This is a genomic window from Nostoc sp. (assembly GCF_036917615.1).
GTDB lineage: Bacteria > Cyanobacteriota > Cyanobacteriia > Cyanobacteriales > Nostocaceae > Nostoc.
Genome location: NZ_JBALCZ010000027.1, coordinates 1 through 358,623 on the forward strand (window position 1 = coordinate 1; position 358,623 = coordinate 358,623).

328 protein-coding genes, 1 tRNA gene, 1 other RNA gene and 18 pseudogenes are annotated in these 358,623 nt (G+C 42.3%); 182 read left to right on the forward strand and 166 right to left on the reverse strand.

Annotated features, from left to right (window positions below):
• From V7K85_RS09430 to V7K85_RS09440, 3 genes are all read right to left on the reverse strand, one after another.
• On the reverse strand, positions 1–503 hold a 503-nt coding region (locus V7K85_RS09430), incomplete at its 3' end, for an FG-GAP repeat domain-containing protein (protein ID WP_334812989.1).
• Positions 504–793: 290 nt separating this feature from the next.
• Positions 794–1,228, reverse strand: coding sequence for a hypothetical protein (locus tag V7K85_RS09435; RefSeq protein ID WP_334812991.1), 435 nt, complete (start codon positions 1,226–1,228; stop codon positions 794–796).
• 171 nt (positions 1,229–1,399) lie between these two features.
• On the reverse strand, positions 1,400–4,384 hold the full coding sequence (locus V7K85_RS09440) for a valine--tRNA ligase (protein WP_334812993.1): 2,985 nt from the start codon (positions 4,382–4,384) through the stop codon (positions 1,400–1,402).
• Positions 4,385–4,446: 62 nt separating this feature from the next.
• On the opposite strand from V7K85_RS09440, the gene V7K85_RS09445 reads away from it, so the two are divergent.
• Genes V7K85_RS09445 through V7K85_RS09455 form a run of 3 tightly spaced genes read left to right on the forward strand, consistent with a single transcriptional unit; the run spans position 4,447 to position 7,156 of the window.
• A complete protein-coding gene (locus V7K85_RS09445) occupies positions 4,447–4,869 on the forward strand; it encodes a GxxExxY protein (RefSeq protein ID WP_334812995.1) in 423 nt (140 codons plus the stop codon).
• Between the two features lie 47 nt (positions 4,870–4,916).
• Positions 4,917–6,182 (forward strand): MFS transporter, encoded by a 1,266-nt coding sequence (locus tag V7K85_RS09450; RefSeq protein ID WP_334812997.1) that lies wholly within the window; start codon positions 4,917–4,919, stop codon positions 6,180–6,182.
• A gap of 14 nt (positions 6,183–6,196) precedes the next feature.
• Positions 6,197–7,156 carry an N-acetylglucosamine kinase gene (locus tag V7K85_RS09455; RefSeq protein ID WP_334812999.1) on the forward strand — a complete coding sequence of 320 codons (960 nt, stop codon included), beginning with the start codon at positions 6,197–6,199 and terminating at the stop codon, positions 7,154–7,156.
• A gap of 43 nt (positions 7,157–7,199) precedes the next feature.
• On the opposite strand, the gene V7K85_RS09460 is transcribed toward V7K85_RS09455, so the two are convergent.
• Entirely contained in the window at positions 7,200–7,940 is a 741-nt protein-coding gene (locus tag V7K85_RS09460) for a dienelactone hydrolase family protein (RefSeq protein WP_334813001.1), read from the reverse strand.
• 180 nt (positions 7,941–8,120) lie between these two features.
• Here V7K85_RS09460 and V7K85_RS09465 point away from each other — a divergent pair, with 180 nt between their 5' ends.
• Together V7K85_RS09465 and V7K85_RS09470 are read left to right on the forward strand one after the other, a co-directional pair.
• Positions 8,121–9,725, forward strand: a complete 1,605-nt coding sequence (locus tag V7K85_RS09465) for an McrB family protein (protein WP_334813003.1) — start codon at positions 8,121–8,123, stop codon at positions 9,723–9,725.
• Entirely contained in the window at positions 9,716–10,909 is a 1,194-nt protein-coding gene (locus V7K85_RS09470) for an McrC family protein (RefSeq protein WP_334813005.1), read from the forward strand. The genes V7K85_RS09465 and V7K85_RS09470 overlap by 10 nt, the downstream gene beginning before the upstream one ends.
• Before the next feature lie 206 nt (positions 10,910–11,115).
• Here V7K85_RS09470 and V7K85_RS09475 read toward each other — a convergent pair whose 3' ends face one another.
• On the reverse strand, positions 11,116–12,387 hold the full coding sequence (locus V7K85_RS09475; protein WP_334813007.1) for an FGGY-family carbohydrate kinase: 1,272 nt from the start codon (positions 12,385–12,387) through the stop codon (positions 11,116–11,118).
• A 325-nt stretch (positions 12,388–12,712) separates the two neighbouring features.
• Between V7K85_RS09475 and psaM the strand changes: the two genes are divergently transcribed.
• Both psaM and V7K85_RS09485 read left to right on the forward strand, forming a co-directional pair.
• Positions 12,713–12,802 carry a photosystem I reaction center subunit XII gene (psaM, locus tag V7K85_RS09480; protein WP_040630342.1) on the forward strand — a complete coding sequence of 30 codons (90 nt, stop codon included), beginning with the start codon at positions 12,713–12,715 and terminating at the stop codon, positions 12,800–12,802.
• A 252-nt stretch (positions 12,803–13,054) separates the two neighbouring features.
• On the forward strand, positions 13,055–13,462 hold the full coding sequence (locus tag V7K85_RS09485) for a hypothetical protein (protein ID WP_334813009.1): 408 nt from the start codon (positions 13,055–13,057) through the stop codon (positions 13,460–13,462).
• A 223-nt stretch (positions 13,463–13,685) separates the two neighbouring features.
• Here V7K85_RS09485 and V7K85_RS09490 read toward each other — a convergent pair whose 3' ends face one another.
• Positions 13,686–14,405, reverse strand: a complete 720-nt coding sequence (locus tag V7K85_RS09490; protein ID WP_334813011.1) for a tetratricopeptide repeat protein — start codon at positions 14,403–14,405, stop codon at positions 13,686–13,688.
• A gap of 443 nt (positions 14,406–14,848) precedes the next feature.
• Between V7K85_RS09490 and V7K85_RS09495 the strand changes: the two genes are divergently transcribed.
• Positions 14,849–15,313 carry a hypothetical protein gene (locus V7K85_RS09495; RefSeq protein ID WP_334813013.1) on the forward strand — a complete coding sequence of 155 codons (465 nt, stop codon included), beginning with the start codon at positions 14,849–14,851 and terminating at the stop codon, positions 15,311–15,313.
• A 6-nt stretch (positions 15,314–15,319) separates the two neighbouring features.
• Positions 15,320–15,868 carry a glutathione S-transferase family protein gene (locus V7K85_RS09500; protein WP_334813014.1) on the forward strand — a complete coding sequence of 183 codons (549 nt, stop codon included), beginning with the start codon at positions 15,320–15,322 and terminating at the stop codon, positions 15,866–15,868.
• Positions 15,869–16,260: 392 nt separating this feature from the next.
• On the opposite strand, the gene V7K85_RS09505 is transcribed toward V7K85_RS09500, so the two are convergent.
• The 4 genes and pseudogenes from V7K85_RS09505 to V7K85_RS09520 form a co-directional block, all read right to left on the reverse strand.
• Positions 16,261–16,752, reverse strand: a complete 492-nt coding sequence (locus V7K85_RS09505) for a YajQ family cyclic di-GMP-binding protein (protein WP_334813016.1) — start codon at positions 16,750–16,752, stop codon at positions 16,261–16,263.
• Between the two features lie 135 nt (positions 16,753–16,887).
• Positions 16,888–17,337 (reverse strand): annotated as a pseudogene (locus V7K85_RS09510) (MAPEG family protein).
• Between the two features lie 192 nt (positions 17,338–17,529).
• The gene (locus V7K85_RS09515) at positions 17,530–18,033 is read right to left on the reverse strand and encodes a DNA recombination-mediator protein A (protein ID WP_334813018.1); all 504 of its coding nucleotides are present in this window, start codon (positions 18,031–18,033) and stop codon (positions 17,530–17,532) included.
• 81 nt (positions 18,034–18,114) lie between these two features.
• Entirely contained in the window at positions 18,115–18,651 is a 537-nt protein-coding gene (locus V7K85_RS09520) for a PadR family transcriptional regulator (protein ID WP_334813020.1), read from the reverse strand.
• 71 nt (positions 18,652–18,722) lie between these two features.
• Between V7K85_RS09520 and V7K85_RS09525 the strand changes: the two genes are divergently transcribed.
• On the forward strand, positions 18,723–19,247 hold the full coding sequence (locus tag V7K85_RS09525) for a DUF4188 domain-containing protein (protein ID WP_334813022.1): 525 nt from the start codon (positions 18,723–18,725) through the stop codon (positions 19,245–19,247).
• Between the two features lie 35 nt (positions 19,248–19,282).
• Here V7K85_RS09525 and V7K85_RS09530 read toward each other — a convergent pair whose 3' ends face one another.
• Positions 19,283–20,377, reverse strand: coding sequence for a phosphotransacetylase family protein (locus tag V7K85_RS09530; protein WP_334813024.1), 1,095 nt, complete (start codon positions 20,375–20,377; stop codon positions 19,283–19,285).
• Between the two features lie 205 nt (positions 20,378–20,582).
• Here V7K85_RS09530 and V7K85_RS09535 point away from each other — a divergent pair, with 205 nt between their 5' ends.
• Together V7K85_RS09535 and V7K85_RS09540 are read left to right on the forward strand one after the other, a co-directional pair.
• Positions 20,583–20,933, forward strand: coding sequence for a hypothetical protein (locus V7K85_RS09535; RefSeq protein ID WP_334813026.1), 351 nt, complete (start codon positions 20,583–20,585; stop codon positions 20,931–20,933).
• A 762-nt stretch (positions 20,934–21,695) separates the two neighbouring features.
• Positions 21,696–21,938, forward strand: coding sequence for a hypothetical protein (locus V7K85_RS09540; protein WP_334813027.1), 243 nt, complete (start codon positions 21,696–21,698; stop codon positions 21,936–21,938).
• 139 nt (positions 21,939–22,077) lie between these two features.
• Here V7K85_RS09540 and V7K85_RS09545 read toward each other — a convergent pair whose 3' ends face one another.
• Positions 22,078–22,782, reverse strand: coding sequence for an LLM class flavin-dependent oxidoreductase (locus tag V7K85_RS09545; protein ID WP_334813029.1), 705 nt, complete (start codon positions 22,780–22,782; stop codon positions 22,078–22,080).
• On the reverse strand, positions 22,748–23,134 hold the full coding sequence (locus V7K85_RS09550) for an LLM class flavin-dependent oxidoreductase (RefSeq protein ID WP_334813031.1): 387 nt from the start codon (positions 23,132–23,134) through the stop codon (positions 22,748–22,750). The genes V7K85_RS09545 and V7K85_RS09550 overlap by 35 nt, the downstream gene beginning before the upstream one ends.
• 363 nt (positions 23,135–23,497) lie before the next feature.
• Here V7K85_RS09550 and V7K85_RS09555 point away from each other — a divergent pair, with 363 nt between their 5' ends.
• Together V7K85_RS09555 and V7K85_RS09560 are read left to right on the forward strand one after the other, a co-directional pair.
• Complete coding sequence (locus tag V7K85_RS09555) at positions 23,498–24,103, forward strand: flavin reductase family protein (protein WP_334813033.1); 606 nt, start codon at positions 23,498–23,500, stop codon at positions 24,101–24,103.
• Positions 24,104–24,518: 415 nt separating this feature from the next.
• Complete coding sequence (locus V7K85_RS09560; RefSeq protein ID WP_334813035.1) at positions 24,519–24,650, forward strand: hypothetical protein; 132 nt, start codon at positions 24,519–24,521, stop codon at positions 24,648–24,650.
• Between the two features lie 565 nt (positions 24,651–25,215).
• On the opposite strand, the gene V7K85_RS09565 is transcribed toward V7K85_RS09560, so the two are convergent.
• Positions 25,216–25,716, reverse strand: a complete 501-nt coding sequence (locus tag V7K85_RS09565) for a fatty acid hydroxylase (protein ID WP_334813037.1) — start codon at positions 25,714–25,716, stop codon at positions 25,216–25,218.
• Positions 25,717–26,597: 881 nt separating this feature from the next.
• Between V7K85_RS09565 and V7K85_RS09570 the strand changes: the two genes are divergently transcribed.
• Positions 26,598–26,744 (forward strand): ribbon-helix-helix protein, CopG family, encoded by a 147-nt coding sequence (locus V7K85_RS09570; RefSeq protein WP_334813039.1) that lies wholly within the window; start codon positions 26,598–26,600, stop codon positions 26,742–26,744.
• A 488-nt stretch (positions 26,745–27,232) separates the two neighbouring features.
• Here the strand turns inward: V7K85_RS09570 and V7K85_RS09575 are convergent, their stop codons facing one another.
• Both V7K85_RS09575 and V7K85_RS09580 read right to left on the reverse strand, forming a co-directional pair.
• On the reverse strand, positions 27,233–27,412 hold the full coding sequence (locus V7K85_RS09575) for a CopG family transcriptional regulator (RefSeq protein WP_334813040.1): 180 nt from the start codon (positions 27,410–27,412) through the stop codon (positions 27,233–27,235).
• 132 nt (positions 27,413–27,544) lie between these two features.
• Complete coding sequence (locus tag V7K85_RS09580) at positions 27,545–27,712, reverse strand: hypothetical protein (protein WP_334813042.1); 168 nt, start codon at positions 27,710–27,712, stop codon at positions 27,545–27,547.
• 145 nt (positions 27,713–27,857) lie between these two features.
• On the opposite strand from V7K85_RS09580, the gene V7K85_RS09585 reads away from it, so the two are divergent.
• Positions 27,858–31,406: an NB-ARC domain-containing protein gene (locus tag V7K85_RS09585; protein WP_334813044.1), complete on the forward strand. Its 3,549-nt coding sequence runs from the start codon at positions 27,858–27,860 to the stop codon at positions 31,404–31,406.
• Between the two features lie 67 nt (positions 31,407–31,473).
• Here the strand turns inward: V7K85_RS09585 and V7K85_RS09590 are convergent, their stop codons facing one another.
• The 4 genes from V7K85_RS09590 to V7K85_RS09605 are packed head-to-tail and all read right to left on the reverse strand — an operon-like array spanning position 31,474 to position 36,218.
• Positions 31,474–32,157, reverse strand: coding sequence for a class I SAM-dependent methyltransferase (locus V7K85_RS09590; RefSeq protein WP_334813045.1), 684 nt, complete (start codon positions 32,155–32,157; stop codon positions 31,474–31,476).
• Between the two features lie 30 nt (positions 32,158–32,187).
• Positions 32,188–33,240, reverse strand: a complete 1,053-nt coding sequence (locus V7K85_RS09595; RefSeq protein ID WP_334813047.1) for an SGNH/GDSL hydrolase family protein — start codon at positions 33,238–33,240, stop codon at positions 32,188–32,190.
• Positions 33,241–33,281: 41 nt separating this feature from the next.
• Positions 33,282–34,427 (reverse strand): 3-oxoacyl-ACP synthase III family protein, encoded by a 1,146-nt coding sequence (locus V7K85_RS09600; protein WP_334813049.1) that lies wholly within the window; start codon positions 34,425–34,427, stop codon positions 33,282–33,284.
• 27 nt (positions 34,428–34,454) lie between these two features.
• Positions 34,455–36,218 (reverse strand): ScyA-related TPP-binding enzyme, encoded by a 1,764-nt coding sequence (locus V7K85_RS09605; RefSeq protein ID WP_334813051.1) that lies wholly within the window; start codon positions 36,216–36,218, stop codon positions 34,455–34,457.
• A gap of 376 nt (positions 36,219–36,594) precedes the next feature.
• Between V7K85_RS09605 and V7K85_RS09610 the strand changes: the two genes are divergently transcribed.
• Both V7K85_RS09610 and V7K85_RS09615 read left to right on the forward strand, forming a co-directional pair.
• On the forward strand, positions 36,595–37,284 hold the full coding sequence (locus tag V7K85_RS09610; RefSeq protein WP_334813053.1) for a haloacid dehalogenase type II: 690 nt from the start codon (positions 36,595–36,597) through the stop codon (positions 37,282–37,284).
• Positions 37,285–37,551: 267 nt separating this feature from the next.
• Positions 37,552–38,421, forward strand: a complete 870-nt coding sequence (locus V7K85_RS09615) for a DUF5895 domain-containing protein (protein ID WP_334813055.1) — start codon at positions 37,552–37,554, stop codon at positions 38,419–38,421.
• 131 nt (positions 38,422–38,552) lie between these two features.
• On the opposite strand, the gene mltA is transcribed toward V7K85_RS09615, so the two are convergent.
• Both mltA and V7K85_RS09625 read right to left on the reverse strand, forming a co-directional pair.
• The gene (gene mltA, locus V7K85_RS09620; RefSeq protein WP_334813514.1) at positions 38,553–39,812 is read right to left on the reverse strand and encodes a murein transglycosylase A; all 1,260 of its coding nucleotides are present in this window, start codon (positions 39,810–39,812) and stop codon (positions 38,553–38,555) included.
• A 3-nt stretch (positions 39,813–39,815) separates the two neighbouring features.
• Positions 39,816–40,070, reverse strand: coding sequence for a hypothetical protein (locus V7K85_RS09625; RefSeq protein ID WP_334813056.1), 255 nt, complete (start codon positions 40,068–40,070; stop codon positions 39,816–39,818).
• Between the two features lie 723 nt (positions 40,071–40,793).
• Here V7K85_RS09625 and V7K85_RS09630 point away from each other — a divergent pair.
• The 4 genes from V7K85_RS09630 (at position 40,794) to V7K85_RS09645 (ending at position 43,679) form a co-directional block, all read left to right on the forward strand.
• A complete protein-coding gene (locus V7K85_RS09630) occupies positions 40,794–41,117 on the forward strand; it encodes a hypothetical protein (RefSeq protein ID WP_334813058.1) in 324 nt (107 codons plus the stop codon).
• A 349-nt stretch (positions 41,118–41,466) separates the two neighbouring features.
• Positions 41,467–41,601: a hypothetical protein gene (locus V7K85_RS09635; RefSeq protein ID WP_334813060.1), complete on the forward strand. Its 135-nt coding sequence runs from the start codon at positions 41,467–41,469 to the stop codon at positions 41,599–41,601.
• A gap of 139 nt (positions 41,602–41,740) precedes the next feature.
• Positions 41,741–42,892: a glutathionylspermidine synthase family protein gene (locus tag V7K85_RS09640; RefSeq protein ID WP_334813062.1), complete on the forward strand. Its 1,152-nt coding sequence runs from the start codon at positions 41,741–41,743 to the stop codon at positions 42,890–42,892.
• On the forward strand, positions 42,885–43,679 hold the full coding sequence (locus V7K85_RS09645) for a hypothetical protein (RefSeq protein WP_334813063.1): 795 nt from the start codon (positions 42,885–42,887) through the stop codon (positions 43,677–43,679). Before V7K85_RS09640 ends, V7K85_RS09645 begins: the two co-directional genes overlap by 8 nt.
• Positions 43,680–44,006: 327 nt before the next feature.
• On the opposite strand, the gene V7K85_RS09650 is transcribed toward V7K85_RS09645, so the two are convergent.
• Complete coding sequence (locus V7K85_RS09650) at positions 44,007–44,216, reverse strand: hypothetical protein (RefSeq protein ID WP_334813065.1); 210 nt, start codon at positions 44,214–44,216, stop codon at positions 44,007–44,009.
• 466 nt (positions 44,217–44,682) lie between these two features.
• Between V7K85_RS09650 and V7K85_RS09655 the strand changes: the two genes are divergently transcribed.
• Positions 44,683–45,006: a hypothetical protein gene (locus V7K85_RS09655; RefSeq protein ID WP_334813067.1), complete on the forward strand. Its 324-nt coding sequence runs from the start codon at positions 44,683–44,685 to the stop codon at positions 45,004–45,006.
• A gap of 218 nt (positions 45,007–45,224) precedes the next feature.
• Entirely contained in the window at positions 45,225–45,578 is a 354-nt protein-coding gene (gene trxA / locus V7K85_RS09660; RefSeq protein WP_334813069.1) for a thioredoxin, read from the forward strand.
• A gap of 144 nt (positions 45,579–45,722) precedes the next feature.
• Here the strand turns inward: trxA and V7K85_RS09665 are convergent, their stop codons facing one another.
• On the reverse strand, positions 45,723–46,256 hold the full coding sequence (locus tag V7K85_RS09665; RefSeq protein ID WP_334813071.1) for a dihydrofolate reductase family protein: 534 nt from the start codon (positions 46,254–46,256) through the stop codon (positions 45,723–45,725).
• Between the two features lie 51 nt (positions 46,257–46,307).
• The gene (locus V7K85_RS09670; protein WP_334813073.1) at positions 46,308–46,448 is read right to left on the reverse strand and encodes a hypothetical protein; all 141 of its coding nucleotides are present in this window, start codon (positions 46,446–46,448) and stop codon (positions 46,308–46,310) included.
• A 405-nt stretch (positions 46,449–46,853) separates the two neighbouring features.
• Between V7K85_RS09670 and V7K85_RS09675 the strand changes: the two genes are divergently transcribed.
• Together V7K85_RS09675 and V7K85_RS09680 are read left to right on the forward strand one after the other, a co-directional pair.
• Positions 46,854–48,035, forward strand: a complete 1,182-nt coding sequence (locus V7K85_RS09675; protein ID WP_334813075.1) for a low temperature requirement protein A — start codon at positions 46,854–46,856, stop codon at positions 48,033–48,035.
• Positions 48,036–48,431: 396 nt separating this feature from the next.
• Positions 48,432–48,650 (forward strand): hypothetical protein, encoded by a 219-nt coding sequence (locus V7K85_RS09680; RefSeq protein WP_334813076.1) that lies wholly within the window; start codon positions 48,432–48,434, stop codon positions 48,648–48,650.
• 184 nt (positions 48,651–48,834) lie between these two features.
• Here V7K85_RS09680 and V7K85_RS09685 read toward each other — a convergent pair.
• The 5 genes and pseudogenes from V7K85_RS09685 to V7K85_RS09705 all read right to left on the reverse strand — a co-directional run.
• Positions 48,835–49,102 (reverse strand): annotated as a pseudogene (locus V7K85_RS09685) (hypothetical protein); the annotation flags it as partial.
• 320 nt (positions 49,103–49,422) lie between these two features.
• Positions 49,423–51,264 carry an ATP-dependent zinc metalloprotease FtsH3 gene (gene ftsH3 / locus V7K85_RS09690; protein ID WP_334813078.1) on the reverse strand — a complete coding sequence of 614 codons (1,842 nt, stop codon included), beginning with the start codon at positions 51,262–51,264 and terminating at the stop codon, positions 49,423–49,425.
• Between the two features lie 137 nt (positions 51,265–51,401).
• Entirely contained in the window at positions 51,402–52,196 is a 795-nt protein-coding gene (locus tag V7K85_RS09695) for an aminotransferase class IV (RefSeq protein WP_334813080.1), read from the reverse strand.
• A 17-nt stretch (positions 52,197–52,213) separates the two neighbouring features.
• A complete protein-coding gene (locus V7K85_RS09700; protein ID WP_334813082.1) occupies positions 52,214–52,633 on the reverse strand; it encodes a GNAT family N-acetyltransferase in 420 nt (139 codons plus the stop codon).
• 114 nt (positions 52,634–52,747) lie between these two features.
• Complete coding sequence (locus V7K85_RS09705; RefSeq protein ID WP_334813084.1) at positions 52,748–53,533, reverse strand: hypothetical protein; 786 nt, start codon at positions 53,531–53,533, stop codon at positions 52,748–52,750.
• 535 nt (positions 53,534–54,068) lie between these two features.
• Here V7K85_RS09705 and V7K85_RS09710 point away from each other — a divergent pair.
• From V7K85_RS09710 to V7K85_RS09730, 5 genes are all read left to right on the forward strand, one after another.
• Positions 54,069–54,578, forward strand: coding sequence for a hypothetical protein (locus tag V7K85_RS09710; protein WP_334813086.1), 510 nt, complete (start codon positions 54,069–54,071; stop codon positions 54,576–54,578).
• Positions 54,579–54,679: 101 nt separating this feature from the next.
• Entirely contained in the window at positions 54,680–55,510 is an 831-nt protein-coding gene (locus tag V7K85_RS09715) for a hypothetical protein (RefSeq protein WP_334813088.1), read from the forward strand.
• Positions 55,507–56,478: a hypothetical protein gene (locus V7K85_RS09720; protein WP_334813090.1), complete on the forward strand. Its 972-nt coding sequence runs from the start codon at positions 55,507–55,509 to the stop codon at positions 56,476–56,478. The genes V7K85_RS09715 and V7K85_RS09720 overlap by 4 nt, the downstream gene beginning before the upstream one ends.
• A 413-nt stretch (positions 56,479–56,891) precedes the next feature.
• The gene (locus V7K85_RS09725; RefSeq protein ID WP_334813092.1) at positions 56,892–57,848 is read left to right on the forward strand and encodes a putative 2-dehydropantoate 2-reductase; all 957 of its coding nucleotides are present in this window, start codon (positions 56,892–56,894) and stop codon (positions 57,846–57,848) included.
• A gap of 209 nt (positions 57,849–58,057) precedes the next feature.
• Entirely contained in the window at positions 58,058–58,435 is a 378-nt protein-coding gene (locus V7K85_RS09730) for a VOC family protein (protein WP_334813094.1), read from the forward strand.
• A gap of 136 nt (positions 58,436–58,571) precedes the next feature.
• On the opposite strand, the gene V7K85_RS09735 is transcribed toward V7K85_RS09730, so the two are convergent.
• Entirely contained in the window at positions 58,572–61,202 is a 2,631-nt protein-coding gene (locus V7K85_RS09735) for a DNA polymerase III subunit alpha (protein ID WP_334813096.1), read from the reverse strand.
• Between the two features lie 193 nt (positions 61,203–61,395).
• On the opposite strand from V7K85_RS09735, the gene V7K85_RS09740 reads away from it, so the two are divergent.
• Positions 61,396–62,688: a dicarboxylate/amino acid:cation symporter gene (locus V7K85_RS09740; RefSeq protein WP_334813098.1), complete on the forward strand. Its 1,293-nt coding sequence runs from the start codon at positions 61,396–61,398 to the stop codon at positions 62,686–62,688.
• Between the two features lie 41 nt (positions 62,689–62,729).
• Here the strand turns inward: V7K85_RS09740 and V7K85_RS09745 are convergent, their stop codons facing one another.
• From V7K85_RS09745 to rpsF, 4 genes are all read right to left on the reverse strand, one after another.
• Positions 62,730–62,909 carry a hypothetical protein gene (locus V7K85_RS09745; RefSeq protein WP_334813099.1) on the reverse strand — a complete coding sequence of 60 codons (180 nt, stop codon included), beginning with the start codon at positions 62,907–62,909 and terminating at the stop codon, positions 62,730–62,732.
• Between the two features lie 642 nt (positions 62,910–63,551).
• Positions 63,552–63,731, reverse strand: coding sequence for a hypothetical protein (locus V7K85_RS09750; RefSeq protein WP_334813101.1), 180 nt, complete (start codon positions 63,729–63,731; stop codon positions 63,552–63,554).
• A gap of 247 nt (positions 63,732–63,978) precedes the next feature.
• Complete coding sequence (locus V7K85_RS09755) at positions 63,979–64,539, reverse strand: Npun_F5560 family protein (RefSeq protein WP_334813103.1); 561 nt, start codon at positions 64,537–64,539, stop codon at positions 63,979–63,981.
• A 278-nt stretch (positions 64,540–64,817) separates the two neighbouring features.
• A complete protein-coding gene (gene rpsF, locus V7K85_RS09760) occupies positions 64,818–65,168 on the reverse strand; it encodes a 30S ribosomal protein S6 (RefSeq protein ID WP_334813105.1) in 351 nt (116 codons plus the stop codon).
• 175 nt (positions 65,169–65,343) lie between these two features.
• Here rpsF and V7K85_RS09765 point away from each other — a divergent pair, with 175 nt between their 5' ends.
• On the forward strand, positions 65,344–65,511 hold the full coding sequence (locus tag V7K85_RS09765) for a hypothetical protein (protein ID WP_334813107.1): 168 nt from the start codon (positions 65,344–65,346) through the stop codon (positions 65,509–65,511).
• Between the two features lie 69 nt (positions 65,512–65,580).
• Positions 65,581–66,354: a fumarylacetoacetate hydrolase family protein gene (locus V7K85_RS09770; RefSeq protein ID WP_334813109.1), complete on the forward strand. Its 774-nt coding sequence runs from the start codon at positions 65,581–65,583 to the stop codon at positions 66,352–66,354.
• A gap of 3 nt (positions 66,355–66,357) precedes the next feature.
• Here V7K85_RS09770 and V7K85_RS09775 read toward each other — a convergent pair whose 3' ends face one another.
• The 3 genes from V7K85_RS09775 to V7K85_RS09785 all read right to left on the reverse strand — a co-directional run bounded on the left by V7K85_RS09775 (position 66,358) and on the right by V7K85_RS09785 (position 67,737).
• Positions 66,358–66,837, reverse strand: coding sequence for a Tic20 family protein (locus V7K85_RS09775; protein WP_334813110.1), 480 nt, complete (start codon positions 66,835–66,837; stop codon positions 66,358–66,360).
• A gap of 81 nt (positions 66,838–66,918) precedes the next feature.
• Complete coding sequence (locus V7K85_RS09780) at positions 66,919–67,116, reverse strand: hypothetical protein (RefSeq protein ID WP_094348028.1); 198 nt, start codon at positions 67,114–67,116, stop codon at positions 66,919–66,921.
• A gap of 360 nt (positions 67,117–67,476) precedes the next feature.
• Positions 67,477–67,737 (reverse strand): hypothetical protein, encoded by a 261-nt coding sequence (locus V7K85_RS09785; RefSeq protein WP_334813112.1) that lies wholly within the window; start codon positions 67,735–67,737, stop codon positions 67,477–67,479.
• Between the two features lie 222 nt (positions 67,738–67,959).
• Between V7K85_RS09785 and V7K85_RS09790 the strand changes: the two genes are divergently transcribed.
• From V7K85_RS09790 to V7K85_RS09860, 15 genes are all read left to right on the forward strand, one after another.
• Positions 67,960–70,980, forward strand: coding sequence for a hypothetical protein (locus V7K85_RS09790; protein ID WP_334813113.1), 3,021 nt, complete (start codon positions 67,960–67,962; stop codon positions 70,978–70,980).
• 33 nt (positions 70,981–71,013) lie between these two features.
• Positions 71,014–71,232 (forward strand): hypothetical protein, encoded by a 219-nt coding sequence (locus V7K85_RS09795; RefSeq protein ID WP_334813115.1) that lies wholly within the window; start codon positions 71,014–71,016, stop codon positions 71,230–71,232.
• Positions 71,233–71,700: 468 nt separating this feature from the next.
• Positions 71,701–72,228, forward strand: coding sequence for a glycosyltransferase (locus V7K85_RS09800; RefSeq protein WP_334813117.1), 528 nt, complete (start codon positions 71,701–71,703; stop codon positions 72,226–72,228).
• Positions 72,200–73,165, forward strand: a complete 966-nt coding sequence (locus tag V7K85_RS09805) for a glycosyltransferase family 2 protein (protein WP_334813119.1) — start codon at positions 72,200–72,202, stop codon at positions 73,163–73,165. Before V7K85_RS09800 ends, V7K85_RS09805 begins: the two co-directional genes overlap by 29 nt.
• Before the next feature lie 60 nt (positions 73,166–73,225).
• Positions 73,226–74,050 (forward strand): hypothetical protein, encoded by an 825-nt coding sequence (locus V7K85_RS09810; RefSeq protein ID WP_334813121.1) that lies wholly within the window; start codon positions 73,226–73,228, stop codon positions 74,048–74,050.
• 355 nt (positions 74,051–74,405) lie between these two features.
• A complete protein-coding gene (locus V7K85_RS09815) occupies positions 74,406–74,540 on the forward strand; it encodes a hypothetical protein (RefSeq protein ID WP_334813123.1) in 135 nt (44 codons plus the stop codon).
• Positions 74,541–74,674: 134 nt separating this feature from the next.
• Positions 74,675–76,045, forward strand: coding sequence for a hypothetical protein (locus tag V7K85_RS09820; RefSeq protein ID WP_334813125.1), 1,371 nt, complete (start codon positions 74,675–74,677; stop codon positions 76,043–76,045).
• Positions 75,996–78,242 (forward strand): hypothetical protein, encoded by a 2,247-nt coding sequence (locus V7K85_RS09825; RefSeq protein ID WP_334813127.1) that lies wholly within the window; start codon positions 75,996–75,998, stop codon positions 78,240–78,242. The genes V7K85_RS09820 and V7K85_RS09825 overlap by 50 nt, the downstream gene beginning before the upstream one ends.
• Positions 78,243–78,490: 248 nt before the next feature.
• Positions 78,491–79,096: a hypothetical protein gene (locus tag V7K85_RS09830; RefSeq protein WP_334813129.1), complete on the forward strand. Its 606-nt coding sequence runs from the start codon at positions 78,491–78,493 to the stop codon at positions 79,094–79,096.
• Positions 79,097–79,213: 117 nt separating this feature from the next.
• Positions 79,214–79,963 (forward strand): hypothetical protein, encoded by a 750-nt coding sequence (locus V7K85_RS09835; protein WP_334813131.1) that lies wholly within the window; start codon positions 79,214–79,216, stop codon positions 79,961–79,963.
• Between the two features lie 384 nt (positions 79,964–80,347).
• Positions 80,348–81,031 (forward strand): hypothetical protein, encoded by a 684-nt coding sequence (locus tag V7K85_RS09840; RefSeq protein ID WP_334813133.1) that lies wholly within the window; start codon positions 80,348–80,350, stop codon positions 81,029–81,031.
• Complete coding sequence (locus V7K85_RS09845; RefSeq protein WP_334813135.1) at positions 80,979–81,695, forward strand: hypothetical protein; 717 nt, start codon at positions 80,979–80,981, stop codon at positions 81,693–81,695. The genes V7K85_RS09840 and V7K85_RS09845 overlap by 53 nt, the downstream gene beginning before the upstream one ends.
• On the forward strand, positions 81,676–82,362 hold the full coding sequence (locus V7K85_RS09850; protein ID WP_334813137.1) for a hypothetical protein: 687 nt from the start codon (positions 81,676–81,678) through the stop codon (positions 82,360–82,362). The genes V7K85_RS09845 and V7K85_RS09850 overlap by 20 nt, the downstream gene beginning before the upstream one ends.
• Positions 82,363–82,391: 29 nt before the next feature.
• Positions 82,392–82,613 carry a hypothetical protein gene (locus tag V7K85_RS09855; protein ID WP_334813139.1) on the forward strand — a complete coding sequence of 74 codons (222 nt, stop codon included), beginning with the start codon at positions 82,392–82,394 and terminating at the stop codon, positions 82,611–82,613.
• Positions 82,614–83,006: 393 nt separating this feature from the next.
• Positions 83,007–83,117 (forward strand): photosystem I reaction center subunit VIII, encoded by a 111-nt coding sequence (locus V7K85_RS09860; RefSeq protein ID WP_334813141.1) that lies wholly within the window; start codon positions 83,007–83,009, stop codon positions 83,115–83,117.
• On the opposite strand, the gene V7K85_RS09865 is transcribed toward V7K85_RS09860, so the two are convergent.
• From V7K85_RS09865 to V7K85_RS09895, 7 genes are all read right to left on the reverse strand, one after another.
• A complete protein-coding gene (locus V7K85_RS09865; protein ID WP_334813142.1) occupies positions 83,088–83,285 on the reverse strand; it encodes a hypothetical protein in 198 nt (65 codons plus the stop codon). The two genes, V7K85_RS09860 and V7K85_RS09865, sit on opposite strands and share 30 nt — an antisense overlap.
• Positions 83,286–83,451: 166 nt before the next feature.
• On the reverse strand, positions 83,452–83,571 hold the full coding sequence (locus V7K85_RS09870) for a photosystem II reaction center protein J (protein ID WP_012411803.1): 120 nt from the start codon (positions 83,569–83,571) through the stop codon (positions 83,452–83,454).
• 70 nt (positions 83,572–83,641) lie between these two features.
• Positions 83,642–83,764 (reverse strand): photosystem II reaction center protein L, encoded by a 123-nt coding sequence (locus tag V7K85_RS09875; RefSeq protein ID WP_012411802.1) that lies wholly within the window; start codon positions 83,762–83,764, stop codon positions 83,642–83,644.
• Positions 83,765–83,772: 8 nt separating this feature from the next.
• Positions 83,773–83,910: a cytochrome b559 subunit beta gene (psbF, locus tag V7K85_RS09880; protein ID WP_174708531.1), complete on the reverse strand. Its 138-nt coding sequence runs from the start codon at positions 83,908–83,910 to the stop codon at positions 83,773–83,775.
• A 9-nt stretch (positions 83,911–83,919) separates the two neighbouring features.
• Positions 83,920–84,168 (reverse strand): cytochrome b559 subunit alpha, encoded by a 249-nt coding sequence (gene psbE, locus V7K85_RS09885; protein WP_292759493.1) that lies wholly within the window; start codon positions 84,166–84,168, stop codon positions 83,920–83,922.
• Positions 84,169–84,375: 207 nt separating this feature from the next.
• A complete protein-coding gene (locus V7K85_RS09890) occupies positions 84,376–85,398 on the reverse strand; it encodes a photosynthesis system II assembly factor Ycf48 (RefSeq protein WP_334813144.1) in 1,023 nt (340 codons plus the stop codon).
• A 564-nt stretch (positions 85,399–85,962) separates the two neighbouring features.
• The gene (locus tag V7K85_RS09895; RefSeq protein ID WP_334813146.1) at positions 85,963–86,298 is read right to left on the reverse strand and encodes a rubredoxin; all 336 of its coding nucleotides are present in this window, start codon (positions 86,296–86,298) and stop codon (positions 85,963–85,965) included.
• 277 nt (positions 86,299–86,575) lie between these two features.
• Here V7K85_RS09895 and ndhC point away from each other — a divergent pair, with 277 nt between their 5' ends.
• The 10 genes and pseudogenes from ndhC to V7K85_RS09945 all read left to right on the forward strand — a co-directional run bounded on the left by ndhC (position 86,576) and on the right by V7K85_RS09945 (position 97,337).
• Complete coding sequence (ndhC, locus tag V7K85_RS09900; RefSeq protein ID WP_094333328.1) at positions 86,576–86,938, forward strand: photosynthetic/respiratory NAD(P)H-quinone oxidoreductase subunit C; 363 nt, start codon at positions 86,576–86,578, stop codon at positions 86,936–86,938.
• The gene (gene ndhK, locus V7K85_RS09905) at positions 86,929–87,666 is read left to right on the forward strand and encodes a photosynthetic/respiratory NAD(P)H-quinone oxidoreductase subunit K (protein ID WP_334813148.1); all 738 of its coding nucleotides are present in this window, start codon (positions 86,929–86,931) and stop codon (positions 87,664–87,666) included. Before ndhC ends, ndhK begins: the two co-directional genes overlap by 10 nt.
• Entirely contained in the window at positions 87,659–88,219 is a 561-nt protein-coding gene (locus tag V7K85_RS09910) for an NAD(P)H-quinone oxidoreductase subunit J (RefSeq protein ID WP_334813150.1), read from the forward strand. The genes ndhK and V7K85_RS09910 overlap by 8 nt, the downstream gene beginning before the upstream one ends.
• 249 nt (positions 88,220–88,468) lie before the next feature.
• Positions 88,469–88,864 (forward strand): Pepco domain-containing protein, encoded by a 396-nt coding sequence (locus tag V7K85_RS09915; protein ID WP_334813152.1) that lies wholly within the window; start codon positions 88,469–88,471, stop codon positions 88,862–88,864.
• 1 nt (position 88,865) lies between these two features.
• Entirely contained in the window at positions 88,866–90,812 is a 1,947-nt protein-coding gene (locus V7K85_RS09920) for an SUMF1/EgtB/PvdO family nonheme iron enzyme (RefSeq protein WP_334813154.1), read from the forward strand.
• 199 nt (positions 90,813–91,011) lie between these two features.
• Complete coding sequence (locus tag V7K85_RS09925) at positions 91,012–91,134, forward strand: SUMF1/EgtB/PvdO family nonheme iron enzyme (RefSeq protein ID WP_269454149.1); 123 nt, start codon at positions 91,012–91,014, stop codon at positions 91,132–91,134.
• Between the two features lie 731 nt (positions 91,135–91,865).
• Positions 91,866–92,248, forward strand: a pseudogene (locus V7K85_RS36445) (type II toxin-antitoxin system RelE family toxin).
• Positions 92,249–92,470: 222 nt separating this feature from the next.
• Complete coding sequence (locus tag V7K85_RS09935; protein WP_334813158.1) at positions 92,471–93,085, forward strand: cytochrome C; 615 nt, start codon at positions 92,471–92,473, stop codon at positions 93,083–93,085.
• Positions 93,086–93,548: 463 nt separating this feature from the next.
• Entirely contained in the window at positions 93,549–96,341 is a 2,793-nt protein-coding gene (secA, locus tag V7K85_RS09940; RefSeq protein ID WP_334813160.1) for a preprotein translocase subunit SecA, read from the forward strand.
• A gap of 435 nt (positions 96,342–96,776) precedes the next feature.
• Positions 96,777–97,337: a nitrate transporter gene (locus V7K85_RS09945; RefSeq protein WP_442940567.1), complete on the forward strand. Its 561-nt coding sequence runs from the start codon at positions 96,777–96,779 to the stop codon at positions 97,335–97,337.
• A 3-nt stretch (positions 97,338–97,340) separates the two neighbouring features.
• Here the strand turns inward: V7K85_RS09945 and V7K85_RS09950 are convergent.
• Positions 97,341–97,712 (reverse strand): annotated as a pseudogene (locus V7K85_RS09950) (collagen-like protein); the annotation flags it as partial.
• A gap of 300 nt (positions 97,713–98,012) precedes the next feature.
• On the opposite strand from V7K85_RS09950, the gene V7K85_RS09955 reads away from it, so the two are divergent.
• The 3 genes from V7K85_RS09955 (at position 98,013) to V7K85_RS09965 (ending at position 100,622) form a co-directional block, all read left to right on the forward strand.
• The gene (locus V7K85_RS09955; protein WP_334813162.1) at positions 98,013–98,291 is read left to right on the forward strand and encodes a hypothetical protein; all 279 of its coding nucleotides are present in this window, start codon (positions 98,013–98,015) and stop codon (positions 98,289–98,291) included.
• A 383-nt stretch (positions 98,292–98,674) separates the two neighbouring features.
• The gene (locus V7K85_RS09960) at positions 98,675–99,481 is read left to right on the forward strand and encodes a class I SAM-dependent methyltransferase (RefSeq protein ID WP_334813164.1); all 807 of its coding nucleotides are present in this window, start codon (positions 98,675–98,677) and stop codon (positions 99,479–99,481) included.
• Between the two features lie 247 nt (positions 99,482–99,728).
• Positions 99,729–100,622 (forward strand): 4-hydroxybenzoate solanesyltransferase, encoded by an 894-nt coding sequence (locus V7K85_RS09965; protein ID WP_334813166.1) that lies wholly within the window; start codon positions 99,729–99,731, stop codon positions 100,620–100,622.
• A gap of 395 nt (positions 100,623–101,017) precedes the next feature.
• Here the strand turns inward: V7K85_RS09965 and V7K85_RS09970 are convergent.
• The 4 genes and pseudogenes from V7K85_RS09970 to V7K85_RS09985 form a co-directional block, all read right to left on the reverse strand.
• Positions 101,018–101,122, reverse strand: a pseudogene (locus V7K85_RS09970) (IS630 family transposase); the annotation flags it as partial.
• Between the two features lie 10 nt (positions 101,123–101,132).
• A complete protein-coding gene (locus tag V7K85_RS09975; protein ID WP_334813168.1) occupies positions 101,133–102,155 on the reverse strand; it encodes an NADP-dependent oxidoreductase in 1,023 nt (340 codons plus the stop codon).
• A 22-nt stretch (positions 102,156–102,177) separates the two neighbouring features.
• Positions 102,178–102,801: a TenA family protein gene (locus V7K85_RS09980; protein ID WP_334813170.1), complete on the reverse strand. Its 624-nt coding sequence runs from the start codon at positions 102,799–102,801 to the stop codon at positions 102,178–102,180.
• A gap of 64 nt (positions 102,802–102,865) precedes the next feature.
• Positions 102,866–103,636: a pentapeptide repeat-containing protein gene (locus V7K85_RS09985; RefSeq protein WP_334813172.1), complete on the reverse strand. Its 771-nt coding sequence runs from the start codon at positions 103,634–103,636 to the stop codon at positions 102,866–102,868.
• A 618-nt stretch (positions 103,637–104,254) separates the two neighbouring features.
• On the opposite strand from V7K85_RS09985, the gene V7K85_RS09990 reads away from it, so the two are divergent.
• Together V7K85_RS09990 and V7K85_RS09995 are read left to right on the forward strand one after the other, a co-directional pair.
• On the forward strand, positions 104,255–104,521 hold the full coding sequence (locus tag V7K85_RS09990; protein WP_334813173.1) for a type II toxin-antitoxin system HicA family toxin: 267 nt from the start codon (positions 104,255–104,257) through the stop codon (positions 104,519–104,521).
• Positions 104,505–104,717, forward strand: a complete 213-nt coding sequence (locus tag V7K85_RS09995) for a type II toxin-antitoxin system HicB family antitoxin (RefSeq protein ID WP_334813175.1) — start codon at positions 104,505–104,507, stop codon at positions 104,715–104,717. Before V7K85_RS09990 ends, V7K85_RS09995 begins: the two co-directional genes overlap by 17 nt.
• Positions 104,718–104,865: 148 nt before the next feature.
• Here V7K85_RS09995 and V7K85_RS10000 read toward each other — a convergent pair whose 3' ends face one another.
• The 3 genes from V7K85_RS10000 to V7K85_RS10010 form a co-directional block, all read right to left on the reverse strand.
• A complete protein-coding gene (locus V7K85_RS10000; RefSeq protein ID WP_334813177.1) occupies positions 104,866–105,051 on the reverse strand; it encodes a hypothetical protein in 186 nt (61 codons plus the stop codon).
• A gap of 412 nt (positions 105,052–105,463) precedes the next feature.
• Positions 105,464–106,522, reverse strand: a complete 1,059-nt coding sequence (locus tag V7K85_RS10005; RefSeq protein WP_334813179.1) for an L-histidine N(alpha)-methyltransferase — start codon at positions 106,520–106,522, stop codon at positions 105,464–105,466.
• 59 nt (positions 106,523–106,581) lie between these two features.
• Positions 106,582–107,133 carry a pentapeptide repeat-containing protein gene (locus V7K85_RS10010; RefSeq protein ID WP_334813181.1) on the reverse strand — a complete coding sequence of 184 codons (552 nt, stop codon included), beginning with the start codon at positions 107,131–107,133 and terminating at the stop codon, positions 106,582–106,584.
• A 149-nt stretch (positions 107,134–107,282) separates the two neighbouring features.
• Between V7K85_RS10010 and V7K85_RS10015 the strand changes: the two genes are divergently transcribed.
• The 3 genes from V7K85_RS10015 (at position 107,283) to V7K85_RS10025 (ending at position 111,304) form a co-directional block, all read left to right on the forward strand.
• The gene (locus V7K85_RS10015) at positions 107,283–109,076 is read left to right on the forward strand and encodes an ABC transporter ATP-binding protein (protein ID WP_334813183.1); all 1,794 of its coding nucleotides are present in this window, start codon (positions 107,283–107,285) and stop codon (positions 109,074–109,076) included.
• A 128-nt stretch (positions 109,077–109,204) separates the two neighbouring features.
• Positions 109,205–111,007 carry an ABC transporter ATP-binding protein gene (locus V7K85_RS10020; RefSeq protein WP_334813185.1) on the forward strand — a complete coding sequence of 601 codons (1,803 nt, stop codon included), beginning with the start codon at positions 109,205–109,207 and terminating at the stop codon, positions 111,005–111,007.
• Positions 111,008–111,049: 42 nt separating this feature from the next.
• The gene (locus tag V7K85_RS10025) at positions 111,050–111,304 is read left to right on the forward strand and encodes a TIGR03643 family protein (protein WP_334813187.1); all 255 of its coding nucleotides are present in this window, start codon (positions 111,050–111,052) and stop codon (positions 111,302–111,304) included.
• Positions 111,305–111,817: 513 nt separating this feature from the next.
• On the opposite strand, the gene V7K85_RS10030 is transcribed toward V7K85_RS10025, so the two are convergent.
• From V7K85_RS10030 to rsmA, 6 genes and pseudogenes are all read right to left on the reverse strand, one after another.
• Positions 111,818–111,889: transfer RNA gene (locus tag V7K85_RS10030), tRNA-Gly, on the reverse strand.
• A gap of 229 nt (positions 111,890–112,118) precedes the next feature.
• Positions 112,119–112,724 (reverse strand): sporulation/spore germination protein, encoded by a 606-nt coding sequence (locus V7K85_RS10035; protein WP_334813188.1) that lies wholly within the window; start codon positions 112,722–112,724, stop codon positions 112,119–112,121.
• 155 nt (positions 112,725–112,879) lie between these two features.
• Positions 112,880–113,084: pseudogene (locus V7K85_RS10040) on the reverse strand (indole-3-glycerol phosphate synthase TrpC); the annotation flags it as partial.
• Between the two features lie 57 nt (positions 113,085–113,141).
• Entirely contained in the window at positions 113,142–113,471 is a 330-nt protein-coding gene (locus V7K85_RS10045; RefSeq protein WP_334813190.1) for a DUF3082 domain-containing protein, read from the reverse strand.
• A gap of 84 nt (positions 113,472–113,555) precedes the next feature.
• Positions 113,556–114,509 (reverse strand): 4-(cytidine 5'-diphospho)-2-C-methyl-D-erythritol kinase, encoded by a 954-nt coding sequence (gene ispE, locus V7K85_RS10050; RefSeq protein ID WP_334813192.1) that lies wholly within the window; start codon positions 114,507–114,509, stop codon positions 113,556–113,558.
• 256 nt (positions 114,510–114,765) lie between these two features.
• Positions 114,766–115,590, reverse strand: coding sequence for a 16S rRNA (adenine(1518)-N(6)/adenine(1519)-N(6))-dimethyltransferase RsmA (gene rsmA, locus V7K85_RS10055; RefSeq protein ID WP_334813194.1), 825 nt, complete (start codon positions 115,588–115,590; stop codon positions 114,766–114,768).
• A gap of 394 nt (positions 115,591–115,984) precedes the next feature.
• Between rsmA and V7K85_RS10060 the strand changes: the two genes are divergently transcribed.
• Entirely contained in the window at positions 115,985–116,368 is a 384-nt protein-coding gene (locus V7K85_RS10060) for a hypothetical protein (RefSeq protein ID WP_334813195.1), read from the forward strand.
• 356 nt (positions 116,369–116,724) lie between these two features.
• Here the strand turns inward: V7K85_RS10060 and V7K85_RS10065 are convergent, their stop codons facing one another.
• Positions 116,725–117,528: a peptidylprolyl isomerase gene (locus V7K85_RS10065; RefSeq protein WP_334813197.1), complete on the reverse strand. Its 804-nt coding sequence runs from the start codon at positions 117,526–117,528 to the stop codon at positions 116,725–116,727.
• A gap of 518 nt (positions 117,529–118,046) precedes the next feature.
• A complete protein-coding gene (locus tag V7K85_RS10070) occupies positions 118,047–118,421 on the reverse strand; it encodes a cytochrome c (protein WP_334813199.1) in 375 nt (124 codons plus the stop codon).
• A 210-nt stretch (positions 118,422–118,631) separates the two neighbouring features.
• Between V7K85_RS10070 and petG the strand changes: the two genes are divergently transcribed.
• Positions 118,632–118,745 carry a cytochrome b6-f complex subunit V gene (petG, locus tag V7K85_RS10075; RefSeq protein ID WP_300414119.1) on the forward strand — a complete coding sequence of 38 codons (114 nt, stop codon included), beginning with the start codon at positions 118,632–118,634 and terminating at the stop codon, positions 118,743–118,745.
• An 84-nt stretch (positions 118,746–118,829) separates the two neighbouring features.
• On the opposite strand, the gene rsmD is transcribed toward petG, so the two are convergent.
• Positions 118,830–119,375: a 16S rRNA (guanine(966)-N(2))-methyltransferase RsmD gene (gene rsmD, locus V7K85_RS10080; RefSeq protein ID WP_334813201.1), complete on the reverse strand. Its 546-nt coding sequence runs from the start codon at positions 119,373–119,375 to the stop codon at positions 118,830–118,832.
• Between the two features lie 85 nt (positions 119,376–119,460).
• Positions 119,461–120,096: an imidazole glycerol phosphate synthase subunit HisH gene (gene hisH / locus V7K85_RS10085; protein WP_334813202.1), complete on the reverse strand. Its 636-nt coding sequence runs from the start codon at positions 120,094–120,096 to the stop codon at positions 119,461–119,463.
• A gap of 58 nt (positions 120,097–120,154) precedes the next feature.
• Between hisH and V7K85_RS10090 the strand changes: the two are divergent.
• From V7K85_RS10090 to V7K85_RS10115, 5 genes and pseudogenes are all read left to right on the forward strand, one after another.
• Positions 120,155–120,624, forward strand: a pseudogene (locus V7K85_RS10090) (peptidase C15); the annotation flags it as partial.
• Positions 120,625–121,043: 419 nt separating this feature from the next.
• The gene (locus V7K85_RS10100) at positions 121,044–122,411 is read left to right on the forward strand and encodes a DUF3370 domain-containing protein (RefSeq protein WP_334813519.1); all 1,368 of its coding nucleotides are present in this window, start codon (positions 121,044–121,046) and stop codon (positions 122,409–122,411) included.
• A 439-nt stretch (positions 122,412–122,850) separates the two neighbouring features.
• Positions 122,851–123,327, forward strand: a complete 477-nt coding sequence (locus tag V7K85_RS10105; protein WP_334813204.1) for a response regulator — start codon at positions 122,851–122,853, stop codon at positions 123,325–123,327.
• A complete protein-coding gene (locus tag V7K85_RS10110; protein ID WP_334813206.1) occupies positions 123,328–123,648 on the forward strand; it encodes a response regulator in 321 nt (106 codons plus the stop codon).
• A gap of 102 nt (positions 123,649–123,750) precedes the next feature.
• Positions 123,751–124,188 carry a response regulator gene (locus V7K85_RS10115; protein ID WP_334813208.1) on the forward strand — a complete coding sequence of 146 codons (438 nt, stop codon included), beginning with the start codon at positions 123,751–123,753 and terminating at the stop codon, positions 124,186–124,188.
• A 155-nt stretch (positions 124,189–124,343) separates the two neighbouring features.
• On the opposite strand, the gene V7K85_RS10120 is transcribed toward V7K85_RS10115, so the two are convergent.
• Complete coding sequence (locus tag V7K85_RS10120; RefSeq protein ID WP_334813210.1) at positions 124,344–125,669, reverse strand: hypothetical protein; 1,326 nt, start codon at positions 125,667–125,669, stop codon at positions 124,344–124,346.
• A gap of 154 nt (positions 125,670–125,823) precedes the next feature.
• Here V7K85_RS10120 and V7K85_RS10125 point away from each other — a divergent pair, with 154 nt between their 5' ends.
• Entirely contained in the window at positions 125,824–126,396 is a 573-nt protein-coding gene (locus V7K85_RS10125; protein WP_334813212.1) for a Uma2 family endonuclease, read from the forward strand.
• 790 nt (positions 126,397–127,186) lie between these two features.
• Here the strand turns inward: V7K85_RS10125 and V7K85_RS10130 are convergent.
• The 5 genes from V7K85_RS10130 to rpsT form a co-directional block, all read right to left on the reverse strand.
• Positions 127,187–131,257 (reverse strand): DNA-directed RNA polymerase subunit beta'', encoded by a 4,071-nt coding sequence (locus V7K85_RS10130; protein ID WP_334813214.1) that lies wholly within the window; start codon positions 131,255–131,257, stop codon positions 127,187–127,189.
• A gap of 127 nt (positions 131,258–131,384) precedes the next feature.
• A complete protein-coding gene (locus V7K85_RS10135) occupies positions 131,385–133,262 on the reverse strand; it encodes a DNA-directed RNA polymerase subunit gamma (RefSeq protein WP_334813216.1) in 1,878 nt (625 codons plus the stop codon).
• 104 nt (positions 133,263–133,366) lie between these two features.
• On the reverse strand, positions 133,367–136,666 hold the full coding sequence (rpoB, locus tag V7K85_RS10140) for a DNA-directed RNA polymerase subunit beta (protein ID WP_334692254.1): 3,300 nt from the start codon (positions 136,664–136,666) through the stop codon (positions 133,367–133,369).
• A 748-nt stretch (positions 136,667–137,414) separates the two neighbouring features.
• A complete protein-coding gene (locus tag V7K85_RS10145) occupies positions 137,415–138,200 on the reverse strand; it encodes a TatD family hydrolase (protein ID WP_334813520.1) in 786 nt (261 codons plus the stop codon).
• 458 nt (positions 138,201–138,658) lie between these two features.
• Entirely contained in the window at positions 138,659–138,958 is a 300-nt protein-coding gene (gene rpsT / locus V7K85_RS10150; RefSeq protein ID WP_334813218.1) for a 30S ribosomal protein S20, read from the reverse strand.
• A gap of 759 nt (positions 138,959–139,717) precedes the next feature.
• On the opposite strand from rpsT, the gene hisD reads away from it, so the two are divergent.
• From hisD to V7K85_RS10165, 3 genes are all read left to right on the forward strand, one after another.
• Positions 139,718–141,019: a histidinol dehydrogenase gene (gene hisD / locus V7K85_RS10155; RefSeq protein ID WP_334813220.1), complete on the forward strand. Its 1,302-nt coding sequence runs from the start codon at positions 139,718–139,720 to the stop codon at positions 141,017–141,019.
• Between the two features lie 1,219 nt (positions 141,020–142,238).
• Positions 142,239–142,664, forward strand: coding sequence for a universal stress protein (locus V7K85_RS10160; protein WP_334813222.1), 426 nt, complete (start codon positions 142,239–142,241; stop codon positions 142,662–142,664).
• Positions 142,665–142,683: 19 nt separating this feature from the next.
• Complete coding sequence (locus tag V7K85_RS10165; protein WP_442940568.1) at positions 142,684–142,815, forward strand: Uma2 family endonuclease; 132 nt, start codon at positions 142,684–142,686, stop codon at positions 142,813–142,815.
• Positions 142,816–143,774: 959 nt separating this feature from the next.
• Here V7K85_RS10165 and V7K85_RS10170 read toward each other — a convergent pair.
• From V7K85_RS10170 to V7K85_RS10185, 4 genes are all read right to left on the reverse strand, one after another.
• On the reverse strand, positions 143,775–144,026 hold the full coding sequence (locus tag V7K85_RS10170) for a hypothetical protein (RefSeq protein WP_334813224.1): 252 nt from the start codon (positions 144,024–144,026) through the stop codon (positions 143,775–143,777).
• Positions 144,027–144,361: 335 nt separating this feature from the next.
• Complete coding sequence (locus tag V7K85_RS10175) at positions 144,362–144,613, reverse strand: hypothetical protein (RefSeq protein ID WP_334813226.1); 252 nt, start codon at positions 144,611–144,613, stop codon at positions 144,362–144,364.
• Positions 144,614–144,947: 334 nt separating this feature from the next.
• Positions 144,948–145,196 (reverse strand): hypothetical protein, encoded by a 249-nt coding sequence (locus V7K85_RS10180; protein WP_334813227.1) that lies wholly within the window; start codon positions 145,194–145,196, stop codon positions 144,948–144,950.
• A 1,670-nt stretch (positions 145,197–146,866) separates the two neighbouring features.
• The gene (locus tag V7K85_RS10185) at positions 146,867–147,139 is read right to left on the reverse strand and encodes a hypothetical protein (protein ID WP_334813228.1); all 273 of its coding nucleotides are present in this window, start codon (positions 147,137–147,139) and stop codon (positions 146,867–146,869) included.
• Between the two features lie 971 nt (positions 147,140–148,110).
• Between V7K85_RS10185 and V7K85_RS10190 the strand changes: the two genes are divergently transcribed.
• Positions 148,111–148,272 (forward strand): hypothetical protein, encoded by a 162-nt coding sequence (locus V7K85_RS10190; RefSeq protein WP_334813229.1) that lies wholly within the window; start codon positions 148,111–148,113, stop codon positions 148,270–148,272.
• A 131-nt stretch (positions 148,273–148,403) separates the two neighbouring features.
• Here V7K85_RS10190 and V7K85_RS10195 read toward each other — a convergent pair whose 3' ends face one another.
• Complete coding sequence (locus tag V7K85_RS10195) at positions 148,404–148,790, reverse strand: hypothetical protein (protein ID WP_334813231.1); 387 nt, start codon at positions 148,788–148,790, stop codon at positions 148,404–148,406.
• A 140-nt stretch (positions 148,791–148,930) separates the two neighbouring features.
• Here V7K85_RS10195 and hslO point away from each other — a divergent pair, with 140 nt between their 5' ends.
• On the forward strand, positions 148,931–149,836 hold the full coding sequence (gene hslO / locus V7K85_RS10200) for an Hsp33 family molecular chaperone HslO (protein ID WP_334813233.1): 906 nt from the start codon (positions 148,931–148,933) through the stop codon (positions 149,834–149,836).
• A gap of 154 nt (positions 149,837–149,990) precedes the next feature.
• Entirely contained in the window at positions 149,991–152,111 is a 2,121-nt protein-coding gene (locus V7K85_RS10205; protein ID WP_334813234.1) for a chromosome segregation ATPase, read from the forward strand.
• Between the two features lie 170 nt (positions 152,112–152,281).
• On the opposite strand, the gene V7K85_RS10210 is transcribed toward V7K85_RS10205, so the two are convergent.
• The 11 genes from V7K85_RS10210 to V7K85_RS10260 form a co-directional block, all read right to left on the reverse strand.
• Entirely contained in the window at positions 152,282–153,160 is an 879-nt protein-coding gene (locus V7K85_RS10210; RefSeq protein WP_334813236.1) for an NAD(P)-dependent oxidoreductase, read from the reverse strand.
• Between the two features lie 352 nt (positions 153,161–153,512).
• Positions 153,513–154,700 (reverse strand): class I SAM-dependent methyltransferase, encoded by a 1,188-nt coding sequence (locus V7K85_RS10215; RefSeq protein WP_334813238.1) that lies wholly within the window; start codon positions 154,698–154,700, stop codon positions 153,513–153,515.
• 235 nt (positions 154,701–154,935) lie between these two features.
• Entirely contained in the window at positions 154,936–156,681 is a 1,746-nt protein-coding gene (locus tag V7K85_RS10220; RefSeq protein WP_334813240.1) for a Dyp-type peroxidase, read from the reverse strand.
• 175 nt (positions 156,682–156,856) lie between these two features.
• Positions 156,857–157,135 (reverse strand): hypothetical protein, encoded by a 279-nt coding sequence (locus V7K85_RS10225; RefSeq protein ID WP_334813242.1) that lies wholly within the window; start codon positions 157,133–157,135, stop codon positions 156,857–156,859.
• Positions 157,128–157,517, reverse strand: a complete 390-nt coding sequence (locus tag V7K85_RS10230; protein WP_334813244.1) for a VOC family protein — start codon at positions 157,515–157,517, stop codon at positions 157,128–157,130. The genes V7K85_RS10225 and V7K85_RS10230 overlap by 8 nt, the downstream gene beginning before the upstream one ends.
• 166 nt (positions 157,518–157,683) lie before the next feature.
• Positions 157,684–157,836 carry a GAF domain-containing protein gene (locus V7K85_RS10235; RefSeq protein ID WP_334813246.1) on the reverse strand — a complete coding sequence of 51 codons (153 nt, stop codon included), beginning with the start codon at positions 157,834–157,836 and terminating at the stop codon, positions 157,684–157,686.
• Between the two features lie 159 nt (positions 157,837–157,995).
• A complete protein-coding gene (locus tag V7K85_RS10240; RefSeq protein ID WP_334813248.1) occupies positions 157,996–159,846 on the reverse strand; it encodes an Eco57I restriction-modification methylase domain-containing protein in 1,851 nt (616 codons plus the stop codon).
• 24 nt (positions 159,847–159,870) lie between these two features.
• Positions 159,871–160,386 (reverse strand): hypothetical protein, encoded by a 516-nt coding sequence (locus V7K85_RS10245; RefSeq protein WP_334813250.1) that lies wholly within the window; start codon positions 160,384–160,386, stop codon positions 159,871–159,873.
• A gap of 406 nt (positions 160,387–160,792) precedes the next feature.
• A complete protein-coding gene (locus tag V7K85_RS10250; RefSeq protein ID WP_334813252.1) occupies positions 160,793–160,966 on the reverse strand; it encodes a hypothetical protein in 174 nt (57 codons plus the stop codon).
• A 214-nt stretch (positions 160,967–161,180) separates the two neighbouring features.
• Positions 161,181–164,645, reverse strand: coding sequence for a helicase-related protein (locus V7K85_RS10255; RefSeq protein WP_334813254.1), 3,465 nt, complete (start codon positions 164,643–164,645; stop codon positions 161,181–161,183).
• A 377-nt stretch (positions 164,646–165,022) separates the two neighbouring features.
• Positions 165,023–166,207, reverse strand: a complete 1,185-nt coding sequence (locus V7K85_RS10260) for an NAD(P)H-quinone oxidoreductase subunit H (protein WP_334813256.1) — start codon at positions 166,205–166,207, stop codon at positions 165,023–165,025.
• Positions 166,208–166,460: 253 nt separating this feature from the next.
• On the opposite strand from V7K85_RS10260, the gene rsmH reads away from it, so the two are divergent.
• Positions 166,461–167,420, forward strand: coding sequence for a 16S rRNA (cytosine(1402)-N(4))-methyltransferase RsmH (rsmH, locus tag V7K85_RS10265; protein ID WP_334813258.1), 960 nt, complete (start codon positions 166,461–166,463; stop codon positions 167,418–167,420).
• Positions 167,421–167,584: 164 nt separating this feature from the next.
• Here rsmH and V7K85_RS36450 read toward each other — a convergent pair whose 3' ends face one another.
• Positions 167,585–167,680, reverse strand: a complete 96-nt coding sequence (locus V7K85_RS36450) for a DUF6887 family protein (RefSeq protein WP_442940569.1) — start codon at positions 167,678–167,680, stop codon at positions 167,585–167,587.
• Between the two features lie 345 nt (positions 167,681–168,025).
• On the opposite strand from V7K85_RS36450, the gene V7K85_RS10270 reads away from it, so the two are divergent.
• Positions 168,026–169,822, forward strand: coding sequence for an alpha/beta hydrolase (locus V7K85_RS10270; protein ID WP_334813260.1), 1,797 nt, complete (start codon positions 168,026–168,028; stop codon positions 169,820–169,822).
• A 747-nt stretch (positions 169,823–170,569) separates the two neighbouring features.
• The gene (locus V7K85_RS10275) at positions 170,570–170,776 is read left to right on the forward strand and encodes a glycogen debranching protein (protein WP_229498956.1); all 207 of its coding nucleotides are present in this window, start codon (positions 170,570–170,572) and stop codon (positions 170,774–170,776) included.
• Here the strand turns inward: V7K85_RS10275 and V7K85_RS10280 are convergent.
• On the reverse strand, positions 170,773–170,964 hold the full coding sequence (locus V7K85_RS10280) for a hypothetical protein (RefSeq protein ID WP_334813262.1): 192 nt from the start codon (positions 170,962–170,964) through the stop codon (positions 170,773–170,775). The genes V7K85_RS10275 and V7K85_RS10280 overlap by 4 nt on opposite strands.
• Before the next feature lie 286 nt (positions 170,965–171,250).
• Here V7K85_RS10280 and V7K85_RS10285 point away from each other — a divergent pair, with 286 nt between their 5' ends.
• Positions 171,251–171,808, forward strand: coding sequence for a methylmalonic aciduria and homocystinuria type D protein (locus V7K85_RS10285; protein ID WP_334813264.1), 558 nt, complete (start codon positions 171,251–171,253; stop codon positions 171,806–171,808).
• Here the strand turns inward: V7K85_RS10285 and V7K85_RS10290 are convergent, their stop codons facing one another.
• The 3 genes from V7K85_RS10290 to V7K85_RS10300 form a co-directional block, all read right to left on the reverse strand.
• Positions 171,809–177,805, reverse strand: coding sequence for an nSTAND1 domain-containing NTPase (locus tag V7K85_RS10290; protein WP_334813266.1), 5,997 nt, complete (start codon positions 177,803–177,805; stop codon positions 171,809–171,811).
• Between the two features lie 4 nt (positions 177,806–177,809).
• Entirely contained in the window at positions 177,810–179,189 is a 1,380-nt protein-coding gene (locus tag V7K85_RS10295; protein WP_442940570.1) for a P-loop NTPase fold protein, read from the reverse strand.
• A 425-nt stretch (positions 179,190–179,614) separates the two neighbouring features.
• On the reverse strand, positions 179,615–180,634 hold the full coding sequence (locus tag V7K85_RS10300) for a potassium channel family protein (RefSeq protein WP_334798010.1): 1,020 nt from the start codon (positions 180,632–180,634) through the stop codon (positions 179,615–179,617).
• Between the two features lie 249 nt (positions 180,635–180,883).
• Here V7K85_RS10300 and V7K85_RS10305 point away from each other — a divergent pair, with 249 nt between their 5' ends.
• Together V7K85_RS10305 and V7K85_RS10310 are read left to right on the forward strand one after the other, a co-directional pair.
• Complete coding sequence (locus tag V7K85_RS10305) at positions 180,884–182,668, forward strand: ABC transporter substrate-binding protein (RefSeq protein WP_442940571.1); 1,785 nt, start codon at positions 180,884–180,886, stop codon at positions 182,666–182,668.
• A 519-nt stretch (positions 182,669–183,187) separates the two neighbouring features.
• Complete coding sequence (locus tag V7K85_RS10310; RefSeq protein ID WP_334813270.1) at positions 183,188–184,468, forward strand: aspartate aminotransferase family protein; 1,281 nt, start codon at positions 183,188–183,190, stop codon at positions 184,466–184,468.
• A 152-nt stretch (positions 184,469–184,620) separates the two neighbouring features.
• Here V7K85_RS10310 and V7K85_RS10315 read toward each other — a convergent pair whose 3' ends face one another.
• From V7K85_RS10315 to V7K85_RS10350, 8 genes are all read right to left on the reverse strand, one after another.
• A complete protein-coding gene (locus V7K85_RS10315) occupies positions 184,621–185,256 on the reverse strand; it encodes a DUF4129 domain-containing protein (RefSeq protein ID WP_334813272.1) in 636 nt (211 codons plus the stop codon).
• 268 nt (positions 185,257–185,524) lie between these two features.
• Positions 185,525–186,013 (reverse strand): DUF2243 domain-containing protein, encoded by a 489-nt coding sequence (locus tag V7K85_RS10320; RefSeq protein ID WP_334813524.1) that lies wholly within the window; start codon positions 186,011–186,013, stop codon positions 185,525–185,527.
• A 94-nt stretch (positions 186,014–186,107) separates the two neighbouring features.
• Complete coding sequence (locus V7K85_RS10325; protein ID WP_334813274.1) at positions 186,108–186,503, reverse strand: pentapeptide repeat-containing protein; 396 nt, start codon at positions 186,501–186,503, stop codon at positions 186,108–186,110.
• 172 nt (positions 186,504–186,675) lie between these two features.
• A complete protein-coding gene (locus tag V7K85_RS10330; RefSeq protein ID WP_334813275.1) occupies positions 186,676–187,113 on the reverse strand; it encodes an RrF2 family transcriptional regulator in 438 nt (145 codons plus the stop codon).
• A gap of 368 nt (positions 187,114–187,481) precedes the next feature.
• Entirely contained in the window at positions 187,482–188,831 is a 1,350-nt protein-coding gene (locus V7K85_RS10335; protein ID WP_334813277.1) for a PAS domain-containing sensor histidine kinase, read from the reverse strand.
• Positions 188,832–189,736: 905 nt separating this feature from the next.
• Positions 189,737–192,805 carry a beta-phosphoglucomutase gene (pgmB, locus tag V7K85_RS10340; RefSeq protein WP_334813279.1) on the reverse strand — a complete coding sequence of 1,023 codons (3,069 nt, stop codon included), beginning with the start codon at positions 192,803–192,805 and terminating at the stop codon, positions 189,737–189,739.
• A 234-nt stretch (positions 192,806–193,039) separates the two neighbouring features.
• Complete coding sequence (locus tag V7K85_RS10345; protein ID WP_334813281.1) at positions 193,040–195,448, reverse strand: sucrose synthase; 2,409 nt, start codon at positions 195,446–195,448, stop codon at positions 193,040–193,042.
• Positions 195,449–195,965: 517 nt separating this feature from the next.
• The gene (locus V7K85_RS10350; protein WP_334813283.1) at positions 195,966–200,228 is read right to left on the reverse strand and encodes a PAS domain S-box protein; all 4,263 of its coding nucleotides are present in this window, start codon (positions 200,226–200,228) and stop codon (positions 195,966–195,968) included.
• Between the two features lie 734 nt (positions 200,229–200,962).
• Between V7K85_RS10350 and V7K85_RS10355 the strand changes: the two genes are divergently transcribed.
• Positions 200,963–201,109 (forward strand): hypothetical protein, encoded by a 147-nt coding sequence (locus V7K85_RS10355; protein ID WP_334813285.1) that lies wholly within the window; start codon positions 200,963–200,965, stop codon positions 201,107–201,109.
• Between the two features lie 510 nt (positions 201,110–201,619).
• On the opposite strand, the gene V7K85_RS10360 is transcribed toward V7K85_RS10355, so the two are convergent.
• Positions 201,620–201,841 (reverse strand): DUF4327 family protein, encoded by a 222-nt coding sequence (locus V7K85_RS10360; RefSeq protein WP_334813287.1) that lies wholly within the window; start codon positions 201,839–201,841, stop codon positions 201,620–201,622.
• A gap of 305 nt (positions 201,842–202,146) precedes the next feature.
• On the opposite strand from V7K85_RS10360, the gene V7K85_RS10365 reads away from it, so the two are divergent.
• A complete protein-coding gene (locus V7K85_RS10365) occupies positions 202,147–203,379 on the forward strand; it encodes a cysteine desulfurase-like protein (RefSeq protein WP_334813289.1) in 1,233 nt (410 codons plus the stop codon).
• Positions 203,380–203,778: 399 nt separating this feature from the next.
• Here the strand turns inward: V7K85_RS10365 and V7K85_RS10370 are convergent, their stop codons facing one another.
• The 3 genes from V7K85_RS10370 to V7K85_RS10380 form a co-directional block, all read right to left on the reverse strand.
• The gene (locus tag V7K85_RS10370) at positions 203,779–204,504 is read right to left on the reverse strand and encodes a CHAP domain-containing protein (protein WP_334813291.1); all 726 of its coding nucleotides are present in this window, start codon (positions 204,502–204,504) and stop codon (positions 203,779–203,781) included.
• Positions 204,505–205,033: 529 nt separating this feature from the next.
• A complete protein-coding gene (locus tag V7K85_RS10375; RefSeq protein ID WP_334813525.1) occupies positions 205,034–206,296 on the reverse strand; it encodes a molybdopterin molybdotransferase MoeA in 1,263 nt (420 codons plus the stop codon).
• 170 nt (positions 206,297–206,466) lie between these two features.
• Positions 206,467–207,117 carry a hypothetical protein gene (locus V7K85_RS10380; protein ID WP_334813293.1) on the reverse strand — a complete coding sequence of 217 codons (651 nt, stop codon included), beginning with the start codon at positions 207,115–207,117 and terminating at the stop codon, positions 206,467–206,469.
• A gap of 354 nt (positions 207,118–207,471) precedes the next feature.
• Between V7K85_RS10380 and V7K85_RS10385 the strand changes: the two genes are divergently transcribed.
• From V7K85_RS10385 to V7K85_RS10410, 6 genes are all read left to right on the forward strand, one after another.
• Positions 207,472–208,029, forward strand: coding sequence for an RDD family protein (locus V7K85_RS10385; protein WP_334813295.1), 558 nt, complete (start codon positions 207,472–207,474; stop codon positions 208,027–208,029).
• A gap of 43 nt (positions 208,030–208,072) precedes the next feature.
• On the forward strand, positions 208,073–208,267 hold the full coding sequence (rpmG, locus tag V7K85_RS10390) for a 50S ribosomal protein L33 (protein ID WP_334813297.1): 195 nt from the start codon (positions 208,073–208,075) through the stop codon (positions 208,265–208,267).
• A gap of 2 nt (positions 208,268–208,269) precedes the next feature.
• Positions 208,270–208,485 (forward strand): 30S ribosomal protein S18, encoded by a 216-nt coding sequence (gene rpsR / locus V7K85_RS10395; protein ID WP_012411240.1) that lies wholly within the window; start codon positions 208,270–208,272, stop codon positions 208,483–208,485.
• Between the two features lie 292 nt (positions 208,486–208,777).
• Entirely contained in the window at positions 208,778–210,838 is a 2,061-nt protein-coding gene (locus V7K85_RS10400) for a ribonuclease catalytic domain-containing protein (RefSeq protein ID WP_334813299.1), read from the forward strand.
• Positions 210,839–210,894: 56 nt separating this feature from the next.
• Complete coding sequence (locus V7K85_RS10405; RefSeq protein WP_334813301.1) at positions 210,895–211,023, forward strand: type II toxin-antitoxin system ParD family antitoxin; 129 nt, start codon at positions 210,895–210,897, stop codon at positions 211,021–211,023.
• 30 nt (positions 211,024–211,053) lie between these two features.
• Positions 211,054–211,524, forward strand: a complete 471-nt coding sequence (locus V7K85_RS10410) for an SET domain-containing protein (protein WP_334813303.1) — start codon at positions 211,054–211,056, stop codon at positions 211,522–211,524.
• A gap of 374 nt (positions 211,525–211,898) precedes the next feature.
• Here the strand turns inward: V7K85_RS10410 and V7K85_RS10415 are convergent.
• Positions 211,899–212,432, reverse strand: a pseudogene (locus V7K85_RS10415) (GrpB family protein).
• A gap of 115 nt (positions 212,433–212,547) precedes the next feature.
• Between V7K85_RS10415 and rpmI the strand changes: the two are divergent.
• The 14 genes from rpmI (at position 212,548) to V7K85_RS10485 (ending at position 226,080) form a co-directional block, all read left to right on the forward strand.
• Positions 212,548–212,745 carry a 50S ribosomal protein L35 gene (gene rpmI / locus V7K85_RS10420; RefSeq protein WP_069069782.1) on the forward strand — a complete coding sequence of 66 codons (198 nt, stop codon included), beginning with the start codon at positions 212,548–212,550 and terminating at the stop codon, positions 212,743–212,745.
• A gap of 19 nt (positions 212,746–212,764) precedes the next feature.
• Positions 212,765–213,121 carry a 50S ribosomal protein L20 gene (gene rplT / locus V7K85_RS10425; protein ID WP_069069781.1) on the forward strand — a complete coding sequence of 119 codons (357 nt, stop codon included), beginning with the start codon at positions 212,765–212,767 and terminating at the stop codon, positions 213,119–213,121.
• A gap of 12 nt (positions 213,122–213,133) precedes the next feature.
• The gene (locus V7K85_RS10430) at positions 213,134–213,952 is read left to right on the forward strand and encodes a transporter substrate-binding domain-containing protein (protein ID WP_334813305.1); all 819 of its coding nucleotides are present in this window, start codon (positions 213,134–213,136) and stop codon (positions 213,950–213,952) included.
• Positions 213,953–214,045: 93 nt separating this feature from the next.
• Positions 214,046–214,570, forward strand: coding sequence for a tetratricopeptide repeat protein (locus tag V7K85_RS10435; RefSeq protein ID WP_334813306.1), 525 nt, complete (start codon positions 214,046–214,048; stop codon positions 214,568–214,570).
• Positions 214,571–214,678: 108 nt separating this feature from the next.
• The gene (locus V7K85_RS10440; protein ID WP_334813308.1) at positions 214,679–216,661 is read left to right on the forward strand and encodes a primary-amine oxidase; all 1,983 of its coding nucleotides are present in this window, start codon (positions 214,679–214,681) and stop codon (positions 216,659–216,661) included.
• 121 nt (positions 216,662–216,782) lie between these two features.
• On the forward strand, positions 216,783–217,352 hold the full coding sequence (locus V7K85_RS10445) for a peptidylprolyl isomerase (protein WP_334813310.1): 570 nt from the start codon (positions 216,783–216,785) through the stop codon (positions 217,350–217,352).
• Positions 217,353–218,026: 674 nt separating this feature from the next.
• A complete protein-coding gene (bchB, locus tag V7K85_RS10450) occupies positions 218,027–219,553 on the forward strand; it encodes a ferredoxin:protochlorophyllide reductase (ATP-dependent) subunit B (protein WP_334813312.1) in 1,527 nt (508 codons plus the stop codon).
• Positions 219,554–219,718: 165 nt separating this feature from the next.
• Positions 219,719–220,054: a DUF6883 domain-containing protein gene (locus V7K85_RS10455; RefSeq protein ID WP_334813314.1), complete on the forward strand. Its 336-nt coding sequence runs from the start codon at positions 219,719–219,721 to the stop codon at positions 220,052–220,054.
• A 3-nt stretch (positions 220,055–220,057) separates the two neighbouring features.
• The gene (locus V7K85_RS10460) at positions 220,058–220,309 is read left to right on the forward strand and encodes a DUF4926 domain-containing protein (RefSeq protein ID WP_099101239.1); all 252 of its coding nucleotides are present in this window, start codon (positions 220,058–220,060) and stop codon (positions 220,307–220,309) included.
• Positions 220,287–220,661 carry a hypothetical protein gene (locus V7K85_RS10465; RefSeq protein ID WP_334813316.1) on the forward strand — a complete coding sequence of 125 codons (375 nt, stop codon included), beginning with the start codon at positions 220,287–220,289 and terminating at the stop codon, positions 220,659–220,661. The genes V7K85_RS10460 and V7K85_RS10465 overlap by 23 nt, the downstream gene beginning before the upstream one ends.
• Before the next feature lie 254 nt (positions 220,662–220,915).
• Entirely contained in the window at positions 220,916–221,848 is a 933-nt protein-coding gene (locus tag V7K85_RS10470; protein ID WP_334813318.1) for a DUF5677 domain-containing protein, read from the forward strand.
• A 174-nt stretch (positions 221,849–222,022) separates the two neighbouring features.
• The gene (locus V7K85_RS10475) at positions 222,023–222,316 is read left to right on the forward strand and encodes a type II toxin-antitoxin system Phd/YefM family antitoxin (protein WP_334813320.1); all 294 of its coding nucleotides are present in this window, start codon (positions 222,023–222,025) and stop codon (positions 222,314–222,316) included.
• Positions 222,294–222,596, forward strand: coding sequence for a Txe/YoeB family addiction module toxin (locus V7K85_RS10480; protein ID WP_334813322.1), 303 nt, complete (start codon positions 222,294–222,296; stop codon positions 222,594–222,596). The genes V7K85_RS10475 and V7K85_RS10480 overlap by 23 nt, the downstream gene beginning before the upstream one ends.
• Positions 222,597–222,939: 343 nt before the next feature.
• Positions 222,940–226,080, forward strand: coding sequence for a plasmid replication protein, CyRepA1 family (locus V7K85_RS10485; RefSeq protein ID WP_334813324.1), 3,141 nt, complete (start codon positions 222,940–222,942; stop codon positions 226,078–226,080).
• Between the two features lie 317 nt (positions 226,081–226,397).
• Here V7K85_RS10485 and V7K85_RS10490 read toward each other — a convergent pair whose 3' ends face one another.
• On the reverse strand, positions 226,398–226,682 hold the full coding sequence (locus tag V7K85_RS10490) for a DUF2470 domain-containing protein (protein ID WP_334813326.1): 285 nt from the start codon (positions 226,680–226,682) through the stop codon (positions 226,398–226,400).
• Between the two features lie 253 nt (positions 226,683–226,935).
• On the opposite strand from V7K85_RS10490, the gene V7K85_RS10495 reads away from it, so the two are divergent.
• Positions 226,936–227,691, forward strand: a complete 756-nt coding sequence (locus tag V7K85_RS10495; RefSeq protein WP_334813328.1) for a metallophosphoesterase family protein — start codon at positions 226,936–226,938, stop codon at positions 227,689–227,691.
• A 253-nt stretch (positions 227,692–227,944) separates the two neighbouring features.
• Here V7K85_RS10495 and V7K85_RS10500 read toward each other — a convergent pair whose 3' ends face one another.
• Positions 227,945–228,808 carry a M48 family metallopeptidase gene (locus V7K85_RS10500; RefSeq protein ID WP_334813330.1) on the reverse strand — a complete coding sequence of 288 codons (864 nt, stop codon included), beginning with the start codon at positions 228,806–228,808 and terminating at the stop codon, positions 227,945–227,947.
• Between the two features lie 393 nt (positions 228,809–229,201).
• On the opposite strand from V7K85_RS10500, the gene V7K85_RS10505 reads away from it, so the two are divergent.
• Entirely contained in the window at positions 229,202–229,735 is a 534-nt protein-coding gene (locus tag V7K85_RS10505) for a DUF4330 domain-containing protein (protein WP_334813331.1), read from the forward strand.
• A gap of 94 nt (positions 229,736–229,829) precedes the next feature.
• Here V7K85_RS10505 and V7K85_RS10510 read toward each other — a convergent pair whose 3' ends face one another.
• A complete protein-coding gene (locus V7K85_RS10510) occupies positions 229,830–230,822 on the reverse strand; it encodes a metal ABC transporter solute-binding protein, Zn/Mn family (RefSeq protein ID WP_334813333.1) in 993 nt (330 codons plus the stop codon).
• Positions 230,823–231,567: 745 nt separating this feature from the next.
• Between V7K85_RS10510 and V7K85_RS10515 the strand changes: the two genes are divergently transcribed.
• The 6 genes from V7K85_RS10515 (at position 231,568) to V7K85_RS10540 (ending at position 237,011) form a co-directional block, all read left to right on the forward strand.
• Positions 231,568–231,903, forward strand: coding sequence for a hypothetical protein (locus V7K85_RS10515; RefSeq protein ID WP_334813335.1), 336 nt, complete (start codon positions 231,568–231,570; stop codon positions 231,901–231,903).
• 238 nt (positions 231,904–232,141) lie between these two features.
• The gene (locus V7K85_RS10520) at positions 232,142–232,492 is read left to right on the forward strand and encodes a YtxH domain-containing protein (RefSeq protein WP_334813337.1); all 351 of its coding nucleotides are present in this window, start codon (positions 232,142–232,144) and stop codon (positions 232,490–232,492) included.
• An 11-nt stretch (positions 232,493–232,503) separates the two neighbouring features.
• Positions 232,504–233,043: a DUF948 domain-containing protein gene (locus tag V7K85_RS10525; protein ID WP_334813339.1), complete on the forward strand. Its 540-nt coding sequence runs from the start codon at positions 232,504–232,506 to the stop codon at positions 233,041–233,043.
• A gap of 860 nt (positions 233,044–233,903) precedes the next feature.
• On the forward strand, positions 233,904–234,713 hold the full coding sequence (locus V7K85_RS10530; protein ID WP_334813341.1) for a TPM domain-containing protein: 810 nt from the start codon (positions 233,904–233,906) through the stop codon (positions 234,711–234,713).
• A gap of 146 nt (positions 234,714–234,859) precedes the next feature.
• Entirely contained in the window at positions 234,860–235,489 is a 630-nt protein-coding gene (locus V7K85_RS10535; RefSeq protein ID WP_334813343.1) for a precorrin-8X methylmutase, read from the forward strand.
• Positions 235,490–235,595: 106 nt separating this feature from the next.
• Positions 235,596–237,011, forward strand: coding sequence for a right-handed parallel beta-helix repeat-containing protein (locus V7K85_RS10540; RefSeq protein ID WP_334813345.1), 1,416 nt, complete (start codon positions 235,596–235,598; stop codon positions 237,009–237,011).
• Positions 237,012–237,207: 196 nt separating this feature from the next.
• Here V7K85_RS10540 and V7K85_RS10545 read toward each other — a convergent pair whose 3' ends face one another.
• Both V7K85_RS10545 and dapB read right to left on the reverse strand, forming a co-directional pair.
• Positions 237,208–237,891: a phosphate ABC transporter permease gene (locus V7K85_RS10545; RefSeq protein WP_334813347.1), complete on the reverse strand. Its 684-nt coding sequence runs from the start codon at positions 237,889–237,891 to the stop codon at positions 237,208–237,210.
• 39 nt (positions 237,892–237,930) lie between these two features.
• Positions 237,931–238,767, reverse strand: a complete 837-nt coding sequence (gene dapB, locus V7K85_RS10550) for a 4-hydroxy-tetrahydrodipicolinate reductase (RefSeq protein WP_334813348.1) — start codon at positions 238,765–238,767, stop codon at positions 237,931–237,933.
• 871 nt (positions 238,768–239,638) lie between these two features.
• On the opposite strand from dapB, the pseudogene V7K85_RS10555 reads away from it, so the two are divergent.
• Positions 239,639–239,762, forward strand: a pseudogene (locus V7K85_RS10555) (transposase); the annotation flags it as partial.
• A 77-nt stretch (positions 239,763–239,839) separates the two neighbouring features.
• The gene (locus V7K85_RS10560) at positions 239,840–240,082 is read left to right on the forward strand and encodes a transposase (protein ID WP_334813526.1); all 243 of its coding nucleotides are present in this window, start codon (positions 239,840–239,842) and stop codon (positions 240,080–240,082) included.
• A 73-nt stretch (positions 240,083–240,155) separates the two neighbouring features.
• Here V7K85_RS10560 and V7K85_RS10565 read toward each other — a convergent pair whose 3' ends face one another.
• Together V7K85_RS10565 and V7K85_RS10570 are read right to left on the reverse strand one after the other, a co-directional pair.
• Positions 240,156–240,428 carry a hypothetical protein gene (locus tag V7K85_RS10565; protein ID WP_334813350.1) on the reverse strand — a complete coding sequence of 91 codons (273 nt, stop codon included), beginning with the start codon at positions 240,426–240,428 and terminating at the stop codon, positions 240,156–240,158.
• 849 nt (positions 240,429–241,277) lie between these two features.
• Positions 241,278–241,445, reverse strand: coding sequence for a hypothetical protein (locus tag V7K85_RS10570; RefSeq protein WP_334813352.1), 168 nt, complete (start codon positions 241,443–241,445; stop codon positions 241,278–241,280).
• Between the two features lie 14 nt (positions 241,446–241,459).
• Between V7K85_RS10570 and psbP the strand changes: the two genes are divergently transcribed.
• The 6 genes from psbP (at position 241,460) to V7K85_RS10600 (ending at position 248,144) form a co-directional block, all read left to right on the forward strand.
• Positions 241,460–242,005 carry a photosystem II reaction center PsbP gene (gene psbP / locus V7K85_RS10575; RefSeq protein WP_334813354.1) on the forward strand — a complete coding sequence of 182 codons (546 nt, stop codon included), beginning with the start codon at positions 241,460–241,462 and terminating at the stop codon, positions 242,003–242,005.
• Between the two features lie 73 nt (positions 242,006–242,078).
• Positions 242,079–242,672, forward strand: coding sequence for a Maf family protein (locus V7K85_RS10580; protein WP_334813356.1), 594 nt, complete (start codon positions 242,079–242,081; stop codon positions 242,670–242,672).
• 157 nt (positions 242,673–242,829) lie between these two features.
• Positions 242,830–243,567, forward strand: a complete 738-nt coding sequence (locus V7K85_RS10585; RefSeq protein WP_334813357.1) for a phycocyanobilin:ferredoxin oxidoreductase — start codon at positions 242,830–242,832, stop codon at positions 243,565–243,567.
• A gap of 983 nt (positions 243,568–244,550) precedes the next feature.
• Entirely contained in the window at positions 244,551–245,975 is a 1,425-nt protein-coding gene (locus tag V7K85_RS10590) for an HlyD family efflux transporter periplasmic adaptor subunit (protein WP_334813527.1), read from the forward strand.
• Between the two features lie 180 nt (positions 245,976–246,155).
• Positions 246,156–247,310 (forward strand): ABC transporter permease DevC, encoded by a 1,155-nt coding sequence (gene devC / locus V7K85_RS10595; RefSeq protein ID WP_334813359.1) that lies wholly within the window; start codon positions 246,156–246,158, stop codon positions 247,308–247,310.
• A gap of 126 nt (positions 247,311–247,436) precedes the next feature.
• Positions 247,437–248,144, forward strand: a complete 708-nt coding sequence (locus tag V7K85_RS10600) for a DevA family ABC transporter ATP-binding protein (protein WP_334813361.1) — start codon at positions 247,437–247,439, stop codon at positions 248,142–248,144.
• A gap of 156 nt (positions 248,145–248,300) precedes the next feature.
• Here V7K85_RS10600 and V7K85_RS10605 read toward each other — a convergent pair whose 3' ends face one another.
• Positions 248,301–249,122: a hypothetical protein gene (locus V7K85_RS10605; protein ID WP_334813363.1), complete on the reverse strand. Its 822-nt coding sequence runs from the start codon at positions 249,120–249,122 to the stop codon at positions 248,301–248,303.
• A gap of 104 nt (positions 249,123–249,226) precedes the next feature.
• Here V7K85_RS10605 and V7K85_RS10610 point away from each other — a divergent pair, with 104 nt between their 5' ends.
• Positions 249,227–250,024 (forward strand): HAD family hydrolase, encoded by a 798-nt coding sequence (locus tag V7K85_RS10610; RefSeq protein WP_334813364.1) that lies wholly within the window; start codon positions 249,227–249,229, stop codon positions 250,022–250,024.
• An 80-nt stretch (positions 250,025–250,104) separates the two neighbouring features.
• On the opposite strand, the gene V7K85_RS10615 is transcribed toward V7K85_RS10610, so the two are convergent.
• A complete protein-coding gene (locus V7K85_RS10615; protein ID WP_334813366.1) occupies positions 250,105–250,359 on the reverse strand; it encodes a hypothetical protein in 255 nt (84 codons plus the stop codon).
• 439 nt (positions 250,360–250,798) lie between these two features.
• On the opposite strand from V7K85_RS10615, the gene rpsB reads away from it, so the two are divergent.
• The 4 genes from rpsB (at position 250,799) to recG (ending at position 256,489) form a co-directional block, all read left to right on the forward strand.
• Positions 250,799–251,593, forward strand: coding sequence for a 30S ribosomal protein S2 (rpsB, locus tag V7K85_RS10620; protein ID WP_334813368.1), 795 nt, complete (start codon positions 250,799–250,801; stop codon positions 251,591–251,593).
• A 224-nt stretch (positions 251,594–251,817) separates the two neighbouring features.
• On the forward strand, positions 251,818–252,762 hold the full coding sequence (gene tsf, locus V7K85_RS10625; RefSeq protein ID WP_334813370.1) for a translation elongation factor Ts: 945 nt from the start codon (positions 251,818–251,820) through the stop codon (positions 252,760–252,762).
• A 246-nt stretch (positions 252,763–253,008) separates the two neighbouring features.
• A complete protein-coding gene (locus tag V7K85_RS10630) occupies positions 253,009–253,890 on the forward strand; it encodes a hypothetical protein (protein ID WP_334813372.1) in 882 nt (293 codons plus the stop codon).
• Positions 253,891–254,002: 112 nt separating this feature from the next.
• Entirely contained in the window at positions 254,003–256,489 is a 2,487-nt protein-coding gene (recG, locus tag V7K85_RS10635) for an ATP-dependent DNA helicase RecG (protein ID WP_334813374.1), read from the forward strand.
• Between the two features lie 48 nt (positions 256,490–256,537).
• Here recG and V7K85_RS10640 read toward each other — a convergent pair whose 3' ends face one another.
• The 3 genes from V7K85_RS10640 to V7K85_RS10650 form a co-directional block, all read right to left on the reverse strand.
• Positions 256,538–256,876, reverse strand: coding sequence for a tetratricopeptide repeat protein (locus tag V7K85_RS10640; RefSeq protein ID WP_334813375.1), 339 nt, complete (start codon positions 256,874–256,876; stop codon positions 256,538–256,540).
• 33 nt (positions 256,877–256,909) lie between these two features.
• On the reverse strand, positions 256,910–257,494 hold the full coding sequence (locus V7K85_RS10645) for a tetratricopeptide repeat protein (RefSeq protein WP_334813377.1): 585 nt from the start codon (positions 257,492–257,494) through the stop codon (positions 256,910–256,912).
• 213 nt (positions 257,495–257,707) lie between these two features.
• Positions 257,708–258,649, reverse strand: coding sequence for a glycosyltransferase family 2 protein (locus V7K85_RS10650; RefSeq protein ID WP_334813529.1), 942 nt, complete (start codon positions 258,647–258,649; stop codon positions 257,708–257,710).
• Between the two features lie 458 nt (positions 258,650–259,107).
• On the opposite strand from V7K85_RS10650, the pseudogene V7K85_RS10655 reads away from it, so the two are divergent.
• From V7K85_RS10655 to V7K85_RS10670, 5 genes and pseudogenes are all read left to right on the forward strand, one after another.
• A pseudogene (locus V7K85_RS10655) lies at positions 259,108–259,938 on the forward strand (cation diffusion facilitator family transporter); the annotation flags it as partial.
• Positions 259,939–260,087: 149 nt separating this feature from the next.
• Positions 260,088–260,324 carry a hypothetical protein gene (locus V7K85_RS10660; RefSeq protein ID WP_334813379.1) on the forward strand — a complete coding sequence of 79 codons (237 nt, stop codon included), beginning with the start codon at positions 260,088–260,090 and terminating at the stop codon, positions 260,322–260,324.
• Positions 260,325–260,533: 209 nt separating this feature from the next.
• Entirely contained in the window at positions 260,534–260,716 is a 183-nt protein-coding gene (locus tag V7K85_RS36455) for a hypothetical protein (protein ID WP_442940572.1), read from the forward strand.
• Positions 260,706–261,544: pseudogene (locus V7K85_RS10665) on the forward strand (alkaline phosphatase); the annotation flags it as partial. The gene V7K85_RS36455 and the pseudogene V7K85_RS10665, both read left to right, overlap by 11 nt.
• A 668-nt stretch (positions 261,545–262,212) precedes the next feature.
• The gene (locus tag V7K85_RS10670; protein ID WP_334813381.1) at positions 262,213–263,415 is read left to right on the forward strand and encodes an argininosuccinate synthase; all 1,203 of its coding nucleotides are present in this window, start codon (positions 262,213–262,215) and stop codon (positions 263,413–263,415) included.
• Positions 263,416–263,545: 130 nt separating this feature from the next.
• Here the strand turns inward: V7K85_RS10670 and V7K85_RS10675 are convergent, their stop codons facing one another.
• Positions 263,546–264,178 (reverse strand): DedA family protein, encoded by a 633-nt coding sequence (locus tag V7K85_RS10675; RefSeq protein WP_334813383.1) that lies wholly within the window; start codon positions 264,176–264,178, stop codon positions 263,546–263,548.
• Positions 264,179–264,664: 486 nt separating this feature from the next.
• Between V7K85_RS10675 and V7K85_RS10680 the strand changes: the two genes are divergently transcribed.
• Positions 264,665–265,018: an STAS domain-containing protein gene (locus V7K85_RS10680; protein WP_334813384.1), complete on the forward strand. Its 354-nt coding sequence runs from the start codon at positions 264,665–264,667 to the stop codon at positions 265,016–265,018.
• Between the two features lie 432 nt (positions 265,019–265,450).
• On the opposite strand, the gene V7K85_RS36460 is transcribed toward V7K85_RS10680, so the two are convergent.
• The 3 genes from V7K85_RS36460 to V7K85_RS10690 form a co-directional block, all read right to left on the reverse strand.
• Entirely contained in the window at positions 265,451–265,702 is a 252-nt protein-coding gene (locus tag V7K85_RS36460; protein ID WP_442940573.1) for an integrin alpha, read from the reverse strand.
• Positions 265,703–265,784: 82 nt separating this feature from the next.
• A complete protein-coding gene (locus V7K85_RS10685) occupies positions 265,785–267,497 on the reverse strand; it encodes a diflavin flavoprotein (RefSeq protein ID WP_334813531.1) in 1,713 nt (570 codons plus the stop codon).
• 266 nt (positions 267,498–267,763) lie between these two features.
• Positions 267,764–269,503 (reverse strand): diflavin flavoprotein, encoded by a 1,740-nt coding sequence (locus V7K85_RS10690; RefSeq protein ID WP_334813386.1) that lies wholly within the window; start codon positions 269,501–269,503, stop codon positions 267,764–267,766.
• 1,171 nt (positions 269,504–270,674) lie between these two features.
• On the opposite strand from V7K85_RS10690, the gene V7K85_RS10695 reads away from it, so the two are divergent.
• A complete protein-coding gene (locus V7K85_RS10695; protein ID WP_334813388.1) occupies positions 270,675–271,130 on the forward strand; it encodes a helix-turn-helix domain-containing protein in 456 nt (151 codons plus the stop codon).
• 69 nt (positions 271,131–271,199) lie between these two features.
• On the opposite strand, the gene ssrA is transcribed toward V7K85_RS10695, so the two are convergent.
• The 15 genes and pseudogenes from ssrA to V7K85_RS10770 form a co-directional block, all read right to left on the reverse strand.
• Positions 271,200–271,590: a transfer-messenger RNA gene (gene ssrA, locus V7K85_RS10700) on the reverse strand.
• Positions 271,591–271,657: 67 nt separating this feature from the next.
• On the reverse strand, positions 271,658–272,242 hold the full coding sequence (locus V7K85_RS10705; RefSeq protein ID WP_334813390.1) for a class I SAM-dependent methyltransferase: 585 nt from the start codon (positions 272,240–272,242) through the stop codon (positions 271,658–271,660).
• Positions 272,226–272,423 carry a hypothetical protein gene (locus V7K85_RS10710; protein WP_334813392.1) on the reverse strand — a complete coding sequence of 66 codons (198 nt, stop codon included), beginning with the start codon at positions 272,421–272,423 and terminating at the stop codon, positions 272,226–272,228. Before V7K85_RS10710 ends, V7K85_RS10705 begins: the two co-directional genes overlap by 17 nt.
• A 105-nt stretch (positions 272,424–272,528) precedes the next feature.
• Complete coding sequence (locus V7K85_RS10715; protein WP_334813393.1) at positions 272,529–273,476, reverse strand: F0F1 ATP synthase subunit gamma; 948 nt, start codon at positions 273,474–273,476, stop codon at positions 272,529–272,531.
• 96 nt (positions 273,477–273,572) lie between these two features.
• A complete protein-coding gene (atpA, locus tag V7K85_RS10720) occupies positions 273,573–275,093 on the reverse strand; it encodes a F0F1 ATP synthase subunit alpha (protein ID WP_334813395.1) in 1,521 nt (506 codons plus the stop codon).
• Positions 275,094–275,274: 181 nt separating this feature from the next.
• Positions 275,275–275,829, reverse strand: a complete 555-nt coding sequence (gene atpH / locus V7K85_RS10725) for an ATP synthase F1 subunit delta (protein ID WP_334813396.1) — start codon at positions 275,827–275,829, stop codon at positions 275,275–275,277.
• A complete protein-coding gene (locus V7K85_RS10730; RefSeq protein ID WP_334813398.1) occupies positions 275,826–276,398 on the reverse strand; it encodes a F0F1 ATP synthase subunit B in 573 nt (190 codons plus the stop codon). Before V7K85_RS10730 ends, atpH begins: the two co-directional genes overlap by 4 nt.
• 163 nt (positions 276,399–276,561) lie before the next feature.
• The gene (locus V7K85_RS10735) at positions 276,562–276,993 is read right to left on the reverse strand and encodes a F0F1 ATP synthase subunit B' (protein WP_334813400.1); all 432 of its coding nucleotides are present in this window, start codon (positions 276,991–276,993) and stop codon (positions 276,562–276,564) included.
• A gap of 357 nt (positions 276,994–277,350) precedes the next feature.
• Entirely contained in the window at positions 277,351–277,596 is a 246-nt protein-coding gene (atpE, locus tag V7K85_RS10740) for an ATP synthase F0 subunit C (protein ID WP_012411162.1), read from the reverse strand.
• 149 nt (positions 277,597–277,745) lie between these two features.
• Positions 277,746–278,507 (reverse strand): F0F1 ATP synthase subunit A, encoded by a 762-nt coding sequence (gene atpB, locus V7K85_RS10745; RefSeq protein ID WP_273762315.1) that lies wholly within the window; start codon positions 278,505–278,507, stop codon positions 277,746–277,748.
• Positions 278,508–278,567: 60 nt separating this feature from the next.
• Positions 278,568–279,008, reverse strand: coding sequence for an ATP synthase subunit I (locus V7K85_RS10750; RefSeq protein ID WP_334813402.1), 441 nt, complete (start codon positions 279,006–279,008; stop codon positions 278,568–278,570).
• Between the two features lie 287 nt (positions 279,009–279,295).
• The gene (locus V7K85_RS10755; RefSeq protein WP_334813404.1) at positions 279,296–279,454 is read right to left on the reverse strand and encodes a hypothetical protein; all 159 of its coding nucleotides are present in this window, start codon (positions 279,452–279,454) and stop codon (positions 279,296–279,298) included.
• A gap of 103 nt (positions 279,455–279,557) precedes the next feature.
• Positions 279,558–280,739, reverse strand: a complete 1,182-nt coding sequence (locus V7K85_RS10760; protein ID WP_334813406.1) for a class I SAM-dependent methyltransferase — start codon at positions 280,737–280,739, stop codon at positions 279,558–279,560.
• 83 nt (positions 280,740–280,822) lie between these two features.
• A pseudogene (locus tag V7K85_RS10765) lies at positions 280,823–281,150 on the reverse strand (XisI protein).
• Positions 281,138–281,320 (reverse strand): element excision factor XisH family protein, encoded by a 183-nt coding sequence (locus tag V7K85_RS10770; RefSeq protein WP_334813533.1) that lies wholly within the window; start codon positions 281,318–281,320, stop codon positions 281,138–281,140. Before V7K85_RS10770 ends, V7K85_RS10765 begins: the two are co-directional and overlap by 13 nt.
• A 144-nt stretch (positions 281,321–281,464) precedes the next feature.
• Here V7K85_RS10770 and V7K85_RS10775 point away from each other — a divergent pair, with 144 nt between their 5' ends.
• The 3 genes from V7K85_RS10775 (at position 281,465) to V7K85_RS10785 (ending at position 283,370) form a co-directional block, all read left to right on the forward strand.
• Positions 281,465–282,532, forward strand: coding sequence for an IS630 family transposase (locus V7K85_RS10775; protein WP_334813408.1), 1,068 nt, complete (start codon positions 281,465–281,467; stop codon positions 282,530–282,532).
• Positions 282,533–282,662: 130 nt separating this feature from the next.
• The gene (locus V7K85_RS10780) at positions 282,663–283,031 is read left to right on the forward strand and encodes a hypothetical protein (RefSeq protein WP_334813410.1); all 369 of its coding nucleotides are present in this window, start codon (positions 282,663–282,665) and stop codon (positions 283,029–283,031) included.
• A gap of 30 nt (positions 283,032–283,061) precedes the next feature.
• A complete protein-coding gene (locus V7K85_RS10785; RefSeq protein ID WP_334813412.1) occupies positions 283,062–283,370 on the forward strand; it encodes a 2-phosphosulfolactate phosphatase in 309 nt (102 codons plus the stop codon).
• On the opposite strand, the gene V7K85_RS10790 is transcribed toward V7K85_RS10785, so the two are convergent.
• Positions 283,371–283,901 (reverse strand): hypothetical protein, encoded by a 531-nt coding sequence (locus V7K85_RS10790; RefSeq protein WP_334813414.1) that lies wholly within the window; start codon positions 283,899–283,901, stop codon positions 283,371–283,373.
• Between the two features lie 535 nt (positions 283,902–284,436).
• Here V7K85_RS10790 and V7K85_RS10795 point away from each other — a divergent pair.
• The 9 genes and pseudogenes from V7K85_RS10795 to V7K85_RS10835 all read left to right on the forward strand — a co-directional run.
• Positions 284,437–287,748 (forward strand): annotated as a pseudogene (locus V7K85_RS10795) (phycobilisome rod-core linker polypeptide); the annotation flags it as partial.
• A 387-nt stretch (positions 287,749–288,135) separates the two neighbouring features.
• Positions 288,136–288,621, forward strand: a complete 486-nt coding sequence (apcA, locus tag V7K85_RS10800) for an allophycocyanin subunit alpha (protein ID WP_334813416.1) — start codon at positions 288,136–288,138, stop codon at positions 288,619–288,621.
• 65 nt (positions 288,622–288,686) lie between these two features.
• A complete protein-coding gene (apcB, locus tag V7K85_RS10805) occupies positions 288,687–289,175 on the forward strand; it encodes an allophycocyanin subunit beta (protein ID WP_334691195.1) in 489 nt (162 codons plus the stop codon).
• Between the two features lie 223 nt (positions 289,176–289,398).
• Entirely contained in the window at positions 289,399–289,605 is a 207-nt protein-coding gene (locus V7K85_RS10810; RefSeq protein ID WP_334813418.1) for a phycobilisome linker polypeptide, read from the forward strand.
• A gap of 90 nt (positions 289,606–289,695) precedes the next feature.
• A complete protein-coding gene (locus V7K85_RS10815; RefSeq protein WP_334813419.1) occupies positions 289,696–289,935 on the forward strand; it encodes a hypothetical protein in 240 nt (79 codons plus the stop codon).
• A 456-nt stretch (positions 289,936–290,391) separates the two neighbouring features.
• On the forward strand, positions 290,392–291,594 hold the full coding sequence (locus tag V7K85_RS10820; RefSeq protein ID WP_334813421.1) for an FtsW/RodA/SpoVE family cell cycle protein: 1,203 nt from the start codon (positions 290,392–290,394) through the stop codon (positions 291,592–291,594).
• 59 nt (positions 291,595–291,653) lie between these two features.
• A pseudogene (locus V7K85_RS10825) lies at positions 291,654–292,042 on the forward strand (class I SAM-dependent methyltransferase); the annotation flags it as partial.
• 540 nt (positions 292,043–292,582) lie between these two features.
• A complete protein-coding gene (locus V7K85_RS10830; RefSeq protein ID WP_334813423.1) occupies positions 292,583–296,845 on the forward strand; it encodes a DUF4347 domain-containing protein in 4,263 nt (1,420 codons plus the stop codon).
• Positions 296,846–296,927: 82 nt separating this feature from the next.
• Entirely contained in the window at positions 296,928–297,206 is a 279-nt protein-coding gene (locus tag V7K85_RS10835) for a hypothetical protein (RefSeq protein ID WP_334813425.1), read from the forward strand.
• A gap of 26 nt (positions 297,207–297,232) precedes the next feature.
• Here the strand turns inward: V7K85_RS10835 and rpiA are convergent, their stop codons facing one another.
• On the reverse strand, positions 297,233–297,943 hold the full coding sequence (rpiA, locus tag V7K85_RS10840; RefSeq protein WP_334813535.1) for a ribose-5-phosphate isomerase RpiA: 711 nt from the start codon (positions 297,941–297,943) through the stop codon (positions 297,233–297,235).
• 112 nt (positions 297,944–298,055) lie between these two features.
• Between rpiA and V7K85_RS10845 the strand changes: the two genes are divergently transcribed.
• Both V7K85_RS10845 and V7K85_RS10850 read left to right on the forward strand, forming a co-directional pair.
• A complete protein-coding gene (locus V7K85_RS10845; protein ID WP_334813426.1) occupies positions 298,056–298,427 on the forward strand; it encodes an N-6 DNA methylase in 372 nt (123 codons plus the stop codon).
• A gap of 320 nt (positions 298,428–298,747) precedes the next feature.
• Positions 298,748–299,428, forward strand: a complete 681-nt coding sequence (locus V7K85_RS10850) for an S-layer homology domain-containing protein (RefSeq protein WP_334813537.1) — start codon at positions 298,748–298,750, stop codon at positions 299,426–299,428.
• Between the two features lie 34 nt (positions 299,429–299,462).
• Here V7K85_RS10850 and V7K85_RS10855 read toward each other — a convergent pair whose 3' ends face one another.
• Positions 299,463–300,755 carry a hypothetical protein gene (locus V7K85_RS10855; RefSeq protein ID WP_334813428.1) on the reverse strand — a complete coding sequence of 431 codons (1,293 nt, stop codon included), beginning with the start codon at positions 300,753–300,755 and terminating at the stop codon, positions 299,463–299,465.
• A gap of 426 nt (positions 300,756–301,181) precedes the next feature.
• Here V7K85_RS10855 and V7K85_RS10860 point away from each other — a divergent pair, with 426 nt between their 5' ends.
• Positions 301,182–301,802, forward strand: a complete 621-nt coding sequence (locus V7K85_RS10860) for a CP12 domain-containing protein (RefSeq protein WP_334813430.1) — start codon at positions 301,182–301,184, stop codon at positions 301,800–301,802.
• Positions 301,803–302,298: 496 nt separating this feature from the next.
• Here the strand turns inward: V7K85_RS10860 and V7K85_RS10865 are convergent, their stop codons facing one another.
• The 6 genes from V7K85_RS10865 to V7K85_RS10890 form a co-directional block, all read right to left on the reverse strand.
• Positions 302,299–303,414, reverse strand: coding sequence for an LptF/LptG family permease (locus V7K85_RS10865; RefSeq protein WP_334813539.1), 1,116 nt, complete (start codon positions 303,412–303,414; stop codon positions 302,299–302,301).
• A 425-nt stretch (positions 303,415–303,839) separates the two neighbouring features.
• Positions 303,840–304,568 carry an LPS export ABC transporter ATP-binding protein gene (lptB, locus tag V7K85_RS10870; RefSeq protein ID WP_334813432.1) on the reverse strand — a complete coding sequence of 243 codons (729 nt, stop codon included), beginning with the start codon at positions 304,566–304,568 and terminating at the stop codon, positions 303,840–303,842.
• Positions 304,569–304,596: 28 nt separating this feature from the next.
• Positions 304,597–305,094 carry an LptA/OstA family protein gene (locus V7K85_RS10875; protein WP_334813434.1) on the reverse strand — a complete coding sequence of 166 codons (498 nt, stop codon included), beginning with the start codon at positions 305,092–305,094 and terminating at the stop codon, positions 304,597–304,599.
• Positions 305,095–305,611: 517 nt separating this feature from the next.
• The gene (locus V7K85_RS10880; RefSeq protein ID WP_334813436.1) at positions 305,612–306,004 is read right to left on the reverse strand and encodes a DUF309 domain-containing protein; all 393 of its coding nucleotides are present in this window, start codon (positions 306,002–306,004) and stop codon (positions 305,612–305,614) included.
• A complete protein-coding gene (locus tag V7K85_RS10885) occupies positions 306,001–306,366 on the reverse strand; it encodes a ferredoxin thioredoxin reductase catalytic beta subunit (protein WP_334691180.1) in 366 nt (121 codons plus the stop codon). Before V7K85_RS10885 ends, V7K85_RS10880 begins: the two co-directional genes overlap by 4 nt.
• Positions 306,367–306,581: 215 nt before the next feature.
• Positions 306,582–307,742 carry a DUF58 domain-containing protein gene (locus V7K85_RS10890; RefSeq protein ID WP_334813438.1) on the reverse strand — a complete coding sequence of 387 codons (1,161 nt, stop codon included), beginning with the start codon at positions 307,740–307,742 and terminating at the stop codon, positions 306,582–306,584.
• 49 nt (positions 307,743–307,791) lie between these two features.
• Between V7K85_RS10890 and V7K85_RS10895 the strand changes: the two genes are divergently transcribed.
• Positions 307,792–307,914: a hypothetical protein gene (locus V7K85_RS10895; protein WP_334813440.1), complete on the forward strand. Its 123-nt coding sequence runs from the start codon at positions 307,792–307,794 to the stop codon at positions 307,912–307,914.
• A 156-nt stretch (positions 307,915–308,070) separates the two neighbouring features.
• Here the strand turns inward: V7K85_RS10895 and V7K85_RS10900 are convergent, their stop codons facing one another.
• The 3 genes from V7K85_RS10900 to typA all read right to left on the reverse strand — a co-directional run bounded on the left by V7K85_RS10900 (position 308,071) and on the right by typA (position 311,574).
• Positions 308,071–308,331 carry a hypothetical protein gene (locus V7K85_RS10900; RefSeq protein ID WP_334813442.1) on the reverse strand — a complete coding sequence of 87 codons (261 nt, stop codon included), beginning with the start codon at positions 308,329–308,331 and terminating at the stop codon, positions 308,071–308,073.
• Positions 308,332–308,523: 192 nt separating this feature from the next.
• Complete coding sequence (locus V7K85_RS10905; protein ID WP_334813444.1) at positions 308,524–309,648, reverse strand: AAA family ATPase; 1,125 nt, start codon at positions 309,646–309,648, stop codon at positions 308,524–308,526.
• A gap of 135 nt (positions 309,649–309,783) precedes the next feature.
• Positions 309,784–311,574: a translational GTPase TypA gene (gene typA, locus V7K85_RS10910; RefSeq protein WP_334813446.1), complete on the reverse strand. Its 1,791-nt coding sequence runs from the start codon at positions 311,572–311,574 to the stop codon at positions 309,784–309,786.
• Between the two features lie 444 nt (positions 311,575–312,018).
• Between typA and V7K85_RS10915 the strand changes: the two genes are divergently transcribed.
• Positions 312,019–313,311 carry a serine/threonine protein kinase gene (locus V7K85_RS10915; protein WP_334813448.1) on the forward strand — a complete coding sequence of 431 codons (1,293 nt, stop codon included), beginning with the start codon at positions 312,019–312,021 and terminating at the stop codon, positions 313,309–313,311.
• Positions 313,312–313,472: 161 nt separating this feature from the next.
• Positions 313,473–313,909, forward strand: a pseudogene (locus tag V7K85_RS10920) (hemerythrin domain-containing protein); the annotation flags it as partial.
• A gap of 81 nt (positions 313,910–313,990) precedes the next feature.
• On the opposite strand, the gene V7K85_RS10925 reads toward V7K85_RS10920, so the two are convergent.
• The 8 genes from V7K85_RS10925 to V7K85_RS10960 all read right to left on the reverse strand — a co-directional run bounded on the left by V7K85_RS10925 (position 313,991) and on the right by V7K85_RS10960 (position 321,613).
• Positions 313,991–315,175 (reverse strand): M20 family metallopeptidase, encoded by a 1,185-nt coding sequence (locus V7K85_RS10925; RefSeq protein ID WP_334813449.1) that lies wholly within the window; start codon positions 315,173–315,175, stop codon positions 313,991–313,993.
• Between the two features lie 250 nt (positions 315,176–315,425).
• Positions 315,426–315,989, reverse strand: a complete 564-nt coding sequence (locus V7K85_RS10930; RefSeq protein ID WP_334813451.1) for a pentapeptide repeat-containing protein — start codon at positions 315,987–315,989, stop codon at positions 315,426–315,428.
• A 291-nt stretch (positions 315,990–316,280) separates the two neighbouring features.
• The gene (locus V7K85_RS10935) at positions 316,281–318,029 is read right to left on the reverse strand and encodes a serine/threonine protein kinase (protein WP_334813453.1); all 1,749 of its coding nucleotides are present in this window, start codon (positions 318,027–318,029) and stop codon (positions 316,281–316,283) included.
• A gap of 142 nt (positions 318,030–318,171) precedes the next feature.
• Positions 318,172–318,360, reverse strand: a complete 189-nt coding sequence (rpsU, locus tag V7K85_RS10940; RefSeq protein ID WP_012407716.1) for a 30S ribosomal protein S21 — start codon at positions 318,358–318,360, stop codon at positions 318,172–318,174.
• A gap of 116 nt (positions 318,361–318,476) precedes the next feature.
• On the reverse strand, positions 318,477–318,797 hold the full coding sequence (locus V7K85_RS10945; protein WP_273762368.1) for an RNA recognition motif domain-containing protein: 321 nt from the start codon (positions 318,795–318,797) through the stop codon (positions 318,477–318,479).
• A gap of 539 nt (positions 318,798–319,336) precedes the next feature.
• A complete protein-coding gene (locus tag V7K85_RS10950; protein ID WP_334813455.1) occupies positions 319,337–320,989 on the reverse strand; it encodes a tetratricopeptide repeat protein in 1,653 nt (550 codons plus the stop codon).
• Complete coding sequence (locus tag V7K85_RS10955; RefSeq protein ID WP_334813457.1) at positions 320,986–321,144, reverse strand: hypothetical protein; 159 nt, start codon at positions 321,142–321,144, stop codon at positions 320,986–320,988. Before V7K85_RS10955 ends, V7K85_RS10950 begins: the two co-directional genes overlap by 4 nt.
• A gap of 49 nt (positions 321,145–321,193) precedes the next feature.
• Entirely contained in the window at positions 321,194–321,613 is a 420-nt protein-coding gene (locus V7K85_RS10960) for an SMI1/KNR4 family protein (RefSeq protein WP_334813541.1), read from the reverse strand.
• 495 nt (positions 321,614–322,108) lie between these two features.
• Between V7K85_RS10960 and V7K85_RS10965 the strand changes: the two genes are divergently transcribed.
• On the forward strand, positions 322,109–322,897 hold the full coding sequence (locus V7K85_RS10965) for a DUF4198 domain-containing protein (protein WP_334813459.1): 789 nt from the start codon (positions 322,109–322,111) through the stop codon (positions 322,895–322,897).
• A gap of 332 nt (positions 322,898–323,229) precedes the next feature.
• Here the strand turns inward: V7K85_RS10965 and V7K85_RS10970 are convergent, their stop codons facing one another.
• A complete protein-coding gene (locus V7K85_RS10970) occupies positions 323,230–324,324 on the reverse strand; it encodes a hybrid sensor histidine kinase/response regulator (protein ID WP_334813460.1) in 1,095 nt (364 codons plus the stop codon).
• 706 nt (positions 324,325–325,030) lie between these two features.
• On the opposite strand from V7K85_RS10970, the gene V7K85_RS10975 reads away from it, so the two are divergent.
• Both V7K85_RS10975 and V7K85_RS10980 read left to right on the forward strand, forming a co-directional pair.
• Positions 325,031–325,750, forward strand: coding sequence for a response regulator transcription factor (locus V7K85_RS10975; protein ID WP_334813461.1), 720 nt, complete (start codon positions 325,031–325,033; stop codon positions 325,748–325,750).
• A 239-nt stretch (positions 325,751–325,989) separates the two neighbouring features.
• Entirely contained in the window at positions 325,990–327,678 is a 1,689-nt protein-coding gene (locus V7K85_RS10980; RefSeq protein WP_334813463.1) for an NAD(P)H-quinone oxidoreductase subunit 4, read from the forward strand.
• Positions 327,679–327,848: 170 nt separating this feature from the next.
• On the opposite strand, the gene V7K85_RS10985 is transcribed toward V7K85_RS10980, so the two are convergent.
• The 3 genes from V7K85_RS10985 to V7K85_RS10995 are packed head-to-tail and all read right to left on the reverse strand — an operon-like array spanning position 327,849 to position 328,518.
• The gene (locus tag V7K85_RS10985; RefSeq protein ID WP_334813465.1) at positions 327,849–328,088 is read right to left on the reverse strand and encodes a hypothetical protein; all 240 of its coding nucleotides are present in this window, start codon (positions 328,086–328,088) and stop codon (positions 327,849–327,851) included.
• Between the two features lie 60 nt (positions 328,089–328,148).
• Positions 328,149–328,358 carry a hypothetical protein gene (locus V7K85_RS10990; protein WP_334813467.1) on the reverse strand — a complete coding sequence of 70 codons (210 nt, stop codon included), beginning with the start codon at positions 328,356–328,358 and terminating at the stop codon, positions 328,149–328,151.
• Positions 328,342–328,518, reverse strand: coding sequence for a hypothetical protein (locus tag V7K85_RS10995; protein WP_334813469.1), 177 nt, complete (start codon positions 328,516–328,518; stop codon positions 328,342–328,344). The genes V7K85_RS10990 and V7K85_RS10995 overlap by 17 nt, the downstream gene beginning before the upstream one ends.
• A 257-nt stretch (positions 328,519–328,775) precedes the next feature.
• Here V7K85_RS10995 and thrB point away from each other — a divergent pair, with 257 nt between their 5' ends.
• The 11 genes and pseudogenes from thrB (at position 328,776) to V7K85_RS11050 (ending at position 336,100) form a co-directional block, all read left to right on the forward strand.
• The gene (thrB, locus tag V7K85_RS11000) at positions 328,776–329,690 is read left to right on the forward strand and encodes a homoserine kinase (protein ID WP_334813471.1); all 915 of its coding nucleotides are present in this window, start codon (positions 328,776–328,778) and stop codon (positions 329,688–329,690) included.
• A gap of 42 nt (positions 329,691–329,732) precedes the next feature.
• A complete protein-coding gene (locus V7K85_RS11005) occupies positions 329,733–330,242 on the forward strand; it encodes a hypothetical protein (protein ID WP_334813473.1) in 510 nt (169 codons plus the stop codon).
• A gap of 108 nt (positions 330,243–330,350) precedes the next feature.
• Entirely contained in the window at positions 330,351–330,689 is a 339-nt protein-coding gene (locus V7K85_RS11010) for a hypothetical protein (protein ID WP_334813474.1), read from the forward strand.
• Between the two features lie 36 nt (positions 330,690–330,725).
• The gene (locus V7K85_RS11015; RefSeq protein WP_334813476.1) at positions 330,726–331,676 is read left to right on the forward strand and encodes a hypothetical protein; all 951 of its coding nucleotides are present in this window, start codon (positions 330,726–330,728) and stop codon (positions 331,674–331,676) included.
• A gap of 4 nt (positions 331,677–331,680) precedes the next feature.
• The gene (locus V7K85_RS11020) at positions 331,681–331,983 is read left to right on the forward strand and encodes a hypothetical protein (RefSeq protein WP_334813478.1); all 303 of its coding nucleotides are present in this window, start codon (positions 331,681–331,683) and stop codon (positions 331,981–331,983) included.
• Positions 331,984–332,125: 142 nt separating this feature from the next.
• Positions 332,126–332,659, forward strand: a complete 534-nt coding sequence (locus V7K85_RS11025) for a tetratricopeptide repeat protein (protein WP_334813480.1) — start codon at positions 332,126–332,128, stop codon at positions 332,657–332,659.
• Positions 332,660–332,698: 39 nt separating this feature from the next.
• On the forward strand, positions 332,699–333,475 hold the full coding sequence (locus V7K85_RS11030; RefSeq protein WP_334813543.1) for a tetratricopeptide repeat protein: 777 nt from the start codon (positions 332,699–332,701) through the stop codon (positions 333,473–333,475).
• A 42-nt stretch (positions 333,476–333,517) separates the two neighbouring features.
• On the forward strand, positions 333,518–334,081 hold the full coding sequence (locus V7K85_RS11035) for a tetratricopeptide repeat protein (RefSeq protein WP_442940574.1): 564 nt from the start codon (positions 333,518–333,520) through the stop codon (positions 334,079–334,081).
• A gap of 99 nt (positions 334,082–334,180) precedes the next feature.
• Positions 334,181–334,579, forward strand: coding sequence for a tetratricopeptide repeat protein (locus V7K85_RS11040; protein WP_334813481.1), 399 nt, complete (start codon positions 334,181–334,183; stop codon positions 334,577–334,579).
• A 285-nt stretch (positions 334,580–334,864) separates the two neighbouring features.
• Positions 334,865–335,460 (forward strand): annotated as a pseudogene (locus tag V7K85_RS11045) (proton-conducting transporter transmembrane domain-containing protein); the annotation flags it as partial.
• Between the two features lie 130 nt (positions 335,461–335,590).
• Complete coding sequence (locus tag V7K85_RS11050; protein WP_334813483.1) at positions 335,591–336,100, forward strand: Uma2 family endonuclease; 510 nt, start codon at positions 335,591–335,593, stop codon at positions 336,098–336,100.
• Positions 336,101–336,226: 126 nt separating this feature from the next.
• On the opposite strand, the gene V7K85_RS11055 is transcribed toward V7K85_RS11050, so the two are convergent.
• The 5 genes from V7K85_RS11055 to V7K85_RS11075 form a co-directional block, all read right to left on the reverse strand.
• Positions 336,227–336,577: a DUF1257 domain-containing protein gene (locus V7K85_RS11055; protein WP_017655886.1), complete on the reverse strand. Its 351-nt coding sequence runs from the start codon at positions 336,575–336,577 to the stop codon at positions 336,227–336,229.
• Positions 336,578–336,719: 142 nt separating this feature from the next.
• Positions 336,720–338,231, reverse strand: a complete 1,512-nt coding sequence (ycf46, locus tag V7K85_RS11060) for a stress-responsive protein Ycf46 (RefSeq protein ID WP_273762402.1) — start codon at positions 338,229–338,231, stop codon at positions 336,720–336,722.
• Positions 338,232–338,327: 96 nt separating this feature from the next.
• Entirely contained in the window at positions 338,328–338,681 is a 354-nt protein-coding gene (locus V7K85_RS11065; RefSeq protein WP_334813487.1) for a hypothetical protein, read from the reverse strand.
• A 199-nt stretch (positions 338,682–338,880) separates the two neighbouring features.
• Positions 338,881–339,153: a hypothetical protein gene (locus V7K85_RS11070; protein WP_334813488.1), complete on the reverse strand. Its 273-nt coding sequence runs from the start codon at positions 339,151–339,153 to the stop codon at positions 338,881–338,883.
• Between the two features lie 71 nt (positions 339,154–339,224).
• Entirely contained in the window at positions 339,225–339,377 is a 153-nt protein-coding gene (locus V7K85_RS11075; protein ID WP_334813490.1) for a hypothetical protein, read from the reverse strand.
• A 219-nt stretch (positions 339,378–339,596) separates the two neighbouring features.
• Between V7K85_RS11075 and V7K85_RS11080 the strand changes: the two genes are divergently transcribed.
• From V7K85_RS11080 to V7K85_RS11100, 5 genes are all read left to right on the forward strand, one after another.
• Positions 339,597–340,127 carry a hypothetical protein gene (locus tag V7K85_RS11080; protein ID WP_334813492.1) on the forward strand — a complete coding sequence of 177 codons (531 nt, stop codon included), beginning with the start codon at positions 339,597–339,599 and terminating at the stop codon, positions 340,125–340,127.
• Between the two features lie 156 nt (positions 340,128–340,283).
• On the forward strand, positions 340,284–341,438 hold the full coding sequence (locus V7K85_RS11085; protein WP_334813545.1) for an NAD-dependent epimerase/dehydratase family protein: 1,155 nt from the start codon (positions 340,284–340,286) through the stop codon (positions 341,436–341,438).
• Between the two features lie 12 nt (positions 341,439–341,450).
• Entirely contained in the window at positions 341,451–342,095 is a 645-nt protein-coding gene (locus V7K85_RS11090; RefSeq protein WP_334813494.1) for a DUF4291 domain-containing protein, read from the forward strand.
• 6 nt (positions 342,096–342,101) lie between these two features.
• Positions 342,102–343,232, forward strand: a complete 1,131-nt coding sequence (locus V7K85_RS11095) for a glycosyltransferase family 4 protein (protein WP_334813496.1) — start codon at positions 342,102–342,104, stop codon at positions 343,230–343,232.
• A gap of 283 nt (positions 343,233–343,515) precedes the next feature.
• Complete coding sequence (locus tag V7K85_RS11100) at positions 343,516–346,137, forward strand: GAF domain-containing protein (protein WP_334813498.1); 2,622 nt, start codon at positions 343,516–343,518, stop codon at positions 346,135–346,137.
• 82 nt (positions 346,138–346,219) lie between these two features.
• Here the strand turns inward: V7K85_RS11100 and V7K85_RS11105 are convergent, their stop codons facing one another.
• Positions 346,220–346,495 (reverse strand): DUF7219 family protein, encoded by a 276-nt coding sequence (locus tag V7K85_RS11105; RefSeq protein WP_334813500.1) that lies wholly within the window; start codon positions 346,493–346,495, stop codon positions 346,220–346,222.
• A gap of 686 nt (positions 346,496–347,181) precedes the next feature.
• On the opposite strand from V7K85_RS11105, the gene purC reads away from it, so the two are divergent.
• The 8 genes and pseudogenes from purC to V7K85_RS36465 all read left to right on the forward strand — a co-directional run.
• On the forward strand, positions 347,182–347,919 hold the full coding sequence (gene purC, locus V7K85_RS11110; RefSeq protein ID WP_334813502.1) for a phosphoribosylaminoimidazolesuccinocarboxamide synthase: 738 nt from the start codon (positions 347,182–347,184) through the stop codon (positions 347,917–347,919).
• A 174-nt stretch (positions 347,920–348,093) separates the two neighbouring features.
• Positions 348,094–350,706, forward strand: coding sequence for a BamA/TamA family outer membrane protein (locus V7K85_RS11115; RefSeq protein WP_334813504.1), 2,613 nt, complete (start codon positions 348,094–348,096; stop codon positions 350,704–350,706).
• Between the two features lie 210 nt (positions 350,707–350,916).
• Positions 350,917–351,792 carry a UDP-3-O-acyl-N-acetylglucosamine deacetylase gene (gene lpxC, locus V7K85_RS11120; RefSeq protein ID WP_334813506.1) on the forward strand — a complete coding sequence of 292 codons (876 nt, stop codon included), beginning with the start codon at positions 350,917–350,919 and terminating at the stop codon, positions 351,790–351,792.
• Between the two features lie 58 nt (positions 351,793–351,850).
• Positions 351,851–352,381 (forward strand): 3-hydroxyacyl-ACP dehydratase FabZ, encoded by a 531-nt coding sequence (fabZ, locus tag V7K85_RS11125; RefSeq protein WP_334813508.1) that lies wholly within the window; start codon positions 351,851–351,853, stop codon positions 352,379–352,381.
• 311 nt (positions 352,382–352,692) lie between these two features.
• Positions 352,693–353,511, forward strand: a complete 819-nt coding sequence (gene lpxA, locus V7K85_RS11130; RefSeq protein WP_334813546.1) for an acyl-ACP--UDP-N-acetylglucosamine O-acyltransferase — start codon at positions 352,693–352,695, stop codon at positions 353,509–353,511.
• A gap of 109 nt (positions 353,512–353,620) precedes the next feature.
• Positions 353,621–354,787, forward strand: coding sequence for a lipid-A-disaccharide synthase (gene lpxB, locus V7K85_RS11135; RefSeq protein ID WP_334813510.1), 1,167 nt, complete (start codon positions 353,621–353,623; stop codon positions 354,785–354,787).
• A gap of 331 nt (positions 354,788–355,118) precedes the next feature.
• Positions 355,119–356,438: a DNA cytosine methyltransferase gene (locus V7K85_RS11140; RefSeq protein WP_334813512.1), complete on the forward strand. Its 1,320-nt coding sequence runs from the start codon at positions 355,119–355,121 to the stop codon at positions 356,436–356,438.
• A gap of 182 nt (positions 356,439–356,620) precedes the next feature.
• Positions 356,621–356,995 (forward strand): annotated as a pseudogene (locus tag V7K85_RS36465) (MrcB family domain-containing protein); the annotation flags it as partial.
• 95 nt (positions 356,996–357,090) lie between these two features.
• Here V7K85_RS36465 and V7K85_RS11145 read toward each other — a convergent pair.
• Positions 357,091–357,636 (reverse strand): annotated as a pseudogene (locus V7K85_RS11145) (aldo/keto reductase); the annotation flags it as partial.
• Positions 357,637–357,679: 43 nt separating this feature from the next.
• Positions 357,680–357,841, reverse strand: a complete 162-nt coding sequence (locus V7K85_RS36470) for a PIN domain-containing protein (RefSeq protein WP_442940575.1) — start codon at positions 357,839–357,841, stop codon at positions 357,680–357,682.
• Positions 357,842–358,623: the final 782 nt, after the last annotated feature.

Consider the following 358,623-nt stretch of genomic DNA (forward strand, 5'->3'; position numbering starts at 1 on the left):
CTATCGATTGTGGAATCAGTCAAAGGTTGGCTGCTAAAAGTACCGTCTCCATTAGAGAGATAGACTTGAGCAGTCAGGAGATCGTCAACAGCATATGCACCTTTTTCTTGGCGAATAAAGTCATCTTTGCCATCGCCGTTATAATCTCCCACAATCAGATTAGTTAAATCACCGCTATCGATTGTGGAATCAGTCAAAGGTTGGCTGCTAAAAGTACCGTCTCCATTAGAGAGATAGACTTGAGCAGTCAGGAGATCGTCAACAGCATACGCACCTTTTTCTTGGCGAATAAAGTCATCTTTACCATCGCCGTTATAATCTCCCACAATCAGATTAGTTAAATCACCGCTATCGATTGTGAAATATGTCAAAAGTTGGCTACTAAAAGTACCGTCTCCATTAGAGAGATAGACTTGAGCAGTCAGGAGATCGTCAACAGCATATGCACCTTTTTCTTGGCGAATGAAGTCATCTTTACCATCGCCATTGAAATCAAAAGGCATTAACTTTTCTCCTTTTATAAGAGGGTTATATGCTAGCCATCAAAATGTTAATTAGATTATAAAGCCCATTTGACATCTTTATACTGGGTTAAAGTAAAGTTACCGCAAAAGTTGTATCCAACAGCTATGCCATACTCTAGCAACCTCACAGACGAAAATTGGATAATCCTCGAACCCCTACTGCCTCAAATATTGCAGACTTTGAAGCAGACGTTCAGCTGATGCTTAAAAGGCTTGCAGCCTCTTGTTAGATGTCAAATGAGTTCTATAGGCAATACAATTGCAAACTTTTAACTTTCCTCTTGGGAATCACTATTTTTATCCCGTTTGAGGCTTTCTTCTAAGGCTTGAATTTGTTCACGACGAGCTTCCAATTCTAAGGAACGTCGCGCTAAGTCTTGGTTTTGCAACGTCAGGGATTGTCGCCAATGTTCTGCTCGTTCAGCTTCCTGCTGCAAAAATTCCGGGGTAATGCCGATGGTGAGGTAGCTTTGTACCAGATGGAGTACCCAGTTGGTGGCGTCTTCTAGTATTTCAATGTCGCCTGTAGGGGAAAGTTCCACTAAAACAAGCAAGTTTTCACTCATGATCTTTCCCTTTCCCAGCAGAATAAAAGCTTCTTCAGGAATTATCGCCCACAAGTTATCAGCTTCTTGACGCGCCAACAACCGTAACTGGTGCTGGTCTAAAAAATCGTTTTTACGCACCTGGGCTAGATATAGCATGAGGGTCGCTTTGCTCCAATTTAAAATTAAAAACTAAAAATTAATAAAAAATTAATAAAAAAATAAGTGCCAAAATTAATATTTGGATCTTGTTAATTTGGTAATGGGTAATTGGGAATTATTGACACTCCCATTACCCATTACAGTTACCCTAAGCCACGCAGGCGATGCCTACGGCAACGCCTTAAGGCGTACGTGCAAAATTTCTGCTTGTTTCTGTGCTTCTGCTAAGGCATCTCGCGCCCCTTGTACCACGTCGGCTCTAGCTCTGTCTACAAAACTAGGATTGTTTAATCTGGCACTCAGGGACTGAACTTCTGCTTCAGCTTTACTCAAGCTTTTTTCTAGCTTGCCACGCACAGCTTCAATATCTACTACACCGCCCAGAGGAATTAGCACTTGTATTGTACCAATTACACCAGCAATGGAATTTTCTGATTCTTGTGGTTGTTCTAATTCTCTGTGCGAGAAAAAGCCTCTCCATAGCCTAAGTCTCGCTTGAGCAGTTAGTAAATTTTGGCTAACAAACCAAGCTGTGTAACCAAAACCAATTATTTCAAAAAAAGTTCCGACGATGGGAGTCTCATCAATTGAAGTCCCCACAGCTAAACCCAATCTACCAAGGACAATGGCCACAATAATTAAGCCAATTGTCTTCAAACCCCTTTGAGGTTTTTTAGCAGCAACAGTTTGGTTTTCTTGCTTGTCAGTAATGGTTAAAGTCTCAACCTTAGCCAAATCTTTTATATAAGACTGTCCAGCAGTGAGAATTTCCCGCTCCTTCTCACTTTCAGTTTGCAAATTCGCTGTCACTTTTACGCCTGGCTTAATATCCGCCTCAGCACGCAAATTCCGAATTGTGCGGATAGTGCCAAGCAGCAATTCAAACTGTTCTTCCAAAGCTGGATCAATCAAGTTTGCATCCACCTGGGGATAGAGTTGTAAGGCTAAAGTTTGCGGGGAATCTGCTGGTTGTTGGGTGATAGTTTGCCAAATTTCCTCGGTAATATGCGGCATGAAGGGATGAAGCAGTTTCAAAATTCCTTCCAATACGTAGGCGAGGGTTTGTTGAGCTACGCGCCGCGATCCTGGATCTGCATCTGCTTGCAATCTGGATTTCACCAGTTCAATATACTGATCGCAGAAATCACCCCAAATAAATTCGTACAATCCTTTAGCTGCTTCCCCTAAACCGTAATTATCGATGTAATTGATGGTTTGTTTAACAACTTGATGATACCGCGAGAGAATCCAGCGATCGCTCAATTCTATAGCTACTGGGTTCCCCAACTGTTGTGGCATCTGTCCATCCAAATTCATCATCACAAACCGGGCAGCATTCCACAACTTGTTAGTAAAGTTGCGGGATGCCTCCACCGATGCTGATTCATCCTTTTTGCGATCGTACTCCAATCGGATATCTTGACCCGCGCCAGCCACTTCCCTAATTAGGGTATAGCGCAGGGCATCAGTACCATATTTGTCAATTAATAACAACGGGTTAATGCCATTACCTTTGGTCTTTGACATCTTCTGACCTTTTTCATCCAGCACCAAGCCGTGGATGTAAACTGTTTGGAAAGGCATTTGCTGCGTAAAATGCCCAGCCATCATGGTCATTCTGGCAACCCAGAAAAAGATGATGTCAAAGCCTGTCACCAAAGTGGTAGTCGGGTAGTAAGTTGCTAAATCTTGAGTTTGTTCCGGCCAGCCCAAAGTCGAAAACGGCCAGAGTCCAGAAGAAAACCAGGTATCTAACACATCTGGGTCTTGTTCTAGCTGGACATTTTCGCCAAATTGCGCTTTAGCTTTCTCCCAAGCTTCAGTTTCCGATTTTGCCACCACAAACGGCGTGTTATCAGTAATTTGCCCATCCGTTTCACTGACAGCGTACCAAGCAGGAATTTGGTGTCCCCACCACAATTGGCGAGAGATACACCAATCAGTGAGTTTTACTAGCCAATCACGATAGACCTTTGTCCAGCGTTGGGGGACAAACTCTGGAGAATTTTGCTGGTCGAGAAATTCGAGAGTTTTGTCAGCTAGGGGGCGAATTTTGACAAACCACTGAGTTGAAAGCAGGGGTTCAATGGGTACTTTACCGCGATCGCTGTAGGGAATAGTATGCTTATAATCTTCAATCTTCACCAGAAAGCCATCTGCTTCTAGGCGAGAAACCACATTTTTTCTAGCAACAAAGCGGTCTTGTCCTTGAAATTCCCCAGCGTTGGCGTTGAGAGTGCCGTCTTTATTCATAATATTGATCAACGGCAGATTGTGACGCTTACCCATGTCAAAATCGTTCGGGTCATGGGCGGGAGTTATTTTCACGCAACCCGTGCCGAAAGTAGGGTCAACAAATTCATCGCCAATGATCGGAATTTCTCGGTGTAGAATGGGCAGAGTTACAGTTTTGCCAATGAGATGTTTGTAGCGATCGTCATTGGGATTAACTGCTACAGCCGTATCGCCCAGCATCGTTTCTGGTCTAGTTGTCGCCACTTCCACATAACCAGAACCATCCGTAAGCGGATAGCGGAAGTGCCAGAGATTTCCATTCACCTCTTGATTTTCCACTTCCACATCAGACACAGCCGACTGAGAAGCTGGACACCAGTTAACTAAATATTCACCACGATAAATTAAGCCTTCCTCATAAAGACGAGTAAACGCCTCGACAACAGCTTTAGATAAACCCTCATCCAAGGTAAATCTTTCCCGTGACCAGTCCACCGAGACACCCAAGCGTCGTAGCTGATTCAGAATCGTTCCCTCTGACTCCGCCTTCCATTCCCAAGCGCGTTCTAAGAACTTCTCGCGCCCCAACTCGTAGCGAGTTTTTCCCTCTGTCTTGAGTTGCTTTTCCAGCATACTATGCACAGCAATGCTGGCGTGGTCAGTTCCGGGTAGCCATAAGGTATTGCGCCCTTGCATCCGGTGGTAGCGCACGAGGGTATCAATCAACGAACTTTCAAAAGCGTGACCCATGTGCAAACTGCCGGTGACATTAGGCGGCGGGATGACGATGCAGTAGGGTTCGCCGCCTTTGTTGGGGTTAGCTTTGTAAACTTGGTTGTCTTCCCAGAATTTTTGCCACTTGGCTTCGGTGGAAAAGGGGTCGTAGAGACTGGGGAGATTGGGAATGGTTGCGGTCATGCGGGGAAAACTAGGTATGGAAGGACTCTAATAAATTTTGCCACAGGGTTGGGGAGGGATTGATGGAAACGAACCGCAGAGGCGCAGAGAACACAGAGGGAAGAGAGGTGGGAGAGGAAATGAATCGGTTGACGGGTGAGGTGATTGGGGCGGCGATTGAGGTGCATCGGGTGTTGGGGCCAGGATTTTTGGAGGAGGTGTATAAGGAGGCGCTAATTATAGAATTTTTCAGGTGCGGGATACCTCATCTGGTTGAGAAGTCAGTAACAGTAAATTACAAAGGACATGAAGTAGGCAAGGGTAGATTAGATTTTTTGGTTGCTAATTGTCTAATTGTGGAATTAAAAGCTGTCCAAAATTTAGCCCCAATCCATGAAGCTCAAGTCCTCTCCTACCTTAAAATGACTCATTACCCCCTTGCTCTCCTGATTAACTTTAACGTCCCCCTCCTCAAAGACGGCATCAAACGTATTATCCTCTCTTAATCTCTCTCTGCGTCCTCTGCGCCTCTGCGGTTCGTTAACCCAAACCCATGAAAAATCAAACAACCTCCCCTTGGACTTTCATCCCCACCCTCTACTTTGCCTCCGGCATCCCTTACATCATCATTAATACAGTTTCCGTAATCTTTTACAAAAAACTCGGAATAAATAATACTCAAATCACCTTGTGGACAAGTTTTCTCTATCTACCTTGGGTCATCAAAATGTTTTGGGGCCCAACTGTCGATATTTACTCTACCAAACGTAAATGGATACTTTATACCCAATTTGCCATGTTCTGCTGTTTGGGTTTGATAGCCTTCTCCTTACAACTGCCAAATTTCTTTTTCATCTCCCTCGCAACATTAACAATAGGAGCATTTATTTCTGCAACTTATGACATTGCCACAGATGGCTTCTATCTGCTAGCTTTATCTCCTGAACAACAAGCCTTCTTTGTCGGCATTCGCTCACTGTTTTATAGACTTGCTTTAATCTTTGGCTCTGGGATATTAGTAGTTTTAGCAGGTCAGCTTGAAGTATCTCTCAACAACATTCCTTTAAGCTGGACTATAGCTATTGGCTTCTCAGCTTTGATTTTAGCAATCGTGTTTATTTTCCACCACCTAATTTTACCCTTACCTGAATCAGATAACCAACAACAAATACAAGCTAGGGAAAATATACCTTTTTGGTCAATCATTAGCTCATATTTTGCTCAAGAGAAGATTATAGCTATTTTAGCATTTATCTTACTCTACAGATTTGGTGAAGCAATGCTTGTCAAGATAGCTTCTTTATTTTTATTGGACAAACCAGAAGTAGGGGGCTTAGGGCTATCAACATCAGATGTCGGATTAGTCTACGGGACATTTGGAGTAATATCCCTAATTTTTGGAGGAATTTTAGGAGGCTTGCTAATTTCTAAATATGGATTAAAAAAATGTCTGTTTCCTATGGCTTTGGCGTTAAACTTGCCTGATATATTTTATGTGTATATGGCTTACAGTAAACCTTCGCTAACATTAGTGTATCCTTTGGTTTCTTTGGAGCAATTTGGGTATGGCTTTGGATTTACCGCTTTTAGTGTTTATTTAATGTATATTTGCCAAGGCGAATATAAAACTTCTCATTTTGCTATTTCCACTGGCATCATGGCTTTAGGAATGATGCTACCAGGCTTAATTAGCGGTTATCTGCAAAAAGCATTTGGCTATCCATTATTTTTTATCTTGGTCTGCTTGCTGACGATTCCTGGAATGATTGCTCTCTTTTTTATACCTTTAAAATCAGAATTGAAGCCTCAGTATAATTAACATTATTGCAGTTTATGAGTTATGTTTTGGGAATAGATGGCGGCGGTAGCAAGACTGTTTGTATCTTGATGGATGATTTACGTCAAGTGCTAGGTCGTGGTGAAGCAGGGCCATCTAATTATCAGAGTATAGGTATTGAAGCCACTTTACAATCTATTCAATTTGCAATTTACAATGCGGTTAAAACAGCAATAATTACAAATACCCTGAAGATTGATGCGATATGCCTGGGTTTGGCAGGTGTAAGTCGTGCAGCAGATATCGAAGTAGTAAAAGGTTTAGTACAAGAGTTGCAGAATAACAAATATCTGTCTATTAATTGGGCATTACAGCCAGCGAATATTGTAATTTTTAATGATGCTTTAATTGCTTTAGTTGGTGGAATTGGTCAGCCTGTAGGAATTGTGGTTGTAGCAGGTACTGGTTCGATAGTTTTCGGGCGAAATCATCAAGGACATACTAAGCGAGTCGGTGGCTGGGGGTATATTTTAGGAGATGAAGGTAGCGCTTATAAAATTGCGATCGCTGGTATGAACGCAGCATTAAAATCTGCTGATGGACGTGAGATGTCAACGAGTTTGATAGAAGGTTTCAAACAGTATCTTGATTTAGAAAGTATAGAAGATTTAATAGAAGTAATATATCGCCGAGAATGGGGAGTCAAACAAATAGCTGCTTTAGCACCAGTTGTAGATTTGGCAGCAGCATCAGGTGATATAGCAGCGAATAGCATAATTGACGATGCTGTAAAAGAGTTAGTAAAAGCTACATCTACAGTAATTGATGCAATTTTTAGTTCTGACTCAGTTTTGGAAGTAGTCACCACAGGAAGTGTGTGGCGAGGTAAATGCAAAATGCATGAAATATTTACAGCGTCTCTTGTTAAGAAGTTTCCTGAAGTAAACGTGATTTTTCCAAGGTATGAGCCTGCTTACGGTGCTGGTTTGTTGGCATTGCAGACAACTCAAAATTAACGGGCTACTAACTGTTAAGCGAAGAAAGCAATAATAGGAGTTTTCAGTCTGCAAATATGCGTCCCAAGAAAGTTACTATTTCAGACCAAGCAGCGGTGGTAGTACTAGAATCATAACGATAACCGTCGTCGCGCATGAATGTATGTTCTGCTTCATACAAAAAAACTTGGTGAGGTATGTTAGCATTCTCAATTGCTCTGATTATAGTTTGACGATCGCTCTCTGGTATATGAGGGTCAAAAGTACCGAATACCATTAGCATCTCGCCTTTAATTTCACTTACCCTCTGGATTGTATCGGCTACCTCCTTACCCAGTTTGCCACTGGGAATACCAGTAGGGTAACAGCAAACACAAGCCCGAATTTCGCTTTGAAATGCGGCGCGGAAAGCTAAATGTCCACCTATACAAAAGCCGAGAGTACCTATTTGATTTGGAGAAACCGCACTCTCTGTTTTCAGAAATTCAATCACAGCAAGGCAATCGGCATCATAATCAGCTACGGAGGTTCGACGCGCATCGTCATTACCCCGCATCCGTCCCAGATCGTCTGGCTCAATTACTAAACCAACTGGCTCAATTCGGTGAAAAATTTCTGGGGCTGCTACTACATAGCCGTATCCTGCTAAGTAGTTAGCTAAACGAATCATTGGATCACCTAACTGATAAATATCACTGTAGAAGACAATACCAGGGTATTTTCCTGCTGCTTTGGGAGCCGCTACATAAACACGCATTAAGCTGCCATCTACTCTTAACTCAACATTGCGTTTACTGATTTGCACTTTTTTGTCTCCGTGTTACGCTTGCTATCATTAGCTTCTACACTGTAGCGCCGCAGCATCCGGTTACTTTCAACCCACAATTTGGCGTTCTTTTACCATCACTGCAATCGCCTTAATAGTTAATAAATAAGTATTAAATGTTATAAAGTAATGAATTTGGCTATTTAGATCATCTGTGATATGAATCAAAAAAATATTCTTACTTGGGATGATGTAGCTTACGCTTCACGAATTGCGACTGGAGGATCAAAGCAGGAATGGGAAGCTTTAGAACTGATTTGGCAAGCATGGGAAATAATAATCCACGCTGGACTTGCGACTTATTCTAACAAACGTGAGCTTTTGCAAGTAGTTATAAGGTTTTTTGCTATTATAAGTTTTTATCTAGAATTATTTAATGATTATTGTTGGAAATATTATGTTTATAATTACAGCGTAGAGTGGCTTAAAGCTATTAAAATAACTAATGAGTATAATGAATACATAATCGATTGTGTAGATGCTTTGGACTGCCCTCTAGTACTGAAATCTGAACCAGATAATCTACTTGTGTACTTTGTCGATAATGCTTTAAAACAAGTAATGCAAGTACTCATGGATAGGCTAGACAGTGACTCAATGCGATTTAAATCTGTATGGAAAATTAACCACCAGCAGTTTAAAGTAGATGAAGATATATATGAGTTGCAGAGAATAGAAGCTGAACTAATTAGTGAGAATATATTTTTGGATAAGATCGTCAACTTAGCCGAAATATATGAAAGTTATAATCAAAATAATGGATTTATTAGAGATGAAACTGCAATCATAGAAATATTTTTTTACGAAGATAATGCAGACGCAGAATGGATGAAATGCACAAATAATAAAGATTTTCACCAATCTCAAGAAGTTATAGATGCTACTAATAAATTTGTGGCTTTTTTTTCCTGTTATGAAATAAACCCTAACTTTTCTATCAAGCAATGTTCTGAAATAATTGGATTTGATGAAACAGATTTAAAACGGTGGATATGTACAATTAATCGCAAAAAACAGGTAATTTTAAGCGGTTCGCCTGGAACAGGCAAAACCTTCATAGCTGAAAAACTTGCAAAACACTTAATCGGCGGTAGTGATGGTTTTTCAGAACTAGTGCAATTTCATCCAGCATACTCTTATGAAGATTTCATTCAAGGTATCCGTCCTCAAAGCCAAGATGGACAATTAACATACCCTTTGCTTCCAGGCAGTTTTATAAAATTCTGCAAAGAAGCAGAGTATCATCAAGGAAGTTGCGTTTTAATTATTGATGAAATAAACCGCGCTAATCTTGCACAAGTTTTTGGCGAATTAATGTACTTACTTGAGTACCGAGATAGAGAAATTCCACTAGCTGGCGGTAACAGGTTTCGCATCCCGAAAAATGTCCGCATTATTGGCACCATGAATACAGCAGATAGGTCTATTGCCAATATAGATCATGCGCTAAGTCGCCGCTTTGCATTTATTGAACTTCGCCCAAACTATCAGGTGCTACGACGTTATCCCCGAAAAACAGATTTTCCAGTAGAGGGATTAATTAACATTTTACAGCAATTAAATCAGGCGATCGCAGATAAAAACTACGAAATTGGTATTTCATTCTTTTTAACAGACAACCTACGTGAAGATATAGAAGATATAGAAGATATATGGCGTATGGAAATTGAGCCATATTTGGAAGAGTACTTTTTTAACCAGCTAGAAAAAGTAGATAAGTTTCGCTGGGATAAAATCAAGGATCAGGTTCAGTTATGGATATAAACCCAGCACAACCAAAAATTATTGAAATTACAGAACACGAAAATAAATTATTTCCACTTGATAAAATACCGGATTCAGCCGGTGTCAAGTTATATGAGAAATACAAAACACAAGTAGATATAGAATTTCCTACCTATACAACGAAAGGACATTGGAAACTGAAAGCTAAAGGATGGGTAGGTTACATTCCTGTCACTCCTGAATTGCATCTAAAAATAAATCCGAAAGTGCCTATCCAAAACCTCTTCGGAATGATGGAATATGCCTACAATTTAAAAGGGTTTCGCTTTCTCGAAGGGCTGATGGATTGTGAATCTCTAGAGGATTTTTACAATAATCTGGCTCATATTTTAGCCGATAAAGTTTTAGAGCAATCCCGCAAAGGATTATATCGTACTTACTTGCTTAAAACACAGCAGCTTTCTTATGTGCGGGGAAGGCTAGATGTGCGACAGGTAATTCAAAAGCCGTGGAATGTTAAACTTAAATGCGATTACGAAGAACATACGGCTGATATTAAAGAAAATCAAATTTTGGCATGGACACTTTATATAATTGGTCGTAGCATTTTATCTTCAGAAAGAGTATCACCAACAGTACGAAAAGCTTATCACGCTTTACAAGGATTAGTAACGCTGCAACCTTGTAACGCAGAAGATTGTATCGCCAGACAGTATAATCGCCTCAATCCAGACTATGAACTATTACATAATATATGTCGATTCTTTTTAGAAAATAGTAGTCCCAGTCATGAAAGGGGAAATTATAAAACCCTACCCTTTCTCGTCGATATGGCACATTTATATGAACTTTTTGTTGCAGAATGGCTTAAGAAAAACACGCCACAAGGCTATTTTTTCAAACAGCAATATCCAATAGAAATTAGTGAGAATAGGCACTTTAGTATAGATATATTGCTGTGTGATGCTGATACTGACAAAACAATAGCAGTTTTGGATACAAAGTATAAAGCCCCTGAACAGCGAGGAAATACAGATATTTATCAAATGATCAGCTACGCCAACACAACAAAATGCAAGCAAGCCTTTTTGATATACCCCAAAGACTTGACACAGCCACTAGATATTAAAAGTGATCAAATCCGAGTCCGTAGTCTCACCTTTTCCCTAGATGATAATCTCGATCGCGCAGGTCAAACCTTCTTAAAAAACCTTTTCTCCTAATCCCCTCAGAACTCACACCAATCATTAGTAAAGGGGACAGATGACATTCGCTTGCTGCGAAGCACCCATCCCCGAATAGCTGCCCAGATAATTAACCTGGAATCATAAAGTCCGGTATCTAATCATCCCAGTATGGCCCTAGATATGTCGATTGTCACTGGGATAGATACTGATTTACAAGATATCTACAAAAGATAGTTACACAATTACTCTTGTTCACTCCTTCTTGCGTCCCCCATCGCCAACAGCGCTGTCCCATAAGCCGCTTCTGTATACACTGACGCTACTACAGGAACCTGCAAATAACGCGCCCTAATCGCTGTCCAAGTGTCATTCGCCGCACCACCACCAGCAGTATAAACACGGGTTAACTTGTCTGCACCCATTTGTTGTAATAATTCATACCCTCGCGCTTCTATCCGGGCAATGCTTTCTAATAACCCATGCAAAAATTCCACTGGGTTATTTGGGCGTGGTTCCAAACGTGGGAGTAGATTGGGATCATTAATCGGAAAGCGATCGCCTACCTTCAACAACGGATAATAATCTAACTCGCTGGCAATTGAAGCATCAATCTCCCGGCTAAGGCTTTCTAACTCAGCATTTGTGAAAAATTGCTTAAGTACTGCACCCCCAGTATTAGAAGCACCCCCAGTCAGCCACAAATCCCCCAGGCGATGGCTATAAATCCCATATCGCGCATCTTCTACACGGGTACGACTTAATAACTTTAGTACCAACGTTGAACCAAGGGAAGTCACGGCTTCACCAGGTAATTTTGCCCCACTGGCGAGAAAAGCAGCAATACTATCAGTGGTACCAGCACACACCAGACAATCACGGTGGAAATGAAACTTATCTGCAATTTCAGGACGCAATTGGGCAATGGGAGTCCCAGGAGTTAAAACTTTGGGTAGCTGAATCGGTATTTGCAACTTTTCTAGCCATTCTGGGTATTTAAACTCTTCCACGTCATAACCCAGCTTTAAAGCATTATGGTAATCGCTAATACCCAACTGACCATGTAGGAGAAACGCCAGCCAATCTGCTTGATGCAGGAAATATCTAGCTTCACTAAAAGAGGGTAATTGCCTCATCCACATCAGTTTGGCCAGGCTGGAGGTGGCACTCAACACAGTATGATTGGGAGGTGCTATACTCCTCAAATGCTCTAGTACCAATGATCCCCGCGCATCGTTGTACAGCAGTGGTGCATCTGTGGGATTGCCAGCAGCATCGACCAACAAGACGGTGGAAGAAGTACCATTAATGGCGATCGCTTTAATTTCTCGCCGCAATTGCTCAGGTATTAGTTCCACCAGCACAAACAAAGCCTCCTGCCAAATTTTTAGCATCACAGGGGCTGGTGAATCCTGGAAGGGATATCGCACCTCAGCCTGGATACAAGAAGCTTCCTCGTCAATCACCACACCGCGGGCGCCAGATGTGCCGAAGTCGATACCCAAATACAAATTCATAATTTTTATCAATCCCGGATTTATCCGTGGAGTCAATCCAAAATCCGTCTTGGAAAGTTCTGATGCCTACGGCGGGCTGCGCCAACGGATAGCGCAGCGTTAGCGAGTCCGCGAGCGTCGGAAACCTCCGCTCAGACTTTCCGCAAAATCTAAAATCCAAAATTGTCTGACCAATAACTGCTTTTGTTGCATCTTGTAACAAGATATTCCACAATCTTGGCAAAACAAGGAAAAGTAGTAAACGAACTGTTCAAAATCTATTCAGGTTAGGAGGTTTTCAGCCATGCCTATCTTAGATACTCTGTACATTGCTCAGATATCTTCCATCTCAGATACTCAAGTCTACATCGCTCTAGTTGTGGCGCTGATTCCAGGAGTTCTAGCTTGGCGATTAGCCACAGAACTTTACAAATAACGCTACGATGTGACACAGTTAAAAAGCTAATAATCCTGGCAGTACGGGGTGCAATTTCCAGACGCTTATGGCTTTATGCCATCGGTAGCTAGAAATCTTGCACTTACGTAAGCCAGGTTATTTTTTAATTAGTGCAACACTTGTAGCTATTTCCAAAAAATGAAGTAATATGACAGCTAAATCAAGCAGTAATTAGCGTCAGAGCGCTTTTACAGTGCTTCCCTTCACTAAGAGAGTTTATTTTTTAGGATCATGAACGCGATTCAACCCTCCAGACCACCGTTACAACCTATACAAAAACGCCGGGTCATTCCTAGACCAAAGCGGCATCTTCGTCAACGTTCTTACCAGGTGATGGCACTGGAAAGCACAGCTAAAATAGCGGTTAATCTAGCCATTACAGCCGTTGCAGCATCTGCTTTAGGACAACTTTTGCCTTATCATTGGTTACAGCAAGAAAAGTTGCGAGAGATTGGTACTGAAGTCAAGCTGATGGAAGGACATGTAAATGCTTTGCAGGCGGAATTTAGCCATAACTTCGATCCTCAGCAAGCTAAAAGTATTAGACAACAGCAAGGATACCGATTTGATCCCAGCCAGCGTCGGGTGGTGTTGATGAATCAGGAGCGCCAAGAAGATGAACAAACATCATCACCCTAAGACAAATAGCGCATTTGGGATTATTTAGGTTTCTTGTGATTCAGGCTACGTATAAACCGGGTGTTAATTTATATTATTGCTAATAAATAATGGTTAATAGCTAATTTTTGAATAGCTATGTAGTTATCATCTATTAGTCATTAGCGATACCGCGTCACTAAACAATTCAAAATTTAATCAATTATTTTGAATTTTTAATCCCCCAGTAGGACTAATCTACCAACTAGGACGCTGAATCAGATAGCAGCTCGTTTAGCCAATTTTCGAGTTGTAAACGCAAGCGACAACCAGTAATATCCTTACTGTTGTCGATAGAGGGCAGTTGAGTGAGGGCGCGACGATAATCAGCGATCGCACAATTCCAGTCGCCCCAAAGATGGTAAGTCCTGCCGCGTTCAGCCCAGATATGACCTTCTAGTTGACCGAAAAGCAGTGCTACCTCAAAATTCTCAATTGCCTCTTCATATTGCCCCAAGTCACGCCAGGTAATGCCTCGGTTAATCCACGCCCGGACATGGCGAGGATTCAAATCAATCGCTTGATCGTAGTCGGCAAGTGCTGCTGCTAATTCTTCACAAGCAGCGTAGTAATTTGCCCGATTATTATAAGCACTAGCTAAATAGGGATTAAGTTTGAGGGCCGTGTTATAGTCGTCAAGCGCTTTTTGCCTTTCACCACTTTGGAAATAAATCAGCCCCCGGTTGTTGTAATCAACGGCATTGTGGGGATGGCGAGAAATTAGTTGGGTTAAAGTTGCGATCGCCTCAGTATATTGTCCTTGTTGAGCCAACCTCAAAGCACAAGAGCGTAAGTAGCTGTCCCCAAAAGCAGATCCGCCACTGTCATTTTTCCGATGTTCTTGGGCTTTATGTGTAATATTTAGAACAAATTTATATTTGTTACTTTGCTGGTCACCGTCAGCTAAAAATGAGTGAATATTCATCTTTCCCTAGATTATAACCGTGCTTTGTGGAATCAAATTCTAGTTTTTGCCTGGTGGTGATTTTACCACTATGTCTATTTCTAAAGTATTTAGGGTTACATTAAAGCCATCTCAAGAAAGAACTTAACCTAGTCGCACAAGAGAAATCTACGCCCTAAATAAACAATTGATCCTCAAACCTAATCATGAATACCTCATCCCCAAGGTGAATTCCAGAAATAGTAGATGTCAATCTCAAAGACTAGTCAAGTAGTAAGAGCGACAAATTGGTAGAATGCCAACAAGCTGTTCATTAGAGATTGGAAAGAAGACACGGGGACTCTTAAGAAGCAAGGGACCAGGGAGCAGGGAGCGGGGGGAGAATAACAATGCCCCATGCCCCATGCCCCATGCCCGAATGCTCAGTCTCTGGATTTAATTTTTAAGTTTTGAGAAATTTTCCGATGACAACCGCAATTTCCTATCCCAATGCCCCTGATTTAGCAACCGATGATTACATTGTTATCGGCTTGGCAACCTGCTTCGTCAAAGAAGATGGAGAAGTTTTTCAAATCGAAGTTATAGAACCGATTCCCTCTGCGGCTTTGGAAGCGCTTTTAAAGGGCATCCCCACCTCCTATAAGCTGGCTCATGCAACAACTTTAGGATCTTTGCTGGATGGCGATTCACAACTGGTGCCACATGGCTTCCCAGAGTCGGCTCAGTTTGGAGAAGAATTTGTGCCACGGGCATTTGCAGCAGCTCGTACCTACAAGCGTCGTGAATCTGCAAAATCCCTGATTCCCTTAGGTACAAATTACACTGAGTTTAAGTATTCCATTGAGCGCAAGCGGGTATTAAATGCTGCTAGAGTTGTCACCAAAGAAGACAATGTTAAACAGCATTCTCACACTCACAAAATTCTTTAAGTAATTATGCTAAAACTTTACGGCGGCGCTCGTAGTCGAGCGTCAATTGTTCACTGGTATTTAGAGGAACTAGGAATTCCTTACGAATTCGTCAAGCTCGATATGCAGGCGGGTGAACACCTCCAGCCTGCATATTTGGCAATTAACCCAGTTGGTAAAGTTCCAGCAATTGTTGACGGGGATTTTAAACTTTGGGAATCTGGGGCAATCTTGCTGTATCTTGCGGATAAGTATGGTAAAACTGCACTTTCTCCAGAGGAACGTGCTGTATTTTCCCAATGGGTGTTGTTTGGCAATGCTACCCTTGGGCCAGGAATTTTCGTAGAAGCAAGTCGGGAGCGGGAAATGCCCCGCTTGTTGACTGCATTAAATGAAATTTTCAGTAAGCAACCTTTTTTACTTGGCAATGAGTTTACTGTTGCTGATGTGGCAGTAGGGTCTATTCTGAATTACATTCCCATCATGCTGAAGCTAGACCTCAGCTCCTACCCAGCGGTGTTGAACTATATGAAGGAGTTATCTGAGCGTCCAGCATTTCAAAAAAGTATTGGCTGAGGGGCTTGATTGTAGTCAACTTAAACCTCGGCGAATGGAATTCGCACGCCAGTTGCTCAAGTGAAGCAACTGGCGTGGAAACCCCCTTCTCTACGAGACGCTTTGCGTTGGCGTAGCCCAAGGTAGAGAAGGTGCTAGCCTCTCACGAATGGGAGAAGACAGCACTGGCTTGACTACACAAACATAGACGCAGAGCGGCTTCCCGCAGGGTAGCCCACCTGCGTGGGCTAAGAGAAAATTAAGGTTTTTTAAGCCGCGCAGGCGGGTAAAGCCTCGTGTAGACGCGGTTTCTAACCGCCCTTTTAGCGTTAAGTTAACTACCGTGGATTATATCCAAACAAAAAATCTTTACAAAACTTAGTTTGGATAGGCACTGCCACGATGTAAATCTTTTAACGATAATTTGTAAATTGCAAAGCCACCGGGTAGTCTTCTTGTTTCAGCCGCTGCATGACGACTTGTAAATCATCTTTAGATTTGGCAGAAACTCGCACAGCATCCCCTTGAATTGAAGCTTGTACCTTTTTGAATTCGTCGCGAATCAATTTGGAAATTTGTTTGGCAATTTCTTGACTGATGCCTTTTTTGAGTTTGATTTCTTGACGCACGCGATTACCACTGGCTGATTCAACCTTGCCAAAATCAAAGATTTTCTGGGAGAGGTTACGCTTTGCGGCTTTTTCTCGCAGGATGGTGTGTACAGAATCTAAGGTAAACTCGCTATCAGTACTAACGTTAATGCTTTCTTCGACTAACTCGACAGTAGTTTGAGTGTCTTTGAGGTCGTAACGACCTTTAATGTCTCGTATAACTTGATCTACAGCGTTAACCAACTCTTGTTGGTCAAAATCGCTCACAACGTCAAAGGAAAAAGTAGAAGCCATAAAACATTTTGGATTTTAGATTTTGCGGAAAGTCTGAGCGGAGGAAACCTCCGCTCAGACTTTCCAAGACGGATTTTGGATTTTGGATTGGGAAAACTTTTGCCCAGTCCCCAGTCCACACTCCCTATGCCTCAATTAACTAGTAGCTTGGATGATGCTCAATAAAATCAGAGTGGCAGAGCCAAGGATGCCAATGCCAAACATCAGTGAGCCTCTTTCAGAGGAGCTACGCTAACGCAAAAGGGGTATATTCAAAATATAAAAAATTGAGTATAGCAAACGGGCCACCACAAAGGCGATGTCTGGCGACAAGCCGCTTTGCGTCTACGCAACCACTTGTGCTCTAGAAGAATTTACACCAGTTACGTATGCTATCAATGCAGCTGCCGCAAACAACATAAACGCTTCAAAGGTGTTCTGATGTGCCCAAGTCGCTCGTTGGGCGTATGGTGGCAATTGATCAAACATAGCATGAGGAGTAGAAAACATTTTATACCCAATACGCACACGGGCATAAGCTACCACCAAAAATGGCACGTAAATCAGAACGGCAGCAGCAGCGATCGAGTACAAAAAAATTATCATTACTTATTAGTTATTGGTTATTAGTCATCAGTCATCAGTCATCAGTCATCAGTCATCAGTCATCAGTCATCAGTCATCAGTCATCAGTCATCAGTCAAATACAAAAGACAAATGACATAATGACAAAGCGCAAAGTCTGAGCGTCGGTTTCCGGCGATCAGAACTTTGTAAGAGAAGACAAATGACAAATGACTAATCAAAGTAGAAGAGGGTCACCACTTTTCTTTGTTCTTCTGCATCTTGACAAGTTTGCAACAGGGTGCAACTGTCGTGAAATGCAAAGCAGATCAGTTGCTGGCAACGAGAGACAATTTCCTTGTTGCACAGGTAACTAGCTTCAGCAAGGGACAGATTATCATTACTGGAATTTTCCACTAGATGCATTACCTGTTCTAATTGCTGGCGCGATTCCAAAGGCTGGCGTTCCAGGCTTTGGGGTAGAATCACGGTCAATAAATTCGCATCAGCCCGCGTTGCTCCCTTGATGGCAGCTGAATTTGTACCTGTAGCACCAGAAGTAATGATTCGATTACCCGATAAAACTAGGGCATATGTCATCATTTCAATAAGATTCTGATGCGTAATCGGGACGTGACGAGAACCCAGCAAGGCAATTCTTTTAGAACCCGTTTGCTGGATTGTCGCCAGTTCTTGCGCTAATGTATCGAGGTTAATAAGGTCTGTTGATTGGCTCAAAGATGGAGATAATCAGATTAAACGACCCAGATATTTTACCAAACAGCGTGTAGGTGCGAGGCGAACCTGAGTTAGACATTGCTACAATTTTTCGATTGTTTGGATTACTTGGTCACACCAAGTCAGCCAATATGTTTCATAAGTGATGCCATTCAGGAGAGTCAAATACTGAAATTTTGCTAATTTTGGGAGTTCTTGCGGATTCTGAAAGCATTTTTGTTCTAAATCCTTGTACGTAGATAATTTTTTTAAGTGGGCTTTTTGATGACGCTCTAGCTCTGCCAAGATCATCTGGTTAGAAGCAATATGACCAGCAAAAATTTTAACAAGTAAATCATCTTTAATCGGTGTAGGTTCACAAGGTTGAGCAATCCACTCTTTAAGCTGCTGTTCTCCCAAGTCTGTAACTCTGTAGAGCTTTTTATCTGGGCGTCCTGCTTGGACAATCGACTCGGAACTGATCCATCCTTGATCTTCTAGCTTTGACAATTCCCGATAAATTTGCTGGTGACTTGCTGACCAGAAAAAGCCTACAGAGCCATCGAATCGTTTTGCTAAATCATACCCACTACAAGGGGCGTCAACGAGAGCAGCTAATATTGCCTGCGCTAATGCCATAAATTTCAATTCACTACTTGACATATGCAACTAATTGCATATTAAACTGAAACAACATTGAGTAGTAATAAATGCCTCAAGTAATACCAGGAAGATTTACAGCCGAAATTAATGAACCCTTTGTTGTGTTTTTGATTGGGATGCGAATTAATAAATTATTCGCTTTCTCCAAATGGATTCCGACTGCAACGGCGATGTCACCCATGCTACGAAGCCTTTACCAGAATCCCGAAAAAGGGTTTTTAGGGGGAGAAACTTTTGTTTACTGGCGAGGAGTGGGACTGATTCAGTATTGGCGATCGTTTGAAGATTTGGAGCGTTTTGCCAGAAATCCAGCTGATGCACATCTAAAAGCTTGGCAAAGGTTTAATCAAGCCATTGGTGCTGATGGCAGTGTCGGCATTTGGCACGAAACTTATTTAATCGAACCGGGAAGATATGAGGCGGTTTACGGGAATATGCCTGTGTTTGGATTAGCTGCTGCAACTAAGCACGTCCCAGTTATGGGGCGGAGGGAGACAGCACGCCGTCGCCTGGGAGGTGACAGCGAGCCAGCTGTGCCTTCGCCAATAACCAGCCCTCTAACTGATGACTGAGCATTGATCCTCTTGAATTGTTTGAGTTGATCAGCCTAAGACAATGCGGCTGCGGGAGTTAAACCCAGTTTAGATAACAGGCGGTCAATGTCAAAATGCTCTGACATTAACTGGCGAATGCACTGAACCTTAATCGGCTCGTGAAGGCGGACTTGCCCGAAAGTGCGGTCAACAATTTCTACAGTGGTGAGGGTGTCTAAGTCAACAGATAAAATCGGGATTTCTAGTTCTTCAGCACGACTGAGAATGAATGGCGGGGGTGGTAGTTGCCCGGTGAGAATTAAACATTGGGTAGAAGTTTCCAAAGCAGCTTGCTGAATTTCCACACGATCGCCTCCTGTTACCACTGCCATATTCCGGCGTTTGCGGAAATACTTGACAGCGGAGTTGACATTCATCGCTCCAATTGCTAGACTTTCCACCAACAAATCTAGGCGATCGTTGCGACAGAGAACATCAGCCTTTAACTGCTTGACTAGTTCGCCAACACTCACGCTACGGAGCAAATCGCTGTTTGGCAACATTGCTAGCACCGGAATCCCCTGGTGTTCCAAAAATGGGCGCAAGAGACTGTCAACCGCTTCTAGTTGGGTGAGTGGGATATCATTGATCACAACTCCAATCAAGCGATCGCCCACACGCCCTTTAGCAGCCAATAGCGCCTCAACCGAAAGCAATGATTTATAGCGGGTTACTAACAGCACAGCAGCATCCAATACTTCAGCCATTTGCAGCAAAGACAAGTCAAACAAATTGCCTTCGGACAAATCACCAGGCCCTTCCAGTAACACCAAATCTGCTTGGGACATTTGCAAATATTGCTGTATTAAGGACTGCTGATAATCGGTTTTGTCTTCCCCCCGCAAGCGCTTTTGCACATTCAGTTCATCCAAAGCCAGCATTGTAGGTGCAACGCGGTTTTCCGGCAAATTGAGGCTAAGAGCGATGAACTGGACATCTTCCTCAATTACGGTTCCACTAGCCAAATTTAAACACGTACCGAGCGGTTTACCGTAGGTAATATCCAGTCCTTTTTGCTGTAGCTGATGAGACAAACCCAGAACAGTTGCAGATTTACCGCTGTAAGTCTCGGTTGATCCAATCAGCAAATATTTAGGGGATTTTGGCACACATGCACTCCTAATTTCAAAAGTCAGAAGAACCCAGCTAGGTGTTTCCTAATTCTAGTTCCTTCTGGCAAAAGCTCTCGCTCTCACAAATTAAGGTTTCCCAGAATTACCTTCTGATTGGACAAGCAAAGAGTTATCTGAGCGGAGGCTTCCAACTTTTCGCTGCGACTGTGCGTAGCGTCTGACTCCTTCGCGCTTCTCTATCATGACGCGCAAGGGACGCTATTCCTTGGCGCAGCCCGCCGCAGCGAAAAGTCGAGCTAGGCGCGAAGGGCGGGTTTTCCCACTTGTTCGCTCTTTGCGTTCCCGCTCTTTAGCAACTGGCGTCTCTTGCGGCGGTTCTTACCGTTGGCGCAGAGAATACCGCAGGCATCTGTTAGCGCAGCCTCTTCTCTACCTTGGGCTGCGCCAACGACTGTATGTAGCGTCACTTTTCAAGACAGGTATCAGAATTTCTCCTGTGGTCGCCGCTGCGCGAACGGAGGGGACAGGGGAGAGGTTTTCTTTGCTTGTGCCGGCTCTGCTAACCTGTACGCCTACTCTTCAAGCCTTGTGATTCTCAACAAATACCAAACTAAAAGCTTCGTTGCTAATAGCCTAAGTCCGTTCCAACGGACTCAATTAAGTGAGTTTGAGTCAGTTTTAACTGATTTCTGTTACACAGCTATCTGTGTTGTCCATATTTTGAGGGCAAAATTACTTTTATGGATATGGATTTTAAGTAAATATAAACTTGTCAATAGTAATATTGAGTAATTTTTGAATTTATGACTAATCTTGTTGACTTTTATTCTTCTTTTATGGCAGTATAAACACATAAGTATTTCAGTTATTAAGTTTACAAATTTTACAGGTTTTAAAGAAAATTTAGTGAGTTTTGAGGATTGGATTATCCGCAAAGTTTAAATCTGTTTATGGTACTTCATTACTATCAGGTGCTGGAGTAGAGAGATTAAAAAAATCCTATATTTTAGTTTGGCTTAACGCTCTCAAATCTTTTTGTTTGAGATTGAAAGAGCGTTTTAATTTGTTTACTTTCAAAGCCTTGAATTTAAGCGAATTTTTGTCAATAAACCACCATTAATAATAGGTAAAAATTGAAATAAATACTGCTGAAATTAATTCTGTAGAAAGTCAATTTATAAGTAATCTTTTTCAAGAGCTTCAAGATAGTTTAGTTCAAGGTTGGCAAGATTTTAATACAAGTTAAAACCTCAAGATATTTAGCGGATTTTTTGAATTTATTTTCCAGGCTGTATTTGACGAAAGCCAGTATAGGAGAGTAATACCTAACCCTGCCTATGACAATAGTGCTAGATTGATTGGCAAACCTTTTTTGGAAACTGCAAGGAAATTTGAAATTCATTTTGATGAAATTTTTCCTGGAAGCTTTTCTGAATCACAAGAAGCACAAAAGGAAGGTTTTGAAGTTCGCATGTTTAAGCTACAAGCTTTTTATAGAAATAAACCTTTATGCCTATTCTTACTTAAGTTTCCTCATTATCATGAAAAATTTGGCTTTCCACTCTCACCAGAATTAGAAATTTTAGAGTTGTATTGATTGCGTGAAAGACCCAGCGTCAGGCAAAAATCCTGAATCTAGATCAACTAAATAACTGATAAAAAAAGCTGCGATCGCAGTAGATGATCGCCCCAACCCTTCTTTGGAAATGTGCCAGGGGAAAATCTAATACTTAGCTTCAAGCCACAAGTTCTAAAGAGCGCACTCGCGGCATAATTTCTTGGGCAAAGCGCGTCATTTCTTGTGCAAAGGGATTGAATTGCAGCATGAAAGTCTCGATTCCGGCATCAACAAAATCTGCAACTCCTGTAGCTACTGTGTCGTAGCTACCAACCAATCCTGCTGCTGTCCCACCATTGCCGCCAACAGCTGGATTTTTGGCGAAGAGTTGGAACATCATGGCTTCTGGATCAACTCCTTTGGCAACACTTAATTTTAAGTGTTCTTCTTGCTTCTGGAGTGCCATAAGTCGCTCAAGTTCTGCTTGGGCTTCGGCATCGGTGGAACGAGCAATCACAAAGGCTGATAGACCAAAGCGCACTGGTTTGGTTAGGGTTCGCGGTCTACTTAAAACTTGTTTAATCACCTTGCGGACATCCTGAATCGGTTGACCGTTAATAAAGTAGATATCTGCCTGTTCAGCAACTAGTATTTGCGCCGGATCAGATGCCCCTCCAAGGTAGATGGGAGGATGTGGTTGGGCGATGGAAGTGGGCCGGAAACTCAAATCCTCTATTTTGAAGTATTCCCCTTGGAAGTTAACCCTCTGGCCACTCCAGAGGGACTTGACAACCCGCAACCACTCACCCGAATAGCGGTAGCGCTCATCGTGGGGCGGGAAGGGAATATTAAGTGCGCTCCATTTCTGGTTTAAACCAAGCACTGATTAGATTAATGGCAAAACGCCCACCACTAATGGCATCAATGCCCAGCGCCATCTTCGCCAAAACTGCTGGATGGAACAGCAGGGGTTTAATCGCGGCGATAATCTCAATTCGTTCTGTGGCTTCAGCTAAGGCTGCACATGCCGTCCAGGTTTCTAGCTGTTCCAATTCCAGGCTACGGGGGTTGGCGATGTGCTGTGCTACCAAAGTGGTGGCGTATCCCAGACGGTCTGCTTCTAAAATAAGCGATCGCGTGCGCTCATAACTTGCATCCACAGGTTCTTCTGGGGTGTTGAGAGGCCCAAAATTACCACCGACAGGTGCCCAAATCCCATAACGTGGTTTTGTCATAGTTATCTCCTAGTAAAAAGTTAGTTACAAGTTCCCGATTCCAGCATTAACTAAACCTGCTAGATGTATTTGTCTATTTGTCTGATTTTGAAAGCTCCTGTCTTTTTTCCAAGGTTTTTCTGAAAAATAGACTGATTGCAAAAATACGAATTTAATATTTGGAACCACAAATAAACACTCAGACTTCTTTTAAATACGGTATTTTGGTCAAAAAACAGTAGTATCGTAATTGAGTACGAAAATCTCACATATAGCTAGAAAAAGCAAGAGCAGTAATGAAAATTACGTATAACTAAGGTGGAAAGCTTTTCTTCGGTAAGATCAAGTTTTGAAAAACTGTAGTATTTAGTCAGGAAAATCTCAATGATTATCGATCCCTCCCAGAACGACCCACGGAATACCTATCAATTACTTGTCGGTTCAGTGGTTCCCCGACCGATCGCTTGGGTGTCAACGATCGCCAGCGATGGTACGCCTAATGTCGCACCTTTCAGTTTTTTTATGGGCGTCACAGCTAACCCACCGACTCTAGCCATCTCCACAGGTCTGCGGCATGGTGTTAAAAAAGATACTTTATTGAATGTAGAGCAGTCGGGTGAACTAGTGGTCAACATAGTTGTTGAAGAATTAGGGGAACAGATGAACACCACCAGTGGCGACTTTCCGCCAGATGTGGACGAATTCCAAGTAGCGGGATTAACTCCTACTCCCTCAAAACGAGTGCGTCCGCCACGAGTTGCAGAATCACCCATTAATATTGAGTGTGTGCTCAAGCAAATAGTTTATCTAGGGAATGAAGGTAGCCAATCGGGATTAATTATTGCTGAGGCGGTGCTGTGGCATATTCGAGACGATTTACTCACACCACAAAATACAATTGATGTCGCAAAGTTGCACGCGATCGGTCGGCTGTCGGGTAACTGGTATACCCGCACCCAGGATTTGTATGAAATTATTCGCCCCACTTAAACAATATTGGGAAGATGAGTTCTTTGGAGATAAATTTTTTACCACTAAATTTATTTATGGGGATTATTAATCTGTGAATTTTAAATTTTGAATTCGGAGCGTCCCTTGTGCGTCTCGTAGAGAAGCGATGTGACTTCATCTGTATGCATTTGTATTTATCTGTGGTTTCATTTATATCAAGCGAAAAGTCAGAAGTTTTTAGTTTTCTTATAAAAATGCAATATGTTGATTATCAGATTAAAATTTAACTACTTAATCACATAAATAGCGTATTAAAAGCAGCTGCTTTTAGTAATTTTAAAAAGTATTTAATTTCATCTAAAAGAACTTGGTGATTAGAAGTCTAAATAAATAGTGTAGTGGCGAAAGCAAGCTACACCTAGCATCAAATATAGAAAAAGCATTCACTTGCAGGGTGAACACAGTTAATAATGCCATTGCAGATGGATTAGCACTACCAAGTATTGCAATCGCTTCCAGTCTGCCGGAAGCGATCGCAAATGAAAAGTATTTAGGACTTTCCTCAAAAACCCAACACCAGGATTGATTTTTCAATAACTTCTTTGGGGCGAAATGGCACTAATATAAGCCCAAAGTATTGTGTAGCCTAGTTCCCAGCTTTTGGGCTGGGAATGTATTCTCAGAGGCTCTGTCTCTGGTCAAGAAAGAGGAGGCGGAGCCTCCAAGGATGGGTTCCCATGCTTGAGTGCTCTGCTGATAAAGCTGTGCTTTATCAGCAGAGCACTTTGAGAGGTAAAGATACTCACAAGCTTCAGGTGTTCAGCCTTGTATGAGTCAGTTTTGGGCGTTCCAATGGCGATCGCTTCCAGTACCCGCTCCTTGGCTCGCAACGGTACACAAATCAGAGCGCTAAAGTTTTTCTGCCCCTCTAATCGAGGATCGGCATTAGAGAAAGGCAGAGATTTAAATCTATGGAAGATTCATGTTTATTGTTGCTGCTACTCGTAAATTGGGAATCAGCTTTTTTGAGCATGTAAATGGGTGCATTTCTGAGACTGGAATAATTTCCTCTCTATGAAAACATAAACAGTGTACCAAAAGTAGCTGCTTTTGGTACTTTTAAAAAGTATTAAGTTAAGCAGTAGCTTCAGTTAGATTCGAGAGTAGCGAAAACGAAGTCTGAATAGCCGAAGCCAACGTAACCACATTTGTGCAGGTTGTTCAAAGAAGGTGAAAATATCACCGAAACCTAAATTAGTTTTGTGATGATGTAACCAGTGTCTCTCAGGAGTAGTAATAAATAGAATTTGGCATAAAATATTTACAGGTTTTGAAGTTTGCCAACCCAGTACACTTATGTGTCTCCACCATACATGAAACTGACCAAGCAGTAATCCAGAGATCACGCCGATGGGAGAGAAAGACCACAGGACTACTGCTATAAGTACATAAGGCAAAGCTCCCAAGATACCATCTAAAAGAACCTGGGGATTAAAAGTTAAAATAGCGTAGTGACGGAAGTCCTTCTTCCAGGAGTGGTGCGTTTTTAAATGAAGGCTACCAAAAACGTGCTCGGGTATGTGGTAAAAGAATGTAGATAGAAAATCGCCAAAAAACAGTAATAACCAAGCAACAGCGATAGCCTCAAGCATTTCTACTCCTCAAGTAAGTTAAGAAAACTCCACAAAAAATATGCAAATCTCATGCTGTCGGCGTAGACATCTGGTTTTCCGCTATGCAAGCAGCACCTGTGCGTCTCATCGGTCTACGCTCCAGTTAATTTGACTCAGAGTATATGTAATTGGGTCAGTTGCAGTTTTATGAATCTTTGATCCTTAATGCAGTCAACAGCAACTCGTAATAACCTCCAATTTGACTTCTAGCTCTGGGTTAATGCTAGTAATACATCTATAACCTGATGTAAATACCGTACTTTACTATAGTTACTACACAATCTTCTTACTAAGGCATACAGCCTAAGCAAAGGTTGAGTTAAAGTTAGTACAAATTTAGGTTAAGACTTTCTTCAACATTGTTAATTTTAAATTGATTGTAATTAAGCTTTAATTATGAATCTAATCAAAACGATAAAAATAGGTATTATGCCAACATAACCTGGGTTATTTAGGTGAATAAAGCAGGTTTACAATTAAATTGAGAGGCGGCAAAATTTGGAGCATCTAGAATTAACTAGATGCCATAACAGAATGCGTATAACATCCTTACTTGATTGTTCGTATATCACTTATGGACAAGTTAGTAAATCAGTAAAGCATACCTGCAATATTTATTTACAACGTGTCCTATTGAAAAGGTATCTCGGCACATCCCAAATTTAGGTTAAGTAGGTTGGCGGGGAAAAATCAAATCATGTAAAGGTATGCAAACGAGCAACTAAGTTTAATTCAAGCACATCTCATAATCCTTACAAAGCTTTACATAGTTATCTTTAATAGCACCAACCTACTTACTTTCCAGTTGGAAGGTAAAATCAGGGTTTGAAGCTATGATTACACGATTTATCTGTTAGAGCATGAACAAAAAATGGGCGGTCAAGCGAATCACTGTAAACCTGGCATCAAATGAAGCCAAGAACCTAGAAAAGTATTGTGAACAGACAGGCAGACCAGCAACGGATGTGATTCGAGAACTCATTCGAGCCTTGCCACTGACGAAATAAAAGTAGATTTGCGAACCATTTCACCTTGGTTCATCAAGATACAAGCATTATAATTTGGTTGAATTGGAGGTGTTAAATTAACGAGTGGTAATTTTTTGTGAGGATTGAGAGGGACGTAAAAATTGAGTAAAGGCGTGCTACGCCCGCCGTAAACGAGCGCAGCACGCCGAAAACAAGATAACGTGATAACTATTATTAAGTTGCACAATGAGGAGTAAAAGACTGTTTCTAGGGTTCGGCGACTATCTTTATTCTGTCGTCATCTCCGTCAGAGAATAATCTATAACCCTTGTTTTTTAGTCTTTTCCCCACAAACAACAGTATTAAAATAGCAACTACCAGTCGTAAGGGTCTAATCTATGATTACCGCCCTTGAATTACTTTCATCAAAGTAAAGTTAAAAACCTTTGTCTAAATCTGCAATACCTTCTACTTTAGCGATGACTCTTCTTTCCTAGACCTTTTCAGACTTGGTGTGAAAAGTCAGGTCAAGGCAAGGCTTGAATGAGTTCCCGAATCACATCTATTGCTGATCTGCCTGTCTGTTCACAATACTTTTCAAGGTTCTGGGCTTCATCTGATGCCAGGTTTATAGTAATTCGCTTAAGCGCCCTTTTTTTACTGGAGGTTGCCAAACGGGGAAATTTAAGTGCAGCAGTTTTATTCATTGATTGATAGGCTAGATATATACAAACTTTCCTTATCAAGATTGCCAATTCAAAACTGTTTTTACAAGTGAAAATCGAGATTTTGAGATTGAACTTAAGCTTTACGCCCCAAACAAACATATTACTGAAAAGTCAAAGTATTAAACAACTAGCTCCATACGTAATCAATCTGCCATTACCCAAGTGCAAGAAGCTTTCGGCTGAAAAGCTGATGTCAGCAATGCCCCACAGACCAGATTGTCTGTTGAGCAAGCGGTGTTGACTTACTGAGACGAGTGGATTGCCAAAGGTGTTTTTCATCAGTGAATATTTTGGTAATATACCTGTTTTAAATCTTTTGCAACATGAGATTATCCGTTTGTTATGGCTATCACCTCATATCTATAGCAACCTAGTAGATAATTCCTTTTAGTCAAAGATAATTACACGAACAGTGAGTTAATACATGACTTTACAGAATTGGAGACGCAAGCGTGGTGTTGCACTTACTACCAAAGGTTTACAAAAAATTAAGGAAGCAAAGCATCAGTCAGAAGCAAAGGAAAATTTTGGAAATAGGTATACTCTCGAAGAAATGAGTGCACGCTCTGGATTATATTCCGCTACTATCTCGAAAGTATTGAATCGCGAAGGAGGAGTTGACAAACAAACTATTGAAAACCTTTTTTCGGCTTTTAACTTAAAAATAGATAAAAATGACTATTCAAGCTCAAATAGTCGTCTAGATTGGGGAGAAGCTATCTTTAACTCAGTTTTTTATGGACGTACAGAAGAACTTACTACGCTAGAGCAATGGATTCTCGATGAGCACTGCCGATTGGTCGCACTATTAGGAATAGGAGGTATTGGTAAAACGGCACTGTCTGTAAAGCTTGCTCAAAAAATTCAGGACAACTTTGAGTATGTGATTTGGCGATCGCTACGAGAAGCTCCGCCTGTTAAAATTATTCTAAGTAACCTAATCCAATTTCTATCTGACGAACACGAAACAGAAGGTAACTTACCAGAAAGCTTTAGCGATCGGGTATCGCGGCTACTCTATTATTTACAAAATTATCGCTGTTTAGTGCTCCTTGATAATGCAGAATCAATTCACCGCAGTGGTAGCCGCGCTGGACTTTATCGAGAAGGATATGAGGAATATGGTGAGCTTTTAAGACGGGTAGGAGAAGCAACTCACCAAAGCTGCCTAGTGCTGACTAGTCGTGAAAAATCTAGAGAAGTGGCATTATTGGAAGGACAAGCACTACCTGTTCGCTCATTGCCACTGAGTGGCTTGAAGGTGGCAGAAGGGCAAGAAATCTTAAAACTCAAGGGGCTATCGGCGGCAGAGGATGAATGGAAAGTAATGATTGAACGTTATGCAGGCAATCCATTAGCCTTGAAGATAGTTGCCACGACCATTAAAGATATCTTTAATGGTAATATGACTGACTTTTTGCAACAAGATACGTCTGTCTTTGGAGACATTCGCGATATTTTAGAGCAGCAGTTTGAGCGCTTGTCAGATTTAGAAAAGGACATAATGTACTGGCTAGCGATTAATCGGGAGTCAATTACACTCTCCGAATTGCGAGATGATATTGTATCACCAGTACCACAAGCAAAATTACTAGAGGCTCTGGAATCTTTAGGAAGGCGATCACTAATCGAGAAGGCTACGCCTACGCTCATTCAAAAAACCGGATCACTTTTTACCCTCCAGCCTGTGGTCATGGAGTATGTGACTAGTAGCTTGATAGAACATATCTGTGAGGAGATTGTCACTCAGAATATTGATTTATTCAGATGTCATGCTCTGATGAAGGCAACGGGTAAAGACTACGTAAAAGATACTCAAGTTCGTCTCATCATCAAACCAGTTATAGATGGGTTGCTTAATGTTTTAAGAAGTAAAAGAAACATTGAAAATCAATTAACTCAAATTCTCACAAAACTCCGAGAGACATCGCCCCTAGAACCAGGGTATACGGCTGGAAATATTTTAAATCTGCTTTGTCATTTAGAAACAGATTTAAGTGGCTATGATTTTTCTTATCTGACTGTTTGGCAAGCAGATATGCGGAGTATGAATTTGCACAATGTAAATTTTGCTCACGCCGATCTAGCTAAGTGTGTTTTTGCTGAAACATTAGGGGGTATTCATTCGGTAACATTCAGCCCAGATGGACAATTATTAGCTACGGGCGATACTAATAATGAAATTCGTCTGTACCAGGTTGCAGGTGGGAAACAATTGCTCTCGTACAACGGACACACAGGTTGGATTTGGTCGGTTGTTTTTAGCCCTGAAGGTCACATGATTGCCAGCGGAAGTGAAGACCAAACGGTAAAGTTATGGGATATCAGTACTTGTCAATGCCTGACAAGCTTATACGGGCATTGCGGTGGGATTTGGTCGGTTGCCTTTAGTGATGAAGGTCACATGCTTGCCAGTGGTAGTGAAGACCAAACAGTAAAGTTATGGGATATCAGCACTGGTCAATGCCTCAAAACTTTGCAGGGACATAATAGTCGAGTCTCATCAGTTACCTTTAGCCCAGATGGTCAAACTTTAGCTAGTGGCTGTCATGACCAAACGCTGAAGTTGTGGGATATTGGCACTGGTCAATGCCTCAAGACTTTACATGGGCATACCAGTGGAATCTGGTCAGTTACCTTCAGCCCGGATGGTCAAACTTTAGCTAGTGGCTGTCATGACCAAACGGTGAAGTTGTGGGATATTGGCACTGGTCAATGCCTCAAGACTTTACAGGGACATACTGACTGTGTAAATTCAGTGATCTTCAGTTTGGACGGTCATACACTGGCAAGTGGAAGTGATGATAAAACAGCGAAGCTGTGGGATGTCAGTAGTGGTAATTGCTTTAAAACCTTACAGGGACATAATAGCAGGGTGTGGTCAGTCGCTTTGAATCAAGATAGTCGTACACTCGCAAGTGGCAGCGATGACCAAACGGTTAGGCTGTGGGATGTCAGTACAGGTAAATGCCTTAAGTCCTTAGAGGGATATTGTAATGGAATATGGTCAGTTTGCTTTAGTTCTGATGGTAACATGCTTGTCAGTGGGAGTGGCAATCAAACGATGAAGCTTTGGGACATTGTTAGCGGTAAGTGTATCAAAACTCTACGAGGACATAGTAATCGAGTCACATCGGTTGCCCTGAGTTTCAATGATCTGATCCTTGCTAGTGGCAGTGAGGATCAGACTGCGAAGTTGTGGGATATTAAAACTGGGAAATGTCTTAAAACTTTGCAAGGGCATAGTAATTGGCTGATATCAGTTGCCCTCAGTCCAAACTGTCAGATCCTTGCCACTTGTAGCGATGACCAAACAGTGAGGCTGTGGGATGTCAACACTGGGCACTGCATTCAGGTATTAGAGGGACATACAGATAGAGTATGGTCTGTCGCTTTCAACCCAAATGGTCAGACCTTGGCAAGTGGCTGCCACGACCAAACGGTGAAGTTGTGGGATGTCAGCACTGGGCAATGCATTCAAACCTTGAAGGGACACGACAACTTGATCTGGTCAATTGCCTATAGTCCTGATGGTCGCGTATTAGCCACTGGCAGTAGCGATCAAACGGTGAAGTTGTGGGATGTCAACACTGGGCAATGCATTCAAACTCTGAAGGGACATGCCGGTTCTATATACTCAACTGCTTTTAGTCCAGATGGTTACATACTTGCAAGTGGTTGTGATGACCAAAGTGTAAAACTGTGGGACATCAACACTGGTCGATGCCTTCAAAGTTTGGAGGGACATACAGAATTAGTTTGGTCGGTAGTCTTTAGTCCTCTTGGTGAGATCCTAGCCAGTAGTAGTCAAGATGACACGATTAAGCTTTGGGATATAAACACTAGTGAGTGTCTAAAAACTTTGAGGAGTGAAAGACCCTATGAAGGTATAAACATCACTGCTATTACAGGTATAACAGAAGCTCAGAAAGCCTCTTTGAAAGCTTTAGGAGCAGTTGTCATGGAAGAATAATCCTACTGTATTTTAAGCTGAAATAAGTTTAAATTATGATAGAAGTAACTAAATCATTTTTCGATAATTAGGTTCTCGATACACGTAAGAATCTGTCTCCAGTCTTCTGAAATTCATAGGATGCTTGTCTAATTTCTACTTCATATCCCTTTTTGATCAGTTGGTCGACAACTGGCAGCAAAAATGGAGATGGCTTTCCAGACGTGTCTAGCAGTGGAAAAATGCGTGTCTCTATAGCAACTCGACACATTTCTGCAATAGAAGCGAGATGGAACTCTTGAGATAGATGTTCAGAATAGATGAATAAAAAATGAGAGCACAAGGCTAAATCAAATTGCCGATCAGCAAATGGTAAAGTAGGTAGCTCACCTGTAACGTAACGTTTCTCCCAAATTCCTAAAGGAAAGTCTTCAATGAATTCCTGCATAGCGGATTTTCTAATATTTAGTAGCTGGCTTGGCGATTGAACATCCTGCCAAACAAAATTATCTGGATTTCCTTGCACCGCATTCATGACTTCACGGTTAGCTTCTTGGATGCGTTGAGTAATCTCACTTTTACTTAATTTGTAGATTGGATCGCAAGAGATAACATTGCCTCCTCTACGAGTCATCTCAACATTAAAGCTCGCAGGACCAGCTGCACAGTCAATAATTTTCAGTTTGACATCTTCAAGAGTTAGACCAAACATTCTGGTGTATTCCTCAGTAGAACGTCCCCATATAAGGATGTTCTCAAACTTGATCCCCATAACTTTGATCCCAAGATTTATATTATCAATTCAGTACTTTGGACTTTGGCTATCGAGAACTTCAAAAACAGGCATAAGCACAATTGTTGCCCTAACTTTAGGCTCATCTTTGTATCTCTCAGCCGCGCACCCAACTGCACCTAAAACACCAAGCGCCAATATCCCTAATACAGCGGAAGGTTCGGATACAGGTACTGACTTCAGGACTGAAAAAGCTAATTCTCCAATTAGCTTATGAGCCGCGGTTGTCGGATGGATTTGATCCCAGAATAAAAACTTATCTGGAGCACAAGCAACTGGCTGTTTGGGAACATTGATGGGCACTACCGATAAGTTCCCAACACAAGATTCGGTCACATTTGTAAAACCGAATTCTCCTGGAGCAGCAATAATTCTATTGAATAGGGAATAAACATCAAGAGGAATGATATTAATATCACGGCTAAGTTGCTGGTTTAAAAAGTTGAGATTTGCAGTCAAGCTGGAGTTATGTTCCTTAGTAAAAGTGCTTAGTAAGGTGGAATCTTGATTATTGCCGCCTGTAACTGGAAATTTTCCTAAATCTGGTAAGTTAACCACCAGAAAGTTTTTAGCACCAACAGCAGCAAGTGATGTCACTGCCACTGATAAATTATTGACTGCTTGGGTAGGATTAGGAATGTCACCAAAAAAATAATCTACATAATCATTCACACCAGCCCAAATTACGTAAAGAGCGTTCTGGTTTGCAGACGGATTTGCTAACGTAAAACCATTAATCTGTTGCTGCAATCCTGGTAAACTATCAATGCCGATATTCTTAGACCCTGTGGTTGCGCCACCATAGGCAAAGTTAGTGTTTAAATTCAACTTTAATCCTAAATCTGAGGCAAGATATTCTACCCAGATTGGACCATTGGAAAAACGTCCATTAAAGTAAGTTGGACTTGGAGGAATGATTCCTCCTGTGGCATTGAATACATTACCCGTATCAGAAAGGCTATCACCAAACACATAAATCTCGTCATTATTCTGCGCTGAAACTTTGAGCGGAAAGATGAGAGATAAAAGAAAAATTCCTGTCCCAATAATTTGTTTCTTCACAGCCAATTACTCAGATAAACTTTAAATTTTGGTAAACATCATTAACAAGCAGCTTTGCTTCTGTCTTTAGAACTTGTCACTGCCAAGTCAGATTCAATAATATTTAGAGGGGCAGAACTTAACGCCACTTTGCCCCAGCGCATCACACTTGCAGAGGCAACACCAGTTACACCGAATCCATAGATAAGAACCAAGTCGTTTTCACGAATTTTTCCCAGCAGTGCAGCATAGTACATATTGGCTACAGTGAGTACTGGCCCAACATTTGCATAATGCGGATACAGATTGATTGTGCGCTCTTGGTTAATGCCCAGTACGCGCGTGCAGAAGTCTGCGAACCAGGCAGTGGCTGTATTGAAAAGGAAGAAGTCTATTTCCTCAAGTGTTACACCAGCAGCAGCAACAGCACCCTCGCAACAGGTACGGAGAAGATCAACAGACGTTTCGCGGAATAGTTGGTTTGCGCTCTTGTTTACCTTCATGCGAAGTTGCGGATTACCATGCTTGTCCTGAGTCAGTTGAGGTATTAAAGTGTCACATAACACAGATGTGTGAACTGTCTTTGTCCCAAGCACACCCTGATCTCGTTCAAGTGAACTGACGACAAAAGCTCCAGCACCGTCGCTCATACACCATGATACAGTATCGTCTTCATCAAAAAAGCGAGAGTACGTACATGAGATGACTACTAGCACATTGCGGTATTCTCCTGCTCGGACTAGGGCACAGGCAGTTTGCAGTGCAACTGGGGTAACTCCGCACGCCCCATCAAGATTCCAAGCCGCACCCTTCAAGCCAAGCTGTCCGGCAAGGAAGGCTGCATTGCCAAAGCTTACTTGTTCAGGCCAAATTGAGGCGACTAGCATCAGATCAATCTCATCGGATGAAAGCTTGGCTGCTTCAAGGGCATCCTTTGCTGCTTTATACTCCAGCGTCAGCGACGACTCGCCCTGACCAAGCACCTGTCGTTCAACAGTGCCCCGAAAGGGATCTGAGAGATAGGGCATCATCTCTAAGTCAAACTCGTTACCGGGGGTGGAGCCAGCAAGCGAAAACAGCTTTGCTAAACTTTGTTGCTCTGCCTGCTCAATTAATTCTGGATATTTGTCTCTATAGTAATCGTTGGTACGTCTAATGCTGGGTAGGGTCAATGCAAGTGAACGAATACCTACTGGGGATTGTGCCATAAAGAATTCCTTTTCACTGTCAATAAGTTAGTAGCAATAATTAGTTTCGCTCTCGGCTATTAAGTTAAGAATACGACTTTCAATTGGTGCAAACTGAGTTGAGTCAATGACCACATCAACTACGAACGGAGCGATCGCTGCCATTGCTTTCTCTAGAGATGCCTCAATGTCAAGCTCTCTCTCGACGCGAATCCCATCCGCTCCCATCCCGCAAGCAATCTTAACAAAGTCGGTCTGCGGAATCTCTGCATCCACACCTTGGAAGCCCAACATTGCCATCCCCCGATCACACATATTGTAGTGTCCGTCATTAAGTACTATCCAGACAACTGGAATCTGGTACTTTACAGCTGTGCTAATCTCATTATTCATTAGCATGGCACCGTCACCAACAATGGCGACAGTTTTATCACGACGAGCTAGTGCCGCACCGACAACGCCAGTGGTCATATGCCCCATAGACGCGAAACCGCTACAGTTTCGGTAACGATGTGGCTTGGCAAACCGCAGCATGTAATTTCCCCAAGCAGACGAACTGCTTGACTCGGTCATCACCAATACATCACTTCCCTCAACTATCAGTCTTTGAATAGCATCCATAAGCACTACGGGACGCACTTTTCCGTGTGTACGTGGATTGATTATACTATGTTTAGGTCTAGGTAGGATCGGTTTTGTCAACTGAACAGGATGTTGCAAAAAGTGTTTCAACAGACCCTTCACAAACACTTTGATGTCAGACGGAATGGCAAAGGTTTCAGCAGATGGATATGCAGTTCCTGGTATCTCTGGGTCGATGTCAACATGCAAAAAGCCCCCCAAGGGTATCATCACAGGGAGCAAGAGTGATGTGCGTTCGCCTAAGCGTGTTCCCAGAACCAAGGTGCGTAAAGGACGGTACTCTTGCATGTACCTGAGAACAGACTCATGCCCACCGAAGCCAGTAACGCCTACAAACTGAGGATGGTCTTCAGGAAAAATACCTTTGGCCCGTGGTGAGCACATTACGGCAGCCCCTGTTTTCTCAGCAAGCTGGCGAATCTCTTTTGCAGCACCCCGTGCCCCAAAACCGACCCAGATGGCAAACGGTCCCTCAGAGAGTAAGCGGACACATTCGGCTATTGTCTCTTCACTTACGGTTACCAGACCATGAGACAGAGTGACTCGTGGCAAAGATGTATTTACTGAACTTGTCTGGATGTTTGTAGGAATACTTATATGAGCTACGAATCCTCCAGGTCGTGCTAGACCGAGAGCAATCCTTTGAGCAACCTCTGGGAGTTCATCACTGCGTTCGAGGGTTGTCGCATAATGGAATATTGGCCCCGAAGTAAAAATACCTGCGCTGGGCATTGTGTAGGTGCTAGTTTCTTGGCAAGCCCAACGTCCTCGCTGTGGTGCCGAGGTTGAAGCTGATACGAAAATGACCTTAGCGCCCTCCCAACGGGCAGCTAACAACCCTGTCAAAGCGTTGGTGATCCCCGGACCTGTAGTAGTGAATACCACAACCGGGCGATCGCTAGCAAAATACGCTTCAACAGCTGCAAAAGCGGCTCCGGCTTCATGGCGAAAGTGCAGCACCTGGATGGAACTTTGATGTAACGCCGCCCACACTGGGGCGATCGCACCTCCGGAAACACCAAAGGCATACTCTACTCCCATCTCTTCCAGGATTTTTACCACTGCCTCTGCTACCGAAAAAGTTACAGGTGGCTTGCTATCAAATAGCTGTTTAGTTGAGTCTAATTGTTCAGTGGTATTCGCTTGTGTATCCTGAAATTTAATATCCATACAAACATCTTAGGTATAACTCCTTATATTTAGATAACATTATCCCACACTAGAAGTAAGTCGGCGTAAATATTTGTCGTTTAAATTAGGCAGCAAGTAGAAGCCAGCAGGCAAGAGACAAGAGGCTTTTAGCTTACTTCATCTTTCTTAAGATAGTTTAGTTTTTTATACCCATTTAGTTGCTTATATTCACACAATTTGGTATTTTATTGTCTACCTACTTAAACTCTGCTTTGATATAGAAAAAATGTTCAGAGACTTTAACAGTGGCTAATGTGGCGATGCCTGCGGCGGGCTGCGCCAACGCAGATGGGTTCACCCGTCTTTTGGTTTATGAAAACTAAACACTATTAATCAAGCTCTGGAGTATAAAAAGGTGATTAAGTTCAATCAGTACAAGGCTTTAACTTTCGATTGTTACGGAACCCTAATCGATTGGGAGAACGGCATTTTAGATGTACTAAATCGACTTCTGCTGGCACACAACATTAATTTGGATGACGATCAAATTCTGGAACTTTTTGCTGAATTTGAAGCAGAAGTAGAAAAAGGAGAGTATATCAAATATCGAGAAGTTTTGAAAAAAGTAGTCCAGAAATTTGGTGAGCGATTTGGCTTTGAGCCAACTGCTGAGGAACTAAATTCACTTGCTGATTCGATTCAGCATTGGCTGCCTTTCCCCGAAACAGTTCAGGTCCTTAAAACCCTCAAGCAAAAGTTCAAGCTGGTAATTATCTCAAATGTCGATGACGATCTCTTTGCTTTCTCGGCAAAGCATTTGGAGGTGGAATTTGACCAGATAATCACAGCAGAACAGGCAAAAAGCTATAAACCTTCTTTAAACAACTTTAGACTGGCTATTGAGAGAATTGATTTGCCGCTAGAGCAGATATTACACGTTGCTGCTAGTGTATATCACGATATCGTTACAGCCAAATCTCTGGGACTATCAACAGTCTGGGTAAACCGTCGAGCAAACCAAAAAGGAGTTATTATCACAAGATCAGCAGGAAGTCAACCTGACTTAGAAGTGCCTGATTTGAAAACTCTCACTGCTTTGAGTTAACCGAAACAATACTGAGCAATAAGTGCTGAGTGCCTAGCACTGTTTCGATGAGGATTTGTTGTTACAAAACGAAACAGGGATTGCAAGATAGATTGATTCTGCCTTAATCTGGAAAAACTACTACGCCAGTTTGATGCCACGTTGGCCCTTGTTTTCAGGGCGACGCGCAAGAGACGGGTGACGCTCGTACCAATGCTCTCCTTCTGGCTCTCCAGGATCAGCGTGCTGATAAACTTGTTCAATAAAACACTTTGATAGCCTAAAACGATGAAAGCATCTGCTAATTTCGACTTTGAAGACGAGAAATTTAATGCACCGCCTTCTCAAGTCATCCCCTGGTGTCAGATGATTAATCCTCGGTATGGCACAGATGGTATGCAATCCCACGGTTTGGCGATTAAGCTAGATAATGCCAATGCTGTCGGCTTTGTGCCAGATGATAATTGGCAGCAGGTAGAGCATGAATTTAGCTCTGGAGTCGAAACGGTGTTTATTAGCACTAGTCCACACTTGGTTTTAGTGCGTCGGGGACCATTGTCTGTCAAAGACCGGGAAAGTGGTCTAAAACTGGGTACGCTCAAAGAAAATTATGATGCTTTTTTAGCCGACAAACTTAAATTTAAAACCTTTACTCGCTATCTAATTTTTATAGTCGGTGAGAATAAAAAGTTTTTACATGAATCACCATTACAACTAACTCTTAATGGTGCAGCTGGAGCCAGTTTCAGCAAAACTTACTGTGAATTTCAACAAGGCAAAATAGTTAGTGGATTCGTTGCTGAACTAGAAAAAGCTTATGCTGTCTACCGCAAGCAACCTTTGACACCAAAAGGCCCTTTGTTCCACGCTCACGGGATTTTTTGCCCGATAATTGAGTGTGAAGAAAGAGGTATTGAACCAAATACAGTTCTGGTAGCTTCAACTGTAGACTACAAACATCCCACGGTAGGGACTTTAACGCAATATTTAATTGCTTCGGATTCTCTTGAGTCTGCAATGATTTGCAAGACTTTTGAAGAATACAAAGATTTTGGGAAGGAACCTGTAAAATCAGAAACGCCTAAATTGGCAATGGCAGGAGTTTCCAACTCTTACGTTTATGCTGATGAAGATGATTTTGCTTATCCGCCGTATTAAAAAAAGTGAGGAGTGAGGAGTGATGAATGATGAGTTTTGAATTAATAACTCCTAACTCCTGTACAGACGCGATTAATCGCGTCTGTACTCTTAACTCTTAACTCTTAACTCCTAACTCCTAACTTCTAACTTTATTCTTTGAGCAGCAAATAATATAGTGAACCATTGCCGCCTGAGATGCCAGCGCGATCGCCTGCTAGTTTACCAGATCCCATGAAATAATCTACCCGTCCTGGGCCTTTGATGGCGCTTCCTGTATCCTGGTCAAGCACAAAGCGGCTGACGGTACGATTTTCTAGTTTGCCACGAGCAGCAGGATAGGGAAATGAATTGTAAATCAGCGCTAGCGCTCCTGGTGGCATGAGAGACTTATCTGTAGCAATGGAACGTTCTGCTGTCACTGGCACATGAATACTGCCTGTAGCTGCGGTACCACCAGTTTCTTGAAAGAAAATAAATCGTTTCCAGCGTGGCAGATAATTGCTCAACTCCTGCGGCCGTCGCCGGAAGTAAGCAGTCATCCGTGGCAGTGTCAATCCATCTAGTGAAAGTTTGCCATCTCTGGCTAGTTCTTTGCCGATACTAGTCCAAGGGTAATCAGTTCCACCTGCATAGCCAACTGACGTTGTTTTGCCATTAGTTAAGTTAATTTGGGCAGAACCTTGGATATGTACCATGTATGCGTCAAAGCGATCGCGAAACCAAAGCAGTTCTAAACCGCGCAACTTGCCCTTATTTCCTTGTAAACCATCCTTCCCTTCCAAATCAATTCGTTTTGGGTGAGGTTTACGCCATTGGCTGAAATCAGGTGGTAGTCGGTAAAGAGGATACTTATATATTGAAGTCCTGACACGGCTAGCGGTGTAAACAGGTTCGTAGTAAGCAGTGAACTTAACAGTACCCTTGCCATCGTTGCCCACGGACTGGTAGAAGACAAACTCACGACGAACAGCAGCTTGTAGTTGCGCTGCTGACATACAACTGACAACCAGTTCGCGGAAACGTATCAAACTCCGGCGGACGCGATCAAGGGTAATTTCCTTAACTGGATAATTTTGATATGCTGCGATCGCGTCATTCTTTGTTAGGTAAAGCAAACTGTTATCAATGGAAGCCAACAGCGCGTTGCGATCGCCTGTTTTACCTGTTTTACCCCAAATTTGGTCATCCCAACCCAGGCAAGTCTGCCGGAGCGTACAATCAGTTCCGATAGCGATTGGTTTTAGCGGTGGCGTTACCTCAGGAGTAGTTGGTATTGGCAGAGGTGGGAGATCAGGAGTAGTCGGTATTGGCAACGGCAAGTAGTTAGGAACCTGAGCAACGGCCGACCAGAGAGGGTTTACAACGGCAATTCCCAAACTTAAGGAAAGCAAAGCAAGGGTTTTTCTCATCATTTAGTTGAATCTTTCAACACTGGAACTAAAAATGGGTTCTACGCGGATTGCCACGATCCGAGCGGGTCTTACTACCATATACTCCCCTTGAATATTTTTAATCGGCACGCTAATAAAGTCATTAGAAGCAGACTTTGGCACAAGTTCGCCGCTATACCACTTCTGAAACTCTTGAATAGTAGGAAAACGTACTTCTTCCCGGTGACCGCTTTCGAGTAGGAGGTATACGGCATATTCATTTGCAGTTCTAGTCATAAGGTTGAATCATTTAAAAAACATTCAACCCATTGTTAACCACGTAACCCCCGAATGAAAAGGGTAAGCATACGGGAGCAGAGGAACAGGGGGGCAAGAGGGAACAAATGACTAATGCCCAATACTTCTCTTCTTAGGCTGCGCCCTAAGCGTAGCTATGCCGCAGGCTTTACGACTACGGCTCCATCGAGCGAACGCAAGAGCGTCTCGTAGAGAAGTCGAGATGCTCAGTACAAGTGCCCTGTTTACCCAATGACTCTTCATTCTAGACGGCTAATTTTTTAACCAGTTCCTTAAAAAGTGTAAGTTTACGTTAGCTCTTGTTTGAGACTCTCTTCTCTAGCAAGAGGGGATTCTAATTTCATCCTAGCTAGTTGCTGAACCAGGCTTTCGCTTTTTCAGAGTAGAGGTTGCTAGTCCATTTGTATTACTTTGGATCTGCCCCATCCTAGCGATGCCGCGATTGAGAATATTCGCTGCTGCCTTCACATCTCTATGCAATTTACACTCACAAGCACAGTTATCGGTGCGTGTTGATAGAGGGCTGTTTCCTCCTTAGCACCTTGGATGAGATCAGTCAGTTACGGATATTTGTAAGATAGTTTAGCTGATTAATTCACCCATTTGTGGGAGGTAATTAGCAAGCCAATAAGTGTACTTTGATTATAATCAGACCAACACAAGATGGTTTGAAGCAGCATTCACCCAACATATGTATCAATCATGTTTAACCTGATATTCACTGGATGTATAAAAATAAAACCCTTGCTGGTTTCAACAGCTTTTTTGCTGGCTGTACAGAGTTCTGCCAATGCTGAACAATCCTTCTCTAGTTTGACTCCAGTACAAGCTCAACATTTATCCCGTGACTTGGTTCCATTTAATTCTCAAGACTTTTTTAGGCAAGGAAAAGATTCAATTGAGAGAGAAATTCAAATTCTTAGGCAAAGGCAACTGCGCTCAATTAAACCTGTTCTTAAGATTGATTTAGTGCCGCAGATAAAAAGACCACAGATCCAGCAAAACCCTAATATTTTATCTAAATAATAATTATCATTTTTCTAGAGTAATCATATTTTGTTTTTGAAAAAACTCCGTATATTTTAAGAGTCTGAAAATTGAAAGTAGTGTGTCGAATAAACCACTTTTTCCATCTACTTAAAAAGAGAGAAGGAACAGCTATAGGAATCATATTTGATTTCTGAAAAAGATTGCGAGATAATACGGAAGGAGAAATCTGTCCAATAGCGAACAATGATAAGTCAGTATCTAGAAGCGGCAATCGCAGAACTACCAAATATTAGTCCTATAATCAAACAAGTCGTTGAGCAGCATTAAGATACCGTGTATTCGTCAAGCTCAGTGACCAAAAAATCCAATTAAAGGAGGACTGATAATGAACATTCAAAGACTAACAGTTGGCAGCAACCTAAAGATAGATTCCTACTTGCTGGGGAACTCAGTTGAATGGAAGCCGACACAAGGATCTATGCATCTGCACATCCCATCACAAATGACGCTCTTACATTAATGGTGCTGTACAATCAGCCCAGCATAATTACGAGTTATAACCTACGGTTGGCACTAAATTGGATCTCAATTGCTACTTTGAACAATGGCAATGTTCACCTCAACTAGATAAAAAAACATTTACTCAGATTCGCAGACACTTGGCACTTAAATGCTTTAAGTGGGATGCCCAAATCGGTAATGTTAGTACCCTGGCTCCCTTTGCCTTAATCCTACCAACGCTGGTTTGGCAGCAATTAGCAACACTTGCTGAAAAACTTACATCTGAAGCAAATGCTGCTGAATTACAAATATTGCAACGTCCCGAACTGATTCAGCAATTGGGTTTACCTCGTCAAATTGTCAAAATACTTTCCGAAAAATCCGCACAACCGTCACCAGCAGCAGCCCGTGTTGTGCGATTTGACTTTCATCCCACATCTGATGGTTGGCGGATTTCCGAAGCAAATTATGATGTTCCCGGAGGTTATACCGAAGCTTCAAATTTCTCAAAATTGATGGTGCAACAGTTTCCTGGTGCAACATTGGCAGGTAACCCCGCGAATAAACTTGTTGATGCTTTGACACAGACAATACCACCAAAAAGACATATTGCTTTACTGTCTGCTGCTGGGTATATGGAAGATCAGCAAATTACTGCTTACTTAGCTGAACTCCTGCGTCAGCGAGGATGTAATGCTTACTTAGCAACTCCTCAGCAAATAGTTTGGCACAATGGTTTTGCTCATCTCAACAGTGAGTGGTATCGTGGTTCTCTAGATGCAGTAATGCGCTTCTATCAAGGTGAATGGTTAACTAAGTTACCTCTAGATTGCAATTGGTCATACTTTTTTCACAGTAGTCAAACTCCTATATGTAATCCTGGGTCTATGTTGCTTGTTGAAAGTAAGCGCTTTCCTCTCGTTTGGAACCAGATTAATTCGCCCCTGGATACTTGGAAATCTTTGCTAGCTAAGACTCATGACCCCCGCCGTGTCAATTTGGTTACAAATCGCCATTGGCTATTCAAATCAGCTTTTTGTAACACTGGGGATACAGTGACTATGCTCGGTATGAGCGATCGCACCAATTACATCCCGACAATTTGTAATATTTTACTCTACCCTAACAAGTGGATTGCTCAACATTGTTTCCAAACCTTACCCCTGACAACACCTCTAGGAATTATGTATCCTTGCATCGGAGTATATACGGTTAACGGCAAAGCTGCTGGTATTTATGGGCGCATTGCTCCCAAGCCACTAATTAATTTTGCCGCTATTGATATTGCCGTACTAATTCAAGATGGATGAATCAACTGTTTTTGACCTTTGGTCTCCCGCAAATAGCATTTGGTCACCTTGGGTAAAGCCAGTATTGTTTGCCCACTTGCCCAGAAGATTGCCAATAATTACCCAATTACCAACGCCAGATTTGAACTGGGTTCCACCTGTTCGGCAAGGTAAGGCGATTGTAGTTGATTTAGCTGGAGTGGATTCCGTATTTCTCGGATTAGCATTAGCTAAAAAAGGATATCGACCCGTACCTTTATTTAATTCTTGCCCTTTGCCAACTGCATTTGTTCAGGAACGAAATTTATCTTTAGAAGCAACGAAAGAATTGACGAGAGTAGATGTAGAATCCATTTTGGCAACATTGGTACAGGGCTGTGATAGCTTGCACCAACTCGATTTGCCCGAGAATGCACCCCCCGCCTTCTTGCTAGATGCTAATCGTCAAGGTAATTCTTTAGCTTTTCGCATTGTTCCAGAAAATTTATTTGACAATCGTTCTGTAGTTTTTATTACAGATTTTCCTAGTGTAAATTTTTTCACTGAACAACGTATTAATAATGTGATTGTTGTTCGCCAATGCGATCGCAAATTTGCCAGCGATTTGACTTATATATTAAACACTTGGCAAAAAGCCAAGCTCTCACTCAGTTACAAGCCTCTATATGACCCGCATCCTATTCAACCGCTGAAGATTTGGGCATTTCCTTGGCTAGGAATTTGGGTAAGATTGATTGCCAATCTGACTCTCCATAAGCATCCTAATGGAGGTTTTGGCGGATTTCTCCCTTCGTCCTCCAGTGGTTAAACCTAAGTACTTCCGTAATTTCAGTTTGATTTGAGAGCGATTTGCTAGGACAATTCTCGTCATAAAATGTCCCGACTTTCATCGTTTTCTCTGTTGGTGCAACGCCGACCAGTCCTTGGCTTTACCCAAAATATAAATACGCTGACACGAACATGCTCACCCATACTGGTAGCAGTAACCAAAACTCTCAGTACTAATCCCAAGGAATCGACTGTTAAAAAACGTTTACCTAAACCACACCCCCAGGCATCACAATCACTATGTCTCTGCTTCCTGTTAGCAGAGCTTTTGTGTTTTGAATAAACTTTGCAACACAAATTTACAATCTTAATCGTCTAGCAAACTCATCAACGCTTGAATTTCAACGTCTTGCGTGTCTGATAATTGAGACTGTAACTTTAATAATTCATTGTGTAAGGCTTCTGCTACATAGAGCATATTAGATTCTTGAGCAATTTTTAGCTGATTTTCTTTAATTTTGATTTGTTTAAGCAAGTTGTTTTCAACATGAATTGAATTGTAATGTTGAGCAATCATAGCTTTATATTTCTTATTAATCTCTAAAGTGCAATTAAATTTACCACCTACGTATTATTCCACACTTCTCTGATTTTTTAAATATCTGGTGATTTAATGTTCATTACTCGTAGTCTTTACGGAGATGGCGTTTCTTATTGCATAAGTAGTTTAGTTTCTGTTTTTTGGAGTTTTTGAGGTATTAAATCGGACACTCAATACTATTTTTCTCAATCCCTATAAGGAGCGGATTTTTAACGATAAATCCTCAAACAAGAAAACTGCATAGTTTTTTTCACACATTCATTCTCAATAGTTTGAGAATATTGGCTTAATACACCATGTTTATATTTTTACAGACTTTTACAAAAATGCAAATCATGATATAAGATTGGTTGACTTAGGCGAAATTTTAGATAATACACATAAATTTGTCTGTTACTTCACAAGTATTGTAAATATGTTAAACAATTTTTTGGTGAACAGGATGAACTTAAAGTTTATAAAGAAAAACATTTTTACCTTTATAAAAATTATATCTACAATACTTATAACAAGCGCAATTGCATTGGAATCGTGGAATATTTATGCAGTAATAACTAATAGTAATGTACCAAGCAGCCTTAATCCAATTTTTTGGATTGAGCGTTTTGCTATGACAAGCCATTTTATCGAAAGCATTATAGCAGCTTTTTATGCACCTTCCAGAAAAAAGATGCCAATAAAATATGCTACTTATACTTTTTTTGTAGGCACAATTGGGTTGTTAGAACTATTTGATCAAGAGACTATTGACGCTTCTACGCTTTGAAGGTGTAAGATTTTTGAATTAGGTCGGTTGGTAGGGTGCGATCGCGATCGCACCCTACGTAAGAAAGTTATAGGTTATTAAATCCACGCTACTCAGCAAAACTCAGTTGCAGGGGTTTGCCAATGTCGGTAACTGGTAAATCTGACAGGCAGAAGGGAGTATAGTTTGTATAGTTAGCTTTTTGCTGCAATTTTAGTTTGACACTAAGGAATTAAAAAATGTCTACTGATACTGACATAGTTGCTTACGTTCAAGAAAGCGAATTTGATGCTGTTTTAACTGAAAGTGAAGAAAAAGTCGTTGTTGTAGATTTTACTGCTACTTGGTGTGGCCCCTGTCGCCTGATCAGTCCGTTAATGGAGCAACTCGCCCAGGAATACAAAGGTCGTGCCAAAGTCGTTAAGGTAGACGTTGACAGCAACAAGCCGATTTTCAAAAAATTCGGTCTTCGCAGTATTCCAGCGGTTTTAATTTTCAAAGATGGTGATTTAGCAGAAACTATCGTCGGAGTTTCTGCTTACGAGGACTTCAGCAACGCTGTTCAGAAGCTTCTTGAGGTTGTTTCAACCTAATTCGTAATTCATAATTAAAAAGGGTTTATACCCGATGCCTAATAACGGCAGTAACGTTTCAGGTGAAGTTTAAATTCCCCGAAGTTCCGAGCCTCAAAAGCCGATCCTCGGACTTCTCACTACTTGAAGCACAATTATACATTTTTAAACCTTTACTTTTCGCCTATAATGTGCTTGGAGTAAACCACTAGGATATTGTTTTGAGTTAATCAGCTCCAATTTTTCTTCAGGGCTAGGCGGTGGGAAAAGGTGTATACCGCTACCTAAAATAATTGGAATAGTTGAAATAATATATTCGTCAATCAAGCTGTGCTGAAGAAACGAATTGATTAATGCTCCCCCACCAACTAGCCAGATGTTTTCAAAACCTTGAGCCTCTATATTTGCTAAGGCCTGTTTTACTGTGTCTGAAACAAACACAACGTTCTCGCGGTCAGATTTGAGTTGGCGCTGGGTAAAAACGAAGGATTTTTTTTCTGGATAAGGCCACTCATCGAAACTAAGCCCTACTTCATATGTATTGCTGCCCAAGACCATAGCATCAATCGATTCGTAGAAAGCAGTATAACCGTAGTCTTCTCCTTCTATGTTAAGGATTGATAGCCAATCAATTTTGCGATCACTGTGAGCAATGTAGCCATCTAAACTAGCTGCAATATAGAGTGTAACTTTCCTCATTGTGCTTTTGAATGTGGTAGTTAAATGCCAATACGCTTGGGTTAAGGATAATTATAGGTTAAGGTTTTTGGCTTTAACCCCAGCGTATTGAGTTAAATGCTTCTGATAAGCAGGCGGATTCAACTGAAACTTTTCCCATCGGGCGTAGGCGAAGTCCGCCGTTGGCGAACGCGAACAGTGTGTCGCAGACAAATAGACATCTCCAGAAAAGAATGTAGAGACGCGAAATTTCGCGTCTCTACAAGGGTTTGAGTGAACGCATAATTAATATTTCGGAGATGTCTAATCTCTCCTAGAGAAGGCATTGCACCCCCAAGTCCTGCGGCTTTACCTAACCCAGTAGAGCTTAAATCATAGCTCCTTCGGAGCTGCTTCACTAACGCGCAAATGACAAACAAACCCTAACTGTACTTCTAATCTTTGCTATGTCAAGGTTTTAGCTATTTGGAATCCTGTGACAATACTTTGTGAAATTGACAAATAATTAGTTAATGTACAAGTTTTTTAACAATTTACGTACAAACGTCTAAGCACTCGCTAATTGATGACAGCTAATGATAAAAAACAATTAGCGATTCGCAATTAGCAATTAGCACTATGGCAAATTTTCTCCAACCGCCAAGGTTACGCATTAGTGAAGATACCGGAGAAGAACGACGCGCCACTTGGCTGGAACTGTTTTATGATTTGGTTTTTGTAGTTGCAGTTTCTCAACTCGCCCACAATCTCAACGAGGATATCTCTCTATCAGGATTATTTGGGTTTGTAGTTCTATTTATACCAGTTTGGTGGTCATGGATTGGCACTACATTCTATGCCAACCGCTTTGATAGCGATGATGTGGGACATCGGCTGCTGATTGGTATACAAATGCTGACAGCAGCAGCAATGGCTATTAATATCCACCACGGTTTGGGTGAGAGTTCGCCTGGTTTTGCCATTTCCTATGCTCTCGGTCGGGCTGTGCTTGTAATAGAGTACGTCCGTGCTGGAAGACATATCCCTTCAGCGCGTCCTTTGACTACTCGCTACGCTATCGGTTTTGCGATCGCAGCCTTACTTTGGTTAATATCAGCATTGGTACTCATTCCTTGGCGATTTGGACTTTGGGCACTGGGAATCATTATTGACTTTGCTACACCCTTAATAGCACGCAAGTTTCAACTAGGGTTACTCCCCCACGCCTCCCACTTACCGGAACGTTTCGGGCTGTTTACCATTATTGTCTTGGGCGAAGCAGTGATTGCGGTGGTCAATGGTGTTTCTGAGCAGAAATGGGATACTTTAACCGTGATTTCTGCGGTGTTTGGTCTAATTATCGCTTTTAGCTGGTGGTGGGTCTATTTTGATAACCTGGGTGGCACACCTATTAAGATGGCGCGAACACATGGAAAAGTTGGTGTTGTTAATCTCTGGCTCTACACCCATTTACCGCTAGTGATTGGGTTTGCTGCTGCTGGAGTTGGCGTAGAACAAATCTTGTTGAGTAAGCCAACTTTAGCACTACCCGATTCCCAGCGATGGCTGATCTGTGGTTCAGTGGCACTATGTTCGCTAGCTGTTAGCATTCTGCACAGATTTGGGGTAATCCGTTATTGCAAAATCCGTTCCCAGTATCGACTTGGGGGTGCAGTTGTGCTGCTAGCGATCGCCATCTTTGGCAAAGGTTTGTTACCTATTGCAATCATTGCCCTTGTAGCTGTAGTTTCTGCTGGGCAAGTAGTTCAAGATTTGTATCAGAGTCGTCCCACTACCCGTTTGGTTGACCCAGAAATCTAGCTCATAGCGCAGTGGCGCACAGCTGTGTGCCACTACGACGTATCCACATAATTTAATTATGAGGCATTTTCTGAAACGCATCTATCCTATGGAGTATTTTATAATTGATATAAATAAATATTTATATAGTTATTTAAAGATAATGTAATCTCAGCATTCAAACGCGACGCTGTAATCCTGAGAACTCAATGCATTACCGTCTATCAGAGGTGACACAACCAAAGGGGAATGTCAAGATTATCAGATGTACCTTTGGTTAATGAAGTCAAGTGACTGAAATATTTATTAATATTATTTATAGATAAATGTAAATTCAGCGTCAGGAGTCTGAAAAAATTCCCAATGGCAGGTATTTCTCATCAATCACCAAATTTTTCATCAACAAAGCAGAAGATCATGAACGACCAAAAACCATCAGACTCTAAGGAATTCGTCGGAAATCTCAAGACTGGGATTTGGCTGTTTGGACTGTCATTCTGGGTATTTGGTATTACCGATCGCAGTATTGCTTCATTTGCGGATGGCTATTTATCTGCTTTGGATTTGACGCAACTATTCACAGCGGCTACGTTCTTTGTGGCGTGGCTATTTTTGAAACCGACATCACGAGTTTAAGATCGGCGACTGGTTGAGTATCGAGTCACTGTGCACGTTAGTTATGTCAAGATTCGGAAAGTTATCTAAAGGAGAACACTTTTGATCGCCATAAGGGGTGCGCCACAGAATGCATCGATTCTTTTGCATTCAAAACAATCGGAGTAATTCTGTAAAATCGCAGAATTACCCTGATTTCTAGTTTTTACGGGAGAGAATCAGGATCTATAGCGAGTTCGCGCAATCTTTGTGCCAGTATTTGGGCACGTTCTTCCGGCGTTAGTAAACGTCGTTCTTGCTCGTTATACCAGTACAGCCACTCTCGCGTGATATGTTCCTCGTTCTATGCTAATTCCCAAACCTACCTCTGGTAGCCAAACAGGATTTCCTGACAGCAATTGATACTCGTTATTGATCAATTTCTAGACTTCTAAGTGTGGCTTGCGACGGCGAGTAAGATTATAAACTACGTATTAGCAAGGAGAGGGGTGGGGGTGAGGTTGAAAAATGTACTTCATGCAAATGAGAACTGCTATAGAAAAATTTTTCTAATTTTCCGGAATTGATTATGCTCAAGTGGTAGTCTATATCAGACTACGGATTTATACTGAAACTCTATAACTAACCTTCGGGGAATATAACCCCATTGCGGATTAAAAGCCCGGTCTTCATGGCCGGGCTTTTGACTAAGGAATTAAAAAAAATTGGGGTAACTTTGGAAAATCCCAGAATTACCCCGAATTTTAAAAGTTAGGAGTTAGGAATTGTTTTTAACTCATCACTTCTGATTAAATTAGGCAAACGCTGCGGTTGTCACATCGTTATTCGATAGAATTTCTTGCAATTCTTCGGCGTCTACCGTTTCTTTATCAACCAACATTTGCGCTATCTGATCTAAAATGTGGCGGTTACGCACCAATACTTCTTTAGCGCGTGTATAGGCTACATCCACAAGTTTGCGGACTTCTTCATCAATGGCGGCGGCGGTTTCTTCAGAGAAATCACGCTCTGACATGATATCCCGTCCAAGGAACATGTTACCTTGCTGACGACCGAGGGCGACTGGGCCTAAGCGATCGCTCATGCCAAATCGGGTGATCATCTGACGGGCAACCCGTGCTACCTGTTGTAAGTCGTTGGAAGCACCAGTAGTAACTTCTTCTTCACCAAAGATTAATTCTTCAGCAATCCGACCACCTAAAGCCACTGCCATCTGATTTTCCAGATAAGCGCGGCTGTACAAACCAGTGTCCATCCGGTCTTCGCTGGGGGTAAACCAAGTTAAACCACCTGCGCGACCGCGAGGGATGATGCTAATTTTCTGCACAGGATCGTAGTCTGGCATCAAAGCACCAACTAAGGCGTGACCAGCTTCGTGATATGCCACCAAGGTTTTGCGCTTTTCGCTCATTACCCGGTCTTTCTTCTCTGGGCCAGCTAATACGCGATCAATCGCGTCATTGATTTCATCCATCGAAATCTCAGTCAAATTCCGGCGTGCTGCCAGAATTGCGGCTTCATTCAGCAGGTTAGATAAATCTGCGCCAGTAAATCCAGGGGTACGACGGGCAATTTTATCCAAGTCCACATCTTTCGCCAAGGTCTTACCACGGGCATGAACCTTCAAGATTTCGCTGCGTCCGGCATAGTCGGGACGGTCTACCACAACTTGACGGTCAAAGCGACCAGGACGCAACAGTGCTGCATCTAGGACATCAGGACGGTTAGTAGCGGCAATAATAATGATACCAGTGTTGCCTTCAAAGCCGTCCATTTCTGTGAGCAACTGGTTGAGGGTTTGTTCCCGCTCATCGTTACCACCACCTAAACCTGCACCCCGTTGACGACCTACGGCGTCAATTTCATCGATGAAGACGATACAAGGAGCATTGGTCTTAGCTTGTTCAAATAAATCGCGGACGCGGGATGCACCCACACCTACGAACATTTCCACAAATTCCGAACCGGAAATTGAGAAGAAGGGTACACCTGCTTCGCCTGCTACGGCACGAGCCAGGAGGGTTTTACCTGTACCAGGAGGGCCAACTAACAGCACACCTTTAGGAATTTTTGCACCAACTGCGGTAAAGCGATCGGCGTTTTTCAGAAAGTCTACGACTTCGTTTAATTCCAACTTGGCTTGGTCAATACCAGCAACATCGCCAAATGTCACCTGAGTTTGTGGTTCCATTTGGACTCTGGCTTTGGATTTGCCAAAGTTCATCGCTTGGCTACCTGGGCCACTTTGAGCGCGACGTAGCAAGAAGAATAAGCCAACCAAAAGCAATACAGGAAAAAATAAGCTGCTCAGTGCCTTAAACCAAAATCCTTCATCGGTTTGGGGCAAAACAGAAATATCAACGCCTTTTGAAGTCAGAGTATTGATCAGGTCTGGATCGTTGACTAAGGTCACAACCCGTTTATTTCCGTCATATTTGGCTGTAACCACTGCTGTAGAGCGATCTGCACTCAAACTGACTTTTTCTACTCTGCCTTGTTGAACTTCTTGAATAAAGCGACTGTATCGCCATATCTCTCTGCTCTGGGGTTGTTTGTCAAAAAATGCTGTTCCCAGCGCAATGACGACAATAAACAGCAGCGCGTACAGCCCTGCATTTCTCCATCTTTTATTCACTAAGGTCTATCCTCGTGTATTTTTCGGCCGTTAGCTCTCAGCGTGCGCTTTGCACCATCGCCTAGCGTCTCTGTTCGGAGAGGTGATTATTAAGAATTATGTTAACTTATCTTAAGTGTAACAAGGTGGCGTAGCGATCATGCTATAAAAAGCTCCCTTATTTGCTGAAAACTAGGATGGTAGGGATTATATTCTAGCGACTCTGAAGGCTGATGAACGGTATGAATGGGAATTATCTCTACCACACTATTAGTGTAGGCGATCGCTTCAAATCTCTGGACTAACTCCCGGCTCCAAGTTTCTTCTCGCACCGACTGCTGGTGGTTTTGCAACCAGTTTACAAGTTGCGATCGCACAATTCCTGGCAAAATTCCTGCCTTTATTGGCGGCGTCCACCAACTGCGATCGTACCATCCCCAAAGGTTGCCTGTGCTGGTTTCTAGCCAATTTCCTACAGCATCGACTAATATTGCTTCTTGAGCATCTAAGCTAGTTTTTGCCAACCAAGCACTCAAATAGTTTCCGGTTTTATGAGACGGGAGAGAGCGATAAAATTCTGATCTAGCAACGGCGCATACTATACCAGTTTTTTGTTTTTCTGTCAATTCCTCTGGTAATAATCTGCCAGTTATCCACTCCCGGCCATCGGGAAAAAGGGTAATTCTGAGAAGGGGAAAGTGTGCCTGGAGAATTTCGGCGCCTTGACGCACACGATTCCAGTCTGGTTGCTGCCAACCAAAAGATTGTACTGAGAAAAGTAGGCGATCGCAGTGTGCTTCCCAATTAGTTAAATTACTATCTAGCGAGTTCTGATAAATCCGCAACGTTGTAAAAACAGTCGCCCCATAAAGTAACCCCGGATCGTTAATGTCTAATTCTAAAATTCGGGACTCAATTAATTTGCCGCTATACCAAAAAATATCATTTTTCACAACCAGATTGCTTCTCGCTACAATTCTATTCCAAAGTGATGACTTGTAATGCTCATGCGCTGCATGAGATAAAACCTGTGAGCTGCAAATCGCTGAACACCAGAATCAAGACTCAGGTGTTTACAGCCATGATTTCTTGCATATTCAATTAACCACTGAAATAACTGTTTCCCATAGCTATGTGACCGCTTTAACTCATCAACAACTAAGTCATCAATATATAAAAACTTTCCTGATGATAAACACGTATAAATGCGAAATCCAGCCACTGCTACGGCTTGCTCCTCTACTTCCAAGAATGCAAGTTGATATCCTTCTTTCATTTGATATCGAACTTGTTCTACAAACTTAGCTTGCTCAAGGTGAGGTCGCAATTGGGACATAACAGGAAAACACTTTAATATTTGAAAGTCAGATTCTCCTAATTGTATTGACATGAGTATTTATCCTGAAAATCTTGGGCATAATTATATTCATTTCTCAAGCATTTGAGAAGAGCGCAATTTCATAAAACTTTCTTTTTTTTGCAGCAGAACGCTATGAATATAAATCTAATCCTTTGGTGGCAATATAATTTTATTAGTACCTTCAGGAGTTGTAATTACTTTTCCTCCCAAAGCTTCAATTTCCCTAATTGCTCGTTTTCGAGTTCTCTGATCAACTTGATTATTTAAAACCATTGACCAGGTAGCAATCTGAGCATATTTACTGTTAGGATTATGACTCAGAAATTCAGCAGTTTTTTTGGAAGTATTAGCTACAAGCTGACTCTCAGCATCTGAAAATTTACTAGCCCAGTTTGCCGCAGTTACAAAAGACTGTTGAGCAGCTTGAGCATTTCCTAAAAATAATAACTCATCAATTCCTTTATAACGCCACACGTAATAAGACTTTTCGGGAACTGAGGGAGACAGTGATTTTAAGCCTTTCTGTGATAGTGCGATCGCGCGTTCTGGCATAGCAGCATACAATGAAGTACTGACAAAAAGACTCTGATACGCTGCCAAAAATCGCGGATCACGTTCTAGAATGACTTCAAAATATTCTGGACTTAAGCTATAACCTGTTTTATCCCGAACTTCATCATCTCCGAAGTACTGTAAAAAATCGAGATAGACCAAATCTGCAATGAAATTATCATAACCAAAACTAGGCATTTTTTTGAGAAACTTGAGACGTAGATTTTCTGTTTTAATGTCTTTATTTAGAGTTTCTAAGGAGGCAGTTTGTTTGCTAATTAGCAGTTTTTGTAGTTGGGCAAATTGAAGTAAGCTAACTCCTAATATACATACACAAGCTACTAAAGGTGTAGCGAAAGTTTGACGAGATAACAACATATTTTTCTTGTCTTTCTCAGCATAGTCACATCATTGTATACATAGTGGCATAGGAAAAGTCGGTCAGCACTTGCGCGTCTACACTTTGCTAGGTCAAATAGAAAACAGGTTGACTAAAATAAATTGATTCAATAGCAATGTATTACTTTATACTCGTATTATATTTCCTCTGAGATATACCTTAGGTTTCTATGTCTATAAGTAGGAGCTAATTTATACTGATTAGAACAAAGCGCCCAAAAGCTAATTAAATAATTCTTTCAGAATCACGCCACTTTGGACAACGGGGGGAACCCCTAGCGCAGTGCTGAACTCACTGCAATACAATGGCTCCAAAATCTTAAATCGTATAATCCTTTGTCTAAGATAAATTTGGCTTTGGGAAATCATAACTTTACTTTTCTTTAGAAAAGTTTTCTGAAATTATTAAGTTGTTTTGACTTTAGTTACTTTTCTTAAGTAAAAGCCTTAAAAGTTTTGACATAACCTAACATTGTCTTTTTTTTATATTTAAATCTCTAACCTCCAACATGTCATGGTAAATACTCCTGTTAACGAAAATATAGAAAGTAATGGTCAAGCTAGCGAAAAGGGGGAAAATAATAGTCAACTTAGCAAGCCAAGTAGTGAGTTTAAAAGAAAAGTTAAGAAGCTGAATACTAAGGGAGAAGGATTCAATATTGATGACGTTATTGATGCTATTCAAACAGCAATAGTTGAAGTTGTAGAGTTAGAAATAACCACTTGGGTTCCAGATTCTTCTACTCAATTGGAACAATCACAAGGGCAACAAATTGCTAAACCAGGTAATCGAATGCACACCATAATCAATCTAATTGATGGTGATATAAACAATGAAGTTAGTAGTCAGTTTGTTGGTAGTGGTCCATATACAGAACTTCGCGAATTTCATCTAAGTCAAATCAAAGAAAGTCGGGAGATTATGCAAAAAAATATAGAAAGTTTGCAGAAGTTGTATGTATTTTTTCTAGAAATTATTAAATCTCGTAAAACTTCACAACAATCATTATCCCGTCTACAGTAGACGTTATCTATTATCAGTCATCCTAAAATACCTACAGCAACTTAGCATTATCTGTAGGCTACTTTGCTTTTCTCTTTACTTAAATTTAAAAAGTTATCACGATGTCTAATGATATTCAAAAGCAAGCTAAAGATTTGTTAGAGAAATTAGTCTCGTCTGTACAGGTATTAGTCGATGATATTACAGCTTTAGAAGTAAACACGATGGTTGTTGAGCAAATTACTGGCGCAAAGTTTAATGCTTGGCAAGCATATCAAGGAATTTATTCAATAAATGACAAAGACTACTTTGATGTCAAAGGAATTCCAAATCCAGACAATTTAACAGAACCAGAAAAAACTCAAGCTCAAGAGCTACGTAAGCGTTATACAAGTCTATTTTCGCAATTAGAAAGAGAATATTTTTACATTCTCCTTGAACAAAGTTCTGAAAGTAGTGAGCCAGACCCCAGAATAATACAATATCAAGATCGTCTTAAATATGAAGTGGAACATAAAGCAAATATTGTTCAAACTGATCAGATATACATAAAGCTAGCTCGACCAATATTGCCTGCTCCAGCTCCTATTGCAGATCAAGAAGATAATGATCAAAAAAAATTGCGACAAAGGTGGCAAGAGATTGAAGACCTTTTGAATAATAATAAATTTATTCGTACCCTGCGGAAAATGTCTGAACTTAAAGCTGCACTTGATGGTGGTCATATTACCAGCGTAGATATTGATATTATTTATGCTCAAACTGTTATGCAGTTAGATGGAGATATTATCAGCCGTTACCATAAAAAGCTATTTGAATTACCTGAAGGGGATAGAGATTTAATGCTCAAAATACATAATGAAGGGATAGTTGCTGGAGAAAAACAGTGGCGTGGAACACTAGATTTTCTGATTAGTATTATACAAAAGCTCGCACAAATTATCCCCAAATGAAGGCTTATAAAACACACACAGATCATCAAAGTGATGTCCAACTCTCTTTCTTTGTGCAAATCCCTCAAAGCACTCCTATTGAACTTGAAATTAAGGTTGAGCCAGCACAGTATACTTTTTATCTAAATAATGCAGTTTTAAAACAAATTGAGCAAGCGCGAAGAATAGGTTGCTCTCTGTACATTCCGCCAAAATTACTAGCTTATCTTTGGTACTACAACTGCTTTAGCGATAACATTTGCTTCAATAAGAATACTGTGCAATACAATAAATTAGTAATTGCTAAAAAAAACTTTAATGTTTTTAATAATACTTTTATAGTAAATTTTATCAAATTATTGTGGAGTAAATCATTACAAAAAAAATCGACGTTACAGTATGGACTGACTTTTAATTCTTATTATAGAGAAGATACATCAGCTTTATATTTTTGGAAAGAACAAGATATTGTTTTACAAAGTAATATTTTATTTTATGGCGACATGATTCACAAAATAAGGAGTGATTTGATCCAAAACCCTGAGTGTTTAAATATTGTTTATGTGCATTATTGGCTGATTGAACAAATACTAAACTATCTTCGGACTAATCTAAATCTGCTAGTTTGGGAGATAGCTTCGCTGTTTCCTGCTGGTTTTGTAGTTTACAATCTGCATCGAGCAAATTGGATGCTATTAATATTTGCTTGGTTAGGTTTAACTATATTATTTGCTAGTACTCGCTATGTACTTGTCAATCAACTTCAAAGGTGTACTTCTATCAACTCTAAATTTATAAATAGGTTGATATGGACGCTGATTTGTCTCATCCCTAGCGTTGTTGTTGGTGCTACTAGTAGCTTTAGTAACGTTAACGCCTTATTATTACCGCTTTCGTCCCTGATCGCCCCAAAACTTGCACAGTACATTTTAAGTTTTATCGGGCCGCGAGTTTGGAAACTTCTCATACGTAGGTTCCTGTCGTTATGAAGATTTATAACTGTCTATTTAATAACTGCCAACATTGCCCGGCGATCGCCAAATTTCTTTAGAAACTTTGGCACTTTTTATGGATCGAGTAGGGCGAGAGTGTTGGGTGTTCAAGTATAATCCCTCTCAAAAGTTGCGTCAGGCATTTGGTCGTCTACATATAAGGCATCATCTGAAAACGATATTTCTACCACGCAACCAATTTGTGGACAACTTCAAGCCTGCCTGATAAAATCACAGGAGCGAAAAATTTGAGTTTTTGATCAGCCAGGAAGTAAGCCCGATCAGGTAAAAAGCTCCGTCACAATTATATGAACGCGGTTCATTACCTAATGCCATACCAGAAGTTTTTGGCTGTATGTATACAACGTATTGCCTTATGATCATCATAGAAAAATTTCTTTGTTAACAAAATGTCCAAGCGTAGTTACGCCATTCTAGGAACTGGTGCATTAGGTGGCTTTTATGGTATAAAACTGCAAAAAGCTGGTTTAGATGTCCACTTTTTGCTGAAGAGTGATTATGAATATGTCAGTAAATCTGGTTTGGTTATTGAGTCAAAAGATGGTGATTTCACCCTTCCTCAAGTCAACGCCTACAATGATGTAGAAAAAATGCCACAATGCGATGTGGTGGTGGTAGCGCTAAAGACGACACAAAACCATTTATTGCCGCAGATGTTACCGCCTGTCGTCAGGGATGATGGGGTAGTGTTGGTATTGCAAAATGGACTGGCGGTGGAAGAAGAAGTTGCCAAAATAGTTGGCAATGTCAGCATTATTGGTGGGTTATGTTTTCTCTGTTCCAATAAAGTCGGAGCAGGACATATCCGCCACCTCGACTATGGACAAATTACTCTAGGAGGATATGCTTCTGGCTATAATCCTACTGGGATTACAGATAAAATGCGGCAAATTGCCGATGACTTTACTAATGCTGGTATCTCAATAGAATTAGCTGAAGACTTATTACTAGGGCGATGGAAAAAATTGGTGTGGAATATTCCCTATAATGGACTGTCTGTAATTCTCAACGCTAGAACAGATGAATTAATGTCCTATGTCCACACCCGCAAATTAGTTGAACAGTTAATGTATGAAGTTGCAGCAGGTTCCAAAAGTTGCGGACGCATCATTCCTGATAGCTTCATTCAAACAATGCTGGATTACACTGTGAAGATGAAGCCTTATCGTACCAGTATGAAAATTGACTACGACCAAAGGCGACCTTTGGAAGTAGAAGCAATTTTTGGGAACCCATTACGGAAAGCGCAAGCAGCAGATGTGGATTTACCGCAGATTAGTTGTATATACCAGCAGCTAAAGTTTTTGGATGAGAAAATAAGAGTGGGAGATCGCCATTTTGCTTAATTGCTGTCGCATATCAACACATGTTCTTAACATTAAACAAAACAATTAGAGAGTGATCATCGTGTCTTACTTTCCTTGTTGGTTTTACTACACGTCTTGTTTATCTTGTCAATGCGTAAGTCCTACATTTTTTAAAGCGATCGCTGTTTAGATGCCCTTTTGTTAAAAAATATTGTAAGTGTGAGTAGTGTTTATAAAAATTAGAGCTTATGTTTGACCATCTATCGTTTGGGGTGAGTAGTTTAGAACGTAGTCTAGCCTTCTACGATGCTGTGCTTGCGCCATTAGGCATCAAGCGCCTGTTTAATTTGCCTGATATTGCTGCTTATAGTGCCGGTACTTACCCCATGTTTTGGATTGGGAATCGCCGAGAGTTTACCCATGAGATATCCGAGGGGTTTCATTTGGCATTTGCGGCTGATAATCGCCCTGCGGTGGATGCTTTTTATCAACAAGCGATCGCTTTGGGAGCTAAAGATAATGGCGAGCCTGGATTACGTCCACATTACCACCCCAATTATTATGCTGCTTTTGTAATTGATCCTGACGGGTATCGCATAGAAGCCGTTTGTCATCAACCAGCTTAAGTGATCGCCACAATTGAGTGCTGAGTTAGGAGTTAGGAGTACAGACGCGATTAATCGCGTCTGTACAGGAGTTAGGAGTTAGGAATATTATCTCCTCTGCCCAATGCCCAATACCCAATGCCCAATGCCCCTCCTCTCAATTTGGTAAACCCTCTACCCGCATCAAATCCAATTCCCGTTCAAATATTTCATCAATTGGCAACATTTGACCATCAACAGTCATAAATTTATGATCTTTTGTTGCCCGAATCAATGACCCATCTTCCAAACAATACTCAAACACTTCTTGTTGTCCGCGATCGTGCCACTGTAGCACAGGTTGCGTGTAAATATTTCCATTATTATCAACGCTGTACACAGTACATTCAATGCGTTTTTCTACAATTTTTCCAATCGGCAGTAATCCATATTCTACTGTCAATATTTCCGTATCATAACTTAAACAATATTCAGCAAACTTCAACATTTGCTCAAATAATTCATCCGCAACTTTTTTATGAACACCATTTTTCGCCGCACCATCTACGAATTTTTCTCGCTGCTTTTGCATCTCCGAAACTTTCTTTTTACCCATCGCCCGGCGCAGCAAGTCTGCTTGTCCTAAAGAATATCCAGCCATATCCTGAGCAATTTTCATGATTTGCTCTTGATAGACCATAATTCCATAAGTTTCGTCTAATATTGTTTCTAGAATTTGGTGTTGATAATCAATTTGTTCTTGACCATGTTTGCGCTTAATAAATTTAGGAATCAGTCCCGCATCTAATGGCCCCGGTCGATAAAGTGCCAAAATTGAAGAAATATCTTCTATATTAGAAGGCTTCAAATCTCGCACAATCTGACGCATCCCAGAAGATTCTAATTGAAATACCCCTTCTAACTCACCTGCTTCTAATAATTCATAAGTTTTTTGTACATCTTTAGGTAAACTGCTATGCTCACCTTTAGCTAATATCTTCTGGGCTTTTCTTTCCTGGCGCGGAATTTCATCAGGATCAAGCCGATATCCTCTAGTTTCTTGAATCAAATCAACGGTCTTTTGAATCAGCGTCAGGTTCCGCAAACCCAGAAAATCCATTTTCAATAAACCCATTGATTCCAGGTCTTCCATGAAATATTGGGTAATTACAGAACCGTCATTATTCTTCTGTAGTGGGACAATTTCATCAAGTGGATCGGCAGAAATTACCACACCTGCGGCATGAACACCAAATGTTTTATTAGTTCCTTCAATTCGCATCGCCATATCAAGCCAATGGCGAACATGCGGTTCTTTATCATATTTCTCTTTAAACTCTGGTTCTGGGGTTTCATTAGAAATCATCACCTTGAGTTTCGTTGGTTTCCCCCGCACCACAGGAATTAATTTCGCCATTTTGTCAGCTTCACCGTAGGGAATATTCAATACTCTGGCGACATCTTTCAAAACGGCTTTAGAAGTTAGGCGGTTAAAAGTAATAATTTGGGCAACTCTATCTGCACCATATTTATCAGTTACATATTCAATAACTTTATCCCGTTGTTCAATACAGAAATCCGTATCAATGTCTGGCATCGATTTCCGTTCCGGGTTCAAAAAACGTTCAAATAGTAACCCATGATGTACAGGGTCAATATTAGTAATTCGCATCGCATAGGCAACTAATGAACCAGCCGCAGAACCCCGACCTGGCCCCACAGGAATGTTATTATCTCTAGCAAATTTGATGTAGTCCCATACAACTAAAAAGTATTTGGAAAAACCCATCTGCTGAATCATTTTCAGTTCGTATTCCAATCTCTCTTTATAGACGGAATCGACTTCCTGGCGAGATTTGCGATTTAACCGTTCTAAAAGTCCGAGCCATGCAACATCTTCGGCGTAAGTGTCAGCAGTATGACCAGAGGGAATTGGTGGTGTAGGAATCTGAGGCTCACCCATAATATGGTAAGGCTCGACTTTATCGGCGACTTCTTCAGTAGTGGCTACAGCTTCTGCAATCACATCATCTGGTAAATGGTCACGAAATAGCTGCTGCATCTCCTCACCAGATTTGAGATACTCTGTGCCGCTATAACGCATCCGCTTATCTTCAATAATTAGCTTGCCAGTTTGAATACATAGCAAAGCGTCGTGGGCTTCAACGTCAAAACAAGAAATAAAATGCGAATCATTAGTAGCAACAATTTTAATACCTAGCTCCCGCGCAATTTTGACTATTTCAACATTAACAATTCGGTCTTCTTGGGAGCCGTGGTCTTGAATTTCTAGATAATAATCATCACCAAATACATCTTTATACCACTGAGCAACTTTTCGGGCTGCATCTGGTCTATTACTAAGAATCGCTTGGGGAATTTCTCCACCCAAGCAAGCACTGGTGACAATCAAGCCTTCATGATATTCTTTTAATAAATCTTTATTAATACAAGGACGAGAAAAAATTCCTTTGCCTTGAACACCTTTGAGGTGAGAAATTGTGGTTAATTTAACTAAATTTTTGTAACCTTTGGTATTTTTAGCTAAAACAACTTGATGATATTTCGGACGGCGTTCTTGTTTCTCGATATCGCCGTTAATGACATACATTTCATTGCCGATTATCGGCTTAATATTTTGACTACGGCAGATTTTGATCAATTCAACCGCGCCATACATGACGCCATGATCAGTAAGGGCGATCGCTTTCATCCCCAGTGCGATCGCTTGATCCACCAACTCTGGTAGCTGACTTGCCCCATCGAGTAGACTGTAGTCACTGTGAATATGTAAAGGGACAAAGGACATAAGCATCTCCAACCACAAGCCAAGATATCTCTACGGGCCTACCTTGTGGTATACCCTTTCGAGCTAGATTTTGCAAAGCAACGGAATCTTAGATTAACAGTTTTTAACCAAAATTAAAGCTGTTCTTTTTCCGAAATTGTCACTATCATCAGTGTTGTTTTAATAGTTACAGCAGTTAACCAGTATCTAGCCAATGAGTCAAACAGAGAGTACTACTTCGCCTGCAACCAAAGCTAGCCCTTGGTGGCAGCGTATCCCTCTCACATTGCAAATTCTCATCGCCCTAGTAGTAGCAGTCAGCGTTGGCATTGCCCTTGGTGCGGGGAATCCCAACCCCAGCAATGCCACTTTAATCAATAATTTAGCAATTCCAGCGGAATTGGTGCTAAAGGCTCTCCGCGCCTTGGCTACGCCCCTGATTCTGGTAGCGGTGCTGCATACCTTAATGACTACGAATATCCCCGGTACAGCCGGACGGCGGCTGGCAGTGCTACTTTTAACCAACACTACCGTAGCTATTTTAGTAGGACTTTTGGTAGCGAATGTGCTACGTCCAGGAACTTGGGGCAATGTAGCTACCTCAACAAGTACACAAATTACTCCTCAGAGTCTTGACCCTTGGGGAATACTCAAAGATGCTGTACCAGAAGCTGTCCTCAAGCCATTGGTTGATAATAACGTCATCCAACTGATTGTGATTGCCCTGAGCTTTGGTATCGTCCTGCGAGGATTAAAATCTGAACAAATAGCTCAAGGCAAGAACGGATACCAGCCTATTGAGGATGTTATTGGGATTTTATTTGAAGCAGTAGTCCGTATCCTCAACTGGGTAATTGCCTTAGTGCCGTTCGCAGTCTTTGGAATTGTAGCTAAAACTATTGCCATGCAGGGCTTTGCACCGTTTAAATCTTTGGGTGCATTCATCGTGGCGGTGCTGTTAGCACTGGTATTGCAAGCGTGCTATTACCTCACCAGAGTAAAATTTGGTTCTTGGGTACATCCGTTAAAATTCCTAGCTGGCGGTTCTGATGCGTTTTTGACAGCTTTCTCAACTTCTTCCTCTGCGGCGGCAATGCCCGTAACCTTTGAGGTTTTGCAAACAAAAGTCGGTTTAAGGGAATCTTCTGCTGCCTTGGGGGCATTAGTCGGGGCAAATTTCAATAATGATGGCACTGCCCTCTATGAAGCAATGTCTGCGTTGTATATTTCCCAACTAATTGGACAACATCTGAGTCTGGGACAGCAGTTAATTGTCATCCTTACCTCTATTTTTGCATCAGTAGGTGCGGCGAATATTCCCAATGCTGGACTGGTAACGATGACACTGGTGTTCACTTCTGTAGGCTTACCTACCCAGTACATCGCTTTACTAGTTACTGTAGACTGGTTTCTAGATCGCTGTCGCACCGCGATTAATGTCATGGGAGATATGACTGTCAGTGCTTTACTTGACGGCAAAAAGCCCCGTTCTGTAGACGAGGCTTAGTTTGCCAGCTTTTAAGTTGAGTGCAGCAGGTTTTCACGTATCTAATGTTGTTGAGGCCCTTTTGCGTCACATTCTTTAGTCCAGCAGCGTTCTAGAAGTTGAAAACGCCAGATCAATGCAAAGCGTTGGGGATTTAATACTAATTTAGGATCGCGACTAAATAAAGGCTGGTTCAGATACTGCCAAAGGGGAAATTTAATTTTGGTGTGTTTTGGAGTCATAAGAACAACAAAATATTATAAAAGTTTAGTGGCAATAATTAGCATTTTGTCTAGCAACTGCCTGATACTGTTTTTCTAGTTAAAGACTACACTGCTGAATAGCACTTGTCTTGGTGGCAATTGCGGAATTTCAATAAGTGAATTCATGTTGTTTCCGCTTTAATACTGAAATTGCACACACCATTTTTCTGATTCCACATCCTGTGAAAAGTCATACCATTGAAATTGCTAGAGATACGTTGGTAAGGGCGTACAGGTATACGTCTCTATAACCGATTCATCTTAGGACTTACGCACTTGTACAAATTAATCATGGTATGTATTCACCATGCATAGGTCGTTTCAGGCTTTAATTAATCATTCTTTAATAGTAGATAGACCAGCACTGTAGGGGCACAGCAATACTCATGCGTGTCAACTTAAGCCAAAACCCCTTTAAAATCTCGTTTTCAGCCTCTGGCTAGGAACGAGAGAAAATTGGGAGAAGGGTTGGGGGTTACCAGATAGAGAGGAGTCACGGGAGATAACGGCAGACGACTCACCATCATCTGTAATTACTGGTTTTGGCACTAGCATAAATAGTAATTATTTCCTAAACGCATATACCCCTCCAGATTTTACGACTGGAGGGGATTTTACTGCTTAACTGGCATCCAGCGTAGGCGTAGCCCGCATTTCTCTGCGAGACGCTGCGCGTAGCTTGCTTCCACGTTCGCGGAGCGTCCCGTAGGGAAGTGGTACGGCAAAGCTCAGTGACCACCGCAGGCATCGCTCTCCCTGATAACTAGCAATTTGGGTTAGTAAATGACCAAAATTGGTCAAAACAATGCAATTCTTTGTGACACTCCCTAGCTTCTCAAAGACAGAGCTTTTCAAATTACTCTGAGCTAATTGTTCTATATCCGACGTAATTAATGCAAGGAGGTAGGAGGTAAGAAAAGTTAGAATATCAGCCTTTGCGTTATTTCTAACTCTATAGTTATTTTTGCCTTGATTTACTAGTCGGATGTCTCCAAGATATTTTGCCGCCCCAATTTTTTAACTCTTCGATTCCACCATGATGGTAACTTTAGACATTCTGGGGAGTCGAAATGTTAGTTTGTTCGGATGCTGGGTGGGGAAAATTTGGCAAATCAATGCCGCTGTGACTAGAATTGCGAGTTTTGAGTGCTAAACGGTAACTCACACTTTGCAGTTCTGCTTGTAGTTGGCGGTTTTCCCGTTGTAGCATTGCTACCTTTTCTCTGACTGGCGTCATCCGTTCCTCAAACTTTCGACGGTAAATTTGAGGCAACTCTTGTACTACTTGCTCCAACATCCGACTGCGATCGGTGAGTTCTTGAACTGACTGTCGCAATTGGTAAATTTCGGAGTCACGAGTTGTAATTTGCTCTTGGTAGAACGCCACCTGCTGCTCCACAGCTTGGAGTTGTTCTTGCAAAGTCTGTAACTGGGTCAAATCGCGCTCAAGTTCAGGCTGCTGGGGCATAAAACTAGTGTTACCCTTTACCAGCCGGAAGAGTTCTTGAGATAGTTGTTGCACTAATTGATCGCGAAGTTGCAACTCTTGGCGTAGCTGCGATACTTCCGTAGAGAGAACTTGAATATTGGGTGTATCAGATTGGCTCACAGTAGTTTACAGCTCCCATTCAGAATCTTGTCCACTCTTAGGTATAACTGCGGAAGTACTACATTTGGCAAGTATTTGTTAATTTAGCATTCCCAAATAAGTCACGAAAAAAGAAAAAGACAAAATTTTATTGAATGGGATTGGCCATGGGGCATGGGGGAGCCAGTCGCATGGGCGGGTTTACCGACTTGTGCGACCTGGCGTCATTAGGCATTGGTTTCTCCCACTCGTCCCACTCTCCCTGCTCCCCTGCTCCTCTGCTCCCTACTTTCTACTCCTTAGACCGTTGCAGCCACTTTAGCGGGCTTTTCCTTTTCCTCTTTAGGGGGTTTTTCCTCTGCGATATCCTGCTTAATTGTCAGATAGCGAATCACTTCTTCACTCAAGCGCATGGCGCGTTCAAAGGGGGCGATCGCAGTTGCAGGCGCAGTGTAGTTTAACTGGATGTAAATACCATCGCGGTGTTTTTTGATTTCATAAGCGAGACGACGCTTACCACGATTTTGAATTTGGATATCCTCGGCGCCTTGATCGCGCAGCAAATTCTGATATTTAGTAATTGCTTGCTCTGCCTGTTCGTCTCCCAGGTCAGGACGCAGGATGTACATTGTTTCGTAATTTGTAGTCATATTTTTCAGTTTCCTCATGGACAAAAGTGGCTGCTGATGTTAATTTATACTTGCTTTTAATTTAAAATGCCAGCATTAATCAACATCTGAAGCAACAAGGAACTATAATCTTACCAGTTTTCAATTTTGTTTCATTAGCCAAATCGCCGAAGTTTGGATTTTTTAGATGTCCCTAATGAAAACTAGGTCGGCAGGCGACCCCGATATTTCTTTAGCAAGTAAGAATCCAGTTTTTGGTACTCGCCAGCAAATTGATCAAGCTATCAGCTTCGCCAACGGGTATCTTTCCTTAAGGGCATCTATAGCGATCGCTTTCAGGCTCAAGGCTCAATCGGTTTGCTAAAAAGCTAACTGAGGATTGCTACCCGCTCACAGCAACAAAAAAGCAGATAAAAGGATATTCATCAAGGTTATGGCGCAGCGTTATGTGCGAATTCAAAATCCAGAAGGACAGATTTACTATGGTTTACTACAACTATCCCTGAATGTGCAGGTGCTAGATGCTCCGCCCTGGTTACAAGGACAACCCACTGATTTAACATTGACACCAGAAAATTACCAAATTCTGGCTCCCTGCGCTCCCTCAAAAATTGTGGCGGTGGGTAAGAATTATGCAGACCATGCAGCTGAAATGGGAACTCCAGTACCTTCTGAGCCACTAATCTTTTTCAAGCCACCCACGTCGATCATTCCATCTGAGTGGGAAATCAAGTATCCTCCCCAGTCGCAACGAGTTGACTACGAAGGAGAGTTAGCATTAGTGATTGGCGATTACGCCTTTGAATGTACACCAAAGGTAGCCCAAACCAAAATTTGGGGCTACACCATCGCCAATGACGTAACAGCGCGGGATTTACAAAAACTGGATGGTCAATGGACACGAGCCAAAGGTTTTGATACTTTCTGTCCCTTGGGCCCTTGGATTGTGCGGGAATTAAATCCAGGAGCGAGATTGCAGACTTTTGTGAATGACCACGCCAATCCAGTCCAATCTGCCTGTATCGATCAGATGGTGTTTTCCCCCGATGTTCTAGTTTCCTATATCAGTCAGGTTATGACGCTATTACCCGGTGATTTGGTGCTTACAGGTACGCCGCAGGGTGTAAGTCCATTGCATCCAGGCGATCGCGTCCGCGTAGAAATTGAGGGTATTGGTCGCCTGGAAAACACCATAGTGGCCCGTTAACTTCTAACGCACTTGCATATACACTGCATCGGAAATCGCCGGAATTTCCGCATAACGTCCGCTCAACGACTGGATAACTGAATATCCAACTGCTGCCACTACGCCTAAAAAGATGGTGTTGGCTACTGTTTCTATTGCAAAGCCAGTACCAGGAACCTTTCCTAAAGCTCCCACCAGTATGGAACACAGAAATATAACTATGTCCAGAAGAATTGCCTGCATTGTGTTGAAACGAATGAAGTGACTGATTTTTTCGTTTCTTACCACCAATAGGAACAACGCAAAGAACACGATTATTTGTCCAAATTGTCCTAAACTACCGTAAATTATTAGCACTGGTCGCAGCACTAAAAGCAGGACTTTTAGTGCTGGAAACTGACTCAACAAAAAGCTGCCAAAGACTAAACCATAAATTAGGGGCAGCAAATAAGGCAAGGAAGCAAAAATCCGATCTGAAACTGTTGTAGACCCGCGCCTAGACATTATGCGTTCTCCTGTGGTTAAATTTCTATAGTTACTTGAGCTTAGGATAACGCAGTTGCTTGGTCTTGCTGGCAAATTCAACTATTCTATATGGGCAATGCGAAAGCCCATCATACACTCATACTGGTCTGGCTGCTGTTGAGTAAGCTTGCGAATCGCTTGACCACAGCGCAGTTGACCCCCACGCCAACGGGGTTGACCGCTCCCGTCAGCGAGTAAACAAGACTGGCAAACTTGCTCAGGGGCAAGGATTTGCTCGTCCATTAAAATGACTAGCATCGAATCCCTCCTGTAAATCCTCATTGTCACCCATATTTGACTCAGGTGAGGACACGCTTTGTAGCGGCTCTTTGAACTGCTTCAGGTAGGTTGGGCGCGTTTATACTTTTGTTAAGTGTTGTGATTTGCGATGGCGCTTTGCGCCTGGCGTGGGCGATCGCACAGGACACTTAAGAGCCACATCTACCTCTTTGTAGCAGAAATCTAGGCAATCACAATTCAATAAAATTCTCAAGTGAATCTTAAGTTATTGTATGTTGTGTCTATTGCAAATTGGACATATTAGTAAAAATAATCCAAAATTATTCGCAATAAGGTAGAGCAGAGACAGCCAACGGTATTAATTGCATCCCTGTTAATTTAGCGCTGGAGAGTGTCACGTCGCTTTTCTACCAGACGCACTTGCGTTCGCTCCAAATTCACGCATTCACGCATTATATAATCCCCATAAATAAAATTTAGTTGCTCACGTCTTAAAGACACCTTGGCTTTGCGGTTCGCCTGGGCACCGTATTTCTCTCTACCAGACGCACTCGCTTCCTCAAAGCGCGTCTCTACATACATATTTTTATTCTCCATAAATAAATTTAGTTGCTCTGTATCCTTTGATTTTTCGGTCAAAGTTAATATTCAGGAAACAACAAAAGGTTTACGCACAAGCAACACGGCGACCCATTGAAATTCCCTTGACGCGACTAGTTAAAGTGCGAGAATTCAAGTAAGTAAAACTCAGTTAACTTCATAGTCATCTAAGTGATGCATTTATAAAATACTGAGGTAAACTTGCAAGCAAGGTAATACACAATATAACTGTGCGGCTCGTCGGTCTGGGCATCACTCACAATGGAACACTGGCAATTTCTGATACAGAAACAAGGCGATCGCTCGTGGCATATCCTAGAATCGCCAAATTTAGAAATTTTGGAAGGGCAGTATAGAGTTTTGGCTCGTTCTAACCTTCCTAATACAGATGTGGAAGTGCGGGTAACTCACTCTTCAATCCAGAAAGTTCAACCAACGCGGCGAATTTTCAAGCGCTCGCGTCGCACTAACTCAGAAGGCTTAATAGCGGTAATTCCTTTTACCTACTTCCAGACAGGAGTTTGGGAGTTGCGCTGTTCCGGCGATTTGATGTCGGAGCTGCTCGGTAAATCTTGGCAATACAGTGTCCAACTTAAAGTATTGTCCCAAGAAGAAGCAGGGGAAGTAGAGAGAGCAGGGAAAGTTGAGGGAGCAGGGGGAGTAGAGAGAGCAGGGGAAGCTTGCCCTCAACCCCACTACTCTGAGGAAAGCGAGGCTACGTCAGTCTACGTGGAAACATTAGATAACGCGATCGCTGTTTCCACAGAAGTGGCAATTGCTACAGATATTAACCCTGCTACCACTGTTGTTGCAAATGAAGGGAACTTGGAATGTACTGTCCCACCAGAACCCCTAATTAGAGTAGATAAAGCGATCGCTGTCCCCACAGAAATGGCAATTGCAAAAGACAGCAACGCTACTACTACTGTTCTGCTAGATGAAGGGAACTTGGAATGTACTGCCTCACCAGAACCCCTAATTAGAGTAGATAAAGCGATCGCTGTCCCCACAGAAATGGCAATTGCGAAAGACAGCAACGCTACTACTACTGTTCTGCTAGATGAAACGAAAGAAGATATAGTTATCGATCAGCCTGTGAGTCCTGTGTGGCTCAAAGATGGTACGGCAGAGCAGATTTTACAAAATTTAATAGATTTAGCTTTACCCACCTCTGAACTCTTGCCTAAAGATGAAAAGGTTATAGTTATAGATTCTTCAGTAACACAACCACCGCCACCATTACTGCTAACTCTAGGTCAGGATAGTTATATTGCTCGTTGGGGACAAGCTCTTACAATCAATGGGCACATAGAACTCAAAGAAAAGACAAATCTAGATCAGGCTGAAACATTATCTCCAAAAAGCTTGCGGGCACTTGAAGTAGGAATTGAACTGCGATCGCCCAAGAACTCGAAAATCTTGACCCAGGTATGGCAACCCTTACCAGACCAGGACTTGCCCTTCACCATCAATACCTCAATTGATATTCCTACTGACTGTGAATCCAAGTTAATTTTGGCAGATCTCAGTTTGTATGGTAGATTCGCCGATGTTGATGAAGTTATCCGGTTAGCCAGCCAGTCCTTCACCATTACAGCAGATGTAACAGAATTACTGGCAATCACAGCCGCAGCAAAACGTAGTACATCCTTAAATGACCCCATAGTACCATCAGACTCATCTGTAGTTTTCACAGAACCAGAGGCAGCTGTGAGGCTCGACTTGAAACTATTCAATCTGGTCAAGATTCCAAAAACAGACCAGTCTGAGATACTCAATCCATCCCCAAACACACCCCTACCACCGCAAATTAATCTGCAAGTTCTGCGAGAAGCCACCCTGCGGACATCTCAGCTCAAGAATTCAGCCACTTCGCCTCAATTGCCGAAACTGCCCCCGCCCCCGATTCAAATCGATGCCAACACTCCCACAGATGTTGTTACAGAACCCCCTACACAGGAGGAGCTTCTAGAAAAGGATACGATTATAGCTGCCATCAACTTGGAGCAATTGGTCATCAAGCAACGTCGAATGCCAATACTCGACACTACTTTTCCATACTTGAGACGACTACAAGCTTTGCCAGGTGATGCAGAGGAAGTAAAAAGCAATGTTTCCCCAGATGCATTGCAATTTCCAGCGGCTGAAGACTTACCACAGTTGGACGCAACTGTAGCTGAAGATGAAAATACACCTGAATTAGTAATAGGTGATGCACAATTCCAGGAGGAATCTGTTGCTGAAGTAGAAGCCCAACCGAATACACAATTTCCAGAAGAATCTGTTGCTGTAGAAGCCCAGCCAAATACACAATTCATTACAACAGGTAACCTTTACTCATCTCCTTTACTCAGGAAGTGGATGGAGAGCCAAGGATACTCTTTGCCTGAATCCATTAATGATTTGCAACCTCAAGACTACGATAACTATGTTCCAACGCAGCAGACGTCGCTTTCTCTAAGTGCAGAAAATGCGGATGTTGATGTCAACTTGCCGTTAAATCTAGATGCCAATACTGAGAATAATTTGAGCGAAGGTTGGGGCAGCTCAGAACTTCTGCTGACACAGACGCGCAAGGGACAGGGGACAGGGGAAGAAGTCCAATTGGCTTCCGATCTAGGGAATTTTAGGGAAGATGTAGACACAGCGCAGGAAGCGGATCTGGGGATAGGAGAAAATACTGAATTAGAAAAAGTATTAGAATCAACACTCTCACCGCCTCTGTTAAGACAACTACCGCCCCCGCCTCCTCCGATAAAAATAAATATAGCATCAGCTTGGTTAGCGCAAGAAATCGTTGTAGATGATACATATAGTGAACTGGAAGCCGATGCAACGAGGAGTTACCGCTTTGAAGAAAAGGAGCAACCACTGTTAAATTTATCCCCTTCCTTACCTATAATTGCGGCAGCCACTGAGCCTTTGCCAATTCCCCAGCTGGATGTGCCAGAAGGCGAACTAATCGCTGGCAAGTCTGTCATGGTGCGCGTAGTACTGCCTGAAGTACCTCCGCAAGTTGTTGTTAAGTTATGGCTTGAAGATTATCAAACTCGCTGGTTATTAGACGGGCCGCATTTATTGACAAATTTACTACCTAATGCATTGGGAGGGTTGGAAGCGATGACACAATTAAACATTCCCTTTGGCTGTTTGGAAATTCGCTTGGAAGCGATCGCACTTGATCCAACAACCCAACAAGAGAGTCACAAAGTCACAATAGTGCGAACTGTGATTCCTCCAGACTTGCCAAGCTTGCAGCTAGATGAACTCCTGGGTATATGATCGCGATTAGGGAGTAAAAATAGTAACTTAGAGATGAGGAAGACGCAGGCAGGGGGAGATGCGGTAACACTTTGGTGCAGCAATTTAATCCGGCTCCGGAATGGGTTTGAAACTCCTAAATTTCAGAGATTTCATATTGGTACAGTTTTATCTCTGGCGATGCCTGCGGCGGCAAACTACGGAATATTGAAAGCGGCTGATCAAGTCCAAGGGCGTAACTTTCGGAATCACTGCTCATTTCACCCCCTCTAAAGCAGCCATTGATAATGCAATCGTTTCACTCTCTTGCAACAACGGCAGTCCTGAAGACTTTGCTGCACTAGGGCTGTTGCTCATTACCCACAGTCGTATTCCCGACAACTCCCGACAGTGGGGCAGGTGGTACGGAGAGGTTTTGGTAAAGGTGCGATGCGATCGCTATTTTGCCGACATAGCGCAATCAGCTTGCCACTGGCGGGAAGTCAAGTAAGCAATTAACAACGTCAAAATAGTAGCAGGATTGAGCAATGCTTACTTAATAGTAGAGATTACGGAGTTGCTGGAGTTAAAGTTCACAAATATTTCAGTAGACTTCGGGGCGGCAAGTGTTAATGCCTAAGCAGAAAATCATAATCAGCAGAAAAATAGTAACGTCAAAGTTCTGAGCAGCATTCGTGTCAAAAACTCATCATCTTATCTGAATGTCTAAAGCTTCTGAATTTACTAATTGGGCATTAATTGATGAAAATATTTGTTTCTATCGTCATCACAGTTTACAATCGAGAAAACTACCTTGCTGCGGCAATTAAAAGTGTCCTAGCTCAAACTTGGTCTGACTTGGAATTGTTAATCTGGGAAGATGGCTCTACAGATCGCTCCGTTGAAATCGCCAATGAGTATGCCCAGCACGATCAACGCATCCGAGTCATAGCCGCCAAACATACTGGTATTGCCCCTGCAATCCACGGGGCTGTTGCTGCAACCACTGGAGATTATATCGGTTGGGTAGACAGTGACGATATTCTGGCTCCTACCGCCTTAGAACAGACAATTTCCATTCTTAATAACCACCCCAAAGTAGGACTTGTCTATACAGACTATCAACTAATGGACGAACAGGGAAACCTGCATGGAATCGGGCAGCGTTGCCAAATCCCCTATTCCAAAGAACGGCTGCTTGTTGACTTTATGATCTTCCATTTCCGCTTAATACGCCGCACTGTTTACGAGCAAGTGGGAGGTGGGGCAATTTATCGCCTTTCTCGATAGCGATGACCAATGGCTACCAGATTACCTGCAACATCAAATTGACACTCTCAAACAAACACCCACTGCTGTCCTCAGCTACTGCAACTATATCGCCATCACTAGTGAAGATCATTTTGGCGACCGAATGAGCCTCAGTCCAAGCCATCCTGATGACCTAATTCTTTCGATGCTTTGGCGATGCTTCATTCACACACTCTCTCAAGTCGTCGTACCCAAATCTGTCTTCCAAACTGTTGGTTTATTAAACGAACAGTTGAAAGGCTGTCATGACTGGGAGTTTTACTTAAGACTGTTTGCACACGGAACTCCAGTACACATCCCCAACTATTTAGTTCGCAAACGCTGGTTGCCTGACAGCATCGTTACCCAATCCAACTGTACTGCATGGTTAGCAAACGGACTTCAAGTTCTAGAAGAATTTTATCGTCGCCCCGCCAACGCCCGCTACAGCCATTTGCGACCAACCATTGAAACTCATTTTCGTACAACTGTCGAACAATTCAAGTTATACATTTTTTCCGCTTTCAATCAAAACCAGAGCCAGTCCATCACCGCCCCCCTAGTTTCCATTATTATCTCCAGTTATAACGCCAGCAGATTTGCCGCCTGTCTACACAGTTGTCAACAACAAATTTATCAGAATCTGGAAATTATTATTGTTGAACAGGACTCGACTGAGAACTTGAGCGAAATAACTCGCCAATTTGCCAGCACAACTAAAAGACGTGTAATCTTTACTCAATGCCAGCAACCAGGAGCGAGTTCTGCTTACAATCATGGATTAGCTTTAGCTACTGGTGACTATATCCAATGGCTTTCTGGCTCAGATGAATTGACAAAAGAAAAAATTGCATTGCAAGTAGCAGCATTAGAACAAAATCGTCAGTTTGACATTGCCTATGGTGATTGGCAATGGTGCTTTTATCAAAACCAGTAGTGTCAATTGAGAATTGCTTTTGCATTCCAGCATTCGGACGACGAAAGAATGCAGAGACTAATGCATAACTGGCAACCTCTTCATGCCTTCCTAATTCGTCGCTCTACAGCTGTGTGCTTGCAAGAGTTACAAGTGTGGAATGATCCACAGACTCAATTGGATGCAGACCGCGAGTATTTAACTCTAGCAGCAATAGTGGGGTTTCGTTTTCTTCACGTCCAACATTCTACCGTCCTCTACAATCATTTCTCGTCCAGTCAGATGATTTTGTCTGACTCTAACCTTCTGAGAGTTGAAAGACTCAAGCAAATGTTTTTACGCTTTCAATACCATGCCACAATGCAACCACTAGGTGAGATTACAGAACAACATTGGTTTCTGCTCAAGCAAAATTGGGATTTGTGGAAACTCGCACCAGTGACATTTGAGCAACACGGAGAAGAAGTTTTTTTTCTTCAGCACTCTCAAAAAGAGCTAGGAATGCCACTCAACTTAGTTCAAGCTAGGATAGTCAGCGCGTTACACAAATCTGAATCAGCTTGCACTTTAGAAGATCATGCTCGTCAAATTGTGCGGATGTTTTGGAAACAAATCGTTCAACAGTCTGGAGTGGAGGGTTTAAACGTCGCAGCCGAGCTATCAAGATGGGTAGGGCTGACTCATCCCGAAATTTCCGATTCTGACTCTCGCCAGTTAGCGCAGGCTTCACGTCAAAGTACATCTTTACTGCAAGCGAAAATTGATGCAATTCCGTTGTCTGCCCCGTTGTTTATAGAACAGCAATTGGCAGTGCTTTATGTACTGGAGAAACTTCGGGCTGCTGGAATGCTTAACCAATTTTCTGATTCACAGTCACAAATCAATCAGTCAATGCCAGCTAGATAAATCTTTGAAATTGTTTTTATCAAAAACATAGAAAACATAGAAAACATATAATAACTTTAATCCAACTATCAATTCACTTATCAATTTTGAATTTTACATAAAAAAAAGCAAGTAATAATTTCCGTAAAGTTTCGGTAGCCGTCAACGGAAATATTATCTTATCTTCAATTCAGTTATCTACATTATTCCCACCTCCGAGGTTTAATAAATCTCCTTTTTGGGAGTTCGCTCCAATCATAAATAATTGAGAATTACTCAATCATTTATGACCGAAACTATCTGAGGAAAATATATTTTTTGATGGAAGCAAGCATTGATTCAAATCTTAATTAATAAAAATGGCTCTTCAGTATATATGCTAAATCAATCCGCCCAAAAGCTGAAAACCTTGATTGAAAATCAAATTGGCATTATTTTTGGGAATTTTTCGGCTGATGGGAGCATTTTCCGGATTCTAGCTGGTATTTTCCGGCTAATTTCTGATGTTTAACTAAAAATTAAGTACATTTCGTACTGAATTAGCAGAGAAATTAAGATTTGGATTTCATCACAACAAACTCTCAATAGATAATTATCCGGCTCAGTTTTGACTCACAATAATTTCTAATTAAAAAGATATAAGTTATGCCAAGTTCTGATCTGATTATCGCCACTGATGCTGATTCATTTCAAGGAAGGTTCTTACCATCTTCTTTTACAGTCACATCTTTCAGCAGTGCTGAGGAGAATAATTCGTCATTAATCGGGTTGCAAAAAACATCTACTACAAGTAGTGCTTCTAGTCTGATTGGCTCTAATCAGGATTCTCTGACTAATTACAGTAATTCTGTTAGTACTATCTCTGATAGTTTACCATTATTCAATAAATCAGTTGTTTCTACATCTCTTGCAGATCAATCACTTCGGAACAATCCGACAACTGGTTTAGACCCACTAACTGGAAGTGGTAAAAATCTGTCCCTAGCTGGAATTCCTAGTAACGATTCTCTTTTAAATCCTAGTCCAGTATTTAAGGGAAAGTTTGGAAATTTCGATAATCATAAAAATTTCCAGTTTACTCTACAAGATGCGAAGGGAAATCCAGAAAGCTTTTCTCTGACTGGGCATGGTGAAGGTGAAGTATTTCAAACCTCCGAAGGTGAGCAAATTATTTTCACTGGTACTGATGTCACCACAAATGTCCAAATTTCAGCATCGAATAATCTTCAATTTGGTGATTACATCGGGTCTTCTCTGAAAGTGCAAACCAAAGGCAGTATTAAATCTGGCAATATCACTCTCAAGAATACTGCTCTTGACAACAGTCCTGGACTCAGTTTGCAATCGGGATTGAGCGATTCACAAAGTTCGACTGATAGTGGTTACAGTGTCACTGACCTTACCACTCTACTTGGAGGCGGTAATAACTATGCTACGGCTATCAATGACTCTGGTCAAATTGTTGGTTATTCTATCACCAGTAATCATCCTTTTCTCTACAGTAATGGACAGATGATTGACCAAGGCACTTTTTCTCAAAGTTTTTCCCACCCTATAGCTATCAATAACTCTGCTCAAATTGCTGGTGTTGACACAAACATTTTCACAAACAATAATCATACCTCTAATGCTTTTCTCTATAGTGATGGTAAGACGACTGACCTCGGCAGTCTTGGTGGCCCCTACATTTATGTAACAAGTATCAATAACTCTGGTCAAGTCATTGGTGTGTCCCAGACCAACACTAATAGGAGTATTTATCATACTCTGAACGGTTCCACTTATAATGGTTTCCTCTACAGTAATGGGCAGATGACTAGCCTCGGCACTCTTCCTGTAGGTATTCACAGCAGAGCACTAGCTGTCAATGATTCTGGTCAAATCGTTGGTTCTGCCGACACAGCAGACTTCATTGACGCTATTAATGAAATGACTGGTAGGGCTTATAGCAGCGAACCTGGCTTTCTTGAAGGACCGTGGTTTCAACCCAAAAGACCACGCTTTTCTCTACAGTAATGGGCAGATGACTGACCTTGGCACTCTACCTGGAGGCAAGTTCAGCGAGGCTACAGATATCAACAACTCTGGTCAAATAATTGGTATTTCCAGTGCCTATAGCGACGGTAGAGATTACTTTTCCCACGCTTTCCTCTACAGTGGTGGACAGATGATTGACCTCGGCACTCTTGGTGGCAGCTACAGCACGGCTACAGCTATCAACGACTCTGGTCAAATCGTTGGTTATTCCAAGAATGGTAATGACGTCTCTGATGCTTTCCTCTACAGCAATGGCAAAATGACTGACCTCAACAGCTTGATTCCACAAGACTCAGGCTGGACTTTATCAGACGCTACAGCCATCAATAATTTTGGGCAAATCCTTGGAGATGGCTACATTGGAGGGGAAAATCACCAGTTCCTTCTTAGTCCCATTTCTACAACAGCAACGCCCAAAGATGGTATTACTACTGTAGGCAATATTTCTACTCAAGGTAGTTCTGTCCTCTTGCAGGGGCTTAAGATTAATCTCACTGGCTCCAAAGTTGTCACCAAAGGCGGCAATATTACTTTTGATGGCCCCACAATCCTCAATAGCAGTACTGGTGCTTACACTTTTAACTCTGCTAAATCTACTGCTACTGACAAGGGCGGCGACATCACCTTTAAAAATACTCTCGATAGTAATAGTGCAGGTGCTTCATCTCTCAGTCTGACAGGTGGTTTGGGCAATATTACTTTCAATAATGCAGTTGGTGGTAATGCTAGTCTTAAGGACTTGACAGTTAATAGTGCTAAAACTTTCACGGTTAATGCTGATATCACCAGCAAAGGGAATATTACTGTCATAACAACCCAGGACATTACAACTAAAAATCTCACTTCCAACAAGGGTACAGTAAAAATAACTAGTCAGCAGGGGACAGTGGCGACTATTGATATTACCAGTGGTAGCAATACTACTGTTACAGCTTCCCAAAATCTCAGCACTGGTAATGTTCTTGTTAATAGCGGTGCTGTTAGCCTCACTAGCAAACTTGGTGCTGTTACTACCAAAGACATCACCACTAGTGGCAATGCGGATGATATCACTTTGAAAGCTGCTAGTGACATCTCCACAGCAAATTTGTCTGCCAATGGCTCAGGTAAAGTCAGCATTTTTCTCAATAAAGATACTAACTCAGAAAATCAACCTAGCGGTGATATCACTACTGGTAGCATCACAGCAAAGCAATTAGAGATTCTTAGCTCTGGCGCTGTCACTACCTCTGGTGACATCACCACTAGCGGCGGTATAATTATTGCGGCAGTTGGTGATATAAATACCCGTAATATCAGAGCGCAAAATGGAGTGGTGGGCTTGTTTAGCAGCCTGGGTGCTGTTACTACTCAAGGGAATATTATCACCAGTAGTTACACGATTGCACCACAAAAATCACTTGTTGGCAGTTACGCTCTGGGTAACATTGAAATTATTACTACAGGTGTTAGTGGAGATAAATCATTACAAAATCCTGGTGCTGTCAATTTTGACACTCTAATCGATAGTGCAATCGGAGGTACGCTAGAGGCCAATAACCCCCCTGGAATTGGTCCAGGTCCTATGATGAGACCTGGCAATCAGCCTTTCCCCTATTACATTGGTAACGAGGCGCATAAAGGCATCGCAGCATTCTATGCTGAAATGCATGAAGGGGAGCTAGTGTTTACCAACTACGTTAATACAAAAACAATCTTAAAGACGTATCAAGATAGGGGTGAAACATCTAACATAGATGCATTGTCTCCAAAAGAGCAGGATGCAAAGCCGGATATTCTCAACGTGCCAGAGCATACCCTTTATGAGATTAAGTCACAAACTCAGAGTAGCCTTGCCCTTCCTGAAGCCCAGGAATACGCGGCTATATTTGCAAAAGCAGGTATAACAATTAACTTGGGTTCAAGTACTGACCCTGGGACTTACGGTGTTATCTCTGCTCCAGGTGGATATTACACTTTCGCATCACCGCAAGCTGGTACTATTATCTACCAGTATAAGAAAGGAACCTTTTCGAGTGTATCTGAAAATCAAACACAACAATCAGATTCGACAGATCCTATAGAATTAATAAAGAAGTATACGGGTCTGACTGGGGCAGCGCTCTTTGTCTACATAGTTGTTTCCGAGGGTTCGCGAATTCTTTTGCCACCACGTAACTTTGTACCTATTCCATAAGGAGGAAGACCTGAGCAAATGCCGGAGTGTCAATCGACATATTTTTCCGCCAGTGAAAACTTCATCAAAATATCGCATAGGCTTAAATTATTGAGAATAAACCAGATGAAAATTTTACCTTTCATCTACGGATAAAAAAATCAGATTGGCGATAAGTCTTATTTGCTTTTGCGTCATATATGCAAGTTACATTTATTTGTTGATTTGTTTTTGGAAATTTTAGATGCGTTTGTCCTGGGAGGAAAACAGTGCATATTCCCTCTTCGTTCTATGGTCTTTATAGAGACGTTAAGCCCCGTTGTCGTCGGCTTGTTACGAATCTTGCCCGTGGTGAGTCATTGAATGATGCTATAGGTACTGATGACACTGTTGATACTGCAACTCAACCTGGTATGCTAGTGCTTGAAGGCCCCAGTCCATTGCTCGGTGGTGAACCACATTTTCATTGCTATCTTCTTCATTTCCAAATTAAGAAAGCGCAGTTTGAAGGTCGGCTGAATGCCGACATGGTGGAGGAAATTTTCAATGCTTCGTTACAAACGGAATGGGCGGTACTTGGTCTTATAGCTTATCAAAGTGCAATGTGGTTTGACCCCCCAGAGAAATGGCGGTCTACACGATACCAACCCATGCTAAAAGCTTGTCTTCAGTTTTGGGATACGTTCGAGCGCGAAGGAGAACGCTATTCTGCTGGCTCGAATACTAGTAATAACTTGTGGAATCTGCCAAATACAATTAGGTATATTCTAGCTAATATGGGAGTTTCCAAAGCTGTTCTGAAAGCACCTCTTCCTGCCACGGGGTTGGCAGGCGTAGTAGCTTTAGCCTTGGGAGGGGATGACCAGTCGTATTGAATCGTTTCTTCTAATGCATAAGGATGCTTATGAAATTCAATTACTGGAATTATACAACTTGTGTTCTTGTCACAATTTAGATCCAATTGAACTAGCTCTAACTCAGATTTTAAAACTATGGGCGGAGAAGCTTACTGGTACTATACTGATTATCAACAGGATATCAACGTAGCATTGGATACGCTACGAAAACGTGAGTTTCAGGCAGGTCGCTATAATCCTGCAATACCATCGCTCAATTTTCCCGTTACGGAAAATTCTCCCACTCCTGGAGCGCAACATCCGTCCATCGAAGCAGCAATAGAAGCAAAAGGATCTGATGGAACACGTTCAATCCTCGATATTCTTCGCGTTTCTGATACGCCATGTCCACTTTCAAGAGATGAATTTAAAACATCATTACGAGGAACAGAAGAAAACAGTGAAATACTTGGAGAAGTGGTTAAAACTGCCTTTCCAGTTCCTCCAGCAGAACTCATTGCCCTATTTGGTACAGAGCAGCCTACCCGTGAAATGATTCTATCTGTCATTTTTGGCAACACAAACTCTGATGCTGGAGAGGAAGATGAATTTAAAGATGAAGATGAATTTAAAGCAGCATTACGAGGAGGAGAAGAAGAGAACTATGAAACATTTAGAGAAGTGTTTAATACTGCTTTTCCGCTCCCTCTAACAGAACTCGTTGCTCTATTTGGTACAGAACAGCCTACCCATGAAATGATTGAATCTGTCATTTTTGGCAAGACAAACTCTGATGCCAGTAATGCTTTTTGGTACTCTATTGATAGAGGTACAGCTAGATATATCATCGTCTACACAGAAAATCAGCCTAGTGAGATTTTCTTTATCGGTTATTCTTTCGATTAATAGCGATAGCGGCTGGGTCGAAAGAGGCGTAGAATTTAAAACCCAATCACCGAAACCGCCTTTGGCTTCTGCTCTAGCCAGAACATTACCATTAATAACATCCACTTGCAGAATGGAACAGTTACCCTAAGTACTCATACTGCTGCTGTTACTACTAATGGCGACATGATTACAGACAAGCACCGCCTACAAACTGGACTGGCGACGAAATTTTTCGAGCTGTTAATGGTCGTATGCTCACAGTTGACAATAAAACAGGAATAAAAGGGATTGATGTTGTGGAATTTGTTGAATTTCTTTACAAAGACACAGCAGGTCAAGCCCAGAAGCTTGTCTTCCAAGTGCAAAATGGGAAATTAGTTATGCTCCCTTGAAAAAATTAATATGCACAATCAATCAATTGACAAAACAGTACCTCCAATCGAACCTCTAAATGACACCTGGGGGGGGAAGAAGGATGCTGGTTCCTGGGGTGTAACTCCATCATTCGATTTTACGAACCTCTCTATTCAATCCGTCAATACTTGGTATGTCAATAGCTTGATGGAAACGCTAAATGCTTTTTCTGATCTGGCAAGGGTTTGGAGCGTTTTCTTTTACCCAAGCCCCGAATCTGAAATTAAGAGAGTGGTGCTTGAGTGGAAGCCAGGAGACTCCTATGAAAAATACCTTAAAAAGGTCTTAGAAGCAATAGGAGAATACTCTGCGGCTATTGAAGGGCTAGAAATGGAAGTTGATCTGCTAGTCTTTGTTCGTACTCAAGAATCTCCCAACCAACCTGTACGAGCTTGGGTTAGAAATCTTGGCAATTTGGTAATTTGGGGAGGACTAGAGTACGGAAGACCATACCTTTTCTTCTCTATCAATCACACACTTTTCTATTCATTTTCGTATCCTCTCGGCGAAGACAACAGCGAACTGTACTCTCTCAATCAGCCGCTACTGGAAAATGCCCTGCGACGTTGGGAGGAACGGTTTGGTCCAATAAGCGAAGTTGAGGGTTTAAAAGGAATTTATGAATACGGATTCTTACCAGAAGAAAAATGGAATACAAAATCAACTAATTGATAAAACTGCACCGCCAATCGAACCTCTACATGACACCTGGGCGGGTAAAAAGAGTGCTGGCAGTTGGTGTATAGTTCTACCATTCGATTTTACTTCTCTCTCTATTCCAGAAGTCAATGCTTGGTACATCAACAGCACGATGGAAACACTAGATGCTTTTTTTGAGCTAGCAAGAGTTTGGGAAGTTTCCTTCGGTCCTAGCAGCGAATCAAACATTAAGGGAGTGGTGCTTGAGTGGCAACCAGGAAACTCTTATGAAGAATACATTGAACGTGTCTTAAAAGCCATACGCGAGTATCCTGCTGCCATTGAAGAGCTAGCGATGCAAGTCGAACTGCTGGTCTTTGTCCACACTGAACAATCCCCCAAAGAGCCAATTCGAGCTTGGGTGAGAAACCTTGGCGAGTTGCTGATTAGTGGTGGTCCAGAGTACGGAGAGCCAGATCTCTCCTTCTTTGTGCATCACACGCTTTTTTATCCATTCTCCTATCCTCTCGGCGAAGACAATAGCGAACTGTACTCTCTCAATCAACCGTTACTGGAAAATGCCCTGCGACGCTGGGAGGAACGCTTTGGTTCAATCTGCGAGGTTGAGGGTTTAAAAGGAATTTACGAATACGGATTCTTACCAGAAGAAAAATGGAATGCCAAATCAATTAATTGACAAAACAGCAGCTATAGTTATACCTTTGCTTGACACTTGGGCAGGAAAAAAAAGTGCTGGTTCCTGGGGTGTAACTCCACCATTCGATTTTACTTCCCTTTCCATTCAGTCAGTTAATGCTTGGCACATCAACAATAGCATGATGGGAACGCTAGATGCCTTTGACGAACTAGCAAGGGTTTGGAGTGTTTACTTCAGTTCAAGCCCCTTTTCAGAAATTAAGGGAGTGACACTTGAGTGGCCACCAGAAAACTCTTATGAGGAATACCTTGAGAATGTCTCCAAAGCTATGCGAGAACACTGTGCTGCTATTGAACGGTTAGAAATGGAAGTCGATCTGTTTGTATATATCCGCACCCCAGAATCTCCAGATAAACCGACCCGATCTTGGGTTAGGAATCTTGGCAGATTTGTGATGTGGGGAGGACCAGAGGACGGAGAACCATATTTTTCCTTCTCTATGCATCACACACTTTTCTATCCATTCTCCTATCATAACAGCGCAGACAATAGCGAACTGTACTCTCTCAATCAGCCGCTACTGGAAAATGCCCTACGACGTTGGGAGAAACGGTTTGGTTCAATAAGCGAAGTTGAGGGATTACAAGGAATTTACGAATACGGATTCTTACCGGAAGAAAAATGGAATACAAAATCAACTAATTGACAAAACTGCACCACCAATCGAACCTTTATATGATACTTGGAAATGTCCGCATTGATGCCAGTCAGTCGCCACGAACAAAATTGAACGGCGAAGAAATTGGTCGGTTTGTCAAAGATGAAGTTTTGGCTTTAATTGAAAGCAACGTAATAGGAAAAGACTTAGTAGAGTATGTAGAAGTTATCTACAATGATTCTGCTGAACAAGAGCAGAGGATAACTTTTCAAGTTCAAAATGGCAATGTGGTTATCTAACCCTGGAAAGATTGACAATGCTGCGCTGTTACTGTAGACATAAAGTTGTTTCATATTAATCACAGACTTGACAACCTGCCAGACAATAGTGAAAACCTTACCGCTATCAGTCTTATGGCTTCCCTGGTTGAGAAAATGATCGGGTATATAAGGAACATCAGATAATATTCGGTCAGCACTGGCTTTATCAATATGTCCCAATCCATAATGATCGGGGAACAAATGAGGCTTTCTCCCTATAACCTGAAGAGTTACATATCCCCATCTCCTCGTGTCCTCTTCCTCATCTCCCAATATGGGCTGTGTTAAAAATCTTTAGAATTTCAAAAATATTGGCAGAATTTGCAGTAAGCTCATTTTGAATTGTAGTGTTATTTAACAGGAACCTTTACTATGGCAGCTTCCTTTTTGCCTTCTATCTTAGTTCCCATCATTGGTTGGGTTTTGCCAGCTGTGACGTTCGCGTTTCTATTTTTATACATTGAAAGCGACGATATCAGCTGATGTAGTCGTTGGGAGCCACTGCCTTGCGGTGAGTCCAGCACTATAGGCGGGTTTCCCGCCGTAGGCGACTGGCGAACCCGGAGGGAGGTTCCCACCGTTGTTTGCCTTGGTTTCCCCTTCTCCCATTCGTGAGAGGCTAGCGCCAAAGGAGAAGCAAGTGGCGTTCATTAGTCAAGTTTTTGGACAAGCGAAAGTTATCAATTCTGTCGGATATGTTCTAGACTATTGACTAAAATTAATACCGCCTGTCTTTATCAGACAGGCGGTTTTTTAAGGTTGATTTCTCAACAAATGCTCGGAAATTCTAACTTATAGTGTTCGGTTCAAACTAATGTTAAATCGAAGAACCAAGTCCGGCATAGGCACCATAAAAGAAAATGCCCAGGACTGTAATTATACCTAAACCTGCGATCGTAGCGACGACCCACAGGGGAATTCTCCCACTTCCAGACACAGCTTCTCTCCTCCCTTAACAACAAATCAACATACGTTCAATAAACAAAGATTAACAACAGTAGTTCCAGTTAGTTAAAGAAGTAACTGGAAAACAGAATCCCCAGAACGAAAACTAGTAGTAGTCCCAGGTATAGCGAAGTCCGGTTTAGTTCAACCGGCTGATTATTGGGATTGGGCGATCTTTCTACCATAATTGCTCCTAACGGTGAATAAATTGCATTGCGGCAATCGCGCCTAAAAAGAATACAGTTGGTACACCTAAAGTGTGAACTGCCAGCCATCTAACGGTAAAAATTGGATAGGTAACTGGTTGATTGATATTATTGCTGCTTGTCATGATCTCAAACTACTTTCCGATAAATTGTTCAACTTGTTTTTTAGCTTCAAAACGGTTCTTCACAATTGGTACTTCCTGCCGCGCTTGTGTGAAATACTCATTGGGACGAGGTGTGCCAAAAGCATCATAAGCCAGCCCAGTTTGCACAAATAGCCAACCTGCAATAAACAATGCCGGGATGGTGATGCTGTGAATTACCCAGTAACGAACGCTGGTAATGATGTCTGAAAACGGACGTTCTCCAGTGGTACCTGACATTTAGTATCCCTACCTTCACATAGAGTGTTATTGAGTTTATTATCCTACAAAGTTAAGAAAGAGTTACAAGTTGCAACGTTCTTCTCAGAAATAGGGCATTGGCAAGAGGCAAAGGGGCAGGGAGCAGAGGGGAAAGAGGTAATTTTTTATTCTCCCCCTGCCCCCTGCTCTCCTGCTTCTTTTCTACTCCCCACTCCCTCTTACTCACTAAGCCGCCTTTGCTGGGGAAGTTGTTTCAGGGTTTGGTAGATATTTGAGCAAAACGCCGCGATCGCCAATTATAAATCCCCGTTCTGGCTCTAAGAAAACAATCTTGTACAGATTAGCAGCAACTTCTTCTACTGCACGGTCTTTTTCCCAGGTTTTGCCACCGTCGGCACTCCGTAGCAAATTACCACTACCGCCACCTATCCAAATTTCATTGGGTGTGCGATATGCCAAATCCAGTAAACCCCAACTGGTGGATAACTCTGGATATTTTGCCTTTTGCCATTCTTCTGGTTTAGTTGGGTCACTAAACTGAATTTGACCTCCCCTAGCTAGCATCCACAACTGCCCACCATCAGCAAAACCCATGTTTTCTACCCGCCGAGAACTATTACGGTTATGGGGTACCCAAGCATTTTGCCCTGGTTCCCAAGTCGAGTAGAAGTTACCCTTAGCGGAAACGGCAACATATTTACCATCGGCAGAACGTTCTAAGTTACGCACCACACCGACTGCTGATTCCACCTGCGCTTTCCAGTTTTTGCCGCCATCTGTGGTCTTATATATGGCTCCGACACCAGTAGCCATTTCAGCTGTCTTGTCTGCCAATGCCTTAATTGCGATCGGGCTACCTGGTAGCTTTTCACTCAATGGTATACGCAACCAAGAACTACCTTCATCAATAGTGTGCAGCAACAGTCCAGGCTCTCCGGCAATCCAGCCTTCTTTACCAACAAAACTTACTGAGTCAAAGCGATACTTTTGCTCATCAAGTTGCAGTATTATTGGTTTCCAGGTATTACCACCGTCATTGGTTTCCAATAGGGTGGCGTTGCTACCCACTAAGTAACCATGCTCAGGGTTATTAGTAAAAGCAATATCCAATAGATTCGAGTCTGTTGGCACAGAAATGATTTTCCAGGGGTTGTAGCTAACAGAGGGGATTTTGCTACAACCTATGCACATCAGGACTACTATCAACAAGGCAGCTATTCGTTGCCAACTTCTCACAATTGAATGCATCAGTATTTCTTAGTTGTTTCTAAATTTCTGTAGGTGTTGTCTAAAAGCTTTACTTTATACCAATTTTGGATTTTGCGTTCGCGTAGCGTGTCGGAGACAAAAGTTGTAAGCAGGGCTTCCAACGCCACTTGCTTTTCCCTACAGCCCTTAGGACATCCTACGGCAGGCGCTAGCCTCTCACGAATAGAGAGACAGAGGAGACCAAGGCGAACAAGTCGGCAAACCGCAAGGGCGCAGTGGCTCCTGTGTGGCAAACTTTTCAAGACAGATTTGGGATTTTGGATTAAAAGTTTTTACTAAAAAGCCTTCCAAGAATCCCAAAAAATATTATTTATCCCAATTTGGTATTGAAGTCCGTGGTCGCTCTCCGGAACTGGGAAAACGACACATTTATGTGATTTTAATTACACAATAGACTCCCTGTTACCTCTCACCTGTCACTTGTTCCCTATATCCGAGATCAGCTTTTCCACATTTGATTTGCATAGAGTTGGCAGTCAAAATGCTGGGTAATCCTGGGTTTTTCATTTTGAATGCGTGAATGCGTGAATTGCTTAACGGCTGTCATTGTAAGCCGTAGAGACTGATAAAAAACAAGAAGCCAAGAGCCAAAGCGCCAAAAATTAGGATATTCTTTTGGGCTGGCGTTAGGTTATTGACACCTAAACCGTAACCGAGATTTTCTTTGAAGCCGGATGCAGTACCCGCAGGGCCGATGTTGGCAAAAGCGGTTTTCTTAGCAACACAAACTGGACAGCGCCAATTTATGGGCAGTTCTGCAAAGGATGTCCCTGAAGGAATATCATCCTTGTCGTCTCCCTTCTCAGGTTCGTAAACATAACCGCAGGCGCGACACTCGTAGCGATCTAACGCCGTAGTCTCAACAGCTGGTTCGCTCATGGCTAAGGACTCACAGAGGAGAAATCTTAAATATACGTTAAAAATTATGACATAATTGTTAGACTTTTCTATCACTAGCAAAAGCGAATCAAATACCTGAAGTGCGTCTGTTTCCCAGATTTCAGAAAAATCAAACAGATATAATGTAAAAGAAAGTAACGTAATTGAATGGGATTGGGCATTAGGCATGGGAAAGAAAACTTCTTTGTCCTCACACTCCTAAGTTCCTAGTCCCCACTCCCTACTTAAAATACTCCATAAGCGGTAGATACTCATTGTGTTTGTCCTCAGCGGTTACGAGTACCTTCTAGGCTTCTTCATAATCTGTAGCCTAGTACCTGCCTTAGCGCTCTCAGCATCCAAGCTCTTACGACCCAGTGGTTACAGTCCAGAACGGCGCACCACCTATGAATCTGGCATGGAACCGATTGGGGGAGCCTGGATTCAGTTCAATATCCGCTACTACATGTTTGCTCTAGTCTTCGTCGTCTTTGATGTGGAGACTGTATTCTTGTATCCTTGGGCGGTAGCTTTCCACCGTTTGGGGCTATTAGCATTTATTGAAGCGCTAGTCTTTATTGCAATTCTTGTAGTCGCCTTAGTTTACGCATGGCGTAAAGGAGCTTTGGAATGGTCTTGAATTCTAACTTAACAACTCAGGACAAAGAGCGGATCATCAACCCCATTGAGCGAAGTACAATCACTCAAGACCTTTCAGAAAACGTCATTTTGACCACGGTTGATGATCTCTACGACTGGGCGCGGCTTTCTAGTCTGTGGCCGTTGCTGTTTGGTACTGCTTGCTGTTTTATTGAGTTTGCAGCTTTAATTGGTTCCCGATTTGACTTTGACCGTTTTGGATTAATTCCCCGTTCTAGCCCCCGCCAAGCCGATTTAATTATTACGGCAGGGACTATTACGATGAAGATGGCCCCCCAACTGGTACGTCTTTATGAACAAATGCCAGAGCCGAAGTATGTAATTGCGATGGGAGCTTGCACAATTACTGGCGGGATGTTCAGCGTTGATTCCCCTACAGCAGTGCGCGGGGTTGATAAACTGATTCCTGTGGATGTGTACTTGCCTGGTTGTCCTCCCCGTCCAGAAGCAATTATCGACGCGATCATTAAACTGCGGAAGAAAATCTCCAATGAATCGATGCAAGAGCGGTATAAAATTAAGCAAACTCACCGCTACTACAGCACGACTCATAATTTGAAGCCAGTAGAGGAAATCTTAACTGGTAAGTATTTGCAGTCAGAAACTCGCTCTGTACCACCGAAGGAATTGACGGAAGCGATCGGTATGCCAATACCACCTGCACTGCAAACAGCAAAGGCGCAAAAGGAGGAACAAACCCGTGCCTGAAGAAGAATCTCAACCAGTAGCAGAAGACGAAGAAGAGTCTAAACCAGTACCAGCAGCCAAAGCAGAGTCATTGGTACAAGCCGGTAAAGTTTCTCAGTGGTTAACGGAAAATGGTTTTGACCATGAGTTTTTGGCACCAGACAAGAATGGTGTAGAGATAATTAAGGTGGAGCCAGATTTCTTGCTTCCCACTGCTACAGCCCTTTATGCCTATGGGTTTAATTATCTCCAGTTTCAAGGTGGTGTTGACCTTGGACCAGGAGAGGAATTGGTAAGTGTGTATCACTTGATTAAAGTCGGTGATAATAGCGATCGCCCCGAAGAAGTCCGGCTGAAGGTCTTCTTACCACGGGAAAACCCTGTAGTTCCTTCTGTGTACTGGATTTGGAAGACCGCAGATTGGCAAGAGCGCGAGTCTTACGATATGTTGGGCATTGTCTACCAAGGACACCCAAATCTCAAGCGGATTTTGATGCCAGAAGATTGGGTAGGTTGGCCTTTGCGGAAGGATTATATCTCGCCTGATTTCTACGAGTTGCAGGACGCTTATTAGATAGGGCTGAATTTCGGCAGTGATTAACCCCTTTCCGGTGGCGGAGAGGGGTAGTTTTTTTAACGCAGAGGGACGCGGAGGGAAGCGCAGAGGTTCGCAGAGAAAGGAGAGATGCAATCGCTCTGGGCATCTCTATCGTACTTAGTGCAATGTCTAAAATGCTCAGTGAAATTTCTTAGTAATCGGAATTGCTATCTCTATCGTTGTATTTATAATGTGGGAAGATTTAATCTAAATATTTAAAGTAATATGTCAGAAACACCCCAAGACGATCGCATTTGGATTGTGACGGATGATACCCCTCAAATATCGATTCCTGACGGTGCTAAAGGCGGGAGTACTAATACACGCAGTTGGGGAGAGGAAACTATTAGGGAAAGTATTGGTAGCAAAGGGGTAGGAGATGCCATTAAAGTTAGCGCTCAAAAATTAGAGCAAAATATGACTTACTTTCTCAAAGTAGTGGGAAGTTTGTTTAGTCAAGCTGAACAGCAAGCAAAAGTTAACTCCAGGATGCAGCTAGATGAAATTGAGCTATCGGTGGAAATTAGTGCCGAAGGAGAAGTTAAATTAATTGGCAGTGGTGCTAAAGCTGGAAGTAAAGGAGCGATTAAGCTGAAATTCAAGCGCCAAGAACCAGGGTGAGATGGTAAAAAATTGGGCGATCGCGATCGGAATTAACCAGTATGATTATCTGCAACCGCTAAACTTTGCCAAGCGAGATGCACAGTTAATGCAGGAGTTTCTGAGCAAGGAAGCAGGATTTGAGCGGATTTTCTTCTTCTCTGATGACTCCCCTGAACTTGCTGGAAAATCGACTCGCCCAACTCGCACTAACTTGCTGCGAATTTTGCGGCAGTTATTTGACAATCCCTTTATGGGAGCAGGAGATAATTTCTGGTTTTTCTTCAGTGGGCATGGGATAAGATACGCTGACCGTGATTATCTCATGCCCTGTGATGGCGATCCAGAGGATATTGAAAACACGGCAATTGCGATTAACTTTGTGACTGAACGCCTGCGTCGCTGCGGTGCTGATAACGTTGTCTTGATTCTGGATGCTTGTCGCAATGAAGGCAAAAAAACAGGTGAAGGAATTGGGCGACAAACAGCAGAAGAAGCACGTCAACAAGGAGTTATCAGCATTTTTTCTTGTATTCCCCAGGAGTATTCTTATGAAATTGAGGCTTTACAACAAGGTGCTTTTACTAGTGCATTACTAGAAGGGTTAGGAATTCAAGGTAAATGCGCTACTGTTGAGCGTTTGGATCAATATCTCAAGTTTCGTGTGCCTGAACTGGTTCGCCAGTATAAGAATACAAGGCAAACGCCTTATCTTATTGCTGAACCTGTAAATAAATCCCACCTAATACTTGTGCCACTATATGCAACTCTAGCAGATATCGCCACGTTAAAAAATGATGCTTACCAAGCAGAAGTAAACGGGAATCTAAATTTAGCAGAGCAATTATGGATTCGGGTATTAGCAGCCGCTTCAGGGCCAGATATGGACGCGGTGAGAGGTTTACAAAGAATTGAACGGTTGCGAAATAGTTCTGCAATTCCTGATTTACCTCAGCAAATAATTCCACAAGCATCTAAATCAGTTACAAATATACCTATAAATCAACCTCCTCAAACACCTCCCAAGGAAACCTCACCAATTACTAATATTCCGACTTCTGGTACGGGACAATTTGCAACATCTACAATTCCAACATCTTCAACGCCATCAAAAAAACTAATATTATCTAACTTGTCACGGCGAAGGATGATTCAAACTGTTGGGTTTGCGGGTGCTGGGTTGGGTTTGGCAATTGTAGTACCGCGTATCTGGCAGTCTGATTCAGGAAAAACTACACTTGTGGCAGACTTAGGGAATGATATCACCTTGGAAATGGTGCAGATACCAGGGCGAACCTTTATGATGGGTTCACCGGCAGGGGAAGCAGAGAGAGATAAAGATGAAAGTCCACAGCATGAGGTAAAAGTACCTGGGTTCTTCATGGGTAAATATGAAATCACCCAGGCGCAATATCAAGTAATTATGGGTAATAATCCTTCCAACTTCAAAGGTGAGAAACGACCTGTAGAACAGGTGAGTTGGGATGATGCAGTAGAATTTTGTAAAAAATTGAGCCAAAAGACAGGAAAAACCTATCGACTACCCAGTGAAGCTGAGTGGGAATATGCTTGTCGTGCTCGAACCAAGACCCCATTTTCTTTTGGTGAAACGATTAACACAGATTTAGTTAACTACAACGGTAACTATCCTTATGGCTCTGTACCAAAGGGCGAATATCGTCAACAAACAACAGATGTAGGAAAATTTGCGCCTAACTCTTTCGGTTTGTACGATATGCATGGTAATGTATGGGAATGGTGTCAAGATGTATATAATGACAATTACCAGGGTGCGCCAAAAGACGGTAATGCGTGGCTGACTGGTAAAGATAATAACATTAAGCTGCTGCGTGGCGGTAGTTGGTTCAGCCTTGCCAGGTATTGCCGTTCTGCCTTTCGCGGTACGAACGCGCGCGCGAATCGTGGCAACGTTGTTGGTTTTCGCGTGGTGGCGGTGGCTGTGGTGTGAGGATTCCTTGCCCTTTGCACTCTTCCCCTTTTGCCCTCTGCACTTCTTATTCTTTTCCCTTCTTCACTCTCCGCCGCAGGCGGCTAAAAAATTTTTTTCAAGAAAGTTGTATCTTGATATCAAAACTATCATACACTACATTTAATCAGATTTCTCACTTAGTTTGAGAGTTTGAGCATGGGGCAGGTCGATTTAGCTGCTGCGTGGCGGTAGTTGGATCAACAATGCCAGGAATTGCCGTTCTGCCAATCGCAATAGGAACGCGCGCGCGAATCGTAACAACAATGTTGGTTTTCGCGTGGTGGCGGTGGCTGTGGCGTGAGTACTCCCCATTGTCAGAGTTGGTAAGTGGGAATTTATCGAGCGTACACCAGGGAGTCCAGACCTGAACCAGCGAGGAAGGCGACAACCTCCGAATATAAAACCGAGTCGGATAGCTTGGTAGGTTGCAAAACCGAACAGTTGTTCGACTCAATTAAGAAATACCAAATATGGATAAGATTATTTGAGAATTTGTAGTAGCAAATCAGGTTATAAGTTTGTTACAACAATTGTTGCAATGACTTAAACGTTTCTTATACATGGAAGAGTATTTGTTGCAAAGCTTTAAGGATTTGTGGCAACGACTTATATATTTGCAAGAAATACTTAAACGTTTCTTATACATGGAAGAGTATTTGTTGCAAAGCTTTAAGCGTTTGTGGCAATGACTTATATGTTTGCAGGAAATACTTAAACGTTTCTTATATATGGAAGAATATTTGTTGCAAAGCATTAAACGTTAACTGCAACTGGTTATATATTTGCAAGAAATATTTAAGCGTTTCTGATGAATCAAGCAACGTTAGCTGCAAACGTTTAAGCAAAATGGCATTTTACTTACTTATTTCGGTGTATTCTGCAAGTTAAGCCTAGAAAAGAAAAGTCTGTAGGTTGGGGAGCCAATCTACAATTAAGTCTCATTTGGAGTTTGAAAACACTTTTAGTCCTTTTGCGATCGCACTCAGCATCTCCATCATCATTGGTGCGTAGGCTTACTATGGGACAGGATTGATGCAGAGTGATGATGCATTTTCAATTCGATTCTCCGATGAGTTTGAGCAAGAACTTTACAGACTTTCAAAGAGATTTCGCAATATTCGCTCTGATGTTGAATCGGTTATCGAACAATTACAATAAGGAAATATTGTCGGCGATGCCTACGGCGGGCTACGCCTACGCATTGGGGTATTGGTGAGGATTATATTATTTACAAAATGAGAGTTCGCAACAGTAGTATCCAAAAAGGTAAGAGTGCTGGATACCGATTGATTTATCAAGTCGAGTCATCTACAAGTATTTTGCTACTAACGATTTATTCCAAGTCTGACCGAGAAGATATTGGTGCAAACGAAATCTTAAATATTGTGGCTGATTTTTTGAGTGAGTCACGTTAAAACTACCAGGATATTTTTCCTTGCACAATCAGTGGTGCGCTGAATAGACATTTATATTACTGTTATTCATGGAGAGATGCCCCCGACGCAGAGCGGCTTGCCAATAGGCATCGCCATGTTGCTTATCGAAAATACTTACGCCAAATCACCAAACACTGCCAAGACTGCGTAAGTCCTATGATTAGCACAAGCGCCACTTCTAAATATCTGGGAATGTGAGGAATGTCAATTTTTGTTAAGCGCAAAACCCGTGATGGCGAAAAGCGATCGCCTTACAGCGATGCCTACGGCGGGCTACGCCAACGGCAAACGCTACACCAAAGCGCGGAACGCCAATTCAAACGCCAATTTTTCGGTTTACTTTTGGTAATTGTAACGTGGAGCCTAGCTATGGGCTGGCTTCTAGCCTTGGCAACTAACGCCCAAAGTGCTACTCCCACCGCTGAAATTGGCACTGTTGACGTAGTGCCTGCACAGTACCAACTGGGGCAAGAACTGTATTTAGAAAACTGCTCCACATGCCACATCGGCTTACCACCAGCCGTTTTACCCACTCAAACTTGGAAAAATCTCCTGCAAGACTCGCAGCACTACGGCGCACAACTAAAGCCTTTAGTCGATCCGCCGCGTATTTTAGTGTGGAAATATCTTTCGACTTTCTCCCGTGTCCAGTTAGACGACGAAGAAACACCCTATCGCATCAACGACTCGCGTTATTTCAAAGCTTTGCATCCAGGAGTTAAGTTACCACGTCCCGTCCAGATTGGCAGCTGTGTCAGCTGTCATCCCAGTGCTAGTGATTACAATTTCCGCCGCTTGACAGCAGAATGGAAGTGAGGAGTTGAAAAAGAAGCAAGGGAGCAAGGGGGATAGAACAGAATTGGGATTCAACCCCATCTGTTGCCAGCTTCCCGCTTTTTACGAGAGCCACTTAGTAGAAGTGGGGGACTTAGATCCATGTTCTGCCCGGCTCCACAACATGAGTCAGGGGTCATTTCCCCCTTTTCCCTGCCTCTTCATTGAAAAATTCATAATTCATAACTCCTCACTCCTCACTTTATTCCCCCACTCCCTCTCTGGCCCCATCTAGGGGCAAAATGATACTATAAAGAAAGACTAAATATAAGATAAAAGTTAAAACCAATCATTTAGTAACTGATTGGCTAATTTTTCTCCTGTTTTTGAGTTAATTCTCATTTCACACCCATCCACGACCAAGCCGGTTGGGTTGGGTTAAATGTTTATAATCAATACCGAACCTTTAATCCCCATCCCCCTTGATTGAGTTCTATAATCTGCCATGCTAAAACTCTTGTTGGGCGACCCCAACGCTCGTAAGCTTAAAAAATACCAACCTTCTGTTACTGAAATTAACCTTTTAGAGGAAGAAATTAAGGTTCTTTCCGATGAGGAGTTAAAAGGTAAAACCGCCGAATTTAAACAACGGCTTGCCAAAGGCGAACCTCTGGATGACATCTTGCCAGAAGCTTACGCCGTTGTCCGGGAAGCAGGACGGCGAGTCTTAGGCTTGCGGCACTTTGATGTCCAACTCCTTGGCGGGATCATTTTGCACATAGGGCAAATTGCCGAAATGAAAACCGGCGAGGGTAAAACACTGGTAGCCACCTTGCCGAGTTATTTGAATGCCCTCACTGGTAAAGGTGTACACGTGATCACCGTGAACGATTACCTGGCTCGTCGGGATGCGGAATGGATGGGACAGGTGCATCGATTTTTGGGGCTGAGTGTGGGGTTAATTCAGGCAAGCATGACTCCCAGCGAACGCCAGAAAAATTACGATTGTGATATTACCTATGTCACCAACAGTGAGATCGGGTTTGACTACTTGCGGGATAACATGGCGACATCAATGGCAGATGTGGTGCAACGCCCGTTCAATTATTGCGTGATTGACGAGGTAGACTCAATTTTAGTTGATGAGGCGCGGACACCACTGATTATTTCTGGGCAGGTGGAAAGACCTACAGAAAAGTATCTGCAAGCTGCTGAAATTGCATTCACACTTAAGAAAGACGAGCATTACGATGTGGATGAAAAAGCTCGTAACGTGCTATTGACAGATGAAGGCTTTGCTGAAGCCGAAAATCTTTTGGGAGTCACAGATTTATTTGACCCAGAAGATCCTTGGGCGCACTTTGTTTTCAATGCGATTAAAGCCAAAGAACTTTTTCTCAAGGACGTAAATTACATCGTCCGCAATGGGGAAGTGGTAATTGTGGATGAATTTACTGGTCGGGTGCTACCCGGACGGCGTTGGAGTGATGGATTACACCAGGCTATTGAAGCCAAAGAACACGAAGAAATTCAGCCAGAAACTCAAACTCTAGCGACAATTACTTATCAAAATATGTTTTTGCTGTATCCAAAACTCGGTGGAATGACCGGAACGGCAAAAACGGAAGAACCAGAATTTGAAAAAATTTACAAACTGGAAGTCGCGGTAATTCCCACTAATCAAGCCAGAAGACGCGAAGACTTGTCTGATATGGTCTTTAAGACAGAAGCGGGCAAGTGGGGTGCGATCGCAAAAGAATGTGCCGAAATGCACGAACTCGGCAGACCTGTGTTAGTGGGAACCACTAGTGTGGAAAAATCCGAACTTCTCAGCCGACTGCTGAAACAACTGGAGATTCCCCACGAATTACTCAACGCCCGACCGGAAAACGTCGAGCGTGAGGCAGAAATCGTCGCCCAAGCCGGACGCAAAGGTGCTGTAACTATTGCTACTAACATGGCTGGTAGAGGTACAGACATCATTCTCGGTGGTAACTCCGAATATATGGCGCGTCTGAAGCTGCGGGAATACTTCATGCCCCGGATCGTCATGCCAGAAGATGAAGACACGTTTGGCGTTCAAAGACCAGCCGGCTTGCCTACAGGACACGGCGGTGGTCAAGGCTTTGTCCCTGGCAAAAAAGTTAAAACTTGGCGGGCTTCCCCAGAAATTTTCCCCACCCAGTTGACAAAAGAAACAGAAAAACTGCTCAAAGAAGCAGTAGAAATTGCGGTGCGTGAGTATGGCGATCGCAGTTTACCGGAACTGGAAGCCGAAGACAAGGTAGCTGTAGCCGCAGAAAAAGCTCCCATTGATGACCCGGTGATTCTGAAATTGCGGTCAGCATACAACCGGATTAAGCAAGAATACGAACAATTTACTACCCGCGAACATAATGAGGTAGTGGAAATCGGCGGTTTGCACGTCATTGGTACAGAACGCCACGAATCGCGCCGAATTGACAACCAGTTGCGCGGACGTGCAGGAAGACAAGGCGACCCTGGAACAACAAGATTCTTCCTAAGTTTAGAAGATAACTTACTGCGGATTTTTGGTGGCGATCGCGTTGCCGGGTTAATGAATGCTTTCCAAGTGGAAGAAGATATGCCCATCGAATCTGGGATGCTTACCCGCAGTTTGGAAGGTGCACAGAAAAAAGTTGAAACCTACTACTACGACATCCGTAAGCAGGTGTTTGAGTATGACGAGGTGATGAATAATCAACGTCGTGCTATTTATGCCGAACGCCGCCGGGTATTAGAAGGTCAAGACTTGAAAGAACAGGTGATTAAGTACGCTGAAAAAACGATGGATGACATCGTTGACTACTACATCAACATAGACTTGCCCTCGGAAGAGTGGGAGTTAGAAAAGTTGGTTGAGAAAGTTAAAGAATTCGTCTATCTGCTAGCGGATTTGCAGCCAAATCAATTAGAGGATATGTCGGTTACTGAGATTAAAGCCTTCCTCCATGAACAGGTGCGAATTGCTTACGATCTCAAAGAAGCGCAGATTGACCAAGTTCAACCCGGACTTATGCGCCAAGCTGAACGCTTTTTTATCTTGCAACGCATTGATACCCTGTGGCGGGAACACTTGCAACAAATGGATGCCTTGCGTGAATCGGTGGGGCTGCGTGGTTACGGTCAAAAAGACCCGCTGATTGAGTACAAGAGCGAGGGTTACGAACTCTTCTTAGATATGATGGTTAACATTCGCCGAGATGTGGTGTACTCATTGTTCATGTTCCAGCCGCAGCCGCAGCAGATGGTGCAAGCATCATCAGAGATGGTTTGATATTAAGGTAGAACATAATCTCACGTAGAGACGCAAAGACGCATAGTAGTTTTTGCGTCTTTGTTTTATTGAAGAAATATCAATATTGCTAATAACTAGTTACACAATTTATTTAGTATTAAAAGTTCTAAATATTTATACTTAATACAATTATCAATCAAGGAAATTCTGGAAATTGTATTTAATTTGCTAATCAGAATTTATTTTTCTGATAAAGTTTAGTAAAGCCAAATTTTACATCTTCTTTCTACTACTACTAACACGTCGTAACAATACCTATTTTTTTGATTAGCCATCAAGGAGGAGAAGATATAAGAAATCTTGTATTGTTCAAAGATAACGTGTAATTAAATACACTTTTCTATTTTCTATTTGGTGTTGTTGCCACAGTATTTCCCAGATGTTTTCCATGAGAACTGAGGCATAGAGAATAATATGTTTTTAGACATTTTAGCTAGTCTACAACGGTTATTTGTGGGTTACATCCCAGCCGCTGTATTGGGTAGTTTCATAGGATATTTAATAGGCATGAATAGCATGATTTATCAGCTATTTAGGCTGATATTTCAGATACCACATAGTATCCCTCCTATAGCTTTGTTACCTATTGCCTTAATAGCGTTTCAAGAGAGCGATTCGGCTGCTATTATAGTAGTTTTTCTAGGAACTCTGTGGACGATGATCATTAATACAGCAATAGGTATGCGGCATTTTCAGAGACAGAATAATAACTTTCGAGTAGCTATATTTCATATATTTCATGCTTTGAAAGTTAGCATTTGGGTAGCCTGGTTTATAGTTATTGCTATAGAAATGTTAACGGGCCCAAAAGGACTTGGTTTTACTCTCTGGGAAGCTTATAAAGCTGGCAATGCCGATTACATAATCCAGGTAATCTTATACATCGGTATCATTGGTTTTTTGCTGGATCAGTTACTAGATTTCGCAGCCTATATTCTCTCGCAAATGGTTTCAGATGGGAAAAAATCTTCCTAAATTTTATCTAGGCTTGCGGACTGCACCTTGCCAGCTAATAGTTTGCTTCGCAGAACGTATTCCCAAAGAACGAGTCGCTACGACTTCAATATCAACGTTGACACCAGGGCGTAAGGCTTCGTCAGCAATTTTGAGCTTACCCAAAGCTAGAATAAAACGGTTGTAGTCACGAGTCACAAGTTCGTTAGGAATATCCCCTTCATATTCAGTTTTGTAGGCAGAAAAACCGTCCTGTGCGCGACATTTCACGCGAAACTGAGTATTAATAGCATCAGATTTTGCTGCCAAATCGACTATTTTTAAGTTGAGGTTTTGTCCGGCATCGGCAAACTCTGCCACAGCTAACCGAGTGACATCTTTTTTGGGAATACAATACCAGCAAATCTTTTGCTCATTTTTATGGGAGTTTGGTTCGCGAATGATATCCGCGAACCAAACTCCCCTTTCCACATCCCGTGAAAAGTCAGGTCATTCTGAAGGTTAAAGGGCGTTGTAGCGGGTTAGAGAGTGTTGTAGGGCATTCTAACGTGTTGTAGCGGCTTGGGAAGTGTTAGAGGGTTGTCAGGCGTTGGAAGGGTTGGAAAGCTGTTAATTGCTAGCAGTAATGCATGTTGTAAATTGCTAACAGTAGTGTGTAGTGTAAGTGTAAATTAACAAAAAAGGTGGAATACAATTATGGATACTTGGAATTTGGGTAAAGGTTTAGGAGTCGTAATCGTTGGTGCAATAGCTTTCTCTGGAAACTCTGCTATTGCCAAAATCAATCAGGGTGTGACTTTAGAGAACAATCTGAATGCACCTACCTTAAACACAGCGATTAAAAAGCATAATGCATTAGTAGATGCGCTGAAAATTAATCACAGTGTCAAACAAATTCAATCTCAAAATAGAAATGCTGTAGATAAGAAAAAAACTTTGGTAGCACTTTGCAGTTTTTCGAGGACTTGTTCTTAAGCCTTAGCGTTTTTTATTTCATCTTAATAAAAAAGCTGCCTAAATCACAGCCAGCTTTTTTATTAGGTTGGATTAGGCGCGAACGCACTTATTCACTCATCAAATTTAATAGGCTTGCGATTGAAGTGACCGTAGATAATTTCCGGTCTGAGCTACACAGGTAGGGAGCATCCCAAATGTGCAAATATACAGAAAGAAAAATTATTCATGAGTATCAATTGCGAATAAGATAGGGATTCAATCTTGTGGTTCTTGCGACTCTTGCTCAGATCCAGAACTAATATGGGTGTGGTCAAAAATAGTTGGTGGATAAGCGATGCCTCTGGTACGAATAGCGATCGCTCAAAGCCTCAATGCAAATTATTTTTGAAAGCAAAATAATAATGATACATGATGACCGTTATACACTAGCCACTGGAAAAGTAGGCGCAAATCGATTGCAAATTCTTCACCAAATCCATAAGCCATATACAGAGTTTTTACTTGGGCGAGTTGGACTCAGCGAAGGGATGCATATAGCTGACATTGGTTGCGGTATTGGAAGTGTTTCCACTTGGTTAGGGGAGCAAGTTGGATTCAACGGTTCAGTTATTGGTGTAGATGTGAGTACAGAGCAGGTAGAACAGGCACGAGGAAATGCAGACGCACTGGGCTTGAGCAATGTAAAATTTGTCTTGGGCAGCGCTTACAATACAGGATTACCTCATAACTCCTTTGACATAGTTTATTGCCGCTTTTTGCTAACCCATTTAACTCGCCCTAAAGATGCACTGGAACAAATGCTGGCACTACTTAAGCCGAGTGGGTTGTTAGTGTGTGAGGAAGCCGACTTTAGCACTGGTTTTTGTCAACCTGCTAACCCTAGCTACGACCGCTGTATTGAGCTTTTCCTTAAACTGGGTAATGCTCGTAACCAGCACTTTTGTATGGGAAGCAAGCTTTACCAAATATTTCAAAATGCTGGCTTGCTGACGCGAGAAATTTTTTTAATGCAGCCTGTCGCAGTTCACAAAGAAACTAAGCGTTTCATAGATTTGTCACTCAAAGAGGCAACTGATGCTTTAATTGAAACTGGAATAACAACACCAGAAGAGATTAAGCAAACTCTAGAGCAAATAAGAGAGTTGGCAGAGGACGAAACAACACTGTTTGGCATCCCTCGTGTGACACAAATTTGGGCGCGAAAATAACTATGCAGTTTATTGAAGCTTAACAGAGTTATTGGATTGTGAAGAGAAAATCAATTCTCTAGTGAATAACTGAAAGCAGATCATAGTTGATTAACCTTTGAAATGCGATAGATTTGCTGTTTAACATTCTCAGACAGGATAATTAATACCAATTGGTAATTCGTAATTCAGAAATTTAGATTTAATCTGTAGGCGCGATCAAGATGAACTTGGCATTAATAACTACAAATTCAGTGGGAGCAAATTTATGCTTACTCAATCAGAATCTCAAGGAAGAAAAGAGCCTTTGTGGCATAAAATTGTCCGACTTCTAAGATGGGAAAAGCCCACTGGACGGTTAATTCTAATAATTCCAGCCCTTTGGGGTATTGTTTTATCAGCAAAGGGAATGCCATCAATACCACTTGTTAACCTGATCATTTTTTTTGCTTTAGCTACCAGTGCTACAACTTGCGTGATCAACGACTTGTGCGATCGAGATATTGATGCACAAGTGGAAAGAACGCGTGAGCGTCCCTTAGCTTCTGGTGCGCTTTCTGTCTCTGTCGGGATCACGGTTGCTGTGATCTCTGTGGGCTTGAATGCAATGCTGGCTTTTGCTCTAAAACCACTCTCGTTCTGGTTATGGGTTGGAACACTTCCGATAATTATTTTATACCCATTGTCTAAACGGGTATTTCCAGTTCCCCAGTTATTACTGGCAATAATTTGGGGCCTTGTAGTTTTGACTAGCTGGACTGCGGTGAATGAGCAGATAGAATTTACTACTTGGTTGCTATGTAGCTCAACTGCGCTGTGGGCTGTGGGATTCGACACCATTTACGCTATGTCTGACCGCAAGGATGACCAACGGATTGGCGTTAAGTCCAGCGCTCTGTTTTTTGGTAAGTATGCGCCTGTTGCTGTTATGATTTGCTATGCAACTGCTGCCTTACTATTGGGTTTGCTAGGCTTTTATATGCAATTGCAACTGAGTTTCTGGATTAGCTTGATAATTGCAACTATTGCTTGGATTTGGCAGTTTATACGGCTGCTTGACTCACAACTTCCAAATACTGCCTACAATCAAATGTTCACTCAAAATGTCTGGATTAGCTCTGTATTGCTTTTTGGAATGATTTTCGGGTTTTTAAAATTATAAATTCAGGAACTTAATAAGGACACGCTCCAGAGCACCGGAGGTTCATCGCTTACAACGCACTCAAGGATGCTTGAGCCTACGGAACGCGATGCCTGCGGCTGGCGGAGCGATCGCATCCTTGAGTGCCCTGGGGCATTTTTAGTATTGTTCGGAAACGCCTATAGGTGATTCAATAACTGATACACCATTACTTGAGATTGTTAGCAAGCCCTTAGTGTTTGAACCTCATCCATCATTAATGTTGCTTGCACAACAGAAAAATTGGCTGGTTACCAACCGGAATGATATTGTCAAACATGTTATGGAGTTAGGAAACACCTAAAAAAAACTAAGGTATTGCACAAAATAGAGCATCTCTTCTCTACGAGAGGCTGCGCCAACGAGACGCTGCGCGAACGAACCCATGTTTTAGCCTGCAACCAAATATCCTCAATGGGATTTTGTACTCTTGCATTGGGAGTGAAGCGAAGACAATCTATTTTCCATTGTTCAGATGACATTACGCACCGATTAAGCCGCTGTTGGGTCGTCACTGACCTTAACAATCAGCTTGCCAAAGTTCTCACCTCGAAGTAAACCGATGAATGCACTAGGAGCGTTCTCTAAACCAATAACTACATCTTCTTTATACTTAAGTTTACCAGACTGCAACCATCCAGAAACATCATGCAAAAAATCATCAAACCGATGTTGGTAATCACTAACTAGAAAACCTTTAATCAAAGCCCGCTTGATTAGTAGTGGTCTTAAATTGGGCCCTGGTGGAATAGATGTGGCGTTATACTCCGAAATCAAACCTACTAGTGGAATTCTTGCCCCAAGATTAATTTGCTGCAACACAGTTTCTAAAATCACACCTGCTGTATTGTCATAGTAAACATCAATGCCATTAGGAGCAGCTGCTTTGAGCGCTGAATCAAGTTCTTGGGTTTTGCGGTTAATGCCAACATCAAAACCTAATTCCTTAACTATATAGTCTTGCTTATCATCACTCCCAACAATTCCCACTACTCGCGCACCTTTAATTTTGGCAATTTGACCTGCTACTGCACCGACAGCACCAGAAGCGGCTGAAACCACAACAGTTTCACCTTCTTTCGGTTGACCGACATCAAGCAGAGCAGCATAAGCAGTCAGACCAGGCATACCCAGTACACCTAGACTATAGGATAAAGGTGCTTGAGTTGGATCAAGTTTACGCAGTGTCTCACCCTTTGATACAGCATAAGTTTGCCAACCGTTACTGCTAAGAACAAAATCTCCTACTTGAAATTGAGGATGATTTGATTTAATTACTTGGCTGACTGTACCACCCACGATCGCAGAATTCAATTCTACTGACGCAGCATAAGACTTGCCTGCACTAATGCGACCACGCATGTAAGGGTCGAGAGATAGATAAATGGTGCGGCTAAGAATTTCGCCTTCACCCGCTTCGGGAGTTGGTGTTTCTACTAGAGCAAAATCACTCTCTTTTGGTTCGCCGACTGGACGGCTTTTGAGGATGATTTGTTTATTAATTAAATCAGACATAAGTTATTTTCCTCTAGCGCCCCTACTCCAAAATCCACGCAGCCTGAAAAAAGTCGCGCTCACAAAACATAGGATAACGGTAGGTTGAATGCACAACAGGATTAGTAATAGCATAATTGTCAACCAGACTTTCTAATTGTTTTGTTAGTGATTGAAAGTCTGGGCTGCTGTAAGTACGAATCCAGTCTGCATATTGATGATTAGGAATACCGTTACCAGCTAACTGTTCTCCCAAAAAGGCATACAAACGCATACACGGAGACATCGCCGCAGCAGTTAAACCCACATCTCTACCCCAAGCGGTTGCTAACAAAAAGTCAGTATAGCGGCGGGTGGTGGCTCCTGGTTCCACAGAATCCAAATTGATTCCCCACTGGGAAGCATAGCCACTATGCAGCCGCAGTTCTTCTAAAGCTTCACTAGCTAGGTTATGAAATGTGGTGAAACCTAATGAGTCTGGTGCTTTAGCTGCGGCGATACTGTAGGCACGGGCAAAAGCTTCTAGGAAAAAAGCATCTTGCCCTACGTAGTAAGCAAATTTCGCCTGCTCAAGAGTACCATCGCCAATGCCTTGAACGAAAGGATGCTTTAGGCAAGCTTGGGCTAAGTCTTGATTTGCTGCCCATAATTCCTTAGATAAAGTCATTTGTCATTTGTCATCTGTTATTATCCCTCTATTCTTTCAACTCTCCCTCTCAAAAAGCAAGCACTCAAAAAGGTAAGAACTGGAGCAAGACTGAGCCAAGACTTCCCAAAAAGTCAACGAAACTGGGGCTACCAGCGCTTACCTTCTCATTGACGGGTGTTTGCAGTTCTTTAATAAAAGCTTGGGCTGTTAGTGTTCCAGGGCTGTTGTTTTGAGATGTAAACAATTTTTCAGCAACTTGGGCATCTTGGAATGCACCTTCTCTATCTAGTATTTGGTAACGAGCGACACCACGAGCTAAAAAAGCACCTGCATATTCTGGTTTAATAGCGATCGCTTGATTAAAATAACTGATTGCTTGCTGTTGGTTGCCTTTTTGCGCTTCTGCGACACCCCAAGCATAAAATTCTTCTGGTGAAGCAATTTGTAATGGTATACCAACTGCACCCTGGAAGTTAGCACCATTCAGGTAAGCACCAGTCAGTTCTGCATTTGCTAGATAGGTATTTCTCAAATCAGCACCCGTCAAATTTGCCCCACGAAATTTAGCTTCGCTCAGGTTAACACCAAATAAACTAGCGCCACTCAAGTTTGCACCCCGCAAATCTGCGCCGCTCAAGTTTGCACGGCTCAAGTTTGCACCTGTGAGATTAGCACCGCTCAAATTGGCTCCAGATAAGTCAGCCATCACTAAACCTGCACTGCTTAAATCGCAGTTTTGACATTGTTTGGTTGCCAATAACTGTTTAACATGTTCAGAATTTGCAGCTTGTACGGTTGTTGTCAAACTAATCGTGGTTAAAAAGGCAGCTGCACCTAGAATTTGGTTTTTCATATTCGCGTAATATTTATTACTCAATATTCAACATTAACTGAGACGGATTTATACCTCAGCCTATGATATGAGCAATCTCAACAATTTGCCCTCTGTAGTTGCCTATATCACTTGTAAATTTGAGTAAACACTATCACCCTGTATTTCTTGCCTCAGGCAAGGGATGAAGGGTAAAACCATTTATGAATTCGCAACAGGATGATTATGTGGTTTCCCTTTCCCCCTTACCCTTTACCCCTGTTTCTCATCACTGGCGGAAACTGGATTCAACAAGCGTCCCCAGTACCCAGTTCCCTTTTCCGGTAACAATGGTCAATGAGCATCATTCGTCAAGAAAAATGATACACCTCCACGATAGTCAAAACTGATGTCACAACACTAAACTCACTGCAAAACATTGTTTCAAAGAAAGCATCTGTAACATCCAAATAATCAGGATTTTCTGTAATCAAGTAAAACTGTAGAGCAGTATGCAAGCCTACAATTTGCCCTGATAACTGGATTAGCCATTGTCATCTAGGATGCTCTCACTCAGGAGCAAAATGATAGTTTTGCTTTTGTATGCCCTGATTTTAAATAAATATGAGACTATAGAAATATTAAGACAGTCAGGAAAACGTGAGTCAGCAAGACAAACTCTTAGAAAAAATTCTCTCTGGGACTTCTGATACAGACATCCCTTTCGCTCAACTGTGGCAACTTTTATATAAACTAGGCTTTGAGGAACGGATTCGTGGCGATCATCGGATTTTTATCAAAGCCGATGTCGAGGAAATATTAAACCTGCAACATAAGAGAGGAAAAGCCAAAAGCTATCAAATTAAACAAGTTCGGGCTGTGATTCTCAAGTATAAGCTAGGAACTAAAAATGATGTTTCGGTATGAAATTATTCTCTACTGGAGTGAATTAGATCAAGCCTTTATTGCAGAAGTGCCAGAATTATCAGGCTGTGCTGCTGACGGCGATACTTATCAAGAAGCCCTACATAATGTAGAATTAGTTATACAGGAATGGATAGAAATAGCTAAGGATTTAGGGCGTCCAGTTCCTGAGCCTAAACCGCGTTTGATGTACATTTAATTGATACACAAGACAAGTCAAACTGGTTTTTTAGCATCATCAGAAATATTTGACACCATTTTAGATCTGAATTAGAAAAATTTTCCCTAAAAGACCTAGAAAATTCTATTAACTGCCATAATCGTATCTATAGCACAATACGCTTGGGTTAAAGCCAAAAACTAAAACCAGCGTAGGTTGGGGAGCCACTGCGCCCTTGCAGTTTGCCGACTTGTCCCTTGCGCTTCTCCCATTGGTGAAAGGCTAGCGCCTGCCGTAGGATGCCCAAAGGGCTGTAGGAAGAAGCAAGTGGCGTTTGAGGAACGTAGCAAGATCCCGAAGGGTAACCCAACATTATCAAGAGTTTGTTGGGTTTGACTTTGTTGAACCCAACCTACAAATATCTTTAACTGTGATTTTAGGCACTTATTGATCCCCCCTAACCCCCTTCAAAAGGCTAGGGTGTACACACAAGTCCTAAAAACCTAGCTTGTATAAAGTTTTCCTCCTTTTCCTCGTTCCTATGCAGAGCATGGGAATGCATTCATTGAGTCTGTGACTCAATTCTGACTCAATATTTAACTGGAGGCAGAGCCTCTAATCAGCCATTCCCGTGCAGAGCATGGGAACGAGAGAAGAATGAAAAATCGAGCTTTTTTCGACTTGTCTGTACACCGTAGCTTAAAAGGAGGGAACCGGAATCAAAGTCCTGCTTTTTAAGGGGGATTTAGAGGGATCTAGAACTTGTTATACCGACAATAGGACTTTTAAAACATCCTCTTACAAATCACCATAATATGTGATTTGTATTTGTCAGTACTATAGTGAATAAGTTCTAGTCCAGAACGTTCTAGTTCTTGCAAAAGTTTAGGTATTTCAAACTTATGATGTCGCCAAATAGTAATTTCTTCACCTTCAGATATTTCAATTTTTTTATCTATCCCTATCCGATTGAAATTTATAGTGTAATTATGACGTAATTTCATATTAGCAACTATACTATCTGTTTTTAAATCATACTTTCTCACCAATTCACAATCTTCAGATTTAATCCCAATCTTGCTTTTAACCCATTCATATATTCCTTCTACATGATACTTGCAGCCACCTCTAACTATTCCATCCCATGTAGAGTTAGAGCCAATTTCGTTAGTGAACACCAGAAAATCATTTTTTCCCATGCTATCTCTAAAGTTTTTGAGTACCCCATCTCTATTTTGATGATTACCAATAGTAACTCCTAAGTGGAAAAATATTTTTGCTGTGTCGTCAATTTCAAGACTAGCTTTATTTTGGAATAGAGTTTTGGGTACACAACTATTTTCTATATCAATTGTGGAACTGATAAACTCCACAAGAGGAAACCATTTTTTAAAATTATTTTTTGATAAATTAAGCAATTCCTCACTAATATCTAAAGCAATATATTTATTAACCTTTCCCAATTTATTAAGTCTTTGAATAAAATTTTTAACTGGATATGAATTTCCGGCACCAACATCTACAATATTTACTTTTTTGCCAATTTTAATATTGTCATTCAAATATTTAAAATTGTCCTTTAAAAGGTCAATTTCTACATTCGATGTTTTATACCATGTAGGAATAATATATTTAAGATAAAAATCATTCCAGATTTTTGCGCCTCTACCTTTATAAGAATACTTTAGAGGTATTTCTCGTCTTATTTCTAATGCATGAATTATCCCTAGAACTTCTTCTTCAGAAAAAAGAGAGTAAAACTCAGAACTTGGCTTTGCTGTGCGACTGATAGCAGTTGAGATATCCGATGGAAGTTGGGAATTGCTAGGAAAATTTTGAGCCATTATTCTTGTTATTTGGTTTTCTTAATTTATTCTCCTAGACCCAATTTACACCAGATGTGTCAACCATATCTGGGACCGACCACAGTACTTCCATCTGGCATAATAGTGTACCAGTAAAAAGCATTGAAAAAACTGTTAAATCTCCAATTCTCACATAGGACATATGAAATTCTAGCTCCTTCAAAGTTAGTTCCGATCAAAATAGTACTTTCCATATTTCCAGTGATTCCGAATTCAGCATTATTCAACCAGGCATTCGTCAAATTAGCTCCCTGCAAGTTGGCATCACTTAGATTAGCTTCTCTCAAGCCAGTACCCCACATCAAAGCACGTTTGAGATCGACACCTTGCAGGTTAGCCTGAATCAGATTAGCACCACTCAAGTCGGTTCCTTTCAAGTTGGCATTCCTGAGATCAGCCTTCCTCAAGGCAGAACAATTCAAGTTGGCACCAGTCAGGTTGACGCCTCTCAAGTTAGCACCTACAAGGCTAATACGAGTCAACTCAGCTTCTCTCAAATCAACACTACTCAAATCAACACTACTCAAATCAACCCCAGCAAAATTTCTCTCCCCAGCAGCATACCTTCTCAACAACTCCTCAGCATTCATACCTTAACTCTCAAATCAATTACTACTTAGAATGGCTATTTTAACGACTTTAGTCAATTTTGCGACCTGAGTTAGACCATTATCAAGCGCGATCGCTTATACCATAAAAAATAGAAGATAATTTTCCAAAGATACAGGGGTAAATACCATTGGTTCAGCAACCAGAACTCCAGGAAACTTCGTCGATACAGTCAACCCAGCGTGTGCTTAGAAGTTTGAGTACTTACCGATGGACTTCGCTAGGAGCATTGGTCAGTCTGTTGCTGTTGACGATCGCAAACGCAGTTACCCCGCAACTATTTCGCTGGGGAATTGATCAGGGCATCATCAAACAAAACCTCCAAATTGTGCTATACAGCGCCGCCTGGATGGTAGTCGCGGCGATCGCTCGTGGTTTATTTAACTTTGGACAAAGCTATTTAGCAGAAGCAGTGTCTCAGGGTGTAGCCTATGACCTGCGAAACAAGATTTTTAGCAAGATTCAAAATCTCAGTTTCAGTTATCATGACCAGGCGCAGACTTCCCAATTATTAACCCGTGTCACCAGCGACATTGAGCAGATCCGTACCTTTGTTGGTACTAGCTTAATTCAGGTCGTGGGTTCAGTTGTGACATTGGTGAGTATTTCGGTGATTTTGTTGGTGATGAACTGGCGATTAGCACTAATTACGCTGACAGTAGTGCCCCTAGCCGGATGGGTGATGGCGCGATTCATCACCCGAAATAACAAACTTTTTCGGCAAGTACAAGAGCAACTGAGCGACCTCAATGCTGTATTGCAAGAGAACTTGCTAGGAATACGGGTGGTGAAAGCGTTTGTGCGAGAGTCAACCGAAAGGTCGCGTTACACGACGATGAATGATGCCCTAGTCAGGGCAAACATGAAGACCATAAGCGCCATCCGTGATACCTTCCCGTTGATCTTTTTGCTGAGTAATTTGGTAACACTAGCAGTTTTCGCCTACGGGGGAGCGCAGGTGATTGGGCGTAGATTCTCCATTGGCGAACTGGTGGCGTTTAACTCCTACCTGGCGTTGATTCTCCAACCTATTTTATTAATTGGATTTGCTGCACCTGCGATCGCTCAATCAGCTGCTTCGGCAGAACGGGTTTATGAAGTTGTAGATGCAGAAGTAGAAATTCGCGATCGCCCTGGTGCTGTCCCATTTGACACCTGCTGTGGTAGAATCACCTTTGAAAATGTTTCCTTTCGCTATCCAGGAGCGACAACCGAAACTCTCAAAGAAGTTTCCTTTGAAACGAAACCTAACGAACTGATCGCCGTTCTAGGGATGACTGGTTCCGGAAAAAGCACAATTATGAACCTGATTCCTCGCTTTTACGATGTCACAGGGGGAGCGGTTCGCATTGACGGACGGGATGTAACAAGTTTCACACTAAAAAGCCTTAGATCGCGTATTGGCATTGTATTTCAGGAAACCACCCTCTTCTCTGGCACAATCCGTGAGAATATTGCCTACGCAAAACCCAATGCAACCCTAGAGCAGGTGATTGAGGTTGCAAAAACCGCACAAATGCACGATTTTATTACCAGTCTGCCTGATGGCTACGAGACGATTGTGGGTGAACGTGGCGTGGGCTTGTCTGGTGGACAAAAACAACGAATTGCGATCGCTCGTACCTTACTGACCGATTACTGCATTCTAATTTTGGACGATAGTACCTCGGCTGTAGATGCCAAAACCGCTGCTCAGATTCAAGCCAAACTAGATGACTTAATGCGCCAAAAAGCTTGTACAACTTTTGTCGTGGCTCAACGCATCAGCACCGTCAAGAATGCCGATCGCATTTTTCTGATGGATAAAGGACGATTGGTGGCACAAGGCACTCACGAGGAATTGATGCAAACCAGCCCTCTCTATGGTGTGATTTTGGAATCTCAGGTAAAGCCAAAGGAGAAAAATCATCCCAAATTAGCATAATTAGTCTGGCTGGAAATTTTTATCACAGCCTTGTAATAAAGACTTTTAATCCCAAATCGTTCGACTGAGCCAACGCAAGAGCGTCTCAAAGAGAAGCCGAAGTCCAAAATCTAAAATCCAAAATTTTTATGAGAGGCACAGTTCCTGTTGTTGCATCTGAGGAAAAAACGAGTCAGCAACTTTCCACCCTGCGGCGCTTTTTGCAATACGTGTTACTCTATCGCAAAGAAATTCCTATCGCCCTGACATTAGTATTTATTGGTGCTGGAACCCAGGCAATTGGGCCGTTTTTCATCGGCTGGTCGATTGATCACCTGATTGCACAAGGGAATTTGCAAGGATTGCTAATGTTATTAGGGCTACTAGCGCTCAACTATGGACTTGGTGTCTTGGCAATCCGCGGTCAAATTATTCGAGTCGGCTGGATTATGCAGCGATTGCTGGCTCAACTAAGACAAGATATTTTCACTAAAATCCAAAGTCTGCCACTTAGCTTTTTTGACCGCAGCGAAGCAGGCGATTTAATGAGCCGCTTGCTAAATGATGTCAATACCGTAAATCAGGCATTTGGACTGACGATCGCTCAAATGCTGGGCAACACTTTCAGTTTGGTTGGCATTGTTATTGCTATGCTCTCAATCAATCTGCAACTCGGCTTGTTGAGCAACCTAGTTGTGCCACTGATGATTTTTACTACAGGCTTATTTGCACGTTGGGCAAGAGTTAGATTTCGCGTCACCCGACAAACCATTGGGGAGCTTTCCGCCAAATTGGAAGAAGATATTGTCAGCGTCCGAGAAGCACAGGCATTTAATCGTGTACAGATGAATATCGCAAAATTCGACATTCTCAACGCTGCCAATAGAGATGCCAACGTTGACGCTGTGGCAATTACTTCCGCCTTTTTGCCCTCCATCGATTTTCTCAACACATTAGCAACCGCAGGCGTGCTGGCCTATGGTGGCTATCTCGCTGTAACAGGAGCTGCAACAGTGGGTGTGGTGACATCTTTTTTACTTTACGTCCAGCAGTTTTTCCGCCCTATCCAGATTCTCAGCCAGTTTTATACCCAAGCTCAATCTGCCTTCGCCGGATTAGAGCGAATCTTTCTATTGCTAGATGAACCGTCAGAACTCAAAGACGCACCCAATGCGACAGAAATGCCGCCCATTCAGGGTGAGGTGACATTCGAGAATGTCAAGTTTGGCTACAACCCAGATCAACTGGTTCTCAAAGGGGTGAATTTGCACGCCTATCCAGGGCAGATGATTGCGTTAGTAGGGCCGACCGGTTCGGGAAAAAGTACGATCATTAACTTGATTTTGCGCTTCTACGATGTATCTGGCGGTGCAGTGAAAATTGATGATATTGATGTGCGTAGCGTTACTCAAGCAAGTCTGCGGCGTCAAATTGGCATCGTCCTGCAAGACAATATTCTGTTCAGTGGCACCGTCGCCGAAAACATTGCCTTTGGCGCTCCTTACAGCACTCAAGCTGAGATCGAAGAGGCTGCACAACTAGCAAATGTGCATGAGTTCATTACCTCACTGCCACAGGGTTATACAACTCAATTGGGTGAACGGGGCGCTCCCCTGAGCCAAGGACAACGACAACTGATCAGTATTGCCCGTGCGGTGTTGATCAACCCGCGAATTCTGATTCTTGATGAAGCAACCAGCAGCATCGATACCCGCACAGAAGCGCTAGTACAAAGTGCGATCGCCCGCTTGCTGCAAGGCCGTACCAGCTTCGTGATTGCCCACCGCCTCAGTACAGTTACTCAGGCAGATCAGGTATTAGTAATTCAGCAAGGACAAATTGTAGAGCAGGGTACTCACACCGAACTGATCAATCAGCAAGGTGTCTATGCCAACCTCTATGCCCTGCAACTGGGTGCAGCAGACACAATGGTTCTTCAAAACCAAAAGTAAAATATTATATATAGCTCGAATTTAGCAATTGCCAGCAAAGGAATGAAGCTACCTAACCTCGATTCACAAACCATCGATCGGATTATTGAAATGGCATGGGAAGATAGAACATCTTTTGATGCCATTGAGGCTCAGTTTGGGCTACTGGAGAAACAAGTAATTGCCCTAATGAGGCGCGAAATGAAGGAATCTAGTTTCCAGATGTGGCGAGAGCGAGTCACCAAACGCGATACAAAGCATTTATCTAAGCGAGAATTTATTGCAGGTCGGTTTAAATCGCACAATCAAAAAACGTAAGTAAGTGGGAAAGCGTAGGCGTAGCCCGTCGTAGACATCGCTCTTTTGTGATCTGTTCAATCAAAATATCGTCCAGAACCATCAGAGGCTAAAATACTGTAGAAGAAATAAGCCTGCGATCGCACCACTATTTGCAGTAAAAACTTTAATACCTGGGACAGTCACATAATCACCATCATCGGTAATTATGTGACTCCAGCTTTGCCAATCGCCTCAAGTATCAGCAAGTCGTAACCGTCAAGTAATATCATGTCCGACTGATTGCCAACTGCTGATAAATAAACCGCTTACCTTTACCTGAAGTAAATAACTCCGGCTCTTAGTCTTTCAGCTTTTTGAGCATAGTGCTGGCTATGTCAAAACTTAACCCCACAGATAGCCAATATGACATTGCAGCCAGTTCCAGCAAATTAGACTTTGAGTAATAAATACTACGTCATGTCCCAGCATCACTGATCACAGGAACTTAATCTGTTAATAGGGACAAATAATTAGTTAATGTACAACATACAAAGCGGGAGATGGGACTCGAACCCACGACGTTCACCTTGGGAAAGTGACATTCTACCACTGAATTACACCCGCGAATTGCTGCCATAAACTTAGAGATAAAATGAAGCATACCACTATTTACAGCTGTTTTCAATTGGTTAGAACATAGACTGTTTTGGCAACTGCTGATGCATGAGTCCTGTGGCTGTTCAGATTGGGAAATCTTTTTAGCTAGCTGATGACGGCACTTACTACCATATTTAAGTGAACTACTTACACTGACCTGAGTACAGATAAAGCAGGAGGCTTCTGGCAAAGCTAGCTAAAGAACAATGTCCTTACCTCGCTCGGTGAAGCGAACCTCTTTAATATTCCATTGGGCATTACTCGTTAGGGTTTTGCGGAGACTGCTAAACAGAGCAAACTGTTCACAACTAGAAAGAGAAGCTATTTGTCGCTTTGAATCAGGAGATATTCGCAAATCAACTGTAGCAATGCCATTTTTGACGTTGACACGATACCCAGACAAGCTCAAATCGCTTGTATCTCGTTTCTCTATAATTTTACCCACTACATTTTTCACTGGTTCCTCGGCTGGTACTGAAACCTTTTCGGGAATTAGTTCTTGGCATTGAGTATCACTTGTGTATAGTGTGACTTTGGTAGTTTTGCTAGTGGCAGCTTTAGAAGTTGATGAGGAAGGCGTATTTTCCTTAGGAGATTCTTGCTTGGGAGATTTTTCTCTCAACTGAGCTACGCTAGGAATTTGGCTGAGAGTCTGAGACGATGCGCTATTCGTCGGTGTTGTGGTAGGGGATAGCGTTTCGCTGTCAATATTACGAGCGATGGGGTTAGAACTACAACTGCTGAGGCTAACAACCATTGTCACAAAAATAAAAGGTAAAAAATATCTCTTGGTTGTGTTCATAAATTTTGCTCAGAAGTGATGTTGGTGCTATAAACTTCAGTGATGCTGGTATCAATTCCGCATAAATTTGTGAATCTTCAGCCAGTCTATAAAGTGTCAACCCGAAGTCTGTTAAAGTCGAGGGTTATACTATGCACCGAAATTACAACATCTGCTGTATACAAGCCAGACTGACTGACAATGACAATGCCCAAGCTTTGCACTTGCTGATCGCCTAGCCGCCAGTAGTTGCCCAGTTGTGCCAATGTTGACGCTAAAATCTTCTAGACTTTGGTTGTTAATTTCAATTAAGCGCAGATCATCAAGCTTTAGCACCCGATCTAGTTCTGCTCAGGTATGGACTTTTACCAAAGCATTGATTAATCGTGGTTCGTTAGAAAAACTTGTGCCTTTAGGTTGCTGATTAAAAACAAATTACTAGTTTTCACTACTTTTTTGCTTGGTCAACTCCTGCACTAATAATTGCACTCCTAAAGCCAACAAACCAATTGCTACTATACTAAATATTCCACTTCCTAAAGCAACTACACCAACAACCAGAGTCCGAACAGCAGTAGAAATCTTAATTACCAATGGATTAATTGAATGGACAGGTTTAGTAGCGAAATTTGTAGTGATCGCAATCATCAGCGAATACACTGCATATCCCATTCCTCCAGAAATCACCGCCCCAATTAAACAGCGTAACGGACTCGCTGTTGCCTGTATTTTAGTATCCGTTTGTGGTGTTAAATTTTGGTCACTCATACCATTTTAGATTTTAGATTTTGGATTGGCCATTAGGAATAATTCTTGGCTATTCCCGATGCTTCATTAACGAAAAAGAATTATTTAAACAGACGATGCCACTTTAATACCATGTGTGATTGTTTGAGTTACCAACAATTCTAAGTCCTGATCAATAATTGCTTCTCTTACTTGCAGTTTAACTTGTTCTGCTTGCTGTTGAGACTCAAAAAGAGCAAATACTGTTGGTCCAGAACCAGACATCATTGTTCCTAAAACGCCTTCCTGATTTGCGAACACTTCTCGCAGTTGCAAGACTTGAGGATAGGCTGGCAATACCACACGCTCTAAATCATTGTGCAGTTTTTGGGCAATTTCTCCCGCATCTTTATCCAGGACAGCTTTTACTATTGCTCCTGAATGAACCGCATTAGCACGCCCTACTAAGTTGTGGCTATCTCTAATATCAGAATTACCAAACTGCTGTCGATAAGTTTTGTATGCCCAAGCCGTGGAAACTTCCAGACTGCGGTATTTCCCCAATAATACATATATATTATCTAAACTAGGTAGGGGAGAAAGTTGCTCACCTCTACCTGTGGCGATCGCAGTTCCACCCGCTACACAAAATGGTACATCTGAACCAAGTGTACCTCCTAACTCTTCTAATTCTGACTGAGTTAATCCCAATTTCCACAGTAAATCTATCCCCAGCAACACAGCTGCTGCATTCGTCGAACCCCCAGCCAACCCAGCAGCTACAGGAATCTGCTTGTTGACGGTAATCTCCACACCCCCATATTTAGCAAAGGCTTCGGGAAATTGCCTCGCCATTAATTCTGCTGCCCGATATGCCAAATTACTTTTATCTGTCGGTACTTGTGGGTGGTTGCAGTGAACACGGATGGTGTCAGTGCTAATGGAACGCACATCAATTTTGTCTGCAAGTCCGATACTTTGAAGTATCATGGCTAACTCGTGATAGCCATCAGGACGATTGCCAATGATTTCCAGATACAAGTTGATTTTAGCAGGGGCAATTAGGCTGTAGGAATGCATTTTGAAAGTTAAAAGTTAGGAGTTATTCAATTTTGGATTTTAGATTTTAGATTTTAGATTTTTTCTTCAATCCAAAATCCAAAATTCAAAATCTAAAATTGACAGAGTTTGGAGTTTGGAGTTTGGAGTCTAAGCAAGCATCTAGTAAATCACGGTATAAATAAACTACCCATTCCAAATCAATGAAACACTTGCGGTATAGAAATTACGAATTACGCGTAGCGGTACTACCCGTTCACTCTTAACTTCTCACTTCTCACTCCTCACTTTTAACTCCTAACTCATTTGCTAGGATTACCCATTGCTGAACGCTGAGGTCTTCGGCTCTGGCTTGGGCATTTATTTCTAATTGTTCCAGTAAGTGGGTCAGGCGATCGCGTTCCATAACAGATTGCAAATTATTTCGTAACATTTTGCGCTTTGCACCAAACCCCAACTTTAAGAAGTTCTCTAACCGTCTTGGATCAAGTGCTGGTATTTCTATTTTTCGGGGACGCAATCGCACTACTGCTGAATCAACTTTTGGCGGTGGATGGAATGCGGCTGCTGGAACGGTGCAAATTAACTCACACTCAGCCAAATACTGTACCCGCACACTCAACGCCCCAAAGGCTCTTGATCCTGGTTTAGCATACAACCTTTCTGCTACTTCTTTTTGTACTAGTAACACTATTGAGTCAAATGGTTCTGGGTTAGGGTTGGCGATCGTACCCAGTAGTTTCTCGATAATTGGCCCTGTAATATTATAAGGAATATTGGCTACTACTTTATTTGGCTTTTGGAAATTGGGAAAGGCTACCAGATGAGAAGGTAAATCTAGGGTGAGAAAATCGCCTTGCAGCAATAAGAAATTTTCAGTCTTACCCAGTTGCTTTGCTAATAGTTGGCATAAGTCACGGTCTATTTCAACTGCAACCAGAGATTGCACTAGGGGTAGTAAACGACGAGTCAGAATGCCGGTTCCGGGCCCAATTTCCAGGATGCGTTCGCGTTCTGTACATTCTGCTGCTTGAATAATTGCGTCGAGCGCCTTTTCACTTTTTAGCCAATGTTGAGCAAAGACCTTGCGCGGTCGGATCATCTGTATTTCCTGCCTAGTCTAGTTTTTAGCTTTTGAAGGAAAATTTATTTGGTAGAATCAATGGGCGGTATTAAGCTAAACCACATCTAGTTTGCATAATCTGAAATTGTACATTTCTTGTGGGGTGGGCGACACGATCGCCTGGAAATTTTGTAACTGGCGATACTTTTTCTTTGCTACGGTAAAAGCAAGTATGTCGGTTAAATATAATAATTGCTTATAAACTGGTGGTTTGATGGGTAAAATTAGTCTAAACTCCAGTCAATTGTGATCGTTGCGATTAGGTGCTGAGAGTTTAATCATCTGGGAAAAACGTGAGAAAGTGAAAGCTAAATTCTCAAATTTTGTGTAGGCTGCTGCATGGCATTCAAAAATTTTCATCCTTTGCGTAAATATGATAATTGGTAAAAAGCTGCTTTACGTGCTAATTTTTTTGGGGATGGGGGTTAACGGTTCTTTGTATCTGAGCTGGTTTTTATCACCTCCTAACCCTGATCGCGTAGGCTACTGGTTCTGGATATATCTATTCGTATTTCCTTACCTTGGCTTTTTGGGAATTGCTTCTTTAGCACTAAAAGATGTACTAAGGATCCCTTTGAGTATTGGTATTGTTCTGTTGCTATATGTCGGAATTCTAACAATTCTGGCAAACTCATTTCAGCTAGGCTTAGGCTGGATGTTGAGTTGGTTACCTAATTTAGGGTATGAGTTTTTCCATGTGATTCTATTCGTTTTAGCACTGTTATGGCTGATTGTCGTTGTGCAACGGCGATATTAACTGTTTAAGATCATCTCCATGAATAATGACTTTTTCTCCAGAGATGAACATTACTGAATGTAATTTATGGCGGCTCAAATGTCTTTTTGTCTTTAGATGTCTGTTTTTATTCCTGGTTGGCTTTTTTGTCTAAGTAATTTCAGTTTATGACAGTTGGGGTGCGGAAGGTGGGTTATAAATGGTGATATTACGCAATCCGGAAGAACAAGGGGATGCCTGCGGCGGACTACGCCTACGCTAAATTGGGAGAGTGCATACTATGAGGTGGGACATCAAAAGCGATCGCTCGTCCAGCCTGGAAAACTTACAGAGCGATCGCTACCTTCAGTTTTGAAGCCAAGCATGGGAGGTGAATTTCATGCTTGGGTTAAAGGTTTATCGTCCTCTTCCTGTCGTCCCGTGTCCCCCTCCCCTTGAGGTGCAGACATGATTTGCTTTTGCTGTTCTTGTAGCCAGGTTTCAAAGAGTTCATTTAGCAGGCGCAATTTCATAAATTCATCCAGTTGTGCTGAAATCAGTTTTTCCAGCCGCAAAATAACGAACCATTCAGCGATGCGGGTAGGGGGCAATATCTGACCTGGTTGACTGCTAGAGAGCATTTGCACCATTACCGGATGTAGTGTATTCAGTTCAATCGGACCTACTAAACCGCCAGTTTGGGCTTCTGGTCCAAGTGAATATTCCCGCGCCAAGTCAGCAAAAGAGCTTTCTTTTGCCTGAATCCGGAAGTAAAGTTCTTGGGCAATTCCCACATCCTGGGTTCGCAGCAGGGAATAAATTACTTTGTCTAGTTTTGCCTTGGACTGAAAAAAGTAAGATTCCAGTTTATTAGCCCACGTGGCTTGCTTGAATTTTTCAATTTTCAGCTTCCGAGTGGTAATAACTTCTAGTTGTTCGGGAGTCAGCCCTTGACGTGCCATCCAAGCCTGGATGTCTTGTTCATTTTTGAACTGTTTTTCAGCGTAAAACTGCTGTTTAGCTTGGGCTACTTCCTCAGGTGTACACTCTATTACTACCTTCGCAAAGCGTGAGTTTTGCTCTATCGCCTCATCAATGAGCAATTCGCGCTGCAACTGTGGCAGCATTTGGTAACTTGCCAGTAAAGAAATCAGTTCACTAGCTGTGATTGTACGATTACCGATTTGGATCGCTTCAGTCATTAGCTTTCGGGCATCTCAAGAATATCTAGTTTGTTAAAGAAGCTAAACCGTAGCCGATTCACTGGGAGCTTTTGTCTTAACCCTACCGAGTTAGGTACGCTAACCTCAGTTTCGCAATAATTAAATCGTGACTTGCTAACATACTTTAGAATATACAGTTTATATGAGTTTTTATCAAAGATTCTACGTAAATACGACCAGATGTGAAGACAAGGACAGGACAAAGGAAAATGACTAGTGATAGTTCACAGTTCTCGCCACTGCGACGCTAGAAGACGAAGTGATCAAACTGAGCTAGGGTGCTTTGAGATAATCCTCTTTGAATACTAACTCTAGCTTTGTTTCATTCTGAAGGTGCGCCCCGCACATGGACTGCTGGTGACAAATCGCCCTTGCCTTCCACATCTACAAATTCTTGCCGTCTGTTAAAAATTGTCAAAGATAGAAAAAGGCAGCACATCCTATGCTGCCTTTTTCCATGAAGGATTTATATATCCCGCAACCAAAAATTCTAACGTCTACAACGACTCTAAATAGTTCAAAAGATCCGCCATTTCTTGGGCACTAGGTTGGAATTTTGGCATTGGCGGTGTTTCGCCACTAATCACTTGGTGAATCAGCCCATACCGAGACTTGTGCTTTGAAACAGCTTGCAAACTGGGTCCGACTCGCCCGTCTGCTTCCAAGCCATGACAACCAGCACAGTTAATTTGAAAGATCGCGTGTCCTTGAATTGGATTTCCTGTTAGGGATAGAACACTCTTGACGTATGGATCGGAGGCTTGAACCAACTGAACACCCAAAAAGCCTAAAGGGACTGCTAGCAGTATGGCCAGCGTCAATAAAACGATCCGCTGAATCAAAATTTCAGGTTTGCTAATCTGGTTATCCAAAAGGTTTGTTGTGAAAGTCTAGGTGTGCTAAAAAGTTTTCATTTCCTACACATAGCTTAAAAGTTCTTGATTGTGTCTGCAAGCACAGAAGACTATTTTCTTGTGGGCAGTCTCCCTCTAAAAAGGCTGTAGGGCACAGGATTCATACAAAATTTGGTAAAATCAAAAACAGGCAACGAATATTTAATAATTACAAAGAGGAGATTTCCAGTGGTTGAACCCCTGCTATCAGGTATTGTCCTTGGTCTAGTTTTCGTCACTCTCGCCGGACTGTTTTACGCTGCCTATAAGCAATATAAGCGCTTCAATGAGTTGGGGGGATGAAGAGTGCTGAGTCTTGAGTGCTGAGGCAGGAGGCAGGAGTCAAAGTTATTTCTCCCCCTGCTTCCCCTGCTCCAGAAGCTCCTCTCATTCCACAATTGTGTAAAAAGTAAGTGATGTGTTGCCGTAAACTTTCTCGCGGCAAATTTCCCAACCGGTAATCTCTAGCGGTGTCCAACCTTGTGAGGCGTGTTCAACTGCGATTTCGCCGCTAGGATCTAAAAGTTGATAGTGAGCGATCGCTTCTAAAACTGGCTCATATAATCCACTGGCATAAGGTGGATCAAAGTAGATTCTGTCAAATTGCTTGCCTGATAAAGTCTTTAACTGCTGGGTAATATCTCCCCGCAATACCCGAAGTTCTTGCTCGGCATTAGATACCTGCTGCCAATTTTGTTGGATGATGGCACAGGCTTGGCTCGATTGTTCAATTCCCACTACTAGGCTGGCTCCTCTACACAAAGCCTCTGCGCCCATTGAACCACTACCGGCGCACAAATCTAGCCAGCGACAACCTGCAATTTTTCCCTGCCAAATATTAAAGACTGCCTCCCTTACCCGCGCACTGGTGGGTCTAGTTTCTTTTCCTGGTAAAGTTTTTAGCTGGCGATTACCGTAAATTCTCAGGCTCATTGGTTATTAGTCATTGGTCATTAGTCATTGGTCATTAGTCATTAGTTTTAGACAAAAGACAAAGAACAAATGACAAATAGTAGTATTAGGCAGGAATTTTTTCGCGGACTTGAGCAACAAAATTAGACAGGATTTGCAATCCGATATTAGAGGATTTTTCGGGGTGAAATTGGACTGCCATCAGGTTTTCATAGGCGATCGCAGCTGTTACGGTTTGAGTACCGTGGGTGACAGTTGCTGCACGGATTAGCGGGTCTATTGGGTCAACATAGTAGGAATGGACAAAATATACCCAAGGAGCAGATGGTAAATGCTCCCATAAAATACTTTTTGGCTGAGTCACTTCCAATTGATTCCAACCCATGTGAGGAATAGTGATGTCAGGTTCAAGACGAAACCGCCGCACTTTTCCTTTGATAATTCCTAGTCCTGGTTGGGTACCTTCTGCACTTGATTCAAAGAGAATTTGCAATCCTAAACAAATTCCCAAAAAAGGTTTACCAGATGCGATCGCTTCTTTAATAGGTTGTTCCAAACCACGCGCTCGCAGGTGTTGCACTGCTGGATCAAATGCTCCCACTCCCGGTAGGACTATTGCATCTGCCTGCTCTAATTCCTTTGGAGAATAAGTAACATTAGGAGTTGCCCCAGATTTTTCCAAGCCTTTGCAGACTGAGTGCAAATTTCCCATCTCATAGTCTACGACCGCAATAACTGGCATTTACCTGCTCCTTGTAAATTTATTATGGAGGGTTTTTCTATTCTAAATAATATTTGTTATGAAGAAAAGAATTCTATTAATTTCTTTTGATATTTGGCTAAAGGATCAACAGTCAAATTCTTCAGTCAAATTCTTCTGATGATTTATTACTAGAAGTTACCAAACTTGAGTTGCTCCCCCATGACTTAACTTTTTTGCACCAGTTACCCGTAAATGTGCAACTTGCCAGTGATCGGGTAATTGAAAAAATCAATGCAATTTAACCTGATTACATCATCTGTTGTGGCATGGCTGCAAGCTGTAGACAATTAAGTATGGAAGCAGGTGCTAGCTGTAAATAAATTATTTTGCAGAGAAAAGTTGATTTGGAGGAATTAGTGGCGGGAGCAGCGGCAATTGAGATTAGCCACGACTGCGGTAAATTTATCTGCGAACGCAAGTGTAGACGCACCAAAGGGTCTTTACTATTCAATGTTGGACTACTTAAGCCATAACCAACTCACGGCACGTTGTATCTTTGTCCCAATACGGTTCGGTTAAGCTGCACAGTCCTTAAAGATCCCTTATTATCCACGCCAGTTCCTAAAGAGCGGGAACGCTAAGAGCGAACAAGTCGGAAAACCGCAAGGGCGGACTAGCTCCCCTTAAAAAGGGGGAAATAGAGTTATTTTGAGCAAGCCAATTTATTGGGGAGCCACTCGCTCAGAGCGGTTTCTCCAAGTGGAGGAGCCAGCCGCATGGGCAATCCCGACTTGAGCGGACTGGCCTCAAGTGGCGTGGGTTGGGGGGATCGAGTCTTATCTGAACCGTATTGACCTTTGTCCACGTTGCGATTCTCAATCAAGAAAATTTGATCGGGATTCTTGCAGATTTCATATTAATTATTAATAAATTGGCACTTTCATAAAGTTGTTAGTGTCTGTATGGTGGAAGAAATATCTAAGTATATGTTGCCATTGTTACTAATTTTCCCAATTGCCCAATCAATTCCTGCCACACCACCACCTGAAGAAGTGGTGCAACCACAAGAAGTACGACCTTTACCAGGTAAGTTGGATACAGTGCCAACTTTTAACAGCAATAGTCCAGAATTGGTGTTGAAAGAAGGAATTTTACTCTCGACTTTTCCACCCGATGGTAAAAAAGTGCCAACGGCACATTTGAATTTTCCCTTTCGGGGACGATTTGATATTTTTGCCCACCACATTACTAAGGCGGAACCACCAGAAAATTTGCGTTCTCTTTATTTGGGAATAATTCTGCATAACCCTGGTTCTCAAACAGTGAAGATAAATATTTGGCAGGCGGCGAGTTATTTAAGTCAACCGGATGCACCATTTATTCAGTTACCATCTTTTAGTCAAAATCTTTTAGGTACAATTTTTGCCGGTCCAGGCGATCGCGTCATGTCTGATGTGCTTAGAGGAAAACGACAAGAGATTTTTCCTGCCCAAATTGAAATTCCACCAGGGCAAAGTCGGATGTTACTAAATTTACCAATTCCTGTGCAGGGATTGACACCACCCCTTAATGGTCGGTCTACATTGATGCGACTGTGGAGTAATGGGACTGTTTATGCAGCTAGCCTTGCGATGTTTGCGCGGGTAAATCCCGATGGCAGCGAGCGATCGCCTACCTTAGAGGAGTGGCAAAATTTATTAGATAATGGTGATTTGGCGGGGCCACGGGATAAAACCCCCACTCCCGTTGAGGAAACTGGTAAGCCTATAGTTTATGGGCGTGTAGCCGGAGTAGCTGGTGGTTCCCAATGGAGAGCCTTATTAGTAGATAATCCTAAAAAAAGGTATCTAACTATTCCTCAGCCTGGTCAAGTATTTTCCTACGCTCTGAGTACCATCATGCAGGGTACGTTAGGAACTGGTCAAATTCAAAGTGCTACCATGCTGGTGCGCTATCCTGACACCGCATATCGCGCTCATGGCAACTACGGAGTTCAATATAGTCTGAAGTTGCCGCTATACAATAATACTCAAAGTCCTCAAACTGTGATTGTGTCCATGCAAACGCCACTCAAGGAGGATCAGTTAGGAAAACCGGGGTTACGCTTTTTGAGTACACCAGCCAGTCAAGTATTCTTTAGAGGAACGGTGCAGGTACGTTACAAAGATGACCAAGGTCAGCCGCAAACTCAGTTTGTGCATTTAGTGCAAAAAAGAGGTCAACCAGGGGAACCATTAGTTTTATTAAATATGAAGGCAGGCGATCGCTCCTTAGTAGAAGTAGACTTTCTCTATCCCCCGGATGCTACACCACCGCAAGTCTTAACAGTCTCAACCCAAGCTGAACCTCGCTAATGAGTCATGGGTAATGGGTAAGAGCTTTTCTCCAATTACCTGTTACCAAGAAATATTAGTCAACTTTGTGAATACTACAAAAACGCCATTGCCAAAACCTAAAAATATTAGAGGAAATATGAATAAATTTAAATTTATAAAACTTATTTTAAGTTTTGTGTGATTCGATATTAACGATAAATCAGGTCAGCTAAATACTTCTAATTACGACTGTAAAGCCCTGGACTTCGACTATTACTGAAGACAGCACTTTGCTTGTAGAAACCATACGTATAATTCCTCTGGATTCCTACGCCGTCTGTTTGAGCAGCAAAACTCTGAGAATGGCGTTGCACAATGTTAAGTAAAATTAGGGAAATCTTATTTTTCTATGAAAAATGCACTAATTATTAAATTCTCGTTAGATACTGTGACATTCACTTAGAGTGAGGCTCCTGGTATGCCCATTCCTAACACTTCTACATTGGACGGATTGCGAGTACTAGTGGTCGATGATGACCTCGATTCCTGTGCCTGGATGACTTGTTTGCTTGAATTTTATGGGATTGAAGTTCATTCAACTTTCACGGTACATCAAGCCTTAGCAACGTTTGTCGAACTTCGCCCAGATTTAGTACTTAGTGATATTGTCATGCCCGGTGAAGATGGTTATTCGCTGCTACGTCAGATCCGGCAAATCGAAGATAGGCTTGACAAATCCACTCCCGTTATCGCAGTCACGGCACTCGGAGAGTTAGAAGCGGGATTTCCGAAGTCAGAAGCAAGGTTTGACCAATGGTTATTAAAGCCTGTGGACATAGATGAGTTGCTCGGGGCGATCGCTTTTCACGGTACATCAAGCCTTAGCAACGTTTGTCGAACTTCGCCCAGATTTAGTATAGCAGTGGACAAAGCCGTTAGGACAAGTTGGCGGTAGATGCTTTCAACAAGCGTACATTGTGAATTTATTTTTGTCCTAAGCTTCCTGTCCGTTGCTATACTTAGTGATATTGCCATGCCCGGTGAAGATGGTTATTCGCTGCTACGTCAGATCCGGCAAATCAAAGATAGGCTTGACAAATCCACTCCCGTTATCGCAGTCACGGCACTCGGAGAGTTAGAAGCTAGATTTCCGGAGTCGGAAGCAAGGTTTGACCAATGGTTATTAAAGCCTGTGGACATAGATGAGTTGCTTGGAGCGATCGCTTACCTAACAGGACGGTCAATGTTGATCGGTGATTTAGCTTCTTCATATTGATAAAACTTTTCACCCTAAGTTTGTGTATTTAGGGTGAATACTTATTCTGCTCCATGCGTTGCAATAGAAATAGCAGACTATAGCAGGCAATAAAAGGACGGCATGGCAACAGATCAAAAAATCAATCAAGAAACTGAGTTCAATCCCCTCCAGCACCTTATTGGAACCCTGATCTTACTGGTAGAGGATGAGCCAGATATTGCAGATTTGCTCATCTTCATTTTGGAAGCAGCAGGTGCAGAGGTAATGGCTTTAACCGATGCAGAAGCAGCCCTTGCCTTGGTAGAATCGCTTCATCCCGATCTTCTGCTGTGCAATGTGAAGTTGCCCGATCATGATGGAAATTGGTTAATTGAGCAAATTCGAGTGCATTCTTGTCCATCTATAAGACAGTTACCTGCGATCGCTATCACTTCTTATACACGGGAGGTTTCAAGTCATAAGGCTTTGAATGCTGGCTTTAATCGATTTCTAGTTAAGCTTGAGAGTCCAGAGGAAATCGTAGCTGAGATTGTTCACCTGCTATCTAGCGATGTTTAAATCTAACTATCCGGTTTTTATCTCGTTTTATCACACTGATTTTACCCAATACGGACTGGAAGCACACAGCTAGCTGTACGCTCCGACAAACGACTCTACCTTGGAAACCATATAACCCTAAGTAGTAGAGTGAGATATTGGATATATTTTTAACCTTATTGAAAACCTTTTGCTGGCTTTTTTTGCCCCTTACCCTTGGGCTTAGATTTGTTAACTTCTCCTAAAGCTTCTTGAAATAAGTTGTGTAAATGTATCGGGACACTAGCAATTTCTGGTAACTCTGGCTCAATAGGCTTGTTGAATTGTTGCAAAAGTGCGTCCAAGTCACTTTCAAGGCGAAATGGACGTTGCAGATATTTCTGCAACACATTTTCTAATTGAGTTGGATACTGTTGCGCTAATCGATGCCAGATAAAAGCGTTAATACTTTTATCTTCAATATAGTAGCGAATTAATTTTTCAGCCCCTTCAATACTTTGCCAGTCCTCTGCCGCTAAAATTGCTTGTACCTTACTATATGTTGGTAAAAACATTTGTCCCCAACGGGGATGAGAAAGAGCCGTTACCTGTTCTGCTTTCTTGAGTTCGGCAGGTAAATCAACTTTTGGCATAACCATTTTGCTATTGCCGCTTTTGCTGTTAAACATCTGAGAAACTGCGTTTGAGTCAGCACCAAACTCTTCTGCTGCTGCTTTGATTTCCTCATCTCCAATGCCAGCAGCTTCTGCCACTTCAGCCAATGACTTAGAAGTATCAATTCCTGCTGCTGCCAAGCTTTTTTCAGTAATTAATTCTTGAAATTCCGCTATTTTTTTATTAAGCTGGTATCCCGGTAATGTAATTTCATCAGTGCCGAAAAAGTCCACAAACTGCTGATGATATTGTGCTACTGATTGCCAAGCTTCTTCTAGCAAGTCTGGAGCATCGCTGTAAAGATTACTTTTATAGTTTTCTTTAAAATTACCAATTGCTACAGCAAGTTTTGGTTTACCCAATTTACCCATTATTGTATAAGGGCCAGAAAACATCCAGTAGTTATCGGTAACGGGAGAAATGCGAGTTAGCAAGATTTCTCCTACTTTCAACCGAGATATTGCCTGTAGCGTTTGGACATTGTTTGGCTTGACGATGTAGCCTTTATCTGTCAACCAGTTTGTCAATTCAAAACCATCAGGTAGGATGTTGGTAATGGCAAATAAGCCAATAAAACTATAATGCCAGCTGTTGATCAGGTTGCGATCGCTCTGGTCTAAATCTGGACGGCTTTCGATAAACAACTCTAATGGAGACTTCTCACCGACTTTCCCCGCTGTCAGAAAGCTATCGATGATTAAGTCCTGCTGTGTACTATCTCCACTTCCACGGCGCGACTGTGCTGCTGCATAAGTTTCCAGTGCTTTTGCCAGTTCGCCTTCAGCATCAAAGACAAAATCAACTAACGCTTGTTTTAATTCGTGCGATCGTTCTAAGATGACATCCACAAGTTAATCTCTCGGTGCAACAGATGTAAATTATAGCTTTTGAGAGAATTGCAGCATCTAGCTATTGCTAGATTTATGAAGATGCACACTTAGCGGATTTAGGCGTCAAGCTTCTCTTAAACTAGATAAAAGGCATCACACAAGGTTATTGCAGATGGTTGCAACTCCAAATTCTAGCTATATTTTCCCAGAAGACTATCTCAAAGGAGAAGAAACTAATCCTATCAAGCATGAATATAAACAGGGACAGGTTTATGCAATGGCAGGAGCAAGTAATGCTCATGTGATTATTTCTCTTAATATTGCTTCAATGTTGAGAAATCATTTGCGCGGGAGTGGTTGTCAGGCTTATATCTCAGATACCAAAGCACATATTGAGTCGATTAATATCTATTACTACCCCGATGTGATGGTAAGTTGTGACCAACGAGATAAAGCTTTTAACAACTTTCTGCGTTACCCCTGCTTAATTGTAGAAGTGCTATCTTCGACAACAGAAGCCTTTGATCGAGGTGATAAATTTGCTGACTACCGACAGATGGAGTCACTTCAGGAATATGTACTTGTGAGTCAAACTCGGTTAAATGTTGAGTGTTTTCGCCGCAATTCAGAGAGACAATGGGTACTTTATCCTTATGCACAACAAGATATCATTCATCTGGCAAGTGTAGATTTTCGGTGTGCTATTGCAGATTTCTATGAGGATGTTACTTTTGAATCGCCGTAAGTAAGTCGGCGCTAATATTTCAAGCTATGTTAATAAATTTAAATGTAGGGTGCCGTACTCTCTAAGAGGATGTTTTAAAAGTGGTTAGCTGTGATTTTAAGCACTTATTGATCCCCCCTAGCCCCCCTTAAAAAGGGGGGAACCGGATCAAAGTCCCCCTTTTTAAGGGGGATTTAGAGGGATCTAGAACGTTTTGCTACCGACAAGAGGACTTTAAAAACATCTTCTAAGACGAATGGCACAGCGATCGCCTGACTCATTCCATTATTAAACAACAGGACTTACGCAAAATCATGAAAAAACGTAGACGCGGAGCGGCTTGCCGCAGGCTATCGCAAAGGACGCAAAGGACACAAAAGAATAAGGTTTCAGAGAGTTATTGCGTAAGTCCTAAACAAATATGATTCCTTTGATGGTATTTTTGGTTCAGTAGCCCAGAAAAAAAGCTAGCATCCTCTCAGAGACTACGGCATCATCAGCAATTCAAGGTGCATTAGCCTACGGCATAACACACCCTACTCCTACTAGTGGTTTGTGTCATTAGTTTTGATAGGTGAATCAGCGTCCTTCTCTACGAGACGCTGCGCGTAGCTTGCTTCTCCGTAGGAGTATGGGGGTCGTTTTCTTAGCCATCAAAATTAATCAGACAGACCACTAGGTTGAAAGCCAGAAAAGAGAATCTTGAGGATTTAAAAATGTGTTTTTAGAGAGCAAAATAAAAAGGCAAAAGAAGATTTTCTTTTGCCTTTTTACTTTTTACCTTTTAATAGAGACGCGAAATTTCAAGTCTCTACTCATCGTCGAAATCATCTTCGTCGTCTTCCTCTTCTTCCTCGAAATCGTCGTCGTCTGCTACTTCATCGGCGATTAATTCATCTTCGTCATCTAGAATTGACCTTTCTGCACGTCTGCTACCAAAACCAGATTCCCCAAGAGTAGGAGAATCTAAATTATAGGTGCGAGCTGTGCGGTCATCTAAGACCATATCCAGGGGGTCATCAACTTCATCCAAGACACTACTGTTAATCTCAGCAGTATAATCATCGATCGCACCGGGTTCTTCATAGGTATTGTACCCAGTACCAGCCGGAATCAATCGCCCGATAATCACGTTTTCCTTTAATCCGCGCAGCCAGTCGGATTTGCCTTCGATAGCTGCTTCGGTAAGTACTCGTGTTGTCTCTTGGAAGGATGCGGCAGAAATAAAGCTGTCGGTGTTCAACGATGCTTTAGTGATACCCAACAATACTGGGGTGTACTGTGCCCTAGCACCGCCTGTAATTGCCATAGCTTCGTTCACCTGCTCAACTTGGCGCAGTTCTACCAATTCACCGGGAAGCATGGTGGTGTCACCACCATCATCAATCCGGACTTTGTTGGTCATCTGGCGAACAATTACTTCAATGTGTTTATCAGAAATATCAATTCCCTGAGATTGATACACCATTTGCACTTCATTCACCAAGAATGTCTGTACCTTCTGCAAAGCATGGCTAGCACAAGCATAAACTCCGTCTTCGGAACCCAGGCTAAAGAAGATTTCCAAAATTTCGTGTGGATTGGATGGGCCATCGGTCAACGGTTGTCCTGCTAACACAGTCGCTCCATCTGGTACAATCAAATTTTGTCCTGGACCTAGAGGATAATCAGTAACCACGCCATTTGATTCTACGACCTTGATGGCGATCGCTTCATCACCATCGCCGTAAACTACCTTAACTTCACCCGCCCGGCGACATAAAATGCACGCTTCTTTCGGTTTGCGAGCTTCAAGCAGTTCCTCAATCCGGGGCAAACCTTGAATGATATCTCCGGTTTTGGCGCGTTCAAATACCAACAACACCAAGTTATCACCCCGTTGTACCAAATCGCCGTCTTCTATCTGCAACACGGCACCAGGGCTGACTCGATAAGGGCGACCTACACGGGTAGTAATAGCGTAGTTCTGAGTTTGGAGTGAGGAGTTAGAAGTTTCGGAATTAACTCCTAACTCTTCACTCTTAACTCCTAACTTTTTAACGTCCACTACTTGCCCTGATTCTTGGGCAAAAACTCCAGGAGCAACTTCTGTACCTTCTACTAGCAAGTCACCCACCTTTACTTTAGGCTGAGTACTAGTATTAACCGTAAGCATGTCAGTATGGCGCAACACCAAGCAGCGACGCACGTTTTCGGTTCCTTTTTGAACGCCCCGCACTATCCCCCCTTCTTTACCCAGGATTTGGGTACGTGCGACCACAGAACCGGGAGCGATGGTTAACCCATCTTCTACCTCAAGTGTGGTCTGGGTGCTGCCTTGGGTGGCATCAGCAGTAATGTCTCGACGAATTACCAAGGACTCCAAAATCACCAGCTGCAAGCGTTGAACTTCTGAGTCTTCGGTATCCTGTACCAATTCAATATCTGCTGCTAAAGGCGAAGCATTGTGGTCTTGTTCTCCTTCTTGCTCAATTTCCAGTACTAGCTGGGTTCGCAGCAGTTCCACACCTTCAACAGACTTGACGCGTTCCGAATCTTTGTAAGGCAGTCGCTGCACTGCCCGCAGCTGAATCGATCGCCCAGTTTGTTGGCTTACTGATGTAGTTGATGGCACATCTGGATTATCGGGCACGGCAAACTCAACTACTGGACGACTCAACAGGGCGGGCCCTTCTGGTGTCTCCACATACTGGATATAACGCAATTCCGTGGCGACATTGCCTTGGAATTCCTCACCTGGTTGGATGAAGGTGTTATCTCGCCCGATAACTGCTTCTGGATCGTCCACCATTAGCAGTTCCCCTGGCTTAACCACAACTTCCCGCAGGATGTCGTTTTTCTGAGTTACTTCTACCACACCGCTGTTTTGGCAGAAAATATCCTTCACCACCTCAGTGCCAGCTTCCACAAACTGACCGTCTTCTACCAACAGCAAGGAGATATCTTTATTGACTTCGTGACTTTCTTCGGGAATCCACAAAAGGGTACCGCCCTGCACGACTTCATAACCCAGCTTGGCTTTGCCTTTTTTCTGGACTTCTACACCCGCGAATTTCAAAAATCCACCAGTGCTTGTGCGATAACGGTCATCAATTAACTCAGCCACTACTTGACCATTTTGCACTTTTGTGCCTGGTGTAGCTCGGAGGTTAAATACCTGGTTGTTGCCAGTGGAGACTAGGTAATTATTGCGACCTTGGGAACTTTGGACTGTTACCGTTGCCTGGTCTAAGACTACAGAAGCAGTGATAATCTCAATTTCCCTGGTACTCTTACCTGGAGTAGCTTCGGGCAAGCGCACCACACCACCGTGCAAAGTGGTTAACTTGGTTTCTGCTAAAACTCCATTAGAGGCGATCGCATCACCATTTTTGACAATCAATTCTGCGCCAGGCGGCAAGTTATAAACTTCCCCAGACAAAATCCAAATCAAACCACCGCGTGCGGCTGTAGTTGTGGTATTACCCTGACGGTCGGTTTTTTGTTCTGGAACTACTTCGGCAAATTGTACTTCCCCTGCCAAGTCAGAGGCGACATCTTTAACTGCTTTTTCTGTATTAGTCCGAGTTGTGCGTCCACCGAGGGCAACCTCTGCCAACAACTGACCTTGTTTTACTTGATTTCCATCAAATACATATAGTGTTGAACCTTGAGTCAGATGAACTTCCTGGTTGTCTGGGGTAACATCACCTACTTTTGTTGGCTCCAAAAGCAGGATACCATTAGCCTCAACATACAGGGCATCTTCCCCGTGGCGGGTACGATATGTTCTGGTCTTCAGTTTGCGGGGAAGCTTGACAGTCCCATCGATTTTAGAACGAACTTGTTGCGCCACTTCCCCTGTAAACACACCACCTGTGTGGAATGTCCGCATGGTTAGCTGAGTGCCAGGTTCGCCGATACTTTGGGCGGCAATAATCCCCACAGCTTCGCCCAAGTCCACCATTTTTGCGTGGGCTAAACTCCAGCCGTAGCAGTGTTGACAGACAGAACGTGCAGCTTCACAAGTTAGGGGCGATCGCACCACAACATCTGCCACCCCAGATTTTTCAATTTTCTTCGCCAAGTCCTCAGAAATTGGCGAATTGCGTGGTGCAATCACTTCTTTTGTCACCGGATGCACCACATCTTCGCCAATTACCCGTCCCATCAAGCGGGTTGCTAGAGGAATCAAGGTTTTGGCACCTTCTGTCATTGGTCCAATGGTAAGACCTCTGGTAGTGCCGCAGTCAAATTCCCGAATAATTACATCCTGCGATACATCCACCAATCGGCGGGTGAGATAACCAGAGTCAGCCGTCCGTAAGGCAGTATCCACTAATCCTTTTCTGGCACCATAAGACGAAATAATATATTCCGTCACAGTTAGTCCTTCACGGAAATTAGTTTTGATGGGCAAATCGATAATTTCCCCTTGAGGGTCTGCCATCAGTCCCCGCATCCCCACCAATTGCCGGACTTGGGAGATGTTACCCCGCGCCCCGGAAAATGCCATCATGTATACGGAGTTCAGGGGATTAGTCTTCTTGAAGTGGACGACTACTTCATCTTTCAAGGCTTCACTGGTACCATTCCAGGTATCGATTACCTTTTGAAAGCGTTCTACTTCAGTGATTTCTCCCCGTTGGTAACGGGTTTCAGTGGCGCGAATTTCTTCTTCGGCTGCTTCTAGCAGCAATCGCTTAGTTGGTGGCACCATCAAGTCATCTACACTGATCGAAACCCCTGCTTTGGTAGCGTAGCGAAATCCCAAATCTTTGAGTTTGTCCGCCATCACTGCGGTTCGCGCCGTACCATAATGCGTAAAGGCCCAAGAAATTAAATTTCTCAGTTGACCTTTGTCAACCACTCGATTGCGAAAAATCATTTTTTCGTTAGTCATTAGTCATTAGTCCTGAGTCATCAATAATTAATAATTCGTAATACTCGCCAGAGGCGAGAAGCAAGCTACGTAATTCGTAATTCGTAATTGAAGAATTAATTACGAATTACGAATTAGAAATTACGAATTAACTTGCTAATGCTTCCTGAATGGCATTATTGTAAATAACGCGACCAGGAGTTGTGTATATATACTGGGAAAGTACATTGCCTTTAGCGTCTTGTCTGACTCGGCGGAACTTATAGAGTAATGTCCGGGTACCATCCTCGTTTTCCGTCACTTTCACGGGTTCTGTATCCGGTTGGTCTGATTCTATTTCACCGTCAAACCGCACGTAAATATAGGCGTGCAAGTCAATTTGCTCTTGCTGGAAAGCCATAATTACGTCATTCAGCGAAGAAAAGTACTTTCCTGCGCCTTTTGTAGCACCGGGATTTTCTGCTGTTAAGTAATAGGCTCCCAACACCATGTCTTGGCTGGGCGTGATGATGGGTTTCCCCGTGGCTGGTGACAAAATATTGTTAGAAGCCAACATCAACAATCGTGCTTCCGCCTGACTTTCTAACGATAGCGGTACGTGTACCGCCATTTGGTCGCCGTCAAAGTCGGCGTTAAACGCTGGACACACCAGAGGATGCAGTTGAATCGCTCTACCTTCTACTAAAATCGGTTCAAAAGACTGAATACCTAAGCGGTGCAACGTTGGTGCCCGATTTAGCATCACAGGGTGTCCTTCTATCACTTCTTCCAACACATCCCAGACACTGGGATCATTGCGGGATATCAGCTTTTTCGCCGCTTTGATGTTATTCACCATGCCGCTACGAATAAGGCGGTTAATCACAAATGGTTGAAATAGCTCAATTGCCATTTCTCTAGGCAAACCGCACTGGTGAATTTTCAGCTTTGGCCCGACCACAATTACAGAACGTCCAGAGTAGTCAACCCGTTTACCTAACAAGTTTTGTCGGAAACGTCCTTGCTTACCCTCAATAATGTCGGACAAAGATTTTAGGGGTCGGTTATTTGCCCCTACCACAGTGCGTCCCCGACGACCATTGTCAATCAAAGCATCCACTGCTTCTTGCAGCATCCGCTTTTCGTTCCGCACAATAATCTCTGGTGCCAAAATTTCTTGCAAGCGTGCCAAACGATTGTTGCGGTTAATTACCCGCCGATACAAATCATTTAAATCGCTGGTGGCAAACCGTCCGCCATCTAGCTGCACCATTGGGCGCAAGTCGGGGGGAATCACGGGAATAACTGCCATTACCATCCACTCTGGTTTGGAACCAGTAGCGATGAAGTTGTCAATCACCCGCAATCGCTTAATTAGCTTGGCCCGCTTTTGTCCCTTAGCGTTGCCAATTTCTTCGCGTAGGCTTTCCGCTTCTTGTTCTAAATTAATATCGGCAAGCAAGCGCAACAGTGCTTCAGCACCAATACCTACCTCTACGCCTTGCAGCTGAGAATCTTCGCTATAAATTTGGTCTTCTATTTCCAACCACTGGTCTTCACTCAGTAGCTGTTTGTAAGTTAAAGTTTCGGCATTACCTGGACTCAGGACAACATAAGAGTTGAAATAGACAATCTGTTCGACATCCCGCAAGGGCATATCCAACAGGATGGAAATATAGCTAGGAATGCCTTTGAGATACCAGACGTGAGCTACTGGTGCAGCGAGTTTAATATAGCCCATGCGGTGGCGACGCACCCGTGACTCGGTGACTTCTACCCCACAGCGCTCACAGACAATACCTCTGTGACGGACTCTTTTATACTTGCCACAATGGCATTCCCAATCTTTCGCGGGGCCAAAGATGCGCTCACAAAATAAGCCATCCATCTCTGGCTTGAGAGTTCGGTAGTTAATGGTCTCCGGCTTGGTAACTTCACCAACTACCTGACCATTGGGCAATGTTCTTTCGCCCCACTGCCGAATGCGTTCAGGGGAAGCCAAGCCGATTTTTACGTAGTCAAACTGATTAGTTTGGGCAGGTCTCATATTTAGTCATTAGTCATTAGTCATTGGTCATTAGTCATTAGTCATTGGTCATTAGTCATTGTCATGATTCATAGGACAAAGGACTAATGACTGTTGACTATTGACTATTCGTCATCTTCCAGCGATTCGCGCGAAAGAGATTCATAGGTGGGTCGAGGAGGTGTGCGACGGGCTGATTGGTCTGCCATCAAATCGACTTCCACATCTAGGGAACTGCCGTCTGCTTGGGTTTCTACTTTGTGTACGGCAATGTCTAACCCCAATGATTGCAACTCGCGCATTAGCACCTTAAAGGATTCTGGGGTTCCAGGTCGGGGAATTGCCTTACCTTTAACGATCGCATTTAACGCTTCATTCCGTCCTTGCATATCGTCAGATTTGACTGTGAGCAATTCCTGTAAGGTGTAAGCCGCACCAAAGGCTTCCAATGCCCACACTTCCATTTCCCCAAACCGTTGACCACCTTGTTGTGCTTTACCACCCAAGGGTTGCTGAGTCACCAGTGAGTATGGCCCTGTAGACCGGGCGTGGATCTTATCATCCACCAAATGCACCAGCTTCAGCATGTAAGCCACACCGATAGTAATTGGTCGGTCAAAGGGTTCGCCTGTACGACCATCAAATACCATGATTTTGCCTGGGTCATCTGGGTTATATACCCAGTCTTTGCCTGTTTCGTCTCGTGCTTCTTGCAATTTGCCATGCACGATTCGGCGGGATGACTCTTCACCGTACATTTCATCAAAGGGAGTAATCTTAAATCGCACTCCCAAGGTCTGACCAGCCCAACCCAAGAGGCACTCAAATACTTGTCCAACGTTCATCCGACTGGGTACACCCAAGGGGTTAAGTACAATGTCTACTGGTGAACCATCGGGCAAATAAGGCATATCTTCCGCTGGCAATATCCGAGAAATAATCCCTTTATTACCGTGGCGTCCTGCCATTTTGTCACCAACTTGGATTTTCCGCTTTTGGGCGACATATACCCGCACTACCATATTGGCTCCCGGTGGCAGTTCATCGCCTTGTTCACGAGTAAACAACCGCACATCAACTACGCGACCTTTTTCACCATTTGGAACTCGCAGGGAATTGTCCCGGACATCCCGTGCTTTTTCACCGAAAATGGCCCGCAACAGTTTTTCTTCTGGCGGTTGGTCAGATTCACCTTTCGGGGTGACTTTTCCTACCAAGATATCTCCAGCTTCTACCCATGCCCCAATGCGAATGATTCCCTGTTCATCCAACTGACGCAAGGCATCTTCCCCAACGTTGGGAATTTCTCTGGTGATTTCTTCTGGCCCCAGTTTTGTCTGTCTAGCTTCAATTTCATATTTTTCAATGTGAATTGAGGTGTAGACATCATCCTGCACCAGTCTTTCAGAAATTAATATTGCGTCTTCGTAGTTGTAGCCTTCCCAAGGCATATAGGCAACTACGATATTTTGTCCTAGCGCCAATTCACCGCCTTCAGTGGAGGAGCCATCAGCCAGCACCTGACCAGCAACAACACGTTCACCTATGCGGACGAGAGGTTTCTGATTTAAACAGGTGTCTTGGTTGGAACGTTGGTACTTGGAAAGGGTGTACTTAATTTCGGAGGTTGCTGGTTTCGGACGCACACGAATTTCTGTGGCATCCACATAGGTGACATCGCCATCGGTGCGCGATACAACCACCATCCCAGAGTCTCTTGCTCCTTGCGCTTCCAAACCTGTACCCACCAGAGGACGTTCTGGCTTGAGCAGGGGTACTGCTTGCCGTTGCATGTTCGACCCCATCAGCGCTCGGTTAGCGTCATCATGCTCCAAGAAGGGAATCATGCTGGTCGCTACCGACACAATCTGTACGGGAGATACCGCTACGTAGTCCACCTGCTCTGGTGTTGTGGTGGAAAATTCTTGGCGGTAGCGGACTGGCACTTGCGGCCCAATAATGTGTCCAGTTTCATCTACAGGAATATCTCCTGGAGCAACCCGCAGATCATCTTCTTCATCGGCTGTCATGTAGGCTGGAGGCAGATCAAATCTAACTCGCCCGTTTTCCACAGGTCTAAATGGCGTTTCTAAGAAGCCGTACAGGTTCACCCGTGCATGGGTTGCCAAGGAACCAATCAATCCGGCGTTGGGGCCTTCTGGTGTCTCAATCGGGCAAATGCGTCCATAGTGACTAGGATGAATATCCCGCACAGCAAACCCAGCGCGTTCGCGGGTTAAACCACCAGGTCCAAGGGCACTCAGACGGCGTTTGTGGGTCAGTTCTGCCAGAGGATTGGTTTGATCCATGAACTGACTTAACTGGCTGGAACCAAAGAATTCTTTAATTGCTGCTACCAATGGTTTGGGGTTCACCAAGGAAGCGGGGGTTAGGACTTCGGCATCGGATACGGTCATCCGTTCCCGAATGATTCTCTCTAGGCGGTTTAAGCCTACCCGCACTTGGTTTTGCAGCAATTCCCCGACGCTTCTCACCCGACGATTACCTAAATGATCAATGTCATCGATATTACCAATGTCATATTCTAGGTTGATCAAGTAATCCACGGCTGCCAAGATATCCCCAGCAGTCAACACACGCATTGTGTCGGGGACAGAAAGGCGCAATTTCTTGTTGAGTTTGTACCGTCCGACGCGACCAAGGTCATAACGTTTTGGGTCAAAGAAACGAGAGTCTAAGAGCTGTTGTCCACCTAGTACTGTGGGTGGTTCACCAGGACGCAGTTTGCGATATAACTCCATCAGGGCTTCTTCTTCAGAGAATTGCCCTTCTTTTTCGATGGTTTTCTGGAAATATTCTGGATGACGTAAGGCGTCAAAGATTTCGTTATCTGATAACCCTAAAGCTTTTAGGAGTACCTGCGCTGAGAGTTTGCGGGTTTTGTCGATGCGTACCCACACCAAATCGTTACGGTCTGTTTCAAATTTCAGCCATGCTCCCCGGTTGGGAATTAAGCTAGCTGAATAAGTGCGTCGCCCGTTTTTATCGATTTCTGATTTGTAGTATACTCCTGGCGATCGCACTATTTGATTGACAATTACCCGCTCGGCTCCGTTAATAATAAACGTGCCGCGATCAGTCATCAAAGGCAAATCCCCAATAAATACTTCTTGCTCTTTGATTTCCCCTGTTTCTTTGTTAATTAGGCGTGTGGGAACATACATTTGGACGGCATAGGTACTATCCCGCCGTTTGGCTTCTTCGACGCTGTACTTTGGCTCCTTGAGTTTGTAGTTATGACCTAAAAAGTGCAGTTCTAGTTTGCCCGTATAATCTGTGATCGGACTAAAGGAGTTAAGTTCTTCTATCAGCCCTTCTTCTAAAAACCAGCGAAAGCTTGACCGCTGGATTTCAATCAAGTCGGGCAACAGAAAGGCGGGTTCCATATACGTTTCTTTAGTCATGCCTCTTCCTTTGTCAACCTGGTAAAATTTTCCCTTGGACACTGCTGTTTGACGCTTCCCACTGCTAGCCAGTGTCCTTAGCTGTTTGGGAACTCTTTCTGACACACTTGCATTTACAGGTGTGGGCAAACGCAGCGATTAAAGCTCGAATGAGCAATTTGGACAAGGGGGTAATCGCCCCTAATCGGTTACTCAGACGCCAAAAACCCACTATAGTCTTGATTTAAGAAGAATATACATTGAGATATTCCTGAGTTTTATCTACTTTCTTCATTTCCCCTCCAAAAAGCGCGTTAATTTGCTGACGCAGCTCTAGACGGTGTGTTTTAAATTCACCCGACTGTTTATACTCTCAGTGATATTCTAGATATCCTAAGACTGAGGGAATGATCCGAACCTTGTTGGCTTTGAATCAGAATCACTTCATTTTGCGCAATTGTATTCACAAGGCAATTTTGTTTAACGATTTTGAATATGTTCAATACACACCAAGCTGATGTTGTGCAAAAGTCTAGCTCAATTTGGGTTGGCACGGTTCGTCATGTGTGGAGAGCATCCGCTTGTAGAGATGTTGGAGGATGGCCAAGCCGATAACAGCACGGAAAATTAGGCTCAGAAATTTTAGGTTCCTTCCTTTATCATTATGGCGCAAGCAAAATGTTTTTGAGGGAATAATATTAACATATTTTTGTCCCCCTAAAGTTTTATTTTTTTTAGCACAACTGAATAAAAGAGATGAAAGCACACTTTATATTGACAGACCGAATAATTCACAGGCATTCTGGGTCGTTTGATGGGCGATCGCCTCTACCGTTTCCTGACGCAGTTTAGCTACTTGCTCGGCTACATAAAGCACGTAGGCAGGCTCGTTACGCCTCTCGCCGCGTTTAGGAACTGGAGCTAGGAAAGGACAGTCTGTTTCAATCAGTAGGCGATCGCTACTTACCATCGCAGCTGAGGATTGAATCGCTTTGGCGTTTTTGAACGTTACCGTTCCACTAAAGCTGATGTAAAAGCCTAAATCCAGGAACCATTGAGTTTCTTCTGGCGTTCCTCCCCAGCAATGCATGACACCCCGCACTTTTTCTCCCTTGATTTCCCACCATTTTTGCAACACTTTTCGGGTTGCCACGGCAGCATCGCGGCAGTGGATAATCACTGGTAAGTTGAGTTCAGATGCGATCGCCAACTGTGACTCGAACACCATGTACTGTTGCTCGTAGTTATCAGCTTTGTAAAAATCCAGCCCCATTTCCCCAATTGCTACTACATTCGAGTCGGAACTCGCTAAAGTTTTGATTTTCTCGGCTGTCTCACTATTCCATTTATCAGCATCTAAAGGATGTAATCCCACAGCAAAGCTGATTTCGGGAAACTTTTGAGCGATGGATTGAATACTGGAAAACTCCTCAGGGTGAACACAGGAATGTACTAAACGCACTACACCTGCTTCTTGCCACCGCGATCGCACTGTTGCTAAATCTGGCTGGAAACTATCAAAGTTGAGATGAACGTGCGTGTCTATCAGTTGCATTCTTTGTCCTTTGTCATTAGTCATAAATTATTACTCCTGATCACGCACGACTAAGGACAAATAACCCTCCGCGTCAATTATTCTCCAGTGGGAGAAGCTACGCGAACGCATTGCGAGCACCAGCTGCTCAAGAGGTAAACCACGCCCGCCACTTGTTTTAATTCAGCACAGACGACGCCAGTCGCTCATGGAGAGTTCCTGCGGTGGACAGGTTAACAGGCATAAAGGAGCCTGCCGCGTGGGCGAGTTTCCCGACTTGAGCGGACTGGCGTCAAGTGGTGTGGAAACCCTCAAGACTGCATTGGCTTCCCAGACGTTCGCAGACTCGTTAGCGCACTCCAAGGTAAAGAAGATGCCGCGCATAGCGCAGCATCGTTTCACGCCACTTGCTACCACTTTGGTAAAGTTTGTAACACAGTGACTCCCTAAGCCAGAAGAGCGCACTGGCTCACCAATGACTATTCAGCTGCTGCTTGAGTTAAAGGTTTTAGTTTATGAGCCAATCTGGACTTTTTCCTTGCCCCATTGTTGGGGTGAAGGACACCCCGTTTGATCGCTTTATCGATTTTGCCGTAAGCCTCGGATAACCGAGCCTGTACTTCTTGTTTTAATTCTGGGGTAGGATTAGCTGCATAGACAGCTACAGCATTAAAGTATTTCTTCATCAGCGTCTTGACTGCTGATTTGTAAGCTTTATTACGCAGTCGGTTACGTTCTGCGATTTCGGCACGCTTGAGAGCAGACTTTGTATTCGCCACAGTCAATTCCAAAAATACTATTAATATGTACACACACTACTAGACTTACTAATATAGCATCCCAATTGCCAATGTTATAATTTCCTAAAAAAATTCTCTCATTGGGGATTGGGCATTGGGATTGGTTAAGAGTTCTTCTTCCCCTGCTCCCCCTACTTCCTCATCTCCCCAGTCCCCAATCCCTATTCCCCAATTCAGTTTGTCGTCAATTTAGGAAATGCGTTAAAATGAGGTACATCAAATAAAATAGTAACCCTAACTCATCACCTGGTTAAGCAATGTGATTGCCAATGAAATCTGTCCCTAAAACGGATATATTCTCAAAAGCAAGGAACTGTGAACAGCTAAATTTCAGAGGTTTCAAACTATAGAACCGATATAAACTAGTGTCTGTACACATGTTAAATACTTAAAAGTTAGGAAAATAAGTAAAAATTATACTTAGACCCTACCCCCTGTAAATCCGGGGGACTGGATGTACAAACACACTACCTGCACTAGAGCAAGGAGTGAGGGTAAGGGCATAAGGGTAGTGGGAAATGGCAGGCCCGCTTGCTGCCGCTGGTCTGCCGAGGCTTGTCGGACTGAGCAATTAAGTTGCCTTTTCAAGTAAACCATGTGCTGGCAGCCTTGAGAGTATCAAAAAAATCCAGGTTAAGCTAGAGAAGAGAATTAGAGTCAGCTTCCACACCCCAGTTGGTCAAGAGCAATACTAAATCTCAGGTGTGAATATTATAATTTTGGCATTGTCCTTACTCCATGCTGCGAATCATTACTCAGCAGGCAGACGTCAGAGCAGAACTACAACGGATCTGCGATCGCACCCATGATGAACAGGTGCTTCACAAAGAAGCAACGGTGCGGGAAGTTTTGCAAGCAGTGAAGCGCCAAGGCGACAAAGCTGTATTGCATTACACAGCCGAATTTGACAAACAAACCCTGAAAGCAGAAGAACTTCGAGTTACAGGCTCGGAACTAGATGCAGCCTATCAGCAGGTGTCAAAAGAGTTGATGGACGCAATTCGGCTAGCTTGCCGTCAAATTGAAGCTTTTCATCGTCAGCGAGTACCGAAAAGCTGGGTACACTTTGGTGACGATGAAGTAGTGCTGGGCAAACGCTACACCCCCGTAGACCGAGCGGGGTTGTATGTGCCTGGTGGTCGCGCCGCCTATCCCAGTACAGTGCTGATGAATGCAATTCCGGCTCATGTTGCTGCTGTACCCCATGTGGTGATGGTCACACCACCAGGCCCAGGGGGTGCAATTAATCCAGCAGTCTTGGTAGCTGCCCAAGAAGCAGGAGTACAAGAAATTTATCGCATTGGGGGCGCACAAGCGATCGCTGCTTTAGCCTATGGCACAGAAACGATTCCGAAAGTGAATGTGATTACTGGGCCTGGTAACATTTATGTTACCCTAGCGAAAAAACTTGTCTATGGCACCGTCGGGATTGATTCTTTAGCAGGCCCCAGCGAAGTGCTGGTAATTGCCGATGAAACCGCAAATCCGGTGCATGTAGCTGCTGACTTGTTGGCCCAAGCCGAACACGATCCAATGGCGGCAGCAATTTTGCTGACCACAGATGCTGCTTTGGCGAAAAACGTGCAATTAGCCTTAGAAAGACAGCTAGTGGATCACCCACGGCGAATAGACACAGAAAAAGCGATCGCTCATTATGGGTTGATTGTCCTTGTGGAATCCCTCCAAGCAGCAGCAGAATTCTCAAATGAATTTGCCCCCGAACACCTGGAATTAGAAATCAAAGACCCTTGGGCACTCTTACCACAGATTCGCCACGCTGGGGCAATCTTTTTGGGTTACTCAACACCAGAAGCTGTAGGAGACTATTTAGCAGGCCCTAATCATACCTTGCCAACTTCTGGTGCTGCCCGCTATGCTTCGGCATTAGGGGTTGAAACTTTCCTCAAACACTCCAGTATTATTCAATACTCCCAAACCGCACTGCAAAATGTGGCTAGTGCAATTGATGTGCTAGCAACAGCAGAGGGCTTACCTTCCCATGCTGATTCAGTCCGACGCCGAATTCAGCAAGAAGAGTGATTTAGAATGCTTATTTTTTTTCTGTACTGTTGACAAAAGTCACTCTATAGGTTGTGACTAAAAATTTGGATGGCGATGTCTGACGACAAGCCGCTACGCGTCTACGCACGCCATTTGCTATCCTACCTTCAGCCACCCTTTAAGCGTTCACAAGTCGGGTATTGCTGACGGCACAGTTGTTTCAAAAGTCGGGGATTGATTGCCGGATGGCAGTTCCTTGGCAGGGTTTCCCTCTCCAAGGAACTGGTGAAAAGCTTCTCCACACCAGTTGCTACAATCCACTAGCGTGAAAGTCGCGTAAAATTAACCTATGGCGCAGCCTCGAATATACGACTCATATTTGATTTTTGAAATGTAGAGTGTGTTAGACGAAAGTACGGCATTGTCTGAGCGTACCCTAGATAATACTTAGATTTTTTCAAAAATCAAATCGGATTGCTATATACAGCGTATTGCAGGTAAATGAAGTACACGGGTAGGGGTACAACATGTTCATTGGTGTCAACTTAACGTGAAAGCCTAGTACCGCAAGGCGGAAGTCAAAAGTCAAAAGTCACTTGTACTGAGCGTAGCCGTTGGCCCAGCCTCTCGTAGAGAAGTAAAAGTCAAAAGTATTATGGAATGGGCTTTTTAGGGATTTTAAATGGTTGCTCTATTTCCGCCGTGGCGTACTAGTACCGCAAGTCAAAAGTCAAAAGGTTTTAATTTTGGGCTTTCTGGCTGTTTTGAATGGTAGGTTTATTTCCGCCGACCTGTACTAGTCTGATAAGAAGAGTAAAAATTTTTCGATGTATCAGCTAAATTTTGATCCCCCCTAACCCCCCTTAAAAAGGGGGGGGCTAGAATCGAGTGCCCCCTTTTTAAGGGGGTTGGGGGATCTAAAACGAGGGTAAATTGGGTGTTTGAGCTTAAGTTGACACCCATGCAACATGTTGTGCCCCTACGATGATCTGTACCTCACCAAGTTGCAATCTGCTGTATAAACTAACGCGATGTGCGACTTAATATTCTGACCTCTCTCCAAACCTCTCTCCTAAAAGGAGAGAGGCTTTGATTTTTGCTCCCCAACGCTACAAGGGTTGGGGTTGGGGGTTAGGTTTGAGAGAAAGTCGCACATAGCGTAAACTAAGTAGTCAGATGGAAAATTAATTTAGTGTAGCTGCTAACAAATTTTGCTAGATACTTATGTAAGGGGTCTACTCTTTAGGAGACGAGAGCGGTGCTAAAGAATATTTTGGTAGCTCTAGACGGTTCGGAAGTTGCAGAACGAGTAATTCAGACTTTAGATGATTTGGCGTTGTCAAAAGATGCCAAGGTTATTCTCTGTCATGTGTTTCCCACGCCAGAGTCAGAGATGGAACTAGCCGCTGATCGTCCTCAGCCAGAGTCCCCAACGTTTTCTTATTTTCATATTGAAAAACAGCTGCAATCATATCAGGAAAAGTTATCAGTCAGAAGTGAGTTAGAACTGGTAACTGGTGATCCTGCTGATGAGATTATTCGCCTTGCCAATATTTACAAAACTGACTTGATTATAATTGGCAGTCGGGGGTTGATTGGGATGAAGCGAATTGTCCAGGGTTCTGTTAGCAGTCAAGTTGTGGAAGAGGCTAATTGTTCGGTGTTAGTCGTCAAACCAAAATAAAAATTTGCAACGGGAAGCAATGACTATAACTACCCCAAAACTAATCTTTGAGGAATACCTGAAATATGATGATGGCACTGATACCCGCTACGAATTGGTGAATGGAGAACTAATTCCCATGAGTCTAGGAAGTGGACAACATGGGCGTTAGCGGAATTTCTCAATATTTAGTTTAGTTGTATTATCATGCCCGTACACTTTCTAGTCGGGACAATAGCCTTTCTAAAAATTCTCTTCTAGTTGTAATTCGTTTGAATCTCTGTACATTTCGTCCAGGTGCTCCGTTTTGTCCAGGTGCTCCGTTTTGTCCAGGTGCTCCGTTTTGTCCAGGTGCTCCGTTTTGTCCAGGTGCTCCGTTTTGTCCAGGTGCTCCGTTCGTTATAAGTGTAGTATTAATCGTACTCTCACCACCAGACAAGTTTGCTTCTTCGGTTTGAGTTAGTGAGATAAACATTGGGGATGTTTGAGTGCTTTCCATAGTTAACCTAAGTTGCCAATTATCAGTTTTGAACTTTTGACAAGGCTGTTTTTACTTAAGATAACGAGAGCAAGGGCGTACCAAAATAGTTATATTCCATATCTCAATAGAGAAAATATCGGGAATTTTGGTATGTTTATCTTACTTACTCCAAACGAATAGACAGACTTGCTTATTCGTTTGGAGTAAGTAAGGTAAAAAGAGTTTCGCTATCCACAAGTTATTAGATTGTGATCAATATAGTAGATTTTTGAAGTAGCAGCGCTTGTTTCCCTACTGGACTACTCAAAGGTGAAGAGTATGTTTAGGGAAAAGCGCTGCTGAAACTTATCGACAGTTGCTGGTGGGCGACGTAAATGTTAAGTTTCGTTAAGGAAAGTAGATGGGGAACAAAAAACTATGTAAGATTAGTGCGTTAAATAACTAGCTAATGGCTGGTAGGTCAATTAGCAATTGAAGCGCCTGCAAAAGTAACTTAACCTGCGACAACAGGGTAAATTATTTCAAACGCGACGCTTGATTTCTCTAAAGACGCGGTTAATCGTGTCTTCAAAGGCGCGGTTAATCGTCTGTTGACGTTTATTGTTTCCCTTCTACTAAACCTCATAGTTTTGCCTATGGCGATGAATTTTCTATCCTATGCCACTTCCACCAAGTCCACCATTTCCACCAATTCCACCAACTGCACCATTTCCACCAGTCGTACCTCCTCCAGTAGTATTGCCAACAACAGTAGCATCACCATTGTGAGTAACACCACCAAAGGCATCGCCGCCTCTGCCGCCTCTGCCGCCTCTGCCGCCTGCGCCACCATTGGCGTTACCACCACCAGAGAGATTGGCTTCTTCGTTGTTGCTTAATGCAGTAAACAATGTGCTTTCCATGATTTTAGTTCTCGCTTGATTGTTGGGATTAAAGTCACGTCACTCCAAATTACTAAATATCAACCTCAAGAGTATATTTAGTAACTTTAGGAAAAGCTAAGTAGGGAACAATCAACTATGTTACAATTAACGCTACAAAGAAATAGCTAATTGCTGATTACGATTAAGTCGATTAGCAATTGAGTCACGTGTAAAAGTAATTTAATCTGAGGCAACAGGGTAAATTATTTCAAACGCGACGCTTTATTTCTCTAAGGGCGCGGTTAATCCTCTGTTAACGTTTATTGTTTCCCTTCTACTAAACCGTCAGATGTTTGCCTATGGCGATGAATTTTCTATCCTACGCCCAATCCACCAGCTCCACCAGCTCCACCAGCTCCACCAGCTCCACCAGCTCCACCAGTTGTAGTTCCTCCATTAGTATTGCCAACAACAATGCCGCTACCGAAAACAACGCCACCAAAGGCATCGCCGCCTCTGCCGCCTCTGCCGCCTCTGCCGCCTGCGCCGCCATTGGCGTTACCACGACCACCAGAGAGATTGGCTTCTTCGTTGTTGCTTAATGCAGTAAACAATGTGCTTTGCATGATTTTAGTTCTCGCTTGATTGTTGGGATTAAAGTCACGTCACTCCAAATTACTAAATATCAACCTAAGAGTATATTTAGTAACTTTAGGAAAAGCTAAGTAGGGAACAATCAACTATGTTACAATTAACGCTACAAAGAAATAGCTAATTGCTGGTTACGATTAAGTCGATTAGCAATTGAGTCACGTGTAAAAGTAATTTAATCTGAGGCAACAGGGTAAATTATTTCAAACGCGACGCTTTATTTCTCTAAGGGCGCGGTTAATCCTCTGTTAACGTTTATTGTTTCCCTTCTACTAAACCGTCAGATGTTTGCCTATGGCGATGAATTTTCTATCCTATGCCCTGTCCACCAGCTGCACCAACTCCACCACGTCCACCAGCTGCACCAACTCCACCAGCTGTAGTTCCACCATCAGTATCGCCAGCAATAGTGCCACCACCGAAAACAACGCCACCAACGGCATCGCCGCCTCTGCCGCCTCTGCCGCCTCTGCCGCCTGCACCGCCATTGGCGTTACCACCACCAGAGAGATTGGCTTCTTCGTTGCTGCTTAATGCAGTAAACAATGTGCTTTCCATGATTTTAGTTGTCGCTTGATTGTTGGGATTAAAGTTACGTCACTCCAAGATAATAGATATAAACGTAAAAGAGTATATTTACTAACTTTTTTGTGTCGCTGAATGTATTATACGGCTGTTACTAAATAGGTCAAGCAACTAATTGTTTAAGAAAAAACATACTACATGGGTAGTATTTATACAAATTTCATTAAAAATCAGCTCTGATTTATCAGAAAATCGCAGGTGTCAATATATATATTTTGATAGATTGATATGTTGATAAATATATGAGTTTCTAAAAGCTGAATTTTGTTTTAAAAAAATCTATAGATTAATCTACTTAGCTATTAATACTTATAAGTCATGAAAATTACTCGGATTAAAGATATAGTCAAGTAAACCAAATAACATTTTTTATACGAGTTGTACTTAAAGAAAGTTATAAAAATTAAAACTGGGATTCTGGATTTTTGAATAAGTATTTTTATGTCTGAGAATTGTTTTTCAAAATTATTTTATACAACACTAAACGGGTGAGATATAATTTATTCTGATATGTAAGCGTTTAAGTTCGCTTAAACATTTATTAATTGGAAAAAGCTTTATAATACAAATTTTTTGCAAATAAATTAAGAAAGGATAAGATTTTAGATAAAAATTATAAATATTTAGTGTTCGTACTAAAATACCTAATTGTTATTTAGACTTAGCTATATATAAGCTTGATATTAACATATTATATACAGGCAAGGCACTTATCAGTAAAAAAAGCCAAATACTCGGAAATCTAGCTGTTTTCAAGGGCGTGAAGTACAGCAATTCGTAGGGGCGTACAGCTAGCTGTGCGCCCCTACCTTGTACTCATTCAAACCAGAAGCGGTATATCCGGCAGAATCAGTTACAACGATCGCAAATCGATGTACAACTAAAAGCCCTAGAAACTCAAGTCACTCCTGAGTCCAATGCAATACCACAGGCGATCGCATCCGCAAAAGCAGACTTAAGTCGCAGTCAAAGAGACTAGCGAGACAGGAGAATTAGAACTCAGACAGAAGTGCAAGAAGCAGAAGCCGCTGCTGAATTAGCTAGGGAGGAAATGAACTGATATCAGCAGTTAGGAAATACGGGGGCGATCGCTATTCTTCAAATTCAGGAAAAAGAACAAGCTTTCAAAGCTGCTGTTGCTAGACTAGAACGCGCTAAAGCGGGACTCAATCCCAGCGATGCTAATGTGGCGATCGTCCAAGAACGCATTGCCCAATAATTTTTCTCTAGTCCGCGCAGGCGGAATAACCTGCGATAAGGCTTTGCCTACGCTTGTTTAACCTGAGTTCGACGACTCATGTAATAACCACCTAATTAGCATAAATATTGAAACCTCTAAGAGGTTTTACTACACAAAACCGTCCCTCTCTGATTCAAAGCTACGGTGTACACACAAGTCGAAAAAGCTCGATTTTCCATTGTTCTCTCGTTCCCATGCTCTGCACGGGAATAGCTGATTAGAGGCTCTGCCTCCAGTTAAATATTGAGTCAGAATTGAGTCACAGATTCAATGAATGCATTCCCATGCAGAGCATGGGAACGAGGAAAAACTTTATTTCTTTAAAGGTGCGGTTAATCGTCTCTTGACGTTTATTGTTTACCTTCTACTAAACCTGATAAGCTTGCCTATGGCAATGATTTTTCTATGCCATAGCAACAGTATTGCCGTTAACTCCACCTCCACCACCTCCACCATTTCCACCACCTCCACCATTTCCACCAGTTGTAGTTCCTCCATTAATAGAGCTATTATTAATACTGCCGGCGATTACGATAACAATGCTAATAGCGTTGCCGCCTCTGCCGCCTCTGCCGCCTCCGCCGCCTCTGCCGCCATTGCCACTGATAACGCGAATACCACCAGACAAGTTAGCTTCTTCGTTGGTGCTTAATGCAGTAAACAATGTGCTTTGCATAATTTTAGTTCTCGCTTGATTCTTGGGATTAAAGTCACGTCACATTTAAAGTAACAAATAGACTTTTTGTCTATTTGTTACTTTTTTTGTGTCAATAAAAGTATTATTAGGGTTCTTGCTAAAAAAATCAAGAAAGTTGTTATTTCAGAAAACTATAAATATTTGCTCTCGTCTCAAATAGGATAATTGTTATATTAAACCTAGCTATATATAACCTTGATATTTACATCTTTAAAACATATATTATAGGACCATTAAAGTATTACTATGGTTCTTGCTAACAAGAATCAAGCAAGTTGTTGTTCAAAAAATTATAAATATTTCCTTTCGTCTCAAATGGAATAATTACTATATTAAACCTAGCTGTATATAACCCTGATATTACATATTTAAGACATATATTATAAAACTATGAAAGTATTACTATGGTTCTTTCTAACAATAATCAAGCAAGTTGTTGTTTCAGAAAAATATAAATATTCTTTCAAAATTCAACTTGGATTCCTATAGGCAAGGCACTTATTAGTAATAAAAGCAAAAGCCATCGCTTTCGCCCTCCAGGGCGAAAACACCAAATTATGGGACTTTTGCAAAAAAGCTCATTTAAAAAGAAGACGGCAATATCCGGCAGAATCAGTTACAACGATCGCAAATCGATGTACAACTAAAAGCCCTAGAAACTCAAGTCACTCCTGAGTCCAATGCAATACGACAGGCGATCGCATCCGCAAAAGCAGACTTAAGTCGCAACCAAAGAGACTAGCGAGACAGGGGAATTACAACTTAGACAGAAGTGCAAGCAGCAGAAGCGGTTGCTGAATTAGCTAGGGAGGAAATGAACTGATATCAGCAGCTGGAAAATCCGGGGGCGATCGCTATTCTCCAAATTAAGGAAAAAGAACAAGCTTTCAAAGCTGCTGTTGCTAGACTAGTAACGCGCTAAAGCGGGACTGAATCTTAGCGATGCTAATGTGGCGATCGTCCTATATGGAGCAGTTACGACTAGTGAATACTGGCGTTTTGGAGTTTACCATCGGGCGAATCGTCAGGTGACTCAAGACCAGAAACGCTATCAAGTTCCAGAAGATTTATCGGTGTTGGTAAAAATTATTGTAGGTATTATTTCTGGTTGATAAACTGCTCTACAATTGCACTTGAGAAGAAAATAGCGATCGCACTCTTCCCGAAAGTAGAAACAAGACTGGGGACTAGGGATTGGGGAAGAGTTTTTCAATGCCCCATGCCCAATCCCTGTTCAGTCGAATCAACGTCCTTGAGTTGCCAAAAACTGACGCAAGCTCAACAAACTTAAAGTTTGACCCAAACTCAAGGGCAAAATTGAAATTCCTTCTAAACGGGATTGTACCCAACCTTCTCCCCAGTACCATTCGTGAAACCCGTCAATGCCTCCGCTGAGTACTAAGCGGAGACAGTTGGATTTTACAACGTCTACTTGATGATGAATCGAGACTGGCCCAGTCCAGGTAGTAAACTGGAATCCTGGAAGCAGTTCTTCTGGCATTCCTGGCGCAAAGCGTTGCCCTAAGAGCCATTTTTCTAGTTGTACAGGATGCAGCAGACTGTCATGAATTGCATCTGTTGAGGCTTCGATTTCGATCCGTAGTTGGCTTTGTTGAAAATTACCCAGCATTTTTCTCTGATTACCTAAAGGTGAGACATCGCTATTTCTAATATTGCAAATACAATCACTGATTATTACGGCGTCACTTTTCTACCAGCAGAGAACTTAGAATGGAAAAAGTGAACTTGTTAAGAAATGTAAGGTTATTCATGGCGGATCAGTTAATTCGTGCAACAGCAGCCGAAGGTGGAATTCGTGCCATAGGTGTGATCACCACACGTTTAACAGAAGAAGCACGGGGACGCCACAAGCTTTCCTATGTGGCAACGGCAGCACTGGGTCGGACTATGGCGGCAGGCTTGTTAATGGCTTCTAGTATGAAGCGAACTGGGTCGAGGGTCAACGTTCGGGTAAAGGGCGATGGGCCTTTGGGTGGCATATTGGTAGATGCAGGCTTAGATGGTACGGTACGCGGGTATGTGGGAAATCCATCTGTAGAATTGCCTCCCAATGCCAAAGGTAAGCTAGATGTTGGTGGTGCAGTGGGTGGCGGCTACCTCTATGTTGTCCGGGATATCGGTTATGGTTACCCTTACTCTAGTACGGTAGAACTAGTTTCTGGGGAAATTGGCGATGATGTGGCTCATTATCTTGTAAATTCCGAACAAACACCTTCAGCTTTAGTTTTAGGTGTCTTCGTGGGAGCAGGTGGAGTGACGGCAGCTGGAGGATTACTGGTACAAGTATTGCCCAAAGCTGCCAGAGACGAAGCCCTAGTAGAAACGTTGGAATCACGAGTAGCTGGTTTAGCAGGATTTACGCCATTGTTGCAAGCTGGGAAGACTTTGACTGAAATCTTTGGCGACCTGTTGGGAGACATGGGGCTGGCAATCTTTCCGGAACGGCAAATGCTGCGCTTCCACTGTGGTTGTTCTTTTGAGCGCGTTTTGGGGGCACTTAAGATTTTGGGAGAAGCCGAACTGCAAGATATGATTATTAAAGATAATGGTGCTGAAGCAACTTGCGAGTTTTGCGGCAACGTGTACCAGGCAAGTAGCGATCACTTAGCTCAACTAATTGCCGATTTGCAAGCTGAATCTACCGTTTCAGGATAAAGTATAAAGTAGCACTGATTTTTGAGATTGCTAATGGTATTCTGTCGAGAGAGATAATCAAAAAAGTAGCTTTTTAATCACGAGAAAGCTACTATGGCAACAATGGAATTATCGACCTAAAGCAGAGCGCTATTCAATTATTTTGGTGTGAGAGATGACAGAGCGGGATATTCCAGACAGTTGGTCTTCAGCCAGAGCAAGAGAGCCAGATCAAAACACAAGATTATCCCGAACAGAAGAATTCGGTGAAACTCAGCCATTTGATGTCCCAGCTACTGGTTCTACCTCCAACTCAGTGAAGCGGCGAAAAAAAACCGATACCGTACTACAGGGAAGCAAGCTACGCAAAGCGTCTCGTAGAGAAGGATTACCTATAAATAGTCATTCAGAAGAAACTGCCCAACTCAGTAGAAGTCCAGGAAAATGGCCACGCTGGATGAAAAGCTGGATATTGTGGCTAGCACTGATAATGTTGATTCCTGGCAGTGTAGGATTCTTGGCAATGGCAATGCTGCTGAAGTTGCCCTCTGCCCCTAATTGCCCATCGATTTTCTGGCCCCTAGCAAGTGCTTCTGTGCGGCTACACTGCGCTCAGTTAGCGGCTTCTAAGCAGACAGTGAACGACCTATTGCAAGCGATCGCTCTGGTGAAGCAACTACCACAAAATCACCCGTTGCATGGAGAAATTGATCGTTTCATAGAAGAATGGTCACGGGATATTTTGAAGCTAGCTGATCAAAGTTTCCAAACAGGGAATTTAGATGAAGCGATCGCTACTGCTCAGAAAATACCCCAAGACGTGGCGGCTTATAAATTAGTCGATGAGCAAATTGGCAAATGGCAGTCAATTTGGTCAAAGGCAGAAGCCACATACAACGGTGCGATCGCCCAAGTAAAGGAACGGCAGTGGCAATCGGCATTCATGTTATCCGCCAAAATGCTGCGCGTAGACAATCAATACTGGGCGGGTACTAAATACGACCAATTGAATCGTCTAATTGCCACAGCGCGGGAAGATGGCGATAAGTTAGGAAAAGCCGAAAGTTTAGCAAATAGCAAAGTAGTCGATAATTTACTAGAAGCTATCAAGCTAGCCGAGTCAATTGGGCAGGAAAGTTACATTTACCAAAAAGCTCAGGAAGCGATTCCCACATTTGGACGCAAAATGCTGGAATTGGCACAGGCAAAACTAGACAAGCAGGATGCCGAGGAAGCACTGAATATTGCCAGACAAATTCCAGAAAGTACTAAACTACAGGGCGAAACAGATGACTTTATCGCCATAGCTGAGGCCAAAAGGAGTGCTTGGATCGGTAATGTTTCTGGTTTAGAGGCAGCGATCGCCCAAGCACAACAAATTGATCCTTCCAGACCAGTGTATAACGAAGCACAAGAACTGATTGCTCGTTGGCAGTTGGAAATTGAAGATGTTGCCCATCTGGAAAAAGCGAGAATATTGGCTAGCCAGGGAACAGTCCCTAATTTAACAGCAGCGATCGCCCAAGTGCAGCTGATACCTACTAGTAACCCTAGAGCTACAGAAGCTAGGCAAGAGATCGGTCGCTGGCGTGCTCAAGTGGAGACAATTGAAGACCAACCTTACTTAGAACGTGCCGAACAGATAGCAATATTCGACGATATTAACTCTTTGCAAGCTGCGATCGCCCAGGCCAGCGAAATTCGTAGAGGTCGTGCATTATATCCAGAAGCACAGAAAAAAATTCGTACTTGGGTAGGAAAGATTCAGCGAATTCAAGATCAGCCTTACTTGGATCAGGCACAAGAACTCGCTCAGAGTGGAAATCTCACCGGGGCCATTAGCACAGCTCAACAAATTGCCTCGTCCGGAAGGGCGCTTTCACAAGAAGCACAAGCTGCGATAAATGACTGGGAAGGGCAAATCCGCACCAGAGAAAATTGGAAAAAAGCCCAGGAAGTGGGGGCGGCTGGTACGCCAGAAGCCTTGATTGAAGCAATACGGCTGGCAGATCGGGTTTCAAACAATAGCATCTTACGGATGGATGCGAATCAGGCTATTGACCAGTGGAGTCAGCAATTGTTAGAAATAGCACGCTCTCAAGGTCAGTCTGATATTGCCAGAGGGATTGACATTGCCAAATCGATTCCACGTGGTAGTGCTGCTTACAGTGCAGCGCAAGAGCAAATTAAGACTTGGCAAGAATTTCTCAATCCTCGACCTGAGCCTCAGCCTCAGGTTCAGCCTCAGCCTGAGTCTCCACAATTGCTACCATCAACGACTACGAATGGGCAGTAATATCCTTAATTAACGATTAAAACCTTTTCATTCAGCATTTTCAAAGTGCATATTAGGGATGCAGGGGTGTAGAGAGAAACTTTTCTCAATGTGTCTCAATTTTTAACATTTTTCAAGTAAATAAACCACGGGTTAGGGTAGCACAGCTAGTTGTGCTACCCTACAAAAATTTATTCCCCGATCGCTTCTCCCCATTCCTTAATTACAGAAAATAGTGATGAGTAGTCATCATCAGCAAATGACATTTTCACAGCTGTTTGCAAGATTTGCCGCACACCTTTAATACTGCTGAGATCCAAACTCTGAGATTTCGCTTCAGAGATAAACAATTCTGTATCTTTGAGCAAGTGTTTTGTGGGGAAATTCGGATCAGCATAATTGCCATCCAACATCCGTTGTAGCTTTTTGTCAAAGGTAGGTGCGTAGAGTGAACTGTCGCGCAATATTTGCATAAACACATCCACATCGACACCCTGACGCTGGACAAAAGCCAGACTGAGAGCAAAGCTAGTTGTTAGAGAAGCTATTAGTTGATTTAGTGCCAATTTAAGCGCCGCAGCAGCTCCCACAGGGCCTATAAGTAAAGGTTCTGTCCCAAAATTTTGGAGTAGCTTTAAATGGCGTTGATATTGTTCTGCCTCTGCCCCTACCATAACACTCAACTTGCCAGCTTTTGCTTCTGGGATACTCCCTAATACGGGTGCTTCTAAATACTCACCACCCCCCCCAACAACTGCATCTCTAATTTCCTGGCTTTCTGTGGGAGTAATTGTTCCCATTTGGATGATAGTGCGCCCTTGCAGAGTTTGCCAAGCAGTATCTGAAAGCAACACATTATAAATGGCCGGGGCATTAGTAAGCATGAGGATTACGCACTCAGCAGCACGAATGGCGTGGCGGGGATGTGTGACAATTTCAGCCCCAGCTGCTTGTAGTGGTGCTAATTTTTCTGGGGTGCGATTGTAGGCAACTAGTTGTATATCTGCGGCTAATAACCTTTGAGCCATTGGTAGTCCCATCAGTCCAGTTCCCAGAAATGCCACCTTCATTTTTCACGTTCCTTTGGTACAGCGTAAGCATAGCCTGTTGTAGACATCGCGTTTCTATCGTTTGATTTTAATATCAGTTATTAGTGAACAGTTATCTTTGAACACTGATAACTATTCACTGACTACTGAATTATCGTATTTGGTGATTAGCCCCCAGCGGCAAAAGTCATCATAATTATTACTGAAAGTAAAATACCTGGAGTAAGTAAGGTTACTAGCATTAGCAGGTCATGAGTGGACATAATTATTACTTTGGTAGTGTGTTTAACTTTACAGTAATCACTGTTATGCTAGTCTAAATAAGACTGAGACTGCATTCTTAAATAGAGTTTTAACTTTTCTTTGTTTACCTTTACTCTGGCAAGGTCAATCCGAGTAGTGGTTGAGAAATTTCTGTATTGTCCAGACCTTTGCTCTGAACTAGGACTCCAAAGCCGCCTAGTCCTGTGGGATCTAGAAGCTGGTGTAGTGAGTCCCGGCGCTGTAGTAACTGTGAGAGGGGTTGCTGTTGATAAGAAAGGGCAGCAATGCGATCACCTAACCCCAACGCCATCAAAAATAATCCCTGCTGCATAAAACCAACATTCTTTAAATTGCACTTCTCACCCCAGCGTTCCAAAGCCGTAAAGTCAACATGGGCAGTGATATCTTGTCGCCCAATATTGATATAGGGGTTGTCATGGAAACGGTGATGGTAATAGCACTGTAGGGTTCCTTGCGATCGCCTGGGATTATAGTAACGACTGGCGGGATAGCCATAATCAATTGTTAACACATAGCCGCGCTGCAAGCGGTCTGCTACTATACTCAACCAGTCTAGAGCAGCTAAATTAATTTCACTGCGGTAATCATCTGGGTATGCACTTTGGGTAAAGTTGATTTCCACTAAATCCAAATATTCAGCCAGTTGGGGCGTTGAAAGTTCTCCTGTGACTTCTACAAATGATGGGTATGGGGCATTGGTTTCTTTCTCATTCTTGTCTGTTGTCACATAAATTTCTCGGAGTTCTCCCGTTTCTAGGATGAATTGATGCACTGGAAACGCATCTACTAACTCGTTAGAAAAAAAGCAGCCTGCGATCGCCTCAGATGATATATCCTCTAGATTGCACCAACGCACGGGCAAATTTTGCAAGCGTTGCTGCTGTTCTTGTCTTAAAGTTGGGGACTTTTCAACAATGATGTACTCCAGTGCAGTAAAAAAATCTGGGTAGCGTAGCTGATGATATTTGAGGATATGCAATGCTAGCAGTCCTTGACCTGCTCCCATTTCTACCAGAGAAAAGGGTACAGGTTTTCCTAAAATCTCCCACATTTGGAAAAATTGTTCTGCTAGTAACTCACCAAAGTCAGTGCAGAGGTTGGGAGAAGTGAAAAAATCACCACCTTGAAAGCCAATTTTGACAGCATCGCTAGAATAGTAGCCATGTTCAGGGTGGTATAATACCATATCCATGAATTGGGCAAAAGTAATTCGTTGCTGGGGACTGGTGGTAATGTGATTTGCGATCGCTGCACACAATGCTGGATTTGAATCCATAAAATTTTAGGTTTGAGATTGGGGTGTTGAGAAATAAATGAATTATGAATGATGCAAAACAAAATTCATAATTCATAATTACCCTAACGGTCTACAAACCCCATAATATCGACCACTGTGCTATGAGCGCTGGCATTCATTGACAGACAAAACTTGAGAAGTTTGCAGTTCCATGCGATCGCCCACCAATGCAACGCCACAAAATGGTTTAGTATCTACTAGATACATCAAATCCTTACTTTGTCAATACATCCTTCAAAGCAGAAATCGACGGTGCAAAGAAGTAGCCGCCACCAGTAGGAATCACCCAGTCTTCAGGTGCAGTCAACTTCTTAGTTCGAGGTTGACCTTGGTCATCCTCAAGGTGGATAAAGAACTCGCGTGTGCGATCGCCATTTGGTTTGTTATTTTCACTTTGACCAATAATTGGATCGTGACCAAGGGGTAGTTTACCGTCAACCTTGTGATTGGTAGCCGCCGGTTCACTGAAGTCTGGATTGTTAACCCATAACTTGGTTACAAACTCAAACTGGTCTTCAATTGAGGTCTGATAAGCCAAAAAGTGCAGACCACGATCAACAAAGTTCGGGTCTGGTAGCGGATTGTTCGGCGTTGAAGGAGACACCGGGCCATAAGGAATGCCGCGACGGAGCAAGCGGTGTGTTTGAGTGGTCACTTCACTGCGGTCAATCTCTTCGGGGCCAGGATCTCCACCTCCTGGTGTTTTGTCATTACGTGGATAAGTCTTGCGGGTATGGGCAATAAACGGGCAACGCAGACCCGTTGCATCGTCAGAAGGTGGAACTACATCGTTTTTGAAGAAATGATTCTTGGGTAGATCATCACCGTTAAATTCAAAATCATTATTGGCATCGTCATTATCACCCAAACTTGGGGCATCTTTTTCGGGCGTGCGGACAGTGGGAGCGCCACTAGGCCAGCGACCAATCAGCTTTGCGCTCACCTTTGGAGGGTCGATGTTCAGGTAGGCAGCAGTATCGTTTAAAAACTTGTGGAACTTATACACATCTTGACGCAATCGGCGGAATACAAGGTAAGAGCCATCATTCGCCCAGTCTAGTCTTAGTCCTGCCGACACAACCTCACCTTTGCTATCTTCCAACGTTTTAGCCTCATTGTTTTGACCCTCATAGCCAAAAACAAACTCTCCTGGCCACAGAACATCCTGTCCTGGTTTGCCCTGGTTTGGGTTCTCTGAATTCTGCCGAGGAGTAAGAAGGTCTTTAGGATTATCAGAAACCCTGCCACGAATACCAGGTTGTGATATTCCATCCTTGTTGCCGAAATGTTCATGTCCAGACAGGGGTGCGGGTAAGTTGGCTCCCTCTTCCAAGAAGGTAATTCTGGCTCCGCTGCTCTTAAGTTTGCCTTGATCGTCTCTAAATGCCACAATGCTTTCTAAGATGCGCGAGACTTCTGCTAGCAAGTCCGCGCGTTCGTCGCTGGCAATAATGAAAACTACATCAACTTTGCCATTATCCGGCCCACCCACAACCCAGCCAATAGGCTTGCCATCCTTGTCCACCGGGTCGTTCAAATCAACAGCGCGTGCTGCTAGCCCAGCTTTAAAGGATGTATCTGTGAATGCATCGGCATCATTGGTTAGTTTCTTCAGCCCCTCAAAGGAGAAAGCGATATTGACCCAGGTTGCCTTAACAGCGCCTTCGCGGCCTCGTCGTTCTTTGCTGGACTTAAATAGGCGGTTGAAGGCTATCACTTCTGAGGCGGTGGCAATGAAGTCGATCTGTAACTCAAGCCACTGCTTGAAGGCATTTGGATTTTCAATTTCAAGGAACAAGAGGGCCTGGTAATCTTTATTGAACCCACCTAGAATGTTGCCTTGAATGTTATTGACATTGAGAATAGGATCATTAGGCGCAGAGGCGTAGAAGAATGCGTTTGCCTGTTGACCTTCTAAGGTTTCAGAAGCAGGTGCTTCACGAATTATTTCTTGTGTCATGATGAAAGTCCTGTTGATAGTAAAGCCTATTGGCTATTCCAGAATGGAAAAATGAAATCAGGTATCCCTGATGGGAACCTGTGTTAACTTATCGGACGTTGGTAAAGAATTTATGCAGCAATTCTCCCCATATTTCAGCGCATATTTCAATATAATTAAAGCGCCTAACACAGCGCTACATAACACGGTGCGTTAGGCTAAAGCCGTAACACACCCTAACTTTTGATTTATTTTGTAAATGGTTTCTTAAGTATTGATTTTCGCCCAAGCGATCGCGATGTCTACGACGGGCTATGCCAACGTCAGCCCAATTAATCGCGTCCAAGGAAATTCGATTACCTAGTACAACACGGCGGAAATAAACATACCATTTCAAATGGCGTAAGAGCTTGGAATACAATTCTTTTGGCTTTTGACTTTTGACTTTTGACTTCCGCCGACCTGTACTAGCCACTCACCAACGACACAAGCACGCCATTAGGATCGCGGACACGAGCAATAGTGTGTCCCCCAGGCTGAGTTTTAGGGGCATCTAGTGTTTTTGCGCCTGCCCCGATCGCTCTCATATAAGCGCTGCCAACATCAGGTGTGATAAATGATATCTGGATTAATGTCGGTGGTTGTGTGGCGTCGTTGGGATGGAAGCCGCCAGGAAATAATTTATGTGCCTCGCTACTGGAGGAGAAAGCTAGTGTGGTGTTTCCGGTTTCGATTTCAGCCCAGATAGATTGCCCCTTATCCTGGAGAGTGCGACGAACTAGACCAAAGGCTTTTTCGTAAAACTCAACGGTTTTAACTACATCGTCTACCCAGATGAGCGTGTAACCAAATTTCACAGTTATTTCTCCTTATTAGAAAAATCAGTACTAGCGAGGATCTTTGCTACTTCACTGTATGCGATTTGAATACACAGTAGCTTAATCCAGAATGTTACGATCTGTTGCTATTTGTGCCCCTATTTGCATCATTTCCATATCTGATGGCGACCTAATAATTACGCCCTTAACAGTGATGTGCTACGAACAATCCCCATAGTCCTCTAAATATCAAAATTGGTACAACCAAGTTGGTGGGAATCTGCAAATTGCGGAGAAAATCTTCATGACAAGGCTGGATTGGCTTTAATTCAATATCAGCCTTTACCCGTCCTACCAATCAGCTAACATGGTTAAAAACCTTCATGCTTGCGCCATTAGTATTTAAAAAGGCAGCAATGGTTTTTACGATTTCATGTTCCATTGCTTTATCTTGTTTGTTTGGCGGCAAATTTAAAGGTGCAGTAGATATCAATTTGAGTTTATTACTCTTACCTTACTAAATTAATGCTAATTTTTCTGATTTTCCAAACATTGGGGTAAAGGTACGGTAAGCTTCTAATGCTGCTTCTTTAACGGTTGCATTAACAATCGGAAATGTTGTGAGGATGTAGCTAAATTCATCTTCAGTTAAGCCATAAAGGTGTGCTACCATTCCATCGAGTTCGGCGCGGAGTTTAGCGCGTTCTGTAATCTGATTTTTATACTGTTCTGATGAACGATAATAAGCGCTGACATAAGGATATTGACTTTGATAATCTAACCAAGTACTTGCAATTATTGGATTTTGTAATAGTTTACTCTGTTCTTTCTCAAAATCCTTGATATCCATCTTGTTCTTTGTCACCAGTTCATTATGCTGTGCGAAGAACTCTTTAGCTTGTGGCTTAAATATTTCCCACGGCGGATTAGTGATAATCGCATCAAAACCGCCGCGTTCTAAAACCTTGTCAAAGTGATAACCCCAGTGAAACGGCTTCAAAGCTGCAATATCCTCAACCTTCAAAACACGCTTCTGTGATTTTCCAGTTAATTGAACTTCCTCATACTTGATACCCAAACGCTTACTAAACTCATCCAATAGCAAAACATTTAACTTTTCTTGCGATTTTTTGTTGAGTTGTTCAATATTTTTGCGAAGGTGTATCAATCGAGTATCTTGAGGTGTATCTGTATCAGGTAATGCTTTAGGTAAAAAAGCGTGTTTTTTGTACAAATCAAGAGATTTATTCTTTTCTTCAAGAATTTTCTTATAATTATCTGCGGCTAAAGACTGTAATAGATTCCCTTGTAGGGAATTTCCGACTGCATCAAACGCTGTTTCATCTACCCGAATTAAGCCAATTAACGAATTACCAGCCATAATATTAAAATCAATATTAGGCAATGGTTCTAACTCTTTAACATCGTGAGCAGAAGAAACTAAAGCTAAGAAAAGGCGTAATTTAGCAATTTCTGTTGCTTCCTCCATGATGTCTATACCATAGAGATTATCAGAAACAATACGCTTCTTGATAAAATAAGGTAGTGATGGATGAGAATTTTCTATATCTTCAAGGTTCTTTTTGAGAGTACCATCACCCATCAATTTAATTGTCCCGAACACCGCACTGTAAACTTGGATGAGCGTCTTCATCGCCGCGACAAGAAAAGCACCCGAACCGCAAGCTGGGTCAAGAATTGATAAATTACGAAGAATATCTTCCATTAGTAGATGACAAACATTTGTATCCAGCTTGATCAGAAGTTCATTGATATCCTCAAATCGCCTATCCTTATCAGATAGCGCATCATTTACGCGGTCTACAATTAACTTGTGGATAGTTCTGTCACAAAGATATTCTGTAATCTGCGGTCTTGTATAATATGCTCCAAAAGCCTTTTGATTAATGTACTTTTCAAAAATATATCCTAAAACATCGGGGTTTATCTCATCGTCTTTACCTTCCGGCGTATCATCCAGATTCCAAGAATAACGCCCGAATAAATCTAAAACTTGCTCAAACGCCTCATCAACTATAGAAATATCATATTTATCTTCAATATGATGCTTGAGAAATAGTCCACCATTCAGGTATTTAACTTTACCTACCAATTCTTGTACAGATAAATTGCGTTCAAACTCAGGTTTAGCAAAGCTTTCAAAAAATAAAGCCTTGAGAAATTCACCATAAAAATGATTTTCACCTTTTTGTTTGCTTTGTTCAAGCTTATTTTGCAGATAGTTTAAATCCTCATTATCAATAAAACCCTTACGCTGGAGAAAATAAACAAACATCAGACGGTTGAGAATTACTGATGTGTACCAACGTCTATCTGTCTCATTATCAATTCCTTTAACAAACAGCAAAAACTTCTGGTGTTGCTCTTGAAATTATTTGTAAAACTTCTTAGTTACTGGCTCAACATCAAACCCGTGTTGTAGCTTATAGGCAATTTCGACAACAGTCGGTTCCCCATGTTCTAATTCAGTAATATCAATAACTAAAGAACCAAGCTTACTTAAAAATAAGTCTCCTGGTTGACCTTTCACATATAAATGATCACGGACGTAGCTTTTACTTCCTTCTCGTTTAACCCAATACCAAAGACTACGTGTGCGTTCTTCGGTAATAAAAATTAGGAGATTTTCATTTATTAGCTTAGTAATTTCTTGATGAATAGTAACTCTAACTTTAGCCTCTGGTATTTTCCCATCTGTCGCAGTGATTTCAAAGATTGCAACACCTGAAAGTTCAGCAATTTTCTGGTATTGATATGTCTTATTATCAATCTTTAAGGTTATAGCTTTTTGTCTTGTAGGTTTAGACCAACCTAATTCTTCTATGAATAAATCACTGAATTGGAAATTAGAGAGTAAATCGCGTGTTCGTTGAAAATTAAGCGACATAATTTACCGTAAATAGCTTGGGAAAGAAAAGCCAAGCATGGTAAACTTGCAACTCACAAAATAAATCTGGAGCGATAAAAATTAAGTCTGCGCTGGCGGACTTGAAGAAACTCTCTTTATACAAGCTAAATTTTAACCATGCTTTTTATACTTTATAAATCCTTTATGCTTCATTACGGTTGAGAGATACTACTGAAGCGTTGGCTCTGTTTGGGCAGGCGTGATTTTTAATCGCCAGGTATATTCGCTGATTACTTTATCAAAATGCCTAATTGCTTTCTTAAAATACTTAAATACTTTCTTAAAATACTTAAATGCTTTCTCAAAATGCTTGATTGCTTTCTCAAAATGCCTGATTGCTTTCTGATTTCGGTAGATTTAGCAAGCAAAAATGCATATTGCTTTCTCAAACCCCAGTTTGCTTTCTCATTTCGGTAGATTCAGCAAGCAAAAAGGCATTTGACTTATTCATTTTGGTGTTTTCCGCAAGCAAAAAGGCATTTGACTTACTCAAACCCCAGTTTACTTTCTCATTTGGGTGTTTTCCGCAAGCAAAAGCCAGGGCGAAGGTGATTTGCACGCCAGTTGCTTATGGTGAAAACCTCTCTCCGTTTCGGGGAGAGGCTTTTATTTTTTCTCCCTAACGCTAGTAGGGAAGGGGTTGGGGGTTAGGTTTGAGAGTAAAGTTGCACACGGCGTTAAGTAAGTTTTTTTAACGAACCGCAGAGGCGCAGAGGACACAGAGAGCAGAGAGAAGAAAAAATGCTTAACCGAAATGTATTGGTTTCTAATTCTTACTCCTGAAATAATCCTAGAGAACAAATAATCTCAGGTTCTCGCTTTTCCAATTCTTCTCTCACAATACACAGACGGTCATCCATCCGTAGCGCCACTACTAATTCAGCTAACTGCTGATTATTAATACCGCTTCTCAGTTGACGGTTGAGAGTATCAATGGCTGATTGTCGCAAAGGATAACGGTAAATTTCATCAATTGCTTTTAAAAGTTCTTCGCTGACAAATACTGTTCCTTTCATCTGTTGAACATAACTCTTCAGTCGTTCATAAGTGCGAAACCTTGCACCTGATGGTCGTCCCAATTGACCGCCTGCATTTTTCTCTTCTTCAGCAATCAATTCAGCACCCTTTTTAACTAACTCGTGATGCTGTTTATCTCTGGGTATTGCTGGGGTAGATTCTTCACACGCCGCCACTCGAAGAACCGCTAATTGTGATTGAGTAACGCTGTTACCATCGCGGTCAACATAAATTAAAGAATCATTCCCTTCAGTGGTTTTCATATAAAGCAATACCCCCTCTGGAGGCAGTCCGTTGCGCGGGTCTCCCGCGTTGTAGGAACTGCCGTGTTGCACAGGTTGCGGAGTATGGGCGCGGGTAGAATAAACCACATTTTGCATTTCCTCAATCGTTTTTTTCAAGCCCGGATTACCATCAGTGGCTTTTTTCCAAATTTGAAACGCTTCTGAGGTCAAGTCAACTTCTGTATCTTCTTCCCCATCTAAAACTCCAGATTTCTCGTTGTAGAGGTCGAGAATTACTCGTGCATCATCATCTTCAAAAAATGCTTCATCAGTTCCTACCACTTCAGCATTTTCTTGCAGTCGTTTGCGGAGTCGTCCCCGCAAATTAATAATCCGTTCTACTCCCTCGGCTGGTAAAAAAGAATAACAGAGAATTTGGTCAGCATTTTGTCCAATGCGGTCTACTCGTCCGGCGCGTTGAATTAAGCGAATAATTGCCCAAGGTAAATCCCAATTCACGATAATTGCACAGTCTTGCAAATTATGACCTTCACTCAAAACATCTGTGGCTATTAAAATACGTAACTCATCTGATAATGAAATTTGCTCCCGTTTTCCATTACTCACAGGGCTAAATCTTCCTGTGATTACTGTAGGGTCTTGAGATTGACCTGTTACCCCAGCTACTTTAATAATATGACTTGACTGCAAATTGTCTGTAAGGTAGCGGACTGTATCGGCAAACTGGGTAAAAATTAGTACTTTATCCTGGGGGTGAGTTATTGTTAACAGTTTGATTAAAGCAGCAAGTTTTTCATCCTTTTGAGGATTCCACTCGCCACACTGTTGCAGGACATTAATAAGTGCTTTGGCATCTTCTAATAAATCCCGTTTCAGTTTTTTAATGTCAAAAAGTGTAAAACGCAACCACTTAAATCGTCGTTGATATCGAGTTGTATATTCTTGGTAAATTGACTCTGCTCTTTGACGAAAGACTTTTTCTGTTTTAGATACCTTCTCTTCTTCATTAGAAAAAGGAGTTACTTCTCTCTCTACTTGCAATGAAGCAGTAGAATCATCTTCTGTTTCTGTATCAAACAAAGCTGCTGCCACAGAATCGGCATCTTCATCATTATTACTTGTATCTAATAACTCAGCCTCCTGAGTTCCAATCGGAATATCAAGCCCCTGCTCTAAGGCATATAAATAAATGAAGTTCCGTAAAATGTGGCGTTCAATTGATTGGATAAAAGCAACACCACTACTTTCTAAACGTTTAAACAAATTAGTGCGAGAAAAACCCATTAACCTCCTACCACCACGAAATAAACTATTAATAAAGCGTTGTTCGGTGTCTGTAGGCGGTTCTTTATGTTTAGCAATAACGTAATTTCCTAGCCCATAACGAGGTAAATTAAGTTGATTAATTACTTCTACGACTAACTCAGAGTAAAGACGAGAATAAAAGTCTGTGTTAGAACCTTCTAAGGGAAACTTGAGACTACGAGGTATACGCTGGGGAAAATAAGAATGTCTGCCATCAGAAAATTCTAAATATTTCCGCCCTGTTTCATCTGTATGAGCATAATTATCTTTAATAAAAGAGCGAGTGCGTCGCACCATGTAACGCTTCATTAATTCTCGCCAGTCATCAGGGTGTTCGCTTTTCTCAAAAGCAGCTAAAGAACGTACTGAACATTGGTGCTTTCTAATAAACTCTAATTCTCCTACAGAACTGCCACCAAGTTCATTAATTAAAGCTTCTGGTCTTAATCCCAAATCTTCGTCTTCTAGCACAAATAGCCGGAGTTGGGCAGAAAGGTCAAGATAACTCTTATTGTAAGGAGTAGCTGATAATAAAATACATTTACTTTCGTTAGCTGCAATATATTCTGTAATTGCTCGATAACGTTTACCTTCGCGGTTACGTAAGTTGTGACTTTCATCAATTAACACAACTCGGTAACGGCGGAGTTTTGGTAATTTATTTTGTACTTGACTAATTGGCATAACTTCGGCAAGTAGTCGATAGTTATTTACATATTCTTGCCACATTGGCACTAAGTTTTTCGGGCAAATAATCAGTGTTTCTAAAAAACAATCTTCTTGTAATATCTTGGCAAGGGCGGTTCCAACTAAAGTTTTACCCAAACCAACCACATCACCCACTAACACGCCGCCACGCCTAGTTACATGACGTGCTGCTAGCTGCACGGCGGCTTTTTGGAAATCAAATAAGTTATTAAATTCGCGGGGGATGCGAAATTCTGAAAGTCCAGCGATCGCTTCATGGGATAAGTGGTAAGCTATCTTCAGGTAGATGTAGTAAGGTGGGATTAACTCAACTCTCGCCCAGCTTTGATCGATAATTTCTGCCAATTCTTGGGAAATATCTACACAACCGTAATCTTGCCAGCGATCGCTAAACCACTTTTGCAGCTTATTGCAAGCATCGTGATCTAAAATATCAACATTCAACTCCCCTTGTTTCGCCAGTCCTGGAAGGGTTAAATTACTGCTACCCAAGAATCCCACTGTGGGAGTGTTGGGGTCATGGCGATGCACAAGATATAATTTGGCGTGCAGGGGATGGCCCAGAAATAGTTTAATAATTAGTTTTTGAGTTTTTAGCTGATGACTTAACCGCCGCAACCCCGCTTCATCCTGATTAGTCGGCGCACCGATAGTCAACTGCTTGCGAAATTCTGCCGCCATGCGTTTTTTAAATCGCACAATGCTACTGTTATCAATGCGTCCATCACCACTAACAAGGGTAAATGCTGCATGAACTTCATCACTGGGCAAACTTTGCATCCCTATTAGCAGACGGCAACAAGCTTTTTCACTACCAACATATTGTTCGATTAAATCATCAATTTTTCGCCAACCTCTGAGGTTGAAGTAGCCAACGCAAAAATCTGCCCGATAAGAGACTTTAAGAGTTTCTCGCAAAATCGGTAGCAGTTGTAAATCAATGTTGTCAAATATCCGGGGCATTACTCAAAACGTTTAAAAAGAGATCATTTATGTTATATGAGTAAAAAATTTTTCCAGCCAGAGTAGGCGTGATTCATTAGTGAAGGGTGCGGTACTAGACTTGATATATAGCAGTTCTCGTTTTGATGTAACAGATGGTAGGGGCACAGCAATGCTCATTGGTGTCAACTTAAGCTAAAACTTCTTTAAAACCTCGTTTCCAGCTTGCTTGTTCCCAGTCTCCGACTGGGAATGTCTATAAGAGGCTCCGCCTCAAGACTAGCGGCAGAGCCGCAATTGAAGAGCATTTCCAGCCTCTGGCTGGAAACGAGGTTTGAAAAAAATAGAGCAGTTGCACTGTATACAACTGCTCTAAAAAGTACTTGGATAGATATTTTCTACCTATCCACAGAACCCATGATTACGTCAACACTGCCGAGAATGACCACAATATCTGCAACCTTCATTCCGCGCAGTAAATGTGGGACAATCTGGAGATTGTTGAAATCTGCTGCGCGAATCTTCCATCGTGCAGGGAAGACATTATCCTCCCCAACCAAATAAATTCCCAATTCACCTTTGCCACTTTCTACACGAGAGTAGATTTCACCCTTGGGAATCTTGAAAGTGGGGGAAACTTTTTTGCCGATGAATTGATAATCAAATGCGTCCCACTCTGATTTTTTACCTGCTGCTAAACGCTTGGCTTCCAGATTTTCGTAAGGACCGCCAGGAAGTCCTTTAATTGCTTGGCGAATAATCTTTACAGATTCGCGCATTTCCCGCATCCGCACCACGTAACGGGCAAAGCAATCACCGGCAGTTTCCCACTGCACATCCCAGTCAAAATCGTCGTAGCATTCGTAATGGTCAACTTTCCGCAGATCCCATTGTACGCCAGATGCGCGTAACATTGGGCCAGAAAGTCCCCAGTTAATTGCTTCTTCACGGGTGATAGTGCCAAGACCCTCAACACGTCGCCGGAAGATAGGGTTATCGGTTACTAAGCGTTCGTACTCATCAACTTTGGGTATTAAGTAGTCGCAGAATTCCAGACACTTATCTACCCAACCATAGGGCAAATCGGCTGCTACTCCACCAACGCGGAAGTAGTTATTATTCACCATCCGATAGCCTGTAGCGGCTTCCCACAAATCATAAATCATCTCCCGTTCCCGAAACTGGTAGAAGAAGGGAGTTTGAGCGCCCACGTCAGCTAGGAAGGGGCCAAACCACAGCAAGTGGTTAGCGATGCGGTTCAACTCCAGCATGATGACGCGGATGTAGCTGGCGCGTTTGGGGACAGCGACACCTGCAAGCTTTTCTGGGGCGTTGACGGTAACGGCTTCGTTGAACATTCCCGCAGCGTAGTCCCACCGACTAACGTAAGGGACGTACATTACATTAGTGCGGTTCTCAGCAATTTTTTCCATTCCCCGGTGCAGGTAGCCGATGACTGGTTCACAGTCAACGACATCCTCGCCATCCAGAGTCATGATTAGCCGCAGAACCCCGTGCATTGAGGGGTGGTGTGGCCCCATGTTTAGCACCATCGGTTCAGTGCGGGTTTCTAGTCTGGTCATAGATTTCGTGTTCTCCCGTTGTGTTCGTGTAGCGTGCCGAAGCCAAAATTTTGAATTGAACCGCCAAGATGCCAACCAGACCCGATTTATCTAGTCTGCCAAGCCAAAATCAAGCTTGCAGGAGCAATACTCTCAGGAAAACTGCCTTTGAGGCGTCTAGATGTATTGCCCATACAGGGGTATGTTGGAGAAGGGGTGACAGAGGAGGGATTTTACTTGATGTTTAATTTTGTTGCACTTCTTCAATTATTATATGGAAGCTCGATTTCAGGGAGTTGAGGCGCAGGAATTTTTTCATGTGCCAGTTTTAGGTGGGCAGGTAATTGAGGGTTTGGCGGTGCGTCCGGGCGGGCATTATTTAGATGTGACAGTAGGCGGTGGTGGTCACAGTCGCCTGATCTTAGAATCTGCTGCGGATGTGCGGGTAACGGCAGTTGACCAAGATGAGGAGGCTTTAGCAGCCGCAAAGAAGAATTTAGCTGAATATGGCGTTAGCGTTCGCGAAGCGTCTCCGTCAGGAGAAGCTCCTCCGTTCGCGCAGCGTCTCCGACAGGAGAAGGAGGCTCGCGTACAATTTATTTATAGCAATTTTGCTGCCTACGAGTTTCCCCCCAACACTTTCGATGGTATTTTAGCCGATTTGGGAGTGAGTTCTTACCATTTAGATCAAGCAGAAAGGGGTTTCAGCTTTCGCCAAGCTGCGAATTTGGATATGCGAATGGATCGAGGGCGATCGCTAACTGCTGCTGATGTGATTAATAATTGGGATGAAGCGGATTTAGCAGATATTTTCTTTAAGTACGGTGAAGAGAGATTATCGCGGCGCATTGCTCGTCGCATTGTTGAACGCCGTCCGTTGCATACGACTGTTGAATTGGCTGATGCGATCGCTTCTTCAGTTCCCCCGAAATACCGTTATGGGAGAATTCACCCCGCTACCCGTGTTTTTCAAGCTCTGCGAATTGTCGTCAATGATGAGTTAAAATCCCTAGAAACCTTTTTGGATAAAGCACCAAATGCCCTTGTCCCTGGTGGCAGAATTGCGATTATCAGTTTTCACAGTTTGGAAGACCGCCCGGTGAAGCATGGTTTAAGAAATTCGCCTTTGTTAAAAGTCTTGACAAAAAAGCCGATTATTGCATTAGAAGAGGAAATTCAGAGGAATCCGCGATCGCGATCGGCCAAACTGAGGATAGCCCAAAAGCTGCTGTAAATGTAATGAATGCAGCGTTAAACTGCTCCTTCTCCTGGCTCAGAACTGCTGCGAATACGCTCAATGAACTTATGATAATTTTCTAAATCCTGTTATGACTGTAACGGTGGCATTTCAATCCAATTACCTTCAACATGCAGCTTATCCACATAAGCGTAGAAGGCTTACTGATCTTCCCGATGAGCAAGAACGTAATCATGTAACTCTTTCTGACTCATTGCATGAAAATTAGGCTTGCTCATCCTATATATAAGACTCATATCTGATTTTTGAATGAGATTTCAGATCAAACCGCGATCAAACGGGCTTTTCAGTCTCAGGATGTTTTCATAAATAAAATCGGAGTCCTATATCTCCCTTTACTATTAGGGTATATCTCTATAATATTTTCCTCATCTGCCAAGAAATTTTATCAATTAATTTTACCAATCCAGCAATACTCTAAGGAAAAATACGATTTCAAAAATATTTTTTATCCAGATAAATTAACTTTTTTAAATTTTATTTTTATAATTAATTCGACTTAATGTAATATTTAAGCAATTTCTAGCTGCTAATTCTCACTAAATAACTGTTTTCGTTTTCATAAGAAGATATTCAAATATATGTCAAATCCAGAATCAGCATATACCATTGAGGTTCTTGAAAAAGGTATTTATTCTAAAGTACCTGGCTATTATGTAAAAAGTACTGCAACTATTAATGTTGAAGATCCACCTGAACCTCAACAGCATAATGATAGTGTATATATAAAGAAAATTGCTGAGTATCTCATTAATAGCGATCAACCGGAATTAGTCTTCCATATACATGGCTATGCTAATTCTGAAGAAGATGCTAAAAACCGCTATAATAAAGCCTGCAAATATGCAAATTCACAAGATTCAGGACTTACACCTGACAATCGCAATTGTGTATTTATTGGCTATCGCTGGCCTACTGAAAGTCCTTTAGTTCAAACTGGAAATTCCTTAGAATCACTACCAAGTTTAATTGTGGGAATATTAATCACTTCCCTTGTATTTAGTTTAATAGCTATTATATTAACACTCTGGACAAATACTGCATCGAATTTTATTTTCAAATCTCTGTTAATTATTCTCCTTGCATCTGGGCTTGGAGTTTGGATAACACACATAGCAAAAGCAACAGATTCTTTACGCATCATCCCGAATGGATTATTATTGGTTTTTTTTGCTTGGTTGTTTGGTGCAATTTTCAGTCTATTTGTCAAAAATCCTTATCCGTGGCTAATATTTGTCATCGTTTTCTTCGTATTGTTGACCGGTATAATTTTAGCACTAATCATGCTTCGTGTGACATCTTACCCTCGCGATCGCTTTCGGGCTAGTAATTATGGTGTAGTAGATTTAGTAAGATTCTTCCAAGATTTACAAAAGGAAATATTAGATAAATATCCCAATAATAAAAATAGGGAAAACAGTAGAATAAAAGTATCATTTATTGCTCATAGCTTAGGTTGTGAAGTAGCAACTCAGACGATTCGTATTCTCTCTGATGTATTTGACCCTCAGGCACTTAATGAGAAAGCTTCTTCTAAAATTGGTGATGTATTTAAACTAGGAAGATTGGTGCTTGTTGCACCAGATATTCCTGTGGAATCGATTTTAACTTCTAGGGCTAATTTTCTTAAATCTTCGTTGAAGCGTTGTGAAGAAGCCTATATATTTTCTAACGAAGCTGATTTAGCATTACGCTTGGCTTCACCCGCTGCTAATTATTTTAGTTTTCCGACTAAAACTAGGGATAGAGGGTATAAATTAGGTAACGTAACTGTTGATAAGAAAAAATCGTTACCAAAAGATTATGGTATAGTGAATTGTCAGAATGCCGATTTTACTAACCCTGCTCCTCCTTCTGAATATCTGGAAATCCGAGCATCCTCAAACGAGCGTAAAAGTTTACATTGCCTGAATAATAACGTTCCACTTCACGAGAAGGCTATTGCAGACTCTTTTACATATTTTGATTGCACTGATTATACTGATTGCACTGATACAGAAAGATCAAAGAGAGGAATTCTCAGTTTCTCCAAGAAACAATCTGCTCTCAATTTTTGGGACTATGTTCAATTGTGTGGAGCGTACTTTTTTAAATTTCCCTGGTATATCAACGTACATGGAGGATATTTGGAGGGCGAATTTTGTCAACTCCTAATTAATGAACTTGCTTTTCTTGGTTATAAGGGACTACTTAAGAGATATTCAGATTCTATACACCAACAGACAGGCTCAAATCAGTCTGATGAATTGTTACTTAATTCAAAATTTTCTGAAGATTGTAAAAGCAAATATATTCAAGTTCTGCTTGCAACTCGTAAAACTCCGTTTGCTCAAGGCGAATCCGCAAAAGGACAAATCCAAACAATTCGCATAACTTGAAAATGTATAACTTTGGCTTTCCTCCAGATGGAACCCATGAGATAATGTATCATCAGGTCTATTGCAGTCCCGCCGCAGGCTATTCGGCGTCGCAAATATGCGAGTAAATTAGGGTTATATGAAGGGTCTGAAACGACGAAATTTCATAATCCACATTATGGTTAATTTGTACAGTGCGTAAGTCCGATAAATTAGCCCTTTCAAGGTGGGTAAAAATGTTAGTCGAAAAACCTCTTTTTAACTTCTTACCTCTGTGTCGCGCCAGTTGCTTCTCAAGACAGGAGACGCTGCGCGTAGCAAGATCTCCGTAGGGGTACAAGTCGGGGAACCGCATCGCCCTTGGCGTCTCCCCTTGGGAGAAGGGCGCACTGGCTTCTCTGTGCCTTTGTGGTTAAATAAATTACTTTTAAACCGCAGAGTCACAGAGAGCGTTGAGAAAAAATAAGAGATTTTACGAGTCACCTTGAAAGGGCTAGTCCGATAAATTTAGGCGATGCACTGAGCTTGCCCGCTCGCCGAAGTGGGCTTGTACCTTTTTCTTTATAGTCAGAGGTGCTACAGCTTTATCGCCTTGATAATGTAATTAGTGCTGTCCCTAATGAAGCGAAACTAGGTAATGTAAATTAGTAATCGGTAATTGGGATTAGTTCACTACTTGTTACCGATTTTGCTATCCAATTTTCAACTCTAATAGTGTTCTAAAATAACGAATAGCTTTTTTCGCTAAAGTTTTTGAGGGAATACTCTATGACTATTTGGGTAAATGAGCAAATTGATCCGTCTGGAATGATTCATGCCTGTATTGCCACTTGTAATGAATCTCAAGCCAAAGATTGTCATGATTCCTTTGAGAATAATTTGACCGAGACGCAAAAGGCAGCAGGTTGGGTAGCGCAATTGCGGACAGTCGATTCTTGGGATGAAGTGCCGGTGAATTCTTTAAAACTCAATTAATTGGGTGCAATGGAAAGTATGCTGCATCGGTTAGCCATTTCCAAAGAGACAAGATTACCTTTGTTTTTTCTGCTTGCCTTTGGCAAAACTCCAACGCGCTTTGCCTCACCAAATGCCTGTTTAATCCTGCTTTGCTGACAGTTAGACCATTTTGGTTTGAGATGCAAATCGTCTGAGATGGAGGTCATTATTTGGTTTTGATCGAACAGATTTCAGGAGCGTAGGTGTAGCCCGCCGTAGGCATCGCTTGTTTACCACAGGCTGCACCTATGCTAATGCCTAGAGCGATCGCAGCAAATCCCATTAGAAAAGGTTAATGAAGGATAAAATTCGGATTAAAATTCTCAAATTATTAACAACTGCTTCCAAAAAAAGTAATATATTAAAGAAAATTGATGATTTTTTGGAACTTTTAAGAGTTATCATCTATACCGTAGATTAAATCAAAAAATTTGCCAAAACCGAATCAATTTAGTGAACTATCCCAGAGTTTACACTTCGGAGCAAGCCTGTCCCATTAATTTAGTTGACGAAAGGGGACAAGCGGTTCAAATTTCAATTCATGCTCCCAGTCAATATATCTGTGCCAACTGCGAACGGATATTACCAGATTGGAAACGGCAGCCATTTTTACGAGTAGTGATTGTCTTACAGCAATCGCGTTATCAATTAGTCGAAAAGACAGCAGAAGTAGAGACAGAGAAAGAACGCTTGCGAGAAAAGTTTATGAGATTTGGCTGCGATTTAGCATTTAATCTGCGTGATCGCAGCTATTTAACAGACTTGATCGATCCTCGTACAGGCTATCCTTTACTGTCTCATCCCGGAGCAATTCCCCATGATGACACAGCAGTTGTCAAAGCTTTGCTCAACTATCCAGTGATTAAAAATCGTTGCCGTGTGCTAGTGCATCCCGACTGGGGTGCAGCAGTTTATCCTAGCATTTTGATATCAGAAGCTCCCCCAATTGCGATCGAATGGGTTACAAAAGGTATAGCAGGTATGCATGGGTGGAAAGAAATTGATCAATAGTCAAGGGTCAAGTGTTGAAATATTGCTTGATTTCTGAGTGAGAATATCATCGCATAGATGGCGATCGCTCTCGTTTGTATTTTCGTTACTATTCAGATAATCCCGCGCCAAATTACAACCTCGTTGTAGAAGTTCATCTAAATCAAAATCCCATAATGCAACTGTGTCATTACTAGCAGCAGCTATACTTTTACCATCAGGACTAAAACTCACATCTCCTCTCCCAAGACGTTGGTAAGTACTGAGTAATTCACCGTCTTCAACATTCCAAAGCTTGATTGTTTTCTCTATAGCTGAGGCAATCATTTTACTATCATGACTGAAACTAATACTACTTACCTGATCGGTTTCTGAAAGTGGCTTATAATTAATAAGAGTGCCATCCAACTTCCAAAGCTTAATCTTTTTATCATCACTAGCTGAAGCAATCATCTTACCATCTGGGCTAAAAATTACACGGTTCACTTTACTTTCATGCTGTATAGGTGTTTTGGTTGTGATTAGTGTACCATCACTCCGCCAAAGTTTGATAGTTTTGTCACTAGCTGAAGCAATAATATTACCATCTGGGCTAAAACTAACGCTATTGACTTCATCGCTATGTGGTATGTTCTTAATCAGAGTCCCATCGTCTCTCCAGATTTTAACAGTTTTATCTTTACTAGCTGAAGCGATCGTCTTACCATCAGGGCTAATACTCACACTGTTGATTACATCCTGATGTTGAGGAAAAGTTTTTATCAACTGTACTTCTCTACCCGGCTCGTTTGGAATTTGCCAGAGTTTTACAGTGTCACGAACTCCAACAATAGCTATTGTCTCGTTATTAGAAAGAAAGTTTATATTACTGATTCGATTTATATCCGGCTTTTTTTTCAAAGGTAGCAGATATTTAATTTCTTTACCATCAATATGCCAGAGTTTTACTTCATTATCATCAGCATAGCTTGCTAAGGTTTTACCATCTGAAGAGAATCTGAGATTTTTGACTGGACTTTCGTTTTTATTGAGGATAGGAATTAATTTGCCATCCTGCCAAAATCGTAGGCCATTACTATCGCTATAAGTAACCAATATTTGGTAATCTACACTATAAACCGCGTCTGAGGTATCAATAGTTTGAATTACAGTACCATCAATCCTTCGGACTTGTATATGGGTTTGATATTCAATTCCTATTGTCTGAAGATCAGAACTGAAAACTATGTTACTTATGACCTCATCCACCTTACCATAAATGCTACTTTGGGTATAAAAACTTGCAATTTTAGTGCCATCAATCTTCCATAATTGTATGTAGGTGCTATATTGAATGCCTATTGTCTGACTATCAGAGCTGAAAACTATTTTTTCTATACTCTCCTGGTTTTTTCCTGGAAGTATTTTCCAGGGTATACCATTAATCTTCCATAGTTGCACCATGTTTTCTTTATTATCTAGATTGCGAATGGCTAGTGTTTCTCCATCAGGACTGAAATCGATTTTTATCAAATTACTACCCTGTTCTGGGATAGTGTGAATTGATTCGTTATCTCGTTGCACGAATTTCAAAGTATTATCCCCGTCTAAAATGACAAGGCTTTTGCCATTATGACTTAAACCCATACTCTCAATAGAATCGGTGTGGTCTTTCAGAGTTTTTATCTCTTTACCACTATTTCGTTTCCAAAGTTTGATAGTTTTATCTTTGCTAGCTGTAGCAATGGTTTGTCCATCATTGCTGAAACTGATTTTGTAAACCGTATCCTTATGTCCTGTAAGAGTTGAGATTAGCTTCCCATCACTTCCAAATAATCTCACACTATAGTTATTGTTATTAATGAGAGCAATAGTTTTCCCATCGGGGCTAAAACTTCCGTCGATAACCTTTCCCTCAAGAGTGTTTACAACAGTACCATCACGCCGCCGCAGTTGAAGCATACTGTCTTTACTTGCAGATGCAAGTATCTGACTATCTTTGCTAAAACTAACTGCCGAATTACTACCTGGGAGAGTGGTGAGTAGGATTTTACTATCACGTTGCCAAAGTTGTACCCTGTTCTTCTCACTAGTGGAGGCAATTATTTGACCGTTTGGGCTAAAACTAACGGTTTTAACTAGACTATTATCAGAGGTTTGGAATTTACTACGTTCAATATTCCACAATTTTACTGTGTAGTCATTACTCCCTGAAGCAAGCATCTTACCATTTGGACTCAAACTTAAGCTAGTGACAAATTGCGTATGTCCGTTGAGGAATTCAGCGCTATCGTTAATGTGATCTGACGAAGATACTTGAATGCTACTACTACGAAGTGAAAAGAAAGCTAAAATTTGAGTTTCAGGGCTAAATTTCATATTATCACGCAAAAGTAATACATTATTAATCAAATTACTACTGCTATGCCACAGCTTTAAGCTGCCCCATCCAAAAGGATTAATGCTTTTACCGTCATTGCTTAACTTAACACCAATAATGTCGTCAATATCGTTGCTGTTCAACTGAAAGTTTTTACTGCTTTTAGCATCAATATCCCATACTTGTACGAGTTTATTGCTATTTATAGAAATAATCTTTTTTTGATCGCGACTAAAAATAAATTTTATAATTTCACCTTCATAATCTTTAAATTCTTTAATTAATTTATCATGATTATTCCAGAGCTTTAGAGTTCCGGTTTGACTAAGCCAAGCAATCATCTGTCCATCAGGACTAAAACTGATCATAGTAATAAGTTCGTGATCATTTTTAATATTTTTGCTTGCTTGAGCTTGAATATTTTGAGGTTTTTGAATCGAATTTATATGGTTAAAAATATTTTGTTTTTTATCATTACTGGCAGTAACCTTATTTTTATCATCCTGAAAAGTATTGATATTCGTGGGAATTTCTGCACCGTCAATTTTCCAGAGCTTCACAGTTCCATTCCTAGTGCCAGCAACAATCATTTTGCTATCTGGGCTGAAACTAAGACTGGTAACGCTATTGGGGTGTTTAATAGGCTTTCCAAATTTTCTGCCATCAGAATGCCACACTATTATTGTTTTGTCATCACTACCAGAGGCAATAAACCTGCCATCAGGACTAAAACTAACGGTGTTAACAGCACCGCTATGTCCTTCTAATGTATTGCTTTCTCTAATTCCATAACTTGCTGATTGTAAAGCTGCAACTACCTGATTCCTAGTATTATCTTTAATTCCAAATTTCCAAAAGTTCCACCACTGTAATTGCTTCCCTGCCTTTATACCTTGTATCAGTGCCTTCATATCTTGAGAAGCAGCTAAACGCCCGTCTGAAACTGCGCTAATGGCCTTTATCTCAGAATTATTGCCATTAATAAATGCCACGAAAGAAACGATCGCAAACCCACTAGCTACGACCGTTAATCCTGCCAGTCCAATTCCAGCTCTCAGTGCATCTCGTAGCTGCTTTTGCAGAACCCTATTAAGTTCTTCTTGAGTGCGCTGTTGCTGTTCTTCTGCTTCTTTGATTTTTGCCAGCAATTCTACGCTGCGTTGTTGGCGGATGAAAGGCACTAAATAATCATGCACCAATTGATAGCGGTTAGCTGGAGTTTCTAGTACCCGAAACACCAACCCTGAACCCACTAAAATCTCTAGCACCAAATCTAAATTTTGTGCCTCTGTTGCTAAATCTTTTTCTAATTCAGCGCGAGTCTTGAGAGGGCGAGTGTTATTTTCATTTGTCAGCAAATACAATACTAACTGGGCAGCGCGTTCATTTTCAAAGCCACAATCTTTAACGACTTCTTCTAAAAATCGCTCTACCAATTTTTCTTTTAACCAGTGTTTCCTATACTGCTCTAATGTTGTAATTTTCTCTGTTTGCAGTTGTGCCCCGATCACCTGCAATTCAATAGGACGTACTTCTCGCAACTCTCTTGCTAAATCTTCTACCAACGCATCTATCAAATCAGGTGCTAGGTAAAATTGAGAGTTTTCAGTGAAGCTTTGAATTACAGATTTGGCGACTGATGGTGAAAAATTACCCAAGTAGTACAATATATTCTTATCTAAAATGTCGTCGTCAATGATTGGTAATTCTGTGGTGCGACTCCACTCTAATAAGTAATATAGATAATCCTGTCTGAGTAATAAGATAACTTTTACATAGGAAATATTTAGACAATCGCGCAAAAAATCATAAAATGGTCGTCTGCTAGCTTGGTCTTTGTAAGTAAAGAAAAACTCTTCAAACTGGTCAAAAATTAGGACTGTCAACAGATTACGATTTTCGTTTTGCTGTAACTGTTCGATAATCGCTGCTGATGTTTCAACTGGTGCAGACAACCGGAGGCCTCTCACTTCCTCCAGTTTTTCTGCCACAAGCCTGCCACATTCCTTCTCCCAAGCAGTATAAACTTGTACTAAAATTGGTAGAGTTTCTCGTCCATCAAATGGGGTAAGTTGTAGGACTGGGAATAACCCAGCCTGCACAATCGAACTTTTACCTACTCCCGATTGTCCGTAAATTACAGTGAGTTTACAATCTGTTCTCCCAATGCGATGCAGTAGGCTTTTAATATCCTGCTGTCGCCCAAAAGCTGCTACAACTTCCCCAGCTATCTCTTTTGATTGTGGATTGGGTGAGTTGTCTAGGCTAATTACCTGTCGTCGTGGCTGCAAACGTCCCGCTCCGATAAAAGCTCGAAACCCATATTGGCTCTCTATCTGACGCTGCTTTTGCTTCAGATGAAATGCTTGTTTATATTGTTTTTGTTCAAAGTAAAGGCTATGCAAATCTTCCAAAATCTGAATATAAAGCAGCGGATTATATTGAGGCTGACTTTCATTACTAGCTGTTTCTAAAGTATTAACAGCTTCATTAATTTGCCCCAAATTTCGCAAGCTTTTCGCTAAAAAAAAGTGATATTGTCCCTGTTCTTGTGGTAGAAAATTAGGGATTTTTTCTAATATTTCTAAAGCTTTGTGAGCCAGTTCATGGGCATCATTCCAGCGTGACTGTTCTAGGGCAACTTCCGCTAAAAAGCCATAATCTTGAGCAACTTGGTTGGGTATGTCATAGTTTTGATGCAGTTTCAGTGCTTTGTGAGCCAGTTTATGTAATTCTTCCCAAGCTTTTAAACGGCGCAAAACTTCCCCAAGTTGACTAATATGTTTAGCAACTAATTCGGGATGTTGAGTCCGTTCAAAAATCTCTAGGCTTTGCTGGAAATAACTTCTCGTTTCTTCCCAATAAGTTTGATTTTTTGTGCGCTGCTGTTCGGCTTTGCTGTAATATGTTAAGGCGATATTCAGTAGTAATATTCCTTGGCGATCTAAATGGTTATTTTGTTGCCAATAAGTCAAGCTTTGCTGATAATGTGCGATCGCTAAATCTAGCCGATTATTTCTATAGTCCAGCAAGCCCAACATAAATGCCAAACTAGCTTGGAGTTCTGGATCTGATTGTTGTTGATCACTAGCTAAATCCTGTTGTACAGCTTCTAGGTCGTAACCATCTAAAGTAAAGTCAGTATTACCAGTAAAGGCTTGCTCTGCCTTTTGGCGTAAGGAATTGACCATATCATCGGGTGCAATGGTAAATTGAATCGGTGGACTAGCCCAGCTATTGAAATCTGGTGCCAACCGCCCCAATTTATGCAGTATTGTATCTGTGACCCACAATATTATCGGGAAAGCAAAATCGCTCTTGAATTTATCTCGCGCCTTATTAGCAGCAACAAGTAGATCATCGAGTCCTTGAACTGACTCTAAACCCAAAACCATCAAAGCGGCTGGCGGCTGATTTTCTACTTGGTGCAGGATGCTGCTATAAAGTTTTGTGGTAGATGACGGTAGGACTAATTCGGCAAAATTAACAGTGCATTCTCGGCGTAACCTTTGGAGTATCTGCTCTCGAAAGCTAGTGTAATTACACCGCACCAAAATGAAGGAAAATCGTCTTTGAGTTAGTTTGAGTGTGCGTGCCAATGTTTGCAGCGATCGCTCATTATCTGGCAAGATATTTTCTAGTCGGTCTGATTTAGCCATAATCTCATTTCCTTAGCTGCTGCCATAACTTAAATTTTGCCGTTTCTGTCAAAAGCGGATTGAGAGCAAACCAGCGCCCTTGACTATCCTGATATTCAAAGACGAACAGGCTACGCAACAGGGTTTGGTATTCTTTGTCTCCCTTGACTCTTTGCTCTTGTACTACCTGAAACAGCAAATCCCATTCTTGATCATCAACGGAAAGTGTGAGGCGATCGCGGGCGTCCCGAATTACAGTTTCTAGGATACTCCGAGAAATTGGCGGGTCTACTTCCTGCAGACAACGAAACAGCATTCCTAGCAAATTTCGTACATGACCACCACTAACGCTACATAACCGATATAAAGTATCAGGAGAATCAAAAACTTTTGTAGTTAATCCTAGTCGTTCCTGTGGCTGAATATCCGGAAAGGCTCTGGCCAGAACCATCTGCTGCAATAGTTGCATTCCTTCAAAATACTCAGATCCATCTCTGAGTTGCACTGGAATCATCGGCAAAACTTTTGGTTCAACTCCACCACCCAAGCGGTTTTTCAGCACTTCGCACTCATTAGAAAAAATCAACGATAGCGGTAAAGTATAAACCAAATGGCAATTTAGTTTGCGTAACTGTTCCCCCCGTTCAATAAAAAGATATTCTGGTAGCGATCGCCCTGATGAAGTGGGTCGATTGTCTATTCGATCCAGATTATCAATAATCACCACCAGTCCTTTTTGACCACGTTGCTTTAGTTGCTCAGTCGCAACTTTGATAATCTCTTCGTTAATAAACTGCAAAATTCTATTTGTTTGCGGTTCCAAATACTGTCTTAATTTAGAACGTAATTTGGGACTATCTTTCGTTTTCGCGGTGATTTTGCCAATACCTGCTGGGAGAGAAAATTCTAATTGACCCTCAGTGCTGCCCTTGATTTTAGCTCCTAGCAACTCAGTTTCAGCCGACACTACTACTGGTGTTTGCAAAAACTCCCATACGCTATCGAGGAAAGATTTAAAACCTTGGGGTTGCAAAGTAATGTTAATCTGCTCTAAACTTTCACCTACCCGACGGGCGATCGCCAGCATGATATCTGTAATATCTACGTCTGTTTCATCCAAATCTTTGGTAGACTCAAAGTAGACTACATGAAACCCCTCACTTTGTAACTCCGTTTTCAACCGCGATAACTCAGTAGATTTACCACAACCAATATGTCCGGTAAATAACTGGCAGGTGGGTTTATTAGGGGATAATCGGATGATGGTTCGCTTCAGGGCATCGATAATTTTTCCACCCCGCACAGCAGCAAAGTCAATATAGTACAGTTTATCCTCTGAATTAGCCAAGACTAATGTTCTACTGGGATCGCAGGCATCAAAGAACCTCTGTAAATTCAAGTTCATGATAATTTTTACGTTTTATTTATGACTAACTGAATACAGATCGAATCCCAATACGGTTCGGTTAAGGCAAGAGACGCGATAAATCGCCGTCTCTAGGAAGGATTGATTATTGACAGCGATTTATCGCGTCTTTGTGATCTAGAATTTTCTATCAAAAAACCTTAACTGAACCGTATTGGGTCGAATCCAACCTCACCACAGAACAATTCGTTAACAGTGAACTCGAAAAATCTAGGCTGGCTCTCCGTAATTATACCAGGTTTATTCTGATGTAGAATTTAATTAATAGTTGCAAATGTTAAGGAAATTCAGGGTTACTCAAAGTGAAATAAAAAGGCGTAGGCGAAGCCCGCCGTTCGCGTAGCGTCTCGTAGAGAAGGCATCGCCAAAAAAATAAATTCTTTTGATCAATCCCTAAGTACTTATCAGTTATTATTTTTAGGTTTACGCAATTTCTGAGAACCGATTGGGCCGAGAATTTGGTTAAGGTCACGCAACTGTTCGGCTGTACCCATGCCAATTAGCCGATCTCCTGACATTAAAACTGTATCACCGGTAGGACCACCGATTAAAGTCCCATCAAGGCGGCGAATTGCCAGAACTAATGCCCCAGTTTGCGATCGCAATCTCGCTTTTTGTAAAGTTTGACCAACAAAAGGACAAAAAATCGGATCGAGTAAAAATTCTTCCATATACAATTGGCGGTCTGCACCTGTCAAAATCCCGTCTACAAAGTCCAATACTTGGGGTCTGAGAGCCGCAGCAGCCATGCGCTTCCCACCTGTTATATAGGGGGATATCACCTCATCTGCACCACCGCGTTGTAACTTCTGCAAAGCTTCTTCTGTACTTGCGCGGGCGATCGCTCGAATTCCTGTATTTAGTGTCTTTGCTGATAAAACAATATATAAATTTTCGGCATCTGAAGGAAGTGCTGCAACGATACAAGTCGCTCTTTCAATACCAACTTTCAAAAGTGTGTCATCTAGGGTAGCGTCACCTTGGTATGCCGTGTAACCTTCCAACTGCGCCCTTTGTATAGATTCCATCTCCGAATCAATCACCACAAAAAGTACACCTTCTGCCCGAAATTCCTTAGCAATTTGACGACCAGTCCGACTAAATCCACAGATGATGTAATGTTCTGATAGGGATTCCATTAACCGCCTCTGCTGTTGTAGCCGAATTCCTTCTTGAAAGTAGCCTTGAATGATCGCTTCTGTAAATCTGTTGACAATGTAACCGATATTCATTACACCCAACAAAATCAGGGCAATTGTAAACAATCGTCCTCGGCTACCCATTGGGTGGATCTCTCCATATCCCACAGTCGCTAAAGTGATGACTGTCATGTAAGCCGCGTCTTCCCATGACCAGCCCTCCACTAACCAATACCACAAAGTGCCAATGACGAAAACACCGCCCAGAGCGATCGCCCCAGCCATTAATTCCTTTTGGATACGTTGATATTTTTGCTCAAGTGTTGAGAATGACGTAACAATAGTATTTTTAGCCTACTTTTTTTAGTTTTCTACTAACTTTATAGCATTCGTCCTTTTTAGTATATTTAAACTCTCTACGAGACGCTCCGCAAACGCTAACGCAAAATTTTTCGGGCTACTGACATTGTTCTAGTACTGATCAATCACCATACTGTACTGTGTAGATAGTAGCTGCAAAGTAAATAACTAAAGATGATTGCTGCTGTTATTCGACCTCTAAATTTGGTAATTGGTTTGCTGCTATGTTGTTGTTTCTTGCTTACAAGCTGTCACCCGACACAGATGAAAAGCAAAGCATCTCAGGTAGATCAATTAGTTCTAGTTTCGCTAAATGACCCGACTACTTTTAACTTTGCGATTAATGATTCTCCATATAGTGTTTTTTCTTTAATTTATAAGGGATTGCTTGATGAGAATATTATAACTACCAAGTTGGAGCCAGCACTGGCAGAATCTTGGTCAATATCTGCTGATCAAAAGCGAATTATTTTTACCTTAAAAACAGGGTTAAAATGGTCAGATGGTGAACCTCTCACGGCAGATGATGTAGTCTTTACCTATCGAGACATTTATCTGAATAAAAAAATTCCCACTTTATATAGAGATTTTTTGCGTATTGGCAACACAGAAACTTTCCCGTCAGTGCAGAAACTAGATGATCTGCGAGTTGAGTTTACTTTTGTGGAACCTTTTGCCCCTTTTTTGAGATACGCCGAAAAACTAGCAATTTTGCCAGATCATGCCTTGCGTGCTTCTGTACTATCCAATGATGCCAATGGTAATCCTCAGTTTCTCTCAATGTGGGGAACCAATACTGATCCGCAAAAAATCATCTGCAATGGGCCTTACCAAATAGAAAGCTATACTCCTGCTGAACGGGTAATTTTACGACGCAACCCCTATTACTGGCGCAAAGATCAAAGACATCCTCAGCCTTATATTCAACGGATTGTCTGGCAAATTATTTCTTCTACAGAAAATCAGTTAGTGAGATTTCGCTCAGGGGAACTGGATACTTTGAATGTGACTCCAGCAGTATTTGGGTTACTCAAGAAAGAGGAAAAGCGAGGAAAATTCATTATTTACAATGGTGGCCCGACTGCGGGTTTTAGCCTTATGGGTTTTAATCTCAACCGAGCTATTAATTCCAAAGGTAAGCCTTTCATAGACCCGATAAAGTCTCGGTGGTTTAATAACTTAGTTTTTAGACAAGCAGTTGCCTATGCCATTGACCGCAACCGAATTAAAACTAATATCTATCGCGGTTTAGGTGAAATACAACATTCGCCAATTGCTGTTCAAAGTCCTTATTACTTGTCCCCAGCAGCAGGGTTAAAAGTTTATGATTATAATCCCCAGAGAGCTAGGCAGATGTTGTTAGAGGCTGGTTTTAGGTACAACTCTCAAAAAGAACTGTTAGACCAAGATGGAAATCGAGTGCAATTCAATCTATTGGTGAAATCGGAAGATCAATCAAGAATCGATGCCGCAGTTCAAATCCAACAAGACTTGAGTCAAATTGGTATCAAAGCAGATATGCAGGTAGTCAGTTTTAACATAGTATTGCAAAAGCTACTCTCTCGTCGAGATTGGGATTGTTATGTCGGTGCGTTTGGTGTTGACGGTGCAGATGTTGAACCTAATCTTCTATCTTTATTTTGGACTAGTCAAGGCTCATTTCATCAGTTCAACCAAGGTGCTCTACCAGGAAAACCCCCATTGCAAGGATGGGTAGTTTCTGAATGGGAGAGAGAAATTGACAGTCTTTTTAGCGCCGGATTCAAAGAACTAGACCAGAGCAAGCGCAAGGCGATTTATGACAAATTTCAGCAAATCGTTGCAGAACAGTTGCCGATATTCTGCCTTGTGAATCCAATCTCGTTTGAGGCGGTGCGTGAACGTGTCAATCCCATCAAGTTTTCTGCTTTGGGGGAAACTTTATGGAATATTGATGAACTGAAAATCACAGAAAAATAATTCCAACTAAAGATTTAATACCAATTTAATGTGAAGCTGCACTAAATAAGTAACTCTCTATTCTTGGCGCTCTTGGCGTACTTGGCGGTTCGTTTAATATTCTGTGCATCTTGATACATTGACATTGCAAGGAATTGTCAAATTTAATTCGCTACGAATTAATGAAATGCTGTACTTAGCTCCCTTGTAGTTTTCCCGCACACAGCAAGGGGAATTTCCTCATGTGTCTTAGCGCCATCAAAACCGCAGACTAACAACGAGTCAGGCTTGGACATCAGTGAGAAAACCCCTGGACTCCACCTAAGACTTGCGATGCGTACGACGGGCTGCGCCTACGCAAACTGCCTATTACTCAAGTGTTGAGTACAAAGTTTTTTTTCACCACCGCCAAGCGTTTGAGGTTATATAAGCGTTAGCCTAAAAGGAAGTACAAGTTGTACTAAATAAAAAGTATTTTTGAGGGATTTCTAGGAAACTAGTAAATAACTATATAATGAAAAACTTTCAGGAGGAGCGGTAGTGAGCCTACAAACTCTCGTTGACCAAGCCACCATCCCCCCAGATTCAGGGTCAGCATCCAGTCCCTTTGATGCAGATAGCTTTAATGAAGCTGTTATGTCTACCTACGCTCGGTTTCCTTTAGCCCTAGAACGGGGTGCTGGATGCCGGGTTTGGGATACACAGGGGCGAGAATATCTGGACTTTGTAGCTGGAATTGCCACTTGTACTTTAGGACACGCCCACCCAGCTATGGTAGAAGCGGTGACACGCCAAATCCAAAAGCTGCACCATGTCTCTAATTTGTACTACATTCCAGAGCAAGGTGAATTGGCAAAATGGATCGTTGATCATTCCTGTACCGATCGCGTATTTTTCTGCAACTCTGGAGCTGAAGCTAACGAAGCCGCAATTAAACTGGCGCGAAAATATGCCCACACAGTATTAGACATTGAAAAACCGATTATTCTAACCGCCAATGCCAGTTTCCACGGGCGGACTTTGGCAACGATTACTGCTACTGCACAACCGAAGTATCAAAAGTATTTTGATCCTTTGGTTCCTGGTTTCCACTACGTAAATTACAACGATATTAACGCTGTGGAAGTGGCGATTAGCGAGTTAGATGAAGGTGATTATCGGGTAGCGGCGATTTTGATCGAGCCATTGCAGGGAGAAGGCGGTGTGCGTCCAGGAGATATTGCCTATTTCAAAAAGCTGCGGCAGATTTGCGATGAAACTGGCATTTTATTGATTTTTGATGAAGTGCAAGTTGGTATGGGGCGCAGTGGCAAATTATGGGCTTACGAACATCTCGGCGTTGAACCGGATATCTTCACCAGTGCCAAAGGCTTAGGTGGCGGTATTCCCATCGGCGCAATGATGAGCAAGAAATTCTGCGATGTTTTTCAACCAGGGGAACACGCCAGTACTTTTGGCGGAAATCCTTTTGTGTGTGGTGTGGCACTCAGTGTTTGCCAGACATTAGAGCGGGAAAATATTTTGCAGAATGTGCAAGATAGGGGTGAACAGTTGCGATCTGGATTGAGGGCGATCGCAGCAAAATATCCTCAGCACATTAATGAAGTTCGGGGATGGGGTTTAATCAACGGTTTAGAGTTCCGAAGCGACATTGAGCTAACCGCAGCCGATGTTGTCAATGCTGCCATCAACGAGGGCGTATTGCTGGTACCCGCCGGGCCAAAAGTAGTCCGATTTGTGCCACCGCTGATTGTCACAGAGGGGGAAGTAAACACTGCTTTGGAAGCTGTAGAAAAGGCGATCGCGATCGCTACAAAATAAATGATTAACTTCTCGTTCCTTGGCTCTGCCAAGGAATGGGTTTGGGGAGGCTATGCCTTTAGTCCTTGTCGGCAGAGCCTCTAGATAAGCATTCCTATGCAGAGCATGGGAACGAGTTTGATATCCACGTCTTTGCGTCCCCGCGTCCCTTTTCATTCTGGGGTAATTTCCCGATAAGCTTGCCGACACTGCTCATAATTGTCTGACAAAATTTCAGCATTACCAAAACATAATTGCTCGTGAGTGGTAATTAAAGTTTCATAAGGCTGTATGGGAGTCACAGACGATCGCAGCAATTGCAGATATTCTCCATCTGTACGGCTGAGTTTGTGGGGTGCGTAGGCGCCCTGCGGCTTGTCGCTAGACATCGCGTTTTGATCCAACTGCTGCAACATCGCTAAATAGACACAACGGCAAGCCTCACGGTAGTTACCCTGACGGTAAAATTCTTGCGATCGCTCCAACAAAAGGGCTATAGATGACTCACTAGAGCGATTTTTTACGCGAAAATCAGTAAAATTGCCACTTTTATTCAGCCAAGAATATACATAAGGACTGAATTCTCGCCATAATCGCCAACCCACCCAAGCTATAAATAAGCCTATTACCAGCCAAAAGAGGAATTTCAACAACTCACTTAGCCAAGGGCTAATCGACCATCCATTAGGCAATTCTGGCATTGCCTGTTGAAAGCGGTAAAACTGGTATTCCCACCATTCTCCCGCTTGTTGTTGAAATTGAGAAAGCTGCCAATTCCAGCTAGTTTTTTCAAAAGCATCTGTAGGCATAGGTAGGGAGTGGGGAGTGGGGAGTGAAGAGCAGGGGAAGCAGGGGAAGAATAATTTTAGATTTTAGATTTTGGATTAAAGAATTGAAATTTAATCTAAAAGACGCTCTCTACGAGACGCTGCGCGTAGCTTGCTTCCCCGCAGGGGTACGCGGACTCTCGTAGAGAAGCCATGCCGTTGGCGCAGCCTCTCGTAGAGAAGGCTTTACGCTGCGCTATCATCAATCCAAAATCCAAAATTGAATTGCCCCATGCCCCCATGCCCATGACTATTGACTATTGACCATTGACTCTTTTTTTATCACTATCGAGCCGATAACAATAAGTAGCGCACCGAATGCAAGAAATCCTAGATCCCAAACTAACTGATTTGGGCCTGGTTTGACATGATGGATACCGAGAATTTGGTGGTCAATTAGACCTTCAACGAAGTCAAACAACCCAGCCCCAATTATTAGTGAGCCAATAAAGGTTTGTGATGACCAAGGAACATCATCACGCCCTCCTGCACGCCATAGCAACACAAGTCCTACCACAGTGAATACCCAATCAAAGGCATGAAATAACCCATCCCATACCATGTTCAAATCTATATTCGCCATGTTTGTCAGAGGTCGAATGCTACTGAGCATATGATGCCACTGGAGGAGCTGATGTATTAAAATTCCATCAAGAAATCCTCCAAGACCTACACCAAGAAAAATTCCAGCAGTAATTAGTGGTGCGCGTTGGTTGGGGGTTTCACTTTTTGCCTCCATTGTCAACCTCATAGATAGGCTTTCTTACCAAAATACAACATCTTTTGGGAGAAAAATCTTCTATCTTGAGGCTAGTATGATCATTCAACTTAAATTAATAATTTTCAAATTTAATCTGCATACCCGCTTTCACTGGGTCGAAATCTTGAGGAAAATGGGTGCTGCGATCGTAGTCTGCTTTTTCCAGGTTCGCTCCTTTGAGGTCAGCTTGGCACAGATTCGCTGACATCAATAATGCTCCTCTCAGATCGGCATCCTTCAGATTAGCTTGACCCAGAAAGGCAAAGCTGAGGTCAGTTCCCCTCAAATTAGCGCCACTCAGGTTAGCTTCACTCAAGTCAGCATAGCTGAGGTCAGATCCTTTCAAGTTAATGCCTTGCAAATCAGCATTACCCAGTTCTGCTTTACTAAAGTCTCGTTTTCCGGCTGCATAACTCTCCACAAGAGTAGTAGCACTACTTATAGGCTGTTGAGAATTGACTTCAGGCATATAATAGCTTCACAGGTTATCTCATTATTACTTTGATCAGCTAAACCACATCTAGTTTGGATAATCGGAAATTGTACATTTCTTGTGGGGTGGGCGACACGAGCACCCAATATCTGCTTTGGTTTTTGTGGAACAGCTTATTAAGGATGAAAATTCTCCCACTTCATCCTTCCTAAATGTAATACATGAGTTCCTTATGCTTGCGGATTGATCTTCGCTCACAAAGGTCTTGGAGTGTATATTTTTCCAAAACGGAGTTTGCAGCCTGACGTGCTTCCTGCCAGACTTCCTGAATTAGCTCACCTTCTACCGTGTTGGGAGTTGGCTCACAAGTAGAGACAACAATATCTGATCCTTCCATACAGCTAAAAGCATCAAACACTGTAATCTTACTAGGGTCTCGTGCCAAAACATAGCCACCTTTGGCTCCGCGTATACTCTTAATTAAACCTCCACGTCTTAATGTTGCCAGGAGTTGTTCCAAATAGCGGTTCGGTATGTCTTGCAATGCCGCTATCTCTCGAATTTGTAGGGCTTCACCGTTAGGGTAGCAGGTTGCCAACTCTAACAGGGCTAGAAGTGCGTATTCTGATTTGTTAGAGATTACCACAGGTGTAATATTTTAAACTCATATTTCAAAGATACAAAGTTTTTGAGTTTGTTTCCCTAAGCTACTGCTAAGAAAAACTTTACAATCAACTTATTGTTGACCAGCTAACTTCACTTTAAAGACCTTCCAGCATACAAGCAATTACTTTTTTTTTTAAATTAGATAAATAAAAGTGATTAATTATTGTACAGTCTTCCTAAATTAAAAGGCACTTAAAAGCCTATCCTGTCTGGTTTTCAGCCCAATTTTATCAGTGATTATTGCAGCTTATTAACCTAAGATTGTGATGTCGATGACCAGGCGCTGGGGTGTCTATGCATCCATTGGAAAGTCGAATTGGAGCGCAGCAAAATTCTTAGTGCAAGCCGCTATACATGCAAATTTCTCGAAAATGGCAGAATAACTGTAAAAGTAGTTCCCGCGCCGATCGCACTTTCGACAATAATCTCGCCGCCATGCAAATCTACAGCCTGCTTGACGATAGACATCCCCAATCCCATTCCTGGAATATTGTCTGCATTACTGGCGCGATGGAAGGGTTCAAAGATGTGTTCAATGTCAGAAGGGGGAATGCCAATACCAAAGTCTTGAGTCTGGAATATAGCTTGATCGTTGGCAGTGGTGACAGAAAACTTAACTGTGCTACCAATGGGAGAGTATTTTAGACAATTCGAGAATAAATTACTCAAGATTTGCCGCAGTAGTTTAGCGTCTAAGTTAGCTGGGGTGGATTGGCACTCGCCGCAAAAAGCGATCGCATGTTGTGAGCGATCGCTCTGTTCTAATTCTTCTAATAAATCACGGCAAAATTCCACCAAATTCAGGGGTGTTGGATTCAACTCTAAGGAGCCTGTTTCATCCTGACTCAGCACCAATACATCATTCAACAACTGGGTCATGTGCATAACTGATGTTTGAATGCGACGCAGGTGGGTCTGTTGTCGTTCCTTCGTCCATAGGTGGCGATAATATTCTAGTAGTTCCGCAGAAGAGTGGATGGTAGCTAAAGGCGTGCGAAACTCATGGGAGGTGATGGTAATCAAGCGGGATTTGAGTTCACTAAATTGCTTTTCTTGGATTAGTGCTTGTCGCATTGCCTCTTCTGCCCATTGCAGCTTGGCTTGGGTTCGCTTGCTTTCCCTAATGTCCCGCAATAGCCAGCGCAGACCAACTAACTTACTGTATTGATTACGGATAGCAACCACCTTAACCGCAGCGATAATCGGCGTTGTGTTAAATGGTCGCAGGTTTACTTCCCACTCTTGCATTTTCCAGTCTGGGATTTCGGCGTGATCGCCCAGATGAGTCAGTTTTAAGTGAAAAGCAATCAGCTCTTTTTCAAGCACAAAAATCCCTATGGGTTTGCCCAATAGGAAACTCTTTGAGATGTTTAACAAGGTAGTAGCGGCTAAGTTCGCTTCTTGAATTACCCCTTCTGTATCAGTCACAAAATAAGCATCTGGTACTTCTTCAAACAATTCTTGGTAGCGTTGACGTTGTGCGACCAAATCCTGTTGAGCATTGAATAATTCTTCATTCTGCTGGTGTAGTTCTTCATTAGCTATTTGTAGTTCTTCCAAAGCTAGGTGGACTTCTTTGAATACTGCGGTGACAAGTTCAATATCTTCCTGTGCTTTTTGCTGTTCACTCTGGCATTGCAAAAGGGTGACTCGCTGACGCATATTCTCTAACTGTAAGGTTAAATCCTCCAAATTCACGTTCTTACTCCTAATTGGATATCTAAAGTTAGGTTTTATTTTAGATTCCCTACTTGGACGATTTTAGCTTTTGGAATTTAACAGTAAATCTTAAGTAGGGTGCGTTACGGCTTTAGCCTAATGCACGATATTATATAGCGGTGCGTGATAGCCGAGAGTCATGTTTCTTGTGACAAACCATATCGAAACATGGGCCTAACACAACGCCAGTTGCTACAACTCTTTTGATCAAAGCAACGCACTGGCTCCCTTAGAGTAATTTTATTTTTACTTTATTAGGACTTACGCAAAAATCGCCAAAAAGCTTAATTTATTTTAAGGAGGGTTGGGGAGGATCAAGCCTTAACCCAAGGGTATTGGTCTTTAATTTTGAATTATTAATTGGAAGTCCCTTAATGTTTTTGTCTGGCAATGTTGCTTAATTAGGACTTACACATCAAGTACGAAATGTCGGGGCAATACCCTGCCCATTGGTGTCAACTTAAAGTGAAAGCCAGTAAGCGAGAATGCTTTGATATCGTATTCGGTTAAAGACTTCTCATTAAGACCGCAGTTCTTGCTGAGGGCAGGGGGCAGGAAGCAGGGGGAAAGAGGGTTTCCTGGTTTTTGCACAGATGCGAGAATTATAACTAATTAGGCGAACATGATATGAGACATTACCTCGTTAAGAGTCTCTGACTCTTAATGCCCCTGATTGAGGCTCCGCCTCCCTTACTCGCGGCAGCAGCCCAATGACGAGCATTTCCAGGCGGAGGCTAGAAACGAGGTTTTAAAGGGGTTTTTGCTGAAGTTGACACCAATGTACCCTGCCTTAAGCCGCTTCTCTACGTTCGCGCAGCGTGTCGCAGACAGACGCTTTGCGTAGCTTGCTTCTCCGTAGGAGTATGCGTCTACATGAATTGCCCCTACGGTAAATCAAGGCTTTCACTGCCTTTTTGCGTAAGTTCTGTGAATTTTGCTCTTAAATCTGCCCATTTGATGCCTGCTAGGCTGGGGAAAACAATATGAGCGGCTCCAACTCGTTCAACAGGGCCGAGTCCTACTGCCCACATACCAGCGGCTAGAGCCGCGTCAACACCTGCTGCGGCATCTTCTACAACTACAGATTGCCCTGGTTCAATTCCTAGTTGGTTGGCTGCGTACAGAAATAGGTCGGGTGCTGGCTTGGGTTCCTGTACACTATAACCGTCAGCGATCGCATCTACTTTGTCAGCAATGCCCAATCGCTCTAGCACTGTGCGGGCATTTTTGCTACCTGAACCAATACCGATCTTAATACCAGCTTGCCGCAGTTCATCCAAGAAGGCGATCGCACCTGGCAACAAATCCTTGGGCGTCATATTTTGCATCAATTCCACGTAGTAGCGATTCTTGCGCTCCATCATCTCCTGGATTTGTGCTTCCGAATACGGTCTATCCCCAAGAATCAGCATCAGGGAAGCACGACGGGATACACCCCGCAACGCTTCGTTAGCCTGCCGATTAAACGGTATACCCTCTTCATCTGCTAGCTTCTGCCACGCTAGATAATGGAGTTCTGCTGTATCTGTTAGCACACCATCTAGGTCGAAGATGAATCCTTGGATGTTGGGGTTGTGGGGAACACGTGGCGCTCTCTGGGGAGTGGGGGTAATGGGGAGTGGGGGAGATGAGGAAGCAGGGGAGGCAGGGGGAGCAATTTGGTGTTCAGAAGCTTCTGAATGGAAATCTGGGGGATTTGCAGAGAGGGAAAGTTGGAGATATTCTAATTGACGAGTTATATCTTGGGCGACTTGTCCCCGATGCAGATCGAAGTCGTGCCATTTCCCGCGCCAGTGCAGTTTAAACTTCAGCCGTGTCCAGCCAGGGGGCAGATGGGGATTGGCTACGGGACCATTTTCGGTTAGTTGGATGCCGCCGAATCCAAAAATTACAGCTTGCCAAACGCCACCAGCAGTAGCGCCATGAATTCCATCGCTGGTGTTACCTCGGTTATCTTCAAGATCCACCATTAACGCGTGCATAAAGACTTCGTAAGCTTCGGTTGATTTGCCCAAATCGGAAGCTAAGATGGCGTGAACTGCGGGACCAAGGGACGAACCATAGGTAATGTCGGTGCGGGGTGCGTAGTAGTCCCAGTTTGTCTGCAATGCTTTTTCGTTGTAGGGAAAATCTGCTGATTCCCGCATTAAATAAAGCAGCATCAATACATCCGGCTGCTTGAGTACTTGATATTTATTGGTTTTCTCAATACCCAAGATGGCTTGCATGGAGCGATCGCGCCCTTCATAGTCTGCTAAGTTGATATCTTCCAATTGGAAAAATCCCTCGATCTGCTCAATTAGTTCTGTTGATGGGTCATAGAGAAACAATATTTTGGCGATGATATCTTGCCAGTGCGTTCGTTCTTCTGAAGTGAGTTTTAGTTTCTGCTCTAGTTCGGTAGCTCGTTCGGGGAATTTGTGAACCAACCAGTCATAGACTGCGATCGCTTTCTCTAAATGCCATTGCGCCATGCGGTTTGTAAAGGCGTTGTTGTGGACGAATTCATGGTATTCATCCGCTCCGATCACTCCCTGAATTTCATACTTTTCGCGCTCAGGATTGAATTCGACCCGGCTACCCCAAAAAATGGCGGCATCCAAGATCACCTCTGCGCCGCACTTTTGCATCCACTCATCGTCACCAGTGGTTTGCCAGTAGTTCCAAATGGCGTAGGGGATATCTGCATTGATATGAATTTCGCGATCGCGACACCAAATCCGCACGTCTTCACCATAAAAATCACTGCCGATAGCCCAACGTGGTGTCACTTCGTCTCCGGTATCAGCACTTTCCCAAGCAAACATTGCCCCTCTATACCCGTAATGCGCTGCCTTACGTCTAGCTCCATTCAACGTGTGCCAACGGTAACTGAGTAAGTTGCGGGCGATCGCTGGTTGGGTAAACACAAACAGGGGCTGCATAAAAATTTCTGTATCCCAAAAGATATGACCGCGATAGCCAAATCCGGAAAGGGTTTTAGCAGGAATGCTCACCTTGTCATCATCCCGTGGGGCAGCAATCAGCAGCTGAAACAGATTGTAGCGAACAGCAAAAGTAGCTGTACTATCCCCCTCAATCAGGATGTCACTTTGCTCCCAAACCTCATCCCATGCCTGCTCGTTGGCTCTTAGTAATGTTGCGTAGTCTGGCAGTTGCGCAAGTTTTTCTTGAGCTGCTGGGACTGGTGTTTCAATCTCCCGTGAGGTAAAAACTGTGACGAGTTTTTCTACTGTTACGGTCTGTTGCGCTTTAGCCTGGTAGCTCGTACTCAAGGTAGGATAACCAGGTGCGGTACTGACTTGCAAAGATGCTTCAGTGCCGAATATTCTCATTTTAGCTGCCATACAGAGTTCAATTCGGGAGCTGCGGGTGCAGCGTTGCAACCAGATTCCTTGGTCGGTCTTGCCCTGATCTAGTCCTTCCCAGTGATTGAAACCCTGATTTTCTGGATAGCCGTTGATACTAGCTTGAACTTCAATTAACCCATCAAAATCTACTGGTGTTAAATTGCAGCGTAGCGCTAACACGTGCGGATCTGCCAGACTAGCAAAGCGTTCAAATATGATGTCTATGGTGTTCCCACTGGGAGAGCGCCAACGCAAGGCACGGATCAGTAGTCCATTACGCAGATCAAGTTGCCGATCATAGCGCAATATCTCACCTTGATCGAGACGGAAGCGATCGCCATTCACAATCACTACCAAGGGTAGCCAGTCCGGGCAATTTACCAGTTCAGTGTACACTACTGGCACATCGTCGTAGACACCGTTGATAAAAGTAGCTGGCAATGCATGAGGATGACCTTCTTCAAAACTGCCCCTTGTTCCTAGATATCCATTGCCGATTGTAAAGACGGTTTCTTTGGATTGCAGTTGTTCAGCGTCAAACTGGGTTTCGATTAATATCCAGTCTGTGTAGATAAAATGGCGAGAACGACCTTTTGTTTGCATAAAGTGGGGATTGGGAATTGGGGAATGGAGATTTTGAGTCTTTGAGCTAGATGAATCAGTCTTTTAATTGAACTCTGTTAATCAGTCTTTGAGATGGATGAACGAGTCTTTGAGATGGATGAACGAGTCTTTGAGATGGATGAACGAGTCTTTGAGGTAGATAAATCAGTCTCTAATTCTCCTTGTCCCCCTTGTCCTCTTGTCCTCTTGTCCCCTTGTCTCCTCATCCCCCACTTACTCACCCATATGCTTTTCCAAAATCTTGTCGGCTCTGCGTTTATAAATGAGATGAAATAAGGCTTCCATATAGCGATCTCTGGCTTCGTTATTTTCTGGAACAACAAAGTTCCAAAAACTAAACATTTTAGTAAGCAGTAGTAATTGATTGCTATGTAAACGCCAATTATATTTGTGATGAATTCGCTGACTCATCCATTCTGATACTTCGTGCCAGTGTTCAGGATGAGTATCGCATTGTTCAAGGAAGTTTAAAATTTTCTTTGCTGTTCCTTCTAAGTCTGTAGGATTAACATTAAATTTGTTTTCTTGGTTCTCAATAATTTCTAAAGAACCGCCAAATTCAGTAGCGAAAGTTGGCAAGCCGGAAATCATCGCTTCCAAAATACTCCGCCCGAAGGATTCAAAGCGGGCAAAGTGGACATAAATTCCCTGACAATCAGCAACTACCCGGTAAGCTTCGCCGAGGTCGCGGGTAGGAACGCGTATCCCTATCCAGCGAATCTTGCCATAGAGATGATATTGATCAATAATGTCGTGAAGTTTTTGGATTTCTTCTGCTTCTTCGGGGTTTGTAGCTTCATCTGGATGCAGTTTACTACTTAAGAGGATCAGGTTACAATGCTCTTGCAACGCCTGACTTTGACCAAAACACTCAGCTAACCCAGTCAGATTTTTGATTGAAGTGACGGAAGCAGCAGCAAAGATTGGTCGCTTGTTAGGGTGATTTATCTTACCTAATATTTGGGGATCTTCGCGGTTAAATAGTAGGTCGTGGACTTGTGTGCCAAGGTTAGATCGGTCTTCTTTTTGACTATAGGGAAAGAAAATATTCTCATTTACTCCCGGTGGCACTAAGTTAAATTTAGGACTGAACAAATCAATCCCATCAACCACATGATACAACTGCGGCATCGTAAACCACTTGTACGACTCGTATTGACCTATGGTATCAGGTGTGCCGACAATTTCTTGGTAGGATGATGTAATAATAAAGTCGGCTGCATTCATGCTAATTAAATCTGCGGTGAATTGTGCCGAAAAGTGATATTGGTCTTCTAAATCTTGCCAATATAAATTGCTAAATAGATATTTAGGTTTTTCCAAGGAATGGGCAATGTTGCACTGGGTAACTTTCAGATGGCGAGATAGGAGGAAGGCCACTAAATTACCGTCGCTATAATTGCCAACGATCAGATTAGGTTTGCCCTGGAAATGAGTTAGTAATTCTCTTTCCGCATCAAGAGCAAATTGTTCTAAATAAGGCCAAATCTCAAATTTAGAAATCCAATTGTTGGTGATTTCTGGATTGAATTCGCCAAAAGGAACGCGTAATATCCAAGCATTTTCAGTATCTTGGACTTTTTCTAAGCGCAGGTTGCAAAATGTCCCTTCACAGTTAGGGATTAGCCGGGTGAGAATAATTACGTGTGGCTTAATACCCAGCAGGTCGAGACCAGCGAGTTTGATTTCTTCACGCAGTTTGTTTTCTAAGCTGCGAGCTTGTTCGAGGACGTAGATAACTTGACCGAGTGTTTCATCTCGTCCTAAAACATCTTCCTGTCCAACCCAGCCGTGGGTGGAAATGAGAACGACGCGAAAGACAGCAGGGACGCGGGCCACAAATGTTTCTAAGATGCCAGGTTCTGGAGAGTAAATGAGTCGGTCGAGGAGTTGTAGGGTTTCACAGACTCGCGCCGCAGTGTTACCCCAACCCGGTTCAAAGCCGAGTTCTTGTAAGTCAAAGCGGAATTTTTCATAAGGTTCATTAGGCGATCGCTCACTCAGGAATTTCAGCGCTTGCTTAATTTGTTTAGCTAACTGAATGCCAGAGGGAATGCGATCGTTCAACAGCAGACGAATACCATCGTATTCCAGCCTATGTAATGCTTGAAACAACATTTCTACCCAATATTGGGGGTCAGTCAACAATTGACTGCACAGGTAACGGTTGAGGAAGGCTAAACCTTGACCAATATTTCTGGGATCGTCGATTCTTGGAGAACCTTCATAAAAGGGGTGAAGGTCGATTTCGAGAATGTGGTTTTGGTAGCGGTTGACTAAGCGATCTCTCACATCTAGCAGCCCTTGAGGCGTCATCTGCTCGAACCTACTAAAATCGCCTGTCAGTTTCCAAACTTCTTGATTAGCAATCCTGGGTCGAACCACGAACCAAGTACTTTCCTCTTCCAAAATTATTTCGTGGGTATACTGGATCAGCTTGCCAACAGAAGAAGAGTAGTAAAAATAGGCTGGCTTTTGGGATTGATGACAGTACTCGGCAAACAAGAGCAAAATCTCATTTCTCAGGAAGTAACGCTTACCTGAAGCACTCAACGCATAAATAAACTGATGTATAGCAGTTTTTTCATCACCGTTGAAGACAGCTTGAACTAGTTCATGCATGATGACGAATTCCAGAAATTTAGCTAGGTCATGACCTCATTTTTCTTTCCGGTTTCCAGTTCTGTGAGGTACATTTCCCCGACAATGGTAAATAACTATAAAAACCTTCGCGTCTAGCTCTGGGATGAAACGCTGCAAGTCTATGGGATTAGGGCATTGGGCATTGGGCATTGATTATTCTTCTCCTGCTCCCCTTGACCGAAGAGGCAGGGGGCAGGGAGAAAAAGATTCTAGAATTCCCCTGCCTCATAGTCTCAGAGCAACTAAAATTATTTATGCTCAAGAGAAAAATATTTACAGCGTTTTTCAGGTAAATGAGGTATACAGGTAGGGGCACAACAATGTTGTGCCCTTACAATAATCTGTACCTCACTAAGTTGCAATCTGCTGTATTTCTCCTGCTACGCATCTCGAAATAATGCGTCCTTGTTTCAGAGCAACTAAATTTATTTATCTCCCCTCTGCCCCCTGCCCCCTTTCCTCTTTAGTAACTCGTCAATTTCGACTTGACAGACTACTAGCCTCTGAATAATTGGTGTAAACTTTTCAATAATTCTCTGGCCGTATAGGGTTTTGATAAAACTGCTTGCACATTAGCTTCTTCTGTTTGAGCAAACACCTCCATTGAGTTCAATCCGCTACAGGCAATAATTTGAACCTGCTCATTCATTTTTTGCAAGGTGCGAATAGCAGTGATTCCATCCATCTCCGGCATCATTATATTCATCAATACGGCATTGATTTGATGCTTGTGTTCGGCATAGAGTGCGATCGCCTCTATGCCATTACTGGCAGTAAGTATCTTATAGTTATGGTTTTCTAGAATAATTGTGGCAATCTCACAAATTTGGGCTTCATCATCTACGACTAAAATCAATTCTCCCTGTCCTGGGAGCAGATCCAGCTCTTCTATCCCGAACACTTGGGTTGCTTCCACTGCTGGTAAAAACAGGTCAAATTTGCTGCCTCTACCAACATTGCTAGACACTTTCATAAAACCGTTATGGCTTTTAATGATGCCAATCACTGTTGAAAGTCCGAGTCCCGTACCTGCATTGATCTCTTTTGTAGTAAAAAATGGCTCAAAAATTCTATCTAATATGTCTGGCGCTATCCCAATTCCGTTATCTGCAATAGTAATTACAATATAATGCCCAACTTTGGCATCGAGATTCATTCTGGTATAAGCTTGATCAATAAACTTATTTTCCGCAGAAATTTTGATCTGGCCGCCATCTGGTAAAGCATCGCGGGCATTTACTACCAGATTCATCAGCACTTGATGCATTTGTGTGGTGTCCGCAGCGATCGGCCACAAGTCTTCTGGGATAACCGTGGAAAATTCAATAGATTTGGGAAATGTCTGTTTACCAATTTGGATAATTTCTGAAATCAGGTACTGGACTTGGATAATTGTCCGCTCTCCTTTAAATCCTCGCGCAAAGGACAAGACTTGCTTCACTAAAGCTGCTCCGCGTTTGGCGTTGCTTTCTACAAGTGCCATCAATTGCCCAAAATGCTCCTCATCTTGAAAAAATTTTTGCTGTGCCAATTGAGCTGCTGCCAAAATTGGTGTCAATATATTGTTCAAGTCGTGGGCAATACCACTTGCAAGGATACCAAGGTTTTCCAATCGCTGGGTGCGAAAAAACTGCTCTTCGAGTTGTTTCTTTTCGGTGATGTCAGTGTCAACAGTCAGGATAGATTTGGGTTCTCCCTCAGGATCACGCATCAATGTCCAGCGGCTTTCCACAATAATTTTATTACCGGATTTTGTAACTTTAGATAACTCACCTTGCCAGGAGCCACTCTCAATTACGCTTTTTAGCGGTTCTTGCAGTTGTTGAGTTCCTGCTGGGTACAAAATCTCTCGAAGGTCTTTTCCTATAACCTCTGTAGAAAGCCAACCGTACATCCGCTCTGCACCTTTATTCCAGAATAAGGTTTGAGACTGAAAATCTCGAACTAATATGGCATCCGTGGCGATATCAAGTAGAGCAGCTTGTTCGGAGATTTTTTGTTCCGTTAGCTTGCGCTCGGTGATATCTCTATTTGTGCCGATCATCCTGATCACCTCACCGATTTCGTTATAGTAGACCTGAGCTTTGCAGTTTAACCAGTGTAGGCTGCCGTCGGGCCAGACAACTCGATAATCTGTAGTTTGCCTTCCTTCGGCAATCATCCGAGGTATGCTCGCAGCCACAGATTCGTGGTCTTCTGGATGGATTAAATTAAGATAGCCTTCTATGGTTGGACACAAGGTACCGCTCGGCAGACCATAAAGTGGCCCCATATTGGCAGACCACATACTAGTATTGGTGATCAGGTTGCGATCCCATATACCCATTTCGCCAGCTTCCAAAGCTAAACTCAATCGCGCTTCACTTTCTTGCAGTGACTGTTCGGCCAGTTTGCGTTCGGTGATATCTTGGGCGATGCCATCATAGGACTGAACTTTTCCTTGATCATCATAGATAGTAAACCTCCGATCCCAGATCCAGCGCACCGATCCATCAGGTCGCAAAATTCGATATTCTATTGAAGATGACTCACTAGTAGTAAGCTGTTGCTTTGCTGCATTGGTGACGCGATCGCGATCGTCTGGATGAACGGTGTCTATCCAGGACTCGCGCTGCTCCAATAAATTTTGGCAAGAGCGACCCCAAATTTTTTCATAAGCACGACTAACGTACAAGGGATGGAATGAATCTGGGCTGGCAATCCAGATGGCTGCGTGGGTATTTTCGGCAAAAGTGCGAAATTTCTCCTCACTTTGGCGCAGTGACTCTTCTGCCAATTTGCGCTCGGTGATATCTTCGGCAATGCAACCATAGTAGTCAACTTCTCCTTGGTCATTATAGACAGCAAAGCCCCGATTCCAAATCCAGCGTAACGAGCCATCAGGTCGCAAAATCCGATATTCTACTGAACTAGATTTAGTACTAAGTAATTGCTCTACTGATTTGGTGGCACAATCGCGATCATCTGGATGAATTGCATCTAGCCAAGAATCTGGCTGGTCGTAAAGACTTTGGCAAGAGCGGCCCCAAATTCTCTCATAAGCAGGACTAATGTACAAGGGTTGGAATGAATCTGGGCTACCAATCCAGATAACTGCGTGGGTGTTTTCGGCAAAAGTGCGAAATTTCTCCTCGCTTTGGCGCAATGCAACTTCTGCAAGTTGGCGTTCGTGTAGCGCAGTTTGCTGTTCGGTAATATCTCTACCTACCCCTTGGATTTCAACAAGCTCTCCTTTGTGATCATGAATTGCGATCGCATTCCATTGAAACCAGCGGAAACCGTTGACTGTGAATGCACGTCGCTCATGATTAGTCAAGGGATGGAATGAAGATCTTAAAGTTGTGATATTTGCCATCAGTTCAGGCAAGTCATCTGGATGAAGAAACTGAAAAAATGACTGATCACGCAACTCATCTTGTTTCCAGCCGAAGGTTTGACAAGCAGCTACATTGGCAAAGGTAATCTGAAAGTGCAAATCAATGCAAAGAATTATGTCAGTTTGGCTTTCTACGAGATGGCGATAGAGGTTTTCGCTCTGCCGTAATGCTTCCTCGACGTGTTGGCGTTCGATAATTTCTTGTTGCAACAGGACGTTGGACATAACAAGTTCTGCTGTCCGTTTTGCCACTCGTTGTTCTAACTCCTCGTAAGCTTGGGCCAGTGATTCCTTTGCCTGTTGGCGTTCGCTAATATTGCAGAGTAACCAGCGCCAGCCAACTTGCTTACCCTCTGAATCGTAGATGGCAGCGGCTTTGATGTTAGCCGGAAAAACTGTACCTTCCCGTGGTTTTAGGTAAACTTCCCACTCCTGTACCTGCTGTGAATTATTCAGTCGGGTGGTAAAAGTCTGGCGGTCTTGCTGAATAATAAATAAAATTAATGGTTTGTTTACCAAATATTTTTGGCGGATAGCCAGCAAGGTTGCTGCTGCTTGGTTAGCCTCTTGGATAATACCTGCTGCATCAGTTACCAAGTAACCATCTGGAGCGAACTCAAACAAATCCTGGTAACGCTGGCGCTCCGATTCTACTAGCTCACGGGCAACGGCTAACTCTTCGTTTTGTTCGCGCAGTTCTTCATCCACTACCTGGAGTTCTTCGAGGGCTTGCTGAAGTTCCTGATTAACTTGCATGATTTCAGCCGATTGTGTCTCAACCCATAGTTTTAAGTAATTTTGAGTTTGGCAGCGTATTTGCTCTATCTCAATTGGCTGATTAACCTGCCTGAATTCATCTGTGGGTTTTTGTAAATATTCCTGCAAGCCTTCGACGACCCCAACCATTTTTATCATGTCAAAGGCTTGTAGCAAGCTAGTCTCAGTGACGATTCCTAGTAATTGCCCGCGATCGTCCAAAACGGGCAAATAGTGAGTCTGATACTGACGTAATAACGATAAGGCGATGAAAATATCCTGAGAATCTGATTGTCTAAGGGTAACGACTGGCTGCGTCATCACTTCAGCTATTGTCACCGTGGATAAGTCCATTCCAGAAGCTATAAGTTTAACTACATCTTGCTCAGTAAATATACCCAATAAAATAGCTACCTCTACAACCAAGACACACCCAGTTAATGGTTGACTTTCGGGGTTTAAATCTAATGAGGAATTTAAACTGGTAGGTACATAATTACTACATCTTTCCTGACTCATCAAGACAATAGCTTCGACTACAGAACTATCAGGGTTAATCGTTAATGGAGAACGATTAATAACATGATTTAAGCTAGGTAAGTTAATCAGCTGATCGTTTAATCGCATAGTTAATTCGTCAATTCTAATGATTTTATTGATATCAGGCCGAAGTAGCAGAAGCTAGAAGAAGTAAGCTCGACTTTATCCATTTTTTTGTAAGGCGATACTCCTGCGAAGTCGTTGCATAATCGCTAACGCTGAAATCTTTGTGGGACTGTCGTTTTACTTTTTCGATTTCACCGAGAATGAGTGACGTGGAAAAAGTATTTGCGAAAAAGCCAGGGTTTTTGCCGGATAAAGAAACCGAGTTCTTAATTTTGGATAAAGTCGAGGTAAGAGGATGTCTGAAAAGTGTAGGAAAGGTATAATTTTTCATTCTGAGCATAACGAAGTGGAGCGTTCGCGTAGCGTCTCGTTGGCGCAGCCTCTCGTAGAGAAGAGAAGAATCGCAATTTCCCGTGGGTTAATGAGATGCAACACTTGGCTATCGCTCCATTCCGCATGACATTTTTAACTTCTCAGACATCCTCTAAACTGTTGAAAATCATAAATTATTCTCCGACAAGATAAAATCAAGCAAATATATTGATAAATAGCTCCTATAAATCTTACAAGACCTAATACAGGGGACACAATGCAAGTTAGTGGCTAAACCAGGAAATAAATAGAATTTTACAGTGACCAAACTCATTCTATTGTCAAATTAGAGATAGATGATCTGTTATCTCAAGAGATTACCTTAATTGATAGTTTTGGTAGTCTTAGTAGTCTTATTAGTGTGAAATCTTTGAAATTAATTGATGAGTGAAAATATTAAACCCTTGCTCTTAAACGTCGCCAAAAGGTTTGTGCTTTCGGGTTTATTAATAAACCCCGTAACGGACTTAGGGGTTTCCACACCACTTGATGCCAGTCCGCTCAAGTCGGCAGATCCGCCCACGCGGTAGGCTCCTTTATGCCTCTTAACCCGTCCATTGCAGTGGCTGCCCATGAGCAACTGCCGTTAGCGCAGCGTTAACGATGTACCCCTATGGGGAAGCAAGCTATGCGTAGCGCGGACGCACCAGAAGGAGCATCACCCATCCCTAGCGCCTCTTTGTCAAAAGAAGAGTACAGAACTTCGCAGGCACAAGGGAAAAAATTGTCCTCTTGTCTTTCTTACTTCTTTACCTAAACTTGATGTCATTCGAGTAAGGGGTGAATTTAAATCCTGCCTCTTATCTCTAGAGGGACTTCACCTTTCCCTCTCCCCTTTAACAGAAAAGTATTGCTACGCTAGTGGTGCTTCTCTCCTCTTCTCAACCACCTAACCCATCCATCAAGATTTATTGCTTACTTTAATAATCTATTGTTTATAACCCCCGACTTAATTCGAGGGTTTTTAGTGCTGAAAAATTAATTTTTAATTTTGAATTTATTAAGATGCTGCTAATGGGGTTCAGCTTCTAAATACAGCCTCAATCGTCTTCCCACGATTCGTGATTCAGTAGGTCGATAATTCTATCTCTGAGTAGAAATTCGTTTTTTTCTAACTCAAGTTCAAAATTAACCCAGTCACGGTGAGGAATACATTTACAGAGGGTATAAATTGGCTGCTGACGGTTAACAAGTCCCTTTTTAACAAGTCGAAGTGCTTCTTCCTTAATAACCTCAATGTCGTATTTAACCGTAGTGTTCATAGGTGTTCCTTTGTTTTCAATCAAGGAATTAAGAATCAAAACAATAGTTGCTTTGACCTTCCTTAAACTTATCAAATAAAATTGGCGAGAATTGTGAAGAATCAAGACATTAACCCTTGCTGGAAGTTAGATATGTCAGTAAAATACTCTTTGGGTCGCCACGTATACCCCCTTTAGGGAGATTCTTGCAGAGCAAGAAGGCTGGCACAACAAGCTGTAAACACCAAAAGAGGATGTAGATGCTCTCTGTGCGACTTGCCAAAAGATAGGCTAGGGTAAAGAACATTCTCTAGAAGACTTATACTATGCTCCTGAATCTTGATAAAGTTCGTCAATATTTTCCCGCCCTAGCTGGTGAATGGACTTTTTTTGATAATGCTGGCGGGTCACAAACCCTAAAAAAAGTAGTAGATAGAATTAGCGAATTTCTCCTAAGTTCTAATGTCCAGTTGGGAGCTTCTTATGCGGTTTCTCAACTTGCCGGAGAACGATTGGCTCTAGCAACTAGGGGAATGGCTACTTTGATTAACGCCAATTATTCTAAAGAAGTGGTCATGGGTCCATCTACTACAATGATGTTGAAAGTTCTCTCAATTTGTCTGGGTCAAACCTTTACACCTGGTGATGAAATTATTGTTACTAATTGTGACCATGAGGCGAATATTGGTGCTTGGGTCGCTCTTGAAAAACAAGGAATGAAGGTTAAAGTGTGGCAAATTCGCTCAGATACCTTAGAACTTGATTTAGCAGATTTAGAACCATTGATGAGTCAGCGCACCAAACTAGTAGCCTTGACTCATGCTTCTAATGTTCTGGGAACTATCAACCCTATCAAAGAAATTGCTACATTTGTGCACGATCGCGGCGCGATGATTTGTGTGGATGGTGTAGCTTATGCACCCCACAGATTAGTTGATGTCCAAGATTTGAATGTTGATTTTTATGCTTTGAGTTGTTATAAAGTCTATGGCCCACATCATGCCTTACTTTATGGGAAAGAAGAACATTTATTAAGATTGCCTGGTCTAAATCATTATTTTATTGAACAGATAGATATTCCTTATAAATTTCAGTTAGGGAATGTCAATTTTGAATTAAGTTATGGAATGCTGGGTTTATGTGATTATCTAAGTGAGTTAGCACAACTGCACTACGGCAATCAAACTGCACCTGATTTAAGAAATCAAATGGTGCAGGCGTTTGATTTAATTAGCATACATGAAGAAAAGATTAGCGATCGCCTTCTAAACTACCTCAACAGCAAGCCTAATGTGCGAGTGATTGGTCAATCAAAGGCTGACCGTCAATCTCGTGTGCCAACTATATCTTTTGTGGTAAATGGAATGAATAGCTCGACCATTCCGGCAAAAATTGACCAACATTATATTGGGATTCGCTACGGAGACTTTTATGCTAAACGGCTGATTGAATACCTGGGGTTGGCATCGCTTGATGGAATAGTCCGGGTGAGTATGGTGCATTACAACACCCTTGAGGAAGTTAACAGCTTGATTGAGGCTTTTGAGCAGGTATTTTAACTAATTCGTAATTAGTAATGACGCTCGAAGACTCCTGACTTTTCATCTCATGTGGAAAAACCAACACCAGACCTAACCCGCTAGCCCCCTTCCCTACTAGGGAAGGGGGAAAATTCAAAGCCTCTCCTCTTGTCGGCTACGGTGTACACACAAGTCATGAAATTACCCAAACCCAAAACAAAACAAAAACCTCACCTTGTCCTGGCGGACATCCCTCTTTGAACTCATGGAGAGGGAAAGATTTACCCTTGGGTAAAGCGAAGGTGAGGTTTTCCAGAACCTGTAAAAAGTCACTACCTTTAATAAGGGATTTTGCCCCAAGTCTTGTTAATTTAGATATTAGCTGGATTTACGCGCTTGCTGTACTAGAAGCGTCAGAGATTAATAATTAGGGGATGATTATGGTCTGGGACTAGAACCAGGGGCATTACCGTTAACTACTGCGCTAGCTACCCAATTATTTGTACCAGCAATGCGATACCAGCGAGCATCAGGGGTATTAATCCAACGGTCTGCAACACTGTCCCCATAAGTCCAAGCATCAAAGTTTAAGCGTTGATTAGGAGCAGCACGCCCGACAATGGGAGCGTTTGTAGAGGTGCCAGAGCGGATGTTAATACCTTCAGGAGCTGCAATGGCACTGAAATTGACAAGGCGAATGTTAGGGTTATTTCCCCGCACCCAGAAGGAAACATTTGGGTTGTTGATAGCAGGTGTCTTGAAGGTAGTGATTCGGGCATTAGAGCAACCAGCTTCATTAAATAGAGAAGTACCAACACTTTGATTTGCGCCACGGACATTAATCCGCCCATCAGGAAAAATACTCTCAACGATGCCGACATGACCATAGATTGTATTAGCACCAGAAAAAGAGCGTTCCATGACCACAATTGCGCCCGGTTGAGCTCCAACGCGGACAAAACCTCTATTTTGGAGGTAGCCATTATCCCAATCGCCAGCATTAGGATAACCAGAAATGCCGAAACGACTTGCTACATAGTCAGTACACTGGCACACACTTTCAGCATTAGCTGGAGCCACAAAAAAACTTGTAGTCAGAGTTGCCGCGATCACTGTCATACCTGCGATCGCTTTTACACTTGTCAAATTTTTGGATATTTTCATATCGGCTGATTTCTAAAATGTCTATGTAATTAAATTAACTTGTAATAAAAAATACTAAATTGCTATAAGTACGGAATTAATATTTTTTGTGTATAAATCAAAATTGTTTAATTGTGATAACACTTAGATATAAATGTAATAAATATTTTAGAGGCGTTATGCCTAACATTATGCGTTTCCCAAGACCAAGACAGGTGTTATCAGCACTTGTGTAGTTGAGTTTCATATTTGGGAGCGAGGAAACTCAACATTTAGTATGCCAGGACTTACGCAAACAATAGCCGAAAAGAAAGATTTTTAGGTAAGGGTAATACCCTGCCTTAAGCCGCTTCTCTACGTTCGCGCAGCGTGTCGCAGACAGACGCTCCGCGTAGCTTGCTTCTCCGTAGGAGTATGCGTCTACATCAATTGCCCCAGAGCGCGTGTAGTTTTGCGTAAGTTCTATAGGCAATAAATTGTAAAAATAAGTACAAAAAATAGATCCCCGACTTCTTAGAGAAGTCGGGGATCTATCTCCTGGGATACTACTTCAGCTATCGATTTTCAAAACTTGCACTTCTTCTTGTGGGGAAATTAATGTTTTACCCATCGGTAGAACAGCTAAGGCATTGGTTTGAGTTAAATTAATTAAATTGCCGGAACTGTGACTACCACCAGCTTTGTGAAATTCGTAAACTCCATCAATTAAATGTAATTTACCCCAAAGGTAAGTTTCGCGCTTGCCATCCGATCGCAATTCATCATGCGATCGCACTTTCAAAAATACTGGTTCCCAACCTTCAGTAATTCCCGAAAGTTTCTTGATTGCTGGTAGCACAAAGCGCCAAAAAGTTACTAAAACAGCACCAGGGTTTCCTGGTAAACCAAAATAAAGGGCTGTTAGCGGATAGCTATGGTTTAGCCCGTTTTGAGTTGGGAAAGTTGCGACGGTAAGGGGTTTCCCTGGCCTCATCTCCACAGCCCGAATGTGGATTTTTGCTCCTAGTGACTCTAGAATTTTGTCAACATAGTCATAATCTCCCACTGAGACACCACCAGAAGAGAGAACTATATCAGTGATCGCAACGGCGTGGGCAATGGCTTTTTCAAGAGCAACTGGATCATCCTTAACAATACCTAAAATTAACGGTTCTGCCCCACTCTCCTTTACCAAAGCTGCCAGCGTATACTGATTAGAATCCACAATTTGCCCTGGTTGCAATTGTTTATCAACTGATACCAACTCATCACCAGTGGAAAAAATTGCCACACGCGGACGGCGGTAAACACTTAATTGCGGAGATTGTGCTGCTGCCAATACGGCAATTTCTGGGGCATTTAACTTAATTCCTGCTGGTAGTAGTTGTGTTCCAGCTTGGTAAAAAGATGCTTTGTATCTGACAAATTCTTGTGGTTTTGGTGCAGCCAGGATAAATACGCGGTTTTCCTGGCGACGTGTATTCTCTTGGATGACTATAGTATCTGCACCTGCTGGGATCACCGCACCTGTGAAAATCCGCGCGGCTTGCCCTGATTGAATCGTAGACTTGGGCTGATACCCAGCCGGAATATCTTCAACAATTTCTAAAATGGCTGGTTGTTCGCTGCTAGAGTGCTGTACATCTTCGTAGCGAACTGCGTAGCCATCCATTGCCGAATTATCCCAATGGGGAAAATCTAGCGGACTGGTGACAGGTGTTGCCAAAATCCGACTATCGGCTGCCAATAAATCGACAATTTCTGTATCCCGTTGATCATCCAACGGTTGTACTAAATTTAAAATAATTGCTTGTGCATCGCTGACTGATACCATAGCGATCGCCTCCGACTTTTTACCTTTATCCCTGTAAAGTAACACTGACCACTCAATCAAGAGAGCATATGGCAATGCTCAATTGCGTGAAATACAGACCTGAATTTTCACGTTATCAGGACTTACGCAAACAATAGCCGAAAAGAAAAATTTTCAAATGTAGCAGCAATTCATGAATTGCCCCTACAGCTTCTGCTTCCTTCAAAAGAACTAGCTTTTTTCTGCTGGAGAGTAAATGCCAAACTACACACTGTTAGTAAACCTATAATTATGCTTCCTTCGGGCACTTTAGAGACCTTAACCGAATTGTTACTTAAATCTAGTATTTGCTCTGTACGTGCTGCATCTCTCTTGTTCAAATGAAATTCTTTAGCTAGAACCTGATTACTAAAGTTTTCATCTATGAGTGCAAGATTATTATTAAGCCATGTGTCACCAGAAAGGCTATTATCCTTGCCAACATCAAAGGGGCCAAAGATTTGCTCTTTAGTGTTATCAAAGTTGAATCTCAAATACCTGTAGTTAGATGCACCACTCAGCACTGGAGTGAAACTATTTATGAGACTATTCAATGGATCAAAGAAGGAAATTGAGAGAGACTGCAAGTTCTTCGTAACCCCTAAACCTGCTTCAGAAATGACGCTTGGAGCGGTTGTTGTATCGTAGTTAAATAGACCTTTAGCTGAATAACCAGTGTCTCCTTTCCAGTTAAAGTTGAACTCAGCAGCATGAGCTAGATCGTTAGTGGTTATGGCGATCGCTAACATTAAACTAGTACTCATCACCATCCTAAAAGCTGTTTTAGTAAACAGATGTTTCATGGATACAACTTCCAAATTAATTAAAATTAAGTTTCTATAACAATACAATATTTCCCAAAAACAGAATTAAAGCTTAAGTCATTCTGGGAAAGTTAGCAGTACGCCCCTACTGGATCTTGCATCCATGACGCGTAGCGGCTATTCTACGAGAACGCCAAAGGCGAACCGGCAGGGGATGAGAATCGCTATAGCTGCTTAATCCTATTCTTGAGTCGTGCAGTTGGCAATTGCAAAAATTTATGTTGGCTGGTTTTTGTTCGTTTACAGCGCAGCAAGTAGCCAAGTCATCATCTTAATATAAAAAACAGGAGCAATCATTATTCCCCAACCCCTAAATAAAAATACCTATTTTGTATGACAATCGAACGAGTTCCCCAAAAACACTATCCCAAGGCTGAGATTGGGCGACGAGGTATGGCATTAGGGCTTGATTTCCTTGGTGTCTGGTTAGTCAGTTCCCTACTCGGAGGCAGTGATATCGGGATTCAATTTATTGAAATCTTAGTTTTCGTAATACTTTGGCTGGTTTTGCGGGTGCTGCTGGTATACAACAATCAAGGGCAAAGTTTAGGGCGTTGGGCGTTCGATTTAAAGGTGTTGTCAGTCGAAGATGGGCAAGTTATGGGCAGAATTCCAGATTTGCCCTCACTGCTGAAGCGAGAGGCAATCATCGGCTTGGGTGCCCTTTTAGTCTCAATTGCCCTGAGCAATATTAGAGCCAATCCCACTGCTATACTGCTAATACTTCCCCTAGCAATTGATTGTGGTACTGCCTTATCTGATGCCCAGATGCGGCAGGCTTTACACGATCGCTATTGTGGAACTTTCATTGTTTCGTCGCGTCGTGGCTACTCGCTCGATATAAAAGTCAAAAGATTAGTTGAAAATATGCGGCGGAATGTGAGAAGATAGTCATTTGTGTTAATTCTCTTCAGGCTTCACTGTTTGTAAGATTATGGCTAAGAGTAAAGGTGCCCGCATTATTGTGACACTAGAGTGTACCGAGTGTCGGACAAATTTAGATAAGCGTTCTGCTGGTGTTTCACGTTATACCAGTACTAAGAATCGCCGCAACACCACTAACCGGCTAGAACTGAAAAAGTTCTGCACCCACTGCAACAGACATACCGTTCACAAGGAAATTAAATAGAGATGAGTTATTTCCGTCGTCGCCTTTCTCCGATCAAGCCAGGAGAACCAATCGATTATAAAGATGTTGATTTATTGCGTAAGTTTGTCACCGAGCGGGGTAAGATACTGCCACGTCGGATTACTGGGCTTACGTCTCAGCAACAGCGAGAGTTGACATTAGCAATTAAACGTTCGCGGATTGTGGCTTTGTTGCCATTTATCAATGCGGAAGGCTAGAGCAATTTTGGATTTTGGATTTTAGATTTTGCGGAAAGTCGGAGCGCCGGTTTCCGGCGATCAGAACTTTCCAAGACGGATTGTAAAGAGAAGCTGTATTTAAATAAATATTTGGCTTTATTTTTACTAAGACCAAAATCTCAAATCTGAATCAGAGAGTGTAAAATGAATTGCTGCATCAAAAATGATTGGATTTAGGATTAAACACCAGTTATAAAATCCAAAATCCAAGTTGCGCTTCCAGCGCACCAAAGGTGCGACTAAAATCTAAAATTATTAGAGTGCGAGAGTTGTGGAGAAGGGGACGCTAGTTGAATTTAGGGTTCAAAGCGATCGCCGTCTGGGCATCGTAGAACGTCCAGACGGTAAAACTCGCTGGTTTGTGGTAGACGAACGTGGTCAATCCCATAGCCTCGCGCCTAAACAAATAACCTATACAGTTACCAAAGAGACTTACAAGCCCTCTGAGATCGCCAGCTTTTTGGAGCAAGTCAAGCCTTATTTAGATCCATCTAGCTTGGAAGTAGCTTGGGAATTACTGTTTGAAGATGGGGAAACAGTCACCCCAGACCAAATGGCGAATCTGCTATTTTCAGAATCAGCCGCGTCTCATTGTTACGCCGCCTATTGCTTGTTATCAGACGACAAACTTTATTTCAAGCAAAAAGGAGATGCTTACGAGCCGCGAACTGCTGCTCAGGTGGCAGAACGCAAGCACCAACTGGAAGTAGAGGCACTAAAAGCTAAGGGACAGCAGGAATTTTTAACTCGTGTAGAGCAGGCGCTCAAAGGTGAAGCAGTAGAATGGGAGCGCCACGATCGCCAGCGCTTAGAAGGACTAGAGAAATACGCAGCGCTGATTGCTGACACCGTGCGGACAGGGGTCAATTATGACTCCTTAGCTCGCGCTTATCCGCCCAGCGCTCCAGTTTTAGAAACTATGACCATGCTGGGACGGCCCACAACACCCCAAGGAGCATTTCAACTGTTGGTGGATTTGGGTTACTGGAGTCCTTATGAAAACTTGTTCCTGCGTCGTTCTTCAATTCCGATTCAGTTTCCTAATAAGGTATTAGAAGTGGCGCAACAGCGTTTGGATTTCCCACCGATTGACTCAGATACAAACCGCCTGGATCTGACTCACCTGAAGGTGTACACCATTGATGATGAAGCTACCACAGAGATCGACGATGGTCTAAGTTGGGAAGTACTCGCCGATGGACAAGAACGCCTATGGGTACATATCGCCGATCCCACTAGATGGTTAGTGCCGGAAGATGAATTAGATTTGGAAGCCCGAAAGCGGGGTAGTACAGTCTATTTACCTACGGGAATGATTCCCATGTTCCCAGAAGTATTGGCAACTGGGCCAATGAGTCTGATCCAGGGACGGGTTTGTTGCGCCCTCAGTTTCGGAATTGTTTTAGGTACAACTGGAGTAGTAGAAGATTACAGCATTCATACCAGCTTGATTAAGCCGACTTATCGCCTCACCTACGAAGATGTAGATGAAATGCTGCAATTAAGGGTACAAGCAGAACCGGAAATTGCCGCGATCGCCACTTGGGCACAGCGGCGCAAAGCTTGGCGTTACGCCCAAGGGGCAATTAGCATCACTATGCCCGAAGCGACGATCAAAGTTAAAGGTGACGAGATCAACATTGACATTTTGGACGATTCCCCGTCGCGGCAACTGGTAGCAGAAATGATGATTCTTGCCGGTGAAGTTGCGGCCCGTTATGGTAAAGCTAATAACATACCTTTGCCCTTTCGCGGTCAGCCGCAACCAGAATTACCTCCAGATGAGGAATTGCTCCAGCTACCAGCCGGATTCGTTCGCGCTTGCGCTATGCGTCGTTGTATGCCCAAGAGTGAAATGAGCATTACGCCTTTGCGTCATGCTGGTTTGGGTTTGGATACTTACACTCAAGCAACCTCTCCCATTCGGCGCTACAGTGACTTACTCACTCACTTTCAACTGAAAGCCCATTTGCGCGGTGAAGTTCTGCCATTTTCCGCAGAACAACTAAAAGAAGTGATGATGACTGTCACCACCATCACCCAAGAGGTGACGATGGTGGAACGGCAAACTAATAGATATTATGCTCTAGAGTATTTACGCCGTCATCCAGAGGAAACTTGGGATGTGACAGTGTTGATGTGGCTGCGAGAAGACAGCAACTTGGCACTAATTTTGTTAGAAGATTTGGGCTTGCAGTTGCCAATGACTTTCAAACGTTCTGTGAAATTGGGTGAACAGATATTAGTGAAAGTTAGCCACGCCGATCCGCAAAAAGATATGATTCAGTTTCAAGAAATAATTTATCAAGAAGCCCAAACAGCAGCGAATTAACCTTGCTCCAACCCCTTTCGGTTAGGATATAGGGTAAATGGAATGAGGTAATAGTTGTGAATATATCTTTGACCCCAGAATTAGAGCAGTTGGTTAAGGATAAAGTTAGTAGTGGGAAATATCACTCAGTTAGTGAGGTGATGGGTGAAGCATTGAGATTGCTAGAAACTAAAAATTGTAGATGAATAAAATTTCAATAGAGTGGATTTTTATTTATGAATAAAATAGACGCGATTTCAGCTTCAAAACTTAATTATCATGTCATGATTCAGCAAAGAAAAAAAGGACAAGGAGTGTTTGCTACACGAAAATTTGCCCAACAAGAAACTGTCGTGGTGGGTATCCAAATTGAGGAAGTTAGCGAACGAACAGTTTATTCCCTTCAAATGGATTTTAATCTGCATGTCAATCTAGATGAACCTGCTTGCATCATCAACCATTCATGTGATGCAAATACTGGTGTAAGGAACAATCAGTTTGGAGGATATGACTTTGTTGCTTTGCGCGATATCGAAGCAGATGAGGAAATTACCTTTGACTATGAAACTACTGAATATGAGTCAATTGCTGTCAGCCAGTGCTTGTGCGACTCTCTAGATTGTCGGGGGAAAACATTAGGATTTAAATTCCGAGAACAAATGTTGTGCGAGCGTTATAAAGAGTATATTGCAGGTTATCTCAAATAGGTGGGAAGCATCTACTTTTGGAAGAAAAATAATTATTTCGTACCAGAAACCCACTATATGGGTTGTCTAAAAAAGTTTATCTGCCAAAACTGGATGCTCCCAATAGGTGTTGAGTTAGGACAAGCGCAAAAACTTGCATTCCGGATTTTAAAAGGTTTGATTTTACATTGTTTACAAAATCTCTAATAAAGAGAAAGTAATAAATATTAATTTTAATCCACTCCATCCCGATCGCTGTGGCTGATTGAGTCGGTTGTGCCAATATTCGCTGAATACAGCCTAGTGAAAAATTTACACCAGAGTCAATGAAGATGAGGTTTTCGGCAAGAATCCCTTAAACTGTTTGCCAGAATTCTACCCGTAATAATTGAAGCTTACTCTTTTTTGCCCATCTCCTCACACCGTGCTTTTGACATCACAGCCTGGATATAGTTATTTTTACCATTGGTATAAGCCTCGCGATCGCTCCGAAAAGTTGTTGCCAAATCGCGTTTTAAAGCTTCATATCGTTTCGCCTCTTCAGGATGCCTTCTTAGATAGTCGCAAAATAGCTGGCGTTCCTAAAATTCGCTCTTCACCTCGACTAGATGAACATGATGAGTCCGTTGCTTTCCATATGGCGGCATTCCTTTGACAAAAAACATCCGTCCAAGACGCGGGTTTTCACGCCAATAAACGTATCCCAAAGATTCTAATATCGGAACAGCAGATTTCGCATCTACTAAGGAACGGACTCCTACCATGATGTCAATAATTGGTTTGGCTGCCATTCCTGGTACTGCTGTACTCCCAATATGTTCAACTTCCGCAACTAAGTCATTGCCTAGTGCCTGCAAAATACGCTCGGCTTCTTGTGCAAACAAAGTCTGCCAACGTGAGTCATATTCGACTATATTTACTTCATCCATCAGTGAAATTAATTTTATCTACAGCGGTCGTGGCTGGTTAAATCGTTTACTTAATTTCCATTCAAGCAATTTTATTAGTATATAATTATGGATCGTGTCGAATCAAAGCTAGACCATGCCTAAACTAAAAACTCGTAAAGCAGCGGCAAAGCGATTCCGTGCCACCGGTACCGGCAAAATCGTCCGTCGTAAAGCGTTCAAAAGCCACCTTTTAGAGCACAAATCTTCTGACAAAAAGCGTGGCATGCGCCAGAGTGCGCTTGTACATGAACGCGATGAACTTAACGTGCGCTTGATGCTCCCATATTTGTAAGTATTTTAGGAAATAAGTTATGACAAGGGTAAAACGCGGTAATGTAGCTCGGAAGCGCCGCAATAAAATTCTCAAACTAGCTAAAGGTTTTCGCGGTTCCCACTCAACTCTGTTTAGAACTGCCAACCAACAAGTGATGAAGGCACTACGGAGTGCCTACCGCGATCGCAAAAAGAAAAAGCGCGATTTTCGTCGCCTCTGGATCACCCGCATCAACGCTGCTTCAAGGCAACACGGCTTGAGCTACAGCCAATTGATCGGTAACTTGAAAAAAGCTGATATCCAACTAAATCGCAAGATGTTAGCGCAATTGGCAGTCCTCGATCCAGCTAGCTTCGGCAAAGTTGCTGAACTCGCAAATCAAGCTAAAGGATAAAGGTGGCAACGGATGTATAACGGATGTAACAGATGGCAAGTAATTACTCGGTTACATCTGGTATTATCCGCCACTATTTTTTGGATATCTTACTTTTCCATAGTGGGGACAGGATTAACTGCATCTGCTGCCAAAATGCCAGAAATTCAGCAGCGGGGCTATTTAACTGTTGCAGTAAAAGATAACTTGCGTCCCTTGGGATTTAAAGATGCCAAAGGTAATTTACAAGGCTTAGAAATTGACTTGGCACAGCACTTAGCAGTTGATTTAGTTGGTAAAGCCGCCGCTAAGGTCAAATTTAAACCAGTAGCGAATCGCGATCGCCTGTCTGTAGTCTTAGACAAGAAAGTTGATTTTGCGATCGCTAGGGTAACAGCAACTGAATCTCGCAGCCGCATAGTTAGTTTCAGTGTTCCCTACTATTTGGATAGCACTGTATTAGTTACAAAAGATGCCTCTATCCAGCAGTTGAGTGATTTGGCAAAGCGCAAAATTGCCGTACTGAATAACTCCAGCACCATTGCTAAAGTGCGGTACTATGTGCCAAATGCCGAGTTAGTAGGAGTGGATTCCTATGACCAAGCGCGAGAGGAAATAGAAAGTAATGCCGCCGTAGCCTTTGCCGCAGATGCTAGCGTTCTGAGCGGTTGGGTGCAACAATATCCCCAATATCGGCTACTGCCAACCAAGCTATCAACTGAACCCTTGTCTGTAGTCATGCCCAAGGGATTGCAGTACGATGAGTTAAGACGAAATGTAAATCAAGCGATCGCTCGTTACTTGGCAGAAGGTTGGCTCCAGCAACGTTCTCAATATTGGGGCTTACCGTAGGTTAGTCATTAGTTATTAGTCATTCACAAATGACAAAGGACAATAAGCTGATAATAGATAGAGAAACAACTTTTAATATTTGTATTTGCAGCAATGGATAACAGTCTAGCCGTTGTTTATCTCGCAATTTTAGTGGTTCTACTCACAATTGCAGCCGTGGGTGTTTTTCGCCAGATTTTCAAAACTCGCAAGATTGAAGGCTCTTTTGCAAGATTGCGAAAGAAGTTAGAGAAAGAAAAGGGTACGGCTCAAGAATATTATGAGTTAGCCAGTATTTATTCCGAAAAAAAAATGTATTCCCAAGCGATCACCCTGTTTCAAAAAGCTCTTAAAGCTGCCCCAGAAGAGGGAGAAGAAAATATTGCCCCCATTTACAACGGGCTGGGTTATGTTTATTTTACCCAAGAGCAATATGACCTAGCAATTCGTCAGTATAAAGAAGCTCTCAAATCTAAACCAGACTACGTAACAGGGTTGAATAATCTCGCCCACGCTTACGAAAAGAAAAAATTAACTACTCAGGCGTTACAAACTTATGAAGAAGCACTAAAATTTGCTCCAAATAACTCTATTGCTAAACGCCGTGCTGAATCTTTACGCCGTTTGGTTTCTGCGTAATTGTTGATACTGTTAGCAAATTAATTTGGCTTTAGCTTCTTAATTTATCGGGTTTCAGGCTTCGGCTTAGAAATAGATAACTATACGTCTTTTGTAAGAATGTAAAAGATGATTAAGCGGCTAAAGCGTTTTTTGTGGCTAGCTATAGCCATGATTGTCGTTATTTCTATTTCACTTGGACTAATTGGAATATTGACAGCTCAACAGCCTTCAATTTCCCATCCTCTCACTTCGCTAACAGAGGCAGAAATTAATACAGCTGTTTTGGTGATCAAAAGAGAAAAAACTTTGAGCGAAATGGCAGCTTTTCCACTGATCGCTTTACAAGAACCAGATAAAGAAGAAGTTCTGAAATTTGTATCAGGTAAAGCCTTCCAGCGAAAAGCTTTTTTGGTAATCTATGAGCAATCGCAAAACAAAACCTTTGAGGGAATTGTTAATCTAACAAGCAAAACCTTAAATTCTTGGAAAGAAATACCATCTGTGCAACCTGCGATCGTCAATTCAGAATATGAACTGGCAACTCAGGTAGTTAAAGCCGATCCCCGATGGCAAAAAGCGATGCAAAGGCGGGGAATTAACGATTTCGATCAAGTCAAAATCAGTTCATGGGCCCCAGGAATCCTGAGTCAACAGGAACAAGCAACAGGTAATCGTCTTTGTCGGAGCTTATCTTACTACAAGGGTAAAGACTGGAACTATTACGGTAGTCCGATTGAAGGGGTGGTAGCAACAGTCAATTTGAACACGGGTAAAATCGCTAGTTTTGTTGACAGAGGAAACGTGCCTTTCTCTAAAGAAAACTGGAACTACGATGTAAAGTCCTTGGGCAAATTACTTTCACCAGTTAAAGCATTAAAGATTCTCCAGCCAAATGGTGCAAGTTTCCAGATCAAAGACAATGAAATTAGCTGGCAAGGTTGGAAGTTTCGCTATTTAATGCATCCCCGCAGTGGATTGGTGCTGTACCAAGTTACACACAACGACGGCGAAAATATCCGACCAGTTTTATACCGCGCTAGCCTATCGGAGATGGTAGTACCTTATGGCGACCCTGAGCCTACTTGGTCATTTAGGAATGCCTTTGATGTTGGAGAATATAACCTTGGTTTGCTAGCAAATACGATGGAGTTAAGTAAGGAAATTCCCGAAAACGGCTTTTTGCTGGATGCTGTATTTGCTAATGAGCAGGGAGAACCTTACAAGATGCCAGGGGTTATCGGTATCTACGAGCGCGATAACGGAATGCTTTGGAAGCACTACGAGTATAATACTCAGCGCAATGATCTGCGTCGCAGTCGAGAATTAGTCATGACGATGACTGCGGCCATTGACAATTATGATTACAGCATCAATTGGATCTTTCACCAGGATGGAACTTTAGAAGTCCAAAATGAATTAACAGGTATTGTACTTGCACAGGGAACGGCTGCCGAAAAACAGTCAGAGGATAATTCCTATGGTCGGCTAATCACTAAAAATATCTTCGGAGTAAATCACCAACATTTTTTCAACTATCGCCTAGATTTCGATGTCGATGGTCAAGCTAATTCTGTGATGGAAATGAATGTGAAAGCTTTGCCGATGGATGAGAAAAATCCTTCAGGAAATGCGATCGCACTTGCACAAACCCCGCTAGCAAACGAAACTGCTGCTGTGCGCGATTTGGATATGAAAAGCAGTCGGGAATGGATGATTGTTAGTGCAGATAAGAAAAATACGCTAGGGGCTGCACCTGGATATATGCTGATGCCTGGTGGAAACTCCATGTTTTTCCCAGTGGAAGGCTCGAAAATCCGTCAACGGGCAGAATTTGCGACTCATCACGTCTGGGTAACAAAATATAAACCTGCTGAACTTTATGCTGGGGGTGATTATCCAAACCAAACTCAGCCCGGACAGGGTTTGCCAAAATATATTGCAGACGATGAGTCCTTGATGGGTGAAGACATCGTGCTGTGGTACACAATGGGCGTGACTCATATTCCGCGATCGGAAGATTGGCCTGTGATGCCTGTTCACCGAGTTGGCTTTAAGCTAGTCCCTAGAGGATTCTTTAGCCGTAATCCAGCGATTAATTTACCAGAGTAAAATATTAGTTTTTTAAAGTTTGCTTCGTTCAGTTTTTTCGCCATCTGCAAACCTGTAACTTGAATGCTGATAAGCTGTATCGTAGGTCAAAAACTGGCAGTTTTCATTCATAGGATACCTCATGAATTTTCCCGAAATTAATATTCCCGGTGATGGCGCACTGCACGCTCGTTTAATTACTTCCTTGGGTCAAATTATAGTTCGTTTGGAGGAAGACAAAACCCCCAACACCGTCAAAAATTTTGTAGGTCTAGCAACTGGGACAATTGACTGGAAAGACCCTAAGACAAATCAATCTCAGAAGGGGACTCCTGCCTACGACGGGATTCGCTTTCACCGAGTCATCCCTGATTTTATGATTCAGTGTGGCGATCCCCTGGCTCGTTATCCGGATATGGCCAACCGCTGGGGTACTGGTGGACCGGGATATCAATTTGAAGATGAGTTTCATCCTGAATTGAAACACTCTAGTGCGGGTATCCTCTCAATGGCAAATGCAGGACGCGGTACTAATGGTTCGCAATGGTTCATTACAGAAGGGCCAACGCCCCATCTTGACCGCAAACACAGTGTTTTTGGTAAAGTTGTCGAAGGTATGGATATAGTCAACCGCATCGCCAATGTGCCTACGACTAGAGATCGTCCGAATCAAGACGTAGTGTTAGAAAAAGTAGAAATTTTTCGGCAGTAACTAACACCTCTCTAGGTTAATTTATACTCCCTCGAATGAACAAATTGCGCTAGTGTTATTCCCCCCTTTTTTCCTGGTTTAAGGAGGGTTAGGGGGGATCTTGATACAACCTGATTCTTTACAAACATCCTCTGATCTCGATTTTTTCCAAAATTAAGAACTTGCTTCTCTTTATACTCTTTATAGGGCAAAAACCCTAGCTTTTTAGCAAAAACTTTTTCCATATTCTTGATTATCGGTGAAATCTAAAAAGTAAAACTACCGTCCCACAAAGGTTTGGGCGTCAGCTTCAGCGTTGCCAAAAAATGGATAAAGTCGATCTGAGAGGATCTTTGTATTTTTTGAGAAGTTGTACATAAATTTTCTAAATTTATTGGTGATGCTTAACACACCGCCCCAAATTGAAAACAAATTTGCCAAAAAATTAAGATTTATTTTAAAAAAGCAACAGTAATATTGTTAAAGTTCAGAAGCTAGATTCCAATCAGGAACAAGGTTTAGGCGATGCCTACGGCTGGCAAACCTACGGACTTCAGATAAAACCCTTACAACTCTTCACTTCATCAGGGATACAAGTTTTGAGACAATCAGAAACGATTTAATAATAATCAAGCACTTATAGTCCACTCTTATCGGACTCCGTGTTATTTCTGTTGAAAAGGGAGAACACAAACATGAAATTGGCTTACTGGATGTATGCAGGGCCAGCCCACATCGGCACTCTGCGAATCGCTAGTTCTTTTAAAAATGTTCATGCGATCATGCACGCCCCCATTGGCGATGACTACTTTAACGTCATGCGCTCCATGCTATCGCGGGAGAGGGATTTCACTCCAGTGACAACCAGTGTCGTTGACCGCAACGTTTTAGCACGCGGCTCTCAAGAGAAGGTGGTAGATAACATCACCCGCAAGGATGCCGAGGAACACCCGGATCTGATTGTGTTAACTCCCACCTGCACCTCCAGCATTTTGCAAGAAGACCTGCACAACTTTGTCGAACGGGCGCAGTTGGAAGCCAAAGGAGACGTAATGCTGGCGGATGTGAACCACTACCGCTACAACGAACTACAAGCCGCCGATCGCACTTTGGATCAAATCGTCCAATACTACATTGAAAAAGCCCGAAAGCGGGGCGAATTGGCAGAGGGCAAAACTGCGAAGCCCTCGGTTAACATTATCGGTACTACCACCCTTGGTTTCCACAATAATCACGACTGCACCGAACTGAAACGGTTGATGGCTGACTTGGGGATTGAGATAAATACCTTAATTCCCGAAGGTGCTTCGGTGAACGATTTGAAGAAAATGCCCAAAGCCTGGTTTAACCTGGTGCCTTACCGTGAACTTGGTTTAACCACAGCTCGTTATTTAGAAGAACAATTCGGCACACCTTATATAGACATTACTCCAATGGGTGTAGTGGAAACTGCCCGTTGTATTCGCAAGATTCAGCAGGTAATTAACGCTCAAGGCGCAGAAGTTAACTACGAAGACTTCATCAATGAGCAAACCCTGTATGTCTCTCAGGCTGCTTGGTTCTCCCGTTCTATTGACTGTCAAAACTTGACTGGCAAAAAAGCTGTGGTCTTTGGTGACAACACCCACGCCGCCGCCATTACCAAGATTCTGACGCGAGAAATGGGGATTCATGTTGTTTGGGCTGGAACTTATTGCAAATATGATGCAGACTGGTTCCGGGAACAGGTGAGCGAGTATTGCGATGAAGTGCTAATCTCCGAAGATCATGGTGCAATTGGGGATGCGATCGCTCGTGTCGAACCCTCTGCTATTTTCGGTACTCAAATGGAACGCCACGTTGGTAAGCGCTTAGATATTCCCTGCGGCGTAATTGCTGCACCAATCCACGTCCAAAACTTCCCCATTGGTTACAAACCATTTATGGGTTACGAAGGCACGAATCAGATTACAGATTTGATCTACAATTCCTTCACTTTAGGAATGGAAGATCACCTGTTAGAAATCTTTGGTGGTCACGATACCAAGGAAGTTATTACTAGGGGAATTTCTGCTGATTCTGATTTGAATTGGACAAAAGATGGTCAAGCAGAATTGAATAAGATTCCTGGATTTGTTCGCGGGAAAGTGAAGCGTAATACTGAGAAATTTGCCCGCGATCGCGGTTTCAAAGAAATCAACGCTGAGGTATTGTACGCCGCGAAGGAAGCTGTCGGGGCTTAGATTAGAGTTTAATTGATAATATTGAGGGGTGAGGAGTTATGTATACTCTTTACCCCCATTTTTTTTGCTTTAGTGATAAAAATTAAATTATGAGATATCATAAATGTAATATTAATTTTTATATATTTCTCTCAATAACTATTTAAAATAACTAAATTAAATATAATGAAAATATCATCATGTTTAGTAATTCAAGATGAAAAAATCACTAAATACCTACTTGTTTATCAACCTAAAGATGACAAATCAAGATATCTAGCTTTAGCAGGATATAATCTTGATAACTGGGAACTTCTTAAGAACGATATAATAAATGCTGTAGAAGGTTCTGAAATTGCAAAAGTTACCCCTAATGATTGGGGGACGCCGTTTGAGGTTAAAAGCGAGTGGACTGGGCCTAATGGTCAATTAATTAAGGTAATTACTATCTGGCAACAAGATGAAGAAACAGAATTTGTTAGATTTATAACACTATATCCTGATAAATCACAGGAGACTTAAACGATGACAACAGCTAGTTTATTTCAGTGGGTAGAACTGAAGCACAATGTTCCTAATAGTCCTGTAAAAGCAGGCGATAGAGGGGTTGTGTTGGATCATCTGCGTCCTACTAAAACTCAGCAAGAGCCAGGATATATTTTAGAAATCTTTAAAGACAGTGAAACTCTAGATGTTGTTTCTGTGCCTATTTCCTGGGTTAACCCTCTACCTGAAACCTGGGGAAGTATTGAACATGATACAAGGCAAACAGTTTAAGGCAGAAAAAATCAAACTCATGGCTGACTATGGATGCTATCCGCTATGGTGGGTAAGTCCTGAGAAAGTTGGTAACATTGACCCAGAAACATTGCCATTAATTCCAGAAACTATTAAACGCCTAAATAAATGGGAAGAAATTTATAATGCAAAGTTGAACTGGGAAGATCCTGCTAACTCATCAGGTTTCCTTAGTGAAGAAGCTGAAGCGGCTTTTGAAGAAGAAGGAATTAGTCTGTGGAAGCAACTGCAAACAGAACTTGCACCGAATTATCAAGTTGTTTATTTCAGTGAGCTATTAGGCAAGGTTTTAACTTATCCTAGTGAATTAGAAGTTTTACCTGCTATTTAGCAATGATTTCACCTAACATAATATAAATTTAGTGCAGCACCAATAAATTTAATTGCGATCGCGGTTAAAGGAAATCAATGCTGAGATGCTATAGACCGCCAAGGAAGCCGTGCCGTCGGGGTGTAGTTTCGGGATTAATCGAAAAGATTTAAGGGTGAGGAGTCATGTATGCTCTTTACCCTCATCTTTTTTTTTAATTATGAAATATGATAAAGCTTCAATTGAACTAACGAAAAATTACCAAAGCAATAAATATGAATTACTCAGAACTATTAGATATTTTTAAGTCATCTCTCATTCTAACTAATCAAGTTTTTAATTTCTTGAATACAACTTATGAAAAATTAGATGAGAAAAATAAACTAAGGCATCATATTTTATTTAGAATGAAGTCTACTAGCATAACTATTTTTCACATCTTAACTCAAAATATTGACAACCCAAATTTTGTTGATTTTTCATCAGCAGCAATTTTAACAAGAAGCATAATTGAATCTTACAAAACGTTTTTTTATTTAACATCTCCTGACATTAATGAGTCTGAGTTTAAATTTAGATTCCTCATGTTTGAAATATATGATATTTTGGAAAGGCAAAAAATGGTTAGCCAATTAAAAGCGCTTGACTTGAAACAGCTAGGAGAACAAATGGATTTGAAAGAACTAGGAGAACAATTAGATGAATTAAAAAATCAAATTAATAAAAATGAATATTATATACAAATAGAATTACAAAATCAAAAAAACGAAAAATATAAAAATCTTCTTAATAAGAATGGTAAATGTAAAAATTTATTTTCCAACCAATTTGAGAATGCTGTTTATCATACTAAAGGATGCTTTGTAGAACATTATGATGTGCTTTTAAGCAGATTAGTAAAATTTAATTCTGTACGTGAACAGGATAAAGAAAAAATTAATAAAAGATACGGGTTTTTGTATAAGTATTTATCCAATTTTGTCCATATAAGTCCCTATTCCATTTCTCAACCTTCAAACTCTATTTCAATAGATGATTTTAAAAAAGTCATTCTTCCTATTATATTTTATTTGAATATTGCAAATGAAGACATATTAGATGCTTTTCCAGAGCTAGAAAAAGAAATACAAGTGGAAAGCAATTATCCTGATATTTTTAAAGGATTAGAAGAATTTATTCAATTTCTGAGATGTGATATTATAAACTAATCTTGATTCAAACTGAAGCATATAAACCGCTCTAAATAAAGCAATATATGGCAAACTTAAGCTAGTGATTCTAATTTTAGTTACTTTTATTACATTACCAAAAGAACGATCGCACCTCCAACTAGTCAAGCTATTATGTACTGTAAAGCCTACAGCATTAGGAAATTTCCCACCATGTCCAACCAGACAAATTTGACTGATGCTTGTAACAACCTAGCCGAACTCTGCGCTCAAGTGGTAGCAGATAGAGAAGTGATAATTATTACCCGACAAGAAGGCGAAAACGTCGCCCTAATTGCTGTTGATGAACTAGATAGTTTACTAGAAACATCTTATTTACTTCGTTCACCTAAAAATGCAGTCCGTCTGTTAACTGCTTTGGAAAGAGCAAAAGCTAGAACTTTAAAATCTCAAAGTATTAACGAATTACGTCAGGAGTTGGGTATTGACGAAGAAGAAGAAAGATGAAACCCAACCCCAGGAAAATAAACTTCGAGATGCTGTATTTCATCCAGAATTTCGGGAAGACCTCGCCTATTGGGTAGAGACAAACCGCAAAACTGCGCTTCGCGCTTTTAACTTGGTTGAAGCGATTATGCGAGATCCCTTTACAGGTATTGGCAAACCTGAACCATTGAAATACTTAGATTCAGATGCTTGGTCGCGGCGACTCACTCAAGAACATCGGATTGTTTATTTAGTAAGTGATGACCGAATTGATTTTCTTCAAGCTCGATATCACTACTGAAGTAGCAGATAGCTACAACCTACTGTGCATCTACAAATCTTGACAAAGCTTATCTTGCAAGATGTTATCCTGTAGCACTGCTTATAGCAACCCCTCTAGCGATCGCATTCCTTAACCAATAAATTTACTGATAAATAAAAATTAATCGCGAACAAATATCACAATACAAAATTATTACTTCGCGGATCTAATAGGCGGAATAACCCACTAGAGTCTTAACCGATGTGTCTCTTAAAACGAAGTAAAAAAAGCATCATTAAAGCCTCGCAATTTCTCTTATAGAAAAAAAGCAGATGCGTGTTAATGTTTTAATCTCATTGACTTTCCCTTAGCGTCTTTCCCTATGCATCTGCACTATTTACACCCTCAACACCTTGAAGAATTAGTCAATAGTAGTGGTATAGACTTACACTTAGTGCAACTCAATTTTAAGTCACTCCAAGGCGTAACAGCTTATGAGTATTTATTGATTTCTGAACTACTCCCCCGCACCAATACCGGAATGGTGAAAAGTGGATGGTTGCAGCGTTATGCTCATATTACTGAAGGTGGTTGGTGGTGTTCGGGGCTAGACCCTTTGAATAATTGGCAAATGATGGAATGGGGATGCTTTAAGCCAAACCAACCCCGACAGAATCACAATGGTAAGTCCATCAAATACGAGCATCCCCCCAGCACGCCAACGCGAGTATTTTGTTTGCGGGTAACGCTGCAAGTGTGGCAGCAAGTCGCTGGGCGCTACAATCTGGTCATGCCTGATAATATCATCATTACTCCTGATGGTGAAGCTGGAGGCTTTTGGCAATGGGTGATGCAACAGAACATTCCCCTCGTTATCTGCGAGGGTGTGAAAAAAGCAGCCACGCTGTTGACGCAAGGATATGCAGCTATTGCCATTCCCGGAATTACCAGTGGTTATCGGGTTGTCAAAGACGATTTTGGTAAAGTTACCCGTCGTCAGCTAATTCCCGATTTAGCAGCGTTTGCAATTACAAAGCGTAGCTTTTATATTTGCTTTGATTTTGAAACTCAAACTAAAAAAATTGCTGCTGTAAATAATGCCATTTCCCAGCTTGGTTGTTTATTCCAGCAAAAAAATTGCACTGTTAAAGTCATCGAACTTCCAGGAATGGAAAAAGGAGTTGATGAGTTTATCGTTGCGAAAGGTGCAAGTAGTTTCGATAAAGTTTATCGTCAAAGTGTTGATTTAGAAATTTATCTTGCTCAAACCAGACCCCACACCGAGTTAAGCATTCCTGCTGCACTCACCTTGAATCGCCCTTATATAAGTGAAATACCTTTCCCCACCTCTGGATTAGTAGGAGTCAAATCAGCAAAAGGAACGGGTAAAACTACAGCACTGCAAGCCGTTGTTCAGCAAGCAAAAAGTAGAAATCAACCTGTTTTGTTAATTACTCACAGAATCCTATTAGGACGATTTTTGTGTGAAAAAATTGGTATTCAATGGGGAACACATAAAGAAGATGGGGAGAAAAGGATTGATAAAACACTTACCCCTGCTCCTCCCATCCTTCGCTCTCTCTTTCCTCAGCACTCCCTTGGTTTGTGCGTTGATTCTATTTGGAAACTGAACCCGGAAAATTGGCGCGGGGCAATAGTAATTTTAGATGAAGTAGAGCAATCTTTGTGGCATCTATTAAACAGTAATACTTGTAAATACAAGCGTGTAAAAATATTAAAATTATTCCAGCAACTAATTTCCACAGTTTTAACAACTGGAGGGTTAGTAATTGCCCAAGATGCTGATTTATCAGATGTGTCACTTGAATATTTACAGGGATTGGCAGGAATTAAATTGACACCTTGGGTAGTTCTTAACCAGTGGAAACCTCAGCATGGTTGGGACGTAACTTTTTATGATTCGCCGAACCCAACACCGCTAATTCACCAACTGGAATTAGATTTACTTGCTGGACGTAAATGTTACGTTACTACCGATAGTCGGGCTGGGCGTTACAGTTGTGAAACAATTGAACGTTATCTGAAAGAGCGGTTACAAAAATTACGACGGCAATTTCCTAAAACTTTAGTAGTTAGTAGCCACACTACAAACACACCTGGTCACGCAGCGGTTGATTTTATCGCAGCTATCAATCAAAAAATCTCTGAATATGACGGCGTTTTTGTTACCCCTAGCCTTGGTACAGGAATTAGTATTGATGTTCAACATTTCGACCGAGTTTATGGTATTTTCCAAGGGGTGATTCCTGACTCGGAAGCAAGACAAGCATTAGCGAGAGTGCGGGATGATGTTCCGCGTATTGTCTGGTGCGCTAAACGAGGTATTGGCTTAATTGGTAGTGGTAGTACAAATTATCGCTTGCTATCTGATTGGTATCAGGAAAATCAAAAAGAAAACTTATCTTTGCTTAGTCCACTACATAAAATAGATGTCGATTTACCTTTAGTTTATGACCCGATTCATTTGCGAACTTGGGCCAAGTTATCTGCACGCGTAAATGCTTCTATCCGCCTCTACCGTAAATCGATGCAAGATGGTTTGATTGCTGATGGGCATCAAATTCAGATACGGAGTAATGCTGTTCACAATAATATTATTCGAGATTTACGCCTGGCCTTTTTGGCAACTGATGCTGCTGATTTAGCTACCCGCAGAAGATTAATTTTAGAGATTGTCAAAGTTCAAAAAGATTGGACGCAAAGCCGTCAAAAAGCTAAAGAGATTAAACGCAAAATTAAAGATATCAAGCAGCAAAATCAACTATCGGTAGCAACTGCTGTAGCTAATGCTAAAGATATCGATTATGTAGAATATGAGCAGCTATTAGTGAAGCATTCCCTGACTGATGGAGAACGTAACCAAATCAATAAATATGTTCTTAGACAAAGGTATGGTGGAGAAGTTACTCCTTGGCTGAAATTGCAGGATGATCACGGATATTATCGTCAACTGTTAATTCATTATTATTTAACTCACGAAAGCGAGTATTTTCACGTCAGAGATCAGCAAGAATGGCATCAGCAATTGTCTTGGGGTGAAGGGAAAGTTTTTCTACCAGATTTAAAAACTTATACGCTCAAAGTTGAGGCGATGAGAGCTTTGGGAATGCTTCAGTTTCTCGAAGCAGAACGAGAATTTACTGAGAGTAATCCAGATTTGATATTGCTGAAAAATGTTGTTTTTCAGCATAGTAAGCATATTAAAAGAGCGCTTGGTATTAACTTAGTTGGGGAGAAAGAGCAAGTTTCGGCAATAAAAATACTTAGCCGACTGTTAAATTTGTTGGGCTTGAAACTAAAGCGGGTAAATGAGGTTTATCAAATCGACTTAGAAACGCTTTATGATGGCAGGGAGAGAATATTTGCAGTTTGGCATCAACGGGATGAGTTGATGTTGGCTCATGTTAAAAGTGTTGGCTATGAGTTGCCTGATTATTCTTCAGACTGGAAGCTTGAAATTATCCAAACCAAGCCTTATGCCCCATTGGTTAATATCTTGTAGCCTAATATCTAGTGGTGATGCTGTCATGCTTCTAAAACAATACGCTTGGGTTAAGGCTTGATCCTCCCTAACCCTCCTTAAAAAGGAGGGAATTAGAGCAAGCTTTTTTAAGGAGAGTTGGGGGATCTTCTAGGGCAAAATATCACTAACATCAAGCGTATTGGCTTGGGTTTTGGAGGGTTAGGGCGTTTGATTATTTCACTAATCAGGGCTTAGACTTAAGCGATGTTTGACGTCAAGCCCGGAGTAACGGAAACATCTCCGGCTTTGCGCTACGCATCTACGCCTTACTATTAGTCATACAATTATCCCAATTTCTACTTTGCCTGCACCCGCGCTTGCTTCATCATCGCAATTAGAGTTTGATGGGCATCTTCCGCATCTGCTAAAACATGATCAAACTGAATGCGAACTGGCACAGCTTCCCCATTCACTTGCGCTGTTAAATCCATACCTTGTGCATCAATTGACAGCATTTGTGCTGCAATCGCTTCTGTTATACCGCCAAAAGCCTTAGCATAAATAACTATGGCATCAGCATGATCATCATTCATATGCTTGCAGATGCGCGAACTAATATCAGCAGAGAAATCCTTTGACATTGTGAGATTGAAAATGAGCACTACAGTAACAGCTTAAATTTTAAGCTAACAACGTGAATTAAATTTGCTGATTTTCTTTCTTTGCACTCAAGACTATGGATTGTACCCGATTTGGATCATAAATTAATTTTATTTTTGGAATAATAATTAAATCAAAATAAAACTTATTCAGTATTTTTACCTTTCATTGCGGAAACCAGACAGCTTAAACTGTAGCAGAAGTATTAGCCAAAGCTATTGAAGCTAAGAGATAATGAGCGAAATTAGCTCCAGACGAATTGTAATTGGGGATGTGCATGGTCACTATGAAGGTTTGATGACATTGTTGGAGGCGATCGCCCCCACCTCCGACGATCAAGTCTATTTTCTGGGAGACTTAATTGATCGCGGACCTCATAGTGCACAAGTAGTTAATTTTGTCAAGCGAAATAACTACCCATGTTTGCTGGGAAATCATGAGCAGATGTTATTAAACATTCTGACTAATGAAAGGACTTCCTCCTCGACGATGCAAGCATGGCTGTATGGTGGAGGGCAAGCTACCGTGGCCAGTTACCACGAGGCTCCAATCCCTGATGACCATCTGGATTGGTTAAAAGCTTTGCCTACATACCTTGATTTGGGGGATATTTGGTTAACTCATGCTGGTGTTAACCCTTGCAAGTCGGTGGCGGAACAAACTGCCGATCAATTGTGTTGGATACGAGAGGAATTTCATAGTATTGAAAAACCCTACTTCCCAGATAAGCAAATTATCATCGGTCATACCATTACTTTTACTCTGCCGGGTGTTTCTCCTGGTAAACTGGCACAAGGACAGGGATGGCTAGACATAGATACTGGCGCTTATCATCCCCGGAGTGGCTGGTTGACTGGACTGGATGTCACGAATAACTTGGTTTATCAAGTTAATATTTTTAAAAACTCTCTCCGTGCCCTGCCCTTAGAAGATGTAGTGATTCGAGTTGATCCAGCCAAAGTGAAAGTCGCTCGCCGCAATAAGAATTGAGCAATATTCGAGATGAGGGGGAGTGGGGAGAAATAAATTCAAAATTCACGCATTCAAAATTCAAAATTGTACTCCTACGGAGAAGCAAGCTACGCGCAGCGCGATGCCCTGAGCTTGCCGTTGGCGCAGCCCAAGGTAGAGAAGGGTCTCGTAGAGAAGAAAAAGCACTGGGGGAGATGTAGCTTTAGCTTGCCACAGGGTAGGAAATGAGAAAGACAAGGGAAACAAGGGGAATAACCAATACCCAATGCCCTCAAGACCTCGTTAATGGTCGAATATTAGCTTTATAACTAGCTTTATCCAAGCCATAATTTCCATTACTAGGTTGAGAGTTAATTGCACTTCTGAGGGCATCAATGCGATCGCTGGTTCCGGGGTGCGTACTCAAAAATGTCGGAGCAGAACCACTCTTTTTCAGCAGCTTTTGCATAAAGGAAACCATTGCAGACTGAGCATAACCAGTACGTGTCAAAGTTCGTAGTCCTCTTTGATCAGCCTCAAATTCATTTTTACGACTGCGTGGCAAGTCTCGCGCTAACTGTACACCAATTTGCACCGCCGTATTCCGGTCTAAGCCAGCAGCTGTTAATAAGCCACCTTCGAGAGCTTTTTGCTGCATCTGTTTGACTACGTGTTTCCCGCCAATGTGACCAATTTCATGGGCGAGTACACTTGCTAGTTGCGCTTCATTGTCTGCGGTTTTCAGCAAACCCGTGTGGACATATACATAGCCGCCCAAGGTAGCAAAAGCATTAATACTGTCATCCTGAACTACTTGGAAGGTATAGGGGAGATCGGGGCGATCGCTATTTGCTGCTAAACGCCGACCAACTTGTTCCACATAACGATTAACTTCGGGATTGCGGTAAAGCCGGACTTGACTGCCGACTAATTCCTGATTAATCTGCTTACCAAGATCAACTTCTTGGTTAGGGGATATATTAGAAAGCTGAAATGCCTGAACTCCTTGGAGTAGAAGAGGCAAAAAGTCTAAAGTTCTTCCAGGCAAGGGTGTACTCAGACACAGACTCAGGGCGACTACCACGGAAATAAAAGGATAAAACCAGCGACGCCGCCACAGATGGGAATTTGCAACAAAACCTTTCCAATTCAACATAATCTGTACTGAAGATAATTTTTAAAGAACATAAAATGATGGAACAAATTATGAGACGGTTTTAGATCATTCTAAGTTGCATTCTTAACTCAAGACCAAAGGGGTTGTTATACAGCCAATGCTGACGCAAATCTACAGAATTGTGTGGGGCTAGGAATTCCCTCTAGGGATAGGCTTAAACATTAGATTTTAGCTTTTGGGTGCGTCAGTCTTAACAGGCAAAAGTTTGAGAGTCATCTGCCGCCACTCCAAACTTACCAACTCGTGATAAACTGTCGCATAACCGCAACGCCCAGCCGTTTTGAGTTATTACTAAATAGGGAAAATTGCTATTTCCATCGAAAACCTTCTTGCTACAATCAATTACTTCGCTATTACCTTGGAAAATTTTTTATGGCTATTTTAGATTCAAAAGGTCGCTTGTTCGGCAAAATCAATCTCCTAGATTTAGCTGCTGCACTGGTAATTCTGCTAGTTATATTTGGCATCTTTGTCTTTCCTGGCACTTCTGGTTCTGTAGCCCAAGTCGGTGCAAAAACAATACCCATAGAAGTAGATTTAGTAGTCCGTGGTTTAAATGTCCGTGACCCTGAACAATTATTCAATAACGGATTCAAAAAAGGCGGCAAAACTAATGTGATTATCCGCAATCAACCCTATGGGGAGATTGAGATTAAATCCGTTCAACAGCTACCTAGAACAATCAATATTCCTCAACCTGATGGTACTGTTAAAGAATTGCCAGATCCGAAGACCAATAATTTTAGTACAGATTTGATTTTGACTTTAGATGGCAAAGCCCAGGTAACTGAGAATGGCCCAGTTCTGGGTAACAGTAAAGTAAAAATTGGAATGCCATTTGAGTTGGAAGGCTTTAACTACAACTTCAATGCAACTGTTATCGATATCAGATTAAAAGAGAAATAGCATTTACATTTTGCTCTTCAAAAATAGGCTGATAAACCGAACTTTGTGGAATCGAAAAAACTCGGTTTATCAGATTACTCAAGTGAGGTTATAACTACTGAGCAGCTTTCGCTTCAAACATTAAATACGTCCCTTCTAACCCTTCTACAATTGTACGTGTATTAGCAATCATCATTTTCTGATAAGTGTCCGCTTCACTTCCTGGTTCACCAAGTCCCTCAGCATATAACTTCCGGCGAGAAATTTTCACTTCAGCTTCTCTTGCTACAGATTGAAGAAAATTAGGGTTAATTGCCGCCTCAGTAAAAATTGTTGACACTTTAGCCTGTTTAATATTTGTCACCAAATTTTTCACTTGTGCAGGCGTCAGGTTTTTGTCAGTACTAATACCTTGCAATCCCCCTGCTGATGAAATACCGTATGCTTTGGCGTAATAACCCAGTCCATCAGAGGTTGTAACTAACTTGCGTTCTTTGACAGGAATACTGGCAATTCTTGACTTAATCCAGCTATCTAGTTGAGTGAGTTCATTTATAATTTTCTTGGTATTGCTAGTATAAACCTCTGTATCACTAGATTCTAATTTTCTCAGGTTACTATTAATTACCTTCACCATTCTGATTGCATTTTTGGTATTGTGCCAAAGATGAGGATCAGTTACATTCTTACCGCCTGCCTGAAGTTTTTGTGGTTTAGGCACTGCCAATTGACCGACGGCTATTTTCGGTGCAGTGTTTTTAGTCGCTTTAATTAATTTGATCAGATTTGGTTCAAAATTGTAACCAGTATAAAGAATAAGATTAGCTTGCTCAATGGCTTTACGATCTTCCGGTTTTGGCTTATAAAATTGGGGGTCGGCTGTAGGGGAAATTAAACAGGTAAGGTTAACTGTATTCCCGGCAACCTGTCTGGTTAAGTCACACAGAACGCTTGTAGTCGCTACAACTTGGGGAAGATTCTCATTTACCTGGGTACTAGTTTGAGTGAATGCAGTTCTTGCAGCTTGATTTCCACACCCAACAAATCCAATCGTCAAAGCAACAAAAATGGCTCGGAAGGAATTAGTTGATAGTAATTTTTTTGACATCCTCACCTCATACTGGATATATAAAAATAATCATTATCAGTAACAGATTAGTGAAATACCAGGAAGAAGCCTTCAACAAGAAAGAGGTCAAAGGTTAACGGAAGAGGGGCAAGCCTTCGGCTAGGAAAATTGTATAAGCGAAGAAGAATTAATAGACTCTCTCCTTTCCCACTTTCCTTTTACCCAGCGCACATCCAGCAATTTTTGCTTAGTCAAGCAATAGTGCAGTTTTGCAGGCAAAATGTTAGTTAACTTCACGCGACAGACTGGAAAACTGGTAGAGGTAATAGCACAATAATAAAAGCGATGCTGGGGAGCCTCCGGTAAAGAGTAGAGTGTTGTTCTCTCACCGGATATTGAAGGGGCTGTGCCATTGTGCTTACTGCCGCAAAGGTCGTAAATTGACTAGGATTATCAGGTTAAGGAGTGGAACATAGTAACGCTGGGGCTTATTGAGCATACGGGTTGATTTCACAAACCGAGTCGTGAATCTAAGGCAATTGTAGCTGTGGTTTTGTGAGGTGTGAGCATATAGTTGTTACAAAATTCGCGAATTGGCGATTTCAGGACTTACGCAAAAACTCTCTGAAACTCTTAATCCTTTGCGTCCTTTGCGTCCTTTGCGGTTCGTTTTATCATGATTTTGCGTAAGTCCTGGATTTTTTGGGCATGAACCAAAAAATCTAAAATTCGTAGTTAAGTATATAGAGCAATTCCTCAAAGCTGATATTGGTGAAGATAAACAATGGTCATTTTAGTCATCCTCGTTAATACCCTGATTTCGCTGATACTACTCTATGTGGCTTGGCGGGTGTGGCAACTTAAGCAGCAGCTAGCATACATAGCAGATAGCTTAACCGTCTATGAAATTTGTACCCATGCAGCACTGAATAAAGCACCCGAAAATATTTATCTCAGCCAGGATAATATTTATAACTTACGGCAGAGAAATCAAGCGCTACAAATGCAAATCCAACAAGTGCAGCAAATTATCAGTCTACTTTTGCAAGGACAGCAAATCTGGCAGCGTTATTTTCGGGGGCGACAGTTAATATCCGGGAAAAGAACTGTTGCAAAATGAGTTATATCAAGTTCATATGAACATTTATAATTAGGGCTGACACAGGGGCGTAAACATAAGATGGGACAGGGACGCAGGGAGTTTTGAATTATAAGTAATTAATGATTTTAATATTTAACGAATAAAAGCAACATTTTTGGCTGATATTTTGTCACGATAGATTAACTGAATAAAATCGGTGGAGTCTTGCAAGGAGAGAAAACCCACCTAAAATAGGTGTAAGGAGACAAACAACAACATGTCTAATAACCGTTCTGGAGTATTTATTGGCGGTTTTATGCTGGGAGCTACCATCGGTGCTTTAACCGGTTTGCTCGTGGCTCCACGCACAGGACGCGAAACGCGTAAAATTTTGAAAAAATCTGCTAATGCTATCCCAGAATTAGCAGAAGATTTATCAACGAGTGTGCAAATCCAAGCAGATCGTCTTTCTGCTAGTGCCCTACGAAACTGGGATGAGACTTTAGATCGATTACGGGAAGCGATCGCAGCAGGTGTAGATGCTAGTCAGAAGGAGAGCCAAATCTTAAACCGGCAAACATCTGTTGAAGACTCAGATTATCTTCCCCAGCAATTAGAACGCTCATAAATGACATTACCGTGATTGACCCCCTGTTTTGGTTGGGACTCTCCTTACTCTTAGTCGCCACAAGCTTGACTGCGGTTTTAGTGGCGGCAATACCGGCTTTGCAGGAGTTAGCACGCGCTGCTCGCAGTGCAGAAAAGCTATTTGATACACTTTCACGGGACTTACCGCCCACTCTGGAAGCTATCCGCGTGACTGGTTTGGAAATCACTGACTTAACTGATGATGTCGGTGAAGGTGTAAAAAGTGCCAGTCAAGTAGCCAAACAAGTTGATCAAAGTCTCGATAGTGCCAGAAAACAAGCTCAAAATCTGCAAGTAGGTACACGTAGCATTTTTGTGGGCGCGAAAGCTGCTTGGAGAAACTTCACACGCCAAAAACCCACCAGGCGAAATAGCGATCGCTTGCCAAGCAATGAAAAACCACCACTAACATTGCGAGAACGAGAAGTGCTCAGGCAAGAAAATCGCCGGATAAACACAGAGGTATACCGCGCTAATGACGGTTATAACGATGCCGCTAGCTGGGAAACCAATTTTGATGATGAAGATTGACTAAAAAAATGGCATGGGGCATTGCTTATATTCTTTATGCGGTGTCAAAACGTGCTATTTTCCCAGGTTAAAAAAAGCAATTTTTGTTTATGGATAAACTTTGGCATTGTATTCAGTAATTTGACAGAACAGGTAAAGCATATTTTAATGAAGCTGTCTTTTTAGGAGAAATGTGCTTGTTCCCAAATTTCTGTCAAGAACCAAGTACATACAAAGTTGTTCGCAAATTTGTAGATACCCTTAATAGCCCAATACGCTTCAGTTAGTAGTGTTCAGTGATCGGAGATCCCCCCAACCCCCCTTAAAAAGCAGGGCTGTTTCATTCCCTAAAGAGCCTTAAATAATCAAGTGTTCTAGCGATTAAAAATTGATTATTTTGTTACCAACGTGCCGAGAAAATGAACAATCTTACTGTTGTTTAAGTGCTTAAAAGTTCATCTCCTCGTCACCCTCACTTACAATTTTTCTCGCAAACCATCTTGACAAATCCTGTTTGAAATGTAATGAAACAGCCCTGCCTTAAAAAGGGGGGCTAGGGGGGATCAAGAAAAAGATTATTCCCCAAATCTAATTATGAAATTACTTTGTTAGTCAGATCTCACCTCTAATTGATTCTCCTTTTATTGTATGGGGAACTCCGCTATGGCTTAGTCAATTTTGAGTATTTTAACTGATTGACAAAAGGCACTTTCTCTTAGACTTTCACGAATATCACTCCCCAATCCCCGATTCCCGAAAACGCTTTGCTTTGATCCCTTAGATTAGAGTAAAGTAAACAAGTGTAAAGAAGTATGATTTTTCCCATACTCTTTTAAAACAACTTGTTCACTTCTACCGTTGATATTTGTATAAAAACGTCCATGCAATCTTGTTTTTGGCGACGAATTCTGTTATCTATCGCAGTATTTTTCCTAGCTGGGTCAATTTGGGTCATGCATTCTCCCCCAGCACTGGCTTATGACAATCCTGAGTTACTCCCTAACACCTTTACTCCAGTTGTAGACTTAGCTAAATCTCTGCCTGTGCTGCAAGAAGAAAAGCTTGTCAAAGATTTAGAACAGTTTGAAGCTGATACAGGTTGGAAACTGCGAGTATTGACCCAGTATGACCGCACCCCAGGTCGGGCAGTTATAAAATATTGGGGTTTGGATGACAAAAGCATTTTACTAGTTGCCGATTCTCGTGGTGGTAATATCCTCAGTTTTAGTGTCGGCGATGCTGTTTATAAACTTTTACCCCGGACTTTCTGGATAGAACTGCAAACCCGCTTCGGTAATTTGTACTTTGTCCGCGAACAAGGCGAAGACCAAGCCATTCTGCAAGCTTTAGAATCGGTTAAAGGCTGTTTACTCAAGGGTGGTTGCAATGTTGTCCCCGGACTACCACGAGAGCAGTGGATTCTCACCTTGATTACCTCAGTTATTGGTGGGGTGATTTGTGGATTTGCAGCTCAACCCCGCGAAAAAGGACAAGTTTTCGCTTGGCAATGGGCTTTAATCTTTTCACCTTTGTGGGGAATCTTGTTTATTGCCTTTGGCATTGGGCCAGTGGTGACACGCACTAGCGACTGGTTACCTCTAGTTCGGAATATCTCTGGGTTTCTCATTGGCGTCTTGGTTGCCTACTTATCTCCTGTTTTCACTCGGTCTTCTTCTAGTAATGAGTTATGAGTACCGAAGATTAGAGTGGCCCAAGCCACGGCTCAAATTTCTCGCGCTCGTTAGGAGTTATAAGTTAATTAAAAACTTATAACTCCTAACTCCTAACTCTCTGAAGCTGATAAGCTGAAAGCTAATATTTGAGAAGCTCAACAAAAATGGAATGGCACGTAACTGATGCTCAAAGTTTAGCAATCATTGATAGTGAAATTGACACTCATGTCTTTTCACCCGCAGAGTATGAGATTGTGCGTCGGGTAATATACTCTACAGCTGACTTTGAGTATAAGTCTTTGATTCGTTTCTCTGAGCGTGCCTTGCAAGCTGGAGCAGCAGCACTAGCCGCGCGTACCACGATTGTGGTAGATGTGCCGATGGTACAAGTAGGTATTGCTTACGAGATTCAAAACACCTTTGCCAATCCGGTGTATTGCAGTATGGAAGCTCTGACACGCCCTCAAAAAGAAAAAACTCGTGCAGCATGGGGAATAGAAACCTTAGCAAAGCGTTATCCAGAGGGCATTTTTGTGGTGGGTCAAGCGCAAACAGCACTAACAGCACTGGTGGATTTAATTGAAGCTGAGGAAATTAGACCTGCTTTAATAATTGCAACTCCAGTGGGATTTGTAAATGTTGATGAAGTCAAGGGGCGCTTACAAGACTCGGTTGTGCCTCACATTACAATTGACAGCCGCAAAGGTAATGCAGTTGTAGCAGCTGCGATCGTTGATGGATTGGTAGACTTGGCTTGGCAAGCCTATGGACAAGATGGAAATCGGGGGAGTTAGGAAAGTCGGCTCTATCATAACCCTTTATGCCAAATAGTATTTAAAAGTATTGAATATCCTGATATTATATTTTTGTTAAGTAGTGCCTAGAAAGGAGCCTTTTGTTATGGTAAATCGAGGTTTCAGGTTAAGCGCATATCTTGTAATTCCCGTGGTATTAGGTCTTTTTGTTGAGCGAGAAAGGATAAAAGTATATTTAGTTGAAAACGTCCCTCAGCTATTCAATAACAAGGAAATGAGCCTATCCAGCCGCCAGCTAATCAGCACTAGTTCAACATCGAAAACATACTATGTTAGTGGTTCTGGAAACGACAAAAATAGCGGACTCTCTACTTCATCTGCCTTTAGGACAATTCAAAAGGCAGCAGATCTCACGAACCCTGGGGACACGGTACTCATTATGAACGGAGTGTACACGAATGCAAACCCGACTGGGCAGGTAGTATCAATTACTCGCTCTGGAACTGCAAAAGCATGGATTAAGTTTAAAGCATATCCTGGCCATTTCCCAAAACTTCAGCACAATGGATGGAATGGAATTTTGATTAGCAAGAGAGCCTCATATATTGAAATAAACGGACTTGAGGTAATAGGGAACAATGCCAATATAACCCTTGATTATGCGATGAGTCAGAAGACTAACAAAGTAAATCCACTGACGAATGGAAACTGCATCAATATTGATGGACGAACTAATGGTCATGTTCATCACATCCGTATTCTGAACAACAAAGTGCATGACTGTGGAGGGGCAGGTATTTCAGCGATGCAATCCGACTATGTGACAATAGATAATAACGTGGTGTTTAATAATGCCTGGTACAGCGTTTTTGGTTCTAGTGGTATTTCGACGTTGAGCAATTGGAATTATGACACCAACCGGGGATACAAGATGTACGTGACCAATAATAAGGCCTACAACAATCGCATGTACATCCCTTGGATTGCAGTCGGAAAGATTACAGACGGTAATGGCATTATTATTGATAGTTCAAGAAATGATAATAATAATTCAAAATTGGGTGCATATAAAGGTTACACTTTAGTTAAAAATAATCTTACCTTTAATAATGGTGGATCAGGTATTCATACATTTTTAAGTGATCATGTTGATATTGTAAATAACACAGCTGTTTTAAATAATCAGAGTCCAGAAATTAATGATGGGCAAATATTTGCTAATATGTCATCTGATAGCAGGATTTTAAGGAATATTCTCTATGGTTTTCCGGGCAAGGATATTAATACTAACAATAGAAATAAAAATGTTGTTTATGATTATAATATATACATCAATAGCTCTAAGGTAAATATTAAAGGTCCTCACGATATTGTTGCAGACTCAGAGTTTTTAAGGAAATATCCCACTCTAGAAAAAATATCTAGCGATTGGAAATCGCGGCTAGATAAACAAAATCCGCCAACGCGGACTTATGTAGAGTCTAAGTCGGCAGGTTTTGTTTGTGGGCAAGTGACTTATCCTTGGGAAGGGAAACTCATCAAAGTGGGATGCTCCCGTTAGCAAGAAGGCAGGAGGTACAGGGCAGAAAAGATTTATCCTGAATTCAAATGCCCAAGCCTCCTAAGCAATCATCAACAAGCCTTGCAGTTGAGAGCAAACTACCAAAATATCTCCAATAGGTGGCTGGTAATTAGTGTCGGTCTGTCTCTGAAAGAGAAGCCTATACTGATTATATCCTCCTGCCTACTTCACTTTTTCAATCCTCTACTCTACGCCGCCGACGCGGCTTTTGTTGTTGGTCTTCACGCAAGCGGCGACCGACTTCGTTAAAGAAATCCCGCCGCAGAAAAGGATAATCGCTAACCCATAGGTCACGACTAGGAAAGTATATATCGCTGAATTCTTCAATACTGCTCAAATCTGAACGATTTGACATCACTACCATTTCTGCAACTTGACCGCGAGTAATAACTTTGTGGGCAGGACGTAATGGTGCTACAAACTCAATGCTAAATCCTGTTTCATCACCCACCTCTAAGTTAATCTGTTTTTCTCGGTTTTCTACAATCACCAATTCGCCTTTGTTGTTGACTGTTTCGGTTTTACCCATCAACTGGTCTGTAATCCACCAATCTAGCACTCGACCACGGAAAAAGCCGCCATACTTATAACGGCGGCATTGCAAATTCCGCATACTTGCTTGAAACACTGGATACCACAGCCAAAAAAAAGCGCTAACTACCCCCAGCACAAATACTATTGAAGCAAACTCAAGCTTGAAAACGAATGTCACAAGCAAAATAACAACTACGGCAACTACAGAAATTAACAGCCGTTGCAAAAAATTTGAGAACTTCCCCCAGTAGTACTTGTACTGCAAACCAGTGGCAATTAGGGGGACAACTTGTTCAAATTTCTGGCGAGTCAGTGGTACTAACATGAGTGCTGAGTGATGAATGCCCAATAGTGTGTTTAAAGTTTAAAGTATCTTTTCTAATCCATATACTAACGACTTTAGCGCTAAGACTTTGCGAATCGCTAGTAGCACTCCTGGCATATAACAAGCGCGATCGCTCGTATCATGTCGTAAAGTATAAATCTGTCCTGCTGCGCCAAAAATAACTTCCTGATGGGCAATCAATCCCGGCAAGCGCACACTATGAATTCTAATCCCTTCATCTGCTATACTGCCCCTAGCTCCTGCTAATTTCTCCGTTTCTTCTACAACAGCAGGGTTAAAAGTTTTACCCAATTCTCCTAATAACTGCGCCGTTTGAATGGCAGTACCGCTAGGAGCATCAGCTTTTTGGTTGTGATGCAGTTCGATAATTTCCACATGGTCAAAATATTTAGAGGCTGCGACTGCGGCTTGTTGCAGCAGCACCATACCAATGGAGAAGTTAGGAATAATTAGACAACCAGTGCTAGCTTTGTCGGCAAAATCTGCTAGGTCTTGAATTTGTTCTGGACTTAACCCAGTGGTGCCGACTACAGGACGAATACCGTAGGCGATCGCACTACGAATATTGTCATAAACTGAATCGGGATGGGTAAAGTCTACAATCACCCCTGGAGGAGAGTGTCTGTCGCCAGCCACATACCCCAACATCGGTTCTAATTGATTGGTAATCGGCACTTCCAGGGCTTCGCTTAAACCCGCCAACTCTCCAGCGTCTTTATCTTGATGTTCCAAACTGTGGTCAATTGCACCCACTAGGTTTAAGTCAGGCGCTTGCGCCACCGCCTTAATCACCTCACGGCCCATTTTACCAGCAGCACCGTTGACAATAACCGGGATAGGAGCTTGATTCGTCATAGGTCGAGAAATACTTTTTGAGCCAACAAAGGAATTGTAAAGACTTTGGTGATCTAGTAGCTAGCTTCTCAAATTTCTGGCTTAATTAGCGACTACCCTGATTTGTGCAGCTAATCGCTCAGTTTTTCTACTCCCCAAAGCGGATGGGTTCTCATTTTCATCTCACTATCTTAGCCAGTAACCCGTTTTATCTTCTCTACTTCACTTACCACACCTCCAAAAACAATCCTATACTGTCCCTGATAAGTAGCTTTTATGGAATTCATCAGTCTTTTTTTGTCAAGTCCAATTGACTATTTGTAATATCTTTGTTAAATTTATTTACATAACTTAGCAAAGCCCAAACTTAACTACCTAACTGGTGTTAGCTAAGAAAAGCAGATTTTGGTATCGCTATATTTCATCGACATTTGGACTTCTCCCATCGACCTCGGCTATCAAGTCGGGGTTTTTTATATTCTCCCCTTATTTCTTTAACTTTATCTTTAGTAGTAACTACTAATTTAGTCATCTTTTAGATCAATACAGTTCAGTTAAGGCTAAAAACTAAAGCTGGTGTAGGTTGGGTTGAGGAACGAAACCCAACATTATCGAGACTTTGTTGGGTAACGCTTAAGCTCAACCCAACCTACTATTCTCTTAACCCAAGCATATTGTCTCTGAGATGACTTTCGCTATTAGCCGTAGGTTTTTAACCTATGGCGGGTGATGGTTCAGGCGCGAGATTGGAAATTACGTATTTGGGAACACCGTGCCAATTTGGTAATTTTGTACGCTAAGAGCAAAAGCTTTTTCAGGTAAGGTTTGTAGGAGATACATTGAATAGCTACACGTACACTAAGAGTAGTAACAAATATTAATAAAATATATTTTTATACCTGAATATAGTCCTGATTTCAATTTAGTAGAATTAGTGTGGCATTCAGCGAAAAAATATATTTATCATTCGATTATTTAAATCAGTATATGAATTAAATAATTGATTAAATAGACGTTGAAATCAGGTAGAATTAATAATTCAATGGGTACGAAAAATTAAAAATAAAGGCAATGCTGCTATTACAAACTAAATCTGGAACAACTTAACAAACAAGATGCACCACCAACTACATCTGAAATCGGTGTTGATTTGGGGTTGGAATATTTCTATTATGATAGCAATGGCAATCATAAAGAAAACCCGCGATATCTTCGCTCATCAGAGAAAGATATCAAGCGGGTGCAACGTAATATTTACAAAAAGAAAAACGGGTCAATCGGACTAAAGAAAGCGCGTGGCATTCATGCCCGGAAACATTTGAGAATAGCAAGATAAAGAAATGAACATGCAAAGAAACTTGCACGCAACTTATGCCTAGCTAAAGATATAGCGACTTTGAAAACACGCCCTAGCGAGGAAATGCTGGTACAGATGTAGTAGTTACGCCGGTTCCAAAGTTAACGTCGAAACTAGGAAACGAGCCGGTAAGGGTGGAAGAACTAGTTGATGTACCCTGTGTGGCAGAGCCGTTCGGATTAAAGTTAGCAATGGTAAATACTCCAGTTGAACCTCCTTGGAATACGGCTGGAGGTGCTGATGGAGATGCTGATTGTTTTCCACCAACTATATTTGCTTCTAATGCAGGTTCTAATTCTTCGTATGTTAAATCAGCGATTATCATCGTGTGACTCCTTATGATTGTTTTACCTGGGCGATATTACAATATGAGATTTTCAACTAATAGATCAAGCAAATTGATCAAACTTGAATTAATCATGGCAATTAAACCTCATCCATCTTGATAATTGGGGTTTTTCCAGAAAACAGATTACTCTGAGTAAGTGAGTGTGAGCAGGAATGAAACAGGAATGCTCAAAGTAGAATGTGATTGCTGGAGCCAAAATCAGTAAATCCCAAAGTTTTCTCAAGGGCGATCGCTAATTATTTTCTCCGTAGAATAAAGTTTTAAATAATACTCATTCAATAATAAATTATAGTATTAGTAAAAATAGTTTAAAACAATGAAATTATAAGGAATATCCGTCTACCCTAATAATGACTATTGACTTCCCCAAAACAACTAGTAGTAAGTAATTCAGAAAGCCTTGACGAAGTTCTTAATTGTTGAAGTGAAAGTATTTCAACTTTGTGTTTAAGATTAGTTGAAAACGAAAGGGTAGGCGATTACTTTATTGTAAATTTTTTTAACAAATCTTAGCGTTTCTACGTCAAGTTGTTGAACGTAAATATGGAACTGTTGTTCGCATAGCGTCTCGTTGGCGCAGCCTCTCCAAGAGTTGAGAAGGTATTGATATTCCATCGGGTTAGCAGTCAGATATAAAAGTTGCTTAACTATAAGTAGAAGTAATTTTTCCAGCTTACGGGTTAAGATAGTTCAGCAAAAAATGTATCTCAAATTACAAAATTTTGATAATCGCTCTCTTGGAAAAAAGTTTGCGATTTACTAAGCCTTGGAATTCATTCCGAGGCGGGTAGGGTTGGAACTGGTAAAATTTGAGGTAAGCGATGTCTACGACGAGCTACGCTGACGCATTTCATACCACTTCAGCAGTAAGGCGATACACCAGGGAGTATTTGCCGACATTTGAGCATCATCTAACGCATCATCCGAAGCGTCCCAGTTGGTGGGAGAATAAAAACGAGAAATGATCCAAGCCTGGTGTTGTCTCCAGCCCAAAGGAATCTGTAGAAATGTGGAAACGAATTGTATTAATTTTGCTATTGGTGTTGAGCTTCAGTCTGAGTAATTCTGGTGTAGCGGTTGCGGCTGGACTCAAAAGCTTTGTAGACACTAGTGATGGCTATCAGTTTTTATATCCTAACGGCTGGCTGCAAGTTAAAGTTGCCAACGGGCCAGATGTGGTTTTCCACGATTTGATTGAGGTGTCTGAAAATATTTCGGTTGTGATTAGCCCAGTTCCAGAAGGCAAAACTTTGTCAGAATTGGGAACCCCAACAGAAGTAGGATATAAGTTAGGAAAAGCAGCTCTTGCGCCTCCGGACTCTGGTCGTTCAGCTGAATTAGTCAATGCCGCACAGCGAGAAGTAGACGGTAAAACATACTACCTTTTAGAGTATGAGGTCAAACTCCCCAATCAACAGGAACGGCACAACATCGCCAGCGTCGCTGTTAGCCGTGGTAAACTTTTTACCCTCAACGCCTCAATTCCTGAAAAACGCTGGCAGAGAGTTAAACGAATGATTGATGAGGTTGTCAATTCTTTTTCTGTCTATTAATGGGAATGGGGAATAGGGATAGAGAAGAAACTTAATCACTAATACCCAATTACCAATTTTGTCATAAAATCTCATGAAAATTCCACCTTTTGTACTTGCCTCAGCTTCCCCAGCCCGACGCCGCTTGCTGCAAACTGTTGGTATTGAACCGATAATTCGACCCAGTGACTTTGATGAGTCGCAAATTGAACTAAGTGAACCAGCACAATTGGTCAAAACTCTTGCCCAGTATAAGGCGGAAACTGTAGCCCCGCAGTTTGAATCAGCTTTGATTATGGGTTGTGATTCAGTTTTGTCCATCAACGGTGAAATTTACGGCAAACCAGCAAATATCTCTGAAGCGATCGCCCGTTGGCAGATAATGCAAGGTAACTTTGGCGACTTGTACACAGGTCATGCTTTAATTGACCTTGACCAAAACCGCACTTTAGTCAAGCCTAAAGTCACAAGAGTTTACTTTGCTCAGATGAGCGACAAGGCCATTCAAGCCTACGTTGCCACAGGTGAACCCCTCAAGTGTGCTGGAGCCTTTGCTATTGAAGGTTTTGGTAGTTTCTTCGTAGAAAAAATCGCAGGCTGTCACAGCAATGTAATTGGACTTAGTTTACCGCTCTTGCGGCACATGCTAGAGGAATTTGGATACGATGTCACTGATTTCTGGCAATAGTCTTTTGTCCAAAGTTAATCACCAATGACTAATGACCAATGACTAATGACCAATGACTAATGACCAATGACTAATGTGTTTGCTAATATTGCAGGCCACAACAGGTGTGGCACGACAGGTTGTAGACTGGCCACTAGATCGCATTCCCAACTAGAATATGTCATTTACTTCTATACCCTCGCTGCGTGAGCAACAACATCCCCTAATTCGTCAGCTAGCTGATTGTATTGAGGCAGCTTGGCATCAGCACCTGGATCTATCGCCCTACCATTTGCCTGATGAGTTGGGGTATGTGGAAGGTAGACTAGAAGGTGAAAAACTGACGATTGAAAACCGCTGCTATCAAACGCCCCAGTTTCGGAAAATGCACTTGGAACTGGCAAAAATCGGAAATATGCTGGATATTTTGCACTGCGTCATGTTTCCCCGTCCAGAATACAACCTGCCGATGTTTGGTTGTGATTTAGTTGGGGGTAGAGGTCAAATTAGTGCAGCGATCGCAGACCTTTCTCCGATTCAATTAGAGCGCACCTTACCAGAATCTTATACTACTGCACTGACACAGCTAACAGTGCTTAACTTTTCCCAACCCCGTGAATTACCTGAATGGGGAAATATTTTTTCTGATTTTTGCATCTTTGTGCGCCCCAGTTCCCCAGAAGAAGAAACAATGTTTCTCTCGCGTGTGCGAGAATTTTTAGACATTCATTGCACCCAAGCGATCGCCTCTAGTCCAGTTTCAGTTGAACAAGTCACACAAAATATCGCTGGACAACACAACTACTGCACCAAACAGCAACAAAACGATAAAACTCGCCGCGTACTAGAAAAAGCCTTTGGCCCAGCTTGGGCAGAACATTACATGACCACAGTTCTATTCGATTTGCCAAATTAATCGTCCCCCTCATCTTCCCTATCCCCCTCATTTCCCGTCTCCCTCCAGACTCACAGTTCCCCATCTGTAGGCTCTGTTACGTTTTCGCGTAACGGATAAATGTAGAATTCATTCAACGAGAGTTTAATGGAGTCCTAAAACAGCAGCAGGGAGAGTAGTAAGGTCTTTGAAGCGAATATCACAACATGGTTTGTTGTCTTGGTAAGTGCAAGCAACTAGAGACAGCTAACTCATTGACCAGAAAATTAAGGAAACTCTGATGTTAGGAATGCTCAAGTTGACAAATATTTTTTAGTTAGTTAATCGTTGATTGACTTAAGGAAGACTAACTTTTGTAACAAGATTGTATCCCGCAAAGGCAACAGTCTATTTTTGATGTTTCTTTTCAATTTTGTGACTAACTTTAGCCGTAATGAATGTAGCAGTACAGTACCGCATCATACCAATTTGGGATTTTGTGTAGAGACGCGATAGATCACGTCTCTACATCTAGATTCATACTGCTTGTGAATTCTGCTAACTCCGATTGCACTCATGTCTGAATAATACTCAGAGTTATTGAATAGCCAGCTACTATAGCGCTTCTCGGTTTGAATACAGACCTAATAAGAACAGCCCCAACCCTAAAAGGGTTGAGGAGTAAGCCTCAAAGTCTCTGACGCCACATGCAAGGCTCGTTGGCACGTAAGGGCGCAGTGGCTCCTCCTTTGAGAAGAGAGGAATGGAAGTGAGGTCAGTGTATTGCATACAAACGAGCGTAGACGCATTGGCGCAGCCTCTCGTAGAGAAGCGGCTTGTCGTAAGACATCGCTATAGAAAACACCATTTTGCAAAGCCATGGTGTTGAACGTTGATCACACAATGGATTTTAAGCCATACCCAGCTTTAAACCACTGTTGTTTGTCCTAAGCGGCTGGCTGTTGATTAAAGACCCTTTTATTTTTACTTCCATCAGCACAATTCAGGTAAACGGGCAACATACTATGTCAAGGGTGACTGAAAAGCCAAAGCCAAGTGAGCAGGCACTTAATCGTGAACAAGCTAAGATTTGGTGGGGTATCGCTGTAGCAGTGCCAATAGTAATCGCTGCTGGGATACTAGGTACAGCAAAAATCGAGCAGCTGAGGAAACTAACTACATCCGCACCCATAATGCCATCTACCAATAGCATTAGTGCTGTAGGACGTTTGGAACCGCGAGGCGAAGTTATTAAATTGTCCGCCCCATCCTCAGGATTAGCACCATCGTCACGAATTCAGCAACTTTTAATTAGAGAAGGTGAACAGGTAAAGCAAGGTCAAATTCTGGCAATTTTGGACAACCGCGATACTCAAATAGCCGGACTACAAGAGGCAAAAGCCAAAGTGCAAGAATCCCGTGCGAATTTAGCACAAGTCAGAGCCGGATCTCCAAGAGATATTCAAGCCCAAAGAGCAGTTGTTGCTCGCCTACAAGCGCAGTTTGTTGGGGAAAGGGATGCTCAACAAGCAACTATCGCCCGGATTGCAGCTCAGTTAAGTGGGGGTAAACTCGTCCAACAAGCAACCGTGAATCGCCTAGAAGCTGAACTTAGTGGGCAAAGAGATGTCCTAAGAGCGACAGTTGGACGTGTCCAAGCCGAACAGCGCAATGCCCAAGTTGATGCCGGACGCTATGATTTTTTATACAGAGAAGGTGCAATTTCTCAGCAAGAGCGGGACAGAAGACGCTTGAGTGCAGTAACTTCTAATCAGCAAGTTGCTGAAAGCCAAGCTACGCTAAAGCAGACATTGGCAACCCTACGACAGCAAGTTGCTGAGGCTAGAGCTAACCAAATCCAAAATGTAGCAACTTTGCAACAGCAGCTAATCGAAGCCAAAGTTAACCGTGACAAAACTTTAGCAACTTTGCAAAGACAAATCGATGAAGAAAAGGCCAAACTGAGCAGAATTCTGGACGTTAGTCCTACCGATGTGCAAGTAGCGCAAGCCCAAGTTAGTAATGCGATCGCAAATCTCAGAAAAGCCGAAGCAGAACTAAGATTAAGCTATGTTCAAGCACCAATCGCTGGAGAGATTTTGAAGGTTTACACTAAGTCAGGCGAAGCCATCGGTTCAAATGGCATTGCTGAAATTGGACAAACCAGTCAAATGTTTGTGATTGCTGAAGTCCCCGAAGACAGTATTGGTAAAGTGCGTATTGGTCAAAACGCCACTATCACCAGCGATAATGGAGCATTTAGCGACGAATTAAAGGGAACTGTCACTGAAATTGGCAGAAAAATTGGTAAAAAAGATGTGCTGAATACAGATCCAGCAGCAGATGTGGATGCCAGAGTCGTAGAAGTGAAAATTGCTCTGCCTCCAGCAGATAGCCAGAAAGTTTCTGGTTTAACTTACGGTAAAGTTGTTGTCGAAATTAATAACTAATTCAGTTATAGGTGAGTAGTAATACAAATTTTTGATTTGATATTTTGGATTAAAAATGTTTTTAATTAGGCTGGCTCATCAATTATAAAAAATATCTAAATTCGCTACTAACGTCGCCCGAATGGATTAAAAGAACAATCTCAAATCTCAAATCGCTAACCCTGCTTGGATGCCTAAAAAATGAATCAAAAAATACCTCTTTCGTGGCTACAACTGACAAGGGAAAAAACTCGCCTAGCTGTGGCTTTGGCAGGAATTTCTTTCGCTGATATTTTAATGTTTATGCAACTCGGCTTCCGGGATGCTCTGTATTATAGTAACGTTCGATTCCATAGCAGCTTGCAGGGCGATATTGTTTTAATAAATAGTCAATCTAGCGCTGTTCTGGCGATGAGGAGCTTTTCTCAAAGACGGTTATATAAAGCTTTAGAGTTACCCGCAGTACAATCAGTACATCCGATATATTTGGACTATACAACCTGGAAAAATCCTGTAACAGGACGTCCTCGTAGTATCCTTGTTTTTGGAATGAACCCAGAAAATAACCTGGTTAACTTACCTGGTGTTCAGGAGAATTTAGATAAACTTAAACTGCCTGATGTAGTTTTATATGACCGTTCTTCTCGGCTGGAATATGGGCCAATTGCTGCTAATTATGAACAAGGAAAGACTGTAACAGCAGAAGTGCGAAGGCGGCGAATTAAAGTAGAGGGATTATTTACATTAGGTGCATCATTTGGCGCAGATGGAAATTTAATTACGAGTGATATTAACTTTATGCGGATATTTCCCAATCGTCAGCAAGGATTAATTGATATTGGGCTGATTAGATTAAAACCGGGAGCAGATCCTAATGTGGTTACTCAAGAATTACGAAAGTATTTACCTAAGGAGGTTAATGTTTTAACTAAGCAAGAGTTTATTGATTTTGAGCGGAATTATTGGGCAAATAGTACAGCTATTGGGTTTATTTTCACATTAGGGACTATCATGGGTTTCATTGTAGGGACTGTGATTGTTTATCAAATCCTTTATACAGAAGTTGCAGATCACTTAGCTGAATATGCTACTCTTAAGGCAATAGGTTATACACAAAACTATTTATTGACAGTGATTTTGCAAGAAGCTTTGCTGTTAGCAGTTTTAGGATATTTCCCTGGAATTATTTTTGCTTTATTTATGTATAAGACCGCTAGAGAAGCAACCCTTTTACCAGTTTTTATGAGTTTTGATCGTGCCGTAATGGTGTTAATTTTAACTATAATTATGTGCATCATTTCTGGTGCGATCGCAGTCCGAAAATTGCGTTCTGCCGATCCAGCAGATATCTTTTAATTAATTCAAGATTAATTAAAAGATATTGTTGATAATCATAGCTTATACTTAATAATTAAGAAATCTTAATTTCTGACATTTACTACAGTGACATCTTGCAATTGCTAACTTATAGCTAAGAGATTTATGATGAGAGAACCTGTAATTACCATTAAAAACCTCAATCATTACTATGGCAAAGGCGCATTGAGAAAACAGATATTATTTGACATTAACCTAGAAATCTATTCTGGTGAAATTGTAATTATGACCGGGCCATCAGGTTCAGGTAAAACAACATTACTGAGCTTAATTGGTGGTTTGCGCTCTGTACAAGAGGGAAGTTTGAAATTTTTAGGTGAAGAACTATTTGGCGTAAGTCAAAACAAACTGGTGCAGATGCGACGCAACATTGGTTATATTTTCCAAGCTCACAATTTGCTAGGGTTCTTGACTGCGAAGCAAAATGTGCAAATGGCGGTAGAATTGAATAATAATATTTCTAAAACAGAAGCAGTGGCTAAATCAAAAGCCATGCTGGGGTCTGTTGGTCTAGAAGAACGAGTTGATTACTACCCAGACAACCTTTCTGGTGGACAAAAACAAAGAATTGCGATCGCCCGCGCCTTAGTGAATCATCCCCCACTGGTGCTAGCAGACGAACCAACAGCTGCATTAGACAAACAATCCGGACGCGATGTTGTAGAAATAATGCAGAGTCTGGCCAAAAATCAGGGAACCACCATCTTGTTAGTGACACACGACAACCGCATTTTAGACATAGCCGATCGCATCGTAGAAATGGAAGATGGTCTTTTAACCCGTAATTCCCCCAATACAGCTATTGGGTCATGATTGGGAAGTGAGAAATCACAACTCATAACTAAGCTGTGACGCAAATAAACATAGCCTATTAACTCGTAAGGGTTTCCTACCTTGCAGGAAGCTTGTAAACAGCCCTTTGTATCTACAAAGGACAAATGACTAATGACAATATCCCTAAAGCTATATTTATTGTCTAGCCGAGCCTGATTTTTTTATTCCAGGTGGGTTTGGCTGAGTTGGGGTATTTGGTTGACGACTAGTGCGAAAAGTTACATTCACGCCTTCATTCGATTGCTCCAACACCAGTAGAGGTGTAGGTTTAGCCTTTTGATCCCACTGCATGGTAGCAATCCGACCTTGAATTATTGGTTGCCAACTATCTTCGCCTTCTATAGGTCTTAGGTAAGTTTCTATACAGTCAATAATTTGACTAATAGTCGCAGAAGTTGCTTGCGTCGGTAACTTCATTAACCGGATTTGAATCCGAAACAGTACTCGTTTAGCACAGTTTGGCGCAGTACCAGTCTCATACTCTACATCAAAAATTTCATCTACTTGTCGTCCAGTACTATTAGCAATTCCGACTGTTCCAAGTTGTGCTTGATTTGGCCGCAGGGCTTGAGAAACTTTTTCTTTGATCTGAATCTTCACTTGATTAAGGATTGCAAAATGAAACACCTCCTCTGACATCCGCATTCGCAGATAATCCAGGTTAAAGTCCCGTGAGTTGACCAAATCGGGATTAGTTTCCATTTTGCGAATTGTTTCCAGCGCCAGCTTAAATTTTTTCTCTAGTTCTCGCGCGCGGAATTGTTCAAACTTAAGTTTTTTCTCCAGCTTATTCATCTGGAATTTACTATACACAATCAAAGCAATCACCGCTAAAGCCAGTCCTCCAGAGGTTATCACCAATAATGGTGGTATTTGAGGATTACTTGCTGGCACTTCCTGGGATGCCTTTTTAGTTATCGTCCCGGAGGATTGGGCAAGAAACATCGAAGTGGGCATGGTTGGAAACTGAAAAACTTGACTCCTGATGTTTAGGATGCCCAAATCTTCAATGCCATCTTGCTGTATGATGAATATTTTTTACAGCTTTTTACAAACCGCATATGTCCAAACATTTGAGCCTCCTTGCCCTGTCTGAGGTTTCATCTACTGCTTTGAGCAATATTCGTCTCATTGCCACAGATATGGATGGTACCCTGACTAGACGAGGAAAATTTACTCCCGCACTGCTGCAAGCTTTAGAGGATTTAGCGGCAGCTGACATTAAAGTGCTGATTGTCACAGGACGTTCTGCTGGGTGGGTGAATGGATTGAATAGCTTGATGCCAGTGGCAGGTGCTATGGCAGAAAATGGTGGATTGTACTTTCCGCCTGAGAACCAGAAACCAGTAGTCTTAACACCCATTCCCGATTTAGCTAAACATCGCCAGCACTTGGCTACGACTTTTGAGAATTTACAAACTAAATTTCCCCAAATCCAAGAATCTGTTGATAATCGCTTTCGCATCACCGACTGGACTTTTGATATAGCTGGTTTGCGTCAAGACGAACTACAAACCCTAGACAATCTCTGTGAACAAATGGGTTGGGGATTTACCTATAGCAACGTGCAGTGTCACATTAAACCTCAAGGACAAGATAAAGCTGTAGGATTGTTGCAAGTATTGCGCGAATATTTGCCTGATTATTCACCAGAACAAATTGTTACTGTGGGCGATAGTCCCAATGATGAAAGTTTATTTGATCGGCGTTATTTTCCTGTTTCTGTAGGCGTGGCAAACGTGCTGGAATATGTGAATCAGTTGAAATATCACCCTGCTTACATTACCACTGCTGCCGAAGGGGAAGGATTTTGTGAGTTATCTAGTTATATTTTGAAAAGCTTGCACATCTCAAGTTAGGCAGAACCAGGCTTGCTTTACAATAATCTTGTAGCACTGATTTACAACCATGACGGCTACTGTACCTGTTAGGAGTATAGCTACAAAGGGATTTCTAAAAACCACTTATAACCTGTTTTAAACTGAGGTTTACCATTTTGTTCAATTATGCTGCCATGTGCCATGATTACTCGTTCAAAATCCCAAGTGAGAAGCTGTTGAATTGACCATTTGACTTTGACTTTATCCGGAGTTGCAAATTTCTCCAACAACGATGGACGAAGTTGGTTGTAAGCACCTAGAAGTTTGGCTATTAACCTTGTGCTTGGTGAACATTGATCATCTCTGTGTTTCAACGAATGCTACACACAACTCCCAGGCGTTATCAGCAAGAAATGAGTAGTATTTTTGACCATACATGAAAACGTTATGGCGATTCTCGCTCAGATGAAGTGGGTTCAAAGAACCAAGTTCTCTATGTATGGTGCTTGAGGATTTGGTATTGTTTGAGATTGCTTAAAATGCGTAACTTGATCTTTTTTAGTATAAATACGTGGCGATCGCACCTGAAGGCGTTTAAAACAGCAAGATTTTTATCACTACAAGCATAGCGCTGCCTAATTGCTGAGTGGGCAACGCTATTTTTTTGCCCTCACTCTGTCAACCAACTACAACTCTTCCAAATATGCTAACCTAGTATGGTTAACTAATCTCGCACATCTAAGAATTCGGGTGTTTCCCTGTTGGGAAATACGCTTGGATGGAGGTTTAACCCGAATCGGAGTTAGAAAATATATGCCAGTCGTTTCATTGGCTCAAATGATGGAGTCAGGGGTTCACTTTGGGCATCAGACCCGGCGTTGGAACCCAAAAATGTCTCCTTACATTTACACTTCCCGCAATGGTGTACACATCATTGACTTGGTGCAAACTGCCCAGTTGATGGATAATGCTTACAACTATATGCGATCTCACGCTGAACAAGGCAAGAAATTTCTTTTTGTTGGCACCAAGCGGCAAGCAGCCGGAATTATTGCCCAAGAAGCTAGCCGTTGTGGTTCGCACTATATTAACCAACGCTGGTTGGGCGGAATGTTGACCAACTGGGCAACCATCAAAACACGGGTAGACCGTCTGAAAGATTTAGAACGCCGTGAGGAAACTGGCGCACTAGATTTATTACCGAAAAAAGAAGCATCAATGCTACGTCGGGAAATGACGAAGCTTCAGAAATATTTGGGCGGCATTAAAACAATGCGGAAAGTGCCCGATATCGTGGTAATTGTAGACCAACGCCGGGAATATAACGCAGTTCAAGAATGCCAAAAGCTGAATATTCCTATTGTGTCTATGCTGGATACAAACTGTGACCCAGATGTAGTAGATATCCCAATTCCAGCAAACGACGATGCTATCAGGTCAATTAAGCTGATAGTCGGAAAATTGGCGGATGCCATTTATGAAGGTCGTCACGGTCAGCTGGATGCTGAAGAGGATTACGAAGATTACGAAGGCGGTGAGTATGACGAAGACTACGAAGAAACCGAATATACTGACGCCGTAATTCCCGACGAGGAAGAAGAGGAATAAGTAAAGCAGGAGTGAAGTAAGTGTCCGAGGGAGGGCGGTGGCTAGCAAAGTAGCAGTAAGCCGCCCTAGCCTGCGGCAAATCGTAGGCAAAGGTGGAGGCGAAAAAACTTATGTTTCATACTTTTGTACTTGATTATTTTTTCTCCCCCAGCCCTGAGTAAGATAGAAATACTCAACACCTGTGAGCGATTACAACTCGAGGTCAAGTTAGGAATTGAGGCAACATGGCGGAAATATCTGCAAAACTCGTCCAAGAGCTACGCCAAAAAACTGGTGCTGGCATGATGGACTGCAAAAAAGCGCTGATAGAGACTAATGGCAACATAGAAGAAGCCGTAGACTGGCTACGGAAAAAGGGCATCTCTAAGGCGGGGGCACAAAGCGATCGCGTTGCGGCAGAAGGTCTAGTAGACACTTACATTCAGCCCGGTGGTCGGGTGGGTGTACTCATAGAAGTCAACTGCCAAACCGATTTTGTTGCTCGTAATGAGGCTTTTAAAGCTTTAGTTAAGAACCTAGCAAAGCAAGCAGCGACTGCTGATAGTGTTGAGTCTTTGTTGGCTCAACCCTATATTGATAATCAAAGTGGGACTGTAGAAGAATTTATCAAGCAAACCATTTCTACGCTCGGCGAAAAAATCCAAGTCCGTCGCTTTAGGAATTTTGCATTAGCAGAAGGCGCACAAGGGATAGTAGACAGCTACATTCACACTGGTGGTCGAGTTGGTGTATTAGTAGAACTGGATTCCGAAACTGAGTCAGTGGCTGCTAATTCAGAGTTCCAAAGCTTGGCACGGAACACCGCAATGCAAGTTGCGGCTTGTCCAAATGTCGAGTATGTGAGCGTAGACCAAATCCCCGCCGAAATTGCCCAAAAGGAAAAAGACATTGAAATGGGCAAGGATGATTTGGCGAACAAGCCAGATAATATCAAAGAAAAGATTGTTCAGGGACGGATAGAAAAACGCCTGAAAGAATTGGCTTTGCTCGATCAGCCTTACATTCGCGCTCAAAGTATTTCCGTAGAAGACTTGGTAAAGCAAGTGAAGACGCAATTAGGCGAAGAGATTCAAGTGACTCGCTTTATCCGCTATATACTGGGCGAAGGCATTGAAAAGCAAGAAAGTAACTTTGCTGAAGAAGTCGCTGCACAAATGGGCGGCAAGTAATAATTAGTTAGGAGTTAGGAGTTAGGAGTTAGGAGTTAGCTTCATAATTCATCACTCATAATTCCTAACTCCTAACTGCTTAAAAGACAGGTCAAGCAAATAGCCTGACCTGTATTTTATTATTAGAGACGCGAAATATCGCATTTAATTTAAAATTTAAAATCTAAAGTCCTCTGGAAAGTTATCCTAAAATAAATTCGTACATTTGTACTATGTAAGAGCTCACATGGGCAAGAACGAAAAGATATGGCAAGAGCAATCGAGCGAATTGAACGGGATATTACAGCACTGAAAGAAGCGATTCGGGCGATCGGAGTAGAACTACAAAGCGCTTATGCTAGTTATCTAAACACCTTGGGGCTAGCTGTACGAAAACAGTTGATTCTGGCGAGTTACCACCTTTGTACTCAGGGGTATCCCGAAAACTTTCTACATTTATCATTGAATCAGCGCCAACAATTGCAACAAGCCATCCGTAAGTTGGGTCAACTGGCATCTGAGCAATTGCTCACTTATATTAAAAGTGAGGAAGTAGGAGTAGATGGAACAGGTGAGGGAGATGAGGGAGATGGAACAGATGAGGGAGATGAGGGAGATGGAACAGATGAGGGAGTAACACCCTCCTCATCTCCTGTGATTTTAGGCACATCTACCCCTGAGCCTCTTACCCCCGACACCTCTAGTCCTATAGAACTGGCAAAATGGCAACAGAACTTAGAAGAGGTCACGCAAGAGATACTGAAAAAACTTTCGCATGATGCTAATCTTTTATTACAAAAAGCTGGGGTATTACCCAAAAAATTACCAGAACCGATTTTAGCAGCAGCGGCTGCGGCAGCATCAGAAGCATCTGCCGAGGTAATGCCAGGGCCACCTAACTTATTAAACTTAGTAATTGAAATTGAAAATGAGCAGCAGTCAGAAGATTCTGGACTGACGCAAATCATGGCTATTAACCTGCGGTTAGGAGAAATTGAATTTGCTGATGTGACACTCTCCTCTGAGCGCAGGCAAATCCGCAGTATCTTAGTTCAGCTAAACAAGCTAGGACGAGAGTATCAAAAAAAACATCAAGAAAGAGCGATCGCTGAAGCTGAAGCTGCATGGCGTGCTAGTTGGTTTGAATAAAGTTATGAGTTATGAATTATGAATTATGAGTTATGAGTTATGAGTTATGAGTAATTTATTCCTAACTCCTCACTCCTCACTCCTTACTCCTAACTCCTCACTCTGCTGACCAATGACTAATGAAAAACCAGACTGGATACGATTGCACAAAGCCTTGGCAATAGAAGCCGAACATGGCTTTACAGACTTGGTGGGCAGACAGTACCGCTTCAGTGAATTTCTTAGCCTGACTTTGGGCAAATTCCCAACAGGCTTGCCGCAAACTGAACGCCGCCGTTGGCAAGGACTAGCGGTGCAATTTGCTAGTTATCCACATCTAGCACTGGAAGAAAGACAACACTTAGTAGCAGAAAGTCGGAGGTATCTCTCCCAACTACAGCAAAAGGAGCAGGAGGAGCAGGGGAGCAGAGCAGCAGAGGAACAAGGGAGAATTTATCAATCCAAAATCCAAAATCCAAAATCTAAAATTATCCCTGAGGTGAGTCGGAGGCTTGCCCCGAAAATTGAGCAAAAACTTAGTGATTTACCAGAAATAGGCTTCAAAAAAGCTGATAATTTGGCACGGCTTGGTTTACACACCGTCCGCGACCTACTTTTCTACTATCCCCGTGACCACATTGATTATGCGCGTCAGGTGAATATCCGCGAGTTACAGGCGGGTGAGACAGTGACAATAGTGGCTACAGTGAAGCGTTGCAACTGCTTTACTAGCCCTAAAAATCAGAAATTATCAATTTTAGAACTGGTAGTAAAAGATAACAGCGGTCAAATCAAAATTGGTCGTTTTTACGCAGGTACGCGCTTTAGCAGTCGCGCTTGGCAAGAAAGTTTAAAACGTCGTTATCCAGTAGGTAGTATTCTGGCGGCGTGTGGATTGGTGAAAGAAAGTAAATACGGCTTGACACTGGATAATCCAGAACTAGAGGTTTTGGCAAATCCAGGAGATTCGATTGAGTCGCTGAATATTGGGCGGGTGGTGCCAATTTATGGACTGACTGAGGGCGTGGTCGCCAATACAGTGCGACAGGCAGTAATTGCTGCTTTGCCTGCTGCAACTCACCTGAAAGACCCTCTGCCAAGTGGTTTGCGACAAAAGTATGGTTTGATGGAATTGAAAGATGCGATCGCTAACATTCATTTTCCCAGTGATAGCGCCGCCCTACAAGTTGCCCGTCGTCGCCTAGTTTTTGATGAATTTTTCTACCTGCAACTTGGTTTATTGCAACGTCAGCAGCAAGCAAGGGCGATTCAAACCAGCGCCATCCTTGTCCCACGCGGTCAACTTGTAGAGAAATTCCACGAAATACTGCCTTTTCAACTCACTGGCGCACAGCAACGAGTCCTCAACGACATTCTCAACGATTTACAAAAACCCGTACCAATGAATCGTCTGGTGCAAGGCGATGTCGGTTCAGGTAAAACGGTCGTCGCCGTGCTAGCTATCCTCGCAGCAATTCAATCCGGCTACCAAGCGGCGCTGATGGCTCCCACAGAAGTTTTGGCAGAACAACATTATCGCAAGTTAGTTAGCTGGTTTAACCTGCTGCATTTACCAGTGGAATTACTGACAGGCTCTACTAAAACTGCTAAACGGAGACAAATACATTCTCAATTAGGAACTGGTGAATTACCTCTGTTAGTGGGAACCCATGCCTTAATTCAAGACCCCGTAAACTTCCATCAACTGGGGTTAGTGGTGATAGATGAGCAGCATCGTTTTGGTGTAGAACAACGGGCGCGTTTACAGCAAAAAGGTGAGCAACCCCACGTGCTAACTATGACAGCTACCCCGATTCCCAGAACCTTAGCACTGACGATACACGGGGATTTGGATGTGAGCCAAATTGATGAGTTACCACCAGGACGACAAAAGATTCAGACAACAGTATTATCAGGTCAGCAACGCAACCATGCTTACGACCTCATCCGCCGAGAAACTGCCCAAGGTAGACAAGTTTACGTGGTTTTGCCGTTAGTGGAAGAATCAGAAAAACTGGATCTGCGATCGGCTGTGGAGGAGCATCAAAAGTTACAAGAAAGCGTTTTTCCTGACTTTCAAGTGGGGCTGCTGCACGGTCGTATGAGTTCAGCCGATAAGGATGAAGCGATTACCAAATTTCGTGATAATCAAACGCAAATTTTGGTTTCTACCACCGTTGTTGAGGTTGGTGTAGACGTACCTAATGCTACAGTAATGCTCATTGAAAATGCAGAGCGATTTGGCTTATCACAACTGCACCAACTGCGGGGGCGTGTCGGTCGTGGCGCGGCTCAGTCTTACTGTCTGCTGATGAGCAGTTCTAGGAGTCCTGATGCTCAACAACGGTTGAAGGTATTGGAACAATCTCAGGATGGTTTTTTCATCTCCGAGATGGATATGCGTTTTCGTGGGCCAGGGCAAGTACTGGGAACTCGTCAATCTGGAGTGCCAGATTTTACATTGGCAAGTTTGGTTGAAGATGAGGAAGTTTTACTTTTAGCACGCCAAGCAGCGGAGAAAATTATAGAGATGGATGTTACTTTAGAGCGTTGGTATTTGATGAAAGAAGAGTTGGAGTATCGGTATGAGCGGTTGATGGGTGGGGCGATTTTGACATAACATATCTCAGTTAGTTTAAGAGAGAAACTGACTATGCATTCCTAACTTTTATATGCGCCTGCTGCGAAAGACATTCTTTAGGTTTTTGATTGTGTCTATTACCATTTGATGCTTCTGTTTCTTCCCTTGCATAAGAAACAGGTCAGCAGCTTGCTGTAAATCTGCCATTGCTCCTTCTTTGTTATCTTCTAAGAGAAAGCGAAGAAGACCACGACTGTAGTAGGCTTCAGGTAAGTTAGATTTAAGCCGAATCACTTGGTTAATATCTATAAGCGCTGCCTGGAGTTTCCCTAGACGTGCAAGAGTCTGACCTCGACTAAGATAGGCTTCGATGTAGTTGGGGTCTTCTCCTAAAGCTTGGTTGTAATCTTCAATCGCTCCTTTCAAGTCTCCCAACCCAGAGCGGGCAAGATCACGATTCTAGTAGGGCCAACTGAGGGGATAGCTTCGTAATTCGATAGCTTTATTGTAATCAGCAATACTTTGCTTGTAGTTTCCTTGTGCCGCATAGACAATACCCCGAAGGTAGTAAGAACGACCATACTTAGGATAGATTTCCATAGCCTGATTGTAGTCGGAGATAGCTTGTTTGTAATTGCCCAGTTTGTAATATTCCCAACCTCGGTCGCTATAGGCATCAGTAAACTTGGAATTTAATCGTAAGGCTTGATTATAATCAGAAATTGCTCCAGTATGATCTCCCAACCCAGAGCGGGCAAGACCACGGTTGTAGTAGGGTTGGGCATTATTCGGATTTAGTCGAATTGCCTGGTTAAAATCTGTAATAGCCCCTCTATAGTCATGTTGGTTAAACTTCTCTACTCCTTGGAACAACAAGTCGCTTTCCTTGTCTATTTCTTGGTCTAAGAAGTCAGAACCGCTATTTTGAGCAATAAGTATTTTTGGTGACTGAGCATAGACACTTTTGGGTAGCCCATTGAATGCAATAGCCACTCCTATGATTAGGATTCCCTTTTGAATCAGGTTTTTATGGTGCTTATTCATCTCTATTTAGTCCCAGTTTAAATTTGGCAGGACTTATAATTATATTCAGAACTAATAGTAATATTTTACACTTTAAAGTTTAACTGTATACGGTAGTCAATCCTGCCAGTTCGTTCACTATCAGAGAATCAGGTATTGAGTTGAGATGCGCGACATGACCAACAAACTTTTAACAGGTTGATTACACGGTGATACTTTCCAAAGGTGTTTAAATCACGATGTTTGCTGCATTTCAGCATAGGCTTCATAAACACCCTTCACGTTATACCAGTTAAGAAAAATTCGAGCAATTTCTAAAGCTAATTGCGGTTTACCTAAATTAATTAACCATTGTAATAATGGAGCCATTGTCCGTTCATTAAGTGTGCCATTAAGTGACAAAATTCCCCACAGTAAGCGATGCAGCCAAGTCATTTGAATCATCATTCGCACTTCCCATGTGGGATGTTTTTGATAAAACAAAACTCCCATACGTCCGCGTTGAATTTCTTGGTCAATCAACCGAGGAATTTGCTCTAATTTAAATGGTGGATGCCAGTGATATCCTACGGCTTCTGGACATTTAATTAGTGTTAAACCTAGTTTTTTTAGCCGCACACCTAATTCTAAATCTTCCCAGCCATAGAGTTGAAAACTAGTATCAAAAAGCCCTGCTTTATCTAACCAATGTTTGGGGATTGCTACATTTCCCGTAGCAAAAAAAGCCGCTGAAAAATCTGTTACTTTGTAAGGTTCAGCAGTTGGGTTGTTGAAATTGCAAGTATTAATAACTGCACCGTAAGTGAAAAAGCGATCGCTCCCCAATTTCTCTTGTCCCTGCACTAGTGCATCCGCATGAGCTTGCAAGAAATTCTTCAGCACCACTAAATCGCTATCAATAAAGATAATTGTATCTCCCAGCGCCTGTTCTACCCCCAAATTCCGAGCCGCCGCTGGTCCAGCATGGTCTTGCTGAAACCATCGCACATGGGGAAACTCTTCTTTGTGTTCTGCCAACCACTCTAATGTGGCATCAGTAGAACCATCATCCACCAAGACAATCTCGTAATCAGTAACCGAACTTGGCTTACTCAACTCTTGCACCTCCAAAGCACGGAGGCACTTTTCTAAAATCGGTTGGCGATTATAAGTCGGTATCACAACGCTGAAAAACACAGTCTCACCCACAACACTATTTACCCATCTCCAGGATAGGACAGATGCGACGCTGACACTGTTCCTTACCTGATTCTGGTCACGAAAACAGTAAGGGTTAATAATTAGTTAATTAATACATAAATGGATGGGTGTAAATAAATATAATATGGACTGTCATTTAACGTAAACATTACCATTTCTTAAATTAACCAGGAGAAATTTTGAGGATATAGCATTCTAAATTAAAAACAAACTCATTACAAATCTTGAGGTGGATATTTTTCAGGCTAATAATGTAGATTTAAAGGGTTTTTTGGGTAATGCTTTCACTTCGATGGGATGAATGTAGATGCGAAAATGCTTCTACAAAAGTGGTTAAAAATCATCAAAAAGACAAAATGTTATGGATAATATTAGGTTTACTTATTTGTTTTTTTTTAGCGCAGTGGAGTGTAGGTTTGTAGAGTAAAAGTTTATCTCTACAAGCAGATGCAGGGCATATGTTCTCTGATATTACAGCCTTGCTAATATCACTATTTGCAAGTTTCTTAGCACGGCAACCAGCTAAGAGTCAGGCAACATTCGGACATCAACGGATCGAAGTTTTAGCGGCTTTGTTGAATGGATTAGGTTTGCTGGCGATCGCTAGTTTTATTACTTGGGAAGCTATTGGGCGCTGGCAACATCCAACAACAATTTTGGGCTTACCAATGTTAGGAATTGCAGTATTAGGTTTAATAGTCAATTTACTCAACATTTCTTTGCTTCATCCCCATACTCACGACGACTTAAACCTGCGGGGAGCTTTGCTTCATGTCATCGCTGATACTGCCAGTTCTGTTGGCGTTATTATAGCTGCTTTAGCAGTTCATCTTTGGGATTGGTGCTGGGCAGATGTCGCTATTAGTTTAGTAGTTGCAACTTTTACTGGTTTAAGTGCTTTACCGTTAGTTCAAGAAAGCCTGAAAATTTTTTTGGAGTATGCACCAGAATCAATTGATCCAGATGAAGTGGAAATATGTCTCAAATCTTTTCCTGGTGTTGCTCAAGTAAAAAAACTTCATATCTGGGCAATTAGCTTAAATCAGGTAATGCTTTGCGCTGATTTGACAGTTCAATGTACAACAGCCCAAGAACGCGATCGCTTACTCAATAAATTACAAACTCATCTGCGAAAAACTTTTAACATCACTGAAGTAACTTTGCAGCTAACTAGCTGTAAATACCCCTCCAAAATACCCATTCATCCTTTTTTCAACCAAGATATAGCTTTAATATTATCGGCAAATCAAACACATTCATCCTGAAGCAATGGCTAAAAATATATCAAATAAATTAGCTTTTACACTTACTTATAATTCAGATTTAAACATGATGCTTATTGACGCTTTTTTAATTGTCAAAGCATAGCCATTGTCTAACAAGCATAACTTATTTACTAGGAGGTTTGCTAATCATGACTTTAATTCAAAAATCAAAAATCGTTTCAGTAATGAAACAGTACAAACGTGCATTGGCTTGGTTCATATCTGGTTTAGTTCTGGCAATCCTGTTGTTCTTGGGAACATTGAATCAACAACCAGCTACTGCCTCTAACCAGAGTTATGTTACAACTTCTACTCAACCAGATGTGAGTGCTACCCACTCAAACTTCGAGAATAATCATCTTGAACCCAATTTTTATCAGTATTAGGACTTACGCATACTCTACGAATTCTTCTCTACGAGATATTCTACGTATTAATATTTAGAAATAAGCTACATTTAGTGTCTTCAAGAGTTAGCGTTAGCCTGCGGCAAGCCACTACGTGTCTACGGTAAATTAAGCTTTTTGGGAATTTTCGCGTAAATATTAAGTATTAACAGCTACTAATTGCTCAATCAATCTGAAGGCATACAGCAATGATTTCATTTTTAGGAAAGTACAGACGCTTCCTAGCTTTGACTATGGCTGGCTTTTTCTGTACCGTTCTGCTGATATTTAGTAATTCTATTTTTCAGCCGACTATGGCCGCTGGTAATGGCATTAACGTGATTATCATGATTGGCGATGGCATGGGTTGGAACATGGCACAGTTCCTCTAAAGGTGACTACAGCACCACAGATCTGGGTAATTTCACACTCTATAGCTCTGTTGTTAAAACTGTAACTCCCTGTCCATCAGGTCAAATCATTCCGGGTACTGCTGGGGAGTGTGTTCCTGTCATTGATGCAGCAGGCAACCCGATTGCTCCCAATGCTCCTGCACCTGATACTGTGCGTCCTCTGGCTGCCGATGAAACCCATGCTAGCTTCATTGCCAGAGAGATTAACGAAAATCCAACTTTGGCTGATCTGAGCAAAGCTGCTCTTAAAGTTTTAGGTAAGGACAAAGATGGCTTCTGGCTAATGATTGAGGGAGGTGATATCGATTGGGGTGCTCATGACAACAACATGGATAACCTGATTGGTACTATGAATGATTTTGACAAAGCAGTTCAACAGGTTATTACCTGGATCAACAATCATGGTGGTTGGAGCAAGAACTTGCTACTCGTTACTGCTGACCATGACCACTATTTAACTCTGAATAATGACTTTGTATCAAAGTTGACTCCTAATCCTAACCAAATCAGTCTAAGGGCTTGAAGTATAACGCCAAGGACATCACTTTCAACAAGCATAATTCTAAAGATGCTGGTCACTTTTGAGGGTCTGATCCGAATTATAAGTACCTCTGGGGTAGTCACAGCCGAAGGATTGTACCTGTTTACTATCAAGGTGCTTATGCATCAGTTCTGACTAAATACCTGGGAAAAGAAGTTAAGTTCAAAGATAGTTCTAATATTACTTACAGTGCGCCCGGTGTCCGAGGAGTAGTTGATCAGAGCCATATCTTTAAGGCAATGAAAACTGCGCTGACGAGTCAGTGAATTTAATCCACTGCTTCACTGAACATTGATTGAAAAGCTTGGTGTTGCAGAGACGTGTGTTACACCATTTCAAACAGAATTTGTCAAGATGGTTTGCGAGAAAAATTGTAAGTGAGGGTGACGAGAAGATGAACTTTTAAGCACTTAAACAACAGTAAGATTGTTCATTTTCTCGGCACGTTGGTAACAAAATAATCAATTTTTAATCGCTATAACACTTGATTTTTAAGGCTCTTTAGGGAATGAAACAGCCCTGCTAGCGCCAAGGGGTCTCCCCAAGTGGAGCGACTGGCGTGGGTTAGGGAGGATCTAAAAGTGCCTAAAGTCACAGGAAAACACTTTTCAAACAACCTCTTAATAGAAAATAGGGACTTAGACACATGATAAACTTTTTGTCAATGCGTAAGTCCTAGATATATTGCATTTTGAGATGAATCCCTTAGCATTGAAAATATTGATATGTTCAAAACCAGATCAAGAATATTTATATACAAGCGATCGCTCTATTTGCAAACTTCGATTAGAATTAAGCACAAATTGACCTATACAGATTCTTCTGTCTGAGTTTGCTGACAATCTGCCTATAGGTTGTTGCATAAAGAAAATATACATACATTAGTTTAGATATAATAATGACTCATTGTTTGTTTTCCTAACTGGAGAAATTAATGGGTCGCGCCAAAAAGGTTGTCTTGGCATATTCTGGGGGAGTCGATACCTCAGTTTGCATCCCCTACCTCAAAAAGGAGTGGGGTGTGGAAGAGGTGATTACCCTAGCAGCAGATTTAGGTCAGGGAGATGAATTAGAGCCAATTCGAGAAAAAGCTTTGAAATCGGGTGCAAGTGAATCCCTAGTGGCGGATGTCAAAGACAGCTTCGTTAAAGATTACGCCTTTGGGGCGATTCAAGCCAACGCCCTCTATGAAAATCGTTATCCTCTAGGAACTGCCCTTGCCCGTCCACTGATCGCTAAGGTATTAGTAGAAACCGCTGAAAAATATGGTGCTGATGCGATCGCTCACGGTTGCACCGGTAAAGGTAACGATCAGGTTCGCTTTGATGTCTCTGTCACCGCCCTGAACCCCAACCTAAAGATCCTCGCACCAGCCAGAGAATGGGGAATGAGCCGTGAAGAAACGATCGCCTATGGGGAAAAGTTTGGTATCCCCTCACCAGTCAAAAAATCCTCTCCCTACAGCATTGACAAGAATTTGCTCGGTCGTAGCATTGAAGCTGGTTTACTCGAAGATCCGTCATTTGAGCCACCAGAAGAAATTTATGAAATGACCAAAGCGATCGCCCACACTCCCAATGAGCCAGAGTACATCGAAATTAGTTTCCACGGTGGTATTCCCACAACCCTCAACGGCATAGCTAAAAAGCCTGTTGAGCTAATTGAACAACTCAATCAGGTGGTAGGAAATCACGGCATCGGACGGATCGATATGATTGAAAACCGTCTGGTGGGGATCAAATCGCGGGAAATCTACGAATCACCCGCGATGTTGGTGCTAATTCAGGCACATCGGGATTTAGAAAGCTTGACTTTAACGGCAGATGTCACCCATTACAAACGTGGGATTGAAGAAACTTACAGCCAAATTGTTTACAACGGTCTGTGGTACAGTCCACTCAAAGTTGCACTGGATGCTTTTATTCAAAAGACACAAGAGCGAGTCTCTGGAACTGTGCGAGTGAAGTTGTTCAAGGGCAACTCTACAATAGTTGGGCGTTCAAGCGATAATTCCCTCTATACTCCAAATTTGGCAACCTACGGAGCCGAAGATCAATTTGACCACAAAGCTGCTGAAGGCTTTATCTACGTTTGGGGACTACCAACGCGCATTTGGTCGCGGCAAAATAAAAGTTAGGAGTTAGGGGTTAGGGGTTAGGAGTTAGGGGTTAGGAGTTAAAAATGCAAAATACAAGAAGTGAAAGTTAAAAGAAATAACTTTTCACTTTATTCCTCACTCTTCACTCCTCACTCCTCACTCCTCACTCTCAGTCTTCACTACTCACTTCCTTGACTTGACGAGACTCCAGCCACAGAGGGACAAAAATTAAGGCAGCGAGGATCAGTAACGCTGCGATCGCAAATTGACCCACCCAAGCAACCAATTGTTCTAAAGAGACAATTTTGCCAGCAAAAAAAGCTAATGTCACCATCAAACTAGCCCAAGCAACTGCTCCTAAAAAGTTGTATAAAAAGAATTTTCCAAAGGGCATTTCGGCTATACCAGCTAGTGGTGCAGCAAAAACTCGTAACAATGCCAGAAAACGTCCAAAAAATACCGCTTTAGCAGAATTTTGACTAAATTGATCTTTAATAGTTAGCAGCCGCACTTCCGAAATCCGAAGTATGCTACCAACTTTTACCAGAAAAGGCCAACCACTAACTCTACCAATCCAATAGCCACAAGTGCCGCCAATTACAGCACCCATAATTGCATCACCGAGAACCAGCCAGAAATTTAGTTCATTGCTGCCAGCTAGAAACCCGCCTACTAAGGTCACGGTTTCACCAGGAAGGGGAATGCCTAAATTTTCTAGCAAAATTCCCAAGAAAATTGCCCAATACCCGTATGTGTGGGCGACTTCCTGGATATTTTCTAGTGAAATCAGCTCTAAAGACATCCCATACCGCCGTCTTTACAAATTTTTACTTTTATTATATCTTTGCTTGTTTCTGCGCGGGGTGTCAATCAAACCACTACATAGAGTCATTAAGTCATTAGTTTAATTCTGAATGAATCATAACTTTAAATCTATGGTAACTATTAATTTTTGACAATTAACTATACATTTTTTGAGTTTATTATCACAAATTCATTTTTTTTGTAAATAAATTAAAATATTTATAAAAAATTTATAAATATGCAGTTAAATTATGAAAATCTTGTAAAAGATACGGTTGATACCGAAATTCTTAGGCGCTTATGCCTATATTGATAAAAGTTATCACAAATTATACGATATGAATACTGAAATAATCACTCTCAACTGCACAACTGCAATTGCCCAAATATCTGCGTAAAACAGTCGTTTTGCCGTTGAAAGAGAAGAGGTATTGATGTCTTTTTTCAATTTTTTGTCAAGTGTTCCAACTACCCTGTTAAATTCATGACTCTCACACAAGAACTTCAAGTGATTTTGTTTAAACCCCAAGCAAGCATAGATTTAGAAGGCGGTAAGGCTTTGAGTGAACAGATGGCTGGAGTAGTGCCTCAAGCTCATCAACTCTGGGTTATTGACCTAGTAGAAGTTAGTTTTATGGACAGTTCTGGGTTAGTTCCCCTAGTGAAAGGGCTGAAAGCTGCACGTCAGAGTGGTTGCCGCTTGGTTTTATGCAACGTGCAAGTTCCTGTACGGTTAATTTTGGAACTTACCCAACTAGATTCAGTGTTTGAAATTTTTCACACTTACGAAGATATTTTTACTACCGTCAAAGATAACAGTCTGGTGTTAGCTGGCTAGCTAATAAATCTACCTATAGAAGGATGGTGGAGTCAAGCAATATTTGCATTTTTTCATATTCTTCAATATATTCTCAGATCGTCAAAGATAACAGTCTGGTGCTAGCAGGCTGATTTTCTATTTTGTCTAGAGAAGAATGTTGAGGAAAACTCATGGCTTTAAGCTAGCTAATATCAATTGCAGATGAATGAATCTGCTTGTTGGAAGCCAATCTATCTAAGCCAACAAAGTAGTAACCCAAGTTGCAGGTTATTGAATTCTGGGTGCTTGGTAACCGCTAGTTCAGGCGATGCCTGTGGTTCTTGCTAGCCTACGCGCACGACAAGTTGACGGTAGCGCTAGGCGCTACCGCGACTCAGACTCAATCAAAAGTACAAACGTTAAATAAAGTCACAGGATCACATTTAACTCAGTGATAGCTCTCCCTCATAACTAGCAACTTGGGTTATTAGCGCCAAACACAACGTAGCTCTTATAAGCACCTATCGAGTACTCGCGGTTGAAAAAAGTTGCCTGAATAATCAGGTCGTCTATACCGTCGCCGTTGATGTCTGCGGCACTGCTGACGGAGTAGCCTGAGTGGTCACGCTCATTAATGCCGTTGAGCACAAAACCGTTGCTGCTTACTTGGGCGTACTCTGCATCTCGACAAAAAAACTGGGACGGGCAAGATGCCCATGCCACCAGAAAAAAGAGAATTTTTGTCGTAAAACGCCTTGGCTATATTTGAGCTAAAGTGGTTCCGTTAGGTTAAATTTCTCACTATCTAATAATGAGTGCCGATTTTACGATGGTTGATGGCAGTAACAGCATCAGGCTTGAGTAATTTACCTTCATCCACAGTTGCATATACAACCCAGTGATCGCCACATTCCAGACGTTGCTTGACTGAGCATTCCAGATATGCTAAAGCGTCTGTGAGGACGGTACAGCCGTTATCCGCAACTGCTGTACTAAAGTTGGCAAATCGGTCTTCCCCAGGCGCAAAAGATTTACGGAAATGCTTCATGTAATCTTGATGATTGCCTTCAGGTAGGATATTTAAGGCAAACTTACCGCCTGGATACATCAAAGATTCGATCGCTCGCTCTTTAGCAATCGCAACGGTGAGTCCGGGTGGGTTGAAGGTGGCTTGAGAAACCCAAGCGCCTAGCATGGCGGTAGATACTTCTCCTTGTTTAGCTGTAACCACGCAAACGGAACCAACAATCCGACCAACAGCCTGTTCCAGTGGAGTAGCGGCTTGTTGTGGTACGCGTACCTTTTTAGCCTTTTTCAGTCCTTGGGCAAAGTCTGTGCCTAGTTCTTCACAGAATTTGAGAGTAACATCATCAGGTTTAAACTTCACCTTCAGAGTGTCAAAGCCAAAGCGATATCCACTATCCCGGAGTTTACCTTCTATTAAGTCCAATGCTTCGCCACTCCAGCCATAGGAACCAAATACCCCAGCGAGTTTGCTGTTGTCACCGCTTGATAGCACGATACCTAAAGCAGTATGAATGGGAGTTGGCGCATGACCACCGATGGTAGGAGAACCAATGATAAAACCGTCTGATTGTGCTAGGTTAGTCCGAATTTCATCAGGGGTGGCAAATTCGCAGTTGATCGATTTCACCGCGACTCCACCTTTAGTTAATCCCAGAGCGATCGCTTGTGCTAAAGTCGCCGTATTCCCGTAAGCTGAAGCATATAGTAGGGCAACGGAAATCTCGCGATCGTTGTGAGCACGGCTCCACTCTCCATAAGCTTTGGTGAGTTCGATTAAGCTGGTGCGTACTAAGGGGCCGTGACCCACAGCATACATTCTTACCTGCAAATCTGATATTTTCTCCAAGGCTGATTCCACATGAGGAGCTTGGGGAGCCATCAGGCAGTTAAAGTAGTAACGCTGGTCTTCTTTGAGCGCTTCCCAGTTATCATCAAACACTTCATCACCACAGAGATGAGTTGCAAATAACTTATCTGTGTAAAGAATTTGGGTTTGCTGATCGTAGGTACAAAGTCCTTCTGGCCAACGCGGACTGGGAATAGGGAAGAATTTTAAAACATGACCCTTGCCTAAATCCAGAGTTTCTTTCCCCCGCATCACCAAGACCTTCAAATCATGGTCTAAGAAAGCAGCACGCAAATTGTTCGCACCCGGAAGAGAACAGACAAAGGTTACCTGTGGTGCCAGTTGTAATATTGCTTTGAGGGTTGCAACTCGGTTGGGATTAAAATGACCCAGAATTATATAATCCAAACGTCGTAAATCTAAAGTCTGCTGCAATGCCTCTAAATAAATTTCGGTGAAGCTTTCTGGGGGTGGATCAATAAGTGCGGTTTTATCAGCTTCAATTAAATAGCAATTGGAGGTAGTACCTCTTTCAAGTGCGTATTCAATTTCAAACCGCAGACGTGACCAACTACGTGCTCTCAGAGCCTTAGTATTTGTAGCAATTGGTAGAACTTGTACGTCGCGTGGCTTGGAATTGGTCATAGCTGTTGGGTAAAGTTGGGGAAATATCTGGAAAAACCAGGCAAATGTTGCCCAGTTTTTAACGCGTTCAAGGAAGCGGCTCAGAGAATTTGGGACTCTCATTTAAATTGTGCGGATGGGGGAGATGGGAAAGTTGGGGGAGTTGGGGGAGATGGGAGAGTTTGAGGTTCTGAGGTTGAAACTTGAGCCTTTGAACCTCAACGTTGAGGTTCAAAGGCTGAAACTTTAAGTTCCAACTCTCCCCCTCATCCCTTTCATCCTCTCCATTAGTAGTAATTACCTACTTTCCGATGGCGAACGGCTGTCAGTCCATCGTTTTTGGAGACACGACCTTCTTGGACGGTGCAGTATAAAATCCAGTGGTCGCTGCATTCCATGCTGGTCTGTATTTCACATTCCATATATGCCAGAGCATCAGTTAGAATTGGAGAACCGTTTTTCGCGGTTTGAGTTTTCACTCCAGCAAATCGGTCAGCACCAGGATGCAAGCGCTTGAGAAAGTGCTTTTTCAGTTCTTGATAATTGCCTTCTTCCAAAACGTTAAGGACGAAGCGATCGCCTACTTGCATTAAGGAATCAATGGCGCGGTCTTTAGCAACGGCAATCGTGAATCCTAAGGGTTGCAAACTCGCTTGGGTTACCCAAGAGGCCAGCATTGCACTTGACACATTTCCTTTTTTAGTGGTGACTATATACAGTCCACTACTAATCCGACCCAGCGCCTTTTCCATGTCGACGTCGAGAGACTTGATTTGCTTAATGTTGCGATCGCGCACCAGCAGTTGTCCCAAGTCTTTACCCGCTTCTTCACACAACTGGAATGTTGATCCGGTAGGAGCCTCTCTAATCCGAATAGCTGGGAAAGCTTCTTTGATGCCAGAGTCGAGAAATTTTCTGCGGAGTGTATCAATGGGTTCATCATCCCCACCGTAACATTCAAACAGCCCAACCATTTGCTTGTTCTTGGCGACAGCTAGCAGCGAACTGATACTAGCTTGGGCGGCGGCGCTTGTAGTCGGGGGCATACCAATAATGATGCTAACTGCTCTCCCGGCTAGTTCTTGGATTTCTTGGCTCTCAGCAGTACTTAGATCCAGGACTTCTACCCCAACCCCAGTTTTCTGTATACCTTCGGCAATTGCATGACCAAGGCGCTCACTATAGCCGTAATCTGAGACAAAAAACATACCAACTGTTGTTTCTGCTTTAGCTTGTTTTTGGCTCCAATTTTCGTAGCAGCCGGTCAGAACATCTAGATGGTGGTGTAATAATGGCCCGTGACCGTTGGCGATAATATTAATCTTCCCTAATTCGCTCATCCGCTTCATGGCATTCACCAAAGAACGAGCGTTAGGGCCCATCAAGCAGTCGTAGTAAAATCTAAAGTCAGCTTCGATCGCTTCTAAATCTTCGTCGAAGGTGCGATCGTCACAAAAGTGCATCCCAAAAGCATCACAGGTGTAAAGGGTTTGGGTTTTGCGGTCAAAGCTAAAGATTGTATCCGGCCAGTGCAGGTTAGGCGCACTCACGAATTCGATTTCGTGTCCTTTGCCGATATCTATGCGATCGCCAGTTTTCACAACCCGTTTACTAAAAGGATCGTGGACTAAGCCTTCCAAAAACTGAAGCGCAACTTTTGAGGCTAAAACGGTGGCTCTAGGAGCTAATTGGAGGACATCTTCTACTAAGCCGCTATGGTCTGGCTCTGTGTGACTGACAATTATGTAATCAATTGTTTTGGGGTTAACAAGACCTTTTAGAGTCTCTAAATACAGCTGACGAAACTTCTGGTGAGAAGTATCAATCAAAACTGTTTGTTCACCCCTAATTAGATATGAATTGTAGGTTGTACCGTTTTGCAGTCCAAATTCAATATCGAAGCGATCGCGGTCCCAATCAAGAGAGCGAATCGCCGTTGTGTTAGGGGCAATTTCTACAGTTTGTATAGTTAGCCGATGTTGAACGTTCTCTGCGTGGGCATTGCCTGTCGTAGACATCGCTACCATTATTCGTCTCCGAGCGCAAATTAACAGGTTTTTCTTCTGCCCCCATTGTCCCTATTATTCTTTTTTTAAGTTGTAATGAATATCAGTTTTTGAAAAACTTAACTTGTGTCAATTATTACTGTTTTTTAGCAAAAAATATAACTTAAAAAATCTATTAAATATTAATTTATTGCTCAAAAATTACTGAGTATTTAATTTTGCTACTTTTCTGATTTTATCCTAATTCAAAAATATCATATTTCTCATATTATTTGACAATAAAAGCTGAAAAATTAAAAAATCTCACACATCCTGGATTGTTATAAAAACCTTTGTTTTTCAGAATTATCAATGCTAAGGACATACCAGGATTTACAAAGAAACTTTGTAGTTGTGGCGCAGAATGTTGAGCGATCACAATATAAATGTCTTAAGAGAATAGATTTAGATGTCAATAAAGTTAGTGTTTTTAAGTTCCTCTATTATAACTAAGTATAAAAGTAGGAAAGGTGGGAAAAGTAGGAAAGGTAAGATAAATTTTTTTTACGTTTTCAATCCGTATCAAATAAGCTGTTAACACTGTTTTTTCCAATGGGTATTGTATATATTTTTGTCTTAACCAAGAATCTGGTTACGTTAAATATAAACTTTCTGTAAAGCTGAGACAATAGATATTTTTTTGGAGATAATCTAAACAAATTTTTCGAGACGAGTTGAATAAAAAGGAACTAGGCTTGTATATGTTTTTCTGCTCATCCAAATGGAAACTAGCGTAAAAATGATTTTTAAAGTTTCCATAAATCTCGGTAACCATACGAATAATCTCAGAAATTTAATGATACAGTCCTTTATAATCGACTTTCGACATTAATCAGGACAACGCCAACAAATTCTTATTGTCATAGCTATAAGCTACAGCTTATGGCTATCGAATAAATTTGCCTATACAGGCTAATGGCGTCATTTCTGATGTGCCTAACTTTTTATAAAAATTCATTGTCGATGATAAATTGCAAACTTTGATAGTGTTCTCAAGCCAATACTTTTCGCGTAGCAGCCTTCTAGACGCAGGCATCCTTAATACTTGTAGTTCCGCTTTTAGAATGTGCTATTAAATACGTAATTTATTAAGTATATAGGCGTGAATAGACATAGAAATCGCAAAAATTGACTGTGTAAAAGGTTATTGTTTATGGGATGCCGATTAAAAGTTTTTCTAACTGAAGAAGAAAAGCTGACTTTAGAAGAGTTAAGAAAAGCCAAAGATATTCCTCAACGTACAAAGGATCGCGCTCAAGTTTTACTGCTGAATGCTCGTGGCTTAAAAAATGAGCATATTGCTAAAGGCTTAAACTGGGCGATCTCAACAGTACGTCAAACCCTTCATCGCTGGGAAAAGATGGGTTTAGCAGGTCTATGGGATGCTCCTGGCCGAGGGGGAAAACCCCGATATTCGGAATCAGATTTGGTTTATTTAGAAAATTGTTTAGCTCAAGAGTCAGAGACTTATAACTCAAAACAATTAGCAAAAAAACTGGCATCTGAACGTCAAGTAAACTTGAGTGCAGATCGATTACGACGGGTACTTAAAAAAAGGGGAAAGAGGTTTGGAAGCACACGCAAACAACCCCAGGAACAGAAGAATTAGCTGATTGACAAGTAATAAAACAAAATCCACCTAAACATTAAAGTGTTTGGTGGATTTGTTACTTATTCTTAGTGGATCCGAGCAGAGTCGAACTGCTGTCCAAATTGGGTATTGACTCCCCGCTCATTCACAGGTTTAGCCTTTCTGACCCTCAAGGCGGGAATCGTTCATTATCCCGAACGTAGGATGCTCTGATTTAATCTTAGCCAGCAAGCCAACCAGAGAACGCTTGCTAGAGCATCCGTTGGGGTTTGGTCTTCAGTCCTTAACGGAGTCAAACTAAAGACGCTCGAACCTGTAAGAGGTGTTTTAGGCTGCTACTAGAGCATCCTTACGAGCAAAGTTAACGATGTTATTCGCATTTACTTTTTGTTTGAGCCTTTGATTTCCGAGAGGAGACTCACTCTCGACCTGAATCACAGAGCAGCGTTCGCCAACCTGTCGAAACCGTGACGGACCCATACGCTTCATACTTCAATTATAATACGCGGTTTTGGAAATGTGTTATTGGACAAAAAATTTTTGATTCATGCCAGTACTGCTGAGAAACACAGGGTATCTTTATATGAGCTTGGCTCTAGACCATCAGTATAGTTGGCGCATAGGGTGATCTCTTGGTAGCCGTTTTCCCGTAAACATATAATAAATTCGTCGCGTCCAAACCAATGTAAGGGAAAATTTTGTAACTCTGTAGCAACAAGTTTGCCCTCTTTCCACTTTTCGTAGCGAATCACAGTCGTATTAAGTTGATTAAGCCAGTCTATCCGAGATGTGGATTGCAAGAGGATTATTGATCCATCAGGGCAGTCAATTAGTGGTAGCTGTTTAACAATGTTTTCTGTTTTAAAATCTTCAATAGGCAACTCTAAATCAATAAAGATTCGCCCTTCTGGTTCCAAATGTCGAGCAAAAGCTTGCAGAGCAGATACAGCAGCAGTTCGCTTTTCTAGCAGCATAAATGAGCCGAAGGAAACTGCGATTGCACTGAATTTACCAGGAATGTCAAGATTTTCTACACAACCTTGATGGAGAACCGGATTTAAATTCCTATCAGCACAGTGCTTTCGACAAGCAGCAAGCATATCCGGTGAACTATCAATAACCCTCAACATTGATACCAGCTTCTAGGAGTGGAATGAGTAGTCGTCCCGTCCCTACCATCGCCTCCAAAATTCTGCCACCAATTGATGAAAGGTGTCTAATGTAGTATCGAACATCAGGATAATCTCGATCAATAGGCTTAGTTATTTCATAAACCTCAGTACATAAAGGCCCGTATGCCGTCAATGTCATCTAGTTAAAAGTGCCAAATACTAAAAATAGCCAATTGCTAATCTTAAAATAATTAGCAATTGGCTATATATTACAATGCACTACAAATAAATAATTAGCTATACCTTAAGTTAGTGCTTCAGCACCACCAACAACCTCTAGGAGTTCTTGGGTAATTGCAGCTTGTCGAGCTTTGTTGTAAGAGAGTGTGAGAGTGTTAATCAGTTCACCGGCATTCTCGCTGGCATTACTCATGGCTGTCATCCGCGCTGCTAGTTCACTAGCCGCCGATTCTTGCAGCGCCCGCAATAGCTGGTTACTTAGATACAGGGGCAACAAAGAATCGAGAATCTGCACTGGATCTTGCTCGAAAATCATGTCAGGAGCCAACGGGCGGACTTGCTTAGTCACTTTCTCCCGTTCTACTTCAAATTTACCGCCACGGGTTGTCAAGCGGAAGATTTCATCATCGGCTGCTTCTAGACCTTGCGGATCGAGGGGCAGTAAGGTTTGCACCACAGGACGGGAGCTAACCAAGGAAAGGAATCTGGTATAAATTAACTCGATGCGGTCTACTTTTTCCGAAAGGAACAAGGAAAGTAGTTGATCGGCAATCTGATTGGCTTCCGCAGCGGTGGGGATTTGCTCTAAGCCGCTGTAAGTAGCATCAATGGGCTGATCGCGGCGTTGAAAGTACTGCGTAGCTTTGCGTCCGACGAGCACAAATTGATAGTCTAAACCTTCTGCCTTGATTTCTTTGGCGCGGTTTTCTGCACGACGGATAACGTTATTATTGTAGCCGCCGCATAGACCGCGATCGCCTGAGATCACCAACAGTCCGACTGACTTAACTTGGCGTTTTTTCAGTAGTGGTAGGTTTGCTTCTTCAAAGCGCAGACGGCTTTGTAAACCATACAATACTTGTGCCAAGCGATCGGCAAAGGGGCGAGTCGCTAGCACTTGTTCTTGCGCCCGCCGCACTCTAGCTGCCGCAACTAGGCGCATGGCTTCTGTGATTTTTTTGGTGTTTTTGACCGACTGAATGCGATCGCGTATTGCTTTTAGATTGGCCATATTCTTGAGTTAGGAGTTAGGAGTTAGGAGTTAGGAGTTAAGAGCTAGGAGTGTTTCATTAACTTTTAACTCTTAACTCTTCACACCTAACTTTAATTACGCTGTTGCTTTGAAGGTCTTCTTGTATTCGGTAAGTGCTTCCTTCAAGGCAGCTTCTTCTGCATCACCTAGTGCTTTAGAGCCTTGTACTCCTTGCACATACTGCGGTTTCCCAGTCTTTAAGTACTCACGCAGACCTTGGGTGAAGGTGGTTACTTGATTTACAGGTACATCATCTAAATAACCATTGATACCAGCATACAAAATTGCTACTTGCTCATATACCGAGAGTGGCGAATTTTGTGGCTGCTTGAGGAGTTCGCGCAAGCGTTGACCCCGTGCCAACTGGTCTTGAGTGGCTTTATCTAAGTCGGAAGCAAATTGGGCGAAGGCTTGCAGGTCGTCAAATTGCGCCAGTTCCAATTTAATCTTACCGGCAACTTTTTTCATTGCCTTGGTTTGAGCCGCAGAACCGACGCGGGATACTGAAATACCAGGGTTTACAGCGGGACGGATACCAGCGTTAAACAAGTCAGAAGAGAGGAATATCTGACCATCGGTAATGGAAATTACATTTGTGGGGATGTATGCCGAAACGTCACCAGCTTGGGTTTCGATAATTGGCAGGGCGGTCATACTGCCTTTGCCTAATTCATCACTCAGCTTTGCTGCTCTTTCTAACAAACGGGAGTGGATGTAGAATACATCTCCAGGATAAGCTTCGCGTCCGGGTGGACGACGTAGCAGTAGGGACATTTGCCGATAAGCTTGGGCTTGCTTGGAGAGGTCATCATAAATTACCAGGGTAGCTTTGCCTTTGTACATAAAGTACTCAGCAATAGTTGCGCCTGTGTAAGGGGCTAGGTATTGCAGGGTTGCTGGTTCACTGGCACTAGCAAAGACAACGACGGTGTAATCCATCGCGCCTTTTTCTTGCAATGTCTGCACCACGTTAGCAACTGTGGAAGCCTTTTGACCGATCGCAACGTAGACACAAACTACATCTTCTTCTTTTTGGTTGATGATGGTGTCAATGGCGATCGCAGTTTTACCAGTTTGGCGGTCACCAATAATCAATTCCCGCTGACCACGACCGATGGGAATCATTGAGTCAATAGCTGTGATACCCGTTTGCATGGGTTCGTGTACAGATCGGCGAGCAATGATACCGGGTGCTGGAGATTCAATCAAACGGCTTTCTGAGGATTTGATGTCTCCCTTACCATCGATGGGACGACCCAAAGCGTCTACGACTCGTCCAATTAAGGCTTCTCCTACGGGTACTTGGGCAATTCTACCAGTAGCAGTTACAGAACTACCTTCTTGAATTTCCAGCCCTTCACCCATAAGCACTGCGCCCACGTTGTCTTCTTCTAAGTTCTGGGCAATGCCAATTGTGCCATCTTCAAATTCTAAGAGTTCCCCAGACATAGCCTTTTCCAGACCATAGATCCGGGCAATACCGTCACCTACTTGTAGGACGGTACCAACATTAGCAACTTTGACTTCTTGGTCGTATTGCTCGATTTGTTGTTGGATTATGCTGCTAATTTCGTCAGGTCTAATTGATATGCTCATGTGTCTATCTTTTTTGCTTTCGAGACGGAAAAATTCCAGAGTTAGGAGTTAAGAGTTAGGAGTGATGAGTTAAAAATGCCAAAATTAAAAGTCAAAATAAATTACCTTTTACTTAACTCCTAACTTTTAACCGGACTTTCGGAGTCTCCGGCTTTGCTTCTAACTTCTTACTCCTAACTTTCTAGCTATTAGTTAAGCGCAATGAAAGGCGACGCAATTGACCCCGTAAACTTGCATCAATTACCTGTGAACCTACTTTAATGATCACACCACCAATTAACTCACTGTCAACCCTGGTTTCTAGTTCTACCTGGCGAGCATTCGTGATGGCAATGACCTTTTGGATGATTGCCTGCTGTTGAGCTTCTGTGAGGGGAATGGCTGAAATTACTTCCGCTAATACGGTTTGATTCAGCTGCCGCAACAGCGCCAGATACTGTTGAAAAATTGATTCCAAGAATGCAATGCGCCGTTTATCTACTAGTATTAGCAAAAAATTGCGTAAGTAGGGGTTAGCGCCTTCACCAAGTATTTGTTTGATCAGAGCCTTTTTGCTCTCAGACTGAATAAACGGGTTGCCAAAGAAGTTTTGTAGCTGTTTATCTCCTCTCAACAGTCCCAGGAAAGTACGCGCATCTTCCCCGAACTCTTCTGTCAAATTTTTCGATTGCGCTATTGACAAAAGTGCCTGTGCGTAAGGTTGGGCTACTTCGGCTGTTGCTACCTGACTTGTCATACATTGCCTCCGAGTTGTGCGATGCTGCGGTCAATTAAACTTTGTTGAGCATCGTCGGCAATTCCGCCTTTGAGTTGCGATTCGACTTTTTGCAATGCTAGAGTCGCTACCCGCTGCCGCAGTTGGGCGATCGCTCGCTCTGTTTCGGTGTTTAAATCCGCTGCTGCTGTTTGTTTCAAGCGTTCTACGTCTTGCACTGCTTTCGCTAACAGGGTTTCTTTAGCCTTGATGGCGTTTTCTTCAGCAGATTTGCGGATGCGTTGTGCCTCTGCCTGAGCTTGGGTCAACTGCTCTTGCGCTTGGGATAGCGCCTTCTGTGCCTCTTTTAAGCGCCCTTCTGCTTCCTGAATTGCGAGCGCAATATTGGATTGTCGCTCGTTCAGGATATTGCTTAAAACTTTACGTCCGAAGTAGAATAGTATGCCAACCAGAATCGCTAGATTGATCAGATTGGTTTCAAAAATGTCTAGGTTTAGACCGAAACCACCTTCTGCTGCGCCTTCTGCCAATTCAGAGTGAACAGCGTTCGCTTCTGCGGCAAGTAATAAGAATGTCCCCATGATACTCATTTACAAGTGCGCTGCTCGCTTGCTAATACGTTGTATTTTCCCTTAGGGAAATAAAGTATCTTTCCCCGAAGGGAAAAAAGTGCCTTTTTTTGACACTTAATTAAGCGCTCTGGCACTAACGTCCTGTTGCGCGTATGCTTTCATAAAACCAGGAAAAGTTAGTTTATCTAACTGGAGCTGGTCCCAATAGTTTTTCTAGAATCTGCCTGCTTAGAGCATCAACTTGTTGCTCTAAGGTACGCATAGCTTCCTGCTTTTGTTGCTCTATTTCAACAGAAGCTTGTTCTCGTTGAGACTGAGCTTCTTGTTGCGCCTCAGCGATTTTTTGGGCAGTAATTTTTTTAGCTTCAACCTGAGCTGCTTCGACAGTAGCTTGCGAGCTTCTGCGAGCTTCTGCGAGCTGCTGCTCATATTCAGTGGCTAAACGTTCAGCTTTCGCCAAGCGTTCCCGCGCGTCAAGGGTATTAGTTCGGATATAATTATCGCGATCGTCTAGTACCTTGGTCAGTGGCTTATAGAAAATTACATTCAACAAAGCTGCAAATAGCAGGAATTGCAATGCCATGAAGGGCAAGGTAGCATCGAAATCAAACATTTATCTCCTCTTTGGCTGGAGTAGCAGTTTTCATGGCTAGCAACATCATCCAACCTTTGATATTTTAGAGACCCATAGCCAACAAGGGTCAAGTAATTTTGGATTTGAGATTGAGGATAGCGTAGCGTTAGCGACGTAGGAGCGTCTTTTAGATTTTAGAGTAGCCTTAGCTCAGGGGCATGTACAGAAAACTCTTGATAATCCAAGTTGCGCTGGGAGCGCACCAAAGGTGCGACCCAAAATCCCAAATCTCAAATTGGTAGTCAACTACATCAGAACGACTAAATGCCCAAAATATTATTTAGATTGTAGAGGCGTGATGCTTCACGTCTCCACACTCACAAAAACTTTAAGGTTTTAGCCGAAGGGATTAGCAAACAGCAACACCAGGGCAATAACCAGACCATAGATAGTCAAGGATTCCATGAAAGCCAAGGTTAATAGCAGAGTCCCGCGAATTTTTCCTTCTGCTTCTGGTTGACGGGCAATACCTTCTACTGCTTGTCCAGCAGCATTTCCTTGACCAATACCGGGGCCAATTGCAGCTAAACCAATCGCTAAAGCAGCAGCGAGAACTGAAGCAGCCTGCACTAATGGATCCATGTTGATTTTCCTTGCTTTGATTACAAAACTAACAAAAGTACGTTAACGACTATAGACGTGTTTTTCACGCTGCACCGGGTTCTTACCAATCGCGCTTTGCGATGTTTTGAGCGAACATGCTCTTGGAACTGTGCTATCAACTGAGAAGTTTAATGCTCCTCATGCTCTTCTCCACCATGTCCCTCCATGGCCTCATGAATGTATGCTCCAGCTAGGGTAGCAAAAACCAGGGCTTGAATCGCACTGGTGAACAAACCCAACGCCATTACGGGCAGAGGTACAAATAGAGGAACTAGCAGAACCAGCACCGCTACTACCAATTCATCCGCCAATATATTGCCAAATAGACGGAAGCTTAGGGAGAGGGGCTTGGTGAAATCTTCGAGAATTGCGATCGGCAATAAAATAGGTGTTGGCTCTATATATTTCTTAAAGTAGCCCAAACCCCGTTTGCTAAAACCTGCGTAAAAGTACGCTAAAGAGGTCAGCAGTGCCAATGCAACAGTCGTATTGATGTCATTGGTAGGAGCCGCCAATTCACCCGAAGGTAGCTTGATGAGCTTCCAGGGAATTAAAGCACCCGACCAGTTCGATACGAAAATAAACAAGAACAATGTGCCAATAAATGGCACCCAAGGGCGGTACTCTTTCTCACCAAGTTGGTTTTTTGCCAAATCTCGGATAAATTCTAGAGCATATTCCATCAAATTTTGGATGCCCTTGGGAATTCTTTGTGCGTTGCGAGTAGCAGCTATTGAAGCCACTACTAAAATGCTAATCACAAACCATGAGGTAAGAAAAACTTGCCCATGAATTTTAAGATTGCCCAACTGCCAGTAGAAATGATGACCTACTTCTAATTCGGCGAGGGGAAAAGAATTAAAGGCGTTTAAGACACTAAGCATTTGCATTCTTCAAGCATTTTCCCCAACGAGCGAGGATGGGATTACTATCTTTGTGAGCCTGACTTTTTAAGAATCAGGAATGAACGCAATTTGCACCATATAGACGAGGAGCGTGGCTTTGTAAGTTAGAAATCCCAAAAATATGGGCAGAATCTGTAGCTCACGCCATTGAGTTGCCACGACGATCACTCCCATAAATAGAGCAAAACGAGTTTTGCTCAAACTGGTTTTTTCACTACCTAGCTGCTCAACGTCTCTAGCCAGCATTTTTAAGTAAACCACACCTGTACACGCCCCAATTAAATAATTAAGAGCAATGTTCAAGGAATAAAAAATCCACACAGAGATAAAAATAACCCCCGTCAAGACAAGCGTGATTACCAACAACCGCTGGAAGAGTTCATAGAACTCTTGCATGGAATTATCTGATTCTGTATCTTCAGAAACAGTTTTAGCATCTTGTTGCGTTGTCGGAGTGGGCGCAATTGATTCGTCTGACAAGCTCACGAGACTTGAAACCAGTACAGCTAAAGATGATGACTGCACATTCAGTCAGATGAATCATATCACGATCCGGTAACAATACTTTAGGAAAAAACAATTAACTTCTTGTCAACGTTAGACATTCAGTAAGATCGCGCTCCCAGAAGCGAGAGAGCGGCTGATGATGTGAGTGAGTCAGGAAGTGAATAATCAATAATCGCTGCCTGGAAATTCCAAATTTCTTCCAATTCCAGCTTTTGTGAGTGGATAATTGTCCTTTTAAGTCGTTACATAGCGTCTTAGTGTTTGAATTAAGTCGGTGTCAATAAAATCAACTGGTGCTTGAAGAGTGTATGGGCGTACCGCAAATCAAAAATCGTAGAGTAGCGGCTTGTCATTAACATCGCACCACTGCTGAATTCCAGAAAACTCCAACTTTTGGGATGTACAATACCCCGTTTCTTGGGCACTTTCCTAATCTACATTAATTTGCCAAAAGTGGTAATCGGCGATCGCTGATCACCACGAGTATAAAATCATGAATGTAAAGTTCGGTATAAGAGTACAATACAATTAAACAGGTGTCAATAAAATAAGCTGCTGCTGAAGAAGTTTTCTTACCTGATCTAATCCCAGTTGCACACCTGCTAAAATCTCTGCAACTGTTGAATTAGCATCACATCTTTGCATAAACTCAAACTCTGCAACTGATAAATTAACAATCTGGTAATCGTAATTAAAGAAACATTGACTCGGAAATCCTTCAATACAAGGATTAAGTTCGGGAATCGCTGCCAATAGGGCGTTATCGTCTGACCAGTCGGCCTTGATTAAGGGAGGACGACCGAGGAAAAACTCGTAATGAGTTACTTCTGGGTCTAGTAATTCTATCAAGCGGTAAAGCTGGCGATCGCTCAACTCTTTCGCCCGTTCTACTAACTCTGGTGCTTTGCCTAAAAGTCTCTCCAAATTCCAGAAACTCGGATTCGAGAAACCAATAAACTCCAATCTGGAAGCATCAATTAATTCAAACAGCGTCTCAATGTTATAGTCAATTTCCTGGGGATGAACGTACATATCAGCAAAGTATTCATCCTTGTTGTTTTCTAGTGACCAACGCTGTTTATCGTATTTGACAATTCGGTTATTTTCTGGTAAAGAAGCGAATACTTTTCGTCCGACTTGGACACCATCGCGGTAGTCGCCTTTTTTGTCACCTTGAATAAGTGCGATCGCCTTTTGCATGAGTTGAATTTCCCAGCGTCCCAACTCTCCGTACACAAAAATGTGCATTAAGCCGCCTGGGGCTAACTTCTTCGCCAAAGCTTGAATACCGCGAATTGGATCAGAGGTATGATGCAAAACGCCAACACAATTAATTAAATCAAACTCACCTGGCAACTGTTCCACATCAAACAAACTAAGGTGATGAAATTTAACACGGTTAGCCCCTGAACGCTGACAACGTTCTTTGGCTACAGCTAAAGCGCCAGTACTGAGGTCAATTCCCACAACAGAAGCCTGGGGATTGAGGTGAACCAGGTACTCTGTACCCACACCAGTACCGCAACCTGCATCTAAAATCCGAATATCTTGCTTTTGGGGTTTTTGACCTGTGCAGAAGTTATGAGCGGCTAGCCAATTCCAGCGCCAATTATAGCCTGGAGGTGGTTCATCTAACAGGGCTTCTGGCGGGAAGGGGTAGGTATTGTAGAGTTTGGCAACGGCAGCACTAACAGTTTGGGAATCGGACATGATCAGGAATAACGCAGCATTTCTGAGTTTAGCGGATGGTGGATGATTAGGGCAAAGGTTACTATTGCTTATTTCCTTACTATTTATCCAACAGCAAAGTCAGTAAATTGACGTTTATAAGGAGCGTGAAATCCTAATACAATATCTTCTTTAGCTACTCCAGCAACGATTAATTCGTTAGCGATGCCAATTTCTGTACCATCTCTTTGTATCCAAATTTTTTTCTTTAATATCAACATGAATGATGACTCCATAAATTCTCCGTTGTTCTTTCCAGCCAATATTTAAGACTTGATAATGATGGCGTTCTGCGTCAAACAGCAATTGTACCTCTGTGCCATTAGCCACGTCATTAGCGGAATGGTTAATTAAAATATCTTGAATGATTTGAGAATAGTTTATTCCTTCCATAAAACAATATCCTGACTTAAGGAATTGAAGATTAATAGTTTAATTTGATATTCTTTTAAAGAATCTCGAATAAATTGACGTGAGAAAAAGTCTTGGTATGTATCTTCGCTAAAAGCTAAATATAAAATGCGTTCTGGTTCTTCTTTTTTTAATGCTAAACGATTTAGCAGTTAATAATATAAATATTTTTGATCATATTATTATGTTGAGTGATTCAGGAGTCTATCTTGCTCTAATTACAGTCTATAGCAATCCTAAATGAGATCCAACCTCATGGTACGTTTATACTAAAGCCTTGATGACAGATTATGCCGATGAATAACTTTTTACTAGAACAACAAAAATCAGAGAGAATAGCAATTTTAACAGAGTTCATTCACAGAGATCCAGAGTCCAGGGAACTTCAACGGGCAATAGCAGTAAAAATGGCGTTACAAGGTGAACCATACTCTAAGATTACTAAACTTTTGGGAATGAATAAGTCTTGTATTACAAATTGGAAACAAAGATTTGGAACTGAAGGAATAGACGGTATCCAGCTAGGTTATAAAGGTGCAAAGAGTTATTTAACACCAGAACAACATAGAGAAATTATGACTTGGTTGAGAGGAAAAGATTATTGTAATATAGATGAATTAGTGAGTTATTTAGATGAAAATTATGGTGTGATTTACCAATCCAAACAAAGCTCCTATGAACTGCTGTCATCAGCTCATATTAGTTGGAAGAAATCACAGAAAATTAACCCAAGTTCCAATCCAGATTTAGTCAAAATCAACAGGGAAGAAATTCTTAATTTTTTGACTCAGAACCAAGCTGAGATTGATTCAGGGCATCTAGTTGTCTTTTTTGTGGATGAATGCCATTTACTTGCAAATGATGTCTGTGGATATGTTTGGGGAAAGACAGATATTAGAATTGAGATTCTGATTAAAAATATTAAAGATAGACAAACTTATTTTGGAGCCTTAGATTATAAAACACAAGAGTTTATCGTTCACGAGTATCCGGCCGGAAACTCATCAAGTACAGTAGACTTCATTAAACATCTACAAAATCAACGTCCAAGGCAGAGAATTGCTTTAATTTGGGATGGAGCTAGTTATCAGAGGTCGGATGAAGTTAAAAAGTTTTTGGCAGATGTAAACGAGCGCCATGCAGCAGATCAATGGCCAATTACTTGTATTCGATTTGCACCTAATGCACCCGAACAAAACCCTGTAGAAGATGTTTGGTTACAGACCAAAAACTTTTTGAGAAAGTTTTGGCCTCTGTGCAAATCTTTTCCTGTTGTCAAGTGGCTGTTTAAGTTCTTTACCAATCATCAAGAATTTGATTTTCCCAAGCTGCATCAGTATGCACCCTGTTCGGATCTCAAATAGGATTGCTATACATAAATGAGGTTAGTAATCACTATGTCTGACGTTTATCTAGACAATGTTATTGTTTCTAGTCTAACTCAACTAGGGCTTAAATATACCTCTAATGATTTACAACCAATCAGAGTTTGATTTGCGCTGTGAGTGGGGCTCACAAGGAGTTGCTCAACTCGCACCCATCAGTGATGTAATTGTAATAGTTGACGTTCTCTCTTTTTCCACCTGCGTGGAAATTGCCACCAACAACGGCGCGATAATTTTTCCCTATGCGATGAGAGATGAATCAGTTATAGATTATGCCAAGTCAGTACGAGCAGAGTTGGCAAGTCATAGACAACGTTGGATTACAACTGGATATTCTCTCTCGCCAAAATCGGTAGCTCAAATTACTGCTGGAACTAGACTAGTTTTACCCTCACCTAATGGTTCTTTTCTGACTTTACATACAGGGACTACACCAACTTTGGCTGGTTGTTTGCGAAATTGTCAAGCTGTAGCGTAGTTTGCCCAAAAGTATGGTGATAAAATCGCTGTGATTCCAGCTGGTGAGAGGTGGAAAGAGGATGGTAGCCTACGACCTGCATTTGAAGATTTAATTGGTGCTGGCGCAATTCTCAGTTATTTAGATGGTAATTTGTCACCAGAAGCTAAAGTGGCTGTGGCAACATTTCAGGCTTTCCAGCAGGATTTACTGGGGTACTTGAAAAAATGCAGTTCGGGTAAAGAGTTGATTGAAAAAGGTTTTGAGTCAGATGTTCAACTCTCAGCCGCCTACAACGTTAGTGATTGCGTGCCTTTATTTACTGATAATGCTTATGTAAATTCCAGGCTACACACTTAATCAAAGGTCACATTGATTGGTTTGGCAATATTTGGCATTATTTATAAATTCTTGCAAATTTCTCAAGGGAATTATCTGCAATGCTGACGCACCCTGTACCTGGGCAGTAATATAAGCAAACTTTTGCCCGCGATAAAACTGGTCACGTCCAATTTTGGTGACATATCGAGACTTCTGGAAGTCATTGGCAATGTTGAAATTATAAATATTTTGTAACAATTTCACTGTTTTGGCATTTTTTGTGGTGAATTTAATGCTTGAGTCTCCACTCACAGTTATTCCTTCTTTAGTCACTGTCCCATTTTGAGAAGTGACATCAGCATAAAAGTATAATTTTTCCTTTGTACCCTCGTAGCCGTGGGCTTCGCTGTTGTATTTCAGAGTTGGTAGTTGAGGTCTGGTCTTTGCCCACTTCACAACGGTGTTGATGTTTTGTTCTGGAAGCGCATTTGCAGGAGTGACAGCCAAAACAGCTGCGATCGCAGACAAGGTAGCATTGAATAAATAGTTAAATTTATCACTTTTATGCATAGTATTTCCTCTTAAATAATGCTCATAGCTAAAGCTAAAACCACCACAAATTAACAATTATTTCCAGGATGGCGTTATTTATTAATATGAATTTATTAGTAGCCAAAAAAAAACTTAACATTCAATAATGACTACTGTCCACTGACGTTGCTAAAGGCAACTTGGTTTTAACAAAGATTTTGCACCAGTTAATAATCGTAAGGTAGGCATGGTCTACCGATGCCGAAAACCTCGATTTTGATGTTTGTGATAGCACCACCTACTACTTAGTGACAAAAGTTAGATTTAATCTCAGCAAATAAGAGGAGCTATTTTTGAGATTGGATTGATAAAAGCTACAGATTCTACACACTTCTTAATAAACCCGCCTTGAAAACGCAAAACGTTTTAATCTAAAAGCTAACTGGGTTAATTTACTGGCAGTTTTGCAGGCAGTACTCTCAAGTTCATAAAGCACACACACACCGATGTGTCAAGCCTCAAAACGACCCAGACTTAACACATAAACGATTATGATGGGAGTTTTACAAATCCGATGAGTGTTAAGGCGAGTGGTGGAAGCTCAGTTGCGCGTCCGCAACTATATCAAACCCTAGCTGTAGCGACAATTACCCAAGCCGAGCAGCAAGACCGCTTTTTGGGAAGTGGTGAACTAAATGAACTGGCAAGCTATTTTGCATCTGGTGCAAAGCGTCTAGAAATTTCCCAGAGGCTCACGGAAAATGCCGAGATTATCGTATCTCGGGCTGCCAACCGGATTTTTGTCGGTGGTTCGCCAATGGCTTTTTTAGAAAAGCCTAGAGCAGTAGAAATAGTACCTGTTAGTGCTGGTGCTAATGTTCAACAAGGGATGCAACTGGGAACTGTAACCTACGTTGAAAGTCGTGGTGGGTTCCTAGAAAATTTACGCTCAATCTTTAACTCATCCCCCAGTGGGCCGACACCTCCAGGTTTCAGACCAATTAACATTGCCCGTTATGGTCCGAGCAACATGGCCAAGAGCTTGCGGGATTTATCCTGGTTCTTGCGCTACGCTACTTATGCGATCGTTGCTGGCGACCCCAACATCATAGCGGTGAATACACGGGGTTTGCGGGAAATAATTGAAAATGCCTGCTCTGGTGAAGCAACGCTAGTAGCTTTGCAGGAAATCAAAGCCGGGTCACTTTCCTTTTTCCGCAATGATGCTGAGGCTACAGAGATTGTGTCTCAGTACATGGATGTTTTGCTAACAGAATTCAAAGCAGCCACACCTTCAAATAAACTGCGCCAACGCCCCTCTAGTGACCAGCAAGGGTTGGAACTGCCGCAAATTTACTTTAATGCGGCAGAACGGCGTCCCAAGTTTGTGATGAAGACTGGGTTATCAGCTAGCGAAAAAAATGAGGTGGTTAAAGCGGCCTATCGGCAAATCTTTGAGCGCGACATTAGCCGTGCTTATAGCTTGTCGATATCTGACCTAGAATCCAAGGTAAAAAATGGCGACATCTCCATGAAGGAGTTTGTCCGTCGTCTAGCTAAATCTCCCCTTTACCAAAAACAGTTTTACCAGCCTTTTATTAACAGCCGAGTCATCGAACTAGCTTTCCGTCACATTCTGGGACGGGGCCCAAGTAGCCGCGAAGAAGTACAAAAATACTTCTCGATTATTTCTAACGGTGGTCTACCAGCTTTGGTAGATGCCTTAGTAGATTCTGCTGAATACAGCGACTATTTTGGCGAAGAAACAGTACCTTACCTCCGGGGTCTGGGTCAAGAAGCACAAGAATGTCGCAACTGGGGACCGCAACAAGACCTGTTTAACTACAGTGCGCCTTTCCGCAAGATCCCTCAGTTCATCACCACATTCGCTGCTTACGAACAACCGCTACCGGATCAACATCCCTACGGTTCTGGGAATGACCCCTTGGAAATTCAGTTTGGGGCGATTTTTCCGAAAGAAACTCGCAACCCCAGCACCAGTCCGGCTCCTTTTGGTAAGGATACCAAGCGCATCCTAATTCACCAAGGAGCAGGGATTAATAACCAAAATAGCAATCCCAAGGCGCGGGGTGAAGCTCCTGGTACCCTTGGGCCTAAGGTGTTCAAGTTAGATCAACTGCCTGGTACTATTGGTAAAAAAACTGCCAAAGGTTCTAGCGTCAGATTCTCCGAAAGCTCAACGCAAGCAGTGATTAGAGCTGCTTACCTGCAAGTTTTCGGTCGAGATGTCTACGAAGGTCAGCGCCCGAAGGTATTGGAAATCAAGCTGGAAAACGGCGACATCTCTGTGCGGGAGTTTATCCGTGCTCTGGCTAAGTCAGATGTATTCCGTAATCTGTACTGGTCATCGCTGTATGTTTGTAAAGCGATCGAGTATATTCACCGTCGCTTGTTGGGTCGTCCGACCTATGGTCGTCAAGAAATCAACAAGTACTTTGACATCGCTGCCAAACAGGGCTTTTACGCGGTGGTTGATGCCATTATTAACAGCGTAGAATACAGCGAAGCATTTGGTGAAGATACAATTCCTTACGAACGGTATCTGACTCCTGGTGGTGTAGCAGGGCGACAATTGCGCGTTGGTAGCATTGGCGAAGATATCGGCACTAAAGTCCAGAAGGAAGTAACGCCGAGCTTTGTAACACTGGGTACAGTCACAGAAAAGCGGTCAGAACCAGATATTCAGTTCCGCATTAACCAAGGTGTCAGCAAGCAACGGGAACAAACCAAAATCTTCAAGCTGGTGGCCAATACCAGTGACAAAGTTGCAGTAAAAACTTTGATTAGCGCTGCGTATCGTCAGATATTTGAGCGGGATATTGCACCCTACATCGCTAAAAACGAATTTACAGCGTGGGAAAGCAAGCTGGGGAATGGCGAAATCAGCGTGAAGGAATTTATTGAAGGTTTGGGTTACTCTAACCTCTACCTGAAAGAGTTCTACACACCCTACCCCAACACCAAAGTGATTGAGTTGGGAACCAAACACTTCTTGGGACGTGCGCCACTAGACCAAGCAGAAATCCGCAAGTATAACCAGATTTTGGCTACTCAAGGTATTCGTGCTTTTATCGGTGCCCTAGTAGATAGTGTGGAATATAACCAGGTGTTTGGTGAAGATACGGTGCCTTACCGTCGCTTCCCGACCCTACCTGCGGCAAACTTCCCGAATACGGAAAAGCTGTACAACCAGCTTACCAAGCAAAACGATGACGTGGTTGTACCAAGCTTTAAGCCAGTACAAGCCCGCGTCGGAGTTAGTAACAATACACCGCTTTTGACGCAGGCGATCGCAGATATAGCAGCGCAAACAAATGGTATAAACCAGAGCAAGCCCTCATTTGCGGAACTGGGTCGTTCCTACAACGATGGTAGCGGACAATCCGTGGAACTAGATGTGCGTAAACATGCACGTATTTACCGTCTGACGGAGAGCACCAACCAAGCCGAAAGACAACAGGCAATCAACACCATTTACTGTCAAGTATTGGATGTATTTAACGGTGAAGTGCCTGATAATTTCCGCTGTACTGACCTAGACAGCAAACTCCAGAATGGTGAAATTTCCGTCCGGGAGTTTGTGCGTGAACTAGCCAGTTCCCAAATCTATCGCCAGCGCTTCTTGTCACCTTATCCTCATGCCAAGGTGGTTGAGTTCCTCTTCCGTCACCTGTTGGGGCGTACACCCGCAACTCAGGAAGAAATTCGCCAATATAACAAGCTGCTAGCCGATAGCGGTTTGTCATCTGCCGTAGAAGCAATAGTCGAAAGCCCTGAATATAGCCACTACTTCGGTGAAGATGTTGTGCCTTACAACCGCTTCCCATCTCTGATGGCAGGTAACTACCTCGGCAGTGTACAGGCGGTTGATTAAGGAATAGGGAATAGGGAATAGGGTACAGATTATTTCCTGTCCCCTGTCCCCTGTGACCTATCCCCTGTCCCCTTCGTAACCTTTCGTAATACTGCTCTCAGTTTGCAGCTAAAACAGTAAATTCTGAAAAGCAATATTACAAAGTGTTAAGAGCAGTCATAAATGCTCAACAGAATGCCGGAAAATGTTTTGCGGAAGGTAACTGAGTTTAAAAGCTTGTGTACTTATGTTGACTCAAGCAAACTCGTAATTTTTTAGCCGTAGCAGTTATTAAACTCTTGTGTCTAAAATGACGATCAAACAAACTCAGTGAACCAAATTTAAAGTCGCACCAGTTTAATCAAATCCTGGTTTCATTCGTATTGGAGGAATCCATTAATGAGTATCGTCACGAAAGCCATCGTGAATGCTGACGCAGAAGCCCGCTATCTCAGCCCTGGCGAATTGGATCGGATCAAATCCTTTGTTGCAAGTGGTGAGCGCCGTGTGCGGATTGCTCAAATTTTGACAGAAAATCGCGAACGGCTGGTTAAGCAAGCCGGCGATCAACTGTTCCAAAAGCGTCCTGATGTTGTGTCTCCAGGTGGTAACGCCTACGGTCAAGAATTGACTGCTACTTGTCTACGTGACCTAGATTACTACCTCCGCCTCGTTACCTACGGTATCGTTGCTGGTGATGTTACCCCCATCGAAGAAATTGGCGTTATCGGTGCCCGTGAACTGTACAAGTCCTTGGGAACTCCTATCGATGGTGTTGCTGAAGGTATCCGTGGGTTGAAGAATGTCTCTGCTAGCCTGCTGTCTGGTGAAGACGCTGCTGAAGCGGGTAATTACTTCGACTACCTAGTTGGCGCCCTACTGTAGGGTGAAGCTGTTTACCTACTCAAACAGAAGTATTGCAATACGGTTGGAAATAAGGAATTAACAACATGGCTCAAGACGCAATTACCGCTGTCATCAACTCTGCAGACGTTCAAGGTAAGTACCTAGACTCTTCTGCTTTAGAGAAGCTAAAAAGCTATTTCTCCACTGGCGAACTGCGGGTACGTGCTGCTAGCACCATCAGCGCCAACGCTGCTGCGATCGTCAAAGAAGCTGTAGCAAAATCTTTGCTGTACTCTGACATCACTCGTCCCGGCGGCAACATGTACACCACTCGCCGCTATGCTGCTTGCATCCGTGATTTGGACTACTATCTGCGCTATGCTACCTACGCTATGTTAGCTGGCGATCCTTCCATTTTGGATGAGCGTGTATTAAATGGCTTGAAGGAAACCTATAACTCTTTAGGTGTTCCCGTTGGTGCTACCGTGCAAGCTATCCAAGCAATCAAGGAAGTAACCGCTAGCTTGGTTGGTTCTGACGCTGGTAAGGAAATGGGTGTTTACTTAGACTATATCTCTTCTGGCTTAAGCTAAGAGCTAGTTTGCGCTTAAGAATTTAGGTGCGGCTTTATTAAGGTCTGGAAATCAATCGTGAGTGCTAGAACGTTATATTGCTTATCTTGGTAAATTATCAGTGATGAGTGTTGGTGGTCTAGTATTGATGTTTGATTTCCAGCCTTTGAATGATTAAAAGATTTGCACTCAAGATTTTGAGATAAAAAAAGTTTTCACAAATTATACAGGAGATTTTCAAAAGATGGCCCGTTTCTTTAAAATTACTGCTCTAGTTCCCAGCCAAAGCCGAGTTCGTACCCAGCGCGAACTGCAAAATACTTACTTCACTAAGCTAGTTCCCTATGAGAACTGGTTCCGCGAACAGCAACGTATTCAAAAAGCAGGCGGCAAAATCATCAAGGTGCAACTGGCAACTGGTAAGCAAGGCGCTAATACTGGCTTGTTGTAATTCTGTAAATAGAAGGTTATTTTAGGGAATTGGTAAGGGGTCAGCAAAGACCTCTTTTTTGTTAAGAATTGATACTACAAAAAATCTGTATTGCGTTCGCCCTACAGCCCTTCTCCTAAAGGAGACGCACTCGCGTTCGGGCATCCTACGGCAGGTGTTCCCATTGGCGCAGCCTCTCGTAAAGAAGGGTACGAAGTGAAAGAATCGCAAAGACTGAGATTGCAACTCTTGGAGACGCTACGCGAACACTCCACTGCGTTACGTACCCTACGGGAAGACTTACGCCAACGCAATGACATTTTATATTTAATTTCGCCCAGCTACTTATGATAAGAAAGATTGATAAAGAGGTCTAATACAGACCTCTTTCTTTTTTGTTGTTTGTATTTCTGAAAGTTAAAAGTTAAACATTTCTACAAGGCGATACCCACGAGTGTATAGCGGAACTGGAGCGCCAGAATTCTGTTTTTTCCTTGCTTGTTCAGAAGTTTCATCAAACACAATTAGCGTTTTTTTACCAATCTTCAGCCCTGATCTAAGGAAGCATTAGATTCAGAGAGAACTCTGAATTCTGAATTATTGTTTAAATCACTGATATTATTTGTATAAAATAATGATTATAAGTTGCTGCGTAGCAAACGCAATTTGTCAAAAATATTATCGAGCGGTGTATTGAAGTTAACAACTATAAGATTTATGCTTGTGAAGCCTACTTATGAGTTATAAGTTATGATTTATGAGTTTTATTGCTAACTCCTAATTCCTAACTTTTTACCTGTACTGATCGTGAATCTACGCCGCCTGATTCCAATTTTTGATAGTTCAGTCTCTAACTGGGCATTAGAAGCGCGGTTGTTGCGCTGGTTAACGTTGATTTGGCTGTTCGTCGGCTTGATCATGCTATTTTCAGCATCCTATCCCGTCGCTGACGCCCGTCATCATGATGGATTGTACTACTTTAAACGTCAACTGCTTTGGGTGTTAGTTTCTTTAATCGGATTCAATATTATTGTTAATTTACCGTTGCAGAAAATTTTGGGATTATCCCATTGGTTTTTGTTACTGTTTTTGGCGTTAATTTTCGTCACACTGATCCCAGGATTGGGAAAGAAGGCTTTTGACGCAGCGCGTTGGATAGCGATCGGGCCAATTCCGATTCAACCTTCAGAATTAATTAAACCCTTTTTGGTGCTGCAAAGTGCGCGGCTTTTTGGTCAGTGGGAACGAATCAGTTGGCGGATTCGCTTGGCTTGGTTGAGTATTTTCGGTCTAGTACTTTTAGGAATTCTTGCCCAACCTAACTTGAGTACAACAGCACTTTGCGGCATGACAATTTGGCTAATTGCCCTAGCAGCTGGGTTACCTTACAAGTACCTGGGAGGAACAGCAATTGGCGGAGTGATGTTGGCAATACTCAGTATTAGTATTAAAGAGTATCAGCGTAAGCGGGTGATGTCATTCCTCAATCCGTGGGCGGATGCGACTGGAGATGGCTACCAGTTGGTGCAAAGTCTACTAGCCGTGGGTTCTGGTAGAACTTGGGGAGCTGGATTTGGGCTTTCTCAACAAAAGCTGTTTTATTTACCAATTCAGGACACCGATTTTATTTTTGCGGTGTTCGCTGAAGAGTTTGGCTTTGTTGGCAGTATGGTGTTGTTAGCACTTTTAGCTACATTCGCCACTCTTGGATTAATTGTAGCGCTGAAGGCGAAAAATATAGTGCATCGATTGGTAGCGATCGGCGTGACGATTTTGATGGTAGGACAATCATTGCTCCACATCGGTGTTGCTACAGGTTCTTTACCGACTACTGGCTTACCTTTGCCCATGTTTAGTTATGGTGGTAATTCCATGATTGCCAGCTTAATAGCTGCTGGGTTGCTGATTCGGGTAGCACGCGAAAGTAATGAAGCTGAGGTAGTACCGTTGCGAAAACCCCTATTTGAAAATGGGCGCAGACGTCGAGCTTTTCAGAAAAATAGGAATTGAGCTAGTACGCTCTTTGCACGAGCAAATTGAATAGATTATGAAAGAACCTAAAACAAACAATAATCAGCTACTCCAGCAGAGACCTCGAACAGCGCAAAAATTGGTATTCTCCAGCAGCAGAAGCTTACAATAAGGCAAGACCCCGCTATCCTCAGGATTTGATTCACCAAGTTGTGGAACTTGCTCAACTTTCTACTGACTCAAAAATTCTGGAAGTTGGATGTGGGCCTGGAACTGCAACGGTAGCGTAGGCAAAGCCCGCCGTAGGCATCGCTCAATGGGTTGCTCTATAATCTGCTTAGAACCCAATCCAGATTTTTTCCAGTTAGCTCAACATAATTGTCAACCGTATTCTAATGTAGAGATTCAGAACACATCTTTTGAAGAGTGGGAACTCAAGCCATTTGAATTTGATGCCGTTTTAGCAGCTAGTTCTTTTCATTGGATTATTGAAATGCATATTATATTATTAAATATCAATGTCTAATAAGTTTATCAACTTATAATATTTATTTTGAGCGATTTAATATTTGGTATAGCAGTTCTATTTAATTCGTGAAAAATATAAATAAGAAAACGAACCGCAAAGTACGTCATCGCGTAGCGTCTCGTTAGAGAAGGACGCAAAGGGAAGAAAGAAGAAAGAGATATATAATTTTCACAAATGATTTAGGACTGCTATATAATTCCTATAAAAACTTGACAAACCAAGTTTTTATCCGAAAATTGAGCTTTTCAGTTTAAACCAGCATATAGCTTGATTTTTAATCCCCATGCTATATGTGAGTTACAAAACTCTGTAAAACTACATATCAAATTTTTATTGCTTTACAAAAGCGTCAACTTGCTAGATAATAGCAACGAAAGGGAAAATGATTAGTAAGTATATTAGTATATTTTTAGCTATCGGTAGTTGTGTGGAAATCCTGTAATTACGCGGCTGAAATCGGTTTGAGTTTCCCTCATTACCTTAGCTCGAAGTAAAGAAATGCCAACACTACATACCTCACACTCCCAAGTAAATTCTGCAACTTCCACCTCCTATGTTCATAGTTTAGTCTTCATCGACATGGCGGTTGAAGACTATAGCGATTTGGTCAATGGCGTGCTTGATAATACCCAAGTGTTCGTACTTGACTCGACACAGGACGGTGTTGAACAAATAACAGAAATTCTAGCGAGTTACGTTGGCACGAATTTAATTAATATTCATATTGTGTGCCACGGTGCCCCAGGTTGCTTACAATTGGGCAACACCTATTTAGGACTGGATACCCTCGACGAATACAGCCAGCAATTGCAACTATGGCAAAAGGTATTTTCAACCTCTGCCAAAAGCGATAACCTTTGGAACTTACTCATCTATGGTTGCAATGTGGCTTTGGGTGATGCGGGGACAGAATTTGTAGACAAACTGCACCAACTCACCAAAGCAAATATTGCTGCTTCCCATCAGCGAATTGGTAATGCAGCATTAGGCGGCAACTGGGAGTTAGAAGTCCGCACGGCTGATATGGAAGTGAGTTTAGTTTTTCCAGAAACGACGCGGCAGGCTTACGCAGGGGTACTGGCAACGTTCACAGTGAATAATACTGGGGACACGGATGATGGCAATCCAAACAACGGCATCACGACACTCCGGGAGGCAATTAACTTAGCCAATGCTACTGCTGGGGATGATGCGATCGCTTTTGGGGGAATATTCAAAGATACTACCCCAGATACCATCACGCTCACCTCTGGGCAACTGACGATTACCGATGATGTTACCATCTTGGGGACTGGGACATCTCAGCTTACTGTGACAGCAAAGAATGCCTCTACAGTATTCGATATATCAGGATTAGGGACAGGTGTCAATATTAATGGACTGGGGATCGCTAGCGGCAGTATTAAGATTAATAGAACTTCCATCCTCAACCTAGCAAAAAGTAGTGTGTCTGGTAATACAGCAGGAAATGGCATCTCTAATAGCGGCATCCTCAGTCTTGCTTACACCAGCGTCTTTGGCAATACGCAAGGCGGTATCTATAATGGTGGTAGTCTCAGCCTAACGGGAAGCAGTGTTTATGGCAATACCGGGGCAAGCAAGATTTATAATGGCAATACTGCCGGAGGCGGCATTTTTAATGACGCTTCCTCTGGTAAAACTGGTACTCTCAGCCTAATTAATAGCAGTGTCTCTGGCAATACGGCAAACTCCGGTGGTGGCATCTATAATCAAGGCGGTACTCTCAGCCTAACTAGCAGCACTGTCTCTGGTAATACTGCAACCTCCGGCGGTGGTATTTTTAACGGAAATGATAATGGTTATAGTTCCGGATCAGCTACTCTAACTAATAGCACCATCTCCGGCAATACAGCGTTAGAGGATGGCGGTGGCATATACAATGACTACGCCTACGTCGGTGATAACAGCCTCACCCTAAGCAGCACTACAATTAATAACAACACAGCTGACTCAGATAGTAATGGTACTGGCAATGGCGGGGGTGTTTTTAGTGTCTATGATGACCCTGTTAACGTTAAGGTTAGTAACACCATCATTGCAGGCAACTTCGACAAGTCCACCTCAGGTGATATAGACCCTGACGTGAGTGGTGGGCTGGTTGACTCCGGCAATAACCTGATTGGCAATAATAGTGGTAGCACTGCCTTTACCACCAGCACCCTCGTCGGCACAAGTGCTAGCCCCATTGATCCCAAACTCGGACTACTGCAAAATAACGGTGGTGCAACCTTTACCCAGGCGTTACTTGCGAATAGCCCTGCTATTGATGCTGGCAAGAATTCCTTATTTCCTATTGGTGTCATCACTGACCAACGTGGCACTCGATTTAACCGAATATTCAACGGTGTTGTTGATATTGGTGCTTACGAAGTCCAATCCCCTGTCACCCCGCCACCTGTTAATACTGGCACATTTGTGGTGACTAATACCAACGATTCTGGATCGGGATCGTTGCGGCAGGCTATCCTCAATGCCAATGCGACCGTTGGAGCAGATACGATTACCTTTGCGGGCGTGTTCACCGATGCTACCCCAGATATCATCACCCTGACCTCTGGCAAATTAACCATTACCAATGATATTACCATTTTGGGGACTGGGGCATCTAACCTCATTGTGAGTGGAAATAATTCATCAGGTGTGTTTGAGATATCGGGTTCTGGGACAGATGCCAGCATTGATGGCTTGAAGATTGCTAATGCTAATGATCCCTTAGGCAGTATTTTGCTTAATAATAGCAATACCAGCCTCAGCCTAACTAACAGCACTGTCTCTGGCAATAGAGGGGAAGTAGGCGGCATATTTAACAGAGGCACTCTCAGCCTGACGGGAAGCACTGTCTCTGGCAATAGGGGGTCTTCCTTAGGCGGCGGCATCTTTAACAAAGGCAACCTGAGCCTAACTAACAGCACTGTCTCAAGCAATAATGCAAACGTCGGTTTCAACACAGCCTATGGCGGCGGCATATTCAACACAGGCAAACTCAGTATAAATAACAGCACTGTCTCTAATAATAGTGCGTTCGCCAGCGGTCTTAATCGGGGAGGTCCCGACCCTTACCCTTCTTACGGCGGCGGCATTTATAACTTAGGCACTGTCGATATCACTAACAGCACTGTCTCTAATAATAGTGCGGCAGACGGCGGTGGCATCTCTAACTCAGGTACTTTTAACCTGACTAACAGCACTGTCTCTGATAATAGTGTATATTATACCGGCGGCGGCATCTTGAACAGTGGCACTCTCACCCTTACTAATGACACTATTACCAATAATACAGCAGAGGGCTTTGGCTACAACAATGTTAGTGGCAACGGTGGGGGTGTTGTCAGTAATGGCGGCACTGTTATAGTTGGCGATACCATCATTGCAGGCAATTTCTACACAGCCATTTCTGATGATTCTGGGGATTCCGGTTATTCCCGCGACGTTTCCGGCAACTTCACCGACGCTGGAAATAACCTAATTGGCGACAACACAGGTAGCACTGGGTTTACCACCAGCACCCTCGTCGGCACCAGTGCCAATCCCATTGATCCAAAACTCAGCCCCCTGCAAAATAATGGTGGTGCAACCTTTACTAATGCCTTACTTGCGAATAGTCCCGCCATTAACGCTGGCAATAATGCTCTGATTCCAGCAGGTATCACCACCGACCAACGCGGCGCTGGATTTAACAGAATATTTAAGAGTACAGTTGATATTGGTGCATTAGAGTTTAACGGGCTGAATGGAACCAATGGCGCTGATAATTTAGTGGGCAAGAATTACAGTGACATAATTAACGCTCAAGCCGGGAACGATACCATCACAGGTAATCAAGGCAACGACATCCTAACTGGTGGCGGCGGCAAAGATAAATTTGTTTACAACTTAGGTGACGGTGTTGATACCATTACCGATTTCGGTGGGTTAGGTAAAGGCTCAAATCCATCAGCAGCAATCATTGCCGAAGTGGATACCCTCAAATTTCAAGGTGCTGGATTGACAGCCCAAAATCTACTACTCACCCAGAATGGTAACAATCTGGAAATCACCTTTGAAGGGGTGGCTGATGATAAAGTTATTCTGCAAAACTTTCCCCAGGAAAACCTAGAGAACGTATCGGCAGTAGGCAATATCCTGTTTAATGGGCAAGCCAGCATTAGTGAAAGCTTTGATGTCTTCGATGCCAACTCCACCCAAAACGCTATCTTCAACAAGAACACAGTCACCTTTCTCAATGACCTGAACAACAATATTACTGGCTTTGACAACTCAGCAGATGTTATTAATGGTCAAGGGGGCGATGACCGCATCGACGGCAAGAGTGGTAACGACCTGCTGCGCGGTGGCGCTGGTAATGATACCCTGCTTGGTGGTGATGGTAATGATACCCTGCTTGGTGGTGATGGTAATAATAGCCTCATTGGAGGTGCTGGTAATGACATCCTCATTGGCGGTAATTTTAGTGATACGTTGACTGGCGGTAGCGGTAATGACCAGTTCATTTACCGAACCCTTAGCAATAGTGATACAATCACTGACTTTAATAAAAGCGAGGATAAATTAATCCTTACTAACTTGTTTAAGAGTACAGGCTACAGTGGCAGCAATCCCATCGATGATGGCAACTTACAATTTGTGCAATCGGGTACTTCTACACTAGTTCAAGTCCTTGGTTATTCTTTTTACACCTTGGCGACTTTGAATAATTTCACGGCTACAAATCTGGTAGTCGGTACTAACGTCATCGTCTAGCGCTCAATTCTAGCGATCTGCCCACCTTTATCTAAGAGAATAAGACGCGCAGTAGGTCACTTACAAGGAATAAAATGCCCAGTTGGCAATTTTGCCAACAATATTATTGAAACGGCTGGGCGTTTTATTTTTTGCATGTCTCCAAACTACGCTAGCTAAAATTAGGCTTTTTGAAGAATTGGGTGAAACTTCACGATTCATTAACGCAGATTTAGCCGAAAAAGGCGATTTAATAATTATTGAGCAAGACAGGGGCAAAGCTGTGATGCCTACGGCGGTAAACTACGCACATTGGGACGATCAAGGCTATGAATTTTGGGTTACTGTAGCGAAAGAAGTTTTGGATTTTAGATGTCTGTGAAATCTAAAATCCAAAATATATAACTCTTACAGTTGCCGCACTAATGGCTGACCATCTTTGACTTCACCAATCAAAACTAAATCGACACAGTTAACGAAGATACCATTTTCCAGAACGCCGGGAATATTATTCAATGTCTTTTCTAGGCTGACTGGATCTTCAATAGAGTCAAATCTGACATCTAAGACAAAATTGCCTTGATCGGTGATCACTGGACCAGCTTTTTTTACACCCATGCGGAGTTCTGGTTTACCACCGAGTTTTTTGATAGCATTAGTCACAGGAGTAATTGCCATTGGAATCACTTCCACAGGCACAGCGAAAGTAGAACCCAAGCGTTCTACTAACTTACCACTATCTACCACAACGATAAACTGTTCTGCCAGGTAATCTACGACTTTTTCGCGGGTATGTGCTGCACCACCGCCTTTAATCAAATTCTTCTGCGGATCGACTTCATCTGCGCCATCAATGGCAATATCGATGTGGTCAATAGCATCTAAGGTGGCCAGAGGTACACCGTATTGCTTCGCCAGTACTTCTGACTGAAATGATGTAGGTATACCAATGATATCTTGAAGTTCACCAGACTTGAGGCGATCGCCCAAAAACTGAATTGTATATGCTGTAGTTGACCCCGTACCCAACCCCACAATGGAACCCGACTTTACCAGGGCGGCGGCGGCTTTGCCAACTTCTTGCTTCATCGACGTTACGGGATCTGGTGCTGCGGTCATTGCCAAAACTGCTCCATAAAACTTATATAAAATGAACATAACCTAAGTTACACACCTTTTACTGTTTATTTTCAGCTTCATAAAAGAGTGTCAGCGACACTTTCTCGACAGCTTGACACAGTTAATTCCTACGACTATTTTGATTTTTAATCGGGATAAGCAAGAAAATCGTAGAAATAAAATTTTGTTCATTGACGCGAGTAATGAATATCAAAAGAGCTGTAATCAAAATTATCTGCGTGAAAAAGATATCACTCATATCATCACAGCTTACCAAGCCTTTGAAGATGAAGAGGGATATGTTAAAGTCGTGGCTCTGGAAGAACTAGCTGCTAATGAATATGTTCTCAATATCAATCGCTATGTACTAACCCCCAAGGATGAAAATGACAAAATTAATATTAAGGCGGAGATTATCAAGCTGCGCGAATTAGAGGCTCAACGTGCTGAAGCCGAGAAGAGTATTAATAAATACTTGCGGTAATTAGGAATAGAATTAAGTGAGTAACTATAAGCGATCGCAAAATAAATTAAATTAGCTTGAAAAGTAAGGGTTTCACCATACTTGCACCCACCTTAAAAGGGCTAGGCTGCACACCCTACTAAAAACTTTTTCAAGTCAGCCTCACGCTTCACTTGATACTGGCAGTCTAAATATATAACCCACAACAAGCAGATATGCAACATTGCCCAGCCGAAGTTCGTCACTAACTAAGTTATAGGTTATTAAGAATACCAAACTTCGCCTTAACCTCAGTAACGTAGTTTTTTAAATTCATTTAGCAGCTAAAAGTGGCTATCATGATGCGTCAGCTTTCAATTACTCTATCTTTAGTAGCACTATTACAAAACTTGCCAGCAATTGCTCAGGCTTCAGTGCCAGAACCAACTTCTGCAATCCCATCTGATTCCATTCAGCAGGTAACTGCTGTCAAATGGATGACAAACTTTTCCGATGGCAAGTTTTATCCAGAAAGGTTACTGAGTCGGGCAGAATTAGCGTCAATTATGGTCAAAGCATTTCGGCTAGATAAAAGACAAGGTGTTAGCAAAGAAAATTTAGCTATTCCAGATGTTCCTCGTTCTCATTGGGCATTTAATGATATACAGACAGTCTTAAAAACTGACATTATGAAAGGCTATCGGAGCAATGAATTCTTCCCGAACCAAAAGGTGACAAGGGCAGAAGCTCTTGCTATTTTCGCCCAGGCTTATGGTGTATTTCAGTTTCCTGATGATGCTGTTAATGAGACTCTTGCTTCATATCCAGATGAAAAGTCTATCCCAGCTTGGGCTAGGAAAGCGATCGCTACAGTAGCTACTGAGGGATTTCTGAACACAGATGCTCAAGGCAATATTTCCCCATTAAAACCCGTAACCCGTGGGGATATGGCTTATGTATTGAGTAAGTATTTGCAACGACAACAGCAACAACCCGAAACACCAGAAGTTCCGATTATTCCAAATAGCCCACAATCACCTTAGCTGAATTTTATTCAGTTAAGCGACGTGCTTAAAATTAGTTTTGACCCGGACTTCTATACTTGTCTCGAATCTGCCGAAGATATAAGGAATTAGACTGTGTTGGTTGCTGCAACACATTATTCCCATAATTAGATTGTGGTGGTTGCGTCGGTTGCTGCAACCCATAATTCCCATAAGTGGACTGTGGTGGTTGCGTCGGTTGCTGCAACCCATAATTCCCATAAGTAGACTGTGGTAGTTGCGTCGGCTGCTGCAACCCATAATTCCCATATCTTACAGGGTTTGTAGGGGTGGCAACGCTTTGACTAGAGTAAGGTGCAATATTACTTGGTGCGGCAGAGGTGACTGGGGGCGTCACTGGTGCTACATTAGGCAATACCTGACCGTTATTTAAATTATTGTAGGGATTTTGCGTTGTACCGGTTGACGTATAACCTGTACCAGTAGTTAACCCATTACTAGGCAATACCTGACCGTTATTTAAATTATTGTAGGAATTTTGCGGTAAGTTTGTACCGGTTGACGTATAGCCTGTCCCAGCAGTTAACCCAGTACTTGGTAGAGAATTCTGAGTGGGTAAGCTGTTGAGCGATGGCGTTAGCGTTGTTCCTGGGTCAGAGACTCGGCCCAAGGCATTTGTCTGAGTTGCACTACCATTAAAGCTAGACAATTTCTGGTTTGTTGATTGGTTGAGCGCCCCTTGCAGAGGGCTGATAGAGAGAGAATTTTGATTCTTGTTGGTTTGATTGGTTGATCCAATACCCAGGCTAGAGGATGTTTGTTCCCCCTCTGTTGGTTCAGACGGCGCATTTAAGGTCTTGAGACCAAGAAACGGGTTATTACTAGCAACCGTCCCAGTCCGCAATAAATTTTCTGTTTGTACAACAAAAGGATTTTTCACAGTTGGGGAGGTGTCGCCATTAACACCTAAACTAGGATTTAATTTGGGATCACTAGCAGACTTTTGTTTGTTAATTGCATCCTCTAATAAGCCTTTGCTGTTTTTTCCCTTAGTGTTTTCCTTAGGGGTATTTGCTGTTAATGAGACAGTTCCTTGCTCAAAATCATTAAATAAAACTGGCAAGTTATCAATATCCGCTGCAATAGCTTTGTTTTCTTCTGACAGGTCGGAATCAGCAGGCTTTTGTGAAGCCACTTGGTTTTTTTGCTTATAAACGAAAATATCTGGGTTTGACCAGTACTCCCAGGTTACTAGCCCTAGTACAGATAAAAAAATTGCAGTTACCCAAAAACCAGGTCGCCCTAGATTCCATAACCTGGCTCTGAGATAGCGTAAGTAGGCGGGAGGATAATGACGATTTGGCATGGGATTGGTAATTGAAATTTACTCGAAATCGGGAAAAATTGAGGGAAGCTGAAGGCGTTGCTGTTTAATGCTTTTGCTTTCCTCAACCGGAAATATCTTAACTGAAGTTTGAATGGTGATTTCATCCTAACTTCTCCATCAGTTATTAGTCATTACCAATAGACATGTACTAGTAAAAAATTTACTTTTTAGCGGCTGGAGTCCTTTGGGAAGATTTTTTAAAAAGTTATGGGAATTTATGGTTAGTTTTTGGGTATCGGTCACATTGGATAACATCAGGAGTTGACAACTGGTCTAATTTATTGTTGTAGCTGGACAAAAGTTCAACTTTTTTACTTTCTAGTTAGCAAACTGTGCGCTGCAATGCTTTGATACGCCTCTGAGGGCGCTGTGCTGCACCGTACTATTAACCAGGAGACTACAGCAATGATGAAAGCTGAAGATATCATGACCAAAGACGTAGTTACCATTCGCGGTTCGGCAACTGTTGCTGAAGCCGTGGGGGTGATGAAGGAAAAAGGATTGCGGGCCCTGGTTGTGGATCGTCGCTATGACAATGATGCTTATGGCATTGTCACAGAAACGGATATTGTCTATAAGGTAACAGCCTACGGTAAAGACCCAAAGCAAGTGCGGGTTTATGAAATTATGAGCAAGCCCTGTATTGTGGTCAATCCTGATTTGGGTGTGGAATATGTAGCGCGGTTATTTGCTAATACTGGTATTCATCGAGCACCTGTGATTCAAGGCAAGCTGTTGGGCATCATCTCAATTACCGACATTTTGACCAAAAGCGACTTTGTGGAAGCGCCAAAAGCGCTACTGCTGGAGGAGAGAATTCAAAAAGCAATTGAGCAGGCTCGTGCTATTTGCACTGAACAAGGTGCTTATTCTAAAGGCTGTGCAGCTGCGTGGGATGAGGTAGAAGAACTCCAGGCAGAAGCAGCTCATCAGAAAGCTGAGGGTATGGTATCAGCCAAAGTCTCTTTTGAAGAATACTGTAAGGAAAATCCAGCTGCACCGGAATGTCGAAATTATCACCCGTAATTGAGGTGTGCGGATGAAGAGGAAGGGGAGGCAGGGAAGTAGAGGGCAGGGGAGAATGATTTGTAACTCTAATTTTGTGTAAATTACCCTCAGACGGCGACAAAGCCCATTCCTTCTAGGTATGGGATTCTTCGCCGCTTGCCATCTTGGTCATTAGTCATTGGTCAATAGTCATTAGTATTACTGAACTTTTAGGAATTGGGTATAACTACTAATGACTAATAACTAATGACTAATGACTTCGATTTCCCTCCGGCTTCAAGCCGGGGGATGAGTTAAAGCAATTTTCAGGTATTTAGACCACAACTGAGGCGGGGAGTAGGAAGTAGGGAGTGGTGTAGTTCAATTACTTGAAAAGCGCTGTAAAATTCGTTTTTTACTCGCGAGCGAGTCTTTTTTACTCGTGAATGAGTCTTTGATACTCGTGAGCGAGTCTTTTTTACTCATTTCCCCTACCTCCCCTACCTCCCCTGCTTCCTGCTTCCACTTCCTCAATTTACCGTTTGGCAACTCGGATCAATAAGAATAGACCTATTCCCAAAAAAAGAAAGTTGGGCAACCAAGCCCCCATAAAGGGAGAGAGGACACCTGCTTGCGCGATCGCACCACCAATAAAGAAAATTAAGTAGTACGAAAATATAACTACAACGCTAATCCCAAAGCTGGTGCCTCTTCCAGTTCGCTGAGGTATGCTTCCCATAGCTGCACCTACCAAGCCAAAAACTACACATACAAAAGGTAAAGAGATTTTTTGTTGAATCCGCACTTCGAGTTTACGAATTTTTTGGCGATCGCCACCGAGAAGTTCCACTTGTAGTTGATCTAGTGCTTCAGCAATATTCATCTCACCATAATCGCGGCTTTTTTCTGCCAGACTTAATGGCGTGCGCGGTAGTTGCAGTTGTTGATGTTCAAATCTGACAATGTTGCGATAAGAGCGATCAGCAGCGACAAAATAGATCGTGCCGTTGTAAAAATCCCAGACATTTTGAGAAGCATTCCACTGGGCAGATTCTGATACCACAATTTGATTCAGACCTTTTGTTGAGCGGTCTATAATCGTCAAACCTTTCATCCGCTTACCATCAAATTGGTCGGCGTAAAACAAGCGGATCAATATCCTATTCTTAGAGCCATCCGGCTGGGCAGCATCCTGGTATTCAGGATAGAAAATATTTTGCTGTTTCAAAATTGGCTTGTCTGATTTCAGGGCTTTATCCAGAGTCATTGCCGCTTGGTAATTTGCTGCTGGTGCAATTTGTTCGTTAAACACAAATGTCATTCCTGTAACCACAAGACTCAACATCACAGCAGTTAGCACCATGCGATAGACGCTGACACCACAACCACGCAGGGCAATTAATTCGCTCTCGCTAGAAAGACGACTGTAGGTCATCAAAGTAGCCAGCAGCGTAGACATGGGGAAGGCTAAAACGATAAAATTGGGAAATTTTAACAAAAAAACTTGAATCGCAATGTCTATAGGTAGCCCAGATTCTACGATTTTTCTGATGAGATCAAATACAGCATCAATAGTGACACCAAGTGATGAAAAAGCTCCGACACCAAAGAAAAACGGCGCTAACAATTCGCTGGCAAGGTAGCGATCCATGATCGTAAAAGGCAGCAGCGAATGGAGACTGTAGAAAGATGTGAGCTTCTTTGATATCATAAGCAACTTTAAAGGATGTTTTAAAAGTATTAAGCGAATATAATTTGCTACTACACAAGCAAAGTCTACCTTTTCTGCGGAATGCTACGCGAACGTGGACTCATACAAAATCAAGGGTTTGCTAACCTGCTGAGGCGGGTTTTGTCTGTATAGCCGCGACTTCTAGTTGCCCATGTGAGTAATAAATTAGACTTGATAAACATCCTCTTAAAAGTTAAAAATTGGCAACCCTGGCAAAGCATATGTTTAATATCAAAATTAAATTCTCAATAGCTGAGAAAGCAAAATGAAATTAATTAAGAAATTTATGCTTAAAAATAAACAATAAAATAGCCTTTGAAATTATTAACTAAATAATTGTTAATTTAGACTTGAAAATTATCCCCTAAATAATATTGCCGCACGAGGGGGTTGCTGTAGAGTTCGTCAGCAGCACCAAAAGCGAGAATTTGTCCCTCGCGCATAATGTAAGCACGATCAGTGATAGCCAGGGTTTCGCGGACATTATGATCTGTAATTAAGATTCCCATGCCGCGATCGCGCAGTTGTGCGACAATTTGCTGAATTTCTGAGACTGCTATAGGATCAACTCCAGCAAATGGTTCATCCAAAAGTAAAAATTTTGGCCCTTCTTGTCCAGCAGCTAAAGATCTTGCTAATTCCGTCCGCCGTCGCTCACCACCAGAAAGTTGAATTCCTTTACTATTAGCTAATTTTTCCAACCGAAACTCTCGCAGTAAAGTTGTGAGTCGTCTTGACCACTCCCATCGTGGCACATTAGTTTGCTCTAGCACTAACAGAATATTATCCTCTACCGAGAGCTGGCGAAACACACTTGCTTCTTGTGCTAGATAACCAATACCCAGTCGTGCCCTTTGATGCATTGGCATTCCCGTAACATCCAGATTACCTAGCCAGACTTTTCCTAGATTGGGTTTTTCTAAACCTGTGGCAATGTAAAAGGTCGTCGTTTTACCAGCTCCATTGGGGCCTAGTAAACCTACGACTTCGCCCTGAGCAACAGAAAGATTGACACGATTGACAATTACTCGCTTGCCGTAAGATTTGTGAATATTCTCTAAAACAATTTTCATTGTTCGCGCCCTTTCTGAATGGTAGATACTAATTAGAACGCTTGAATACTGGTGTCTGTGGGGCAGGTTTCGCAGTTTGTCCATCATTATCTGATTCCTGCACCATGTAGATCGACTCTACCTGACGGTTGGATTGAGGTAAGGCAACAAATCGCCCTTCGTCAATTAAATAGGTTACCTTCTCCGCCCGGATACTGTTACCGCCCTGTTGCAAAATATAGACGTTGCCACTGAAATCAATTCGGCGCTCTTTACTAAAGTACTGTGCTTGGGCAGATGTCGCCTGAATCTGGCGAGCAGGATACAACATTTGCACATTACCGCGAGCGGTGATTACTTGATTTTTAGCGTCATATTCTTGCACATCAGCGCGGATAGTCAGGGGACGATTTTCTCTAGATGTTTGTGCAGTAGCGGTTTGCAGTTGGGTAGGGAAGACAAAAGCGCCCAAGAGTGCAACTGGCAGCATTAAAGCTAATCCAAAGCGACGCATCTGTGATATGGGTAATTGGTAGCAGGGCATCATAGCAATTTGGGATTCACGATTTCAGCTTGCATTCTAATTATCTCAACTACTTTATCCAGATATGAAATATACAATCTGGAGTGATTTCCGATAACTACTAGCTGAAATAGTGACGCTAGCCCTAACCTCAAGGTTTCAGGAAATTTTAGATGAAATCCACTACAGCTTAATATAACGGTGTTAACTTTTTTCGCCACACCCAAGACCTCATTGGTGTCAACTTTAGCCAAAACCTTGATAAAATGTCGTTTCTAGGTCTAGGAAAGAAATCACCTTTTACCCGTTATTATGATGGCGATTTTCACTTGAATGAGGTACACGGGTAGGGGCACAACATGTTATGCCCCTACGAGGATCTGTACTTCACTCGATTGCAAACCGTTATAGAACACCAATTCAGTAATATTTAAATGATAAAAAGCACAAAGGGGATAAGGGGGACAAAGAACAAAAGGAAGACAAGGAAGCAATTTTTCTCCCCAATCTTCCTTGTCTGGCTTCACTTGCTTAAACTTTACTAATCGCTAACTAGCACAATTCTAGGTAAAGATAAGGCTTCATTTTCACCCAAATCACCAGCCGTAATCAAGTCTTGCCCTATTTGTTGTAATGTCGTCAACAACACTGCGCTCTGACTCAATAGTTCATCTACGTCAACACCGCCGTAAGTAGATGGGTAACGCCGCAAGCGATTGCTACCTTCTCCGAGTAGAATAACTGCACCTCGCCAGTTACGATTCTCCAAATGATACAGTGCCACAGCAATTTGGAGAATGCCTTGATAAAAGGTCTTTTCCGGTTCGCCTGCTTCAATCCACAAAGCCTCTAAAGTGTCATGACAGGCGTAGAACTGACCAGAATTGAACTGTTCTACACCTTGCCAAAACTCTTGGGGGATGGTTTCGCTCATCCCATGCTGTCTCGTACTTCTTTGATTGTTTCGAGAGAGATTTCTTGTTTTTCTCCAGCAAACTCGTTGTCAGTGGTGAGGAACAACATGCAATGGCACTCTTTGCGTTCTCTCATTGGCACACAGGGACAGTTCCAATATGTGGCGTGAACCTCAGCCTCTTTATCTTCGTAATGGCGACAGGGACATAAAGGCGCACCTAGTTCGTCTTTATGTTTGGCTAGTCCTTCAATCACAACTGCGGTGACAGAAGGTTCAGAACAGAAGTATGTTCCAGTCCGCTTGGCGTATTGTTCGGAAAAATGCCGCATTGCCTCTAGGCTTTTATCGCTGGATTTTGTGTTAGCTTCTGATGAGATCATGTGGATCGGCGACTCATAATTTAAATATTTCTTTGCATTGTACCTCAGCCTCACTAGGGGATTACTGGGTGTGTTTCCCCAACCTTACCTGCTCAAATTGTTTTACCTTTGCTCAAAGGCTGATATGTCCGGTGTGCTGGGATCAGACAAAATCTCAGAAATCGCAGAAGCTTAACTTGTCAGCAGTTTTTGGGAATTATAAAATTTGAATTGATTTATAAACCTAATGTTTTTTGGAGTTGGGGTTGCAGAGCGCGATTGCTTTGTAAAACTATACCAGGGTGTTCCCAATTGATTACCTCTTGTTCTGCTGGTGAAGAAATATTTGGCCACAAAACCCAGCGACTGCCTTGAGGAAGAGTAGCAAGGCTCAGGGGGTTTTGAGTCAGCCAAATCAAAGGGTAGCTTTTCGGAACTACTGAACTGGCATCTTCTACGGCTGTGGTTGCTGCTAAGGTTTCTAAAACAAAACGCTCGCCTTTGATTAAAGTTGTTGATGCTGTCCATAGTTGCACCTGTAATTGCTGTTTCTGTGCGTAAAAATACAGCGAAGCTGCGGCAATTACTGCTTGTTCAAAGTTTTCTTCTTCCCAATTGCTAGCACTGTCAAGGGCAATAACTATCTCTTGTCCACCTGTCACCATTTCTAACTCCCGCACCCTTAATTCCCCATAGCGGGCGCTAGTCCGCCAGTGAATCAGACGGGTGGGATCTCCAATGCGGTAGGGACGGAGCGATCGCACCAGCCCCGTTGTCGCTGTCTGCAAAGGTCTACCACGAGGATCGCCCCTTTTGCTCTCTTCTTGCCCCATTTCATCTACTAAGGGGCAAGTGGCCAAGGGTAATACTGTCGGATAGACGATCGCCATTGCAGCACAATCACGCTGACGGCGACACCAAAACAATCCTAAAGGCGCACCAGAACCCAGTTCGACTGTGTGCCAACGATAAACGCCCCGGCGCTGGGTAGGGTGGTAATATACCCAACGGTAACTGCCTTGGCTAGGAATTGTTTCTATTGCTTTTTGTACTGGTTTCCCTAAGACGAAGGGCAACATATCTTCGACTTGCAACAAGCTTACAGGCTGCTGTGTCTGATTGCGGATTTCTAATTCCACCGTCAGATCATCGCCGGCTGACACAGGTTGGATAGGACGGCGGGAGATGGATAGACCTGTGAGCGATCGCGGCGGTAAGATGGCTGCTACACCCAAAAGGGCAAAACTGATGCCGCTAATGGCGTACAGCCAACCAGCCATCGTATTGATACCTGCTCCAAAAAAACAAATAGCCGTTGCTGCTAGTATCCAACCGCCGTATGCAGGGGCACAAGCGCGAGTTTCTAACCAATTGGTGATCGGTTTGATGATTTTCATGTTTCTTTTTTAACCCAACACCACCTGAAATTCACAGTGTCTCAGGGGTTTGCCAAAAAAGCAAAGCCATAATAGTAGTATTTATGAAGCGTCAAGCAATTTGAAGCGTGCTGGGTTCAGGGGGCGATCGCACTGTAAATCTCTACTGCTAATTGGCGATCGCTTTCTGTAAGAATGCCTGCTGGCTAGCGATGTCTACAACGAGCTATGCTTACGCGCAGTTCATTCAAACGCACATACTGGCGTTGCTAAACCTCATCTAAATCGTGATTTGGTTACTTATTGCTTCGATCTACCAGACAAAGCAGAACTCCTGCATCACAAAGGATTATAGCTCTAGCCCTTGTTGCCGATACTTGTTGAGTAGGAGTTGCTGATAGTTGTTGACTGGTTCAGATAGAAATACGTTTAGGGAATCCACAGCCTCAAACCATTGTGACCATTTCCCCACAAGCGTTTCATCAAGCTGACTGTCAGCAATTTTAACTTGATGTTTGTGGATAACAAAATCAATGAAATCGGTCACTTCTTGCAGGAGTGGTTCGGAAAGTTGCTGCCATTTTGCGATCGCAGTTTCACGAATAGTCATGAGAATAATCCTTTTTCAGTCCTCTTCATTTTGACTCAAGGATTTGACTAAATGTAGGGTAAGGGCGATCGCTTTGTGCAAGAATCTCTACTGGCTAGCGATCTGTCTTTACCAATAACTTGAGGATCTATGGAATTAATGGGCTGACATATCGTATAAATTAATAACTTAATATAGGCTACACCGACACTCTCAAAGAAGATACTGCGCTAGTTGCTCATGAGTAGGAACGTCAGCAGGTAAGAAAGTTTTCAGATCTTCCTTTGATGGTTTGCCTAATGCTGCTAAACGGTTACATTGAATAGCCACACAACGATCAAAGATATTTCTCACAAATCTACCATTTCCAAGTTCTCCAATTTGACGTTCAAATTGATTGACTAAATGACGCACTGCTTCCAGAGTTTTCTTTGACAACAGATAGCCGTGCTGTTCACACCTGACTTTAAAAATCTCGGCTAACTCAGGCGGAGAATAGTCTTCAAAATTAATTGACCTCGCAAATCTGGACTTTAGTCCAGGATTAGATTCAATAAATCGAGACATTTCCCCCTTATATCCTGCAACGATAACCACCAGATCCTCTCTGTGATCTTCCATCATTTTTAAGAGAGTATTAATTGCCTCTTGTCCAAACATATCGCCATGTCCATCTGGAACAAGAGAGTAGGCTTCATCAATAAAAAGTACACCACCTAGAGAAGATTCAACTACTTTTGCTGTTTTGGGCGCTGTTTGTCCTAAGTATTCTGCAACTAAATCAGTCCGGTCTACCTCAAGAAAATGTCCTTTTGATAGAACACCAAGATTTTTGTATATTTCACCTAGAATCCTAGCTACTGTAGTTTTGCCTGTTCCGGGATTTCCCGTGAATACAAGGTGTCTGGTAATTAAAGGAGCTTTTATACCTGCTTGAGCTTGCATCTGGGCTACTTTTGCAATATTTACCAACTCCTGAACAGTAGACTTCACATCACTCAATCCAGTCAATGAGTGAAGCCGCTCTAGACATTCCTGAAGCTCATTAGTGACTACTTTAGGTTCATCAGTATCAATGTGAGGTTTTTTGTCAATCTCTTTGCAAACTTCTGCTGCCCATCCATTGCCTATTTGTTTAATTTCAGTACCTAATAGCTTACGGGCTGTTTTAATTGCATCTTCTTTAGAAGGAGCTTCAGCAAAGAATAAGCAATCCATCTCCAATCGCTTTTTAGGCTTCTCTAGAAAATTATACGCATCATCAATATTACTCCAAGCAGCCCAAAACCAAGAATTGCCTGAAGCACAGACACTAAAAACTGTAGAATTCCACGACATAGACATTAGGCTGTGAACACAACAAGTTATTTAGTGCTATGTTACCCACTTGACTATCAGGATACTCATCTTTTTAATACAACAAAGTAAAAAGCCCACATTAGCGGGCTTTTTAAATTAATCAAGTAACTAAACTTAGCGTTTCGCCAACTTCTTCGACATTTTCCGCAGACGAATTGATTGTGGTGTAACTTCCACCAATTCATCGGGGCCAATGTATTCCAAAGCACGCTCTAGGCTCATGTCTATCGGTGCTTGCAGTTGCACTAATTCATCACTACCAGCGGCGCGGTGATTGGTTAACTGCTTGGTCTTACAGATATTTAGTTCCAAATCTTGGGGACGATTGTGTTCTCCCACAATCATGCCTCTGTAAACCCTTGTGCCAGGAATAATAAAGAATGCTCCCCTATCTTCGGCGTTTCTCATGGCGTAGAAGGTAGAAACACCCTCTTCAAATGAGATTAAAACACCTTTGTTACGGGCTTCAATGTCGCCACTGAGTTGACGGTAGTCTAAGAAGCTGTGGTTCATGATACCTTCGCCACGAGTCATCCGCATGAATTCACCCCGGAAACCAATCAATCCACGGGCGGGAATGACAAACTCTAGTTGGGTGCGATCGCCACTACCTGGTTGCATATCTTGCATTTCGCCTTTGCGTTGTCCGAGGCGTTCAATACAGCTACCCACAGCATCAATAGGAATGTCTAATACCAAGAGTTCATAAGGTTCGCAAGGTTGTCCGTTGACTTCGCGGTAAATAACCTGTGGTTGAGATACCTGAAACTCGAACCCTTCCCGGCGCATGGTTTCAATTAAGATACCCAAGTGGAGTTCTCCCCGACCGGAAACGAGGAATTTATCGGGAGAATCCGTTTCTTCGACACGCAAAGCCACGTTGGTTTCGAGTTCGCGGAATAGGCGATCGCGCACTTGTCGTGAAGTTACCAACTTGCCTTCTTGACCAGCAAAGGGCGAATCATTCACACAGAAGGTCATTTGCAAGGTTGGTTCATCCACTTTAATTAGTGGTAAAGCTTGCGGTTCATTGGGGTCAGTAATCGTTTCCCCAATATAAGCATCAGCGAAACCAGCCACCGCGACAATATAACCTGCGGTTGCTTCTTCCAGGTCTACGCGCTTCAGCCCTTCAAAGCCCATCAGTTTGCTAATTTTACCCTTGACAATGGTGCCATCTTCTGTAACTAAAGCTGCTTGTTGTCCTGAGCGGATAGTACCGTTGTGAATTCTGCCAATAACAATCCGTCCCAGATATTCAGAATAATCTAGGGTTGTGACTTGCAATTGCAGAGGCTTATTGCTGTCGCCCACTGGTGAGGGAACGTGTTGCAAAATTGCGTTAAAAAGAGGTTGCATATCTACCGATTCTGCTTCCAAGCTTTCTTTGGCAAAACCTGCCATACCGGAGGCAAACAGATAGGTAAAATCACACTGGTCTTCATCTGCCCCTAATTCCAAGAACAGATCCAATACTTTATCGACAGCAACGTGGGGGTCAGCTTGACCACGGTCGATTTTGTTGATCACAACGATGGGGCGCAACCCTTTTTCTAAAGCTTTTTTCAGGACAAAGCGTGTTTGGGGCATGGGGCCTTCGTTGGCATCGACAATCAGAAGACATCCGTCAACCATGCCGAGTACTCGTTCAACTTCGCCACCAAAGTCAGCGTGTCCAGGAGTATCAACAATATTAATTAGTGTTTCTTTGTAGCGAACCGCCGTATTTTTGGACAGGATAGTAATACCCCGTTCCCGTTCTAGGGCGTTGGAGTCCATAACGCAATCCGGAACGTCTTCGCCTTCGCGGAAAATGCCGGATTGTTTGAGGAGTGCGTCAACCAGGGTGGTTTTACCGTGGTCAACGTGGGCGATAATGGCGACGTTGCGAATTGGGAGCGTCATAGAAACTTTTGGTGAACTCTAGAGAGGGTTTTGAGATTTACATTTGAATGCTAGGATTTTTTAACAGAATTAGGTATGATTAGCAAAACTCTGTGAAGAACCTTTAACAATTCTAGCGTAATCGTCACAATTGCGGTGAGGTTTGTCAAGGCTGCATCAGACAGAAAGTTAGGCAGGCTGAATTTGTGATTGGCGTTGAATTATTTACCTGATCTTGTTAGAAAGTCTAACTGGGGTAGTTGAAGAGTGGGTAAATGCATGATTAAAACTAGGACTTACGTACAAGTCTACGGAATAACGAACCACAGAGGCGCAGAGGACACAGAGAAATCAGAGTTTGAGAGATATTTTGCGTAAGTCCTAAAAAGTTTTAAGATATGTTTTCTTCCGTAAATTAGTCTGACCTGTGCCATAGTTAAGACCAGCGTCTTGGACTTTGGAATAATGGCTTGGGTATTAGGACAACAATTGCAGAGTGGTAAATACACAATTGAAAAAGAATTAGGTAAAGGTGGCTTTGGTATTACGTATCTCGCCAGAGATGATCTGGGGCGTTATTTTGTGATTAAAACGTTGAATGATAAGGTGCAACGTCGCCCCGATTTTACTAAGTTTCAGCAAGATTTTTTGAATGAGGCGATAAAACTAGCTAAATGTAGTCATCCTCATATTGTGAAAATTGATGAAGTAATCTATGAGAATCCCCTATGGTGCATGGTGATGGAATACATTGCTGGGGAAGATTTAGCCAGTCGAATTGAGAACCAAGGCGTTTTGTCGGAAGCGGAAGCATTACGCTACATTCAGGAGATTGGTGAAGCGCTGATTGTAGTTCACAATAACGGCTTGTTGCATCGGGATCTGAAACCGCAAAATATCATGTTGCGTTCTGGTAACTCTGAGGCCGTGTTAATTGATTTTGGTATTGCCAGGGAATTTACCCCGAATATAACTCAAACTCATACACAAGTTTTATCTGATGGTTTTGCACCAATTGAACAATATGACAAAAGAGCAAAACGGGGTGCTTACACTGACATTTATGCTTTAGCAGCAACACTATATTCTGTGCTAACTGGGGAAATACCAACACTTGCGCCACTAAGAGCTATTGGTACGCCATTGGAAGAACCAAAAAAGATTAATTCTAGTATCAGCGACAAAGTGAACCAGATAATTCTCAAAGGAATGAATATCAAACCAGAGGAACGGCCTCAGTCAGTAAAAGAATGGTTATCACTAATCAGCGCTCAAAACATTAAACCTGATAATATTAATTTTCCTCCTATCAATGTAGTTAGTTCTCCACTGATGGACAAGATTATCAGTGAATTCTATGCTCATGTTGACTATAGTAGTTCCAATGCCGGATTACTTATTCATCATAGAGAGCATCGTAACGATCCGGCATTACACTATCACGTAACTATCTCTGATACTCACGCTTTTAACTTTGGCGGAAATGGGTTTGCTGTGTTCCCTATTCCCAAAAAGGCTCATGTAGCAAAATCAGTAAAATTATTGGATAGGAAAGAAGTTCTCGATAGATGCCTCATTGCTTATCAACTCTTTAAAGACTGGCACTATGGTATTCTCGGATGGAATTGCGAACACTTCGCTAGGCTGGTGACAACTGGTGAAGCCATTAGCTATCAGGTCAAAAAGTCACATTTGGGATTTTTAAATAACAATGGTTATCATACTTTAGCAAAGGAAATGATGGATAAGAGCCAGTAAAAATAATACTAGTTTTAGCACCATCAACTTAGGTATGACAGTTAAAAATATTTTGCTAAATGCTATATAAACTTTAATAGCTATGGCAAAAATTAAAACATCATTCTAAATTAATTAACGCCAGAGAATCAAAGTTTTTTAACTTTAAATTACGCTAACTCCTACCAAATGACAAGGTAAATACCCTATTTACCGAACTCCTACAAAGCGACAATCCACAGAAGATTCAAGAGTACTTCGGTTAAATTTATAGGGATCTAACTGCTCACCTGAAGCTGAAGAGGAAGTAGTATATCCAAAAGTACGTCCTTTCTACGGTGAAAACGACACTCAGGAATTGTATGACGAACAAGCTCAGATGAAGCGGGTGTTAGATCAAATTAAGGCTATCAGCCCTTCTTCATCTGAATTTAAAGAGCAAGTTAGACAGCTTATGGAAGCTGTTGGCGATCATATTCGTCAAGAATAAAGCACAATGTTTGCTGCCATTCGCAACAACTTGAGCACTGAGCAAAGCGAGCAACTGGCTACTGAATTCAAAGCTGCTAAGACCCGAATTCAACAAAAGCTAGGTGTTGTTAATGAAGCGAATGTGTAGGATGCTTTCGAGGTTTCTATATCCGCTAAAAAAGGTTAGTTAAACAAAAACTCCCAGCGCTGATCTGCTGGGAGTTTTTGTTTAAAAATTTTGCTGACAGTATTTATAAGCCGTATAAGCCATAGTTACAACCCCCGTAATAATGGCAGATTCATCAACTTCAAATTGGGGATGGTGTAATGGGTGGTTAATGATTCTTTCTTTGTAGCCTACACCTAAGCGAAACATCGAACCAGGGGCGTGTTCCAAATACATAGAAAAATCTTCAGATCCAAGGGAGGGTTCGAGTAAAACTTGGACGCGATCGCTACTCCAAGCTTCTTCTGCGGCTGATTGCAACAATTGCGTCAGGATGTAATCATTTTGGACGCTGGGTACACCCTGGTGATAATTGACTTCATACTTTGCCCCGTAAGTATGGCAGATATTAGATACAATGTTTTCAATCCAGTTCGGGAGATCGGCACGGGTTTCAGGATGGAGCGATCGCACGGTTCCTAATAACTGCACTTTATCCGCAATTACATTCGGCGCTTTGCCACCATTAATCTTCCCTATGCTCAATACTACAGGACGCAAGGCATTTTGTGTCCGGCTGATAGCTTGTTGCAGTGCAGTAATCACTTGGCAAGCAATCCAAATCGCATCAATCGCCTCATGGGGACGCGCCCCGTGCCCAGATTCTCCCATAATCAGAATCTCTAAATTATCAGAGGCGGCTGTCAATGCTCCGTAACGCACACCAATAGATCCTGCGGGTATAGAAGGGAAAACATGAACCCCTAATACAGCCGAGACGTTTTCCATCGCCCCATCTTTCATCATCCAGTTTGCCCCTTGAGCAATTTCTTCGGCTGGCTGAAATAAAAACCGCACTTTACCACCCAACTCCTCTGCCACTTGAGACAGCACCATCGCTGTTCCTAATCCAACTGTGGTGTGGACATCATGACCACAAGCGTGCATAATACCCTCTGCGCCAGAGGCGTATTCCAAATTGGTGCCCTCTTGAATTGGCAAGGCATCCATATCGGTACGAATTGCCAATAAACGGTCATTTTGGCTAGTGCCTTGCAATTCTCCAATGACGCCCGTTTTGCCAACTCCCTCTTGTACATGCAGACCACTGGAAGACAAAACACCAGCTACATAGGCTGCTGTTTGGTACTCCTGACCGCTGAGTTCTGGGTGAGAGTGGATGTGGCGGCGAATTTCAATTAAGCGGGGCGCTAGTTTTGCTGCTAAGTCTTTAATACGGGTAAGCATCGATTTAATTAATCTATAGGCTTTTTTCCCATGATAAAGAAATGTTAACAAACAAAATGCTCTTTGCCATACAATGATAGGTCAAGCCAGAGGCAGGGGAGCAGGGGGAGCAGGGGGAGCAGGGGGAGCAGGGGGAGCAGGGGAAGAATAACTAATGCCCAATGCTTCTCTACGAGAGGCTGCGCCAACGGCTTACCTCGGCTTACCTCGGCACAAGTCGCTCAGCACAAGTGCCCCAATTCAAAACTGGTTATTTTGAATAGCAGGTTGTGCCTCGAGTATTTTCGGGTTTGAACTCGTTACATTCTCTGGGATTTTGACGCTCTAACGACCAGCCGTAAGGCTTGTCGGAGGTGACTACACCATTGGACAGAGTTGTTAGTCGGAAGTTAGCCCCCCTAAAATTGGTAAATTGCAATTTGGCATTTTTTAAGTTTGCTGCTTCCAAATTGGCGCTGATGAAACCAGCAAAAGATAGATCGGCATTTTCCAGAGATGCTGATTTCAAATTTGCACCTGTTAAGGAAGCACCACTGAGAATCGCCGAATTCAGAACCGCACCTTCTAAATTTGCACCGGTGAGATCGGCATTCGTGAGATTAGCTTGAGATAATGTAGCGCTGCTCAAGTCAGCCCCTCGCAAATTTGCTCCAGTTAAATTCAGTAGAGTTAGGTCAGCACCACTCAAATTACACCGGGGACAGGCACTTGTTGCCTTCAACTGATCCAAGTCTAACTGATTTGATGCAAGGGCCTGCTCTGCAAACCCAAAACAAGCTAACAGGGCGACGGTAGCAACAATCTTAAGTTTCATATTTTACAGATATTTACAAAAATGACAGTACGCACATTGCGTACTGTCATACTTAATAATATGCTTCCCTAAAGAACAACAGGGATGAAGCATTGATTAAGAAGCTGTAAAAATAGTATAAATTCTAATGGTAAGACTACTCAAACCGAAATATAAGCTATAGAATCGAATCGTAAGCAACTATACCGAACCTCTTATAGACTACCACTTATGTGATCCCCCTAGCTCGATAAAAACGACTAGGGGGATCTTGTTTTTGGGCACTTGATTAATTACGAATTAGGAATTATTTTAACGCCACCCCAAAAGGCGCAATCCAGGGACAATTAAGTAGTAACTAACTCCTAACCAGAAGCTGATAAAAAAGCCTACAAAACCAAAAAAAATCAGAGGCTTGTATAACTCCGACCAACCTGGTTGACTAGAAAATTGCAAGATAGGAGGTGCTAACTTCAAAATAATTAAAACTGCATATGCGATCGCACTACCAAAGGCAGCGAACACAGCGTACACTATGTGATGGCTGCGAAGACCTAAGCTCAAGGTGAGTAGGCAAACTGCTACTAAAATCACTGCCACTAAGCCCTCGCCGCTCTCTTTTGGTGTGATTAATTGCAAAATCAACCAGCCGAAGCCATAGCTAATCATCCCCATCAGCGACGCCACTAAAAAGCGCCGCCGTTGACCAAAACACCCGGATACTGTCAATCCCCAAGCGGTTCCCCAGCCTGCTGCGACGAACACTAAAATATCTGCCCCGAAGACGGGTTGAGTATTTGGCACTAATTCGTTTAGCTGACTCCAAATAAATTCCACAACCCGACGCCCCAAGCTTGTGCGATAGGCCAAAATAAAACCAGCGATCGCCCCAAAACAAGCGCCGATACTACTCAGGATCATGGCCCAAATCGTCGCCAAACAAGCTTGGAAAATTTTAATGATCGCCTTAGCAATGAAAATAACGGTTTTGCCTACAGCTTGGCTAAAGTTAGTTAAAGCTTGTTCAATAGCTTGTGTTAGCAGTGTAAATCTCTGGGAAGCTTGCTTAATATTGTTCCGCAGTTGGGAAAACAACCCTGGCGGCAGTAATGGTTGAGAAATCTTCGCCAAACGTTTTTGAATCATAGCTGCATTTGTCGGACGCGATTGCACATCCTCTTGCACCATCTCATCCAGCAAAGAAGCTAGTTGCGGGTTGATATTTACCGCAGTTCGCCAGCGCAATTTCCCAGTTTGCTGATCTTCCAACTCTGGCGGGTATTTGCCTGTTAGTAGTTCAATCATCGTTCGACCAAGGGCATAAAAATCGGCACTTGGCCCGACAATACCTCCAGTCACTTGTTCTGGTGGACTGTAGCCAGAAGAAAATAATCGGGTGGAACTAGACTGAGAACGTAGCTTAGAAGCGCTAAATTGTTTTGCCCCTCCAAAATCAATTAGTACCACGCGATCGCCCTCTGTTTGCCCTTGAACCGGGGTTAAAGATGGCGAAGAGGTTCCCAACATTAAATTAGAAGGTTTGATATCGCGGTGAATAATCTGACGTTTATGTAATTCCTGTAAAATCTGTACAGCTTGGGCGAACCAGTTTAAAACCAAATCCTCTGGACACCCTTGGGGAAACTTTTTTAATACCTCCTCTAAAGTCCGCCCATTGATTTTTTCCATTACTAGACAAGGCAGTTGGTGCGGTTTGGGATTGAACAGTTTTACGTGAAAATACCCATCGGCATCAACTCTGGGGACACCCGGATGCTGCAAGCTAGATAAAACTGCCGCCTCTTGGGTAAATAACTCCAGTGCCTTTGGTGAATCTTCTACCAACACCTTCAGCACTTTCTCTGTTTGAGTTTTTTCATCCCAAACCGTGTAAATTTGAGCAAATCCTCCCGACCCCAACGGCTGAAGTGGAACATAGCGGTCTAACAACTCTAGCGGTGCGCCACAGCTGTTGCAAAATTTGTTTCCCCAAGGCTGAGGATAAGGACGTTGACAATCAGGATTTATGCAGTGAACCGCACTCTGAGTGATGTGGGACACAACCGCTACAATACAAAGGCTGACTTGATTTTAGCGTTTCTTGAGAAAATACCATTCTAACTTTTTGATTACTCGTACTGATTCCCATAAAGAAAACCCTCATAAAATCTATGAGGGCATTGGTTTATATCTATGTCAGTCCTTAATTACGAAAACTTCTCTTACTCTGCCTGTGCTTGGCAACTTCTTTGCGCTTGCGTTTTTCCAGGGGCGTTTCAAAATGACGATGCTTTCTCATGTCTGGAAAAATTCCAGCCTTGGAAACTTCTCGCTTAAATCGTCGTAAGGCTGACTCAATGTGTTCATTGTCACCTACAATTACTTGGGTCATTATTTCTCCTACTAAGTTGACTTCATCAAAGGCTATGCAGGCGGTAAGAGTGCAAAAAAAAGACAGACTCCTTGTCTGACCTTAAGACTCTAGGTAAATTTTTTTTGTTTCCAACGTTAGTAGCGGGAGCGTCCGCCGCCGCCGCCACCGTATCCTCCTCGGTTACCACCAAACGAACCTCTATCACCTCTATCTTCCTTGGGTTTAGCCTTATTCACTTTCAGGTCACGACCCATCCACTCTGCACCATCGAGAGCTTCAATGGCAGCTGTTTCTTCAGCTTCAGTTCCCATTTCCACAAAAGCAAAGCCTCGCGGACGACCTGTTTCACGGTCAGTAGGTACTTGAACTCGCTTTACAGTACCATATTCTGCAAAAATACCACTTAAATCCTCTTGTGTAACGTCATAAGAGAGGTTACCTACATAAATTGACATCGATTCTCTCCAAAATCATCACTGTGTAGAGATTTTAATTTCTCTGAGAAGTCTGTAAATACTAAAAGGAAAAAGCCTTTCAATACTAAAATCAAAGACATCACTGAATTAACTCTCCTAATCTTAGGATGACATAGGAGCCAACTCTCTGCATCCAGTAGATAGTTAACCAGTGATACGATCGCACCTAAGCGAGATCGTCCGCCTCCACCTACCCTAAGTACAGCCCACCGCAAAAAAGGGTTGGAAATGCAAGAAGATAAATTCTGTAGGGTGATATAGGAAATCAGGCATATAGGGGCGCATCTTTAATATCGGAATTGAACGTTTGACTAGATTAACCATGAAGCATTACTCCAAAATTTTAATATGAAAGTCAAAGTCAAGCAACAAATAACAATTCAAAATTGTTCGCGCAGCCTCACAAGCGTTACCCGTTCCCATCGCGTCCTGTAGGGAAGGGCGGTTTTTGCCAACGCCAAGGCCGCTGCGGGTAGCTTGCTTGTCTAGTAGGGGTAAGATGATTTTGAATTTTTTTATTAAATTTTGGCTATGTCAAGTTGCGTATCATCACCTTTCCAAGTTGTTTCCAATTCGGCTTTGACAAGTTGAGCAGCCTGATCTTTGCCCAGTGCCTGCAAACTTGCCTGTAAACCAAATAGAGAACGCCCATTATGGGGATACTTTTTTAAATCAGCACCAAAGACTTTCTCGGCCTGTGCATAGTCACCCTTAGCCAAAAGCACACCGCCCAAAGATTCCCGCGTCGGAAAGTACCAGTCTGGTGGTTCTATGTAATCGAAGGCATCTTCTGCTACTACTGCTTTTTCTAGTAATTTGATGGCAGATTCATAATCATGCTTTTCTCTAGCAATTTTGGCGTCTAGAACTTTTGAAGCAATGTCTAAAATGTGACTGGCAATACTGAATCCAATGGTTGCTTCGGTGGGAATTACCTGTTTGGCAGCCAGTAATGCCCGGCTTTCACTTGCTGCATCTTCAAGTTTGCCTGTGGCTGCTTTTGCCATACCGCAAGCAAAATGCCAGAGTGCTGTGGTAGTGGGCAATTTAGCATCAGGGGCAGGAGTTTTTAAGATGGCATCCCAGTCACTAAAGCGTGTCTGAATCAGCATTTTGCTGCCCAGAAATCCCTCAAGCATTGGTACATATGGGTCAATAGCAGTAATATTTGCGATTAATTTATCTGCGGATTTCAAAGCATCTTCATATCTTCCTGCCATGCTACTGGCCACCATGAGGAAATATACGTTGTGGTTGTAGTACATCATGGGGTAAGTGCCCTGGACTTGATATTTGCTGATGTAAATATCATCTTGAGCGATCGCCTGCTTGTTTGCCTGCATTGCCCCTTGATAATCTCCCACACGAAAATAAATATGGGAAGACATATGTAGCAAGTGTCCCGCCCCTGGCGCTAAGGTTTGGAGTCGTTTGGCACTCACAAAAGCCCGTTCTGGGGAAGGCGAGGCTTCCACTGCATGGATATAGTAATGATTAGCTCCCGGATGATTTGGGTTCCGTTTGAGAACTGATTCTAAAACAGCTACAATCTCTTCTGTATCTTCCCGTGGCTTGCCATCTTTAGTCCAGTGCTGCCAAGGATGCAGATCCATCAAGCTTTCAGCGTAAAGCGTCGCCGCATCCAAATCATCTGGATAGCGCTTAACTAGGGTTGCCATTGCTTTTGCGTAGTAAAGCGCTAGTTGATACAAGTTTGCATCGGTATATCGGGAGTAACGTTTTGCTAAGGCGGTAATGTAGTCTCGTTCTTGGGTAGATACGTGGGTGGAAAGTGCCAAAGCTTGCTGTATCGCTTGATAAGCTGCTAATTCCCGGTTGGGGTCTATTTCTAAGTTAATATTGGGTCCCAGAGCCAGAGCAATACCCCAATATGCGATCGCCAAATGCGGATCAAGTTTGGCAGCGTGTTGAAAAGAACGCACCGCCTCATCATGATTGAAAGCGTAAATTAAATTTAATCCCTGATCAAAAAACTCTTGCGCTTGGGGATTATAAGTGGAAACTGGATGGTGGATTGTCCCAACTCCAGATATTAAAGTATAGGGCTGTCTTGGTTGAATGTAGACGTAAAGCGGCTTGTCGTCAGACATCGCCGCACTAGGAGCGACTAAAGATAGTATAAGCACCCAAACTAAAAATAAGTACTTCATTGTCTATATTGTTTTTCTTCAAGCTTTTTTTTATTAATATTCAAATGCCAGAGCTTCTCTAAGGAAGCAATTTGTTCTTCTCCAGCTTCAGATTCTCTGTAATTAAGAATTATATTTTCGATATATCTCTTTTTCAATTTCCAGCTTTTCTTCATCTATTCGGATTATCATGTCATCTTCTTCTCCGTATTTATTTAGTATAAATTAATACAAATTAAACTCACAGCACTCTGCAATTACAGATATCATACTGATGAGATTTTTATATATTCTTACCGAATGATCAAGGCAACCAACCTCCCAAATATAAACCGGAGATGGATCGAGATCGCCAACAACATAAAGCATTCTTTTATTCTCATATGCAGCAATAGGAAACCATTTTTGGTTCCAATATACATCATTATAATTAGTAGCTTCTCCTATAGTTTTGTAAATATAAACTGAATCTTGTAAAGAACAAAAAGAATAAATAACATCGGCTCCTAATTGCTCAGGAAACAAAAAATAGAGTGGGAGATAGCCATTGTTATAACCAAGATCGGCGGTTCCATTGCGCCAGTGATAAAGTTCGTATACTTCTTCGGATAACCTAAATGGTAAATCCTTAGTAATTTCGTCAATCTGCTAGCGAGTTAAACCTGGATTATAGCAGTCAAAAAACCCAAAATTGCTAGATTCTAACCAATTCAAAATATATTGAAGTTCATCCGTAAGTTCAGACATGTGACTAACCTCATTTAGTGATTAAACACGAAAGTATTTTGAACCATTTCGGTAAAGATTCCGAACATGCGAAAATCGCTCAAGCTATTGTCATATAACAGTTTGCAAAAAAAGTCCGAAACTCAGATTTTCAATAAACCTCTCTTACTGAAGTGCATCGGGCGCTAATCCCTCAACCATGAAACCATGATAGCGAAGTGCTACGGCGTTCGCGGAGCCTCTGGCAGAGAAGCGCCGAACGCACAAATATGTCGTATTACCACTAATCCCACAATCTTAATAAAATCTAAATATTAAAAACTTATCCCTATTGGGGGGATTGCTCAGAAGAAAAAAATGTGGTTTTCTAAAAACGTTAGTAATGAATTCAACTAAGTAATCAGGGGAGTTAAAATGTTTCTGGCAAAAATTAAAACGCTGCTCATAGCAGCTGCTATTTTGCCATGCTTTATCCAACCAGCATCAGCACATATTGTCTGGTTGGATTACAAAAATAGCGAATATAATATTTTGTTTGGACATCCAGAAGAGGGACCAGAACCTTATGAAACCTCTAGATTAAAACAAGCAACAGTTTATGATACTAACAAACAAATTCTTCCTTTTAACCTCAATCAAAAACAAGATGCTTTATCTCTAACTGCTGATAAAAATGTGGCAGCTATCCAAGGTTTTTTTGATAATGGTTATTTTGCCGGATTATCGAATGATCAATATCTCCGGATCACAGAACAGGAAATTCCTAAGTATGATAATGTCGGTCATTACCTCAAATACACCAAGGCTTTTTATGATTGGTCTGATGCTTTAGCCAAACCATTCAATTTGCCATTAGAAATTCTACCTTTACAAAACCCTTTTGCTGTTACTCCAGGTGAAAACTTACTAGTTCGGGTATTATCTGAAGGGAAACCAATTAACGATAATGTTACAGTAGAATATTTTGGTCAAGTAGTAGCAAAAAACTTAGATGGCACTTTTTCCATACCCATTACTCAAAATGGGCTAGAGCAACCTATTGAAGCTAGCTACTCACTTCCATCTAACGGGAATCTGACTATTTCTTATGAAACCAGCTTGACAGCACAAAACATCTCTGTCCCAGAACCTTCAACTTTGTTAGGATTAGGTTTTGTTGGATTACTAGTTTTATATAAAAAGAAGTTACTGCTGAATAAATAGCACAGTAATTCTAATTATCATAAAAAGTAGGTATCTACAGCGGCTTTGTAAGAGGATGTTTGAAAAGTATTTTTGGTAACATCAAAACCTCAGAAACCTAACCCCCCCAGCCCCCTGACCCTAATCCCCAACGCCAGTCGCCTCAAGTCGGGAAACCCGCCCACACCGCTGGCTCCTCCGTGGGGGCCCCGAGCTCCCTGTAAGGGAATGGGGGTTTCAAAGCCTCTCAGGATTGGCAAGAGGAATGGAAGTGGGGTTTCTAGTATACTTTACGACTTTTCAAACATCCTCTAAGGGTAGCACCATACCAATAATTTTTTGTCTGCCTACTTTTAGTTTTCCCCAGCTACAGGTAGACGTATAGTGAATGTACTACCCTGCCCTGGTTCAGATGTCACATCAATTGTGCCTTGATGTGCTTCGATAATACAGCGAGATAGATATAGTCCCAAACCACTACCAGAACGCTGGTGTTTACCTTGGCGAAATCGCTCGAATAATATTGCCTGGTCTTGTTTAGAAATTCCTGGGCCTGTATCTTGGATATCAATAATCACAGCTACCGAAGTAAGATAGCAGTAAATACTTACAGAACCTTTGTCTGTAAATTTAATAGCATTGCCGACAATATTTGTCAATACCCGCCGCAGTTCTACGCGATCGCCCATAATGGTGCTTGCAGTTTCACCTATATCAATGTTTACAGATAATCCTTTTTCTTCAGCTAAGGGAGTTAATTCCTGGGAAACTTCACTAACTAATTCTTGAATATTGCAGGGAAAAATTTTTAAGGTTTTACAGCCTGCTTCATGACGATAAACTTCTAGCAAGGTATTTACCATTTCCAGCAGGTCTTGATTGCTGCCAATCATGGTATCAATTATTTCTTGCAATTGTGGTGAAACTTCGCAAAACCTGCCTTCCAGCAATAATTTTAATACGCGGTTCGAGGCTACCAGTGGTATGCGTAAATCGTGAGTAAAACGCGAGACAAAATCTGCCCGCAGGTTAGCCATCTGATCTCGTTCGTCGATACTATGCTTGAGGCGCAGGAGCGATCGCACTCGTGCATGTAGTTCATCTGGATCGAATGGTTTACGAATGAAGTCATCTGCACCAGCATCGAGTCCTTCAACAACGCTAGACTCATAGTGAGCCGTAAGCAGCAGAATCGGGATAAATGGCAACGCCTGATTCCGTCGGATGCGTCGAGTAAATTCATAGCCATCTATCTCCGGCATCATCACATCTAAGAGAATTAAATCTGGCGGTGACTGCTCAACCATAGCCAGAGCAATTTTGCTATCTTCCACCAAGTCAATCTCATAGTCCTTATCTTCTAGGACTGCTTCTAAGACCAGTAGATTATCAAAAACATCATCGACAACGAGAATTTTATCTTTTTTGACACTTTTAGTTAAAGACATGGCCGATTAACAATTCAAAATTCAAAATTCAAAATTCAAAATTAAAGATATTTTCAGATGGGGATTTAAACCCCAACTGAAAATATGCTATGTGTAGACGTAGGGGTCTTAAACCCTTTAATTGACGATAAAAAAAAGAAGTGCTTGGCTATCCCTAGCAAATCTAGTAATAGCTTACTTTACCAGCGCTGAGATTATTAAGGATTCACATTTTCCTTTAAAGTTTCCTGAATTAAACATTTGAAATTATACGTAATTATACTGAGCTAATGTAAAATATTATACATTAGTTTAGCAATATTAGTTTTTTTTAAGTGAGTCTTTGTCTACTTATCCAAGCAATATCTGTGTCGGGTCTTAGGTTAAGGTCGTTTAGTCCGTTGTATGTACGTCATACTAGCCATTGCAAGGGTAACTATTTAATAGTCACCGACTCTTGCTTACTAGCGGATTTTTAATGAAAAATTGTTTACCATCAGACATTTATCCTCAGGTTAATGTATAAAAATATTTGTTGATTGAATTTTATTGTTATATCGGAACTCTTGCCTTAAAAAAGCTTACAAGATAAGGTGATTTATGTCTAATGGTAGATGAAGTTCACAGAACAATACCAAGTGGATTGCTTTTTGTATAAGATCCCGAATAGAAGAACGAGATTATTTTAATCTGTACTTTAGATAAATAACAGTAAAGTTAAGCAACTATGAGTGAAATCAAGATCCTCGTGATTGAAGATCACAACCTGACGAGAATCGGCTTACGGGCTGCCTTGCAAACCCAACCAGATTTAAACATTGTTGGTGAAGCAGCCAATGCAGCCGACGGCATCAAGCTTCTGAAAACCCTCAAGCCTGATGTTGCTACTATTGACATTGGTTTGCCTGATATGGATGGTATTGAGCTAACACGTACATTTAGGCAATATCAAGCAGAGAATGAAGATTATACAACAAAGTTGCTAATTTTAACAATGCAAAATAGTGAACAGGCAGTTTTAGCAGCTTTTGCAGCAGGTGCAGATTCTTATTGCATGAAGGATATCGAAACTGAGAAACTAGTGGAGGCTGTGCAAACAACCTATGCAGGTAGTTCATGGATCGATCCCGCGATCGCAGACCTTATACTACAGCAAATACGTCAAGATTTCACCGATGGCAGCAGAGGAGCATCTGGAAAAAGAGTCTTGATTGAAGGTATTGACCCAGATGTTGAGAAAAGTATAGTCAGCTATCCTTTAACTCACCGGGAGATGGATGTTTTAGAGTTGATTGTTGCTGGGTGTGACAATGCAGAAATTGCTAAAAGGCTCTATCTAACAGTCGGTACTGTAAAAACTCATGTTCGAGGTATTCTCAATAAACTCTGTGTTGCTGACCGTACACAGGCTGCTGTCCGTGCTTTACGGGCTGGATTAGTACCGTGAGTGAGTAGTTCACCTACTCACATTGCAATTTCCACAGTAATTTTTAATTCCTTGAAAGCAGGTACTGAACTATCCACCTCAAAACTGCAACTTTTTAAATTGATGCTGCGCTAACGAAGTGCTTGTTCATAATTGTTTTTTGCTCAAAGCGGTTATCTGAAGAGAACACTTTATGAAGAAATCGTTACAAACTTTAGTAGAATGACATAATTGACAAATAAGTATTTTTTCTCATATATATGATAGCGGATCAATTTCCCTGGCTTACCGCGATTGTCTTACTGCCACTCGTTGCTTCCCTGCTCATCCCTGTGCTGCCTGATAAAGATGGCAAACGCGTGCGGTGGTATGCACTGGGTGTAGGTATGACAGACTTTGCCTTGATGTGTTACGCCTTTTGGAAGCATTACGATGCCAGCAGTGCTAGTTTTCAACTCGTGGAGAATTATGCCTGGGTGCCTCAGTTAGGTTTGAACTGGGCGGTATCAGTCGATGGACTTTCTGTGCCACTTGTGCTTCTAGCAGGATTTGTCACCACACTCTCGATTTTTTCGGCCTGGCAAGTTGATCACCGACCCCGCCTGTTCTATTTCTTGATGCTGGTGTTGTATTCCGCACAGGTAGGGGTGTTCGTTGCCAAAGACCTGCTGCTATTTTTCATTATGTGGGAAGTAGAGCTGATTCCCGTCTACCTACTAGTCTGCATTTGGGGTGGGCAAAGGCGTCGTTATGCGGCTACGAAATTTTTGTTGTATACCGCAGCGGCTTCTATATTTATTTTGGTGGCAGCCCTGGCAATGGGACTATACGGCGGCGGTAACATGACATTTGATATAACCGCCCTCGCCAGGAAGGAATATCCCCTTGGTCTACAGCTGCTACTTTATGCAGGGTTGCTGATTGCATTTGGTGTCAAGCTTGCTGTTTTCCCGATGCATACTTGGTTACCTGATGCCCACGGCGAAGCATCCTCTCCTGTATCGATGATTTTGGCTGGTGTATTGCTGAAGATGGGCGGATATGGACTGATTCGCCTGAATCTTGAGTTGCTCCCCAATGCACACATTTACTTTGCGCCGATTCTAGCCATTCTGGGTGTTGTCAATATTATTTATGGGGCATTGAATTCCTTTGCTCAGACCAATATGAAGCGGCGTTTGGCTTATTCGTCGATTTCTCACATGGGGTTTGTACTGCTTGGGATTGCGTCCTTCACTGATTTGGGAATCAACGGCGCGATGTTGCAAATGATTTCACATGGTTTGATTGCATCGGTGCTGTTCTTCTTGGCAGGCGTTACTTACGATCGCACTCACACAATGGTAATGAAAGATATGGGCGGTATTGGTCAAGCCATGCCCAAAGTCTTTGCCCTGTTTACAATCGGAGCAATGGCATCCCTGGCACTTCCCGGTATGAGCGGCTTTGCTGGCGAACTCTCGGTATTTGTTGGTCTGACAAGCAGTGACGTTTACAGTTCGACTTTCTGCACCGTAACAGTTTTTCTCGCCGCAGTTGGAGTCATCCTCACACCTATCTATCTACTTTCCATGTTGCGAGAAGTATTTTATGGTCAGGGTGCAGCACTCATCTGCGACATTAATAATGCAGGCTCGGAAAATCAAGAAGATCAGGGAACAGTTTGTTTTGGTACAGACTGCCTCGTGCCAGAAGAGGCAGTCTACGACGATGCTAGACCGCGTGAGGTATTTATCGCTGCCTGTTTTCTGCTGATGATTATTGGTATTGGTTTCTATCCCAAGATGGCGATGCAGATGTACGACGTGAAGACCGTCGCAGTGAATGCTAATCTTCGCCAGTCTTATGCCATAGTCTCGCAAACAAATCCCCAGATTTATGCTAAGGGATTCTTGGTTCCGCAAATTTCAGAGGTTGAGTTAGCGCCCGTTTTGGGAACTTTGAAGTAAGCTTTTTGACCAATATTTGTGTGAAAAAGACCGATGCCTAGATTGGGCTGTGCCAACGCGAAGTTCGAGAATTTCTAGGTATATTCCAGAGAAGCAACAATGCATTGATTTAAAGCCTATCTCAATGGATATCAGTATTTTGCAGATAGGCTCTCAATGCCATGCTATTTTCAGGATGCCCAGCATGTCTTTTCAGGAAACAATCCTTTTTTCCAGTGTTGCCGAACCTTTACTGCCGCTCCTTGGAAAAATGCCTGCGAGTTGTGAACAGGTATTTTTTGAAGTTCCTTGACTTCTCCACTAGATTTATCCAGCCACAAAGATCCGAGATGATCTTCATTCGGCCCGAAGCAGTAAGTAACGCCGTTTTCATCCTCCTTGTCTTTTAAAATCAATACGTAAAAAGCCATAACGCATAAATATTGTCTGTGAATGTTGTTTACTTCATTTGTAACTCATTTGAGTTACCCTTATGTTATTGCTGGACTCCATACACGGCCAGAACGTTCAGTTGCTTCATGAGCAGTACGATAGTTGGTATGAAAGATAGCCTCAAATCGCGACTCGAAGTATTCATGTTCCAGTAAGCGTAAATCTTCTTGGTTAAATTTACCTTGCTGTAACCTCATCCAGGCATCAGCTATATCTGGGTGAGGGTCAAAGCTAATCAAATCTGTCATCCAATTGGTGCTGACGATAGAATAAGTGGTATTTAATCCGTTTAATGCGAAACTCAAACCAACCTGTATTCCGTGCTATTTCTGCTACATCATCAGCATTGCAGCGAATAGCATTATATGCTTCAGGAGCGTATTGCTCCCAACGTTGTAAATAATTCATTTTAAAAATTTTTAATCTAAAAAAATAATATATGTAAATATAATAACATTACTTTTAGTAAGTTACTTAAAAAACCTAAATAGATTATTAAGAATTGGCATAAATGACTTTTAACTTCCCCGTTCGCGTAGCGTCTCGCAGAGAAGGGGCTGACTCACTTAATATTAACTACTTCTGACTTACAGACAATCGGCAATCTTTATAAACAAATCGTTCATTAACATGGGATGCTGGGTGATGATTAGTGAGTTTTGCCAATGTCTGTTGTTTCTGCCATCACTGTTACCGTTCCCGCCACAACTGCTAATTTGGGGCCTGGTTTTGATTGCATCGGCGCAGCTTTAAAGCTGTACAACGAGTTCAAGTTCACTCGCTTAGAAGAAGGTGGGCTAATTATTCATGTCACTGGTACGGAAGCTGAACGAGTCCAAACTGATGAGAGTAATCTCCTCTACCAAGCGTTTGTCAAGTTCTATCAACATATAGAACAGACACCGCCGATTGTGAAAATAGAGATTAAGTTGGGTGTCCCACTGGCGAGGGGTTTGGGTAGTTCGGCGACAGCAATTGTTGGTGGGTTGGTTGCTGCTAATCAACTTGAGGGTGCGCCGATGAGTCAGTCGCAGGTAATGGAGTTAGCGATCGCAATGGAAGGACATCCTGATAATGTAGTTCCAGCTTTGTTGGGAGGATGTCGTCTGGCTGCTACCAGTGGCGCAGCTTGGGAAATTTGTGATGTTCCCTGGCATAGAGATGTTGTACCAGTTGTGGCTATTCCTAATTTTGAACTTTCCACCAAGGAAGCGCGGGGCGTTCTTCCAATTCAGGTGAGTCGCGCCGATGCGATTTTCAATACGGCACATTTTGGGTTATTGTTGCGCGGCTTGGAAACTGGTAACGGACAATGGTTAAGGACAGCTTTGCAAGATAAGTTGCATCAGCCCTATCGCAAAGCTTTGATTCCTGGTTATGATGCTGTCAACATCGCAGCTGTTAGTGCTGGTGCTTATGGTATGGTGATTAGTGGTGCGGGACCGACACTGTTAGCTTTGGCGGATAAATTACACTCAGAGGCTGTGGAGGCGGCGATGTTAGCTGCTTGGCAACAAGAAGGAATTACAGCCGAGGTGCGATCGCTTTCTCTCGATACCCAAGGCGCAAAAAGCTTTTAAAAAATTAGATGACTATTTTACTCAGCATTTAAAACTCGATTTATGGAGCAAATTCAGGCTGAAATGGCGGCGCTTAACTCTCAAATTCAGATTCTCCTAGAAGAACGCGCTGCACTCACTATTAATAATGTAATCTCTGCCGAGAATGATTCACCCCAGGCAATGGTTGAAGCGTACCGCCGTCAAGCCAGGGAAAATGCCCAATTATCAGTTGAACTCCAAGGCATAGATGCGGCGATCGCAGCCCTAGAAGTCCAGATAAAACAAAAACAAGGTAAGTTAGTGCGATCGCAAGTTGAATCAAAACAACTTACCCAACAGCAGCAGCTAGAGGAAGCTAAAGAAGTCGCTCAGGTTCACGCTCAACGCATTAATCAGCTGGCTACGGAACTGGCGACAGAAGTCCGTTTACTCAAGGCTTGTGCCAATCAACTCAGTCCAATGTATTGGCAGATTTATTACAAGCCCTTCATTACTGGGTTCAAGACAATCTCTGTTCCTTATGTCCGCTCTGATGGAGAAGTGTGGACAATTGTCAATCGGATTGTTTAATGCCAGCATTTCTAACCTAGAAATACTTTACTAACATTGACTTTTTCAAGAACTATTTGATATGACAAGACAGTTGCTAAAATCGTCCATATCAAGAGACTTGAACCGATGACGCAAGATTTTGCACTTTTAAAGCGGATATACAATGTTTTCGACCCATTTCGACCCTTACCTGCTGGCGATCCCAAATATGTAGATTGTCAAGCTGTGCGAGGGGATGGCGACATCCTAGTAGAAATAGGTAGAGAGATTTTGTTGTCAGATAGAATGACTTGTCAACTTTATGCAGGTCATCGCGGTGCAGGAAAGTCAACAGAATTGCTACGGTTGCAAAAATATTTAGATGAGCAAGGCTGTTTTGTGGTTTATTTTGCTGCCGATGATGCAGATATTGAGCCAGAAGATGCCCAATATACAGATATTCTCTTAGCTTGTACACGACACTGATTAGAAGCGTTAAAAGATAATGCTTTTCCTGCCAGTTTGTTGAGATGGTTAAACAACCGCTGGCAAGATTTAAAAGATTTGGCACTGACTGAAGTATCCCTAGATAAATTAACTATAGAAGCACAAATCTCCCAATTTGCCAAAATCACAGCCAATTTACGAGCCGAACCTAGCCAACGCCAAAAAATTCGTGAGCGAGTCAATCCCTATACAATAACTTTAATTGAAGCGTTAAATGATTTTATTAAAGATGCAAAAAATAACTTACCTTCAGGATATTCTCAACTAGTATTAATTGCTGACAACTTAGATCGGATAGTCCCTATTGCTCAAGAAGATGGACGTAGCAATCATGAGCAGATTTTTCTAGACCGCAGCGAACAACTCCAGGCTTTAGATTGCCATCTAGTTTACACAGTACCTATTTCTTTACTTTATTCTAATCGAGCAATAGATATAGTAAATATCTATGGAAATGCTCCGGTATTGCCAATGATTATGGTGCAAACTCCTGACAATCAAAGCTACCAAAAGGGAATAAATAAAGTTATGGAAGTCCTGCAAAAACGGCTGAGTTCTATAGATGCTAGTTTATCTATTGTGGATATATTTGAGCAGAGGGAGGCGTTAGAGCAACTATGCCTGATGAGTGGTGGTCATGTGCGGAATTTGTTATTATTAATGAAGGAAGCAATTAAATACACTAACGCCAAAACAATTAGTAATAGAGCCTTACAGCGGTCAATTAGCGAGTTGCGAAATACTTATAGAAATACCGTCTTTGCTAATGAATGGGAGGCACTGGCTAAAGTATATCATTCTAAACAGATAGAGAATGAACCACTGTATCGGGGATTATTATTTAATCGTTGTATTCTAGAATATCGTTATTTGGATGAACACGGAAATAGCAAAGTTTGGTATGATATTCATCCGAAGATAAGTAACTGTGTTCTCACCCACTCAGAGTTAGCATTATCTGACTAAAATTATGGTATTAAAACTGACCAATTGGGATAATGATTTCGCAGTAAAGGGAGACGAGGAATACCAAGCATTAGTCCGTAGTTTTAACTTTATAGAAGATTTTGGCTTATTATTTGTCCGTTGTTCTCCAGCCGAGGGTGAGCGGATAATTACCAAAGTCAAGGAAGATATTAAGGATAAAAATATAGAAGTTTTACGATTAGATAAATCGGTTAGCAATTTATACGAAATAATTGATAAATTAAATAACAAAGAGAGCATAAATATTTTATTTATTTATTACAGGATTACATTCTTTATTTTATGAATATGAAGAATGTAAAATTTTGAATGGTTGGAATAGTAAGGATATTTATTCATATAGTTGGAAGGGTGTGCCACCTGTTTTAATTAACCTCAACCAACAGCGGGAAAGTTTTCGAGATAACTTTAATATTTGTTTTGTCTTCTTGCTACCTCAATTTGCTATTAAGTATTTTATCCAACGCGCTCCTGACTTTTTTGATTGGCGTTCTGGAATGTTTGAATTTCCCATAGATGCAGAAACTCTAAAGCAAGAATCATCACGGATATTCCCGGCAGGAGAGTATGAGAAATATACTACTTTAACAACAGAAGAAAGGAATAAAAAAATAATAACAATTCAAGAACTAATTGCAGAAGATCATCAAACAGCTAATTTTAAAAGTAAATTACTGTTGGATCTGGGGAATTTACATTTTATTGAGCTAGATTATAAAGGAGCAATTTCAGCTTATAATGAAGCGATAAAAATTAAAGCCACTTTTCCCCAAGCTTGGCATAATCGTGGTACTGCATTATTACTTTTAGGGCAGTATAAAGAAGCGATTGCCTCTTATGATCAAGCGCTAAAAATCCAACCTGATTTTGACGAGACTTGGCATAATCGTGGGACTGGGTTATTAATTTTAGGACAGCATGAAGAAGCGATTGCTTCCTATGACCAAGGGCTAAAAATTTAATCTGATAATTACGAAGTTTGGAATAATAGGGGTATTGTACTGTTTAATTTAGGACGGTATGAAGAAGCGATTGCCTCCCATGACCAAGCGCTGAAAATTCGACCTGATTTCGACACAAGTTGGAACAATCGAGGCAATGCACTGTTGAATTTAGGACAGTATGAAGAAGCGGTTGCCTCTTATGACCAAGCACTGAAAATTCAACCTGATAATGATGAAGCTTTGAACAATCGTGGAAATGCACTGTTGAATTTAGGGCAGTATGAAGAAGCGGTTGCCTCCTATGACCAAACGCTGAAAATTCAACCTGATAATTACGAAGCTTGGAATAATAGGGGCGATGCACTGTTTAATTTAGAACAGTATAAAGAAGCAATTGCTTCCTATAATCAAGTACTGAAAATTCAACCTGATAAATACGAAGGTTGGAACAATCGGGGCATTGCACTGTTTAATTTAGAACAGTATGAAGAAGCAGTCGCATCCTTTGACCAAGCCCTGAAAATTCAACCTGATAATTACAAACCTTGGAATAATCGAGGCAATGCGCTGTTTAGTTTAGAACAGTATGAAGAAGCAGTCGCATCCTTTGACCAAGCGCTGAAAATTCAACCTGATAATTACGAAGCTTGGAACAATCGAGGCATTGCACTGTTGAATTTAGGACATTATGAAGAAGCGATCGCATCCTTTGATCAAGCCCTGAAAATTCAACCTGATTTCTACGAAGCTTGGAACAGCCGAGGCAATGCGCTAGGAAATTTAGGACGCTATGAAGAAGCGATCGCATCCTTTGACCAAGCGCTACAAATTTAACCTGATAAATACGAAGCTTGGAATAATCGGGGCATTGCACTGTTGAATTTAAGACAGCATGAAGAAGCGATCGTATCCTTTGACCATGCCCTGAAAATTCAACCTAATTTCGACGAAGCTTGGTACAATCGGGGCAATGCGCTAGGAAATTTAGAACGCCTTGAAGAAGCGATCACATCCTTTGACCAAGCCCTGAAAATTCAACCTAATTTTGACAAAGCTTGGTACAATCAGGGCAATGCACTAGGAAATTTAGGACGCCTTGAAGAAGCGATCGCATCCTTCGACCAAGCGCTGAAAATTCAACCTGATAATTACGAAGCTTGGAATAGTCGAGGCAAGGCACTGTTGAATTTAAAACAGTATGAAGAAGCGCTTGCCTCCTATGACCAAGCATTGAAATTTAAACCTGATTACGAAGAAGCTTGGTATGACCGGGGAAATGTTCTTTACAACTTAGGATGTTATGAAGAAGCTATAGTGTGTTTTGATAAAGTACAGAAAATTAAACCTGATAGCCACTTTGCATGGAATAATAAAGGCTATTTACTGCTTAAAAAATATTCTAATGACGGAAAAGTAGCTATTTTTGAAAAAGCCTTATAGATTGGTCTGAGCTTACCCAATTTTTCTAATCAACATTTTGCTGAAGAAGACTTTAAACTTTGTGAAGAAGCTCTTAGCAATTTCAATAAAGCGCTTGAATTGAAGTCTGATTTTGAACTAAGTTGGGCAAATAAAGGTTGTACATTGTATTACTTGGGTTCTTATGAGGAGGCGCTTGCTAGTTGCAACAAAGCTCTGGAATTTGAACCTAATGACTATATAGCTTGCTTTAATAAAAGCTTTATTCTTATAAAATTAAGGCGTTATCAAGAAGCTATTATTAGCATAAATAAAGGTTTGAAAAATCAACCTGAAAATCATATTGCTTTGTATAATAAAGCTCGATCTTATGCACTAATAGGTAATAGTATACGAGCAATAAAAAATTTAAAAAGCGCAATTAAGTTAAATTTTGAAGAAATTAAAAATACAGCCAAAATTGACCCATATTTTGATACTCTTCGGAAAAATAAAAAATTTCAGTTGTTGATTGAATAATTTAATAAAATCTGAAAAATTAATTTGTTCATACTATATAAATGTAAATGTATCAAAATTAATCGGCTTAACGTTGAAATTGTTGTGAATTTTCTCTGGGTTAAACTGCGTGCGAGTAGCAATGGAACAGGAATGTACTCTAAGTCCAAGATGCTTACGTTATTTGAGTTTGAGTCGTCGCCCTAAAATATGTCTATTCCTGTGATCACAATTTTTCTCACAGTAAAAATGCACTCATTGCCTAAATAATTGGTGAGAATGAGGCTTGTAATTTAGAATTGCTGTTTACAGATGGTTTCCCACGGCTTGTTTTTCCTGTCTGGTGTGACTTATGATCGCACCCACACCTTGATGATGGATAAAATGGGCGGTATGGCCAAGGTAATGCCCAAAACCTTTGCTCTGTTTACCATTGGTTCAATGCCTTCTCTCGCCTTACCAGGAATGAGTGGCTTTGTGGGTGAGTTGATGGTATTTATCGGTATCGCCACCAGTGATGTTTACAGTTCTAGCTTCAAAGTTGTAGTCGTTCTGCTGTCAGCGGTTGGCGTGATTTTGACACCAATTTACTGTCGATGCTGCGTCAAGTATTCTACGGCGACCAAAGTCAAGAGTTGCACTTGGATGCTGTAATATCTGATGTTAAACCCCGCGAAATATTTATTACCGCTTGTTTGCTGCTGCCAATCATCGGAATTGGTTTCTATCCCAAATTGGCAACGCAGACTTATGATGTGAGAGCAGTGGAATTAGCCGCCCATCCTCGTCAAGTTCTCCCAGTTGTTGCCCATCAGCAACCATCAAGTCTATACTCGCGTATTTTCTCTGCACCAACATTGGCTACTTCTCAAGTTGAAAGTTCAATTAATATTTCTGAGTAAATTAATTTCCCATTAAGGGAGCTGCAAGTAAATTCTAAATATGAGGGGAATAAAGGGGTGGTTACGAAACCACCCCTAAAATTTTGCCAAGATATATCCTGAAGACAGGTGAAGTCCCCAAAAATGAATTATGAATACCAATTTAGCTGTAGCCACAGAAATTATACCAATGGTTTTGCAATTGCAACCTGCGATCGGAATGACCGACGATCAGTTTTACGAGTTTTGTCAGCTAAACCGCGACTTTCGCATTGAACGTAATGCTGCTGGAGAATTAGTTATTATGCCCCATACTGGTTCCGAAACTGATCAACATAACTTTGAGATTATTGTTCAGTTGGGTATTTGGACAAAGCAAGATGGTACAGGTGTAGGGTTTGCTTCCAGTGGTGGGTTTACTTTGCCTAATGGTGCGGTACGTTCTCCTGATGCAGCGTGGATAAAACGCGATCGCTGGGAAGCAATACCACCAGAACTGCGAAAAAAATTTGCACCGATTTGTCCTGAGTTTGTGATTGAATTGCCTTCTGAGAGCGATCGCTTACAAGTTTTGCAAGACCAAATAATTTCAAAAGTAGGCATCTTTAACGTATTTTTAGAGTACTCAAGGTGCTGCTACTGTAATAATAACCAAAAATAATAGTCAGATTAATGATTATAGCCAAAAATAGGGACTGAGAAATAAATCTCAGTCCCGATAAAAAAGCGGGTTAACCGCTATTTATATGGTTAACCCGTGCAGCTTTGGGAACGCGCAGAGAAATTGTTATTGCAATACCAACTTCACATTGGCGTTTTGCAGACCGCGTTGTTTTACTTCAGCCAAAGTTTTGTTAACGGCATACTTTTGGTTGATGGAGTTGATCAACTCGGTTTGGTTGTGCTTCTTAGCAACTCCCCACAGGTCAGCGATTAGGTCAAAAGAACCATCGCTGTTGCGAGACCAGCCGAGGTCATATTCACCTTCCAACATGGCAACGATGTCAGAACGGACACGCTGACCGTTATAACCACGGACATCAGCTTCAGTCTTTACGCTGATACCGAGGTCGCGCAAGGAAGCCTTGAGGATTTCGGCATCGGTGATTTTGGTACGCAGGGTGCTAAAGTGAGACATTTGGGGTTTCCTCCAATGAGAAGATTGAGAAAAACGACAACGGTTTGTTTTGGGCGAAGCCGCGCTTAACAGGATGCGGCTTTTCTTATAACTGCTAGCATTTTCAGCTAGCCTTTCCCCCTGGGATGGCAGAGGAAAGCTTTTAGAACTCCATTCGCTGATATTCAGCTACGGAGGATGCTGCGGGGCGTGCGCGCTGTCTGGCCCAATCTCTCAGAGCCGTTACTTGTTCTTGCATCGTTCGAGACAGCGGCAATGTTGCCTTCAGTGCAGCAATAATATCTAGTTGGGTGAACTCCCGATCTTGGGCAAAAGCTTCATACATTGCCGCAACGATCGCTTGCTCAACTTCTGCCCCAGAAAAACCATCAGACATCTTAGCTAGTTGCTCAAGATCAAATCGAGAGATGTCTTCACGGCGCTTGGTCAGATGAATATTGAAAATCTGCTGCCGTTCTTCCGGTGTTGGCAGATCCACAAAGAAAATCTCATCAAAGCGTCCTTTCCTCAAGAACTCGCCAGGTAAGCGTTCTACTCTGTTGGCAGTTGCCATCACAAACACTGGTGATTTCTTATCTTGCATCCATGTGAGGAAAGAGCCGAAGATTCTACTTGAAGTCCCCCCATCAGAATCGGAGGAACCTCCACTACCAGCAAAGGATTTATCCAATTCATCGATAAACAAAATCGCTGGGGAAATAGATTCTGCTGTTTTCAGGGCGTTCCGCAAGTTTGCCTCACTTCGTCCCACCATTGAGCCGTCGTAGACTCGCCCCATATCCAACCGCAACAGTGGTAAACCCCACAGCCGGGAAGTAGTTTTGGCAATTAATGACTTACCACAACCGGGAACTCCGAGAATTAACATTCCCTTTGGTTGAGGCAAACCATACTCTCTCGCTCTTTCTGTGAAAGCGTTAGAGCGTTGCTTGAGCCATCTTTTTAACTCTTCTAAGCCACCTACAGCATCAATGGTTTCATCTTCTTCAATATATTCTAAGATCCCATTGCGCCGAATTAGTTGCTTTTTCTCAGATAAAACTATATCTACTTCATCTTCCGTTAAACGCCCTGTAGTTACCTGCGCCTTCCGGTAGACTTTCTCAGCTTCATCTTTAGTTAGACCTAAAGCTGCTCTGAGAAGCTTTTCTCTGGCTTCTGTTGTCAGCCGCCGACCACGATTTTGGTCTACATGCTGAGTCAGTACTTTATTTAACTCTGCCATATCTGGCAGTGTAAAGTCGATAACAACAACTTCTTTTTCCAACTCTATAGGTACTTGTTGCATCGGCGACATCAAAATGATGTTCTTTTGCGTACCTTTAAAGCTAGCGATCGCATCGCGCAACGATCTGTTTGTTGCAGGCGCATCTATAAATGGATGTAAATCTTTAAGAATAAATATACTGGGTTCTTTCTGCCGAATTATCCACTCAATCGCCGCCTCTGGAGACACCGTGTTATGTTGGGTAACATTCCGGGGTTGGCCATACTCCACAATCCCGTGTGTTACTGTCCAAACAAATACGCGACGCTGGGGCTTTAACAACTGGGCGATCGTGGAAACTGCTTGCTCAGCCCGCTCTTCCTCGGAGGTCACAAGGTAGATTAAAGGGTATTGAGCTTGAATTAGGATATTGAGCTCTTCTTTCATACATCGACCTACTTGAGACCTTATAGAGACAGTAGAGACATTGCTTCTGGTAAAGACAACCGAATCATGAATGAATAATTCATAATTCCTATCTATTTAGCAAGGAACTAACTCTTCCTCACCCTTGCGATGGGTTTCATCTTTATCCATTTCATCAATGGAAAGATGTTCGTGACCAACTACTCCTGGTTGATTACCTAAAGTAACCAGTTCCCCATCACGTAAGACTAGTGAGCTATCACAAGTTGGGCATGAATAAACTCTATGAGTCCGCCCATAAGAAGAATCTTCTACCTCGTCAACCAATTCTGAATTAGATAGGTAAAAAACGAGGGCACGTTCCGCAAGTTCTGACATTGGTTCGGAATCGACTGCTGAACGAATCTTCAATTTTTTGTGCAACTCTGGCGATAAATACAAAGTGACCTTTTGCTTAGTTTGCGTTTGCATATAACTCTTTAACGGTCTTACCCGGGTATGTATATCAAGTTATCGGTTCTTTTATTGGTTGTCAAGACAGTAAAACGTTTTAACGGCAGTTTCGTTACATTTATTTATATTTGGGACTAGAATGCTGTTGATAACTAGCCATGCCGAGATTTTTGCTGGAACGGGAATTAGCGATGAAGCAATGATTAGCTGACTTAGCTTATTTTTTAATTATTTGGAGCGTAAGCGGATTAAAGTTGAACACCTTTCCGGTTGTAAACAACTGATATCCACAGGAGATGGCAGCGAATGATACTAGCATAGAAAAAAGTGACACTGAGCCGATTACAACACCACTGGCAATAAACAAAGCGATTCCTATCCCAATCAACACCCATCCCAGTGTCCGATTATCGCGCCCACCCCAATTTAGAGCTACTACACCTCCCATACACAGCAAAATTCCAGGTGTGCTGCGTAAGTAGACGCTCACATAAATACTTGTACTTAAAAATGTAATGCCTGCTAGGATTAGTCCTAAACCAATAAGCTTACTGGCAAGGATTACTTGATCTTCATCTTCTTTACTGGTGGTTTTTGGTCGTTTGGCTTACCGACGCAAATTACAGAAAGATTTGGTGGAAATTGCAAAGATGTGTTGGTTTGGAAGTGAAAAAGCTCCAAACTTACCTTGGCTGTCTGAGATGCACTGTACATAAGTTGTGTGATAAAGCACTCTATATAAGTTTCTCTATTGAGAAATAAAAAGATAATGGTAAATATCCTGAATATTATTGAATTTTTAATGAGCGCTCTTTTGGTGGAGTTTATTCAGCAGTTTACGGATTCGGGAATAACTCGTAAATTGGCGAAGGTATTGATCTGAGTTTCTAGTATTTCTATAAAATCAGTGACTTTGGCAAATGCGTAACGTAAATGACTACTGCTAATAAAACCTGTAGTTTGGGGCGAAGAATTTATCGGTTTGCCGCCAGCGTTAGCGGGATCATTGCCCTGTTAATAATCCTGTGGGGTTGTACTGCAAATGATTTTAACGCCAGAGCTATCACATGGAAAACTTATAGCAACTCCCGTTATGGCTTTGAATTTCCATATCCGAGTAACTGGACTTCTTTAGCAGCCCCAGCAAATGATGATGGAATTGCGTTTATTTCACCACAGAACAAAACAGTGGAAATTCGGGGGTGGGCAAGTCAGCAGCTACCAAATTCGATTGTTACAGACCAAGAGTCCGTGAAAAAGATAAATCCTAACTTTCAGACTGCCCAAGGAGTATCTGGAGTGCTGGTTGTAGAGGTTGATCAACAAGTAGGTTCGATGACACTAACACTAATTCAGAATCAAGTAAAATACTACTGGCAGGGACGAAGCAACAGCCAAGAATTTCAAGATTACTATCGTTTGTTTTATTACATTGCCCAGCAGTATCGAATTTCCAAGCCCTGAGTTAGGAGTTAGGAGTTAGGAGTTAGGAGAATTCCTCTCATCTTCCCTCATTTCCCCCTGCTTCTTCTCCCTAAATCTACATCTCCCTCAGAATGATGATTGAGAGGGGACAGAAACCTGATAGATTTAGCTATCAGCGAGTAAAAACTGGTGAAGATGAAAGTCCTGGTTATTGGTGGTGATGGATATTGCGGTTGGGCAACTGCTCTTTACCTTTCCAATCGAGGTTATGAAGTTGGAATTTTAGATAGTTTGGTGCGGCGGCATTGGGATAATGAACTTGGTGTCGAAACTCTCACTCCGATCGCACTAATTCAGCAACGTCTCCAGCGCTGGCAAGATTTGACGGGCAAATCTATCGACTTGTTCATCGGCGATATTACTAACTACGAATTTCTTAATAAAACATTACAGCAATTTCAGCCAAATGCCCTAGTGCATTTTGGTGAACAGCGTTCGGCTCCATTTTCCATGATTGACCGCGAACATGCAGTTCTTACCCAGGTCAATAACGTAGTTGGTACGTTGAACTTGTTGTACGCCATGCGGGAAGATTTTCCCGACTGTCATTTGGTCAAGCTGGGGACAATGGGTGAATACGGTACACCCAACATCGACATAGAAGAAGGGTACATCACCATTGAACACAATGGACGCAAGGATACCCTCCCTTATCCCAAGCAGCCTGGTTCAATGTACCATTTAAGCAAAGTCCATGACAGTCATAACATCCACTTTGCTTGCCGGATTTGGGGATTGCGGGCAACGGATTTAAATCAGGGTGTAGTTTATGGCGTCTTAACCGAAGAAACGGGGATGGACGAACTATTGATTAATCGGCTGGATTACGATGGTGTGTTTGGTACAGCACTGAACCGCTTTTGTATTCAAGCAGCTATTGGACATCCCCTAACCGTCTACGGTAAAGGCGGACAAACTCGCGGATTTTTGGATATTCGGGATACAGTCCGATGTGTGGAATTAGCGATCGCTAACCCTGCCGAGGCTGGTGAATTCCGCGTATTTAACCAATTTACCGAACAATTCAGCGTCGGCGACTTGGCATTGATGGTGAAAAAAGCTGGTAACGCTATGGGATTGAATGTAGAAATCAATCACCTAGATAATCCCAGAGTCGAGAAAGAAGAACATTACTTCAACGCTAAAAACACTAAATTGCTCGATTTAGGTTTACAGCCTCACTTACTCTCTGATTCTCTACTCGATTCTCTGTTAAACTTTGCCATCAAGTATCAAAAACGAGTTGATCACAAGCAAATTCTGCCCAAAGTCTCTTGGCACAGAAGTTAGGGTAAACTCTGCGTGCGGCTAATCACAGAACCTTATTTAACTCAAGTCAGTAATTGGCCTAAAAATGGTCGTCATATATTAGCACAATATGACGACCATTCAATTGTTGTTTATCAGGCATATCGTCCAGCTATTGGTAACTTTGCTGCCACCTACGGTTATTTTGGTGATGAGTTCAGTTTTGACCGCATGAGTTGGATAAAACCTAACTTCCTCTGGATGATGTATCGTTCCAGATGGGGTACAGAAACTGGGCAAGAGGTAGTGTTAGCTATTTGGGTTAAGCGTTCGGCTTTTGATGAAATTTTAGCGGCGGCTGTTGATTCCAGCTACGTTCCAGAACTTTATCCCAATAAAAGTGCATGGCAAAAAGCACTGAAGCACTCACAAGTCCGCCTACAATGGGACCCAGACCATCACCCATCTGGGACAAAATTAGAACGACGCGCTATTCAGTTAGGGTTACGTGGTCAAGTGCTAGCTGCTTACGCCAAAGATTGGATTGTGAACATCGAAGACATCTCGGACTTTGTACAAAAACAGCGGCAAAACATTAAGTCTGAGTGTACAGAATTGATTACACCACGGGAGACAGTTTACTGTGTGTTTGATACCGAAATACAAAAAAAGCTGAGATTATCTGCCTGGACTGAATAGTTTTATATGAGAATTGCCCTATTCACCGAAACCTTTTTACCCAAGGTTGACGGCATTGTTACGCGCCTGCGCCATACCGTTGACCATCTACAGCGCAGTGGTAATCAAGTGCTAGTGATTGCCCCTGATGGAGGCATCACTGAACACAAAGGCGCTAAAGTTTACGGGGTTACTGGCTTTCCTCTGCCATTGTATCCAGAATTGAAAATGGCATTACCCCGTCCAGCCATTGGTTATGTTTTAGAAGAGTTTAAGCCAGATATTATTCATGTCGTGAATCCAGCAGTTTTGGGTTTAGCTGGCATATTTTATAGCAAAATCCTCAGAATCCCCTTGGTAGCGTCTTATCATACCCATTTACCCCAATATCTCCAACATTACGGCTTGGGGATGTTGGAAGGTTTTCTTTGGGAACTGCTGAAAGGCGCTCATAATCAAGCAGCTTTGAATCTGTGTACCTCAACAGCAATGATTGAGGAACTAACGGCACATGGTATTGAACGTGTAGATTTGTGGCAACGTGGGGTAGATACAGAATTATTTCACCCCGATTTAGCTAGTGTACAGATGCGATCGCGCTTATCGCAAAATCATCCAGAAAGTCCATTGCTACTTTACGTTGGGCGGCTTTCCGCTGAAAAAGAAATTGAGCGCATCAAACCAATTTTAGAGGCAATTCCCCAAGCGCGGTTAGCATTGGTTGGGGATGGGCCCCACCGTCAAGCATTGCAAAAACACTTTGCTGGCACAAACACTTATTTTGTTGGGTATCTCATGGGGCAAGAGTTAGGTTCTGCCTTTGCAAGTGCTGATGCCTTTATCTTTCCTTCCCGTACAGAAACACTAGGCTTAGTACTACTAGAAGCAATGGCAGCTGGCTGTCCGGTGGTAGCAGCCCGTTCGGGGGGGATTCCTGATATTGTGACAGATGGGGTAAATGGATATCTTTTTGAGCCAACAGCAGATGTTCAAGGAGCGATCGCTGCTACAATTCGCCTCTTAGAACAAAAACAACAACGAGACATCATCCGTCAAAATGCTCGCCGGGAAGCAGAAAGTTGGGGTTGGGCAGCTGCTACTAGGCAGCTACAAGATTACTACCAAAAGGTGATATTTTCTGAACAGTTGACAAAATAGGGGACTGGGGACTAGGGAAATTAGAGACCTGTTCATCTAGCTCAAAGACTCAATAATGGAGTTCAAAGACTCCAGGACTTACGCAAAATCATGATAAAACGAACCGCAAAGGACGCAAAGGACACAAAGGAATAAGAATTTTAGAGAGTTATTGCATAAGTCCTGGACTCAATTAATGCAGATCAAAGACTTATTAATGAAGCTCAGAACCTCAAACCTCTCAATCCCCAACCCCCAAAATCGTTCGACTGAGCGAAGCCGAAGTCTAAAATCTAAAATTCCCATGACACTCCCCTACCCTGGCAGCGTCTTGGCTACATTAACTGAACTGACTCAAGTTAATCGTACTCACGCCCTACTGCGTCGCGTAAAAGACTTATCTGTTAATGAATTTGTTTGCTTACTCGACTTCATAACTGCTGAGTTCCAGCAATTTCTTAGAGCTATTGAACTGATCAATAATGAAGCTCTAGAAACTATGTTGGAGAAAGTGCTAGAAGCTATCACACTCAAAATTGGTCAGATTCTTCAAGCAGAACACACAGCCATTTTTTTAGTTGACTATGACAAAGGTCAACTGTGGTCAAAAGTTCCTCAAGATAATACTCAAAAATTCTTAGAAATTCGTATTCCCATTACAGTGGGTATCCCCGGTCATGTTGCCAGTACAGGTCAATATCTAAATATATCTGAAACTTATACTCATCCCCTATTTAGCCCAGAACTGGAAAAACAAATGGGCTACAAAATCCATAATATTTTATGTATGCCTGTTATCAGTAGTAAAAACCAGACCGTAGCAGTAGTTCAACTGGCTAATAAAACCGGTAATGTTCCGTTTAATTCTGATGATGAAGAACGTTTTCGAGACTTCGCCGCTTCTATTGGTATTATTCTGGAAAGCTGCCAATCTTTTTATGTAGCAGCTCGCAATCAACGAGGTGCAACGGCTTTGTTGCTGGCAACTCAGACACTGGGGCAAAGTTTGGATTTAGAAGCAACTTTGCAGATAGTCATGGAGCAAGCTCGAATTTTAATGCAAGCAGACCGCAGCACACTGTTTTTATATCGTAAAGAGATGAGCGAACTCTGGACGAAAGTTGCAGCGGCGGCAGATGGCACAAATTTGATAGAAATCCGCATTCCCGCTAACCGTGGTATTGCTGGCTATGTGGCTTCCACTGGTGAAGCCTTAAATATCTCCGATGCTTACAAAGACCCCCGCTTTGACCCGACTACAGATAGAAAAACTGGTTATATAACTCGTAATATCCTATGTTTACCAGTATTTAATTCTGCAAATGAATTGATTGGCGTCACACAATTAATTAATAAGCAACAAAGCAGTTTTACTGCTTCTGATGAAGAATTTATGCGGGCTTTTAATATTCAGGCAGGAATTGCCTTAGAAAATGCTCGCCTGTTTGAAAATGTGCTGTTAGAAAAACAGTATCAAAAAGACATTTTGCAAAGTCTGTCAGATGCTGTGATTTCTACAGATATGGCAGGACGGATTGTCACTATTAATGATGCGGCACTGGAGTTATTGGGTTGTCCGAGAGGAGATGCTAATACTAAGAACAACAAGCTTTTGTGGGAACAAAATTTGATTGGCTGCCTAGTTTGGGAAGTTGTGCCAATTGAAAATCTCCAAATGCGACTAGAAGATAGTTTAAAAACTGGAGCTAAACATTATGTGCCAGAGCAAAGTTTAATGGTGGGACTATACCAAGTGATGAGTGAGGAGTTTGGAGTTAAAAGTGAAACTCAATACGGGCTAAACCATAGCTATCCGCTAACAGGACTTAGGAATCAACATTCAATTTTAGCAGTGCGCGATCGCACTAACCCTGATATTTTCATTCCCTGGAATCAACCCCTGACTCCCCAATCTGAGTTTCTCACCTCTGAACAGGTACAAACATTAGAGCGCAGTATCAATCTTACTGTTAATCCCCTAACTAACCCAGAAGGCGGTGTCCGGGGTGGTTTGGTGGTGTTGGAAGACATTAGTCAAGAAAAACGGATGAAAACTACCATGTCCCGTTACCTGACGCCTCATGTAGCTGAACAAGTTATGGCTCTGGGGGAAGATGCTTTAATGGTGGGCGAACGCAAGGAAGTAACCATCTTGTTTTCTGATATCCGGGATTACACAACACTTACGGAAAATCTCGGTGCAGCTGAGGTGGTATCGCTGCTCAATCAGTATTTTGAAACGATGGTGGAGGCGGTTTTTAACTACGAAGGCACTCTCGATAAATTTATTGGTGATGCCTTGATGGCCGTATTTGGTGCGCCGTTACCATTTACAGAAAATCATGCTTGGAGGGCTGTGCAGTCAGCGTTAGATATGCGACGCCGCCTAGAGGAATTTAACCAACGACGAATTATCCAGACGCAGCCACAAATTCATATTGGCATTGGAATTAGTTCTGGGGATGTGGTTTCGGGTAATATTGGTTCCCGCAAACGGATGGATTATACCATAATTGGAGATAGCGTAAATTTTAGTTCGCGCTTGGAAGCGGTAACTAAGGATTATGGTTGTGATATTCTTTTAAGTGAATTTACTTACCAGCTTTGCAGCGATCGCATTTGGGTGCGCCAGTTAGATAAAATTCGCGTCAAAGGCAAACACCAGGCGGTGAATATCTACGAGTTAATTGGCGATCGCACTACTCCCCTAGATGCCAATACTCAAGAGTTTTTGTTTCACTATCATACTGGACGCTCGGCTTATTTATCACGCAACTTTTCACAAGCGATCGCCTGTTTTCAAGCCGCCAAATGCATCCAACCCCAAGACCAAGCTGTTGATATCCACCTAGAACGGGCGCGTAATTATCAACAAACGCCGCCCCCAGAGTCTTGGGATGGTGTTTGGACAATGCTTACTAAGTAGTCATTAGTCATTAGTCATTGGGCATTGATTATTTACCCTTTGGTCTCCTACTCCCTCATCCCCGCGTTCCTGCGTCTTTTCTTCAACCTTGAACCTCTCCTTGGTCATCCTGAAATGGGTCTTCACCAATTCTTAGCTCTTTTTTTGAGCGTTTTAACTGTTTCCATAGATCCTTGATTTGTTCGTAAGCTGCACCTGGAGGTAGTTTTCCACCTGTTTCTAAGTTGCAAATGTAGCTTACTCGTTGGGCAAATTCCTGTAGATTCGCATTAAAAACCAAGTTTTCTGGCTTTACCTGACCGTAGTAGCGACCACGAGGGTAGAGAAAATCATCCTTGTTCACTATTTTTTTATCCAATTTATTCAATTCACCTTGTGTTTTAATCTTTGAAGCTGAATCACTAGCTAACCTGATCTTTATTTTTGTCAGACTCCGGAAAATCAAATCATCAAACTCCTTTTCCAAATGGTTATGTGGGAATTGGTTGATTCAGATTTTGATATTAGAGGATGAAGCTTGAAGTCCTTTTACGGTAAATGTTACGAAAAAAAATCCCTATCAAGTAACTGGATTATGTTTGACTTTCCTTCGAGTTGTCAATTTATCTCATCTTAATTTATGAAGTTCGGATTGTAATTAACTTCAGTTTAAACCCTGAGTTATAAACTATTAAAACATATCGGTATATCTGATAAATGTTTTCGCTTGCAAAAAATTTTACAAACTAATGAGGGTGAAACTACTTAAGGATATATATTACATACTAAAACAAATTGTCCTCTGTTAAAAGTTAGAGATTGAGTTGTAAATCTTAGGTAACTGGCTACTAAGCAGTTAGTAAGAAGAGACAAGGAAAAAAAGCTGCGGGGTCTATGAGGGAAAATCTTTCCCCTCTGCTGCCTGCTCTCTGCCCCTTTGCCCAATTATCGGCATCCAGCATCCTCTTCAATAATCACCAATGGCTAATAGTTAATAACTAAAGATAAAATGGTGAAGCCTCAAAGGACAACTTTTGTCCATCGCCTAGAACTTTACCTGCCACCATGTTTGTTAATTCCAAGTTATACGAAGGCAAAGCGAAAATTCTTTATACTACGGACAATCCGGAAGTCTTGTTGGCGGATTTTAAGGACGACGCCACAGCGTTTAACGCCCAAAAGCGTGGCAGCATCCAAGGGAAAGGAAAAATTAATTGTAGCATTTCCAGCCAGCTTTTTAAACAGTTGGAGGCAAATGGTATAAAGACTCACTTTATCGACAGCCCTGCCCCGAATCAGATGCGGGTGAAGGCAGTAAAGATTTTACCCTTAGAAGTAGTTATCAGAAATATTGCTGCTGGGAGTCTGTGTCAACAAACAGGGTTACCAGTGGGTACAATTCTGAAACAGCCTTTAGTGGAGTTTTATTACAAAAATGACTCATTAGGAGATCCTTTGTTGACAAGCGATCGCCTGTACCTGCTAGAACTAGCTACTCCGGAACAAGTAGACGCAATTACCCATCTAGCATTGCAAATCAACGAATTTCTCAGTAACTTTTGGCAGGGGTGCGGCATTACTCTAGTAGACTTCAAACTAGAGTTTGGTTTGGACTCACAGCAGCAGTTGCTCTTAGCAGACGAAATTAGCCCTGACACCTGCCGTTTGTGGGATACCAGAGAAGAGGACTCAAACCGCCGGGTAATGGACAAAGACCGCTTTCGCCGGGACTTAGGAAATGTAGAGGATGCCTACCAGGAGGTTTTACAGAGAGTGCTAAAAGCGGTAGAAACTAAAAGTTAAACAGGTAAAAACCAAAAGTTAAGAAGAAATTATATTTGACTTTTGCCTTTTGCCTTTTGCCTTGTAAAGTAAAAAAGCAAAATAAAAAAATTATGTTTTGAGTTTTACCTTTGGCATTAGGGCATTATTGCCTTGTGATGGTGTGTGTGGTCGTGAAGAGGAATCATAAGTAAAATGCGTTTATCTCCCGTATTGCTGGCAGCAGTAGCAATTGCAGTCCCTTTGGGCGTCTCATTGAGTGCAAATGCAGAAACCGCCAACAGTTCAAAACAGACAACAGAAGTTTTGACACTAGAAACAAATCAGCAGCCAGAAAAGGACACTGGTCAGAGTAACTCTAGTAAAAGTCTAGAATCTCGACCTCAACCCACAAGGGTTATAGAGGCGGAGCGTCCCCAATCCCGTGTTGTCGCAGTTTACCCTGCCAATCCAGCAGCAATGACGACATCAGAGGTAATAGTGCCAACCTCCACAACGCCAAAAACTGCACAAGCCCCTCAAATCAATCCCAACCTTACTCAACAGCCATCTCCCGCCCCGGACATCCCACCTCCAGATATTCAACAACCAACGCTTTCCCCAACTCCTGAGACAACTCCAGTCCCAGAAAATGTCAATCCACCGACAACGGAACCTTTATTACCCACAACTCCACAACCATCAGCCGCTCCAGACATTCCCCCCCCAGGTAATCAACAACCAACGCTTTCCCCAACTCCTGAGACAACTCCAGTCCCAGAAAATGTTAATCCACCGACAACGGAACCTTTATTACCCACAACTCCACAACCATCAGCCGCTCCAGACATTCCCCTCCCAGGTAGTCAACAAAGAACACCTACCCCACGTCCAGGCGCTACTCCAAGTCCACAGAATGTTAACCCGCCGACAACTCCGGGAAATACTCAACCCAACACAGCCCCAGAAGCGAATGACCCCCGCGTACTAGTGTCGGAAGTACTAGTTAGATCACAGGCTGGACAACTATCACCAGAACTGGAAGACCAAGTTTACAGAGTAATTCGTACCCAACCAGGACGAACCACAACTCGCAGCCAACTGCAAGAAGATATTAATGCCATTTTTGGTACTGGCTTCTTCTCCAACGTCCAAGCAGCGCCAGAAGATACCCCCTTGGGAGTACGAGTGAGCTTTGTTGTACAGCCTAACCCCGTCCTCAGCAAGGTACAAGTGCAAGCCAATCCTGGCACTGGTGTTGCTTCCGTACTACCAGCTAATACTGTAGATGAAGTCTTTCGTGAACAGTATGGCAAAATCCTCAACTTGCGTGACTTGCAGGAAGGCATCAAGCAGTTAAACAAGCGGTATCAAGACCAAGGTTACGTGTTAGCCAACGTGATTGGAGCGCCACAAGTCTCTGAAAACGGAGTTGTTACCTTGCAAGTAGCAGAAGGTGTAGTAGAAAACATTAGAGTCCGGTTCCGCAATAAAGATGGTCAAGAGACAGACGAGAAGGGACAACCAATTCGCGGACGGACGCAAGATTACATTATTACACGAGAATTAGAATTAAAACCAGGACAAGTATTCAACCGCAACACGGTGCAAAAAGACCTACAGCGCGTGTATGGACTGGGACTATTTGAAGATGTGAATGTCTCTCTTGACCCTGGTACTGACCCCAGTAAGGTAGATGTAGTAGTGAATGTAGCTGAACGGAGCAGCGGTTCTATTGCGGCTGGGGCAGGGATTAGTTCTGCTAGCGGACTTTTTGGCACAGTTAGCTATCAACAGCAAAACCTGAACGGTAGGAACCAAAAACTGGGGACAGAAATACAGGTGGGAGAACGGGAACTGCTGTTTGACATCCGGTTTACAGACCCCTGGATCGCGGGAGATCCTTACCGGACTTCTTACACAACCAATATTTTTCGTCGCAGTTCGATTTCTTTGATTTTTGATGGCAAAGATGAAGATATTAGGACGTTTGACCCAGATAATCCCACTAATACAAATTCTCAGGATCGCCCCCGGATTCTCCGTCTAGGTGGTGGTGTCACCTTTACCCGTCCCCTGTCTGCCAATCCCTACAAAACTTCGGTCTGGACTGCCTCAGCGGGTTTACAGTATCAACGAGTTTCTGCCCGTGATGCTGATGGGAATCTCAGAAAAACAGGAGCAGTATTTAATGATGATAACGGCATCCGCACCAGTGATGAAATTCCACTGACTTTATCTAGCAGCGGTCAAGACGATTTACTACTGCTGCAACTGGGGGCACAGCGCGATCTCCGGAATAACCCCCTGCAACCCACCAGTGGTTCTTATCTCCGCTTCGGGGTTGATCAGTCGGTTCCTATCGGGTTAGGCAACATTTTCCTCACCAGATTCCGGGGTAGCTACAGCCAATATTTACCCATCAAGCTGATTAGCCTCACCAAAGGGGCACAAACCTTAGCATTTAACCTGCAAGCAGGAACCATCTTCGGTGACTTGCCTCCCTACGAAGCTTTTACCCTTGGCGGTAGCAACTCCGTCCGGGGTTATGAAGAAGGAGCATTAGGTAGTGGACGCTCTTATGTGCAAGCATCAGTTGAGTATCGGTTCCCAGTTTTTTCTGTAGTCAGCGGCGCACTATTTTTTGATGTCGGCAGTGACCTGGGAACTAGTACCAGGGCTGCTGAAGTCCTGAACAAAAACGGCAGTGGCTTCGGCTATGGTCTTGGCGTTCGCGTCCAGTCTCCACTGGGGCCAATTCGTATTGACTATGGTATCAACAATGACGGTGATAGCAGGATTAATTTCGGTATTGGTGAAAGGTTTTAACCAGTTAGGAGTTAGAAGTTAGGAGTTATGAGTTTTAATTCCTCACTCCTCACTCTTAACTCATAACTTTTTGGGATTAGCTTGCTAATTTTTACATTTACCTCAATACTGTTCCGATAAAGGGATTAATGACATTTTTAAGGAAATATCAGGGATTTTACCAAAACAGACGATGAACAATACTAAACGAAATATATTGACTTTTCGGCTATGCAACAGCACACTTTAGCAGCCCAAATCACTCAAACTGGAGTGGGACTGCATAGCGGTGTGAATACCCAGGTGCGGATACTACCAGCTCAGGCGGGAAGTGGACGCTACTTTGTGCGGGTGGATTTACCGGATTTGCCGATCATTCCAGCCCAAGTTGCGGCAGTTAGTCACACTGTTCTCTCAACTCAGTTGGGCAAGGGTGAAGTATATGTTCGTACGGTAGAGCATTTGTTGGCAGCACTTTCTGGTATGGGTGTGGATAATGCCCGCATTGAAATTGATGGCCCAGAAGTTCCACTTTTGGATGGTTCAGCAAGTGTGTGGACAGCCAACATTGCCCAAGTTGGCTTAGTATCACAACCTGTTAACAACCAAGTTCCCTTGGCTGTTACAGAACCAATATGGGTCTATGAAGGGGATGCTTTTGTATCTGCCCTCCCAGCACCAGAAACCCGCTTTAGTTACGGTATTGATTTTGACCTGCCTGCCATTGGTAATCAATGGCACAGTTGGTCACTAGCCGCTGAACTAGGAAACGCTTCTGCTAGCTTTGCTACGGAAATCGCTCCTGCGCGGACTTTTGGGTTACTGCATCAAATTGAACACTTGCAAAAAACAGGGCTAATTAAAGGTGGCAGTTTGGATAATGCACTGGTTTGTGGACCAGAAGGCTGGCTAAATCCACCATTGAGATTTGCAAATGAGCCAGTCCGTCATAAAATCTTGGATTTAGTAGGAGATTTAAGTTTACTAGGAACTTTTCCTAGTGCTCATTTCTTAGCGTATAAAGCCAGTCACAATTTACACATTCAACTGGCTCAAAGAATTTTAGATTTTGGATTGGATCTAAAGCCTAAAATCCTGAATTATTAAGGCTTTCGATATACGCCTGCCTACTCAACTTTCAGATGAAAAATCAACTACACGGCCAATGTCAATCCTCAGTGAAGTGAATACCATCGATACGACTACACCTACATCTACCGAACCACAGGCTATAAATGAGACTACAATCAGCTCTGAGATTAAAACAACTTTTACATCTGAAGAAATTCAGAAATTGCTACCCCATCGCTACCCATTTTTACTTGTAGACAAAATAATTGACTACGTTCCAGGTAAAAAAGCTGTTGGCGTTAAAAATGTCACTATTAACGAACCCCATTTCCAAGGACATTTCCCTGGACGTCCACTGATGCCAGGGGTGCTAATTGTCGAAGCAATGGCACAAGTCGGGGGCATTGTCCTGACTCAAATGTCTCCGGAAGAAGACGGACTGTTCGTTTTCGCTGGTATCGATAAAGTCCGCTTTCGCCGCCAGGTCGTACCGGGGGATCAACTAGTAATGACGTTGGAACTGTTATGGGTAAAACAACGTCGTTTCGGTAAGATGCAAGGTCGTGCCGAAGTTGATGGTCAACTTGCTTCTGAAGGGGAATTAATGTTTTCTCTAGTTAACTAAAAGTTTGCTTTCGTGGTCTGGGCATAGCCGTGAAATGCCCCTACTGAATCCTGAAAAAGGATAACAGGAAAAAAAATCCACAACAGCATCTGATAATTTCTTGATTTTTGACGCCCTCTCTACGAGACGCACTCGCGAACACACTTAACTTGCTTTGCCCGACACTTTCGTTCACTGAAATACTTCACGCTCAACAATGCCAGTCGCCTCGATGGGACGGCAGTCGGTATAACCCTCTTAACCAGAGTAACGCACTGCTTCATAAACCCCTTCTGGCACTGGCTTATCAAGACAGTTCTGGAGATTCACCCTTGAAAACGCTAATTCATCCAACTGCTGTAATTCATCCGAAATCGGAACTTCACCATACAGTGCAAGTCGGTGCCTATGCTGTGATTGGAGCGCATGTCAAAGTGGGCCCTGAAACAATAATCGGCGCTCATGCAGTGCTAGAGGGACCTTGTGAAATTGGGGCGCAAAATCAGATTTTTACAGGTGCAGCCATCGGCATGGAACCCCAGGATCTCAAGTTTGTGGGAGAACCAACCTGGGTCAAAATTGGTGATCACAACTTGATTCGTGAGTACGTTACCATTAACCGTGCTACCGGTGCCGGTGAAGCGACGGTAATTGGTGATGGTAATCTGCTGATGGCTTATGTCCATGTGGCTCATAACTGCGTGATTGAAGACCAAGTAGTGATTGCTAACTCTGTGGCGTTGGCAGGTCATGTCCATATAGAGTCACGCGCTAGACTGAGTGGGGTTTTAGGTGTCCATCAATTTGTGCATATTGGTAGACAGGCAATGGTGGGAGGTATGGCACGTATTGACCGGGATGTCGCCCCATATATGCTAGTGGAGGGAAATCCGGCGCGGGTACGAACCCTCAACCTTGTCGGACTTAAACGCTCTGGTATGGACTCAGCAGATTTGCAAATGCTGAAAAAAGCCTTCCGCATTCTCTACCGTTCTGATTTGTCATTTAAGGATGCCTTGGAACAACTGGAACTGTTAGGGGATAGCGAAGAATTGCAGTATCTGCGCCGCTTTCTGCTACTTTCTCAGATGCCAGGAAGGCGTGGGTTGATTCCCGGTAAGGGGAAAAAAAGCGCCAGTGATGAATCGTGAATTATAAGTTATGAGTTATGAGTTATGAGTTAATGAATTAAATTTTTAACTCCTAACTCCTAACTATTCACTCCTCACTTTTAAGTTTTTACTAATTACCAATTATCAAATGCGGATATTTATCAGCACTGGCGAAGTATCTGGCGATTTGCAAGGGTCGCTGCTAATTACAGCGCTGAAGCGTCAAGCTGTGACGATTGGGTTGGAATTAAAGATTGTGGCGCTGGGTGGCGAAAAAATGGTAGAGGCTGGGGCAATTCTGCTGGGAAATACCAGTAGTATTGGCTCAGTGGGTATTCAAGAAGGGCTGCCTTATGTTTTACCGACTTTTCAAGTGCAACGACGGGCGATCGCTTCCCTAAAGCAAGATCCACCTGATTTAGTGGTGCTGATCGATTACATGAGTCCGAATATCGGAATTGGGACTTACATGAAACAGCATTTGCCAGATGTGCCTGTGGTATATTACATCGCTCCCCAAGAGTGGGCTTGGTCAGTCAATTTCCGTAGGACTAACAGGATTGTTGGCTTTACAGACAAGCTGTTGGCAATCTTCCCACAAGAAGCCCGTTACTTTCGAGAACAAGGGGCAAAAGTTATTTGGGTAGGACATCCTTTGGTTGACCGAATGCAAGACGCTCCCAGTCGCCAAGCAGCGCGTGCAACACTAGGAATTGCACCAGAACAGATTGCGATCGCACTCCTCCCTGCCTCTCGCCACCAAGAACTCAAATATCTTTTACCAATTATTTTTCAAGCTGCCCAAACTATTCAAGCTAAATTACCTAAAGTTCATTTTTGGATTCCCCTATCTTTGGAAGTCTATAAACAGCCAATTGAGGAGGCTATTGAGCGTTACGGTTTGCAGGCTACAGTTGTATCAGGTCAACAAATGGAAGTTTTTGCTGCGGCCGATTTAGCGATTAGCAAATCTGGTACTGTCAACCTGGAACTTGCTCTGTTAAATGTGCCGCAAGTTGTAGTTTACCGCCTAAGTTCCCTGACTGCTTGGATAGCTCGTAAAATCCTCAAAGGTTCCATAACCTTCGCATCGCCACCCAATTTAGTAGTGATGAAGCCGATTGTGCCAGAATTTTTACAAGAGCAAGCCACACCAGAGAATATTATCCAAGCAGCGATGGAACTACTACTCAATCCCAGTCGTAGAGAGCAAACTTTGCTAGATTATCAGGAAATGCGGCGGAGTTTAGGAGAAGTTGGAGTGTGCGATCGCGCTGCTCAAGAAATTTTGCAAATGCGACCAAATAATTCTTGATGAGGCTCTTCCGACGCTGGATGACTCGCTCTAAGCGTACCCCTTCGGGGAAGCAAGCTACGCGTAGCGTCTCTAAAAGTTGCCATGCCGTTGGCGCAGCCTCTCCAAGAGAAGGCTTTACGCTGCGCTATCACTAACATTGCGCTAACGTAATTCGTAATTCGTAATCAAAAATAGAGAATCAATTAGTTTATTTATGAGTAAAATTAAGTCCGAAGCATCTGTTTTTGCCAGAAGCTGCATTTATCCATAAGGTAATTACAAATTACGTTAGCGTAGCGGTAGCGAGTCCGTGAGCGTCATTATTAATTACGAATTATGTTGAGGTGTCATGGCTCATGAGATGAGAAAACAACGAGCGATCGCAGTTGACTTATTCGCCGGTGCGGGCGGTATGACTCTTGGCTTTGAACAAGCTGGCTTTGATGTGTTGGCGTCTGTGGAAATTGACCCGATCCACTGTGCAACACATGAGTTTAACTTCCCTTTTTGCTCAGTGTTATGTAAAAGTGTTGTGGATACAACCGGGGAAGAAATTAGAAGTTTATCCTCTATAGGTAATAGAGAAATTGATGTGGTATTTGGCGGGCCACCTTGCCAAGGCTTTTCATTGATAGGTAAACGTTTTTTTGATGACCCTAGAAACTCTTTAGTTTTTCATTTTATAAGATTAGTTTTGGAGTTACAGCCAAAGGTTTTTGTTCTTGAAAATGTCAAAGGAATGACTATAGGCAAGCATAAAGAGTTTATTGCAGAGATAATCAATCGTTTTGAGCAGAATGGCTACAAATTACAAAAAAATTATAAAGTTTTAAATGCTGCTGAATATAGCGTGCCCCAAAATCGCGAAAGATTATTTTTGATGGGTTGCCGTCAGGACTTAGAATTACCAAATTATCCATGTCCAATTACGAAACTAGCAAAAGCAAATAAATCTATTTATGCTGTTGAGCTTCCACCAAGTCCTACTGTTTGGGATGCCATTAAAGACCTTCCTGAAGTAGAAAACTACGTAGAATTATATAAAAAAGACTGGATATTTGCAGATTTTAGTAAGCCAAGTAATTACGGTAGGCAACTTCGTAACCTTGAGAAGGCAGAAAATGACTATTCTTATGAACGCACTTATGACTCTAGAATACTTACGTCGAGTTTAAGAACAAAGCATATTCTTACAACTATCAAAAGATTTGAGTTGACTCCTCACGGTGAAATAGAACCAATAAGTCGCTTTTATAAGCTCGATCCTCAAGGAATATCCAATACCTTAAGAGCAGGAACTGCTAGTAATAGAGGAGCTTTTACTTCTCCTAGACCAATACATCCATTTACCCCCAGATGTATTACTGTACGTGAAGCTGCGCGTTTACATTCTTATCCAGATTGGTTTAGATTTCATATCACTAAATGGCATGGCTTTAGACAAATTGGAAACTCAGTACCACCCCTTTTAGCTAAAGCAGTAGCACTAGAAATTATTAAAATATTAGGTATAAAACCATATAAACCTCTGCTCATAAGAGATTTAGGAGATGTTTTTTTACTGACATTTAATATGACACAATCTTCTAAATACTATTTTTTTAACTCACAGGTTATAGAACCTAGAAGAAAAAAGTTTGAGATTACATCTCATGCTTCCACATACTAGAAAACACAAAAAAACATAGTACAAAAAACTAGATTTTATAAAAAACCTAAAAAGTTAGTTAGTAAATTCAGATTAATTTATTCAGTTGATTTTTAATTCCTACTTTTTATTTTTTCAAAGTATTTCGTAGTTCCCTTTGTCTTAGAGTATAAACCAAGAGATACAATCGCATTAACATCATCATGGGCAATTTCAAAAACATTATTGAAAAAATCATAATTGATTATCCAAATATCAGAAAAGAGATATTTAAAAACCATTTTTTTGCAAATTATTTAAGAAATGAAGTCCCTAATTTATTAAATGATCAACTCGCTCTTTCAGATGTTTACAATATAAAATCTTCACCAGGAAATGGTTCATGGGCTTGGCTCCCTTGGATTGCAGTTTTTAATAAAACCATTACTGATAGTGTTACATCTGGGATTTTCTTAGTCTATCTTTTTAGTGCAGATTGTTCAGGTGTTTATTTATCACTTAGTCAAGGTTCAGCTTCTAAGAAAAAAATCTATGGTCTTCCAGGTTCTAGAGAATTTCTAAGAAGCCAAGCAAGTTTATTGAGAGGTCTAGTGCTCAATAAACCTAATTTTGATATTTTTGAGAAAATTGATCTAAAACTAGAAGTAATTCCTAAAGATCCATCGGGAGGCAAAAATCGTACCAATTTTTGTTGTCTGGCTTCTTCTAAAGCTTTAATTGCGCCAGATGGACTAAAAATGGTGTCGAGTTCTTCAGAAGAAGAAAGGCGATGCAACTGCCACAAATCGAGATAATCTGTATTCAGACGTTTAAGCGATCGCTCCAATTCTCGCCATGCACCATCCCGATCTCTTTGATCAGTCTTGCTTGCTAGAAACAGCTTTGAGCGATGGGGTGGTAGCACTTTGCCTAAATAATCTTCACTCGGTCCATAACTAGCCGCAGTATCAAAGTAACGAAAGCCAAGTTCCAGCGCTCTTTGAATAATTGCCGCAGCATCACCTTCTTTTCCTTCCCAGGATAGCGGCGTTTGTCCTGCTCCTCCTAAGCCGAAGATAGGTAGATTTACTTCCGTGCGTCCCAGCACCCGTTCTGGCATGGTTGCTGGCGGTGTTGCGGTGTTGGTAGTATTTTGCTGTAAAGCATTAGTTGTCACAATACCTCCTGTCACAGCAATGCTGGTAATTAGGAAATTACGCCGCGTCTTTCCTTCTGTCATGATTGGCTTAGGGGGCGATATTACTTTTATTCTAATATCTTAGCTAGGGAGAATTAATTTGATAAAGCAAAATTACTGATAGATCAGGAACACTCCGAAAGCGCTGATCATTGGTTAGAAAATTAGAGCATTGAGTCAACAGTGCTGTCGCTGCATGGATAGCATCTGTAGCAATCCGATTTGATTTTTGAAAAAGTCTAAGTATATGTAGGGTGTATTATTTCGTAGGATAACGCACTGAAACTTTCGGGTGGTGCGTTAGCCTTTGGCGTAACGCACCACCAGTTGCTACAACGGATAGCGTCCCTTGCGCGTCTCGTAGAGAAGCGGTAGCGAGTCATCTCCCTACAGCCCTTTGGGCATCCTACGGCAGGCGTTAGCCTCTCACGAATGGGAGAAGGGGAGACGATGCCGCGCAACGAGCGTCGGGAACCTCCGCAACGCACTTGCTTCCCTACGTATATTTTAAAAATCAAATTATTAGTTCCTATGGTAATTTGATGTTAATTCTGGCACGGAGTTGAGCAGCTTCAATTGATGCGTTACTCGTGAACGACATGCTTTTTCATTGCATGAACGTCAAGCTTGCTTTAATCATTAAGAAAGTAAATTTTCACTTATATTAAGTTAGGAGAGTATTGCTACTCTCCTTTTGTCTTTGCTTAAATCTGCTCAAATTAATGCTCAAATAATAGCCTGTTTGAAACTAAAAACTCCGATTCAGGTCGCTATTTAACTTAGAGGTTGTTTGAAAAGTCTAATTTATTACTTGCTTTGGCGGCTGGAAATCGCGGCTACACGAGACTTTACCCACCTACATGGGTTAAAAATCTTGATTTTTTATTAGTCCACGGAGGTGGACTTTGCTTGTGTAGTAGCAAATTCTATTCGGCCAATACGTGCGATTCGTTGATTAGTAAATCACGGTAACCAGTCCGTAAATAGCTAATCCAGCCCGACAGCAGATTACTGTCACTAAAGGCTGAA

What these genes read in the sequence shown, in the direction of transcription:
- V7K85_RS09435 (WP_334812991.1), bottom strand. Translation starts at nt 1,228, where the DNA reads ATGCTATATCTAGCCCAGGTGCGTAAAAACGATTTTTTAGACCAGCAC.
- V7K85_RS09440 (WP_334812993.1), bottom strand. Translation starts at nt 4,384, where the DNA reads ATGACCGCAACCATTCCCAATCTCCCCAGTCTCTACGACCCCTTTTCC.
- V7K85_RS09445 (WP_334812995.1), top strand. Translation starts at nt 4,447, where the DNA reads ATGGAAACGAACCGCAGAGGCGCAGAGAACACAGAGGGAAGAGAGGTG.
- V7K85_RS09450 (WP_334812997.1), top strand. Translation starts at nt 4,917, where the DNA reads ATGAAAAATCAAACAACCTCCCCTTGGACTTTCATCCCCACCCTCTAC.
- V7K85_RS09455 (WP_334812999.1), top strand. Translation starts at nt 6,197, where the DNA reads ATGAGTTATGTTTTGGGAATAGATGGCGGCGGTAGCAAGACTGTTTGT.
- V7K85_RS09465 (WP_334813003.1), top strand. Translation starts at nt 8,121, where the DNA reads ATGAATCAAAAAAATATTCTTACTTGGGATGATGTAGCTTACGCTTCA.
- V7K85_RS09470 (WP_334813005.1), top strand. Translation starts at nt 9,716, where the DNA reads ATGGATATAAACCCAGCACAACCAAAAATTATTGAAATTACAGAACAC.
- V7K85_RS09475 (WP_334813007.1), bottom strand. Translation starts at nt 12,387, where the DNA reads ATGAATTTGTATTTGGGTATCGACTTCGGCACATCTGGCGCCCGCGGT.
- V7K85_RS09485 (WP_334813009.1), top strand. Translation starts at nt 13,055, where the DNA reads ATGAACGCGATTCAACCCTCCAGACCACCGTTACAACCTATACAAAAA.
- V7K85_RS09490 (WP_334813011.1), bottom strand. Translation starts at nt 14,405, where the DNA reads ATGAATATTCACTCATTTTTAGCTGACGGTGACCAGCAAAGTAACAAA.
- V7K85_RS09495 (WP_334813013.1), top strand. Translation starts at nt 14,849, where the DNA reads ATGACAACCGCAATTTCCTATCCCAATGCCCCTGATTTAGCAACCGAT.
- V7K85_RS09500 (WP_334813014.1), top strand. Translation starts at nt 15,320, where the DNA reads ATGCTAAAACTTTACGGCGGCGCTCGTAGTCGAGCGTCAATTGTTCAC.
- V7K85_RS09505 (WP_334813016.1), bottom strand. Translation starts at nt 16,752, where the DNA reads ATGGCTTCTACTTTTTCCTTTGACGTTGTGAGCGATTTTGACCAACAA.
- V7K85_RS09520 (WP_334813020.1), bottom strand. Translation starts at nt 18,651, where the DNA reads ATGGCATTAGCGCAGGCAATATTAGCTGCTCTCGTTGACGCCCCTTGT.
- V7K85_RS09525 (WP_334813022.1), top strand. Translation starts at nt 18,723, where the DNA reads ATGCCTCAAGTAATACCAGGAAGATTTACAGCCGAAATTAATGAACCC.
- V7K85_RS09535 (WP_334813026.1), top strand. Translation starts at nt 20,583, where the DNA reads ATGACGCGCAAGGGACGCTATTCCTTGGCGCAGCCCGCCGCAGCGAAA.
- V7K85_RS09550 (WP_334813031.1), bottom strand. Translation starts at nt 23,134, where the DNA reads ATGACAAAACCACGTTATGGGATTTGGGCACCTGTCGGTGGTAATTTT.
- V7K85_RS09555 (WP_334813033.1), top strand. Translation starts at nt 23,498, where the DNA reads ATGATTATCGATCCCTCCCAGAACGACCCACGGAATACCTATCAATTA.
- V7K85_RS09565 (WP_334813037.1), bottom strand. Translation starts at nt 25,716, where the DNA reads ATGCTTGAGGCTATCGCTGTTGCTTGGTTATTACTGTTTTTTGGCGAT.
- V7K85_RS09570 (WP_334813039.1), top strand. Translation starts at nt 26,598, where the DNA reads ATGAACAAAAAATGGGCGGTCAAGCGAATCACTGTAAACCTGGCATCA.
- V7K85_RS09575 (WP_334813040.1), bottom strand. Translation starts at nt 27,412, where the DNA reads ATGAATAAAACTGCTGCACTTAAATTTCCCCGTTTGGCAACCTCCAGT.
- V7K85_RS09580 (WP_334813042.1), bottom strand. Translation starts at nt 27,712, where the DNA reads ATGAAAAACACCTTTGGCAATCCACTCGTCTCAGTAAGTCAACACCGC.
- V7K85_RS09585 (WP_334813044.1), top strand. Translation starts at nt 27,858, where the DNA reads ATGACTTTACAGAATTGGAGACGCAAGCGTGGTGTTGCACTTACTACC.
- V7K85_RS09590 (WP_334813045.1), bottom strand. Translation starts at nt 32,157, where the DNA reads ATGGGGATCAAGTTTGAGAACATCCTTATATGGGGACGTTCTACTGAG.
- V7K85_RS09600 (WP_334813049.1), bottom strand. Translation starts at nt 34,427, where the DNA reads ATGGCACAATCCCCAGTAGGTATTCGTTCACTTGCATTGACCCTACCC.
- V7K85_RS09605 (WP_334813051.1), bottom strand. Translation starts at nt 36,218, where the DNA reads ATGGATATTAAATTTCAGGATACACAAGCGAATACCACTGAACAATTA.
- V7K85_RS09615 (WP_334813055.1), top strand. Translation starts at nt 37,552, where the DNA reads ATGAAAGCATCTGCTAATTTCGACTTTGAAGACGAGAAATTTAATGCA.
- mltA (WP_334813514.1), bottom strand. Translation starts at nt 39,812, where the DNA reads ATGAGAAAAACCCTTGCTTTGCTTTCCTTAAGTTTGGGAATTGCCGTT.
- V7K85_RS09625 (WP_334813056.1), bottom strand. Translation starts at nt 40,070, where the DNA reads ATGACTAGAACTGCAAATGAATATGCCGTATACCTCCTACTCGAAAGC.
- V7K85_RS09630 (WP_334813058.1), top strand. Translation starts at nt 40,794, where the DNA reads ATGTTTAACCTGATATTCACTGGATGTATAAAAATAAAACCCTTGCTG.
- V7K85_RS09635 (WP_334813060.1), top strand. Translation starts at nt 41,467, where the DNA reads ATGAACATTCAAAGACTAACAGTTGGCAGCAACCTAAAGATAGATTCC.
- V7K85_RS09645 (WP_334813063.1), top strand. Translation starts at nt 42,885, where the DNA reads ATGGATGAATCAACTGTTTTTGACCTTTGGTCTCCCGCAAATAGCATT.
- V7K85_RS09650 (WP_334813065.1), bottom strand. Translation starts at nt 44,216, where the DNA reads ATGATTGCTCAACATTACAATTCAATTCATGTTGAAAACAACTTGCTT.
- V7K85_RS09655 (WP_334813067.1), top strand. Translation starts at nt 44,683, where the DNA reads ATGAACTTAAAGTTTATAAAGAAAAACATTTTTACCTTTATAAAAATT.
- trxA (WP_334813069.1), top strand. Translation starts at nt 45,225, where the DNA reads ATGTCTACTGATACTGACATAGTTGCTTACGTTCAAGAAAGCGAATTT.
- V7K85_RS09665 (WP_334813071.1), bottom strand. Translation starts at nt 46,256, where the DNA reads ATGAGGAAAGTTACACTCTATATTGCAGCTAGTTTAGATGGCTACATT.
- V7K85_RS09675 (WP_334813075.1), top strand. Translation starts at nt 46,854, where the DNA reads ATGGCAAATTTTCTCCAACCGCCAAGGTTACGCATTAGTGAAGATACC.
- V7K85_RS09680 (WP_334813076.1), top strand. Translation starts at nt 48,432, where the DNA reads ATGAACGACCAAAAACCATCAGACTCTAAGGAATTCGTCGGAAATCTC.
- V7K85_RS09700 (WP_334813082.1), bottom strand. Translation starts at nt 52,633, where the DNA reads ATGTCAATACAATTAGGAGAATCTGACTTTCAAATATTAAAGTGTTTT.
- V7K85_RS09705 (WP_334813084.1), bottom strand. Translation starts at nt 53,533, where the DNA reads ATGTTGTTATCTCGTCAAACTTTCGCTACACCTTTAGTAGCTTGTGTA.
- V7K85_RS09710 (WP_334813086.1), top strand. Translation starts at nt 54,069, where the DNA reads ATGGTAAATACTCCTGTTAACGAAAATATAGAAAGTAATGGTCAAGCT.
- V7K85_RS09715 (WP_334813088.1), top strand. Translation starts at nt 54,680, where the DNA reads ATGTCTAATGATATTCAAAAGCAAGCTAAAGATTTGTTAGAGAAATTA.
- V7K85_RS09720 (WP_334813090.1), top strand. Translation starts at nt 55,507, where the DNA reads ATGAAGGCTTATAAAACACACACAGATCATCAAAGTGATGTCCAACTC.
- V7K85_RS09725 (WP_334813092.1), top strand. Translation starts at nt 56,892, where the DNA reads ATGTCCAAGCGTAGTTACGCCATTCTAGGAACTGGTGCATTAGGTGGC.
- V7K85_RS09730 (WP_334813094.1), top strand. Translation starts at nt 58,058, where the DNA reads ATGTTTGACCATCTATCGTTTGGGGTGAGTAGTTTAGAACGTAGTCTA.
- V7K85_RS09735 (WP_334813096.1), bottom strand. Translation starts at nt 61,202, where the DNA reads ATGTCCTTTGTCCCTTTACATATTCACAGTGACTACAGTCTACTCGAT.
- V7K85_RS09740 (WP_334813098.1), top strand. Translation starts at nt 61,396, where the DNA reads ATGAGTCAAACAGAGAGTACTACTTCGCCTGCAACCAAAGCTAGCCCT.
- V7K85_RS09745 (WP_334813099.1), bottom strand. Translation starts at nt 62,909, where the DNA reads ATGACTCCAAAACACACCAAAATTAAATTTCCCCTTTGGCAGTATCTG.
- rpsF (WP_334813105.1), bottom strand. Translation starts at nt 65,168, where the DNA reads ATGACTACAAATTACGAAACAATGTACATCCTGCGTCCTGACCTGGGA.
- V7K85_RS09765 (WP_334813107.1), top strand. Translation starts at nt 65,344, where the DNA reads ATGAAAACTAGGTCGGCAGGCGACCCCGATATTTCTTTAGCAAGTAAG.
- V7K85_RS09770 (WP_334813109.1), top strand. Translation starts at nt 65,581, where the DNA reads ATGGCGCAGCGTTATGTGCGAATTCAAAATCCAGAAGGACAGATTTAC.
- V7K85_RS09775 (WP_334813110.1), bottom strand. Translation starts at nt 66,837, where the DNA reads ATGTCTAGGCGCGGGTCTACAACAGTTTCAGATCGGATTTTTGCTTCC.
- V7K85_RS09780 (WP_094348028.1), bottom strand. Translation starts at nt 67,116, where the DNA reads ATGCTAGTCATTTTAATGGACGAGCAAATCCTTGCCCCTGAGCAAGTT.
- V7K85_RS09790 (WP_334813113.1), top strand. Translation starts at nt 67,960, where the DNA reads ATGGAACACTGGCAATTTCTGATACAGAAACAAGGCGATCGCTCGTGG.
- V7K85_RS09795 (WP_334813115.1), top strand. Translation starts at nt 71,014, where the DNA reads ATGAGGAAGACGCAGGCAGGGGGAGATGCGGTAACACTTTGGTGCAGC.
- V7K85_RS09800 (WP_334813117.1), top strand. Translation starts at nt 71,701, where the DNA reads ATGAAAATATTTGTTTCTATCGTCATCACAGTTTACAATCGAGAAAAC.
- V7K85_RS09810 (WP_334813121.1), top strand. Translation starts at nt 73,226, where the DNA reads ATGCATAACTGGCAACCTCTTCATGCCTTCCTAATTCGTCGCTCTACA.
- V7K85_RS09815 (WP_334813123.1), top strand. Translation starts at nt 74,406, where the DNA reads ATGCTAAATCAATCCGCCCAAAAGCTGAAAACCTTGATTGAAAATCAA.
- V7K85_RS09820 (WP_334813125.1), top strand. Translation starts at nt 74,675, where the DNA reads ATGCCAAGTTCTGATCTGATTATCGCCACTGATGCTGATTCATTTCAA.
- V7K85_RS09835 (WP_334813131.1), top strand. Translation starts at nt 79,214, where the DNA reads ATGGGCGGAGAAGCTTACTGGTACTATACTGATTATCAACAGGATATC.
- V7K85_RS09840 (WP_334813133.1), top strand. Translation starts at nt 80,348, where the DNA reads ATGCACAATCAATCAATTGACAAAACAGTACCTCCAATCGAACCTCTA.
- V7K85_RS09845 (WP_334813135.1), top strand. Translation starts at nt 80,979, where the DNA reads ATGAATACGGATTCTTACCAGAAGAAAAATGGAATACAAAATCAACTA.
- V7K85_RS09850 (WP_334813137.1), top strand. Translation starts at nt 81,676, where the DNA reads ATGCCAAATCAATTAATTGACAAAACAGCAGCTATAGTTATACCTTTG.
- V7K85_RS09855 (WP_334813139.1), top strand. Translation starts at nt 82,392, where the DNA reads ATGATACTTGGAAATGTCCGCATTGATGCCAGTCAGTCGCCACGAACA.
- V7K85_RS09860 (WP_334813141.1), top strand. Translation starts at nt 83,007, where the DNA reads ATGGCAGCTTCCTTTTTGCCTTCTATCTTAGTTCCCATCATTGGTTGG.
- V7K85_RS09865 (WP_334813142.1), bottom strand. Translation starts at nt 83,285, where the DNA reads ATGAACGCCACTTGCTTCTCCTTTGGCGCTAGCCTCTCACGAATGGGA.
- V7K85_RS09875 (WP_012411802.1), bottom strand. Translation starts at nt 83,764, where the DNA reads ATGGTAGAAAGATCGCCCAATCCCAATAATCAGCCGGTTGAACTAAAC.
- psbF (WP_174708531.1), bottom strand. Translation starts at nt 83,910, where the DNA reads ATGACAAGCAGCAATAATATCAATCAACCAGTTACCTATCCAATTTTT.
- psbE (WP_292759493.1), bottom strand. Translation starts at nt 84,168, where the DNA reads ATGTCAGGTACCACTGGAGAACGTCCGTTTTCAGACATCATTACCAGC.
- V7K85_RS09890 (WP_334813144.1), bottom strand. Translation starts at nt 85,398, where the DNA reads ATGCATTCAATTGTGAGAAGTTGGCAACGAATAGCTGCCTTGTTGATA.
- V7K85_RS09895 (WP_334813146.1), bottom strand. Translation starts at nt 86,298, where the DNA reads ATGAGCGAACCAGCTGTTGAGACTACGGCGTTAGATCGCTACGAGTGT.
- ndhK (WP_334813148.1), top strand. Translation starts at nt 86,929, where the DNA reads ATGGTCTTGAATTCTAACTTAACAACTCAGGACAAAGAGCGGATCATC.
- V7K85_RS09915 (WP_334813152.1), top strand. Translation starts at nt 88,469, where the DNA reads ATGTCAGAAACACCCCAAGACGATCGCATTTGGATTGTGACGGATGAT.
- V7K85_RS09920 (WP_334813154.1), top strand. Translation starts at nt 88,866, where the DNA reads ATGGTAAAAAATTGGGCGATCGCGATCGGAATTAACCAGTATGATTAT.
- V7K85_RS09935 (WP_334813158.1), top strand. Translation starts at nt 92,471, where the DNA reads ATGTCAATTTTTGTTAAGCGCAAAACCCGTGATGGCGAAAAGCGATCG.
- secA (WP_334813160.1), top strand. Translation starts at nt 93,549, where the DNA reads ATGCTAAAACTCTTGTTGGGCGACCCCAACGCTCGTAAGCTTAAAAAA.
- V7K85_RS09945 (WP_442940567.1), top strand. Translation starts at nt 96,777, where the DNA reads ATGTTTTTAGACATTTTAGCTAGTCTACAACGGTTATTTGTGGGTTAC.
- V7K85_RS09955 (WP_334813162.1), top strand. Translation starts at nt 98,013, where the DNA reads ATGGATACTTGGAATTTGGGTAAAGGTTTAGGAGTCGTAATCGTTGGT.
- V7K85_RS09960 (WP_334813164.1), top strand. Translation starts at nt 98,675, where the DNA reads ATGATACATGATGACCGTTATACACTAGCCACTGGAAAAGTAGGCGCA.
- V7K85_RS09965 (WP_334813166.1), top strand. Translation starts at nt 99,729, where the DNA reads ATGCTTACTCAATCAGAATCTCAAGGAAGAAAAGAGCCTTTGTGGCAT.
- V7K85_RS09975 (WP_334813168.1), bottom strand. Translation starts at nt 102,155, where the DNA reads ATGTCTGATTTAATTAATAAACAAATCATCCTCAAAAGCCGTCCAGTC.
- V7K85_RS09980 (WP_334813170.1), bottom strand. Translation starts at nt 102,801, where the DNA reads ATGACTTTATCTAAGGAATTATGGGCAGCAAATCAAGACTTAGCCCAA.
- V7K85_RS09985 (WP_334813172.1), bottom strand. Translation starts at nt 103,636, where the DNA reads ATGAAAAACCAAATTCTAGGTGCAGCTGCCTTTTTAACCACGATTAGT.
- V7K85_RS09995 (WP_334813175.1), top strand. Translation starts at nt 104,505, where the DNA reads ATGATGTTTCGGTATGAAATTATTCTCTACTGGAGTGAATTAGATCAA.
- V7K85_RS10000 (WP_334813177.1), bottom strand. Translation starts at nt 105,051, where the DNA reads ATGTTGGGTTACCCTTCGGGATCTTGCTACGTTCCTCAAACGCCACTT.
- V7K85_RS10005 (WP_334813179.1), bottom strand. Translation starts at nt 106,522, where the DNA reads ATGGCTCAAAATTTTCCTAGCAATTCCCAACTTCCATCGGATATCTCA.
- V7K85_RS10010 (WP_334813181.1), bottom strand. Translation starts at nt 107,133, where the DNA reads ATGAATGCTGAGGAGTTGTTGAGAAGGTATGCTGCTGGGGAGAGAAAT.
- V7K85_RS10020 (WP_334813185.1), top strand. Translation starts at nt 109,205, where the DNA reads ATGAGAGGCACAGTTCCTGTTGTTGCATCTGAGGAAAAAACGAGTCAG.
- V7K85_RS10025 (WP_334813187.1), top strand. Translation starts at nt 111,050, where the DNA reads ATGAAGCTACCTAACCTCGATTCACAAACCATCGATCGGATTATTGAA.
- V7K85_RS10035 (WP_334813188.1), bottom strand. Translation starts at nt 112,724, where the DNA reads ATGAACACAACCAAGAGATATTTTTTACCTTTTATTTTTGTGACAATG.
- V7K85_RS10045 (WP_334813190.1), bottom strand. Translation starts at nt 113,471, where the DNA reads ATGAGTGACCAAAATTTAACACCACAAACGGATACTAAAATACAGGCA.
- ispE (WP_334813192.1), bottom strand. Translation starts at nt 114,509, where the DNA reads ATGCATTCCTACAGCCTAATTGCCCCTGCTAAAATCAACTTGTATCTG.
- rsmA (WP_334813194.1), bottom strand. Translation starts at nt 115,590, where the DNA reads ATGATCCGACCGCGCAAGGTCTTTGCTCAACATTGGCTAAAAAGTGAA.
- V7K85_RS10060 (WP_334813195.1), top strand. Translation starts at nt 115,985, where the DNA reads ATGATAATTGGTAAAAAGCTGCTTTACGTGCTAATTTTTTTGGGGATG.
- V7K85_RS10065 (WP_334813197.1), bottom strand. Translation starts at nt 117,528, where the DNA reads ATGACTGAAGCGATCCAAATCGGTAATCGTACAATCACAGCTAGTGAA.
- rsmD (WP_334813201.1), bottom strand. Translation starts at nt 119,375, where the DNA reads ATGAGCCTGAGAATTTACGGTAATCGCCAGCTAAAAACTTTACCAGGA.
- hisH (WP_334813202.1), bottom strand. Translation starts at nt 120,096, where the DNA reads ATGCCAGTTATTGCGGTCGTAGACTATGAGATGGGAAATTTGCACTCA.
- V7K85_RS10100 (WP_334813519.1), top strand. Translation starts at nt 121,044, where the DNA reads ATGTTGCCATTGTTACTAATTTTCCCAATTGCCCAATCAATTCCTGCC.
- V7K85_RS10105 (WP_334813204.1), top strand. Translation starts at nt 122,851, where the DNA reads ATGCCCATTCCTAACACTTCTACATTGGACGGATTGCGAGTACTAGTG.
- V7K85_RS10110 (WP_334813206.1), top strand. Translation starts at nt 123,328, where the DNA reads ATGCTTTCAACAAGCGTACATTGTGAATTTATTTTTGTCCTAAGCTTC.
- V7K85_RS10115 (WP_334813208.1), top strand. Translation starts at nt 123,751, where the DNA reads ATGGCAACAGATCAAAAAATCAATCAAGAAACTGAGTTCAATCCCCTC.
- V7K85_RS10125 (WP_334813212.1), top strand. Translation starts at nt 125,824, where the DNA reads ATGGTTGCAACTCCAAATTCTAGCTATATTTTCCCAGAAGACTATCTC.
- V7K85_RS10130 (WP_334813214.1), bottom strand. Translation starts at nt 131,257, where the DNA reads ATGACTAACGAAAAAATGATTTTTCGCAATCGAGTGGTTGACAAAGGT.
- V7K85_RS10135 (WP_334813216.1), bottom strand. Translation starts at nt 133,262, where the DNA reads ATGAGACCTGCCCAAACTAATCAGTTTGACTACGTAAAAATCGGCTTG.
- rpoB (WP_334692254.1), bottom strand. Translation starts at nt 136,666, where the DNA reads ATGACTAAAGAAACGTATATGGAACCCGCCTTTCTGTTGCCCGACTTG.
- V7K85_RS10145 (WP_334813520.1), bottom strand. Translation starts at nt 138,200, where the DNA reads ATGCAACTGATAGACACGCACGTTCATCTCAACTTTGATAGTTTCCAG.
- hisD (WP_334813220.1), top strand. Translation starts at nt 139,718, where the DNA reads ATGCTGCGAATCATTACTCAGCAGGCAGACGTCAGAGCAGAACTACAA.
- V7K85_RS10165 (WP_442940568.1), top strand. Translation starts at nt 142,684, where the DNA reads ATGACTATAACTACCCCAAAACTAATCTTTGAGGAATACCTGAAATAT.
- V7K85_RS10170 (WP_334813224.1), bottom strand. Translation starts at nt 144,026, where the DNA reads ATGGAAAGCACATTGTTTACTGCATTAAGCAACAACGAAGAAGCCAAT.
- V7K85_RS10175 (WP_334813226.1), bottom strand. Translation starts at nt 144,613, where the DNA reads ATGCAAAGCACATTGTTTACTGCATTAAGCAACAACGAAGAAGCCAAT.
- V7K85_RS10180 (WP_334813227.1), bottom strand. Translation starts at nt 145,196, where the DNA reads ATGGAAAGCACATTGTTTACTGCATTAAGCAGCAACGAAGAAGCCAAT.
- V7K85_RS10185 (WP_334813228.1), bottom strand. Translation starts at nt 147,139, where the DNA reads ATGCAAAGCACATTGTTTACTGCATTAAGCACCAACGAAGAAGCTAAC.
- V7K85_RS10195 (WP_334813231.1), bottom strand. Translation starts at nt 148,790, where the DNA reads ATGCTGGGTAATTTTCAACAAAGCCAACTACGGATCGAAATCGAAGCC.
- hslO (WP_334813233.1), top strand. Translation starts at nt 148,931, where the DNA reads ATGGCGGATCAGTTAATTCGTGCAACAGCAGCCGAAGGTGGAATTCGT.
- V7K85_RS10205 (WP_334813234.1), top strand. Translation starts at nt 149,991, where the DNA reads ATGACAGAGCGGGATATTCCAGACAGTTGGTCTTCAGCCAGAGCAAGA.
- V7K85_RS10210 (WP_334813236.1), bottom strand. Translation starts at nt 153,160, where the DNA reads ATGAAGGTGGCATTTCTGGGAACTGGACTGATGGGACTACCAATGGCT.
- V7K85_RS10215 (WP_334813238.1), bottom strand. Translation starts at nt 154,700, where the DNA reads ATGGATTCAAATCCAGCATTGTGTGCAGCGATCGCAAATCACATTACC.
- V7K85_RS10220 (WP_334813240.1), bottom strand. Translation starts at nt 156,681, where the DNA reads ATGACACAAGAAATAATTCGTGAAGCACCTGCTTCTGAAACCTTAGAA.
- V7K85_RS10245 (WP_334813250.1), bottom strand. Translation starts at nt 160,386, where the DNA reads ATGTCGCTTAATTTTCAACGAACACGCGATTTACTCTCTAATTTCCAA.
- V7K85_RS10255 (WP_334813254.1), bottom strand. Translation starts at nt 164,645, where the DNA reads ATGCCCCGGATATTTGACAACATTGATTTACAACTGCTACCGATTTTG.
- V7K85_RS10260 (WP_334813256.1), bottom strand. Translation starts at nt 166,207, where the DNA reads ATGACCAGACTAGAAACCCGCACTGAACCGATGGTGCTAAACATGGGG.
- rsmH (WP_334813258.1), top strand. Translation starts at nt 166,461, where the DNA reads ATGGAAGCTCGATTTCAGGGAGTTGAGGCGCAGGAATTTTTTCATGTG.
- V7K85_RS36450 (WP_442940569.1), bottom strand. Translation starts at nt 167,680, where the DNA reads ATGAGTCTTATATATAGGATGAGCAAGCCTAATTTTCATGCAATGAGT.
- V7K85_RS10270 (WP_334813260.1), top strand. Translation starts at nt 168,026, where the DNA reads ATGTCAAATCCAGAATCAGCATATACCATTGAGGTTCTTGAAAAAGGT.
- V7K85_RS10275 (WP_229498956.1), top strand. Translation starts at nt 170,570, where the DNA reads ATGACTATTTGGGTAAATGAGCAAATTGATCCGTCTGGAATGATTCAT.
- V7K85_RS10280 (WP_334813262.1), bottom strand. Translation starts at nt 170,964, where the DNA reads ATGACCTCCATCTCAGACGATTTGCATCTCAAACCAAAATGGTCTAAC.
- V7K85_RS10290 (WP_334813266.1), bottom strand. Translation starts at nt 177,805, where the DNA reads ATGGCTAAATCAGACCGACTAGAAAATATCTTGCCAGATAATGAGCGA.
- V7K85_RS10295 (WP_442940570.1), bottom strand. Translation starts at nt 179,189, where the DNA reads ATGAACTTGAATTTACAGAGGTTCTTTGATGCCTGCGATCCCAGTAGA.
- V7K85_RS10300 (WP_334798010.1), bottom strand. Translation starts at nt 180,634, where the DNA reads ATGGCTGGGGCGATCGCTCTGGGCGGTGTTTTCGTCATTGGCACTTTG.
- V7K85_RS10305 (WP_442940571.1), top strand. Translation starts at nt 180,884, where the DNA reads ATGATTGCTGCTGTTATTCGACCTCTAAATTTGGTAATTGGTTTGCTG.
- V7K85_RS10315 (WP_334813272.1), bottom strand. Translation starts at nt 185,256, where the DNA reads ATGCCTACAGATGCTTTTGAAAAAACTAGCTGGAATTGGCAGCTTTCT.
- V7K85_RS10320 (WP_334813524.1), bottom strand. Translation starts at nt 186,013, where the DNA reads ATGGAGGCAAAAAGTGAAACCCCCAACCAACGCGCACCACTAATTACT.
- V7K85_RS10325 (WP_334813274.1), bottom strand. Translation starts at nt 186,503, where the DNA reads ATGCCTGAAGTCAATTCTCAACAGCCTATAAGTAGTGCTACTACTCTT.
- pgmB (WP_334813279.1), bottom strand. Translation starts at nt 192,805, where the DNA reads ATGCAAACAAAAGGTCGTTCTCGCCATTTTATCTACACAGACTGGATA.
- V7K85_RS10345 (WP_334813281.1), bottom strand. Translation starts at nt 195,448, where the DNA reads ATGCATGAACTAGTTCAAGCTGTCTTCAACGGTGATGAAAAAACTGCT.
- V7K85_RS10350 (WP_334813283.1), bottom strand. Translation starts at nt 200,228, where the DNA reads ATGCGATTAAACGATCAGCTGATTAACTTACCTAGCTTAAATCATGTT.
- V7K85_RS10355 (WP_334813285.1), top strand. Translation starts at nt 200,963, where the DNA reads ATGAGTGAAAATATTAAACCCTTGCTCTTAAACGTCGCCAAAAGGTTT.
- V7K85_RS10360 (WP_334813287.1), bottom strand. Translation starts at nt 201,841, where the DNA reads ATGAACACTACGGTTAAATACGACATTGAGGTTATTAAGGAAGAAGCA.
- V7K85_RS10365 (WP_334813289.1), top strand. Translation starts at nt 202,147, where the DNA reads ATGCTCCTGAATCTTGATAAAGTTCGTCAATATTTTCCCGCCCTAGCT.
- V7K85_RS10370 (WP_334813291.1), bottom strand. Translation starts at nt 204,504, where the DNA reads ATGAAAATATCCAAAAATTTGACAAGTGTAAAAGCGATCGCAGGTATG.
- V7K85_RS10375 (WP_334813525.1), bottom strand. Translation starts at nt 206,296, where the DNA reads ATGGTATCAGTCAGCGATGCACAAGCAATTATTTTAAATTTAGTACAA.
- V7K85_RS10380 (WP_334813293.1), bottom strand. Translation starts at nt 207,117, where the DNA reads ATGAAACATCTGTTTACTAAAACAGCTTTTAGGATGGTGATGAGTACT.
- V7K85_RS10385 (WP_334813295.1), top strand. Translation starts at nt 207,472, where the DNA reads ATGACAATCGAACGAGTTCCCCAAAAACACTATCCCAAGGCTGAGATT.
- rpmG (WP_334813297.1), top strand. Translation starts at nt 208,073, where the DNA reads ATGGCTAAGAGTAAAGGTGCCCGCATTATTGTGACACTAGAGTGTACC.
- rpsR (WP_012411240.1), top strand. Translation starts at nt 208,270, where the DNA reads ATGAGTTATTTCCGTCGTCGCCTTTCTCCGATCAAGCCAGGAGAACCA.
- V7K85_RS10410 (WP_334813303.1), top strand. Translation starts at nt 211,054, where the DNA reads ATGAATAAAATAGACGCGATTTCAGCTTCAAAACTTAATTATCATGTC.
- rpmI (WP_069069782.1), top strand. Translation starts at nt 212,548, where the DNA reads ATGCCTAAACTAAAAACTCGTAAAGCAGCGGCAAAGCGATTCCGTGCC.
- rplT (WP_069069781.1), top strand. Translation starts at nt 212,765, where the DNA reads ATGACAAGGGTAAAACGCGGTAATGTAGCTCGGAAGCGCCGCAATAAA.
- V7K85_RS10430 (WP_334813305.1), top strand. Translation starts at nt 213,134, where the DNA reads ATGTATAACGGATGTAACAGATGGCAAGTAATTACTCGGTTACATCTG.
- V7K85_RS10435 (WP_334813306.1), top strand. Translation starts at nt 214,046, where the DNA reads ATGGATAACAGTCTAGCCGTTGTTTATCTCGCAATTTTAGTGGTTCTA.
- V7K85_RS10440 (WP_334813308.1), top strand. Translation starts at nt 214,679, where the DNA reads ATGATTAAGCGGCTAAAGCGTTTTTTGTGGCTAGCTATAGCCATGATT.
- V7K85_RS10445 (WP_334813310.1), top strand. Translation starts at nt 216,783, where the DNA reads ATGAATTTTCCCGAAATTAATATTCCCGGTGATGGCGCACTGCACGCT.
- bchB (WP_334813312.1), top strand. Translation starts at nt 218,027, where the DNA reads ATGAAATTGGCTTACTGGATGTATGCAGGGCCAGCCCACATCGGCACT.
- V7K85_RS10455 (WP_334813314.1), top strand. Translation starts at nt 219,719, where the DNA reads ATGAAAATATCATCATGTTTAGTAATTCAAGATGAAAAAATCACTAAA.
- V7K85_RS10460 (WP_099101239.1), top strand. Translation starts at nt 220,058, where the DNA reads ATGACAACAGCTAGTTTATTTCAGTGGGTAGAACTGAAGCACAATGTT.
- V7K85_RS10465 (WP_334813316.1), top strand. Translation starts at nt 220,287, where the DNA reads ATGATACAAGGCAAACAGTTTAAGGCAGAAAAAATCAAACTCATGGCT.
- V7K85_RS10470 (WP_334813318.1), top strand. Translation starts at nt 220,916, where the DNA reads ATGAATTACTCAGAACTATTAGATATTTTTAAGTCATCTCTCATTCTA.
- V7K85_RS10475 (WP_334813320.1), top strand. Translation starts at nt 222,023, where the DNA reads ATGTCCAACCAGACAAATTTGACTGATGCTTGTAACAACCTAGCCGAA.
- V7K85_RS10485 (WP_334813324.1), top strand. Translation starts at nt 222,940, where the DNA reads ATGCATCTGCACTATTTACACCCTCAACACCTTGAAGAATTAGTCAAT.
- V7K85_RS10490 (WP_334813326.1), bottom strand. Translation starts at nt 226,682, where the DNA reads ATGTCAAAGGATTTCTCTGCTGATATTAGTTCGCGCATCTGCAAGCAT.
- V7K85_RS10495 (WP_334813328.1), top strand. Translation starts at nt 226,936, where the DNA reads ATGAGCGAAATTAGCTCCAGACGAATTGTAATTGGGGATGTGCATGGT.
- V7K85_RS10500 (WP_334813330.1), bottom strand. Translation starts at nt 228,808, where the DNA reads ATGTTGAATTGGAAAGGTTTTGTTGCAAATTCCCATCTGTGGCGGCGT.
- V7K85_RS10505 (WP_334813331.1), top strand. Translation starts at nt 229,202, where the DNA reads ATGGCTATTTTAGATTCAAAAGGTCGCTTGTTCGGCAAAATCAATCTC.
- V7K85_RS10510 (WP_334813333.1), bottom strand. Translation starts at nt 230,822, where the DNA reads ATGTCAAAAAAATTACTATCAACTAATTCCTTCCGAGCCATTTTTGTT.
- V7K85_RS10515 (WP_334813335.1), top strand. Translation starts at nt 231,568, where the DNA reads ATGGTCATTTTAGTCATCCTCGTTAATACCCTGATTTCGCTGATACTA.
- V7K85_RS10520 (WP_334813337.1), top strand. Translation starts at nt 232,142, where the DNA reads ATGTCTAATAACCGTTCTGGAGTATTTATTGGCGGTTTTATGCTGGGA.
- V7K85_RS10530 (WP_334813341.1), top strand. Translation starts at nt 233,904, where the DNA reads ATGCAATCTTGTTTTTGGCGACGAATTCTGTTATCTATCGCAGTATTT.
- V7K85_RS10535 (WP_334813343.1), top strand. Translation starts at nt 234,860, where the DNA reads ATGGAATGGCACGTAACTGATGCTCAAAGTTTAGCAATCATTGATAGT.
- V7K85_RS10540 (WP_334813345.1), top strand. Translation starts at nt 235,596, where the DNA reads ATGGTAAATCGAGGTTTCAGGTTAAGCGCATATCTTGTAATTCCCGTG.
- V7K85_RS10545 (WP_334813347.1), bottom strand. Translation starts at nt 237,891, where the DNA reads ATGTTAGTACCACTGACTCGCCAGAAATTTGAACAAGTTGTCCCCCTA.
- dapB (WP_334813348.1), bottom strand. Translation starts at nt 238,767, where the DNA reads ATGACGAATCAAGCTCCTATCCCGGTTATTGTCAACGGTGCTGCTGGT.
- V7K85_RS10565 (WP_334813350.1), bottom strand. Translation starts at nt 240,428, where the DNA reads ATGATAATCGCTGATTTAACATACGAAGAATTAGAACCTGCATTAGAA.
- psbP (WP_334813354.1), top strand. Translation starts at nt 241,460, where the DNA reads ATGTGGAAACGAATTGTATTAATTTTGCTATTGGTGTTGAGCTTCAGT.
- V7K85_RS10580 (WP_334813356.1), top strand. Translation starts at nt 242,079, where the DNA reads ATGAAAATTCCACCTTTTGTACTTGCCTCAGCTTCCCCAGCCCGACGC.
- V7K85_RS10585 (WP_334813357.1), top strand. Translation starts at nt 242,830, where the DNA reads ATGTCATTTACTTCTATACCCTCGCTGCGTGAGCAACAACATCCCCTA.
- V7K85_RS10590 (WP_334813527.1), top strand. Translation starts at nt 244,551, where the DNA reads ATGTCAAGGGTGACTGAAAAGCCAAAGCCAAGTGAGCAGGCACTTAAT.
- devC (WP_334813359.1), top strand. Translation starts at nt 246,156, where the DNA reads ATGAATCAAAAAATACCTCTTTCGTGGCTACAACTGACAAGGGAAAAA.
- V7K85_RS10600 (WP_334813361.1), top strand. Translation starts at nt 247,437, where the DNA reads ATGATGAGAGAACCTGTAATTACCATTAAAAACCTCAATCATTACTAT.
- V7K85_RS10605 (WP_334813363.1), bottom strand. Translation starts at nt 249,122, where the DNA reads ATGCCCACTTCGATGTTTCTTGCCCAATCCTCCGGGACGATAACTAAA.
- V7K85_RS10610 (WP_334813364.1), top strand. Translation starts at nt 249,227, where the DNA reads ATGTCCAAACATTTGAGCCTCCTTGCCCTGTCTGAGGTTTCATCTACT.
- rpsB (WP_334813368.1), top strand. Translation starts at nt 250,799, where the DNA reads ATGCCAGTCGTTTCATTGGCTCAAATGATGGAGTCAGGGGTTCACTTT.
- tsf (WP_334813370.1), top strand. Translation starts at nt 251,818, where the DNA reads ATGGCGGAAATATCTGCAAAACTCGTCCAAGAGCTACGCCAAAAAACT.
- V7K85_RS10630 (WP_334813372.1), top strand. Translation starts at nt 253,009, where the DNA reads ATGGCAAGAGCAATCGAGCGAATTGAACGGGATATTACAGCACTGAAA.
- recG (WP_334813374.1), top strand. Translation starts at nt 254,003, where the DNA reads ATGACTAATGAAAAACCAGACTGGATACGATTGCACAAAGCCTTGGCA.
- V7K85_RS10645 (WP_334813377.1), bottom strand. Translation starts at nt 257,494, where the DNA reads ATGAATAAGCACCATAAAAACCTGATTCAAAAGGGAATCCTAATCATA.
- V7K85_RS10660 (WP_334813379.1), top strand. Translation starts at nt 260,088, where the DNA reads ATGACTTTAATTCAAAAATCAAAAATCGTTTCAGTAATGAAACAGTAC.
- V7K85_RS36455 (WP_442940572.1), top strand. Translation starts at nt 260,534, where the DNA reads ATGATTTCATTTTTAGGAAAGTACAGACGCTTCCTAGCTTTGACTATG.
- V7K85_RS10670 (WP_334813381.1), top strand. Translation starts at nt 262,213, where the DNA reads ATGGGTCGCGCCAAAAAGGTTGTCTTGGCATATTCTGGGGGAGTCGAT.
- V7K85_RS10675 (WP_334813383.1), bottom strand. Translation starts at nt 264,178, where the DNA reads ATGTCTTTAGAGCTGATTTCACTAGAAAATATCCAGGAAGTCGCCCAC.
- V7K85_RS10680 (WP_334813384.1), top strand. Translation starts at nt 264,665, where the DNA reads ATGACTCTCACACAAGAACTTCAAGTGATTTTGTTTAAACCCCAAGCA.
- V7K85_RS10685 (WP_334813531.1), bottom strand. Translation starts at nt 267,497, where the DNA reads ATGACCAATTCCAAGCCACGCGACGTACAAGTTCTACCAATTGCTACA.
- V7K85_RS10690 (WP_334813386.1), bottom strand. Translation starts at nt 269,503, where the DNA reads ATGGTAGCGATGTCTACGACAGGCAATGCCCACGCAGAGAACGTTCAA.
- V7K85_RS10695 (WP_334813388.1), top strand. Translation starts at nt 270,675, where the DNA reads ATGGGATGCCGATTAAAAGTTTTTCTAACTGAAGAAGAAAAGCTGACT.
- V7K85_RS10705 (WP_334813390.1), bottom strand. Translation starts at nt 272,242, where the DNA reads ATGTTGAGGGTTATTGATAGTTCACCGGATATGCTTGCTGCTTGTCGA.
- V7K85_RS10710 (WP_334813392.1), bottom strand. Translation starts at nt 272,423, where the DNA reads ATGACATTGACGGCATACGGGCCTTTATGTACTGAGGTTTATGAAATA.
- V7K85_RS10715 (WP_334813393.1), bottom strand. Translation starts at nt 273,476, where the DNA reads ATGGCCAATCTAAAAGCAATACGCGATCGCATTCAGTCGGTCAAAAAC.
- atpA (WP_334813395.1), bottom strand. Translation starts at nt 275,093, where the DNA reads ATGAGCATATCAATTAGACCTGACGAAATTAGCAGCATAATCCAACAA.
- atpH (WP_334813396.1), bottom strand. Translation starts at nt 275,829, where the DNA reads ATGACAAGTCAGGTAGCAACAGCCGAAGTAGCCCAACCTTACGCACAG.
- V7K85_RS10730 (WP_334813398.1), bottom strand. Translation starts at nt 276,398, where the DNA reads ATGAGTATCATGGGGACATTCTTATTACTTGCCGCAGAAGCGAACGCT.
- V7K85_RS10735 (WP_334813400.1), bottom strand. Translation starts at nt 276,993, where the DNA reads ATGTTTGATTTCGATGCTACCTTGCCCTTCATGGCATTGCAATTCCTG.
- atpE (WP_012411162.1), bottom strand. Translation starts at nt 277,596, where the DNA reads ATGGATCCATTAGTGCAGGCTGCTTCAGTTCTCGCTGCTGCTTTAGCG.
- atpB (WP_273762315.1), bottom strand. Translation starts at nt 278,507, where the DNA reads ATGCAAATGCTTAGTGTCTTAAACGCCTTTAATTCTTTTCCCCTCGCC.
- V7K85_RS10760 (WP_334813406.1), bottom strand. Translation starts at nt 280,739, where the DNA reads ATGTCCGATTCCCAAACTGTTAGTGCTGCCGTTGCCAAACTCTACAAT.
- V7K85_RS10775 (WP_334813408.1), top strand. Translation starts at nt 281,465, where the DNA reads ATGAATAACTTTTTACTAGAACAACAAAAATCAGAGAGAATAGCAATT.
- V7K85_RS10790 (WP_334813414.1), bottom strand. Translation starts at nt 283,901, where the DNA reads ATGCATAAAAGTGATAAATTTAACTATTTATTCAATGCTACCTTGTCT.
- apcA (WP_334813416.1), top strand. Translation starts at nt 288,136, where the DNA reads ATGAGTATCGTCACGAAAGCCATCGTGAATGCTGACGCAGAAGCCCGC.
- apcB (WP_334691195.1), top strand. Translation starts at nt 288,687, where the DNA reads ATGGCTCAAGACGCAATTACCGCTGTCATCAACTCTGCAGACGTTCAA.
- V7K85_RS10810 (WP_334813418.1), top strand. Translation starts at nt 289,399, where the DNA reads ATGGCCCGTTTCTTTAAAATTACTGCTCTAGTTCCCAGCCAAAGCCGA.
- V7K85_RS10830 (WP_334813423.1), top strand. Translation starts at nt 292,583, where the DNA reads ATGCCAACACTACATACCTCACACTCCCAAGTAAATTCTGCAACTTCC.
- rpiA (WP_334813535.1), bottom strand. Translation starts at nt 297,943, where the DNA reads ATGACCGCAGCACCAGATCCCGTAACGTCGATGAAGCAAGAAGTTGGC.
- V7K85_RS10850 (WP_334813537.1), top strand. Translation starts at nt 298,748, where the DNA reads ATGCGTCAGCTTTCAATTACTCTATCTTTAGTAGCACTATTACAAAAC.
- V7K85_RS10855 (WP_334813428.1), bottom strand. Translation starts at nt 300,755, where the DNA reads ATGCCAAATCGTCATTATCCTCCCGCCTACTTACGCTATCTCAGAGCC.
- V7K85_RS10860 (WP_334813430.1), top strand. Translation starts at nt 301,182, where the DNA reads ATGATGAAAGCTGAAGATATCATGACCAAAGACGTAGTTACCATTCGC.
- V7K85_RS10865 (WP_334813539.1), bottom strand. Translation starts at nt 303,414, where the DNA reads ATGGATCGCTACCTTGCCAGCGAATTGTTAGCGCCGTTTTTCTTTGGT.
- lptB (WP_334813432.1), bottom strand. Translation starts at nt 304,568, where the DNA reads ATGAAAATTGTTTTAGAGAATATTCACAAATCTTACGGCAAGCGAGTA.
- V7K85_RS10875 (WP_334813434.1), bottom strand. Translation starts at nt 305,094, where the DNA reads ATGATGCCCTGCTACCAATTACCCATATCACAGATGCGTCGCTTTGGA.
- V7K85_RS10880 (WP_334813436.1), bottom strand. Translation starts at nt 306,004, where the DNA reads ATGAGCGAAACCATCCCCCAAGAGTTTTGGCAAGGTGTAGAACAGTTC.
- V7K85_RS10885 (WP_334691180.1), bottom strand. Translation starts at nt 306,366, where the DNA reads ATGATCTCATCAGAAGCTAACACAAAATCCAGCGATAAAAGCCTAGAG.
- V7K85_RS10890 (WP_334813438.1), bottom strand. Translation starts at nt 307,742, where the DNA reads ATGAAAATCATCAAACCGATCACCAATTGGTTAGAAACTCGCGCTTGT.
- V7K85_RS10900 (WP_334813442.1), bottom strand. Translation starts at nt 308,331, where the DNA reads ATGACTATTCGTGAAACTGCGATCGCAAAATGGCAGCAACTTTCCGAA.
- V7K85_RS10905 (WP_334813444.1), bottom strand. Translation starts at nt 309,648, where the DNA reads ATGTCGTGGAATTCTACAGTTTTTAGTGTCTGTGCTTCAGGCAATTCT.
- typA (WP_334813446.1), bottom strand. Translation starts at nt 311,574, where the DNA reads ATGACGCTCCCAATTCGCAACGTCGCCATTATCGCCCACGTTGACCAC.
- V7K85_RS10915 (WP_334813448.1), top strand. Translation starts at nt 312,019, where the DNA reads ATGGCTTGGGTATTAGGACAACAATTGCAGAGTGGTAAATACACAATT.
- V7K85_RS10925 (WP_334813449.1), bottom strand. Translation starts at nt 315,175, where the DNA reads ATGCTTACCCGTATTAAAGACTTAGCAGCAAAACTAGCGCCCCGCTTA.
- V7K85_RS10930 (WP_334813451.1), bottom strand. Translation starts at nt 315,989, where the DNA reads ATGAAACTTAAGATTGTTGCTACCGTCGCCCTGTTAGCTTGTTTTGGG.
- rpsU (WP_012407716.1), bottom strand. Translation starts at nt 318,360, where the DNA reads ATGACCCAAGTAATTGTAGGTGACAATGAACACATTGAGTCAGCCTTA.
- V7K85_RS10945 (WP_273762368.1), bottom strand. Translation starts at nt 318,797, where the DNA reads ATGTCAATTTATGTAGGTAACCTCTCTTATGACGTTACACAAGAGGAT.
- V7K85_RS10950 (WP_334813455.1), bottom strand. Translation starts at nt 320,989, where the DNA reads ATGAAGTACTTATTTTTAGTTTGGGTGCTTATACTATCTTTAGTCGCT.
- V7K85_RS10955 (WP_334813457.1), bottom strand. Translation starts at nt 321,144, where the DNA reads ATGAAGAAAAGCTGGAAATTGAAAAAGAGATATATCGAAAATATAATT.
- V7K85_RS10965 (WP_334813459.1), top strand. Translation starts at nt 322,109, where the DNA reads ATGTTTCTGGCAAAAATTAAAACGCTGCTCATAGCAGCTGCTATTTTG.
- V7K85_RS10970 (WP_334813460.1), bottom strand. Translation starts at nt 324,324, where the DNA reads ATGTCTTTAACTAAAAGTGTCAAAAAAGATAAAATTCTCGTTGTCGAT.
- V7K85_RS10975 (WP_334813461.1), top strand. Translation starts at nt 325,031, where the DNA reads ATGAGTGAAATCAAGATCCTCGTGATTGAAGATCACAACCTGACGAGA.
- V7K85_RS10980 (WP_334813463.1), top strand. Translation starts at nt 325,990, where the DNA reads ATGATAGCGGATCAATTTCCCTGGCTTACCGCGATTGTCTTACTGCCA.
- V7K85_RS10985 (WP_334813465.1), bottom strand. Translation starts at nt 328,088, where the DNA reads ATGGCTTTTTACGTATTGATTTTAAAAGACAAGGAGGATGAAAACGGC.
- V7K85_RS10990 (WP_334813467.1), bottom strand. Translation starts at nt 328,358, where the DNA reads ATGACAGATTTGATTAGCTTTGACCCTCACCCAGATATAGCTGATGCC.
- V7K85_RS10995 (WP_334813469.1), bottom strand. Translation starts at nt 328,518, where the DNA reads ATGAATTATTTACAACGTTGGGAGCAATACGCTCCTGAAGCATATAAT.
- thrB (WP_334813471.1), top strand. Translation starts at nt 328,776, where the DNA reads ATGTCTGTTGTTTCTGCCATCACTGTTACCGTTCCCGCCACAACTGCT.
- V7K85_RS11005 (WP_334813473.1), top strand. Translation starts at nt 329,733, where the DNA reads ATGGAGCAAATTCAGGCTGAAATGGCGGCGCTTAACTCTCAAATTCAG.
- V7K85_RS11010 (WP_334813474.1), top strand. Translation starts at nt 330,351, where the DNA reads ATGACGCAAGATTTTGCACTTTTAAAGCGGATATACAATGTTTTCGAC.
- V7K85_RS11020 (WP_334813478.1), top strand. Translation starts at nt 331,681, where the DNA reads ATGGTATTAAAACTGACCAATTGGGATAATGATTTCGCAGTAAAGGGA.
- V7K85_RS11050 (WP_334813483.1), top strand. Translation starts at nt 335,591, where the DNA reads ATGAATACCAATTTAGCTGTAGCCACAGAAATTATACCAATGGTTTTG.
- V7K85_RS11055 (WP_017655886.1), bottom strand. Translation starts at nt 336,577, where the DNA reads ATGTCTCACTTTAGCACCCTGCGTACCAAAATCACCGATGCCGAAATC.
- ycf46 (WP_273762402.1), bottom strand. Translation starts at nt 338,231, where the DNA reads ATGAAAGAAGAGCTCAATATCCTAATTCAAGCTCAATACCCTTTAATC.
- V7K85_RS11065 (WP_334813487.1), bottom strand. Translation starts at nt 338,681, where the DNA reads ATGCAAACGCAAACTAAGCAAAAGGTCACTTTGTATTTATCGCCAGAG.
- V7K85_RS11075 (WP_334813490.1), bottom strand. Translation starts at nt 339,377, where the DNA reads ATGTACAGTGCATCTCAGACAGCCAAGGTAAGTTTGGAGCTTTTTCAC.
- V7K85_RS11080 (WP_334813492.1), top strand. Translation starts at nt 339,597, where the DNA reads ATGACTACTGCTAATAAAACCTGTAGTTTGGGGCGAAGAATTTATCGG.
- V7K85_RS11085 (WP_334813545.1), top strand. Translation starts at nt 340,284, where the DNA reads ATGAAAGTCCTGGTTATTGGTGGTGATGGATATTGCGGTTGGGCAACT.
- V7K85_RS11095 (WP_334813496.1), top strand. Translation starts at nt 342,102, where the DNA reads ATGAGAATTGCCCTATTCACCGAAACCTTTTTACCCAAGGTTGACGGC.
- V7K85_RS11100 (WP_334813498.1), top strand. Translation starts at nt 343,516, where the DNA reads ATGACACTCCCCTACCCTGGCAGCGTCTTGGCTACATTAACTGAACTG.
- purC (WP_334813502.1), top strand. Translation starts at nt 347,182, where the DNA reads ATGTTTGTTAATTCCAAGTTATACGAAGGCAAAGCGAAAATTCTTTAT.
- V7K85_RS11115 (WP_334813504.1), top strand. Translation starts at nt 348,094, where the DNA reads ATGCGTTTATCTCCCGTATTGCTGGCAGCAGTAGCAATTGCAGTCCCT.
- lpxC (WP_334813506.1), top strand. Translation starts at nt 350,917, where the DNA reads ATGCAACAGCACACTTTAGCAGCCCAAATCACTCAAACTGGAGTGGGA.
- fabZ (WP_334813508.1), top strand. Translation starts at nt 351,851, where the DNA reads ATGTCAATCCTCAGTGAAGTGAATACCATCGATACGACTACACCTACA.
- lpxB (WP_334813510.1), top strand. Translation starts at nt 353,621, where the DNA reads ATGCGGATATTTATCAGCACTGGCGAAGTATCTGGCGATTTGCAAGGG.
- V7K85_RS11140 (WP_334813512.1), top strand. Translation starts at nt 355,119, where the DNA reads ATGGCTCATGAGATGAGAAAACAACGAGCGATCGCAGTTGACTTATTC.